Genomic DNA, 461,373 nt, shown 5'->3' with positions numbered 1-461,373 from the left:
GAGCAGGGGCATGAGTCGGCCGAAGCGGTTGGAGTGGGTAATGGTTACCGGGTAGGTACCGGCTGGAATGGCCGTTTTGCCATATACTTTCGTCGTGCTAGGCTTCCGCACCACATCCTCCAGGACGTAGCACTCAAACTGCCCATCTATCGACAGTTGGCCGATAGTGCTCTCAGAGGTGAACGTGGTACGTTTTAGCGTCAGGTGCATAGAAAAGCCTTTTGCCGCCACAAGCGGCCACCCCGAAGAGTGGCCGCTTGTTTGCGGTTAGGCAGTGTGGGCTGGTGCTTAAGCAGCCGATTGGCGGATGGCCACCACGCCCTTTTTGTCGGAGCGAAGCAGCTTCATGCCGAAGCGCACGGCGTTGTTCATCAGCGCACCCAGGTACTGGGCCTGTGCCTCGTTGATGTAGACCTGCACAGTGCCCTCGACGCGGCCGATGGCATTCTCATTCCAGATGAGCATACCCTCGTTGTCGTCGGAAGCGGCAGCAGCACCTACAGCCTTGGCAGCGCCGGCACCGGTGAAAATGGCGGCCGTGCTACGCTTGTACCACTCCACGCCCATTACCGAGCCGATGGCGCCACGCAGCAGAGCCGACTGGTTGCCGGTCTTCTCGTAGTCGACGAAGTGCTCAATTTTGAGCAGCTCACTGTGCTGGGTTGCACCCACCAGGCCGTAGCGCTTGCCCTGCATGTCGGTGCGGTCCAGGATTTCGCAAGCCTTGATGATGTCATCTTTAGTGACAGCCTTGCGGTTGCCCGTCAGACCTGGCAGAGCAGCAGCAGCAGCAGCGCCTGAGGTCAGCACCGTAGCACCGGAGGCTACTTGCGACATGCGGTTAAGGGAAACGGCGGCGGCCATCTGGTCGAGCACGTTGGCATGCAGGCTTAGGAAGCTGGCACGGCGGTCGTAGCTCGTTTCCAACTGCTCCCGGTCACCCAAGCGAGTGGGCTTGGTGGCCAGCAGGTTCAGCGTCACGATTTCATTACCACCCTCCAGCTCTTCAACGGGCAAGGGAAATTCGGCCGGGTCGGTGATACCCTCAGGCATCTGGAGTTCCTGCGGAATCTGGTAGGAAGCAGCCGCAGTACCAGGTGCGTCCGAATCGGTGTTCAGCTTCTTGGTACGCTTGTAGAAGCTGTTATCCGGGAACAGGATTTTCTGCAGGTCCCGGGTAAAAATGCTGGTCAGCACGTCGTCGAACGCCAGGCCCGGCATTTCTACCGGCTTGGTGCAGGCGCGCAGCACCTGGGCCGCGAACAGCACGCCGCCGGCGGCCACGGGGTTGATGCCCGTTGCCGAGCCGAGAATGGCGCCTACGAACAGGGCCAGCAGGAAGCCGATTGCCAGCTTACCGATGAGAAAGAGATTTTTCATGAGGAATAAGAGAGATTGAACAGTTGGATAGGGCGTGCCCCGGTAGATGCTGGAGGGCACTGGCTTAGATGAGGCCGGAGCTGGCCAGCAGATTCTGGTATTGCTCGGGGTTGTTGCGCTTCATGTCGCGCAGGCCTACCTCATCTTCCTTGCTCCACTTGTCGAAATCCCAGTCGTTGCGGGCATCGGCACCGGTGGCCTTGCCAGAGCCACCCGCTTGGTTGACGCGCTGGGCGGTCGACGTGCGGGCGGGCATTTCGCCCAGAATCTTGCTCGTGTTGGTAAAGTCAGCCTTCAGCAGCGACGTGTAAGTGTCTTTCTGCGCAGCGGTTATCTTACCTGAGCTGATGGCCGAATTGACTACGCCCTCGATTTGCTTCTGCTGGTCAGATTGGCGCGAATCCTTCAACTCCTGAAGCTGACGCTTCAGCTCCGTGATGGCTGGGTCTTCAGTCTCCGTTTTCGGCTGCACTGTTTCGCCCGCCTTGGGGGCCTCGTTTTTGAGCTTGGTAATGGCAGCCAGTACGTCGGCATCGGTGGCGTCAGCGGCCAGGGTCACGCCGGCCTGGGCCAGTGCGTTTTTCACTTCGTCGAGTTTCATCTCGTTTGTTGGGGGAATGAGTGACATGTAGTATTTGTGCACGTCGGCGGCAGCCATGCTGGCGTCGGCGGCAACGTGGCCAGGCTTGGCCGGGAGCACTTCCGTGCAGAATTCCATCGTGTGGGCCTGCTCTGCGCTGAGCCAAGTTTCGGCCTCCATCATCTGCTCCCATTCCTCCACTGTCTTGTTGGAGGCGACCACGTACATTTCGGCCGTGGAGCGGTTCAGAGCTTCCTGGGCGGCAACGGCCCGCTTGAGCTCCTTTACCTGCACGTGCCCGGGCTCACTGGATACCTGGTGCATCATGAACTTGGCGTGGGGCTGGCACTGGCGGATGTTGCCGGCGGCAAACACCAGCGTTGCGGCGGAGCCGACAATACCCTCGTTCACGGTCGTGACCTTCAGCCGGCTGCTGAGCAGCGACACGCGCATGAGCTGGCCGGCCATCCAGGAGCCGCCGGGGGAGTTGATGCGAAGTGTAGCCGTGCGGGCCCCGCTGCTCTCCAGTTGGGAGAGAAAGGTGGCCAGGTGGGCCACATGCCACATCTCGATTGGCTCAAACAGTTTGTATTCGCGCTCCATTGTGCCCCAAAACTTGCCCTATGCAGCGCAGGGGGCAAATTGGGTAGGACACACACGGTACAAATCACCCGTCATTCACGGTAAAATCTGCCGTGATTGTCTTCTGAAAATTGACGAAAAAGGGCATTAGGGCCACATTTGAGGCACTTATGCCCTCGAACCCGAACCAGCAACGCCAAGACGCACAGCGCAACCAGGCCAAAATCCAGAAGGCAATAGCCCGGATTATCCGCAAGGAAATGCGCAAGCCCACCGTGCAGGAGCTGGTGGAGGCCACCGGCCTGTCGGATAAGACGGTAAAGGCCCACCTCAAGCGCGTGAAGCTGGGTGACGGGGCCACCAACGTATTCCAGGCCCTGACGCCGCACGTGATACTAAAGCTCTACGAGCGGGCCACGGGCTACTCTCACCAGGCGGTAAAGTTCATGACCGTTTCCGGTGGCCAGGGCCTCGGCTCCAGTGTGGAGCAGCACGAGTACACCGAGCACTACCCACCCGACACGGCCGCGGCCAAACTGTTCGTGCAGCTCGTCGAGGGCTTCAAAGAGAAGTCCGAAACTGAGCACAAGCTGCCCACTGGCGGCTTCACCTTCAAGTATGTAGTACCCACAGACCCGAATGCCGATGGCCAATAAAGCGAAGGCAGCCGCCAAGCTCAAGGCCAAAGAGGATGCCGCGTACTTCGAAGGTGCTGGCGTCAACTTCCGGCCCAGTTGGAAACAGCACCTGGCCTGGCAGGCCCTGGAGGATGATACGACCGAAGAAGTGATGTATGCTACTGATATAACTACCGCACGGTAGGGGAGGCTATGGTGACTAAACAACGTCGTAAGGCATATAACAATGCCGATTATCGCTATTTACTGACTCATTACAGAGACAAGTCAGCAGCAGAGCTTGCAAAGCATTTAGGGCGCACCATCGGCAGCGTCAAGTGTTTTATTCAGCAGCGACCAGAATTGCGCAAGCGTGGTATCCCTTAGCTTTTTAACTATCCTTTTCTTGCCTTGCCCGCATAACAGGTAGTGTTTTGTGATAATGAACACTACGAAAACACTCACCCGGCAAACGAACAAGAACAAGCGTAACGAGCGAATTCGGGCCGCCTTCCAACGCCGCTACACCGAGGCCCCGCGCCCGCGCAAGTTCTCCCGCGAGTATATCATCGCCGAGCTGGCCGACGAATTCTTTCTGGCTACCAGCACCCTGGAAAATATCCTCTATCAGCAAACCGCATGACCACAGAGCCAACCACCGCACCGGCAAGCACCCCAGAGCTTACCCCGACTCCGGTATTCATCTCTTTCACCGCCGAGCAGCAGCCCGCCGTGCCCACCTATTTCATCCACGAAACCCCGGCCCCGCCGCTGTATACCTCTTAGAGATGAAGTACCTCAAGTTTGAACCCGGCGGCCGACCCTACGCCAATGACGACTTCGATGTGCTCCAGGATGAAGTATACGCCGCCCTGCAAGCCCACCTGCAAGGAGCCCCGCCCCTGGTCATTAGCGGTTGCACTGTAACCCAGACAAACGGTGTGGGCAGTATCAGTCCCGGCTTTATCTGGCTGGCGGGCAATATCCAACGCTACGAAGGGGCTTCAAATGTGACCTTCCCGGCCGAAGTAGTTGCTGGGCCATACATCGATACCGATCTGCGCCCCTACCAGACCGGCGGCACCAAAGCCTGCATGACCGAGCGCGAGTTGTTGACCCAGCCCCGGGGTACAGCCCCAGCTGGTACGGCCCTCGTCACCGGCTCACATGGCTTTGAGTTGACCTACCGAAAGTACATTGAGAGCTGGTCCCGCTCTCTGGGTGAAGTGCAGTGGATTGCCGCCTATGACGCGACGCTCTATGATCAAAGTGGCAAAGGGCACGCCGACCAAGCCGCTGCTGGTTGGGCCTTGTGTAACGGGCAGAACAGCACGGCCGATTTACGGGAGCGGTTTATCGTCGGCATGAACCCGCAGGCGCAGGATTATGCCATTGGCACCACCGGAGGCGCGGCCTCGGTTACGCTTACCGTGCCGCAATTGCCGGCCCACACGCACACCATGCAGGTTGCTGGGGAGCACGCGCACTCGTACACGGATAATTACAATTACGGCGTAAAGGAAAACGACAGCGGTGGTGATACCCGAGCCACCCGCCCAGGTGAGCTCAACAAAACTACGGGCAGCGCTGGCAGCCATACGCACATCAATAATGAAACTGGCAGCAATCAAGCCCATGAGAACCGCCCCCCGTTCTACGTGCTGGCGGCCCGGCAATGGATTGGCTGGTAGCTAGGAAAGCAGGGAATATGAGTGGAAGAGCGCGGTGACTTACTTAGCTTTGCTCTTCACCTTATCCCTGTCTATGAAAAAGCTACTACTCCTTTGTTTTACCTCCCTGCTTAGCCTAACAGCCAGTGCGCAAATCACGCTGGAAAAGAAGCATTCCTCACAGCTTGACTTCCATAAGCTTAGTACCGGCGAGGTTAAGTACGCGGGCTTCTCTGAAGCGACGAATCAAGTAAACATCTACAACCAGAATCACTCGATCTATCGTCAGATTCCAGTAAACATGCCAACGGGCTATACGGTAGATGGGGTAGATTTTGTCAGCGACAAGCTCTTCAATACGAATGCTGGGCTAGAGGTGCTGGTCTATTTTTATAGCCAAACCTCAGCCCCCAACTTTACGCGCATTCTGGATGAAACAGGTGGTACTCTTACTTCACTAGACTCTTGCCTCTTCGTGCGCGTTGCCAACACGCCGATGGGCACCAAGATGATTAGCTACGTGTCGGAGGGTTCGGCCTCGTATTCGAAAGTGTATGGCCTGGGCGGCACGTACACGCCGCTGAAAACGGCTGGCAAGGCCGACGAGCTAACAGCTTCGCCTTACCCCAACCCAGCGGCCGAATCTATCCGCCTGCCCTACACCGTGAAAGGCGGTGAGGTAGCCACGCTCGACGTGCTGAGCATGACGGGTCAGGTGGTGAAGTCCTACCGGGTGGATGCCACCTTCGACCACTTGCAACTGGATGCGCACGAGCTGCGCAATGGAGCATACACCTATCGGATAGTTACGGCTGCCGGCGTGAGTGCCGGGAAGAAGTTTGTCGTAGGGCACTAAAGCAGCTTATATCCATTGAAAAAGCCCCGGCCTGGAGAGGTCGGGGCTTTTTGTATCTGTGAACCTAAGAAGTGGAAACTACTTCGGCAATGCCTCCTTTGTCATACCAGCTCCATTGATGTTGAAATCAGAGAGGGTCACGATGGCCAGCGAATCCTTTGGCATCGCAATGCGACGTTTCCCATCGGGGCTCAGCAACAGGTGAAAATCACCTGCTTTGCCTACATAGATTAAGTACGGGTAGGCCTTTAGCTGCTCAAAACGTTCGTAGCTCGGCTTAGCGATGTAGTCGAACTGGTAATGCTTCACCAGATTATCAGCGTTGTTCAAACCCGTGATTAAGGCATTTATGGGTAGGGCAAACAGCACAAAGAAAACCGACTCCGAAATCACTACTGACCAACGAGTGCCCTTCTTATTCTTTTGGCTAGCAGCAGTTGTACCAAATAACCGCCGTGTAGTAAAGAGCGAGAGCGATAAGGGAAGTGCCGTCGTAAATACCGTAGCCCAGACTGGCACTTCCAGTGATACAAACCCATTGGCAGGAAGTTGGACCGCTGTTACATACTGAGCCCAAGCTAACCCACCAAAGCACAGGAGAAGAATAAGAATTACTAGCCACGTATGCTTAAAAAGCAGAGGCGCAAACGAAGCAGCAAAGATGCTTAAGCTTCCGACGATAATTGTTGTAGAAAAAGGTCCCTGTACTGCCGTACCAACCCCTTTTAGCAAGTCTTCAAACGACAGGTAGTTATAGATGTCAAACCGCAAATTCCCCCAATAGCCCAGGTTATAGCAGTAGGAAATCAGAAAAAGGTAGGGAAGAAGTAAGATGGTGAGCTTGTCAGCGTACTCGACTAGAAATAGTTTACGCTCCATCCGAGAATATATCTGTGCGGCATAAATTCACTTCCACAAGCAGTGCATACGGATCATTAGTAGTGACCTTGTTGTAAAAGCTTTCCACTTCGTAGCCTTTGGCAAGCCATTCTTGTACCTGCGCATCAGCCAACACCTCGGCCTCAGTATAGGGCACTGGTATAGTTCGCTGGCCAGTGGCCGCTATTGTTGAGGTAGCGAAGAAAATGAGTTGTTTGTAATCTGGGAGTTCGTCCTGGTACATAAGAGGTAGACGTTAAGCAGTAACAGTAGCAAGCTACGAAAAGCCCTTGTCCTGACCTATCTTCCCGGTATGAACCCACCCCGCTTCCAACCCGGCCAGTGCATCGTGTGCGTCGGCACCTTCCCCGACGGAAACCCTGCCATCCCCCGGCCACAGCGGGGCCAGCTCTACCACGTCACCGGCCTGCGCTACTCGACGCGCTTCCGGCAGTGGGGCGTACGCCTGGCCGAGTTTGCCCCTGAGTACAGCTATGGTGAAGAAAGCTTTGCCCCGATGGAGGAGCTGTCCGAGGGGGAGTTTAGGAAGTTGCTGGCAGAGACGTGGGTGGTGGTGGAGCAGTAAGTGGCTAGCTTATATTTTTTTAATAGTTGAATAGGAATTAATAGCTCATCCATTGTAAATTATGCCTCTACTCCACGAAGAAATGATTTATGGAAATAAGTTTGTATGACATTTCAGGCCATGCAAAGGTCTATATCGCAGCTGATGAGTCAACCATTTATACGTGGAAAGGTCATGCAGTTGCCTATATTGACAATGAGCGCCTGTACGGCTGGAGGGGCCACCATTTAGGGTGGTATGTTGATGGCATTCTCTACGATCTTCAGGGCTACAGAGTCGGCTTTCGCCGTGATAAATGCCCCGTTGTCGTCTACGCAGAATATGCCAAATATGCCAAATACGCGAAGTATGCCAAATATGCCAAGTATGCGCCGTATGCACGTCCAGCTCTATCTATGTCTAACTCTAAGCAAGAGTTAGAAGCTTTTGTTAGCCAAGATCGAGCTGGTTGACTTGTTCCAGAAACTTACTTTCTCCATTCTAATACGCACTGATGAGTAGCACATTTGAAACATATATTCAGGTAACGTTAGGTGACAACCTAGCAGAAGCGATTTTTCAACGCAATGAAGTAGGGGTAACTACACCAGAGCAAGCAGATATTGCACTCAGCACTGCAAAGACGGAAATGCAAGAACTAGCTTCGCGGATTACTAGGCTATTTAAACAACTTCAGTCCGAAGGAGCACTGCCTGCGCAAGGTGATACACTTGATTTTCACGACAATTTAAAAATCCTTGTCACGGCTCGGCACTTTCAGGAGAAGCCCGGCGAACTCACAATAGAGTTTACAGTAGACATCAAGGAGTAGAGCAGTCTAAATATAGCAAAGAGCCCTGGTCAACAATGGCCAGGGCTCTTTGCTGCTAATAGGACTTCGTTATGTAGGGCTTAGTTAGACCAGCATCTTTCGAAAGAATGCTGACCGGGAAAGATGCTCGGTGAAGCTTGTTTGCGACGAACCAAATACAAACAGCCTCCTGCCCCAGCAAAGATTCAATTTTCATGCGAGGACCACGAGGATCAACGCGCACGAAGTCATTGATGGCGAAAAGGGATTTTTGAGGTTTCATAGTAAGAGCTTTTAGGTTGATGATGCCACAAACATAGGAGCACGAGGAAGGGCCGGAAAATCGTGGAGAAGCCGTAGTTTTTCGGCCTTTTGCTCACGATTTTCGGGCCCGTATAGAAGCTTTTATCTTTGTCACCCCGTTACGACGGGCCTATCACACCTCTGGCAGCGGCGGGGCCAGCTCTACCACGTCACGGGCATACGCTACTCGCCCCACTTCCGACAATGGGGCGTACGCCTGGCCGAGTTTGTGCACGAGTACAGCTATGGAGAGGAAAGTTTCGCGCCGGTGGAGGAACTACCCGAGGGGGAGCTGAAGGAGTTGCTGGGTGAGGCGTGGGCAGTGGTGGAGCTGTAAAATAACAGCCCCGGCCTGGGTGAGTCGGGGCTTTTGCATGAATCAAGTAGAGCTATTATAACTCATCTTGTGAACCATCAACTCTCTTCTGATAAGAATTCCTAATTTGGTAGATAGTTCTCCCAACTTCAACATTATAGCGTAATGCGTTAATAGTTCTTATATCATCCATTCCAAGCGATTCAAGAATACACAAACATAATAACAATTGTGCCGCGCAGAATAAATCACTTAAATAATCTCCCTGATAGGTCTCTTTTAAATTACCATGAGACAACCTGTGCCTAAAGTTTTTTGCATCTTCAGGAAAAAATCTCAACCACTGTGCATTGCTATCAAATAGAAACGAGAGAATTTTTTCATACCTTATAATAAGTTTATCAAGCCTATCTTGTAATTTAAAATCTTTTGGAAATTTAAGATTATTATTCAGCCAAATCCGCAAAGGTTTGTCAATAGAGTTGTATACCATTTGTCTATTTTGAACAAATGCTTTATTATCAGCATTATACTGATCGTTCAATTGATAATGATAGGATTCAAGTCCTTGTATTAAATTCAGGAATTTGTTATTATACATTACATTAGATAGAGCAAAATCTGAATTAATCGGCCATGTATTCGATTCTATGTAGTAATCATAAATAGGATAAAATTTCTCGTTATTAAACCATGATATAATTATTTTATTTAATGAATCCTTGGATACTTTCCAATTACTAAATATCATAGCGTTCTGATGTATCCACTCTTTTTCTGTACCATCATAACTGCCAAATACGTAACTTTTTACAAGGCAATCTATCTCATTATTGCTAACAAAATCCATCCTGGCTTTACTAGTATTCTTTATATTAATAGTAAACCAAAGTAGATCAAAGGGAATGGCCTTAGAAGTTGCCAACTCCATTAATCTAGCAAACTTAAACCAGTCAGACATGGCATCGTCAAACAATGTGTTTTTTGAATATCTAAACTCAATATATTTCCTATAATACTCTGATAAGAATTTCTTGTTTTCTAAAATTTTATTTATAAAAAATATATCCAACCCATCTTTAACAGCTACACTTTCAACTGTTGATTCAATGGCCTTATCTTCAACTGTCGGATGAGATAAATATCCATCATACCAAGATGTTAAGAATGGGATTTTAATACGAGCGCTCTTTATAATTATATCTTCTTTACTATTAAAGTGCACAAGTTCAAATACAAAATGAACCTGATAAGTTATCTCGTGCAGTATGTCGCTAATGTATTTTGTTCCTCTATATACGCATTTATATAAAGTAACAGGATCAGATGTATCACCAAGTATGATGGTCGGATTGGATTTCTGCTTACTAAAATCCATTGATACAGGACTGCCGTCTATATACTCGTTGCTATATATTGTCAGCGTAAACATTTTCCTCTTCTTATGCTCTTTAAGTATACCAGGGTAGCGTTTTTCGCTTCCTGGAATGAACCAGTTTCCACTGTATAGGGATTTTCTATTCATTTTAAACAAAGGTTGGTTTTGAACTTAATTCTAAAGAGTCTCGCCATCATCAATCCATCCACCTATTACAATACGTGGCTTATAATGACCCTCATAATCGAGCCAGTTCAGTAGTACGAGTTCCAGATACCATAGCCCTAGCTGAGAGGCCTCATACATTACCGTAGAATTAGCTAAGAGGGCCTTTTCTGCCGGCTTGCGCGCGCCATGGGCAATTAGGTTTCGCATGCTAACGACTACAGATGGCCCATCAGCAACTCCTCCCGTGCTCTTATTCCAATTCATGGCCGGAGGTTGGCTCAACACAGCTACCAAACATGTTAAACTAGCGGGTACCGCTGTATTCAAGCTTGGCATGACCAGCTTCAATAAGCCTCGCAGACGATGCTCTGCAGGCCCTTTGAGTGCACCAGCTCCTACCAGCGGAGGGAGTGCTTCAGCTAGTAATTCTAAGCCTACTTGTGTTAAAACAATCCGGCTATCAGATACCAGCTGACTAGATAGCGCTTCGATATACCAAGATATTGACAAACGCAGCAGCTTTGACGCTTGGGTAAATCTATCCACAAAGGCAGGGAATAGACCGCTAATATCTTCCCCACTTTGCCAGCCTTTGGTATTGGCCCATGAATTCGTTTGTCGCCAACTATCCAAACGTTGATTGGCTGGAATAATCATTTGAGTTGACTGGCTATCGTCTCCAGAGAATATCCACCAAAGTACTGGCTGTGTCCATCGGCCAGCGACAAACGACAGAAAGAAGTTGATACATTCCATGAAAGCTTGTGCTTCTTCCAACGTGAAAAGTGCTTCATCTTCCCGTTCTAATTTGCCAGTGTGCGTTATGGCATAGCCTCCCGTTTCCCGTAGTTCTTCGGCAAGCGTCTTAGTCTCTGCAAGATTATCCAGTGTAACTACCCAGCCAGCAGCTTTCAGGCTCATCCGGCCGCGCCTCCAGCTACCTAGCAGCTCAGCTGATGGGGGCGCACTAATGCTTTCCCCGTTGTAATTCGGGAAGTTTGGAAGGTGGAAATACAACTGCCTTTGGGGTGGCGTCACCGCCGGCTTGTAAATGCTGCGGGGATGGCCTGAAATCGACATTGTTTCTCCTATATGAATATTAGTAGAGGAGAAATGGAACGGAGCTATCCCAGGGATAGCTATTTGTGTGGCAGACGTCAGAAAGGCATCATGAAGGTACTCCACCGAGCTGGCTTCTGCCTTGATGAACAACTCAGGAGAGATTAGCCAACGCCACTGCACGCTGCCTTGGCAAACGAGAGGAGCCCTTCCAGTGATAATTAACTGGAGTTCGCCCTCGTAAATAGTGATAGGCTCGTTTAGCCGTGTTGTTTTGAATAAGGGCTGCAGAGCAGGTGGAGCAGACGATAGAGACATGACGCAAACTATAATCGACTCAAGTCGAAAATCCTTCTTTGAAGAAGGACTACATAAAATAGAAAGTTTTAAATCAACCCTAATTCAGAAGCTGATGGCTTATCGTTGGCTTCATCATCTTGCCAATAAGCCATATGGCAGTCCTCCACCAGTCGATGATCAGGCATTTTTGCGACCTCTAGCAAGTGAATCTGTTCACCCACAGATTCTACAAAAAAGCATGTGCCACTCTTAAACAGCACTTCTGCCTCATTTCTAAGAATAGCTTTTGGCGCGTAGGCAGAAATATTTCGGGCCTGGGTGTCGGCACTTGTCTTGATCTGGTATAGAGCGGGAGCATGCTTCCAGTACTTCGGATTGCGGTAGGTGGACCAGAAACAAGGAATTTGCACAATGCTTCCTATCCGATCCTTGAACCACGCTCGGAACTGCTCCACAAAAGCGCTTTGCTCGATTCGGTAGACGACGTTTTCACTGTAGGTAGGGGCCTCATCCAAGCAACTGTCCAGTAAATAGTGGCAGTGGGCTAGCAAAGCAGAGTCGCGTGGCGCCTCTTGCCGCAAGTACTTATTTAGAGGTGAAGAAAGTAAGTCCGTGTAAGTATCAAGGAAGCGTTTCGTCAGATAGTCGATGTCTTGGCCATGCAAAGCCGCCAAAACTTCTTTGTCGACATGGAAGCACGGGCGCCCACCACACAGGAACCTCCCCTGTTGGCTGTTTAATTCGTACAGTAGCTCAAAGTCTGCGAGTGTAGGCATAAATATAGTTGCGTTGGTACCGCATAATACAAAAAAAGCCCCTCCGTAACGAGGGGCTTTTTTGTTTAAAGCTTGTTCAGTTTTCGCGTATAGTATTCTATCATCAGGTCATGCATCTTATTCTGCTTCTCCGATGCCTCGGATGTCGCTTGTTCATCTTGCTCAAAATGCATAGACAAATACCCTTCCTTTGTTTGTAGTAGCGCTGCCAAGCCTCTTCTTATTGCGGCCTCTTCCTGTTCTGCATTGACGTGGGCTTGGGGGGTGTATACTTTGCGCTATATATCAACTAAAGAGTGTTTATAGTTTAGCACTTTCCCCATTTCATGTAGCAGAGTTGCAAGTAGGCTATTGTTTCTTTCTGCCCATGTCAAGACGAAACTAGAATCGTGCTCATGCTCAAGATGAGAAAGGTTGTCGTAATAGTTGTCTCGTGCTGTTATCACATTTGCATACTCATCGCCTAAGAACTCAAGGTCTATAGAGTTTAAGGCCTCAACATGACGATATGATAATTTGGCTCCGCGGGTAGCCATCAGCGTTTTGAAAACGTTCACGCGCCGTGAATTAGCTTCTTTCTCTCGCTCAAGGCGCTTTAAGTACTTTGGGCTTCTGTAAAAAACAACAATGCTGTTGACTACACTAATCAACAGAGCGAGCCCAGCAATGAAGTCACGAAGTGGTATTGGGCCTACTTCGTTACTCTGGACAGTGTCTTGTAAGAACAGTGGCATACAAAGATGGGTAGTGAGTCCTTATCCAAGCAAGCTAGCAAAATTCATATGAGTGTGGGTGCTTCGGGAAATTCAAAGGTTAGGTGTCTGCGTCAAGCCACACTTCAGAATAATGTACTCACTGACCCCAACTTTGGCCGCTGCTGCTAGTGCCTCAAGAGCTTGGTATTCCGCGTCGGTGAATGAGAGGGTGCGGCTCTTTTTGAGGCGCGAGGGGTCTTTTTTTGGTCGCCCCTTCTTTGGTATATCTTTCATAATAGAACAAAGGTAAAAAGATTTCAGGCTTTTATACACTTAAGAAAAAAAGTGCATAAAATATTTAATCAAGTATTTTCTCACTTGAGAAAAACAAGTACATTTGAAGAGTCAAAGGGACAAAAAAGAGGTCAACCCCGGCAAGGGTTGACCTCAGAAATCAGAAACAGGGCCGGCAAGCCCTATTACTTAATCACCATTACAAATGTACGCACAAGCTGTAACTGCCGCAACCTGCACGGCGACCACTCTCCACCCCACCGCCGTACACCTGGGCCTGTCCCTGCTGCGGCTTCAGCTCTCCACGCTGCTCAACTCGGGCACCTTCACCCCAGCCGAGCGCCAAACAGCCACGGCCCGTATCTACGCCACCACCGACGCGGCCCAGCTCTTGACCTGGAAGCGCAACCTGGCCCGCCTCAAAGCGGAGCGCGAAGCCGCACAGGCCACGGCCCCGAAAGAGGTAGACACCACCAACATTCCCGACGCGGAAGAAGTCGAGCGCGAAGCTGCTCAGATGTGGATTGAGCCCGCAACCACCGAGGAAGAGGCAACCTCAAAACACCCGCTGCTCTCTCGCGCCCTGCAAAATGCGGTAGAGGAGCGCAACCGCCGGGGCCGCACCTCAGACTATGCCGGGGAGCTGGCCTACGCCATGCGCGGGGAAGCCTTCCAGCTCGAAACGGGCCTATCGTATTCCGAACTAGCCGCCCTCTAACCTGGATGGCTGCCAACAAACGCGCAGCGGCTCCGGCCGCTGCTGCTCCGGCTTTTGCCCTGGAGCCGGGCTTGCCGTGGATTTCAATGGCCTTGCGCACCGCTGGCCCCGATGCCTTCGCCGCCTTCCTGGCCGACAAGCTGCTACTTGACTTCCAGACCAACCAGATGGCTCCCCACTTCCCGGCCGGCTGTCTGGTGCTAGCTGAGCAGGTTACCAATCCGGCCGACGTGATACCGGGTGTGTACGCGGTGCTCTACGCCGGGCAGCTTGTAGCCCTGGGCCGGTTGGCTGCTGAGGGTATCCGCACCCGGCCCTTTGCCCTGCATATGACGCTCGACAACGGCCCAGCCCTGGCCCCGGTGGTACTCGACTGGCAGGATACCCAGCTCCAGGTGTGGCGGGTGGTCTACTACGCTTCTTATCCGGCCGAGTAAACATATGCCGACCCTATCCTTTCTCCCACAGCGCGGGCCCCAGGTGGCCCGCGCTCCGTGGACCTACGCACTGGTGTGCCGAGCGGTGGGGGCTTTTAAGATCAGCTCCGGCACGGCGGCCACCGTGTGCCTACCCGTTTGTGCGGGCCTGGGTGTCGAGGTGGCGGCTGTGCGGCCGGGCAATCAGGCCCGCGCCCTGCGGTGGCGCTTTGCTCACCTGCACATTCAGCATGGCTGGTGCTGACTTACGCCTGAAGTCGAGCAGTGGCTCGGACAATACTAATCAAATATCAAAACAGCTATGGCAGACACCGTTTTTATCTACGCTTTAAAGTGTCCCATGACAATGCATGTACGGTACGTGGGGAAAACCAAGAACCTAAAAAAGCGGCTATATAGCCATATCTACGAGGCCAAGAAAGGAAAGCAAACCCACCGGCATCATTGGCTCAGCGCCTTGGCTGTTATTGGTCAAGAGCCAATTATGGAGGTATTAGAAGAGGCGCCCTTGGATCAATGGCAGGAGCGTGAACGCCACTACATCCGGCTTTATCGATCTACCGGCTGGCTTGTTAACGGCACAGAAGGAGGGGATGGACTTACACCTGAAAAAGCAAGGGAGTTTTGGCAAAACCCTGAATACCGGAGGAAACAAGTTGAGGCCGCAACTGGGGAAAGAAACGGCTTTTACGGCAAGACACATTCGGCTGAAACCAGAAAGGTTTTGGCCGAGAAATGCCGGCATGAAGTGCCTTGGAATAAGGGCAAAAGTGGTATCTATTCGAAAGAATTGATTCTTAATAACAGGCTCCAAAAGCATAGAAAGCCTATTGCTAGATATAAGGAAGGGCAGTTCGTGGATAGCTGGGAAAGCGCCCGCGCTCTATGCCGAGAGCTAGGTTGGGACAGGCGTCATGTTCAGCGTGTACTGCAAGGCACTAAGCACTTCAACACTATAAAAGGCTACACACTGGCCTATACACAAAGCCCCGCTACATAGCAGGGCTTTGTGTTATCGCATGAACGTAGGAAGCTTACTATGCAGTAATGCGTGTACCGCAGTATAATTTTGGGGTTCAACCATAGCAACTAAGTGGTGCTCAATACCTTGCTGATTCACCAGCAGAGTCAGTATCGAGCTAGAACTTTCAACTCGTTAGCTCTTACCAATAGCGCTAGCACCCCCTATTATAACACCGACGCCACCTAAGAATAGTCCACTCAGCAAAGCGCGTCCTATAATTGATTTGTCTTGGCTGGTTACCATTTGAGTGGGGGTGGCATGCTCGATTGCTTATAGCTCAGAATACAAAACCCCTACCTTCTGCATCTTGAATTTGTGCATCATGGATACCTCTAGGCCATGGGGCCTTAGAACAAGATTCAGTGGCGAAGGAATGTCTGAAGGTGTAGTTGCTTTGATTTCATCAAAGGAGGGAATACCGTATTAATAGATTAGCTGGCCTACCAGTTGTTGTTTGTTCTAGAAACTAGACTTGCCTAGTATATTGTCAAGTTCTTCTTGGAGGATGGTATTCATAGGGATAAAATAGGCTTATCTAACGAGTGCTTTTTATTGGGGAAGCTCTACTGAAGCAGAGATATGCTCTATAATTGCATTTGAGTGCAAACTTAGCTAAACGCATTCCACCACTGACTAAGTCTGTGCCGAGTAGGGGAGGGGCTGTGGCATCGCTAGTTGAGACTATGACCTACGTCGCTTGTCCGATGCCAAGTATACCATTCATTAAGGTAGACGATCATAGAAAACTATATCATGGCTACTGCCATCACTCATTATAGCTAGATTGGATAAAGATAATATAAGTATATATATTATATATTGTTATTTTAAAAGGTTGCTTCGGATTAGAAGGTGCTTCTTATTTACATTTGAAGATACATGCATATGTAAAATAAGGTATTCTGAGCGAATGATTTGCTCTTTAATCTTACAGCGTCCAACACCGATGCATCGACTTTTATTCGCTCTAATACTTCTCCTTGTAGCGTATTCTGCGTTTAGCCAAACACCAGAAGATAGTCAGGCTAAACAACTGGCCCCACGTGTTCCCGGCTCGCCCACGGCTGCGGCCCTGGAGCGCTACACGTTTAGCCCAGTTAGCGAGCATACGGGTACCCCATCCATTTCTATACCCTTACTGCAAGCCACCAGTGGTTCCCTATCGCTCCCAATTAGCCTGAGTTACCACGCCGGCGGTATCCGCGTCGATGACGAGGCATCGCCAGCGGGTCTAGGGTGGTCCTTAAATGCGGGGGGCGTCATCACGCGGGTTGTGCGCGGGCTAGCCGACGAGACGGGCGATAGTAGTTTTTTCAAGACGTTCGATAAGGTACCCGACGTAGATCAGCTGGAAGAAACCCTGAACTTCTACCGTCTGAAAAACATAGCCGATGGGGTCGTGGACTTCGAACCGGATCTATTCGCCTTCAATTTTCCCGGCGGAAACGGGACGTTCCTTATGGGCAATGATGGCAAGTTTCACGCCCAGCCCTATCAGCCCCTGGACATCCGCTTTGAAGATGGGAAAGATGCAGAAGGGTACCGGCGCACTGGCTTTGTGCTAACGGATGCTGAAGGCAAAACCTACCGGTTTGCAGAACAGGAGTATACCACCTCGACACGCAGAGGGGCTAATGGTCCTCGTAACTGTACGGCTTGGTACTTAACCGAAATTATCTCGGCCGATCGATCCGATACTATACATCTGCGCTACAAGCGCCACAACATCAATACGACAACTGGGCTGCACCAAAGTGTTAGCGTGTCAAATGGTTCTCCCGACAACTATAATGGATGTGATGCCATTACGAACGCCGTTTCTTCCAGTACTAGCCAAAATCTGATTGAAGCTGTTCGCCTACGACGAGTTGAATGGACCGGTGGCGTCATTGACGTTCAAACAGCAAACCGGTTAGATGTAGCGGACAAACGCCTCGTGCGGCTCAGCTTGCGGCGTGACACGCTCAGCGCCGATACCGTGCGTCAGGTTCGCTTCTATCATTCGTATTTCAACGACGACCTCTCGTTTCCACTTCCCACCGCGCAAGAGCCAGGGGATCGGCGTTTTTATCTGCGGCTCCGTCTTGATTCGCTGCAAGTGTTCGGTGGCACTGAACAACTCCCTCCGCATCGGTTCACCTATTCTTCCATTCGCCTCCCGCGACGTCTGCAGGGGGCCCGCGACCACTGGGGCCTATCGAATGCACGGTTTACCCGATCGCCCGAAAACGCAAACCTGATTCCGATAACTACGGTAGGCTCGGTCTTTGGCGAGGTCACCGTGGGGCAGGCGGACCGAGCACCACATCAGGCTTTTGCGCAAGCCGGATTGCTGCAGCAAATTCAGTACCCGACCGGCGGCTATGAGATCTACACCTTTGAAGCCAATCAACTCGTGGCTTCGGTTAAACTCCCACCCGCTTATCAGGCAAAGGATCTGGAGGTAAGCGGGATCGGCGTATCGCCCAGCCCTCCTTCTCAAAAGGAGGCCATGACATGGAGCGTTCCAAACGATATGGAAGTAGTAGGCACAGCTGAAATTCGCTTAGCAAAGCACGCATCGTATACCACTGACAATTTAAAAGGCTGTTTAGGCAAAATTACAATCAAAAGCACGGCTACCGATGGGACGATGACGACTTGGTCCCGGGATGCTACTGCCTCTATAATGCTGGCCAACTCACCGTCCGATCCCAACAACGCCTATGCCTACTGGACGGACCTACCCCGTTTTGTTGCCGGGTACACCTATGAAATGGTGGTCGAAGCTAAAGGGGAAATGATGGTAACATCGCTACACCTGGAATATGTGCCAGCAAGCGATATCAAATATGAATTGCGGAATCAGGAAACCGGCGGTCTGCGCATTAAAACCATTGCCAGTAAGGCTTCCGCCACAGCACCCGCATTGATTCGGAGCTACCGTTATACGCGCCTAGGCTCCTCTTTGTCCAGCGGCTATCTGGTCAGTAGTCTACCACCCGTCTATCTCTATCAGCAGTTAACCTATAAAGTCGGCCAACATATTTCCCAAGGTGGGGGGCACTGCGCCGTTACCGTGGTAAGTTCCAGTTCTCCAGGCGAAGTGCAGAGTGGCAGCCAGCCGGTAGCGTATCACACCGTAACCGTGACCGATAGCTCGGCTACGACCGGACAAACCTTGGGGAAGACGGTGAGCCAGTATTCGGCTTACGTAGATGGTGGAAACAACGACCGGCCCTATCCGCCAGCGGTTACTGCCCCGTGGAAACGAGGCAACCTACTTACTCAGTACGTTTACGCGGGCTCGCATTCCGGGGGCTTCCGCTTAGTGGAAAAGAAAGTCAATGACTATGCGTCCGAGGAGGAAGAAGACACCAAACGGGAAGTCATTAGGGGGGCGAAAGTCATTCCCAACAAGTCTTTTGTCAGTTTGGGAGGCATTTTTCCGGAGCCGTCAGCACAATTTATTGGTCATCCCTTATTTACCGGCCGGTTTGCGCGGGAGAATACCTACCAATATAATGCCTGGCATTATATAACGGCAACACATCACTACAAGTATGACCCGACGAACGAGGCACGCTATGTAGAAACCAGCACGCGGTATTACTACGACAATAAGCAACATGCACAGCCAACGCGCATCGAACGCAGTATAGCTGGGGGGACTGAAATCAAGCGCATTGCCTACGTTTTGGATTGCGGAGAGGTAACCACCGCCACGACAGAGGAAGCCAAGGCCCTGCGGCAGATGATTCAACGGCACATCTACTCCGTGCCGGTGGAAACGACAACCAGCCGGCTAACCGCGCAAGGTATATTGCTCACGCAAGCTACCCTTACCTTGCCTCGCTTAGTGAACGGCATCCCTCAGCCCAGCCGTCAACTTTCCTGGCGCGCGACAGCCCCCCAGCCAGAGAGCAGCTTTCAGCGCATGCGCGTTGCCGCAGGGGGAGTGACATTTGATCCACAGTATCGGGAAGAAGTCCTGATTGACCGCTATACCGCGCAGATGCAAGTTGAGCAGATGCATCAGGCGAAGGGGCCCGCCACCAGCTATCTGTGGGATGCCCTGAGCCAGGAGCCGGCCGCCGTTGTGAAAAATGCCAGCTTCTCTGAAATTGCCTATACCAGCTTTGAGCCGGGCGCTGCGGGCAACTGGTCGTATACTTCGAGCCCGACCACGGTGGTCGCCGGTGGGCGCACAGGCCAACAGTGTTATCAGTTCCAACCGGCAGGAGTCGTCTCAACTACAGTTGGGCGTACAGATCAGTACACCTTCACTTGCTGGGCAACGGCCCCTCCCACCGTTCTGGTCAATGGCATCGCGGTAGCCCCTACTTCACTTGTCGAAATTGCGAAGGCTAGTGGCAGTCAATTGATGTGGAAGCAGTACACGCTACGTCACTCCCTGGTTGCCGGGGCAACACTGACGGTACAAGGACCCGCCGGCTTACAGGTCGATGAGTTACGTCTGCATCCGGTTGGGGCGCAGATGACCTCGTACACCTACCAGCCCCTGACCGGCATGAGCTCGCAAACCGGCCCTGATGGCCGCACGGTCTTCTATGAATACGACGGCTTAGGTCGCCTATCGCGGGTGCGGGACGAACAGGGCCGGATTCTGACCCAGAATCAGTACCAGTACGCGCAGTAGCCGCCGCGCAACCTGCTTTTCCAAACTATCTCCTCTCCCCGCTTTTGCTGCGTGTCTATGCGCCTTTTCTACCAGTTTCGTTTTCTGATTTGCTTAGTTGTTGCCTACTGGTTCATCCTTACGGGTGCCCAGGCGCAGGCCTACGAAGGCCAAGTACCCGATTCTACGGAGTTACGGGTGCTGCGTCAGTTCTACCGCATGACCCACGGGGAACAGTGGACCACGCGCACCAATTGGCAGCAGGACTCGGTGCTTGCCCGCTACGGTGTAGGCATCAACCAGGGGGATGTGATCAGCATCTCGTTGCCGGGTAACCAGCTGCAGGGTAGTTTGCCTGCCAGCCTGGGCTTGCTCACCTCGCTCTATACACTGGATCTGAGTACTAACCAGCTCGGCGGCCAACTGCCCAGCTCTCTGAAGCACCTGCAGGGCTTGTGGGCATTGGAGTTGAGTCACAACCAACTGGAGGGTCGGCTGCCCGGCGGGCTGTGGACCATACCGTATCTGTCCCGCCTGAATGTGAGCCACAACCGCCTGTCCGGCACGGTGCCCGACAGTGCCGGGCTGCAGCAGTACCTGTATTTCGTGCAGTTGCAGAACAACCGCTTTACGGGGCCATTGCCCGCCACCTTCGGCCAGATGGCCGGGCTGGCTCACCTGGATCTGAGTGCCAATCAATTCTCTGGCTCGCTACCGTCCGAGTGGGGTAGCTTGCAAAACTTGAGCTACCTGTTTTTGCAGCAGAATCGACTCACGGGGACTATTCCAGCCGAATGGGGCGGCATGCAGGGCCTGAACCATCTCTATCTAAGTGACAATACCCTGCAGGGGAAAGTACCCAACTCGCTCACGACAATCCCTTACCTCTACCAACTGGGACTGCAGCGCAATGCCTTCACAGGCCTGCCCTCCTGGGCTGGGCTGACAACCATTCCGACCGTGCAGGCTACGGAGAACTACCTGGACTTTGCCAGCATTGCGCCCAACTTCACTGAAACTGGGGTAAGCTGGATTCCCGGATTCACGTTCACTCCCCAGCGAATACGGCCTGATACCACCCTTACCACAGTGGTTGGGGCGGCAGGTGTTACCCTCCGAGTGAAAACCGGAGGCGTGCCCAGCCTGCTGCACTACCAGTGGGAACGTAAGGTCGGGCAAGCTTGGGTAGAGATGCCGGGTAAGATCAGCTCGACCCTTCGGCTTGAGACAATTACGCCCGAGACGGAGGGACTCTACCGGGCCCGGGTACGTCATGATCATGTCAAGTCGGCGTGGGGAGCAGATGTCTGGCTCTATTTACAGGCCACGTATATAGAAGTACTACCGTACCAACCGCTGGCGCGCAATGAGCCGCAGCGGCCGTCTGTAGACTCCTTGCTTATTGACATTCCCAAGCCCGATGCAGCAGAAGCCGGCAACTACGTCCGTACTTACACGGCACGGGCAGCCTACACCGACGCGGCCTTGTTCACCCAGGCCGTAGTGGACTCCGTGCAGGTCAAAACCGAATATTTCGATGGGCTGGGCCGGCCGGTACAAACCGTGCTGCGCCAAGAGTCACCCACCCGGCGGGACATCGTGCAGCCTATCGCCTATGACGAGTTGGGACGCCAGGACAAGGAATACCTGCCCTACACCGTGGCCAATGGCACCGGCACGGTAGACGGGTATCGACAAAATGCACTGCGTGAGCAATATGCCTTCTACCGGGGAGCGGTTACCTCTCCTACAGACCCTGCGGATCATGTGACTCCGCCAACAGATATGGTGGACGCCACCCGGCTCCTGCCTAAGACGGGCGTACCCTATGCTGCCAAAGCCTTCGAGCCCTCGCTAATGGGCCGCGTGCTGGCCCAAGCATCGGCGGGGGAAAACTGGATGCTAGGCACAAGTAGTAACCACGCCGTGACCTTCTGGGAGCGTCCAAACACGGCCCGTGACACGGTCTACCGCTGGCGCCCGGGCTACGATGGGCAGCGGGAGGAGTTGGCTGTTGAGGCTCCCTACGCTCCCGGGGAGCTGTGGTCTGCGCTGATGGTGGACGAACAAAAGCACCTGTCCCAGACCTTTACCAACAAAGCGGGGCAGATGGTGCTTAAGCAAGTGGCTGAGCGTATCGGGACCGATACCACTTGGTTAAAGACGTATTACCTCTACGACGACTTTGATCGGCTGCGGGCTGTGCTACCTCCCTTGGCGGTGCAGCGTATCCGGAAAAACGGCGGTCTGCTCAATGGTGCCGGCGTGGAACATTTGCTGTTCCGCTACCACTACGATGACCAAGGACGCCTAATTGAGAAGCTCGTGCCTGATCAGGAAGGGTATGCCTACACCGTCTACGACGAACTGAACCGGCCAATCCTAACCCAGAACGTGGCCCAACGCGGCCGCAGCGAGTGGGTCGCTACCAAGTATGATGCGATGGGCCGCGTTGTCTTCTCGGCCTTGATCCAACGTCCCGGTTTGAGCCGAGATACATTGCAGGCGCGGGCTAGCAGGGCCACGCAGCTGTGGGAAGCACCAAGCACTAGCACCCTGCTAGGCAAAGCCTACTACACCAACCAGAGCTATCCGCCCTTAACTGGTGAAGACCAGCTCTTGAGCATCAGCTACTACGATGGCTATGACTTTGACCAGAACGGGGTAGCGGAGGCCTCCTATGTGGCAGCCACCGAACAACAACTCGGGGGCAAAGTCCCCACAGCAGATAGCCGAGTCACCGGTCAGACCACGCGCACGCTGGTGCGGGTCCTGGGCGTGAACGCAACCAACGCAAAGGCGTGGCTGACCACAACTAGCTTTTTCGACGAGAAACTACGGCCCATTCAGGTAGTCAGCACCACGGCTCGGGGGGGAGAGGATGTAACGAGCAGTCGCTACGATTTCGCCGGGAAGGTGCGCGGCTCCTACACCGTGCACTCGGATCCCACGCATACAGCCCTCACGGTGCAGGAAACGCCGCGCTACGACCATGCCGGGCGCTTGCTCTCTTCCGCCCAGTCGTTCAACGGGGCAAAGGCCGTAACTATAGCCAGACAGAGTTACAACGAACTGGGGCAAGTTGAGCGCAAAATCTTGGGGAATGGCGTGCAGTCAGTAGACTATCGCTACAACATCCGGGGCTGGCTGACGACCATTAATAACCCAGACTCGCTGCAGACCAAGGACTTGTGGAGTATGGCCCTGCACTACGAGCAAGGCTTTGTAACGCCGCAGTACAACGGCAACATTGCCGGGCAGACCTGGCGCAGCAAGTCGGATAACATTCAGCGAGCCTACGGCTACCGTTACGATAACCTGAACCGCTTGTTGCAGGGCGATTTCGTAGCCAAAGGAGCCACGGAGTGGGACCAGGAGCGCGATAACTACCGCTTCTATGCGGCCAGCTACGATGCCAATGGCAACCTGCTGACTCTACGTCGGCGTGGCTTGCTACAAGAAGGCAGCCGTACCACGCCTCGTCAGTACGGTCTAACCGACGTGCTGCGCTACCGCTATACGCTCACATCGGATGGGAGTCTAGGAACATCCCAGGACGAAGTTGGAACGCCTAGCAGCAACCGCCTACTGCGCGTAGATGATATAGTGGCCTCGACGTCTGAGACAGCAGCAGGCCAGGTTAGCCGAGCCGACTTTCAGGATGGCACGACCACTGGTCGTAAGCAGGCGGATTATGCTTATGATGTGGCTGGCTCCATGACCAGTGACTGGAACAAAGGGATCAGCCATATTCAGTACAACTACCTGCATTTGCCCGAGCAGATTGAATGGCAGAACGGCAACCAGCTGCAGTACATCTATACAGCCAGCGGGCAGAAAGTGGCGAAGGTGGCGACGGAAGCCGGGAAACAGGTCCGCACAGATTATTTGGGCGCGTGGCAGTACGAAAAGGACTCGCTTCGGTGGCTCAACCACAGCGAAGGTCGCCTGCTAGCCCTTTATAGCTACGACGCAGCGAAGGCTCGTCAGGTCACGTACCGGTACGAGTACACAATCAAAGATCACCTAGGTAACCTGCGGGTCGCTTTTCACCCAGGGGAGCGGAAGAAGTACGTGGCCATGCTCGACTCCGATCCGCAGGGCGAGCAGTTGAAACGGGAGCAGCATGCATTTGATTCAGCGAGTGTTTCGCCACCGATCCGGCAGGCCGTTGGGATGCCTATGGCGCGCAGTGGAGACGGCGTGGCTGTGCTGCATGCTGGTGGGACTCACCCCCAACCCTTAGGGCCGCTGAAACAGTTGACCGTTGCACAAGGCGATACGGTAGATGTGACGGCGTATGCTATGTATCCCCAAGAAACCAGTAACAGCAACTGGAGCTTTTCGCTGGCGGGGTTTGTGGCCTCAATGCTGCAACAACAGCCTATCGTACAGCCAACAGTAGAAGGAAGCGCAAAACGGGTGCGAGTGTTACCGTTGCTCAACATCGGGTTGGGCCTCATACCGGCCGTACAGCAACTAGCTGGGGGCATACCGAAAGCCTATCTCCGTATCCTGGTCTACAATGCGGATTCGGCTTTGGTAGCCTCTGAAACCAAGCAACTGACTGTAAAAAAAGAGATATATGAGCGGCTGCATGCCCGAGTGAGAGTTCCGGAGGCAGGCTATGTGCAAGCCTACGTAGCTAATGAGAGTGACACGGAGGTATTCTTCGATGATATAACTGTCGAGCATTGGCAGGGTCTGCAGGTGCAAGAGAACCACTATGATCCGTTCGGGCTAAACCTCGTAGGGCTGAGCAAGTCGGCTACCCTTGAGAATAAGTTTACCTGGAATGGCAAGGAGAAGCAGACCGAGTTTGGCCTGAACTGGCACGACCACGGCTGGCGCTTCTATGATCCTACCTTAGGACGGTGGGTAGTGAGTGACCCAGATGCAGAAGAAGGAGATCAGGAAAGTTGGGGTACCTATCAGTTTGGGTTGGATAATGCAGTGCGCTATAATGATTTGGACGGACGACAAGCAGGCCCTGGAGAAGAGGGAACTATAGCAGGGACTATTTATAATACAGTAGTTGGAATAGGCGTTTCAGTATATAATACAGTTGGTCTACTTTCAGACTTAACTAGCAATATGCCATTAGGTACGATGCCTAGCAGGCGTGCTGCTATAAGTGAAGACGGAAAAGTCAGTGTAAACAATCGGTTGCCCACCGGCACCGGTTTAGGATTAGCAAAACAGATTGGATCAGATTTTTTAGATGTAGCAAACGTCGCCGCTGCTACGTTATCGGGTGGGGAATCTGGTTTAGTTACTAGTAATCTGACAAAAGGCGCAGGCATATTATTAGCAAAGGCAGGAGGAACTAAAGTCGTTGCAAACTCAGTCACACAGGCGGCAAAGAAGTCGGTAAATAAAAACTCAAATGAAGCCGTTGGTAATTTTGTGCTTTACCAAGTTGAAAACGGTGATGAAATACTCAAAGTGGGAAAGGCGAATGCTGACGATGTTATGAAAAGCGGAGCAATAAGGCGTGTGCATACAAGTGAAAGGCTAGCTCGAAAAGCTGGTTATACTGACGCCAAGGCTAGAGTTGTTGAAGACTTAGGAAGAACGACTACAGGTAATGCGAAAAAAGCGGAAGCAGCGAGAGCTAGGGATCATAGAAGTAATGGACACTCACTGCCGCTAAATAGAGAACAAGACAAAAATTACCATCCCTAACAATGATTTGCAAAATCTCACACACTTCGTATGTAATTGATTTCTTGGATGTAGATTTCAATTCAAGTAAAATAAGTAATTTGCTGGAATTAGAATTTGATTCTGTATTAGAATCAATGAATATTCGTGATTTGAGCGAATGGACAATAAGGTTTCAAATAATTTACGGTAGGCAAACACCGATTAGGGTATATAAAAAAATGCCGTCTTATAAATACGAAAAGGAAAAATTGATTATTATTCACATTCCGATACCGACGAAAGATATAATTTCTTGGGGTGTTGATCCTAATCAGCATATAGTCATGCCCGAAAATTCGGGCGATGACAAATCTTTGATACCAATCGAAATTGCTTTTAAAGATTTTGGTAATAGAGAAGATTACATAATTAGCTGTTTGCGTAAAGCAATATTTTTTTGCTTAAAAGGAGGGTTTACAGTTAATGGGGTAAAAATAAAAATGTAGACTGAAAAATAATATATTTAATTTAGTAAGTGTACATTGCTTACAGTTTTTGCGGTCTCAGTTGCTTACAGCTAAGGCCCACGCACTTTTTAACTATCTTTTGCTAGGGCTGCAGCATTGTACAGGGGAGCTTTACAGATAATGCATTGCTCCCAATGGTAAGGCATAGTTATCAATTGCATCAAGCTAGAAACATTCAATTTTGCCCCTCCTGGAAGCAGCACCTTGCGTGGCAGTCGTTGGAAGACGATGTTACAGAGGAAGTGCTTTACGGAGGGGCAGCCTGTAGATGCCCCAGTAGGCAACTGCTGGGGCGCACAAAGCAGGAGGAGGTAAAAGCTACTTAGGAGTAGCATGGAAAATATACCGGCGGCTGCGGTATCCAGGTAGTCGTGGGGTAACGGCTAGAACAAGGCTTATTGATCTGAAGGAAAGTACGGTTGTAACCTACATGACCGTCCTGACATCCATGGGCCTGGTGATGGGCAAGGATTATCGGTACATCACCCGATCGGGCGCCCCCGAGGCCCTGGTGTTCAACAACGGCAGCCGGGAGATTTTCAAGGAGTTGGCCTACAGCCCAGCCGATGAGGACTACCAGCGCCTAGGCTCGTTGGAAATCACCGATTGCTGGATTGAAGAGGCCAACGATGGCGTGCCCGAGAAGGGCGCCGACATCATCAAGTCGCGTATTCGCTGGAAGCTGGCCGAGTTCGGGCTCATCCCGAAAATCCTCATCACGTGCAACCCGGGCTACACCTGGGTGCGGCTCAAGTACGTGTATGATGCCGAAAACAACCCGGTGCTGCTCAAGCCCTATCAGCAGGTAATACAGGCTCTGGTGACCGACAACCCTGACCGGGAGTTTGTGCGCATCTACAAAAAGAGCCTGGAGCAACTCAAGGACTACGACCGGCAGCGTCTGCTGGAAGGGGACTGGAACGCCGTGGAGAAAACCGGCGGCGAGATGTACCCCAGCTTCGACACCCAGCTGCACGTGGGCGACTACGCCAGCACTTACGACCCACAACTCCCGTTGCACCTTACGCTCGACTTCAACCTCACGCCCGGTGTGACGCTGAACGTGTGGCAGGTGCGGGGTAAAGAAGCCACCCAGATTGATGAGTTCACCCAGGACAACAAAACCAAGCTGGCCTGCCAGCGCTTCATGCGCAAGTATGGCCAGCACAAAGCCGAGGTGTTCCTCTACGGCGACCCGGCCGGCAAACACGGTGACACCCGCACCGAACAAGGCTCCAACGACTTCACCATCGTGCTCAAGGAATTGCGCGGGCTGCCCAAAGTCACCCAGCGCATCGAGGCTTCCGCGCCCTCAGTGAGCATGCGGGCCCTGTGGATTGACGAGATTCTGGAGCATGAGCAGGATGGTATCCGGATTCGGATTGACCGCAAGTGCAATGTGACCAGCACCGACTACCAGAAGGTGAAGAAGGCCAGCGACGGGACCAAGGACAAAAAGAAGGTGCAGGACCCCAAAACCAAGGTCAGCTACGAGCCTTACGGGCACGCCACCGACGCCAACGACTATTTCCTGTGCCGCTGCTTTCAAAGCGAATGGCGGGCCTACCAGCGCCAGGGCAACAATAAACCCGCCGTGGGCAACCGCTCCGACGTTCACCAACGCGCCTTTTAACCATGGCCTTTCTGACGCCCGCCGACTACGGCACTCTCATCAAGCAAGAGCAGCTCGATACCGTGCTGCAGGGTAACGCCACCGCCCTGAGCGGGGCCGAGTTGTTTGCCCAAGAGTTTATCGAGAGCTACCTCCGCAGCCGCTACGACGTGGCCAAGATCTTCGCCGCTGCCGGCGCTGAGCGGAGTCAACTCATCATCACCTACATGGTCGACATTGCCCTCTACACGGTGCACAGCCGCCATGGCCGCGTGCAGATGCCGGAGAAGCGCATCGACCGCTACGACCAGGCCGAGGCCTGGCTCAAGGCCGTGGCCGCGGGCAAGATATCGGCCGATTTACCCTTGCTGCCTGTTGCCGAGCGCACCGGCGGTTTCAAATGGGGCTCTGCTCCGCAGCAAACCCTCAGTTGGTAGCTTATTTATCAGGCCAGTTGCGCTTGTAGCGCAAGTAGAGAATAATGACGGCCCCGAAACCCAGCATCACTTTCACAAAAAGAAGATATGCCTCGGAAGTGGAAGGGTCTTCAGCTGCATAAGCCGAGATGGGCAAGCAGCCTACAAACAAAAGGGTGAGCCACAGGCCCGCACGGTTTTTCATAATTCAATAATAGCTCAAAAGTAAGCTATGAACCTGCATCAACGACTACAGGCCCAAATAAGCGGCGCATCTACCACTACCGTGCACGCCAAGGCCGGCCGCCGTTCCGTGTCGAGCCGGATTCAGGAGCATCAGACTGCGCGCCTTCGGGCCGACCTGAGCCACTGGCGCATGGCCCTGGCCAACGCTGAGAATAACGCGTACCCAGACCGCACCGAGCTATACCGGCTCTATCGGGAAGCCGTTATCGACTCCCACCTCACCAGCGTGATGGAAACCCGCACGCTCAACATCCTGTGCCAGCCCTTCAAGGTAGTGAGCATCAACGGCCAGAAAGAGGATGAGAAGCTTACGCGCATGCTCATGACGCCGTGGTTTTTCACCATCCTGAAGGAAGCCATGGAAGCCATCTACTGGGGCCCGCGCGTACTCGAGCTGCTGGTGCCCGTCGACGGAGAGTTTACCGGGGTGGAGGTGATTCAGCCCGAAATGGTGGTACCGGAGTGGGGCATCATCCGCTCGGCACCCGGTAGCGCCACCGGCATTCCTTACCGGGAAGGGGTGGAGGCCCAGTGGCTGCTGCAGGTGGGCAACCCCAAGGAACTGGGTCTGCTGCACAAGGCCATTCCGCACGTGGTATGGAAGAAAAACGCCATGCAGGCCTGGGCCGAATACTGTGACCGGTTCGCCCTGCCGGTGCGCACGGTGCAGATGGATTTGAACGATGAGGACCGCGTGGAGGTGGAGAATATGCTCAAGAACATGGGCCGGGCCGCCTACGCCATTCTGCCCCCGGGTGCCACGGAGTTTACCTACCACACCCCGCAGAACTTCCAGCAGGGTGTGTTTTCGGGCATGATTGACTACCCCAACGCCGAGCTGAGCAAGCTCGTGCTCGGGCAGACCATGACCACCGAGGACGGAAGCAGCCGCAGCCAGGCCGAGGTGCACGAGCGGGTGAGCGAGAAGTACACCAAGGCCGATAAGATGCATGTGCGCAACTTCATCATGTGGGAGCTCTGGGACCGCCTGCTCACCCACGGCTACCCCTGCGCCGGGTTTGAGTTCAAGTGGGACGAAACCGAAACGCTGACCAAAAAGGAGCAGTGGGACATTGTTGCCGGCATCATGCAGCACTCGGGTTACCGCGTGCCGGCCAAGTACATTCTTGATACGTTCGGCGTGGCTGTCGAGGAAAAGCCGGAACCTGTGGTGGTGTCGCCGGCGCCAGGCCAGCCAGCACCAGGTAAGCCAGCTCCCGCGCCGGGAAAGTAGTCGGCGCGGGTGTAGCCGCTCTCTACGCCCGCGCCTGCACCCATGGCCATGCCCACGGCCTTGATACCGTGCGCGCCGCCGGCGACGAGTCGGGCAAAGAGTTGCTGCAGGAGTTCATGGCCCTGGCCCGGGCCGTGCACACAACCCAGTCACCTGGTAGCGGCCTGCAGCTGGGCCTGTTCACTCAGACCAGCAATAAGCTGATGAGTGGGGTAGAGGTGGGCTACAACTCCACCGATGAGAAGGCCACCGACTTTCTGCGCAATAACGTCTATCTGTTTTCGGCCGCGAAGACCCGGCACCAGGCCGTGGAGCTGAGCAAGCAGCTGCTCGACGACGAGGGCCAGATCCGGTCGTGGCGGAAGTTCCGCAAAGAGGCCCTGGGCATCCATCAGCAGTACAACGTGCGCTGGCTGGAGGCCGAGTATGAGCACGCGGTGGCCAGTGCCCAGATGGCGGCCCGGTGGAAGGAATTCGAGGAAGATGATGTACTCCAGTACGAAACCGTAGGCGACAGCCGGGTACGCCCAGAGCACAAGGCCTGGGACAGCATCACGTTGCCCAAGTCGCATCCCTGGTGGCTCACCCACTATCCGCCCAATGGCTGGTTGTGCCGGTGCACCGTCATTGGGGCCGCACCAGGTGCACGGCATACGCCGCAGAGCATCCTGCCGGCGCTGCCGGAGCCCGATGGTATCTTCCGCGGCAACGTGGGAAAAACCGGCATCATCTTCCCGCTGGAGCATCCCTACTACGCGGAGCTTACCGCCGGCGAGCAGCAGCTCGTGCAGAAGACCGCGGGCCAGTTCCACATTTCCGAACTGGTAACGCAGCCCAAGTCGCTGGCCGGCGTGCGCAAGGATGGGGTTACCTCCGCCCTGCAGGCCATCAACAAGGTGCATGTGCTGCCTGAGTCGCCCACGCTCAATAAGATGCTGCCGATTTCCTTTGCCAAAACGGCCCGAAACACAAATGGCGTGTTTAGCTACGTACCCTTGCGAGACGTGCCGCCTCCTACGCTGAAACTGTCCTCAGACCTGAAAGATGCGGGCCAGATTGCCTTTACCACGCTGCACGAGCTGGCCCACTTCATCGACCACACTTATTTGGACCTGCCGCGTGTGGTGACCAAGTACATGGATAAGGTCGATATCGAGGATGTACTCAACGCTGTGAAGGGAACCAAGCTCTGGAAATCGTATGATACGATGCTGGCGGATAAGCTGCTGGCCCGTAACAAGCGGGCATTTCTGGAGGATTATTTGATGCAGCCTTACGAGGTCTGGGCCCGGGTCTATTCGCAGTATATTGCTGAACTCTCCGGCGACGAGGCCATTATCGAGGCGATGGCCAAGGGCCGCGTTGGCATCATTCCCGACCAGTGGGAGGATGAGGATTTCGAGCCCGTCCGGAATGCAGTACGTGACCTGTTTGTTAAAAAGAAATGGACGCCAACCGAGTAACAGAGCTAGAATCGAAGTTTGACCAGGGCACACTCACGTTCGACGAATACATCGAGCTGAGTGTCGAGCACTACGGCGACACGAAGGAAGATGCCGAGCGCATGTACGTGGGCTACCTGGCGAAGCACACCCCCAACTACGGTAACGGTATCCTGTTCTGATGAAATTTGACCTGAGGCAACTGGAGCGCCAGGCGGCGGCCATCGAGCGGTTTATGACCAAAGCCCCGCGCGAAGTGGGGCAGCTGGCCGTGCGCGAATTCGTGGGCAACTTCAAACGGCAGAGTTTCCAGGACGAGGCCGGCGCTGAGCATGCCTGGCCTTCTCGGAAAGTTCGCCGGTACCGGCGCAAGTCCGGGAAGGGCAGTAGCCGCCTGCGGCTCACTGCCGCCGGCCGTGACGACCGGGGCCGGGCCCTACTCGTTGACTCGGGCAAGCTGCGCCGCTCCATCCGAATGGAAGCAGTCGACAAAGAAAGCGTGACCGTGGCCACCGATAGCGAGTACGCTCAGGCCCACAACGAAGGGCACCGCTACGATAACAGGACGCTGCCCCAGCGCCAGTTTATGGGCGAGAGTAAGCGCCTGAATACCGAGGTGATTAGTTACCTGAAAAGTGGCGTTGATGCCATCCTGAATGCGAAATAGCACTATGAAAGCGGCTGTAAAGTTGTGTTGCATCGGGCCTTTTCTGGCATGCATAATAGCCTGCGAATCGGCTGATAAAACGCGTCCTGTTGACCTGTCACGCTCCGCACACTTAGATGGCCATTGGCATTATGATTCTGCTGTGAATCATCAGTACAGCACATCTTCCTTCGCTTACCTTGGGCGGTTCAAATACCCATTGAATTCAGGTGCAACCCTTGCTATTGGACAAGACAAATGGGTCTATAGTGGTAGCTTAAATGAAAAGCATCAGTACGCTCGAAGCAAGAACACTTTGTTCATCTGGCGTATTGGAGATGCTCATTTAGCGGAGATAGGCAACATCTCACCACGCAGTATAGGGCAAAAGTTAGGTGACGCCGATACATTCCATATTGAGAAGCTAACCCCAAACAGTCTGATCCTATGCGATACCTCTGTTGAGATGCCAGGCAGTTTTTGGGTGGAGAGAATGTATTACTCGCGCTAACTAGAAGTGCTTATTAATTAACGAAAGCGAACATGCTTCATCTTCTTTACCCTCAGCTGGCCGACCACTTGCGTGTGGCTGTGCCAGCACTTGGTACCATTGATCTGGACATGGCCCAGCTCGACTACCAGAGTAACGAGCCGATACGTTACCCAGCGGTGTATATCGACCTGGAGGATATTCCATGGCGCAACCTGGGTGGCGGCATTCAGACGGGCCGGGCGCTGCTGCGCTTCACGGTGGCCACCGAAGTGTCGGAGGAAACCCACCAGGGCAGTGAGCAGCAGGCCGCAGCCGTGGCGCGCCTGTTAGTCGTGCAAGAAGTGCATGCAGCCCTGCAGCATTTTCAGGGCGAAGGCTTTGGCCCACTCGTGCGCACGAGCTACCGCCGGGACCGGCCCCAGCACCCGGAGGCCTGGTGCATGGCCCTGGGCTACGTGACCGAAGTAAAGGACGAGGACGGGGCCAAGCGGGGCCAGCTGGTGCACGATGTGCAGCTCAACGCGGGCCCTGGGGTTCGGCCTGCATCTGTTCCTGATGATGAGCCTTTTGTTCTGCCTTCTTAACAGGCGCCACTGATAAACGAATAAAGTATTTTACAGAAGAGTCGTTCTCAATATTAAAAGTGCGGAATCTTAGCAGATTTACGTCGCTTATCTTAATAATAATCTTGTCTGTGAATTTTTGATTAGTTAGAACTATATTATCTCCAGCATTTCCTAGATATATATAGTGACTATGTGTCTTGTCTATTTTGTCTCCAATGTCATTACTTATAATGTATTTGAATCTTTTTGATTGGAGTATGCTGGATGCATCGCTATATGCGACAATGGCAGCATTAATGGGAAGAAAGACTATAAAGAATCTAACGATAAAGTCAATCGCGAAAATATGGCCTTTGTTGCTCAATGAGAGCGATAACATATTGTCTGGTAATATATTTTGATGTTCGAGAACTAATGTAATTACTATCGTTAGGAAAGTGCTTGTGCATAGAGCCATAGATGGCTCCCATGGATACATTGAGAATAATATTAATGAGCCAATTAATGAAGCTGTTATAAATGGTGTGGAAAGGCTGCCTATTATTACTAGTAGCTTGTTATTATCTCTAAATTCCGTATTCGCTCTTTTGATATTGGATTCAATATCCTTCAATTTAGCTGATATTTCTTCAAGCTCTTGTTCGCTCTTAGAATCTATATCAACTCTCATTTGGGATACTTTTTCATTTGCTTTTTTAAAAATATCAATAGGAGTTTTGTGATACAGCCATGTATTTATGGCTGTTGCAAAAAAAGCAAGCCCAATAGAGTAAAGTATGGTGTGTCTTAACGGAAATACAAGCCCTTTTGGCAGGTCATTAACTTCAATGAATTGAAAAATATCAATATCGAATAAACTCCAATAAATAATGTAATAAATTAAAGAGGTGGCTATTAAGAAAGAAATATAGGTGGCAGCTGATCGAAACATTGTCGGTTTTTCGATCAATATAACCATGTTATTGGCGTTAACACATACAAAAGCCCCAACAGCTACTGCCATCGGGGCTTTTCTGATTTCTAAGCAGCTGCTTTAGCTTCTTCAGCACCGTAGATTATGTCCTCTATCGTATGCATTGAGAGGCAGAACTCTTCGGCCAACTGAGCAAGGATGTACTCGCGGGAGTACTTGCGGGGCCGGGGCGCATCGGTGTAGCGCTTCCGGAACTGGGCCCTAATCCGGGCGTTACGCTTCTCTCGATTGGTTTTGCGGGCTAGTACTCGTTTGGTCATAGAATGAGCCAGGCCCCCACGCCCCAGAGCACCAGGGCAGCCACCCCCAACCAGGTGCGCTGCTTACCATTGAAATCATTCCGGGCCGTGGTGGTGGGCGACTGGTACCCGTACTGGTATTCCGTCCACGCCAATTCCCAGGCCGCCCAGTCCGCATATTCGCGGCCATCCTTGCCCCATTTGTAGGTAATCCACAGCCGGGTGAAGTTGTAGGCCTCATCGTGGCACAAGGGAAACAGCAGCGCCGCCGGCACCAGCTCGAACCCCACGTAGAGCGCCGAGCCCGACCACTGGTAGAGCAGCACGCCGGCCAGGGGCAACGAGGCAACGACAATCCGCTGCAGCACCATTTCGGCATGCTCATTCCGCGTGAAGGCTTCAGCGCCTCGACGAGAATACAGAACGGCCTCAATCGCGCCACTCAGGATGCCGAAAAGTTGATACAGCAGGACTACCATTACTCGACCTCATGTTTGAAGTTACTCGACACGACCACCAGAGCAGCACCCACGGCGACACTGGCCAGCATGCTCCAGCCCAGTGCCGAAATGGAGTAAGTACTCGGTAGGCCGCGGCAAATCCATGTGATGGCTGAGCCGACAATGGCATGGTAAACAGCAGCTGCAGGATAGGCTACAGGTTGAATGGCCAGGGCCACCCAACGAAAAATAGATTTCTTCATGATGAAAGGAGTTTGATTTTACCTGTTCCGATGGATTTTGCAGGTATCAAAACTGGCTCCATTCAGCATTTAGAGCTAGAAAAGGATAGTTAAAAGTTACTATATTACTGGTTCATTAGAAAACCACTTAATACAATGGGTAAATTCAAAATAGGCGATACTGTGCGCCTAAAGTCCGGTAGCCCTGTAATGACTGTGCGCATAATAACACAGCGTGATGGGCGAGACGCTGTTAGTTGCACTTACTTTTATGAAGGCAAGTTTTACGGCTTAGATGGTATAGTATTAATTAATGAAGAATTGCTAGAGGAGGTTTTTGAAGAGAGAGGCGCATGGTTCAGAAAATAAAAGAGCCCTGGCTATAATGCCAGGGCTCTTTTATTTTGATGATCAGAGTTAGTCTAAAGCAATCCCTTTTCGAACGATGAAGTCCTTGATTATTGCAAGGTTTTTCTTGCATTCTTCCATATCATCCATTTCCTGCTCACGCATACCTTTCTCGTTCAAAAAACCATCATAACGAGCTGTTCTACTGAAATCGTAGAGCTCATCATAGGCTTCATACACGCGCTTGCTAACAGGTATGTAGTGATGAGACTTGAGATGGGGTTTGATATTTGGATTTATCAAGTTCCGCATATCTCCGTGGCTACCAAATGAGGAACGGGGCCGACCTTGGTTAGATACCCAAGCGCATATCCAGTGTAAGGCAACATAAAAGATAACAATGACAACCCAATCTGGGAAACCATCTTGCCCCTGTTCTTCTAATAGCTCTACAAGTTTTTGGTTATGCTTCGCCTTGTTAACGTATCCCTCCCATTCAGGCATTACTGTAACTCTATTGCTTTGGAAATTTCGTTGTTAATATCAACAGAACGCTTCTCCGGGATCAAATGGAAGACAAGAGGAGCAAGATCAGCTAACTCCGTTTCCTCATAGTCATTTTTAAAACTACGTAGCATAGCGCGCTTTTCCAGCGTGTATTCACGCAAGGCGACGGTATACTCCATAGTAGTTTCATCATTACCACGTTGTACCTCCCACAACCCGGTAACAGTGGCGTCTTCAGCTACAGTACGGATATGGTCAACCACTACCTTACGCATGATGAAAGCAATTTGCTGACATGCATAAACATGTTGGTTAACAAAGAAAGAGAGGGGGGTTTGAAGCATTTCTGTTACCTGCTGAGCTAAGTGCGTGCTCATGCCATATTCAGCCAAGAAGTGCGCGGCTCCTGAGAACTCGCTGCCTACTCGGGTAAGAATGTTATGCACACGCTCATCATGCTCAGTGAAAGCTTGCTTGAATGTGTTGGCGGTGGTCATGACTTGGATAGAAAACGGGTTGACCGTGTATAGGGGATGTGGAAAACTTTTTCTTGTTATGCTGCCGCGTTTGTCTTACAAAGCTACACCCAATGTACGCGAAAGACAATGAATGTGGATAAATAGTTTGAAAATATGTTTGTTTTTTCCATCTGATAGCGGTATAGGGGCTTTCACTAATGAACGCGCATACGCGCGTGTGATATATGGATCGCGTACGTGCGGGCACGCGTGTAATATATGCAAATAAAATAACAATATAGATGTGTTTGGTTTGAAACATTTTCAGTATTGACACTGCACACTGATAAAGGGCTAAAGGATTATACCCGCCCACGCTTCTTCAGCTCTGGGTGGGCATTGATGAAGTACTTGAGGCTGCCGACCGTGCGGCCCAGGTCAGAGGCACAGGCCGCCGCCTTCTTCTGGCCATAGTTGATCAGCAGGTAATTGTAATCGGCAGTACGGTAGGCCCGCCGGGATTGCACAGTACGGGTAGGGGACATTGGGAGAGAGGATTGTGGGTCGATAATGCTTTCTGGAAGGGGGTAGTTTCTCGGAGTTTCTGAGATATCTTGGGGGCTATGAAAAAGCTATTCTTTCTTCTGAGCTGCCTGCTGGTGCTGGGCAGTGCACCAGCGTGGGCGCAGACGAGTGAGCCCGATATTGTCGTGGTGCGTGTCAGTGAGATGCCTGGCGGGAGCCGTCTTGTCGTGACTCGTGGAGAAGGGAAAAGCACGACTGTTGATATAACCAATGGCTATGGCAACAAAGTGATGGTTGAAGCATCGGAGACATACTACCGCGTGGTAGCCGGATTGTATAAGGAGGGCTACGTCTTAGCAGGTGTATTAAAATCGGGCGATGTGTATTCGACTATTCTTTTCACTAAGCTATCGAAACCATAAGCAGCTCAGTAGGGGTGGAAGCCGTGTTGCTTCAGTAGCAACTCCAGCGCCTTCCACCGCTCGGGGCTCATGCTGTTAATTTTGCAGTTCATCAACCCGGGTTCCGTTTTGGATTCAGCGGCCATGTAGCGCGGTCGGTCGGTAGGCGGCTTGGGGCTGGGAGTGATGATGCGTCCGGCCAAGCCTTCGGCGGTAAAGCCTTTACTCATTGCTTGTCGGCTCTTCCGGCAGCACCTCGATGGTTACGCGGACTCGCCGCCTCTCCAAGCCATCCTGCTCCAAAATCTCATTCAGCGCAGGGCCAGGCTTCAGACCTTCCCATTTGAAAAGGCGACAGTGAATTTTATTTTCTTTCCAGCGCCGAAAAACGATGGTGGCGTGGCAAACGGTGGTTGATTGGTTGCTCATGCTGCTTTGGGGTTGCGGCTCAACTCCGTGAGCCAGGTGAAGAGGTCTGTTCGGCGGGCTATGTGGTAGCGAATCCACTCTTTAAGCACCCGCTTTTTGCAGTTGTTGATAACCGTCGTGGCCAGCGGGTGCTCAGCCGGCCAGCCGAAGCGCAGTTGCTGGGCGAAGGTTTTGACCTGGCGGCGCTGCTGCTTCTCGATGCTCTGGGCCCGGGTGAGCTTGATGGATTCTTTGCGCAGCATCTCCTGGTACTGCTCCGGCGTTTTGAAGCCAGAGAAGGCCCCTACACTTTTCAACCAGGTGTAGGCCAGATTGCCGGCATCGAGCGGGTGGGGGAAGTAGCCGAGCTTGGCCACGTGCTGGGCCAGCTGGGCCACCGCCGCCGGCAGTTCGAGTTCGAAGGACGGTACCGGTAGCTGGTGCTGCTGCTCGGCCACCGCCTGCAGGGCCTTCAGCGCATCGGCCCGGCAGGAGGCCTGGTAGCTAGCCAGCCAGTGGGTGAAGTTGGGCAGGCTTGGGGCTAGGAAGCCGTTGGGCAGTAGCCACTCTCCGGAGGCCCCCCGGATAAGTGCCTCGTTGATTTCGGCCAGCTTCAGGGCGGGAAAGCGCCGGTGCACCACGGCCGCCAACGCCGTACCCATCACCTTCAGGTCTTTGGCATCGGCCAGGGCGTTGTTATGGCCCAGCAGTAGAGCCACCGCCGAAAGGGGCTGGTACAGGGCTTTGCGTAGTTCCACCGACGTGAACGTGTTAGCGGCGGGCTCATCGCTGAGCACTAGGGCGGCGGCCTGGCGCACTAGGGGAGAGAGGGAGGGGGGCAGCTGGCGCTGCAGCTCCGGACGTAGGGCAAGGGCTGTGCTCATGGGACTATTGGTTTTCGGCATCATCCATTGCCATGGCTTCCTCGATGGCGCTGCGGCGCTTCTCGACCTGGCCCACCTTGCCGGGCTTACCACCGGCCGCCGGCATCTTGGTCACGAGTCCGGTCTCACTATCCCGCTCCCGCTTCAGCCAAGTGTGCACGTAGTTGCGCCATCCTGGCTCATCACGCTGCTCCATGCCCTCGGCTTTGGTGAGCATGTCGGGTAGGTAGTACTCGGCACAGGCTGCACTGCAGTTGCACTTGCTGGCCAGTGCCCGGAAGCCGGTCGGCGTGGCGTACTGGCTCTGGGCAAAGTCGAGCCGCCGCGCGCCCCCAGTGTGCGGAGCCGACGCGATAGGGCTACCAGGGCGAACAGCAGCCAGCGAGTTGCGAAGCTGGTCCCGCTGGTGGGTAACTTTTTCCAGCTCGGCCGCCAACTCCCCATTTTTTTTTTCGGCGGTGGCGAGGGCGGAGCGAAGCGCCTCCACCTCCACCGTCTGGTCGTTACTGGTCGTATGGTCGTCTCTATATACGCGCGACCCCAGTTGGCTAGAGTTTGGCCCCAGTTGTCCATAGTTGGCACCCTGGTTGTCTATAGTTCCGGACAAAGTGGCTATAGCCATTTCGCCCGTTTTGTCCATAGTTGGAGCCGTTTTGTCTATAGTTTTGTCTATAGTTAGGGCTGCCGAAACGAAACGTAGTGCCGCCGGCATATCAGCTCCAGCGTAGCAGGCTCGCAGCGCCGGAGAGGGCAGCATTTCACGTTTGTTAGTGGCGCCTGATACGTCGAGCAGTCCCAGGGCCTCCAGGCCAGCCAACGTGCGCGAAATGGTACGTGGGCTGGCCCGGAGCCTTTCTGCCAGGTACTCATTGGAAGCATTGCAGGTGCCGGCAGTACCATTCTCCACCAGCTCACAGACTTCAATCAGCACGGCTTTGTAGGTGCGATTGATGCCAGCAAGCTGATTGAGGTTCTGACGGATGGGAAGCATTCGGCGGGAAGGGGGAGGGGTACAGGAGCCGCCCACGTGGGCAGCCATCATCGGCAAGGCACTCATGGTCGATCTAAGTGAGTAGGTGGATATCGGCGGCCCTCGTCTCGGCCGAAGAGGTTGCCCTGCTCCACTGGCCGCAGCGCCGGGTAGAGCTGGTACATGTCCTCAATGACTTCCTCGACGACAGCAATGCGGTGGGCCGCATCCTCGGCACTGATGCCGGTTTTGGGGTTCTGGCGGTGCTTATCAATCCAGCTAGGGTACACACGCTTGCGGGTGCTCAGCTCCCGGAGCAGTTCGGCTACACGCTGGCCAGGGGTGGTTTTCGGTGTCGGCTTACTCATCGTCCAGCTCCCTTCCTTGGTAAGACTTCCGGAGCAGGTTGCGCTGCTCCAGCGGCACCAGTGCTTCTTCTACCTTCTCCCGTAAGTCCTGAAAGAAGTCGAGCTGGTGCTGCTCATACTTGCCCTCCAGGTAGGCTTTCACCTCCGTAATAGCGTGGCTCAGGTCGTAATCCAATTCGGCCAGGTACTGGTACTCGTCCCCGGTGGGCGTCTCTGGCTCCAGCACTTCGTAGGGCGAAACCAGGTTGAGCACCTTCTTAGAGCGTAGGCGCTTCTGGCCCACCAGCACCACCCCGCCACTGCTCAGCGTGAAGCCCGTGCAGCGGTAGGAATCGAACTCAGGAGCCGTGTAGAGATCCTCCGACTGAAAGGCCTGGGTCAACTGCTCATAGCGCAGGTACTCATCCTCTCCAGACTTGATGCCCTCCACTACTTCCGTCATCAGGCACAGGTGCACCGTTAGCTTTTTGAAGGCCCGCACCAGGTCTTCGTGCGCTGGCTGGTGCACCTTCTTGGTATTCTCACTGCCAATGCCATTCTCCCGGAGGGTGTACTCAGCATACAGGTTGTTGAACTTGTCGACCTTCACCTTCGTGAGTTCGATTTCCCGCTCAGGTACTATCACCAGGGCGCTTGTATCAGGATTCGGTAGAGTGCTCATGTTAGGCAGCGTTGCGCCACACCGTAGCCGGGCGGCCGTTTTCGTCGATAATGGTTACCGGCTTTTTGCCAGCAGTCACAGCAGCAGAACCCGCCTTGTACTCCGGCGAATTCATGGGGTAGTGCCACCACTTTTTCGGTGCTACGACCTCTTTTTTCTGCTTTTTCTCAGCCTGGGCTTTGGCTTTCTTCTTAATGAGCCGCTGCTCAGCCAAGGCCACTGCTTGGGCTTCGAGGAAAGCCTCCGACTTCTTCAGGCCTAGGGTTGTAGCCTGTCGGCTCACGGCATATAAGGTCCGGCCTAGCTCGGCTGCCAGCTCGGCCGTGTCAGTAATCGGAAAGCGGGTCTGCAGCTGCTCATTCTGTTCTGGGCTCCAGCTAGAGCCGTGGGCAGCTAGGCCCGACTTGGGAGCCGGGGCCACTGGTGCCACCTTCGGCATCGGCGCGGGCTTGGGAGCCGGGGCCACCTTCACCCGTGCCACTGGCCGCAGCTTGGCCTTTTTCTCTTTGGGAACCTTGGGAGTAGGTACCACCTTCATTTTAGGCAAGCGCTTAATTTTCAGGACCGACAACCGGTGCAGGGTAGCAGGCTTTGGGCGGCCGAGCAGCGCCACCAGGTCGTCGACGTGCATGCCGGCGGTGTAGTGCTGCTGAAGTAGAGCATCCTCTTCTGGGCTCCAGAGTGGGGCCAGTGGCTTGCTCTCGGCTTTCACTCGTGCTTTCCGGTCACGTTTCACACCCAGGTGCACGGCCATTTGGGTAACGGTAGAGGCTGAACGCCCCACCAGCTCCGCCACGTGCGCGGCGCCCTTGGTCGGGTACTCCTGCTGGAGCAGGTCCTTATCGGCCTGGCTCCAAACCGTAGAGCGGGTACGCTTACCCAGCTTCAGCACCTTGCTGCCGTGCGCCCAAATAGTTTGATAAGTCCGGGTAGGAAAGGCAGCCACTAGTTCTTCTATGGAGCTACAGGCCCAGAGCTTAACCAAAAGCGCATTTTCTGCTGCTGACCAGTGCTGGGGTGGGCGCAGGGTCACACCCTCACGGCTGGGGCGGCCAGGGCGTTTCAAACCCAGCTTACTAGCCTGCTGCTGCACCGTCGAGGGCTGCCGCCCACCTACCAACGCCGCCAACTCACCCAGGGGCATACCCGCTGGGTAATGCTGGCGGAGTATGTCACGGTGCTCATCGCTCCACTCCTGGCCGTGGCGGGCGCGGGTACACTTCACCTGCAGTTGCTTGGCTTTGGCCAGGACACAATCAATCGAGCGGTTCAGTATGCCCGCCACCACGGCCGAGCCTTCGGTGGGGTACTTTTCCCGGAGGGTGGCCTCATCTTCAGCACTCCAGGGCCGACCACGTTGGCCGATTTGCAGCCCGAGCCGATTGGCTTTGTTCGTAACGCGGTAGGCCGAGCGACCAACTAGGTTGCCCACGTAGGCCGGGCCGTGGCTCAGGTAGTATTGAACAATGATGGCGATATGTTCAGCACTCCAGATTTCGCGCTTTGCTCTCTGCTTATCCATAACGATTAGGCGGCGGGGGTTGAAATTTGCTCCATGGCCACGCGCAGCTCATCGCGCAGCTCAGCGGCCGTGGCGGTCAAGCTGTCCGCCCGTTTTTCAAGGCGGCTTACCTCGTGCTGGCCCAGGGCAGCGGCATTGTCCGAAATGAATTCCCGGAGACGCTCCTTGGCCTGGGCCAGCGCTGCCGGTGAGGCTTCATTTTCCCGATCGTCGATGGCCTTTTTGAGCTTATTGATAGCCGAGGTGGCCCGCTCTTCGTCGAGTCGGTTGATGTTGAGCAGCATTTTGGTCTTTTCCTGCCGAGTAATCACGGGGTGATTTACCAAGCGGATAATTTCCTCTTTCTGGCTTGCCGTGGCGTAAGTCACGACCGGCGCCTCAGCTGGTACTGCCTTCATGGCGACGTTTGCGCCGGACACCGCGGGTACTTCGGGGGTTGCTAAAGCCGGCTCGTTCTCCCCGGCTGGGTCGTTTCCCGATGCCACACTAGCAGAGGTAGCATAGTCCATTTCCTCGGCTGGGGTAGGCTCGTAGCCCGCCGCCCGGATAATCCAGGCCAGAATATTCCGGTAGGCTTTGCCGATAGCCCGGGTCTGGGCCATGCTCATGATGGCAAACTCCTGGTAGAACTTCTTGCCCTGCTCTTTATTCGAGCAGACCGCAAAACCAGCGCCGACCGTGTGGCCACTACGCAAGTCGAACAGCGTTACTTTGGCCTGGTACTTCAGTTCGGCCTCGCTGCTGACGTTAATAACATGGTCGACAATCGGCACGATGCCGAGCCGGGAGCCGGCGTACTGCCAGCCCTCCACGTTTACAAATTCTTTGCCCTGCACAGAGGTGCTGAGCTTGTTGTCCTTGATGAATTTTGCCAGGTCTTTCGCTAGGTCGAGCGTCTCATCCGACCGGGCGATGTCATAGCTTTCTGCCCTTTTCCGGGGGGTATTTGTACTCTTTTCGGAATTATCCATTTTCTTTGTGCCTCCTACGGCCTTATTTTGAGGTTTTTAGAGGGCGGCATCCGGTCAGGGGTGCCGCCCTCAATCGTTTTAATGCCCTGGCTCTGCTTTCTCCATCTCCTGCAGGCTGAGCAGGCTGGTCTGCTTGCTTGTCTGTGGGACGGTTTCACGGTGGCAGGCCTGGGCCAGCAGCAAGCTGCCCATGGCCACGAGTGTAATCCGGTTGGCCTTTTTTGCGGCGGCGTGAGCGGCGGCCACAATCTCACCCATGGTACCAGTGGCGGCCATCGGGGGTACTTTCTCCGAAGCCTTAGGCATGAGCTGGTGCAGTAATCGAGTGCACCTGGGTCAGCATTGGCTGGCGCTGCCGATTCAGTTCTTTCTGAGCAGCCTGGCGGGCCATTGTCTCAGCAATGTTTTGGGTTTTGACACCATCGACGCCACATAAATAGTGGCCGTTGTAGGTAGCGGTGGCGCTCCAGCCATCCGCGTACTTCTTGGAGGTTATGCTAAGCATCGGTCAGAATGATTAGTGGGTGAAAAATGAGGTTATGCGGCTTCGTCGTACTCGTCAGGGTCTTGGCTGTCGTGGGCTTCCATCTCGGCAGAGCGAGCTTTCAGCACGGTGCGGAAGTGGTGTAGTAGCCATTCTCGCTCAGCGGGGTGGCAGCTCATGGCCAGCTGTCGAGCCTGCTGCCATTCATTGCGTGGGTCAATCAGGACCTCGTGAGCCTCCAGCACCTCCAGCAGCTCCGAGAAATGAATGGACTCCGCCGGCACGGGCGTGAGGTGCTTCAGGTCGTCGCGCTTTGTTTGGAGGCGGGTAGCTAGCCGCTTCTGCTCATCAATACCCCAGCCGGGGTACTGCTCCGCCCGTTCGGCTACTAGGGTAGGGTACTTAGCCACCAGCAGCGGATTGCTCAACCAAAACTCGCAAGCAGTGCGGGCCAGCATGTGCGAGGGGAGCAGCACCAGGGCGGGGCTGATAATGGAGGCAGTGGCTAGAATCGACATTAGGCTGCAGCGTCTTGGGCCCCTACCAGGTGAGCGTAGCCGGCTGGGTCGAGGTAGCGGAACACTGCTGACTCGCTTACCACGATCTTCTTACCCATGCGCTGGTGCCTAATAGCATTGGCGCGCAGCAGGGCATAAGCCGTGTTTTTGCAGCAGCCGAGCCGCTCATGCAGTCGGTCGTCGTAATCCAGGCCCTCGGTACGCTCGTCGCTAAGAGTGTAGCGCCGCGAGAGGATTTTAAACTTTGCTTCCTCCGAAGCCTGAGCCGCCGCCGCTAAACCCAAAATGTATTTCTCCTGGGGTGAAGTCAGGCTCAGTCCTACACCTGTGTTGTTAATAACTAATTCCATGATTTATGTGGTAAGAAGTGTGGTGAAATGACTTGTCAAAAAGCTACAGAGTTTACCAAAACGATGCAGACAGGGCAAAAAAAAGCCTTAAGCGTTTTTGGCTTTTTCCTCTATCCATTCGGCTGCAATGTCAACGATACGGACTCGTTGACCTGTGTCTGCTTGCCTACGGGCTTGCTCTTTTACCAAGGCTGTTCGGGCATCCTGAGATACCTCAGCTTGGACGCTGTAAGTAGACTTTGTTCCTTTTTGTCGCATGGCGTTATGGTATGTTCTACAGAACAAATATACGTAACATATCTTACCATAGTATACCAATATGTAAAATATTCTTTCCATATGCTTTATATAGGTTTGTTTTGTAAAGTATTTGCTGATCAAAACAATGCCTACTGTCCCGCCACAAACCAAATCGAACCAAGCCACACGCTTAGCTGAGCTACGGCGTGCCAGCGGTATGTCACAGCGTGAGGTTGCGGATAGTATTAATAAGCTCGGGGTCAAAATAAGCTACCCTCGGATTGGCGCCTACGAAGCCGATAAGGATATCCAGATCAAAATGCCGGTGCTCAAAGCCCTGGCGAAAGTTTACAAAACCACGATTGAGTATATCGAGCGTGGTGAAACAGACCCACCTAAACCCTCCGGTGCTAATACAGAAGCGCAACCAGTCACTAGTGGACTTGGGGGCCGCATCATGGGTGCATTACAATTCATGGAATACGTCAGCCTCCCATTTATCGCATACACTGCCTTCGGCTCCTTTGCCGAAAACTGTCGGGACCCCCATTACGAAGAGTTCCGCTTTGTCCCCGTTTTAAAGCGGCCTGGCCTAGATTATGATAACGCTGTCGTTATCGAGGTCCGCGGCAACAGCATGGCCCCGCGCTACCCAGATCAGAGCTGCCACGTGGCCCGCCCTATCTCGGATGGCAATTGGCAATACGCTACGGGTGTGCACGGCCTATCCCTGCGCAACAACATGTTTATCATTAAGCGCATCATTAGCAACAAGGATGGGAACATCATCCTGAGCAGTGATGCCACCAGCGAGCAGATGGAAATTACGCTGGGTGATATCAACTGCATGTGGAAAATTGGAGAGGCAGCTTATATGCCCTCTGAGGATTAACCTGGAGTATCATTTCCTCTTCTATAGCTTTTCAGATGAAAGAAAACAACAATTCTGCTGCTGAAGGTGCCTCTAACCCTGCTGCCGCCGGAAAGGGCATTTGCGGTATTATAATGTCAATGAGTGGCTCAGAGCACTACACTGAGAATCATTGGAAACATATTCAAGCCATAATTGAGGACGCTGCATCTGAGGCTGGTTTTAAAGCACGGATTGTCAGCGTAAACGAGAATCAGGGCATCCTCCAAAGTAATATCGTGACCAATCTCTTTCACGATGAAATTGTAGTCTGTGATGTTAGCAATCAGAACCCTAACGTCATGTTAGAGTTAGGAATGCGAATTGCGTTTGGGAAGCCATTTGTAGTAATCAAAGACACGAAAACCAACTTTGCCTCAGATATAAGAGTGGTCATACATGAGCAGTATGATAAGGATATGCTATATCCTGAAGCAAAAGCCTTTAAGGCAAGGTTGACTGAGCTCATTAAAGCTGAATCTACGGCTGCGAGCCAACCGAACTACAAGTCATTCCTGTCTACTTTCAGGGTCAAGGAAATAGAAGTGTCAGAGGTGGAGGTGCAAAAAGTAAGTTTTGCTGAAGCTCTAGCGGGATTGATCAGGAGTGTTGACGAAATGAAAGTTGATATAAATGACCTGAAAAGAGGAGGTATCTCTGAGTTCCCTCAACAAACCCTCCCTTCACTTTCAGACGAAATGAAGGGCTTTATAAAATTTCATATAGAGCGCCAGAAAGCTATCAAACCAGATGAGCCAATCAACTTGACTGAAGTGCTTGAGTTCTTTAGAAAAACTCTTTCTACGCCTGAACGGCCTATGTCTAATGGTTTAATAAAGGAAGTTGTACGTTACGTTCTTTCTTTAGGGGTAGGTGATGTTGTATGGGCTAAACCTTCAGCGTGAACCTATCGACTCGCCAGCGCACCGACCGACCAGACAAGAAGGGGGAGTGTCAGATATTCTTCGATGTAACCTGGAACAACCAGCGGCTAATGGTAGCCACATGGGTTAAGTGCCTGCCAGCACACTTTCAGCCAGACAAGAAGCTGACTGTTGCCGGCAAAGACCTTCTGGCCGGTGAAAAGAATGACAAACTAGACCTTGTGCTGGCTGCAATTAACGGTGTCTTTAAAAGGGCCTCGGCCACAGGTGAACCCGTTGCAGCCGAACAGATCAAGGCGGCGGTAGCCTTGGCCATTGGCAAGAAGAAGCCCGAGGCCCCCGGCCTGGTGGCGCCGGCGCGCACCCAGCTGCAAACCTTGTATGAGGTGTGGAAACGGGAGCACCCCAACCAGAGCCCGGACGCAGCCAGGCGCTACACCCAGGTAGTAGCTCGCCTGGAATCATTTCAGCCAGGGCTGACACTGGAGCAGCTCACCCGCCCGGTATTCATGGACTACCTGGGCCAGCTCTACGAGGCAGGGCTTAGTGATGGGACCATCTCCCACCACGTCAAGTTCCTGCGCATCTGCCACCGCCTAGCCGAGCGGTCGGTACCGGTGTGGTTGAAAATAAAGGTCCGGTACGGCCGCGCGGTGTCGCTCCGTCGTGAAGAGCTGCAGGCGGTGCTCAGCGTCGACCTGAGCAGCACGCCCTACTTGGAGCGGGAACGGGAGCGGATGCTTTTCCAAACGCTGCTGCTACTCCGGGATTCTGACCTACGCCGCATCAAGCCCCACCACATCACAGAGCAGGAACTCGTGGGCTTCGGCCGCCTGCACGTGCTGGAATTCTACCAGAAGAAAACCGGGGAAGAGGTCCGCTTGCCGGTACCGCCGCCGGCGGTAGACATCTGGCAGCGGTGGGAGGGCAAGGTGCCTAACGTGACGCAACAGAAGCGCAATATGTACCTGAAGGAAATGGCCCGGGCTGCTGGCCTAGAGCGCGGTTTCGTTCGCGTACGCTACCACCAGGGTCAGCCAGTAGAAGAAGTGTTGCCGCTCTGGCAGGTAGTTACCACCCACACCCCACGGCACACCGGCGCCGACCTGGTGCTCTGGGGCAGCAACGGCGACCAGAATTTAAAGGAGGTAGCGCTGGGCCACCTGGCCGGGGCCAGTGTCTACGGCTATGACCGCATCGAGCGCTACGGCCCGTTATTCCTTCGGGCGTGGGCAGAAGTGTTGGCAACTCCAGCTTCTGCCAACAGTTTTGATGGTACATCAGAGCACGCAACTAGTAAGCCCTGTGACACAATGGTAAATGCAGTGCCTATTACGGGCTCTTTCTACCGTGTTGTATCACGTTGAACTATATAAGCAACTCCCTGCAGCTCCACTGAAAAGCCCTTCCCGGCCGCGGGAAGGGCTTTTTTTGTATAAAGCCAGCGCCTGTCTCGGTCCAGCCTAGGCAAGTTAATGTGTAAGCTTATCGGCCTACAATAGATTTCTTTCCGGCCGTGGTGCCACTGGCCGACGTGACTCGGTACACGTAGGTACCGGCGGGCAGTTCCCGGGCGCTGAGCTGCAAGTGGTCGAAGGTCGAGTCAACTTGGTAGGACTTCACCACTTGGCCCGTTAGGTTGAGCACATCAAGCGTAGCCACTTCGCCTTTCTTCACCAAGTAGGGTAGGCGGATGGATTCAGCGGCTGGGTTGGGGTAGGGAGAAGCGGTGAGCTCATCAGACTTGCCGGCCGCTTTTAAGGGTGTGTAGATGCCCCCTAGGGCATACACTTTCGAATACGAGGGGGCCCCTTCCGTAATCGAGCTGATCAACTTCGTTCCTGTCGGCGTATTGGCGATGCGAACGAAGGTGCTGGAATCCAGGGTGGCAACGGTGCTCCCGGTTTCATCTAGGATGCGGACAAAGTTGGCTGCTGCGGGAGTTCGACTAAAGAAACAGACCAACACCTCCAACCCAGCTGTTGTGTTAAAGAGCTTGTCGCTGATATAATCTACGCCATCCAATGCGTAACCGGTCGGCACGTTTACTGGGATTTGGCGATACAGCGAATGATTCTGATTATAGATATTCACTTGATTCGTTGCTTCGGAGAAGCCCGCGTATTTGACCTCGCCGGTGCTGAGCTTATAGAAGTCCAACGAGGAAGAGTGCTTCTTTTCCAGCGTGATTTGCGCACTGGCAGCTAGGCTGAGCAAGGAAGTAAAGCCAAGGAGTAATAGCTTTTTCATGAACAGGAACAAGGTGAAGAGCAAAGCCACCTAAGTCGCCGGGCTCTTCCGCTCGTATTGCCCAGTTCCTAAGCTTCCAGCCAACCCGCTGCCGGTCCGCCAGCCCATAGAATGGGGCGGTTCTCGTGGGCCACTCCACCACCAGTTTCGGCTAACTCGTGCGTGTGCTCACCGGCCCGGGACGTATCGAGATAATTACCATCAAATTGGGGTTGCCAGAACGCGTAGCGCTGGTCTTCTCGCCGGAAAAGAGGGGTTGTATTTCGCTCTGGGTGGTGCCGGTGTGTATCAGCATTCTGCATCTCGTGGCCCCTGCTGCTGGCCTAGGCCCAATCTTTACTTGCGCCGCTGGTTTTACCGGGCAGTAGGGGTTGGCCTGCCGATCTATGCATAAACCATACTACCCGAGTTGTAACACGCGTTGCCCGGTAGCAGCACCTCTTCCCTAACCCTGAAGAGAACCTGCGGACCCCTTAGGTCGTAGGGAAAGCCACTACTTATCGTGATGAACACTACATTCTATACCCGCTTAACCCAACTGCGCCGCGAACTTGAGGCCAGTGATTCTTCCGACACCTTTGGCCTGAACGTGCTGCTCGCTATTCGGCGGGAGTTGGTTCGCCTTATGCAGAGCATACCCGACAAACAGGTGCAAAAGCTACCTAAGGACTTACAGCACACCTTTTCGCATAGCTTCCGCAAGCTAATAGCGCGGGTGCCCTTTCCGGCACCCGGCTGGGAGCAGCAGTATCAGGAAACGGAGCAGGCCCTGACCGTACTCGAGCAGATTGCCCAGCAGCAGCCTTTGCAGCTGCCGGCTATTCCGGCGCTTTCCCATCTCACGGAGGGGGAATAAGGTAGGCATAGGACGGGTTCCAGTCCGGACGGCTTAGCACGGTGCCCGTAACGTGACCAGCGCGTCGGCGATATGCTGTTCGAGCAGCCAGATGATGAGTTCGGCTTCTTCGTTGACGGAACGCCGCTAAGCTTAGCTGGCCGGCGTGTCAGCCGATTCTTCCCAATTCACGAGCGGGATGCGCGTACCAATGCGGGGCAGCAGGTCCTTAAACTCGCTGTAGAGTAGGTTCCAGGTAGCCTGGGCCTGCGCCAGGCGCTGTTGCAGCAGCTGGTGCAGATCTGGCCTTTTCATGACCAGGCCAGATCTGCGCCTGAAAGCGTGCGGGGCTGCCAGTCGATAACGCATAGCGTGCCAATTGAATGCTCGTCAGGGGTGCGCAGCGGGTGGCCGGCGTAAAACCGCAGCGCCAGTGCCCCGGCAAGTTTTGGATCGGTCAGGCGACAAGGTTCGCGCTGCAGATCTTCGCACACCGTCGTGGCTTCGAGTAACACGGCTACGGGTTGGCCACGCGTTGCAGCGGTAAAACGCTGGGGGCCGCAATTGTAACCCGTGTGGTAGGCTAGGGCGTCACGGCCTTGGGTCAGGAAGCCGCCCGCCGGTCCATCCTTTAAAACTCCAACCGAAACACGGCGCCCTGCCCTTCGGCCGACTGCACTTTAATGCTGCCGTGGTGCAGGTGCATGATCTGTTTGGCTAAGGTCAGGCCAATGCCCGACCCGTCGCGGCGGGTGGTGAAAAAGGGAATAAAGATGCTGTCGAGTACCTCGGGAGCAATGCCCCGGCCAGTATCAGCCACTTCAATCAGCACCCGGCCGGATTCGGAGAGTAAGGCCCGCAGGTGAATACTGGGCTGGGCGCATTCCTGAACCGCGTACATGGCATTGAGCAGCAGGTTGATGAGTACTTGTTCTAACAGCTGACTATCGGCCTGCAGCTGCAGGCCAGGGGGCTGCACCGAGGTTTGCAGGTCGATACCGGCCTGCCGTAGCTGGGGTGCCATCAGGCCGCACAGGTTAGCAAACAGCTCCTGGACGGATACCGTAGCCAAGACCGGGGCGCTGACGGTGCTTAGGTCGCGGTATACTTGGGCAAAGCGCAGCAGGCCTTCACTGCGGTGCTGAATAATGCTGATACCCTCGGCCACATCGGCGAGCAGGCCCGGATCGGAGGAGGCCGGGACGGTGCGGGGCGGCTGGTCTAGTTCGTGTTGCAGGTGACGGCGCAGGGAGTCGGCCAGGGACGCAATGGGGGCCACGGAGTTCATGAGCTCGTGGGTCATCACACGCAGCAGCTTTTGCCAGGCCGCGGTTTCGGTTTCGTCGAGCGTGTCACTTACGTTCTTGAAAGCTACCAGGGTAAACTCCCCGCCCGGCAACCGAAACCGAGTAGCCGAGAGCAGCAGCTGCATGGTTTTGGTGCCCACTACCAGTTTCACTACGACCGGGGGCGCCCCGGGCGGCAGCTGCCGAATAGCCTCATAGAGTACTGGCAGGCGCTTTTGCAGGGCCTGAATGTTTTTCAGATACGGCAACTCCAGGGTTTGCTTGAAGGCCTCGTTCAGCCACTCGACCTGGCCCACGGCATCGTAGGAAATAATGCCCGTGTCGATGAGCTGCAACACAGTTTGCAGGTAGGTAAACTGCGCGGCCCGTTCGGCGCTGAGCTGGCGGAAGGTGGCGTTGAGCTGGTTGAAAGCCTTGTAGAGGGGCCGGAGCGAAAGGTCGGCGTGTTCCTCGTTGTAGTGCTGGGCAAAGTCGCGGTACTGCACAGCCAGCAGGTAGTCGGCCAGGGCGCGGTGGTTGCGCGTGACGTAGCGGGCCAGCTCCCACACGGCGAAAACCAGCAGGGCCCCGGCGCTAACCAGTAGCCCATAAGCCTGCTGCTGCTGAGCATACAGGCCCGCGCAGAGCAAGGCCAGCAGGCCAAACAGGCGCAGGGCAATGCCGAGTTCGAGCCGCTTAGAGGTCATGCTTTTCGAGGCGGCGGTAGAGGGCCGTGCGGGTGATGCCCAGTTCCTTGGCCGCCTTGGTGATGTTGCCGTTGTGGCGCTCAATGACCCGCAGAATCGTGGTTTTCTCGACTTCCTGGAGCTGTAAGGGGCCCTCGGGCAGCTGCCACTGACTGCCGGCCTCCGGGCCCGCCGTTTCCATGGCGGAAAAGTGAAAATCCTGGGGGCGGAGCACGTCGCCTTCCGCCATAATAACGGCCCGCTCCACGGCGTGCTGCAACTCGCGCACGTTGCCCGGCCAGCTATGGTGCCGCAGCTTCAGCAGGGTAGCTTCCTCGAAAGTAGGAGCCGGCTTACGGTTGCGGGCCGCGTAGAGGCCGGCAAAGTGCCGGGCCAGCAAGAGCACATCGTCGGCGCGGGTCCGCAGCGGGGGCAAGGTTATTTCGACGGTGTTGAGCCGGTAAATCAGGTCTTTGCGAAACGCGCTGCGGGCCGCCAGCTCGTAGAGCGGGGCGTTGGTGGCCGAAATCAGGCGGATATCGACAGGCACGGGCTGGTTGGAACCCAGCGGAATCACCTGGCGGTTTTGCAAGGCCGTGAGCAGCTTGGCTTGCTGCGCCAGGGAGATGTTGCCGATTTCATCCAGAAAGAGCGTGCCGCCCGAGGCGGCTTCGAAGCGGCCGGCCCGGTCTTCGCGGGCATCGGTGAAGGAACCTTTCTTGTGGCCAAACAGCTCACTTTCGAAGATTCCCTCGCTCATGGCGGCCAGGTCGGCGGTAACGAAGGGCTTGGCGGCGCGGAAGGAGCGTTGGTGCAGGGCTTTGGCAACCAGCTCTTTGCCCGTGCCGTTTTCGCCCAGCAGCAGCACGTTGGCCTCGGTGGGCGCCACCTTCTCGATTTTGTGAAACACCTCCTGCATAGCCTCCGACTGGCCCAGCAAATCGAATTCGGCGAAGGAAGCCGGGCGGCGCGGGGCCGGGGCGGCTTTGCCGCCAGCCGGTAGCTGCTCCAGGGCCGCAGTCAGGGTTTCGAGCAGCTGGGCGTTGTGCCAGGGCTTGACCACAAAGTCGGTGGCGCCGGCCTTGAGGGAGCGGACCGCCGTGCTGACTTCGCCGTGGGCCGTAATCATGATGACGGTGGCCGTGGGGTCTTTCTCGCGGATGCGCCCCAGCCAGTACAGCCCCTCGTTGCCGCTGCCCAGGGTGCTTTTGTAGTTCATGTCCAGGAAAATCACGTCGAAGCGCTGCTTGCTGAGCAGGGAGAGCAGCAGTTCGGGGTTTTTCTCGGTCACTACTTCCTGAACCTCGGTTTTGAGCAGCATCCGCATGGCAAACAACACGTCGGTGTCGTCGTCAATTACCAGTACACGCGCTTTTTTCGGAACCATCAGGGAGTAGAGAATAATCAGAGAAAATAGCTTTGGCGGGCAAAGACAAAGCGCCGAATTACCCAGCATAAACTATACTAAGGTATCAAAAACCCGCTTGGGAGAGAAAACAGGCCGCTTTTTCCGGCACTGCCGCCAGTTAGTGTATCACAACCGGACGGTCAGTTGTATCAAAATCGGACAGTGCAGAGCCTTACATGGGCAACGTGTATTATAAGTTATTTGTAATCAATTATTTATAAAAATGGCACCGTTGTTACTACGCTCTGCTCAGCCGCTGGGATATGCACAAGCCGGGCGGTGGCAAGACCATGGACGTAGCAATTCAAAAGAAAACCTGGACCCGAACGCGCCTGCTGCTACTGGCCACGGCGGTATTGGTGGCGGTGGTGGTTGTCGTCAGCCGGATGGCCGCGGCCGGTACTGCCAAGCTCAACGTCGACCCTGAACGGCTCACCATCAGTGCGGTTACCCGGGGTGAGTTTCAGGAGTTTGTGCCGGTGGATGGGGCCGTGATGCCCATTAAAACCATCTACCTCGACGCGCCCGAGGGGGGCACCGTGCAGCGCATCCTGGTCGAAGACGGGGCCACGCTCACGGCCGGGCAGCCCATTATTCAGCTCGCCAACACCGACCTGCAGCTGGAAATGGTGAACCGCGAAACGGCCGTGTTTGACCTGATGAACAACCTGCACAACACCCGCAACCTGCTCCAGCAAAACCGCATTCAGCAGCTCAACCAGCTGGCCGATATCGACTACCAGCTGCGCGAGGCCCGGCGCGTGTACGAGTTGAACCGCACCCTCTACGAGCAGAAGGTGATTTCGCAGCAGGAGTTCCTGCAGACTCAGAACAACTACCGCTTCCAGCAGCGCCGCCAGCAGCTCACGCGCCAGTCGTTGCGCCAGGATTCCCTGAGCATGGGTCAGCAGATCGGGCAGATGCAGCAGTCGGTGGGGCGTATGCAAAGCAACCTGGCCCTGATGCGCCGCAAGCTCGATGATTTGACCATCAAGGCGCCAGCGGCCGGGCGCATCACGTCCCTGAACGCCGAAATCGGGGAGCTCAAAACCCGCGGGCAGCGCATCGGGGAACTCGACATGCTGACCGGCCTGAAAGTGCGCGCCACCCTGGACCAGTACTACATTTCCCGCATTTTCGCGGGGCAGAAGGCCGAAGTGACCCTGAACGACAAGCGCTACGAGCTGCGCGTCACCAAGATTTTTCCCCAGGTAAGCCGGGGCCTGCAGGTCGACCTGGAATTCAATGGCCCCACGCCGCCCGATATTCGCCGGGGCCAGTCGTTGCCGGTGCGCCTGGCCCTGAGCGACCCGACCCAGGCCGTGCGGGTGCCCCGGGGCGGCTTCAACCAGAAAACCGGGGGCAACTGGATATTCAAGGTCAGTGAGGACGGCACCAAGGCCTACCGCGCCGATATCCGCCTGGGCCGCCAGAACCCGGAGTATTACGAGGTGCTGGCCGGCCTCAAGCCCGGCGACCGGGTAGTGACCTCCAGCTACGAAGGCTACGAAACCATGGGCGAATTGCTGCTCAAGGCCAAAGCCGATTAACTTCTTGATTTCAATACCCCGCCACAAAGACCGTCGGGCCGGTGCTGAGCCAACAGGAGCGGTACTGCGCCGCTCCTGCCGCCCTCCGCTGCGCAGCTGGTGAGTGACTCGCGTCGGCCAAGGCTGCTGGGCTGCAACCCGGCTCCCGCGGCAGCACCCGGCCCGACCGTCTTTTTCCGATTTTTTGCCTTTACGCCCGCCCAACTCTTCCTTTTTTAGAACCCTACGTCATGCTCCAGATCAACCACCTCGAAAAGATTTACCGCACCGAAGAAGTGCAGACCAAGGCCCTGAACAACGTGTCATTCACGGTGCAGGAAGGCGAGTTTGTGGCCATTATGGGGCCGTCGGGCTGCGGCAAATCGACCCTGCTCAACATCATCGGCCTGCTCGACGAGCCCGACGGCGGCACCTTCACCTTTGCCGGTACCGACGTAACCCACGTGACGGAGCGGCGCCGGGCCGAGCTGCGCAAGACCCACATCGGGTTCGTGTTTCAGAGCTTCAACCTGATTGAGGAGCTGACGGTGGCCGAAAACGTGGAACTGCCCCTGATTTACCTGGGCGTGGGGGCCACTGAGCGCAAGGAAAAGGTGCAGCGGGTGCTGGAGAAAATGCAGATTATGCACCGCCGCAACCACTTCCCCCAGCAGCTCTCGGGCGGGCAGCAGCAGCGCGTGGCCGTGGCCCGGGCCGTTGTGAACTCGCCCCGCCTGATTCTGGCCGACGAACCCACCGGTAACCTCGATTCCAGCAATGGCAACGAGGTCATGGAGCTGCTGACCGAACTGAACGAGGCCGGCACCACCATCGTGATGGTGACCCACTCGGAGCACGACGCCCGCTACGCCCACCGGGTGGTGCGCCTGCTCGACGGGCAGGTGGTGCTCGAAAACGTGCGCGTGTAGCGCGGGCTTCCCTCATCTTTTTTTGAAGCACTTGTTCTTAGCACCACCGGCCCCATGCTCCAGTATTCCCTGCTTCTGATTTACCGGAACTTTCAGCGGTTTAAAGCCACCTTCTTCATCAACCTGATCGGCTTGTCCGTGGGCTTGGCCGGCGCCCTCACCATCTACCTGTGGGTGTACGACGAATGGAGCTTCGACCGCTACCACGCCACTACCGGGCGGCTGTTTCAGGTGCTGGAAAACCAGCGTACGGCCGAGGGCATCAACACCTATGGTACGGCGCCGCTGCTGGCCGAGGCACTGGCCAAGGAAATGCCCGAAATCCAGTACGCGGCCGCGGCCACTCCACCCGATTTTTTCCCGGGGTTCACGCTGGTGGCAAAGGGAAAAACCGTGCGGGCCGACGCAAAATTTGCCGGCAAAGACTTTTTTCACATCTTCTCCTACAACCTGCAACGGGGCGACGCCGGCCAGGTGCTGGCCAATAAAACCGCTGCTGTGCTCTCGCAGGAAATGGCCGTAGCGCTGTTCGGCACGGCGGCCAATGCCGTGGGCAAAACGGTGGAATGGCACCTGGCTGACCTCAAGCAAACCGTTGTCGTAACGGGCGTGTTCGGGCCCATTCCGGCCAATTCTACCGACCAGTTTGACTGCGTACTCAGCTTTGATGCCTTCAAGGACATTATGAAAATGGGGGAGTCGATGAACTGGGCTCAGGATGGGCCTTTCAACACCTTCGTGGTGCTGCACGAGGGCGCCGACGAAGCGCAGTTTCAAACCAAGATGTCGGGCTTGCTCCAACGCAAGCTGGCCACGAACAAGGAACGGGCCTTGCTCGTGCAGCCCTACGCCGACAAGTACCTCTACGGCGAGTACACCAACGGCGTACCGTCGGGCGGGCGGATTGAATACGTGCGGCTGTTTTCGGCCATTGCGGTGTTCATTCTGGTCATTGCCTGCATCAATTTCATGAACCTGGCCACGGCCAAGGCCTCGCGCCGGCTAAAGGAAATTGGGGTGAAGAAAACCCTGGGCGCCGGCCGCTTTTCGCTGGCCGCACACTTTCTGGCCGAATCGGTGCTCATGAGCTTCATCGCGCTGATCCTGGCGCTGGCGCTGGTAGACTTGCTGCTGCCGCAGTTCAACGACATCACCGGCAAACAACTTGCGCTGGTCTTCAAGCCGCACTTGGTTCTTTCGGCGCTCGGTATTACGCTAATTACGGGGCTGCTGGCGGGCAGCTACCCGGCCTTCTACCTCTCAGGACTACGGCCGGTGGAGGTGCTCAAGGGGCAGCTCGCCGGTTCGGTTGCCGACCTGTGGACGCGCAAAGGGCTAGTGGTTTTTCAGTTCATGCTCTCTGTGCTGTTCATCGTCTGCGTCTTCGTCATTCAGCGGCAGCTTGCCTTCGTGCAAAGCAAGGACCTGGGCTACGACCGCACCGGCGTCGTTGCCTTCGAAGCGGGGGGCAAAGCGGCCCAACAGCCCGAGGCTTTTCTAGCCGAGGTAAAGCGGCTGCCGGGCGTGGTGAATGCCGCCGGCAAGTTGGGCTCGTTTATAGGCACCTACGACGGCGCGGGAATCCCGCTGGAGTGGCAAGGCCGTAAGATTCCCGTCCACCACATGGGCGTAAGCTTCGACCTGCTCGAAACACTGAGCATTGCGTTGAAAGAGGGCCGCAGCTTTTCGCCGCAATTCCGCACCGACAGCGTGCAGATTATCGTGAATGAGGCCCTGGTAGCGAGCTTGGGTCTGGAAAATCCTGTGGGGCAGATGCTGGACAAGCGGCGGATTGTGGGCGTCGCCAAGGACTTTCACTTCCAGTCGTTGCACGAGAAAGTGAAGCCCCTCATTTTTCGGTTGGAGCCCAAGGCGACCACTACCATCCTTGTTCGGCTGGCCCCGGGGCGGGAACAGGAAACCATAGCTCAGCTCCGGCAGCTCTACGCCGCGTTTAACCCGGGGCAGACGCTTACTTACCACTTTCTCGACGGGGACTACCAGGCCCAATACGCCGCCGAGCGGCGCGTCGGGGTGCTGGCCCAGTACTTCGCCGGCTTAGCTATTCTGATTTCGTGCCTGGGCCTATTTGGTCTCACCGCCTTTACGGCCGAACGGCGCCGCAAGGAAATTGGCATCCGCAAAGTTTTGGGCGCTAGCGAATTCAGCATCGTTTACCTGCTCTCGAGCGACCTCACCAAGCTCGTCGGCGTGGCTATTCTGCTCGCCATGCCAGTCAGTTACGTGGTAGTCAAGCAGTGGCTGGAAAGCTTCGAGTACCGCATCGCCCTGGAGGTTTGGTATTTCCTGGGGGCGGGCCTCGTAGCCGTCACGGTGGCCTGGCTCACCATCAGTACCCAGGCCCTGCAAGCCGCCCGGCTCAACCCCACGCAGAGCCTGCGCGACGAATAGCCGCCGGCTGCTTTTTCCACCAATCCGTCCATCATTACAACTGGCACGACCATGCTAAAGAACTACCTGCTCGTTGCCTACCGCAACCTGCTCCGCCACAAAGGCTTCTCCTTTATCAATATTGCCGGTCTGGCCCTGGGCCTGACGGCCTGCCTGCTCATCGGCCTGTTTGTGCACGATGAGCTGCAATTCGACCAGTTCGTGCCCGACGGCAGCCGGATTTACCGCGTCTACACCCAGCAAACCACAACCGAAACGCCCGAAAGCCACGCCTCGGTGTCGCCGATGTTTGCTACTACCCTCAAGCAGGAGTTTCCGGAGGTAGAGCAAACGATGCGCATCCTGATGACGGGGGCCAGCCTGAATCTGCTGCAGGCGGGCGAGAAGAAAATCTACGTGGAAGATGGCCTTATTGCCGACTCCACCTTTTTCGGGATTTTTCAGCTGCCCTTCAAGTACGGCTCGCCAACCGGGGCGCTGGATGGAACCAGCTCGGTGGTTTTGGCCGAGGAGGTGGCCCGCAACTTTTTCGGGGACGTGAATCCAGTCGGCAAGGAGCTGAAGATCAACTCAACCACGGTAGTGGTGAAGGGCGTGCTGCAAAGCGGCCTGGACAAGTTTCACCTGAAGATCAACTACATCATTCCGCTGGCGGCGGCCCAGCTGCCCCAGCAGCGCATGTCTAACTGGGGCTGGCAGCAGTTTTACACCTACGTCAAGCTCAAGCCCGGCGCCGATGTCCGGCAAACCCAGGCCAAGCTGCGCGACTACCTTACCCAGAAAGTGCAGCCCACGCTGAGCGAAAACGACAAGCTCACGTCGGTGCCCTACCTGCAGCCCCTGCACGAGGTGCACCTGTACTCGTCCAGCTTCAAGTACGACTCGTCGGTGAAAGGCAACATCACCTACGTGAAAGCCCTGGGCGTCATTGCCGGCTTCATTCTGCTCATTGCCTGCTTTAATTTCGTGAACCTAGCCACGGCTAAGTCCATGCAGCGGGCCAAGGAAGTGGGCATCCGCAAAACCATCGGGGCCAGCCAGCAGCAGCTGATGCTGCAGTTTCTGAGCGAAACCGTGCTGCTCACGCTGGTAAGCGTGGTGCTGGCGGCGGTGCTGACCTCCCTGCTGCTGCCGGTGCTAAACGACTTTACGGGCAAGAAAATGGCCTTCGACCTGCTCCGCAACCCCGCGCTGCTGGGCCTGCTGGCGGTCCTGACGCTGGTGGTGGGCCTGGTGGCGGGCTTCTACCCGGCCCTGGTGCTGAGCAGCTTCCAGCCGGTGAAGGTGCTGAAAAGCGCGGTGGTGACGGATGGTATCTTCGGCCGGGTGCAGTGGCTGCGGCACGGACTGATTGTGGTACAGTTTGCCTTGTCGGTGTTCCTGATTGTGTGCGCCTTCGTCGTGTTTCAGCAGGTATCGTATCTGCACAACAAGGACCTGGGCTTCAACCGGGACCAAATCATGTTCTTTCCCATGCGTGGCGAGAACATGAACAAGCAGTACGAAACCTTCAAGAACGAGCTGCGGCAAGTCCCCGGCGTGGTGGCGGCCAGCATCGGCTACGGCTTCCCCGGCGACCAGGTGGCCGGCGACGGGCTGATTGTGCCCACCAACGGCGAAAAGAAGGAGTATCCCACCACCCAGCTGATGGTCGATTATGACTACATCAAAACCCTGGGCCTGCAGCTGGTAGCCGGGCGCGACTTCTCCAAAGAGCTAACTACCGACAAGGACCACGCCTTTATTCTGAACGAAACGGCCGTGCGGGAATTCGGCCTCGGCACGCCCCAGCAGGCTTTGGGCAAAACCGTGCAGTGGCCCGTGTGGAACGACAAAAACCCCGATTCGCTGAAAGTGGGCAAGATTATCGGCGTCGTGAAAGACTTCCACTACAAGAGCCTCTACGACCGGCTGGAGCCGGCCGTGCTCCAGATCTTTCCCGGCGCCTACTGGAAAGTGGCCGTCAAGCTCAAGGGCACCGACGTGGGTAGCGCCGTGGAGGGCGTAAAGCAGGTATGGACTAAGTTCAGCCCCGAAAACCCCATCGAATACCGGTTTCTGGACGACAACTTCGACGAGATGTACAAGGCCGAAGACAAGCTCAAATCTTTGCTGTGGGTGTTCACGGGCGTGGCCATCTTCGTGGGCTGCCTGGGGCTGTTTGGCCTGGCGACCTACGCGGCCGAGCGGCGCAAAAAGGAAATTGGCATCCGCAAAGTGCTGGGCGCCGATGTATCGAGCATCGTGGCGCTGCTCTCCAAGGAGTTTATGGTGTTGGTCGTCGTGGCGGCCGTCATTGCCTTCCCGCTGGCCTGGCTGGCCATGAGCCGCTGGCTGCAGGACTTTGCCTACCGCATCGACATGCCGCTCTGGGCCTTCGGGGTGGCCGGGCTGCTGGCCGCCGCCGTCGCCTTCCTGACCGTGAGCTATCAGGCCATTAAAGCCGCTACGGCCAACCCGATCAACAACATGCGGGTTAATTAGCCACCAGCAGTACGGCCGTACACACCACAGGCTGCTCCTTGCGGGGCAGCCTGTGGTGTGTACGGCCAGCCGGAGCGTGGTTATTTGCTTTCCGGCTGCATCTGCGTGTTCATCATCGTGGCCAGCATCGAATCGGGGAAGAGGGCGCTGGAAGCGAAGTTCAGCTTGGCTCCGAGCGTGGGCAGTACCCGGGCCTCGCCGCTCAGCAGCCCCTTGTAGCCGCCCTCGGCCACTTCCTGTGGGGTAGCTTTCGAGCTTTGGCCCACCTTGGTGTCTTCGGCGTTGGCCACCCGGAAAAAGTCGGTTTCCGTGGCCGGCGGGCACAGAATGGTCATCGTTACGTCCGACTTCATTTCCTTGAGCTCATGCTGCAGGGCTTCGCTGAAACTCAGCACAAAGGCTTTGGTGGCCGCGTACACGGCCTGGCGCGGGTTGGGCAGGAAGGAAACCACCGAGCCGAGCTGGAGAATCTTGCCCGCGTTGCGGGTTACCATCTCGCGCAAAAACAGCTTGGTCAGCGTCATCAGGGCCAGTACGTTGACGTGCACGATGCCCATTTCCTTTTGCAGGTCGGTTTCTACGAACAGGCCCGCTTCGCCAAAGCCCGCGTCGTTGACCAGAATATCAATTTGCAGGCCCTGGCGCTGGGTTTCCTCAAAAAGCTGCACGGGACCCTCGTGGGTGCTCAGGTCGGCAGGAATGACTACGGTTTGCAGACCGGAGAATTCCTGCTGCAGCTTCTGGGCGGCTTCCTGCAGGTCGGCGCCGGGGCGGGCGGAAAGAACAAGGCGGTAGTTGTCGCGGGCAAAGCAGCGGGCCAGCTCGAAGCCGATGCCGCTGGAGGCGCCGGTAATCAGGACGGTTTGGTTGGTCATGGTAGTAGGTAGTAGAAATGATAGATGGTAAAGCCTTAGGTACCCGAACCGTGCGGCTTAGGTTACAGCCTATACGCCCCGGAGCCGTGGCAACACGCTGAAAGTCACCTGTTTTTGGGCTACAAACGAAATTTTTAACATAGAGAATAAAAAAGGCTGCCCACGCGGACAGCCCTTTTTCTCACAAACCAAACGTTACTTGATGTAGTCGGGGGCCCGCCGGTAGGGGTACTCGCAGGCTAAAAGTCAGTCCGTTAGCGCCCGATGCTGCGGTGGGTGAAGGAGGTGAAACCCAGGAAGGTTTTGTCGCCGGGCACGCCGTAGGGGTCCTGCCGGTCGCGCAGGGAGGCCAGCTTGCTGGTGCCGTAGTAGTTGTAGGCCGTTTCGATGCCGGGGAAAACCTGGGTGCCGCTGCAGTTGCGGGTGTAGTTGCCGGCCGCCGCGTCTTCGTACCGGTTCCAACCGTTCTTGATCTGCTGGCCGTTGGCCTCGTAAATGGCCGTATTGCCCTGAATGCGGGCCGTTTCGGCGGCGTAGGTCAGGGCCGTAAGCGTGTACTGCGGGTGGATGCAGTCCCGGTCGCGCTGCTCCTTCACGGCCCCGTCGGAGTAGAAGAGCTGGGGCAGAATCTGGAACAGGTAGTCGTAGCCCGAGTCATAGACAGTGGTGCTGTTGAACCACACGCCCAGGGCCATCTTGGCGTAGGCGTAGGAAGCCTGCCAGTTGTTGATGTCGTTGATGGCGCCCGGCACGTTGTTGACGTAGTTGTTCTTGAGGTTATTCAGAAAGTCCGAGAACTTGCTCACGTCCGTGGCCGACCAGCCCGCGCCGGTGCCGTTTACCTGGTAGTAGCGGATGATTTCCCCGGCAGCTACAAAAGAGGGAGCCACCCAGGCCGCTTCCAGGTAGGTTTGCCGGAATTCGGTAGGGCTGCCGTCGGGCTTGGGCGAAGTGCTGTAGCGCTGGAAGTTGTAGGCGTAGCCGTTCAGAATCTGCTTGGCCTGGTTGGCGTAGGTGGCATTGCCGGTTTTGACCCAGCGCAGGGCGCAGGCATAAGCCAGAATAGCGTCGCGGCGAATCTGGTCTTCGGTGGGGCTGCCGCCGCTGCCCACCACGTACACCACGCTCGGAAAGGAAGTGGGCACCGCGTACTGGTTCATGTAGTCGACCACCTTGTTATAGCCGGCCGTGCGGGTGGCGTCGCCGGCGTTGGCCTGGGCGGCCACCAAGTCGAGGCTGGCCTTGCTGTTGACCACGCCGGGGTGGCGGAACGTGGTGATGGTAGAGTCAGCCGTGGCAGAATCCGTGTCGGGGGCGGCGGCTTCTTTTTCCTGGCAGCCGGCCACAACGGTGAGGGCCAGAGCCAGGCCCAGCTGGGCGAGGCCCGCGCGGAACGAGAGGTAGTTCATGGGTTTTGGTGGGGTTAAGGATGAGAACAGAAAGGCAAAAACCTAGTAGCTACTTAGGAGCCGGAAAATGAGAGGTTTTAGCCGGTAAACACCCTTATGGTGAGAGGTTTATTTGCGTAAACGATTACGTAGAAAACCTCGCAAAACCCGGTTGGCAGCGCAAGCGGGGCCGTTTTTACAGGCCCGGAATGCCCTTGCCGTTGCGCAGGCTCTGGCGGCGCACCAAGGCTTCCAGGAAGTAATAATCGGCGTAGCTCAGGGGCACGTCGACTTCGCTGTTCGAGGGCTTGGCCCCGGTGCTGTGCAGCAGCAAAAACCCGCGGCTGCCGCCGGGCTGGGCCACGTAGGACTTGGCCAGGCTTTTTACCATCTTATCGGCCTTGCTGCGGTAGAGCTTGCCGTTCGGGCTGAACGTGCTCAGCTCGTACAATGCCGAGGCAATCAGGGCGCCGGCCGAGGCGTCGCGGGGCTCGTTGGGCAAGTTCGGGGCGTTGAAGTCCCAGTAGGGAATCAGGTCCTTGGGCAAATTCGGGTGGTTGAGAATAAAGCGGGCCACGTTTTCGGCCTGCCGTAGATAGGCCGGGTTGCGGGTTTCGCGGTAGCACATGGTGTAGCCGTACAGGGCCCAGCCCTGCCCGCGCGCCCAGGCCGATTCGTTGGCCGCGCCCTGGTGGGTGGTGCGCTTCACGACTTTGCCCGTGGCCGAGTCGTAGTCTACCACGTGGTAAGAGCTAAAATCGGGGCGGAAGTGGTGGCGCAGGGTTGTATTGGCGTGGCTCACGGCAATTTTGTAGAACGAGGAGTCGCCGCTGAGCTTGGTGGCGGCAAAGAGCAGTTCCAGGTTCATCATGTTGTCGATAATGACCGGGAAAGCCCACTTTTCGCGGCTGTGGTCCCAGGACAGCAGCGTACCAACCTTGGGGTAAAACCGGGTGCTGAGCGTGCGCGCCGACTGCAGAATGATGTCTTTATAGGCCGCGTCCTTGGTCAGGCGGTAGCCCGTGCCGAAGCTGCAATACACCTTGAAGCCCATGTCGTGGGTGGTGCCGTTGGTTTTCTCGGGCTCGATGTTGGTCGTAAAGGTCTTGGCCTGGGCCATCCACTTCGGCTGCCCGCTCAGCTCGTACAAAAACCACAGGTAACCCGGAAAAAAGCCGCTGGTCCAGTCGCGCGAGGGCACCACAATCAGTTCCCCGGCGGGCGTGAGGCTGCGCGGCGACACTAGTGGGGGTTTGCCCGCGGCGGCCGGTTTTTGGGCTATGGCCTTGGGCAACTCCTGAAGCATGGTGGTGGCCTGGGCTTCGGCCCGCTGCACGGTCTTTTTGGTTAAAGCGTCCTGGGCGAAGACGGCGGTGGAAAGGAAAGTAAGGCCGAGAGTGAGGAAGCGGAAGTGCATGGGGTGGGGAAAGTTTGAGGGTGCGGCTACTGCAGCCAGATAATGGGGTTGCGAACGGGCAGGTTGCGGATAACTTCTTCGACCTCGGGTTGGTGGTCGAGGCGCTGCCAGGTTTTCAGCCAGTCGGCCTGTTGGAACTGCACGGCGCCCAGCACCAAAAAGGGGTGGGCTACGGGCCAGTTGTCCCAGTACATCACGTCCTTGGGGAAGGGCCACTTGGCTTTGTCGGCCACAAAGGGGTAGAGGTACTCGATGCCGCGCCGGATGCCGCGGCCGTCGGGCGTCTGGTAGGCGTAGAGGTTGTCGGATTTCGTGCTCAGAATCTGGCAGATCATGGTCATGGCGTCCAGGTTGAAGAGGGAGTAGCCGTAGGGCTTGGTGCGCTTGGTTTCGAGGGGGAAGCTGCCGTCGGCGGCCATCTGAGTGGGCAGCAGCACGGTTTTGTAGCGGGTGCGGCAGAAATCGAGCAGCTCCTGGTTGCCGGTAAGGCGGGCAAAGGCAGCTACTTGCATCACCCAGCAGGTACCGTGGTTGTTCTGGGCGTTCATCTCGTCCTGGCCGTATTTATGCGTGGTAAGCCAGGTCAGATATTGGGCAAACCAGCCTTTGATGCCGGCCACGTCTTCTTTGCCGAAGGCTTTGGAGTTCTGCATGACCAGCACGCCCTGGGCCACTTCCATCAATTGAATCGTGTCGATAACCCCGATGCCGCGGCCGGTGAAGCGGCCCTGAATGGCCTGGGCGAAGTTCAACGACGGGTTCATGCGCGTGGCCGAGTCCAGAAACCAGGCTTGCAGGTGCAGCAGGGCGTGGCGGGCGTACTGCTCGTCGCGGGTCAGCTCGTAGGCCGAAGCCAGCGCCCCGATGATGCGGCTGAAGCGAATCATGGCCTGACGGTGGGCCACGAAGTTGGCGGGGTTGGTGAGCCCGTCGCGCTGCAGGTAGGGCCCGGCCGGGTTTTGCGGGTCGGGCCACCAATAGTCGCCTTCGGAGAAAAAGTCGTGGGCCGTGCCCGCGCTGCGGGGCGAGGTGCTGGCCGTGACCGTGACGGGTTGCTGCTGCAAGGCCCAGGCCGCCTGCGTGAGTACCTGCTGGCGCAGAGTTTCCACGGCTTGGCGGCGCAGCTTCTTATCGGGTTTGCCCAGCGTTTCCGCCGACTGTCCCGCCAGGGCAGTAAGCAGAAGCAGCAGAATGAGTAAGAAGGGTTTGCGGTTCATAGGATGGGGTTGGTATCAAAAGGCCGTCATGCTGAGCGTAGCGCAGCCGAGTCGAAGCATGCCTACCGCTTCGTACCAACGACATTGATTAGTACTGTAGTAGAGATGCTTCAGCTGCGCTCTGCATGACAGATACTGTGGCAACGTCAGCACGCGAGATTCGTCGGTACCTGGCTTGATGCGCCACATGCTCGGACTGACGTTCTAGCAGGCAGTAGATCCGACTCACCGATTCACTCAGTCAGCTCCAAATCAGCTTCCAGGCGGATGTCGTCGGAGGCCGAGCCGAGCAGGAGGCGGAAGGCGCCGGGCTCGGCTACCCATTGCAGGTCGTGGTTGTAAAAGGCGAGTTTGTCGCGGCTGATGGTGAAGCTGACGGTGCGGCTTTCCCCGGGCCGGAGGCTGAGTTTCTGGAAGTCCTTGAGCTCTTTGAGGGGGCGGACGACGGAGGCTACTTTGTCGTGTAAGTAGAGCTGCACCACTTCCTCGCCGGCCCGACTGCCCGTATTGGTCAGGGTGAAGCTGACTTGCACGGTTTCGGCCGGCGTCATCCGCGGCTGACTGATTTTCAGGTCGCTATACCGGAACGTGGTATAGCTCAGGCCGTGGCCGAAGGCGTAGCGCGGGGTGTTGGGCGCGTCGAGGTAGGCCGAACGGTAGCGGATGTTCTTGGGGTCGACGACGGGACGGCCAGTGCTGTACTGCTGGTAGGAAATGGGAATCTGGCCCATCAGGCGCGGAAACGTGCTGGGCAATTTGCCGCTGGGGTTATAGTCGCCGAAGAGCACGTCGGCCAGGGCCCGGCCGCCTTCCGAGCCCGGAAACCAGGCGTAGAGAATGGCGTCGGCCTGGTCGGCAATACGGTTAAAAATCAGGGGGCGGCCGGCAAAGAGCACCGCCACGATGGGCTTGCCGGTGGCTTTCAGGGCCTGAAACAGCTCCTGCTGCACGCCGGGCAAACTGATGTCGGCCCGGGATTTGGCCTCGCCGCTCAGGTCCCAGGTTTCCCCCACGCACAGTACGATGACGTCGGCGGCTTTAGCCGTTTCCACGGCCTGGGCGAAGCCGGCCCGGGAGTCGCTGGCAGCTTCGCAGCCCTTGGCGTAGAGCAGTTGGGCGTTTTTACCGGCCCGCTGCCGGATGCCGTCGAAGGCCGAAACAATTTGAGCTGTGTCAGCAATAACGGTCCAGCCCCCGGCCAGGTCGCGCTTTGACTTCGCCAGCGGACCAATCAGCGCAATTTTGCCCTGGCCGGTCAGCGGCAACACGCTGCGCTCGTTCTTGAGCAGCACCATGCTTTTGCGGGCCACGTCGCGGGCGGCTACGCGGTGCTGCGGGTCACGGAAGACCTTCTTTTCGCGCCGGGCGTCGGAGAATTTGTAGGGGTCATCGAAGAGGCCCAGCTCAAACTTCTTGCGCAGAATGCGGCGCACGGCATCGTCGATGAGCTTTACATCAACCTTACCTTCCGGCACCAGCTTGGGCAGGGCGTCGAAGTAGGCGTCGTTTTCCATGTCCATGTCGTTGCCGGCTGCTATGGCCTTCTGCGCCGCCTCACTGATGTTGTGGGCGTAGCCCCAACTCACCATTTCGCGGATGCTGCCCCAGTCCGACACCACGAAGCCGGGGTACTGCCACTGGCCTTTTAGAATGTCGCGCTGCAAATAGCGGCTGGCGGTGGCAGGCACGCCGTTCAGGGTGTTAAAGGAGTTCATGAATGTGGCGGCCCCGGCATCCACGGCCGCTTTGAACGGGGGCAAGTACACTTCCCAGAGCTGCTGGGGGCTCAGGTCCACGGCGTTGTAGTCGCGGCCGGCAATGGTGGCCCCGTAGGCGGCAAAGTGCTTGGCGCAGGCCATGACGGCATCGGTGCCCCCGAGCTTCTCGCCCTGGAAGCCCAGGACCCGGACCCGGGCAATCTGGGCGCCCAAGTAGGTGTCTTCACCTGCGCCTTCCATCACCCGGCCCCAGCGCGGGTCCCGGCCCACATCGACCATGGGCGCAAACGTCCAGTGAATGCCGGCCGCCGCTGCTTCCCGGGCCGCTACGTGCGCCGATTCGCGAATGGCGGCCATATCCCAGGAAGCGGCCTCGGCCAGGGGCACGGGAAATACGGTCTGGTAGCCGTGAATCACGTCGAGGCCGAACAGCAGCGGAATGCGCAGGCGGGCCTTCAGGGCCTCGGCCTGAATGGCGCGGGTGTCTTGCACGCCTTTCACGTTCAGCATGGAGCCCACCTGGCCCTGGCGGATGCTGTTGAGTAGGTCGGTTTTGCGGGCACTGGCCGGCCCGGTCAATTCCCGGCCCGAGTACTGGATGAGCTGCCCGGCTTTTTCCGCCAGGGTCATCTGGCCCAGTAGCTCGGTGATGCGCTGCTCAATGACGGCCGGCGTCAGGGCTTTTTGCTGGGCCAGGGCAGGGGAACCGGCCGCTAGCAGGCCGGTGAGCAGCAGAAGCGTTTTGGGGAAAGGCATTGAGAGTTGGAAAGGCAAGGAGGGTAGAGCAAGTCAAAATCGTCTGTCATCCTGAGCCCCGCGAAGGACCTTATCACCGCAGCACAAGTTGTAGCAACGTCTGTTGTTCGTATCCTGCAAGGTCCTTCGCAGGCCCGGGATGACAGACCAAATAGTTACCATTGCGGCAGAGATGCTTCGGCAAGCGGACACCAGATCAAGCATGACGGGCTGGTAATATGCCTAATACAGCCGCCTCACTTGCAGGCCGTTGAGGATGGTTTCGCCGGTTTGGGGTTGGAAGTCGAGGATGATGCCCCGGCCACCACGGGCCGACACGGGGATTTTGAAGCTGACCGCCTGCAAGGGCGGCAGGGTGGTGCCGGTGCTTAGGTTGGGCAGGATGGCCACGCCGTTGGCGAGCACCGAGAAGCTGCGGCCGTTTTTGGCCGCCGCAGTAGCCGTGGCGCCGGTACCGGCCAGGTTATACACCAGCTGTTCGGCGGCGGGGGCGGCTTCGAGTTCGGCAAAGTGCAGGGTTACTTCGTACTCGCCGTCGGGCACGTCGACGCGGAACTGCGTGAGGCCCACGCGCTGGGTTTCGTACAGAGCGTCGTAGCTAGTGCCCAGGATGTCGCGGTCGGAGCCGTAGGGCAGCCGCTCGCCGTGCAGCTTATAAACCGTGCCGCCCACGTAGCCCCAGCCGCCGGGCACGTATTCCTGCTCGGGCACCCACACCTGGTGGAGCAGGGCGTCGGAGAAGGTGCGCGCGTCGCCGAGGCTCACGTTGAGCTCGGTGAAGGGCAGCTTGGCGGAAGTTAGGCTCGTGGGCAGCAGCTGAAACTCAATGTCGGCCTGGTCTTCCACGGCTTGCCCCGCGGCCTGGGCCCGGATTCGATTCCAACCATTACCAAACGGCACGTTAAACCGCGCCACGCCAAACTCGGCGGTTTTAGTGCCCAGGTCCCGGCCATTGACGAGCAAGCGCACGGCGGGCTGGTTGGTATAAATTTCCACCGGCTGCCGGCAAAACAGCGAATCGGAGCCAGCTGCCGCGCCGCTGCGCAGGTTCCAGCCGCGGCTGCCGATGCGCAGGAAGGGCGTTTTGAGCAGGTGGGCCTGGTAGAAGTAGTAGGCATCCTTGGGCTGGCGGTCGGCCGTGAGCAGACTCTTGGTGTTCAGGTGGGGGTTGGCCTCCTGCCGGGTTTCGGAGCTGAATTCGGCCAGATTCCAGACCATGCTGCCCGCCACGAAGGGCCGAGCCAGAATGGCTTTGAGGTAAAACTGGTGGTAGGCGTTGGCGTACTCGGTGGTTTTGTCGAAGCGCCGGGGCTGGAAGGAGTGGAGCCGCTCGTCGGAATCGGCCCCGTACTCGGTGACGAGCAGGGGCTTGTCGGGCAGCTCGCGGTGGTGGCGGTCGAGGTAGTCGGCAAAGCCCTGCAGCTGGCCCGAGTACCAGCCCTGGTAGAGGTTCCAGCCCACGAGCTGCGGAATTTTGGTCAGCCCGGCTTCCTGGTAGAGCTCAAAGGCGCCGTGGTTGACGCACATGGTGTAGCGGGCGGGGTCTTCGCGCCGGGTCAAATCGTCGAGCTGCTGGGCCAGCTGGTTTACTTTTTTCAAATACGCCCGGCCCGGCTCATTGTCGCGCCGGATGCCCTCGGGCAGGCGCAGCAGCACCTCGTTCATGTAGGCCCAGATAATGACCGAGGGGTGGTTGAAGCCCTGGCGGATCATCTCGGTTTGCATGGTGCGGCAGTTCTGGAAAAAGCCTTCGGAGTCGGTAATGGCATTCACCACCGGTATTTCCACCGAGGCCAAGATGCCCAGCCGGTCGCAGGCCTGCAGCACGGCGGGGTCCTGGGGGTAGTGGGAGATGCGCAGAAAGTTGCCGCCGAGCTGCTTGAGCAAAAGCACGTCTTTTTCATGCAGGGCGTCGGGCAGGGCGTTGCCCAGGCCGGCTACGTCCTGGTGGCGGTTGGTGCCGATGAGCTTGAGCGGCTGCCCGTTCAGGAAAAAGCCCTGGGCGGCGTCAAACCGAAACCAGCGCAGCCCCAGTGGATTCGTGACTTCATCGAGCGGGGTTTTACCGTCCGAAATGGTGGAGACGACGCGGTACAGGTAGGGGTCGGTGGGCGACCATAAGTGCGGCTGCTTCAGGCGGGGCAGCGCCTGGCGGAAGCTGCGGTTTTCCCCAGCTTTCAGGGTCAGGGACGTTTGCTGGCGGGTCACGGTGTTGCCGGCCGCATCCAGCACCTGCGTGAGCAAAGTGAGCTTACGCGAGGTGGCCGATTCATTGCGCAGCGCCCCGCTCAGTACCACCTCCGCTGCGTCCTGCGACACGGTGGGCATGGTGAGGAAGGTGCCGTTGGAGGCGTAGTTGTCGAGGTCGAAGTGGACTGGGCTGGCGGCTACGAGGTACACGTCGCGGTAGATTCCGCCGAAAAAGGTGAAGTCGGCCGACAAAGGCGGAATGTCGGGGTTGTGGCGGTTGCTGAGCTTAACCAGCACCTGGGCCGGTGCCGGATTAGCGCCGTCGAATTGCAAAAACTGACTTACCGGGAAGCTAAACGCCGTGTAGCCGCCCGCGTGCCGGCCGGCTAGCTGCCCGTTCACGTACACCTCGGCTTCCTGATTAGCCCCTTCGAAGTACAAATACACCCGCTGTTGCTGCCAGGCGGCCGGCACCTGCAGGTCTTTGCGGTACCAGCCGGTGCCCCGGTAGTAGCCTGGCTCATCATCCAGCACGTCGGCGGCATTCCAGGTGTGGGGCAAATTCACTTTCTCCCAGCCCGTGGCCGCCGAAACCGACGCTACGGTGCTCTGCGGGGCGTCCTTGCGAAACAGCCAGTTGGCGTTGATTGACTGCGTGATGCGCTGCGCCTTGGCAGACGTTGCTAGAAGCAAGGCTAGCAGCAGACAGCTAAGCAGTTGTTTAGGCATTTGTGTCAGAGTGTAGAGACGCATACTTGCGCCTCAATCGTTGTTTGCGTTGTGGTAGCCTACTGCTTATCGTTCAAGCGTGAGCCGCAAGTATGCGTCTCTGCATCGGGCTATTACAGGTTCAATACTACCGCCGGCAGGCCCGGCGACTGCACGGCTACGCTGGTTTGGCCGGGCGTAGCCTGGAGGCGGATAATGGCCCGGCCGTTGTAGGCCTGCACCTTGCGCGAGCCGCTGCTGGTACCCAGGTTGTCAAGCAATTTGCCAGCGCCGGCCAACGAGAATTCCAGCCAGCTGGCCGCGTCGAGGCACTGCACGCCCTGGGCGTCGTAGAGCTTGGCTTCGACGGTGGTCAGGCCCTGAGTGTCGGCTACTTTTTCCAGGGTGAGCTTGGTAGGTTTGTCCCACTTCTGGGTTTGGTAGCGGAAGCTGATTTCGTCCTGCACCGTCTGCTTGCCCTGCTTTGCTACCACGCGCACTTGGTTCTGACCGGCTGCAAAGGGCACGTTCCAGTGCAGGCCGGCGGCGGGAAAATCCTGGCTGTTGCGCTGCTTGACGCCGTAGCTTTTGCCGTTCACAAACAACTCGGCCTGCTCGCAGTTGGAGTACACTTTCACCATTTTCAGCTCGCCCTCGTCGCCCCAGCGCACCGGCCAGCTGTGGCCGTAGATGTGGGCCATGGGCTGCTGGGTCCAGTACGACTGGAACACGTAATAAGCCTCTTTGGGCGTAAAATCCCGTTCCACGACGCCCTTTTGGTTCATGTAGGGCACGGGGTTGTCGGGGCGCACGGGGGTTGAAAAGTCCTTGAAGGGCCAGTAGGCCGTGCCGCTGAGCCAGGGCATGGTTTCCTGCTCTTTCAGGTGCCAGTCCACCAGGTTGCAGAGGTAGGTTTCGCTCCAGTCGCCGTCCTTGGATACCCGGGCGCTGCCCCCGAACAGGGAGGCGTCGCCGGCCCGCTCGTCGGCGCCTTTGCCGGCCGTTATTTTGGCCAGGGCGTTGTCGGGGGTTTCCGAGTGGCGGCCGGCGTGGGAGTCGCCGCCCCATTCCACGTGCAAAAAGCGTTTCACGCCCTCAAACTCCTTGCGGCTGGTTTCCTTGTACTCGGTGTAGATGCCGCGGTACCAGCCGGCCCAGATAGAGGGCGAGTATACATCCACAATGTCCTTGCAGAAGTCGCAGCGGCGAATGGCGGTGTAGCGCGAGGCGTCGAGCTGGTGCGACAAGTCGTTGAGCTCGGTCATGAAGGCCCGGATTTTCTGCTTGTCGAACTCGGGAAAGTCGCCGGGCCAGTCGTTTTCGTTGCCCAGGCCCCAGATAATAATGCTCGGGTGGTTGAAGTGCTGCTGAATCATGTTGCGCAGCATGCCCTTGGCCTGCGCCTGGTACACCGGCCCGCCCAACCCGCCCCGGCACCAGGGAATCTCCTCCCACACGGTGATGCCCAGCGAGTCGCAGAGGTTGAGCACGAGGCGCGACTGTTGATAGTGGCCCAGGCGGATGAAATTGACGCCCATGCGCTTCATCAGCACCATTTCCTGCCGAATCTGGGGCTCGGTCATGGCGGCGGCCACGCTGGCGTGGTCTTCGTGGCGGTGGGTGCCGCGCAACAGCAGCCGCTGCCCATTGAGCATAAACGGGCCTTTCTCCACAAACTCAATGTGGCGGAACCCGACTTTTTCGCTTTGCTGGTAGGCTTCCGCGCCGCTGCCCACCGTCACCTGCACGGTGTAGAGCTGGGGCCGGTCGGGCGACCAGAGACGGGGGGCCTTCACCGCAAATCGGTGCAACTCCACTTCCCCTTGTTTAGTCGTCAGACTGCCTTTAAACTGCGCTACCTGCTTGCCACGCGGGTCGAGCAGGCGCACCTGGTACGGCGCCGAGCCGCTGCCTACAGTTTCGGGAAAAACGGCTTTCACGGTGAGCATGCCCGCCTTGCCGGCCTTGTCGACTTCGGCTTTGGCCACGAGGCTGCTCAAGGCCACGGCCGGCTGATATTGCAGGTTCACGTAGCGGTACAAGCCGCCGTAGAGGTTGAAATCCGACAAGTCGGAGGGTATCATTTCCAGGTCGCGCGTGTTGTCGCAGCGGATGCTGAGCGGAATCTGGCCCTTGAACTGCTTCTGGTAAACGTCGGTCTTTTGGAAGTCGGCAATGGCCTGGGTCAGGTCCACGGTCCATTCGTCGTAGCCGCCCACGTGGCTGCCCACTTTGGTGGTGTAGAGGTAAACTTCGGTTTTCTGGCCCGCGCCCTCGAAGTGGAGCAGGGTGCGGCCGCCCGCGTAGGGGTTTTGCACCGCAAGCTGGGTGCGGTACCAGCCGGGGCCCTGGTAATAGTTGACGCTCGGGTCTACCGCATCTTGGGCGTTAAAGCAGTGCGGCAGCGTCACCCTCTCCCACAACGGGACGCTCTCGGGGTTACCAGCACCCACGGGCCGCACTGCTTCCCACACGCCCCCCAGATCCTGGCGGACGAATTCCCACTTCGTAATCAGCCGCTGGCTGCGCTGCCCAAAAGCAGGGTGCAGGCCGAGCAGCAACAGTAAAGCGACGATTACCTGTTTACTTCTCACTCGTTTGTAGTTCAGTTTTAAGCGTTGTGGCGCATTAGAAGTAAAAGCTAGCTCCCACCTTAGCTAAGAAGGAGAACTAGTTCCTAGCAACCCTCCCCCATACTTCTGCTAATGCCCAGCTCCAGGCCGCGCAGCTCAGCCAGGCCGCGCAGGCGGCCGATGGCCGAGTAGCCGGGGTTCGTTTTCTTGTGCAAGTCGTCGAGCATCTGATGGCCGTGGTCGGGGCGCATGGCGAGGCTCGTTTGGCGCTGCTGCATCACGAGCACCAGCTCGCGCACCACGCGGTACATGTCCACGTCGCCTTCCAGGTGGTTGTCCTCGAAAAAGTCGCCGTCGGCGTTGCGGCGGGTGCTGCGCAAATGGATAAAGTTGATTCGGTCGGCAAACTGGCGGACCATGGCGGGCAAGTCGTTATCGGGCCGCACGCCGAAGGAGCCGGTGCAGAAGCACAGGCCGTTGTTGGGCGAAGGCACCGCGTCGAACAGGGCCTGCACATCGGCGGCGGTGCTGACCACGCGGGGCAAACCCAGGATGGGGTAGGGCGGGTCGTCGGGGTGAATCACCAGCTTGACGCCGCTGGCCTCGGCCACCGGTACCACTTCTTGCAGAAAGTGAACCAGGTGGGCCCGTAGCCGCGCGGCGTCGATGTGCTGGTAGGCGTCCAGGGCCTGCTGAAACTGCTGTAGCGTGAAGCTTTCCTCCGAGCCGGGTAGGCCGGCAATGATGTTGCGCTGCAAGAGCTGCCGCTCAGCTTGGTTCATTTGCTCGAAGCGGCGCCGGGCCTTAGCCAGCTCGTCGGCGGAATATTCCTGCTCGGCCCCGCGCCGCTGCAGCTGCAGCACGTCGAAGGCTACAAAAGCCGCCCGCTCGAAACGCAACGCTTTAGAGCCGTCGGCCACTTCGTACGCCAGGTCGGTGCGGGTCCAGTCGAGCACGGGCATGAAGTTGTAGGTCACCGTGCCGATGCCACAGCTGCCCAGGTTGCGCAGGCTCTCTTTATAGTGCTCGATATAGGTTTCGAAGCCGCCGCTTTGGGTTTTAATGGCCTCGTGCACCGGGACGCTTTCCACCACGCTCCAGCGCAGGCCGGCTTGTTCAATCAGCTCCTTGCGCTGCTGAATTTCGGCCACGGACCACACCTGGCCGTTCGGAATATGGTGCAGGGCCGTGACAACGCCCGTGCAGCCGGCCTGCCGAATATCGGCCAGGCTGACCGGGTCCTGGGGGCCAAACCAGCGCATGGTTTGCTCCAGCGAATACTGCTTCTGTTGTTCCATCTGGTTGCCTAGTTACACGCCGCCAAAGATGGAGAACCCGCCGTCCACGCAAATCATGGAGCCCGTCACGAAGCGGGACGCGTCGCTGAGCAGCCACACCAGGGCCCCCTTGAGCTCATCGGGCTGGCCGAAGCGTTTGAACGGGGTTTGCTTGATAACCAACTGGCCCCGCTCGGTAAAGCCGCCGTCGGGCGTGGTGAGCAGGGCGCGGTTTTGCTCGGTCAGGAAAAAGCCGGGGGCCAGGGCATTCATCCGGATTTTGTCGCCGTAGCGGTTGGCCATTTCCACCGCAAACCACTGGTTGTAGCAGTCCAGGGCGGCCTTGCCCATGTTGTAGCCCAGCACCTTGGTTATGGCCCGCTTCGAGTTCATCGACGAAATATTGACGATGCTGCCGCCCTGGCCGGTTTGGGCAATGGCCTCGCCAAACACCTGGGTAGGCAGGATGGCGCCCCACACGTTGAGCTCCATTACCCGCTTCATGCCGGCTAGGTTCATCTTAAATACGTCTTCTTCGGGCGCCAACACCCCGTCGGCCCCGTTGCCGCCGGCCGCATTGACCAGGCCATCAATCTGACCAAAGGCCTGCATTACCTGCTGGCAGGCGGCGCGCAGCTGGTCTTCGTCCAGCACATCGGCCACCAGGCCCAGGGCCCGGCCCCCGGCGGCATTAATAGCGGCGGCCCGTCCGTGGGCTACTTCCGCGTTGCGGCCCAGAATACCAACCGTGCCGCCGGCTTCCACAATACCGTCGATAAAGGACTGGCCCAGGATACCGGTGCCGCCGGTGACTACAATTACTTTGTCCTGCAGGGAAAAATTCTCACTCATGATAGTCGAAAAAGGCGCTGCCGCGCCGCCAAGAAGTTGGTTTCAGATAGCCCAGGGCGTACGTACAAAATCGGGGTAGAGGGCAAATACTTTGTCGGCTTCCAGGGTCGGGTACTCGGGGCTGGCGCGGTGGTAAATGGTCAGAATGGCGTTGTTGCCCGAAGGCACGGCGTCTTTCCGCTCCATCTGTTTTTCGCGCAGCAGGTAGGGCCGAAACCACGCCACGGCCTGGCTCAGACTGCGACCTTCGGGGCTGGTGTAGGTCCACAAATCGAGGCCTACGTGCTTGGCCAATACGGCCAGTTCGGCCCAGCCCTGCAGGTTCATGCTCACGTAGTTCCAGGGCCGGGTGCGGGCCAGCTCCAGGGGCTGGGAACCGTCGGCGGCAAACTGCACCGGCAGCCGGGGCAGGGTCTGCTTTTCTAAGGTTTGGCGGGCTAGCTCCTTGTTGCCGATGAACAGGGCAAAATCGACCACCTGCACATCGTGGAAAGTGCCGTGGTTGTTCTTGTTCTGGCCTTCTTCCCGGCCCAGCTGGCTGGTCGTCAGCCACTGGGTGTACTGCGTGTACCAGCTTTTGAGGTCTTTCACTAAGGCGGGCGTCACACTTTTGCTGCCGCTAAGCAAAGCCAACGCATCCGGAACGTACACCAAGTGCCGGCTTTCGATGATGCCGAAGCTGCGCCCGTCGTTGGTGCCCGGAATGCCCTGTCCGAAGTTCAGGTTAGGGTTCATGCGGGTGGCCGGGTCCAGAAACCAGACGCGCAACAGCCGGGCGGCGTGAGTGGCGTACTTTTCATCGGCCGAGAAGTAGTAGGCCCGGCCCAAGTCCTGCACGTCGTGGCACAGCGCGGCCAGGTTTTCGTCATCCTTGAGCTGCTTGGTTTCAGGGTTGACCAGCCCGTCTTTCTGCATGTAGGGCTTGCCGTCGGGCTTGCTGGGGTCGGGCCACCAGTAGGGGGCCTGGGAAATGTAGTCGTGCTTGTCGCCGCTGGGCGGCACGCGCTGCTTGCTCGTGACGGTGTAGGGGCCGCGTTGAAGGGCCTGGTCGGCTTTGGCCAGCAGGCGCTGCACCTGCTGGACTTCGGCCGGACTTCCTTTCCGATACGCTGCTTTGTAGGAGGCCAGGTCCTGGGCATTGAGCAGCAGGAAGGGCGTCATCGGGGCCGCGACGGCAGCCCCGGTCAGGATGGTTAGCTTGAGCAAGGCCAGCACTGCCCACAGCAGGCCGCGCAGCCAAGGCATATACGAAGTGCGCATTAGTTATAGCCCGGGTTTTGCGTCAGGTTGGGGTTGAGAATCATTTCGGGCTGCGGAATCGGGAAGAGGAAGTAGCGGTTGTCAATGTCGCGGTTGAAAACGGCCTTTTCGCGCTGTTTCAAGCGGTTCAGGCGCACCAGGTCGTACCAGCGGTGGCCTTCCTGCACCAGCTCCCAGGCCCGCTCCCGCACCAGCAGGTCCACAAAGGCGTCTTTGCTGGTCACCTTCGACGTCGGAATGGGAGCCAGGCCGGCCCGTACGCGTACGGCGTTGATACCCGCGTATTTGGTCGGGTCACTGGGGTTTAGCGCGTTCAGGGCTTCGGATTGCAGCAGCAGCACGTCGGCGTAGCGGGTCACGAGGTAGTTGGCCCGCGAGTCGTTCACGATACGCTTGTCGTCGCGGAACTTGTTGAAGTAGTAGCGCGCCAGAGTCGTAGTGCCGGCCTGGTTGCTGATGTTCCAGGCCCGGCGGGCGTCGTTGGCAGCGTAGGAGCGCACCAGGCTGTCTTCCACCGTAAAGGTGCCCAGGCCCTGAAGCTGGGAGGGCAGAAACTGGCGCACGATGATGTTGCCCGTGTTCGGGGGCAGGTCAAACTGGATGGAGAAGATGTGCTCGGGGCCGTTTTCCTTGTCGGGGTTGAACACGTCGCCGTAGACGGGCACCAATTGATAGACTTTAGAGTTAATCACCCGGTTGAAGGCGTCGAGGGCCAGCTTGTTGTCGTCGGTCTGGGCGGCCGAGCTGGTAGCCCGGGTCAGGTACACCTTGCCCAGCAACGTTGCCGCGGCCCCGCTCGAGGCCCGGCCTTTCTCGGCCGCGGCAATCTTGTTTTCGGGGTAGCAGTTGGCCTCGGCAAACTTCAAATCGGCAATGATCTGCTCGTAGACCTGGGCCAGCGGGGCGCGCTTGGGGCGCAAGTCGTCGTTGGGGCCCTTCACCGTGGCCAGCACCAGCGGCACGTCGCCGAAGCAGCGCACCAGGTCGAAGTAACCCATGGCCCGTAGGAAACGGGCATTGCCCACGATGTTGTTCTTGCGGGTTTCGTCCATGCCGATGGCCGGCACCTTCTCAATCACGTCGTTGGCCCGGTTAATCATGCGGTAGGTATTGGTCCACCAGCTGTTGATTTCGGTATTGGTCGAGGTGAAGGTAAAGCGCGAGAGCTGGGCCCGCTCGTCGGTGCTGGAACCCACCCGGATCAGGTCGGCGGGCAGCTCCAGGATTTGCCAGGCCGTGCGGCCGAAGTAGGTCTGGGGCAGCAGGGCGTTGAACACGCCGTTGAGGCCGGCTACGGCGTCGCCTTCGTTCTGGTAGAAATTTTCGCTCGACAGAAAGTCGTAGGGTTTTTCCTCCAGAAACTTCTCGCAGGAAGCCAGGCTCAGGGAGAGCAGGCTTAAAAACAGGATAGACTTTTTCATCTCAGGTGGGAGTGCTGCAGTGGGAGAGGGTTAAAAGCCCAGCTTGATGCCGGCCGTGAAGGTGCGGGTGCTGGGGAAGGCATTGTAATCGGTGTTCAAGCTCAGATTGTCGCGGCCGAAGGAGTTTACCTCGGGGTCGTAGCCGGTGTATTTGGTTAGCGTCACCAGGTTCTGGGCCGTCACGTACACGCTGGCTTGCTTGAGCACCTTGCTGAATTTGGGCAGGGTGTAGCCCAGGGTTACGGTTTTGAGGCGCACAAAAGAGCCGTCTTCAATGACGTCGCTCACGATGCCGGTAGAGCGGCGAATCGTGCTGCCAGCCCGCGGAATGTTGGTATCGGTATTGGTCGGCGTCCAGCGGTCTACCACCGTCTTGAGCTTGTTGGTGCTCACAATGCCCGATTCAAGCTCGTAGCGGTTCAGGTTCAGCACATCGGAGCCCTGCACGCCCTGAATAAAGATGTTCAGGTTGAAGCCGGCCACGCTGAAGTTGTTGGTCAGGCCGTAAATAAAGTCGGGCTGGGCGCGGCCGATAATAACCCGGTCGGCGGCGGTAATGGCTTTGTCGCCGTTCTGGTCCACGTAGCGCGGGTCGCCGGGCCGCACGCCGGTGCGGCCGGCGGCGGCAATTTCATCCGTGGTCTGCCAGAGGCCGTCGAACTGGTAGCCGTAGAACGAGCCGATGGGCTCCCCTTCGCGCAGAATGCTGGTGTTGCCCAGGCCCGCGCCCACAAACAGGCTGGAGCTCGACTGGCCCACCGGCAGCTCATCCACGCTGTAGAGGTCGAGCACCTTGTTGCGGTTGAGCGAGAAGTTCAGGTTGGTTTTCCAGCCGAAGGCCTTGGTGTCGAAGTTGGTGGTGTTCAAGGCAAACTCGAAGCCCTTGTTTTCCACGCTGCCGGCATTGAGCAGGATGTCGCCGTAGCCGGTGGAGCGGGGCGTGGCCACGCGCAGCAGCAGGTCGGTGGTTTTCTTGTAGTAGGCGTCGGCCGTAATGTTGATGCGGTTTTCCAGGAAGGCAATGTCAATGCCGACGTTGGAGGCGGCCGTGGATTCCCAGCGCAGGTCGGGGTTCACAATGTTGGCCGGTACCAGGCCCACCATGCGGGTGCTGCCCGAGGCGTAGGAACCCACGTCGTAGCGGGCCAACGACTGGTAGTTGTTGATTTCCTGGTTGCCGGTGATACCGAAGCCCAGCCGCAGCTTCAGGTCGCTCAGAGAAGTAAAGCCGCTCATAAACTTCTCGTCGATGAGGCGGTAAGCAAAGGCGGCCGAGGGGAAGTAGCCCCACTTGTTGTTCTTGCCGAAGCGCGAGGAGCCGTCGGCCCGCATGGTCACCGTAAACAGGTACTTCTCGAACAGGCGGTAGTTGACGCGGCCAAAGTAAGAAGCCAGCGTGTTGGTGTAGCGGCCCGAGTTCGGAGTCAGAATGTTGGCACCCAGGGCCAGGTTGTCGGAGCCCAGGGTGTTGGTAAAGAAGTTGTTGGCCGCCGAGCTGAAGTCGTTGCCGTAGAACTGCTGCTCGGTGAGGCCCACCACCACGTTCAGGGCGTTGTTGGCGTTGAGCTTCTTGTCGTAGGTCAGCGTGTTTTCGTTCAGCCAGCTGTAGCGGTTGGTTTGCACCCGGGTGGCCGAGCCGTTGTTGAGGCGGCCCAGAAACACATCGGAGGGGCGGTACACGTCGGTTTGCTGGTTGTTGTAGTCGAAGCCGCCGGTCAGGCGCAGCGTCAGGCCGGGCAGCAGCTCGTAGTTGGCCGCCACGTTGATCAGGCCCCGGGCCGTGGTGCGGTGGTCCCGGGTTTTTTCGGCAAAAGCCACCGGGTTGCCCACGTCTTCCACGTAGGGCAGGGGCGTGTTGGAGTAGGTGTAGTTGCCGTTTTCGTCGTAGACGGGGTTGATGGGGCTAAAGCGCAGGGCGTCGAGCAGGGCCCCGCCGAAGGAGCCCCCCTGGGAGTTGACGAAGGCCCGCTTTTCGAAGGTGCCGCCCACTTGGCTGGAGAAGTTGAAGCTCAGCTTCTGGCTCAGCTTCTTGTCCAGGTTCAGACGCACGGTGCCGCGCTTGAAGCCCGAGTTGAGGATGATGCCTTCCTGGTCGAAATAGTTCAGGCTCAGGTTGTAGCGGGTTTCCTCGGTGCCGCCGTTGAAGCCCAGCTGGTAGTTGCTCAGGCGGGCGGGCCGCAGAATAGCGTCCTGCCAGTCGGTGCCCTCGCCCAGGGCCGCAATCTGCTCGTCGGTGTAGGGGTCGGGCAGGGTCGCGCCGTCGTTTACTTCGTTGAGGTATTGGGCAAACTCCCGGGCGTTCATCAACTCGTACTTGTGGCGTACAATCTGCACGCCGGTGTAGCTTTCGAAGTTGACCGTGCCCTTGCCCACCTTGCCCTTCTTGGTGGTGATGAGCACGACGCCATTGGCCCCGCGCGAGCCGTAGATGGCCGTGGCCGAGGCATCCTTGAGCACCTCAATCGACTCGATGTCGTTGGGGTTGATGGAGTTCAAATCCCCGGCGCCCGGAAAGCCGTCGACCACAAACAGGGGCTCGTTGCCGGTGTTGATGGAGTTGGTACCCCGAATGCGGATCGACACGTTGCCACCCGGCTCCGAGTTGGTTTGCGTCACCTGCACCCCGCTCACCCGGCCCTGCAGAATCTGGTCGGCGCGGGCAATGGGTACTTCGGCCACCTGTTCGGCCGAAATAGAGGCCACCGAGCCGGTAATATCACGCTTGCGCTGGGCCCCGTAGCCGACCACTACTACATCATTCAGCTCCGTGGTTTTTTCCCGCAGCTGCACCGTGGGCACGGTGCCACTGTCGCTCACGCGCACTTCGTAGGGCTCGAAGCCGACGAAGGAAAACACGAGCGTGGGGTTGCCGTCGGCGGGCAGCGGGAGGCTGAAGCGGCCGTCGGGGTCGGTGGCAGTGCCGGTGGTGGTGCCTTTCAGCACCACCGACACTCCCGGCAGGGGCGTACGGTCGGTGGCATTGAGTACCTGGCCGGTTGCCTGGCGGGTTTGGGCAAAGGCCGGCAGCGTAACTGCCAGGGCCAGTGGCACCAGAATGGGTAGGATTTTCTGCATGATGTGTGCGGCTTTGGGAGGAATCAGGGTGGTAATCTCCGCAAAGTCCGCGTGCTTAAAATGCCTTACCCATAGGTTTATTTACGTAAACGTTTACGGAACTTATCCAGCTTTGCTCACCCGGGGGTGAGTGTGGCTGTAACTGTTTATTTGGATTGTATGTTACTGACAATTAAGCTAATAGAGTATGGTGTTTAGAAGCCTAAGCCGCCTTGAATACTCCTTGCTTCGGGCCTTAAAAGCGGAAGTTTTACGTAAAATAGTTGCGTAGCCTACTCTGGGTTTCGTTCTCAGAAGCAACCTGCCTAGATTGAGCCATGAAACCCATCAACCTGAAAAAGCTGGCGCAGGAGCTGGACCTGTCGGTGGCCACCGTTTCGCGGGCCCTGAACGACCGGTACGACATTTCGCAGGCCACCAAAGACCGGGTGCGGGCCCTGGCCAACAAGCTCAACTATGAGCCGAACCCCTACGCCAGCAGTCTGCGGCGTCAGAAAAGCAAGACGATTGGCGTCGTTATTCCCGAGGTTGCCAACCATTTCTTCTCCCTGGCTATTAATGGCATTGAGGAAGTGGCCCGCTCCAACAACTACCACGTGCTGATCTACCTCACCCACGAGGACTACCAGCGCGAACTGGCCATGGCCCGGCTGCTGGCCAGTGGCCGCGTCGATGGCCTGCTGGTGTCGGTGGCCAGTGAAAGCGCCGATTTTGCCCACCTGGAGTTTCTACGGGAGCGGGGTATTCCCATTGTCTTTTTCGACCGGGTCTACGACGAGATGCCCACGGCCAAAGTCACGACCGACGACTTCGAGAGTGGCTACAAAGCCACCCGCCACCTGCTCGAAGCTGGCTGCCGCCACATCCTCCACCTGGCCGTGTCGCAGAACCTGTCGATTGGGCGGCGGCGCATGGAAGGCTACGTGCAGGCCCTGGCCGACGCCGGCCGGCCCTACGAAGAAAGCCTGGTGCTGCTGGCCCGGGAAACCAAGCAGCAGGACGTCATCCAGATTCAACAGTTGCTGGAAGCCCACCCCGAGGTCGACGGTATTTTTGCTTCGGTCGAAAGCCAGGCTATGAGCAGCTACGAAGCCTGCCGCAACCTGGGCCGCTCCATTCCCGGCGACATCAAGATCATTGGCTTCTCCAACCTGGAAATTGCCGCCCTGCTCGACCCCCCGCTGACGACCATCACTCAGCCCGCTTACTCCATCGGGAAGGAGGCCGCAAAGATCTTGTTTCTGGCCATTAGCAAAAACCGCGTCATCTCGCCGACCCAAAGTCTGGTGCTGAAGTCGGAGCTGGTTGTGCGAGCCTCGACCCTGCCGGCTCCCCAAGCCGCCCGGCCCGCTTATACACTTACATAACACGCAAATTTCGGCGTCAGGGCAGTTTTTGCAGACTTTAAAAAATTAGTTAAACCGGATTCGGCCCCGCAAGACAAAAGCTGGCGGGCAGTGCGCTGGCCTGCAAATAGGCCTGCCAACTAGCTGACACTAGCCCCTTAGCCCAGCGCAGGGAAGCCGGTGTTTCAGCAGCTGCCGCCGGGGCCGACCAGCCCAGAATCCCACGGCGGGCAGCAAACCAGGGCAGGGGGCAAGAACTCCTGATACCTTAGTGCAGTACCTCTAAGAGGAGCCGGTCAAACCGAGCTTTTGCCACTGGTTATATGGAGTTAAAATTCCCCAAGCCAGGGGAGAATAGACGCGGTTCCGATATTTTTTTGCCGGCGCCGCCTCGGAAAGTATTGATAAACAAGAAGCAGACGGGTAGTGCCGCGGCCGGGCTGGCCGCAGGCTTGGTTCGGCCGCGGAAATCTGCTTTCTTACTAAGCGCAAACTGCTTTGCCCAGGGCCCAAGCGGCCGACCAACGGCCGGCTGCCATACGGGTGTGAAGTAGCACCACCCTGGCAAAGCTGACCCGGACGGCCGGCAATCTGGCTCCCTGAGTACCGGTTTTGCTCTCGCTTGGTCTGGGGCTGCCAAGCTTGGTGCCCCGGGCTGTTGGCCCCATGCTCCGCCGCTGTGCCTGCGGCCGCCGAAGCCCGGCTTCCTTCCCTCGATTTATTTCCGTTGACCCAAAACCAACCCGTCGCACGTCTTAGCTAAAGATGCTGCCCGGGATATGTGCTGAGCAACTTCGCCCGAGGTGTCAACGGTTAGATAACAACGAAGCGCGCCGATTTGGGCGCGGGGTCCGTACGTGTGGGCCTGTGGCGGCTTTTCTCACAATTCTATTTCCGTTTCATGAAACCTACCTTCCGTACTGCCGTGCTGTTGTCGCTGGGGCTGCTGCTGGGGCCGGCCCTGCACGCCCAGAAAGCCGCCCCGCGCTCGGCTACCTCCACCACTATTGCCGACGACCCAAAAATGCAGCGTTTCATCGACGAGCTGATGAGCAAGATGACGCTGGAGGAGAAAATCGGGCAGCTCAACCTGATAACCGTGGGCTTCGATGTAACCGGGCCCGTAGTCAGTAAGGATGTGGATGCCAACATCCGCAAGGGCTTGGTCGGCGGCGTATTCAATACCTACACGCCCGTGGCCGCGCGCAAGCTTCAGGAAATGGCCATCAAAGAGTCGCGCCTGCACATTCCGCTCATTTTCGGCTACGACGTGATTCACGGGCACCGCACCATCTTCCCGATTCCGCTGGGCCTATCGGCTACCTGGGATATGGCGGCCGTGGAACGCAGTGCCCGGGTAGCGGCCGAGGAATCGGCGGCGGATGGGCTGCACTGGGTGTTCTCGCCCATGGTCGACATTGCCCGCGACCCGCGCTGGGGCCGTATTGCCGAGGGCGGGGGCGAAGACCCTTACCTGGGCTCGGAGCTGGCCCGGGCCATGGTGCGCGGCTACCAGGGCCCGGGCAACGACCTGACCAAGAACAACACCGTCATGGCCTGCCTCAAGCATTTTGCCCTGTACGGCGCTGCCGAGGCCGGGCGCGACTACAACACGACCGACATGAGCCTGGCGCGCATGTACAACGAGTATCTGCCGCCCTACAAGGCTGCCGTGGAAGCTGGGGTGGGCTCGGTGATGAGCTCATTTAATGACATCAACGGCGTGCCGGCCACCGGCAACAAGTGGCTGCTAACCGATTTGCTGCGCCGGCAGTGGGGATTCAAGGGCTTTGTGGCTACCGATTACACGGCCATCAACGAGATGGTGAACCACGGGGTCGGCAACGATGCCCAGGTGTCGGCCATGGCCCTGAACGCCGGGGCCGACCAGGATATGGTGGGCGAGGTGTTCCTGAAAAACCTAGCCCAAAACCTCAAGGATGGCACCGTAACCCAAGAAACTATCGACCAGGCCTGCCGCCGAGTGCTGGAAGGCAAGTACAAGCTGGGGTTGTTCAAAGACCCCTACCGGGGCGTGAGTGAAAAGCGGGCGAAAGCGACGCTCATGAAAAAGGAGTTTCTCGACGACGCCCGCGACGTGGCCCGCAAGAGCTTCGTGCTGCTCAAAAACGACAACAACGCCCTGCCCCTGAAAAAGGCGGGCACGATTGCGCTGGTAGGCCCCCTGGCCACCCGGCAGCGCGATTTGATCGGGAGCTGGAGTGGGGCCGGCGACTGGAAACAGGCGGTGTCGGTAGAGCAGGGAATCCGGAATGTGGCCGGCAGCTCGGTGAAAATCGTGACGGCCCAGGGTGCCAACTTCACCGACGACGCCCTGCTGGTCGAGCGTCTGAACGCGTATTCCGGGGATATTGTGCCCGACAAACGCCCGGCCGAGGAAATGATCCGGGAAGCGGTGCTGGCCGCCCAGGGCGCCGACGTGGTGGTAGCCGTGGTGGGCGAGTCGCAGGGCATGACGGGTGAAGCCGCCAGCCGCGCCGACATTGGCCTGCCGGCCCCCCAGCTGGAGCTGCTCAAGGCCCTGAAAAAAACTGGTAAGCCCTTGGTCGTGGTGCTCATGAATGGCCGCCCCCTGACCCTGAACTGGGAGCAGCAGAACGCCGATGCTATCCTGGAAACCTGGTTTGCCGGCACCCAGGGCGGCAATGCCATTGCCGACGTGCTGTTTGGGGCCTACAACCCCTCGGGCAAGCTCACAGCCACCTTCCCACAATCGGTGGGGCAAGTGCCGCTGTATTACAACCACAAGATGACCGGCCGGCCCTTCGACGCGGCCGACCCCAAAGAGCGCCTGGCCAAGTACAAGTCGCGTTACCTCGACATCAGCAACGAGCCGCTCTATCCCTTTGGCTATGGCCTGAGCTACACTAGTTTCTCGTTTTCCAAGCCCGAGCTCAGCAGTGCCACCATCAGCCCCGGCAGCGGGCTGGACGTAAAGGTGACCATAAAAAACACCGGCAATTTCGACGGGGAAGAAGTGGCCCAGCTGTACCTGCGCGACGTGGCAGGCTCCGTTTCGCGCCCGGTACGGGAGCTGAAAGGCTTTCAGAAAGTGATGCTCAAGAAAGGGGAGAGCCGCACGCTTACCTTCCACGTGAGCCCCGACGATTTGAAGTTTTATAACAACGACCTGCAGTGGGTAGCCGAGCCCGGCGAGTTCCAGATCTTCATCGGACCCAACTCCCGCGACACCCAGCAAGCCAGTTTCAAGCTCGTGGATGGACAAGCTGCCAACTAGAAAAGGCCCGTCGCTTAGCTTAGGGACCAACAAAACCAGGCCGACTACTTCTGTAGTCGGCCTGGTTTGCTAACAGGCTGCTTGTGGCTTATTTATTGGCGGCAATAGGGGAGGACCGGAAGAACTGAATCATGCCGGCTTTGCCGTTGTCGCCGATTTCACTGGCAATGTACAAGTCGCCATTAGGGGCAAAGGCTAGGCCCTCGGGTTGGGGAAACAGCTTGCGGGGCAGCTTCTGGACCTTCAGTAGACTACCTTGCCCGTCCAGCTCCACCAAGGCATTGCCGCTGGCGGCCAGCACAAAAATATGGCGGGTGAGCGGGTGCACGGCAATAGCCGAGGGCGCAAACCGGTTGATGGTGTTGCCTTCGTCCTGGCGCTTATCGAGGGCAATGAGCTCGGCAACGTCGAGGAGGTAGGCGGGCTTGGGCTCAGCCTGGTAGGTGGAGGCGTCGAGGCGGTAGATGGCCCGTTTCTGATCGGGCTGGCCCAGGCCCGCCGCACCCTTGCAGGCTACCAGCAGCGCGCCGGTGCGCGAGTCGTAGCTGAGGCCTTCCGGGTCGTTGGCTGCCGTTAGGCCCGTATCGAAGGTAGTTGTGGTGCCCTGGTCGGTGTGCTTCAGCAGCGTACCGTCGCTGCGCAGGATAAGCCAGGCATTTTTCACCCGCGCCACGTCCTCGTAGTCGTCTTTCTTGCCAAATTTCAGCGTCGACTCCAGCTTTTTACTGCCCAGGTTGTAGATGTAGAGCGTGCCGGTCTGGTCTTCGATGCAGCCGATACGCTGGTCGGAGAGCAGGGCAATACCCGAAATTTCCTGCAGGGCCTCGGGTAGCGAGTAAGTGGCCGTGGGGTGGTCGAAGTCGTAGGCGGCCGCCGGGCTGCTGGACTGGGCCATAGCCGCGCTGGTCGGCAGGCAAGCGGCTGTAAGCCAAAGAAGTACTGTTTTCATAGCGCGAAGAGAAGGAGCGGGAACTGGTCGGTCTTTACAACGCAGCCCCGGGGGAGAGGTTGGGGTAAAAATCCGGTTCTGGTAAACGCCGGTGACAGCAGGTGCGTAAGCAGTCCTCTTTCCGGCAGGCGGGCAGCGGCAGCCTCAGAATTGCTTCAGACTGGCTGCGTATGCTCCCGAAATGCTGTTTTGGCGTTCTTGCAGTACCTTTCTTCGATTTCCTTTGCCTTTTCTGTCTTATGCCGATTCCTCTTACCCGTGGTGTAGTAGCCCTGGCCTTGTGGGCCGCCTCGTTTGCTCCCGTTCTGGCCCAGGTGACGCCCCCGGTAAGTACCCCGGCCGACACCACCCATAAATTCGAGAATCCGACCGCCGCGCCGTCCGGCGCGGCCAAGCCCTGGTATAAGGGCAAGCTGGTGAAGGCCACCATTGTGCCGGCCGTGCTGATTACCTACGGCGCCTTGCACGTCAACAACCGCGGCTTCTATACCAACGAGCAGGCCAACCGCGACATTCACAAGCTGTTTCCGACCTACCGTACCCGCCTCGACGATATCCTGATTTTTGCGCCTTATGCCGAGCTGGGCCTGGTAACGCTGGCCGGCGTAGAGTCGCGCAATGACCGGCTGAATACCCTGCTAGTTATCCTGAAAAGCGAGGCTATTATGGTGGCTACGACTTTTTCGGTGAAATATCTGGTCAAGGAAGAGCGGCCCGACAAATCGAATAACTATTCCTTCCCCTCCGGCCACACGGCCCAGGCCTTCTTGGCCGCCAGCATCGTGCACACCGAGTTTCGCGACCAAAGCCAGTGGTATGGTATCGGGGCCTACACCATTGCTACCAGCGTGGCAGCCCTGCGCATGATCAACACCAAGCACTGGCAAAGTGACGTGGTGGCGGGCGCGGGCTTCGGTATTTTGTCGGCCCACCTGGGCTACCTCACCCACCGCAACCGCTGGGGCCGCAAGCCCAACCTGCCCAAGGGCATGAGCTTCTCGCCTACCTGGCAGACCGGCTACACGCCCACGGGCAGCCTGGCCGGGGTGCCGGGCCTGCGTTTTACCTGGCAGCCCAAGTAGGCCGCCAAGCGGCAGGGGCACAGCGGAGGCGGTAACCGGTTGCCGGGAAGTGCTGGCTTCATCTGAAACTCAGAATGGCGGCAGAATCTTGCGTGCGTTTTGGTACAGGTTCTTCCCGTTTCCTTAGTTGCCTATCTACGCGCATGAAGATTCTGATTGTCGAAGATGAGCCGGCCCTGCGTAGCTCCCTGGCCGAGTACCTGCGGCAGGACGGCTACGTCTGCGAAACGGCAGCCGACTACCCGCAAGCCCACGAAAAAGTCAAGCTCTACGCCTACGACTGCGTGCTGGTAGACCTGACCCTGCCCGGCGGCCATGGCCTGGCGTTGATCAGCACGCTCAAGGCCGACAATTCCCGGGCCGGGGTGCTTATTATTTCGGCCCGCGACTCGCTCGACGATAAAGTGCTGGGCCTGGAGCTGGGCGCCGACGACTACCTGGCCAAACCGTTTCACCTGGCCGAGCTCAACGCCCGCCTCAAGGCCATCATCCGGCGGCGGCAGTTTCAGGGGCAGCGTCAGCTGCTGTTTCGGGAGTTGAGCGTGTTTCCGGACCAGGCCCTGGTGCTCGTGCGCGACGAGCCCCTGACGCTCACGCGCATGGAGTACAACCTGCTGCTGTTTCTGCTGGCGAACCCCAACCGGGTGCTGACCAAAGTAAGCATTGCCGAGCACCTCTGGGGCGACGATGCCGACACGGCCGACTCCTTCGACTTCATCTATACCCACTTAAAGAACCTGCGCAAAAAGCTCCAGGAAAAGGGTGTCGACAACTATATCCACACCATTTACGGCATGGGCTACAAGCTGAGCTCGACGTGAAGCTGCTGGCTACAACCACCCGCTACTACCTGCTGCTGGCCACCCTGGTGTTTGCCGTGGGCAGCGTGGTGCTCTACTACGGCATCGGCCTGGCGCTGCGCGAGGAAGTTGGCGAGCAACTGGTCAACCAGCAAACGGCCGTACGACACCGGGTGCAGGCGACGGGCCGGCTGCCCGAATCCGTTTCGGGTGGGGAGTTGCTGCTAAGTACTGCGGCCCAGTCCCTGGGCCTGCGCGACACCGTCATCCTGGATGCAGTGGAGCAGGAACCGGTGCCCTACCGGCAGCTGAGCTTTCCCGTGTCGGCGGGCGGCGTCAGGCGGTGGGTGACGCTGCGCAAGTCCCTGCTCGAAACCGAGGACATGGTGAAAATGGCCCTCAGCGTTATGCTCACGGTGCTGGCCCTGCTGCTGCTGAGCCAGGGGCTGCTGAACCGCTGGCTGGCCCGCCGCCTCTGGAGCCCGTTTCAGCAGACCCTGCAGGCCCTGCGCCACTACGACCTCCAGCAGCAGCAACCGCTACACGTGCCCGTGCACACGAGCATCGATGAATTCTCGGAGCTGAACCAGGCCCTGCTGCAAATGAGCCAGCGGCTGGCGGCCGACTACCAGTCGCTCAAGGATTTCACCGAAAACGCCGCCCACGAAACCCGGACGCCCCTGGCCATCATGCAGGCCAAGCTCGAGCAGCTGCTCCAGGTCGGGGAGTTGCCGCCGGCCCCTGCTGCGCTGGTGGGCGAGTTGTACACGGCCACCGTGCGCCTAGCCCGCCTGCACCATGCCCTGACGCTGCTGAGCAAGATTGAAAACCGCCAGTTTCCCCAACTCGTGGCCCTGCAGCTGGAGCAGGTACTCCTAAACCGCTTGTTTCAGTTGCAGGATTTCATTGAGGAGAAAGAGTTGGTTGTAACCTGCCAGGTGCAGGGCGCCCCGGCCCTGCAGATGCACCCGGCCTTGGCCGATTCTCTGGTCGGAAACCTGTTGCAGAACGCCATAAAGCACAATTGCCGCGGTGGGCGCCTGCACTGGGTCCTAACGCCGCACGAGCTGGCCATCCGCAACACGGGTCCGGCCCTGACGCAAGAACCAGAACGCTTTTTTGAGCGGTTTCGCAAACTCAACCCCTCCTCGGAGTCGCCGGGGCTGGGGCTGTCCATCGTGCAGCAGATTTGCCGCTACTACGGCTTTTCGGTGCACTACACCTTTTCTGTACCCGAGGCCGAGCACACCTTGCGCGTCAAGTTCTAGAATGTAATGCCCGCTTGGGTTAAGGCCACCGCCGGCTCTACCAGGAGTGCATTCAGGCCGCTTACGGCAACTATGCCAACTCCATCGGCCGCCCGACCTACCAGGGCGGCCTGCGCGTCGAGCAAACCAACACCCACGGCCCCCACCTGCCGACGAGCCAGCAGGTGGGGCGCAGCTACCGGAATCTGTTTTCTAATGCCATACTGGCCTGCGAGGTCAGCTAGCAAGGGCAGGGGCACCTGCGCTACTCGCGCCGGGTGCCGCGCCCCGCCCAGGGTAAGCTGCCCCCTTTTACCGGCCGGTCGAACCTGCTCAACCCGCTGCTGCCCAACTATCTTCACGCCCTGGAGCGGGGCGGTCAGCGCTTTTTCGGTTGATTACACCCATCCGTCATGCCTCGACTCTGCTCCGCATGAGGTGTTCTGCTTTGGCTGGTTGTTAAATACTCAGCCGGAACAACGGGCCTTTACCTTTCAGCGACGACTGCCGGATTACCAAATCGCCGGACAGCACGTAGGTGCGGGGCTTGAAGTTTTCCTTGAGCCGTACCTGGTCCAGAAACAGGCGGGCGGCCTGCTGCCCGATGCGGTAGGGGTGCAGGTCCACCGTAGTTAGGGCCGGCTCTATCATCGAGGCCAGGAATTCGTCGCCGTAGCCGACCACGGCAATGTCCTCGGGAATGCGGATGCCGCGCTGCTTCAGGGCCTGAATCACGTCCAGGGCGTTGGTATAGTTCACGGCAAAAATGGCGTCGGGCGGCTCGGGCAGGGCCAGCCACTTATCCAGGGCTGCCACCGCCGATTCGGTGCGGAAGTCGGTGTGAATACGCAACTCTTCCCGGGGCTCGATGCCGTAGTGGTGCAGGGCGTTGAGGTAACCGCCGATACGCTGCTTGCTGATGAGCAGCGCGTCGGGGCCGGCCAGAATGGCGATACGCTCGCAGCCTTCCAGAATCAGGTGCTCGGTTACGGCAAAGGCCCCACCCCAGTCGTCGAGCATTACCTGGGCACTGTTGACCTCGTTACAAACCCGGTCGAAGTGCACTACCGGAATGCCCCGGCAGGCGTCGGCGCGCACGTGGTCAAAGTTCTCGGTTTCGCGGGAGTGGCAGATCAACAGCCCGTCGACGCGGCTGGCAATCAGGGCCTGCACGTTGCTCACCTCCGTCTGGTACGACTCCTTCGACTGGCAAATCATGACCCGGTAGCCCGACTCGGCCGCTACCTGCTGAATGCCGCTGACGGCGGTGGCAAAAAACGGCCGTTCGATGTCGGGAATCAGCACCCCAATGGTGTAGGTTTCACTGCTTTTCAGGCTCTGGGCCAGCAAGTTGGGCTGGTAGTCGAGCTGGCGGGCCACTTCCAGAATGGCCTGGCGGGTATTGGGGCTGATGTCGCTGTGCCCGTTCAGGGCCCGCGATACGGTGGAGGAGGCTACACCCAGGGCTTTAGCCACGTCGCTGATGGTGGTTTGGTGGCGCTTGCGCTCCGGCACCTGCGCCGATTTCTCTTCCGTGAAGTGGTAGTCGCAGGCCTTGCAGAAAAACCGTTGCCGGCCGCGGATGAAGCCGGCTTTCATGACGTCGTCAGCCAGCTTGCATTTAACGCACTTTATCATGGTAAATGGTATTTTTTAACAATAAGCCGGGTGGGTGGATAGCAGAGCGGGTGGCTTACCGTTTCATTATTCGAAGATAATGTACGAAATATTTTTTGCGCTATGCTTCGTTAAAGATACCTATCGAAAACGATTCCGGAAACGTTTTCGGTATTTTTATTTCGAAACCAGCGAGTTATGGCGGTTTTTTACTTGTTTTTGATAGGTTCACCTACCTTATCTTTAAGGACCAGATAGGCCTATCCGCCTTGTTCCGGCTTGTACCGCTCCTCAGCCCGAAAAGCCGACGAGCGTCCAAAAAATTGTATTTTTTGCTCCGCTCTGCTATGCTTCACACCATGCGCTGGTTCGGCCCCCACGACCCGGTTTCGCTCTTCGACATTCGTCAGGCTGGTTGCGCTGGCGTCGTTACGGCCTTGCACCAGCTGCCGGTGGGCGCCGTGTGGCCCGTCGAGGAAATCCAGCGCCGTCAGCAAATCATTGAAGCCGACAATGCCAGCTACTCGCCCCTGCACTGGGCCGTGGTGGAAAGCCTGCCCGTGCACGAAGACATTAAGAAAGGCCGCCCTACGCGCGCTACCTACATAGAGAACTACAAGGAGAGCTTGCGCAATCTGGCCGCCTGCGGCATCCGCACGGTGTGCTACAATTTTATGCCCGTGCTGGACTGGTCGCGCACCAACCTGAGCTACCAGCTGCCCGACGGCTCCTTGGCCCTGCGTTTCGTATGGCAGGATTTTGCCCTGTTCGACCTGTGCATTCTGCAGCGCCCCGGTGCCGAGGCTGATTACGAGCCTGAAGTAGCTGCCGCCGCCCGGGCCCAGTTTGCCCAAATGAGCCCCGAGCAGATTGCCGAGCTGACCAACACCGTGTTGCTCGGCCTGCCCGGCTCGGAAGAAGCGTTTGAGCTGACTGGCTTTCAAAGCCTGCTCGATGAGTATGCCCACATCGACAGCCAGGCTTTGCGCCAGAACCTGTACTACTTCATTCGGGAAGTAGGGCCCGTGGCCCAGGAAGTGGGTATCAACCTCTGCATTCACCCCGACGACCCGCCCTACCCGCTGCTGGGCCTGCCCCGGGTGGTGAGCACCGAAGCCGACCTGGCTGAGCTGCTGGCGGCCTACGACGAGCCAGCCAACGGCCTCACCTTCTGCACCGGCTCCTTGGGCGTGCGCCCCGACAACGACCTGCCCGGGGTGGTGCGCCGCTTCGGTGCCCGGATTCACTTTGTGCATCTGCGGGCCACTAAGCGGGAAGAAAACCCCCGCAATTTCCACGAGGCTGACCACCTCACCGGCGACGTGGACATGTATAGCGTGGTGCGTGAACTGGTGCTGGAAGAGCAGCGCCGCGCCCAGACCGGGGTAGGAGAGCTCACGCTGCCCATGCGCCCCGACCACGGCCACCAGATGCTCGACGACCTGAAAAAGAAAACCTACCCCGGCTACTCGGCCATTGGCCGCCTCCGCGGGCTGGCCGAGCTGCGGGGCCTGGAACACGGCATTCGGCACGCCTTAGCCGCCGAAGTCCACCTCACCGCCAAGCTCACCGCCGACACTACGCTAGCTGCCCGCTAGAACCTTCCCTTCTGCTTTCTGCCTTTCCCACCCGCTCATGTCATTCCGCCACTTGCTACTGGTTCTTATATTCTTCGCGGCCGCCCACCGGAGCGTAGCCGACGACGGATATCGGCTGTGGCTAAAGTACGACCGGATTCAGGACGCAGGGCTGCGCAAAGATTACCAGAAAGCGGCCGGCTTCATCGCCAGCAGTGGCTCGTCCCCGATTCTGACGACGGCTGCTACCGAGCTGCAGCAGGGTCTAGAGGGCTTGCTGGGACAGAAACCCCCGCTTGTAGCGCCGGGCAGCAAGACCAAAGGCGGCATTCTTCTTTCCGTGGATGCTACCGCAAACGTTTCCGCTGGCCGGACCCTGGGCAAGGATGGCTACCATATTGGGAGGAAGAACGGTAGCCTGGTAATTACGGGAACAACCGACGCGGGGGTGCTCTACGGCGTATTTGCCCTGTTGCGCCAGCTCCAGACGCGCCAGCCGCTCCAGAATATTGACCTGACCAGCAGCCCCAAGATTCAGTACCGCCTGCTCAACCACTGGGACAACCCCAACGGCACCGTGGAGCGGGGCTACGCGGGCTCCAGCATCTGGAAATGGTACGAGCTGCCCGAGCACCTCGACCCGCGCTACCAGGACTACGCCCGTGCCAATGCTTCGATTGGTATTAATGGCGTGGTCATCAACAACGTAAATGCCAGTGCCCGCTACCTCACGCCCGAGTACATTGAGAAAGTAGCTGCCCTGGCCGGCGTCATGCGGCCCTACGGCATCCGGGTGTATATGTCGGTGCTCTGGGCCGCGCCCAAGGTAATTGGCGGGCTGAGTACTTCCGATCCGCTCGACCCCAAGGTGAAGCAGTGGTGGACGGACCGCACCAACGAAATCTACCGGGCCATTCCCGACTTTGGCGGCTTTCTGGTGAAGGCCAACTCGGAAGGGGAACCCGGCCCGCAGGACTACGGCCGCGACCATGCCGACGGGGCCAACATGCTGGCCGACGCCCTGGGCCAGCACGACGGGCTGGTGATGTGGCGGGCCTTTGTGTATAAAGCCAACTCCAACGGGGACCGGTTCAAGGAAGCTTACCAGGAATTCAAGCCCCTCGACGGCCGCTTTAAGCCTAAAACTCTGGTGCAGGTCAAGAACGGCCCGATTGACTTCCAGTCGCGGGAGCCGTTTCACCCGCTGTTCGGGGCCATGCCCCGCACCCCGCTGGTGCTGGAAGTGCAGCTGACGCAGGAGTATTTGGGCTTCGCGACGCATATGGTGTATCTGGCGCCCATGTTCAAGGAAACCCTCGATGCCGATACCTACGCCAAGGGTCAGGGCTCAACGGTGGCCAAGGTGGTGGATGGCAGTGTGGATAAGCACTCCGTCAGCGGCATTGCCGGCGTGGCCAACATCGGCTCGGACCGCAACTGGACCGGCCACCCCATGGGGCAGGCCAACTGGTACGCCTTCGGCCGCCTGGCCTGGGACCATACGCTGTCTGCCCAGGCCATTGCCGAGGAGTGGACCCGCATGAGTTTGACCAACGAGGCACCGGCCGTGCGCACCATTGCCGACGTGCTGGTCAAGTCGCGCGACATCTACGTGCGCTACACCACCCCGCTGGGCCTGCACCACATCATGGGCCAGAGCATTCACTACGGCCCCGAGCCCTGGCTGGCCAGCAGCGCCCGGCCCGACTGGACCTCGGTGTACTACCACAAAGCCGACGCCGCGGGCCTGGGCTTCGACCGGACCGCCAAGGGCAGCAACGCGTTGGGTTTGTACCGGCCCGAAGTGCAGCAGCTCTGGAACGACCCCCAAACCTGCCCGCCCGATTATCTGCTCTGGTTTCACCACGTGGGCTGGAATCAGCAACTAAGCACCGGCCGCACCCTCTGGAATGAGCTCTGCACCCGCTACTACACCGGCGTCGACTCGGTGACCTGGATGCAGCAGCAGTGGGCCGCCGTGCAGCCGCAAGTGGATCCGGAGCTACACGCCGACGTAACCAGCCGCCTGCAAACCCAGCACAAGGAAGCCCTTTGGTGGCGCGACGCCTGCGTGCTCTACTTCCAGACCCACGCCAAGCAGCCCATTCCGGCTCCTTTCGCGCCGCCCACGCGCACCCTCGACGACATCAAACGCCTGGTCATGATCTACCAGCTGCGCTAACCGAATTGAATACTTAATGCTTACCGTCATGAAAAACATGCCGCACGTGAACGGCCACGCCGTGCACACCAGTACCCTTGCGCACCAAAACAGCTTTTCCCTGGAGGGGCAGCTGGCCTTAATCACCGGCGGCGGTAGTGGCATCGGCTTGGCCATAGCCCAGTGCATGGTGCACGCCGGCGCCACCGTCATCATCACCGGCCGCCGCGAGGAAGTGCTGAAGGAAGCCGTGGAATCGATGGGTGAGGCGGCTCACTACATGGTCAACGATATTTGCGACCTGGCTTCTATCGAAGACATGGTTGCCGAGCTGGAAGCCACCTACGGTCCCCTCGATATTGTGGTCAACAACGCGGGCATCAACCTGAAAAAGCCAGCTTTGCAGGTTACCGACCAAGAATTTCACAACATCCTGCACACCAACCTGAACTCGGTATTTGCCCTGACCCGGGCCTGCGCCCGGCGCATGGTGGAGCGGCAGCGCGGCGTGATTCTGATGATTTCGTCGATGGCCGCTTACTACGGCATCGATCGGGTCGTGGCCTACGCCGCTTCCAAGTCGGCGGTGGAAGGCATGGTGAAGGTGCTGGCCTCTGAGTTTTCGGGCGCCAACGTGCGCGTCAATGCCATTGCCCCGGGCTTTATCGAAACCGAGATGAGCCGCAAGGCCATGAACAACGACCCCGACCGCCGCGACCGGGCCATGCGCCGCACGCCCATGGGCAAGTTCGGCCAGCCCGAAGACATCGGCAACGCGGCCGTGTTTATGGCTTCCGCCGCGGCCCGCTACATCACCGGCGTGTCGCTGCCCGTCGATGGGGGCAACTCCATTGGCTTCTGATTGCAAGAAACTTCAAAACCCATAAAACTCCCACACCCAATGTATCAACCAATACGCAAAACGGCCTTCTGCCTGAGCTGGCCGCTGTTTGTGGCCTCCGGGCTACCCCTGGCTGGGGCGGTGCTAATGCCTACCCAGGCCTGGGCCCAAGCCACCCCAACCATTTCGGGCAAAATCACCAGCTCCGACAACGGCGAAACCCTGCCCGGCGTGACGGTGCTGCAGAAAGGCACCACCAACGGCGTTTCGTCCAATGCCGACGGTACCTTCACGCTGCAGGCGCCCCTGGGCAGCACACTGGTACTGAGTGCAGTAGGCTTCGTAAGCAAAGAAGTTGAGGTGACGGGTACTACCCTGAACGTGACTCTGGGCTCCGACGTGAAGGCCCTGAACGAAGTGGTGGTAGTGGGTTACGGCACCCAGAGAGCTGAAGCGGTAACTGGCTCGGTGGCTTCTATCAATGGAGAGGCCCTACGCGAAGTGCCATCGGCTAACATCTCTCAGGCGCTGCAAGGTCGTTTGCCCGGTGTGGAGTTTGCGCAATCCTCCTCCCAGCCCGGTGCTGCCACACAAATCCGGATACGCGGTACCCGCTCCCTCGGCGCCAGCAACGACCCGTTGATTGTATTGGATGGTATTCCTTTCCCGGGTTCGATTGGCGACATCAACCCCAATGATATTCAGAGTGTGGATATCCTGAAAGATGCGTCGGCTACGGCTATTTACGGCTCGCGCGGGGCCAACGGCGTAGTCTTGATAACCACTAAAGCGGGTAAAAAAGGGCAAAAAGCGCAGATAACCTACGACAGTTTCGTCGGCGCAAAAACACTTTTCGCCAAATACCCCATGATGAATGGGCCGGAGTTTGTTGAGCTGCGCAAAGCCGCCGGCCTGTATAAGAACGCCCTGGATGAGGCCGACAATGTAGATACCGATTGGCAGGATCTGTTGTATAAAACGGGTATCCAATCCAACCACAACCTCGGAGTTTCCGGGGGCACTGAAGACGGGCGTTATAACTTCAACGCGGGCTACTACAAGGAAGAAGGGGTAATTCCTACCCAGCAGTACACCCGGTATTCCATGCGTGGAACGCTTGACCAGGGCGTTGGTAAATACATCCGGTTGGGTTTCACGACCAATAATTCCTACAGCCTATCCGAGGGCTCCAACGTGGGTATATACGGCATCCTGAACTCCTCGCCAATTGCCAATCCGTATAATCCTGATGGGAGCCTGAAAAGAACCATCCGCATGCCCTTGGATGAGCAGTGGGTATATACCCGCGACGTAGTAGAAAGCCTGAGCGACAAATGGTTAAGTGAAACCAGGTCGATAGCCACCTACAACACCGTGTTTGCGGAGGTTAAGATGCCCGGCGTAGAGGGCTTGAAGTATCGCGTCAACCTCGGGGCAAACTACCGGCAGAGCCAGGGCGGTGCTTACACCGGCCAGGGAATTACTGCGGTGAACCCCACGACCGTTTCTACGGCATCCGTTAGTAACCAGGCTACCAGAGACTGGACGATTGAAAATATTCTGTCCTACGACCGCACCTTTGCCGAGAAGCATAATGTAAATGCCCTGGCCTTATATTCTGCCTCGGATAACGTTTTCAACCAGACCAGACTTGCGGCCCGGGATATTCCTTCCGACGCCTTCCAGTACTATAATCTGGGTTTCGCCGCCGGCGAAATTACCGTAAACCCCAACGAACAACCGTATCGGAAATTCGGTCTGTTGTCCTACATGGGGCGCGTAATGTACTCCTATGACGACCGGTATCTGGTATCCGCCACGGTTCGTGCCGATGGCTCTTCCAGACTTTCCCCCGGAAATAAATGGAAAACCTACCCGGCTGTGTCGCTAGGCTGGAACGTGGCCAAAGAGTCGTTTATGCAGGGCATCCCTGTTATCGACATGCTGAAACTGCGGGCTGGCTACGGTATTACGTCAAACCAGGCTATTAACCCCTATGCTACCCTGGGTCTGTTGGCTACCCGGCCCTACAATTTTGGTCCTACCAATTACCAGACGGGCCTGTTCGTAAGCCAGCTGCCGAATGCTGATTTGGGGTGGGAGTTCTCCAAAACCTGGAACTACGGGTTGGATTTTGCTCTCCTGAAAAACCGCCTCTCGGGCACCGTTGAGTACTATGTCACCAACACCGAGGATGTGCTGCTGCCCTTGCCCTTGCCGTCAACTTCGGGCGTAGATAGCTACACGGCCAACATCGGTTCTACCCAGAACAAAGGGGTGGAGCTGTCTTTGAATGGGGTGATTCTGGAGAATCTCAATGGCTGGACCTGGGAAGCGGGGCTCAACATGTACGCCAACCGCAACAAGATTACGTCGTTGGCCGGCGAGCAGCAGCGGGATGAAGGAAACTGGTGGTTTGTAGGCCAACCAATCAACGTCATCTATGATTACGAGAAAATCGGCTTGTGGCAGGAAGGCGACCCCTACCGGAACATCCTGGAGCCCGGCGGAAACGTGGGGATGATCAAGGTGAGATACACCGGCGGCTATAATGCGGATGGTACCCCCTCCAGAGCTATTGGCCCACAAGACCGTCAGATCCTGGACGTGACCCCGAAGTTCCAGGGCGGTTTCAACACCCGTGTTGCCTACAAAGGATTTGACTTGAGTGTAGTAGGTGCTTTCCAGAACGGCGGTATTCTCAACAGCACCCTGTATGGCTCGTCGGGCTATCTGAACCTGATGAACGGTCGTCGGGGCAACGTGAAAGTGGATTACTGGACTCCGGAAAACACGGGAGCCAAATATCCTAAGCCCGGTGGCCTGACCAGCGGCGACAACCCCAAGTATGGCAGCACGCTGGGGTACTTCGATGCCTCTTACCTGAAGGTTCGCACCATTTCGCTGGGCTACAACTTCGACAACAACGCGTGGCTGAAGAGCACCGGCATTAGCCGACTACGGGTGTACGCCACGGCCCAGAACCCGTTTGTGATCTTCTCTCCCTACAAGAAAGAGTCGGGCATGGACCCTGAGACCAACTCGTACGCCGATCAGAACGTGGCCGTTACTGGCGGCGTCCCAGCCCGTCTGTTGACCATAGGTACTAACTCGCCTGCAACCCGCACCTACCTGGTGGGCCTGAACTTTACCTTCTAATACAGCGCAAAATGAAAAGCTTCAATATAAAATTCTTTATCGGGACGGCCCTAATTACGATGGCCGCGCCGGGATGCACCCACCTGTTGGAAGAGGAGCCCCGGAGTGTTTACACGCCCGAATTCTTTCAGACCGAACGAGGCGTGAACGGTGGGTTGACTTCCATGTACGCGCACTTGCGCTACATCTACGGCGACGCTTACTACTACAATGCCACCCTCACGGGTACCGATGAGGTAACCTATGGCCGGGACGCCGACGAGAACTTTCTGGCCATGGACTTCTCCGGCCGGGCGGCACTCAATGCCAATAACAGCCGGGCGGATAGATTGTGGACGGCAGCTTTTCCGAACATCAACACGGCTAATGGTATTATCAAAAATGCCAGCGCCGTAGGTACCATTTCGCCGGCCCTGGTTGCCGAAGCCCGGTTTTTCCGCGCCTTCGATTACTTCATGCTGGTTCAAACCTTCGGCGGGGTGCCACTGGATTTGGGGGCGGGCGAGCTGCAGTTCAACACCAATGCGTACCGCACCTCGGTCCGCAATACGGTACCGGAAGTCTATACCAAAGCAATTTTCCCTGATTTGCTGCAGGCAGTTGCGGACTTGCCGGCAACTCCACGGGTGATAGGGGGCGCCACCAAAACGGTGGCCCGCCTGTACCTGGCCAAGGCCTACCTGACCTATGCCTGGTGGCTGGAAAACCCGAATAATATTCCCACCTATCCGGCAACTACCCGGACCGACCCTGCCGGTCGTAACGCCCAGTATTATTATCAGCAGGCGTATGATGTCGCAATGGCTGGTATTGAGAGCCCCGGTCCATTCCGCTTGCAGCCCACGTACTATGATGTACATCTGGCCACGAACGACCGCAACACGGAAATGCTGCTGTTTGCCGACCACACCGAGTCCAGCGAGCTGTACAACGGCGGCAGCCTGACCTTTGGTAGCGGCGGAGCCCCGGACAACTTTGCCGGCTGGATGATGACTTGGAACTATACCAACATCAGAAGCGCCGCCAATCCGGACGGATCTAATCCTGTATCGTCTGTTCAGCGGGAAGCAGTTCAGCAGCTGGGTCGCCCCTGGAACCGGATGGCTCCCACCATTGGCGCCGTGGAAACCACCTTTGCCGACAAGACAAACGACTCTCGGTACGATGGCACCTTCACCACCGTGTACCGTGGCAACTGGCCCAAAGGCGGGGTCGCTAACGCAACCTTGTACAACGCCAACAATCTGGCCGTTACTCCAGGCCAGCCGATCCTGACTTTCCTGGATGCCGAACCGACTACGCCTATAACGTACCCCTCCGGAGGAGGTGCAAGCAATGTAGGCGCCGGTACGCTGCCCGGTCGGGCGGATTATGTGATTTCGCCGCGGGGCATAAGCCGCATTGTGTATCCGGGCCTGTGGAAGCTTGGGCCTTACCGGACCGATAATGGTTCCGGCTTAGGACAGCCGAATGCTGGCAGTACGCGTCCGTTTAACATTGCCAAATTCTCGGAGCTGTACTTTGTAGCGGCCGAAGCAGTTGTAAAAGGCGCAACCCCCAAGGCTGGTCAGGGTGCCCGGGAATTGATCAATGTGATTCGCGCCCGGGCCGGTAAGTGGCGGTTCGACCAGAACAACAACACGGCTAAGGTGCAGGATAATAGCGCTGCCATGATAGCGGCCACCCCGGCTACTATCGACATCAACTACATCCTGGCCGAACGCTCCCGGGAGTACTATGCCGAAGGTTACCGCTGGTATGATTTGGTGCGGACCCAAAAGTGGAATGAGTTGGCTTCTACCTACCGTATCGGGGGAACCAACTACGGCGACCATACGCCCCAAACCGTGACGCGTACCATTAAGCCGACTGACTACCTGCGTCCTATTCCGCAGGTTCAGCTTGACCGGATGGATGTATCACCAGCGGAAAAAGCTGCTTACCAGAACCCAGGCTACCTATAGTCAGATGAAAACAGGGTAAAAAGTGTGGGGGCTCGTATTGGGCCCCCACACTTTTTACCCTGTTTTCTTAACGCGTCGCCTGCCCGGAAAAGTACATGCTGCATTGGTACGTGCCAGCTTGTGTGGCTTCCCAGCCGGCTACCGGCAGCTGGTCTTGCCACGCTTTATGGCTAGCCCCTTCTGCAGCGAAAACTGGCCGCGTGAGCAGCAGGAAAATGCAGAACCCTGGGTGCCCGCGCTAGGGGTACCCGTTGTCCGAATGGTGCAGATAAGCTGTGATTTCGCTCTGAAGTCACAGCTTATTTATGAAGGGGTACTGTCCACGGGCCTAATCCATACCATGGCTTAATAATCTCATGATAAACAAGTTCTTAAAAGTCTCGCTGCTGTTTGCTATGGTCGCCGCGCAGCCGGCTGTTGCGCAGGTGCGCCTGCCCCGCCTCGTCAGCGACGGGATGATTCTGCAGCGCGACGCCCCCGTAGCGGTGTGGGGCTGGGCCAAACCCGGTGAGAAGGTAACCGTGACGCTGGCCGGCAAAACGGCCACGGCTACCACCGGCCCCGACGGCCAGTGGCGCACCAGCCTGCCGAAGCTAAAAGCCGGCGGCCCCTACGAAATGACCGTGGCCGGCACCAACCGCATCACGCTGAAAGACGTGCTCGTCGGCGACGTGTGGGTGTGCTCGGGGCAGTCGAACATGGAAACGCCCATGTCGCGGCTGCGCGACAAGTACCCCGACGTCGTGGCCCAGGCCAACAACCCCCAGATCCGGCAGTTCAACGTCGATTTGCGCTACGCCTTCAATGGGCCGAAAGCCGATGTGGCGGGCGGCAAGTGGGTAATGACTACACCCCAGAATGTGCTGGCTTTTAGCGGCGTGGCGTACTTTTTTGCCAAGACGCTCTTCGACAAATACCACGTGCCCATCGGCCTGATCCGGTCGGCCGTGGGCGGCTCGCCGGCCGAGGCCTGGCTGAGCGCCGAAGCGCTGCAGGCTTTCCCGCACTACCAGCAAGCCGCCGAGAAAGTGAAGGACAGCACCTACGTGGCTCGTACCATTGCGCAGGGCCAGGCCGCCTCCCGCGCCTGGTACACGGCCCTGCGCCAAGCCGACCAGGGCGTAGCCAAGGGCAGCACGCCCTGGTACGCGACCAGCTACAACGCGGCCGACTGGAAAACCATGAAAATCCCCGGCTACTGGGCCGACCAAGGCCTGGGGCCCGTGAACGGGGTGGTGTGGTTTCGCAAAGAAGTAAACGTGCCGGCCAGCATGGCGGGCAAACCGGCCCGGCTCGAGCTGGGTACCATCGTCGACAGTGACTCGGTGTATATCAACGGGCAGTTTGCGGGCACTACCGGCTACCAGTACCCGCCGCGCAAGTACGACCTGCCCGCGACGCTGCTCCAGCCCGGCCGCAACGTGCTGGTGGTACGCGTCATCAACAACGGCGGGCGCGGCGGCTTCACCCTCGACAAGCAGTACCGGCTCACGGCGGGCGGCCAAACCCTGGACCTGCGCGGCGACTGGCAGTACAAGCTGGGCGCTGCTACGCCGCCTGCTCCCGGCTCGGTTTCCTTCCAAAACCAGCCCGGCGGCTTGTATAACGGCATGATAGCGCCGCTGCTGCCCTACGCCATCAAGGGCGTGCTGTGGTACCAGGGCGAATCCAACACCGCGAAGCCCGAGGAGTACCAACCCCTGCTCACGGCCCTGATTGCGGATTGGCGCAAGCACTGGCAGCAGCCCGCCTTGCCCTTCCTGTACGTGCAGCTGGCCAACTTCATGGCGACTAAAGACCAGCCCACGGAAAGCAACTGGGCGGGCGTGCGCGACGGGCAGCGCCGCGCCCTGGCCGTGCCCCACACCGGAATGGCCGTGGCCCTGGACCTGGGCGAGTGGAACGACATTCACCCCCTGAACAAGGAAGACGTAGGCAAGCGCCTGGCCCTGGCCGCCCAGAAAGTGGCCTACGGCGAGAAAAACGTGGTTTCCTCGGGGCCCTTGTACCAGAGCATGCAGGTGAAAGGCAACAAAGCTATGCTCAGCTTCACCAGCACCGGCAGCGGCCTGGTGGCCAAAGACGGCAAGCCCCTGCGCTACTTCGCCGTGGCTGGGCCCGATAAGAAGTTCGTCTGGGCCCAGGCCAAGATTGAGGGCAACAAAGTCGTGGTCTGGAACGACCAGGTGCCCAACCCCGTGGCCGTGCGCTACGCCTGGGCCGACAACCCCGAAGGCGCCAACCTGAGCAACAAGGAAGGCCTGCCGGCTTCGTCGTTCCAGGCGGAGTAACGGGAAGCTGACCTTGAAAACCACCCACCTCTACCACTGCGCATGAAGAACTCTGTAATAACCCTGGGGCTGGCCCTGCTGATGGGGTGCGCCTCCAGTCAGCGCCAGCCGAGTGCTGCCGGCACGACGCCCGCGCCAGCTGCCACTCCCGACGCTGCGGCGCCCATCAACCCGGCCGAGCTGCCTTTCCGCAACCCCGACCTGCCCATCGACCAGCGCGTGGATGATTTGGTGGGCCGCCTGACTTTGCCGGAAAAAGTGTCGCAGATGCTCAACGCCTCCCCGGCCATTGACCGGCTGGGCATTCCGGCCTACAACTGGTGGAACGAGGCCCTGCACGGCGTGGCCCGCACCAGCATGAAAACCACGGTGTTTCCGCAGGCCATTGCCCTGGCCGCCACCTTCGACCAGGACGCTATGCTGCGCATGGCCACCATCACCTCCGACGAGGCCCGGGCCGTGCACCACGAGTACGCCCGCCGCGGCGAGCGGGGCATTTACCAGGGCCTCACGTTCTGGACGCCCAACATCAACATCTTCCGCGACCCGCGCTGGGGCCGGGGGCAGGAAACCTACGGCGAAGACCCCTACCTGACCGGCCAAATGGGCAAGGCCCTGGTGCAGGGCTTCCAGGGCGACGACCCGAAGTACCTCAAGATTACGGCCTGCGCCAAGCACTTTGCCGTGCACAGCGGCCCCGAGCCGTCCCGCCACGAGTTCAACGCCCAGATCAGCGACTATGACCTTTGGGACACCTACCTGCCGGCGTTTCGGGATTTGATAGTCGATGCTAAAGTGGCGGGCGTAATGTGCGCCTACAACGCCTACGCCGGCCAGCCCTGCTGCGGCAGCGACAAGCTCATGAACGAAATTCTCTACGACAAGTGGAAATTCCGGGGCTACGTCACCTCCGACTGCGACGGTATCAACGACTTCTGGCAGCACCACAAAACCGACCCCGACGCGGCTACGGCCGCCGCCAATGCCGTGCTCCACGGCACCGACATTGAGTGCGCCACCGGCAAGCTGTTTACCTACAACTCCCTGCTCGAATCGGTGCAGAAGGGGCTGATAACCGAAAAGCAACTCGACGTGTCGGTGAAGCGGCTCTACAAAATCCGCTTCCAGCTGGGCATGTTCGACCCGGTGGAGCGGGTGAAGTACGCCCAGATTCCGCTGAGCGTGGTGGAAAGCGCCCCGCACCAGCAGCACGCCCTGCGCATGGCCCGCGAATCGGTGGTGCTGCTCAAGAATGAACGAAACACGCTGCCGCTGCGCAAAAGCCTGAAGAAGCTGGTGGTGCTGGGCCCCAACGCCGACAACGACGCCGTGCAGCTGGGCAATTACAACGGCTTCCCGACCAACAACGTGACCCCGCTGGAAGGCATCCGGGCCAAAGTTGGCCCCGGCACCCAGGTGGTGTATATGCAGGGCGTCGACTACGCCAGCAACATCGTTTACGAAACCTTTGACATCAACCAACGCCTGGCCTACAACGGGCAGCCGGGCTTCAAGGCCGAGTATTACAAGGGCACCAACCTGGAAGGCCAGCCGGTGGCCACCCGGCAGGAAGCCAGCCTCGACCGGTACCTGGCCAACGTGAAGCAGGAAATTGTGCCGGGCTTGCTCTCGGAGAACGTTTCGGCCCGCTACCAGACCACTTTCACCCCACAGAAAACCGAAGAGCTGGCCCTGCAAATTACCGGCGACGACGGCTACCGGCTCTTTGTGAACGATAAGCTGGTGCTCGACAACTGGAAAAGCCGGGGCGTGTCGACGACTCAACACATCATGCGGGTGGAAGCCGGCAAAAAGCTCGACCTGCGCCTAGAGTACCTCCAGACGGACCGCCGTACCATTCTTAAGTTCAGCGGAGCCCACGTCGTGCCCATGAATGCCCAGAACATCCGGGCCCAGGTGAAGGATGCCGACGCGGTTATTTTCGTGGGCGGCATTTCGCCCCGGCTCGAAGGCGAGGAAATGAAGGTGAACGTGGAAGGCTTCAGCGGCGGCGACCGGACCAGCATTGCCCTGCCCAAAGTCCAGACCGAGCTGCTGAAAGTGTTGCACAGCACGGGAAAGCCGGTGGTGTTTGTGATGATGACCGGCAGCGCCATCGGCTGCCCCTGGGAAGCCCAGAACGTGCCGGCCATTATTAACAGCTGGTACGGGGGGCAAGCTACCGGCACGGCCCTGGCCGACGTGCTCTTCGGCGACTACAACCCCGCCGGCCGCCTGCCGGTCACATTCTACAAGTCGGAAAGCCAGCTGCCGCCCTTCGACAACTACGACATGGCCGGCCGCACCTACCGCTACTTCCAGGGCACGCCGCTGTTTCCCTTCGGCCACGGTCTAAGCTACACTACTTTCCAGTATAGCAACCTGAAAGTACCCGCCACCGCCGCCACCGGCCAGCCCGTAACCGTCAGCGTCGACGTACAAAACACCGGCACGCGGGCCGGCGACGAAGTGGTGCAGCTCTACGTGCGCCACCCCGACGCCCGGGGCCGGGTGGCGTTGCACGCCCTGGAAGGCTTCCGCCGCGTGCCGCTGCAGGCGGGGGAGAAGCAGACCGTGCAGTTCACCCTCACGCCCCGCCAGCTTTCCATGCTCAACCCGCAGGGCCAGCGCGCCCAGCAGCCGGGCAAGGTGCAGCTTTTCGCCGGTGGCGGCCAACCCCTCAGCCAAGCCGTAGCCCGGAAAAGTGTAGTGCAGGCCAATCTGACGCTAACCGGTAATTCAGTGAGTATAGACTAAACCTGCAACAGCTTGCTAAACACAAAGAAGCCGGTTCGTCTGAACCAGCTTCTTTGTGTTCATGGAAATGAAGTGCGGGCCTATAGCTGGGCTAAACCGCCGTCCACGAATAGCTCGGTGCCCGTCACGAAGCTGCTGTCGTCGGAAGCCAGGAACACCAGGGCTTTGGCTACCTCGTCGGGGGCTCCCAGGCGGCCCAGCGGCACGGTGGTGGCCAGGTAGGATTTGATTTGTTCGCTCTGGGTTTCATCGGCACCCAAACCGCTCAGGCCAGGGGTGTCGATGGGGCCGGGGCTGAGGGCGTTAACCCGGATTTTGCGCTCTTTCAGGTCGGCCGTCCAGGTGCGGGCAAAGGAGCGCACGGCGGCTTTGGAGGCGCTGTACACGCTGAAGTTGGCCTCGCCCATGGAGCCGGCCGTAGAGGCCATCAGGATAACCGAGGACCCGTCGCGCAGCAGGGGCAGGGCCTTCTGCACGGTGAAGAGCGTGGCTTTCACGTTGCGGTCAAAAGTCATGGCGTAGTGCTCTTCGGTGATACCGCCCAGCGGGGCAAAATCTCCGCCCCCGGCGTTGGTGAAGACCACGTCGAGGTTGCCTTTTTCGGCCTGAATGGTGGCAAAGAGCTGGTCGAGGTCGGCCTGGCTGGTCACGTCGCTGCGAATGCCGCGGGCGTTGGGCCCGAGCTGCTGCACGGCCGCGTCCAGCTCGGCCTGCCGCCGCCCGGTGATGTACACAAAGGCGCCTTCGGCCACGAAGCGGTGGGCTGCCCCCAGGCCGATGCCCGTGGTGCCGCCCGTAATGAGGGCTACTTTGTTGGCTAGTTTTAAGGAAGTGCTCATACCTACAAGAGAAAAATGAGGATAAAATGGAAAAGCCCAGGCGGCCTGTAGCACGCTTTGGCTGACAGCACAAAGGTTGCGGCCCGCTGCTCCCATCTCCATTGACATTTATCAAAAAAACGGCTTGATAAATGTCAATTAACTGTAGGTAATGATATGATTTACAGAATATTATATAGAATACGGCTGTTTCTAGTTTGCCATTGCTGCTGCGTTGGGAGCTTTATACTAGGTTGCGCCGGATGCGGCTCAGAGTTTCGGTGGTCATGCCCAGATAAGAGGCCACCATGTGCTGGGGAATGCGGCGGGCAAACTCCGGAAAGTTCTGCAGAAAGAGTCGGTACTTCTCTTCGGCGGAGTGGCTGATGGTGGTGTGAATCCGGTTTTGCTGGGCCAGAAAACTGCGGTGCAGCAAGGCATTGACTAGTTGCTGCAGCGCCGGGATAACCTGGCACAGGCGGTCAAACTCCTCTTTCCGGATCAGCAGTACTACCGAGTCCTCAATGGCATCGATGTTGAAGCGTGCCGGCAAGCCGGATGCCAGGCTTTGAAGGTCGCCTATCCACCAGTTTTCCACAGCAAAGGTCAGGATGTGCTCGGCACCTTTGGTATCTACACTGTAGGTGCGCAGGCAGCCCTTGGACACGAAGGCGTTGTAAGTCCATACCTCGCCTTCCTGCAGCAGAAATTGGCGTTTACGCAGCCGTTTAATGGTTGTCACGGCTTCAATTTGCTGCATTTCCTCGGCCGTAAAAGCGGCCTTGCTCCGCAGGTACTTCTCAAATAACTCAAACATAGGTCAAGCAACTAAAAACCGGGGTAACACAAAGGAAAGGTCTTTTCGTGGGCAACTCCAGCAGAGCATCCGTCGGCTAAGTAGCCCTGCACGTAATTGAGAGGGTAGAGTGGGCCGGTAGGTACGGCTTGCGGACCGCGCGCCAGTGCCGGCAAGAGGCCAATACGCAAGGCGTATGCGGCTTTCACTATTCAGGGATTAAAGGGCCACTATTTCCCGAAAAATATTTTTTCTTATCTCACCTACCGAAACCGTTTCCGGAAACGGTTTCGGTATTTTTTATTCGAAATTAGGCTGGAAACAAGGTTTTTGCATAGGCCTTCCTATCTCCGGGCATACTATCTTCGAAAACAAGTCCGGTAGATAGGTCGGACACCGCCCTGAGTACTACCTCCGCCAAGCTGGTCTTCCCCAGTGCTGGTGCTTGCCATTTTCTCCATACAATTCCCACCCGGCCGAGCTTCTCTTTAGAAGCAGTGTTGGCCGTACCCAACCCCATGAAATACCTCCTCGGTTACGACATTGGCAGCTCGTCTATCAAGGCCTCGCTGCTCAGTATTGACACCGGCCGGTGCGTGGCCTCGGTCACCTCGCCGAAGAAGGAGATGGAAATAACCGCCCTGCAGCCCGACTGGGCCGAGCAGCGCCCCGAGCGGTGGTGGCAGGAAGTCGTGAATGCCACCCTGCAGCTGCGGGTCGACTTCGACTTCGACCCGGCCCTGATTGCCGGCATCGGCATTACCTACCAAATGCACGGCCTCGTGCTCGTCGACAAGGAAGGCGAAGTGCTGCGCCCGGCCATTATCTGGTGCGACAGCCGCGCCGTGGACTACGGCAACCAGGCGTTTCAGGACCTGGGCCCGGAGTATTGCCTGGAAAACCTGCTCAACTCGCCCGGCAACTTCACGGCCTCCAAGCTGAAGTGGGTGCGCGAAAACGAGCCCGCCATCTACGCCCGAATCCACAAAATCCAGCTCCCCGGCGACTACATTGCCTTCAAGCTCACCGGCCAGCTCCAGACCACCGTTTCGGGTTTGTCCGAGGGCATATTCTGGAATTTCAAGCAGCAGGCCATTGCCCAGGAGTTGCTCGACTATTACGGCATCAGTTCTGCCCTGCTGCCCGAGGTAGTCGACACCTTCTCGGTGCAGGGCCACCTCACGCCCGAAGCCGCCCGGGAGCTGGGCCTCGCGGCCGGCACGCCCATCAGCTACCGGGCCGGCGACCAGCCCAACAACGCTTTTTCGCTCAATGTGCTCCAGGCCGGCGAAATAGCCGCCACGGCCGGCACCAGCGGCGTGGTCTACGGCATCAACGAAACCATGACCTCGGATTCCCGCTCCCGGGTCAACTCCTTCGTGCACGTCAACAGCACGCCGGAGCGGCCCAAGAACGGGGTGCTGATGTGCATGAACGGCACCGGCATTCTGAACAGCTGGCTGCGCAAAGTCCTGGGCGACATTAGCTACGAGGACATGAACCAGCTGGCCGCCCAGGCCCCGGTCGGCTCCGACGGCCTCACGTTCTTGCCCTTCGGCAACGGGGCCGAGCGGATTCTGGAAAACCGCCAGCTCGAAGCCGAGCTGCGGGGCCTCAACTTCAACCAGCACGGCCGCGTGCACGTGGCCCGCGCCGCCCAGGAAGGCATTGTCTTCGCCCTGAACTACGGCGTGGACATCATGCGTGAGTCGGGGGTGCAGGTGCGCAAGGTGCGGGCCGGCAACGCCAACATGTTCCTGAGCCCGATTTTCCGCGAGGCTTTTGTGAATAGCGCCGGCGTGGAGCTGGAGCTGCTCAACACCGACGCGGCCCAGGGCGCGGCCCGCGGCGCGGGCGTCGGGGCCGGCATCTACGCCAGCACTTCGGAAGCTTTCACCGGCCTGGAGCGGATTCTGACCCTGGAGCCCACGGCTGAATTGCAGGAACAATATCAGGCTGCCTACACCCGCTGGCAGGCCATTCTCAATCAAATCGTACCCTTACCAACCACCCCTCGGCATGTCATCCAACACGCTTTCTAAAACCGAGTATTTCACCGGTATCGACACCATCCGCTTCGAAGGACGCGAGTCGGACAACCCGTTGGCCTTTAAGTGGTACGACGAAAACCGCCTAGTGGCCGGCAAAACCATGAAGGAGCACCTGCGCTTCGCGGTTTCGTACTGGCACACCTTCACCGGCACCGGCGGCGACCCGTTCGGCCCCGGCACCAAGCACTTCGCCTGGGATGCCCACCACGAAGCCGTGGGCCGCGCCAAAGACAAGATGGACGCCGCCTTCGAGTTCTTCACCAAGCTCGGCACGCCCTACTACTGCTTCCACGACATCGACTTGGTGGACGAAGGCAATTCCCTGGCCGAGTACGAGCGGAACCTGGCCGCCATTGTCGACTACGCCAAGGAGCACCAGGCCGCAAGCGGCGTCAAGCTGCTCTGGGGCACGGCCAACGTGTTTTCGAACCCGCGCTACATGAACGGGGCCAGCACCAACCCCGACTTCCAGGTAGTAGCCCACGCCGCTACCCAGGTGAAAAACGCCCTGGACGCCACCATTGCCCTGAACGGCGAGAACTACGTGTTCTGGGGTGGCCGCGAAGGCTACATGACCCTCTTGAACACCAACATGAAGCGCGAGCAGGAGCACATGGCCCGCTTCCTGACCATGGCCCGCGACTACGCCCGCCAGCAGGGCTTCACCGGCAAGTTCTTCATCGAGCCCAAGCCCGCCGAGCCCACCAAGCACCAGTACGACTTCGACGCGGCCACCGTCATCGGCTTTTTGCGCCAGCACGGCCTGGAAAACGACTTCATGCTCAACCTGGAAGTAAACCATGCCACGTTGGCCGGCCACACCTTCGAGCACGAGCTGCAGGTAGCGGCCGATGCAGGCATGCTGGGCTCGATGGACGCCAACCGCGGCGACTACCAGAACGGCTGGGACACCGACCAGTTCCCCAACAACATCAACGAGCTGACCGAGTCCATGCTCATCATCCTCGAAGCCGGGGGCTTCCAGCACGGGGGCATCAACTTCGACGCTAAAACTCGCCGCAACTCCACGGACCTCGAAGACATCTTCATTGCCCACATCAGCGGCATGGACACCTTCGCCCGGGCCCTGGTTACGGCCGATGCCATCCTGGAAAAGTCGGCCTACCGCAAGTTCCGGCAGGAGCGCTACGCCTCCTTCGACTCCGGCGCCGGCGCCGCCTTCGAGAAAGGGCAGCTGACGCTGGAAGACCTGCGCAAAATCGCCCACGAAACCGGCGAGCCCACGCCCCGCAGCGGCAAGCAGGAGTGGCTGGAAAGCATCATCAACCAGTACATCTAGTACGGATGTCGAGACGCATTCTTGCGTCTCCTCGTCGAACGACAGGCAACGTCCGCAACGATTAAGACGCAGGTATGTGTCTCTACATGGACCTGGAAATATCAACAAGGTGAGTGGGAAACGCCAGCCGGGCCGGTGCTGCAACGCCGCCCGGCCGGCGCGACTTCACGCACACCACAGACTATACTGTAAGCTCGGCGTGCGGCCAGCTTGCAGCAGGGTGGGAGGGAAACAGAAAGAGGCGTACCAGCGCGCGATTCGAATTGAGGGAGAGCTTTTCGAATGGCGTTGGCGGACTGGCTGTCTGCCGGCTGGCACGCCTCACTGTTTGCCTTACGAAACTCTAATAAACCGGATTTTAACTTTGCTTCCCATAGCAGTAGATTTTCTTTCGGGAAAATATCTGGTAGAAAATCAGGGATTTATAGCAAAATAAACGGGCCCAGTGAAAGCCCAAAGAAGGAGTTTCCTCATCTTTGGAACGACTTCAAACTGAAACCCTATGAATCCATTAGTTGACATCCGTCAATTCGACCAAAGCATCTGGCTGGACTTTATCCGTCGCAAGATCCTGATCAACGGGGAATTGCAGCGGCGCATCACCGACGAGGCCCTGCGCGGCGTCACGTCGAACCCGGCCATTTTCGAAAAGGCCATCGGCGGCTCCGACGACTACGACGCGGCCATCCGCAGCCTGGCCTTGCAGGGCAAAACCACCGACGAAATCTACACCGCCCTGGCCGTGGCCGACGTGCAGCACGCCTGCGACCTGTTCCGCCCGCTCTACGACAGCCACGACAACGCTTTTGACGGCTACGTGAGCCTGGAAGTGTCGCCCGAGCTGGTAAACGATACCGAGGGCACGATTGAGGAAGGCATCCGGTTCTGGAAAACCGTGAACCGGCCCAACGTGATGATTAAGGTGCCGGCTACGCTCGAAGGCCTGCCCGCCATTCGCCGCCTCATTGCCGAGGGCATCAACGTCAACGTAACCCTGATTTTCGGCCTGGAGCGCTACCGCCTCGTGGCCGAAGCCTTCATTGCCGGCCTCGAAGACCGGGTGGCCGCGGGCTTGCCCCTCGACAACATCGACTCCGTGGCCAGCTTCTTTCTCTCGCGCATCGACGTGCTGATTGATCCGCTGCTGGAGAAAATTGCCGCCGAGGGCGGTGAAAAGGGCGAATTAGCACAATCGATGGTGGGCGAAGTGGCCCTGGCCAGCGCCAAGCAGGCCTACCAGATCTACAAGGAAATCTTCGCCGGTCCGCGCTGGGAAGCCTTGGCCGCCAAAGGTGCCGACACCCAGCGCCTGCTGTGGGCCAGCACCGGCAACAAGAACCCCAAGTACGACGACCTGAAGTACGTGGAAAACCTCATCGGCCCGAAAACGGTGAACACTGTGCCGGTCGAAACCCTCGACATCTTCCGCGAAAAAGGCCAGCCCGCCAACCGCCTCGAAGAAGGCCTCGACAAAGCCGCCGACGTGCTGCGCCGCCTGCCCGAGCTGGGCATCACCCTCGAAGAGCACACCAGCTTCCTGGAGGTCGACGGGGCCAAGAAATTCAAGGAGCCCTTCGCCAAGCTGATGGACTCCATCGAGAAAAAGCGCGTTGCTTCCCTCGACACGACCGTGGCTGAAGCTACCCTGCAGCTGGGCCAGTACCAGGCCGCCGTGGACGCCAAAATTCAGGAATTCAACGCCAAGAACTTCACCGCAGGCTTCTGGAACAAGCAGGCCGACCTGTGGGTGCAGGACGCCGAAGGCCAGCAGAGCATCCGCTCCTTCATGGGCTGGCTGCGCGTGGCCGAAACGATGGTGGGTGCCGTGTCTGAAATCGAGCAGTTCGTCAACGACGTGAAGGCCGCGGGCTTCAAGCACGTGGTGGTGATGGGCATGGGCGGCAGCACGATGGCGCCGATTGTGTTCAAGTCCTCGTTCCCGATGGGTGAAAACGGCCTGCCGATGTCGGTGCTCGACACCACCGACCCCGGCACGGTGCGCCAGATCGAAGAATCGGTGCCGCTGGCCGAGACGCTGTTTATCGTGGCCAGCAAGTCGGGCACGACGGCCGAGCCCCTGGCCTTCGGCGACTATTTCTACGACCGCCTCAAGCAGATCAAGGGCGACAAGGCCGGCGAGAACTTCGTGGCCATCACCGACCCGGGCTCCAAGTTCGTGACGTCGGCCACCGAGCAGGGCTACCGCCGCATCTTCCTGAACTTCGCCGAAGTCGGCGGCCGTTTCTCGGCTTTGTCGTACTTCGGGCTGGTGCCGGCCGCCTTGTACGGCTTGCCCATCGGTGAAATCCTGGAGCGCGCCATCCGCATGATGCGCGCCAACGGGGCGTATGGTTCGGTAGAGAAAAATCCGGGCCTGGAGTTGGGCGTGGCCCTAGGCGTACTCGCCCAGCAGGGCCGCGACAAGCTCACCCTGATTGTACCCCATTCCCTGGATGATCTGGGCCTCTGGCTGGAGCAGCTTATTGCTGAAAGCACCGGCAAGGAAGGCAAGGGCATTCTGCCCGTAGCCGGCGAGCCTGCCCGGGAGCCGGAAGTCTACGGCCAGGACCGTGTGTTCGTGTACGTGGGCTACGAAAGCGACGCCGACGCCGACAACACGGCCAAGCTCGAAGCCCTGCAAGCCGCCGGTCACCCAGTAATCAGCGTACGCATGCATGATGCCCTGGACCTCGGCGCCGAGTTCTTCCGCTGGGAAGTAGCCACGGCCGTAGCCAGCGCCGTGCTCGAAATCAACCCCTTTGACCAGCCCAACGTGCAGGCCGCCAAAACCGCCACCGACCGCCTGATGAAGGTGGTGCAGGAGCAGGGCAGCCTGCCCGCCGGCGACGAGGCCAAGGTGACGGAAAACGGCGTGTCGTACTTCTCCGCCGTATCGGGCGGCAGTGCGGCCGAAGTACTCCAGAACTTCTTCGCCCAGGCCAAGGACGGCGACTTCCTCAACATCCAGGCGTACCTGACCGAGTCGGAAGAGCTGAACAAGGGCCTGGCCGAGCTGCGCACCCAGGTGCAGAAGCAGCTGCATTTGGCTACCACCTCGGGCTACGGGCCGCGCTTTTTGCATTCCACGGGCCAGTACCACAAGGGCGGCCCCGACAAGGGCTTGTTCGTGCAGTTCACCGTGGATCATCCGCAGGACCTGGCGCTGCCGGGCCGTTCGTACTCCTTCGGGACGTTCAAGAACGCCCAGGCCGCCGGCGACCTGCAGGCCCTGCACGACTACAACCGCCGCACGCTGCGCATCCACCTCGGCGACAATGCCGAGCAGGGCCTGCGCACGGTGCTGAGCGCGCTGCAGTCGGCCCCGCTGACCGCTTCTCACGCGTAAGAATACGCCCGGGCGGCTGGTTGGGAGGCCGGCCGCCCGGGTTGTTTTTGCGCTTTCTGTCCTTTCCCCATCGAAAAATTCCCTACTCCTCTCGATGCTCTACTTAAAGCGCCTACTGGCAGCAACTGGCTTTACGCTAGTGGCAGCTACCCCGACTTTTGCCCAAACGGTACGCCTGACCGTGCAGCCCGGAGACCCCAAGCTGCAAATCAGCAAAGACATTTACGGGCACTTCGCCGAGCACCTGGGCCGTTGCGTCTACGACGGTTTCTGGGTTGACCCCGGCCTGAACGTGCCCAAGCAGGGCCGCATCCGCATGGATATCGTGGAGGCCCTGCGTAAGATTAAAGTGGCCAACCTGCGCTGGCCCGGCGGCTGCTACGCCGACGCCTACCACTGGCGCGACGGAGTAGGCCCCACCGCCCAGCGGCCCCGCACCATCAACACTTGGTGGGGCGACGCGACGGAGGACAATTCCTTCGGCACCCACGAATTCCTGGAGCTCTGCAAGCTGCTCGGCACCGAGCCCTACCTGGCGGCCAACGTGGGCAGCGGGACGGTGCAGGAAATGGCCAACTGGATGGAGTATCTGAACTCCAACGCCGACACGCCCCTGACCCAGCAGCGCAAGCAAAACGGCCACCCCGAGCCCTACGGCGTGACCATGTGGGGCATCGGCAACGAAAGCTGGGGCTGCGGCGGCAACATGACGGCCGACTATTACACCGACATCTACAAGCGCTACGCCACCTTCGCCCACAACTACCCGGGCAGCCCTAAGCTGAAGCGCATCGTGAGCGGGGCCAACGGCGACGACGCCTACTGGACCGAGACGTGCATGAAGAAGATTCCGCTCGACCAGATGTGGGGCCTGACCCTGCACCAGTACACCCTGCCCACCGGCAGCTGGACCGGCAGCAAGGGCGCGGCCACCGGCTTCGACGAGGCCCAGTACTTCAACACGATGAAGAACTGCCTGAAGATGGAAGCCGTGGTAACCAAGCACGCGGCCATCATGGACAAGTACGACAAGGACAAAAAGGTGGCTTTGCTCGTGGATGAATGGGGCGTGTGGACCGACGTGGAGCCCGGCACCAACCCGGGGTTTCTGTACCAGCAAAACTCCCTGCGCGACGCCCTGGTGGCCGGCACTACGCTCAACATCTTCAACAACCACTGCGACCGGGTGCGCGGGGCCAACCTGGCCCAGGCCGTCAACGTGCTGCAGGCCCTGATCCTGACCGACAAGGAGAAGATGCTGCTTACGCCCACCTACCACGTGTTTGACCTCTACCAGGTGCACCAGAATGCGCAGTACCTGCCGTTGCAGTTCCAGAGCCCTGAATACACGCTGAACGGGGACAAGCTGCCGGCCCTGAATGCCTCGGCGTCGAAGGACGCCAGCGGGGCGGTGCACATTTCCCTGGTCAACCTCGACACGAAAAAGACCTTGCAGCTGGAAACGGCCCTGCCCGGCGTGAGTTGGAAAACCGTCTCGGGCCGCATCCTGACCTCGGCCAACGTCAACGACTACAACACCTTCGACAAGCCCGGCAAGGTGAAGCTGGCCGCTTTCAACGGGGCCAAGAAGCGCGGCGGCAACCTGGCCGTGGAGCTGCCGCCCCAGTCGGTGGTAGTGCTGGAGCTGAAGTAGGGTCGAACTATAAAAGCGCACCCATACCACCGTCTGTCATCCTAAGTCCAGCGAAGGACCTTATGCCAATAGAACGACTAGTTCTAGCGTGATAAGGTCCTTCGCTGGGCTCAGGATGACAGAAGAAAAAGAACACTAAACCCACCACGATGCAAACTTCTTCCTCCCTGCGCAAGCTCACCACTACCGGCCTGCTCTTGGCCGGTCTGACCGTATTCAGTAGCCAGCGGCCAGCCCCGGAAAAGGGCCTGAAAGACTATTACAAAGACTATTTCCTGATGGGCGTGGCCGTGTCGCCGGCGGGGCTGAAAGGTGCGGAAGGGGAGCTCATCAAGCAGCACTTCAACAGCATCACCCCGGAAAATGCCATGAAGATGGGCCCGATTCACCCGGAGGAAAACCGCTACGAGTGGAAGGACGCCGACCAAATCGTGCAGTTTGCCCAGGACAATAAGCTGCGGGTGCGGGGCCACAACCTGCTCTGGCACGAGCAGACGCCCAAGTGGCTTTTCAAGGATGCCGACGGCAAACAGGTGAGCAAGGAAGTGCTGCTCAAGCGTCTGCACGACCATATTTTCACCGTCGTGAAGCGCTACAAGGGCAAAATCTACGCCTGGGACGTAGTGAATGAAGCCATTTCGGACAACCCCCAGGAGTTTTTGCGCAACTCGGAGTGGTATAAGATCTGCGGGGAGGATTTCATTGCCAAGGCCTTCGAGTACGCCCACGAGGCCGACCCCAAGGCGGTGCTGTTCTACAACGACTACAACACCGAGCGGCCCGAAAAGCGGGAGCGAATCTTCAAGCTGCTCAAGAAGCTCAAGGATGCTAAGGTGCCCATCGACGCGGTAGGGTTGCAGGGGCACTGGTCGTTGCAGGAGCCCACGGAAGCCGAGCTGCGCCAGGCCCTGGACCAGTACGCGTCGTTGGGTTTGAAAGTGCAGATTACCGAGCTTGATGTGTCGATTTACCCCTGGGAAAAGGACCGACGCGAGAAGCGCCCCGGCGAATCGGATGCCTACACGCCCGAGCTGGAGCAGAAGCAGGCCGAGCAGTACAAGATGTTCTTCAAGGTCTTCCGCGACTACAAGAAAGTGCTGACCGGCGTCACGTTCTGGAATATCTCCGACAAGTACACCTGGCTCGACACTTACCCCGTCGTCGGCCGCAAAAACTACCCCCTGCTCTTCGACCAGAACCAGAAGCCGAAAAAGGCTTACTGGGAAGTGGTGAAGTTTTAGAAGCTAGTCTAGTTCCCCTCCTTTTTTCAAGGAGGGTAGGGGTAGTCTATGCGTTGAACAAGGCTAGAGCTAGTCCTAAAAAGACGGTCTAGTGTTTCAACCACCCCCAACCCCTCCTTGCTTGATGCGCAACATCATCTGAGGAGGGGAGCTAGTTTTTTAGCTCTAGTATCCGTACCGCCAGCTTTTCCACCCGAATCCTATGAAAACCCTGCCTTCCCATACTGCCCGCGCAGCCGGCCGCTGCTGGCTGGTGCTGCTGGCGCTGCTTGTTACTTTCAGCACCCAGGCCCAAAAGACGGCCGCGCCATTTACGGCTACCTACGTCTCCGCTGAGAAAGGGAAAAACAGTTTCCCGCTGGCGGCGGGCGGCAAAACGGCGGCGCTGTACGCCAGCAACTCGGACTGGCCCGGCGTGCTGCGCGCCGCCCGTGACCTGCAGGCCGACATCAACCGCGTCACCAAACTCACCCCGACGCTGACCACCGACAAAGCCCCGGCCGGCAAGGAAGTCGTGCTCATCGGCACCATCGGCAAAAGCCCGCTGATTGACGGGCTGGTGGCCAGCAAGAAGCTCGACGTGGCCCAGGTAGCGGGCAAGTGGGAAACCTTCGTGCTGCAGGTGGTGGACAAGCCCCTGCCCGGCGTCGAGCGGGCCCTGGTTATTGCCGGCAGCGACAAGCGCGGCACTATCTACGGCATCTACGACCTGTCGCAGCAAATCGGGGTGTCGCCGTGGTACTGGTGGGCCGACGTGCCCGTGAAGCCGCAACAGGCACTCTACGTGGCGGCCGGGCGGCATTCACAGGGTACGCCCCAGGTGAAGTACCGGGGCATTTTTCTTAACGACGAAGCGCCGGCCCTGTCAGGTTGGGCCAAGGAGAAATTCGGCGGTATTAACTCGAAAATGTACGTGCATGTGTTTGAGCTGATTTTGCGGCTCAAGGGCAACTACCTGTGGCCCGCCATGTGGGGCAACGCCTTCAACGACGACGACAAGCAGAGCCCGGTGCTGGCCGATGAGTACGGCATCGTGATGGGTACCTCCCACCACGAGCCCATGGTTCGGTCGCAGCAGGAGTGGAAGCGCTTCGGCTCCGGTCCCTGGAACTACCAGACCAACGAAAAGACGCTCCAGGACTTCTGGCGGCAGGGCATCAGGAACATGGGCACCAAGGAAAGCATCGTGACGCTGGCCATGCGCGGCGACGGCGACGAGCCCATGAGTGAGGGCAGTAACATTAGCCTGCTCGAAAAAATCGTGGCCGACCAGCGCAAGATTATTGCCGAGGAAACCGGCAAGCCCGCCGAGCAGACGCCCCAGCTCTGGGCCCTCTACAAGGAAGTGCAGGATTACTACGACAAAGGCATGCGCGTGCCCGACGACGTGACCCTGCTCCTCTGCGACGACAACTGGGGCAATATCCGCAAGCTGCCCAAAGTGGGGGAGAAACCCCGCAGCGGCGGCTACGGCATCTACTACCACTTCGACTACGTGGGCGGCCCGCGTAACTACAAGTGGCTGAACACGAACCCGCTGCCCCGCATCTGGGAGCAAATGCACCTGGCCCACGAGTACGGTGCCAACCAGATCTGGATAGTAAACGTGGGCGACCTGAAGCCCATGGAAGTTCCCATCAGCTTCTTCCTCGACTACGCCTGGAACCCCGACCGCATCAGCGCCGACCAGATTGACGACTACTCGCGGGACTGGGCTGCTAAGCAGTTCGGCCCGAAATACGCCACCGGCATTGCCGACATTCTGGCCAAATACGCCAAGTACAACTCCCGCCGCAAGCCCGAGCTGCTCGACGCCAACACCTACAGCCTGACCAACTACCGCGAGTGGGAAACCGTGGTGGCCGACTACAACCAGCTGCGCACCCAGGCCGAGAAAATCAACCAGCAGCTGCCGGCCGAGTACCGCGACGCCTACTACCAATTGGTGCTCCACCCGGTGCAGGCCTGCGCCAACCTGAACGAGCTCTACTACACCGTGGCCCAGAACCGGGAGGCCGCCAAAAATGGCCAGGCCACGGCCAACGCCCTGGCCGAAAAAGCCAAGGCCCTGTATGCCAAAGACGCGGAAATCACGCAGCGCTACCACGCCCTGGCCGGCGGCAAGTGGAACCACATGATGGACCAGACCCACATTGGCTACACCTACTGGCAGCAGCCCGAGCAGAACGCCATGCCCGCCGTGCAAACCGTGGCTCAACCTACGGCTGCCGCAGCAACTCCGAGCCAACCCGTACCGGCGACTAAGCCCCAGGCAGTAGCTAAGGGCCCGGGCTTTGCCGAAGCCGACGGTTACGTTTCTATCGAGGCCGCCCACTACACCAAGGCCGTGGACGGCGGCGCGGTGAAGTGGCAAACCATACCCGACCTGGGCCGCACACTTTCCGGCGTCACGACTTTCCCCACCACCGCGCCCGGCCAGACGCCGACTAGCAGCTCGCCGCGCCTGGAGTACCAGGTGCAGCTCAGCGGCAGCGGCCCCGTGACGGTGCGGGCCTACCTGGCCCCCACGCTGAATTTTCTGGGCGGGGAAGGGTTGCGCTACGCCGTTTCGTTTGATGACGAGACGCCGCAGATTATCAACCTGCACACCGGCATGGTGGCCGACAATGGCAACCGTCCCTGGGAAAAAGCCGTGGCCGAAAACATCATCCTCAAAGAGTCGAAGCACACGCTGGCTAAGTCCGGCGCGCACGTGCTCAAGTTCTGGCGCGTGGACCCCGGCGTGGTGCTCGAAAAGCTGGTCGTCGACCTGGGCGGGGTGAAGCCCAGCTACCTTGGGCCGCCGGAAAGCGCCTCGGGTACGGCAGCGCCGAAAGCCGCCGAGGCCAAAGGCAGCGTAGGCCAACGCTAGAGCCTGGCTATATAAGCAACGAAAAGGCGCCGCATGCGGCGCCTTTTCCGGTTTTACTTCGTGCCGGCCGGCACCGGACTGATGGAAAAATCCTCGAACTCCACCGGGAAGCCTTTGCCGTCGGGGGCGGCGCACATCAGGCCAATCTGGACCTTCTTGCCGGGCGTGGGCGGGAAGTAGGCCAGGCGCAGCATTTTGAAATCCTTGTTGTCGAAGGAGTACTGGATTTCCACGTAGTCGCCCTTGCGCAGCAGCGTGAGCCACACGGCCTTGGGGCTGTCCTGGCGCGGCACCACCGACCAGTCCGACACCTCCCTTGTTACCACAGCGCTGACGTTTTGCACGCCTTTCACGTACTCGATGCCGGTCTTAATCCAGTTCTTCTCGTCGAGCCGGATCATCAGGCCGGCCTGGTCGTAGAGCTCTTTGTACTGCCCCACGATTTTGACCTTGGCCAGAAAGTCGCCTTCCTGTTCCTGGTAGAAAAAGTGGCCATTGTCGCGGATGAAGCCGTAGTGGGTCACGCGCCAGAAATCAGTGCCGCCGTCGACCTGCACCTGCACTTTGTTGGCCGTCACGGTCGACTTCTTAGGAGCGTTTAGCCAGCGCATAGCGGTAAAAGTTTGGGCCGAAGTCGTGAGCACGCCCAGGGTGAGGGCGGCTGAAAGCAGGAGATGTTTCATGTAAGAATAAGGAAGCTCAGCCGTAGGATGGGCGCGAAGTTAGGCTTCCTCCCTTAAGGAGCGAATTACCTTGCAGGGGTTGCCGGCGGCAAACACGTCGGCCGGTATATCCTTCGTGACGACGCTGCCAGCCCCAATCACGCTGCGCGCCCCGATGCTCACGCCCGGGCAAATAACGGCGCTGCCGCCCACCCACACGTCGTCGCCAATGGTAATGGGCTTGGCAAACTCCAGCCCCGAGGCCCGGATCTGGTGGTCCATCGGGTGGGTAGCGGTGTATATCTGCACGTTGGGCCCAAACAAGGTCCGGTGCCCGATGGTGACCGGGGCCACGTCCAGCACCACGCAGTTGAAGTTGAAAAACACCTTCTCGCCGAGGCGGATATTGCTGCCGTAGTCGCAGTAGAAGGGTGGCTGAATCCAGAGGCCCGCTCCGGCCTGGGGCAGCAGCTGCGCAAGCAGGTGGGTACGCTCCTCGGTCTGATCTTCGCCGGAATCGTTGAGCTGCTTGAGCAACAGCCGGGCCTGGGTTCTTTCCTGGGTCAGCTGGGCGTCGAGGGCATCGTAGAGCTCCCCGGCCAGCATCTTTTCTTTCTCGGTTTTCATGTAGCGGCAGTAGTGTAGCAACGAAGTTCGGTGCAGGCAGCAGACCACGTTTGTAGGCGCTACAATACACAAAAGCCGAAAACGCCCCGGTTACGGGTTGTTTTCGGCCTTGGGCGAAATGGAAAGTAGCTAGGTTTTAGCTCCGGTCGGCGTCGTTGTCGCGGCCAGCGTTGCGGCGGGGCATGGTGCCGTAGTCCGAGTTGTTGTCGTGGGGCGGCACGGGGGCGTCGTTCTGGGCGTCGCGGCTGTATTGTTGCTGTACTTCACCGCCGGCGGCTGCGGCCGGGTTCGACGAGTCGTTGGGGTCGTTGTAGGAGCCGCCTTTCGAGCCGATGCCCTCAGCGCTGTTGCCTTGGTAGCTGGCTTCGCCATCGGGGCGGGTGTAGCCGGTGCGGGAGTCGGAGCCGGTGGGCGTGGCGGGTTCCCGGTTCGGGCCGGGCTCATTGGCGCCGTTCAGCTCGCCGGTGCGGCCGTGCACCGTGGGCTGGGGGTTGTACGTGGTGCCCTGCTGCTCGTCGCGCTTATCGTTCTGAGAGGGAATATAGTCGTAGTCGGCGCTCTGGTTCCGCTCCCGGCCGTTGCCTGCCTCGTGGCCGTTGGTAGCCCCGCCCACCAGGGATGAATGGCCGTAGTCTTCGCTAAAGCCCGAATCCGGGGCGGTGGGGGAGGCGTTGTCGTTGCGGTAGTGCGGGTCGACGGTGGTGCCGGCTGTGGGCGTGGCCGTGGCGTGGCCGAAGGTGCTGCCTTGGGGGTTATACTCGTCGGTGCCGGTGTTGTTTTCGGGCCGGCCGCCCTGGTAGCCGCCAGTATCAACGGGCTGTCCACCAAGTTGCCCGCCGTACACGTCATCGGCGCGGTACTGGTTGCCGTAGCCACCCTGGGTGCCGCCTGGGCCGTGGGCGCCAAACTCCCCGCGGCCGGGACTGGCCAGCTGATTCTCGAGCCGGTCTACATCGTCGTGCACAGGCTGCACGCTGTTGCCGAACTGCCCGCCCCAATCGGCTTTAGGTGCTTCTTGGGATTGTTCCTCGGCCGGGGCCGAGCCAGGCTGCACGGCGCTCGGGTCAGCTTCCTTGTTTTCCTGCTCGTCGCCGGGCTCGGCATTAAGAGCGCCCTTGCCCACGCTCATTTCCGAGTCGGCCAAGGACTGGCTTGATGTGCTGGGGTTGGCCTGGTGCTTTTTATCGTCGTTGTTGGCGGTAGTATCTTGTTCAGTAGCCATGGTGCAGTGGGTTTTAGGAGAAGACGACAAGCATCTTCTCTCAAACCATACGCGGCGGCTACGGCAGAGTTTCTGTGCTCCTCAGGCGGCCCGCAGCTCGCGCATGTTCTGGCTCCAGGCCCGCACCCACTCCGGCAGCTGCGGCGATTTCGTCGGCTCGCCGGCATGGGCCAGCACCTCGGCCGGGTCGGCGGTGCCGCCCTTGCGCTTTACGAAGCGTAAGCTCACCACGGCCGTGGCCACCACTTGGCCGTTGCGGATAAACTGCTGCTGCAGGTAAAGCAGCCGCTCGTCCCAGCCCAGGGCCCGGGTTTCGATTTCGAATGCCTCAAAGGGCTCCAAAGAGCGGCTGAACTGAATAGTCTCGGCCGCTACCACGGCCAGCGGGGCGAAGTCCTTGATTTTGCGCAGCAGCCCCGAGCGGATGAGAATATCCATCCGGGCCAGGTCGCACAACGTCAGGTACTGCCCGTTGTTCATGTGGCGCATCACGTCGAGGTCCGTCGGCCACACCCGGAACTTGGTGCGGCAGGGGCCCATTACCGGCACCTTGGGTTGAAAGCGGGCAGTGAGCAGGAGCCAGATCAGGCGGAAGTAAAGTTTCATAACGAGAAAGGCAAAAGGCCCCGGCCGGTAACTACACCAGCCGGGGCCTTGGGGTTTTGGAAAATTCGGTTGTCAGGTCGAGCTTAAAGGGAGTATTTAGCGTGCGAAACAGAACGTCATGCTGAGCGCAGCCGAAGCAGCTCTACTGCTTCGTTGAACGAAAAAGAACGTCCTGTCGACCAGCGGGATACATCTCGCCTGCCATGGTAATCAGAATTACTGTGGCGGTAGAGATGCTTCGACAAGCTCAGCATGACGTTCTGTTTTCATTCTTTGCTATTGCAACGTCAGCACGCGAGATGTCTCCTCTCTGCTTGATGCGCAGAATGTTCGACATGGCGTTCTGATTGGCTACTCAAATACCCCCAACGAAGCCACGTGGTCTTTGCTGCCGTCGGTTACCCAGGCGTCGAGCTGGGCGGGGTCCTTCATTTGCTGCCCGCGGCTGCGGGGCACCACGATGTAGCCGCACTTCACGTCGGGCAGGGCCGACATATCACTCCACAGCTTCTCAATCTGGGCCACGGGGTAGATATCTTCCTGGCCGTGGCCCCAGCGGAATTTCACTTCCTTGGTCGTCACGTAGGTCGGGATGCGCTGGGCCACCGAGCGCACGGCCCGGGCCAGCTGGGCGTCGTCGGCGGCTTGCAGCTCGGCGCGGGTGAGGCCGAAGAGCTGGAGCAGCGGGTCGACTTCAATCCAGGTCGTCATCGAGTTGTAGTAGCTCAGGGCCAGCTCGTCTTCCTCCCGGGGCTGGGCCAGGCCTTCGAGCAGGCGCACCTGCCCGTTGACGCGGGCCAGTCCGCCGCCCCGGTCCTCGATGCGGCGCGGAATGACTTCGAAGGTCAGCACGTTGCCCGCAGCCCGGTGGTAGCCCAGGGCGGCGGCGTGCACGTCGGCGCCCAGCGTGTCGATGTTGTGCAGCATGATGGTTTCCACGGCCGGGTTTTCGCGCAGCAGGCGGGCCAGGGTGCCGTTGCGCAGCAGGTTCGACACCTCGTACCAGTGGCCGAGCGGGGAGAAGCGCTGGGCGGCAATGTTGTCGACGTAGTCGGTGCCCTCGCCCTTTGACTTAGCCCAGCCTATCATCGTGTTGCGCACCGCCTCGCGCACTTTCTGCTTGTTTTCGTCGAGGGTTTCCTGGGGCATTTCCTCCCACATAAAGCGCAAATCCCGCTCCATGGGCACGAAGCGCTGCCCGATGGAGCGGCCTTCCGACAGGTACACCGCCCCGTCGTAGCCGTAGTTGCGGGTCTGGGCCAAGGTCTGCTGAATGGGCTGGTGGGTCAGGTAGCTGGTGGCCACAATGTGTGGGATGTTGGCCCCGTACTGCCGGGCCACACGGCGCGTCTTAGCCAGGTGGATTTCCAGGAAGCTGCGGTGCCGCCCGCCGATTTCCACGAAGGGGTTCAGGGCCTTGATGACGCCCGCGCCCTTGGTCCAGCGGCTGCCCACGCCGGCCGCCAGGCTCAGCACGGCCACCTTACCGGCCCGAATAGCTTCTTCACCCAGTTGGGTTACATCCTGCAGGTCATTGAACTGCACCACGTCGGTGGGCTGTACGTCGTCGATGGCCGTTTCGGCGGGCAGGCGGTTGCGGGAGAGGCCGATGCGGCCCTTTTGCAGCTCTTCGCGGATGTCTTCGTGCTGAATGTAGTCGAAGCCGTTGTCACGCTTGATCTGCTCGGCCTTATCGTTTTCCAGGCTGCGGTTGCCCTGGCTCGTGGGGTCCGAGACCTTGAACAGGTTGCTGACAATGGTGCGCAGCAGCGGATAGGCCAGGTTATTCTGCTCGCAGTAGGTCGTGAAGTAGTCGATTTCGGCCCGGCGCAGGTAGGAAATGGTTTCCGGGTCGCGCTTCACCAAACCCGACACGTGGATGGCGTAGTACTGCTCCGGCATCAGGGCCTCGTTGCCCTCGTGCAAGGTGCTCCAGGTGCCGCGCCGGTTGATGCTCCAGTTATACACCACCGGCTCCATGGCAAACGGCAGCGCGGCCGAGAGTTCCTGCTTGGTGCTACGCAGCAGTTCCAGCACGCGCACCTTGTAGTCCTCGTAACGGTCGGGGTTTACGAACATGCCCATGCCGCCGCCCGACATGCCGCCCAGCATCAGGAAGCCGTAGTAGTCACTGCCGAATTCCTGCTTGGCTTTGGCAATAATCTGCTCGGTGAAGTAGGTCGAGGCCCAGGGAATGATGGTTTTGATGGGTCCCTCGAAGTTGCGGGCCGTGTTGGCGCCCAGCTTCTGGATGTCGCCTTCCTTGATGGAGGCCAGGATGTTGTCGAAGATTTCGTTGGTCTGCTGCCGGGCGGCCGTTTCCTGCTGCCCGCGGAGCAGGTATTTCTCGGTCACCATCTCCAGGATGGGGCCCACGTTGGAGGCCATGCCGCCGTGCATCAGCACCAAGGACTGCATGATTCGCTCCCCGATTTCGGGGTGCACGTCCTCGCCTTCCAGCACCCGGTGCCGCGGCAGCAGCGTGCCCCGGCTGATGTCGTATTCCGGGTCGCCGGGCTGGGCGAAGGTGCCCTGAATGGCCTTGATGCCCGGCCACACCCCGCCCGAATCCTGCCAGCCCCCGCCCGAGCCGCCTATCCACTCACCCAGAATAGCGCGGGAAGCCACCAGGCGCCGCTCGTTTTCGTCGAGGCCGCCGGTCAGGTTTTTGGTTTGCCCCGTGGCCCGCATCAGCAGGCTGATAATCGAGCCCAGCAGGTTGGTGGACACCGCAAACCGGGAGCCCTTGGGAATGTCGTTCACCTTGGTCACCAGCTCGATGCCCATGCCCGGGGCTACGATGCGGGCCAGGATGTCGGTCAGGCTCTGGTTGGTGCCTTCGAAGGAGGGCGGAATCAGGCCCGAGGCAATAACCCCGGCCTTGACCAGACTCAGGTAGTCGTTGCCGAAGTTGAACAGGTCGGCCAGGTCCGTCACGTCCTTGGTCGTGTTCAGGTCGATGCTGGTCAGGCGCAGCACGGGCTCGGGAATGACGCGCACGTAGGAGTGCAGCGGGGGCCGGATATCCTTGTCGCGCCCGAACATGCCCAGGTCAATCGACAGGTTGACGACCCGCGCGCCCTCGGGGTAGTCCATGCCCAGGAAGAAAATGTCCGACCAGCCGCTGTGGGTCAAATCCATGCGCACAGAGGTGTGTTCGTGCAGCACGGGGTAGAACAGCGACGAATCGTTGCGCTGCAATAGGGCCGGGTGAATCCGGATGGGGTGCTCGTCCTGGTGGCCCACGCGGAACATCCACTGGTTGCCCTTGCTGGAGCGCACACTCTTACGGACCTGGTCGGCCAGGATCTGGAAGGAGAGGTGGTGGTAGGCGTCGGCCAGGGCGCTGAAGAGCGTGGCGTTGGGCCCGTGCTGGTCCAGCTCCCGCAAAAACGTGCTGATGGCCTGCTCGAAGCGGCGGCTCAGCAAATCCTCAAAGCCGTGGTAGGGAATCTTGCCCACGGCCGGCACCTCGGGCGTTTCCTGGAGGAAAAACCGGAAGCCGGCGTACAAAAACAGGATGGCCCGCACCTTGTCGTAGAGGTTGGGCGTGGCCTTGCGGAACTCGTCCAGCTCGCGCAGGCTGCGCAGCAGCTCCCGGGCCGAGAGGCCGCGGCTCAGGGCGTAAAAGTCCCGGTTCCGCTTCCCGGGGTCGGTAGCGGTAATGGTTTCGACGAAAATATTCATGGCTCTACTTGCGGGTATTGGCTTCGGCCAGCAGCTCGACCATGGTCGTCAGGGTTTCGTCGTGGGCCTCGCCGGCCAGGCCCAGGGCCAGCTGGGCGCGGAGCAGGCCGTGGGGCCGGCTCAAGTCGTAGCGGGTGCCGCGCACTTCTAGGGCCAGGTACTTCTCCGATTCGGCCAGCTCCTGCAGGGCGGGCGTCAGCAGTACGTTGGCCGAGCCAGCGTCAAGCTGCTTCTGCAGAATGCTGAAGATGCCCGGGGTCAGGACGTGCATGCCGAAAAAGCAGAGGTAGTAGCCCGCCCGCAGGCCCGGGGTCTGCAGTTCCAGCTCGGCCGTGCTCAACGAAGGTTTTTCGATGATTTTGTCAATCTGGTACACGCCGGCCTGGCCCGCCACGTGCTTACCCGTGAGCGTGCCGTAGCGGCTGATCTGGTGCTCGATGGTGGGGTTCACGGCGGCCACGGCGCAGTCTTGCTGGGCGGCCAGCTCCAGTACCTGGGCCGCGCAGCGCTTGCCTACCACCGCCGACACGTAGAGGTAGTCGCCGAGCAGCAGCAGGAAGGGCTCGTTGCCGACAAACTCCCGGGCGCAGAGCACGGCATGGCCGTAGCCCCGGGCTTCGGTCTGTTCGGCAAACTGCAGGCGGCTTAGCAGGTGGTCGATTTTCTCGGCCTGCTGCCGGGCCCAGTCCACATTCTGGTAGGTTTTAATCAGGTTGTCGCGCAGGGAGGTAAAGGCCGCCACGTACCGCTCTCCGTCGCCGGGGGCGCACACCACGCACAGCTCCTCGATGCCGCTGCCAAAAGCCTCCTCGGCAATAATCTGGATGGTGGGCTTGTGCAACCCGTCCACGTCTACCACCGGCAGCATGGCCTTCTGAATCGTGTCGGCCACCGGGTACAACCGCTGGCCGCGGGCGGCGGCAGTAATCACTGCTTTTTTGATCTTCATGGGAATGGTTTGGGTATTCACTCAGGAAAATGCCGGGAGAGAGGCGGGTTGGAAAAAAAGAAAAACAGCAGCCCGAAAGTGGTGGCGAATCAGCTTCCGGACGGCTGGTACTGGGTATTTCGTTTGTGCTGAAAGAACGTCATGTCGAGCGAAATGGGAGGCATCTCGCTTACGGACGTTGCCAAGCTACCTGTCATGCTGAGCTTGCCGAAGCATCTCTACTGCTTTGTTGGAGTTAGACCCAGCACCAGTACTTCTTCGGCGAGTATTGTAGCTTCTAAACCAGTAGACGAGTCGAAGCGGCATTCAATATTGCTTCCCTGTTGCTCAAATTCTAAATCGAAGATGACGTTTTGGTGGCTAAAATCTTCGAACTCCATTTTCCTGATTCCTGAGAATTGGAGTTCTATGTCGCACTGCTTAGTTAGCTGGTAATACCCTTTTGCATCGACCTTAGCTGTTGTTTCAAATGCAGCTATTGTAAACGTTGCGGAAGGCCAGTACCCAGGGTTAGCTTCAAAAGTCACCTTGGTGACTTCAGCATCATGAAAATCTGGCCAGTAGCCGAAATGCTCCCGAACAACCTCATGGTTGATTATTCGACTGATTACAGGATTTTCGGTTGCGGCCATGAAAGAGAGAGTGTCCTTGCAACGAAGCGGGAGAGATGCTTCGACTCCACTTCGTTGCGCGCAGCAGGACGTTCTGGAAGAAAGAGACTAGGCTAAAACAGTTTACTAGAGCCCTTCAGTTGCTCCACCTTCCGCCGGATTTCCTCCAGCCCCAGATTGTGAATACTGCCCAGATGCGTGGTCTGGAACTCCTTGTGGGGCACATAGGAGCCGTCTTCCACCGCCAGCCCGACTTGCTTATACGCCGTGCGAAACGGCGTGCCGCTTTGAATCAGCTGGTTGATGTTTTCCACCGTGAAGGTCGCGTCGTACTTGGCCTGGTTGAGCAGATCGGGCTTGATTTTGAGCTGGGGAAGAGCAAAGAGCACGATGTCGAGGATGTCCAGGAACTGAGTGAGGGGCTCAAACAACAGCTCCTTAAGAATCTGGAAGTCGCGGTGGTAGCCGCTGGGCAGGTTGCTGATGGTGAGCGTAATCGTGTTGGGCAGGGCCTGCAAGGCGTTGCACCGGGCTCGGATGAGCTCGAACACGTCCGGGTTTTTCTTGTGGGGCATGATGCTGGAGCCGGTCGTAAACTCCTTGGGCAGCTCCACGAAGGCCATGTCCTGCCCGTTGTACAGCACCAGGTCGTAGGCCATTTTGGCCAGGGTAGCGGCCATGCCGGCCACGGCGAAGGCCACGGTTTTTTCGGTTTTGCCCCGCAGCATCTGGGCCCCCACGCTGCTCACGGCCACGTTGCCAAAGCCCATCTGCCGGGTCGTCAGCTGCCGGTCGATGGGGAAGGAGGAGCCGAAGCCCGCGCCCGAGCCCAGCGGGTTCTGGTCGGCCACGGTGTGGGCGGCTTCAAACAAGGCCAAGTCCAGCAGCAAATGCTCGGCGTAGGCCGAAAACCAGAGCCCAAACGAGCTGGGCATGGCCGCCTGAAAGTGGGTGTAGCCCGGCATGAGGTCGGCCTGGTGGGCATCGGCCTTGTGCAGCAGCACGTTTACCAGCTCCAGCGTTTTACCGGCCACCCGCTCGGTGTAGTCTTTCAGAAACAACTGAATGGCCGTCAGCACCTGGTCGTTGCGGGAGCGGGCGGTATGGATTTTCTTGCCCGCGTCGCCGAACTTCTCGGTCAGGTAAAATTCAATCTTGGAGTGCACGTCCTCAAATTCCTTCTCAATCGTGAAGCGGCCCTCGGTAATCTGCGCGGCCAGTTCTTCGAGGCCCTGCTGGAGCTGCTCGTTTTCCTCCTGGGAAATCAGCCCGGCCTGGGTAAGCATCGTGGCCTGGGCCCGGGAGGCCTGCACGTCGAACTGCGCCAGGTACAGGTCCAGCTCCCGGTCTTGGCCGACGGTGAACTGCTCAATCTTTTTGTCAACGGCTATGCCCTTGTCCCAAATCTTCATGGTTAATTATCTAGAAAAGCCCGGCTGTTGGGGCTTTCCGGTACTACGTGTTACTCCGGGTTTCAGTCAGGGCCAGCCCTGGTTTAGCGTGTCGCAAATTGCCCGGTATTTGTCGTTTTTATACTGCCTGGGCCGGGAGGGGAGATGGTACTTTTACCTATCATCCAGCAAGAATACGGCGCCATGCAAAAGATTACCACCTTTCTGACCTTCAACGACCAGGCCGAGCAGGCCGCAAAACTCTACACCAGCCTTTTTCCGGACTCCGCCATTCGCAGCCTCACCCGTTACCCGGAAGGCACTTACATGCCCGTCGGCAGCGTCATGACGGTGGAGTTTGAGCTGGCCGGGCAAAAATACGTGGCCTTGAACGGCGGACCGTATTTTACGTTCACTACCGGCATTTCTTTATCGGTCAGCTGTCAAAACCAAGCCGAAATTGATGCCCTGTGGGACCAGCTCACGGCCGACGGTGGGGAGCCGGGCGACTGTGGCTGGCTGAAAGACCGTTTTGGCGTAACCTGGCAAATTACGCCGGCCAACATGGCTCAGCTCCTGAGTAGCCCCGACCCGGCCCGGAGGCAGCGCAAAATGGCCGCCATGATGCAAATGGGCAAGCTGGACATTGCCACGTTGGAGCAGGCTTAGCCCTGGGCTTACAGCTGCAAGCCCTCCAGCAGCTCGATGTAAGCCCGGATGCCGCCCCGGATTTCGTAGAGGTAGATGTACTCGTCCGGGGTGTGGGAGCGGGCCGAGTCGCCGGGGCCCATCTTCACCGTCGGAAACGGCATCAGGGCCTGGTCCGACATCGTGGCCGACCCAAACGCTTTGCGGCCCAGTGCCTCGCCCCTGCGCACCAGCGGGTGGTCGGGGTCGATGCGGGAGGAGTTGAGCCGCACCGAGCGGGGCACCACCTCCGACTGCAGGTTTTCCTGGACGATGCCTACTACTTCTTCGTTGGCGTAAAACTCGTTGGTGCGCACATCCACCACAAAGCGGCAGATGTCGGGCACCACATTGTGCTGGGTGCCGGCCTGAATCTGCGTCACCGTCATCTTCACCGGCCCCAGCAGCTCCGACACCTTCGGGAAGCGGTACTGTTGTAACCATTGAATGTCAGCCACGGCTTTGTAGAGGGCATTTTCGCCTTCGTTGCGGGCCGCGTGCCCGGTTTGCCCGTGGGCGGTGCAGTCGAGCACTACCAGGCCTTTTTCGGCAATGGCCATGTCCATCTGCGTGGGCTCTCCCACGATGCCCAGGTCAATCTTACCCAGCTTGGGCAGCAGGCTGCTGATGCCGTTGGCGCCCGAAATTTCTTCCTCGGCCGTAATGGCGCAAATGAGGTTGAAGGGCAGCTCCCGCTTGTTAAAATACAGGAAGGTAGCCAGCATACTTACCGCGCAGCCCCCGGCGTCGTTAGAGCCCAGCCCCGTAAGCTTGGAGTCTTCTAGTACAGCGCCAAAGGGGTCGTAGGTCCAGGTTGTGCCGGGCTTCACGGTGTCGTGGTGGGAGTTGAGCAGCACTGTGGGCTTCCCCGTATCAAAATACTGGTTCACGGCCCACACGTTGTTCAGCTCCCGCTGGGGCTGGGCACCGTGCTGCTGCAAAAAGTCGAAGATGAGGTCTGCCACGGCCGATTCTTCCCGCGAAAAGGAGGGCGTCTGAATCAGGCGCGTCAGGAGTTGAATAGCCTCCTCCGCCAGCTGGTCGGTTAGCTCCGGCATAAGATGGTTTTTACGGGCTGGTTGATTTTCAGCGCATTTTCAATGACAACCCGCTCCACGCCGGCCTCCAGGGCGGCAAAAGCATTGTCGAGCTTGGGCACCATGCCGGCCGCAATAGCGCCACTGGCTTTCAGCTCCTGGTACTGCCCGGGCGTTATCTGCGGTATCACCGAGGCTTCATCCGCCACATCCGCTAGCACCCCGTCTTTCTCGAAGCAGAAGTGCAGCTCTACCTGGTAAAAGGGGGACAATGCCCGGGCCAGGGAGCTGGCAATGGTATCGGCGTTGGTATTGAGCAGTTGCCCGTTACCATCGTGCGTAATGGCGCAGAAAACCGGCGTCAGGCCCGCCGTAAGCAGGCGTTGCAGTAGCTCGGTATTTACGCTCTGCTCGTCAATGTCGCCCACGAAGCCATAGTCGATTTCCTTGACCGGCCGCTTCGAGGCGCGGATTCCGTTGCCGTCGGCCCCGCTTAACCCCAGGGCATTCACGCCATACTGCTGGAGCCCGGCTACCACCTGCTTATTCGTTTTACCAGCGTAAAACATGGTCACGATGTCGAGCGTGGCCGCGTCGGTGATGCGGCGGCCCTGCACCATCCGGGGCTCAATGCCCAGGTCCTGCAGCATCTGGCTGGCACCCTTGCCGCCGCCGTGTACCAACATTATTTTATTGTCAAGTTTGGCCAGCTCCCTAAGGAACTGCTGGAGCTGGGCCGCGTCGTCGATAATGCCGCCGCCAATCTTGAAAATTTTCAGAACCTCTTGCATGCAGATAGGGTGGGCAGCTTAGCAAAACTGCCGGGTGAACAAATCGGGTGGGAGAGGACCGCTTAGAGGTGCAAAGGTAGACGCTAGGGCCGGGTAATGCACGGTTTATTCTCTGGTAAAACTGCGGCTATTGCGTTTAAACCCGCTTTTTATGGCTGCACGGGCCGGAAAGCCCAAAAAAATAGACAGTAGTTTTTTGAAACGTTTTTACTACGTTTGTGTTTAAAGCGGCAGAAACCAATACTGCTGCTACCTAGCCCATGTTCCGACGACCGTCATTCGCCCTCCTGCCCGCCCCTCAGTGGCCGGCACGACCGTGCGGAGCCGAGTCGTCGCGACGACCGTCACTCACGATTTGATAGGCTCCGGGCCTTGGCCCGTGAAGCTCGTGGTGAACGTAAGGATGAATCCTGCGTATGTCACTTTTCTGAGGCGCACTTGGCTACGGGCAGGTGCTATGAGGTAACCTAAGCGGCTACTTCGCCCCCCTCCGAACCGCGTACCCAAGGTAATATCGCCTTACTTTTTTGCAGAAGCTTGCAATCTGACATCTGGGTTTTATGTTTGCAAAAAATTTCAGAGGTGGCTTTGTCCGACGATGCCACCCGTAAACAGGGTTTCTAACGACTAATCGACCGAGCGAGTGTAGGACGCAGTATAGGTACTGATGGCGAGCCACGTTTTTAGGCTCACCCATGCGGCAAGACAAACAGCCGCCTTCCCTGGTCGATTACTCCTTCTGGCACTTTTCCCTGATACCGGCCTCGAGCCCGGTTGCCGCACAACGCGCTAGTTGTGCCTGCTTTTCTCCCTTTCGTCTTTCCGAGTCCGTTGCCTGAGAGCAGGCAGCTAACCGAGCTTTGACCATGGTATTACGAGTCGCCTATGCTGCCGATGCGCAGTATGTGGAAACCCTTTGTCAATGGTATGAGGAATCTGCCAGAACGCGCGGCGTAGGTATCGCCAAGCGTGACCCTAACTATCTGAAAAAGAAGATGGAGCGGGGCGACGCCATTATTGCCTTCGTCGACCACGAGCTGGCCGGTTTCTGTTATATCGAAACCTTCGAGGACAACAAGTTTGTCGTCAACTCCGGCCTGATCGTCAATACCGAGCTCCGCAAGGAGGGCCTGGGCCGCGCCATCAAGCACCGCGTGTTTGAGCTGTCGCGCACCAAGTACCCCGGTGCCAAAATCTTCGGTATTACCACCAGCGGGCCGGTGATGAAGATCAACTCCGAGTTGGGCTACCGCCCCGTGACCTTCACCGAACTCACCCAGAGCGACGACTTCTGGAAGGGCTGCATGGGCTGCAAGAACTACCCGATTCTGCAGGAAAACCAGCGCAAAATGTGCCTCTGCACCGGTATGGTCTACGACAAGCTCGACGACCAGTACGGCAAGATTGCCCAGGAAACGATTGAAATCCTGAGCCAGGGGTAAGTACAACCGAATCGTTAGTCATGTCGACCAACGGGAGACATCTCGCGTGCAAGAGTAATTAATACCATTGCACGCGAGATTCCTCGGCAAGCTCGGAATGACGTTCTGTTTACGTCCTAACGACGATCTAATACACTCACTCATACATGAAAAAGGTAGTTTTAGCGTACAGCGGCGGCTTGGATACGTCCTACTGCGTCGTTTACCTGACCCGCGAACTGGGTCTGGAAGTTCACACGGTTATCGTCAACTCCGGCGGGTTCTCGGAAGAAGAGCTTACGGCCATCGAGAAGCGGGCCTACGAGTTGGGTTCGACCAAGCACGAGGTCATCGACGTAACCCAGCGATTCTACCAGGACTGCTTACGCTACCTTATCTTCGGCAACATCCTCAAGAACGATACCTACCCGCTGAGCGTCAGTGCCGAGCGAATGTTTCAGAGCCTGGCCCTGGCCGAGTACGCCCGCGAGCATAAGGCCGACTACATTGCCCACGGCAGCACCGGGGCCGGCAACGACCAGGTGCGTTTCGACGTGGCCTTCTCGGTGATTGCGCCCAATACGGAAATTATCACGCCCATCCGCGACCTGAAACTCTCGCGCCAGGCCGAAATCGACTTTCTGAATAAGCACGGCTTCGAGATGAGCTGGGAAAAAGCCAAATACTCGATTAACAAGGGTATCTGGGGCACCAGCGTCGGCGGCGTCGAAACCCTGACCTCGCACCAGGCCTTGCCGGAGTCGGCGTATCCTACCCAGCTTAGCGCCACGGAGCCTACCAGCATTGAAATCACCTTCGAGAAAGGCGAGCCGGTGGCCCTGAATGGCGAGACGATGAACCCGGTGGCCCTGATTCAGGCCCTGAACGAGCTGGCCGGCACCTACGCCATTGGCCGCGACACCCACGTGGGCGACACGATTCTGGGCATCAAGGGCCGCGTGGGCTTCGAGGCGCCTGCCCCGTTGATTCTGCTCAAGGCTCACCATTTGCTGGAAAAGCACACGTCGTCGCGCTGGCAGCTGCTGCACAAGGACTACGTGGCCAACTGGTACGGCACGCTGCTGCACGAGGCCCAGTACCTCGACCCGGTGATGCGCGACTTCGAAGCCCTGCTGACATCGTCGCAGGAGCGGGTATCGGGCAAGGTGTTCGTGACGCTGAAGCTCTACCAGTTTGAGCTGCAGGGCATCGAGTCGAAGTACGACATGATGCGCTCCAAGGTGGCCACTTACGGCGAGGAAAACGACGCCTGGGACGGCCGCGACGCCAAGGGCTTTATCAAGATTTTCAGCAACCAGCTGCGCATTCACTCCTCTTTCAACGATGAAAATTAAGGCCGGTATTGTGGGCGGGGCTGGCTACACGGCCGGGGAGCTCATCCGCATCCTGCTCCACCACGAGTTTGTGGAGCTGGGCGGCATCGTCAGCTCGTCCAACGCGGGCAACCCCGTGCATCAGGTGCACGACGACCTGGTGGGCGACACCGACCTGGTGTTTGCCGATAAGTTGGCCGGCGACGAAGACGTGGTATTTCTGTGCCTGGGCCACGGCAACTCGAAAGCCTGGCTGGAGAAGAACCCGCTGCCCGACACCACCCACGTCATCGACCTGAGCAACGACTTCCGCCTGGAGGCCAACGCCGAATTTGCCGACCGGGAGTTTGTCTACGGCTTGCCTGAGCTCAATAAAAGCCGGATTCAGCAGGCCCAGAGCATTGCCAATCCCGGCTGCTTTGCCACGGCCATTCAGCTGGCCTTGCTGCCCCTGGCTCAGGCCGGTAAGCTGACCGAGGACGTGCACGTGTCGGCTATAACCGGCTCCACGGGCGCGGGGCAAAGCTTGTCGGAGACGGTGCACTTCTCGTGGCGCACCAACAACGTGTCCATCTACAAGCCCTTCACCCATCAGCACCTGGGCGAAATAGGGGAGAGCCTAACCCAGCTGCAAAGCCAGCCCGGCGGGGAAATCTACTTCGTACCTTACCGCGGCAACTTCGCCCGGGGCATTTTCGCCAGCGTCTACACGCCTTCGGAGTTAAGCCAGGATGAGGCGCGCGAGCTGTACCGGAAGTTCTACGCCGACGCGCCGTTTACGACCGTGTCGGACAAGGAAGTGCATTTGAAGCAGGTGGTCAACACCAACAAGTGCCTGCTGCACGTGCAGAAACTCGGCAAGCAGCTGCTCATCACCTCGGTTATCGACAACCTGGTGAAGGGCGCTTCGGGCCAGGCCGTCCAGAATATGAATCTGCTTTTTGGCCTGCCGGAAACGACGGGACTCAACCTCAAATCGGTGCTTTTCTAATGGAGCTTTTCAACGTTTATCCGCTCGTCAACATCACGCCGGTCAAGGCGCTCGGGGCGAAACTCTGGGACGATAAGGGCCAGGAATACCTGGATTTCTACGGCGGGCACGCCGTTATTTCCATCGGCCACAGCCACCCGCACTACGTGCAGCGTCTCACCGAGCAGCTGCAGAACATCGGCTTCTACTCCAACTCGGTGCAGATTCCGATTCAGCAGCAGTTGGCCCGCAAGCTCGGGCAGGTATCGGGCTACGAGGACTTCTCCTTGTTCCTGTGCAACTCCGGCGCCGAGGCCAACGAAAACGCCCTGAAGCTGGCTTCCTTCCACACCGGGAAAAGCCGCGTCATTGCCTTCAAAGGCGCTTTCCACGGCCGCACGTCGGGGGCAGTCGCGGCTACTGATAATCCCAAGATAGTAGCGCCCTTCAACGCCGGCCACGGCATTACCTTCGTAGACTACGACCTGGCCGCCGTCGAAAAGCAGCTGCAGGGTGGCGACGTGTGCGCGGCCATCATTGAGCCCATCCAGGGCGTGGGCGGCATCATCATGCCGTCCGACGAGTTCCTGCAAGGCTTGGCCGCGCTGTGCAAGCAGTACGGGGCCCTGCTCATTGCCGACGAAGTGCAGAGCGGCTACGGCCGCAGCGGCAAGTTCTTCGCCCACCAGCACGCTGGTATCCGCCCCGACGTTATTTCGGTGGCCAAGGGCATGGGCAACGGCTTCCCCATCGGTGGCATCCTGATTGCGCCCGAGCTGAAGGCTTCCTACGGCTTGCTGGGCACCACCTTCGGCGGCAACCACCTGGCCTGCGCGGCGGCCCTGGCCGTGCTGGAAGTTATTGAGCAGGAAAACCTGCTGAGCCACGCGGCGGAAATGGGCCAGTATCTGCGGCAGGAGCTCGAAGCCAAGGCCGGGGCTGAGGAAATCCGCGGCCGGGGCCTGATGGTGGGCATCAAGTACGACTTTCCCATCAAGGACGTGCGCGACAAGCTGCTCTCGGAGTACCACATCTTCGTCGGCAATGCCTCCGATCCTACGGTGCTCCGTCTGCTGCCGCCACTGAACATCACTAAGGAGGAAGTCGACCGGTTTTTGCAGGCGCTGTACGCACTTATTCCGGCCGAGGTGAAAAAGTAAGCGACTTGTGGCCTAACTTGCAGCCCCAATGAGTAGCACGACGAGGTTCCAGAGCCAAGCTCCCCTTCCGATAAGCTGCACGCTGCCATTGGCCTCCCTTGCGCAGCAACCGGCTGGTTCTTTCCGCGAAAGAACGGCCACCGTCTTTTCCCTTCCGCAGTCGTGCCCACCCGATTTCCCGATGCCTGACATCTGGGAGCGGCAGTGCGCGGGCCAGATTGATTTACCTTCTTTCTCTCCCGCTTGGCTTTCCTTCTGCTTCGGCTGGAACAGACCCCTGATTTATGGTCCTGTTCCAGCCGAAATAGTATCCGGGCGGCTGCAAAAGATGGTTGAGGCGACGCTGCGCCCCCGCCGCCTGACTACTACTGACGCTACTGCCCGTCTGGCTCCCCCTCTCTTTGGGACTCTGCGCATACAGCAGATGCGGGGCCGGGGGAGCTTCCCGCAAAAAATCAATAATAGAGTAAACCTTTTTTTCGCATAACAGAGTGGAAAACGCTAAAACGGTAAAACTCATTCTCGAAGACGGCACCGAAATCGAGGGCCAATCGTTCGGCGCCTTTACCTCGTCCGCGGGCGAGGTGGTGTTTAGCACGGCCATGACCGGCTACCCCGAAAACCTCACCGACCCGTCCTTCGCCGGCCAGATTCTGGTGCTGACCTACCCCATGGTGGGCAATTACGGCGTGCCCGGCGAGGAATTGTACGAGTCGATTTCAAAGATTTTTGAGTCGGACAAGATTCACATTGCCGGGCTGGTGGTGAATTATTACTCCGAGGAGCACAGCCACTGGAACGCCGCCAAAAGCCTCGGCGACTGGCTCAAGGAGTACAACATTCCCGGCATCTTCGGCGTGGATACCCGCATGCTGACCAAAATCCTGCGGGAGAAAGGCGCCATGCTGGGCAAAATCGTGGCCGAGGAAGATGTGGAGCTGCACGACCCCAACCAGGACAACCTCGTAGCCCAGGTGAGCCCCCGCGAGGTGCAGCGCTACGGCAACGGCCAGCACAAAATCGTGCTCGTTGACTGCGGCACCAAGACCAACATCATCCGCTGCTTCCTCCAGCGCGACGTGGAGCTCATCCGCGTGCCCTGGGACTACGACTTCAGCACGCTCGACTACGACGGTCTGTTCCTCTCGAACGGCCCCGGCGACCCGAAAATGTGTGAGCCGACCATTCAGCACCTGCAAGCCGCTTTGCAGCAGGACAAGCCCATCTTCGGCATTTGCCTGGGCTCCCAGCTCATGGGCCTGGCCGCCGGCGGCGACACGTTCAAGCTCAAGTACGGCCACCGCAGCCACAACCAGCCGGTGCTGCTCACGGGCACCAAGCGCAGCTACATCACCAGCCAGAACCACGGCTTCGCCGTGGACACCGCCACGCTGCCCGCCGAGTGGGACATGCTGTTCGAGAACCTGAACGACGGCACCTGCGAAGGTATCAAGCACAAAACCAAGCCCTTCTTCTCCACCCAGTTTCACCCCGAAGCCGCCGGCGGCCCCGAGGATACGGAGTACCTGTTCGACGACTTCCTGAAGGCCGTAGCGGAGTACAAAGCCAAGGTGTAGAGACGCATACTTGCGTCTCGTCGTCCGCGCCATTCGCTGGTTTCGTTCAACGATGAGACGCAAATATGCGTCTCTACATACCGTTCTTCCGTCTGCGGCAAAAAACTAACGCAAGCACGTCATGCTGAGCTTGTCGAAGCATCTCTACCGCTTCGTTGTAAAATTTAAATGTTGCTAAGAGCCATAATGATTCAAAGCAAACGTCTCGTTCTACTCTTAGCAATTGCTTTAAGTGGAAGTGCATATAGCCAACAAAAGCCAAAATATGCGTCTTCACCATTTAAGCAGGTGGATGTGCCAGATAGTGTTCTACGGCGGATAAACTTGGCTATCAAACGTCGAGAACGTTTGCCACAGAATACGTTTCCTATTTACGTCTTCAACTTGGCTAAACATGATGACTACGTTTTCAAGGATGGTATATACTCTTATAAGTTGAGTAGCCCACACGCTGAGCGACGCATTTTCATAGTGTACAAAGGCGCTACGACTATTTTCAACGGCGTCCATGTTGATGATGTCCTTCGCGAATATGTAGCCTTTGTTGAAAAGAGCAAACTGCCTACCGCTACCACAATTCGATACTTAAACATCATAGGCAAGCATCTGCAGGAACAGTATGATGCCAACCACTAAGCTTGCCCAACGAAGCAGTAGAGATGCTTCGGCAAGCTCAGTATGACACCCTCAATCAACAACGAAACCCGACCGCCTTTTTAACACGACTCTCACTGGTCTGTTACCCAACCCTTCGAATGAACAAACCCAACAAAGTTCTCATCCTCGGTTCCGGCGCGCTGAAAATTGGCGAGGCCGGTGAGTTCGACTACTCCGGCTCCCAGGCCCTCAAGGCGCTGAAAGAGGAAGGCATCCGCACCATCCTCATCAACCCCAATATTGCCACCGTGCAGACGTCGGACAACATTGCCGACGACGTGTACTTCCTGCCGGTGACGCCCTTCTTCGTGGAGGAAGTCATCAAAAAGGAACAGCCCGACGGCATTCTGGTAGCCTTTGGCGGCCAAACGGCCCTGAACTGCGCCGTGGCCTTGTACCGCGCCGGGGTGTTTGAGAAGTACAATGTGAAAGTGCTGGGCACGCCCGTGCAAAGCATCATCGACACCGAGGACCGGGACATTTTCAAGGACAAGCTCGACCAGATTGGCGTGTTCACGGCCCGTAGCGTGGCCGTCACGACGATGGAAGACGCCCTGGCGGCCGGGGAGCGAATCGGCTTCCCGATTATCGTGCGGGCGGCATTTGCCCTGGGCGGCCTGGGCAGCGGCTTCGCCAACAACATGGACGAGCTGCGGGCCCTGGCCCAGAAATCCTTCACGACTTCCGACCAGATCCTGGTGGAAGAGTCGCTGAAAGGGTGGAAGGAAGTGGAGTACGAAGTGGTGCGCGACCAGTACGACAACTGCATCACGGTCTGCAACATGGAGAACTTCGACCCCATCGGGATTCACACCGGGGAAAGCATCGTAGTGGCCCCGTCGCAGACCCTGAGCAACCGCGAGTACCACAAGCTGCGCAGCATCGGCATCAAGACCATCCGCCACCTGGGCATCGTGGGCGAGTGCAACATTCAGTACGCCCTCGACCCCGTGTCGGAAGACTACCGCGTAATTGAGGTGAATGCCCGCTTGTCGCGCTCCTCGGCGCTGGCGTCCAAGGCTACGGGCTACCCGCTGGCCTTTGTGGCGGCCAAGCTGAGCCTGGGCTACTCGCTCTCGGAGCTGAAAAACAGCGTAACCCAGACGACTTCGGCCTTCTTCGAGCCGGCCCTGGACTACGTGGTGGTGAAGCTGCCGCGCTGGGACCTGGGCAAGTTTGAGGGCGTAAACCGGCAGATTGGCTCGGCCATGAAGAGCGTGGGCGAGGTCATGGCCATCGGCAAATCCTTCGAGGAAGCCATTCAGAAGGGTTTGCGCATGCTGGACACCGGCAAGCGCGGCTTCGTGGCCAACAAGCCCGAAAGTGTCGATAATGCTACCATCGACAAGCTGCTGAGCGAGCCGAACGAGGAGCGCATCTTCGCCATCAACCTGGCCTTTGAGGCGGGCTACAGCATCGAGCAAATCCACGAGCTGACCAAAATCGACCTGTGGTTTTTGCAGCGCCTGTTTACCATTTTCCAGCTCGGCCAGCAGCTCGCCGCCGGGCGCGGCAACGGGGTGGACGCCCTGGAAACCCAGCTGCTGCGCGAAGCTAAGAAAGCCGGCTTCTCCGACCAGCAGATTGCCGTTAAGCTCCTGGGCGAAGGCGACGTGAAGGCCGACGAGCTACTGGTGCGGGCCCGCCGCAAGGCCCTGGGCGTGCTGCCCGTCATCAAGCAGATTGACACGCTGGCGGCCGAATTCCCGGCCAAAACCAACTACCTCTACAGCACCTACCACGGCACCGAAAACGACCTGGCTCGGGAAACCAGCAAGTCCATCGTGGTACTGGGCTCGGGCGTGTACCGCATCGGCTCGTCGGTGGAGTTTGACTGGTGCGGGGTGAATGCCGTGCAGACGGCCGCGGCCGAGGGCTACAAAACCATCATCATCAACTACAACCCCGAAACCGTATCGACCGACTACGACGTGTCGGACCGGCTGTACTTCGAGGAGCTGAGCTTCGAGCGGGTGATGGACATTCTGGACTTCGAGCAGCCCCAGGGCGTGATTCTGAGCACCGGCGGGCAGATTCCCAACAACCTGGCCACCCGCCTGGAAGACGCCAACGCGCCGATTCTGGGCACTACGGCGGCCATGATTGACCAAGCCGAAAACCGCCACAAGTTCTCCAGCATCATGGACGAGCTCGGCATTGCCCAGCCCCGCTGGAAAGAGCTGACCTCGCTCGAAGCCATGCTCCAGTTTGTGCAGGAAGTGGGCTTCCCGGTGCTGATCCGGCCTTCGTACGTGCTGTCGGGTGCGGCCATGAACGTGGTGTCGAACCCGTTTGAGCTGGAAAACTTCCTGGGCACGGCCAAGGAAGTCAGCGCCGAGTACCCGGTGGTGGTGTCCGAGTTTATTCAGGATGCCAAGGAAATTGAGCTCGACGCAGTGGCCGACAAGGGCGAAATCGTGTCGTACGCCATTTCGGAGCACGTGGAGTTTGCCGGCGTGCACTCCGGCGACGCCACCATGTACTACCCGCCCCAGAAGGTGTACGTGCGCACCATCCGCAAGCTCAAGAACATTGCCGAGAAGATTGCCAAGCGCTACGAAATCAGCGGGCCGTTCAACATCCAGTTCCTGGACAAAAACGGCGAAATCCGGGTGATTGAGTGCAACCTGCGCGCCTCGCGGAGCTACCCCTTCGTGTCGAAGATTTCGGGCAACAACCTCATCAAAAAGGCCACCCAGGTGCTGCTGGGCCTGAAAGTGGAGCGGGACGAGAGTGAGCGGGTCTACGACTTGCCCTTCGTGGGCGTGAAGGCTCCGCAGTTCTCCTTCACCCGCCTGCCCGGCGCCGACCCCGTGATGCGCGTGGACATGGTGAGCACCGGCGAAGTAGGCTGCCTCGGCGACACGGCCGAGGAAGCCCTGCTGAAGTCGATGCTGAGCGTGGGCTACAAGATTCCCCAGAAGTCGGTGCTGATTTCCGGCGGCCCCATCAAGTCGAAAGTGGCCTTGCTGTCGGCCGTGGAGCGGCTCGTGAAAAAGGGCTACCTCATCTACGCCACCCAGGGCACGCACCGCTTCTTCGCCGAAAACGGCGTGCCGAGCAGCCTGCTCTACTGGCCCGATGAAATGCAGGAGCCCAACGTGCTGACCTACCTCAAGGAGAAGAAGATTGACCTGGTCATCAACATCCCCAAGAACCTCTCGAAGGGCGAGCTGGATAACGACTACAAAATCCGCCGCACCGCCGTGGACTTCGGCATCCCGCTGCTGACCAACGCCCGCCTGGCCAAGGCCTTTATCCAAGCCTTCTGCACCCTAGAAATGAAGGATCTGAAGATCAAGAGCTGGAACGAGTATAAGGCGATGTAACTGACACAATAACCGAGAGAACGTCATGCTGAGCTTGTTTCAGCATGACGTTCTCTTATATAGCCGTGAGTACTAATGAACTGGACTGTTGAGAAAGCCAAGGTAGCAAAAGGACAAAGCTACGTGCTGAAGACCTCAGACCTTCAGGCAGTTCTAACCAATGCAGGTATAACCTGTGCAGTTCATCTTATTTATCGCTCATCTCATCACCCTCAGGATGTTACCCTATTAGATTGCCATTACTGGTTGCCCAATGCTAGGGTTCCTCACGAGCGTTTTTACATCTCTACTACTAGTGTGGCTTTTGAGAATAGAAAGTTAGCGGCTGACTTGTTACAAACTCAAGCAATTCCAGCATTGATCAAATGGATGCAAGAAATTGTAAGACAACCTGAAAATTCAACCGCTGTTCGCCATAATATGGAATTCAGAGCCAGGTTGGTGGATGGCCACCTATCAATGGTTCTTTACTAAGCATCCAATTGCTAAGTTGATTTAAGCAATTTACACCCCACATGAAAAACTTCACCTCCTTCGCCGACGTCGACGACTACCGGGTTTTGCTCAACAAAGCCCTGGAAATAAAGGCTGACCCCTACGGCTACCAGCATCTGGGCCGCAACAAGACCGTCGGGCTGATTTTCTTCAACCCCAGCCTGCGTACCCGCCTCAGTTCCATCAAGGCGGCCTACAACCTCGGCGCGCAAGCCTGGGTGCTCAACGCCGGCGCTGATTCCTGGACCCTGGAAATGGCCGACGGCGCGGTGATGAACGGCGGCACCCAGGAGCACATCAAGGAGGCCATTGCCGTAATGAGCCAGTACTGCGACGTGCTGGGCGTGCGCACTTTCCCCACGCTCAAGGACCGGGAGGCCGACTACAGCGAGGAAGTGTTCAAGAAGATCATGCAGTACGCCACGGTGCCGGTTATCAGCCTGGAAAGCGCCACGCTGCACCCGCTGCAAAGCTTTGCCGACCTGATTACGGTGGCCGAAACCAAGCAGAAAGAGCGCGTGAAAGTAGTACTGACCTGGGCCCCGCACGTGCGCGCCCTGCCCCAGTGCGTGCCCAACTCGTTCTGCGACTGGTTTTCGGAAATCGACTGGGTTGACTTTGTCATCACCCACCCCGAAGGCTACGAGCTGGACCCCAAGTTCACGAAAGGCGCCCGCATCGAGTACGACCAGCGCAAGGCCCTGGAAGGCGCTGACTACGTGCAAGCTAAAAACTGGAGCTCCTACCAAGACTACGGCCAGGTCATCAGCAACGACCCCGCGTGGATGCTGACGCCCGAGCACCTGGCCGGCTCCAACGACGCCAAATTCCTTCACTGCCTGCCCGTGCGCCGCAACGTGGAAGTCTCCGACGCCATCCTGGACTCGCCCAACTCGTTGATTATCCAGGAAGCCGGTAACCGGGTGTTTTCCATGCAAACCGTGTTGCACGAACTGTTGAAATAAGCTCGTCAGCTGACAGGTACTGATAAAAAAGGCCGCTCCCACGGGAGCGGCCTTTTTGCGTGCTTAGTGAGCCCCTGAAAGGGTAGGGGGCACTACGTCCAGGCCCAGGATTTTCTCTTTGTAATCGTCGGGGAGCAGGCTGGTGCGGGCCCACTTGCTGATGGCCAGATGCTGGGCGTGGCGGTAGATGCGCAGCACGGGCCGCAGCCACGGCGTGCGGCCCAGGCGCAGCTGCTTGCGCACGGGAGCCGGCGCCACGACGCGCTGGGCCTGCAGCAGCAACCGGTAGCGAATCGGGCCCAGGTGGTGGGCGTACTGCTGGTAGAGGTCGGCGGTGAAGCGGCTGTATTCGAGGTGGTCGGCCAGGTGCTCCTGCCGCGTCTGGAGCCACTGGGCGTGGGAAGTCGGCAGGTCGGGAATGCCCATGCGCTGGCCCACGCGGGTAAATACCTCGACTACCTCGGCTTGCTCGGCCGGGCTCATGGGGCGCTCCAGGGCTTCGAAAGCCCGGATGGAGTAGTCAATGAGCATGAAGAGCACGTCGCGGTAAGCCCAGGCCGGAATGGCCATGCCGCGCTTGGCTTCCACGGCGGCGTGAATGGCGGTGATGGTGTCGATGGCCCGTTCGGCGGCGGCCCGCTCGGCAAACACAATCTGGCGGGCGTACTCGACGGTAGAAAACAGGCGGGCCAGCGGGTCGGCGGGCAGGCGGCCGGTGAAGTAAAGCCAGTCCACGGCTTTGTTCAAGGCAAACTCGGCAGCAGCCCCGGCGAAGATGAACAGGACGGTATCGGCCTTGCCCCAGATGGTGCGCACGACGGAACCGGGGGCTACAAAATAATCCGGATGCTGTGACATGACAGGTATAAAGAAGTTCGCCAACTCAACACACGCTTCTTCTGATGATTCCCAGATAATCTGGTAGGGGTAGGGCAAATGTATATAAAGTACTTTGAATTACAAAGTAAATGAGTGTTTTACTAAAGCAGCAGCCGGTGGAGTAGCTCGCCTTCTGTCGGAGGCTGTAACGGAAGCTGGAGTGCTGATGGCCAGCTGAAAGCAGGAAGGAGTACAATGCAAAAAGCCCGCTGAACCAGGTTCAGCGGGCTTTTTGCGGCTAGTGGTAAGCGAGTTACTGCTTCACAAATTTGGTGGTAAGCTGCTCCTGGGTATCCTGGTAGCGCACCAGGTAGATGCCTTCGGCCAGCTTGCCGGCTTCCACAGCCGTGTGGGCAGTGCCGGGCGCTACCGGGAACTGGGCCACCTGCCGGCCTTCCACGCTGAAGACCGTTACGGTGGCCCCCTTGCCGGCCACGGGGTGCGCTACGGTTACGTGCGCACCGGCCGGGTTGGGATACACGCTTAGTCCGGCTTTTGCTGCCTGGTCGGCTTTCGTGCCCATAACCACTGCGGCAATACCGTTGAGGTAGTTTTCCAGCATCGTGTAACCGTTGGCAGCCCGCACGTTGCGGTCGGAGGCATCATTCGGGTTCAGGCCATTGGCTTGCTCAAACGCGTCGGTCATGCCGTCGTGGTCGGTGTCGGCGGGGGCCGGGCCGCAGGTAAGCACGGGCCAGGCGCTCTGCGACACGCTGAAGGCCGTGCCGTGCGCGTAGCCGCCCTGCACATCGATGAGGCGGCCTTTGCGCTCCTGCACGTTGCGGATGATGCGCTGGTCGAGCGTGTCGCGGGCCGGTAGCACGGCGCCCACATTGGCCAGCACCGCCTCGTAGGCCGCCTGGGCCGACTGCGTGGGCATGGGCAGAATGGTAAACGGAGTAGTCACTTTCGACTGGGCCGTGTCGGTGCGCGCGCCACCGGCCATGACCACGCCCAGCCAGTTGCGGTTCGTGACGGCCGGGTAGCCATCCACATAGTTACCGGTCATGTACACCTTGGGGTAGGGCAGCACCGGGGCCGAGGTCTGCTTGCTCGGGTTCATAATCATGGACCGCACCGGCACGCCGGAGGAGTTGGCCGTGTTGGTGCTGGGGCCGTACTTGTAGTAGTTGTTGACTACGTTGTAGTTGCCGCCTTCGCCGCCGTTGGTGCTGTAGCTGGCCCAGTTGTAAATCACGTTGTTGCGGAAGTCGCCGTTTTCCTGGCCGGCCGTGTAGGGCGGCAGGTTGCGGCTGCCCTCAAAGCGCGGGTTGCGGCCCCGGCAGTGGGCAAACAGGTTGTGGTGGAACGAGGCCGTACGGCCGCCCCAGATACCGCCGTAGCCGTGGCGCTCGAAGTCGGTGTCGCCGGTTTCGAAATGGTAGGAATAGTCCAGGGGCTCACTCATCAGGTTCCACTGCAGCGTGGTACTGTCGCCGCGGTACACGCTCAGGGCCTCATCGGTGCTCCAGCTCATGGTGCAGTGGTCGATGATGATGTTTTTGCGGCCCGTACCGCCAAACGCGTCGTCGGCGCCGGCTCCATCAACCTTGCCCTTGTTCTGGTACCGGTCGCCCATGCGGAAACGCATAAAGCGCACAATCACGTTATCGGCCCCGATGGTCACGGGGTAGTCGGCCAGGCAAATGCCCTCACCAGGCGCGGTTTGCCCGGCAATGGTGGTGTTGGCTTTGTTAATACTCAGCGGGGCCGTCAGCCGGATGGTGCCACACACCCGGAATACGATGGTGCGGTGCGTGGCCGTCTGGGCCAGGGCCCAGCGCAGCGTACCCGGGATATTAGTGTCGGCCAGCGAGGTTACTTCGAACACGGTGGTGGGCGCCGTCAGCGTACCGCGGCCACCCTTGGTGAACTTACCGGCTCCTTCGGCGCCCGGAAAAGCTATCATCTGGGCCTGCGCCCCGGTGCCGGCGGCCAGGGCCAGCAGTAGGGCCAAGCTCAATCGGCTGTGCGCGAAGCCCCGGGGGCTTTTCCAGGAAGTAGAATTCAAATGCATAAAACTCGTTTGCGTAGGAAGTTGAGCAGGGCGTCGGCTGCCAGCGACAACGGATTTGGGCAAGCAGGAGTTGATATTACTCATTCAAGCTGGGCTAAGCAGGTAGGCCGCTGGACTTTATTCGCGCAAACGTTGCCGGGAACGTTGCCAAAACCACCCGCGGAATCGGCCCGGTAGGTGTGTCCTCACTTTGGCGCAGACCATTTAACCGGAAACAGGCACTCGAGAATAAGCTCCGGCAACGTTCCCGACAACGTTTGCACAAATAAAGCCGGGTGGTCTTCCTGATTCTGCCCCGCAATCCGCTTACTATTAAGTTCTGGTTATTCCCACCAACTCCATTTCTTATGACCTCAACTTGTACGCTTTCCGGTGCCTGGGCGCCGGCGTTTCGAAGCTGGCTCACGCTCTGCCTCGTGCTGGCCGCCAGCCTTTGTGGTAGCGCGGCCTGGGCTCAAACCTACGATGCCGTAGTAGCCAAAGACGGCTCGGGCACCTTTCGCACGGTGCAGGCCGCCATTGATGCTGCCCCCACGGGCCGCACGACGGCCTACACCATCTACATCAAGAACGGCCGGTACAAAGAGAAAATCACCGTGCCGTCGAACAAGCCTTTTCTGCAGTTTATCGGGCAGAGCGTGGCCAACACCATCCTGACCTACGACGACTACTCGGGCAAGTCGAACCCGGCCGGCGGCACGTTTGGCACCGCCAACTCAGCTTCGGTCACCATCAACGCCCCCGACTTTTCGGCCCTGAACCTGACCTTCGAAAACACCACCGGCGACGCGCCCCAGGCCTTGGCCATCAACGTGAATGCCGACCGGGCCGTGTTTAAGAACTGCCGCTTCCTGGGCGGGCAGGACACGGTGCTGGCCAACGGCAACGGCCTGCGCCAGTACTTCCGCGACTGTTACATCGACGGCACCGTGGACTTTATCTTCGGCAGCTCCCGGGCCGTGTTTGAGCGGTGCGTGGTGTATGCCAAAACCCGGCAGGATGGGCTGAGCGGCAGCTATATCACGGCGGCTAATACCCAGCCCGGCCAGGCTTTCGGCTACGTGTTCCGCAGCTGCACCATTCCGGCCAACCGCGGCACGACCTCCTACGTGCTGGGCCGCCCCTGGCAAAACTCGACGGGCAGCTCGCCGCTGGCCGAAAACAAGGTAGTGTGGCTGAAAACTACCATGGCTACCGGCATCATCAAGCCCGAGGGCTGGCAGGTGTGGGACGCGGGCACTAACACCAGCCTGATTACCTACGCCGAGTACAGCAGCCGCAAGTTCGACGGCCGCCCTATCAACGTGAGCCAGCGCGTGAGCTGGTCGAAGCAGCTAACCCCGGCCGATACGGCCCAGTATACGGTAGCCAACCTGTTTGGCACCTGGAATCCCTGCGCCGTGGCCCCGAACGTGTGCACCAGCTTCACCCCCGACATTGCCGTAACCAACCTGCGCGCTACCAAGGCCGCCACGACTACCAACTTTACCTGGAACATGGCCTGGGCTATCAACCAGGTGAAGTTTGAAGTGTTCCGCGCCGCTACCCGCAAGGGCACCTACACCAAGATTGGCACCGACCTGGTGGCCGCTACCGATACGACCTACAACTTCCAAACCTCGGACGCGCAGCCCGCAGCCGGCGCGGCGTATTACTACTACATCCGGGCTTCGAAAACCGGCCTGGCCACCCAGATTACCGACACCGTGGAAGTGTCGCGGGTGCCTACCATCACCACCACGGGCAGCCTGGGCACGTTTGCGCAGTATGCCAACGGCCCTTCGGCCGTGCGCACCTACCAGCTGTCGGCCGTGAACCTGACCAGCAACCTGACCGTGACGCCTCCGGCCGGCTACGAAGTGTCGCCCAACAACGGCATCAACTGGTTTACCTCGACTGCGCCGCTGGTGCTGGTCCCTACTGCTGATAACACCATTCCGAATACGTCCATCAGCGTGCGGCTAAATGCAGCTACGACTGGTACTCACGCCGGTAACATCGTGCACAGCAGCGCCGGCGCGGGTTCGGTATCGGTGCCGGTGAGCGGCAGCAAGGTTAATACCAACGCGCCGGAGTCGCAGCGCTTGCAGATGTGGTCGTTGCGGGTGAATGCGCAAGACAGCCTCGCCGTCCGCTCGCAGTGGGTAGCCGGCAGCACGCCCACGCTGCGCAATCTATACCTGTCGAATGGGACGACGGTAGCCGGTATTCCGGCCTACTCGTCGCGCTACGGGCAGGCTTTCGGGGCCACGGCCAACGGCGACGGTTCGTGGGGCACGGCCGTGGGGGGACCCGGCGGCAACCTGAACCGCCGCTTCTACGAGCAGTTTACCATCACTGCCGGCGGCGTGGCCGTCCGCGTCGACTCGGTGCTGCTGTGGTCGGCCTTCTACAACACCAACAGCAACACCAAGCTGGCTGTGGTATATTCCAAAACCGGCTTCACCACTGCCGACTCCACCGACGTATCGGGCGGCGTAGGTCCGGCGGGGGCGCTGAACAGCACCGCCAACGGGGGCTTCGCGACGCCTATCGTGCTCAACAATCAGAATACGGGCGCCAACCAAACGTATCGTCTGGCGTTGGCCGGCGCCAGCGGCATCCGTCTGGAAGCTGGTCAGACGCTGACTATCCGCATGTACTGGAGCTGCGGCAGCGGCAGCGCGGGCCGCTACGGCCTGCTGCGCGACGTACAAGTGAAAGGGCAGCCCCTCATCGTAACCGGAACCCATACCGCCGCGGCACTGGCCGCCGGTCTGGCCGTGTATCCCAACCCCGCCCAGCAGAGCCTGACGCTGACCCACCCCAAAGCCAGCCCTGGGGCTACCATTACGGTCTACTCGTTTGATGGCCGCAAGGTGGCAACTGTTGGTACCAAAGCCGGCGCTGAGCAGACCCCACTGAGGCTGGAAAGCCTGGCCAAGGGTACGTACCTGCTGCGCTACAGCACTGATAAAGAAAGTTTAAGCACCAAGTTCATTAAGAACTAAACCTGTACAAAAGGCCCCGGATGCTGTATCCGGGGCCTTTTTTGCGTTTTAATAGAACCCCTTTCGTTTCCGTTGAAAAGTAATTTTGAATGGTAAAATCCACCCAAATCCTCCTGCTGGCCACTCTGGCAGTCCTTGCCTTTCTGCCCCGCTTCACGGTGGCCCAACAGGCTGGCTTATCCAAAGTATGGGTGCCCGACCTGGGCAACGGAACCTACAAAAACCCGGTGCTCTACGCCGACTATTCCGACCCCGACGTGGTGCGCGTGGGCAACGACTACTACCTCACCTCCTCGAGCTTTAATGCCGTGCCGGGCCTGCAGGTGCTGCACTCCACGGATCTGGTCAACTGGACCATCATTGGGGCGGTGTTCACCCAGCAGCCACCCCAGGCCCGCTACAACCTGCCCCAGCACGGCAATGGCGTGTGGGCCCCGGCTATTCGCTACCACAAAAAGAAGTTCTACATCTACTACCCCGACCCCGACCTGGGCATCTACGTCACGCGGGCCGACAACCCCGCCGGCCCCTGGGAAGCGCCCATTCTGGTAAAGGAAGCCAAGGGCTGGATTGACCCCTGCCCGTTGTGGGACGAAGACGGCAAGGCCTACCTGGTGCACGGGTTTGCGGGCAGCCGGGCCGGCTTCAAGAGCGTGCTGGCCGTGAGCCGTATGAGCCCCGACGGCCTGAGCTTGCTCGGCGACGACGTGCTGGTATTTGATGGGCACGAGAAGCACCCCACCATCGAAGGTCCCAAGTTCTACAAGCGCAAGGGCTACTACTACATTATGGCGCCGGGTGGGGGAGTGCCCACGGGCTGGCAGGTGGTGATGCGCGCCAAAAACGTGTTTGGCCCTTATGAGGACCGTATCGTGCTGGACCAGGGCAATACCACTACGAACGGCCCCCACCAGGGCGCCTGGATTGACACCCCTGCGGGCGAAGACTGGTTTATGCACTTCCAGGACCAGGGCCCCTACGGCCGGGTAGTGCACCTGCAGCCCATGGTCTGGAAAAACGACTGGCCGGTCATTGGCTCAGACCCCGAGGGGGACGGCAAAGGTGAGCCGGTACTCACCTTCCGCAAGCCTGCCGTGAAGGGCAAACCAGCCGTCCTGGCTACGCCGGCCACTTCCGACGAATTCGACGGTAACCAGCTGGGCCTGCAGTGGCAGTGGCATGCCAACCCGCAGGTGGGCTGGGCTTTCCCAACCGGCGCCGGCTACCTGCGGCTCTACTCAGTGCCTGTGCCGGAGGGTTTCAAGAACTTCTGGCAGGTGCCCAACCTGCTGCTGCAAAAGCTGCCCGCCGAGGTGTTTACCGTCACGACCAAGCTCACCTTCACGCCCCGCTTCGAGGGCGAGAAAACGGGCCTGCTTATGATGGGAATGGACTACGCTTATCTGTCGGTGACAAACCAGAATGGCAAGCTGCAACTTAGCCAAACGACTTGCCAGAATGCCGACAAAGGCGCTGCCGAAACCACTGGGGCTCCCGTGGCCGAGGTAGCGGCCAAGCAGCCGGTGTATTTGCGCGTTGCCGTTACGGCCGGGGCCAAGTGCCAGTTTAGCTACAGCCTCGACGGGCAAACCTTTCAGCCCGTGGGCGCCTCGTTTCAGGCGCGGGAAGGCCGCTGGATCGGGGCTAAGGTTGGGTTGTTCTGTACCCGGGCCGGCAAAACCAACGATGCGGGCTCCGCGGATGTGGATTGGTTTCGCGTCGAGTAAATTTGCCAGGTTCCGTGCAAAGGCCTCCAGAGTTACTGGAGGCTTTTTCGTATCTGCTTCCCTCAGAATTATTTTATTTTCCCTGCACCGCGTCCGGAACTTGCCCGGAAGTAAAAGCATTACTCGTGGTTCCAAGCCGGCCGGGAGTGAGTAGTTACTCAGTAAGTTGGAAAAGTTCAAATTTGCTGCTGGCAAGTCGAGAGTTCGTATTTCGTAGAGGATTGTTATCAATATAACTATATGTGGCTTATGATTGGATGAAACAAAGTTAAATCGGAATCTGGCAACGTTGCCGGGAACGTTTGCACAAATAAAAAACACCATCTGCTTCGCTATTGCAGGGGGTTAGTGTAAACTTATAGAACCGATGAATCGGCTAACAATCCAAAATTAGCCGTGCCAACCGGTGAGAGTACAAAAAGACTTTTGGTCTGGCAGACGCAGAATTTCTTTCCTCCGGTGAGTTTCTCCACACCCGCCGGCAAATGATGTTCCGCTAAGATCTATTGGCAGTCATTTTCAAATTCCCACACATCTATTCAAATGAGAAAGTACATACTGTTCGTCTGGCTTCTGCTCAGCGTCGCGCTGCATGCGGTGGCCCAGCAACGCAGCATTCAGGGGGTCGTTCGATCCACTGAGAAAGATGAGCCCCTGCCCGGGGTGACGGTGGTAGTGAAGGGAACAACGATTGGCGCCTCGACCGACATGGACGGTAAGTTTGCCATCAGCTTACCCGCCAACACAGCCAACGTCGTGCTGCGCCTGAGCTACATCGGCTTCCTGGCTAAGGACGTGACAGTGGGGAATGATGACAACCTTTCCATCAAACTCAGCCCCGACACCAAGGTGATGGAAGACGTGGTAGTAATCGGCTATGCCGAGGTGCCCCGCAAAGACGTGACCGGCTCGGTAGCCTCGGTGGGTGCCAAGCAAATCAAGGATGTGCCGGTTAACTCTGCGGCCGAAGCCCTGACCGGCCGCCTGGCCGGCGTGCAGGTCACTTCCTCGGAGGGCCAACCCGGCTCCGACATCCGCATCCGGGTGCGGGGCGGCGGCTCAATTACCCAGGACAACTCCCCGCTCTACATCGTCGACGGCGTGCAGCTGGAAAATGCCCTGTCGGTACTGTCGCCCCAGGATATTGCCTCGGTTGACGTGCTGAAAGACGCTTCGGCCACGGCTATCTACGGGGCCCGGGGCGCCAACGGCGTCGTGATTATTACGACCAAAGGCGGCCGCGAAGGCAAGCTGAACGTGAACTACACCGGCTTTGCCGGGGTACGTAAGATTACCCGCACGCTGGACGTGATGAAGCCGGCCGAGTATACCGACTACGCCTACGAAAAGGCGGCCCTGGCCGGTAGCGCCGGTTTGAGCACTATCAAAAGCCGCTTTGGCTCGACCAACTTCCGCGACACCCGTGACTATTCGCAGGTAGAAGGCTACGACACGCTGGGCCGCGCCCGCAGCGCCGAGTTTATTGACTGGCAGGACCGGGTGTTCGGCCGCGACGCTTTCCAGCAGACCCACAACGTGACGCTGTCGGGTGGGGGCAAGGGCTCGACGTTCTCGCTGAGCCTGACCCGCAACCAGGAAGACGGTATCCAGATTCTGTCAGGCTTTACCCGCAACCTGGTCAACTTCCGCTTCGACCACAAAGCCAGCGACAAGTTTAAGTTTGGCCTCAGCACCCGCTTCAACGACCAGACCGTAACCGGCTCGGGTACGTCCAACCAGGGCTCGGGCTCGACGACCAACACCCGCCTGCGCAACACCATCGTGTATCAGCCCCTGGCGTTGCAGCGGCCCGGCGCCATCGACCCGAACGAGAACCTGGAAGACGACGAATTCTTCCGCACCTCGGGCTCCCTCTCCAACCCGGTGCTCACCATCGAGAATGAATACCGCGCCGACAAGCGCCGCCTCTTCAACCTGGGCGGCAACGCGCAGTACAACTTCACCAAGAGCCTGGCCTTCCGCTCCACGGTCGGCTTCGACAACAGCAACACCCGCACGGAAACCTTCAACGGCCAGTTTTCGCCCACTATTAAAGGCGGCAACTTCTCGGGCCTGCCGTTCCTGGGCATTGCCACCGGCTCGCTGGTAACGTTCAACAACTCGAACGTGCTGACCTACAATTTCAACAAGGACAAGCACGCCTTCGACGCCCTGCTGGGGCACGAAATCTACATGCAGGAGTTCAACACCCAGAACGTGCAGAGCTACTACCTGCCCCTGACGATTTCGTCCGACAAGGCCTTCAACAACATCAACCAGCGCGACCCCAACGCCCCGGCTACTCCCCAGCCGGCCCCGACCACCGACCAGCCCGTGAAGGCGCGGCTGCTCTCGGGTTTTGCCCGCCTGAACTACTCCTTCGACGACAAGTACCTGCTGACGGCTACCTTCCGTGGCGACGGTTCGTCGAAGTTTGCCCGGGGCCTCTCTAGCCGCTGGGGCTTCTTCCCAGCCGCTTCGGCCGCCTGGCGTATTTCGCAGGAAGAATTCATGAAGCCCCTGGCCGCTACCGTGTCGGACCTGAAGCTGCGCGTGAGCTACGGCCTGGCCGGCAACAACCGCATTGCCGACAACCTCTACCGCGCCGCTTTCCGCACCTCGGGTCAGTATGCCCTGAACGAGAGCTTGGTGCCCGGGGCCGTAGTAGGGGCCCTGGCCAACGAAAACCTGAAGTGGGAAACGACCATCTCGCGCAACCTGGGTCTGGACATCAGCCTGTTCAGCAACCGCGTGCAGCTGACTATTGATGCCTACGCCAACCGCACCCGCGACCTGCTCCTGAACCTGGCCATCTCGCCCGTGTCGGGCTACACCTCGCAGCTGGTCAACATCGGCGCTACGTCCAACCGTGGTTTGGAATTCCAGGCAACGGGTACCGTGATTCAGACCCCGGACTTCACCTGGACGGCTAACGCCAACCTGGCCTTCAACCGCAACCGCATCGAAAGCCTGGGCACCCTGACCGAGCTGCCCCTGCAGTACTCGGGCTGGGCCAGCACGGCCATCACCGCCGACTACTACGTGGCCGTGGGGCAGCCGGTGGGCCTGATGTATGGCTACGTGACGGATGGTTTCTACACCGCCGACGACTTTGAAGGCTACAGCAACGGCAAGTGGAACCTGAAGCCCGGCGTCGTTTCCGACCGGGGCGTGGTCGGCTACAGCGCGGCGGGCGAGGAAGTGATTCCCGGCACCATCAAGCTGAAGGACCTCAACGGCGACGGTGTGGTAACCGATGCTGACCGCACTGTTATCGGCAACGCTAACCCCAAGTTCACCGGTGGCTTAAACCAGCAGTTCGCCTACAAGGGTTTCGATGCCAGCATCTTCCTGAACTGGGTGTTTGGCAACGACATCTACAACGCCAACAAGATTGAGCTCACCTCGAACCTGGCCAACTCCTACCTGAGCAACGGCCTGGCCATCATGAACGACCGGTACCGGACCATCGACGAAAACGGCGTGGTGATTACGGACCTGGAAACCTCGCGCCGCCTGAACCAGAACGCCAAGATCTGGACGCCGACCCGCCAGCTGTTCCCGCACTCCTGGGCTATTGAAGACGGCTCTTTCCTGCGCGTCAACAACCTGACGCTGGGCTACACCCTGCCCAAGACGCTGACCTCGCGGGCCAAGCTGACCCAGCTGCGCTTCTACGTGACGGCTAACAACCTCTATACGTTTACCAAATACACCGGCTTCGACCCCGAAGTGAACACCCGCCGCGGTACGCCGCTGACCCCGGGCGTCGACTACGCTGCCTATCCGCGTAGCAAGGCCTTCCTGTTTGGTATCAACCTCTCCCTCTAATAGTTGCAACGGCTTCCCACCATGAAACGCATATTTCGTCCTACCATAGCAGCTCTTGGCATCGTTTGTCTGACGGGCGTGATGTCCTGCAAAGATTTTCTGGAAATCGAACCCAACTCGTTTGATACCACCGAGCAGGTGTTCAGCACCGTTAGTGGGGCCACCAGCGCCGTAATGGGCGCCTACGACCCCATGTCGGGCGATGCGGGCTACGGCAACCGTCTCAGCAGCTTCTTCCCTTTCGACTCGGATGAGATGCAAAGCAGCCAGGGCGGCAACGATGCCGGCACCGGCCGCCGCGGCATTGCCCGCTACTCCTCGGTAGCAACCAACGCCGAGGTGCAAAACCCTTGGAACACCTTGTACCAGGGCGTAGAGCGCGCCAACATCTGCATCAAGAACATTCCGCAGATGGCCCAGTTTCAGGGCGGGGCCGATATGGCCGCCGTCAAGCGTCTCTACGGCGAGGCCCTCACGCTGCGGGCTCAGTACTACTTCGAGCTGATTCGCAACTGGGGCGATGTACCCGCCCAGTTCGAGCCTTCCGTAACCGGTCAGGATTTCAACATTCCCCGCGAAAACCGCTACAAGATCTACGACCGGCTGCTGGCCGACCTCGACGAGGCCGCCAAAGTAGTGCCGTGGCGCACGGCCGTAACCGCCGATGAGCGCATCACCAAAGGCGCCGTGAAAGCCCTGCGGGCCCGCATTGCCCTCTACCGGGCTGGCTACTCGCTCAGCCAGTCGGGCGTAGTGGAGCGGGCCCCTGATTACCGTCAGTTTTACGACACGGTGCGGGTAGAGTGCCAGGAGCTGATGGCTCAGCGCGCCCAGCACAACCTGAACAGCAGCTACGAAGAAACCTTCCGCAGCATCAACGAGCTGCGCCGCGACGCCAACCGCGAAATCATCTTCGAAGTGGGCATGGGTGGGGCCAGCGCCGCTTCCGACAGCAAGCTGGGCTACTACAACGGTCCCCGCATCAACGCCTCGCCGAAGTACGGCGCCTCGAGCGGTGCCATTACGGCCCTGCCTACCTACTTCTACGCCTTCGACTCCCTGGATGTGCGCCGCGACGTGACGCTGGCGCCCTACACCATCGAATCGAACGACGCGCAGAAGGCCACCAACCTGCTCACCATCTACGACGGCAAGTTCCGCCGCGACTGGCGCAGCCCGCTGGTATCGGGTGCTTCGGTGCAAAGCCTGGGCTACAACTGGCCCCTGATTCGCTTCGCCGACGTGCTGCTGATGTTTGCCGAGGCGCAGAACGAGCTGGCCGGCCCTACGGCTACCTTCAAAGGGGTATCGGCCACGCAAGCCCTGATGGAAGTGCGGCTGCGCGCCTTCCGGGGCAATGCTACGGCAGCCGGCAAAGCTCCCGCCGACCAGGCCACCTTCTTTACCTTCCTGCAGAACGAGCGGTTCCTGGAGTTTGGCGGCGAAGGCATCCGCAAGTATGACCTGATTCGCTGGAACCTGCTGGGTCCCAAGCTCGACGAGGCCAAGAAAACCCTGCGGGCCTGGTTGGCCGACAAAACCCCCGCCAGCCCGTACGCCAACATTCCGCTGACGATGTACTACACCGTAACCAACGGGCAGATCAAGTTTGTGCGTTCGTTCTACCGGCCGGCCCCGACTACGGCCCCGGCGGGTGCGACGGCCGTAGCCTGGCGCTCGGCCATCACCGAGGCCCGCGTAGCCGACATTGCCTCCGGTTACGTGACCACGCGGCAGCTGCTGCCCATTCCTGCTACGTCGCTCAACACCAATAACCGCCTGGTGCAGAACCCGGGCTATAACTAACCGGCCGCTGCGCCTGACCGGAACCCGTTCATCCTCGGCAACCGCCCCGCTTAGAGGTCGTTGCCGAGGATGTTTGGTTCTGCGCAGTTTGCCGCGGGCGGCAGGAAGAATAGGAGAGAAGGACCACCACTGTATATGATCCGCTGATCATGAAAGAATTATCTACAAACACTCTGGCTGGCTTGGGCACGGCGCCCGTGGCCCTACCCGAAGCGGCTCATCTGGCCCTGCCCGAAAAAGTGCTGCAGTTTGGCACCGGCGTGCTGCTGCGGGGCCTGCCCGATTACCTCATCGACAAAGCTAACCGGCAGGGCATCTTCAACGGCCGCATTGTGGTGGTGAAGTCAACCGACGGGGGCGACATTACGGCTTTCACGCGCCAGGACGGGCTCTACACGCTCTGCATCCGCGGTATTGAGGACGGCCAACAGATTGAGGAAAACGTGGTCAGCTCGGCTATCAGCCGGGTGTTGTCAGCCAAAAGTCAGTGGGCGGAAGTACTGCGTTTCGCTCAGAGCCCCGATTTGGCCGTCGTCATTTCCAACACCACCGAAGTCGGCATTCAGCTGGTCGCCGACGATATTCGCCGGACGCCGCCCCAGTCGTTTCCGGGCAAGCTGCTGGCCGTGCTCTACGCGCGCTGGCAGGCCTTCGGCGGCGACCCGACCAAAGGCCTGGTGATTGTACCCACCGAGCTGATTCCGGACAACGGCCGCAAGCTCGAAGCTATTCTGCTGGAGCTTGCCCACCGCAACGAGCTGGAAGCCGAGTTTATCGACTGGCTCGAGACGGCCAATACCTGCTGTAATTCGTTGGTGGACCGCATCGTGCCGGGCCGCCCCGATGCTGCCATGCAAGCTGCCCTGGAGGCCGAGCTGGGCTACAACGACGATCTGCTCACGATGTCGGAAGTCTACCGCCTCTGGGCCATTGAGGGCGACGACCACGTGAGGCAGGTGCTGGCCTTCGAACAGGCCGACAAGGGTGTCGTCGTGCAACCCGATATCCAGCAGTTCCGGGAATTAAAGCTGCGCATGCTCAACGGGGCCCATACCCTGAGCTGCGGGCTGGCCTTCCTCAGTGGCTTCGATACGGTGCGGGCGGCTATGGAAGACGAGGCGCTGAGCCGCTTTATTACTCACCTGATGCAGGACAACCTGCGCGCGGGCATTCCCTACCCGGTAGCCGAGGCGGTGTCGCGCGAGTTTGGCCATCAGGTGCTCGACCGGTTCCGCAACCCCTATATTGAGCACCGCTGGCTGGGCATCACGCTGAATTATTCGGCCAAGCTGCAAATGCGGGCCGTGGCTACCTTGGTGCACTATTTCGAGCGGCATCGGCAGGTGCCCCAGTGCGCGGCCGTGGGTTTTGCGGCTTACCTGCTGTTTATGCGCGGCACCCACGAGCAAGACCATACCTGGTACGGAGAGCTCAACGGGCAGGCCTATCCGATTCAGGACGAAAAGGCCGCCTACTTTGCCGACCTCTGGCAGCGCCTCGACGCTGCCGAGCTGACCAACACGGTACTGCGCAATCAGAGCCTGTGGAGCCATGACCTGACCACGCTGCCGGGTTTTGCCGCGCAGGTAGCCGGGCAATTGCAGCTCATGCTGGACCAGGGCGTATATGCCACCGTGGTCAGCCACGTAGGCGCCCAGGTTTCGGCTTAACCTCTTGCCCATGGCTGGCTCCCGCTATTAAGCCGCGGAGTAGTTGGCCCGGGGAACCTGTACTAAGTGCGAAAGGCCTGGGTAGAAGTGTCTGCCCAGGCTTTTTGCAGTTGTATTACCCTTTCTGACTCAAAACAATCCGTACGAATGCGGAATCTGAAACACTTCTTCCTGCTGCTTTTGGGGCTGCTGAGCGTAAGCCTGGCCCAGGCTCAGAAGCCGTACGATGTGCTGGAGTGGAAGGCCAACGTCTCGCTCAATACGGCACTTCTGCAGCAGGTACACCAGCAGTATGATGCGCGCCGGGCTTCCCTGACGCAGGCCCTGCAGTCGGAGGCTGGCGTGCTGGCTTACCGGGACTCGGCCCGGGCGCGCTTCCGCCAGCTGCTGGGGCCGCTGCCGGCCAAAACGGCGCTGAAGGCCCGCATTACCGGTAAACTGCCGCGCGACGGGTACCGCATTGAGAAAGTTGTGTACGAAAGTACGCCCCGCCACCACGTCACGGCCAACCTGTACGTGCCCGAGGGAGCGAAGGGCCGGCTACCGGGAGTACTGCTCTTCTGTGGGCACGAGGCCGAATCCAAAGCCACCGAGTCGTACCAGAAAACCGCCATTCTCTTCGCCAAAAACGGCTTTGTAGTCTTCGTTATCGACCCGATTTCCCAGGGGGAGCGGTACCAGCTGGTGGATGCAACGGGCAAGCCCCTGACCCGCGGCGGCACCACCGAGCACACGCTGCTGAACGCCGAATCGAGCCTGCTGGGGACGAGCAGCGTAGCCGATGAGCTCTGGGACAACGTGCGCGGCCTGGATTATTTGCTTACGCGTCCGGAAGTGGATGCCGAGCGAATTGGGGCGTTGGGCAACTCGGGCGGAGCGACGCAAACGGCTTATTTTATGGGCTTCGACGAGCGGGTGAAGGTAGCCGCCCTGTGCAGCTACGTGGCCAGTGGCGAGCGGGTGCTGGAGCTAACGGGTCCTGCCGACGGCTGCGTGATGATTCCCGGCGCCGGCCGGGCCCGCCTCGACGTGGCCGACTGGCCCATCATGTTTGCGCCCAAGCCCCTGCAAATCCTGGCCGGTCGCTTTGATTTTGTGGACTACAACATCATTCAGGAAACCTACACCCAGCTGCGCCAAGTGTACCAGCGGTTGGGCCAGCCGGAGAAAATCAGCCTTTTCACCTACGACGACGGCCACGGTATTTCCCAGCCCAAGCGCGAGGCGGCCGTGCAGTGGTTCCGTCGGTGGCTCTACAACGACCCCCGACCGGTGCAGGAGGGAAGCTTGGCCACGCTGAAACCCGAGGAGCTGTGGTGTACCCGCACGGGGCAGGTCGCCACCGCTTTTAAAGACGAAATGCTGATTCCGCAGCGCAACCTAAACTTGGCCGCCGACCTAACCCGGCAGCGCCGCCAACATTCCACCCCCGACCTGCCCGCCCTGATTCGTCAGCAGCTCGGCCTGCCCACGCAGCTCGCGGCCCCGGTAGCGGTGGAGTGGAAGGAAATCGTGGCGGCCAAAGACGGTACGCCGCTCCGTAAGCTCATTATCCGGCGCCAAGGTCAGGTGCCGCTGCCCGCGCTGCTGGCCTGGCCCGCCGGCGACGCCCCCGTGACCAAAGTGGTGCTCTGGCTGCCCGAGCAAGGCAAGCGTACCCTGGCCGACAGCACCGCGCTGCTGACGGGCTACTTACAACGGAACTACGCCGTGCTGCTCGCCGACCTGCGGGGCCTGGGCGAATCGGCCGACCCGGAGCAGTTCAACGACAAGAAATACTACAACCGCGAGTACCGCAACGCCCTGACGGCTCTGCACGTGGGCCAGCCCTTACTGGGCCAGCGCGTAGTCGACGTATTCATGCTGCTGGGCTTTATGCAGCAGGAGCCGCGCCTGCAAACGGCGGCCGTTGAGCTCTGCGCGACGGGCCAGGCCGCGCCCGTGGCCCTGCACGCGGCGGTGCTGGCGCCGGCCATTGCCAAGGTATGGGTAAGCTCTCCTGTCACTTCGTTTCACCAGATCCTGGAGCAGCCTACCGGCAAAGACTGGTATTCGGTGGTTGTGCCCGGCGTGCTGGCCCACTACGATTTGCCCGACCTGGCTGCCGCCTTGGGGCCGCAGCGCCTCCTAGCGACGCCTGCCCCCTGATCGGACTCCGCTGTAGCGCAGCGGTGACGACGTACGCAAAAGGCGGTTCTATGCAAACGGTTGCGGTAGGTTTTCTGGGCTGATAAAGGGAGTAAACCAGTTTTAACCCCTTTATTTAGGGTTCCAAGGGTGAAACTCAGGGTCCGTGACGTTAGCTTTAGCCAACCTTTTCCGGCGCTGCTGAACCCGGCCCCGTGCTCCACCTCGAATTCCCTACTCTTTCTCTGTTTCAATGAATCAACTCGCCACCTTAGATTACATTGTATTCTTTGTCTATTTCCTGATCGTATCGGGATACGGCATCTGGATCTACCGCCGCAAAACCGGCCACGACGGCACGATGGAGGGCGACTCCAAAGACTACTTCCTGGCCGAAGGGTCCCTGACCTGGTGGGCTATCGGCTCCTCGCTCATTGCCTCCAACATTTCGGCCGAGCAGTTCGTGGGCATGTCGGGCTCGGGCTTCAAGATGGGCCTGGCCATTGCCACTTACGAGTGGATGGCCGCCCTGACGCTCATCATCGTAGCCGTGTTCTTTATTCCGGTGTACCTGAAGAACCACATCTTCACGATGCCCCAGTTTCTGCACCAGCGCTACAACGGCACCGTGGCCATGATTATGGCCATTTTCTGGCTCATGCTCTACGTAGTCGTCAACCTGACCTCGATTCTGTACCTGGGCGCCATTGCCATCAGCAGTATTGCTGGCCTGAACCTGACGTTCTGTATGTACGCCCTGGCCGTGTTTGCCGTCATTATCACCCTGGGCGGTATGAAGGTAATCGGCTTTACGGACGTCATTCAGGTGTTCTTCCTGATTCTGGGCGGCCTGGCTACCACCTACCTGGCCCTCGACATGGTGGCCGACCACTACGGCCAGTCGGGCGTCATCAGCGGCTTCAAGCTGATGCAGGACCAGGCCGCCGACCACTTCCAGATGATTTTCAAGCAGGATAACCCCAACTTCATCGACTTACCGGGCCTCACGGTGCTCCTCGGCGGCATGTGGATTGTGAACCTGAACTATTGGGGCTGCAACCAGTACATCACCCAGCGCGCCCTCGGGGCTGATCTGCCCACGGCCCGCTCCGGTATTTTGTTTGCCGCCTTCCTCAAGCTGCTCATGCCCATCATTGTGGTGCTGCCCGGCATTGCCGCCTACGTACTCTTCAAGCAGGATATCTTCGGGCCTGAGATGATGCAGGACGGCGAAGTAAACCCCGACCGCGCTTACCCCGTGCTGCTCAACATTCTGCCCGTGGGCCTGAAAGGGTTGTCGTTTGCGGCTCTGACGGCCGCCGTGGTAGCCTCCCTGGCCGGTAAGGCCAACTCCATTGCCACCATCTTCACCCTCGACATCTACAAGAAAGTCCTGAACACCGAGGCTTCGGAGAAGAAACTGGTGGCCGTCGGCAAGATTGCCGTAGTCGTAGCCATGATTCTGGGTGTGCTGATTGCCCCCCACCTGGGCATCGACAAGAAGGGCGGCTTCCAGTACATTCAGGAGTACACCGGCTTCGTGTCGCCGGGCATTTTCGCCATGTTTATCCTGGGCTTCTTCTGGAAGAAAACGACGTCCAATGCGGCCCTGTTTGCCACCATCGGCGGCTTTTTGCTCTCCATCCTGTTCAAGTTCCTGCCCGGCATCATGGACCTTTCGTTCCTGGCACCCCTGGGCTTCGCGGTGAAAAGCCAGGCCGGCGTCTACGAAATTCCCTTCCTCGACCGGATGGGCTTCGTGTTCGTCATCTGCATCATCGTGATGGTCATCATCAGCTTGTTTGAAACCAGCCGCGGCGTGGTAGCCAAAGGTCTGGAAGTAGATGCCAGCATGTTCAAGCCCCAGCGCAGCTTCACCATCGGCGCCATGGTCATTGCCGTGCTCCTGACGGCGCTTTACACCATTTACTGGTAAGCTGAGTAGGAGGAAGTTCCTCATCAATAAGGGAAAGGCGGCTGTACTAAAGTGCAGCGGCCTTTTTTTGTAGGGAACAGTAGCGTCGCTCTGTGGCAACGTTCCCGGCAACGTTTGCGCAAATAAACTCCCGGGGCTCCTCTTTTCGGGTCTAGAATTGCCTTTACTTGCCAAAACGCGCAACCCGATGCGGGGCACAAGCGGGCTGATAGGCCAGCCGCCACCCCGGATAGGACACGCAGCCGAACTTGCCTCATCCCACCCTTTCCTGATCTGCATGGTTCACCGTGTGCTTTCTGCGGCGGCAGTTTGCTGCCTGCTGGCGCTGCTGGCTTTCACTAGCGCTCCGCCCTCCGCCATCAAAGTCTACCTCATCGGCGACTCCACGATGTCGAATAAAGAGGAAAAGGCCTTTCCTGAAACCGGCTGGGGCATGCCTTTTAAGTACTTTTTCGATGAAACCGTCACGGTCGACAACCGGGCTATGAACGGGCGCAGTACCAAGTCGTTTCTGGCCGAAAACCGCTGGCAGCCCGTCGCCGCGGCCCTCCAGCCCGGCGACTACGTCTTCATTCAGTTCGGCCACAACGACGAGGTGCCGACCAAGGCCAACTACACGCCCGAGGCCGACTTCCGCGCCAATCTGGTGCGCTTCGTCGCTGAAACCCGGGCCAAGAAAGCCACGCCGGTGCTGCTCACGCCCGTGGCCCGTCGTAAGTTCGACACGGCCGGCAAGGTCGAGGAAACCCATGCCGTGTACGCGGGCATCGTGCGTGCCGTAGCCCAGGAGCAGAAAGTAGCTCTGATTGATTTAGATGCCGAAAGCCTGGCTTTGCTCCAGCAGTTCGGCCCGGAAAACTCCAAGCTGCTCTTCAACCACCTCGCCCCCGGGGAGCACCCCAACTACCCCGCCGGCCGCGACGACAACACGCACTTCAATGAGCTGGGCGCCCGCAAAATGGCCCAACTCGTGCTGGCCGACATCCGCACCCTCAAGCTCGACCTGGCCGCCCGTATCGTGAAGCGCGAAGTCAAGAAGACCGTGGACGCCCAAGCCCGGTAAATAGCTGATCCTGAATGCGTCATTACACTCCATCAGAACGTCATGTCGACCCAGCGGGAGACATGACGATTGCCTTTGATCTTGCTGCTTCCACTGCTCTGCTATAAAATTCCCAACCCACCCGCTATGCAAACACGCTGGCTGAAACGCCTCTGGCCGCTGGCCGTGCTGCTGTTGCTTTCCTTTGCCGGAGCACCGCCCAAGAAAATCAAGCTCTATCTGATTGGTGACTCCACCATTGCTCAGAAGATCAAGCAAACCTTTCCCGAAACCGGCTGGGGTATGCCTTTGCCCACGTACTTCGACTCGACGGTGGTCGTGGATAACCGGGCCCAGAACGGGCGCAGTACCCGCACCTTCATGGCTGAAAACCGCTGGCAGCCTATTGTGGATGCCCTGCAGGAAGGCGACTACGTCTTCATCCAGTTCGGCCACAACGACGAGGCCCAGGACAAGCCCGACCGGTACGTGGCCCCGGCCGACTACCGCCAGAACCTGAGGAAGTTCGTGACCGAGACGCGCCGCAAAAAGGGCTACCCCGTGCTCATCACGCCCGTCACGCGCCGCAAATTCGACAAGGAGGGCAAGATCATGGAAACCCACGTGGCTTATTCAGCCGCTACGCTGGACGTGGCCCGGGAGCTGAAAGTGCCGCTGATTGACCTCGACAAGATGAGTCGGGAGCTACTGCAAAAATACGGCGCCGAGCAGTCCAAGCAGCTGTTTCTGCAACTCGAGCCCGGCGACCATCCCAACTACCCCTACGGCCGCCAGGACAACACCCACTTCAGCGAAGTGGGTGCCCGCAAAATGGCCCAGCTGGTCGTAAGCCAGGTAATAGCCCAGAAGCTGCCGTTGCTGTCGGAGCGTATTGCCAAGCCCACGGCCAAGAACGCCATACCGCCGGCCAAAACCGGCAAAGACGACCAACCCACCGCGCCATGAGGAAGCTGCTGAGTTTGCTGGGCCTGCTGTGGCTCGTGGCGGGCCGGGCCTTCGGTTACGATTTTGTGGTGGCCCAGGACGGCTCGGGACAGTACCGCACCGTGCAGGAAGCCTTCAACGCCGTGCCCGATTTTCGCAAGAAAGTCACCACCATCTTCATCAAGAAGGGCATCTATAAGGAAAAGCTCATCCTGGCCGGCTCCAAGAACCTGGTGAAGATTATCGGGGAAGACCGGGAAAAAACGGTGCTGACCTACGACGACTACAACCAGAAGAAAAACATCTTCGGCGAAGACAAGGGTACCTCGGGCTCGTCGAGCATCTACGTCTACGGTTCCGACTTCTCGGCCGAGAACATCACCTTCCAGAACGCCTCCGGCCCGGTGGGGCAGGCGGTGGCTGTGTGGGTGGCCGGCGACAAAGCCCGGTTCCGGAACTGCCGCTTTCTGGGCTTCCAGGATACGCTTTATACTTACGGCTACGGCTCGCGGCAGTACTACAAGGATTGCTACATCGAGGGCACCGTAGACTTCATTTTCGGCTCCAGCACCGCCTTTTTTGAGGATTGCATCATCTTCTGCAAGCAGGGTGGGGGCTACGTCACGGCTGCTTCCACGCCCGATAGTACCCGCTACGGCTACGTATTCCGGAATTGTAAAATCACCGGCGACGCCCCGGCGGGCAGCTTTATGCTGGGCCGGCCCTGGCGCCCCTACGCCAAAACAGTCTTCATCAAGTGTGACCTAGGTGAGCAGATCAGTGCCGTCGGCTGGGACCATTGGGGCAAGGAAACCAACAAGCAAACCGCTTACTACGCCGAGTACCAGAACAAAGGCAAGGGCGCCCAGTCCAAGCAGCGCGTCGCCTGGAGTCACCAGCTCACCGACGAGCAGGCCAAGGCTTACACCCGCGAAAAGGTGTTCCGCAACTGGGACCCGACCCAGGACTAGACAAAACGGAACATGTTACGCGACGGCGAAGCACGTTGGCCTAAGGTGGGCGGCTCGCCTAGTATGAACCCCGAATACAATGTTTCTTCCCCGATTTCTGCTAGCGGCTGGCTTGGCACTAAGCGCCGCTCACCTGCACGCCCAAACCGTGCCGTCCGCGCCGGCAGCTACCCCGGCGTCTGTGGCCAAACCCGCGCCTACGCCCGCCCCGCCGCAAGTCACGCGCATGACCGTGGCCCCGGATGGCTCCGGCGACTACCGCACTATTCAGGAGGCCGTCAATGCCTCCCGGGATTTGTCGCAGGTGACGGTGACCATATTTATCAAGAACGGTACCTACCGCGAAAAGCTGGTGGTGCCCTCGCACAAAACCCACGTGACGCTGCTAGGGGAAAGCAACACGGGTGTCATCATCACCTTCGGCGACTACTCCGGCGACGCCGCCAAGCACACCACCTACACCTCGCACACGGTGCTGGTGGAGGCCAACGACTTCACGGCCGAAAACATCACCTTCGAAAATTCCGCGGGGCCGGTAGGGCAGGCCGTGGCCTTGCACGTGGAGGGCGACCGGGCCACGTTCCGCAATTGCCGGATGCTGGGTAATCAGGACACGCTCTACATGGCGGTCGAAAATAGCCGGCAGTACTACCAGAATTGCTACATCGAAGGCACCACGGATTTTCTGTTCGGCACGGCCACCGTGGTATTCGACGGCTGTGAGCTGCGCAGCAAGCGCAACTCCTACATCACGGCAGCGTCCACGACCGGGCACCAGAAGTACGGCTATGTGCTGCTCAACTGCAAACTCACGGCTAACGACGAGGCGAAGAAAGTGTACCTGGGCCGGCCCTGGCGGCCCAATGCCAAAACCGTGTTCATCAACTGTGAGTTGGGGGCCCACATCACGCCCGCCGGCTGGGACAACTGGCGCAACCCCGACAACGAAAAGACGGTGTACTACGCCGAATACAACTCCACCGGCCCGGGGGGCAATTCCAAGGAACGGGTGAAATGGGCGCGTCAGCTCACGGCCAAGGAAGCCAAAAAGTATACGCTCAAAGCCATTTTTGCCGGGGGAGAAGGGTGGGAGCCGGCCCGGAAGTAGCAGGGAAGGAACAACCCAGACCGTCATGCTGAGCGCAGCCGAAGCATGACAATACCATAGCCTGCGAGATGTCTCCCGTTGGTCGACATGACGTTCAGGAAAAACCGTCACTCCTTCCCCGATGAAAGCTTTTCTGCTCTTGCTTACCCTTAGCGGTTTGCTGTTTGGTCAGCTGAGCTGGGCCCAGGCCCCGGCCGCTGCGCCGGTAAAGAAAACGGTGAAGGACTTTCCCCACACCGGCGAGCCCCCCATGCCGCCGGTAAAGCCTGTGCTCGACACGCCCCTGCGCGACGCCAGCATCTGCCTCGGTCCCGATAAAACGTACTACCTCACCGGCACCCTTGGCCCTGATTTTATGGTGGCCAACGAAGGTATCCGGGTATGGAAGTCCAAGGATATGAAAGCCTGGGAGCCGCTGGGGCTGGTCTGGAGCATCGAGCGCGACGGTACTTGGCAAAAGCAGTGGACGGTGAAAAACGGCAACCGCCGCCGGGCGTTGTGGGCCCCGGAAATCCGCTACCTCAACGGCAACTTCTACATTGCTTACTGCATGACTGGCCTGGGCACGGGCCTGCTCAAGAGCACCACCGGCCGCGCCGAAGGCCCTTACGTGAGCACCAATACCCCCGACGCGCCCCTGACGCCCACCGGCATCGACGCTTCCTTGTTTCAGGACGACGATGGCAAAGTCTACTTTCTCTACGGCAGCGGCAGTATTGCGCCCATGAACGCCGGCCTGAGCGCCCTGACCGGCCCCTTTGTGCCCCTGCGCTGCGCCTTGCCCGATACCGACATCGACCATCACCACCCCAACCGGCCCTGCAAGGAGTCGGAACTCAATCATGTAGGCTTTGAAGGGGCTTATTTATTTAAAGCCAATGGGCGCTATTATCTATCTTGCGCCGAGCGTTACTATGAACGCTACCACTGTCTGACGGCCGAATCCCGGACGCTGCTGGGGCCCTACGAGCCCCGCTACGTGTCGGTACCGTATGCCGGCCACAACGTCTTTTTTCAGGACGTGAAAGGCAAGTGGTGGAGCACCCTGTTTGGCAACGATGCCGACGCCCCCGTGCAGAAGCAAGCCGCCGTGGTGCCCGTCGAGTTCGATAAACAGGGCCACATCCGACCCGTGGTGAAATAACCTAACTGCCTTTTGCCCGCCGTGAGAGAGTATTTGCTGTTTGTCGATACCGAAACCTCCGGCATTCCGCAGGACTGGAACCAGCCTTACTCGGTGCTCGGCAACTGGCCCCATATTGCCCAGCTGGCCTGGGTTGTCTACACCCGCGACGGACAGGAAATCAAGGCCGAAAACCACTACATCCTGCCCAGCGACTACGACGTAAGTTCTGCCTCCGTGAGCGTGCACGGCCTGACCCGGGAGTTTTTGCTGGCGCACGGCAAGCCCCGCCACGAAGTGATGCACCAGCTGTTTCAGGATCTGTTGCGCTACGAGCCTCTGGTCGTGGCCCACTTCATGAAGCTCGACTTCCACATGCTGGGCGTGGGCTTCTACCGGGCCGGACTGGAAAACCCGCTGGAAATGCTGCCGACCTTCTGCACCATGCTCACCACCAGCCGGTTTGTGCGGCCCGGGCAGCAGGGCTACCTGCGGCTGGGCGAGCTTTACGAGCGGCTGTTTCACGAGCCGTTGCAGCGGCAGCATGATGCCCTGGTCGATGCCTACGCCACGGCCCGCTGCTTTTTCGAGCTCTGGAACAAAGGCGACCTGACCGACAAGATTGTGGCGGCCCAGGCGCAGTTCCGGCGGCCTGGGCTGGAGCCCGAGCCCAACTATTCGGTTATACTTGCCGGGCTGCTGCTGCTGGCTCTGCTCGTGCTGGCCACTTACTTCTTATTGTTCTGACTATGACCGAACGGATAGAATTCCTGCGCACCGTCAAGCCCTTCGACCAGCTGCCCGAGGATGTGCTGCGCGAAATTGCCGAGTTGCTGGAAGAAGTGAGCCACCCGCGTGAGGCCGTTATCTACATGCAGGACGTCTCCAAGCTCCGCGGGCTCGACATTGTGGTGGAGGGCGAGTACGAGACGTTTTTCTACGACAGCCAGCAAAACAAGCGCCTGGTAGAGCATTGCGGGCCGGGCTGCTGCTACGGCGGCATCTCGGTGCTGCTCAACAAGAAACGCTCCTTGCGCACGGTGCTGGCCAAGCGCGGCACCAAAGTCTATTTCCTGCACCGTCGCCACTTCCGGGGGCTGTGCCAGGCCTACCCGGGCTTCTTCGAGCACTTCACAACCAAGTACGGGCAGCGCATGCTCGACGACGAGTACGCCCACTTTGTGAAGCTCAACCAGGGCAGCGTGGCCCACAACTACATTGCTTCCGACCAGCTCTACTCGCGCCGCCTCGAAGCCGTGGAGCTGCGCGACTTGGTGACGTGTGCCGGCACCACGCCCATTCACGAGGTGGCCCGCCAGATGGCCGAGGCCCGCACCAGCTGCTACTTTATCACCGACGAGGCGACGGGCGCCATCATCGGCTACGTAACCGACATTACCCTGCGCGACAAAGTGGTGGCTGGCCTGCACGACGCGCGCCAGCCGGTGAGCACCATTATGGATGCTCCGGTGGTCAGCATCAGTTCTCAGGCCTATGTGTATGAGGCCATTTTGCAGATGTTTCAGACCAAGACCCGCTACCTGCTCGTGCGCAATGAGCATGGCTACATTGGGTTTGTGAGCCGCAACAAGCTGCTCAGCGACCAGGCCCAGTCGCCGTTTATCTTTATTCAGTCGGTAAAGCAGGCCGTGTCTGGGGCCGAGCTGCGGCGGCGCTGGGAGCAGGTGCCCGACATGGTGTACCAGCTCCTGGACCGGGGCGTGAAGCCCGAAATTGTAAACCAGCTCATTACCAGCATTTCCGACACCATTGCCCTGAAAGTCATTGAGGGCGTGATTCAGGAGCTGGGGCCGCCGCCGGCCAAGTTTGTCTTCATGGTGCTGGGCAGCGAGGGCCGCAAGGAGCAAACCCTACTCACCGACCAGGACAACGCCATTATTTACGAAGACAAGGCCAACGAGCAGCGCGAGGCCGTGCGGGCCTATTTCAAGCAGTTTGCCACCCACGTTTCCGACCAGCTCAACGCCATTGGCTTCAGCTTCTGCGAAGGCGGCTTTATGGCCAAAAACTCGAAGTGGACTCATTCTCTCTCGCACTGGAAGCGTAATTACACCGAGTGGATCAGCGAGTCGAATCCCGAGGCGGTCATGCAGTTTGCGGCCTTTTTCGACTGCCGCTACCTCTACGGCGACGCCACCATTATGCAGGAGCTGCAGGCGTTTCTGAGCGAGCAGCTGCAAGTGCCCCACGACCGGTTTTTCTACTACATGGCCATCAACGCCCTGCAGTTTGAGCCCCCGCTGACGTTTTTTCGCAACATCCGCACGTTCACCGTGGGCTCCCAGCAGGTGTTCAACCTGAAGAAAACCATGACGCCCATCGTCGATCTGGCCCGCATCTACGCCCTCAAGCACCGCATCTTCCTGACCAATACCGGTGAGCGGCTGGCGGCGCTCAAAGAGCAGGGCATCTTCTCCGACAAAGAGTACCAGGAGCTGCTGCAGTCGTACTATTACCTGATGGGTATGCGCCTTAAAAAGCAAGCCGTGCAGATTATCAGCGACAAAACCCGCCCGGATAACTACCTTGACCCCAAAACCCTGACCCGGGTGGAAGAAGTCAGCCTCAAGGAAATCTTCAAGGTAATCGGCGACTTTCAGCTCAAGATTAAGGTCGGCTTTGCCAAAAGCCTGTAGGCTTGGGTCAGCCGGTTCCAACACGCCTACTCTATTCTTTTTCGCCTTTCCAACCCATCCTGCGTTTTATGGTACCACGTACAGCTACCCGTCTGTTCCCGTTTCGCTCCGTGCTGCTGGCTGGCAGCCTGGTTTCCGCACTAGGCCTGGCCGCCTGTGAGCAAACCAAAAAGCCCGAGCAAACCGCCGCCTCTTCCGCCAGTTCCGCCCCGACTTCTACCGAATCTTCGACTTCTATGCCCACTTCAGCTTCCTTTGGCAAAACCCAGGCCGGCACCGAGGTGCAGCTGTACACGCTCACCAATGCCCACGGCCTGCAAGCCACTATTTCCACCTACGGCGGCATCGTCACCAGCCTGCGGGTGCCCGACAAAGCCGGCCAGCTCGGCGACATCGTGCTGGGCTTCGACAACGTGAGCGGCTACCAGAGCCCGGAGTACCAGAAAGCGGGCCCCTACTTCGGGGCCCTGATTGGGCGCTACGGCAACCGCATCCAGGGCGGGCAGTTTCGCCTCGAGGGCCAGACCTATACGCTGGCCAAGAACAACGGACCGAACCACCTGCACGGCGGTCTGCAGGGTTTCGACAAGGTGATCTGGCAGGCCCAGCCCGGCACGTCGGCCGAGGGGCAAACCCTGCGCCTGACCTACACGAGCAAAGACGGGGAGGAAGGCTACCCCGGCCAGTTGGCCGTCACCGTGGTCTACACGCTCACCAACGACGATGCGCTGAAAATCGACTACTCGGCCACTACCGACAAGGCCACGCCCGTCAACCTGACCAACCACAGCTACTTCAACCTGAGCCTGGGGCAGAGCAAAGACGTGCTCAAGCACGAGGTGAAGCTCTTTGCCGACCGCTACACGGTAGTGGATGAAACCCTGATTCCGACCGGGGAACTGCGCCCGGTGAAAGGCACGCCGTTCGACTTTACCACCGTGCACACCATCGGCGAACGAATTGCCCAGGTGCCCGGCGGCTACGACCACAACTGGGTGCTGAATGCCGGTACCGGCGGGGGCCAGCACCCCGCTGCCAGTGTCTACGACCCTGCTTCGGGCCGCACGCTGGAGGTCTTCACCACCGAACCCGGGGTGCAGTTCTACACGGGTAATTTCCTGGACGGTACGCTCACGGGCAAGGGGGGCACGAAGTACGGCAAGCACGCGGGCTTCTGCCTGGAGACCCAGCACTTCCCCGATTCACCCAACCAGCCTAAGTTTCCCAGCACCACCCTGCAGCCCGGCCAGACGCTGAAATCGACCACGACTTATAAGTTTGGCGTACGTCCTGCCAACCAGGAGCTGTAGTCGCTGCCGGCCCCGGGTAAACGCCCGATACCAATCAGAAAGCCCGGTCTAGCCGGGCTTTTCTTTTTGCGGTTATTCACCCCGCAAGGTACCAGCGCCTTTCGGAGTGCTACTGCGGGCTAAACTCGGCTGTAGGAGCCCATAAGGCCGAATCAGGCTAATACCTACCGCGGCAAAGAGCAGGGTGCTACGCTTTCGGAATGGTCGGATACTAAGCCTTTAGCGGTGCTGAAAAGGGCCGCACGTTCGTTTTTTTCCAACAACTGAGCAGTATTACCCGTATGAGGCCTTACCAAGACCAACTGGTCGGGTATAGACCTCTCTACTTCCACATCATCTCTCACTATGAAAACTGCTTTTGCTCTCGCCGCCTTATTTGCCGCTGGTATCACTTCGGCCTCGGCTCAAACTACCTCCGGCTCTACCACCGGTACCACTACCACCGGCACCAGCACTTCCGGTTCTTCAACTTCCGGCTCGATGACCAGCGGCTCGATGACGAGCGGCTCTTCTACTTCGGGCACCATGAGCACCGGCACCACCTCGGGCTCGATGGGCACGGGTACCACCAGCGGCACCTACAACACCGGCACTACCTCGGGTACCGGCACGATGGGTACGACCAGCGGCACCGTAAACACGGGTACTACCTCGGGTACGGGTACGATGGGCACCACGTCCGGTACCGGCACCATGAGCACCACCAGCGGCTCGGGTTCGATGGATACCAACTCGTCTTCGGGCTCGATGAGCACCGGCACGATGGAAAGCGGCAAGACGAAGTCCAAAGCCGACAAAAAAGGCAAAATCAAAACCAAGGATGAGAACATGAAGGCGAAGGCTAAAACCAAGCCCGGCATGTAATTCCTGGCAAAGCCACGAAAAAAGCCCCCGCTACGCCCTGTAGCGGGGGCTTTTTTGCGCGAGGTCAGCCCTGCAAAGTAGGGCTGACCTTGCGCAAAAAAGCGGGGTAGCTGTTTTGGCAAGCTCAACCGTATAAGGCGTGCATGTTCTCACCTTATTCTCCTTCCCATGAAAACCGTTGCTTCTTTGCTGATGGGCCTTGTCTTGGCTGCCACCGCCCAGGCCCAAACCGCCCCAACCAGCTCCGCCGCTACTGCCCCCACGACCACTAAGGCCGTGAAAGCCACCCAAACCAAGCAGACGACTACCAAGCGCCGGCCCGCTAAGCCCGCTGCCCGTCGTACCACTACTACTCGGGTCAAAACAACCTCGACTAAGGGGTTGTAAGCTGCGTCACTAGGGCTGCAACGCATACTTGAAAATATAGAAAAGCCCGCTGCCAGTAAGGCAGCGGGCTTTTCTATATACCGGCCGGCGGGGGCTATGCGGGTTGGGCCTGCAAGTCTGCGCCCAGGCGCAACAGCTGGTCCCCGATGGTGCGAATGTCACCCTGCTGCTCGGGCGCTGCTTTAAAGGCAAATTGCGTGGTTTGGGAACCCAGCAGACTGAGGGAACGACCAATGGCCGGGCCGTCGAGCTTGGCGGCCGTCAGCAAAGACTGCAGATTACCGATTTCCCGGGCTATGTCTTGCAGCTCGGGAATGCCGCTAAGTAGAAACTCCTGCTGCCAAGCCTCGGTGTTGTCCATTGCCGCGCTGATGGGCAGGGCGGTGAGGCCGTTTTTCAGCGCCTGAATCGTATCGGCCAGATGGTTCTGGGGGAGGGTGTCGTTTGCCATGTGTGGGTGAGAGGTATAGAAGGAAAAGTATTAGGACTGGGGCGCTGCTTCGGCGGCTACCAATTGCAATTCACGCAGCACGCTCACGGCCCGGCAGGCGCTGGCTTCTTTGTCTTTTATTTCGAGCATGATGTCTACGTCCAGGCCGTGCAGGTGAGTCAGAAACTCCCGAAAAAGCTCTTCTTCCAACGTGCTGGTATGTTTGCCCTTGCGTTCACCCACCTGTTGGGAACTGTAGTCCATCATCAGAATCCCGTCGCGCTCGGGGTGCCAGGTGCCAGCGGCCAGGCGCAGGGCCTCGGCCATGGGCTCGCCGTGGTTGAGGCATTCGTGGTGAAAATTGTCGAACAGAATCGGGATACCGACGGCCTCGTGTACCCGCAGACAGTCGCGCAGGCTAAAGAGCCGGTCGTCATTCTCAATCACGAGGCGGCGCTGCACCGCTACTGGCAGCTCCCGGTACGTCGCAACAAAGCGGCTGATGGCCAGGTCCCGGTCGCCATACAGGCCCCCAACGTGGATCTGGAGCTTGGCCGTGCTGTCCAGGCCCATCAGATCCAGCATGGAGCCTTGATACACCAATTCGGCAATGCTGCGCTGCACAATATCCTCGCTGGGCGAATTCAGCACCACGAACTGATCGGGGTGGAAGGAAATCCGCATGCGCTGGGCCTTGATGTAGTCGCCAATGGCTTGGAACTCCGCCGCAAAGCGCGTCTGCCAGGGAAAGGTATTAATGGGATGGGAGCCAAACGGAACAATGCCCGAACTGATGCGGAAAAACCGCAGCTCGTTGGCCACGTTGTACTCCAGGATGCGTTGCAGGCACAGCAGATTACTGGCTACGGCTAGCTCCACTCGCTCGTCGGAGTACGACGCCAGCCGAAAGGTAGCTGAGGAGGTACAGTCGAGGCTTTCATTCACGCAGGGATATCCGATTCTCATACCCTGGGTTTACGCGCGGGCAGAAGGGAGGTTGTTCCGGTGCGAAGGGGGAGGAAGGTACTGAACTGCCAAATGCTCGTGCCCTGGCAAGGCGTCGCCGAAGCAATCCGCCCATCCTTTGCCAGTGACAAGCAGCTTTTTAGCCGCAAGCCTTCCCGCATTTGTCCTAGCGAGGAGCTACGACATTTTGCGCATCAAGCGGCGTCAATCCGTCCGCTGCGCAGTGACAAACGTCCTGTTACCAGAAAGCCCTGACGTTAGCTAACGTCAGGGCTTTTCAGGGAAGAAAGCTCGGCACATTGCAGCGGACGGATTGCTTCGCTTAGCTCGCAATGACACGAGGAGCATTAGCGCGTTCCAGCATCCCAGCTCCGTACTCGCTCCTTACTCGTAGCCGCGGTTGTCCTTGAAGTTGCGGTTGTATTTCTGACGCTCCTTTTCGGCTTGCAGGGCCTTTTGCTGGGCCTGGATTTCTTCCATTTTGCGGCGTTGATAGCCTTCCCGGGAAAACTGGTCGTAGATCAGGCTAACCGGGCTCGCTATCGTCGGTACGGGCATGCGGGGCGCAATGGTATCGACCGGAAACAGCGGTTTGGGCGGGGGCGCCCGGCGCACGGCGTTGGGTGGGGGCGTGGGGCGGCGCACGTTGCGCAGGGCCCGGTTGATAACGGCCCGGTCGGGGCGGCCTTCCTGAATACGCACTTCGCCGAGCTGAATACTGTCGCGCTGCATGTAAATCTGCACGATGATCTGGGAGAGGCCCGTGCCGCCCAGGGGCAGGCGCTGGGGCTTAAAGCCAACGGCCCGAAACAGCAGCGTGTCGGTGTTGCTGACGGTGATGGTAAAGTCGCCTTCGTTGTTGGCCACGGTACCCCGGTTGGTCCCCTGCACAAAAACTGCCGCCCCGGGAATGGCTTTCCGGTCTTTAGACCCCGAAACCGTACCGCTGACGCGAACCTGGGCGGTGGCGGTGGCAGCTAGTAGCACCAGGCCGACCAGCAGAAAAAGTATCCGCCCTGCCAGTATATGCTTCCCTATTCGAACGAAATTCTTCACAAAGCAGAAAAAAATCCAAACTACCAGCAAGGTAGTCAACTACTGAGCTAAAAAAGCCCCGTCTCGTTGCAGGCCAGGGTGTAGGCACAACGAAAACTTGCCTGTAAAGGTGCAGCCGGCCCAGGGTGGGTGACGGGCCCCGGCCTGCTTTTCGGGTGCTGCAACCGGCAATGCCCTGACTGTCATCACGCAAAAAAAACGGTCCTCGCAGCCTGGGCCTTTTTTATAAATATGTAGCCTTTACTGCCGCTTGGAAGTGCTCGTACCGGAAAGGCTGCCGCTGGACTTGACCTCAACGCACCTGTGATAAGGCAGAGTAGGTACCTTCGTTCGCCCAGAGAAGCGCCTCTATTGGCTGAAAAGCGCAGAACCTGTGCTGGCTGCGTAGAGAGTAACAACCCTTGTGCTGAGACGATACTTCAGGATGGTTCCTGGGCGGGGGCAATGCCTTTCGAACACTGCTCCCATGCTAGTGGCTGGTCTCGGGTGTAGTGCGTCAGGCCCCAGGCGTAGAGAGCGTCGAGTATGGGCTGAAGCGTTTGGCCATACGTGCTAAGGCTGTACTCTACCCGCGGGGGCACTTCGGCATATACTTGGCGCCGAACGATGCCGTCGTGCTCTAATTCCTTGAGTTGCTGGGTCAGCACTTTCTGCGAAACCTCGACGGCTCGCTGCAGTTCGCCAAACCGCATGGTGCGGTCTTTTAAGTGCAACAGAATACTCGTCTTCCACTTCCCACCAACCATGTCAACGGTGGCGGCAACGGCGCAGTTATACACTTTTTTTAGATTATTTTCTTCCATAAGTCGTTGGTGTTCAACATTAGTTACCCACAGGAAACAACCTGATAAAAAGGTGCCTACTTGACAAATGTAGGGCAAGCAGGCCAGTTTTGCATCGTCAAATCGGCGCGCTGGAGCATTCCAATGCTCAGGCTTTACTGGGGGCTGCCCCTGCACACCATGCAATCCAGCAACCGGACGGCTCTCCCGACACCACCTTTTTATCAATTCATTTCCCATGGATTTTCCTGCTGCACTCAACTGGCGCTACGCCGCCAAAAACCTAAATGGGCAACCGGTACCAGCCCCCAAAGTCGACGCCATCCTGGAAGCTATTCGCCTGGCCGCTTCGTCCACGGGCCTACAACCCTTTGAAGTACTGGTAATTTCAGACCACGAGCTCAAAGGCCGGATTCACGAGAAGGCCTGCCAGCAGCCGCAGATCGTGGAAGGGTCTCACATCTTGGTTTTTGCGGCTCAGAAAACCATCAGCGCGGCCGATGTGGAGGCCTACATGCAGCGCATTGCCCAGGTTCGGCAAGTGCCGATGGAGTCGCTGACAGGCTTTTCCGATGCCATCAAAGGTGGGTTGCTAACAATGAGTGCGGAACACTTCCAACAATGGTCTATACGGCAAGCCTATATCGCGCTAGGATTTGGTCTGGTAGCGGCGGCTGTGGAAGAAGTAGATAGCTGCGCGCTGGAAGGATTCAACCCCGATGCGTTGGATGAGCTGCTAGGCCTGCCCGAACGCAACCTGCGCAGCGCCGTCATGCTGGTGCTGGGCTACCGCGACGAGGCAAAGGATTTCCTGGCCAAGGCCAAAAAGGTGCGCAAAACCCGCCCCGAGCTCTTCACGGAAATAGCTTAGCCTGAAACCAGCTGTTTCGTGCCCGGCGTAGCCATGCTACCTGCGCCGATTCGACTACGGACTGTTTCCCCTGGGCCGAGTTGGCTACCTGAGGCAGTCCTACTAGAGAAAGGCATGACTAGCCTACGGTCTGGTTGTTAGCTTTGACCCGTTATGGATAACTATAAATTACCGACGCCTACTACGAGTCCCTTCTCTAAAATGAACCAGCCATTACACTTTGGGTTGGGTGTGTTGCTTTCGGTGGCTGGGTATTGCCTATGGCAATGTATCGGAGTGTTTGTGTGGTTCTCTACCTACTGTTGCGGCGCATCCGGCGATTGGGCGACTAAGCCTATATCGGCAGTGTGCGTTGTCCTTCACATCGGGTTGTTTAGTTGGCTCTTTCGGCGGCGGATACTATACACGACTCGGCTTGAGTGGACTGTTAATGTTGGGGTGGCGCTCGGCCTGTATGCCTATACTGAGCTTTTGTTCTAAGAGGTCAGGCTATTTGCCTGATTCAACCAGATAGTCGTTTTCATTGACTGGTGTTTGCCGCTCAACGTGCATGGTTGCCGTTCTCTGAGAAGCCAATCACCAAAACTAAAAAAGCGTTCTGGCCATAAGCCAGAACGCTTTTTTAGTTTTGGTAAAGACAAAGCCCTTGGGGCCAGGCTCATACCGACTAGCCAAAAGACTGAGCCGGACTATTCTGTCTTAGTTTTGTTGCCCGCGGCGTCCTTCACCTTCATTTTGCCGTCTTCCTTCACTTTCAGCTTGCTGCCGTCGGAAGCTTTGGCTTTCAGTTTTTCAACCTGGGTGCCGCTGCCTGCACTGCCCGACATCGAGTTGTCGGTGGAGGTCGTGGTCGACGTCTCGGTAGTTGTCGTGGTGCTCATATCCGCCGACGAGCTCATGTCCGTATCGGACGACATGGCCGAGTTGTCGTCCATGTAGTTCGACTCGTCGTAGGCCGAGCGGTTGGTTTCGTAAGCCTGGTACTGGGCCGGGTCAGTGAAAATGGTCTTGAATTCCGAGTCAACTTCCATGTTAGCCTCGCGCATAGCGGCAGCCATACCGGTCGTGTCAGAAGTATATTGGTTGCGCAGTTCGCCGAGGCGGCGCGAGCGGTTGTAGTAAGCCGTGCGCAGGCGCGACACCGTGGCCGTATCCTGGATTTTCATGTCCGACGCCATGCGGGTTGCAATAGTATTGGCCCGGGTCCGGTATTGGGTGTCCATGTCGCTGGTGTTCATGGCCGTACCATCAGCAGCGTCAGTAGTCGTGGTGGTCGTCGTATCGGTAGTCTTTTCCTGCGAGCAGGACGCCATTGTGAGTGCAGCCGCACACGACAATAGCCAGAACGTCTTTTTCATATGGGAAGGAGGTTGTGAGAGAAGAATCAGAAAAGTAATGCGGCATATACGCGGCCGTAACTAGCTCGGTTACTTCTGGTTGAGCTAACTACTAAAAAAGGCGGCTGACACACCGGTCAGCCGCCTTTACTACCAATAAAACTGCGCTTGGCTTAAGCCCGGCGCAACTCGAATACGGTGATTTCGGGCAGAAACCCGACCCGGCCCGGATAGCCGATAAAGCCCAGGCCAGTATTCACGTACAGGTATTGCTTGCCTTTGTTGTAGAGGCCCGCCCACTGTTTGTAGACGTACTGCACCGGGCTCCACTTCAGGAAGGAAAGGTTGACGCCAAACTGCATGCCGTGGGTGTGGCCCGAGAGCGTCAGGTCAATGTCGGGGTAGTCGAGTACCTGGGCTTCCCAGTGGGAGGGGTCGTGGGAGAGCAGGATTTTGAAGGGGGCGTCGCCGCTGCCGCTGTGAGCCTGGGCCAGGTTGCCATATTTCGGGAAACGCATCTGGGCGCCCCAGTTCTGCACGCCCAGAATGGCTATTTTCTCGCCGTTGCGCTCTATCGTGTGGCTTTCATCGAGCATCAGCTTCCACCCGATTTTAGCGTGGTTCTGCTTGATACGGTCCAGGTTGGCTTGCTTGGCCGCCGCCCCGCCGATGTCGGTCCAGTCGACGTAGTCGGCGTAGTCGTGGTTGCCCAGCACCGAGTAGATCGGCAGCTTGGACTGAATCTTGGCCAGGGTTTCGATGTGGGGCTCGACCTCGGTGGCAATGTTGTTCACCAAGTCGCCGGTCATGAATACTAGGTCGGCGCCCTGCTGGTTGATCAGGGCTACGGCCCGCTCCAGAGGGCCGGTTTCGGCGTTGAAGCTGCCCGTGTGCAGATCCGAAATTTGCAGCAGTTTGAAGCCGTCGAAAGAGGCGGGCAGGTTGGGAAAGTTGAGCACCACGCGCTTTACCTGGTAATCGGTAGCGCCTTTAATCATGCCCCAAATCAGAGCGGCAAAGGGAATGCCGCCCGCCACCAGTGCCAGGCGGTTCAGAAACTGGCTGCGCGTAATGCCGGGCCCGTCGCTGAGCGGGTCGGGCTGGGCACCAAACTTGGAGGCAACGAAGCGCACGAGGCGGCCGGCATCATCAAGCAGCAGGAACAGCACCACCACCAGCTTGGAGGCAAACAGAATCATGATGCCGCTGGTGAGGTAGGTGCGGGCCAGGGTAGGCGGAGTGCCGCGCGTGACGGCCATCCACAGAATGCCGAGCAGGGAAATGATGGTAAGCAGCCAGTAGCCACCGTGGATAAACCGTTGGGTGGTGGAAGAAGCGCCCTGGCTGACGGTGCGTACTGCCTGAAAAACGTACCAATCGACGCCCAACAGAAGCACGACAAACAGCGCGCTGGTGATGATTCTTTGCATAGTGAAGGGAGAAACTGCCCCGGCGCGCGTAAGTTTTGGCCGCCGCTGACTACTTTACCAGACGTATTACGCCTCGTTATACTTTATCCGTTACGCTTTACAACACTAATACCAGATGGAATCGTTTGACAATCTGTCCGAACCAACGCATACCCCCGTTATTTACCAAACCCCCAGTAGCTTCAGTATCAAGAGTTGGGCCGAGGAAGACCGGCCCCGGGAAAAGCTCATGCAGAAGGGTCGCACGGCCCTTTCCGACGCCGAATTGATGGCCATCCTGCTCGGCTCGGGCACGGCCAAGCTCTCGGCCGTAGACGTGGCCAAGCTGATTCTGGCGGCCGTAAAAAACGATTTGAACGAGCTGGCCCGCCTGTCGGTGAAAGAGCTGATGCGCCATAAAGGCATTGGCGAGGCCAAGGCCATTACCATCGTGGCAGCCCTGGAGCTGGGGCGGCGCCGCAAGGAAACGGCCGCCGCGGCCCGCACCACCATCACCTGCTCCCTGGACATCTACAACCTGGTGCGGCCCAACCTGCAGGATTTGCCCCACGAAGAGTTCTGGGTGATTCTGCTGAACCGGGCCAACGTGGTCATGCGCAAAACCAGCGTCAGCAGCGGGGGCGTGGCCGGTACCGTGGCCGACCCCAAAATGATTTTCAAGGAAGCCCTCGAGCAACTAGCCAGCAGCATTATCCTGGTTCATAACCACCCCAGCGGCAACCGCCAGCCCTCGGCCGCCGACATTGCCCTGACCCGCAAGCTCAAGGAAGGCGGGCAGTTTCTGGATTTACCCGTGCTCGACCACCTCATCTATACCGACCACGGCTACTACAGCTTCGCCGACGAAGGAATTTTATAGGGCCTCACCCCGGCTCGGTGCACTACCTTTGCGTGCATTATGCGCATCAACCCCAAACTTCTCATCGGCCTGGGCCTGCTGGTTGTCTTTGCCTATTTCTTCCAGGACTTAGTGGTAGGTCACGACCAGTTCGCCACGGGCATTCAGAAAGCCCGGACCGAGAAAAATAACTCCTTCCGCCGCGCCAAAGACTCGCCCCTGAATGCCGAGCAGCGCGACCATTTCGACTCGCTCCGCTACTACGCCCCCGACAAGGGCTTCCGTGTAACGGCCAAGCTGGAGCGGTTTGCCAATCCGGATACCATGGCTATGGCCCTCACCGATGGCAAGGCCGACAAGTACCTGCGCTGGGGTAAGGCCTCGTTTATGCTCAATCAGCGGCCCCAGCAGTTAGTCTTGTTTCTGAAGGTGAACGACGACAAGCCCGAGCTGTTTGTGCCCTTCACCGACAAAACCAACGGCTTCGACACCTACGGCGGGGGGCGCTACCTCGACGTGGCCCTGCCGGCCGAGCAGGACAAAGAAATCGTGCTGGACTTCAACGCGGCCTACAACCCGTTCTGCGCCTACAACAACGAGTATGCCTGCCCCGTGCCCCCGGCCGATAACCGCCTGGCCGTGCCCGTGCCGGCCGGCGAGAAAAGCTTCCCCGAGGAAGACCATACCGGTCACGCACACTAGCTTTTCGCCGCTTTTCCCGAATCCGTACCTTTGCTGAGCTGTCGGCCGGTTTTGCGCCGGCCGGCTGGCTTCCGACAACCGACTATTTCCGATGAAAATATCCCTCGACTGGCTCCGCACCCTGATTCCAACCGATAAACCGGCCGTCGAAATCGGCCAGCTGCTCACCGGCTCCGGCCTGGAAGTAGAAGGAATTGAGGAGCTCGAAAGCATCCCCGGCGGCCTGCGCGGCGTGGTGCTGGGCACGGTGCTCACCTGCGAGCGGCACCCCGATGCCGACAAGCTCAGCCTGACTACCGTGGACGTAGGCGACGCCACGCCCCGCCAGATTGTGTGCGGTGCCCCCAACGTGGCCGCCGGCCAGCGCGTGGTCGTGGCCCTGGAAGGCGCCACGCTGTACCCGGCCGCCGGGGAGCCGTTCAAAATCAAGAAGTCCAAGATTCGCGGGGCCGCTTCCGAAGGCATGATCTGCGCCGAGGACGAAATCGGCCTGGGCCAGTCGCACGCCGGCATCATGGTGCTGGACACCGAGCTGCCCAATGGCACGCCCGCGGCCGACTACTTCGGTCTGGGCTCCGACTCAATCTACGAAATCGGCCTGACGCCCAACCGCGCCGACGCGGCCTCCCACTACGGCGTGGCCCGGGAACTGCGCGCGTTGCTGCGCCAGCCTTGCCAGCTGCCCGATATCAGTAAGTTCCACGCCCCGGCCTCGGCGGAGCGCAACATTACGGTTAAAATTCAGGACCCCGAAGCCAACCCGCGCTACGCCGGTTTGCTGCTGGAAAACGTGCAAGTAGGTCCTTCGCCCGAGTGGCTGCAGCGCCGCCTGCGCAGCATCGGCCTCTCGCCCATCAACAACGTGGTGGACGTGACTAACTTCGTGCTCCACGAGCTGGGCCAGCCCCTGCACGCCTTCGACGCCGACCAGATTACGGGCAATAAGATCATCGTGAAGCGGGCCCAGGAAGGGGAGAAGTTCGTGACCCTGGACGCGGCCGAGCGGACCCTGAAAGCCGCCGACCTGGTTATTGCCGATGCCACCGGCGCGCCCATGGCCCTGGCCGGGGTGTTCGGGGGCAAAACCTCGGGCGTGTCGGACGCCACCACCCGCGTGTTTCTGGAAAGCGCCTACTTCCAGCCCGCGGCCGTGCGCAAAACTTCCCAGGTGCACCAGCTCAAAACCGACGCGTCCTTCCGCTTCGAGCGGGGCACCGACCCGCACATGGTGCCCGTGGCCCTGAAGCGGGCTGCCCTGCTGCTCCAGGAAGTGGCCGGGGCTACCATTGCCGCACCCATCGTGGATGCGTACCCCGCGCCCATCAGCCACACGCCCGTGCGCCTGCGTTTGCCCCGCGTCGAGCGGCTCGTAGGCCAGTTCATTGCGCCCGAGCGGATCCGCCAGATTCTCACCGACCTCGACATTCTCATTGCCGAGGAAAGCCAGGATGCCGCCGGCCACGCCGAGTGGATTCTCTCAGTACCCCCGCATAAGGTGGACGTGACCCGGGAGGCCGACGTCATCGAGGAAATTCTGCGCATCTACGGCTACAACCACGTGGCCCTGCGGCCCCACAATTCGGCGTCCTACCTGGCCAAGTTCCCCAACCCCGACCCCGAGGTGCTGCGCCAGAACACGGCCCGCCTGCTCAGTGGCCAGGGCTTCTCCGAAATCATTACCAACTCGCTCACCAACTCGCTCTACTTCGAGAAGGAAGGAGAGAAGGACGAGACCCTGGTGCCAGTGCTCAACTTCAACAGCGCCGAGCTGAACGTGATGCGCCCCACGGTGCTGCACTCAGGCCTGGAAATCATCCGCTACAACGTCAACCGCCGCCAGCGCGACCTGAAGCTCTACGAGTTCGGCAAAACCTACCACCGCGAATCCGAGGGTAAGTACACTGAGAAAAATAAGCTCGTCATCTTCCTGAGTGGCAACACCACGGCCGAAACCTGGCAGCAGAAGTCCGACAAAACGACCTTCCACCAGCTGGCCGCCGCCGTGCAGCAGGTCTTGGCCTCGTTCGGCTTCGCGCAACCCGCTTCCCAGCCGGTGCAGCATCCCTACCTGGCCGGGGGCCTCACGCTGCTGGCCCAGAACCAGCCGGTGGCCCACCTCGGGGCCGTGTCGCCGGGCGTGCTCAAGCGCCTCGACGTGAACCAGCCCGTGTGGTACGCCGAGCTGGATTGGGACTTCCTGATGAAGAAGTACAAGAACACGCTCACGGCCAAGGAGCTGGCTAAGTTCCCCGAGGTGCGCCGCGACCTGTCGCTGGTCGTCGACCGCACCGTGACCTTCGACCAACTCCGCCAGATTGCCCAGCGCACCGAGAAGAAGCTGCTGCAAAGCGTGAACGTGTTCGATGTGTACGAGGGCGAAAACCTGGGTGCGGGCAAGAAGTCGTACTCGGTGAGCTTCACCCTGCAGGACCCCACCCAAACCCTGACTGACCAGGCCATTGATGGCGTGATGCAGCGCCTCATCGGCCAGTTCGAAAAGCAAGCCGGGGCCGTTATTCGACGCTAAAAACAGAAAGAACGTCATGCTGAGCCTGCCGAAGCATCTCTACTGCGCAACTACTCAAAGGTAGTACTGCGGTAGAGATGCTTCGGCAGGCTCAGCATGACGTTTTATAGAGAAGATAGGCTGGCCGTTATGCCAACTCTACATAAGCAAACTCCCCGGCCCTTTTTGGTGTTAAGGACCGTTGGCTTGCGGACTTAAAGCACAACTTTAACTGCAAAGTACCAGAGCCCGCAACTTCGTCTTACATTAGCCTTCAAAAATTTCTGTTCGATGGCCTCTTCCAAACAACTTGCCCAACTAGACCGCTTAGAGCGTCAGGTGACGTCTTTAGTGGCTGCCTATCAGGGCTTGCGCGAGGACCTGGCCGATGCCCAGACCACCATTCAACAGCTCCGGGCCGATGTGCGCGACCGGGAGCGGCAGTTGAAGGATTTCCAGAATCAAGAGAATATCGCTAAACTTGTCAATACCATAGCAGGGGAACCTGCCAACGCAAACGAGCTGAAACTTCGCCTCAACGAATATATCCGCGAAATAGATAAGTGCCTTGCCTACTTGAGAGAGTAACAAACCTTACATCCCACGACTGCTGCTCCTAACATGAGCGAACTATCCATCAAAATCCGCATTGCCGACCGGGATTACCCTATGCGGGTAGCTCCCCAGGAAGAGGAACGTCTGCGCATGGCAGGCCGCCTTCTGGGTGAGCGGATCAAGGAGTTTCGCGAGCAGTACGGCATTCAGGACAAGCAAGACCTGCTGGCCATGATTGCCTTGTCCACCATGGCTGACAGCCTGAAGGTCAGCAAGGAAAAGGACGGCACCGACGCAGCCCTCACCGAACGCCTCGCGCGCTTGGACGAACTGCTGTCGGGTGTGGTGCTGGGCTAAAAGCACCGGCGCCGGCATCGTTTCAGACTCGAATCGGGTGGGGCAATCGGCTCCGCCATTCGTTCGTCGTCGGCAGTATTTTCCGTGTTATGGTTTTTCCCCACCCCCTAAAACCATAGCTCAATGCCCGACATTTTGTATATCATCCTGGCCGCCGTGCTTGCCCTTGGGGTCGGCATCGTGGTCGGCAGGCAGCTGGCCGGCAAGGCCCGCCTGGACCACGAGGCCGACGCCAAAGCCCGCGCCCAACAGATCATTCAGGAGGCCGAAGCCCAGGCCACCCGCACCCGCGACGAGCGGATTCAGCAGTCGAAGGACAAGTTCCGCCAGCTTAAGAACGAATTTGAGCAGGAAAGCAAGCGTCAGAAGCAGGAGCTCGAAGCCGAGCTGACCCAGCGCCGCCAGGGCGTAGTCGAGCAGGAGCAGAGCATCAAGCAGCTCACCCTCACTACCCAGCGCCAGCTCGAGCAGATTCAGAAGAAGGAGCAGGACATGGACGCCCTGCGCGAAAAGCTCCAGAATGACTCCCAGCAGCAGCGTGAGCGGCTGGAAGCCCAGGAGGAAAAGCGCCGCGCCACGCTGGAAACCCAGTTGGCTAAGCTTCAGCAGCGCGAGCAGGAAGTAGAAGAGGAGCTGGAAAGCACCCGCGAGTCGCTTAGTGCGCAGCTCACTCAGGTGCAGCACCAGCTCGAAACCATTTCGGGCCTCACCGCCGCCGAAGCCCGCGAGCAGCTGGTGGAGTCGCTCAAGAACGAGGCCCAGATTCAGGCCAGCTCCTACATCAAGGACGTGGTAGCCCAGGCCAAGCTCACGGCAACCAAGGATGCCAAGAAAGTGGTGCTCGAAACCATTCAGCGCACCGCCGCCGAGCACGCCATTGAGAACTGCGTGTCCATCTTCAACATCGAATCGGACGACGTTAAGGGCAAAATCATTGGCCGCGAAGGCCGCAACATCCGCGCCCTGGAAGCGGCTACCGGCGTTGAAATCATCGTCGACGACACGCCCGAGGCCATCATCATCTCCGGCTTCGACCCGGTGCGCCGCGAAGTAGCCCGCCTGAGCCTGCACTTGCTGGTGAAGGACGGCCGGATTCACCCGGCCCGCATCGAGGAAATCGTGGCCAAAACCCGCAAGAATATCGACGAGGAAATCGTTGAAATCGGTGAGCGGACCATCATCGACCTGGGCATTCACGGCCTGCACCCCGAGCTGATCAAGATGGTAGGCCGCATGCGCTTCCGCTCATCTTACGGTCAGAACCTGCTTCAGCACTCCCGCGAAGTAGCCAACCTCTGTGCCACCATGGCCGCCGAACTGGGTCTGAACGTGAAGCACGCCAAGCGCGCCGGCCTCCTGCACGACATTGGCAAGGTCAGCACCGAGGAGCCCGAACTGCCCCACGCCATCCTGGGCATGGAGATGGCCAAGAAGTACAAGGAGCACCCCGACGTCGTCAACGCCATCGGCGCCCACCACGACGAAATCGAGATGACGGCCATGATTTCGCCCCTGGTGCAGGCCTGCGACGCCATCAGTGGCTCCCGCCCCGGCGCCCGCCGCGAGATGATGGAAAGCTACATCAAGCGCCTCAAGCAACTCGAAGAAACCGCTGTATCCTTCGACGGCGTACTGCAGTGCTACGCCATTCAGGCCGGCCGCGAGCTGCGCGTGATGGTAAATGCCGACAACGTAACCGACGACCGCGCCCAGGAACTGAGCTACGAGATTTCGCAGAAAATCGAGAAGGAAATGCAGTATCCCGGCCAGATTAAGATTACCGTTATCCGGGAGATGCGCGCCGTGGCCTACGCCAAGTAGGTAGCCCGTTTCCAGCCACGCAAAAGCCCCCGCGACGGAAGTTGCGGGGGCTTTTGCGCTTTACTTACAATAGTAGATTTGATACCCACCCGCCCAAGTGTCAACTCATAAGTCGCTCCAGCGGAAGACGCTTATGATTTCTGCTGGTTGTTGATAATCGTAGATATCGGCTATGTCGGCAGGCAGAAAATAGCCAAGGAGCGAGGAATACACAATGACCTCCTGGTCGGTCAAGATGCCACTCAAGAGTTGAACAGCGGCTTGCATTTCCTCATCCGGAGTGGCCGCGCCAACCTGGCTCATGTGCGTGTGCCAGTCAGCGGCGGCTGTATTACCCGTTAAACCAACGGTAATTTCTCTATTCTCAGTGCTGACCCACAGCATCAGGTTTGCGTGGCTGCTCGGGCAGGCTATCGTGCTGGTATCGTCAGACGCAGAAGTGCCGACTTTCCTGAACTGCGGAAAGCGTTTCAGCAAGTGGGAAATAACGTAAGCAGTGAATTCCTTCTGACTCATAAGCGCCTACAAGATACTTGGTGGTGCTTTATAAGAAGAAAACCAACCTAGGTCGCGTCCTGCTGCATCTGAACTGTGTCGGCCGTGGGCCACCCCATACATAGGGTGCCCGCAGGGCAAAGTAAAAGTCTTACTATGTATGGGGGATGTAGGCCTAAAATCCATAGAATGGTCATTCTAGGCCTATATAGAGGAACAGTTGACAATTTTTAAAAGTCTACAAAACGGCAAAGTTGGTTTTCGGCGGGCTCTGGGTTGCGGTACGTTTGGTTCATCAACCAACCATACTTCTCTTTCTGCTAGCTGCCATGGCAACCCCCAACCTGCACCGCCTACTATGTCAAACCGCTATTCTATTGGGCCTGGGCAGCTGCACCGTCTATACGCCCATGCAGCCCGCGGTGTCGACCGTCGCGGCGAAGGGGCAGCTGGAACTGACGGGCAGCATGCAGCCCAACACCCGCATGGAAGCCACCGCTGTGTATTCGCCCTTGCCAAACACGCTGGTCATGGGGGCCGGCTCGTTTCGGCCCAAAATCGGTGATACCACGTACTCGGCCACCCGGCAGTGGGAGGTGGGACTGGGAAGCTACGTCCACCTGGGCCCCCACTGGTTGCTGACCGGAATGGCTGGTTATGGCGCTGCCACCACGATAAAGTCGATTCCAGGTATCGGCATTGGCCTTTACAGTGGAGGATATGATCGGTACAAGGCCCGGTACAACAAGATATTCGGGCAGTTAAGTGTGGCGCGGCAGCTGGAGCGGCAGTCCTTTGGGGTGGTGTACCGCATCACCCAGGTAGCATACGAGCAGCTGGACTACAGCTTTGGCCTTAACTCAGACTACTCGGCCATTCCCATGCAAAAGGCATTGCGCCACGAAGGCCTGGCCTTTTTTCGCACCAAGCTTGGTCAGCAAGACCGGTGGCAGCTACAGGCTACCCTGGGCCTGTCGGGACGAGCGACGCCGCAGCCAAGCAGAGAACAACCAGCAGGGCCAAATCAGCATGACCACTACACGGAGGAGAGTGAGGCCAAAAATGCTTCGCGCCCGGTGCTGATGACAAGCCTGGGCGTAGTTTTCCGCCCGAAGTTTTTAGTCAAGCACTAAACTTGATACAACCATAAACAGCTACTTTAGGCTCCGTATATCTGCCGGCCGCTCTGCCTGGGCGGCCGGGTTTATTATATTCCGTGTATTCTCTAGAAGTTGCCGAATGATGTTACGACTACGTTCCTGGACCTCAAGCCTGCTACTGACCTTGGGCCTGAGTGGCTGCTCGGTGTATGCGCCCATGCTGCCGGCTACCCCACAGTTGCGCGACAAAGGCCAGGCCGAAGTGCAGGCTACCAGCTTCCTGAATGGCCGGTGGGAGGGAGCCGGTACCTATTCGCCCGTAAAGCACATGCTGGTACGGGCAGCTGGCGGATTCAAAACGGATTCTCAGGATACTACCTACTTCCGCGTGCGGCAGTACGAGGTTGGGCTGGGCGGGTATTATCCCATCAGCAACCATTTTCTGATCAGTGGGCTTGGGGGCTACGGGCAGGCTGTCAGCAACCGGGGGTACGTGCAGCCTCAGCTTTTCACCGGCGAATCATATAACGTTGACTTTAAGGCCCGCTACCACAAGTACTTCGGCGAAGTGTCGGCTTTGTATTACAATTCCTGGGTGTCAACCGGACTAGCGTTGCGCATGTCTCAGATCCGCTTTGATAGGCTCACCTACAACGGGGAGCCTTTGCCGCTGCAGCACATGACCCGCGTAGAGCCCATGCTTTTCGCCCGGTTCGGCGCTGAGGAAGGAGCCCTGCGCTGGCTGCAGGTGCAAACTTCGGCAGGTATTACGACGGTGCCAGGCAACGAGCCAAATCCGAATTCCCTGGACCCGTACGAATTTGAGTACAGCCGCATTCGGGAAGGCCGGATTTTCCTGGCCTTGAGCCTGGTATTTTATCCGCACTTGCTCGGCAAACCTAAGCTGTAGGTGCCTCAAGCTTGGTGAATACGTTATTGAGCCCCTCGGCCCAGGTGGGGTGGGCAATAACCATGTTCTGCAGCTGCTGGTACTTCAGCTTGCCCATCATTACCAGCTGAAACATGGTCATGATTTCGCCGCCTTCTGCCCCCAGAATAGCGGCCCCGATAATCCGGTCCTGCGCATCGACCAGTACTTTCCAGAAGCCCGTGGTACGGCCCGTTTCGCGGGCCCGGCCAATGGTGCGCACCGGCATTTTGCCCACCCGATAGGCAATGCCTTGTTTGCGGGCTTGGTCTTCCGACAAGCCAATACGGCCCAGCTGCGGGTCGGTGAAGACGGTGTAGGGTAGGGGGCGTTGCCGGGCCGAGCGGCTTTTGCGGTGCAGCAGCGCGTCGCGCACCACGCGGTAGTCGTCGTAGCTGATGTGGGTGAACTGCGGGCCGCCGTGCACGTCGCCGAGGGCATACACTCCCTTGGCCGCCGTTTGCAGCCGGCTGTTCACCTGGATGTAGCCTTTCTCGTCGGTCTTCACGCCGATGGTATCCAAGCCTAGCTTGTCGGAGTTGGGCACGCGGCCGGTGGCAACAAGTAAGTGGGAACCCCGCAGGCGCCGCTCACCCGTTCGGGTATGCGCCGAAAGGGTAAGGATGCCCTCCGCGTTGCGCGACACGTGGTGCGCCTCGGCGCCCAGCACAAACTCGATACCCTCGGCCTCCAGCATTTCCTGCATGGCCTGGCACACGTCCGCATCCTCGTGCTCGAGCAGGTGGGCGCCCGACTCGATAATCGTGACCTTGCTGCCGAAGCGGCGAAACATTTGCCCAAATTCCATCCCGATGTAGCCGCCGCCCAGAATCAGCAGGTGCTCGGGCAGCTCCTGCAGGTCGAGCAGTTCGGTGGTGGTCATGTAGGGCACATCGGCTAGGCCTGCCAGTTCCGGCAGCGCCGCGCGTGTTCCGGTATTAATGAAGACCAGCGGCGCCTTTATTTCCTGGCTGCTACCACCCACTAGCTGGACCTGCACGGTGCGCGGGGCCGTGAAAGCCGCGTGGCCGTGCAAGACGGTAATACCGGTGTTTTCCTCGGTCAGGTTCTGGCGCACGCCTTTGCGCGAGTGGTGAATGATGCCATCCTTGCGGGCAATGACGGCCCGAAAATCGACTTCCGGCTCCCCGCCAGCAATGCCGAATTCCTGCGCAGTCCGGATGTGATGAGCCCGTTCGGCGGAAGCCAGTAGGGCTTTGGTTGGCGAGCAGCCGTAGTTGATGCAAGAGCCTCCCAGGTGGTTTTCCTCTACCAATGCCACTGTCCGGCCGGCTTTGGCAAAGGCTACTGCCAACGGATTGCCGGCCTGACCCGACCCAATAATGAGAACATCGTATGAAGTAGGCATAAAAAGCAGAAATTGGCGAGGAATCGACAATCTGGGGTAAGCTGCCCGTGGCTGTCGAGCTTGTGGATAGGGACTATACGAACGGGTGGCGCCAGTAGCCGTCCGGGGCAGGGCCTTTTTCCGGTTTTGTATTTACTATTGCGCCTTTCCTTTGGGTATGACCGTTGTGCTGCGGCTCACGCTGCTAAGTGTTCTGATAGGGTTGAGCAGCTGCTCGTCGCTCTACTTTCCTCCTCCGCCCCAGGCTCCGCTGCTAACCCAGAAAGGGGAGTTTAGCGGGGGCTTGCATACTAATTTTAGCCAGAATACGGCCCTGCAAGGCGCTTACGCCCTCGGCGACCATATTGGGGTGCAGGGCAGCGCCTCTTTCCTGCGCTCCGATAAGAAGCAGTCCTTTTTTGGTAGCCGCAACAACCGTAAGTACGAGGAACACAACTTCGGCGAAGTGGGCCTGGGCTATTTCACCCGCATGCAGGACCAGCGGGTGCTGGAGTTCTACGGGGGCTACGGCTTTGGCGACGGCAAGCGCACCGAACGCCGGGAAGGCGCCACTACCCAAACCCTGGAAGGCAACCTGCAGAAGTATTATCTGCAGGCCAACTTCAGCAAGAAGCTCAGCAAAACCTGGCACTTCTTCAACCACGATTGGCCCGTGTCCTACGGCATGGCCCTGCGCGCCAGCTACGTGCAGCTCCACGACTTCAAAATCGATGGTAAGCCCCAGGAAATGGAGGACAACGTGTTCTTGGAGCCCATCAGCTTCACGCGCATCAGCGTGCTGGGGCCTATCCAATTTCAAATGATAAGCGGCAGCAACTTCGGGCTGCGCAGCCGCAAGTACCTGAAAGCGGCCAACTCCGTGTTTCAGCTCGGCATCATCGTCAACCTGGGCGGGCAGGAGGGCAAACGGTAAGACCGAATCCTCTTGGTTGCTCATAAAAAGCCCCCGGCGCGTACAGCGGGGGCTTTTGGATAGCTGAGAAGTTTATTGGGGCTTCGATTCGAAAAACGTCGATACGGGACGCTTGAACATGCCGCCAACGGTGGTTATGTACACCGTGTCGCCCCATGATTCGAGGCCGGTGATGTTATGACGTAATAGGCCGTCGTCTTTGAGCAGCCGGACGCTGAAATTGGTATCAGTTAGTTTGCGCGTGAAGATCAGGTTGCTGCCGGCGCCGTGGTAGACGCCCACGAGACTGTCGCCCACCACGTGGTAGGTATTGAACTGGAAGATGGAGGGTGTGTTGCCCACAAACGTCCAGGTGTCGCCATCATCGGTGGAATAGCCCATGTAGCTGCCTAGGATGTACAGGCGGTTCTGCCACTTATAGAAGCATGTGGCACCGGTTGGCTGGGTAAGGACGCGCTTCCAGGAACCGTCCTGCTTGATTTTGTACAGTCCTTCCTGCCCGCAATCGGCTAGAAAATAGTCGTCAATAGCCGTAATCAGGATCGGGAACGAGGGGTAAATACCCATTCCTGTGAATGGAATGGAGATGAGCCGGGGCGTGACTTTGGGCCTGGGAATGTAGGGGTCGGTGCTGGGCGTTACCTGGGCCAAGACGAAGTGGAGCTTGCCATCCGCCGTACCCCGCACGGTTTCATAGCCGAAAAGCAGATAGTTGTTGCGGTTGATGGCCCCGAACTTGGCGGTAGGGAAGTAGTTGCGCTGTACGCGCACCGCCTCAGGATCCAGTCGCTTCAGATAGACGAATTCAGTGGCGCCTGACTGAACCGGGGCCTTATTGGGCGTGAAAGCAACCAATGAGTCGTAATACGTGACGAAGTAGTCGGGCCCCAACGGCACGCGAATATCGATGTCGCTGGAAAACAGGTACCCAAACTGGTCGATGACCGTGCGGTTCTGCCGGGTCGTGACGACGCCAAAGCCCCGGGGCTGCTGAAAGTAGAGGCCGTTAACGGTCTTGCTCAGGCCCAGCAGAATTTTCATATTGCCCGAGAAGTCCTGCACTTCCGTCCAGCTGGATTTCTTCTCGACTTCCACCTCCTGAATCTTAATGACTTCTACTTCTTTCTTACAGGCCGATAGAAGCACAGAACACAATAAAGCAGCGAGTAACCGGTATTTCATAGTGAGGCTGAATAAGGGAATGTAAAGATCAAAAAAAGCCCCGACTTACGCCGGGGCTTTTTCTTATTCAATAGGAACGGGAAGTCTATTTGCTGCCCAGTACGCGCAGCATCGTTTCGCCAATCTCGGCGGGCGAATCCACCACGTGGATGCCGCACTCGCGCATGATGGCCATTTTGGCAGCAGCCGTGTCGTCGGCGCCGCCTACGATGGCCCCGGCGTGACCCATGCGGCGGCCGGGAGGGGCCGTTTGGCCGGCAATGAAGCCGACAACGGGCTTCTTGTTGCCGGTTTCCTTGATCCAGCGGGCGGCTTCAGCTTCCATGCCGCCGCCGATTTCGCCGATCATCACGATACCCTCGGTTTCGGGGTCGTTCATGAGCAGTTCTACGGCTTCCTTGGTGGTGGTGCCGATGATGGGGTCACCGCCGATGCCGATGGCCGTGGTCTGGCCCAGGCCGGCCTTGGTCAGCTGGTCTACGGCTTCGTAGGTCAGCGTGCCCGACTTCGACACGATGCCCACGCGGCCTTTCTGGAAGATGAAGCCGGGCATGATACCCACTTTGCACTCGCCGGCCGTCATTACGCCGGGGCAGTTGGGCCCGATCATGCGCAGACCTTCGCGGCCTTTGAGATATTCCTTCACCGCAATCATGTCCTTGGTTGGGATGCCCTCGGTGATGGTGACAATCACCTTGATGCCAGCGTCGGCGGCTTCCATGATGGCGTCGGCAGCGAAAGCCGGGGGCACGAAAATGATGCTGGTGTCAGCACCGGCCTTTGCAACGGCCTCCGCCACGGTGTTGAACACGGGACGGTCGAGGTGGGTGCTGCCGCCTTTGCCGGGCGTTACGCCGCCAACCACGTTGGTGCCGTACTCAATCATCTGCTGGGCGTGAAACGAGCCTTCGGAGCCCGTAAAACCCTGCACAATCACTTTGGAATCCTTGTTGACCAGAACGCTCATTCGGAGAAGTGTTAGAGGATATTTTCAATTGGGGGGTGGGAACCAGTGGCCCGTTGGGCTACCGGTGTGCAAAAGTAGCCTTTTTTGGGGGCGCGGCAAGCCGCGCTGCGCAAACGATTCTCAGGGCCTTACCAGCTGCCGGCAACCCGCCGGGCTCCGGCCATGAGCCGGTGGCCAAGGCAAAGCAGAGCCCGATTTAGGGCAGCTCCACTAGAACCATTCTGCAGCCGGCAGGCTTTTTCAAAACACCTGCGCCCGCGGCGGCGCCTACGACAAAAAGGCGGTGCCGCCGCGGGAAGGCCGCATTTTGTAAACTCAATCCGCAAAAGCTAGCCCACCCTCGGGGCTACGCCGGCAAATCCGTACCTTTGCCGTCCTCTCACTCAAAAACTGCATACCTCTCGCGCAATGTATTTGAATAACATCGTTGAGGCTATCGGCAACACGCCGCTGGTGAAGCTCAACAAAGTCACCGACGGCATCAAGGGTACAGTCCTGGCGAAGGTGGAGTACCTCAATCCCGGCAACTCGGTGAAAGACCGGATGGCTATGAAAATGATTGAGGATGCCGAAAAAGCGGGTATTCTGAAGCCCGGCGGGACCATCATTGAGGGCACCAGCGGCAACACCGGCATGGGCCTGGCCCTGGGCGCCATTGCCAAAGGCTACAAGTGCATCTTCGTGATGAGCGACAAGCAAAGCAAGGAGAAGCAGGACATCCTGCGGGCCGTGGGCGCGGAGGTAGTTGTGTGCCCCGTCGATGTAGCGCCCGAAGACCCTCGTTCGTACTACTCGGTGGCCAAGCGCCTGAGTGAGGAAACGCCTAACTCGTTCTACCCCAATCAGTACGACAATATGTCGAACACGGCCGCCCACTACGAAAGCACCGGCCCCGAAATCTGGCAGCAGACGGAAGGCACCATCACGCACCTGGCCTGTGGCGTGGGTACGGGCGGCACTATCTGCGGTACGGCCAAGTACATCAAGGAGCAAAAGCCCGAGCTGGTAACAGTCGGGCTGGACACCTACGGCTCCGTATTTAAAAAGTATAAGGAGACGGGCATTTTCGACGAAAACGAAATCTATCCTTACAAGACCGAAGGCATCGGGGAGGATATTCTTCCTAAAAATGTTAACTTTGACTTGATTGACTTGTTTATCAAAGTCACCGACCAGGATGCAGCCGTCATGACCCGTCGGCTGGCCAAGGAAGAAGGCCTGTTTGTAGGCTGGTCGTGTGGTTCGGCGGTCTATGGCGCACTCGAGTACGCCAAAGAGCACCTGAAAGAGGAAGACGTCATGGTTATCATTCTTCCGGACCACGGCACCCGCTACCTCGGCAAGATTTACAACGACGACTGGATGCGCGAGCAAGGCTGGTTGTAACAGAGAACACCCCTGTTTGCGTTTAGGCAGGGCTTACGCTTTCAACAGACACCGCTATGCCTAAGAAACTGCGCAACGTCGTGCTGGTCGATGATAACGAAACGACCAGCTTCCTTAACAACCGACTGCTGAGCCGCCTCGATGTGGCCGACAAGGTGTACACTTTCTCCCGGGCTGAACAGGCGTACGATTTCCTTTGGGGAAATGGCGCCGACCGGGTCAGCTCAATGGAGCCCGACGCGCCCCAGCTGGTTTTTGTAGATCTGAAAATGCCGGGTATGGATGGCTTCGAGTTTTTGGAGCACTACAGCCAGCTGCCCGCCGACGTAAAGGAAAAAACCGTCATGGCCGTCCTCACGACCTCCATGCACTCGGCCGATACGGCCCGGGTTGCCAAATTCGAGGGCGTAGAATACTTAGCCAAGCCCCTAACGGAGGAGAAAATGCGCAGGCTGCTCGATAAGCGTTTTGTGCTGTCCTAAGCTACAGTAACTACCAACGAAAAGGCCGCTGCAAGTTTTTGCAGCGGCCTTTTCGTTGGTAGCCTTATGGATATAGGCAAGACTATACTACTGCTTCCACGAACCGGAAAGCTTCCCCGTCGAACAAGCCTTTGTCGCTGAGCTTGAGACTGGGAATTACCAGCAGGGCCATAAACGACAAGGTCATGAAGGGGGCCCCCAGCGGGCTGCCCAGGCGTTTCGACAGGGCGTCCACGGCGGCGTAGGCCTGGGCCACGTGGTAGCCGTCCTGGTCAGACATGAGGCCGGCTACGGGCAAGGGCAGCAGGATTTCTTCCCCGTCGGGGCCAACGGCCGCCAGGCCGCCTTTGGCTTCCATTACCAGGTTTACGGCCCGGGCCAGGCTGGCGTCGTCGCAGCCGACGGCGGTAATATTGTGCGAATCGTGGCCTACGCTGGAGGCCAGAGCTCCTCGCGTAAGCCCAAAGCCGGTAATAAAGGACACGGCCGGCGCGGCCGGCTGGTAGCGGTTGACGACAGTAAGCTTAAGCACGTCTTTGGCCACGTCGGGCACCACCAAGCCGTTCTCTACCCGGGCCGCCCAATCGTGCCGGGCCGTTATCAGCTGCCCATCGAAGCACTCGATAACCCGTACGGTGGCCGTGGGGGCCGGGGCGGGCAGCTGAAAGTCGGCAGCCGACACCTGCTGGGCGTGGAAGTTATTGACCACTGCAGTGGGCACCGAGGCAATGCGGGTTTCGCCGTTTTCGGCCACCAGCACTCCATCCAGATACGTCTGGCGCACTTGAAAGTCTTGGAGGTTATCAACCACGATAAAGTCGGCCGGGTCGCCCTCCCGCAGCAGGCCCACGGGGAGCTGGTAGTGCAGTACGGGGTTGAGGCAGGCCACGCGAAGTACCTTGAGCACGTCCTGTCCGCGGGCCACGGCGCGCTGCACCAGCTGGTTGACGTGACCCAGCACCAGGGTATCGGGGTGCTTGTCGTCGGAGCAGAACATCAGGTGCTCGTAGTGTTCGGGCAGCAAGTCAATCAGGGCCTCGAAGTTGCGGGCCGCCGAGCCTTCCCGAATCAGGATTTTCATGCCCACGGCCAGCTTGTCGAGGGCTTCTTCGGCCGTAAAGCATTCGTGGTCGGTGCTGATACCGGCTTCGGCGTAACGCCGGGCATCGTCGCCGCGCAGGCCCGGGGCATGACCATCTACGGGGCGGCCGTAGCGCTGAGCCAGCGCAATTTTCTCCATCACGTCGGCCTGGCGGTGCAGCACCCCGGGCCAGTTCATCATCTCGGCCAGGTAGCCGATTTCCGGATTCTGAAACAGCTGCTCGATGTCGGCCGCCGTTATTTCGGCCCCGGCCGTTTCAAAAGGCGTGGCCGGTACGCAGGAAGGAGCCCCAAAGCAAAACTTGAACGGCACGGCCCGGCCGCTCTCCAGCATGTATTCCACGCCAGCCACGCCCAGCACATTGCCGATTTCGTGCGGGTCCGAGACGGTAGCGACCGTACCGTGGGTAACGGCAAGGCGGGCAAACTCGGCCGGTACCAGCAAGGAACTTTCCACGTGTACATGCGCGTCCACAAAACCGGGCAGGGCATAGGGTAGGGCCGCATCCGGGGCCGATGCCGCATCTAAGTCGATGGCCCGGATCTTACCCGCACTCACGTGAATGGTACCAGGCAGTATGGTGTTCGAAAACAGGTTGATAACGTTGGCGCGCAGGCTGAAATCGGCGGGCATAGGGCAGCAAGGAAGAAGGGGGAAAGTTGGGCTTATGCAAAGGCGAACGGGTAAAGAACCGTATATTTGCCGAAAATCCGCGCCGGTGAGAAAGATTGTGACTTTGCTGTTGGCCACCTTGATAGCAGGTTCGGGCCTTACGATGACGAGCTGTGCCCAACGCACAGTTCAGCAGAAGAAAACGGCCTCCTTTAAGCGCAAAGCCAAATTCGGCAAAACTCCCTGTCCCTGCGACAGTCACTAACTCTGTGGCCGGTAAGTCAGCTGGCTTACTTGTTTCGGACCTTAGGCTTTGAACCTGCGCTCTACTTTGTGAATCCCTTCCGTCCCTTCCCCTCGGTGCTTTTGAAAAGCCTGTTAGCCGCCGTGCTGATAGGAGCAGGGCATTTCGTCGGGCAGGCGCAGCAGCGGCCCCCGGTAGTATTTACGCCGCCTGGCTCATATCCCGAAAATACCCGCAACCCCACGCTGCGCTACGAGCCCGGTGGGCGCGTGGGTACTTTTCGGGGACTCGACGGGGCCTGGCACCGGGTGCAAATTGCGGGCTGGCTACCGGATAGAGTGTATTTAAACGAAAGCGGCAACTACTACCGCGCCTTCTCCCCCGAGGAAATGACGGCCTTTGTGCGCGGCACCGACACGGTGGTAACCGTGGCCAACATAGCTCCCGGCAAGCTGGGGCAACTGCGCACGGCTTTTGGCCGCCAGCTGTTTCGTGGCGCCGGCCTGCAGCTCGTCGATGTCACGAACGAAACCAGCTCCATTCTGGACCTGCTGCTTATGCCCCACAAGCTGCTGATTCGTAAAAATGCGGACAGCTGGGAGCTGGTGCCCAAGCAGAAGCGGGCATTGCAGCAGCTCCTGCTGGCTATGCTCTCCGACGACCCGGCACTGGCCGCGCAACTTCGAACCCAGCGCATCGGGCGGCGGCACCTGCTAGCTATCCTCACCCAGTACGCTGACCATCGTACCACGCATTTTTTGCAAACGGCTGCTCAGCCCCGACCTTAGTTTTTGCTTATGGCTTCCGAAAATCCCCTCATCCCGCTGCGGAAGGCCGCCGAAGCCGTGCGGCAACAATTGCAGGCTAACGCCTTCGATGCGGCCGCCGTGCAGCGGCTCGACGCCTTTATTGAGGAGCAGCGCGGCAATATCAAGGATGCCGAGCGGGAGGGCGTAATTTCGGCTCTGGGCTGTTTTCTGGGCCAGTGCCTGGTCACAACCTACCAAGGTGAATGGGCCCTGGGCCCCGACAAAACCACTGGCGTCGGCATTGCCAACAAGCATTTTTTTAACCCCTTCTACCGCGTGTCGCAGCAGCTGGCTCATGGCCAAAAAGAGTCGGTTGCCGTATTCTTCGCGGGTATACCTGAACGCCTGGCTGTAGAGCCTCGTCGTAAAAATTGGATTTAGTGACTACCACCAGCCCCCAGCCCACCGACTTTGCCATGAGAAAAATCGTCATTGCCATCGACGGATACTCTTCCTGCGGCAAGAGCACCACGGCCAAAGCCGTAGCTGCCGAGCTGGGCTACGCCTACATCGATACCGGGGCCATGTACCGGGCCGTGACCCTCTACCTGTTGGAGCGCGATATTGCTTTCGACGATTTGCCCCGCGTGGAGCAGGCCCTGCACGATATTCACATTTCGTTTAAGCGCAACCGTAAAACCGGGCGCAACGAGCTTTGTCTCGACGGGGTGATTCGGGAGGATGAAATCCGGCAGATGCGCATTTCCAACTCCGTAAGCGAGGTGTCGGTCATTCCGGCCGTGCGCCACACCCTGGTTGCCCAGCAGCAGCGCATGGGCCGTAAGCGCGGCGTCGTAATGGACGGCCGCGACATTGGCACCACCGTTTTTCCCGACGCCGAGGTGAAGATCTTTATGACGGCCGACGTGGAAACTCGTGCCCGACGCCGACAGGAGGAATTAGCCGTCAAAAATGAGCACGTGGAGCTGGAAGAAATCGTGGAAAACCTGCGCAAGCGGGACCACATCGACTCGACCCGCGCCGAAAGCCCCCTGCGCCGGGCCGCCGATGCCGTCTTGCTCGATACAACGCACATGATGATCGACGAGCAGGTTGATTTTGTACTCGAACGGGTGTCGGCCCGACTCTTCGAACGCAGCTCGCTGGCGATTACGGGCGGTGAAGAAAGAAACCCTTCCGGAGCTGGACTATAAAAAAGAAGGGCGCGAAAGTTGTAGTCTGCGCCGCGTGTTTGCTACTGAACGAGAGTCATGACTGTCACGATAGATAAGAATTCGGGATATTGTTTTGGGGTAGAATTTGCCATTCAGATGGCCGAGGATGAGCTGGCCAACCAGTCGACCTTGTACTGCCTGGGCGATATTGTGCACAACCGCATGGAGGTGGAGCGCCTGCACCAGCAGGGCCTGCGCATCATCGACCGGGACCAGCTCCAGGACTTGCACGACTGCAAGGTGCTGATTCGGGCCCACGGGGAGCCGCCCGAAACCTACGAGCTGGCCCTGCGCAACAACCTTGAACTGATTGATGCCTCGTGTCCGGTGGTTTTGAAACTGCAGAACCGCGTGAAGCACGCCTTCGATAGCACTACCCGTCAAAACGGCCAGATTGTCATCTACGGGCAGCCCGGCCACGCCGAAGTAACGGGCCTGAACGGCCAGACCGGCAACCGCTCCATCATCGTGATGAGCGAGGCCGACCTGGACCAAATCGACTTTGCCCGGCCCGTGACGCTGTTTAGCCAAACCACCAAAAGTACCGCCGGCTTCTACCACATGAAAGGCGTAATCGAGCAGCGCATTGCCGCCGCCGGGGGCAGCCTGGAGTCCTTTGATGCCAATGACAGCATCTGCCGTCAGGTCAGCAACCGGGAGCCGGCCCTGCGCAAGTTTGCCGTCGACTACGACGTGGTACTGTTCGTGAGCGGCCGGAAAAGCTCGAACGGCAAAGCCCTGTTCAGCGTGGTGAACCAAACCAATCCGCGCAGCTACTTCATTGAGAATGAGCAGGAGCTGAGCGAGGCGTGGCTGCAAGGCGCGGGCAGCGTGGGTATTTGCGGGGCTACCAGCACACCTATGTGGCTGATGCAGCGCGTAGCCGACCGAGTCAATCAGGTGGCCGAGGGGCTGCCGGCCTAAGCTGACCAGTGCGCCAAATACTCCGATTTTCTACTGCCAAACTTCGTTACTTGCCCGGCCGGTTATGGCCGGGTATTTTTTTGCCTTTTTCGCGCTATGAGCAGGTTTTTCAACTACTTCCTGAATGGGTTTCTTATTGTGGCGCCCATCAGCCTGACGATTTACATCCTGTTTGCCATCTTCAACTGGCTCGATCATACCTTCGACCTGACCTGGGACGGTAGCCACATTCCGGGGTTGGGCCTGCTGATTATCATCGGAATGGTGACGGCCGTGGGCTTCATCGCCAAGTCGTTTATGGTGCGGCCCTTCCTGGTGCTGGCCGAACGGATTCTGCACCGTACCCCGCTGGTCAGCATCATTTACTCGAGCCTGAAAGACTTGCTCGATGCCTTCGTGGGCGACAATCAGAAGTTTAACCAGCCCGTGCTGGTGCTGGTCAACAAGGCTACGCAGTGCTACAAAATGGGCTTCGTGACTCAGAACAGCATGAAGGCTATTCACCGCGAGACGCTGATGGCCGTCTATTTTCCGCACTCCTACAACTTTTCCGGCGAGCTGGTGCTCGTGCCCGCCGACCACGTCACGTACCTGGACCTGCCCAGCAGCGACGTGATGAAGTTTATCGTTTCGGGCGGCGTAGCCCGGCTGTAGGCAGGACGGCCCCCGTGGCTATTATGGTCGGCCCTCGGCATTCCGTAGTCATCTGCCGTATTACAAGGCCCAACTCGTGGCTAAGGGTAGCTACAGGGTGACTATTGGATGAAGACTTTCCTGCATTTTCGGACGTACGGGGCCGGTCCGCGCACCGTGCTGGCCTTTCATGGCTATGGGCAGTCGGAGGGCCACTGGCGGGGCATGGCCGCCATACTGGGGCCCGATGTGACGCTCTACGCTTTCGACTTATTTTACCACGGCAGCAGCAAGCTGGCCAAAGCCGACAGCCCGCTACGCAAAAAGCGGCTCGGCGAGCTGTTGGGTCAATTCTTAGCCGAGCACCACATCGACACCTTTGGCCTACTAGCGTTTAGCATGGGCGCTAAGTTTGCCCTGACGGCCGTAGAGCAGTTTCCCGAGCGGGTGGAGAAACTGTGGCTGATTGCCCCCGACGGAATCAAGACCCAGTTCTGGTATGCCCTGGCTACGTATCCGCCCTGGATGCGTGGCGTATTGGGCCGGGCGGTGCTGCGCCCCCAGCGGCTGCTACGCTTTATCGATACGCTGGCCCAGCGCCGCCTGGTCGATTCGGGGCTGGTGCGGTTTGCGCAGTGGCAGCTCGACAGCCGCGAAAAGCGCCTGCGCGTGTACCGCAGCTGGGTGGGGTTCCGGCACCTGGTGTTCGATACCAAGCGCCTGGCCTTTCTACTCAACCAGCGGCCTACACCCGTCACGTTCTTCCTGGGCAAGTACGACCGGGTGATTCCCCACGCCGGCCTGCAGGAGTTTATTACCGCCCTGAAAAATGCGCACACCGTGTTGCTGGAGGCCGGCCACGCCGGCCTGATTTACGACGTGGGCGCCTATCTGCGCCGCCACCCGGAGGAAGTGAAGTGGTAGAGGCGGCTCTATGCAAGTACACAGGGCTCAGATGCCGCTTAGCTCTTGCTCGTACACTTGGTGGCTTTCGTCGTCGAAGGTGACAAACACTACGGTTCTGGGCAGCTCGTGGCTTTCCAGAAACTGCCGGACTTCGCGCACGGCAATGGCCGTAGCCTCGGGTTTCGGGTAGCCATAGTCGCCGGTGCTGATGGCGGAAAAGGCCACGCTGTCGAGCTGGTGCGCGGCGGCTAGGCGCAGGCTGTTACGGTAGCAGTTGGCTAGTAGGAGGGCTTCGCCCTGGTAGCCGCCTTGCCAGATAGGGCCCACGGTATGAATTACTTTTTCAGCAGGAAGCTCTCCGGCGTTGGTCAGGACGGCCTCGCCCGTGGGCAACCCGTTGGGGTATTGCTGGGCCCGGATCTGGCGGCACTCGGCCACAATAGCGGGGCCACCGGCCCGGTGAATGGCTCCATCGACCCCGCCGCCCCCCAAAATAGAGGAGTTGGCCGCGTTGACAATGGCCGTGGTGTCGACGGTGGTAATGTCGCCTTGGTACAACAAAATGCGGCCAAACGCTTGCGCTTCGGCGTGCCATGCTACAGGTGCCATGGTTGAGAAAAGAAGGATGGGAGTCAAACATAAGCCCCGGGGGCTGCCGGTTTCATACGGATCATCCGGCTTTTTCGACGTTTCGGTACGCACGTGCTACGGCTGGGAAGATTAGCGTTTGCCTATGTAAACGGGAATCAATAGGTTCGCTGCATATTCATCCACCTCCTGTTAAACCTTGTTATGGAAGCTGCCCCCCGCGACCCGCAATTGTGGCGTATGGCCAAAGCCCGCGCCAAGTTCAAAACCCACCTGTTCACGTATCTGGCCGTAAACGGGCTGCTGTGGACTATCTGGTTTCTTACCGATTTCTCGGCTGGCCACCGTTACGGAAGCAATATTCCCTGGCCCGTATGGTCGACCGTGTTCTGGGGCATCGGCGTGTTTATGAACGGGGTAGGCGTGTATGGCGGCCTGGGCAAGAGCCAGCTGTCGGAGCGGGAGTACGAGCGGCTGGTGCGGGAGCGGCAGGGGCAGTAGCCCGCGGCTTTCCCGTTAGGCTCAGCTACGAGGGTACTTAGCGCCCCAATGTTTGCCACCAGGGAAGCTGCGGTAGGGGAGTAGTGCCCAGCACTACGGGCTGCCCCAGCACGGGCGTGGTAAGGGGCAGGTGCAGGCGCTGAGCCTCGGCGGTAGCCCGGCGCACCGGGTCGTTCCAGGCGTGGTTGGCTTCGGTGAAAGCGCCCCAATGCACGGGCAGCATGGCGCGGGCCCGCACATCGAGGCTGGCTTGCACGCTCTGCTCAGGCATCATGTGAATCTGGCTCCACTGCTCGTCGTATTGCCCGCATTCCATCAACGCCAGGTCGAAGGGGCCGTGCTGGGCGCCAATGGTGCGGAAGTGGGGCCCGTAGCCCCCGTCGCCGCTGAAGAAGACCCGCGTGGTGGCTGATTTGAGTACCCAGGAGCTCCAGGAGGTGGAATTGCGGTTCGTCAGGCCCCGGCCCGAAAAGTGGCGGGCCGGCGTACTGATGATGGTCAGGCCCGGCAGCTGCACCGAGTCGTTCCAATCCAGCTCGTGCACCTTTTCCGGCGCTACTCCCCAGGCCAGCAGGTGGGCTCCCACGCCCAGGGGCACGTAAAAGTGCTGGGTCTTGTCCTTGAGCCGGCGAATGGTCTGGTAGTCGAGGTGGTCGTAATGGTCGTGGGAAATGAGCACGGCGTCGATGGGCGGCAGCTCCTCGGCCGTAATGGCCAGCTGCGAATTGTAGCGCGTGGGCGTCACCCAGGAAATCGGGCCCATTTTTACGCTCAGCATAGGGTCGAGCAAGATGTTCTTCCCCGCCATTTCCACCAGGCTAGCCGAGTGGCCAAACCACGTGACGCGCGCCACGTCGGCGGTTTTGCGGGTGATGCTGAGCGAGTCGAGGCGCTGCATGGGCAGGGGGGCCGGCGGGGCCGCTTCGGGCGACTTCTGAAACAGAAACTTCCAGAGCATTGCCACAGTGCTGGCCCCCGTATTGACGCTGGTCGGAATCAGGTTCTGAAATTTTTCCTCCTGGTAGTGGCCAGAGTTGGCGTAGGCCGCCCGCTGGGCTTTGGTAGGGTTGCCCTCCAGCTCCGGGCTCAGATTGGCAAAAGCCACGCCGGCCACGAGTAAGAGCACTAACAGCAGGACCATAAGCCGGCCAAGTAGGCGTAAAGAGGAAAGCATTGGGATGCGAAGAAAAGTTGTGGGAACCTCTGGTAGCCAGGCTGACGAAATGCTCCGGCAAATACCTTAATTCAACGGTTTTATAAGCTCGGGCACCACCAGCACTGCCCAGGCTGCAACCTTCGGGTGTGGGTCCGTGTTTTAGACCATATGATTCGTCGTTTTCTTCCCCTCCTTGCTCTGGCCCCGCTAGCCTTCGGCTTCACTGCCGAAAGCCCTACCGCCGCGGCCGATGCCAACCTGAGCAAAATCAAGCTGCCCGCGGGCTTTACCATCACTTACTTTGCCCAAGGCGTGAAAAGCGCCCGGGAACTGGCTGTCGGCCCCGATGGCACGGTGTACGTGGGCACCAAGGATGATAAAGTATACGCCCTGCCCGACCGTAACAAGGACGGCCGGGCCGATGAAGTCGTTACTATTGCCACGGGCCTGAATGCGCCCAACGGGGTAGCCGTGCGCAACGGCGCCCTCTACGTGGCCGAAATCAACCGGGTGGTGCGCTACGACAACATTGCCAAGACCCTCAAGCAAAAGCCTAAGCCCGCGGTGGTGTATAACCAGCTGCCCAACAAGGACTGGCACGGCTACAAATACATTGCCTTCGGGCCCGATGGCAAGCTCTACATTCCGGTGGGTGCGCCCTGTAACTCCTGCGAGCCGGAGGAGCCTATTTTTGCGACCATCAACCGGATGAACCCGGATGGCACGGCCTTCGAAACCGTGGCTAAGGGTGTGCGCAACACCGTGGGCTTCGACTGGAGCCCGGTGGATAAAGCCCTGTGGTTTACCGACAACGGCCGCGACCAGCTCGGCGACAACTCGCCCTCGGATGAACTGAACCGCGCCGCCGCGCCCGGCCTGCACTTTGGCTTTCCCTATTTCTTTGCCGGCGACATAGCCGACCCCGAATTTAGCCAGGGCAAATCGGCGGCTACCTACATGAAGCCCGCCCGCAAGCTGGGCCCGCACGTAGCGGCGCTGGGCATGAAATTCTACACCGGCAAGCAATTCCCGGCCCAGTACCGCAACCAGATTTTTATTCCCGAGCATGGCTCCTGGAACCGCAGCAATAAGATTGGCTACCGGATTTCCCTGGTCAAGCTCGATGCCAGCGGCAAGCAGGCCACCAGCTACGAAACCTTTGCCGACGGCTGGCTGCAGGGCCAGAAAAGCTGGGGCCGCCCGGTTTGCCTGCTCCAGATGCCCGACGGCTCCCTACTGCTCTCCGACGACCAGAACGACGCGGTGTACCGCATCAGCTACAAAGGTTAATGCGGTAAGCCGAGGACGTGTCCTTGCGAGGCGTAGCCGTGGCAGTCCGCTGAAACGTGCCGAGCATCCCTATGTGAAAAGCCCTTTCTCGTTGGTACGGGAAAGGGCTTTCTGGTAACAGAACATTATGTACTTCGCAAAGGACGGATTGCTTCGTCATGCTTCCTGGCAAGGCCAGCTGCTGAGCACATTCCTCCTTATTCGCCCCGGCGCATTCCGCGCCTTCGGCCACCTTTCTTGCCGTTAACCCATATTAATCATTCGCATAGCAACGTATTCCAAACCTTCGCACACTATCTTGCCCGCCGATGAAAAAGCAACGGGTACCAAAGCGCATGGTGGGCCGCCGCGAACTGGTGGACTTTCCGCAGTTTAATATTCAGGGCGTCGAAGCCAAAGTCGACACGGGTGCTTACACAGGGGCCATTCACTGTTCCAATATTCATGTGGAGCAGCAGCCCGACGGCCGCCAGATTCTGCGCGTACAGCTCCTCGACGACTCGCACCCCAACTTTAACGGCCGGCCCATGTACTTCTCCGACTTTGGCCTGCGCGAAATCAAGAGCTCCAACGGCGACGTGCAGGAGCGCTATGTCATTCAAACCGTTATCCGGCTGTTCAACGAAGAGTACCACACCGAATTCTCGCTTTCCGACCGTTCCGATATGAAATATCCCGTCCTGATTGGGCGCCTGCTGCTGCGCAGCGGCCGATTTGTGGTGGACGTGGCCCGGCGCAATCTTTCCGCAAAATTTCAGCACGCCGCGAACCAAGCGCGGCCTTAAGCGCTTTGGGTAGTTACTTTTGTTAGCCTGCTTCCGCTCTTCTCTCACTATCCTCCAAGACACCCTTTCCGATGAAACTTGCGATTCTGTCGCGTGAGCCGAAGCTTTATTCCACGACCCGTCTGGTAGAAGCCGCCCAGCAACGCGGCCACGACGTGGCCGTTATCGACCATATGAAATGCAACCTGGTGCTCGAAAAAGGGGCCCCCGGCATTGTATACCTCGATAATAAACTCGAAAAGTTCGACGCCATCATTCCCCGCATCGGGGCCTCGGCTACCTTCTACGGCACGGCCGTGGTGCGGCAGTTTGAGATGATGAAGGTCAAAACGGCCGTTGAAAGCCAGGCCATTATCCGCTCCCGCGACAAGCTGCGCTCCATGCAGATTTTGTCGCGAGCCGGCGTGGGTATGCCCAAAACGGCTTTCACCAACTATTCCAACGAGGTTTCCGAGCTGATTGGCCTGGTGGGCGGGGCTCCGGTTATCATCAAGCTGCTCGAAGGCACCCAGGGCCTGGGCGTGGTGCTGGCCGAGTCCGAAAAAGCCGCCCAATCGGTCATTGAAGCCTTTCACAACCTCAAGGCCCGCATCATCGTGCAGGAGTACATTGCCGAAAGCAAGGGGGCCGATTTGCGCGCCTTCGTCGTGAATGGCGAAGTAGTGGGGGCCATGAAGCGTCAGGGCAAGGAGGGCGAGTTTCGTTCCAACCTGCACCGCGGCGGCACGGGCACCCTGGTCAAGCTAAGCCGGGCCGAAAAGGCCGCGGCCCTGCTGGCCACCAAAGCCCTGGGCCTGGGCATCGCCGGCGTCGACATGCTGCAAAGCAAGCGGGGGCCACTGGTACTGGAAGTAAACTCGTCGCCGGGCCTGGAGGGCATTGAAAAAGCCACCGGCCTCAACATTGCCGGCAAAATCATTGAATACACCGAGGCCCTGACCCAGCGCAAGGCCAAAAGCAAAGGCGGTGACAACAAAAAGCTGACGGCGGAGCCCCTGCCGGATTCCCAATCCGACCAGCCGCTCCGGTAAGATCCGACCAGCCCCGAGCCTCTTTCCACGCGGCTGAACCGCCCCGCTCGGGTGGTCCGGTCGCGCGGAAGGAGGCTTTGCTGTTGGGGCAGGCGAAATGTGCAGTGAACGGCTGCTAGCCGTACCGGGCGACTAATGGAAAGATGAGCTGGACAATTGTAGACTACGCGGCAGTTCACACCCCGGCCCTGCGGCAGCTGTATTGGCAAGCGCGCCGGCAGGCCTTTACCTGGCTCGATGCCGCCGGGTTTCAGCTGTCGGATTTCGACACGGTTACGCAGGGTGAAACTGTATTGGTGGCCTTGCAGCAAAAAGTGCCGGTAGGGTTCATCGCCTGGTGGCCGCCGGATAATTTTATTCATTCCTTATTTGTGGCGCCGGATGTTGCGGGCCGCGGCGCTGGAACCGCCCTGCTGCGGGCAGCCTTGGCCCGCATGGGCCGGCCCGCCACGCTCAAATGCCTGCAGCAGAATGCGCCGGCTGTTGCTTTTTATCGGGCCCGGGGCTGGACGATACGGGAGGAAGGCAAATCTGCCGAGGGAGCCTACTTTCTGCTGAGCTTGGAGTAGGGAGAATCAGGTATTTTTTGAAACTTACGGGCTTTTAGACCGGGCAGTAGGCTTGGTCCCGGCCTGCGTCCGGTAGTTATGCAGCGTTAGCACCCTCAAAATTTGCTTCAGTCGCCGTTTGCTGCTCCCACCAATATGCTCATCAACGGCCTGACCATCCGGCCCGGCGAGCAAGTGCTGACGCGGCTGGTTATCTCGCGTTTGCCTTCCGGAACCGTTATCGATGTGCCGGTGCACGTGTACCGCTCCGAAAAGCCCGGCCCCACGGTACTGCTCATGGCCGGCATGCACGGCGACGAAGTAAACGGCATCGAAACCATTCGGCGCCTGATTCGGCGGGACCTGCTGCACCCCTTGCGCGGCACCATCATTGCCATTCCGATCCTGAACATCTACGGGTTTCTCAACTTCAGCCGCGAAGTGCCCGATGGCAAGGACGTGAACCGCAGCTTTCCGGGGCACCCGCGGGGCTCGTTGGCCAGCCGCGTAGCCCACCGCTTCATGCGCGAGATTATGCCCCTGGTCGACTGCGGCATTGATTTTCACACCGGCGGGGCGGCCCGCAGCAACTTTCCGCAAGTCCGCTGCCAGCTGGGCTCCCCCGACAGCGACGCCTTGGCCCAGGCCTTTGCCGCGCCCTTTACCCTGCACTCGTCTTTGCGGCCGGGCTCGTTGCGGGAGGCGGCCTTCAAGCAGGGCAAATCCATTATTGTGTACGAGGCCGGCGAGTCGCTGCGGCTCGACGAGGCTGGTATCGACATGGCCATTGCGGGCACCTTTCGGGTGCTGCACCACCTGCAGATGGTGCCCGAAGCTACCCCGCCGGCCCAGCCGACCATTGTCTGCCTGCGCCACACTTGGCTGCGGGCCAAGTTTGCGGGCCTGTTTCGCAGCCACGTGCAGAACGGCGAGTACCTGGAGAAAGGCCAGACCTACGGCAGCGTAGCCGACCCTTACGGGGAGCAGGCCGTGCGCCTGGAGTCGCCGGTGTCGGGCTACATTATTGGCCTGAATCACATGCCGGTCGTCAACCAGGGCGATGCGCTGCTGCACGTGGGCTTGGTCGACGAGGCCGAAGCTGCCCGCCTGGCCCGCAACCCGCCCTTCAACGAAAAGCCCGGCAGTCCCGAAGAAGTAGACGAAATAGAATAAAACTGGCCCGCCCGGGCTGTTACCATGACGCAGTCAATTCCGTTGCCTACCACTACCCGTCTGCGGCTGCGGGCCTTCCAGCCGACGGATGTAGCCGCTTTTGCCGCCTACCGGGCCGCGCCGGAGGTGGCCCGCTTTCAAAGCTGGGAGCCGTATTCCTACCCGCAGGCGGAAGCTTTTGTAGCGGGTCAGGTCGGCAGTGCCATACCGGGCGCACCGGGCTCCTGGGTGCAGATTGCCATTGCCCGGCTCGATACCGACGAGTTGTTGGGCGACTGTGCCCTGTGCTTGCTGGCCGATGAGCCGCGTGTTGGCGAAATCGGTATTACCCTGGCGCCCCAGCATCAGGGGCAGGGCTATGCTACCGAGGCCTTGCGGGCCTTGCTGGCATTTTGCTTCGCGCAGCTGGGCCTGCACCGGGTCGTGGCCGTGACGGACTGCCTCAACCAGGGCTCGGTGCAGCTGCTGAGTCGGGTGGGGATGCGGCGGGAAGCGCATTTCCGGCAGAACATCTGGTTTAAAGGGGCCTGGGGCGACGAATACGTGTACGCCCTGCTGCAGGACGAGTGGGTTGCTGCCGCAGGATAAACGTGCGGGCAGGCGGGTGGCTTGCCGCTTTTTGTGTTTCTTTGGGCAGCCATTGACGGGCTGTTTTTATTTTCTTTCTTTTTCTCACCGAATGAACAATTCCCTGCGCCTGATAATCGACGCCGTCCTTGTGGTGGCCGTGGCGGTCCTGTTTTACCTGCATTTCTCCTCCAAGCCAGCCGCGCCAGCCGCCCCGGCCCAAACCGCGGCCGTGGTGCAGCCCGTAGCCGACGCCAAAGATGACGACGATACTACCACTACCGTGGCTACCCCCGCGGCGCCCGTAGCCGATACCGAAAAAGTGGCGTACGTGGAGTCGGGCAAGCTGCTGGACGGCTACAAGGGCATGCAGGACGCGCGCCGCAGCTTCGAAGCCAAAGCCCGGGGCTGGGAGCGGCAGAACCAGGCCCTGGTAACGGGCTTCCAGAACGCGGTGCAGCAGTACCAGAAGCAGGCCGAAAGCCTGACGCCCGAGCAGCGCGCCGCCACCGAGCAGAAGCTTCAGCAGCAGCAGCAGCAGGCCGGTATTGCCCAGGAAAAGCTGCAGCGCCAAGCCCAGGAGGAGGAAGCCAAGATGACCCAGCAGGTGCTGGAGCGCGTCAACAAGCAAATCGAGAAATACGGCAAAGACAACGGCTACAAGCTGATTCTCATTGCGGCCCCCAGCGGCACCATTGCCTACGGCCGCAAGGACATCGACATTACCGATGCCGTGCTCAAGCATCTGAACCGGGAATATTCGGCCAAGAAGTAGCCTTTCGGCTTCCGGAAGTAGCCCGAGCCTGGGTAGCGCCTGCCGTTGGACTCCGACGGCAGGCGTTTTTACTACGAGCTTAGCCAACCTTCCGGCCCCGAAGAGCATCCTCATAGTGCGCACACCAAACCATTTAGCTCCAGCGTTGGGCTTTCACCAATTAGTCTTTCTATAGCCTTTTATTTACCCTTTACTTATGAGCCGATTTCGCTCACTCCTTATCCTTGGGGGGCTGCTTATTAGCACCCAAACTCTTCGGGCCCAGCAACCCGGCAAAATCACTATCAGCGGCTACGTCCGTGACCAGGCCACGGGGGAAAACCTTATCGGCGTGGCCGTTATGAACCCCGGCAGCGGGCAGGGCACGGCTACTAACAACTACGGCTTCTACTCGCTCACGCTGCCGGCCTCGGCCGACTCGGTGCGGTTGTTCGTGTCGTATCTGGGCTACGAAAAGGGCCGGTTCGCCGTCAAGTCGGAGCGCAGCGTAACCCACGACTTTCGGCTGCGGCCTTTGTCGGCCGAGCTGGCGGGCGTGGAGGTCGTCGGCTCCCGGGAGGAGAAAATAGCCCAGACTACCCGCATGGGTACCATCAACGTGCCCATTGCCCAGATCAAAACCCTGCCGGCCTTGTTTGGCGAAACCGACGTGCTCAAGGTACTGCAGCTGCTGCCCGGCGTGCAGAGCGGGGGCGAGGGGCAGAGTGGCCTTTACGTGCGCGGTGGCTCCCCCGACCAGAACCTGATTCTGCTCGACGGTACGCCGGTGTACAATGCGGCCCATTTGTTCGGCTTTTTCTCCGTGTTCAATGCCGACGCGCTGAATAACGTGGAGCTCATCAAAGGCGGCTTTCCGGCCCGCTACGGGGGGCGGCTGTCGTCGGTGCTCGATATTTCGATGAAGGAAGGCAACATGCAGGAGTTTCACGGGGAGGGCGCCATCGGCATTGTGGCCTCCAAGCTGACCCTGGAAGGCCCCATCAAGAAAGACACGGCCTCCTTTATCATCTCCGCCCGCCGCACCTACATCGACCTGCTGGCCCGCCCGCTGATTAACCTGGCTATGGCCAACGAGGGTATTCCGTACGACGAGCGGCCCACGGTCGGCTACTTTTTCCACGACCTCAACGGCAAGCTCAACTGGAAAGTGGGCCGCCGCGACCGGCTCTACCTGAGCGCCTACACCGGCTACGACAAGTTTTACGCCCGCTACAACGACAAGGAAGACGACGGCAGCTACTACAAGGAGCGGGACGGCCTGGGCTGGGGCAACCTAACGTCGGCCCTGCGCTGGAACCACGTGCTGAACGACCAGCTGTTCATGAACACGCACTTCACCTACAGCAAGTACCAGTTCAACGTCCGCATCGACCAGGAAAACAAGATTGCCAGCGGCTCGAATCCGCGCACCGAAAAGTTTGCCCTGCACTACCTGTCCAACATCCGGGACCTGAGCCTGAAAACCGACCTGGACTACGTGCCCAACCCCGACCACTACATCCGCTTCGGCGGGCAGTACATTCTGCACTCGTTCCGCCCCGGGGCCTTGCAGGTGAAAGGAGCCGGCGCCGACGACATCAACTCCGGACAGCAAACCCTGGCCAGTGAAGCCAGCCTCTACGCCGAAGACGATTACCGTGTCACGGACCGGCTCAAGGTGAACGGGGGCTTGCGCGTGAACAGTTTCCTGGTGGATAAAACCCTGTATCCGTCCCTGGAGCCCCGGATTTCCGGGCGGTTCCTGCTTACCGAAAACTGGGCTCTGAAGGCTGCCTACGCCCGCACCACCCAGTATATTCACCTGCTCACCAACAGCGGCATCGGCCTGCCCACCGACTTGTGGGTACCGGCCACGGCCAAAATCAAGCCCCAGAAAGCCCAGCAGATCAGCGTGGGCGCGGCCCGCACCCTGCGCTACCACGACGAGGAGTACGAGCTCAGCTTCGAGAGCTACTACAAGCCCATGCAGAACCTGATTGAGTACAAGGAGGGCGCCAGCTTCCTGGGCACGACCGACAATCAGTGGCAGGACAAAGTAACCAGCGGCCGGGGCTGGGCCTACGGTGCCGAGCTGTTTTTGCAGAAAAAATCGGGGCGCACCACGGGCTGGATCGGCTACACGCTGGCCTGGAGCAACCGCAAGTTTGCCGAGCTGAACCAGGGCCGGCTTTATCCTTACAAGTACGACCGGCGCCACGACGCCACGCTGGTCGTGGTGCACAAGTTCAGCCCCACCTTCACCCTGTCGGGCACGTGGGTGTACGGCACGGGCAACGCCACGACGCTGTCGGAGGGCCGTTTTCGCCTGGCGCCCTACGAGCAGTACGAGGAATACGGCGAGCGAAACAGCTACCGCATGCGGGCCTACCACCGCCTCGACCTGGACCTGAGCAAGACCAAGAAAAAGAAGTGGGGCGAAGTGGTCAACAGCTTCAGCCTCTACAATGCCTACAGCCGCCGCAACCCGTACTACATCTACCTCTCGCGCGACTACGACTACCGGACCGGCGACACGAAGGCGGTCTACAAGCAGATTTCGCTATTCCCCATTATTCCATCCTTCAGCAAGAGCTTTAAATTCTAATGGCCATGTCTTTCCTTGCTTTTCGCCCGACGACGATGAAAAAACCGGCCCTGACGCTCTTGCTGAGCCTGGGGTTGGGGGCCTGCGAAACCGTAATTGACCTGCCCGAGCCGCCCCACACCCCGCGCGTGGCCCTGCAGTTTTCGCTGAGCAACTACGCCTATACTGCCCAGAACGATAATGATGAGCTGGCCAGAACCCGGAAACTGTTTGTGAGCAACAGCCAGCGCGTATTCGACCTGAGTGAGCTCAGCGGCCGTAGCGACGCCACGGTCGTCATTCTGGACGAAGCCGGCACGGTCGTGGAGCAGTTTCGGGCCCTGCCGCCCCGCTCGCCCGGCGACGTGGGATACTACGAGCAAACCAAGCAGCTGAAAGGGGAGCCGGGCCGCACCTACACGCTGCGGGCCTCGCTGCCGGGGTTCGAAACTGTGGAAAGCACCCTGACTATGCCCAAGCCCGCCGTGATTGAAAGTGCCACTTTCACTAAGAACGCGGCGCAATCCAACGAGTACGAGGTGCGGGGCAAGCTCAACGTGAGCATTGCCGACGACCCGGGGGCCAACAACTACTATCTGGCCTTTGCCCGGGTGGTGAACGAGCAGAACCAGCAGGCCACGACCTGGTCTCAGGTGCAGGTAGACGAGGAAGACAACGAGTTTGGGGTTGAGGTGGGGCAATTCCAGCTTTCCAATATCGGGGGGCTGCAGGGCTACGGCTACGGCCTCTACCCGTATGCTGATACCAACGTGAACGGCAAGCGTTTTTCGCTGAATACGGGTGTGCGCTACTACGCCGGGTATTGCCCGCAGCCCACCAACTGCAACCGGGCCACTTACATGGAGGTCTTCGTGACGAGCCTGACGGCCGACACCTACAACTTCTACCTGTCGCGGCAGCGCTACAACGATACCGAAAACAACCCCTTTGCCGAGCCTGCGCCCCTGGCGTCCAATATCAAAGGGGGCTACGGCCTGTTTGGCGGTATGATGGATGCCGTGTACCGCATCAAGCTGTAACAGGCTTAACATGCCGCGGCTCCCTGCTACATCCGGGTGCGCCAAGCGGAGCGAAAACAACAAGGCCCCGCTACGGCAGTAGCGGGGCCTTGTTTGTAGGCTGTAAAAGCAGTTCGTTAGAACGTGTAGCGCAGGCTCACGGCGGCGTCGTTGTAGAAGCCGGTGTAGCCGTGGAATACCTCGAAGAAGGGCTTGTAGTCGACGCCCACGACGAAGGGCAGATCTTCCATCTTGTACTCGATGCCCAGAATAAGATCGGCGCCAAAGGCTACGTAGGTTGCGTCGTCGTAGCGGTAGTCATACAGCACGTACACGTCCTTCTTCTTGTGGTAGCGGTAGTAGCGCGCATCGGTAAAGTAATACCGGCCCTGGTAGGCGCCCAGGTGGAAGCCCGCCCCGTAGTAGAACTGCAGGCCTTTCACATCCGGAATGGCCTTGTGCTTTTCGCCCAGCAGCGTGAGCCGGCCCCCGCGGGCCTTGTACTCGGTCGTGACCAGTGCTTCGAAGGCCACGTTGTTTTTGCCGCTCATGAAATGCTTGATGGTGAGGCCCGACGACCAGCCGCCACCGCGCAAACCAATGCCCGTGCTGTAGCCCGAGCCCCCGCCACCGGATTTCTTTTTTGACTGGGCCGAAACCAACGTGGTACTAAAGAGGAAAAGCCCAACAAGTAAAGTGAGAGAAAAACGCTTCATAAGTCCTGGAGCAAGTAAAATGGGAAAGTACAAGCACAAAAGTATACACTCCCGCCTGGACTTAGCGGTTCGGAACCCGGCCGTTGGCAATTTCATCCGATAAGTGCACTAAAATCCCGCCTCCGTCATCTTCGGCGGCCCGTAGCATGGCCCCGGCCACGGCTCCGGCCGATACCGCCCGGTATTTGCGCAGCGGCCCGACCAGTACTGGGTTCAGCACACGCAGCAAAACGGCCCCAAACTGCTCCCCGGCGCGTTTTTCGGTTCGCTCACCCAGCAGCAGAGAGGGCCGGAAGATGTGAATGGCCCGGAATGGCGTCTGCCGGATGGCTGCTTCCATTTCCCCTTTTACCCGGTTGTAATAAAGGCGCGAGTGGGCATCGGCCCCCATAGCCGACACGACCATAAACTGGGCCGCGAAGTTGCCCGCCGTCAGGGCCGCCAGCTTGACCACGTACAAGTAATCCACTTTGTAGAAAGCCTCCTTCGAGCCCGCCTGCCGCATGGTAGTGCCCAGGCAGCAGAATACGTCGTCGGCAATGAGCGACATGCGGTGTTGCTCCAGCTGGTCCATATTCAGCACGCGCTGCTCTAGTTTGGGGTGCACGATTGGCACGGGCCGCCGCCCCACGGCAATGACTTTGGCATAGCGGTCGGAGGCCAGTAGCAGGGGCAGCAGTTGGCTGCCAACAAGGCCACTGGCCCCGGTAATGAGGGCCGTTTTCTGAAGTTTCATAGCGCAGAGTAAGCAGATAGCCGGAGGTCAGAGAAGTAGAGTCCGGCTACCCATACGCAGGAATACCGCCCGGGAACGAGCCTGGGGCCGCTGAACTCAGCCGGCTACTTTCCCTCTACCAGACGCGTCTGCTCGGGCAACAGTTGTACGAGGCCCCGCTTATAAAGCGCGCCCAAGGCCTTTTTGAACACTTTCTTGCTCATTCCCAGGCGTCGATAAATATCGTCGGGCTCACTTTTATCCGACAGGGGCAGGGTGCCGCCCCCGCTGCGCAGGGCTTCGAGCAGCGTGTCGGCTGCGTCGAGGGCCTCATCGTAGCCCAGCTTCTGCAGGCTGATATCGAGCTTGCCATCGGGCCGAATCTGGCGCACGTAGCCCGTGGGCGTGTCGCCCAGGCGCAGCGGCTTGAACACCTCGTTGTAGTACAGCAGGCCCTGGTGCGTCCCGTTGACGATAACGGAGTAGCCCAGGTCGGTTTCGGAAGCCACGAATAGCTGCACGGCATCACCCGCTTGCCCTGGGAAGGGCTCCTCGCTCAGAAACCGGTCCCACTTGGCCGTCGCCACAATGCGGTCCGTGGTTTCATCCAGGTACACGTACACCGTCACGCGCTGGCCGGGGCGCAGGTTGCGCCACTGGTTGCTGTAGGGCAAAAACAGGTCTTTCTCCAGGCCCCAGTCCAGGAAGGCTCCCACGCTGGATACGTCGCGCACGGTGAGAGCCGCAAACTGGTTGACCCGCACGTAGGGCTCGAGGGTGGTGGCAATCAGGCGGTCTTCCGAGTCGCGGTACACGAACACCCGGAGCCAGTCGCCTATCTGGGTGCCTTCGGGCACGTATTTGCCCGGTATCAGCAGGTCGCCGTCGTCGGAAGTCAGATACAGACCAAAATCGACCGCGCGGGCCACTTCCAGTTCGTTAAAATCGCCTAGCGCAAGCATGCGGTGAAAGGGTGAGATGGTGAAATTGTGACAAGGTGAGTTCGTACAAGCACGAAAAATCACCGGACAAAGGTAGAGTATCCTGTTTCGTACTGCCCCTTAAACGAAAATCACCTGCGCATAGCCGCAAAAAACAGCCGGCGCAGGCCTACGGACTCATCCAAACGAAAAATGCCCATTTCCCAAATTCACCATCCCGCCGCTACTCGTAGCGTACGGTATTGGGTTGGGCGAAATTGAAGTCGTTGAAGTCGTAGTAGGGGCGGGAGCTTTCGAAAATACGGAAGCCGTTGGTAGTGGTTTGGCCCCGAGGATAATAGCCCAGCAGCAGCTGCACGGTGCGCACGGCAATGTATTCGTTGCGCATCCGGATGCCCAAGCCAAAGCCCGTAAACGGAGTTTCGCGGAACGGCAGCTCCTGCCCGGGCTTGGTGGCCAGCCAGGCCGCATCCACAAAAGCCACGCCCGCCATGCGGAAGCCCAAAAACGAAACGGGCGTAAAGACGGTGGTTTCGTAGTTCAGCACAAAGCGGCTGTTGCCCCGGATATCCGACTCAAAGCCCCGCAGGCCGCGGTTGCCGTCGATGAGCAGGAGTTGGTCGGTGCGGAGGCGGTTGAAGCCCAAAGCCGAGCGGTTCCAGAAGAAATGCCGCCACTGCCAGTTGCCGGTGTGGTAGAGCCGGGTGAAGTACAGTAGCTCGGTGCTGAGCAGGCCCTGCTGCCAGTCTTTGTCGCGCTGCCGGATAAAGCTGCCAAACTCGGCGCTGAGGTAAAGGTAGCCGTTGCGCTGGCTAAAGGCCCCGGTAGAGCCACGCAGGGCGTAGTAGTTGCGGTTCGACTGGTCATTAAAGTCGTAGCCGGCCGTGAAGCTCAGCAGGGAGCCGGTCGGAATGTCTTCGGTACGACCGAAGCCAAAGAGGTACTTATCCTTATAATACCGCCGCACGCTATAGCCCACCGTACCTAGCACCAAGGACGAATTCTGATAGTCGGGATTGGGGCGGGCCGTGTAGGACGTATTGTAGATTCGGCCCGAGAGAATGATACGGGCCGGGTTTTCGTAGCCCAAATCGTAGCTGCGTAGCCGTAAGGAGCGGCCTAGCCACACATCTTTAATACTGAAGTTAGAGGCCTGGAACGTTTCGGGCTCCTGGCCGGCCGGCACCAGCTGCTGCACCATCCGCAGGGCGGCCGCGCCAGCGTAGCGCGTGTTGAGGGAGTAGAAATTGCGGGAAAAGCTAATAGACTGTTCCTGGTAGTTGTAGGAGTTGCGGTAGCTAACCTGCCCGTTGAGAAAGTGGCGAAACGGCACCAGGTAGCTGCCGTCGTAGCTCCACGACTGGGGTTCGGTGCGCCCGTACTCGAAGCGGTTACGCACCTGGTGGCCCTGGCCCAGGAAATTGATGTCATCGGCCTCGACCACGCCCGCGCCCACGTCGCGCAGCTGGTATGAGGCGCCGATGCTGAAGATATCCTTGGTGATGATGCGGATGTCGACGCTGTCCTGGGTCGTGGTTTCCTCGTCCACGAATACCCGGGCGTCGAGCAGCTCCTCGGTCTGGCGCAGTAGGCGTTCCGACTCGGCCAGGGCCTGCGGGGCCAGCTCTTCGCCCACCCGAAACAACAGCAGCTGCCGGATCCGGGCCCGGGAAGTGGTTACGTGCAAACTGTTGCCGGTGCGCTCCAGAATGTTGCGGGGCTGGCGCGTGGGGTCCGAAACGCTGTAGCCGAACGCATCCAGGGCGCGGATGTCGATGCGCCGCACGATTTTGTAGCTGTGCTGGTCAAACTGCCGGTCGAGCAGCTCCACGTCAATGCCCACCCGGTCTTCCTGGCGCTCGGTGAAGTTGAAAATGGCCGAGGCCACCTTGCCGGCAATGGTTTTGCGGCGGGTATAGGCTTTCAAGCCCGTCAGCACCCGCTCCTGATCGAAGCGGCGGCGCAGGGAGTCGCGCCGGGTTTCGGGCTGGGTACGCATCGAGTCCGTCACCACGGGCGGCGTGGGCTGCTGCGCCTGGGCTGAAGCGGCCAGCAACAGCAGGGCCAGCAGCCCGGGAAGGCGGCCGAGCAGTACCCGAACAGACCAGAAAAGAGGATTCATGACAGCAACTACTCAACTACTCGGGCCAGCCTGCGCCTGCGGCCGGGAGCGTCCTACTCGGCAAGTTACGAAGGAGTAAGTGGGGCCCGCAACTACGCAAAGCCGGAAGTGAAAAAAGTAAATGCTCAGCCAACCCCGCTACCTGCCGAATAGGGAGATAAATCAGAATCAGTAGATGGCAAGCGGAACCATTTCCTAAAAAAATTAGCTTGATATAGTATTGCGAGTAAAGAATCAACCTGCTATTTTTAAGCCCTAAAACAGCCATTAATGAACGAGCGGATTCAGGAAAAGCTAAGTATTTTGGCAGATGCCGCGAAGTACGACGTATCGTGCTCCAGTAGCGGCGGTAAGCGTAAAAATGAGAACAAGGGGCTGGGCAATGCCGAGGGCATGGGCATCTGCCATTCGTTTACCGAAGACGGCCGCTGCGTGTCGCTGCTCAAGATCCTGCTGACCAACTACTGCATTTTCGACTGTGCCTACTGCGTATCGCGCCGCTCCAACGACGTGAAGCGCGCTGCCTTTACCGTGGATGAAGTCGTGGACCTGACCATGAACTTCTACCGCCGCAACTACATCGAGGGCCTGTTTCTGAGTTCCGGCATTTTCAAGGATTCCGACTACACCATGGAGCGGCTGGTGCGCATCATCAAAAAGCTGCGTACCGAGCATAAGTTCAACGGCTACATCCACGTCAAGACCATTCCCGGGGCCTCGCCCGAGCTCATTGCCGAAGCCGGCCTCTACGCCGACCGCCTCAGCGTGAACATCGAGTTGCCCTCGGAGCTAAGCCTGACGACGCTGGCCCCCGAGAAGAATTACCAGGAAATCCTGACCCCGATGGGCCAGATCCGGGACGGTATTACCCAGAATAAGGAAGAAAAAGCCTTGTTCAAGAAAGTGCCGAGCTTCGCCACGGCCGGCCAGAGTACCCAGCTTATCGTGGGCGCCTCGGCCGAGAATGACCATCAGATCATTAAGCTCACCGACTCGCTCTACAAAGGCTACGGCCTGAAGCGCGTGTACTACTCGGGCTACATCCCGGTAACCGACGACGCCCGCCTGCCCCAGGTCACGCAGCCGCCCGTGATTCGGGAGCACCGCCTCTACCAGACCGATTGGCTCATGCGCTTCTACGGTTTCGAGGCCGACGAAATCCTGGACCCCGAACACCCCTTCCTGGACCTGGAAATTGACCCCAAACTGGCCTGGGCCCTGCGCAACCGCCACGTGTTCCCGGTCGACATTAATACGGCCGACTACGAAATGATTTTGCGTATTCCCGGCGTGGGGGCGCGCTCGGCCAAGCGTATTGTGGCCGCCCGCCGCTTCTCGCCACTCAGCCTCGACCACCTGCACAAGTTTGGCGTGGTGCTCAAGCGGGCCAAATACTTTATCACCTGCAAGGGCCAGGCCCTGGAAACCCGCGACTACGACGAGCAAAGCATCCGCCGCCAGATTCTGTTTGGCTCGGGTTCGGTTCGCTCGGCCTTGGTCACGCAGCAGCTCGATTTGTTTGCTCAGGCCAGCTGACGAGCCCGGCAAGGTGCTAGGAGAGAGGAGAAGCCGGAGAAACGCACCCCACCGAATCTGCAGTTGCCACTTACGACTACCCCTCTTCTAGCCCCAGCTTACTTGAATAACTTCTAAGATGATGACTATTACCCATCGCGCCGCCGACGCGTCGGCCGCTCCCCTCGCCGAACCTAAACCCGAAAAAGTAGCCCGCCTGGCTTGCTGCTGCAAGCTCAGTGACCTGCTGCCCATTGTGCGCCAGCTGCACGAGAAAACCCGTGCCCGCGCCACCCAAACGGCCGACCGGCCCGAGGCGGCCTGAGCTCCGCTATAACCCCAGGGCAATGCTAGCGGTAAAGCGCAGGGTGCACTATCATCTGGAACACCACTACGTTGAGACAAACGGCATTCGGCTGCACGTGGTGCAGTGCGGACCGGCGCAAGGGCCCCTGGTGGTGCTCTTGCACGGTTTCCCCGAATTCTGGTACGGTTGGCACCGGCAGATTGACGCCCTGGCCGCCGCTGGCTACCGCGTGTGGGCCCCCGACCAGCGGGGCTACAACCTGAGCGACAAGCCCCGGCGCGTAGCCGCCTACCGTGTCGATACGCTGGCCCGCGACGTGCTGGGCTTGCTCGACGCGGCCGGGCAGCGGCAGGCCTTTATCGTGGGCCACGACTGGGGCGCGGCCGTGACCTGGCACCTGGCTACGCACTATCCGGCGCGGGTAACCAAAGCCGCGGTACTGAACGTGCCCCATCCTAGCGTCATGGTTCGCACGCTGAGTCGCAGTCTGGAGCAGCTGCGCAAAAGCTGGTACATCTTCTTTTTTCAGCTGCCCTGGCTGCCCGAGTGGCTGGTACGGCGCCGCAACTGGCTGTTTGCCCGGCAGGCCCTGGTGGGCACGAGTCGGCGCGGCACCTTTAGCACCGCCGACTTAGCTGAGTACGTAAGCGCCTGGCAGCAGCCCCGGGCCATGCGCAGCATGATCAACTGGTACCGGGCCGCCGTCCGAATGCCGAAACAAACCAAGTCCAGTGGCCGGGTTACGGTACCGATGCACATTATCTGGGGCGTGAAAGATGCGTTTCTGAAACGGGAAATGGCCGAGCGTAGCCTGATGCTCTGCGACCAGGCGCAATTAACCTACCTGCCGGCCAGCCACTGGGTGCAGCACGAGGAAGCCGAAGCCGTAAATACGTTGTTGCTGCGCTTTTTCGAGGTCTGAGTAGCCAAGCTGACCTCGGCAGAGTACAGCGCAGGCGTTGTTTTCAAATCTACCCGCTATGAGTCGCTCCTTAACGCCCCTGAACCAGTCGACCTCGCCGGGCAAACCGGCTACCGTGACTGCCCGGCCCCCGGCCCCGGCCCTGACGGCCCCGTCGCTGGACTATGCCTACGATGGCTCGTTTGAGGGGCTACTGACGGTGCTTTTTACCATTTACGACCGGAAGGCGGCCCCCAACAGCATACAGCCAGAAGGCGCGGTGCAGGGTGGTCTGTTTGTGCAGCCCCTACTGGTCGAAACCCACGAGGCCACGGCTACCCGGGTGTGGGAAGGCCTGCTACGGCATATGACTGCGGAAGCCCGTACCCGACTGTTTCACGCGTTTCTGAGTGAGCAGCCCGACCGGGAGCTGGTTATTTTTCGCTACGCCGACCTGGCCATGCGCTCGGCCCAGGATATTGCCGACAACTATGCCGACGACAACGTGCGGCGCGTGGCGCACCTGGCCCAGCAGATGGGCCGCGAAAAGCACCGTATGGAAGCCTTTGTCCGCTTCGAGAAAACGGCGGACGAACTGTTTCACGCCACCATCGAGCCCGACTTTGACGTGCTGCCCCTCATTGCGCCCCACTTCACCAAGCGCTACGCCGACCAGCGCTGGCTGATTTATGACCGGCGGCGCCACTACGGCCTCTACTACGATTTGCACCGCACCGACATTGTGCAGTTCGAGCCCGATACCGCCGCGCCGCGCCGTAGCACCAGCGTGTCGGCCACGGTGCTGGATGAGCGGGAGCCGCTGTTTAAAGTGCTCTGGCAAACCTATTTCGACCACGTCAATATTCCGGAGCGGAAGAATATTAAGCTGCACCGGCGCCACATTCCGCTGCGCTACTGGAAGTACTTAAGCGAAAAACAGCCCCGGGAAACCCGCTTCGAGCCCATCAAAAACAAGCGCCCACCGCAGGCTGATAACTTGCGGCTCGGGTAAAACCATTTTACTTTGCCACCCTGCCGGCTCGCGCAGGGCAGCAGCTCGGCTTATTTTCTGATCAACTTACGTGGCATAGCACATGGGTAGCATACTGGTTTTTGGCGCTTCCGGGCAATTGGGACAGTGCTTGGCACACGTAGCCAGGGAGCGAAACACCCCCGGGCTGGTGTTTTTGCCCGAGGAGCAAGCCAATATCCTCAACCCGGACGGGCTACAGGCCTTGTTTGCGGAGTATAAGCCAAGTTACGTCATCAACTGCGCCGCGTATACGGCCGTCGATAAGGCGGAGGACGAGGTGGAAATTGCCCGCAAAGTCAACCGGGACGGGGTGGAAAACCTCAGCCGACTATGCGCCGAGTACGGCACCACGCTCCTGCATATCTCGACCGACTTCGTGTTTGCCGGCACCGGCAACCAGCCGTTGGTAGAAACCGACGAAACGGCGCCTATCAGCGTCTATGGCCTTACCAAGCTGGAAGGTGAGCAGGTAATTTCAGAATACACCCAGCAATACTTTATTCTGCGCACTAGCTGGCTGTATTCTGAATATGCCAACAACTTCGTAAAGACCATGCTCAAACTGGGCCGCGACCGGGACGAGCTGCGCGTCATCTGGGACCAGCTCGGCACGCCTACGTACGCCATCGACCTGGCCGGCTGCATCCTGACCATCATCGAAACCCAAAGCCAGCAGTACGGCATTTATCACTACAGCAACGAAGGCGTCACGTCGTGGTACGACTTTGCAGCGGCCATCTTTGAACTGAGCCAGACAAAGGTGAAAACTACTGCTATTCGTACGGCGGAGTACCCGACTAAGGCCACACGGCCGGCGTACTCGGTAATGGATAAGACCAAGGCCAAAGCCCAGCTCGGCGTGGCTATTCCGCACTGGCGGGAAAGCCTGAAAGTGTGCATCAGCCGTTTGCCAGCATAACTTAGCAGTAGAAGCTTGATCCTACAACAGAGCCGCCAGCCCGGGTATCCGGGCTGGCGGCTCTGTTGTAGAGGGGTGGCAAACGGCCTTGGCTAGGCTTGGGCGGAGTTGCCGTAGAAGCGGTTGACCAGATAAGCCGCCAAGACAAAAAATAGCCCCACGGCGCAAACGCCCGGCCAGTGGTAATGCATCCAGGCGCTGCCGCCGGCCAATGAGCCCACCGAGCCGCCGATAAAATAGGCCGTCATGTAGATGGTATTGAGGCGGCTGCGGGCTTCGGGTACCAGGGAGAAAATGCGCGACTGATTCGAAATATGCGTCACCTGCACGCCGATGTCGAGCACGATAACGCCCACCACGAGGCCCACCAAGTAATAGCCCCCAAAAGCCAGCACGAGGTAGGCGCCGAGCGACATTAGAATGCCGATGTTGATGGCGTAGGCCGGCCCGCGCGTGTCCGCCGACTTGCCGGCCAGGGGCGCGGCCAAAGCTCCCAGAGCGCCAATCAGGCCAAAAAAACCGGCCACGTCGCTCTTGTAGAAATAGGGGCTGCCTTCCAGAAAAAAGACCAGTGTAGTCCAGAATACGCTGAAGGAGGCAAACAGAAACGCCCCCGTCAGGGCCGACTTGCGCAACGCCGGCAGGGTGCGGGTCAGCGTCGCCAGGGACTTCATCAGGCTGCCGTAGGTGCCGGCAAAATCGGGTTGGTCTTTGGGCAGGCGTAGGGCCAGAATCAGGGCTAGCACCAGCATGGCCCCGCTACCGATGCCAAACACCAGCCGCCAGCCGCCGTGGGCCCCGATGTAGCCGCTCAGGGTACGGGAGAGCAGAATGCCGATGAGCAGGCCGCTCATAATTTTGCCCACCACCCGGCCCCGCTCAGCGTCGGAGGCCAAGTGCGCGGCCATGGGCACCAGCAGCTGGGGCACGGCTGAGAAAATGCCAATGAGCAAACTGGCTCCCACGAGCAGGGCAAACGAGGGCGCCAGCGCGGCGGCAGCCATGGCCCCGGCCGAAAACAGGAGCAAGAGCAGAATCAGGCGCTTGCGCTCCAGCTTGTCGCCCAGGGGTACCACAAAAAACAGCCCTAGCGTGTAGCCCACCTGCGTGAGCGTAGCTACGAGGCTGGCCCGACTGTCGGAGAGGTGAAACGTGCGGCCAATGTCGGCCAGCAGGGGCTGGTTGTAGTAAATGTTGGCTACCACCAGGCCGCAGGTCACGGCCATCAGCCACACCAGGCCGGGCGTGAGGGGCGGGGCAGCGTGCGTGGAAGCGGGAGGCGGGGAAGTTGGGGAAGAGGAAATCATGCGAAAAACGCCCGGGCATGGTTGGGTGACCAGCCGCGGGCTTGCCGGAATAAATGTGGGGTTCAGGCAACGCTTCCGCGCTGCGCTTCATCTGTCAGCCAGCCGGGCCCCGGCGCTATCGTCGGGGCCCGGCTGGCTGCTACGCGTATTGCTTAACCCACTGGTATGTTTAAGAGTTACAAAAAGGCCAATAATGTGGCCGGCGCCCTGGTTTTTGTGTTGGCCCTGGCCACCTACCTTTTCACGCTGGAGCCCACCGTTAGCTTCTGGGACTGTGGCGAGTTCATTGCCAGTGCCAACAAGCTGCTGGTTCCTCATCCGCCCGGGGCGCCTACGTTTCTGCTGCTGGGGCGCCTGGCTTCCCTGCTGGCCCTGCACCCTAGTCAGACGGCCGCCCTGGTCAACGGTGTGTCGGCGCTGAGCAGTGCCCTAACGGTACTGTTCCTGTTCTGGACCATCACGATGCTGGCCAACAAGCTGGTAGTAGGTAAAGCCACGGAGCCAAGCAGCCATCAGACGGCCCTGATTCTGAGTGCCGGCCTGATTGGGGCGCTGGCCTTCACCTTCTCCGATTCGTTCTGGTTCAATGCCGTGGAAGCCGAGGTGTATGCCTTGTCGGCCCTGTGCACGGCCGTAGTGGTGTGGCTGATGCTGAAGTGGGAAAACCGGGCCGACGAGGCCGACTCCGACAAGTGGCTGATTCTGATTTCCTACGTGATTGGCCTGAGCATCGGCGTCCACTTGCTGAACCTGCTGGCCTTGCCGGCCTTGGGCTTCCTGTATTACTTCCGCAAGACGGCCCAGCCCACCACGCGGGGCGGCTTGCTCACGCTGGTGGGAAGCGGGGCGCTGGTACTGGCTATTCTGCTGGGCATTATTCCCGGCCTGCCCTCGTTGGCCGGCTCCTTTGAGGTGTTTTTCGTGAATGCGGTGGGCTTGCCGTTCAACAGCGGCGTGGTGATTTTCTTACTGTTCCTGGCTGGCCTTATCGGGGCGGGTTTTCGCTACGCGGTGCGTACCCAGCGCCGGGTGCTGCACACGGCCCTGCTGGGGCTGGTGTTCATTCTGATTGGCTACTCATCCTACCTGATTGTTCCTATTCGCTCGGGCTTCAACCCGGCCCTGGACGAGAATAACCCCGAGGATGTATTGTCCTTCGTGAGCTACCTGAAACGAGAGCAGTACGGCACCCGGCCCCTGCTCTACGGGCCGCAGTTCAATGCCCAGCCCATCGACCAGCAGCAGGGCGCTCCGCGCTACGAGCGGAGCCAGGATGCCAGCGGCCACGATACTTACGTTGTGGCTGAGCGCCGCCTGGAAACCACCTACGCCGACGCCGACCAGATGCTGCTGCCCCGCCTCTACAGCCCCGCGCCCGAGCACGTGCGCGCCTACGGCCACTGGGCCGGCGCGCAGCCCGACCAGAAGCCGACCATGGGCCAAAACCTGGCGTTTCTGTTCAACTACCAAATCGGGCACATGTACTGGCGCTACTTCCTGTGGAACTTCGTTGGGCGCGAAAGTGACGTGCAGCACGCCGGAGTGCTGTGGCCTACGGCTACTAAAAACGGCCTGCCCGCAGAGTTAGCGGCCAATAAAGCCCGCAATAATTTCTACGCCCTGCCTCTGGCCTTGGGCCTGCTGGGCTTGTTTTTCCAGGTGAAGCGCGACGGGCGCAATGCCCTGGTCGTAGGCTTGCTGTTTGTGCTGACGGGCCTGGCTATTGTGCTCTACCTGAACCAGCCGCCCACCGAGCCGCGGGAGCGGGACTACACCTTTGCCGGCTCGTTCTACGCCTTTGCCATCTGGATTGGGCTGGGCGTACTGGCCTTGCATGAGCTGCTGCGCTTCGTGCTGCGCCAGGAAAATCTGCGGTTGGCGGCCGTCACGCTGCTGGCCCTGGTGGTGCCCGGGCTGATGGCAACTCAGGGGTGGGACGACCACAGCCGCGCCGGCCGCTACGCCGCCCTGGACTGGGCCAAAAACATGCTCAGCAGCGTGGCGCCCAATGCCATTCTGATTACCTACGCCGACAACGACACGTTTCCCCTGTGGTACGCCCAGAACGTGGAAAACTTCCGCCCCGATGTGCGCGTGGCTGTGCTAAGCTACCTCAACACCGATTGGTACGTGGACCAGATGAAGCAGCCGGCCAATGCCTCCCGGCCCTGGCCCTTGTCGTTGGAGCACAAGGACTATTCGCAGGGCACCAACGACTACCTGCCTTACGTAGAAAACCCGGCGGTTTCGGCCCTGAACGTAAAGGAGTTTATGCAGCTGGTGCGCCAGAACAGCCCCTTGCTGCAAGTGCAGACCCAGTCGGGCAAGATGCTGCTGTCGTACCCGACCACCAACTTCTACCTCGACGTGGACACGGCGGCGGTGCGGCGCCTGGGCATTATTCCAAAGGAGCGGGCCGGGCAGCTGGTGGCCCGCATGAACTGGCAGGCCAGCAAGGAGGCCCTGGAAAAAAACACCCTGGTTATTCTGGATCTGCTGGCCAGCAACAACTGGCAGCGGCCGGTGTACATGTCGACCAGCATTCCGCAGCAGGACTACGCCGGCCTCGACAACTACATGCAGCTTGAAGGCTTGGCCTACCGGATTCTGCCGGCCCAAAACCCCGTGGCCCAGCCCCGGGAAGTGGGGGCGGTGTCCAAGGAAATCCTGTTTGACTCGCTCATGCGCAAGTTTTCCTACCGCAACCTCAACCAGCCCGGCGTGTACTACGACGAAACCATCCGGCGCACCATGAGCCAGTACCGGGAGCAGTTTGCGCGCCTCTCGCAGGCCTACCTCCAAGCCGGCGAAACGGCCAAGGCCAAGCAAGTCATCGACCGGTGCCTGCGCGTGATGCCCGACGACACCATCCCCTTCGACTACAACACGGCCGACCTGATTGCTCCGCTGGTGAAAGTGGGCGAGGTGAAGCAGGCAAACAGGATGTTCGACCTGCTCACCGACCGGGCTCAGCAGTCGTTGGCCTACTACAGCACCCACGAGCCAGCCTTGTTCGAGCGGGAAATCGGGGTGAATATTCTCACGCTGCAGCACCTCTACCAAGCCGCCGCCGATACCAACGACCAGGCCCGGGCCGCCCGCATTGCCGGTTTGTTTGAGCAGTACTATCCCCGGTCCTGAGGCGGGGGCGGTGCTGTTACATTACAACAACCCCTGGTGTAGCAGCCTCGTTTAGAATGGGTATGAGCCGCGCATTTACCAAAGAGGACGACGTTCAGGCGCCGACCATTATTCCGCCCCGGGCTGCCTTACCGCCCAATACGACCAACTACGTGACGCCCCACGGGTTGGAGTTGCTGCGCGAGGAGCTAACCACGCTGGAAGCCGAACGGGCGCAGGTAGAAGCCAACCGCGACAACGACGCGGACCGTACCCGCCACCTCTCGCTCTACAACGGCCGTATCAGCGACCTGACCAGCCGTATTGCCAGCGCCAAAGTAGTCGACCCCAAAACGCAGCCTGCCAAAGAAGTGCGTTTTGGCGCCACCGTCACGCTACGCACCCACAGCGGGGGCAAGGTGGGCTTCGAGCGGAAGTTCACCATTGTGGGTGTGGATGAGGCCTCGGTAGCGGCCGGTAAAGTGGCGTTCGTGGCTCCCATAGCACGGGCCGTTATCGGGGCCAAACTAGGCAAAACCGTGCCCCTAAAGCTGGGCCCGAAAGAGGAAGTAGTAGAAGTAACCGCTATTAGCTACGACTAGCCGCTTTCACGTCATTCGGCCTCAGCAACGTCGGCCCGCTAGTTTCTCCGATTGCACCTCCAGACGATAACCTAAGTTCCCGGGCACATAATCAAAAAAGGCCTTCACCACGCGGTGAAGGCCTTTTTTGATTAAACCGAAGTAACGTCAGCTAGTTAGCCTGCTGAATTTCCTCTATGGCTTTGTCGATGGTTTGCTGGGCCTGTTGCACGTTGGGGCCCGTGGTTTTGCGGGCTTTCACGCTTTGCAGCAAGCCCGAGAGGGGCTCGGCAGCTCCCTGGGGCTTAAACTGAATGGCAATGGCCTTGATCCGGTCTACGCCCTGGGCGAAGTTGGTCGGGTCATCCAGGCGCACCAGCATGCTCGACAAGCCTTCGAGCAGCCCGAAGCGGCCCTGCATCGGAGCCGCGTCGAACTTGTCGCGCACGAAAGCCCACTGCGCATCGCCGCCCTGGGCCGCGTACACGCCAATGACGGCCGCCAGCATGCTCTGATTGTCGGTATTCTCCAGGGCCTTGGCTTGGGCCAGCGCCTTGGCCGGGGCTACGGCTGCCAGGCCGCTTAGGGCCGCCCCGCTCACCTGGTACGACTCGTTTTTAAGCTGCTGGGCGAAGAGCTTTTCGTCTTTCTTGTCCTTGAGCTTGGCCAGGGCCATGAGGGCATCGGCGCGCACCGAGTTCTGCGGGTCATTGGCGGCAATCTTGCGCAGGGCAGGCGCCGCGGCTTTGGCTACCGGAGCTTTTTCCAGGTCCAGGGCTTCAATGGCTACGGAGCGCAGGTTGTAAAACTTGTCGCCCATGGCCTTCACCAGCAGCGCGCGGGCGGCAGCATCGTCCTGCTTGTCTTTGGCGGCCATAACAGCCTCGCGCCGGTCGGCGAAGAGCGGGGCGCGGTTGTACTGGTACACGTATTCCGACAGGGGCTTATTGTCCTTTTTCAGCCACACCGTCAGCTTGGTAGCATCCACGTTCACCAGTTCGGGCTTGGCGCTGGCCGGCAGTTGGAAGGTTTCCGTGGCTTGGCGCACCATAACCATGTGGCGCTCAGGCTTGCCGTTCACGTACAGGTCAATAGCCAGGGGCAGCTGGAACGCGGGGCCTTCCTGGGTCTGCTTGATGGTTACGCTCTGCATTTTCTTGGCCGCGTCCCAGCTGTAGTCGATGCTGACCTCGGGGTGGCCGGCGTTGTAGTACCACTGGTTGTAAAACCAGTTCAGGTCGCGGCCGGAGGCGGCTTCCATGGCCAGGCGCATCTGGTGGGCTTCCCCGTTGCCGAGGGCATTCTGCTTCAGGTACTGGTTGAGGCCGGCAAAGTACACGTCGTCGCCGAGGTAGGTGCGCAGCATGTCCTGAATGGCGCCGCCTTTCTGGTAGGTCACGGCGTCAAACATCTCCTCTTTGTCGCCATAATGGAAGCGCACGAGGTCTTTGCTGTAATTATTGGGGTTGTTGAGGTAGTTGCGAATGTACTGCAGACGGTGAGCGTCGGCGGCATCTTTGCCGTACTTGTGCTCGGCCCACAGGGCCTCGCTCATGTCGGCCATCGACTCGTTCACGGTCAGGTTGCTCCAGCTTTCGGCCGTCACGTAGTCGCCGAACCACTGGTGAAACAGCTCGTGGGCAATAACGGACTGGTTGTTGGCGTACTCCCGGTCGAGTAGCTCCCGGGCATTCATCTGCAGAAACTCGCCGTGCAGGGTGGCCGTGGTGTTTTCCATGGCCCCGCTCACGTAGTCGCGGGTCACAATCTGGGCGTACTTGTTCCAGGGGTAATCCACGCCGAGGCGTTTGGAGAAAAACTCCAGCATTTCGGGGGTGTCGCCGAAAATCTGCTTGGCGAAGGGCGAGTACTTGGGCTCCAGGTAGTACGTCACGGGCTTGTCGCGCCACTTGTCCTCGTAGATTTTGAAGTCGCCGACGGCCAGCATGAACAGGTAAGGGGCGTGGGGCAATTCCATCTTCCAGGTGTCGGTGCGCAGGCCGGCCCCGGCCGGGGTCTGGCTCACCAGCTTGCCATTGCTGAGCGTGACGTACTTGCTGGGCACGGTCAGGCTGATTTCCGAGGTGGTCTTCTGGTTGGGCCGGTCGATGGTCGGAAACCACACCGAGGAAGCTTCCGTCTCGCCCTGAGTCCAGATCTGCACGGGCTTGCCCAGCACGGCGCTGTCGGGGTTGATAAAGTACAGGCCCTTGGCGTCGGTGATGGCCGCGCTGCCCTTAGCCCCCAGCTCATCAGGCTTGGCCGTGTACTCGATATAGACCGTGTAGGGTGCGCCCACCGGCATCATCCGGCCCAGATTGATACGCAGGTTGGCCTTGTCGGCGTAGTCGTATTTGAGGGGCGTCTGCTTGGTGCCATCGACCAAAACCACGGTTTTGATATCCATGCCCTTGGCATCGAGGCGCAGGGAATCGGTGGCGTAGGCATAGGGCTTGAGCGTCAGCCAAGCCTTGCCGTTGAGGTAGCGCTTAGCGTAGTCGAAGCCCACGTCGAGCTTGGTATGGACCAGCGCATTGATTTTCGTGTCGGTGGCGCGGTAGGGCAGTTGGGGTTCGGTGCCGGCCGTCAGGCGGGGAGTTTGCTGGGCCCAGCTGGCCGAGGCAGCCAGCAAGCCGACACTCAGGGTGAGGATTTTCTTCACAGGATGCAGGGGAAAGGGAGTATAGTCCTGCGTGAAAGTAACCGTTCCGGCCTGAATGGCTGCAAGCAGCCGGTATTTTACGCCAACCCACACTGCTTTTTGTACAAGCCCGGCGTGATGCCTTCGTACTTCTTAAAAATAGTCTGGAAGTAGGCCGTGTTGTTGAAGCCCGCCCGGAAGCACACGTCGGCCACCGTTACCACCGGGTTGCGCAGCAGACGCTTGGCTTCCGCAATTCGCTCCTGAATAATGTACTCGACCGGCGTGAGGCCGAATTCACGCTTGAAGAGGCGGAAAAACGTGGCTTTGCTCATGCAGGCCAGCTCACTGAGCTTGTCCACGGTAATCTGCTCGGTGAAGTGGCGCTTGATGTACTGTACCACCTGGGCAAAGCGGTGGGAGGTCAGGTGCTGAGCGTAGTTCTGGAAAATCAGCTGGCGGGCGTTGGTTTGCATCAGCCGAATCAGCAGCTCCTGCAAGGTGAAGCCGGCCAGCACGTCCTTGGCCGCGTGGGTTTCCTGCGACAAATGTACCAGGCGCTCCAGGGTGCCGGTCAGTTCGGGCGTGTTGGTCAGGTGGGCGTTGTTGTGGGCGTCGAGGTGCCAGGGCGCGTGCTCCTCAGCCAGCGGAAACCGCTCGTTGAGTAAGTCCACGGTGTGGCGAATCGTATCGGCCGGAATAGCCACGGCCAGGCACTGGGTGGGGTTGTCGAGGGTGGCCTCGGGGAAGTCGATTTCCATCAACTGCTGCTCGCCCACAATGACCGACTCGCCCGGCAGGTAGTCGAAGGCGGCCTGGCCGGCCAGGTGCATCACCTTTTTACCCCGCAGCATAGTGGTTAGCACCAGGCTGCCCATGCTCAGGGGCACGCGCTGGGCCGTTTGGTGGGTTTCGAAGATGTTGAGCTCAAAGGCGTCGAGCGAGTACACGGTGCGGTGTTCAACCAGCGTCGTCAGGTCGTCGAGGGAGTGCAGGGCAGGCAGCAGGCGTTGGGTCATGGCATCGAAAAGGGGGCTGAAAGCGACAAACAGAAACTTGCGATTATACCCGAGCTAGTTGAGAGAATACTACATCTTTTCTGGCAATTTCTAAAGCTACCTTGTGAGTAAGTCATCACTCATCAACACGCACCGCATGGAAACGTTAGAAAAACCCGTCACCCTCGTCGACCGTCCCCAGTTCAAATCGCACTACGACAACTTTATCGGCGGCAAATGGGTGGCGCCGGTGAAAGGTCAGTATTTCGAAAACCCGTCGCCCATCGACGGCAAGGCGTTTTGCAAAGTGGCCCGCTCGTCGAAAGAAGACATTGAGCTGGCCCTGGATGCGGCCCACGAGGCATTCAACACCTGGGGCAAAACCTCGGCCACGGAGCGCAGCAATATTCTCAACAAGATTGCCAACCGCATCGAGGAAAACCTGCCCTTCCTGGCCGCCGTCGAAACGGTGGAAAACGGCAAGGCCATCCGGGAAACTACCTACGCCGACCTGCCCCTGGTTATCGACCACTTCCGCTACTTCGCCAGCGTGATTCGGGCCGAGGAGGGCAACGTGACCGAGCTCAACAGCACCACCGTCTCGATGAACATTCAGGAGCCGCTGGGCGTGGTCGGCCAGATTATTCCCTGGAACTTCCCGCTGCTGATGGCTACCTGGAAGCTGGCCCCGGCCCTGGCCGCCGGCTGCACCGTGGTGATGAAACCCGCCGAGCAAACCCCCGCCAGCATTATGGTGCTCATGGAGCTGCTCCAGGATTTGCTGCCGCCCGGCGTGGTCAATGTGGTGAATGGCTTCGGACTGGAAGCCGGCAAACCCCTGGCCTCCTCGCCCCGCATTCAGAAGGCCAGCTTCACGGGCGAAACCACCACGGGCCGCCTGATTATGCAGTACGCGGCCGAAAACCTAATTCCGGTGACCATGGAGCTGGGCGGCAAGTCGCCGAACGTGTTCTTCAAATCCGTCATGGATGCCGACGACGACTTTCTCGACAAGGCCATTGAAGGTGCCGTGATGTTTGCCCTGAACCAGGGCGAAATCTGCACCTGTCCCTCGCGGATGCTGGTGCACGAAGACATCTACGACGAGTTTATGGCGCGCGTCATTGCCCGCGTCAAGGCCATTAAACTCGGCAACCCGCTGGATATGGACACGATGATGGGCGCCCAGGCCAGCAACGACCAGTTCGAGAAAATCCTGAGCTACCTGGAAATCGGCAAGGCTGAAGGGGCGGAGGTGCTGGTCGGCGGCGACGCCTACCACCAGGAAGATGGCGCCCTGGCCGAGGGCTACTACATTCAGCCCACCGTGTTTCGGGGCCACAATAAGATGCGCATCTTCCAGGAGGAAATTTTCGGGCCGGTGGTGTCCGTGACGACCTTCAAGACGACGGAAGAAGCCATTGAACTAGCCAACGACACGCTCTACGGCCTCGGTGCTGGCGTCTGGACCCGCGACGCGCACGAGCTCTACACCGTGCCCCGCGCCATTCAGGCCGGCCGCGTGTGGGTCAACTGCTACCACGACTACCCCGCCGGTGCGCCCTTCGGCGGCTATAAGGCTTCGGGCTTCGGCCGCGAAAACCACAAGATGATGCTGGCCCACTACCGGCAGAACAAGAACATGCTCATCAGCTATAGCCAGAAGCCCCTGGGTTTCTTTTAGGCCGGTCGTTGTCAGTATCGTGTCGTAAACCGAACGTCATGCTGCGCCTTGCGAAGCATCTCTGCCGCCACAGTAACGTTGATTACGCGTGGGATGGAGGTGCTTCGACAAGGTCAGCATGACGTTCTTCTATAGTTCAAACTACTAGCTCATGCCTCAGCCCCCAACCGCCCGCGTGCTGGTAACGCCCGCCGCCGAAGCCACCATCGACCTGTTGCGCCAGGAGCACGGCCCGCTGATGTTTCACCAAAGTGGGGGCTGCTGCGACGGTTCCTCGCCCATGTGCTTTGCCAAGGGCGAGTTTCGCGTGGGCACCAACGACGTGTGGCTGGGCCAGATTCACGGCTGCGACTTTTTCATGAGCTCCTCGCAGTTTGAGTACTGGAAGCACACCCAGCTCACGGTGGACGTGGTAAAAGGCCGGGGGGCCAGCTTCTCCCTGGAAATTCCGCTGGGCGTTCGGTTCCTGATTCGCTCCCGGCTATTTACCCAGGAAGAAGAGCAGAACATGGCCCCGGTATACGACGGCGAAGAATACCTGACGCGGCCAGCGGAGGCGTAAATCTAGCTTGTGATTCGAAAAACCAACGGAGTATCAAGATCAAGATGATAGGTGTCGTTTTCTATACTGTAGAGGCTATCGGCCCAGTACCAGCTATTTGATTCCAGATAGGCTACCAGATCAACGGCTGAACCTGATTTGAATTTGACGAACCGGTCTTGAGGCCACTCGTAAGCAAAAATCCAATACAGGTTTGTTGGGCCTGGCAGCAAACCGACCTTGAGAATCAGCTCGACGAAATACGTTTCCTTGCCTGCATATTTAGGCTCAATAGCATATCCTAGTTCTAGAAAGAGCAGGTCAGAAGAAATTTTGATTTGTTTGTGTGAAGGATAGTTCAGGCAAATCAGCAGATTGATGTCTTTCTTCTGCTGAAAAACTTTCACTCCCTCACTAGTATCTGCATCAAAGTCGGGCTGGTTAATAATAACCTGATAACCATAAGGGCGACAGATGTCATGTACTGTCGCCGCAAATTGCGTCGCTAATCCATGCGTTTCAAACTGGGCGGCTAGAGCAGTATACATGCTGCGTAAAATAGAGTAAAATGTAAAAGCCCCGGCCGCAACTGCCGGGGCTTTAGTATGTAGTCGGAGGAGTAGCGTTCTACCGCACCCGCACCGGCAAACCCTCCAACTGGGCGTAGCTGAGTTTCCAGGCGCCTTTGGGGTTCTTTTTCCAGAGCAGGATAAAGTTGCCTTCGCCCACACCCATGGGCGTACCCGGGGTGGTCGGAATTACGTCGACGACGTAGGTGCCGCCTTCGTAGGCCGTTTGGGCGTCGGTGCCGGAGGAGGCTACGTTCAGGCGCAGGTTGGAAATCGTGCCCATCGTTTCGCGCACCCAGCGGTTCGACACTTCCGATTTGCCTTGGAAGTGGGTTTCGCCCTGCAGAAAGTGCACATCGTCGGCGAAAAGCGTGTCGAGCTGAATGGCGTTTTTGCTGTTCCAGGCGCTGATGAACTGCTGGTTGAGCGTTTGCGCATTAACCGCGGTGGCGGGCGTTTCAGCGGTTTTGGTGCAGGAGGAAGCCAGAACTACCGTCAAGGGCATCATCCAAAGAAGGGACTTCATACAGTCAGGGGTTTGGTGAGGGATGGAAACAATTTCGCCGACTCCGGCACGGGGCTGGAGTCGGCGAAACTACGCAAAGTCCGGACTTACCAGCTCTTACGACGAACTCCCGAAGTCGAGTAGGCTTTGTTACGGTCGCCGTACGACTCGTTGGGCAGGTAGCCGGCGGCTACGGGGCCGTTGGCAGCGGTCAGCATCATGGGCGTGTTGGCCGCAAAGCCATTAGCCATGACAGGGTACTGCTGCTGTTGTTGCTTCTGGGCCTGGGCAGCCAAGTCGGCTTTGCGCTCGGCAGCCTCTACGCGGCGGGCCAGGGCAGCACGCTCGGCGCGGGCTTCGGCAGCCCGGTTAGCAGCGGCGCGGTTGGCGGCAGCTACGCGGGCGGCTTCCTTACGCTTGTTGTCGGTACGCTTACCAATGGCGTAGCCGACGCCAGCACCGGCCACCCCACCTACTACGCCACCCACGGCGCGGTTGCGCTTGTGAATGATGGCACCGGCCGCGGCACCGCCAAGACCACCAATTACTGCCCCTTTAGCCTGGGGGCTCCATTTTCCATTTTGGGCCTGGGCCATGTTGGTATACACAGCGGTAAACATCATCACCAGGGCGAGAATCAAACTGACCTTTTTCATGACTTAAGTTCTTTATGGTTTCAGAACACTTCTTCAGTTGTAAAGAGGTGTTTTGCAAGCACCGTGCCAGTACGGATATAGCTCCGGCATGCTGGAGCTTACCTATACGGAATACGACCGGTCAAGGATTGTTTGGCATCGGGGTAACTACGGGCTTGGCGTACCCCTTATTCAGGCCAGCAACTGCCTATGGACCTTTATTTGACCAGCCAGCCGTTCGCGTCGAGCCAGTTCTGTAGCCGGTCGGTCCAGTTGTCTTTGGTGGTTTTGTTGTTCATGCCAAACCCGTGGCCACCTTTGGGATAAAGATGCATTTCTACTGGCACCCCGGCCCGCAAACAGGCCTCGTAGAAGCGCAGACTGTTCTGCACCTTCACGGTTTTATCGTCGGCGGCGTGCACCAGAAACGTCGGTGGGGTCTGAGTCGTTACTTGCTGCTCGTTGGAGTACAGCCGAATCTGCTCGGGGGTGGGCGAGTCGCCGAGCAGGCTCTTGCGCGAACCCCCGTGGGCCAGGCTGTCGGTGAAGCTGATGACGGGGTAGACCAGGACCTGAAAGTCGGGCCGTACAGAGGTGTTGTCCTTGGTGTCGCCGGCGGGCTTGGCAAAGTGGGTACCGGCCGTAGCGGCCAGGTGGCCGCCCGCCGAAAAGCCCATAATACCCACGCGAACGGGGTTAATGCCGAACTCCGTGGCCCGCTGCCGCACCAGCCGCAGGGCCTGCTGGGCATCCAGGAGCGGAGCAGTGGTTTTATCGGGCTGGCTCTGGTCATTGGGCAGGCGGTACTTCAGCACAAAAGCCGTAATGCCCATTTCGTTTAAGCGTTTGGCCACATCGGTGCCCTCGTGGTCCATGGCCAGGCGTCCGTAGCCGCCGCCGGGGCAAATAATGATGGCCGTGCCGTTGGCTTTTTCCCTGGCCGGCCGAAATACCTGCAGCGTGGGCTGTACCACATTCGAGACGCGCACCCCGCCGTTGGCCAGCGTGATACTGCTTTCCTGCAGGTCGGTAGCAATGGAGTTGGGAATGGTGCCCGAATAGAGCGACACAATGCTTTGGGCAGACATAGAGTGGGCGAAGAAGCCGAGCAGGGTGGTTAAAACAAGTGCTTTCATGAGCGAACCAGCAGGTGAGAACGGAAAGTACACGATGTGGCGGGCATTCCTACGCCGGAACAAGGCCAGCGGCGGCCTTTTTCAGCGTGGCCGAACTGCTCCATTCGCGCAGGCGGCCTTGCACGGCCGCCGGCACCGGGTGGCGGGTGCGGCTCTGCAAGTCGGCGTAGGCTTCGATCAGCTTGCGGGTATTGCGCAGGGGCGTCGCGGGCAGCGTCGGCAGCAAGGCATCCAGCAGTTGGCGCAGGGCGTCATCAGTTACCGGGTCGATGGCGCGGGCCTGGGCCAGCACATCGGTCAGGCGCTGCAGGGGAGCAAATTCCACGGTCAGGATTTTGCCCAGCGCTTCGCCCAGCGCAGCTGGTACCAAGCGGCCCGTAGCAATGGCCGCCAGGAGAACTTCCAGGGCCAGGGCCCGGCACACGGGGGCGTTGTGCACCAGTCCCATGGCGAGCAGCACGGTGGTGCTCTCGTCGAACTGCGGACCCGGGACCAGCAGAGAGTTCAGGAACTGCTGCACCACGTCGCGACCTTCCGAACCTTGATTTTCGGTGCGGCAGGCGGTGGCCAGCAGATGCCAGTGCAGGGGAGCGGGGTTGTTGGGCAGCAGCGTGAGCAGGAACGGCAAATCCGGTCTTACCAACCACAGATAGTAGTTGTTGGTGTGCGGCAGGCTGGCGTGCAGCGAGTAAAGCAGCAAGGGCGAAGGCGGGCGTTTGCCGGGAAAGGTCGGACCAACGTTCAGTTCCTGCCAGACCGTCGTGACTTCCGGCTTTTCCTTGTTCCAGCTTTGCTTGTAGGTGTTCGATTTTTGCTCAAACTGCCATTGCGGGCTCCACGGGTCGGCCAGGCCCGGGCCGGTAGCCAGTGGGAGCAGTTCGGGGAAGTGGGCCAGCGGGCGGCGCGTCCGGCCCGCAACGGCCCATAGCCAGGGCAAGGCCTGGGCCAACGGAGCCGAAGCCGGGGCCGGGGCAGTTGGCCGGAAAGGGTTGAGCTGCCCGAGCTTTTTGGCTACGGCCTGCACTACCGATACCAATTCCTGGCCCGCGGGCAGCGGTATGGGAATGGGGGCATCAACGTCGGCGGGAGCCAGAAACCAGTGTAGCAGGGGGCGCAGCTCGGGGTGGTGCAGCCGAGGCAACAATTCCCGGGCCACGGCCGCGTCGGCTTCGGCCCGGAAGGCGGTCCGTGCCAGGGCCAGCGCCAGGTCGGCGGCGTCGGGGGTGCGGCCGGCGGCTTCGTAGGCCAGTAGTTTCTGGACCAACACCGAGGGCGCCACCCAGTGGGGCGCGTGACTGGGCGTGCTCAGCAAAGGCAGGGTTTCGGCCCCGGCCAGGAGCTGCTGCTCGGCGGCGGCCAGTCGCTGCTGCTCCACCCGCAGCAGCGGGTCGGGGTTGCTGTACTTCTGATCCTGCAGGTTTACGCCGGGTGTTTTCAGCGTGGTAAAGCCCTGAAACCAGCTGATGAGCAGGGCCAGAATCAGTTGCGGATGCCCGTTGCGGTCCTGGGCAAAGCTGATACCGCGCAGGATGGTGGCCGTTTCCTCCTCGGTTTTGCCTTTCAGCTCCCAGGGCAGCGCCTGCAATAGGTAGGGCCGTAGCTGTTGGGCGTACCCGGCCGGGTACTGCCCGCGCAGGCGCAGCAGCCCCTCCAGCCACCTTTCTACCGCGGCCGGCTCGTTTTGCGCCACCACCTGGCCCGTCAGAAACAATAGCTCGTGCCAGTCGGCAACCGGGGCAATGGCCGTAGCCGACGAAATATCGGGTACAAATTCCGCCAGCGGAGCGTAGGCAGCGGCTTGAGTGGCCGCCGACTCCGGGGCTGCTGCAACCAGGAAGCTTGCCAGGGTGGTGCGGGCCGCGGCAGTAAGCAGGTCGGCGTAGAGGCTGATGGTGGCCGTTACTTCCTCGGCTTCGTCGAAGCTAAGAAGGGGCTTTTTGGCACTCAGCAAGCTGGCCAGCAGCTTGGCCGCCCGCTCCTGCACGCCGGCATCGGCATTGGTCAGGGCGGAGGCGGCCAGGCGGGCTACGGTAGGGGCCAGGCCGGGCTCCCGTTTCACGAGCTTTTCGAAAGCGCCGAGCAACGTCCGCAACGCGGTTTTCAGATCCTGGCGGGTAAGCAGCCCTTCGGCGTAGAGCAGCAGCGGAGCCGGCTCAAACGCCGGGTCGGTCCAGAGGTCTTTGAGCTGGTCGAGGGCAAAGTTGACGACCAGGGGCAGGGGGTGGGCCAGGAGTTCCACCAGCTCACCTTGCCGCGCCAGCCGCTCGGCCGCCGTGGGCTGCAGGGTTCCAAACAGGTTTTTAAACCACATCAGCAAGGGGCGGCGGAAGTCGCGGCGCAAGGCCAGCAAGCTGCGGGTGAGCAGGTCGGCCCGGTCGAGGTAGCCCGACTCGACCAGCTGCGGGAGCAACGTCAGCCAGGTGACTTCCCGCCGGTCCTTGTCGGTAAACGTGCTGGCCGAGTCGACCATCGTATCAAAGTCGAACAGCAGGGGCAGGTCGCGCTCCAGCAGCACGGGGTCGGCCTGTAAGAACGCCAGAATCTGCTTGTCGTAGCCGTGGATGTTGCCGCTCTTGACCTGGTTGCGCTGCCAGTTATAGCGCACCAGCAAGTGGGCCAAGGACTGGGCAAACAGCCACGGGTCGTACTCAACCAATCCCTCATCGGCCAGCCCGCGCAATTGCGAATAGCTCAGCACCTGCCAGGGGTTGCTGCGGGTAATGCGCTGGAGCCACTCCGTCAGCCAGGCCGGGCGAGTGTGGCGCAGCAGGATCATAAACAGCTCCTGGTGGCCTTGCGTGTACTTAGGGTCGTTGTTGAGGAAATGCCAGGGAATATCGAAGCTGCGGCCCAGGGCCTCTTTGCGCGAGTACGTGGCCACGCCCGCCAGAAACAAATGGCCGCTTCGCTCGTGCGGAAACCGGGTGCCTTCCCGGCGCCAGTCAAACATTTCGCGCTGCAGCTCCTTGGTTTTCTGTCGCACGGCCAGCACATCTTTTTTATCCAGTTGCACCAGAAAATCGACCATGTCCCGCAGGGTGCGGTGACGGGCAATCTGTTCGAAAGTCTCTACAGTGGGCGTATCAGCCATGCTAAAGGGCAGTGAAATGGAAAGAAGATAGCGAATACAAGATGCGAGAATTACTCTCTAAGCAAACCGCATCTGGGCGGCCAGAATATGTTTGCAGGGGCCCCGCTGGCCCTGCAGGCCGCTAAACCAGGGGCAAGTGCAGCGGGCCGGTTCCGGGCCGCCCACCAGCACGGTGTGCCACACGCCGGTGCCGCGCACGCGGGCCTCGGTGCGGCCCCCAGCGCCCACGCCTACCAGCTGCACATCGTCGGCCGCTTCGAGCAGGGCCCGGGCATTTTTCAGGCGGGGGTTCAAACTCAGGATCCGGCCCAGCTTGAAGGGTAGGCGGCGGTAGAAGTGCTGGTTGTCGGCCAAATCGAAGCCCAGCAGGCCCATGGCCGAGAGGCTGGCGCAGAGCCGTTCCACGGTAGCAGGGGCCAGGCCATTTTCCAGGGCAAACAAGTGAGGATTAAACACCTCATTGCCCTGAAACAACCGGTTAGCCCCGGCCACCCATTCGGCGGGCAGCTCCTCCATGAGGGTATCGAGCTGGTTACCTTCGCCCGAAAAGCCGCGCCACACGTCGGCCGACAACGCCAGCAGAAAGCGTTGGCCGCCGCCCAGCTCCAGCACGAAAGCCGAGGCCTGCCCGTCGGGGGTGGCAAACACGCGCAGCGCCTCGCAGAGTGGCAGCAGGCCCTCCAGCAGCCGCAGCCGGTGCACGCCGCCCACGCGCACGGCCCCCGCACTGCTCACCGGGCTGAAACTGGGCCGTGGGCCGCGCAATACCAGGAAAAAATCGGTTTTGGCCGTGCCCGCCGGCAAGCCCTGCACCAGCTGGAGGGCCTGAACCCGGGTTAGGCGCAGCTTTTCCTCCATCAGGGCCAGGTAGGCCTGCACGCTCGTCAGGCCCTTAATCCACCGTTCCGGCAGGGCTACTTTGCGCTCCACCACCTTGCCGGCGGCCCGCTCCAGGGTTACTTCCTTTTCGCCCACCGACAGAATAACCGGCTCGGTGCGGGCTATGCGGGCCAGGGCATTCACCATCGGCTCGTTGAAGTCTACATTGGTGGTGCCGCTGCTGAGAAATTCCCCGTCCAGGGCCTGCGAGTCCAGGTCGAGGCGGGCGTACACGCCGTTGCAGGACGAAAAGGCCTCGAACCGCAGCTGCCCGGCCCCGGCCGTCACGATGGGGTCGCGCAGGGCGGCGCTCTGGGGCACGAAGCGCGAGGCTACCACTTTGGCTAAGGTGCTTAGTCCGCGGGCGGCCAGCCAGGAGTCGCGCAGGCGGCCCCAGAAGAAGCACGAAGAGTCCGTTACCGTTTGTTCTTCCGCAAAAGCGGATAGCAGCAGGGAATTGCCTTCCGGACTAGATTCCAGGGCGGAAGGTCGAGCATACGCGTACGCAAAGTCAGACATGGCAAAGGCGTTGATTTCGGATTCTAAGATACGAGCCAGGAGATATTAATACTAATTTTTTTAGTATATACTTGGCTTGTTGCTCGTAGGTTTTACTAGTTAGATTAGTTGATGTAGGGCGGGCTAGCGAGAGTCGCGGCGCCTTGCTGGCCGGGCAGGTGCAACCCCAGGGGAGGTTTACCGGCTATGGCTGCTCGATAGGAGGGCCTGAGCTCTGGGGCTCCCGCGGCGAAACCAGCCCGACGGCCGGGCAAAGCTGCCGGGCCCGGAATGGCCGCTGCTGGGCGGTCGGGCCGGGAGCAAACGCTGTAAAACAGGGCATAGCGAAGGATGTTGGGCCCAAACCAGGCTTTGTGTAGCCAAAAGGTAATAATGGTTTTTAATACCGAGTCGATTCCGTATTCGGCAAGTCGAAAACCCGTATTTGTCAGGTATTAGCCCGCTGAAATGGGCCGTAAAGAAGGGCTGCCCCGGCTATTCGGGGAATTTGCTCCACTACCAAACCATTTCACCACTATGTTCTATCACGATAGAGAACTCCAGTACAAAGTCCGGGTCGAGAAGCCCAATCCTACGTTTGCCCGCATGCTCCAGCAGGCCATTGGCGGCATCGAAGGCGAAATCCGGGTGTGTTTGCAATACCTGTTTCAGGCCTGGGGCAACCGGGGTCCGGTGAAGTACCGCGACATGCTGCTTGAAACCGGCACCGAGGAAATGGCCCACATTGAGATGCTGGCTACGGCCGTAGCTCTCAACCTGGAAGGCGCCCCCACGAGCCTGAAAGATGAAATGGCCAAGGACAAGATGATCGGGGCCGTGCTCGGCGGCATGGACCCCCGCCACTTCCTGTCCTCGGGCCTGGCCGCCATGGCCGTCGATGCCAATGGGGTGCCTTTCAACGGCTCCTGGGTGGTGGGCAGCGGCAACACGGCCGCCGACATGTACGCCAACGTGATGGCCGAAAGCACCGGCCGCGTGCTGGCTACCCGCCTCTGGGAAATGACCGACGACCCGGGCATGAAGGACATGCTCAGCTTCCTGATTGCCCGCGACACGATGCACCAGAACCAGTGGCTGGCCGTGCTCGAAGAGCTGGGCGGCGTGCAGGGCATCCATCCCATCCCCAACTCCTTCCCCCAGGCCCAGGAAGTGCAGGACTTCAACTACGCCTTCGTGAGCACCTACATCAACTCGGGCGACGGCAGCACGCCGGCCGGCCGCTGGACCGAAGGCCAGTCCATCGACGGCAAGGGTCAGTTCCACATCCTGAAGGCCCAGCCCCTGGGCGGGGAGCCCAAGCTGGCGCCGCCCGTACCCGAGGGCCACGCCCAAACCGAGCAGATGACCCTGACCGACACCATCATCGGCAACATCAAGGACACGCTCAGCTAAGCGCCGTCCGCCGCTTGCAGCAGTAAAGAAAGCCCCGCTGGCCGTGTGCCAGCGGGGCTTTCTGTTGGTTGGATACAACCTCAGGCATTGGCTGAATGGATTTGCCACGTGTGGCAAACCTATCCCGAGGGGGCTGAACGGCGTTGCCACCGGTGGCAAGGGCATCCGGCCGGGGCTGGGCCCTCTTGCCACCGGTGGCAAGAGCATTCGGAGGCCTCGGCGGGCTATTGCCACCGGTGGCAACGCCGTTCAGCCGGCCCGGGTGGCTGTTCCCACTAGTGGCAAGAGGCTCCAGGGCTAGGCGGCGAGGGCACTGGCTTTCTTGGCCCGCTTCCGGCTGGGGTTAGGATTGGGCAGCAGGTTGTAGTTGAAGTAAGCAGGGGCCTTGGTAGGCTCTTGGCGGTGCACGTAGAGGGCAGCGCAATGCACGGCCCACAGGGCATCAGCCAAGGTTTGGGCATTGGGGCCCAAGCCCGAAATGGTGTCTTTCACGGCCTTGGTACCCTGGTTCTTGGCGGCCGTAGCGGTGGTGTAGGCGGTGAGCAGGGCCTTGGCCTGGGCGCCGGCGGCTTGCAGGGCGGCGTCGGGGTGGTTTTCGAGCTGCTCCACGTAGGCCGTGAAGCGGGTCAGGCGCTTGGTTTTGGGAGCCTCGGTCAGGCCGCTGAGCTTATCGGGATAGAAGAGGGCCTTTTCGGCGGCATGGTCGTAGAAGCGGGGCTGGAGCAGCTTCTTATCGGTGGCCTGCACCAGCTTCTTGAGGGCCTCGAAGGCCTGGTCTTCAGTTTGGGTGCCGCTCTGGCGCTGCCCGTGGCCGGTGGTGCGCCCGCTCAGGCCCTGGCGGTACTGGTCGAGGGCGGCCTGCAGGGCGGGCCGCTCATCGCGCAGGAGCTTGGCTACGGCGGCGGGCTGCAGGGCTTGCAGGGTAAAGTCGGCAAAGGCCGTCAGGGTGTCGCGCGAGGCTTGCAGGCGCCGGAAATGATTGTCGTACCGTTCGTCGTACATACTAGAGGGATAAGAAAAGAAATAAAGGATAAAACCAGGGGCCGGGGCGGGGGGAAGCGCGGTGTGTAACGGGGCCCGGGCAGGCGGATAGGGTAGCGGTAAGTATTTGAAATATGGGAAGAAAAGCGTGCCGTTACAACGGCAGCAGTCCTTAGGATAGTAATATTCTTTGCCGGACCTTTGCCGGCTTATCGGCCTTCCGCGCTCCTTCTCCTATTGCATGAAACACTTCTTCTCTTGGCGGCGGCTTTGCAGCCTGTGTTGCTCATTGCTGCTACTCGCCCCGCTGGCCTCAGCGCAGGTGCTGAATGGTACTTTCGATGCGGGTACCAACCACAGCGTTTCCCTTCATCCTGATGGGACGCTCTGGGCCTGGGGCAACAATTTCTACGGGCAGCTCGGCAACGGCACCCTGGATAACCGGAATACGCCGACGCAGGTAGGCTCGGCTACTACCTGGGCGCAGGTCAGTGCGGGCAGCAACCACACCGTGGCCCTGCGCGCCGACGGCACGCTCTGGGCCTGGGGCCTGAACAGCAACGGCCAGCTCGGCGATGGTACCCTGACCACTCATACCAGTCCGGTGCAAATCGGCGGAGACGCTACGTGGAAAAGTGTCAGCGCGGGCGGCAGCCATACCGTGGCCATCCGAGCGGATGGGACGCTCTGGGCCTGGGGCAACGGCGCTCAAGGCAGAGTGGGTAACAGCTCTACCAATGGCACTAATTTTCCCAACCCGGTGCAAATCAGCACGGCCACTACCTGGCAAAGCGTCAGCGCCGGCGGCACTCATACCGTAGCCCTCCGCGCCGATGGAACGCTCTGGGCCTGGGGTTCCAACAGCCACGGCCAGCTCGGTAACGGCTCCAACACCAACATATCATCCCCGACCCAAACCAATTTTGCCACGTGGAAAAGCGTGGATGCCGGCGGTAATTACACCCTGGCCATCCGGCCCGACGGCACCTTGTGGGCCTGGGGGTCTAATGTGAACAGCGAATTGGGCGATGCGACCCTGACCAGCCGCACCAGTCCGGTGCGAGTCAGCAGTGATACCAAGTGGAAAACGGTGAAAGCGGGCGACAGCCATAGCGTAGCTACCCAAGCCGACGGCAGCCTGTGGGCCTGGGGGTCGAACACCTTCGGCCAAGTAGGTGTGGGCTTTTCCTCCGGCCACGTGAGCACCCCGATGCAAATCAGCCCCTCTGCTGCGTGGGTCAGCGCCGGGGCTAATGGCAGCCACACCGTGGCCCTGCGAGCCGACGGTACCCTGTGGACCTGGGGCAACAACTCCAATGGCCAGCTCGGTACGGAGAATAACTCCCGTACGTATATAGCTACTCCGTATCCTATTGAGCCAACAGTTACTACGTGGCGAAGCATCAGTGCGGGCGATAGGCACACCTTAGCGATAAAAGCAGATGGCACATTGTGGGCCTGGGGCAGCAACTCCGATGGCCAGCTCGGCGACGGCACCACGACCCGGCGTATGGTGCCCACCCAAATCGGTACCGCTACCACGTGGCAAAGCGTTAGCGTGAGCTACGGGCACACGGTGGCGCTGAAAACCGATGGCACCTTGTGGGCCTGGGGTAACAACTCTAATGGCCAGCTTGGCGATGGTACCACCACTGGGCGTACAGTGCCCACGCAAATCGGCACGGCCACGACGTGGCAAAGCATTGGTGTAGGTTATAGCCACACGGTGGCACTGAAGGCCGATGGCACGTTGTGGGCCTGGGGCTACAACTACAACGGCCAGCTCGGTGACGGCACGACTACCCGGCGGACGACGCCCACAAAAATTGGCACCGCCACGACGTGGCAAAGCATCAGCGCGGGCGACCGACACAACGTAGCGGTGCGCACGGATGGTACCTTGTGGGCCTGGGGCGATAATTCCGACGCCCAGCTCGGCGATGGTACCTCGACTCAGCGTACGGTGCCCACCCAAATTGGCACGGCCACGACGTGGCAAAGCGTTAGCGCAGACAACTACCACACCCTGGCGATACAAGTGAACGGTACGCTCTGGGCCTGGGGGCGCAATGAGGTGGGCCAGCTCGGTGATGGCACCATTACCCAGCGTAGGACGCCCACCCAAATCGGGACGGCCACCACGTGGCAAAGCATTAGCGCGGGCACCTACCACAGCGTAGCGATACAAGCGGACGGCACGCTCTGGGCCTGGGGAAATAATGAGAACAGCCAATTGGGCACTACAGATTACTCAGCTACCACCATTTTCACGCCCCGCCAGGCCGACGCGGCCCTGGTTACGCTCAGCCTGGCCGCTTCCCGCAGCTCCTTCGGCGCCGGCATCCGGCCCAACGGGGTGCTGGTCATGTGGGGGGAGAACAGCAGGGGCCAGCTTGGCAACGGTACCACCGCCTTCACCGCCAACAGTCGGCCAGGGCCGGTCGGCACCGCCACCAGCTGGGTACAGGTCAGCACCGGCACCAGCCACACGCTGGCCGTGCGCGCCGATGGCACGCTCTGGGCCTGGGGCAACAACAGCCAGGGCCGCCTCGGCGACGGTACCCAGGACGACAAAGCCAGCCCCGTGCAAATCGGCACGGAGACTACCTGGACCCAGGTCAGCGCCGGCGAGTACCACTCCATCGGCCTGCGCGCCGACGGGACGCTCTGGGCCTGGGGCTATAACACCGGCACCGGCCAGCTTGGTGACGGTACCACCGTCGAAAAAAACAGCCCCGTGCAGGAAGTCACGCTGCGCACCGACTGGCGGCAGGTAGCCGCCGGCCGGAACCACACGCTAGGACGCACTCCGCAGGGCTTCGGCTTTCTGAGCACGGGCTTCAACAGTGCCGGCCAGCTCGGCGACGGCACCACCACCCTGAGCACCCGTTTCGACCGGGTAAGTCCACTGCTGTCGGTGCAGCCGCTACCCGTGGAGCTAACGGCCTTCACCGCCCGGCGCAGCGGTCCGCACCAAGTGGCGCTAAACTGGACCACGGCCCAGGAGTGGAACAATGCCGGCTTTACGGTAGAGAAAAGCTACGACGGCCGGCGCTGGCAGGCCTTGGCCTTTGTGGCCGGCCACGGCACCAGTGCTGCTGCCCACCAGTACGACTTCCGTGACCAGGAAGCCAACGCCGCCTATTACCGCCTTGTGCAGCGCGACGCTGACCAGGCGGAAACCAACTCTCCCGTGCGTCACGTGTCGGGTGCTGCCACTACCCTGCAGCTGCTGCCCAACCCCGCTACTACGGCGGTGCAGCTGCTGGGCGCCGCCGCTGGGGCCGAGGTGCAGCTGCTGAATCCGCAGGGCCAGGTGCTACGCCGCTTTGCCGCCGGGACCACCACCCTGGAGCTACAAGAGCTGCCGGCCGGTCTCTACCTGGTGCGCGCAGGCCAGCAGGCAGCCCGCTTAGTTGTGGAATAAGAACTGAACTGGCACAAAAAAGCCCGCTGCACGCAGCGGGCTTTTTGCTTTATAAGTAGTGCCCTTATTCGGTTACCCAGGTTACTTTCTCGGCAATGGGCTTGCGCAGGTTGCGGCCGGGCGGCTGGGCCACGTAGCCCAGGTAGAAAAAGCCCAGCAGCTTGTCCTCCGGCCCCAGGCCGAAGAAGGGCTTGGCTTCTTCCAGGTAGGTGATGCCGCCCGAGCCCCAGTAGCCGCCCAGGCCGTGGGCCACAGCTGATAAGTGCAGGTTTTGCACGGCGCAGGCCACAGCCTCCACTTCTTCTATTTCGGGCAGCACGTGGTGGCGCTTCAGGCCAATGGCAATGACGTGGGACGCCAGCAGCGGATTCTGGGCCAGCTTCTGGGCTTTCTTCTCATCCACAAACTCCCCGGCCTGCTGGCGGTATAGGCCCGCCTGAAAATCGGCCAGCTTCCGCAGCCCCGCGCCCGTGAAGACCACAAAGCGCCAGGGCTCGGTGCGCTTGTGGGTGGGAGCCCAGTTGGCGTTTTCCAGCAACTGCTGCACAACGTCGTCGGGCACGACGCGGCCGGGCTCGAACTGCACGGGCTGAATGCTGCGCCGGGCCCGGATGAGGGCGTCGAACTGGGCAGGAGTGGGCAGGGAGGTTTCGGCAGGGTCGAGCATCAATAGAAGCAGGATGAAGTAGGAGACAAAAAGACCGTCATGCTGAGCCAAGTCGAAGCATCGCTACCGCAGTACTAATTCAATTTAGTTTGGCGGTAGCGATGCTTCGACTTGGCTCAGCATGACAGACGCATGAACAGCCAGTTTACTTTAACTAGCCGCTTAGTGGGCCGGCAGCAGCTTGGGGTCGTCGGGGCCGGGGTTGAGGCGGTCCTGGTCGTGGTGGGAGCCGCCGTGCTCGTCGTCGGGCTTGTAGTTGGCTTCCATTTCGGCCAGCTTGGCCTTGCCGTAGGCCAGGCGCGTGATGAGCACGTAGAGCACCGGCACGATGAAAATGGCCAGAATGGTAGCCGAGAGCATGCCACCCAGCACCGTCCAGCCGATGGTCTGCCGGCTCTGGGCCCCGGCGCCGGAGGCAAATACCAGCGGCAGTACGCCCAGAATAAAGGCCAGGGAGGTCATCACGATGGGGCGCAGGCGCAGCCGCACGGCTTCCAGGGTGGCCTCCACCAGGGGCATGCCTTTGTCGACCCGCTCTTTGGCGAATTCGATAATCAGAATGGCGTTTTTGGCCGACAAGCCAATGAGCGTAATCAGACCAATCTGGGCGTAGACGTTATTGGTGAGCTTGGGCAGGAAGGTCAGGGCCAGAATAGCCCCGAAAGCGCCCAGCGGTACGGCCAGCAGCACCGAGAAGGGCACCGACCAGCTTTCGTACAAGGCCGCCAGGAACAGGAATACGAAGGCAATGGACAGGGCGAAGATGTACACTGTTTGCCCGCCGGCCAGCAGTTCCTCCCGCGTCAGGCCCGAAAACTCGAAGCCATAACCCTGGGGCAGGCTCTGGGCCGCGGTTTCCTGCAGGGCCCGGATGGCGTCGCCGGAGGAGTAGCCCGGGGCCGCGTTACCGTTGATTTCAGCTGAGCGAAACAGGTTGTAGTGCGAAATCAGCGGGGCGCTTTCGGTGCGCTTGTAGCTGGTGAGCGTGCTCAGGGGCACCATGCCGCCCGAGGAGTTGCGCACGTAGTACTGGCCCAGGTTGCTGATGTCGGCGCGGTACATGGAGTCGGCCTGGGTCACGACCCGGAAGTTGCGGCCGTACACGGTAAAGTCGTTCACGTAGGCCGAGCCCAGGTAGGTGCGCAGGGCCGTGCCAATATCCGAAATCGAAACGCCCAGCTTCTTGGCTTTTTCCCGGTCGATGGTGAGCTGGTAGCCGGGCGTGTTGGCGGTGAAAAAGGAGAAGGGGGCCGCAATTTCGGGCCGCTTGCGCAGGGCCCCCAGGAAGTTCTGGAGCTGGGCGTCGAAATTCTTGATGTCGCCGCCGGCCTCGCGCTCCTGGAGCACGAAGCTAAAGCCGCCGGTGTTGCCCAGGCCCGGAATAGCGGGCGGGGAAATGACCACGATGTTGGCTTCCTTCAGGCGGCTCAGGCGCTGCTGCACGGTGGCAATCAGGCCCTGGAGCTGCACTTCCTTGTCTTTGCGCTCTTCCCAGGGCTGGAGCTGGCAAAACACCGTGCCGCTGTTCGACTTCGACGAGAAGTTTACCGCGTTCAAGCCGCCCAGGCCGGCGTAGTGCCGGATGCCCTTGATCTGGCCCAGCTCCTTCATAATCTCGTGCAGGGTACTCACGGTGCGCTCGGTCGAGGAAGCTTCGGGCAGGTTGAAGGTCACAATCAGGCGGCCCTCGTCTTCGGTCGGGATAAAGCCCGAAGCCTTGTTTTTGAACAATAAGCCCGTGCCGGCCACAATGCAGAGCAGGATAATGACTACCAGGCGGGAGCTTTTGATGCCGCGCTGCACCCCGTTGCCGTACTTGTTGGTTACTGTATCAAACCAGGTGTTGAACCGGTAGAAGAACTTGTCGAGGCCCCGCGAGTTCTCGTCGCGCTTGTGGGGCTTGAGCAGCAGCACGCACAAGGCCGGCGTGAGCGACAGGGCCACAAAGGCGGAAATAACCACCGAAATGGCAATGGTAATGGCGAATTGCTGGTACAAGCGGCCGGTAATGCCGGGAATAAAGCCCACGGGCACGAACACCGCGGCCAGAATCAGGGCAATGGCAATAACGGGGGCCGAAATTTCGCGCATGGCGGCCAGCGTGGCCTCCAGGGGCGAAAGTCCCCGCTCGTTCATGTTGTGCTCCACGGCCTCGACCACCACAATGGCGTCGTCGACCACAATACCGATGGCCAGCACAAAGCCGAACATGGTCAGGGTGTTAATCGTGAAACCCAGCGGAATGAAAAAGATAAACGTGCCGATAATGGACACCGGAATAGCCAGCACCGGAATCAGGGTGGAGCGCCAGCTCTGCAGGAACAGATACACCACGATAATCACCAGAACCAGGGCCTCGACCAGGGTGTGCAGCACTTCCTCGATAGACACCTTTACCACAGAGGCGGCTTCAAACGGCACCACGTAGTCCAGGTCGACGGGGAACTGCTTTTTGAGCTGCTCCATGGTGGCTACCACGTTTTCGTAGGTTTCCAGGGCGTTGGCGCCGGGCGCCTGGTATACGAGTAGGTAGGCCGCGCGCTTGCCGTCCACGAAGGAGTTCGAGGCGTAGTTGAACTTGCCCAGCTCCAAGCGGGCCACATCCTTGAGGTAGACCACCGAGCCGTCGTCGGGCCGGGTTTTTACCACGACGTTGCCGAACTCCTCGGTCGTGGTCAGGCGGCCTTTCACGAACACGATGTACTCGAAGGTCTGCCCGGTCTGGGCCGGGGGCGCCCCGATGGAGCCGGCGGCAATCTGGGCGTTCTGCTCCTGAATGGCGGCCGTGACTTCCTGAGCCGTGACGCCCAGCTGGGAGAGTTTATCCGGGTTGAGCCACACCCGCATCGAGAAGTCGTCGGCCCGGCTCACGATGTCGCCCACGCCCTTGGTGCGCAGCAGGGCGTCCTTGATAAACACGTTGGCGTAGTTGTCGAGGAAAGTGGTGTTGTGCGAGCCTTTGGGGGCGTAGAGGGCCACTAGCATCAGAATACTGGGGTTGCGCTTGCGCACCACCAGGCCCAGGCGCTGCACTTCCTGGGGCAGGGTCGGTTGGGCAATGCCCACGCGGTTTTGCACGTCGAGGGCGGCAATGTTGATGTCGGTGCCCACTTCGAAGTTCACCGTCATGCTCATCTGCCCGTTGCTGGTGCTGTTGCTTTGCAGGTAGGTCATGCCGGGCGTGCCATTTACCTGCACTTCCACGGGCGTGGCCACGGTCTGCTCCACGGTCTGGGCGTCGGCCCCGGTGTAGGTGCCGCTCACCGATACCGTGGGCGGTGTAATTTCCGGATATTGCCCCACGGGCAGGTTCAGGATGGCCAGCACCCCGACCAGCACAATCACCAGGGAGGTGACAATGGCCGTGACGGGGCGCCGAATAAAGGTTTCTGCAATCATGATGCGGTAGTTATACTTGATGCCCGTTTAACCGGGCTTCATGCTGAGCATGACGTTCATATCTTATTTGGCACCTGCTGTAGGGGCGCCGCCCGCGGCCGCGGCAGGCGGGCCGGTCTGGATAGCGCCGCCGTCGCGCAGGCGGTTCAGGCCTTCGGTCACGATCTGGTCGCCTTCCTTAATACCTTCCATAATCACGATCTGGTCGCGCAGGCGGGGGCCGAGCTGCACTTTGCGTTGCACGGCCTTGCTGGAGTCGCCGGCCACGAAGACGAAGTTTTCGCCCATCTGCTCGACCACGGCCTTGAAGGGAATTACCACGCGGCGGCCCGACTGCCGGTTGAGCACGCGCAGCACGGCGCTCATGCCGTCCTTGAGCTGGCGCTTAGAATTGGGGAACTGCACCCGAATCTGCACCGTGCCGGTTTGCTGGTTCACGCCCCGGTCGATGGCCAGAATCTTGCCCGGCTGGTCGTAGCGGGTGCCGTCGGGAAGGTCCAGGCGGAAGGTCGAGTCGGCGCGGCCGCCGGCGGTGCGCTGCAGGGCTACGAAGCGGGCCAGGTCGGCTTCCGTAATCACGAAGTCGACGCCCATGGGGTCTTCGCCGCTGATGGTATTGAGCAGCGTAGAGCCCGGGCTAACCTGGGAGCCCAGCCGCACCTGTGAAATGCCGATACGGCCCGAGAAAGGCGCTTTGATCAGGGAGTAGTCAAGGTCGGTGCGGGCGGCTGCCACGCCGGCCTGGGCTACGGCCACCTGGCTCTGGGCCGTGGCATAGGCCGTCTGGGCGTTGTCGACGATCTGGCGGGCAATGGCATCCTGCTGAGCCAGGCGCTGGTAGCGGTCCAGGTTTACCTTGGCGTTCTGCACCACGGCCTGGGTGCTGCGCAGGCCTGCCAGGGCCTGCTGGTAGGAGGCCTCGTACTTGCGCCGGTCAATTTCATAGAGCGTTTTGCCCTTGGTTACTACCTCGCCTTCCTTGAAGAAGATACCGGTGATAAACCCGGCCACCTGGCTGCGCAGCTCCACGTTATTGATGGCCACCACCGTGGCCGGGTACTCATCGTAGTACACCGCATCGGTAGTGCGGGCCGCTACCAGCGTCACGGGCGTAGCCGGCGGCGGACCGGCGGGCTTGTCGGCCTCTTTGTTGCCGCAGCTGGCCAAAAACAGCAGGCCGGCCGCGTAGGAGAGGGCAAGAATCGTCTTTTTCATATCAGGGTAATTCTATAGAGCTCAGAGTATAGAACTCAGAGCGTAGAAGCAGGGAAGGCGGAAAAGGAAGGCAGCAGCGGAGAATAGCAAGCTTGAGCTAGGTACGTTGAACAGTCGAAGCTCTACCATCTACGCTCTGAGTTCTAATAAGCCGTGGCTAGGCTGCCCTGGGCGCGTAGCAGGTCTACTTTGCTGCTGAGCACCTGAAACAGGGCGCTGTAGTAATTGAGCTGGGCGGTGCGCAAGGTGGTTTGGGCCACAATCAGGTCAAGGTAGGTTTTGATGCCCTCCCGGTACTGCAGATTCACCACCGAGTACACTTCCTTCGACAGGGCCAGGTTGCGCTGCCCGATGAGGTAATCGGCATAGTAGCCTTTGTACGTAGCCAGGGCCTGCTCAAACTCGGTGTTGATGCGGTTGCGGGTGGCAATGATGTCCTGGTCGAGGCGCTGGTCGGTGAGCCGCTCGCGCCGCAGGTTTTGCAGGCGCCGCCCACCCTGAAAAATCGGCAGGCTCAGCTGCAGGCCCGCATAGGAGCTGGGGAAACGCTGACTATACAGGTCGCCGAAGTTGTTGTTCTGAAACAACGAGTTGTAGTTGCCAAAGGCCGACAGCGAAGGCAGGAACCCCCAGCGGTAGTAGCTGATCTGGGCTTCCTGCAGCACTTTCTGGGTTTGCAGCTGCTGAATCTCAATGCGGTTGGCCGTTTCCAGGGCTACCGTTGTGTCGACCACCGCGTCGCGCATCAGCCGCAGCGTGTCGTACTGCAGCGTCAGGGGCTGCTGCCCGGGCAGGCCCATGAGCTCCTTCAGGTAAGCCGACTTGGCCTTGATGGCTTCCACCGCCTGCTTGCGGGCCACAATAGAGTTGTTAAGCGAAATTTCGGCCTGCTTGTAGTCAATCTTGTCGACGATGCCCGCGTCGTAGCGGGCCCGGGCATCCTGCAGGCTGCGCTGCAGCCGCACAATATCCTCACTGAGCACGTCGAGCTGGCGCTGGGAGAGCAGCACGTCGTAGAAGGCCTTGCTCACGCCCGATACCACGTCGATGCGCGCGCTGGTGGAGTTCTGCTGGTAGAATAGCCGCGAGGGCCGGGCACTGCGCAGGGCCAGCTGCACGTCGTTGTTGTAAATAGTTTGGGTGGCGGCCAGGCCAATGGTAGAGGTGTTGCGCAAGCCAATCTGGCGGGGCACATTCACACCTTCTGCGTTCGGAAACACCGTGTAGGGTAGCTGGAAGTAGTGCTGCCCCGTGGCATTGAGGCCCACCTGGGGCAGCCAGCCGGCCAGTCCGATACGGATGGTGGCCTCGTTGGCTTCCTCATCGATGCGGGCCTGGCGCAGCAGGGGCTGGTTCTGCAGGGCAAATTGCAGGCACTGCTCCAAGGAATACTGGCTTGTAGCGGGCGGGGGCGTGGTGGGCTGGGCCAGGGCCAGGAAAGGGGCAAGCAGAAAAAGGCCAACCAGTGACCAAACAGCTTGTTGATTTTTTTTCATAGCGGGTAAACTATGCAGCTGGCTGGGGGCAAGCTGCAGCATAAGTGTCCGGACCAATACCCGGGGGCATGGTATAGCACAGAATAAGCATTGGGTGCCAGGCCGGAGGGATGGAGCAGCCTGGCAAAGGGTAGGATAAGCTCGGAACCAACTCTGGGTGGCGGTCTGGGCCCCGGCCACCGAGTCGGCAGGATACACGCAGCAGGCAGCACGTTTTGCTGCTGCCAGCCGCTCCGTGGGTGCGGGTGCGGCTGCAAGCCTGTTAAACCGAAGCGCCCGGGAAAAGTTATGCCTCAGTTGGTCTTTTCCGGACGGCCCCGGGTTTAGCGGTGCGTCGGTGGTTGCAAAGTCGGGTCGGGCGCGGCCGGGTTGCACGGGGGTGGGGATAAATGCATCCTTCGCCGCCGGGCTTACGTATGCGGCTCCCAAGAGCCGACCTTCCTACGCGTATGCACCTGTTGTCCCCTTCCCCCCTTATCGACTTATCGTATCGTCCCGACCTGCATATCCTGGTGATGCGCTGGCTGGGCACGGCTGACGAAACGGAAATCAAGCGAATTTACCGGGCCGTGGAAGCGGCCAACGAGCAGCAATGCCGCTTCTGGCTGATTGATGCCCGCCGCCGGGCCAGCTTCAATCCCGAAATTACCACATGGCTGTTTGAGAAGTTTGTTCCGGCCATGGCGGCCCAGCTTGGGGGCCCGCTGTATTTCAGCTACCTCGTGGGCCCGACTCACCTGGCCGGGGCACAGGAGTTTTTGCAAGGCCATTTTCTGCCCGGGGGGCCCGAGCGGCCGTACCGCCTACACTACGCCGGCGAAGAAAGAGAAGCCACCGACTGGCTGCTGCAGGCCCGCGAAGCGGTATCGGTAGACGGCCGGTAGCCCGGCCAGACCGGTTTTCGGCGGGATTTCTTACCAAATGTAGCCGAGAGATGCTTACTTTATAGCTTGTACTTATTGCTTTGCTGAAGTAATGCCGGCTGCCTCTTCTTCTTCTGCCCAACTGAGCGCCGAGGTGCTGCAGGTGTATGAATCTTTACCCGATCCTTACCTTATCCTGAGTCGGGAGTTCGTCATCTTGGCCGTTACGGATGCCTACCTGGCCGCTACGCTTACCTACCGCAGCGTGCTGCTTGGCCGCACCGTGTTCGAAGCATTTCCCGAAAACCCGGCGGCGACCATCCCGGCCGAGCATTCGAGCTACAGTCTGCGGGCTTCGTTTGAGCGGGTGCTGGCCACGGCGCAGCCCGACCAGCTGCCCGTGCAGCGCTATGATGTGCGCTGGCCCGAAGCTGGATCTGAAGTGTTTGAAGAAAAGTACTGGCGCATCCGGAACACGCCGATTCTGGCGGCCGATGGCACCGTGCAGGGAATTATCAATAAGGTAGTGGACGTTACCGAACTCGTCCAGCAGGGTCACCGCATCGAGGATCTAAGCCGCGAGGTAGACCTGACCAAGGCCCTGCACCAGAGAAACAGCCTGCTGGTGCAGCAGCTGCAGAAAGCCACCCTGCTGCTCGATACCATCAACGAGGCCTACCTGGAGATAAACACCAGTGGCGAATACACCTACCTCAACCGGCGCGCCGAAGAGCTGCTGGGCGTCGGCCGGCAGGACCTGCTCGGGCGGCCCCTGGCCGACACAGCTCTGGCGGCCTTAGGCCCCGAGGCCCAGCAGCTGCTACAACGGGCCCAGCAGACCGGGCAGCGGGCTGAGGGCGAGTATGTGTGCCACCGGGTCGGGCACTGGCTCTACATGTCGGCCACCCCGACCAAGGACGGCGTGATTGTGCTCTTCTACGATATTCAGGCCGTGAAGGAGTCGGGCGAGAAGCTGCGGCAGGAGCACCGGCGCTTGAAAGAGTCCCAGGCCATTGGGCATATTGGCAGCTTCGAGGTAGTAGTGGCCAGCGGGCAGGTGTACTGGACCGACGAGCTCTACCGCATTCATGGCCTGGAGCCCCAAAGCCAGCCGCTGACGGTGCAAGACACCCTGGATTTCCTGTACCCGGAGGATGAGTGGGCATTTCGGGAGCTGCTGCGCAGTTTTGCCAGCCAGGGCCGCTTCGTGCTGGTGCACCGCATTCGGCGCCGCGATGGAACGGTGCGTTTGGTAGAAACCCGTACCGAGGTGCAGCGCGATGCGCACGGGCAGATCAGCACACTCTACGGCACGGTGCAGGATGTAACGGAAATGAAGCAAGCCGAAAAAGAGGCCCGCGACAGCGCCACACAGTTTCAGACGCTGGTGGAAAATACGCCGGACATCATCACCCGCTGGAATCAGCAGCTGCACCTGATTTTTGCCAATAGCGCCTACAGTCAGCGCATGGGCAGGCCCATGGCCGAGCTATTGGGTAAAACCAACCGCGAGATGCTGCACCCCGAAGCCGTGGCCGGGCCCTGGATGGAAAAACTGCGCCTCGTACTGGACACGGGCCTGGCCCAGGACCACTACAACTCGGTAGAAACGGCGGTGGGTATCAAGTATTTCTTTTCGCGGCTGGTACCGGAAAAGGCGGAAAATGGCTCGGTACTCAGTGTGCTAGCCATTGCCCGCGAAATTACCGATATCAAGCGCCTGGAGAAAGAGCACCTGCACCTGCAGCTCTCCCAGCAAAAACAGCTGCTGAATGCCGTATTGGAAGCCCAGGAGGTAGAGCGGCGGCGCATTGCCGAGAGTTTGCACAATGGGCTGGCGCAGGTGCTCTACGCCACCAAGCTGCACCTGGAGCAGATTCAGCCTTCCCCCCAAAGTCCCACGTACCAGCAGGTGCTGCAGGCCAAAGTGCGGGCCGGGCAGTTTTTGTCGGAAGCCATTAAAACGACCCGAACCATTTCGCACGAGCTGATTCCGACCACGTTGGAAGACTTTGGCCTGGCCGCGGCCATCAAGGATGTGTGCCAGCAGATGAGCCACGGGGTGCTCCGGATTCAGTGCCAGGTAACGGGTCTTAGCGAAGTTCCGCTCGAAAAATACCTCGGACTGGCCGTGTACCGGCTGGTGCAGGAGCTGGTCAACAACATTGTAAAGCACGCCCAGGCTACCCAGGCCCGGGTGGTGGTAAACCACGACGTGACGGCTATTCGCCTCACGGCCCAGGACAATGGCCGCGGCTTCGACCCCCAGCAGCCCCATAAAGGCATTGGCTTGAAAACCTTGCGCGACCGGGTAAAGCTACTGGGCGGCACCGCCGACATTTTCGCCGCCCCCGGCCAGGGTACTACCGTGACGGTCTGGTTTCCGGTTGAAAGGGAATAGACTCGGCGGTAAGGCTACATAAATAGCTTGCGCAACGCCCACAGGCTCCACACAATCACCATCAGGCCTACGCCCACAAACATCCAGCGGGTGGGGATGCGGCCGGCCAGGCGGGCCGCAAACGGAGCGGCGGCAATGCCGCCCACCACCAGGCCCAGAATAATCTGCCAGTGGGTGATGCCGATGGTGGCAAAGAAGGTAACGGCGCTGGCAAAGGTGACGAAGAACTCCGTGACGCTCACCGAGCCAATGACGTACTGCGGCGTGCGGCCCCCGGCAATAAGCGTGCTGGTCACCAAAGGGCCCCAACCGCCGCCGCCGAAGGAGTCGAGGAAGCCGCCGGCCGCGGCCAGCAGCCCGAGTTTCTTGTGCTTGGTGCGGGCCTTGCCGGGCTTGCTGAAGGCTTTGGTCAGGATGCGGGCCCCGAGCAGCAGCAGGTACACGGCCAGCAGGGGCTTGACGTAGGCCCCGTAGGTTTCGCCGAAGCGCGACAACAGGTAGGCCCCCGTAATAGCCCCGAGCACGCCCGGAATCAGCAGCACCTTGAAGAGCTTCTTGTTCACGTTGCCGAAGCGGTAGTGGTGGTAGCCCGAGGCCCCGCTGGCAAACATTTCGGCGGTATGAATGCTGGCACTCACGGCCGCCGGCGCGATGTTGATGCTCATCAGGCTGATGGCCGTCACGACGCCGTAGCCCATGCCCAGCAGCCCGTCCACAATCTGGGCCCCGAAGCCGATGGCCACGAAGATGTAGAACATCCGGGCGTTGGAAGCCACGTCCCAGACCTGGTGCCAGGTAACGTAGTACGACAGGATGTTGAACACGAGCATGGCCGCAAACGCCAGCAGCGAAGCCGTGGCAATCTTGCGCCAGCGCGCCGCCGCCGGCGACTCATACGCCGGCCCGCCGGCCAGCTCGGCCGTCACCGCGTTCAGCGACTTCACCTTGTTGGCAAAGTCGCCAGCCAGCTTGCCGCGGATGATGGTCATGTGCTGCAACACTTCCTGTAGTTCATTGGGCAGGGCATCGGAAAGCACCGCCCGCAGGCGCTTGGCCACCGTGGGCGACTTGCCGTTGGTGGAAATGGCAATTTTCAGGTCGCCTTTCTGCACAATGGAGCCTAGGTAGAAGTCGCACTCGTCGGGCGTGTCGGCCACGTTGCAGAGCAAGCCCAGCTCGGTGGCGTGGGCCTTGATGCCGCGGTTGAGTACGGGGTTGTCGGTAGCCACGAAGATGATGTCGTGGCCCACCAAATCGACGTGGGTGTAGGCGTGGTGGCGCAGTTGCAGCTGCGGGTGGGCCTCGGCCAGGAGCTGAATGCCGGGCAGGAAGGTCTCACTGACGACGGTGACGGCCGTCGCCGGGCTGTTGCCCAGGATGGCCGCCAGCTTTTCCAGGCCCACGGCCCCGCCGCCGACCACCAGCACCCGAAACTTTTCCAGCTTCAGGAAGATGGGAAACAGGTTGTTACCTGTCGGCACGGCCGGGCCGGGCGGAGCCAGCGGGGGCAAGGCTACTTCGGAAGGAAGGGGCGAGGTCATGGAAAGGTGATTGGCGGACGAAAGAACAGGCGGGCAGAAAGGAGCGGAGCAGACAGAACCCGGCGCTAGGCGTGGAAGTTCTGCCCGTGGGTGGTAGCGGCCACGACGCCGCGGCGCACCACGAAGTCGCCGAACCGTTCGGCGGGCTGCCGCTCGGCGGCGTAGGCTTCGAGCAGGGGCGTGAGCTCCCGCAGGATTCCGTCTTCGTCGAGCATCTCGCGGTAGAGCTTGTTGAGCCGCTCCCCGGCGTGGTTAGCCCCTAAGTATAAGTTATATCGGCCAATTGCGCGCCCCACCAGCCCGATTTCGCCCAGGTAAGGCCGGGCGCAGCCGTTGGGGCAACCCGTCATCCGAATCAGGATGCCGTCGTCGGTCAGGTTGTTGGCCCGGATGACGTGGTCAATCCGGTCGAGCAGCTGCGGCAAATACCGTTCGGCTTCCGCAAATGCCAGGGAACAAGTGTTTAACGCAACACAGGCCAGGGAGTTAAGTCGAAGTGCGGTCTGTTTTTCGGTCTTGCTCCACACCCCGTTTTCTTCCAGAATAGCCTGGAGCCGACTACGGTGCTTGGGCTCGACGTTGGCAATGGTCAGGTTTTGGTTGCCGGTCAGGCGAAACTGGCCGGTGTGGAAGCCGGCAATTTCGCGCAGGGCTGTTTTGAGCAGGTAGCCGGGCTTGTCGTACACCCGGCCGCCCTCGATGAAGAGCGTCACGTGCGCTTTGCCATCGGGGCCGCCGTTCCAGCCGAAGGCGTCGCCGGAGGTTTCAAAGCGGTAGGCCCGGGCCGGCGTGAGTTCGTAGCCCAGGCGCCGGTGCAGCTCAGTCACGAAGGCGTCGAGGCCGACCTTGTCGATGGTGTACTTGAGGCGGCTGAACTTGCGGTTTTCCCGGTTGCCCCAGTCGCGCTGAATAGTCAGCACCTTCTCGCACACGTCCACCACCTTGTCGGCCGGCACGAAGCCGATGACATCAGCCAGGCGGGGGTAGGTTTCGGGCATCCCGAACGTCATACCCATACCGCCGCCGATGGCCACGTTGAAGCCCAGCAGTTGCCCGTTCTCCTCAATGGCGGCCAGACCAATGTCGTTGGCAAACACGTCGGCGTCGTTGGTGGGGGGCACGGCTACGGCAATCTTGAACTTGCGGGGCAAATACGTCTTGCCGTAAATCGGCTCCACGTCTTCCTGCTCGCCCTCGTTGATGGCACTGGAGTACGTCGATTCGCCGTTAAGCCACAGCTCCCAGTAGGCCGTGGTGCGGGGCGTGAGGTGGTTGCTGATGGCCACCGAGGTTTCGTACACCTGCCGGTGCAGCTCCGATTCCTGCGGGTTTGAGCTGCACATCACGTTGCGGTTCACGTCGCCGCAGCCCGCAATGCTGTCCAGGAGCACCTGGTTGAAGCCGGCAATAGTCTGCTGCAAGTCGCGCTTCAAGACGCCGTGAAGCTGGAAGGTCTGGCGGGTCGTGAGCTTGAGCGTGCCGTTGGCGTAGGCGTCGCTCAGCGCGTCCAGACGCTGCCACTGGTCGGCCGAGGCCACCCCGCCGGGTACCCGCACCCGAATCATGAAGGAGTAGAGCGGCTCGAGCTTCTGGCGTTTCCGCTCACTTTCCAGGTCCCGGTCGGTTTGCTGGTAGGAGCCGTGAAACTTAATCAGGTGGGTGTCGTCGGGGTTCAGGGCCCCGGTCACCCGGTTTTGCAGGCTGTCGTCGATGGTGCCGCGCAGGTAGTTGCTGGCCTGCTTGACGTGCTCGACTTCGGAAAGCTTTATCTGGTCAGCCATTACGGTTGGGGAGTTACGGGGGAAGTGGGCGTGGGCGCCGAGGCTACGGCGGGCCGCAAGTCGAAATTGTGGAAGTAGAAAAGCCGGATGGTGTGCTGGTTGCGGTACACACCCGCGGCCGGCAGCTGCTGAAACAAATGCATGTAGCCGCCCTGCAGCTGGGCGTGCTTGTTGAGTTGGTAGACCAGGCCCGCAAACAGCCGGTTCTGGTCGAAGTAGTTGAGGCGGATTTCCTTACCGAAATTCATCATCACCTCGTTGTTGAGCAGAAACTGCACCCCGCCCGGCTCGAAGCCCCGCTTGCTCAGGGGCACAAACAGGGCCGCGTTGTAACGGGTGCGGTAGTTGAAGTCGAACTCGTCGAGCCGCTCGTTGCTGCGAATCGTGCGCCGGAAGCGCTCCTCCAGCCGCACCCACTGCATCAGTCGAGCCTTGGGGAATTTGGTGAACCACTGCACCTGCTGCCAGGGCCGGTGCTCGGCCTGGGCTATGGTGCGGGCCCCGTCGGGGAAATGGTGCACGAAAGCGTAGCCCCCGGTCAGGCGCACGTCGTCGGTCAGGTAATACGTCAGGCCAACGCGGGCCACGCTCTGGAAGGCCGATTCCACGAAATGGTCGTGCAGACGCAGGTGCAAATCGGTCCAGGAACCCCAGTGTTGGGAAAAGCGCGTTTGGTTGAACACGCCCAGCCAGGTTTGCCGCTCCTGCACGTACTCTTTCTGGGCGCGCAGCGGGGAGGCGGCGAGCAGCAGGAGAAAAAGCGAAAGGAGAAAAAGGCGTTTCATGGAAAAAGCTGAGCTAGCAAACTATTCTAGTTCCCCTCCTTATTTTCAAGGAGGGGCTAGGGGTGGTTTCATCGTTGAACGAGGCTAGAGCCAGTGCTAAAAACTCGTTCTGACGACGGAACCACCCCGCCCTTCGGGCACCCACGCCGCTTGATGCGCGGAATTTGAAAAAGGAGGGGAGTTTTGTTCTATCGGAGTATCGTGTTGTCAAAGGTCAGGGCCACGTAGTAGAGGCCGCCGATGGTGGGGCCGGCCGCGTACTGCACGTAGCGGTTGTTGAGCAGGTTGGTGCCGCCCACTTTGATGGTCGATTTCAGGTTGGGCAGGCGCACGTTGACCTGGGCGTCCACGGTCTGGTAGGCCGGAATCCGGCCGTTGGCCAGCTGGCTTTCCCAGAGGAAGGCGTTCTGGCGGCGCCACACCACGTTGAAGCCCACGTTGCGCACGATTTCGCGGTTGCCGAAGCTCACGTTGGTCACCCACTTGGGCGTGTTGAAGCCCGTCACGAACACGTCGGCCTGCTCGTTGCTGGCCAGGGCGTTGTAGTTCACGTTGCCCGACACGGTGTACTTCTGGTAGAAATTATACGTCATGCCCAGGGCCGAGCCGTAGCTGCGGTAGGTGTTGCGGGCGTTGGTGTACACGCGGTACCGGTCCTGCCGGGCGCGCACCAGCATGTCCTGCACCGAGGCGTCGGTGCCGACCGGGCCCGACTTGGGCACGGCCACTTCCACCTGACCCAGGAAGCCGGTGTACTCGTTGTAATAGGCGTCCAGGTCGAGGGCTAGGCGGTTGTCGAGCAGCACGCTCTTGTAGCCCACCTCGTAGGCGTTGATTTGCTCGGGCTGCATGGTAGGCAGGTTGGCCACCTGCAGTACCGCCCGGTTTTTCAGCGCGGCCCGGGCCTGCTTCTCGGCCGTCGTGCCGGTAGGGTCGGCGGCTACGTCGCGGTTCACGGCGGCGGTGAAGTTGTCGAGCGAGGCCAGGGTGTAGGAGTTTTCCAGGAAGCCCAGCCCGTCGTTGACCCGGCCCAGGCCGCCCACGCGGCGCACCGACCCGTTATTCACGAAGCTCAGGGCCTCAAACAAAGCCGGGAAGCGCCAGCCGTTTTGGTAGGAAGCGCGCAGGTTGTGTTTCTCCGCAATGGTGTAGACGGCCGCCACCCGTGGGTTGAGCTTGGGGCTGAACTCGGGGTTGTAGTCCACCCGCAAGGAGGCGTTCAGCTTGAGCCGGTCGTTCAGGAGCAGCTTGGTGGCCTGCCCGAAGGCCCCGACTTTCTTATAGTACTGGTTGTTGCCGCCGGGCGTGGTGCGGTCGGCCAGGGGCTTGCTGAAGTCCACGAAGTTATTGCCGTCGGGGATGACCTCGTACACCCGCGCGTCGGCGCCGAGCAGCACGTCGACCCACTCCACGCGCTTGCCCAGATTCCACTGAGCTTCGCTGTGGTAGGTGCGGCTGCGCTGCCAGAGGGCCGCCCCGCCGGTTCTGGGCGCGCCGGCCACGTTCACTTCGATGTCCCAGTTGTTGATGCCGGTAATGATGTTTTTGAGTTGCTCGAAGGCATCGGTGCCGGGCTCGGCGCGGCCCTGGTCGGCGAAGGCGCGGGCCAGCTTCATGGCCTCCGGCAGGGCCACGCCGGCATCCACTTGCTTTTGCAGCTCGGTGCGGAATTTGCCGCCCCAGGCGCTGTTCGAGCCGTTATTGAGGTCCAGGTTCGTGGCCAGCGGGTTGAGGTTGTAGGAGTCGCCGGTGTTTTCCACGAGCACGTAGCCCCGGGCCACGAAGTCACTGCCGCGCAGCTCCAGCTTGTGGCTTTGCACGGTCACGTTTTTGAGCTGAATCTTGTTGCCGCGCTGAAAGATGCCATCCATCAAGCCATAGCGGTAGCCGTACGACAGCTCGGCCCGGTCGGTGAGCTTGTAGTGCAGGCTGCCGTCGAACTTGAGGTTGCGCACCGTGGGATTAATCAGGTCCTTCTCGTAGTAGCCCGTGCGGCGCACGTTGAAGGTTTCGGTCTTGCCGTTGTAGGTAATAGGTACCGACACGTTGCCGCTGCGGTCGTCGCCGTAGCGGTTCCAGAGGTCGGCGGCGGGGTTATTGTCGCCGCTGAGCTCGGGGAAGCGGGGGTTGGCCGCGTTCAGGTTCTGGGGGTTCTGGTCGGTCTGGGTGTCGGAAAGCCAGTCGGTGCCCTGCAAATAGGAGCCGTTGACCTTGTAGGCCCACTGCTGGCGCTTGCCAAACACCTGGGCCCAGCGCACCGCCGACTCGGTTAGCAGGCTGGGGTCGTAGTCTTTGCCATCCACGTGGTTGACGCCCAGCTTCTGGTACACGCTCAGGCCCTGGTACACGAAGGGGCTCTTGGTCGTCAGGTTGGCCATGCCGTTGATGGCGTTCATGCCGTAAAGGGCTGAGGCGGCACCGGGCGTGATTTCCACGCTGGCAATGTCCAGTTCAGTCGGTCCAATGGCGTTGCCCAGCGGCACGCCCAGCGTGGCCGCCTGCATGTCGACGCCGTCGACGAGCTGCATGAAGCGGAAGTTGTTGGGGATGTTGAAGCCCCGGGTGTTGGGCACCTTAAACGTGAGGCTGGAAGTCGTCATCTGCACGCCCTTCACGTTTTCCAGCGCGTCGTAGAAGCTCGGGGCCGGGGTTTCTTTGATGGCGCGGATGTCGAGCTTTTCAATGGCCACCGGCGACTTCAGCCGGCTTTCCTCCACCCGGGAGGCCGATACGACCACCTCATTGGTGAGCAACGCCCGGCTCTCCAGAGCTACCGACACCAGGTTCGTCGCATTCACGATTTCCACCTCCTTGGCCTCGTAGCCCAGCATGTTGAAGACGAGCGTGAAGGGAAACTTGAGCTTGGCTTTGAGGGCAAACTTGCCGCTGGCGTCACTGAGCGTGCCAATCGAGCCGTTCTTGACGCTGATGCTCACGCCGGGCAAGGGCTGCTGGCTGCCATTCTCGCGCACCACGCCGCTGATGGCAATGATGTCGTCCTGGGCCAGGGCCGGGGCCACGCTGGCCACGGCCAGCAGCGGGGTAAGTAAAGAAGCAGTAACTATTTTTCTCATGATCAACGGAGTAGGGTTTGGTAGGGATGGGTCGGGCGCAAGCAGTAGAAAGGTTGGGCCGCGCCGGCCGAGTAGCACATTCCGGCAGGCCGCCGAAACGCCGGGTCAGCAGCTACAACATCGCCTCCGCAAAGCCACGGTTTTCATTGATCGGGTATAGTTTGGAGTTTTGGCTGTATCTATTAGTCCGCCATTTCCAGCGTAGCCAAGAAAGCTTGCGGGCTGATGTTCTTGCAGTTAATCAGGGCGGTTAGTATGACAACGACAGCACGCCGGACGTCTCGCTTGGCTCGACAGGACGTTCTGGCGAAGGCTGTCGATTAGTATACATCTTCCAAGTAGCGGCGCTGCTTTTTGAGTATCCGCAGGTAGTCGGCGGCGTCCTCGGCCGAGCAGCCGGCCTGCTGCTGTACTACCTGCTTCAAGGCTTCCTGAATAGCCGAGCCCAGGCGGGCCTTGTCGCCGCAGACGTAGAAGTGGGCCCCATTTTCGAGCCAGCCGTACACGTCGCGGGCTTTTTCGAGCAGGCGGTGCTGCACGTAGATTTTCTCGGCCTGGTCGCGGCTGAAGGCCACGTCGAGGTGGCGCAGGGTGCCGCGCTTGAGGTGCTGAAGCCACTCGGTCTGGTAGAGGAAGTCGGTGGTGAAGTTGGGGTTGCCGAAGAACAGCCAGTTGCGGCCCTCAGCGCCCACCTCGACCCGCTCCTCCACGAAGGCCCGGAAGGGGGCCACGCCGGTGCCCGCGCCCACCATGATGATATCGGTGGCCGCGTCCTGGGGCAGCTTGAAATACTCGTTGCGCTCCACAAAGACGCGAGCGGTGTGGTCGATGTCGAGCCGGTCGGCCAGGTGCGACGAGCACACGCCGTGCTTGGTGCGGCCGTGGGCGGCGTAGCGCACGGCGCCCACCGTCAGGTGCACTTCCTCGGGGTGCACCAGCAGGCTGCTGGCAATAGAGTAGGCCCGGGCCGGCAGGGGCCGCAGCACCGCGGCCAGCTGCCCGGCCGACAGCTCAGCCGGGAATTCGCGGAGCAAATCGGCCACGTCGCGGCCGTAGACGTACTGTTGCAGCTGCGGAATATCGGTTACGATGTCGGCCAGCGCCTTATGCTGCGGGGCCGCGGCGGCGTAGCGTTCCAGCACGTCGCGCGTCAGCACCGACAGTTCCAGCTTCTGGGTCAGAGCCGTGCCCAGCTCAAAGTCCACGCCCGAGAGCTGAATCGTAGTGGCACCATCGAGGTGGGCCGCCTGAAGTACTTCTTCGACCAGGGCCTCACCGTTGCGCGGCACTACCGACAGCGCGTCGCCCGGCTCGTAGTGCAGGCCCGAATCGGCCAGGGACAGCTCGAGGTGGTAGGTTTCCTTGCTTGAGCCGCGCCCGTTGAGCTGAATCTTCTCCAGCACCGTAGCTTCGAAGGGGTTGTGGTGGGAGTACTGCTCCGGCGCCGGGGCCGTTAGGGTTTGCGTTGCCGGAGCGTGCCCATTACCGCCTGACTGGCCGGCCACGGCCTCGGCAGCAATGACGTTCAGCACCCGGTCGGCCCACTGCTGGGCGGTTTCCTGGTAGTCCACGTCGCACTCTACCCGCTCCAGCAGGCGCTGGGCCCCCAGTTCAGCCAGGCGCTCATCAAACTCCCGGCCGGTCTGGCAGAACTGCACGTAGCTTTTATCGCCCAGGGCCAGCACCGAGTAGCGCAGGTCGGGCAGCTTGGGGGCGCGGTTGCTGAGCAAAAACTGGTGCAGCTCCTCGGCTGCCACCGGCGGCTCGCCTTCCCCCTGCGTACTGACCACGAGCAGGAGCTGCTGCTCGGTTTTCAGGGCCCGGGTAGCGTAGTCGTTCACGTCCTGCACCGTCACCTGCACGCCCCGCTGCTTGGCTTTCTCGGCCGTTTGCTGGGCCACCTTCTTGCTGTTGCCGGTCTGGGAGCCGTAGAGAATGGTGAGCTTGGAAGCCGCCGGGGAAGCGGCAGCTTGCGCAGCCGACTGGGCCTGCAGGGCGTTCTGCACCTCACCGCGGCCCGCCGAAGTACGGCCGTAGAAGTAGCCGCTCAGCCAGATCAACTGCTGGTCGGAGAGGCCCGTGGTCAGGCGCTGCAACGTGTTGTCGTCGAGGCCCAGGGGCAGCGTCTGGTCTTGGGAAAGAAGGCTCATGGCTAACAGAAAGGAAATCGGGGGTGGTTGTGGTTGTGCTTTTTCGTCAGGCCACTGCGGCGTAGGCAAGCAAGTCGGCAAACACCGTCGGCACCGCCGCCTCGGCCTTCGCCAGCCGGGCCACTTGGCCGATGATGATGATGGCCGGCGCCCCGATGCCGGCCGCTGCGGCCCGCTCCGGCAGCTGGGCTACCAAGCCGGTCACGAGCTGAGCCGTGGGTAGGGTACCGTTCTGCACAATGGCCGCCGGCGTCTGGCCGTGTCCGTGCTGGCTGAATATCTCCACAATGCGTCCCAGCTGGCTTAGGCCCATCAGGATGACTGTGGTAGTGCGTGAGCGGGCCGCCTCCCTTACTGCCGTCGACAGCTCCCCGGTGGCGGTAGTAGCCGTAACCACTTGGAACCCTTCACTGCTGCCCCGGTGCGTCACGGGGATGCCCACGCTGCCCGCCGCGGCCACGGCGCTGCTGATGCCGGGCACGTATTCGGTGAGTAGGCCGTGCTGCTCGGCATAGAGCATTTCCTCCCGGCCCCGCCCAAACACGAACGGGTCGCCACCCTTGAGGCGCACCACGTGGCCATGCTGCAAGGCATTTTCCACGATAAGGGCGTTTATCTCGTCCTGGGCGTAGCTGCGCATACCGCGACGCTTGCCCACAAAAATCTGCTGGGCCCCGGGCCGCACATACCTCAGCAAGTCGTTGTTGGCCAGCGCATCATAGAGCACCACGTCGGCCTCACCCAGCACCCGCACACCTTTCAGCGTGAAGAGCTCCGGGTCGCCGGGACCCGCGCCAAGCACGGTCAGGCGGGGCAGGGGAGTAGGGAAGTTAGACATTGCTGTAGAGCTCAGAGGTTAGAACGTAGAGCGTAGACTCGTTGTGGGGAAGCGGTCAAAGCCTTTTGACGACCCGCCACGGCGCAGTCTGATCATTTAATGTAGGTGCCTGAACTTTGCTTTGGTCTAAGCTCTGGGTTCTCAGTCCTGAGTTCTCAAATCGTGAAGCCCAGGGGTTCAGGCACGAAGCTGTTCTGCATGGCATCGACCATGCCGGCGGCCAGGGTGTCGCCGCTGAGTTCATCGACCAGGATAAAGGCGCCGGTAGCGCGGTTGTGCTGGTAAGAATCTACCACCAGCGGGCTGGCCGTTTTGAGGCGGATGCCCACGATGTCGTTCAGTTGGGCCGACTCGGTAGCCGCGCGGCCAAACGTGCGCACGTTCACTTTATAAGTAATGGCCGACACCACCGCTTTGACGACGGCCGAGTGGTGCTGCACCAGCAGCTTACGACCGGGCCACAGGGGCCGCTCGTCCATCCAGCAAATCGTGGCTTCAACTTCCTTGGCCACGTGAATCTGGCTGCCGACGGGTACGATGGAGTCGCCGCGGCTGATGTCCACGTCGTCGGTCAGGCGCAGCACCACGGCCTGGGGGGCGGCGGCACTTTCGACTTCCTGCTGGTTTACCTCAATGGCCTCAATGACGGATTCCTGGCCACTGGGCAGAATGTGGACCCGGTCGCCGCGGCGGTATTCTCCGCTCTGAATGCGGCCGGCGTAGCCGCGGTAATCAGGGTAGTCTTCCGTCTGGGGACGAATCACGAACTGCACCTGAAAGCGGGGCTCGGCAATGGACGCTTCCTCAAAAGCCGGCACGCTTTCCAGGTGTTCCAGCAGGCTTGGTCCTTGGTACCAGCTCAGGTTTTTGGAACGGCCCACGATATTGTCGCCCAGCAAAGCGCTGATGGGAATAGCCGTTACGGTCGGCAGCTTGAGCTGGTCGGCCACGGCGGCGTAGTCGGCCACAATCTGGTCAAACACACTTTGCTCGTTGCCCACCAGGTCCATCTTGTTCACGGCCAGCACGAAATGCCGGATACCCACGAGCGAGGCAATCAGCGAGTGGCGGCGGGTTTGCTCCACCACGCCCTGGCGCGCATCGACCAGCACGATGGCCAAATCGGCCGTCGAAGCGCCCGTGACCATATTACGGGTATACTGCACGTGGCCCGGCGCATCGGTGATGATAAACTTGCGGCGCGGCGTAGTAAAGTACTTGTACGCCACGTCGATGGTAATGCCCTGTTCCCGCTCGGCGCGCAGGCCATCGGTCAGCAAGGCCAAATCCACGGTGCCGTGCACGGTCGGCCGGTTTTCCAAAGCCGCCAGCACGTCCAGCGAAACGGAATCAGAATCGTAGAGCAAGCGGCCGATGAGCGTGCTTTTGCCGTCGTCGACGCTGCCGCAGGTGATGAATCGGAGAAGGTCCATTTTTTTAGAGCTGAGAAGTTAGAACTCAGAACTTAGAAGCAGTCGCCGGAACATTCTCAGTTCCGAGCTCTCACTGTTGAGTTCTAGCTTAGAAATACCCGTTGCGTTTGCGGTCTTCCATGCCAGCCTCGGAAATGTTGTCGTCGAGGCGGGTAGCGCCCCGCTCGCTGACTTTGGCGCTGAGCAGGTCGGCAATGATGTCGTCGATGGTGGCCGCGTCGCTTTCCACGGCGGCGGTGCAGGTCGAGTCGCCCACGGTACGGAAGCGCACCTGGCGCTCCACGATTTCGTCGGTTGCGTCGAGGCGCAGGTGCTCGTTGAGGCCCAGAAGCTGGCCGCTGGGCAGCACCACGCAGGTGCGGGGGTGGCCGAAGTAGATGCTGGGCAGGGCAATGTTCTCGCGCTGAATGTAGCGCCACACGTCCAGCTCGGTCCAGTTCGAAATCGGGAATACGCGCACGTTTTCGCCGCGCTGAATCCGGCCGTTGTACACGTTCCAGAGCTCGGGACGCTGGCGCTTGGGGTCCCACTGGCCAAACTCGTCGCGCACGGAGAAGATACGCTCCTTGGCCCGGGCTTTTTCCTCGTCGCGCCGGGCGCCGCCGATGCAGGCGTCGAACTGAAACTCTTCGATGGTTTCGAGCAGGGTATAAGTTTGCAGCGGGTTGCGGCTCGGAAACTTGCCGCCCGGCTCGCGCAGGCGCTGCCGCTTGATGGTATCTTCCACGCTGCGCACAATAAGCTTTTCGCCCAGCTCGGCGGCCAGCGCGTCGCGGAACTGGAGCACTTCGGGGAAATTGTGGCCGGTATCGACGTGCACCAGCGGGAAGGGAAAGCGGCCGGGGCGGAAGGCTTTTTCGGCGAGGCGGGTCAGCACAATCGAGTCTTTACCGCCCGAGAACAGCAGGGCCGGGCGCTCAAACTGGCCCGCAACTTCCCGCAGAATATGAATGGCTTCGGCTTCCAGCCGGTCGAGATAATCAAAGTGGAGGGTACTCATGCTCAGGTAAATCTTAAGTGCCGCGGCAGGCCCGATTGCCCGCTGTTGGATGATTATATGGCCGTTACAAAGTCGAAGCGTTGACTGGCTCTACCACCGGGTCGGGGCCGTTGTGGGTGCTGTGCAGGCCACATTCCTTAGCCGACTGGTCTTCCCACCACCAGCGCCCGGCCCGGAAATCCTCGCCGGGTTTGATGGCCCGTGTGCAGGGCGCGCACCCGATGCTCACGAATCCTTGCTGGTGCAGTGGGTTGAAGGGGATGCTGTGGGCGTGCACAAAGTCCCAGCACTGCTCGAAGGTCCAGTCGAACAAAGGGTGAAACTTGAGGAGCTGGTGGCCGCCGTCCCACTCCACCGCGTGCATGTCCTGGCGGTTGGCCGACTGCTCGGCCCGAATACCGGTAAACCACGCCTGCTGTCCCGCCAGGGCCCGGCGCAGCGGCTCTACCTTGCGAATGCTACAGCATTCCTTGCGGTTTTCCACGCTTTCGTAGAAGCTGTTGGGCCCTTTTTCGAGCAGGAGCTGCTCCACGCTGGCTTGCTGGGGAAAGTAAGGCTCAATGGCCCGGCCGTAGCGCAACAGGGTCTTGTTCCAGGTGGAATAAGTTTCCTGGAAGTTGCGGGCGGTATCCAGCGTGAAGACCTTAATCGGGAGGTTGTGCTCGAAAATCAGGTGGGTGATGATCTGGTCTTCGAGCCCGAAGGAAGTCGAGAAAATGGCCTGGCCTGGAAACTGAGTGGCTATTTCGGCGAGAATTTCCACCGCGGAGCGCCCGGCGAGCTGCTGGCGCAGGCTCGTAACCAGCGCCTCAGAGGCTACTTGCATGATACGAAGAGGATGTGGCTTTCCCGAGAGGAAAAGCCGGCTGGGTGATGCGCCTGAGCACAGAAAAGCTGTGTAAGCTCAGGCAGACTATCCTGCGGTAGTCGGTCGGGGGTTGTGTGGCATCAACTTAGCGGGCTGAGCCTTGGCACGAACAGGAAAACGGGCGTGGCTTGCTAACAACACGGACAGCACATCATGCCACAACATCCATGCTGTAGAGCAGCGGAGGTAGTAGAAAATGTGCGGGCGTTAGACAAGGTTTTCACGGCGTTGTTGTTTTTATATGGTCAGGACTTGGCACCGTTCCGCATTTGCGGATGGTTGCCGGCGCTTCGTTGAGCCTGTCTCTCCACGCCTCTGTATAAAAACAATCCTTTGATGGGTAAAGAATTGATGCGACAAAGGTAATAGTAGGATTTTTATAATTGCAAGTTATAGCGTTAGTAAGAAGTATTGTTGATGTTAATTATTATTTAAGTATCTGTTTATTAGTAATTTATATCACTGTGCATACGGCTGTTAGTATAAACTAACGGTATTACTTAAAGTAATAATGAACATATCATTTGATTATAAATTTTATGCTATTTTCTGAGCTTAAACCGTGTAGGCCCCTCTTTTGCCTGCTGTTCAGCTCACTTGGGACATTAAATTTTCACCGCGCTTTCACAACTCGTTTACCACAATGCGGATGTCGGTATTGCGGCCATGGTCGTCGGCGCAGGAAATCTTGAGCGTGCCGGCCGGGGGGCGAAAAAATACCCGTTCGGTAGCGGCCGCCGTGCGCAGAAACTGGTCGTTTATGTACCACGACACCTGGCGCACTTCATTGTCGGTGGCGCAGCTGAGCAGGAGCTGTTGCTGCTCTCCCTTGTTGAGCACGTACTCCGTATTAGCCGCGGGCGAAGTGATGCTGGGCGCTTTTTCCCTGCCGCCGCTCACCAGCTGGCAACCGGGGTTATGCGGGGGCAGGCGGCGGTACGGAATTCCCTGCGCCTCCTTGAAGGCGGCGACATCGGGCAACAAATTAGGGTACAGCTCGCGCCGGTAACCCGCGGCTGGTGCGCAGGCCCGGCAGTACGCGTACTGGGCATCAGCTGAAAGCAGCACTTCCTTCTGGTGCTGGCAGCGCAAACTCGACGACACGCCCGGTAGAAAATAATCAATAATCTGGTTGGGGCAATGCTCACCCGGCGGCCGGCCCGTTTCGGCGCATACCAGCCGGAAGTCGAGGCTGGCCGGCGGCTGAAACCAGTTGTTAGGGGAGTTGTAGGCTACAGCATTAAACAAATCAAAAAGCAAAGGAGTGGCCACGTCAGACCCTGTTAAAGCCGGACTGCCCTGCCCGCTGAAGTTGCCTACCCATACCCCGATAGTGTATTCCTTATTATAGCCGATGCTCCAGGCGTCGCGGCGGCCGTAGCTGGTGCCGGTTTTCCAGGCCACTTTCGGCAGCCGGATGCTGGTTTCGTAGCCTACGGGCAGGTCGGGCCGGGTGAGCTGGGCCAGGATGTCAGTAATGAGAAAGGCCGAAGCAGTGGAGAAAAGCACGTTGCCCGGCACGGGCTGTTGGTGGTTGGTCCAGCGCAACGGGGCATAGCGGCCGCCATTGGCTAGGGTTACATACATGTTGGAAAGCTCTTCCAGCGTAGCCCCGCAGCCACCCAGAATAGTGCTCAAGCCCAGGTGGGCACTTCTTTGGGCCACGGTTTGAAAGCCGGCAGCTCGCAGCTTGGCGGTGAAGGTAGGCACCCCCAGGTCCGACAGCACCCGCACGGCCGGTATGTTGAGCGAATACGCCAGGGCCCGGTCCAGGGGGACTTCGCCCTGGCAGTGCTTGTCGAAGTTCTCGGGGCGGTAACCACCAAAGTTGGTTGGCACATCGGGCAGCAGTAGCTTGGGGGTTACCAGGCCTTTATCCAGGGCCAGGGCGTAGAGGAAGGGCTTGAGCGTGCTGCCCGGTGAGCGAACTGCCCGTACGCCGTCGTTTTGGCCCTTATTGAGTATGTCCCGAAAATCGGCCGACCCGACGTAGGCTTCCACGGCGCGGGTGCGGTTGTTGAGCACCAGCACGGCCGCATTGGAAATGCCTAATGCATGGAGGCGGCGCACGTAGTTGCGCGTTAGGTCTTCGGCTTTGGCTTGCTTGCTCCGCTGCAAGGTAGAAGCCACAATGGCCTGCCCCGGAAACTGCTGCACCAACCGCCGCGCCAGGTGGGGCGCCAGGGTAGGGGCCGCATGGCGCCGCGCGTCCAGGGGCTCAAGCAAGGCATCGTCGATATCCTGCTGGGCAAACAGGCCTTGCTGGCCAAACCGGCGTAGCCACCGGTTGCGCTCCGCGCGAATGGCCTCGTTGTTACGGCCGAGGACCAAGCCCCGCGGGCGGTTGGGAATAATAGCCAACGTCACGGTCTGGGCCAGGGAAAGGTAATCGGGGGGCTGCTGGAAGTAGAGCAGGGCCGCCGACTTAACTCCCTCAATATTGCCGCCGTAGGGCACCAGATTCAGATAAAGCTGCAGAATCTCGGCTTTACTGTAGTGGGCTTCCAGTTGCAGGGCGCGGGCCATTTCCAGCAGCTTATTCCCAATAGTTCGCTCTTTGGGCTCGAGCAGGCGGGCCACCTGCATGGTAATCGTGCTGGCTCCGGTGGTGCGGCCCGCGCCAAATACATTGCGGCCCGCGGCCTGTACCAGGGCCAGGGGATTGATGCCAAAGTGGTAATAGAAGTACCGGTCTTCCTTCTCAATAATGGTCGTGCGTAGCGCCGGCGTGATTTCGCGCAGCTCCGTTTTCATCCGCCATTTCTGGGTTGGATTCAGAAAGGCGTGCAACACCGAGCCATCGGCCGCCAGCACCAGGGGCGAGTATCGTGGGGGAGCCGGCAGCGGAAACAAGGCATCGAGGCTCCAGGCTAGTCCGCCAAGCACTAGCAGGAAAGTTAGATAACCGGCCGCACGTTTCATTCTTAAAGGACGGGTTCGGGTAAGGATGGATGCTAACGAGCAGATAACGAGACACTCTTTAAATGCAAAGACAAATAAATTATTTGACTTCGGGCACGGGCCTACAAAATTACCATTCAGGATATAATATAAACCATATATAAAGGCGGCGGTTCATTGTGTTTTGCTTATATAATTCGAAGTGCTACGGGCCATTCAGGAAGTCTCCGCCCGCTCACAACTCCTTATAATATCCAGACTACATCCCCCGCCTTAATCAGCACTATAAACCAGGAGAAGCATTCCGTATAGTAGAAGCTGAATGCTTAAGAATATGGCCTTTTTGCTGTGGCATTCGAAAGGGTAACTGCCTTTGGTTGGAATGTTTGGATAATAAAGTGTTAATGATTGTTAGTTTTAATTTGTAAAAAGAGTCACATAAACCTAAATTGGGGTTTCGTTTTCTGTCCTACTTACACCTTTTCTGCATGAAAAAAATCCTATTCATGAGTTTTCTGCTCATGTTGACGTTACTGCAACAGGTAACTGCCCAGACTCGGAGTATCTCCGGCCGGGTAACTGACCGCCAAACCGGTGATGGTATCCCCGGGGTAACTGTCCTGCTGAAGGGCACCAACAATGGGGTATCGACCAATTCGGATGGTACTTTCTCCCTGAGCAATGTTCCCGAGAGCGGAAGCGTACTAGTTTTTAGCTCAGTTGGCTTCGTGCCAGTAGAGCGCTCAGTCGGAGCGGAAAGCCAAATCAACATTGGCCTAGCCACCGACACCAAAGCACTTTCCGAAGTAGTGGTAGTGGGCTATGGCACGCAAAGCAAAACCCTGGTAACGGGTGCCGTAACCTCGGTAGAAGCCCGGCAATTCGAAAACCAGCCCGTAGTTGGTGTTGACCAAGTACTGCAGGGCCGTGCGGCCGGCGTACTGGTAACGCAGAGCTCGGGTACCCCCGGCGGCGGTATTTCCGTTCGAATCCGTGGTAACAACTCTATTTCGGCCGGTAGCGACCCGCTGTATGTTATCGACGGCGTGCCGATCAACACCGGTAGCTACTCCAACATCGGCGTTGGTAACCAGCAGTTGAACGCCCTTTCCGACATTAACCCCAATGACATTGAGTCGATTGAGGTATTGAAGGACGCTTCGGCCGCCGCTATTTATGGCTCGCGCGCAGCCAACGGCGTCGTGCTCGTGACGACCAAGCGCGGCAAGGCTGGCCGTACCAAAGTAAGCTTCGACTATTACACCGGCGTGCAGCAGACTATTAAGCGGCTGGACGTACTCAACGGCCAGGAGTCGCAGGATCTGATCAACGAAGCCCGGGTAAACGTAGGCTTGGCTCCCCGTTACGTGACGGCCAACCCCACTGCGGCCCAGTCGCTGTTCACCGGTGCCAGTACCAACTGGCAGGATGAGATTTTCCGCGACGCGCGGATTTCCAACTACTCGGCTACCGTATCGGGTGGCGACCAGAAAACCCACTTCCTGGTTTCGGGTACGTATTTCGACCAGGAGGGCATCATCATTGGCTCCAAGTTTAACCGCGGCAGCGGCCGTCTGAACCTGGACCACAGCCTCTCCGATAAAGTGAAAGTGGGGACCAACCTCACAATCAGCCGTTCGCTGAGCACGCGTATCAACAACGACAACAACATCTACGGGGTCCTCAGCGGGGCCCTGCTGCTGGGCGCCCAGACGCCGGTCTACAACCCGGACGGCACCTACGGCCGCGACGTTTTCTCGTCGGTGGAAAATCCCGTGGCTTCGGCCGTGGAGCCTACCTTCAATGCGCGTCAGGGACGTATCATCGGTAACTTCTACGCCGAAGTCGAGCCGCTGAAAAACCTGCGTATCCGCAACAACATCGGTATCGACTACCTCAACCTGAAGGAAGACCGTTTCCTGCCCAACACGCTGGTAACTGCTTCGGCCAGCAACGGTGCCGCTGACGCCAACAACCGTTCGGATGCCAACTGGCTTAACGAATTGACGGCTGCCTATTCCACCACGTTCGCCGATGATCATAACGTGTCGGGGCTGATCGGCTTTTCTGCCCAGCGCTCGGTACAGGAGGGCATTCAGGCTTCGGCTACCAACTTCCCCGGCAACAGCGTACAGTCGCTCGTAGCTGGTTCGGTGAAAGTCAACGCTTCGTCGGACGCTACTTCCTGGACGCTGCTCTCGTACCTGGCTCGTCTTAACTACGACTTCCGTGGCAAGTATATTCTGCAAGGCGTGGTTCGTCGCGACGGTTCTTCCCGCTTCGGGGGCAACAACCAGTACGGTTACTTCCCCTCCGTTTCGGGTGCTTGGCGCGTGAGCGAGGAAGCCTTCCTGAAGGACAATGCTATTGTGAGCGAGTTGAAGCTGCGCGCCGGCTATGGCCAGACGGGTAACTTCGACATCGGCAACTTTGCTTCCCGCTCCCTGTTCGGCGTAGGCGTTACGGGTGTGCCCGTAGGCCTGGGCCAAGCTATCCAGGCTAACTACCTGCAGCAGGCTGGTACGGCTCCTCAGCAGCTGGCTAACCCTGACCTGACTTGGGAAAAAACCAACGAACTCAACGCCGGTATTGACGTGGGCTTGTTCGATCGGTTCACTTTCGGTGTAAACCTGTTCCAGCGGAAGACCAACAACCTGCTGCTCAACCGTCAGCTGCCCCTGACCTCGGGCTTCTCGACCATCAGCCAGAACATTGGTTCGCTGGAGAACAAAGGATTGGAAGTTGAATTCAGCTCCGACAATATCAAGTCGGATGACTTCAGCTGGACCACCACGTTCAACATTTCGTTTATCCGCAACAAAGTAACGGCGCTGGTAAACAATGCACCATTCCTGTCGGGCTTCGCCAACCGGGTTGAAGTAGGCCAGCCTCTGGGGGCATTCTATGGCTACGTGGTAGACCGTATTTACCAGAACCAGGACGAAATCAGCGCCGACATTGCCATGGCTCGTCAGAAGACCGGCAACGCCAACGCTTTCTACCAGGGCACCAGCACGACCAACCAGCCCCGCCCCGGCGACATCCGCTTTGTGGATTTGAACGGTGACGGCGTGGTGACGGCCGACGACCAGAAAATCATTGGCTCGGCTCAGCCTAACTACTTCGGTGGTATCAACAACATCCTGAGCTACAAGGGTATTGATCTGAGCTTCTTCTTCCAGTTTCAGCAGGGTAACGAAATTTTCAGCAATACCCGCGCGTTCGGGGAAGGTATGAACAGCCAGTTTGGACAGTTGGGCAGTGTGCGTGACCGGTGGACGCCGACCAACACGGATACCGACATTCCACGGGCTGCTTTCAACGACCCCAACAACAACCGTCGTACTTCCAACCGGTTCTTGGAAGACGGCTCGTACGCTCGTCTGAAAACGGCTACCCTGGGCTACAACCTGCCAAGCGGTATTGTAAAGGCTGCCCGTCTGCAGTCGGCCCGGATCTACGTGTCGGGTCAGAACCTGCTGACGTTCACCAACTACTCGGGTCTGGATCCGGAAATCAACACCTTCAGCGGCAGCAACACGTCCCTGGGTACCGACTTCCTGACGTTCCCGCAGGCGCGCACCTTCCAAGTAGGTGTTAACCTGGGTTTATAATCACCACTGACTTACAAGCACATGCTTTTTCGTAATAAAATCACTGCCTTAGCCCTGCTCGGGTTTCTAAGCTTTGCTGGCACCAGTTGCCAGGATTTCTTGGAGGAGGAACCTCAGAATGCATTGGTCACTGACCAGGTCTTCACCGACTTGGCCGGCGCCAACGCCGCCATCATCGGCACCTATGGCACCTTCACTAGCGCCAACTACTACGGTCTGCGCTACCCGGTTATGGCCGATTTGTCGGCCGACAACCTGGCTCACATTGGTACCTTTCCCAGCTTTGCTGAGATTAAAAACCGCAATATTCAGCCCTCAAACGTTGAGGTGTCGAACATGTGGGCCATTCTGTACCAAGGGGTAAACCGGGCCAATAACGTAATCGAGTACGTACCAGCTATTAGCAGCATTCCGGAAGCTACCCGTAACTCGCTGGTTGCCGAGGCGCGCTTCCTGCGGGCGTACTTTTACTTCGACTTGGTGCGTTACTGGGGGGATGTACCGCTGGTGCTAACGGCTACTAAGCAAGCCGATGCCAGCCTGAACGTGACCCGTACCCCCGTAGCTGAGGTGTATGACCAGATCCAGAAGGACTTGGTAGCCGCCGAAGCTGGTCTACCGGAAACCAACCTGGGCCGTGCTACCAAGTCGGCTGCTATTGCCCTGCAGGCTCGCCTGGCGCTGTACCGCGGGCAGTGGCAGGCCGCTTCCGACCTCTCCGACCGGATCATTGCCAGTAAGCGCTTCACGTTGGTACCCAACTACCGTGACGTATTCGATACGGAGAACTCGACGGAAGCCATTTTCGAGGTTAACTTCGAGAATACCAACCAAAGCCAGTTTGCTTTCTTCTTCTTCCCCACGACCCGGGGCGGCCGCAACGAAGTGAGCCCCACGGGCGGAGGCTCAACCCTGCCAACGGCTTACGAAGCCGGTGACCGGCGCAAAGATGCTTCTATCTCCAACGGTACCTTTTTAGCTGGTGGCCAGACCATTCCAGCCGGGGTAGGCATTAAGTACACGAAGCCCGGTACCGGCGAAGACAACTACCGCGCTATTCGCTACGCGGAAGTGCTGCTGACCAGCGCCGAGGCCAAAGCCCAGCTTTCCAAGCTGCCACAAGCCATCATCGACCTGAATCTGGTTCGGACCCGGGCTGGCCTAGCTGGCACGACGGCCGTAACCAAGGAAGAGTTGCTGCTGGCCATCGAGCGGGAGCGGCGCGTAGAGCTGGCCATGGAAGGCCACCGCTGGTTCGACTTGGCTCGTACGGGTCGGGCGCAAGCGGTTCTGAGCGTTACCGATGCCCGTCGTCTGCTGTTCCCCATTCCGTTCCGGGAAACGGTGAACAACCCCAACCTGAAGCAGAACCCCGGCTACTAAGCCAGAGGACGCTAGCTAAAAAAGCCCCGGCTCATATGAGTCGGGGCTTTTTTGTGTGGTTGTGCTGCCCAGCTTGGCGCACCAACAGCGGGCGGCTACAGGCGGTTAGCGGGGTGGCTCGGGCACGGTGACGTCCAGCTCAAAGTCGCGGGACGGGGGTGCTTCGTTGTTGGCCGTGTTGCGGTAAAGAAAACGAACGGTCGTCTTGCCGGGGTTCAGAGCCTGAAACTGGAATAGGATATCCTGAGCACTGCCCGGCTTCGGCTTTTTCTTGCTTTTCTTACCGTCCTCCTGTTGCTGGCTGGTCAGCTTTAGCACGTTGCTTTCAATGGGCATTACCTCCCAGGCATACTCCGAGCCTACCGTGGAGCCCAGCTTAATCAGCAGCTGGTCGCCCTTGTTGACCGTTACCTGACTATGGTTGCCGTACTCGGTGATGTTCACATTTTTGGCTACGCCGGGCTGATTGATGGTAACGTAGACGTGGAAAAAATTGCCCAGCGGCGAGTAGCCTGCCCCCGGCACAGCCGACACAAAGGCCAGGTCGAAGCCGCCGGGCCCGACTACCTGCAAATGAATTTCGTGGGTAGCCGGCGCCCCTGGCACGCCGCTACTCAGGCCCGGCAGCGTATTGCTGCTGACCACGGTGAGCATGCCCGGGTAGCTCTGAGCCAGCCGCCAGCCGTAGCGCGGACTCACGGTAGGAAGGCGCACGATCAATCGTTCGCCGACACTGAGTTGAATTTGCTTGCCGTTGTCGGTGGCCGTTAGGGTAGTGATGCCCTGGGCCTGCAGGGAGGTCCAGGCCAGTACGCCGCTCAGCAACAGCAGCAGGCGAAGCAGAACGGTGTGAAGGCGGGTGGTAAGGTAGGGTCGGATGCGCATGAGAATACCGGATGTAGAGTAGCTGAACTATATTATAGTGGCCCCAAATGCCACAGCCGGCCGCAAAGGCGGCCGGCTGTGAGCTAGTGACAGAAATACGTACGGTAGCGCCAATAAAAAGCTGCGGTTGAGCTAGGAGCAGCAGGCAGACTACCGGGCGGCTTGCGTCCGGGCGCGGCGCACCCGTAGCGTGTCGAAGCGTTGTATCATCTCGTCGGTGCTAATAAACACGTTGGGGTTGGCATCGGCATCGCGCAGGGAGTCGAGCAGGGCTTTGGCTTGGTCGTACTGCTGCTGGTTGGTGAGGGCGTCGGCCCGGGCGAGGAGGCGCTGGCCCCGGGCGGCGGCTTCGGGGCTGTCGGCTTCCTGCACCACGTGGCCGCGGCCGTCGGTGCGGAAGTAGAAGAAGTAGCCCATCCACAGGATCAGGCCCAGCAGCATAACAACGGAGGCAATCAAGACAACGCGGAGGTTGACCATAGAAAGGAAAGGGTTAGGTGTGGAAGGAAAGGTTGTGGTCGTAAGTGGTTTATCTACGTCGATTGACCTGAGGAAAAGAACGTCATGTCGACCAGCGGAGACATCTTGCGTGCAACGATATTGTCATGCTGAGCACAGTCGAGGCATCTCTACCGCTTCGTTGAAGAAGTAATCAATACCATTGCGGTAGAGATGCTTCGACAAGCGGACGACAGATCAGGCATGACGTTCAATTTGATATGACCTTTACTTACCGTACCCGCACCACGCCGGCGCCGTTGTAGCTGTGGTACTCGGCGTTGTACATGGCGTCGGCGCTGACGGGACCGAGGCGGAAAGTGCCCTTCGACACGGCCCGGGCCACGTAGTAGAACGACTTGGGCGCGGTGCTGACGGTGGTAAACAGGTTGATCCGGTCGTCGCGCATGTCCAGGTAGTCGGGCGTGGCCGCGTCCTTAGCCCAGTCGATGTCGCGCACGGCCCCGATGCGCGGATTCTCGATTTCCAGGCCGGCGGGCAGCAGGTCGGTAATGGCCACGTTGGGTACTTCCCCCGCCGCATCGGCCGACTGAATCGTAATGCGCACCACCACCAGGTCGTTTTGCCGGAAGGTAGTGCTGCTGACGGGCTGGCCGTTCCGGTTCAAAAACTCGCGCCGCACTTTGAGGAAGGAATCCTCCTGGCGCACGGTGTTCAGCGGCGACACGCCCTCGGTTTCCCAGAAGTAGTACAAGCTACCGGTGCCGGTGGTGCGCAGGGCTACCTGGCGGTTGGCCACGTTGTTCACGGTCAAATCCGGGCCCGAGAACTTGCCGATTTCCTTGGCATCGGCCAGCAAGGAAGCCGTAGCCGTGCTCTTAGCGTTCTGCCGGGCGACTTTACCCAGGGCCAGCAGCGAAAACGCCCGTTCCTGAGTGTTCAGCCACCGGGCCTGCTTCACTTGGCGGCTGAGCTGGCGGGTGAGCTTGGGCACCAGGGCGTTGCCGGGGTCAACTTCGAGCAGGGAGTTGAGCACCAGGGCCTCGTCGCGGATAGGGGAGTAGAACGAGCCGTCGAAGGCGCGGTGGGCGGCGGTTTCGGTGAAGGTGGTGGGCAGCAGGTCGCGGTAGGCTTTCTGGTTGCCGCCCACGGCTTGGGCCGCGGCCAGCAGGAAGCGGGAGTCCTGGGCCAGCAGCTGCCGGTTCGACTTGTAGTAGTTCAGGGCCACGGCATCCTGGCGGCCGGCCAGGGCCAGCACGTAGATGCTGTAGGGAATTTCCTTTTTGGCAATGACCTTGCGGCGGGCAATGGTGCTCACGTCGAAGTAGTCGTACTCCTCGGTTTCGCGCTTGCGGGTGCGGGCCTGCAGGTATTGCAGCACCTTGTCGAGGTTACTCTTGTTCACTTCGAAACCGGCGCGCTGGGCTTCGAGCAGGAAGTGGGCGGCGTAAGTGGTGGCCCACCAGTTGTCGTAGTCGCCGCCGGGCCAGTAGCTCAGGCTGCCGTTGTAGAGCTGCTGGGACTCGATTTTGCGGATGGCTTCCTGCACGTTGTAGTTCGGGTTGAAGCGCGTGCCCTTGGCCTGCTTGCCGGTTTTCTGGCTGAGCGTGGCCGTCAAGTCACCGTAGTACAGCTGCGGGAAAGCCGCCGACACGGTTTGCTCCAGGCAGCCGTAGGGGTACTGCAACAGGTAGCGCAAATCCTTGGCAAACTCCGTCATCGGCGAGCGGCTCACCACCAGCTGGCTGCGCAGCGTGGCCGGCAGGAAGTTGGTCTTCAGGTTCAGATTCTGGTTGCGGCCGCCTTGCACCACCCCCGAGCCGGATACCTTTTCTAAGGGCGAGGCGGGGCGAACGGGGATTTCGATGACCTCAGTAAACTGCTCCTTTCGGCTGCTGACGACAATGGTAACTTTCGCATTCCCAATCTGCTGGCCCGCTTTTAATTTGAATGGTACTCTTTTCTCAGAGTTAGCCGGAATCCTTACCAATACGCCGGACACTCCAGGGAGCTTTTGAGTCTTGCCAGCCGGAGGAGTAAAGAGCATAGACTCGGCGGATTCTAATGGGCCAGCTAGCTCAGGTTTAATAGATATGTCCAGTGCTTCTTTCGTCGTATTCGTCAGCGTCACGGGCACGTCAATTGTGTCGCCGGGGCTGAGGAAGCGGGGGAGGCTGGTGCTGATAACCACCGGGTCGGCGATGCGCATGGTTTGCTCGGCCGAGCCGAAGGCGTCGCCCTTGTACGCCACAGCCATGACGCGCACGGCCCCGCTGAACTGCGGGATGCGCACTTTGTAGCGCACTTTGCCGTTGGCATCGGCCCGCAGCACCCCGCTCCACTTGGCCAGCAGCTTCACCCGGCGCGAGGGCACGGGCGTGGTGCGGCGCGAGAGGTCGGCCCCGTCGCCGCCGGAGGAGCTGGTACCCAGCTCGGGCAGCAGGAAGGGGTATACGTCGTAGGCCTGCACCTCCAGGGCGCGCTTCTGGTAGAAGTAGCCGTAAGGGTCGGGCGTGCGGTAGTCCTTCATTTGCAGAATGCCCTCATCGACCACGGCAAAGGTCACGGCCGCGCCGGGGGCGGTGCTGGCTTCCAGGGTCTGCCAGGTCTGGGAGCGGCTCTGCTCGGCTACGGTCAGGGTCACGGGCAGCTTGGCGCCGGGCTTTTCCACGGTCAGCGGCACGAAGCCCCGGGCCACGGTGAGCGGCAGGCGGTTGTCGGTGATTTCGCGGATGGCGGTGGCCGTCACGTAAATATTCGGCACGTGGTTGCCGCGAATCGGGATGCTCACCCGTGCCGACTTCTCATCGGTGTTGACGTAGAAATGGTCGAGCACCTTGTCGCGCTCCACGGTGATGAGCACCCGGCCGGCGAAGGGCGTTTTGAGCAGGAGCTTGGCCGTTTCGCCGGGCTGGTATTTCTCCTTGTCGGCCTCAATCGTCACCTCGCCCTCGTTGTTGACCTCGAAGGAATTGCTCTGGGTGTCGCCGTAGCCGTAGGCGTAAATCTGGCTGGCCACGTAGGTAGCCGCGCCCGGCCGGGAAATGCGCACCTCGTACTCGCCCGACGAAGCCGGGGTGAAGTCGAGCGTGAACATGCCGTCAATGGTGCGGTTCTGGGTCAGGATGGCCTGCTCGCGCTTCTGGGAGGTGTAGCGGTAGCGCCCGCCCTGGCGCTCAATCACCGTTTCCCACAAGAGCCGCACGATTTTAATCTGGGCTTCGGCCCGCGTGGGCTGGGCGGTTTTGGGCGTCAGGGCCACGAAGCGCAGGGTCTGGGCCTGGCGGGTGCTGACCAGCTCGGGCAGATTCTGAATACCGAACATCACCGGCTGGGTCTGCACTTCGAAGGTGGCGAGGCGGTTGACGGGCCGGCCGCTTTCGTCGAATACCGTGGCAAAGGCCGAGCCTTCCAGGGTGCCGAGGTCCTGGTAGTCGGGTACTTCGTAGGTGGCCGTGCCGTTGCCGCTGGCGTCGGTGGTGCCTTCGCGCACGGTTTTCTCGAACCGGTCGGAAATGGCGGTGTTTTCCTGGTAGCCGTAGCCGCGGCGCCGGTTTTCGCCGGTGTTGATGTAGAAGTTGTAGTCGGCGTACTTCTTGGGGTTGAAGGGCTTTTCCTTGAGCGAGAATTCCACCTCAAACTTCCGGTCGGAGGCCGGCGGGCCAAACAGGTTCATGGCCGTGATGTTGGCATTCACAGCCTGGCCCGGGCCCACCACGGCCGGCGCGGCTTTCACCGTCACCTTGAGGCGGTCGGGAATGAATTCCTCCACCGAGATGGTGCGCGAGGTGAGCAGCACGTCGTTGCCGGTCAGTACTTCCAGGGTGTAGAGGCCGGTCATCACGCCGGCGGGCAGGATAAAGCGCGACTCAAATGAGCCGTCGGCCGAAAGCTTCTTGCGTAGGTTGGCGTATTCCTTACCCGTGGGCAGCAGCAGGCGGATTTTCACCGGCAGGTTGGCCGGCGGGGCCAGCCAGCCCTCGGTACGAATCACGGTGTTGGTTTGGATGGTGTCGCTGGGGCGGTACAGGTCCCGGTCGCCGTAGAGGAAGGCCTGGTAGCGGGCCGCGTTGCTTTGCAGGCCGCCCACGTCGAAGCGCGACGTCTCGACCCGGCTGCTGGGCAGGTTCAGAAAAGTAAAGTCCGACTCGCGCTGGGCCGTCACCATCGTCAGGCGGAAGCGGCTGGTGGCGGCGGTGCTGTCGAACACGGCCACGCCGGCGCTATTAGTAGTAGCACTGCTAATCACCTGGTTGTTGGAGCTGACGAAGCGCACGTTCACGCCGCCAAGCGGGCTAGCGTTGCGGATGGAGTTGGCGAATACCAGCGTGCGGCCGGCCTTGCCCTGCTTCACAATCAGCCCGATGTCCGACACCGACACCAGCTTGCTGACTTGCAGCCACTGCCGCTCGGTGTCCTGCACTTTCACCACGTAGAGGCCCTTCATGGGGCCGGTAAACTCCAGGTCCTTGAAGCTCAGGTTGAGCAGGCGCAGGCCGTTTTCCTTGGGCATGGCCGCCACGGTGTAGGTCCGCTCGGTCAGCACGTTGCCCAGCTGCTCCACGTCGTAGTAGTTGTACGACTTGTCCTCGTAGCCACCGTCGCCGCCGTCCCCTTCGTCGCTGCCGCCTTCCTCGTCGTAGTCGTAGCCGTACTGCTGGCCGTTGCGCAGGAGCTGCTGAATGTTGTTGGCGTAGACCTTGGCAATGGTGACCTGCACCTGCTTGATTTCGGCGATGCGCACGCCCAGGTTGCGGGTGCCCAGCGCGTCGAGGTACATGGCCTTGTCGCCGTTGGCAAAGCTCAAACTAGGCCGCTCATCCACGAAGGCGGCCGTCTGGGTGAAAGGCTCGGCCAACTGCCCGCCCAGGGCCCCGCGCAAGCCGCTGCGCAAGCTGATCTGGTAGGTCTTGTCCACATCAAAGCCGCCTTTCAAAGTAAAACCGCTTTCCAGGGCTTCCACCGCGTAGTCCACGGCCGGCTCTACGCTCAGCAACGCCGGTACTTCCGCCGCCGACACGGGCTGGTTGGTCAGCACCGTAATCACCGGGTCGCCCTCTACGATGGAGGCCACCACTTCGCGCACCAGCAACGTTTGCTGGTCGGGCACGGCTACCTGCGCGGTCAGGGCTTTGGTGGTAGCTCTATCCGAGCCCACAGGGTGCAGGCCGGGCGCCAGCTCCAGCGTGACGGGGGAGCCGGGGCGCACGTCCTGGGTAAGGGCTACGCCTACTACGCTGTCGGCCTCCGCCGATACCACCTCGAAGGCTACGGGCTTGCCGTCCTGGGTTACTTTCAGCAGGGGCTGGATATCGGCCGGCTTCACGGCGTAGTTGAAGAGCAGGTTGGCCCGCATCTCGGCTGTGCCCGCCGCCCGCCGGCTCTGGCTCCAGAAGAGCTGGGGCTCGTGCATCTGCAGGGCCGGGGTGTGAAACTTGCGCTTGCTCAGCGGGGGCTCTTTCTTGAGCTTGAGAGCTTCCAGGGCTACAGGCCGCCACTGGGCCTCAAATGCCGTGGCAGGCCGGAAGGGCTCGGAGGGGGAAAAGGTCAACTCCCGGTCGCTGGTCCACTTGAACTTGCCGCGCACGGCGGGCTCAAACTGCACGTACTGCAGCGTATCCCAGCGGCTCACGCGGCCTTCGCCCACGGGCTCATCGAAGGTAAAAACGATATTTTGATACGGGCTGATTTCCTCGCCCTCGGGGCTGGAATCCGAAGAGCCCGACTTGGAGCAGGCACATAGCACTACCAGCCACACCAGGAGCAACAGGTGGGATAATCGGGGGATAAGCATAAGGATAGGAAGATGAAAATGGACGCGGGAAGGTATAGAAAAAGGGGGATATACGGTTGAGGTGGGAGCTATATATCTAGTGTTGAGGAACGAATAGAAGAGAATAAATAGCTTTGGTTAATTGGTCAATCAGGCTCCTCATGATGAACAGCAACTCACTCTCAGTATGCGTTGGCAAATACGTGGGACTATCAGCTTTGCTAGGTGTTGTTGCATCATGTGAGCCTACTGGAAAGGAGGCATTTACTGTCAAGAGAACATACTCATATATCCTTGAAGCTCAAGTATCCGGGGGGCTGGAGTGGTCTAGCTCGAAGTATAGCTTGAGGCGAAAGTCCTATCGGTTTCGGCAGTTTCGCCATCTACCAGAGGAGAAGAGCACCGTGATGTATGCTTACCATGCAAGGCGAGAGTATAGCTATGATCAGCAAACCGGCGCCAGAGGCAGACTGCTCATTGATACGGTAGAGGTAGCAGTGACTGCTCCTCAGGCGGATAGCCTTTTCGCGCTAACCAAATCGGTAATTGAGTCAGTGCAAATATCTAACATAGACACAGTATACACTGAGCCAAAGATGTATTCTGAGCAGACTGATGATGTAAGTGGATGGGTCCGCTTGGAGCGTGAACATGATATCCAAGTTGATATTGGTCCGCTACATAGTTCGGAGAACAAACGGCAGGCGGCAAGATTCAACGCGTTGTATGACTACTTCTCCAGTCTGTTTCCCAGGAAGCAGCAACTGGATTAAGTCGAACCCCCATACAGCAGCACCATAGACGAATAGCCATAACTGGTGACCGAGTGCTACTAAGCCGAGTTGCTCATAGTTCATTACAAATCAAAAAGGCGGAGCCTGCGCCCCACCTTCACTGCCTAGCATCACCCGTCACCCCTTACTGGAGCAGTTGAACAACATAGCCGAAGTGTACTAACTACCCCCGCGCTACTCCACCTGCCGCATAATCAGCTCCCGGCCGGCCCCCGCAAACTCTACCTGGAGCAGCCGGCGGGTCGAGGCGTCGAGCCAGTACGTGACGGTGCTTTGGTCCGCGCCGAAGGTTTGCACCACCCAGGCCGGTCGGCTGGCTTTGCCGTCGGGGGCAGGCAGGGGCTGGGCCCCCACAATGCGGCCCCGCACCCAGTCCAGGCCGCCCTTCTCGTACACGTACTGGGCAAACTTGAAGGCCTGCCCGGCCCTTTGTGGCAGGGCCAGCACTACCAGGTCAGCCGAGAAGGAATCGAATAGGGGCGCCGAAGTAGTCAGGTCGACGGCGGTGCGCTGGGCGCCCACCTGGTTGAAGCCCGTGACGCGGGGCCCAGCAAAGTCCAGAGCCAGGGTGCGGCCGTTGGGCTGGTGGGAGCGGTGGGTGCGGGGGTAGAGCGTGCGGCGGTCCACGGTGCCGCTGTCGACGATAGCGCCGGTGGGAAAGGTAATGACGGACCGCTTGAGCCCAAGTTCCTGCCCCGCTCGGGTCAGGTACTCGTAGGAAGTAGCCACGCTGCCGACGGGCTTCTCCTGGCCCTGGCGGCGCATAAGCATGGTGTAGCGGGCCGAGAAGGGCCGGATAAGCTGCCCGTCAACGCTGCGGCGCGGGGTGAGCAGCAGCGTGTCGGTAGGCGCTGAAGTAGATTGAGCATGCGCGGTGCTGGTCAGGCCCAGGGCCAGCAGTAAGCCGGAAAGTTTCATAGTGTAGAGGATAAGGGGAGGGGAAAAAGACGGGAGCCAAGTACGCCCGGCGCCGTCGGCTTCCCCGCGCTACTCGACCGTTATGCCGGCTTATTCGGCCCTTGCCGGGTTTTGCTCAACCACTGGCTGGTTCCGCATTCGGTACTCTTGCCGGGCTAAGGGTCGAGGGAAACCGGGCAACGGTCGAAAATCCGGCGGGGCGTGCGGGTTGCCCGCGGTGCGGCGGGTATCTTGGGGACCCATCTGTACTTACCGCCATGCTCGGGCTTCTTCGCCGCCACCGGGTGCTGCTGCTGCACCTCTCGTTCTGGGGCGTTTACTTTTCGTTTTACTTCTACCAGATCAGCCGGGAGGCGGGCTGGCGGCTGGCGTTGGCCAATTCGCTGGTGCCGCTGGTGAGCAACCTGCTCATCGGCTACCTCAACTTTTTCTACCTGCTGCCCCGCGGGCTGCGGCGGCAGCAGCTCGGGCGCTACCTGCTGGAGCTGGCCGCCCCCTTTGCCCTGGTGGTAGCCGTGCGGGTGCTGGTGCAGCGGCAACTGGCGGTGGGGCCCATGCAGCAGAGCTACGTGGAGTCGGGAGCCTTCGTGTTTTCGGTGGTGGTGGGTACCTTGTTTATCGTGGCCTTCCTGAGCATGCTGCACTTCGTGGTGGGCTGGTTTGCCCTTGACGCCCGCACCCGGGCCCTGGAAAACGAGCAGCTCACGGCCGAGCTCAAGCTGCTCAAGGCCCAGATCAACCCGCACTTCCTCTTCAACACGCTCAACAACCTCTACTACCTGGCCTACACCCAGTCGCCGAACACGCCGGAGGTGGTGGCCAAGCTGGCCCAGATGATGCGCTACATGATTTACGAGTCGAACCATGCCACCGTGGCCCTCAGCCAGGAAATCGAGTACATGCAGAACTACATCAGCCTGGAAAAGCTGCGCCTCAACGCCCCCGTTCCGGTGCAGTTCGAGGTCGAAGGCCCAGTTGAAGGGGTGCGCATTGCCCCGCTGCTGCTGATTACCTTCCTGGAAAATGCCTTTAAGCACGGCGTGAGCACCACCGACCCGCAGGCCTGGGTCACGGTGTTGATCCGGCTGCGAGGCGCGGAGTGCGTTTGCACCGTGGCCAACGGCCGACTGCCGCACCCCGCGCCAGCCCCGACCACTGCCGGTACGGGCCTGCAAAACCTGCACCGCCGCCTGGCCCTGCACTACCCCGGCCGCCACGCGCTGCACGTCGACGACGGCCCCACGGAGTACCGCGTCCATCTCACCCTAACGTTGACCTGATGCTGCGCTGCCTGATTGTGGACGATGAGCCGATGGCTCGGAAGCTGCTTACTGATTACGTGGAAAAAGTGCCGTTTCTGACCCTGCACGCGGCCTGCGCCAGCCCCCTGGCTGCCCTGCAGGAACTCAGCAGTCACCCCATCGACCTGCTACTGCTCGACGTGCAGATGCCCGAGCTGACCGGCCTGGCTTTGCTCAAGATTCTGCCCCGCCAGCCCCTGGTGATTCTGACTACGGCCTACTCCGAGTACGCCCTGGAAAGCTATGACCTCGACGTGGTCGACTACCTGCTCAAACCCATTACGCTGGAGCGGTTTCTGCGGGCCGTGCACAAGGCCCAGGCCCGGCGGCTGCTGCCCGGCAATGCGCCAGTGCCGGCTGTGCCGGCGACACCCTCGGCCGTGCTTAATCAGACTGAACCCTCGCCGTTTCTGTTCGTGAAGGATGGGAACCGCCTCGTCAAGATCCGGCAGGCTGATATCCTGTTCGTGGAAGGCCTGAAAGACTACGTGGCCATCCACACCCGCCAGCAGCGCATCGTGAGTTTGCAGCGGCTCAAAACCCTGGAGCAGCAGTTGCCCGCCACGCACTTCGTCCGCATTCACCACTCTTACATTGTGAGCCTGGAGGGCATCGACGCCGTGTTCAAGGACAAGGTGCAGATCGGCAGCCGGTTTCTACCCGTGAGCGAGTCTTACCGCAAAGCCTTTCGCGACTTCATTGAGTCCCGCCTGCATTAGTGGCACAGTGCAGGCCCCGCTACAGGTAGGGCGCCGCTGGCCGGCGTGATAACCTAGCGGCTTTTCTAATAAGCTCGTTGCCTTATCACGAAGTCGCAATTGCCATTTGTCTCCTACATCTCGTAAAGAGTAAACGAGGAGACAAAGTGCTTGTCTCCAAAAATCTATAATAACTGAATAAGGAGACAAGTTGCCCTATGCCCCGCCTTTCCACTACACTACCCACGCTGCACTACCTTGCCGTTATCCGCACGGGCTTGGGCCTGACTCAGGAACAGCTGGCTGGCGCCCTGGGTGTTTCGCGCCACTTGGTCACGAAGATAGAAGCCGGGCAACGGGTATTGCCCGCCCGGGCCGGAATAATTTTAACCTGGCTCACCCAGGCGTTGCCACCGCCCGGCCCGCCCACGCCCCTGCCCGCCCTCAATCAGGAGCAAGCCGCCCCGCTGCACACCCGGGCGGCAGCCGTGGCCCACGAAATGCAGCAGCTGACCCAGCGCCTCGAGCGGGGACAGGCCCGGACCCGCCGGGCCCTCGACTGGCTGCGCGCCGTGCCCACGTTACTGGCAACTTTGCCCCCTGACGAAGCCGAAAGGCACCAACTCTGGGTGACAACGACTACAGCCGAAGCCAAACAAGCTCTGCAAGGAGATGGTGACCCGGCGCAACATCGGCTGCTGGAGGCCCGGCTGGCCGGACTGCGGGCCGAGGCAACTGTGTTGGCCGCTTATCTAAAAGTGCCGCTGGCAGCCGGGTAGCGGCAGAAGTAAGCGCGGATTACAGGAAAACGGAGCGGGCACCCGCGGCTAAGGCGTCGCAGAGGTGAGTTACAGCGGACCCGAAGCATCGAGCAGGGCGTTGCTGGCGAACTTAGGCAGGCCACAAAACCGGGACCTTTCCCCCGCGTATAGCCAGCAGGAGCTGCCCACTACCAAGGCCGCTTTGCAATTTCCAACCTCGCTGCCCCGGGCAGCCTACTCCTAGAAATCATGGCCAATACCCCCAAGAAATCCGATAAGAAGCAAGACGAAACCCCCGGCGCCATTGGTGCAAATGCTGCCAACTCCGGCAACGGCAACATCCAGAGCGGCATGCCCACCATCGATACCGAAGCCGGCGTGACGATGGGCGACGGTCTTCGCCATTTACACAGCCTGGCCAAAGGCGACGAAGACTTCATCAACGGCACCGACGACCACGCCGACCGCCGCAACCAGCCCGATACCGAGCAGGAACACCGCGACCAGCTAGGAAAATAAGCGGCTGATTAGCACGAAAAAAGCCCGAACCTGATACTGGTTCGGGCTTTTTTCGTGCTTTATATCGGGGCTATTTTACCATCAAAGTGCGTACGGCGCCGGTGGCCTTGTCTACTTCAAAGGCGGCTTTATTGGGCATGCGGCCGGCCCAGTCGGTGCGGGGCACCAGTACCTGCCAGTGCCCGTCGACTTCCAGAGCCGTGGCCGAGTCGAGCACGAAGAGCTTGGCATTGGGCAGCTCCTGCACGTAGCGACTCACGGCTCCGCGGGCATCGGCTTCGGTAGCAGCGGCCCCCGAGGTTGTTGGAGCCGTGGTTTCGGCTGAGGCCGGCAGCATGGTATTGTCCGTGGCGGGCGTCTGCTGGCAGCTGGCGGCCCCGAGGGCCCCGAGCAGTAGGAAAGAAAGAGCTTTCATCATGAGGCAAAGTAACGCAGCAAATTGCTGACCATCATCGGCCGCCGAGCTGGCGGTTATTTCACAAACCGAACCTGAACGTCTCCCGTGGCCTTGTCGACCTGAAAAACGGCCTTGTTGGGTACGCGGCCATCCCCGGGAAGGCTAGGTAGTACCACTTGCCAGTGCGCGGCAGCTTCCTGCACCCTGGCCGAATCAAATTCGTACTGCCCACCCTCGGTCATTTCCATCTGGTAGTAGCTTACTGCGTAGAGGGCCGCTTCCGCGGTAGTCACTGGCCCTGATTTAGGCGGAGCTGTTCCAAATTCTTCCGCTGGGTCTGCGGCTTCCGCCGGCTTCGGGATTTTGGTTTGGGCGGGTGGAGTTGCACTGAACGGGTCGGGCTTCTGCTGGCAGCTGCCGATGCTTAAAGCGCCTAGTACTAGCAAAGAGTAAGCTTTCATCATGGGGTAAGATAACGCACCAAATTGCCGCAACGGGCATTAGAGGCGTTGCGGGTCGCGGGCCTGGTACTGGTAGAGGCGAAAGGAGCGGCGCACGTAAAACGCGGGAAAGGTGACTTCCCCTTCGGCTCCGTCGGCGTAGTAGGTGGTTTGCACGCGGGCTGCCAGGGAGTCGAAGCGGAAGGTGAGGCCCAGCACATTGGTGCCCACGGTGGTGATGGTCGTATCGAGGCGGGTGCGCTGCCCGCGGGCTTCGGCCTCGATGCGGTGCAGCCCGGGTTGCAGCGGCAGGTGGCGGATGAGGCGGTCGGCGCCGGTCCTGAATTTGGCTACCACCGTGTCCAGTACCGTGGCTCCGTCGCAGCGCACGACGATAGCCACGGCTTTCTCCTGACTGTCATTTACTACTTGCAGGCGCACCGGCTCGGGGCTGGTGCAGGCGGCCAGTAGCAGCAGGAGCGGGACAAAACACGGTTTACGCATACGGCAAGGCATAAGAGCGTTTGGGGCGGCCACGAGGCCAAAGCTACCCAACAACAAAAAGCCCACGTCCGGAAGACGCGGGCCTTTTCCTTACTCAGAATTCAAGAACTAGGATTTACTGCACCACCAGGCGGTGCGAAGAAGTGGTACCGTTGGCTTTCACCGTAAACAGGTAGGTGCCGCGGGTCAGGTTGCTGGCGTCCAGCTTCACCTCGTGGTAGCCGGCCATCATCTGCTCGGCTACTACCGACTTCACCTTACGCCCCAGCAGGTTATACACGTCTACCGTTACAAAGCCCTCCTGGGGCAGGTTGTAGCTAAGCGTTGTGGTGCTGGAGAAAGGGTTCGGATAGGCGCCTACCACGTCTTGGGTGCGGGCCGCCGCGGCTGAGGTGCCGGCGGGGCTGGTCTGCGAAGCACCGGCCACGGGCTGGGTCAGGGCTTCCCACTGCGGGAAGGTGCGGGTCACAATCACCGCAAAGTCGGCGCGGGTTACGTTCTGGGTGGGCTTGAACGTGGCGTGCAGGGTAGGCTGCAGATCAAACGTGCCCTGGGTAAGGGTGTAGTAGGCGTTAATCAGGTTCAGCTCCAGTGCCACACTTACGTAGCCCTCCAGGCCGGCCGGAATCTTGGCGGCATCTTCCACCGGAATCGTCTTGCCATCAGCCTGCACCGTTACGGGTTTGCCGGTGCGGGCCAGGGCCGCTTCCTGCAAGCCCAGGGCCTGTACCAGGGCATAGGCCAGAGTGGTGCGGTCTACGGTGCCGTTGGCCGAAAACTGCCCGGTTGGCATAGCGCGCATCAGGCCGTTGTACTGCTGAAACCGGTCCCGCAGGGCAGCGCCCTTGGCCGTTACGGCCTCGGCCAGCAGCAGCTGGTCGCCGGTTACGTCGGTGAAGGACACCGCGCCCGTGGTGGGCAGGTACTGGCGCACCGCCTGCCCCATCAACAGATAGTCGGCCAGCTGGATGCGGCGCAGCAAATCGTCGGGGCGGTAGCCGCCATTCAGGCCGTCGGCCAGGCGCTTGCTCACGGCCAGCTTGATAGCCGCTTCGGCCGGGTGGCCGCTGATGTCGCCCAGGCCGGTGGTGCCGTTGGCAACGGTTTGCGTGATGTTGCCCGTAATCGTCTCGGGTAAGGCCAGGCCTTGCAGTCCTTCGGCTTTCAGCGTCCAGGTGCCGGCCGCGGGGGCTGCCACGGCTACGCTACGGTCGTAGGTCTGGGCAAACAGCACGGGAATGCCCGAGCGGTGCTCCACGCCGTTGGGGTCGGTCAGAATCAGGTTTACCGGGTTGCCGGTCTGGCCCAGCAGGCCCGTGGCGCTTACCTTCACTTCCAGGCTGTTCGTGCCCGGCGCTACGGCAAAGGTCAGCTGGTTCGTAGAAGTGGGCAGGGGGCTGTAGTTGATGCTGAAATCCTGGCGGGCACTCAGGAAGTTGACGTTGCTGTTGAAGCTACGCGTGGCATTCACCGTCGAGCCGAAGTTGGTGCTGCGGAAAGCCTTGTCCACGGCGGCGTAGGCATTCACGTAGCCCGCGCCCACTTCCCACGACTCGCGTCCGGGCATGTTGGTAGCGGTTTTCTCCAGAATCTGCCGCACCTGGGCGGGCGACAACGACGGGTTGGCCTCCAGCATGAGGGCCACTACGCCGGCCAGGTGGGGCGTGGCCATGGAGGTGCCACTCATGTGGGTGTAGAAGGGAATGTGGGCCGGCTCCAGCAGTTCGGCGTCCATCTGCGCCCCCAAGGACGAAACCGGGGCAATAACCCGGGTCGACACCACATCAACGCCGGGCGCCACAATGACGGGCTTGTTGGCGAAGCTCCAGGTTTCACCGTCCATCACAAAGGTGCCACCTTCGCCTTTCACGCCGCGGGACGAGAAGTCGGCCAGGCGGCCAAACCGGTCACCGGCGCCTACCGAAATGGTCCAGGGCGCAATAGCGTAGGGGTTGTGCGTATCGGCGCCGGGGCCTTCGTTGCCCGCCGCAAATACCACGACCATACCCCGGTCGTAGGCTTTTTTGGTGATGACGTTGATAGGATCCGTCGGCTCGAAGTCGCCGCTGGTGCCGAACGAGTTGCTGATGACCCGGATGTTGTACTGGTACTGATGAGTCAGGGCGTAGTCGAAGCCCCCGATGGCGTCGAGCACCAGCAGGGCGCCGCCGGAGCCGTAGCCCAGCAGGGAAGCGCCGGGCGCTACGCCCTCGTATTTGCCGCTGGAGCGAGCCCCGTTGCCGCCCACGGTGCCGGCGCAGTGGGTGCCGTGGCCCGAGTTGGTGTCCGTATTGGGCACGCCTTCCAGGTAGGTCACGGGCAGCATAGCGTCGTAGGAGTTCAGGTTGGTGCTGCCCAGGGTGTTTTGCACGAGGTGGGTGCCCAGCTTGATGTCTTCGTGGGTGCCATCTACGCCGCTGTCGTTAATCAGTACGCCGATGCCCTTGCCCGACACCGGAATGCCTTTGTTGCGGGCCGTCAGTTCCTTGTCGGCGCGCAGGCGCTTTACGCCGGTCAGGTGGGTGTCGTCGTGGTTGTAGTAGCTCAGGCGCTTGTTGTAGTACAAGGACTTTACCTGCGGATTGTGCGCCAGGGCGTCTACCTGAGCCGCCGTGGCCAGGACACCGGCGATGGGCACGGCCCGGAAAGTGAGGCCTTTGCTGATACCAAGCTGGCGCAGCAGGTTGAGCTGGGCGGGCTGGGGGGCACCCTCGCCCTGAAACGTGACGACCACCTGAGCCAGAGGGCTGGTCTGCAGCGCTTTTTTCAAGTCCGGATCGACAACGGCCTGGGCAAAAAGGGAGTGGCCTGCCAGGCAAGCCAAGACTAAGGTAGATAACCGTTTTCTCATAAAAGAAAGGTTGGTAAGGAAGAAAGGTGAAAGGAGGAAGGATGGAACTGTACCGGTATTCGCCAATCTCAAGCGCCCAGATGAAAACTTGATGATGATCTGAGTGCGTTACTACGAATATGGCAACAAAACATGCATACGACGCACGTAGTTGGCCGGTTTTAGGTTATATGGTTAAATTTTAAATAATTTATAGGCATGCTTATTGATAAATTGTCAATCCGTTTAAACGAATTTTTATAAGACTTTAGCAATCAGTATTTATATGTTTATTGTAATATGTATAGCTTCTTATTTGAGGAATTGCTTTTCGGGGGAAGTAGAAAAGTCCAAACTGCAATACACAAAAAAGCCCTGTCTGCCGGAGGCAAACAGGGCTGGTATACTAGGCGCTAGGAAACCTAGTGGGCGTGAATACGCTTACGCTTCTGACGGCGGCGCTCCTGGGCCTGCTTTACGCGGCGGTACAGGGCCTGCAGAGCAGTTTCGGGCTGGGCGGTAGCACCCGTTTGGGTGGTTTCGGTGGTTTGGTCGTTCGTGGCCATGATAAAAAAATTAGGCTTGAAAAGTGGGTTTCGCTAGCGTATACCCTAATAAGCCCCGCGGAGTTTACTCCACCTGACTCGTAACGTACTTGGGCTGCCGGCCAAAGGTACGCTTATTCAACTGAATGGCGCGGCGGCCCGGCCCGCCGGAAAGCCAGGCTATCAGGGGTTCATCAGCTGCCCGATGAATAGGATGGCATTCGACGACTTCTCCCGAATCAGGAACACGCAGGCCCGGTCGACGGCTATGGTCGGGGGGATGGAGGTCGTAACAATACCGACCGACGTAACGGCGGCGGCCTCCGTGCCTTCCTCATTCACTTCCACGTAAGTTTTGTGCAGTACGGCATCAATGGCCAGGTTGCGGCTGCCGCCGGCTAGCATCTGGCTGAAGTTGGCGCGGCTCGAAAACGCTTCCCCCATGCCCAGCTGGCTCAGCATATCGTTCAGGGTGGCCTTGTAGGTCATCTTGAAGCGGGGCAGGCGTAGGGGCAGGCCGGAGGGCTTGGCCTTGGTGAGCCAGCCGGTGAGTTGGGCGTTGCTCAAGTTGCGCACGATGCTGCTGACCGTATTCTGCCCCAGGGGCAGAATGAGCGTCATGCTGAACTGCTTGTTGCCGTAGGGCAGGTCGATAACCTGGTGCTGGGCATCCTCATAGTAGAGGAACTCGCTGTTCGGCGCACTCATGAAGTCAACGTCGGTCTGGCTGCCGTCGTCCCGGCGGAAAGGGGCTTTCTGGGTCAGCTTTTTATCGAATGGATACGTCCAAACCCCTTTGAAATAAATGGCGTTGACCAGCACCATGACGTGTTCCGGGCTCAGGTCCTCCACAATACCGTCAATCTTGCCCTGGGTTTTGTCGCTCACCCAGCCGTTGATTGTCTTCACCGCATCCGGCGAATTGAAATCCAGGGCCTGCACGGTGGCGTCGAAGTAGGTTGAGTTTTTCTGCACGAAAGGCGCCGCCAACTGATACTGCTTGCCGTGCCAGATAGAGTTGGCCGGAGTGAAGGTAACCCGCTTATCAATCCCCCGCAGCAGCTGGTTTAGGCTCTGGTAGGCCTGCCCGATCTGCTCATCGGTTTGGGGCTGAAAACCCAGCGTTTGGCGCATGGCCTCCTTAGTGGTGCCGTCGGCGCCGTTGTAGGCCATGGTGAGGGCCGCCGAAATACTCAGGGGGGAAATGAATAAATTTTTGCTGGCCTCTTTGGCTTGCAAAGCTGCGAAGGAGCGGAAGGCAAAGTCGTTGGCGCTGTGTACCGTTTTGGCCTCCGCCTCGGTCAGGGGCCGGGTCACGGGCGTGTTGTCCTCGACGGCCGGAGCCGTAGCGTCTTTCTGGCAGGCGGAAAAAAGCAGGGAGGCCCCGGAAAGGGCCAGGAGCAGGGTGGTGGCTTGGGTAGAGTTCATACCATTCGTTGTTTGGCTAACGGAACAGAAGTAGCGGCTGCCGCGGCGCAGGCTGGTAAGGGTAGGAGTTGCGGAGCCCGAAAATGGTTGCAGGCCAGCCCGTAGTGTAGGTTAGCTAAGTACAAAGCGGTAGCTGTATCGTCTCATTTACAGTGGTGGTAGCTACTTGGTAATGCGGAACCTGCTCGCGCTGCCGGGTTGCGCCCAACTTAGTACCTTGCTACTCCGTCCCCGGAAGGGCCGGGTCTTTGTTGTTAGCTCGTATGAAAAAGCTTGTTTGGGTAGTTGCGTTGGCGGCGGGTAGCCTGCTGGCGGCCTGCGAGGAGGAAAGCGAGGCTGTTGCCGTGCAGGAGTCCTGCAATGCCAAGAAAATTGTTCGGGAGAATGTGAGCGGTGAGGGCCTGGTGTTTTTCGATTCGCGGGCCTACCAATACACCATCCGCACCAAGGCGAAAAGTGCCCTGGAGGCTGCCGCAGTAGGCTTTATCTGCGGCCAACTGCCGGAGGAGTTCAAAAAAGACTCGCTGGTTGTAAGCTTCACGGGTAACTATGCCGAGTTCGACAAGTATGCCGCGCCCGTTGGCGGCCCCGAATACTATTACCTGACGCTCTCGAAACTGGAGCGTATCAGTGGCGAGTAAGCGGCAGCTGACTCCATATTGGCTGGTAGTTGGCCGTATTTCATGCTCACCAGGCCTGCAGCAGCTCTAGCTTCTGCGGTGCCGCTAGTTGTTGTGCCTTGCTTACTTCCCTCATTCCCCGCTACGGCTGGCTGTTACTGCTGCTACTGAGCCCGCCCGTGCTGGCCCAGCGCACGGTAGAACGGGATTTTCAGCCGTATTTCGCCCAGTACAACCTAAAGGGCTCTTTTCTGCTGCTCGAAACCGGCTCCGGCCCCGACCAGTACACGGCCTACAACCTGGCGCGCTGCCGGCAGGGGTTTCTGCCAGCTTCTACCTTCAAGATTCCCAACACGCTCATCGGCCTTGAAACCGGAGCCGTGCGCGACACGGCCGAGGTATTTCGCTGGAATGGCAAGCCACGCGCTTTCCCGCAGTGGAATCAGGATATGAGCTTTGCCCGGGCCCTGCGCGTGTCGTGCGTGCCGTGCTACCAGGAACTGGCCCGGCGCATCGGGGCCCCGCGCTACCAGCAGTGGCTGCCCAAGCTGCAGTTTGGCCGCATGGTCGTGACGCCCGCCACCGTCGATACGTTCTGGCTGGCCGGAGCCTCGCGCATCACGCAGTTTGAGCAGCTTGCCTTTCTGCGGCGCCTGCAGCAAGGTAAACTGCCCGTGTCGAAGCGTAACCAGGACCTGACCAAAGCTATGCTGGTGCTGAGCCGCGGGCCGGGCTGGGTGCTGCGCGGCAAAACCGGCTGGACCTCCCAGCAAGGCTACGACAACGGCTGGTTTGTGGGCTGGGTGGAGCAAGGCGGCAAAACCTACTTCTTTGCCCTGAATGCGGAGCCCGCGGATGGTAAGCCGGCCACGGCCACGTTTGTGCAGGGCCGGCGGGCCGTTACCGAGCAGATTCTGCAGCAGGAATTCAAGCTGCTCTCACCCCCAAAGCCGTAGGCCAGTATTTCTGACCGTATGCCCGTTACCGTTTTAACCGTGCCCGGACTGGGCAGCTCGGGGCCTCTGCACTGGCAAAGCCTTTGGGAGCAGCACTATGGCTACTCGCGCGTAGAGCAGCAGGAGTGGGAGGCCCCCGTGTGCGCCGACTGGGTGCAAGGGCTGGAGCAAGCCGTGCAAGCCGCCGCCGGGCCCGTGGTGCTGGTAGCCCACAGCTTGGCTTGTAGCACCATTGCCTACTGGGCCCGGCAGCACAGCACCGGCCCGGTGCGGGCGGCCCTGCTGGTTGCCCCGGCCGATACCGAGCAGGCCGATTTTCCCGCCCAGGCGGTCGGCTTCGCGCCCATGCCCTTGCACCAGCTGCCCTTTCCGAGTATCGTGGTGGCTTCGAGTACGGATGAGTACGTGCCGCTGGCGCGTGCCGCCCACTTTGCCCGGGCCTGGGGCAGCCGCTTCGTGGAGGCAGGCGCCCTGGGTCATATCAACTCGGCGTCTGCGTTGGGGCTCTGGCCGCAGGGGCACGTGCTGCTGCAGGAGTTGCTGAGGGACGTAGGCTGAGTAATTCGGGGCCGCCCGACGGAGTTGTGTACCTTGCCCGCTACTACCCGTGCCGTGCCGGCTGGCGCTTTTCTGTAACCGTATGCTTTCCTACAAGCACGAAATCTTCCTGGAAGTGGCCCGCCTGCTGAGCTTCACCAAGGCCAGCCAGAATCTGTTTGTCAGCCAGTCGGCGGTGAGCAAGCACGTGAAGACCCTGGAAGAGGAGTACAAAATCGGCTTGTTTGAGCGGCTGGGTAATACGGTCAAACTAACGCCGGCCGGGGAAGTGCTCTACCGGAAGCTGCTGGTGGCCAAGCAGCTGCAACACGAGCTGCACCAGGAGTTCACCGCCCTCAGCGCCGAGTATTCCCCCCGCTTCCGGATGATGATAGGGGCCAGCACTACCATTTCGCTCTACGTGCTGCCGCCGGTGCTGTCGGCCTACCTCAATAAGAACCCCAATATTCAGCTCACGCTTAAAAACCGCAACAGCGAGAATATCCTGCGGGCCCTGCTCGACCACGAAATTGACTTGGGCATCATTGAGGGCATCAACAAGGTGAGCAACGTGACCTACACGCCCTTCCTGACCGACGACGTCATTGCCGTATGTTCGGCCAAGAACCCGCTGAACCGCCAGAATCTGGCCGTGCAGGACTTGCACAATGTGCCTCTCGCGGTGCGGGAAGTCGGTTCAGGTACGTTGGCGGTGCTGGAAGAAGCCCTGGCCCAGCACCAGATGAAGCTGCCGGACCTGCCCGTAAAAGTGCGCCTGGGCGGCACCGAAGCCCTGAAAAACTTTGTGCGGGTCGATACCTGTCTGGCCTTTTTGCCCCGGCAGGCCGTGGTCAAGGAGCTGGAGTCGGGGGAGCTGCTGGAAGTGCCCATCCGGGGGCTGGCCATGCGGCGGCAGTTCAATTTCATCCAGCGCAAGGGCACCGAAAATAACTTGCCCTACAAAGACTTCGTGCAGTTTATGAAGCGGCACTATTCGAAAATGGAATAGCCTATTCCGAATCCCTATTTTGTTTCCGCATACCGACGGGGCTACTTGCCGTTCTAAAGCTCAACTCTCCAGCCCCGCTCATGGAAACCTGCACTGCCCTTACTTCCCGCATCCAAACCCTGGAATGCTCCGCCTGCGGCCGGCCTCACTCGGCCTTTGTCTTGCAGCGCGTGTCGGAGTGCTGCCAGATGCCCCTGCTGGCTACCTACGACTTGCAGGAGCCCCTGAGCAAAGCCAGTATTTGCCAGACCGACGGCTCGATGTGGCGCTACCGCGAGGTGCTGCCCTTGCTCCACGACGAAAACCGGGTGAGTTTGGGGGAAGGATTTACGCCGATTCTGGAGTTGCAGCGCCTGGCTAGCCGCTACGACCTGCAATCCTTGGTGCTTAAGGATGAGGGCAAAAACCCTACGGGCTCCTTCAAGGCCCGGGGCCTGAGCATGGCCATTTCCAAAGCCAAAGAACTGGGTATTCAGGGCTGTATTGTACCCACGGCGGGCAATGCGGGAGTGGCTATGGCTGCGTATTGCGCCAAAGCCGGCATGCGGGCCGTCGTGGCCATGCCGCGCCACACGCCCAAGGCCTTTCGGGAAGAGTGCTACTGGTACGGGGCCGAAGTACAGCTTATCGACGGGCTGATAAACGACTGCGCCGCCTGGGTGCGCCACACCAATGCCAACGGCGAGCTGCTCGACGTATCGACCCTGAAGGAGCCTTACCGGATTGAGGGCAAAAAAACCATGGGCTACGAAATTGCTGAGCAGCTAGGCTGGCAGCTGCCCGACGTGATTCTATACCCAGCCGGTGGCGGCACGGGGCTTATCGGCATCTGGAAGGCTTTTCAGGAAATGAAAGCCCTGGGCTGGCTGCCGGCCGCTGTGAAGCTGCCCCGCATGGTGGCCGTGCAAGCCGCCAACTGCTGCCCTTTGATTGAAACCTATACAGGCCGGCAGGCCAACTCCCACCACTACGTTGGCAAACCCACCATTGCCAACGGACTGGCCGTGCCGCGCCCCTTGGGCGAACCGCTGATGCTGGAAGTGCTGCGCGAGTCGCAGGGCACGGCCGTGAGCATCACCGATGCCCAGATGGTGGAAGGCATGCGGGAACTGAGCCGCCTCGAAGGCCTGTTTGTGGCCCCCGAGGGCGCCGCCGTCTGGATGGCCGCCCGCCACCTGCTCAGCACCGGCTGGCTGCAGGCCGACGAGCGGATTCTGCTGCTCAACACGGGCTCGGGCCAGAAGTACCTCGACAACGTGGAAGGCCAGTACTAGGCCCGTTCCTGCGTATTCGCACCAACATTTCCCGTAGCTTGCGGTCTAACTCGAAGGTCGTATGGACGCAGTATGGGGCTGGCAGCACGTCGATTTTTATCCCGATGAAGTGCGGGAGCAGGGCCCGGTAACCGAAGCCGAAGCGCTGGCTGCGTATGCCGGCTTTCCCTGGGCCGCGCAGCTCAACCAGCTGGCCGAGCGCCGGCGCGAAGGCCTGACCAGTACCTTGCCCGGCCTCTGGTTTCGGCGCGGTCCGGAACAGCTGACGATTACTTCGCCCGACGACCTGACCGTGCTGCTCAATTTTCGATTGGGAGAGCAGCAGTATGAGGGGGAGCTTTCCCTGAACTGGCACGCCCACACCCTGGAGCCGGAGGACGTCATCCATATGCTCTTTGAGGGTGTGCTGGCGGCCTGGCCGGGTTGGAAAAGGGTGAGCCCGGGCGTAGCCGCGGCTTCGCCGCCTAAGGTTCTTCGCTTTCAGTCGCGCCCCCGCTCCCCGTGGCGGGCCCTGCTGCGGCCCCTGGGGCTTGTCGTAGCCGTGAGTGTACTGGCCGGGGCCACGCCCCTGGGCTGGCCTATCGTGGTGGCTGGGGCCTTGGTTGGGCTGCTGCAGTTGGGCCCCGTTGCCTGGCTCGAGTGGCAATACGCCCGCGCCGGGGCCGGGCAGCAGGTAGAAGTAGACTCCGGGCGCCATTGGCTTACGCTGCGGGACCAACACGGCACGTTGGAATTCGGGCGGGAGCAAGTGCGGGAGTGCGTGGTGGTACGCTCCCATTCGCGGAGCCGCTCCTTAAACGGGTACGAATACGTCTGCTTTGTGCTGACCAACCACCAAGTATGCATTATTCCTCACCTGACTGGTCCGGCCAAGGCCATTGCCCAGGCCATGGGCGTACAATATCGTCTGGAGGAGACCGGCTTTCCCTCTATTTATCACCGCCGCTTGTCGGTAACTCAGCTGCAGGCCGCGGAGCGGGAGCATCAGTTCCGGCTGGAGGAATTTCGTCAGCGGTTCGTTTCTTGTAGCTCCGCCCAACTCCGGGCAATTCTTGATGAGTCAGGGCGTTACACCGGTCCTGCGGTAGAAGCTGCCCAGCAGCTCTTGCAAAGCCGAACCGTAACCAACGACTGATTTTAGGGTACAATAGCCCTATGAGAAAGCTCGTGCTGGTCGTGGTCGGGGCACTGGCGGCTTTGGTGCTGGCCTGGGCCGGTTGGCAGCGGTCCGCTAAGAAGGTGTTGCCACGAAATTCAGAGAAGATGATGAAAGCTGATCAGAACCGTTTGTACGCCGATGTGGAGTTTCTGACTTCCCTGCGCCCGGCCCGCAGCTACCGCAACCAGGTTTCGCTGAATAAGGCGGCCGACTACATTAAGAGCGAGTTGGAAAAGCTGGATTGCCGCGTTGAGGAGCAGCCTTTCCGCGTCGACGGGCAGTCCTACCGCAACATTATTGCCTCCTTTGGTCCCCCGGAGGCCGAGCGCATTATCGTAGGTGCCCACTACGACGTGTGCGGGGAGCAACCCGGCGCCGACGACAATGCCAGTGCCGTGGCCGGCCTGCTCGAAACGGCCCGCCTGCTGCACGCCCGGCAGTTGCCGCTGACTCGCCGTATCGATTTGGTGGCTTATTCCCTGGAAGAACCCCCGTTCTTTGGCACCGAAGACATGGGCAGCGCCGTGCACGCCAAATCCCTGCACGACCAACGCGTGGCCGTGCGGGCCATGATTTGCTACGAAATGATCGGCTACTTCAGCGACGCGCCCGGCTCCCAGCGTTTCCCGGATGAGCGGCTGGCCAGGCTTTACCCCACTACCGGAAATTTTATCACGGTAGTAGGCAAGCAAGGGCAGGAAAGGATTGTCGAACAGGTGAAAAAACTCATGCAAGCCCACGCCGATATTGACGTGCAAAGCATTAACCTGCCCAGCGCCGTGGGCCTAGCGGGTCTGTCGGACCACCGCAACTACTGGCGCTATGGCTACGAGGCGCTGATGATTAACGACACTTCCTTCCTGCGCAACGCCAACTACCACCAAACCACCGACACCATCGACACGCTCGATTTCCGCCGCATGGCCGAAGTTGTCAATGGCGTATTCGGCGCTATTCTGGGGCTCTGACCCTCCCAGCTCCCGGCCAGATGATACCTTTGCCAGCAGGCCCGGGCCGGGCTGTCGTTTGCTTTTGCTTGAAATCATTGCTGCATGCGCATTCTTCACGTATTGTCCGCTGAGTTTTTCGCTGGCTCGGTCAGCTACGCCGTGCACCTGGCCGAAGCGCACCGGGCCCAGGGCCACGAGGTCGTGATGGTGTCAGATCGGGCCGAGCTGCCTACCGGGGCGCTGTGCGTGCAAACATCCATCGGCAACCGGCGCCACGCCCAGCGGCTGCGCAATATTCTGCTCATTCGCCGCTTACTGGGCGAGCACCAGATTGACGTCGTGCACGCCCACTCGCGGGCGGCCAGCTGGGTAGCGTATTTCGCCGTGAAAGGCACGGGCGTACCCCTGGTATCGACCGTACACGGGCGCCAGCACCTGCACGCCTCCACCAGCCTGTTCGATATCTACGGCGACAAGGTTATTGCCATTTGTGCCAATCTGAAAACCCACCTGGTTGAGGAAGTACGGATGCAGGCCGACAAAATCGTGCTCCTGCCCAACGGCGTGGATTTTTCTGCCCAGCGTCCTGGTCCGGCTACCCAGGCGAGCCCGCTGCGCCTTTCCTTTATCGGCCGCTTCAACGGGGGCAAAGGCGAGCGGGCCACCCAATTGCTCCAGCACGTATTTGGCCCTCTGCTGGCGGAGTTTCCGGTGCTGCGCATTGCCTTGGTGGGCGGGGAGCTGGAGCAACTGCCGGCGGCTGGTAAAATGGCACTGCAGGCCTTGCAAGAGCAGTTTGGGGAGCGGCTCGAAGTGGTCGGGTTTACCACTGATGTTCCCCACTGGTTGCAGCAGTCAGCTCTGGTCGTGGGGGCCGGGCGGGTGGCCATCGAGGCCTTGGGGGCCGGTACCAGCGTGCTGGCCCTGGGTGAGGCGACCTACGCGGGCTTGGTGACGGAAACCAGCTACGAGCAGGCCGCCGCTTCCAACTTCGGCGACATTTCGGCCCGGGTGCAGGATACGACCGTCGACTACGACCAGCTGCTACACGATGCGCGGACGTTTCTGGCGGCGGCTTACCCGGTGGGGGCAGCCCTGCAGGCCCGGGTGCAGCGCGACTACAACCTGGCGGCCATTGCCACTCAAGTGCTGAGCGTGTACCGCAGCGCCGTGATGAAAAAGCGGGTGCCGGGCTTTATTCCCATCCTGATGTATCACAAGGTGCCCACCGAGCCGCTGCAAACCAAGCACCGCATCTTCGTGACGCGGGCCAACTTCGAGCAGCACCTGCAGTATTTCAAAAGCCGGAAGTTTACTCCCATTACTTTTCACGAGTACCGGGCTTTTGCCAACGGCGAGAAAGACCTGCGCCAGTTTCCGGCCAAGCCTCTTATCCTGACCTTTGACGACGGCTACACCGACAACTATACCAACTTGCTGCCTCTGATGCAGCACTACGGCTACCGCGGCGTCATCTACCTGCTCGGCGATGCGCAGGTGCGCTACAATTTCTGGGACGTAGACTCGGATCCTACCGAGCCCCGCTGCGACATTATGAACCTGGAGCAGAAGCAGGCCTTTGTAGCGGCCGGCTGGGAAATTGGGGCCCATACCTTGTCGCACCCGAACTTAACCACGCTGACTCTGGAAGAGGCCGCCCAGGAAATAGCGGCCAGCAAGCAGCAGCTTGAGCAAAGCCTTGCCACCGAAGTAATATCTTTTGCCTACCCCTACGGAGCGCTTAGTGAGGAAGTGAAAAAACTGGCTCAGGAAGCCGGCTTTGCTTTTGCAGTAGCCACCGATACCGGCGGGATGCACCTGGAGGACGACCGGTTTCAAATCTTCCGCATCAATATGTTTCCCGAGGAAACCCCCGGTTCCCTGTTTAAAAAGACGGCGCCCTGGTACCGGAAGTATTACCGCTTCAAGCGGAAAAAGTAGTTTTCTAGCGTGTTATCAACCCTACTGTCGTCTCAGGCTTACGTCTGCAGATCGGGCCGGTGTGGCCTTATCAACTACTTCTGCTTGTCTCTGCTTGCAAAAACTGCTGTTTGTTAGTTTTAGGAATAAGGCTATAAAATTTTAGGGCATAAGTTCTGGAAGGGCCATGGGATTTACAGGAACACCTTAAATTTTATAGGGTATTGTCTGAAAATAATGATTCATATCGTAAATTGACCTTTGTAATCTAAGGCAGGTAATAAAAAATACGCATATGAGTCGTTCTGCAGTCTTTCGCCCCAGCATTAGTCTGCTGACTTTGGTCGGGCTAATCGTGTTAAGTCTCTTGGCCGCATTCGTCGAAGTACCTCATCCGGCGGCCCCGGCCGGTAGCCTCAACGGAGCGGATGTGGCCTGGATGCTGACGGCTACGGCCTTTGTGCTGATTATGACCCCGGGGCTGTCATTCTTTTACGGCGGTATGGTGCGTCCCAAAAACGTAATTTCCACCATGCTCCAAAGCTTTGTGGCCTTGGGCGTTATTTCGCTGGTTTGGTATTTCGTGGGCTTCTCCCTGGCGTATGGCGACTCTTGGCACGGGCTGATTGGTAACCCATTTACCTTCATTATGCTGCGCAACGTGGGCACGGCGCCCCATCCGGTGTTGTCGCCCAGCATCCCGTTCGTTTTGTTTTTTGCCTTTCAACTCAAGTTTGCCATCATCACCCCGGCCCTGATTACCGGCTCCTTTGCCGAGCGGGTACGGTTCAAGGCTTATCTGGCCTTTATGGTGCTGTTCAGCATCTTTGTCTACTGCCCCTTAGCGCACTGGACCTGGCATCCGGAAGGTTTTCTGCGCAAGTGGGGCGTTCTGGATTTTGCCGGGGGCACTGTGGTCCACATTTCGGCCGGTATTGCAGCCCTGGCCGCGGCCTTGGTGCTGGGTCCCCGTTCGATTCATGGCCGCAAAACTTCGTTTCTAACGCCCAACGTGCCCTATGTTATTCTGGGTACGGGGCTGTTGTGGTTCGGCTGGTTTGGCTTCAACGCCGGTTCGGCCCTGGGCGCCAACGAGCTGGCCGCCCTGTCGTTTGTCAACACGAATATGGCTTCGGCCGCGGCCCTGGTGGCCTGGCTGCTGATTGAAGTAGTGCGGGGCGGTAAGCCTACCGCGCTGGGGGCCTGCATCGGAGCCGTGGTGGGGCTGGTGGCTATTACGCCCGCGGCTGGCTACGTTACCTACGGGCAAAGCGTGCTGATTGGGGTACTGGCTTCCCTAATTAGCCAGGCTGCCGTGCATTGGCAGAACAGCCGCACCTCCATCGACGACACCCTGGATGTATTTCCCTGCCACGGCCTGGGCGGCATTGTGGGCATGCTGCTCACCGGCGTCTTCGCCGATAAGGTAGGACTGGTACACGGCGAGTTTATCACCTTTGGTTACCACGTGCTGGGCCTGGGCATTGTTATTGCCTTCACCTTCGTCGGCGCCTGGATCTTGCTGAAAATCACGGATCTTTTCTTCGGGCTGCGCGTAAAACTAGCCCAGGAAGAGCTAGGTCTCGACCTAAGTCAACACGAGGAATCGACTTACCATATCGATGAAGAATTCGAGCAAACCTACCGCAAAGAACAGGTAGGGGAGCGTATCTGATTACCTCGGCTGCGGTGGTAACGATTTATCAGGGTTTATAGAAGGGGTGGCCGTCGGAGTTGAAGCCGACGGCCTTTCTTTTGCCCGTTAATTCATCTTGCTCAGGAAAAATGCCGCCAGAAACCCCAGCACCGTGATGAGCCCCGTAAAGTTATGGGCGGTAGCAAAGGCTTCCGGAATCATGGTGTCGGCTATCATGGCCAGTACCGCCCCGGCCGCAACAGCCGTGGTAGCCGCTACTACTTCCTGCGAAAAATGACTGAAAATAGTGTAGCCAGCCAGCGACGACAGGCTCGAAACCACGGCAATGCCCGCCCACAGCAGGAACACGTACCGGGCCGGGCGCCCTGCTTTTTTCATGCCCGCCGCACTGGATAGGCCTTCCGGCAGGTTGGACAAGAAAATGGCTGTTACGGCTACCAGGCTCACGGCGCCGCCCGCCAGCAAACTTAGGCCAATAACAATGCTTTCGGGAATTCCGTCGAGCAAGGCCCCCACGGCCAGGGCCATGCCATTGTCGTCGCCGGGCTCGGTATCCTCTTTGGCTCCGGCCTGCACTTTCTGCCGCTCCACTTTCTGATGCTCGCCCGAACGTTTGCGGTGCTTGGCTCCGTGCCGGGCCAGCAGCCAGTTAGCCAGGGTATACGCCGCCGCGCCACCCACAAAGCCCAGGGCAGTCGAGTCCAGCCCCCCTTTTTCGTAGGCATCTTCCATCAATTCCAGGGAAAGAGTGGAGATAAGCACGCCGCTGCCAAAAGCCATAATGGCTGCTATCAGCCGCTGCGGCACGTGAGCGTAGTAGCCGATAGCGGCGCCGAGCAACAAAGCGGAACCTGAAACCAGGCCCCAAAAGCCCGCTACGGCCCAGGTCGGAAAAGTCATGTGTAAAGAATAAGGACCGGGGCTACGGCGAGTTACGAAAAGTGCCCTGAGCCTTTATACGTAGCTTCTACAGTCGAGTATAGGTCGACAGTACGTTAGCCCGGGAGCCGAAAACGAGCCAAGGTAGCTTGCAGCTGCGCCTCATCAACAGTGGTTAGCAGCACCTTTTTAAACGGCGCTGTATGGCCCGTCACCAGTTCTACGCTGGACTTGCTGACTCCGAACACTTCGGCCAGATAGGTTAGCAGGCATCGGTTAGCCTTGCCGTCTTGGGCGGGGGCCTGTAGCCGTACCGTAATACTACCGTCAGGAGCCACTTCCAACAGGCTCTGGCGGCTATTGGGCTTGGCTTTCAGGTGCAGAATAACGGGCATAAGGGGCTGGAATAGCCAGCCAAGATACTATTCCGCGGTTATGGTTGCCGTTTTGTTGAGGCGGGCTTGGCCAAAGGGGCACTGGTCGAGCACGACGCAGCGGCCACAGGCCGGGCTGTGAAAGTAGCAGCATTTCTGGCCGTGAAACATAAAGGCCTCGTGGTGGTCGTACACGTGCTGGGCATCCCAATCGGGCGGCAGAAAAGCTTCCAGCAGCTTATGAGCGGGTCCTTCGCCTACTTTGGGCCCAATCAGGCCCAGGCGCTGGGCCACCCGATGATGATGACTATCGACGGGCATGGCCGGAATCCGCAGGGAGCTGAAGAGCAGCGTGGCCGCGCTGGTTTTAGGGCCGATGCCCGAAATAGTTTCCAGCCAAGCCCGGGCTTCCGCTACGGGCATATCGGCCAGAAAGCCCAGGTCGCAGGGGCCGCCGCAGCGGGTGCTTATTTCGCGGAGTACCGCCTGAATACGGGGGGCTTTCTGCTCGGGCCAGGTGCAAGCACTGATGGCCTGCTCTACGGCCTCGGTCGGGGCGTCGCGCACGGCTTCCCAGGTCGGGAATTGGGCCCGCAGCTGCTGGTAGGCCCGGTGCGACTCCTGGTTGCGGGTGCGGTGGGAAAGCAGGGCGCTAATCAGCTCACTAAGGGCGTCTTTGGTGCTGAAGAAACGGAACGGAGCCCCGTACTCCGCGCACAGCAGCTCGTGGGCGCGTAAGGCCCGGGCCTGGCAAGCGGCAAAATCGGAGCAGACGGGGCTGAGGTTTTCCACCCTGGAACTTACGCCAGGCCGCCGTCAGGGTTGCTGAGCCCACGGCTACTCCTGGCCGCGGTTGTAGAGCGAAATTGCCTGCTTAATGCTTTGTTGCTGCTTGCCGCCCAGCACAATGGGCACAATAGCCAGCGGAATGGCCGCGTAAATCAGCGGGGAGATGGAAGGGCCGGATTGCGAAGACGTCAGCGTCGAAAACAAGCCGAGGGCCGTAACGCCGGCTGCCGCCACGTAGCTCAGGGTCGTGATGCGCTGGTACTTGCGGGCCTGGAGCAGCAAGGCCGTGCTGCCGGCGTTATCGGCCGTGGCCAAGCTGAGGTTGCGCAGGCTCATGTCCTGAATCGGGCCGTTGTCTTTGCTGAAGTACTCCGTCTTGACGGTTCGGTACACGGGCCCACCGTAGCCATACCCGCCAAAGCGCCCGCCGTACCCGTACGGACCATACCCGTACGGGTTGTACCCATTGCCGGCGTATTGGGTGCTGGTAGCCGAATACAAGCTCAAGCGCCCGACCCGGTCGCGGCGCAGGGTCACCTCCCGCGACGACTTGGGCAGGATGGTACGCACGTAATGCCCCGACTCGTCTTCGTAGAAGCTGACCTCGTTCATCTCTACCCGCCGCTGGTCGTCGAGCAGCAGGTAGGTGCGGCCAAATACGGGCTGCTTCACTTCCACATCGTAAGCCTTGTAGAGCGTGCCATTCTTGAGACCAACGGCAAATCGGGTGGTTTCGGGAGCCGCCGGTACGGAAGTCGCCGGCGGGCGGGGCGGCTGGGCCTGCTGCGGTGGCTGGTCAACCTGGGGCTGTTGCGAAAGCTGGGGCTGCCGCCCCGGCCGACGCGCGGAATCGGGCAGGGCTGGCAGGGTATTCAACTGCCGGGGGGCATTTTGGGCCTGCGTCAGGGCTGGTGTAGCGACGCCCAGCGCCAACAGGAGAAAATAGAAGCGGGAAGCCATGAGGGAGAGGAAGTTGTCTTCAAACGAATGAAGAAGGAAGTAGCGTATGCAGCCGGGCGGTGCGGGTGTCCGTTATGCGGGGCTCAACAGCACCCTGCCCGTATCCATTCCCAAAGATGAGGTTTCACCCCGAATTAGTTGCACTTGCCCCGGCCGCCAACAAAAAAGCCAATACCCCGGCTTGGCGGCCGAGCTATTGGCTGTGAAAACAAACTTCAAACGCGCCTACTTCAGCAGCTGCTCCAGCAGGCTGATACTGTCGACCATGTCGGTGCCGGTTTCAAAATCCACGGGCTTGAGAATGTAGCCGCTCACGCCCAGGTTCTCGGCCCGCAGCCGGTCGATGTCCATAGCCGAGGTGGTAGTAATAAACACCGGAATGTCGCTTAGCTCAACATGGCTGCGCAGCTCTACCAAGAACTCGTGGCCGTTCATTTTGGGCATGTTCAAGTCAAGCAGGATTACTTCGGGCAAGGGCTGAATAGCCTCCACGCCGTTTCGGCCCAGCAGCAAATCCAGGGCCTCCAGGCCGTTGAAGGCCGTGTAGAGCTTGTGTTGAATACTGAATTTCTCGAAAGCTTTCTGCACGGTCATCGTGTCGAAAAAGTCATCCTCTACCAATAAAACCGAACGCATATACAAGTAAAAATCAAAAATGGGAACCGCTTTTCCGGTCGGGGTGAAAGGAAGCTGGGCGAAGCGGCCGCAAGCTAGCGCCTAGATTGCTTTTTCGGTAACAGAAACTTTCGGCCAGGTAAAAATAAACGCCGTGCCCTGGCCCGGCTCCGAAACCACCCGAATGGTGCTCTTTTGCTCATCCAGGATTTTCTTTACGATGCTCAGGCCGATACCGGTGCTTTCGGCTGTGTTTCGGTCGCGCAGGGTCTGAAAAATGAGAAAGATCTTCTCGTGGTACTCGGGCGCAATACCCGGACCGTCGTCGGCTACCGTAAATTCGTACTCCTTCTTGGCTTCCGCGCAGCTCACCCTAATCGTGCCCTGCCCGCGGTGGTGATATTTTACGGCATTGCTCAGCAGATTGGTAAACACTTGCTGCAGGCTCAGCCGGTCGGTCACGAGCAGGGGCAGGGATGTCGGAATCTCGAGGTGGAAGGAGGGGGGCACCACCATGTCGCGCACTTCCTCGACCAGCTGCTGCACCTGCACTTCTTCTAGTTTCTGCTCCGTGCGGCCGATGCGGGCATAGGCCAGCAGACCATTAATCAGGTCTTCGAGGCGAGCCAGCCGGCCCTTCATCATGCCCAGGTACTGGCGCATCTGCTCGGACAGCTCCGTGGCCAGCTCATCCTCAATCCACTTTACCACGGTCACGACTCCGCGCAGGGGCGCTTTCAGGTCGTGAGAAGTTACGTAGGCAAACTGATCCAGCTCCCGGTTGCGGTTCTGCAGGGCCCCGAAGGTGTCGTCCAGGGTTTGGGTCATGCGGTTGAGGGAAGTGGCCAGATTCCCCAGGCTGTCTTTTTCCTTGTCCTTAATTTTAACCTTATAGTCGCCCTGCACCACCTGGTTGGCCAGATTCTCAATGATTTGGATACGTTGGCTCGTCGCCTGGTTGATGGCGGCCAGTTCCTGCTGCAGCTTCTCGTTGGCCGAAATTTCCCGGGAGATTTTCTGAAACAGCCACAGCGTAATCAGAATGGCCAGGGTGGCCGATACGATGATGGTGATAGGGGTAATGGTTTCGTAGATGTTTTGCTGACGGTTGCGCTCGGCCAGCAGCGTCAGTTCGCTTTGCTTGATATCTTCAAACATGGTGTAGATGGCCCGCATGGTTTGCCGCCCCGTGTCCAGAATAGTCTGCGCCGAGGAACTGGTAACGGCCCGGTTGGGCTTGAGCAGCAGCTCCATATTGTTGAATTTCTGCCGCACCAACACCCGCATCGAGTCGAGACGCACTACTTGGCGCGGGTTGTCGGCCATCATGCGGTCCAGGCGCTCAAAGCTTTGCTCGATTTCGCGCTGGGACGTGTTATAGGTTTGCAGGTAGGAGGTATCGGCCGTCAGCAAAAAGCCCCGCACCCGCGACTCCGCATCCCGCACCCGCGACGTCATCTGCTCGGCTTCCTGAATCACGCGGTAGGTGTGTTCCACGTGCCGGGTTTGCACGGCCAGCTGCCGGATGCTCAGGAACGAGGCCACTGCCGTGAGCAGCAGCACGCCAGCGGCCACGGCAAAGCCCAAAAGAATTTTGGTGTTGAGGTTGAGTTGCATAAGCTGCAAACCTACGGGCTTCGGGGCAGATGCCCTAGCAAAACTACTCCGCGTGCCGGGGTGTACCGGCCTGGGCTGCGTACCTTCGCACCTGTCTTTGCCTGCTTTCGCCTATGCCCGCCGCCGACCCCATTACCAGCCCGCAGAATCCTCGGATTAAAAACCTGCTACGCTTGCAGCAAAAAGCCTCCGAGCGGCGCGAGCAGCAGCTCACCATCATCGAGGGGCACCGCGAGCTGACTATTGCCCACCAAGCCGGCATCGAGATTCGCAGCCTGTTCGTGTGTCCTGACCTGGCCGGGGCAGACCGTCACCGGGAGCTACAGACGACCTTAGGGCCGCAGGCGGAGGTGTTTGAGGTGTCGAAAGCGGTGTTTGAACGGGTAGCGTACCGGGAAGGGTCCGATGGTATTTTGGCCCTGGCCCGCCCGCCCCAGCGCCGCCTCCAAACCCTGAAACTGCCCGCCAACCCGCTGCTGCTGATTTTGGAGGCCGTGGAAAAGCCCGGCAACCTGGGAGCCATCCTGCGCACGGCCGACGCCGCCCGCGTCGATGCCGTCATCGTCTGCGACCCGCGCACCGACTTGTACAATCCCAACGCCATCCGCTCCAGCATTGGCTGCATTTTTACGGTGCCCACGGTAGCTTCCACGCGCCAGGAAGTGCTGGCCTGGTGCGCCGAGCAAGGTATCAGGACTTACGCCGCGGCCCTGACTCCGACGGCTCAGGCGTATACCACCTATGATTTCCGGGGCCCCACCGCGTTTGTGATGGGTACCGAGGCCGATGGGCTGACGCCCGAGCTGCGCGAAGCCTGCTCCGAAACCATCATCATCCCCATGCGCGGCTACATTGACTCGCTCAATGTCAGTATTGCTACGGCCGTGCTAACGTTTGAAGCAGTGCGGCAGCGTAACTAGCCAGAAAAAAGCATCCTTCAGAAAGAGGTTGGGCGCGGTCAGCAAGTGAAAATGTAAAACACTATGCTCGACAGTAGGTTTAGCTAACATAATCTCACCTACCCAACCCTTTTTATGAAAAAATTAGTCTTTGCTCTGTTTCTAACGATGGGCTCGGTAGCCGCCATCAGCTGCTCCGACGACAAGGAGGAAACGGCTGCGCCCGTCACCCCGCTGACTGTCACGGGTACGCTCACCGGCGCCCAGGAAGTGCCCGCCGTGACATCTTCGGCCACTGGCACCGTGAGTGGCACCTATAACAAGGAAACCAAGGTATTTCAGTACACGGTCACCTTTTCGGGGCTGACGCCCACGGCCGGGCACTTTCACATCGGTGCCCCCGGGTCTACGGGCCCGGTTTCCATACCCTTGTTGTTTAACAACAGCACCGCTAACGGGTTCGTGTCGCCTATCACCGGCTCGGCTACCCTTACAGATGCCCAGGCTACAGCCTTGCTTGGCAATTCGCTGTATGCCAACCTGCATACCGCCGCTTTCCCCAGCGGCGAAATCCGGGCTAACGTAACGGCCAAGTAATTTGGCTGGTGGCTTTACCTGTTGCTGCGTATACTAAAGGCCTGGAGCAATCCAGGCCTTTTTCGTGCCGGTTGGCTGCCACTTGCATTAGTGCCTCTTTTTATCAGCTGCTAGTATCAGTATATGCGCTTAGAACACCGGATCTTGAACATCACCGGCCGGGTGCAGGGTGTGTTTTTCCGTCAAAGTACCCGCGCCGAAGCTCAGCGCCTGGGGCTGGCGGGCTATGCTCGCAACAATGAGGACGGAACCGTGACAGTTGAAGCCGAAGGTAGCGCCAGCGCCCTCGATGAGCTCGAAGCGTGGTGCCATAAAGGTCCACCCGCCGCCCGGGTAGACCACGTAACGGTAAACTCCGGGGCAGTGCGGGGCTACTCTGAGTTTATAATTGCGCGCTAAAGCTACACGCGGCAGAATTCCTGAATCCGGACCTCCAGGCTGTCGGCAGCATACAACACGGGTGGTCCGGTGGGAGTCGGCAGGCCGTGGCTTTCCACCAGCGTCGATTCCCAGATGCTGAGAGTAGCCTCGCGCAAAGCCCAGGGCTGGTGATACACTTTACCCCGCCATAGCGTGTCGCTACGGATGGCCCGGGCCAAATCAGGCCCGGCGGTGTAGAGATAATACCGCTCCGTCAGGAAGTGAGCCAGGCTTCCCGGAGCTGCTGGGGGCAGGGGGGCGCCCGGCGTCCAGACGGCCGCAAAGCGTGCTGAAGCCGCTCCGCGGTGGGTCCGCTCGGCGTGGGCCCGGAGAGTATTCCCTGTTCGGTCTAGGCTCATGCGGGCGTGCAGATACGGCAGGTGAAACAGCGTGCGGGCCGCCCACACGCCCAAAGCCAGCGTGGCATCCAGCGACAGAAACCACACGCCCGGAATACCATTCAGGCGGGCGTAGGTGCGCACATTGAGTTCATGCATGTTGCTTAACCCCGGCACAGCCGGTAATCCCAGCGGCCGGATGCCACTCATGGTGAAAGGCACTACGCCTAGCCACGCCTGTCCGTCATACAAGTCTAATTCCAGGCGCGGCGGCAGATAGGGCCGTAGCACATCGGGGGCCACCGGCCAGTGCGCAAACAGCAGCTGGCTCCAGCGTTGGCGCATCAAGGGGAGGCGAGAAGGGAAGTCAGGGTGGGTAGTAGCCATGGCGGGACGAATTGCAAGCGTAGCCTCTACAACAAAGCCAGGCGGCTATTAGACCAGCCTAGGGCCAAACAAAAAGGGAGGCAACCACCGGCTACCTCCCTTTTGCGTAATCAAACCAGAAATCTAGTCGACTTTCTTGGCCGAGCGCAGACGCTCGTTCTCGTCGAGCAGGATTTTGCGCATCCGCACCGACTTCGGGGTTACTTCCAGATACTCATCCTTCTGGATGTATTCCATGGCTTCTTCCAGCGAGAACTGACGCTTGGGAACGATTTTCACGTTGTCGTCCGAGCCCGAAGCGCGCATGTTGGTCAGCTTCTTGCCCTTCTGGATGTTAATGGTCAAGTCGTTGGGGCGGGTGTGCTCACCGATAACCTGACCAGCGTACACCTCTTCACCTGGGTCCACGAAGAACTCGCCGCGGTCCTGCATCTTGTCGATGGTGTAAGCGGTGCCGGCACCGGTGTCCATCGAAATCAGCGAACCGGAGATACGGCCGGGAATTACGCCTTTGTAGGGCTCGTAGGCCGAGAAGCGGTGGTTCATGATGGCCTCACCGGCGGTGGCGGTCAGCACGTTGTTGCGCAAACCAATCAGGCCGCGGGCGGGAATGTTGAACTCCAGGTGCTGCAGGTCGCCCTTGGGCTCCATGATGGTCAGCTCGCCTTTGCGCATCGTCACCAGCTCGATAACCTTACCGGCCGTTTCCTCCGGCACGTCTACCACCAAGTGCTCGACGGGCTCCAAGCGGTTGCCGTTCTCGTCTTCGCGGAACAGAACCTGGGGCTGTCCTACCTGCAGCTCGAAGCCTTCGCGCCGCATGGTTTCAATCAGGACCGACAAGTGCAGAATACCGCGGCCATACACGAGGAACGTGTCTTCCTTATCGGTCTCCTTTACGCGCAGGGCCAGGTTTTTCTCGGTTTCCTTGAACAGACGGTCGCGCAGGTGACGCGAGGTCACGAACTTGCCTTCCTTACCGAAGAACGGCGAGTTGTTGATGGTGAACAGCATGTTCATCGTCGGCTCGTCGATGCTGATGGTGGCCAGTGCTTCGGGGTTTTCGGCGTCGGCGAGGGTGTCGCCAATGTCAAAGCCTTCGATGCCGGTCACGGCGCAGATTTCGCCCGAGCTAACCTCAGCCACCTTGTTCTTGCCCAGGCCTTCGAATACCTGCAGCTCTTTGATTTTTACTTTCTTGATGGTGCCGTCGCGCTTCACCAAGCTCATGTTAGCGCCTTCGCGCAGCGTACCGCGGTGCACGCGGCCGATGGCGATACGACCCACGAACGAGGAGTAGTCGAGCGAGGTAACCTGCATCTGGGGCGTGCCATCGAGCTGGGGAGCGGCCGGAATGGAGGCTACTACCGCGTCGAGCAGCGGGATGATGCTGTCGGTCTTTACTTTCCAGTCGGTGCTCATCCAGCCCTGCTTCGAGGAGCCGTACAGGGTCACGAAGTCCAGTTGGTCTTCGTTGGCGCCCAGGTTGAACATCAGGTCAAATACCTGCTCGTGCACCTCGTCGGGGCGGCAGTTTTCCTTGTCCACCTTGTTTACGACCACGATGGGCTTCAGGCCCAGGTCAATGGCTTTGCCCAGCACGAAACGGGTCTGGGGCATGGCGCCTTCGAAGGCATCGACGAGCAGCAGTACGCCGTCGGCCATCTTTAGTACGCGCTCCACCTCACCCCCAAAGTCGGCGTGACCAGGGGTGTCGATGATGTTGATTTTAACGTCCTTATAGCGGACGGATACGTTCTTGGAAACGATGGTGATACCCCGCTCGCGCTCCAGATCGTTGTTGTCGAGGATCAGGTCGTCGAACTGCTGGTGCTCGTCGAAAAGCTTCGAGGCGTGAATGATCTTGTCCACGAGCGTCGTTTTGCCGTGGTCAACGTGCGCAATGATTGCGATATTCCGAATGTTCTGCATACAGATGGTTTTGCGGGTGCAAAGGTACGCATTTCTAACCGTAAAAGACCGAGTTATCAAAATGTTAGCTGATTCAGTCTGAAAGGCACGGCCTTACCTAAACCGAACCGAAGCTCCGCCGCGTATGTTTCTTTCACACAGCGGCGCTATTCCGGGCTCTGCTGTTCTCACAAATTCCTCATTCTATCTGCTCATGCGCACCTCCTTTTTGGTTCTGCTTCTTTCTTCTCTTACCCTAGGTACTGCCTGTTCGCAGAAACGCCAGAATCTGGCGGCTGAGAAACCCCAGGCTGCAACCCAACCTACTGCCGCCGGCAAGCAATATCCCAAGGCCCAGCCCGTGACGCACCGGCCCGACGAGTTTCCGGTGCGGAAAACGGATGCCCAGTGGAAAGCTCAGCTTACCCCAGCGCAGTACTTTATTTTGCGCCAGCAGGGCACGGAGCAGGCATTCAACAATAAATACTTTGACAACCACGAAAAGGGTTCGTACTACTGTGCCGCCGACCACAACCTGCTTTTCACTTCCGACACCAAATTTGAATCGGGCACGGGCTGGCCGAGCTTCTGGGCTCCGGCGGCGGAAACCAGCTTGAAAGTAACCACTGACAACACCCACGGCATGAGTCGCGACGAGCTGGTGTGCGCCAAGTGCGGCGGCCACCTGGGCCACGTCTTCGACGACGGCCCCAAGCCTACCGGCCTACGCTACTGCATGGATTCGGACGGAATGATTTTTGAGAAGGCCAAGTAAAAGAGCCCGATATTTGTGCCACCTAGCAGCCCGCCGACTTGTTCAGCGGGCTGTTATTTTAAGGTCTTGGCCTCATCTTTTCCACTGTCTCTGTAACTTTTCTGTGTATGACCTCTGCCGATCCAATCCGCACTTTGCAGCAGCAGCTAGCCCCGGCCCGGGAGCAGCTGGTGGCGCATAATGTGTACCAGGGCATTCAGTCGTTGGAAGACTTGCGCGTATTTATGCAGCACCACGTTTTTGCGGTGTGGGACTTCATGTCGTTGCTCAAAAGCTTGCAGCGCGACCTCACCTGCGTAACGGTGCCCTGGGTGCCACGCGGCAACCCGGCCACGCGTCGCCTGATTAACGAGATTGTGCTGGAAGAGGAAACCGACGTGGACCAGCATGGGCAGCCCGCCAGCCACTTCGAAATGTATTTGCGGGCCATGGATGAGTGCGGGGCCGACACCCAGCCCATCCGCAAGCTGCTCGATGCCATGTCGGTCGGAGAGCCGGTCGAAATGGCCCTGTTGCACGCCAACGTGCCGTATGCCGTGCAGCAGTTCGTGCTGAGCACCTTTAGCGTGATTAATTCGGGTAAATCGCACGCCGTCGCCGCGGCTTTCACCTTCGGCCGGGAAGACGTAATTCCGGACATGTTTCGCCACCTGGTAGCCGACCTGGGCCAGCGTTTTCCCGGGCAGCTCGAAACCTTTATTTACTACCTCAACCGCCATATCCAGCTCGACGAAGAAGTGCACACTCCCTTGGCCGAACAGATGGTGCGGGAGCTCTGCGGCAACAACGACCAGCAGTGGGAGGAGTGCCGCGAAGTAGCCGCCCGCTGCATGCAGGCCCGGGTGGCATTGTGGGACGGAATTCGGCAGGCCATGACTACGGCGGTGGCCGTTTCTCCGGCAAGCTAACTTACTGGTCGTACTGCGCGTTGTAAGAGGGCGGCTCACTACAGGCCGCCCTAATTTTTTGGTTATGTTGTACCATTCCCTACTAAAAGTCGGCCGCCTGCTGCTCGTGTTCACCGCTAGCTGGCTCTCTGCCTGCACCGCTAGCCAGGAAAGCAGTGCCGAGGTAGACCGCGCCCCGCTGCCCGCCGCCATTCGCACCGATGCTGACCGGCAGGCAGCCTACAACAGCAATGCCGGCTACGGCGGCTCGGTACCCGATGCCACGCCCGGCCGGGTAGAAATCCGGGAGCAAGCCGCCCGCTCCAATGCCCGGCAGCGGGTGGAAAGCGTCAATTCCAACGACCCCAACAACACTCCCACCGAAACCCGGCTTCGCCGCCTCAACGGGGCCCCGCTTGATACGGTCCGGCGGCTGCCGTAAACAAAAAAGGACCTGCTCTTGCTAGAAGAACAGGTCCTTTTTCGGAGTAGGCTCTTTAACGCCGCTTAGCTGGCGGCTGTGTCAGCTGGGGTAGCTTCGGGAGCTGGAGTTGGGGAGGCGGCAGGCTTGGGGCTGCGCCGGGGCGCTGCCGCGCTGGTGGGCCGGCCACGCCGGGCTGATGCTGGTGCCACACTGGCCGGGGTGGACGCCCGGGATTTGGGCTGTCGGGTAGCAGCTGGCGTAGCCGTAGCGGGTGCGCTGGTAGCGATACTATCCGAAGCCGCTGTGGAGGCATTGCCGTCGGAATGCTGTACGATGGTGCGCAGGGCTTCCTCAAACAGCCGCTCAGTGTCCGCGTCTAGGCGTTGGGTCGCTTCTTTTACAATTTCTTTCAGCTTGGCTTTCGTTTCTTTGCGGATGCGGTCTACCACTTCCTTCATGCGTAGGTCCAGCTCCTTTTGCAGTTGCTTGGCGGCCGCTTTCAACGATTTCTTTTGGCTGGCTTTCTTCGCAGGGCTGTTGTCGGTAAGGGTAGCAGATGCACGCTGCGCCGCTTTATCAGCTTTGCGCTGAGCTTTTTGTGCCGGATCTTTCTTAGCCTTTTTTTCGGGCTGATCCTGAGCAGACTTTTTCATGGGGCAGAAGGGATAGTGTGAAAGTAGCTGACACAAAAGCAGCAGTATACTACGGTGCCGTCATGCCCAAATATAGATGTATTTACCTGTCGAGCTATGTTAAGGTTTTAAACACGCCCCGATACTTTTATTTCCTTGTTTCTTTGCAAATAAATAAGTGGGTATTGGTCAAACAATACCGCCTCTTTTTCACCGAATTCCTGATTTTGTTTTCATATGCAATCTAATCCACAACGATATACCGTTACGGCTGCGCTGCCCTACGCAAATGGTCCCGTACACATCGGGCATTTAGCAGGCGTGTATTTGCCGGCGGATATCTATGTTCGCTACCTACGGGCCGCCGGCCGCGACGTTAAGTTCATTTGCGGCTCGGATGAGCACGGCGTGCCCATTACCATTCGGGCGCAGAAAGAAGGCGTAACACCCCAGCAAGTCGTTGATAAATACCACGCTATCATTCGCGACTCCTTCGCCGAGTTTGGCGTTTCCTTTGATATTTATTCGCGCACTTCGTCCAAAACGCACAGCGAAGTTGCCAGTGGTTTTTTCAAAAAACTTTACGAGGAAAATAAATTTATTGAGCAGACCTCCCAGCAGTACTTCGATGAAAAGGCCGACCAATTTCTAGCCGACCGCTACATCGTGGGCACTTGTCCTAACTGCGGCAACGAAAATGCCTACGGCGACCAGTGCGAAAAATGCGGCTCGTCCTTGAGTCCTACCGAGCTTATTTCGCCCCGCAGCATGCTCAGTGGCAACCAGCCTATTCTGCGCGAAACCAAGCACTGGTATTTGCCACTCGACCAGTACGAATCCTGGCTGCGCGAATGGATTGTGGAAGGCCACAAAGCCGACTGGAAAGCCAATGTGTACGGGCAGTGCAAATCCTGGATCGACCAGGGCCTGCAGCCCCGCGCCGTCACCCGCGACCTGGACTGGGGCGTGCCCGTGCCCGTAGCCGGTGCCGAAGGCAAAGTGCTCTACGTGTGGTTCGACGCGCCCATCGGCTACATTTCGGCCACTAAAGACCTGCTGCCCGACACCTGGGAAACCTACTGGAAAGACAGTGGCAGTAAGCTGGTCCACTTTATTGGCAAAGACAATATCGTGTTCCACTGCATTATTTTCCCGGCAATGCTCAAGGCTCATGGCGACTATATTCTGCCCGATAATGTGCCGGCCAATGAGTTTCTGAACCTGGAAGGCGACAAAATCAGCACGAGCCGCAATTGGGCCGTGTGGCTGCACGAGTATCTACAGGATTTTCCCGGTAAAGCCGACGTGTTGCGCTACGTACTGTGTGCCAATGCGCCCGAAACCAAGGACAACGATTTTACCTGGAAGGATTTTCAGGCCCGCAACAACAACGAGCTAGTCGCCAACCTAGGTAATTTCGTCAACCGGGCTGTGGTCTTAACGCACAAGTTTTTTGCGGGCAAGGTTCCGGCTGTCAGTGGCGGATTGCAGGGTATCGACCAGGATGCGCTGGCCCAATTGGCTGAATTTCCGCAGCGCATTGGCGAGCTGATTGACAATTACCGGTTCCGCGACGCCCTAAATGAATTGCTAAACCTGACGCGCGTCGGCAACAAGTACTTGGCTGAAACCGAGCCCTGGAAATTAATTAAAACTGACGAGGCCCGCACCGGCACCGTCCTGCATGTGGCCCTGCAAATCGCTGCTGGTCTGGTAACCTTGATGGAGCCTTTCTTGCCCGCTTCAGCCGCTAAGCTTGGCGAGATGCTGCGCGTAGAAAAAGGCAGCTGGCAAGCGGCGGGCCGCCCCGACACCTTAGCGGCGGGCCACGAAATCGGAGCGGCCGCCCTGCTGTTCGACAAAATCGAAGACGCCACGGTGGAAGCCCAGGTGCAGAAGCTGCTCGACACCAAGAAAGCCAACGAGCTGGCCAACGCCGTAGCCGAGCCGGCCAAGGAAGACGTGAGCTTCGATGAGTTTGGCCGCATGGATTTGCGCGTGGGTACGGTGGTCGCCGCCGAAAAGGTAGCCAAGACCAAAAAGCTGCTTAAGCTAACCGTCGATACCGGCCTCGACCAGCGCACCATCGTCAGCGGCATTGCGGAGCACTTCATCCCCGAAGCCCTGGTCGGACAGCAAGTTTTGGTGCTGCTGAATCTGGCCCCGCGTGAAATCAAAGGTATTCAAAGCCAGGGCATGCTGCTGCTAGCCGAAAATGCCGACGGCTCCCTGCAGCTCATGCAACCCGGTCAGCCCGTGCGTCCCGGCAGTCACGTAGCGTAAGCCGCGCCTGTTTTTGCCAAGTGGAAGGCTGAGCCAACCGGCGGAGATTTTTACTAGAAAGCCCTCAATCGTTGCTCCGGTTGAGGGCTTTCTGATGTACGAGCACTAGCACTTGAGCACCTGAATCTTTACTTCGTGTTTACCACGTTCATTGTGCGCTCCAGGCCGATAGTTGCGAAGGATAAAATGGCTTCGGCTGCTTTTTCAATGCGCAGAGACAAGTCGATTTGCTCATCCGCTGAAAACGGGTTTAGCACATAGTCTACCTGCCGGCCTTTGGGGAAATTGGCATCTACGCCGAAGCGTAAACGGGCGTATTCATCCGTGCCCAAGGTTTCCTGAATGTGCTTCAGACCATTGTGCCCGCCGGCCGAGCCTTTGCCCTTCAGGCGCAGCTTGCCGAAGGGCAGGGCCAAGTCATCGGTTACCACGACCATGTTTTCCTTCGCAATTTTCTCGCTGGTCAGGTAGTGGGCGGCGGCTTTGCCACTCAGGTTCATGTAGGTAGTAGGCTTCACCAGCACCAGCGTTTTGCCTTTGTGCTTGATTTCGGTGACGAAAGCGTGGCGCTTTAATTCAAACTGTGCATCATGCTTGGCGGCCAGATAATCGGCTACCATAAAGCCAATATTGTGGCGCGTGTTGGCGTATTCGGGCCCGATGTTGCCCAGGGCCATAACGAGAAACTTCATAAGGCGAAATACGGGGATTTAACGCAAGAAATCCTGCCCCGCCGAAGCAGGACAGGATTTCCTTGATTTTCCGCAGGGCGGAGAAATATTAACGGTCGCCGCCGGCCATCTGGCCTTTCAGGGCGCGTGGGATGGTTACGGTAGCAATAGGAGCCGCGCCGTTGGTCAGGATGGTGTAGCCTTTAGCTTCCACCTTGCTTACCTTGATCGACTTGCCTAGCTCGAGGTCCGAGATGTTTACTTCTACGTAGTCGGGCAGGTTTTCGGGCAGAGCCTTCACCTTCAGTTTACGCAGCTTGCTCACCAGCTTACCACCGGCCAGTACACCCGGCGAAACACCAACGTATTTCACGGGGATTTCCATCTTCACTTCTTTGCCTTCCTGCAGCAACAGAAAGTCAACGTGCAGCAGCATTTCGTTCACGGGGTGGAACTGGGCATCCTGCACGATGGCGCGGTATACGGTGCCCTCTACGTTTACGTCAACAACGTGTACGTCGGGGGTGTACAGCAATTCGCGGAAGAGGATGGCCGGAGCCGAAAAGTGCACTTGCTCTTCGCCACCGTACAGTACGCACGGAACATACGAGTCAAGACGCAGTGCTTTCGCATCCTTCTTACCGAGATTCGCTCTTTTAAACCCTACAATCTCGAGGCTTTTCATAAGCTTGTGTTTTTGAGAAAAAGAAAAGTGTGCTTTCCCGGCCAAGCTGACAATCAGCCCAAAACGGGCCGCAAAGATAGCGCTATTGTTTTATAAACGGAAACCAATTTCGGATTTGTCGGCCTGGCCCAGGGCCAAGCTTGCCTATTTGGCTCGTGAGCCAGCCATCTGCGTTTGGACCAGCTGCTCGGCCTGCTGCCGGTCCTGCAACACGCGCAGATACGCTACGGCGGGCCGCATCTGGCAGGTATAGGCCGCCTTACGGGCGTAGTCGATGGCCTCGGGCAAGCGGTTATTCATCTCCTCGTACACGGCCAGATTATAAAAGGCCCGGCCCGCTACCACGTGGTTGATACTGCGGGCGGCCTGCTGCCAGCGGGCTGCGGCTTGGGTCCAGTCGGTGGCCTGCACGCACTGCCGGGCTTGCTGCATCTGCGCATTCTTCTTGGCCCGGGTGTAGACGTTGCGCGTCAAGGGCACGTAGGAAGGGGCAATCCGGCGGGCGTACTGGTCGCCGATGCGCAGGGCCACTTCCCGGATGCAGCGCTCCGGGGCGGGCAGGCCGGCCAGCGCGGCCTGGTAGGTGGCGCCTTCGCTGCTCCAGCCCAAGTGGTCTTCCTGCCGGGCCTGGTCGACTACCAACCCCTCCGGGCCATAGGTACGGAATCCGGACACAATGCGCATATCCATATGCACGACGGTTACCAGTACTTTCCGGTCGGGCTTGTCTTTCTCCTTAATAACCCGCTCTTCCTGCCGCCGCTGCAGCTGCATGTCAGAGTCGAAGGCTTCGAGTACCACCAGCCCATCGACCTGCGAGGTGCGGCACACCCGCCGCACGTAGTCGGGAGCCATGGGAGGGAGGAAAAATTCGCGCGTGCGGCCCACGAGCTGGAGGTTGGCCGGCGTCACGCGGAAGCGCGGGCTGTTACGCATCAGGGCCTCACCGGTACTCAGCACGCAGGCTTCCGCCCCGGCCCGGTCTACCATGGGGCCTTCCCCCGTAAACACCCCCTCCAGCACATCGAAGAACTTGTCGCGGCGATTGTCGGGCAGGATGCGGTTGGCGGTGGCAATGCGCTGCAGAGTCGGTGGCATGGGCACCGAGGCTGGGGCCAAGGCCTCCAAATGTACGGTTGTGGTACAGCTGCTGGCTAAACCCAGAATAACCACGCTGACCCAGGCAAAACGGTGTAAAGAATAGCTCATAATCGAAAAAATAAAAATGAAAAGAGGGGAACTTTTCGGTTCCCCTCTTCAACACCGTGCCAAAATTGGCTTTAGCTATATAGTAGTCGGATCTAAGCCCGCAGCTAGATAAACAACGAGCTAATCGACTCGTGGGTCACCACGTTGCGGATGGCCTGAGCAAATAGGTTAGCCAACGAGATGACTTTGATCTTGTGATTTTCCTGCTTCAGCGGAATCGTGTCGGTGATGACCAGCTCTTCCAGCACCGAGTTGCGAATCCGCTCGTGGGCCGGGCCGCTGAGCACGCCGTGGGTAATAACAGCCCGCACCGACTTGGCCCCACGCTCCATCAGCAGCTCGGCGGCCTTGCAGATGGTGCCGGCCGTGTCCACGATGTCGTCCACCAGCACCACGTTCATGCCCGTCACGTCGCCAATCACCTGCATGGAGGCAATTTCGTTGGCCCGCAGGCGCATTTTGTCGCAGACTACGATTTCGGCGCCGAACTTCTTGGCGAAGGCCCGGGTGCGGACCACGCCGCCCACGTCGGGGGAAGCGAAGATCAAATCATCCAGCCCCAGCGACTTTATATAAGGAGCCGACACGGTGGCCCCATCCAGATGGTCCACGGGAATGTCGAAGAAACCCTGAATCTGGCCGGCGTGCAGGTCGCAGGTCATCAGGCGGTCGGTGCCCACGCTCTGAATGAAGTCGGCCACTACTTTGGCCCCGATGCTCACCCGGGGCTTGTCCTTGCGGTCCTGGCGGGCGTAACCGAAGTAGGGCATCACGATGGTAACCGAAGCGGCCGAAGCGCGCTTAGCGGCATCTACCATCAGCATGAGCTCCATCAGGTTCTCGGCCGGAGGGTTGGTGCTCTGAATCAGAAATACGGCGCAACCCCGCACGCTTTCGTTGAAGCTGGGGCCGAGTTCAGTGTCGGCAAAGCGCTGAATGCTTAAATCACCGAGTGTAGTACCATATGCTTCGGCAATTGCTTTACCGAGTTCAGGAGATGCATTTCCTGCGAAGATTTTAACCTGCTGGGCCATGGAAAGGGGAAAGGGGGCGAAAACGGAATAAACTGAAAAAGCGAAAGGCGCTGATTCTTCCGGGGAGGAAGGATCAGCGCCTTTCGCGTTACGTAGTCGGTTGTCCGACCAGGGCTCGAACCTGGACTTTCTTGAATCAAAATCAAGCGTGTTGCCAGTTACACCATCGGACAATTTCCAAGCGGCTATCGGTGTGGATGTGCCGTTTGGGTGTGCAAATGTACTACGGGAAACATTCAAGGCAAATTTTACCGCAAAAATTTTTCAAGAAAATTTCGGGCCTTGGCTCGCGAAATATGGCGTTTTTGGCTTTACTGACTGATAATCAAGGTGGATTGCGAGTGAAAAAAAGGCTTGAGCTTTCCTCCGGACAGCCTTTGGCAAAGCCGGGATTAAGCCGTAGTTTTGCACCCTGAAAACGTTGCACCCATCTACTATAAAGACTCGCAATGGCGAATAACGGTAAAATCACCCAGGTAATCGGTCCCGTTGTGGACGTGAGCTTCGCGGGTGAAGGCTCTACGCTTCCCAATATCCTCGACGCACTCGAAGTCACGAAAGACAACGGCCAGGTAGTCATCCTGGAGTGCCAGCAACACCTCGGTGAAGACCGTGTGCGCACCATCGCCATGGACTCGACCGAGGGTCTGACCCGCGGCGCCGTGGTTCGGAATCTGGGCGCCCCCATGTCGATGCCTACGGGCGACGGCGTGAAAGGTCGTTTGTTCAATGTGGTAGGCTACGCCATCGACGGCATTCCCCAGCCCAAGAGCGACGGCGCGCTGCCGATTCACCGCCAGCCTCCGCCCTTCGAAGATTTGGCTACCTCCTCGGAAATCCTCTTCACGGGTATTAAAGTAATTGACCTGCTCGCTCCTTATGTAAAAGGTGGCAAAATTGGTTTGTTTGGTGGTGCCGGCGTAGGCAAGACCGTACTGATCATGGAGCTGGTAAACAACATTGCTAAGGCGTACGCTGGTCTGTCGGTATTTGCCGGCGTGGGCGAGCGTACCCGCGAAGGCAATGACCTGCTGCGCGAATTCATTGAGTCGGACATCATCAAGTACGGTGAGGAGTTCAAGCACTCGATGGAGCAAGGCGGCTGGGACCTGACTAAGGTAGACCAGAACGAGCTGCTCAAGTCCCAGGCAACCCTGGTGTTCGGCCAGATGAACGAGCCCCCCGGAGCCCGGGCCCGCGTAGCCCTGTCGGGTCTGACCATTGCGGAAAACTTCCGCGACGGGGACGGCACCGGCGCTGGCCGCGACATCCTGTTCTTCATCGACAACATCTTCCGCTTCACCCAAGCCGGTTCGGAAGTATCGGCTCTGCTGGGCCGGATGCCGTCGGCCGTAGGCTACCAGCCCACGCTGGCTACCGAAATGGGTGCCATGCAGGAGCGGATTACCTCGACCAAGCGTGGTTCCATCACCTCGGTACAGGCCGTATATGTGCCGGCCGATGACTTGACTGACCCGGCTCCGGCAAACACCTTTGCTCACCTGGACGCAACGACGGTACTGAGCCGGAAGATTGCCGAACTGGGCATCTATCCCGCCGTGGACCCGCTGGACTCGACTTCGCGCATTCTGTCGATTGAAGTTCTCGGCGCCGAGCATTACAACACGGCTCAGCGCGTGAAGGAGATTCTGCAGCGCTACAAGGAACTACAGGACATCATCGCCATCCTCGGGATGGACGAACTCTCGGAGGAAGACAAGCAGGTCGTAAACCGTGCCCGTCGGGTGCAGCGCTTCCTGTCGCAGCCCTTCTTCGTGGCCGAGCAGTTCACCGGTCTGGCTGGCGTACTGGTTGACATCAAGGATACCATCAAAGGCTTCAACGCCATCATCGACGGTACCTACGACCACCTGCCCGAGTCGGCTTTCAACCTGGTAGGCACCATCGAAGATGCCATTGCCAAGGGTGAGCGTCTGATGGCTGAGGCGAAGTAATATTTCTAATGTGCGAATGTGATTAAAGTGCTGCTGGGCTAATACAGGGTTACCTGGTTAGTAGAGCAGCACTTTAATCGGCATAGCAGCACATTTCCACATTAGCACATTGATGACATGCATTTAGAAATCATCACGCCGGACCGGAAAGTATTTGAGGGCGACGTAGTATCGGCGCAGTTTCCGGGTACCGACGGGCTGTTTGAGGTCTTGAACAACCACGCTCCGCTGATCAGCGCCCTCAAGTCGGGCGACATCACGGTGACGGGGGCCGCTGGCCGCGAATCCTTCCGTATCGAAGGTGGCGTGGTGGAAGTGCTCCGCAACAATGTGATTGTGCTGGCCGAGGGCGTAGTTGCCTAAGAACTGCCTTTCGTAGTCCTTTTAAAAAGCCTTTCCTTTGCCTGGGAAAGGCTTTTTTATTTCTCTTTTCAGTCTTCTTTGCTCCAACCTTTTGCCCCGCATGGACATCCGCCCCAAAATCACCCCGATATACCAGACCTCCGTTTTCAAGTTTGATGACCTGAACGAGCTGGAACAATACTTTGGGGAGCCCGGCAGCCGGTATATGTACTCGCGCAACGGCAACCCCAACTCGGACGAGCTGGCCGAGGCCGTTAACAAGCTGGAAAGTGGGGTAGGGGCCATAGCCACCGGCTCGGGTATGGCCGCCATTTTTGCCGCTATTCTGGCCTACTGCCAAGCCGGGGACCATGTGCTGTGCGCCGCTGATATCTACGGAGGCTCCTCGTCGTTGCTGAATGCCGAGCTGAGCCGCATGGGTATTAGCGTGACCTACGTGCCCTTTGAGCAGCTGTACACGCTGCAGGAATATGTGCAGCCCACGACCCGGCTGCTGCTGGCCGAAACTATCAGCAACCCGCTGCTGCGCGTGGCCGACCTGCGCCGCCTAGCCGCCGAGTGCCACGCTCAGGGTCTGAAGCTGGTGGTCGACAACACCTTTGCCTCGCCCGTCATTACCCGGCCCCTGGAGCTGGGCGCCGATATTGCCCTGCACAGCGTGACCAAATACATTGCCGGGCACAGCGACGTAACGGCCGGTGTAGTGGTGACCAACGATGCCGAAACGGCCGCCCGGCTCAAGCAAATCGGGACTTTTTACGGGCTTACCCTGAGCCCCATGGAAAGCTGGCTGGCCGTGCGCGGCCTCAAGACTCTGCGCCTGCGCATGCGGGAGCACAGTGCCAACGCCTTAGCCATTGCTAATTTCCTGGCGGCCCACCCCAAGGTGCGGCAAGTAAACTATCCGGGCCTGGATGCTCACCCGCAGCACGCGTTGGCCCGGGAGCAGGGCGCTGGGTTGTTTGGGGGCATGATGTCGTTTCTGCTGGCCGATGAGGAGGCCGCCGTCAATGAGCTGATGCGCCGGACCAAGCGGTTTCCCTTCGCCCCGTCCCTGGCCGGCGTCGACTCGTCGTTGTCGTATCCGCTGGGCACTTCGCACCGCTACCTCACGTCCGAGCAGCAGCAGGAGCTGGGCATTACCGTCGGGCTGGTGCGGCTGTCGGTAGGCATTGAGCCTTTGGAAGAGCTCCTGGCCGACCTGGCCCAGGCCCTGGATTAAGGAGTAATACGCGCTAAATCGGCGGGCAAATGATAAATTATTAAGTCTGATTGAATTGGTGTATGATGCTGTAAGTCATATTTATACGATGATTAATTGGTAAAAGAAAAAGTCTGAGCAAAGCGAATTTTGCGGTTCCGCTTGGCGGAAAGGTGTCGTATTTCGCAGCAGTACCACGGTGTACTGCTGGCATAATCCGGCTTTCCTTCTTGCTCACTAACCTATTTGCTCATGGCTTCTGCTTCGTCCCGCTTGCCTCTTTCGCTCAAGCTTATTTTCAGCGCCTTTCTGGCGGTGGTGGTGCCGGTCTACTATGTCAACTACGGCCCCACCAACTTTCTATACTTCTGTGATATTGCCCTGCTGCTGTGCTTTATCAGCCTGTGGACCGAGTCGGCGCTGCCGGCTTCAATGGCCGCTGTGGGTATCCTGCTGCCCCAGGCGTTCTGGTGCGCCGACTTTCTGGGCGAACTGCTGGGGGTGCGCTTGGTGGGGATGACGAGCTATATGTTTGACCCCAACCGGTCGTTGTTTCTGCGCGGATTGTCTTTCTTCCACGGCTGGCTACCGTTTTTGCTGGTGTTCCTGGTCAAACGCCTGGGCTACGACCGGCGTGCCCTCTGGGCCTGGACGGGCCTGGGGTGGAGCCTGTGCCTGGTGGCGTATTTCCTGCTGCCCGCCGCCGGTACTACGATGCCTGATCCAAAGATTCCGGTCAACATCAACTACGTTTTCGGCTTCGATGATGCCCAAGCGCAAACTTGGCTGCCCGCGCCGGTGTACTTGGTGTGCTGGATGACAGCCTTGCTGGTCGTGTTTTATCTGCCTACTCACCTGGTGCTGCGCAAAGTATGCAGGAACCCCATGCCGCAGGTTAAAAGCCTGGACCAACGGGAGAATACCGGCCGAATGGCTGCTTAGAAGCTTCGCTGCAATGTAGTTGTGGCCCCACCACTCCACCAGAAAGATAGAATGCACATCGAGCACCTGAGAAATATGTACTGATAGAAGGGGCTTTGTACTACTACTATTGTCTTTTGTGCGGTATGTACTGTGCCCGGAACTTTATGTACCCTTCAGTGAAGATATATGCTCAGGAAGAGGAGTGCTAGGCCAGCAGAATCTCGCGGAGCGCATCCGCTACCCGTCGTAAATCAGTTTCTGTCATGGCGGAGCCGGAGGGCAGGCACAGTCCGCGGGTAAATAAATCGGCGCTGACAGTCTGACCGTAACGCGGCGCGTCGGCGAAAAGCGGCTGTTGGTGCAGGGGTTTCCAGAGCGGCCGCGACTCGATGTTGTGGGTTTCCAAGTGTTGGCGCACTTGTTCGGGCGTCCTATCGGTGTGAGCTGGGTCGAGGGTAATCGTTGTCAGCCAACGGTTAGAGAAGCCGAAAGCCGGCTCGGTTGGCCCAAATTGCAGGGCGGCTACGTCCTGCAGATTCCGTTGGTACCAAGTATATATTTCCCTTCTGCTTTTTACCCGGTTGTCGATAAGCTCCATCTGCCCCCGGCCGATGCCGGCCAGGATGTTGCTGAGCCGGTAATTGTAGCCCACCACCGAATGTTGGTAGTGCGGGGCCGGGTCTTTGGCCTGCGTAGCCAGAAAACGGACCTGGGCGGCCCAGTCGGCCTTGTCGGTTACCAGCGCCCCGCCGCCACTGGTCGTGATAATCTTATTGCCATTGAAGGAAAAAATGCCCACCGCGCCAAAGGTGCCAAGGCGGCGGCCGTCGTAGCGGGAGCCTAAAGCTTCGGCAGCATCTTCCAGAATTGGAATGTCAAACATTTCGGCAATGGCTTGCAGCTGCTGCAACTGAGCAGGCATACCATAGAGGTGAACCAGAAGCAGGGCCTTCGGCTTTTTTCCTAACCGGATTCGGTCTTCAATGGCTTCCCGGAGCCGTTCCGGGCACATATTCCAAGTAGTGGCTTCGCTATCCACAAACACGGGGGTGGCCCCCAAGTACAGAATAGGGTTAGCGGTAGCCACAAAGGTGAAGGAAGGGCAGAGCACTTCGTCGCCGGGGCCTACCCCTAGCATGATCAGCCCCAGGTGGATGGCCGCCGTGCCCGACGACAGTGCCACGCAATGCTGGGCGCCAGTGTACTGGCAGATATCCTGTTCGAAACCCGTCAGGTTAGGGCCGGCCGGGGCTACCCAGTTGTCCTCAATGGCCTTGTGGACGTAGTTCAGCTCGTGGCGGCCAAGGTGGGGCGGCGAAAGAAAAATCCGGTCGTAATCCTGGCTACGCATGTACTTTGATAACGGTGGCGGGAACACCCACGGCGGTGCAGTCGGCGGGCAGGTCGCGGACGGCTACGGCCCCGGCACCCACGATGGTGCGGGCCCCAATCCGGACCTGGTTGATAACAGTGGCATTGGTACCTAGGTAGACGCCCGTTTCGAGGTAGGCTTCCCCGCCGACATTGGCGTGGGGCATCAAGGAGCAAAAATCTTCCAGCACCGCATCGTGGCCGATAGTACAGCCCAAGTTAAGCAACACGTGGCGGCCCAGTTGGATATCCGTAGTCAGGATGCAGCCCTGCCCAATGATGCAGCCTTCGCCAATGAGCAGGTGCTGGTAGGGCTGGCGGGCCACGGCCGGATGCACCAGCGTGGCGAAACGCAGCAGGGGGGAGGTAAGGCGCTGCACAATGGCCGAACGGCTGCGGCCGTTGCCGACGGCAATGACAACTTGCAGCGGTTCGGAAACGGAATTTAACGCCGCCGTGTCGCCCAGGTAGGGCAGGCCATGGATGGCGGAAGTGGCGGGAGCCTGGTCGTCGAAGAAGCCGGCCAGGTGCCAGGTGAGCTTCACCTCGTTGATCTGGCGCGCGAGCACCAGCACTTCGCGTCCCAGGCCGCCAGCCCCGAAAATGACCAGCTTGGGCAAGGTCCGGGCCGAATCGGAAGCCGAATCAGAGGATAATAGGGGCGAAAGGTGGGTCATGCGGAAGGAGAAGAAGAAGAAGCGGAGCCCGTGAAGGCCTCGGTCGTGGCCTGGCCCGGGGCCGAAATGCCCTGGGCACCCAGCACGCGGCCCGCGGTAAGCCACAGAATGTGCAAGTCCAGGGTCAACGATACGTGGTCGACGTACCAGACGTCGAATTCAAACTTTTGTTCCCAGGAAATAGCATTCCGCCCGTTTACCTGAGCCCAGCCCGTAATGCCGGGCTTTACGTCGTGGCGGCGGGCCTGCCGGGGCGAGTACAGGGGCAGGTACTGGGGCAGTAGCGGCCGGGGCCCGATCAGGCTTAGCTCGCCGCGCAGCACGTTCCAAAGCTGGGGAAGCTCATCAATAGAAGTAGCCCGCAGCCAGCGGCCCAGGCGGGTGAGGCGCTGCGCATCAGGCAGCAGCTGGCCCTGGGCGTTGCGGGCGTTGGTCATGGTCTGAAGCTTGTAGAGGGTAAACAGCGCGCCGTGCCAGCCCGGCCGTTGCTGGCGAAACAGCACCTGCCCGCGGTTCTGCACGGCCAGTACGGCTACGGCGGCCAGCAGCAGCGGCAGCGTCAGCAGGGCAACCGGCAGCGCCAGGCTCAGGTCGAGCAGGCGCTTGCCCCAGGCACGATACCAGGATGCGGAAGCAGAATCAGACATACGCAAAAGCCAAAGCCAAAGCTGCCAGAGGTAGGCAGAAAGCAAAAATATGCTTTTTGTGCAGCGCAGGCCGTAGCTTGCGCCGTGCACGGCTGTCGGCTCGTTTAACGTCCGCTTCTGAGTGTTGAAAACCCGCTTCGGGCTCGTGCTTTTTCCGTCCTGCGTCTAGCTACGACTATGCTTGTATTTCCCAACGCTAAATTAAATCTAGGCCTGTATATCACCCAGCAGCGGCCCGATGGTTTCCGCAACCTCGAATCGGTGTTTGTGCCCCTGCCGTGGAGCGACGCGCTGGAAATACTGCCCGCCCCCGGCAATGTGCTGACCTTGTCCGGCATCCCGATTCCCGGGGAGCTGTCGACCAACCTGTGCTGGCGCGCGTACGAGCTGCTGAAGACGGATTTCGAGCTGCCCCCGGTGCAAATGCATTTGCACAAAGTGGTGCCTATCGGGGCTGGCCTGGGCGGGGGGTCCGGCGACGCGGCCTTTGCCCTGAGGGCGTTGAACGAGTTGTTCAACTTGCAGCTACCCACCGAACAGCTGCAGCAGTACGCCCGCCGCCTGGGCTCCGACTGCGCCTTCTTCGTAGAAAACAAGCCGGTTTTTGCCTACGAGAAAGGCGACGTATTCGCCCCCGTACCGCTCGATCTGACCGGGGTGGCCTGCAAGGTGGTGTATCCCAACCTGCACATCAGCACGGGCGAAGCCTACTCCCGCGTGGTGCCGCGTACGCTCCGCCACGACTTGCGCCACAGCCTGGCCCAGCCCATAGAAACCTGGCGGGAAACCGTCACGAATGATTTTGAGGAAGCCCTGACGCCCCATTATCCCGTGTTGGCCGAAATCAAGCAGGCCCTGTACGCGGCCGGCGCGGCGTATGCCAGCTTGTCGGGCTCGGGCTCGGCCGTGTACGGACTGTTTCCCGGGCAGACCGCGCCCCCGGCGGCGTTAGGGGTTGGTCACGACTATCTCGTCTGGAACGGGCTCCTGTAGCCGCCGGGCCCGGCGCTGATTCCACTGGTCGAGCACGGGGTGAATCAGTACGCTGAACAGGATGACCAGCGTGCCCAGGTAAAAGCCCGTTGACATTTTCTCCTGAGCCCCGAAAATCAGCACGGCCAGAATGATGCCGTAGATGGGCTCCAGGTTGATGGTCAGGTTGATGACAAAGGCCGATAGCCGCTTCATCAGCTCGACCGACGAGGAGAAAGCGTACACGGTGCACACCCCGGCCAGCAGCAGCAGCCACAGCCAATCCAGGGGTTTCAGGGCCAGCTGCAGGCCCACGCCCTGGGTGTAGTAGCGCGAATAAATGGGGAAGAACAGCACGATGCTCAGGCAGGCCCCGGCCATTTCGTAAAACGTAAGCTTGATGGGCGAATACCGCTTGACGAGCTTCACATTCAGCACGCTGAACAGGGCCGAAAGCCCGGCCGAAACAATGGCGACCCCCAGGCCCAGCAACTGGTCCAGCTCCGCCTGCGACACGAGGTAGAGCCCCACCATGGTGAGCAGGCCCAGGCCCACCTCGTAGCCCCGCACCCGCCGCCACAGCAGCAGGGGTTCGAGCAAGGAAGTCCACAAGGCCAGGGTGGCCAGGCCGGCCAGGCACACGCTCACTGAAGAAAGGCGGGCGGCCAGGAAAAACGTTATCCAGTGCACGGCCACCAGCGCACCCACGGCCAGCAGGCGCGCCGCATCGGCCAGAGGCACGCGCCAGTCCTGCTTGCGCACGGTCAGGAGCAAGCCCAGGCCTGCGGAAGCTAACAAGGTCCGCCAGAATACCAGCTCTACCGGAGGCACCGAAATCAGCTTGCCTAAGATGGCCGTGAAGCCCCACAGCAGAACAATAAAATGCAGGCGCAGGTAGTCTTTGAGCATAAAGTGAAATAGTGAGATGGTGAACTAGTGAACGAGTGAGTTGTGGTTCCCACCGCGCGTTTTGCGCCGCCAGAACATCAAACTCACTCGTTCACCAGTTCACCTTTTCACCGGTTACTGCGGTACGAAACGGTAAAGGGCAATGCCAATGCAGGTAAAAATGATGCTGGGCACCCAGGCCGCCAGCATGGGCTGCATGTCACCTACCTGCGCCAGGTTGCGGCTCAGAATCACGAAAATCAGGAATACGAAGGCCAGCACAAACCCCAGCGCTATTTGCCCGCCCACCCCGGCCCGCGACTTGCGCGCGCTCAGGATTACCCCAATTGTGGTGAGGACAAAGATGGCGTAGGGGTAGGCAAACCGCTCGTATTTTTCGCTCAGGTATACTTGGGTATCGTCGGCGCCCCGGTCAATCTTCTGCTGAATGTAAGCATTGAGCTCGGGCAGGGTCAGGGTTTCCGACAGGCGCCAGGTGCTGGCAAAGTCCTTGGGGTAGAGGTTCAGGGTCGTGTCGCGGGCGGGCAGGGTGAGCAGCTTTTCCTGCTGCCCGTTGAAGGTGCGCACCAGCTGGGGCGTCAGGCGCCAGGCCCGGCGCGTCGAGTCCCAGGTAATGGCGTCGGCCGTCATGCGCCGCTTGAGCGTGGTGCCCTCGATAGTTTCCAGCGCAAAGCGGTAACCCACGTTGTTCACGTTGTCGTAGCTCTCCATATACACGTAGGCTTTGGGCCCGATCTTGATATGGATGTTGCGTGCGTCGTAGCGGTAGGGGTTTTTAATGTACTTCTTCTCAAAAGCTACCCGCGTTTTATTGGCAATCGGAATACCCCAGCCAATGAGCCCAAACGTGATAATGCCAATCACCAAAGCCCCCATCCAGTAGGGCACCAGCAGGCGCTGAAAACTTACGCCACTGGCCAGAATAGCCACAATTTCGGTGCGGGCCGCCAGCCGGGCCGTCACGAATACCACGGCAATAAACACCGTAATCGGGGAGAGCAGGTTGGCGTAGTACGGAAACAGGTTGAGGTAGTACTCCGAAATAATCTTGCCCGCCGAGAGGTTGTGCTGAATGAAGTCGTCGTTTTTCTCCGTGAAGTCAATCACGCAGATAACGCTCACCAGCACCACCACCACAAAGAAAAACGCGGTGAGAAATTTTACCAGTATGTATTTATCGAGCAGCTTCACAGTTGGTTTTTAGTTATTCGTTTTTGGTTTTTGGGATGGTCGATGGTTGTCGTATCGAGGTGAGCAGCATTCTGCTCGGAGTTGCTGGCAAAGCACAAACCAACAACCAAAAACCATGAACCAAAAACCAACTCTTACAGCCGCGTCATGACCTGCTTCACCATCTTGTCTTTCCAGTCGCGGAAGGTGCCGGCAATGATTTGCTCCCGGGCCTGCTGCACCAGCCAGAGGTAGAACGACAGGTTGTGAATCGAGGCAATCTGGGGGCCGAGCATTTCCTGGCTCTGGAATAAGTGCCGAACGTAGGAACGGGAGTAAAACGTACTCACGTAGCCGCCTAATTCCCGGTCGATAGGCTCAAAGTCCAGCTGCCACTTTTTGTTGGTAATGTTCATAATGCCTTGGGTAGTGAACAGCATGCCGTTGCGGGCATTGCGGGTCGGCATCACGCAGTCGAACATATCCACGCCCAGGGCAATGTTTTCCAGGATATTGGCCGGCGTGCCCACGCCCATCAGGTAGCGGGGCTTGTCCTGGGGCAGAATGTCGCAGACCAGCTCGGTCATTTCGTACATCATCTCGGCCGGCTCGCCCACGCTCAGCCCGCCGATGGCGTTGCCCTCCCGGCCCTGCTCGGCAATAAACTCGGCCGACTTCACCCGCAAATCCTTGAACGTCGAGCCCTGCACAATCGGGAACAGGGTCTGCTCGTAGCCGTAGTGACCCTCGGTGCTGTCGAAACGCTCGATGCAGCGCTTGAGCCAGCGGTGGGTCATGTCCAGGGAGCGGGCGGCGTAGTCGTACTCGCAGGGCCAGGGCGTGCACTCGTCGAAGGCCATCATGATGTCAGCCCCGATGGTGCGCTGAATGTCCATCACGCCCTCGGGCGAAAACAAGTGCTGGGACCCATCAATGTGGGAGCGGAATTTCACGCCTTCCTCCTTGATTTTGCGCGTGCCGCTGAGCGAGTACACCTGGTAGCCGCCCGAGTCGGTGAGAATCGGCCGGTCCCAGCCGTTGAACTTGTGCAAGCCACCGGCCGCGCGCAGCACGTCGAGGCCCGGGCGCAGGTAGAGGTGGTAGGTATTGCCCAGGATAATCTGGGCCTTGATATCGTCTTTCAGGTCGCGCTGCTGCACGGCCTTGACGGTGCCGGCCGTGCCCACGGGCATGAAAATGGGCGTTTGGATGGCGCCGTGCGCCGTGTGCACCACCCCGGCGCGGGCTTTGGACTGAGGGTCGTGGGCTACTAAATCGAAGGTCATGCGTGGATAAGAATTCCCGTTTCAGGGGATGGCAGATGAGCTGTTCGTCCTGGGCTGCGGACTACGCCCAGCCACGCCCCGGCGGAGAAATGGCGTTTGAATCTGCAAAGGTAAACCCTTACCACGGTTCCCTCGTGTTGAATACCTACTTTTGCCCACTTACCCAATTTCTACGCGTTGCCAGTCCAATTTTCTCCTGCTATTTGGCTGCTGCTGGTTTCCGTGCTGGTACAGCTGGGCTACGCGGCGTATTACTTTCTGCCCTTCGCCCTGCGCCCCCAAGCCCCTGCGCCGGCCGATGCGCAACTCGATGCCGAACCGGTTTCTATTCTGGTGTGCGCCCACAACGAGCTGGACAACCTGCGCCAACTGCTGCCGTTGCTCTTGCAGCAGGAGTATCCGGCCGGCTTCGAAATTATTTTGGTCGACGACCGCTCGGGCGACGACACGTATCTGTACGTGCAGCAGCTCACCCAGTACTATCCCAACGTGCGCCTAGTAACGGTGGATAAAACGCCCGAAGGGTTGTCGCCAAAAAAATATGCCCTGACCCTGGGAATAAAAGTGGCGCGCTACCCGCGCCTGTTGTTTACCGATGCCGACTGTATTCCGGCTACTAATCAGTGGGTTCGATTAATGCAACGCGGCTTCAGCCGGCCGGCGGATGTTATTTTGGGATATTCGGCCTATGCGGAGGCGCCCGGTTTTTTAAATAAACTCATCCGTTTTGAAACCCTGCTCACTGGAGCACAGTATCTGTCCTTCGCGTGGCGGGGGCAACCCTACATGGGCGTGGGCCGCAATCTGGCCTACACGCAGCAATGTTTCCATGCAACCAAAGGCTTTGCTTCCCATATCCGCAGCCTCGGCGGCGACGACGACCTGTTCGTGCAGGATGCCGTGCGCCACGGACAACGCGTGACGGTGGAGGCCGAGCCGGCTGCACATACGCTTAGCGTACCAGCCAAAACCTGGGCAGTGTGGTGGCGCCAAAAACGTCGGCATTTGTCGGCGGGCCAGCGCTACCGGCTGGCCGATAGATTACGAATCGGAAACTTTATTGGCACTAATCTGCTTTTTTATTTCACAACCTTGGTGCTGCTGATTTCCCGACCCGATTGGGTACCTTTGACCGCCTTGTGGGGTATTCGTACGGTGGTAATTTGTGCTACGTATGCAAAGCTTGGCCAGCGGCTCGACAACCGACTGCCGACTGTGTTGCTGCCCGTACTCGACGCTGTTTATTTTTTTTACTATCTAGCTCTGGGAATTTCGCTGTTCCTCTACCGTAACCTCCGATGGAAGTAAACAATCAGGAAATTCAAAAGCAGTTTTCTGCCAAAGCCAAGCACGACTTCAAGCTCATTCGCGCTGCTGTGGAGCAAGCCGATGAAAAGGCGTATGCCGAGCTGATGCAGATCTACAAGAAGCCGGTGTACCACGTGGTGCTCAAAATGGTGCGCAACCCCGACGACGCCGAGGACCTGACTATTGAGGCGTTTGCCAAAGCATTCCGCAACCTGCACAAGTTTAACCCGGAGTACGCCTTCAGTACTTGGCTGTTCCGCATTGCCACCAACAACTGCATCGACTTTATTCGCAAGAATAAAATCAAGACGATGTCCATTGACTCGGCCATCAAGATTGACAATGGCGACGAGATTACCATCGACTTCCGCGACCAGAACCTGAACCCCCAGGAGTCGGCCATCAAAAATCAGAAAATCGAAATCATGCAGCACGTCGTCTCGCGGCTGCCCGATAAGTATCAGCGCCTTGTGACTTTGCGTTACTTCGATGAGCTCAGCTACGAAGAAATTGCCCAGGAGCTGAAAGCCCCGCTCGGCACCGTGAAAGCCCAGCTGCACCGCGCCCGTGAGTTGCTCTATGACATGGTGAAAAACAAGAAGCACATCATTTAAGGATGACAGAAGCCCCGCCATACGGCGGGGCTTTTTTGTGCTCTTTGCTTGACTGACAGTACCCACATGGTATTTCGAGTGCAGCCAAGAAGGCGAATCATTCGGCATGGCAACGAAGCAGCAGGCATACTTCTTGGGGCGCAGCAGCACGGTTGCCGAGCTACCATCAGCGCCCGAGATGTTTCGCCGCGGCTCGCCTGGCCGTATCAGTAGTGTTAGTCACCGCTCAAGCCTCACTATCTTTGCGCCAATGGATATTCTGGCCCGCTACTTTCCCGACCTCACCGACCAACAAAAAAGGCATTTTTCCCAACTCGAAACCGAGTTTCGTAGCTGGAATGAGCGCCTGAATCTGGTAGCCCGCACCGATGTGGACAACCTTGCCGAGCGGCACTTTCTGCATTCATTGGGCATTGCCAAAGTAGTGCAGTTTCCGGCCGGCACGTCGGTGCTCGATGTGGGCACGGGCGGGGGGCTGCCGGGCCTTCCCCTGGCTATTCTGTTTCCGGAGGTGAAGTTTCACCTCGTCGACAGCATTGGCAAGAAAATTCGGGCCGTGCAGGAAATGGCCCACGCTCTGGGCCTGCGCAACCTCACGGCCGAGCAGACCCGCGCCGAGCAGGTGCGGGCCAAATACGACTACGTCGTAAGCCGCGCCGTGGCGCGCCTGGCCACGTTTCACCCCTGGATTGCCCACCGCTACAAGGCCCAAGGCGACGCCACTACGGGCCTCTACTACCTCAAAGGCGGCGACCTGACCGAGGAAATCGAGGAATCTGGGCTAGTTGCTCACGTGCACAACCTGAGCGACTACTTTGAGGAAGAATTCTTCGAAACCAAAAAAGTCGTCTTTGTTCCTGTCACAACTTAAGGTGTGCCGTACAAGGCCCCTGTCTTTGTAAGTATTCTGCGCATAAAGCAGAGACGTGGCCAGCTGTCTGCTGCGGCACGGCCTTTTACCAAAAAGCCCTACCGTCTGCTCAGACGGTAGGGCTTTTCAGGTGGGAGCACTCAGCACATGTCAGCGGACGGGTTGCTTCGGCCTGCGTCCGCGCCAGAACAGGAGTGTAGTACATTCATCCGCACGCTGCATAGTGTGCCTTCAGGATATTAACCCGGTATTTCTGCTGTCAGAAACTCCACGGCGCGGCGTTCCGAATAATATTCTCCATCGGGGGTGCCTTCGGCAAAGCCGACGTGCCCGCCCTCGGGTGGCGTTTCCAGAAACACAAATTCCGAGGCGGCGGCTATGTCCCGGGGAAAGCAGGAGGGCGCCAGGAACGGGTCATTTTCGGCATTTACCAGCAAGGTAGGAATGGCAATACCGGCTAGGTAACGCCCCGAGCTGGACTGCTCATAATAATCGTCGGCTGACTTGAACCCGTGCATGGGGGCCGTAAACCGGTCGTCGAACTGCGGAAAGTCGCGCAGTAGCTCTAGGTTGTCCACGTTGATCTGGCCCGGCAGCAGCTCCGCTTTCTGCCGCATTTTGGCCCGCAACGACTTTAGAAAGCGGGCCAGGTAGAGGCGGTTTTCGGGCTTGGAAATTTGGTAGGAGCTGGACTTCAAGTCCGTTGGCACCGAAAACACGGCGGCTCGGGCTACTTCCCGAGGTATCCGGGCCGGGTTTTCGCCCAAATACTTTAGGGTCACGTTGCCACCCGCACTAAAGCCGGTCAGGAACACGCGGCGGTAACGGCCCGTGGCCAGGGCGTAGCGTATCACAAAATCCAGGTCGTCGGTATCGCCCAAGTGGTAGGAGCGTACGAGGCGGTTCATTTCCCCACTGCAGCTGCGGTAGTTCCAGGCCAGCGCGTCGAGGCCGGCGCGCTTGAGGGCGCGCACCATACCCCGCACGTAGGGCCGCCCCGCGTCTCCCTCCAGCCCGTGCGACACGATGGCAAGCGTGTCGGCCGGTTCACCGGCCTGGTACGACCAGTCGAGGTCCAGGAAGTCGCCGTCGGGAGTTTCCACCCGTTCGCGCTGGTAGGTCACATCCGGCACCGTGCGCCACAGGCTGGGTACGATGGTTTGGATGTGCCCATTGAACAAGTAAAACGGGGGCTGATAGCGGGAAGGAGAAACAATAGGCATCGTCGGCAAATAAGCGGAAGGATAGGGAGCTAGCGCAACTGGCTATGGAAAGATACAACCAAAACAGGTATGCATGCATACCTGTTTTGTCGAACTTCCTGCTTCGCATAGCTGGGGTCCAAACCCAGGGCCACCGGGGAAAGTTGCGCCCAGGCTGGTCGTGCCCTGCATAAGTAAGAAGCAGAATTCAGGCAGGAGAGCAAGGTGCTGTTGGGGGCTTATCAAGGAAGGTATTGACAGCAACAGGCTGAACAGTAGCATCTTGATTTAGTAGCAAATCGTATACACACCCTACTCACAACTCAAACTATGAAAACGATGAAAGTAATTCCCCAACTTTTGGTAGGCAGCGCGCTGTTTTTGGGCACTGCTTGCGGCACGGCCAATACGAGTATGAGTGCCGGCTCGACTTCGGGCAGCTCAACCGGTACGAGCACCAGCATGGATGCTGCCAGCGGCGCTTCCTCTTCGGGTACTACCAGCGGCACCGCCACTGGCGCTAGCTCCGGGACCACCGGCGGGGGCTCTACCGGTGGTACGTCGGTTATGGTCGGCTCGGGCTCTACGGAGAACAACAGCGGGCTGGCTAGCACGGGCGGCGCGGCCGGCGCGGCTGATCCAACGGCTTTCATGGCCACTTTCTCCACCATGCAGGATCCAACTTTCCTGATGACAGCCGCCAGCAGCAACCTGCTCGAAATTCAGATGGGCCAGATGGCCGTGCAAAAATCAACCAATGCGGATGTGAAGAAATTTGGCCAGATGATGGTCGACCACCACACCAAGGCTACCCAGGAGCTGAAAACGGTAGCAGCTCCTTTGGGAGTTACCTTGCCCCAAACCATGATGCCCGTACACCAAGCCATGGCCGACCGGCTGATGAACAAAACGGGCAAAGCCTTTGATGAGGACTACATGGACGCCATGGAAATGGCCCACAAGATGGATGTTGCCATGTTCGAGGTGAAGAGCAAAGGCGCACAGACGCCAGCTGTTCAGTCGTTTGCAACCAAAGCGCTGCCCATGCTCCGCTCGCACCACACCATGGCCGACCAAATCGAGAAAAAAGTTGATTAATCTTTTTCGGCGCCAAGTGGTTTAGCCAGCTCACGACACTAGCCCCTGTCCGAACAACCGGGCGGGGGCTAGTGCTTTGTAGGCACGGGCACAACTGCCAGAAAGATGGCCACAGCCGCTGCTGCCACGGCCGAAATCCCGAAAGCAAGCGTTGCATTTTGCAGGTGCCACAGCAGCCCGGCTACTGTGCTGGCCAGCAAGGCGGCCAAACTATTCAAGCCGGCGAAAGTACCCAGGGCAGCCCCTTTATCCGTGGGGGCACAGAGTTGGCTCAGCCAGGCCTTCCCGATGCCCTCCGTCGCGGCTGCATACAAGCCGTAGAGCCCGAATACAGCTCCAAACCACTCCCAGCCGTGTACCTGGGTAGCCGCGGCATATACTACCGCAAACAGTGCCAAGCCACCTACCAGCAAAGGACGCTTGCCAAGGCGGTCGGCCAGCAAACCGGCTGGAAAGGCTGCTACGGCATACACCAAGTTGTAAAAGATGTAGACGCCCAAAACAGCGGGGTCAGACAAGCCCTGCTGCCGGGCCAGCAAGAGCAGAAGCGCATCGGAGCTGTTGAAAAGAGCGAATATGAGCAGGGCCCCGGCCACGTGCCGGTAAGCGGGCGGAGCCTGCCGCCAGTAGGCAAAAGAGGCCCAAAAAGGACGAACTGGTGTTGCTGAGGCAGGTATGGGCTTGGCCTTAATTAGTAGTGTGGCCAACACGGCAACTATTCCCGGAATAAAAGCCAGCAAGAACAGCAAGCGGTACTGCCCCGGATGCTGGGTAAGCCAATACAAGGCCGCTGCCGGCCCCAGTACCGCGCCCAGCGTATCGAGGCCCCGGTGAAAGCCAAAGACGGCTCCGACGCGCCCGGTGGCAGCTTCATCAGCCAGCAGGGCGTCGCGCGCGCCAGTTCGCAGCCCCTTGCCCAGCCGGTCGACGGTGCGGGCCAGCAGCACCCACCAAGGCGCGGCCAGTACGGCCAGCATGGGCTTAGATAGGGCGCTTAGGCCGTAACCCCACCGCACAAACGGCAGGCGCTGCCCGAGCCGGTCGGACCACTGGCCGAAGTAGCTCTTGCTGAGTCCGGCAGTAGCTTCGGCCACGCCCTCCAGAATTCCAATTAGGAAGACGGAGAAGCCAATACTTTTCAGGTAAATAGGCAGTACCGGATACAGCATCTCACTGGCCAAGTCGGTAAACAGACTAACCAGGGAAAGCAGCCAGACGGTGCGGGTAAGGTATTTCATAAGCCCGCAAAAGGTAAGCGGAAAAGCGTGGGTTAGGTGGGGCAACGCCTCGTTTGCTGGTTTAGCACAGGCAAAATCAGGCCGAAGCAGCTATATTTGCGCATTGGCTCGGGCTGAGGTGGGCAAATGCGGATCAGGTATTTGTTATTTCAAACCAAAGGCTTACCTTTGCCAACCCAATTGAACACAATCCGAGCAGAACGTCAATTTTACCATACCCATGGCAAATCATAAGTCGGCCCTCAAGCGCATCCGTTCCAACGAAGCGAAGCGCGTGTTGAACCGTTATCAGGCTAAATCGACCCGCACCGCTGTTAAGAAGCTGCGCGCCACCACCGATGCTACCGAGGCACAAGAGCTGCTGAAGAAAGTATCGTCGATGCTGGACCGTCTGGCCAAGAAGAACATCATTCACAAGAACAAAGCCGCTAACAACAAGTCGAAGCTGGCTAAGTTCGTGAAGTCGCTGGCTGCCTAAGCACCACTGACTTTTCTGCTCTGTTATACAGAAGCCCCAGTGCCTAAGCATTGGGGCTTTTCTATTTGTTATTACTTAAGGCTTGAGTAACAGTTTTATTGTATATTTTCCCGCATTCATACACTTAACCTATTGCGGATGAAAAAAATATACTACTTACTGATTAGCGGGGCGTGTTTGTTACAGCAAACGGGGCAAGCCCAAAGCTGGAAGCCTTTCCGGCAAGGGCTGATTTATGCCTATCAGGTGAGCAATGCCACTGCCAGCAGCGAGACGCACACGTTACGGGTCGATTCGGCCTATGTTACTACCGGCGGCGACTCGGTTTATACCTTCAACCGCATGATGCGGCGGGCTCCGGAGGGTGACCGGGCCAATTTTTACAAAAGTCGAAATAACCTGTTTGGCTCCCGGCTGGAATGGCGGCCCGGCACATCCGACTACCGGCTGGTTGTGAACCTCGACCCAACGGCCGGGCAGGGCGCTACGACGTTGCTGTTGCGCCCCCGGGTGGCCGTTGGCACTACCTGGACGGCCGGCCAAAACCCACTGGTAACGGCTACCCTTACGAGTCGCACGCTGCAAAGCTTCGGCAGCCCCACCGTGACGGACAGCCTCGCTACCATTACGCTCAGTAACGGGCAAGTAGTGCGCCTGAGCCGGCGCTACGGCTTACTAGCGGCGACGGAGCTGGTGTATCCGTACGCGGGAGCCTCGAAGCAGTACGTCCAATCCCAGCTGCCGGCTCCTTTGCTGCAATCAGCCTATAGTCCGCTGGCCTTGTTTGATATGCAGGCGGGGGATGAAATCGGCTATGTTGAAGAACCCTTCAGCTACGGTGGGTTGCCCTGTTCCCGCACCTATACGCTGCGCCGCATCAAAAGCCGTCAGCAAACCGCCGATAGCCTGGTGTATACTTTTCAGGAGCAGAGCCGTACCGAAACTTTCAGTGTTCCGGGGTGCAACAACACGGTTGGTAATACGCTGGGGCCCGTTACCGGGGGGCGGCTGGCCGTATCGTTGCGTACGGGGCAGTTGCAGGTCAACAGGGCTATTTCCAACGCTTTGCCAATGCTGTCGGGCGAGTACCGGTTGGCCTCTTCAACCGGCAACGACCAACGCCTAATTGTAGGTATGGGACTCCTTAGCGGCAACAGCAGCGGGTGCTTTGGCCCTGGACTGCAGCCGGCGTACCAGATTATGTACCGCACCTCTACCGCTATGTACACTTTGGGCCTGGACGCCCTAGCTTGGCAGCAGGCTTTTTCATCCTCGCTTGGGCTCGGTGAGCTCTACGGCAGTAAGTCGCTGCAATACTATTCCCGGACCCGCGGCACGGCCCTAACCACCTGCGGCAGTCGTGCTAGCTTCGGGACCCTACTGCCCACGCACAAGGCTACCACGGCCCCGGCTTTTCAAGTGTTTCCCAACCCCACCTCGGCCAACATGACTTTGCAACTGGCCACGGCAGTTCCGGCGGGTTCCCGGCTGGTGCTACTTGATGCGGTAGGGCGTTGCGTGTGGCAAACGACGCTGGCAACCGGACAAACCCAGGTGCTGCTGCCCCTACAGGAAAAAGCCGCGGGGCTTTACGTAGCCCAGCTCCGAACCGCCGACGGTTCGGCGCGGGCTTTGCAGGTACAAAAGCTGCCCTAACGTCTATGGCATGAGACATAAAAAAGCCTGGTCGGACTATTCTGACCAGGCTTTTTTGCGAACGGGAAAGTGGGGGCTAGGCTACGCTCACCTTCACCATGTTTGTTTTACCCTTCTCGTTGATGGGCATGGAGGCCGTATTAATAAAGACGTCTCCTTTGTTGAGGTGGCCGGTGGTAGTCAGCACGTACTTGATGTCGGAGATGGTGCCGTCAGTGCTCAGCATCCGGTCGTAGTAGAAGCCCCGGACGCCCCAGATCAGGCTCAGAGTGGTGAGCAGCGGGCGGTTGTCAGTGAAGATAAAGATATTGGCTTTGGGGCGATACTTAGCAATTTGGAAGGCCGTGTAGCCGCGGTGCGTCATGCCCGTAATGGCCTTGGCACCCGTGTTTTTAGCCAAGTGGCAGGCCGCCGACAGCACGCTGTCGACCATGAACGAGGGCGACTCCGGCGTGATGGGGTGCCAGCGGTTAAACAGGTTTGGCATGCGGGTTTCCACGCTCAGAATGGTAGCTACCATCGAACGGATGACCTCGGCGGGGTAGGCACCCACGGCCGTTTCGGCCGAGAGCATCACGGCATCAGCCCCATCGATGACGGCATTGGCGACGTCACTGGTCTCGGCGCGGGTGGGGCGGGGTGCCGTAATCATGCTTTCCATCATCTGGGTCGCTACGATTACTGGCTTGCCGGCCTTGTTACACTTCTCCACAATCATTTTCTGGGCCATCGGCACCTCTTCCATCTTCACCTCCACGCCTAGGTCGCCGCGGGCCACCATCACGGCGTCGGTCAGGGCAATGATTTCGTCGAGGTTCTTGAGGCCTTCCGGCGTCTCAATCTTGGCGATGACGCGGGCGGTTTTGCCGCTCTCGGCAATCAGGCTCTTAATAAAGCGGATATCCTCGGCCCGCCGGGCGAAGGACAGTGCAATCCAATCTACGTCGTTTTCCAGGCCGAACTTTAAATCTTCAATGTCCTTTTCGGTCATCGACGGGGCCGAAACTTCGGAGTCGGGCAGGTTAATACCTTTACGGGGCTTCACCAGCCCGCCGTAAATTACTTCCACGTCGACCTCTTTGTCCCGGTCGGTGGCCAGTACGCGCAACTCGATTTTACCGTCGTCAATCAGGATCATGTCGCCGGGCTTCACGTCGCGGGCCAGGCCTAGGTAAATCGTGCTCAGGCGCGTGGCCGTGCTGATTTCCTTCTCCCCGCATACCAGCTTGATTTTGTCGCCGGGTTTAATCTCAACGCCGCCGCCTTCTACTTCTCCCAAACGAATTTTGGGGCCCTGCAAATCTTGCAGCAGACCCACATGCGTACGCAGGTCCTTGTTGAGGCGTCGTACGGTGTTGATAACGGCCAAATGGTCTTCGTGGGAGCCATGGGAGAAGTTCAACCGGAATACATCCACGCCTTCGCGAATAAGCATTCCCAGCTTTTCGTAGGTGTTAGAAGCCGGGCCCACGGTGGCCACGATCTTGACTTTATTAAAATGAGCGGTCGGTTCCATGCAGTATGGTTCGGGTTAAATAGTGCGGCTAGCCAGAGGGCAAGCGAAGGACCTCATCCCGTGGCGCGAAATCCCAGGCAGAATGCTATTCTGGCCAGTTTCGGGCTGACGAAATAAGGTCCTGTGCTGCGACTCCGGTAGTCGCCGCTGGTTGTGCGAGCTCAAAAGAGCAGATTTTCTTTGAATTTTAGTGTATTCGGGTCGAATTGGCAGGCGTACTGCACCTCGGGCAGCCGCGTAAGCTGCTCCAGCAGTTCCTGCGGGGCCAGGGGCCCGGCCCCATTGCTAACCTGAATCAGGTAATCGTATTCCTTGATGTCGGGGGCCAGAAACGGCTTTTTCAGGGGGGATGGGTCTACCGAGCGGTTGCGCAGCAGGCGCAAAGTGCTGTTTTCGGTAGCGTGCAGGTAGTTGCTAATAACCAGCCGGCCTTGGGCAAACAAATCGTAAATTAAATCCTGCTGCTTGATCAGACGTAGGCGCAAGGAACTGTTCAGCGTCCAAGCCAACTTGTGCTCCCGGCTCGAGGAAACAATACCGAACAAGTCGAAGTCACAATCATACTCCAGATCCAGCGTGAGCGTTTTCATAAGGCACTTCCAAAACGGCGAAGAACAAAATTACACACGCAACAGGGCCAAAGAAACCACCTCAGCCATAATCTTACACTGCCAAGATTACAGGCTGCCGGTTTGAAAATGTTAGGGAAGTTAGTGTTATTTGTGCCGAGTTTTCTCTAAACCCCCACGGAAATGTCTGAAATTGCAGAAAAAGTAAAAGCCATTATCATTGATAAGCTTGGTGTTGAAGCGTCTGAAGTAACTCCTGAAGCTAGCTTCACGAACGATCTGGGCGCTGATTCCCTGGACACTGTCGAGCTGATCATGGAATTCGAAAAAGAATTCAACGTGTCTATCCCAGACGATCAGGCTGAAAACATTGCCACTGTTGGTCAGGCTATCAGCTACCTGGAAGAGCACGCTAAGTAAGGCTTCGCTTCTTTCTACCCTGTTTTAGTGCTTACCGGCCGGCTCGCCGCCGGCCGTTTTGCTTTTTATTCAGTCTCCACTTTCGCCTATGTCTCTTCGGAGAGTTGTTGTGACCGGCCTTGGTGCCATTACCCCGCTGGGCAAAACCGTCGCTGAATATTGGGACGGGCTCTCGCGCGGCGTAAGCGGTGCGGCCGCCATCACCCGCTTCGACGCCAGCAAGTTTAAAACGCGCTTTGCCTGCGAGGTAAAAAACTACAATCCTGACGACTATTTCGACCGCAAAGAAGGTCGGAAGATGGACCTGTTCACGCAGTTTGCCGTCATTGCCAGCGACGAAGCCATCAAGGATGCCAACCTGGAGGGCGTCAATAAGGACCGCGTCGGCGTTATCTGGGGGTCGGGCATTGGGGGCCTGAAAACCTTCCAGGAGGAGTGCTTTAATTTCGCCAAAGGCGACGGCACCCCACGCTACAACCCGTTCTTCATTCCGAAAATGATTGCCGACAGCGCGTCGGGCAACATCTCGATTAAGAACGGTTTCCGCGGCCCGAATTTCGTGACGACTTCGGCCTGCGCGTCCTCCTCCGACGCTATTGTGGCGGCGTACAACTACATCCGCCTCGGTATGGCCGACGTGGCCGTGACAGGCGGCTCCGAAGCTGCCATTACGGAGGCTGGGGTAGGGGGCTTCAATGCCCTGAAAGCCATGAGCGAACGAAACGACGACCCCGAGTCGGCTTCTCGCCCCTACGACAAAGACCGGGACGGTTTTGTGTTGGGCGAGGGCAGCGGGGCCTTGGTCGTCGAGGAGTATGAGCACGCTAAAGCCCGTGGCGCCAAGATCTACGCCGAAATCATCGGGGGCGGCTTGTCGTCGGATGCTTACCACATCACTGCTCCCGACCCGACAGGGGAAGGGGTGGTACTGGTAATGCAAAACGCACTGCGCGACGCCGGTATCAGCCCGCAGGAAGTTGATTACATCAACACCCACGGCACCAGTACGCCGCTGGGCGACGGCGCTGAAATCAAGGCCATCGAAAAAGTATTCGGAGAACACGCCTACAACCTCAATATCAGTTCTACCAAAAGCATGACTGGGCACCTGCTCGGGGGCGCAGGTGGTATCGAGGCGCTGGCCAGCATCTTGGCTATCCAGCACGGGATTGTTCCGCCGACTATCAACCACTTTACCGACGACCCGGAGCTGGATGCTCGCCTGAACTTCACGTTCAACGAGGCTCAGAAGCGGGATGTGACCGTGGCCATGAGCAACACCTTCGGGTTTGGCGGGCACAACACGTCGGTAGTTTTCCGCAAGCTGCGCGACTAATGCTTCGACCAGGTCAGCCACTACCGCTCTTTGGATTTTTCCGGCGGCTGCTAGGGCAGGACCGAGCTTTTCGCCAAGCAATTGCAACGGTAATCGGCCGCACGCCTGACAACGTGCGGCTTTACCATTTGGCCTTTACCCACTCCTCGGTGGTGCGGCAGCAGGGCGACACGGCCCGGCACCAAAGCAACGAGCGGCTGGAGTTTCTGGGCGACGCGGTGCTGGGGGCCGTGGTAGCCGAATACTTGTTTCGTAAGTTCCCCTACGAGCAGGAAGGCTTTCTCACCGAGCTTCGTTCCCGCATCGTCAACCGGGAAAGCTTGAACGGCCTGGCCCTGAAAATTGGCTTGGATAAGCTCGTGCAGCTTGATCCGGCGCAGGGGCGGGCCGCCCGGTCGCGCTCCGTAAACGGCAACGCGCTGGAGGCCTTGGTCGGGGCCATTTATTTGGACCAAGGCTATAAAGCTGCCCGAAAATTTGTGCTGGCTCGTCTGATTAAGCCCTTTATTGATGTCAAGTCGTTGATTGAAACGACGGCCAACTTTAAGAGTAAGCTCATTGAGTGGGCCCAGCGCCAGGGCAAGACCATCCGCTACGACCTGACCGGCCAGCCCCGGGCGGGCGGGGTAATGGAGTTTTCGGCCACGGTGATGCTCGATGACGAGCCGGTGGCCACGGGCATGGGCTTGAGTAAGAAGCAGGCCGAACAACTGGCCGCCGAGCGGGCCTTGGCAGCACTAGGAGTATAATTGCTGTAATAGCGAGCAGCGTGAAGCCAGCCGTCCGCTGCGCAGCATGAGTTGTCCTTGTCATTGTACCACTAAGCCCCTTACTACACGCCGGTAGTGAGGGGCTTTGCCGTTTACTAGGATGAGCACTTCCGCGGATGGATGGCGTCGTGCCTCGCTCACTGTGGCAGACCCCAACGCTTTTTAGTAAAAGTAATGGTGTAATACGCGAAGGGCCGATTGCTGCGTCCCGCGTCCTCACCATGACAGGTTTTTTTACTTCCTCAATACAACCTGCTGAGGTGAAATGCAGTTGTTTTGTGGAAACACTACCTTTCCCTATGAAATTAGCTGGCGCCGCCCTCAACCAGATACCCTTTGACTGGCAACACAATCTGCGGACGATTAAAGAAGCCCTGGATCAGGCCAAGGCGGCTGGGGTGGAGCTACTCTGTTTGCCCGAGCTCTGCCTGACCGGCTACGGCTGCGAAGACTTGTTTTTAAGTGACTGGCTGTCGGCCGAAGCCCTGGAGTATCTGCAGCAGGTGCGGCCCTGGACCCAGGGAATCCTCGTGTGCGTGGGCTTGCCCGTGCGCCTGAATGGACGCACTTACAATACGGCGGCCGTGCTGCGCGACGGAGAAATTCTGGGGTTTGCGGCCAAGCAGTTTCTGGCCAACGACGGGGTGCACTACGAGCCCCGCTTCTTCAACTCCTGGCGGGCCGGCGAAACCAGTACGGTAAATTGGCAAGGACAGCAGTGGCCCATCGGTGACCTGGTATTCGAGCATAAGGGCGTGCGGTTCGGCTTTGAAATCTGCGAGGACGCCTGGCGGCCCGACAACGAGCGGCCCGCTTGCCGCCTCAAAGGGCGCGTCGATTTAATTGTGAATCCGTCGGCCAGCCACTTTGCCATGAGCAAAACCGACGTGCGCTACAACCTCGTGCTCAATGCCTCGCGCAACTTCGACTGCACCTACCTCTACGCCAACCTGCTCGGCAACGAAGCGGGCCGGATGATTTACGACGGCGAAATTCTGGTAGCGCGCAACGGCCACCTGCTCCACCGCAACCAGCTGCTGAGCTTCAAGGAAGTGGATATGGAGTGCGTGGACGTGGATTTTTCGACGCCTTTGGCCCATGCTGAAGTCATTACTCCGTTGCCCACACCCGACGAGTACCGGGAACTGAACCAGGCCCTGAGCCTGGCCTTGTTCGATTACATGCGCAAGGCGCGCACCCGCGGCTTCGTACTAAGCCTAAGCGGCGGGGCCGACTCCTGCATGTGCGCCGTGGGCGTGGCCGAAATGGTACGGCTGGGCACCCAGGAAATCGGGACGGCCGAGTTTATGCGTCGCTCCGGCTGCTTTACCGCCGAAGATATTTCCCGCATTGCCGGCCCGGCTGAGCCGCAGACCGATCAGCAGGCCACCGGGCCCAAGGATGCCTCCTACGCCCAACCCGACGCCGAACAACAGCGGCAGCAGCGGGAAATAACGGGCCACCTGCTGACCTGCGCCTATCAGGGCACCGTCAACTCTTCCGACGATACCTTTAACTCGGCCAAAGAGCTGGCCGAGTCCATCGGGGCCGTGTTCTACAACTGGGGGATTGATGAGGAAGTAACGGGCTACGTGGGCAAAATCCAGCATGCGCTGGGCCGGGAGCTAAGCTGGAAAACCGACGATTTGGCCTTGCAAAATATTCAGGCCCGGGTGCGGGCCCCTGCCATCTGGCTGCTCGCCAACGTGCAGAATGCCCTGCTCATCACCACGTCGAACCGCTCGGAAGCTTCCGTGGGGTATTGCACCATGGATGGCGACACGGCCGGTAGCATTTCGCCCATCGGGGGCGTCGACAAGGATTTTGTGAAGAAATGGCTGCGCTGGGCCGAAACCGAGCTGAACTACCCCGGCCTGCGCCACGTGAATGCCCTGCAGCCCACGGCCGAGCTGCGCCCCCTGGAAGACAAGCAAACCGACGAGCGGGACCTGATGCCCTACATTCTGCTCAACCGAATCGAGCGGCTGGCCTTTTACAACCGGCTTAGTCCGCAGCAAGTGTACGCCACGCTGGTGCAGGAAGAGCCGGACACCGACCCTGAACAGCTAAAAACCTACGTGAAGCGATTCTATTCGCTCTGGTCGCGCAACCAGTGGAAGCGAGAACGGTTTGCCCCGGCCTTCCACCTCGATGACTACAACGTGGACCCCCGCTCGTGGCTACGATTCCCGATTTTGAGCGGCGGCTTCACGCACGAGCTAAACAGCCTGTAGCGCAGCTGAGCGGGTTCTGGTTGAGCTACTGCACACCAGGGCAGGGAAGTTTTAGGTAGATTAACGAATTGGTTTACAGAGCACTGAAATAAAGTTGGGAACGGGGCGCAAGTTTTGGCTAATAAGGTGACCTAAGCAGGCATACTCTCAGTATTCGCGGCCAGTGCGGGAAACTGAACAAGTAGCATTTTCACCTTTTCAGCGCCTGCTTTTCCCGTGTATACCCTTCCGCTGTCCCTCGTTCATGGCTCACCACCTGCTGCCCAAAGTCCTGCCGCCGCTGCCGATGCCGAACTGGTAGCGCAGCTGCAACAGGGTAGTGAAGCTGCCTTTCGCACGTTGGTGGAACGCTACCAGAACCGGATTTATCGGACGGTGTTGGCCCTGCTTCGGTCGCCGGAAGAGGCCGAGGATGTAGCCCAGGAAGTTTTTGTGGAGGTGTATCAGACCGTCGGCCGGTTTCGGGGCGAGGCTGCGCTGAGCACTTGGCTCTACCGGCTGGCAACTTCCCGAGCCCTGAAAAACCGTCGCCGGGCCCGGGCCCAGAAGCGCTTCGCCTACTTCACCAGTCTGCTGGGCTTCGACAACCAAGTGCTATACGAGCCGGTGGATCAAGTGCACCCGCAGGCGCGGCTGGAAGAGCAGCAGCAGCTAACCCGCCTACTGGCTCTGATTGACCGTCTGCCCGATCAGCAGCAGGTCGCTTTTACGCTGCGTCACGAGCAGGAACTCAGCTATGAGGAAATTGCCGCCGTGCTCAAAACGACCGTGCCAGCGGTGGAATCCTTGCTGTTTCGCGCCCGCAAAACCCTCCGCCACCACCTTACTCCCGCCTTGCGTCATGCCTAACTCCCTCCCACGCCCCAACCCCGACGAAGAATGGGAAAGCTTGCTGCGCCACTGGCAGGCCCGGCAGCCTACCCAGCCCCGACCATTTTTCTACAGCCGCGTCCGCGCCCGGCTTACCGGTGAGGGGCCTACTGCGCATCAGGCGCTTCCTACCTGGCTGCGCTGGCCCGGCTATGCGGCTATGCTGGGTATTATCCTGCTGCTGAGCGGCGACGGCGCGGTGCTACCGTCCACCAATCCAACCAACGAGGTCAAGCCTTATCTTGGCGACCAGCCGGCCGCACGGGCCCTGCGCTGAACAGCTTCCGGCGTCCGGCACTGGGCCCAAGCTCACACTTGAGCAACCCGGCACCTCGGCAGCCAGCAAGCCGAATGTCTGACTACCTTTGAGTCCTTTTCATCTTTTCGTAACAATGCTCCCTATGCTTGCCTATATCACCTGGGACGTGTCGCCCATCATTGCCCAAATCGGTCCGCTGACGCTGCGTTGGTACGGGTTGCTGTTTATGTCGGGCTTCGTGTTTGGCACCTTCATTCTGTCGCACATCTATAAGTCGGAGCGGGTGTCGCCGCGCTGGGTCGATGTGATTACCATCTACATGCTAATCGGCACGGTGGTGGGGGCTCGCCTGGGCCACTGCCTGTTCTACGACCCGGATTATTACCTGGCGCACCCGCTCGACATCCTCAAAATCTGGGAAGGCGGCCTGGCCAGCCACGGCGCTACCATCGGGATTCTGCTGGCTTGCTGGCTGTTTGCCCGCAACAATAAGTTCGACTACCTCTGGGTGCTCGACCGAATTGTGATTGTGGTGGCCCTGGGCGGAGCCCTGATCCGGACCGGCAACCTGTTTAACTCCGAGATTATCGGCAAGGTAACCGACGTGCCGTGGGCCTTCAAGTTCGTGCGCTACAACGAGATTCACCACGAAGTGACCAATATTCCGAACGAGCTGCGCCACCCCACCCAGATGTATGAGGCCCTATTCTGCATCGTGCTGCTGGCCATTCTGTATGCCCTGTGGAACCGCACCAAAGAGCGCACCCCGCGCGGGCTGCTGTTCGGTCTGTTTGTCGTATTTCTTTTCACGCAGCGCTTCCTGGGCGAGTACCTGAAGGAAAACCAGGTGGCTTTTGAAAATAACCTGCCGCTGAATATGGGGCAGATTCTGAGTATTCCCCTGATTCTGGTTGGCATCTGGGTGCTGTTGCGGGCTGGCAAAAACCCGAGCAATCCGCATGGCTACGCGCCGCGGGACTTAGGACAGGAAGAAGAAAATAATAAGCCGGTAGCCAAAGCCCGGTAGACGCAAGAGGCCGATTCAATCCTGAATCGGCCTCTTGCTTTTGGTATGGGTAGTCGCGCCTAGAGCTGGTACTCGTAAATGGCGCCTTCCTCGGTGCTGATGAAGAGCTTATTGTTGTCGTCTTTGTGAAACACGATGCCTTCCGTTTGGCCCGAGCCTTTCAGTGAAATCCGGCGGGGCGAGGCTTTGAGAGCCGCTTCGAAGCTGCTGCCTTCGAGCATAAAAAGCTCTTCGCGGGCCAGCAGGGCAATACGGCGGCCGTCGGAGCTGACATCGGCGCCGGTGACTTCGCCGGGAATGGCCAGACTGGTCAGCAGCCGCGCCTTTTGGGTGCCCGGCTGATCCGAGAGAGTATACACTTTGCTCGTGCTCTGGGCGCCCCGGTCTTTGGTGAACAGATACACTTTGCCCGCGTGCCACAGGGAAGCTTCGCAGTCGAAATTGCGCTGCTTTTTGCTCGGCGGAAAGGCATTCTGGTCAGAATACGAGAAGGCAATCTTGCTCAGATCCTGGGAATTGGGATTGAGCCGGTACACGACCAGGTCGCGGCGGGAATTGTTGTTGTTGCCCGCATCGACCACAAACAGGTTGCCTTTGTCATCCTGGGCCAGGCTTTCCCAGTCCACGTTGGGAAAAGGCAACGTAGAGCGCCCCAGCAGGCGGCCGCTCATGTCAATCTTGTAGAGGATGGGCTCGTTGCCGGCGTCGGCGTGGGTGTAGAATGTGCCGGCCGTTTCGGCCCGGGCCAGGCCCGAGCTTTCCGGTACACCCCCGTTGAGCGCGCCTACGCGCCGCAACCCGGGAATGGCACTTTCGATAAGGTTGTTTTCCAGGCTCTCCTTCTTGTCCTTTTTCTTGCCGCCCTTGCCTTTTTTATCGTCGCTCTGGGCTTCCGAGCAACCGGTGGAAAACAGAAGGGCAGCCAGAGAGGTACTCAGCAGAAATAAGCGCATGCGTGAAAAAAATATAGCTGAAAAAAGCCTTTGCCGCCCGGGCAAAGGCACTAAGAGGAAGTAGCCTATACGCAGGCCGGCCGCTTAAGGTACGGGGTCGTAGCCGTGGCCGCCCCAGGGGTGGCAGCGGCCGATGCGGCGCAGGGCCAGCCAGCCGCCCCGCCAGGGCCCGTGCTTTTGCACCGCCTGAGCCGCGTAGGCCGAGCACGTGGGCTGGTAGCGGCAGCTGGGCGGCGTCAGGGGCGAAATCAGGTTGCGGTACACCCAGATCAGGCCCAGCAACAGCTGACGAAACAGGTAGGACATGGGGGAGAAGTAAAGGAGCACGTAAAGCTAGCAGCGGAAGGTTGGGGGACGAGAACCGAACCACGTTTTCGTAAGTTTGGCTTACTAAACAGCCCGGCCTGCGGTTCGGGTTTCCTTTCACTTTCCCACTTTCCACCCATGTTACAAAAACTCTGGGCTACGGTTTTGCTGCTGGCGCTGCTCGTGCCTGCCGCGGCCCGTGCCGACGAAGGTATGTGGCTGCCGCTGTATGTGAAGCGGTTGAACTACGCCGACATGCAGAAAAAAGGCCTGAAGCTGACGGCCGAAGAAATTTACGACGTCAATAATGCCAGCCTGAAAGATGCCATTGTGCAGCTGGGCGGCTTTTGCACCGGCGAGTTTGTGAGCAGCCAGGGCCTGTTGCTGACCAACCACCACTGCGGCTACGACGCTATTCAGACCCACAGCACGCCGGAAAATAACATCCTGGAAAAAGGCTTCTTTGCCACCACCAAGAGCGAGGAGAAAACCAACCCCGGCCTGTTCGTGGATATCCTGGTGCGCATGGAAGACGTGACGGGCAAGGTGCTGGAAGGCATCACGCCCCAGACGTCGGAGATGGAGCGCACCGTGCTGATTCAGAAGCGGCAGAAGGAACTGGCGGATGCGGCCAAGGAAAACGGGCAGTACGTGGCCTACGTGCGCGACTTTTTTGCCGGCAACGAGTACTACATGTTCGTCTACCAGCGCTTCGGCGACGTGCGCCTGGTCGGCGCCCCGCCGGAAGCCATTGGCAAGTTCGGCGGTGATACCGACAACTGGGAGTGGCCCCGCCACACCGGCGACTTCTCGATGTTCCGGGTGTACGCCGACAAGAACAACAAGCCCACGGCTGGTCCCCAGGCCGACAACGTGCCCTACGTACCCAAAAAGCACCTGCCCGTGAGCTTGCAGGGCGTGAGCGAAGGTGACTTTGCCATGGTGTTCGGCTTCCCTGGCCGCACCCAGCGTTTCCTGCCCGCCGCCGGCCTACAGCTGACCCTGGACCAAAGCAACCCGGCCCGCATCAAGCTGCGCGACACCCGCCTGAAACTGTGGAAGGAAGACTCGGACGCCAACCCCGCCATTCGCCTGAAGTATGCCTCCAAATACGCCAGCATTGCCAACTACTGGAAATACTACATTGGGCAGAATGAGGGCATGAAGCGCCTGAAAACCGTAGACCAGAAGAAGGCTGAGGAAGCCTCGCTTCTGCAGTGGATTGCGGCCGATGCTACCCGGGGCCAGAACTACGGCTCGGCTCTGAACGACATCAACCAGGCCTACGCCGGTCTGCGCGAGTACAACCTGAGCTCGGTGTATGTCAACGAAGCCGCCTACGGCACCGAAATCGTGGCCTATGCTGGGCGCTTCTCGGCCCTGTACAACCTGCTCAAAGATCCTAAAGCCGATAAAGCCGCGGTGCAAAAGGCGGTGGCTGATTTGAAGGGGGCCGCGGAAGAGCACTTCAAGGACTATAATGCCCCAACCGACAAGAAGGTGTTTGCGGCCCTGATGCAGATGTATGCTACCGATGTGCCCAAGGCCCAGCAGCCCGACGTATTCCAGACGGTGCAGAAACAGTACGGCGGCTCGATGCAGAAGTATGCCGACTACGTGTTTGCCAACTCCTTCCTGACCTCGAAAGCCAAGACTGAAGCCTTCCTGGCCGCGCCCACGCTGGCTAAGCTGGAAGCCGACGCCGGGTTTAAAACCTGGAACTCGGTGTATACCAACTACTCCCAGAATATCATTCCCAAAATTCAGGGCTACCAGGCCACGCTGGCCCGCGCCAACCGCGCCTATGTGGCGGCGCTGCGCGAAAAGAACACCAGCAAGGTATACTCGCCCGACGCCAACTCGACGCTGCGCCTGAGCTACGGCACCGTGCGTGACTACTCGCCCCGCGACGCGGTAGACTACAAGTACTACACCACGGCCCAGGGTATTCTGGACAAGGAAGACCCCACCAACCCCGAGTTTGTGGTGCCTAAGAAGGAAAGTGAACTGCTGCGGGCCAAAGATTACGGCCGCTTTGCCGACAAGGACGGCACCCTGCACGTGGCCTTTACCACCGACAACGACATTACGGGCGGCAACTCCGGCTCCCCGGTTATCAACGGTCGTGGGGAGCTGATTGGCATTGCCTTCGACGGCAACTGGGAAGCCATGACCGGCGACCTAGCGTACGACCCGGACCTGAAACGCTGCATCAACGTGGATATTCGCTACGTGCTCTGGTGCGTGGAAAACCTCGGAGGGGGGAAAGCCCTGGTTGACGAAATGACCATTGTCAACAACGGCCCAAATCCCGGCGTGGGTCCGCAAAACAGCAGCTCGGCCATGCTCAACCAGCTCGGCGACGTAGACAAGATGAAAGTCAAGACCGACGACGGGCAGAAAACCAAGGTGAAAAAGAAGAAAACCAAGGAAAAGGTGGAAGGCGCCGCCGGCATGTAGGTTCCAATCGTCTTCTAGTGGCTTGAAAGGCCCCGGCACTGCACGTGTCGGGGCCTTTTTGCGGCGGGCCGGAAAATACCGCCTTGCACATGCTTTGTTTTAGCGCAACATTCTCCTACTTAGGGAGCTAAAAAACTGTCGACAAGCCAAGGTCCTGAGCCTATGCCAAAAATCTACCTATCGTTGAGTGTCTTATTGTTATTCACTTCCCTAGCCGTAGCGCAGGGCAACGGGCCCGGGGTACGCGGGGCCCGGGCCGCGGCATTGGGCAACGCTTCCGTCACCCTGGCCGACGTGTGGTCGGTGGGCAACAACGTAGCCGGCCTGGGGCAGGTGACGAGCCCGGCGGTGGGTTTCTATGCCGAAAACCGTTACCTGAGCCGGGCCCTGAACACGGCCGTGCTGGCCGCGGCCCTGCCACTTGGCGCCCCTACCGACGGCAAGGCTACCAAAGGCGTCGTTGGCTTCGAGGCCCAGCGCTTCGGCGACAAGCTCTACTCCGAACAGCGCGTGGGGGCCGGCTACGGCTACCGCGGCAGCCTGATCAGCGTTGGGGCCCGGTTCGATGTGCTGCAAGTCAGCATCGAGGGGCTGGGCAGCAAGCGGGCCGTGGCCGTTTCGCTCGGCGGGCAAGCCGAAGTGGTGCCCAAACGGCTGTTTTTCGGAGCCTACCTCTACAATCTGAACCAGGCCCGCTTGGCTGAATATGCGAACGAGCGGGTTCCCACGGTGCTCAAGGCCGGCCTTTCCTTTCGCCCTACCGAGAAGGTGATGCTGAATGCCGAAACCGAGAAGGATGTAGACCAGAGTGCCGATTTTAAGGCCGGTATCGAGTATCAGGTGCTAGATGCCCTGGTCGTGCGCGGGGGCTTGTCGACGCTTAGTCGCCAAACTACTGGCGGGGTAGGGTTGAAAGCCGGGCAATTCCGCATTGATTACGCGGCAGCCTGGCACACGGCCCTGGGCTTGAGTCAGCACCTAGCCATTGGCTTGCAACTCAACCGAGCGGCCCAATGAAACTACCTTTCGTGCCGCTGGCAACCCTCGGGCTGCTACTGCTGACGGCGGGGCCAGTGCTGGCCCAGGAATACGTGCGCCCTCCCGCCGACCTGGACCGGCTCGTGCAGGAGCTCTTTGCTGAAATTCAGAGTGACCAGGTGCCCTATGAGGACCTCTACGAAACGCTACTGCTTTACTACCAGACGCCGCTAAACCTGAACACGGCCACGCGCGAGGAACTGCGGGCCCTGCTGCTGCTCTCCGAAACCCAGATTTCGGCCTTGCTCGAGCACCGGCAAACCCAGGGCAACCTCATCAGCCTATACGAGCTGCAAAGCATCGAGGGCTTCGACCTGCGCACTATCTACCGGGTGTCGCCTTTCGTGGCGGTGCAAAGCAACCTGGGCAATTCAGCTCGGGGTCCTTTGTGGAAGCGGATTGCCCAGGAAGACAACAACGCGCTGTTTGTGCGCTACGAGCGGGTGCTGCAGGAGCGGGAGGGCTACACAGCCCCCACCGTAAGCCGCAGTGGTAGCCTGAGCAGCCGTTACCTGGGCTCGCCCGACAAGCTAATGGCGCGTTTTCGGGTCAGCCACCAGCGCGACTTCAGCCTGGGGTTGACGGCGGAAAAAGATGCGGGCGAACCGCTAACCTGGAGCCCCAGTACCCGCCGCTACGGCGCCGATTTTTACTCCGGCCACTTTGTGCTGCAGGAGCGGGGGCGGCTCAAAACCCTGGCCCTGGGTGACTATCAACTGCAATTCGGGCAAGGGCTGCTGCTGTCGTCGGGGCTGCAGGTGGGCAAAGGGGCCGAAACAATTACCACCATTCGGCGCAGTAGCCTGGGCGTGCGGCCTTATTCCTCAGTGCTCGAAAGCACCTTCTTCCGCGGAGCCGCCGCCACGTTCAACCTCACCTCGACGCTGCGGGCCACGGCTTTCCTGTCGCGCAAGCGGGTGGATGCCAACGTCCAAACTGCCACCGACTCGCTGGCCGAGTTTGATGAGTTTTCGTCGGGCTTTCTGATTACCGGGTTTCACCGCACCGCGTCGGAGCTGGCCAACCGTCAAACCCTGCGCGAAACCATTGGGGGCGGCAACCTGACATATACCAGCCGTAGCAGCAATTTCAGCGCGGGCCTTACGGCCGTCGATACCCACTTCGATAAACCCCTGCAACGGCAGGCCGAGCTCTATAATGCTTTCGAGTTTCGGGGGCGGCACAACCTGGCCCTGGGCGCCCATTACAGCTACGTTATCCGGAACATCATTCTGTTTGGCGAAACGGCCCGCTCAAGCAGTGGTGGCCTGGGTACGGTAAACGGCCTGCTGGCCAGCCTGGCCTCCACCGTAGACGTCTCGTTGCTTTACCGCAACTACGCCCGCGACTTTCACACGTTTTACGGCAACGCGCTGAGCGAAAACACGCGCAATATCAACGAGAAAGGGCTGTATGTTGGTTTAAAGATGCGCCCTATTGCCCGCTGGGAAGTTTCAGCCTATTACGACCAGTTTAGCTTTCCCTGGCTGAAGTTTCAGGCCGGCACGCCCACGCAGGGCTACGACTGGCTGGTGCGCGTAGCCTTTGCACCCTCCAAAACCAGCTTGCTCTACGCACAGATTCGCAACCGGGTAAAAGAGTACGACGTGGCCTCGGCGAGCAGCCTGCCCCAAACGGCTCCCACCCAGCGCCGCAGTCTGCTGTTGTTTTACGATACCAGCCCCACGCTGAATCTGAGCTTGCGCACTCGCCTGCAGGGCACCCACTACCGGGAAGACAACGGTCCGCAGCGCACGGGCTACGTGCTGGCCCAGGATGCCGCCGTCAAAATCGGCCGGCGTTTGCAGCTTAGCGGCCGCTATGCCCTATTCGATACCGACGACTTCGATACGCGGCAGTACGTGTTCGAGCAGGATGTGCTCTACGCCTTTTCCGTACCGGCCCTGAGCGGGCAGGGCACCCGGGCCTACGCCATTGCTGAGGTGAAGTGTACCAAGCACCTCACCCTGTGGCTGCGCTACGCCGAAACCCACTACCGCAACCAGGATACGGTTGGCTCCGGTCTGGAAGAGCTACAAGGGCCCCGCCGCTCGGAAGTGAAAGCCCAGGCCCGCTACCGGTTCTAGCTCAGCCGTTCACCAACGCACCAAACTTACTCTTCAAATAAAAAGGGCAGCTCCACGTGTGGAGCTGCCCTTTTTTAGGAGCTATACCGAAGCTGCTTATTGCTTCAGCAGGCGCTGAACGGAAGTGCCATCGGGCATATTAATGTGCAGCTGGTACACGCCGGTGCTGAGCTTGCTCAGGTCCAGCTCGTACTGCAGCAGGGCGGCGCCTTTGGTCAGCGTTTGCGCGGCTACCGTGCGGCCCATCGCATCGGTTACCCGCAGGCTGACCGTGCCCCGCTGGGCATTGTCTACGCTCACTTTGAAGATACCGGTGCTCGGGTTAGGATACACCTGAATGCCTTTCAGCTGGGCCGTGTTTTTGTTGCTGAGCACATTAGCCTCGTTGGTATAAGCCGATGCGCCAATCGTATTCACGGACCGTACGCGGTAGAAGTAGCGGCCGTTTACCGTCACTTGGTCTTCGTAGTAAGTAGTCGGAGCGGCTACCGTGGCAACGCGCTGGAAATTGGTGTTGTTCTGGAAGGAACGCTCAATTTCGTACGAAGTGGCGCTGCTGCCGGGGTCTGCCGACCAGATAACATCCACTTTGCCGGTACCGTTGCTGTAGGTGTTATATACCGTCTGCAAGGACAGTGGCGCCGGTGGAACAGTGCCCAGCGTGCATACTTCCAGGCTCCAGGCCCGCAAGGTGCCGCCGTTAGCCGCATTGTTGTCGCTCACAGTCAGCGTCCAGTTGCCGCTGGCGGGGCCGTTGAGCAGGTCGCTGAGGCTGTTGGCAGGTTGCACGGTGAGGCCACTGCTCAGCGGGCAGCTGATGCGGGCCGGAGCCGAGTCGTCGAAGTTCAGATTGATGTCGGCAGTGCCAGGGCAGAGGTTGGCCAGCAGCACAGCCGAGCGACCCGCTGGGTTGGTCAGCGTTACCGTCAGCTCACTCACGTCCGGGTGGGTAATGGTCAGGTTCTTGATCCGGATATCCGATACCAGTTCCCCATTGGCTACGTTGATAACCGAGGTAACCGAGCGGGTGGCGCCGGCGGCGAAAGTGCGCGGCACTTGCGTAGCGGCAATCGTCTGACAAACACTCGTGCCGGTCTGGAACGAGGTAACCGCCGAGAACGGAGCCGTACCGCAGGTGCTCGTACCGCGCACGCGCCAGTAGTACGTCACGCCCGACTGCAGCGCTACCCGGGGGGTAAAGGTCGTGCTAGTTACGGCCGTGAGCGGCAGCACAACGTTGGTGAATGCGGCATCGGTAGCTATTTCAATTTCGTAGCCCGTAGCGTTGGGCACTGCCGTCCAGGAGAAGCGGGGCCGCAGCGTGGTGCGGGTGGTGGCAGTAGGCGTAATCGGGGCCGCGGCCTGGGTAGCCAGCTGATTAACCGTAATCAGGAATTGCTGCTGCTGCGTAATGCTGCCGCTGGTGCCTACCAGATTGATCAGGTAAGTGCCGGAAGGGGTAGCCGCTGTGGTCGTGATGGTAGCCTGGGTAGAGCCACCCACTGCTACGCTGGCGTTGGTATAGGCTACCGACATCCCCGCGGGCAGGTTGCTGGCCGACAAGGCCACCGTACCCGTGAAACCCTGCAACTGACCTACTGCCACGTTCAGGGTCGTGGTGCCACCCGGGCAGATGGCCGGAGCAGTGGCCGATGCCGTAGTGGGCGTCAGGAAGAAGGTTGGCCCCGTAGGTACCTGAATGTTGAAGTTATCATTGGAAATATCGAAGAAGATATTCCCTGAAGCCTGGATTTTGATTCGAGCGGCGCTGGTGTTGCCTACGCTAGCCGGAACCGTTACTTGCTGGCTTCCGTCGTTGGGCGTGTTAGCTAGCAGTACCGTCGGGAAGGTGCGGCCGCCGTCGGTAGAAAGCATGATGTCAACATTGGCGGCGTTGATGGGGGCCGCCGTGGTGTTGGCTACATTCCATGTTACCTGCTGGGGGGCACCGGCCAGCCACCGGACGGGGTTAGCCGAAACCGGCGTGTTGGGGAAAGTTACCAGGAACGGACCAGCCGTGGGTACCACCACTACGTGCATCGAGTCGTAATCGACGCCGCCGCCGCCCACGCGGTTGTCGCGGGCGACCAAGCGGAAGATCAGACGCCGGCCATAGGTCGGTAGAATCTCCCCGATCGTGTCGGTGTTGGTAATCAGGTTGTAGAGCTTCGGGAACGTGCGCGAAGGCGAAGGCGTGGGGGTGAAGAAGCGGAAAATTGGCGCGTCACCTTCGGGGGCTGTCGGCGAACCGGTCGGCCCCAGGTTGTACTGCTCCCAGGAATACGTCAGCGGGTCGTTGTTGGCATCCGTGGCCGAGCCAGTCAGAGTGAAAGGCGTGCTCACCGGAATCCGGTAGTTAGTACCCGCGTTTACTACCGGAGGCTGGTTGTTGGTAGGCGTCACCACGCCGCAGTTGCCCGCGCCCGTAATGTGGGCAACAATCTGGTCGAAGCTGCGCGAGTGGAAATACGGCTCGCTATTGCGCGACAAGTCCTGGGGAGCGCAAATGCCCGCGTAGGCCATAATCGTGGTGCCGCTGCCGGGCTCGTAGGCCGAGGTAGAGGAGCGGTTGCTACCGGCGCAGTTGCCGGTGTTGCTGTTGAAGGTATGGTCGCCGCCAAACTGGTGACCCATTTCGTGGGCTACGAAGTCAATATCAAACGCGTCGCCAGTGGGATTGGGCAGGCCCGTTACACCGCGGGCTTTGCCTTGGCTGAATGAGGCGTTGGTTGGCAAGCAAACCGAAGGCTTCTGCGCTACGCCACCGCCAACGGTGCTGAATACGTGTCCGATGTCATAGTTAGCCTCCCCGATGAGGGTAGAAATCGTGCGCTGATTCTCATTCAGCATGGTGGAGGCACTGTTGTTGGTATACGGGTCCGTGGCCGGGTCCAGGAAGATAAGCTGGTCGGTATTGGCAATCAGCACCAACCGCACGGCTACTTCTTTCTCGTAGACGCCGCTCACGCGGTTCACCGACGTGACCATGGCCGCCAGGGCCTGGGGTTTGGTGCCACCCTTGTTGGCCGTGTACTCGGCCGTGCAGGCCAGCGCCAGGCGGTAGGTACGCAGCTGCGTACCGTTGGGCTGGCGCGCAAACTCGGCGGGCTTGGGCACGTCCAGCGTTTCGGTATCGGTATTCAAGCACACCGCCCGGGTGGCCGAGCGGTCCATGGACTGCCGGTCGAAAACCAAGTGGTGCACATTGTCGCCCTGGGCGGCCGGGTCGATGTAGATCGTCTGGCCCTTGCTGCCCATAATCATGGCGTGGAAACCAGCCGGCGACACGTCGATGCGGGCCGTAGCGGCCGGGTCGTCGATGCCCTGGGCCGCGTAGGTTTTAATCGAGGGGTACTTTGCCGCCAGCGTAGGGTGCATTACCGAAACCTGCACTACCCGGAAGCGCTGAGAAGAGCCATCGGGCAGGGGGAGCGAAATAACCGTGGCCGAGTTGCGGGCACCGGCGCCCTGTTCGGCCGGCGCTTGCTGTAAGGCACTCCGCACCGCGTCCATTTGGAAAGAAACTGGCCGGAACTGACGCAGTGCGCTAGTAGTAGGAAGAGCCGCAGCTGGAAGTTGGGTGTCGTCGGCCCAGAGGACGCGTTGAGCGGCTGCCTGATGGGAAGCGCCCAGCGCCGCCACCAGCAAGCCGCCTAACAAGGCCGGCCGCCACGGGCGCCACGAGTTCGTAAACGTTGACGTCATAAGATAGGATTGGAAGAATGAAGAAGATCAGCATTTGGTTGAAGGCCCCTAAGATAGTGTTTTTTGCATGGGGCAATAAGGCTGAATTCTCTATTTTCCAGTTCCAGTGGCCTTGGGTTATTCTATTAATCAGGGGCTTCGAATCCGGCGCTGCGCCCGGCTGGCAAACTGGCTTTGTCGAAGCAGATATAATAGCGCGTATCGTTGCGGCGGTAGGGTTCGATGAAATACGTATGACCGCTGCGGGTAAGCATGGCCCGCAGACCAGCTGGTGTTACTTCCAGCCGTACCTCATGGGCGGGGTGGCCAGGCTCCTGTCCGGCATAGGTCTGCAGCTCCGGATATTTGGCCGCCAGCTCGGGTGCCATCACCTGGGTCGTGCGCATGCGGAACGCCACCAAGCTGCCATCGGGCAAGGGAAGCTGCAGTACAGGGCCTGCCGTACCGGCCGAAGCCAGGGTCTTCTTGAGGGCTGGCAGGTTGAGCTCCAGCACCCGGGAGGGCTTCACCGGAATGCGGGGCGGCCCCAAGCGTGTAGCCTGGGCAGCACTTATCGGCTTCCAGAAGGATGGCAGAGTGGGGGCTTGCGTACTTGCGGGAATTTTGTCCATTATAACGGGCAGGCCATTCAAGGTAGAAGCCAGCAAAAGAGCCCAGGCAAACGGATAGAACATGGCGTGGTAGGAAAGGGTGAACAGCCCCAGCTATTCCATAACCCTGCCGGATTTGGGAGCTAGTCGTCTGAAAAATAAAGCCCGGCTGGTAGCTACCGGCCGGGCTTTAGTAATGAATAAGGCAAGCTCAGGACTCATTTTTAACAAACACAACCTGGGCTTTATCGGCCGCGCTTATTTTGCGGCGAAACTCCACGTAGGCCGGGTAATCGGTGCGGGCAAAGTGCGCCACGGGCATGCGCAGCTGCCGCACGTATTGCAGGGTGCCGTCGGCCAGGGTCTGAATCTGGCTGGAGTAGGAGCCGAACGTAGTAGTCAGCTTTACCGGACTGGGCAGGCTTTCGGGCTTCATGCCGGCCGGCACATGAATCCGAATGGTGTCGGAGTAGGCAAAAGCATTATCGAGCCAGATGTCGGCTTGCCGTTCGCCCACCGTCGCCGGCAAAGAAGCCCAGCGGCTCAGCAGATTGGCTGAAACAAACACCCGTTTGCCGCTCGGGGGCGCAAAGTTGGGTAGCGTCAGGGCCAGGCTTTCCACCATGCTGGGCACGGCCGCCGGGGCCCCGGGCGCGAGGCTAAACTTGGCAATGCTAAAGTTGGCCAGCGGTAGCACATCCGCAATGCGCTTTTTCTGCTCGGCTGGGTCCAGGCTATGAAACAAGAAATTGTAGCGGTCCTGCTCCAGACCCGTGCGCACCGTGCGGATGCTGGCCGTGGCATTGCCTTGGGCATCCACGTACACGTCGGCGCGCCGCTCCCGGCGGTTTTCGGCGGCCCCGTAGCTGGGCGTGCGTACCAGTTTGCCCCCGCTCGGAGTCAGCAGCAGGGCGTGGCGGTTGCCCGTAAAGCTGCCCATGTAATTAAAGGCCGTCGTCTGACTCGTGCATTCCAGCCACACGGTGTCGGGCTTGGCCGCTTTCGCCAAGGGCACGCACAGCACAACGTGGTTGAACTGGCTGCTGGGAAATTCGGTGCGGATGTCGGGCTCGTCGGCCCGCACCAGGGCGCAGTACGACGTGATATTGGCTGCTTGCAGTAGTGCCTTGCAATAGTTAGTTAAGGCTTTGCAGTCGCCGTAGCCGTTGGCGGCTACCGACGAGGCCGGAAAGGTTTGCCAGCCCCCGATGCCCAGCTGAATGGAAATGTAGCGGGTATTGGCCTGCAGGAACTCGTACACCTTCCGGATCCGGGCCCGCTCGTCGGTTTCTCCCTGCACCAGGCTCGCAATGCGGGCCTTAATGGCTGGGGGAAGCTCGTCCCGGCCGGCGTTGAGCTGATACGTCCACTCGCCCAGGGTCTGCCAGGAAGTGAGCTTGCCGTGGTGGCCCTGCACCTCAAACTCGGTGGGGGCCGTTAGCACGGCCGGAGTCAGCTCCGACACCGGGGGCGCGTCAAGCTCTTCGTCTACCGCCACTAGGTCGTGCACCTGCCACTGGTACACCAGCTGGGTTCCTTCGGTGCTGGCAATGGCGGCCGAGCCCACGGGCAAATGCCGTTCCTGGTAGCGCAACGGCAGGTTGGCGGGCGTTACCACCCGAAATGACGACTTCTCCACGGCCAGCTGCTCCTGGGGCTGGGGGCGCCAGGAGGAGTAGAACAACGGGTTGTTGGATACTACCTCGTACTCGTATTCGACCGTGTAGGGGTAGGTTGCCTGGCGCAAATCGGCGGCCCGGCCCCGCCCGTCGCTGGCCAGGCTGAACCCGTCGGACAGGCCGTAGTCGCGCACGTCGCTGGGGCGGAGCTGGCGCAGGGCCTGCCCGGCGGCATTGTACACGGTGCCGCGCAAATAGCTCACGGTGTTGAGCTGGTCGTAGTACACTACTTGCATGGCCCAATCGGCCCCGGCCTCGTCGAGGATGGTGACGGCGCGGCGGTTGGTTTCTACGGTGCGGCTCACCGATTTGACTACCAGCGTCTGCTCATCCAGGCGCACCACGGCGTGAGCGTTTTCCCGCAGGGCCGCGGGCATGTCGGCCACTGCGTAGCGCGGGGCCGCACCCGCTACGGCCACCGAAGCGGCGGTGCCCTGCATCAGCAGCCAGGCGGCCGCAGTTAAGTAAGAAGGCCTCATGACTTCTTTTTCAAAACGATTTGCTCGGCCTGCTTGGCCAACATGCGGGTGTAGAACTCGCGCAGGTAGGCGTATTCTTCGGCCATGTAGACCGGCTTGCGCAGGCTCATGCGGCTGGCTATCTGCACGGTACCCTGGCCGTTGTCCTGCACGGTGTAGGAGAAGCGGCCCCCGTTGTCAGGCAAATCGACAATGGCGGGCTTGGGCAGCTCCTCGGCCATGTAGCCGGCGGGCAGCGTAATGGTCATCATCACCGTTTCGTCGAACTGGGCCCCGAAATCAACCGGGAAGCGGCGGTTCTCGTGGCGGAAGGGGTTTTTGTCGGCGCTGAACTGGCGCAGGGGGCTGAAGTAAATCGTGTTGATGGGCGTGTCGGACCCGGGCATGGCAAACTCGTAGTCCAGGGCCAGGGGCTTGTGCAGCACTTCGCGCTCCTGGAAGGCAAACTTAGGAATGGTCCAGCCTTCGTGGCTGCTGGCAATTTCTTCCATGAACTTCTTCTCGCCGTTCTTCTGCAGCTTCTCCCGGCCTTCCAGCCCGGCGTAGCCACCGTGCTCCTGGTGAATTTTGCCCTTGTAGCCGCCTTTCTCGTCCAGCACCAGCTGAATCTGGCGGTACTCCAAGTGGCGCTGGGCGGGCTGCAGGTTCACCCAGCGCGACTGGGCGGCGTCGGGCAGAATCAGGCGGCCGGTGCCGTTGAGGCAGCGCGGGGGCAGCATGCCGCAGGGCACCAGCTGCTCAGTGGCATCAATGAGCATTTCCTTGCCCTCGGGCAGGGCTACGTGGGCAATAACGTAGTTGAACTTGCTCAGCAGCGGGAAGTTCTCGTTGACCAGGCCATGGTCGCGGGTGCTGAGCAGTACGGGGTTGGCCGGCACGCCCGCGTCGCGCAGCAGGGCAATCAGCAGCAGGTTCACGTCGGCGGCCGAGCCGCTGTGCTGGTCGTAGGCTTTGCGCAACGACCCGCTGGCGTAGACGCGGTCCGCCCCGTTGTACTTCACCGACTGGCGTACCAAATCGTGCACGGCCGCTATGCGCTGCTGCACGTCAGGATATTTGGCAACCAGAGCCGTGGTTTTATCTTTTAGGAAGCCGCCGCGCTTGAGCTGACCGCCAAATTCGTCGTCGTCCAGCAACACCTGGTTCATCTTCTCCCAGGTGCTCGACACGCTGCGGTAGGGCTCGTTGGGCCACTTAGTGCCGGCCAATTCGAAGTCGATGCGGGCCACGTAGTCGCGCGGGGTGGTCATGTAGGGCTCCGAGCGCAGGGCCGGCACATCCTTCATGGCCCAGCGGTGGTTGGTCACCTGGGCCGTAATGGCCCCGGCGCCGGCCGAGTGGCCTTCACCGGTAACGTCCGTGAGCGAGGTGCGGGCCCAGCGGATGACGTACTGCGTGTTACTTTCCTGGCGTTCCTGCACGGCTAGGGGCTCGTAGCCCTGCATGAGCATTTTGTAATCGAGGTACTCGGGAATGGAGGCCCGGTACTCGCTCCAGCGCGTCGGAATGGACTGCTGAAACTGCCAGTCCTGGAAGTTGAAGATAAAGTCGGAGGTAATGGTGTAGGAATACTCGATAACCGAGCCCTCCCGCACATTGGGCAGGGTAAACTTGCGGATAAAGTTATTGGCCGACAGCTGCTCGGTGAAGATGGCCGAGGTTTCCAGCTTTTCCTTGACTACCTGGTTGTTCACCAAATTATAGGTGAAGCCGCGCAGGGCCGAGAGCTTTTCCGCGTTGTTGTCCTTTTTGTAGAGGGGCACCTGCACGGTGGCCCAGTCGTAGCCCGACTTTTTCAGGATTTTGATACGGGTAACCCGGTCGTATACCACGCGGAAGCCTTCGTCGCCGACTTCGAAGCGTGAACGACCAAAGTCGCAGAGAATGACGGCCTCGGCGGCGCTGTCGGCCGCGAAGTTGGCGGCGGTCAAATCCTGCTCATCAATTTTGCCGAATTTGATAGGGTCAGCTTGGCCCAGCGCAGGCAAAGCAGCACACAGACCCACAACGGCAGCGCCCAGGGCGCGACGTAGTACATGTGCAATCATACAGGAAACTATAGTGAGAAGAGAAAAATAGCGACTAACGCTTTTGCACACTCAGGGCAAAAGCAGTTGAATGGAAGAGTAGATAGAGGCGGAAGAGCAGGGACGGATAATTAGTAATATAAAGATGCGGAAATTCAGGCAGGCTCCAAACTTCACGGTTTCCTCATGTGCTTTTTTTATTCCAACTCGAGGGCTGGACACGCTACCACTTCCGTCAATAAATGATCTACAAAGCCCGCTTGAGTACCAAAGGCTCGTTTTGCTTAGCAATAATACGGCTGTTCATTTCCCGCAGGACCCCGTACTCCATAGAGCCGTACTCGGGGCGGAAAAACTGCAGGCGCGTAGTTAATTGTACTGAGCCCGGGGTGGGCTGCGTCACCTGGTACAGGTAGCGGCCCGTGCCGCCGGGCAGCTCCAGGGCCAGCTTGGCGGGCAGCTCCTGCACGGTATAACCTTTGGGCAGCTCCAGGGTAACGATGGTGGTGTGTTACCGAGGCATGCCGAAATTGATGGGGTAGAGGCGGTTTTCAGCCCGAAAATCGTAGGGCAATGCATCGGGCAGGTTTAGCAGGGGCAAATAGAGTACCGATGCTTCGGCCCCGGCTGGGGTGTGGTGCAGGGCTAGCTCTAGGGTTACCGGCTTCTGTAAGGAATCGGCCAGCAGGTGGGGCGCGGCGGGCTGCCAGTCTTGCCAGCGCCGGGCCGCTTGGCCCAGGTATTCGGCGGCCGAGGTTTGGCGAATCTGGCGGCGTGCGGCCACGGCCGCGTAACCGGCGTATTCTATTTTCGCGTTGCCCGTCAACTCGCCCTGGTCGCTGAGCTGCAGACGCAGGGTACGGTAGTCGGTGTAGCGCACGTTGGTTTTGAGCGGCACCCAGTTGCCACCGGCATTGGCCAGGCGGCCTTCCCCGTTCAGGCAGCGTTCGGGCAACAGGCCCAAGGGCAGCTGGGGCTCGGTAGCGTCGAGCAGCACGTCGGGGCGGCCGGGTAGCTTCAGGTGGGCCGCTACGTAGTTGAACTGGCTGATTTCGGGCACGTCTTTCTGAATCTGCCCATGGTCGCGGGTACTGAGCAGCAGGGGGGTAGCCGGCAGGCCGGCGGCCCGCAACGTTTGCACCAGTAGCAGATTGATGTCGGCCGAGTTGCCCACATGGCGCTCGACGGTGCGGCGCAAGGGCTGGGAAGTATAGATGCGGGCTTCGTCGTTGTAGACTACGCTGCGCTGCACCAAGGCCAGTACGGCCGCGGCCCGGGCCGTCGAGTCGGGGTAGCGCTGGCGCAGGGCCTGGGCCTGGGTTGCCAGGGAAGCGGGTTCCTTGGTCGCCGCCTCAAATTCGTCGTCTTCGCTCAGTCGTTTCCAAATGCCCTCCCACTTGCCGGTCAGGTCGCGGTATTCGCCGTCGAAGTTGACGCCGGCCAGCTCGAAATGCACGCTGCGCAAATAGTCGGTCGGCGTGGTCATAAACGGCTCCTCCCGGAAAGCCGGCACGTCTTTCATGGCCCAGCGCAGCTGCTGGGCCAGCCCGTGAATCTGACTCTGGGTAAGGGGAGCCAGCCCTTCCCGGGGGTTGGTATAGGTTGTGGAGTAGGGTACCGTCAGCGTTTCATGGATTGCGAAGGGCAAATAGCCGCGCGTAACCGTTTTGTAGATGTAGAACTGGGGCAGAAAAGCCCGGTATTCGCTCCAGCGGGTCGGAATAGAATGCTCGAATTGCCAATCCTGGAGGTTGAAGACAAAATCGGAGTTGATGACGTAGCTAAACTCCACGATGGAGCCCTCGCGCACGTCGGGCAGGGTGAAGGAGCACTGGATATGGTTTTTATCGACCACCTCGCGAAACAGGGCGTCGGCGTTGAGCTTGGTTTTGACCAGCTGCCCATTCTGTAGGTTGTAGGTGAAGCCGCGCAGTTTGGTCAGGCGCTCGGTTTTGCCGTCGCGGGTGTAGAGCGGTACGCGTACTGTGGCGTAGCGGTAGCCCGACTTGCGGTGAATGCGCAGCCGCGCTGTGCGCTCAAAGATGACCTGAAACTGCTCGTGCCCGCCTTCTATTTTCGACGTGCCGTAGTCGCAGAGGTATTCGGCCGGGGCCTGGGTGCTATCGGAGGAAGTGGTAGGAGTAAAGTCAACGGCCTTGACCGAGCCAAATTCAATAGGGGCCGGCGCTGCTTTTTGGGCCAGTACGGGCAGAACAAGGCACACAAGGGCAGTGGTCAGCCACAAGCGAGTAGTGGTTAACGTCATATGCAACAGGAATTCGGAAGAGAATAATCCTAAAGATGCGGCTAAAGCGTAAGCCCGCCAAAAGAAACTTTACGCTACCACCGGCGGCTGTTTCTTCACTCCCCAGAACAAATACAGCAGGGCCAGCAGCGTGGCGCCCACACTCAAGGCGTGCACGTAGGGCAGGTTGCTATCCACGTTGCCGTACACCCAGCCGGCCAGCAGGGCGCCCAGCCCGATGCCCACTTCCAGGGCAATGTACATGGTAGCCACTGCCCGGCCGCGCCGTTCGGGGTGGCTCAGGTCTACCGTCCAGGCGTAGAGGGTAGGCGAGTTCAGGCCCGTGGCCAAGCCAAAAAGCACGGCCGAGCCCAGAAACAGCGGCACGGAATGCTCCACCAGGGTGAGCAGCACCAGCGAAACAACCAGCAGCGTGGTCGAGAGGCGCAGCACCGGCAGGCGGCCGTAGGTGTCGGAAGCCCGACCCGCTACCAGGCGCACCAGCAGCGACGACAAGGTGTAGCAGGTGTAGAAAAGGCCTTTTTCTGCCTCACTCAGGCCCAGGGCCCGGCTTTGGTCGGGCACGATGGTCAGAATAGCCCCGAAGGGAAACAGGCACAACAGCGTCACCAGGGCCGGTGCCAGCACCTGTGGTTCGAGGATCTCGTCCCAGTCGAGGCGCAGCAGGCGCCAGCTGAAGCGCTGCCGCTGCGGAACCGGCAGGGTTTCCGTCATGGTGCCCTGCACGGCCAGGCTCAGCAAAGCCAGGCCCGAAGAGCAGTAGAACAGCGTGTTCAGGGAAGTAGCCGCCGTGATATAAGGCCCCAGGGCCGGACCGGCGGCCATGCCCAGGGAGCCGGCTACGCCCAGCAGGCCCATGGCTTCGCCGCGCCGCTCGAAGGGAATAATGTCGGCAATGAAGGCGGCCGTACCCGTGGGCTTGAAACCCGTGCTGAAACCGTGGAGCAGGCGCAGGCCCAGAAAGCCGGCCACCGTAGTAACCCAGGGATAAAAAAAGCCGCAGACAAAGCAGACCAGGGAGCCAAACACCATCACCGGAATGCGGCCCACGGTGTCGGCCAGCTTGCCGCTGAAGGGCCGGGAAAGGCCGGCCGTAAGCGTAAACAAGGCAATGATGAAGCCTTTGTACTCCGCCCCGCCCAGCCGCGTCAGAAAGTCGGGCAGCTCGGGCAGGAGCATGTTAAAGCTCATGAAAAACAGAAACGACGAAAGGCACATCAACCAGAAGCCGGCGGTGTAGACGCGGCCAGAGGTGAGCGGTGGGATTGCTTCTTGTGAAGTTTTCAAGCAGGTAACACCGTAGCGAGAGGAGCTGAGCCAACCGAAACTAGGTGGAACAGGCCGCAAAGATACGGATGCTGATTCAGTTACGTGGCTCCTGGCACGTTCTGGCGTCGTAAGGGCCAAGATCGGCGCAGTGGTTGGGTAGTGGCCACGGCGGAGCTGATTTGCTCTATCTTGCTGGCTGATACACCCCTCACGCTGGTTTTATGCTCTTCGCTATGTCGTCGCGCCTTGGTGCGCTTTACCAATTTAGTCGAACTTTCCTGGGTTGCTGCCTCGTCTATCTGGGGCTTGTGCCAACCGTGGCCCAGGCCCAGGCGCCCGCATGGCAACAAGCCTGGAGCATCAGCCCAATGAGCCAGGGCGCGACTTCCGTCGTGCGGGGCACGGCCGTGGATGCAAGTGGCAACGTGTTTGTAACCGGCGCTTTTTCCGGCACCATCCTGCTGGGTCCCACCCTCCTTACCAGTGCCGGTAACTCGTCGGCAACGGACATGTTTGCGGCCAAGTGGGATGCCGCAGCTGGCCGCTGGGCCTGGGCTACTCAGGGCGGAGGTATAGGTTCTGACAGTGGTATTGGCATAGCCCTGAATGGCTCGGCGGTATACGTGACCGGCTACTTTGCCAGCAATAGCGGGGCGGTTTTTTCTGGGCAGGCCCTGACTGGGACGACCCAGAGCCAGGATATGTTTGTGGCCCGGTATACCAGTAGTGAAGCTGGTTTTCAGCCGGGTTGGGCTACCAGCGGCGGCGGGCTCGGCAGTGATGTCGGGTATAGTGTTGCCGTGGTTGGGGCTAGTGTGTATGTCGTCGGCACTACGCGCGGTAGTGCTACCGTCGCCGGCCAAGTTCTGACCGGAACAGCCAGCGGTACTACTACCCGGGTCTACTTGGCAAAATACATCGACACTAGTACCAGTACGGTCGCCAGCTTCAGCAACGGTTGGGCCAGCGCGCCAAGCGGTACGGGCGAGTCCTTCGGGTTTGGGCTAGCCGCGCAGGGCAGCCGAATCTATGTGTCCGGTGGTATATCGGGCGCTGTAAATTTCACGGGCCAAGCCCTGACCAGCATCAACGGCAGCTCCGACCTGTTTTTGGCGGCCTACACGGATACGCCTACTGGAGCGCTTGTCAATTGGGCGACCAGTGGGGGCGGGGCCAACTCCGACCATGGGGGCGCGGTGGCCGTGCAGGGCGCGGCCGTGTACGTGACCGGCCTTGTTTCCGGCCCCGGTACCATTGCCGGACAACCACTGGGTAGCGCTGGTACCAATCAACATATGTTTGTGGCCCGCTATACCGACGACCCTGCAGCCGCTACGGGTTTTCACAACGGCTGGGCGGCCAGTGGTACCGGCAACAGCCAAGGCCTAGAAATAGCCGTTAGTGGGACAAAAATATACGTGGCGGGGGTGTTTGCGAGCAATGCCGTAATGGCGGGCGCTACGCTCCTCAATTCGGGTGGGCAAGATGTGTTTCTGGCCCGCTACACCGATACCAGCACCGGCTCCGCGTCGGGCTTTCTCAACAACTGGGCTACCTCTGGAGGGGGAAGGGGAGCCGACGTGGGCTACAGCCTGGCTCTGAGCGGTAACCGCGTGTACGTCGGCGGTACCTCGGAGGCTCCGGCTGTATTCGGCAGCCAAACTTTAGCAGGCCCCACGGCTCCTGCGGCTGGGTTTCTGGCCTCGCTTACCGACAATATTGCTACGAGCACCCGTAGCAGTGCTGCCCAAACTACGTTGCGGCTGTTTCCGAATCCGGGTCGTGCCGCCGTTCGGCTGACCGGCGCTGCCCCGCATGCCCAGGTGCAGGTGCTCACCCTGCTGGGGCAGCTCGTATACACCACCACGGCTGATGCTGCCGGCACGGCCTCCCTCTTGCTGACCGAGCCTTTGACTGAGGCCATTTATATGGTGCGCACCGGTCGTCAGGTCGTCCGCTTGGCACGGCAATAGGCGGTGAAAGCCAAGTGGTTTACTGTCAAAACGGCCGCTCTGGAACTCCGGCCTGAAGTGTGCCGTAGCGGGTCGTATGTCCTGGTTATCCAAAAAGTTTGCGAAAATATCGGCCAAGCGGCCCCGGCCCGATGGTAAGCCCGCCCTGAGTGTGCGGGAGCGGGTATCGGCCCTGAAAAATCTGCCCGAATTTCTGCGCCTGATCTGGGAAACCAGCCCTAGCCTGGCCCTGGCCAACATTGGTCTGCGCCTGCTGCGGGCGGCCCTGCCCGTAGCCATGCTGTATGTGGCCCGCCTGATTCTGGATACCGTTATTGGCCTGGCCCGCACACCTGGCGCGTCCTTTACGCCCATCATTGGGCTGGTAGGTCTGGAGTTCGGCCTGGCCATCTTCTCCGACGTGCTGGGTCGGGGCGTAGCGTTGCTCGACTCCCTGCTCGGCGACTTGTTTGCCAACCGTTCCTCGGTGCGCCTGATGGAACACGCGGGTCAGCTCGACCTCGACCAGTTCGAAGACAGCGTATTTTACGATAAGCTGGAGCGGGCCCGGCGCCAGACGCTTTCCCGTACGGTGCTCATGTCGCAGGTACTGTCGCAGGCCCAGGATATTATCACCATGTTGTTTCTGGCCGTGGGGTTGGCCGCTTTCAACCCCTGGCTGCTCTTGCTGCTGTTGGTAGCGGTGGTGCCGGCCTTTTTGGGCGAGTCGCACTTCAATGAGCGCAGCTATTCCCTGGTGCACAGCTGGACGCCCGAGCGGCGCGAACTGGATTACCTGCGCCAAACCGGGGCCAGCGACGAAACGGCCAAGGAAGTCAAGATCTTCGGGCTGTCGGGCTTTCTGATCGAGCGGTTCAAAATGCTGTCCGACGAGTTTTATCAGAAAAACAAAGCCCTGGTGGTGCGCCGGGCCGGCTGGGGCGCCCTGTTTGCCGCCATTGGGGCCGGAGGCTACTACGCGGCCTACCTCTACATCATTGCCCAGGCTATCCGGGGCCATATTTCCATTGGTCAACTCACGTTTCTGTCCGGCTCGTTTGCCCGCATGCGCACCCTGCTCGAAGGTATTTTGAGCCGGTTCAGCAGCGTGGCCGAAGGCGCGTTGTATTTGCAGGACTTCTTCGACTTCTTTCATTTGCAGCCCCGTATTGTGCGCACCGACGACAGGCCCGTGCGGCCGTTTCCGCGGCCTATTCAGCAGGGGTTTGTCTTCGAGAATGTGGGCTTCCAGTACCGCGGGTCGAGCAAGTGGGCTGTGCGCAACCTGAGCTTCACGCTACGGGCCGGGGAAAAGCTGGCCCTGGTGGGCGAAAACGGCGCGGGCAAAACCACCCTGGTCAAGCTCCTTTCCCGCCTCTACGACCCCTCCGAAGGCCGCATCCTGCTCGATGGCCACGACCTGCGCGACTACGACCCGGCCGAGTTGCGCCAGGAAATCGGAGTTATTTTTCAGGACTTTGTGCGCTTCCAGCTCTCGGCCGGGCAGAACCTGGCCGTAGGCCGTATCGAGGAAAAGGAAAACACGGACCGGATTCAGTCGGCCGCGGCTCAGAGCCTGGCCGACACCGTGATTCGAAAGCTGCCCGGGGGCTACGAGCAGATGATCGGGCGGCGTTTTGCCGGCGGCGTCGACCTGAGTGGGGGCGAGTGGCAGAAAATAGCGTTGGGCCGGGCCTACATGCGCGAAGCCCAGCTCCTGATTCTCGACGAGCCCACCGCCGCCCTCGATGCCCGGGCCGAACACGAGGTATTCCAGCGCTTCGCCGACCTGACCCAGGGTAAAACGGCCGTGCTGATTTCCCACCGCTTCAGCACCGTGCGTATGGCCGACCGAATTCTAGTTATCGAGAACGGACAGTTTGTGGAAATAGGGTCTCACGAAGAGCTCCTGGCCCGGAACGGAAGGTACTCCGAGCTATTTGCGTTGCAGGCCGCCGGGTATCGGTAGGATGCAAATAGTGGTTTTTAGCAGGAATTCGCGGTTTGGATTGTGGGGGTGAAATTTTTTTGCGGGTTTTTTGCCAGGCAGGCAAGACATAAGGGGCTAAGATATCGTATCTTAGGGTGTCTTGCTTCTTACTGATTCCCCGCCCATGAAACTACCTGCTACCCTGCTTTTGGGGCTAGGCTTGGCCCTTTCCGGATGTTTTGCCGCCCGAGAGGCCCGAATTGAGTCTGATTATAGTTATACAGGCAATTTTCGGCGCTATCGCACCTACGAGTTTGTGACGGGGCAGGGCTTAGCTTCCGATACCAGCAAGATGGGGGAAGTACTACGCGACGCCATCCGGACCCGCATGCGGGTGCAAGGCTACAAGCCGGCCCGCAACCGCCCCGACCTGCTGGTGATGTTCCGCCTGTTTGAAGGCGACATGGCTTTTCGCGGCTACGCCCAGGATGATCTGACCCACTGGCTGACCTCGGGCATGGTGGAAGATGAGGAAACGCCCAAGGAAGTTCGGCAAGGCTACCAGCCCGTGCGCATGGTGCTAGCCGAAGGCACGCTGCTGGTCACGCTAATCGACAACCGCACCAACCGGGCCGTCTGGAACGGATATGCCTCGGGCGTGACGGTGCCGCCGGGGCCCCAGGGCGAACTGGTACTGCGCCGCTCCGTGCGTTCCATCTTCGACCAATACCACGTCTTTACCGAAGGGTACCTGGAAGGCACCAATCAGTAACCATTACGCCGCTCCAGTAGCCAGCGGGGCATTGCGCACCTGGATAAGCTCGGCCGCCACGCTGATAGCAATTTCCTCCGGCGTCCGGCTGTGAATGGGTAATCCAATCGGGGCCCGCACGTGCCCCAGATCAGCTTCGGAATAGCCGCTGGTAAGCAGGCTGTTCCGAAGCTCTTTTATTTTGGCCGCGCTGCCCATCAGGCCCAGGTAGGCTACCCGGTGCTGCAGCAACTGCCGCAGGGCCACCTCATCCGAGCGGAAGCCGAAGGTCATAATAACCACGTACTGGTGCGGGCCTTCGGGTACTTCCTGGGCTAGTGTCTCGTAAGGTACCGTGGGCTTGTGGTGAGCGTAGGGGTTGTGCTGGTGCGTATTCAGCCCGGCCCGGTCGTCGAATACCGTTATTTCGAAATCGAGCAGGGCCGCTACCCGCGACAGCGCCAGGGCCACGTGCCCACCGCCGATAATGGTCAGGTGGTCGCGGAACCCCAGGCGCTCCTGATACTGCCAGGCCGGGCCGCTTTGGTACGAATAAAAGGGCGTGGCTGGAGCGGCTTGCTGCAGGCGCAGCCCGCTAGGTGCTATCTGCAGCAGGCGAGCTTGCGGCTCGTGCAGGGCGCACAGGATAGCCTCTACGGTAGACAACTCGGCTGGGGCTACAGGGTAGAGCAGCAGAACCTGCTCCCCCGAGCAAATCATGCCGGAGCGGTCTTCAGGGGCTTCCCGGCGGTGAATCTGCGGGCGAATCAGTACTTCCTGGCTTCCTTCCCGCAGCCTGGCCCGGGCCAACTCCACAAACTTGTGCTCCATAATGCCACCCCCAATGGAGCCGGCCATGCCCTCGGCCGTTACACTCATTTTAAAGCCCTGCCGGCCCGGGCTGCTGCCGTGGCTGCTCAGCACGCACAGCAGCAGCACTGGCTGGGCCACCCGCAGGGCCGCGGCCACGTGCTGCCACACCGGAAAGTCGCGCGGCAGTGAAGGAGAAACGGGAAAAGGGGGCACGGAGGACACTCGACAGAACAGAAATGCCAGTGCCACTGCCCGTATACCGAACAGTGGCACTGCGGAAATGAAACAGGTTAAGCCACTGTCGTGGTTGGAGCCAGCTGGGCCACCTCCTCGGCCACGCCGGTGGGGTAGAGGTTGAGCAACGCCTTTTCGGGCGTAATGGGGGCCGAAAACGTGGGCCGATGCCCGGGCCGGAAGGCCCTGATAGCGTCGCGCACCGCAAAGTAGGCCCCGATACCGTACATCAGGGGCGGCTCCCCAACGGCTTTGGAGCGCAGAATGGCCCGCGGATGGCCCGGCGTTTCCAGGAAATGCACATCGATGCGCTGGGGCACGGAATACAGGTCCGGAATTTTGTAGCTGTTGAGCGAATTACTCAGCAGGCGGCCTTCCTCGTTGTAAATCAGCTCTTCCATGGTCATCCAGCCAATGCCCTGCACCGCGCCGCCTTCAATCTGACCCTGGTCGATGGCTGGGTTCATGCTCTCCCCAAAGTCGTGCACAATGCGCAGGGCATCGAAGGTATAGGTGCCCCGCAGGCAGTCGAGCGTGACAGTGGTATAGGCCGTGCCGTACACGTGGTAGGCAAACGGGTAGCCTTGGTTGGTTACCGGGTCGAAATGTATGTCGGGGGTGGCGTAGTGGGCGTTTTCCGTCAGGTTCACCCGTTTCCAGTAGGCCGACGATACCAGCTTCTCCCAGTTCGTATCGGCCGGCACACCGGCGCTGAGTACCTGCTCATCCCGGATTTCCAGGCCCTCGTAGTTGAGCGTGTATTCCAGCTCGGCGTGGCGCAGCAGCCGCTCGCGCAGGACCTGGCAGGCCATTTGGGTGGCTTTGCCGTTCAAATCGGCCGTGGCACTGGCCGCCGAGGGGGACGTATTGGCTACCCGCGTGGTGTTAGTTGATTCCACTTTGATGCGGTTAGGCGAAATACCCAGCGTCTGGGCCGCTACCTGGGCAATTTTAGTGTTCACGCCCTGGCCCATTTCCACCGCGCCGGTGCTCACGCCCACCGAGCCGTCGGTGTAGATGTGCACCAGCGCCCGGGCCTGATTCATGGGCGTTTTGGTGAAGGAAATGCCAAAGCAGATGGGCATCACCGACAAGCCTTTTTTCAGCCGCTCGTTCTGCTGGTTGAAGCTGTCTACTTCCGTCCGCAGCTTGGGCAGCCCGTACACCTCGTTGGCCGTGTCCCAGGCCAGCTCGGCATTGCACAGTTCGGCCGGCTGCCGGTAGGAGAACAGGTCGTTTTCGCGCAGTAGATTGCGCCGCTGAATCTCGCTGGGCAACACCCCGAGCGTTTCCGCCGCCTTTACGATGGCCGATTCCATGACGAACATGCCCTGGGGGCCGCCAAAGCCTCGAAACGCGGTATTGGGCGGCAAATTAGTACGGCAGCTGTAGGCCATGGCCGTCACGTTGGGAATATAGTAGGCATTGGTGGCGTGAAACAGCGTGCGCTCCAGCACCGCCGGCGACAAGTCGGCCGCGGCGCCGGCGTTCTGGTAGAAGGTGACTTCGTAGGCCAGAATCTGCAGGTTGTCGTCGAGGCCGATGCGGAAGTCCGAGGTGTAGGGGTGGCGCTTGCCGGTCATGCGCATGTCGGCCATCCGGTCGAGCACGAGCTTCACCGGGCGCCGCGCCACAAAGGCGCCCAGCGCAGCCAGGGCCCCCCAGGGCGTAGCCTGGTCTTCTTTGCCCCCGAAGCCGCCCCCGAGCCGGGTCACGTCGACTTCCACCTGGTGCATGCCAATGCCCAGCACGTGGGCCGTGTGGCGCTGCACGGCCGTGGGCCCCTGGGTCGAAGAAATAATGCGCACTCCGCCCATTTCGGTCGGGAAGGCGTAGGCGCCCTGGGTTTCGATGTAGAGGTGCTCTTGCCCGCCCGACTCGGCCTCGCCTTCGAAAATGTGGGCGCACTGGCTCCAGGCCGCCGCCGAATCGCCAATTTGGAAGGTACGCGGGGGCACAATCAGCTCGCCCTGGGCCGCGGCCACGCGCGGGTCGGTGATGATGGGCAGCGGGTCGATATCGACGCGCAGGTAGCGGATGGCGGCTTGGGCCTGGTGCTCGGTTTCGGCCAGAATAAGGGCCACGGGCTGCCCCCGGAAATGCACGTGCCCCTCGGCCAGCAGGGGCTCGTCGGGCACGATGCCGCCAATCTGGTTTTCGCCGGGAATGTCGGCGGCGGTCAGAATGCGCACGACGCCGGGCGCCAACAAGGCTTCTTCCAAATGAACGGCGCGCAGGATGCCGTGGGCCAGCGGCGACTCAAACACCACCGCGTGCAGGGTGCCTTGCTGTACCGGAACATCGTCCAAATACTGGGATTCGCCGCGCACGTGGCGTACCGGGTCAAGATGATTCATGCAAATAGCGCCAGAGGCGTAAGAGCACCCGGCCGAAGCCAGGTAAGACGTTGTCGAAAGAATTGAAAACGCAGCCGAACGGAACGGGCTATACCAGCTCGCGGAAGCGGAGGCGTTCGGGGAAGAACTCCAGGAAATGAGCAAACAGCAGCTGGCGCAGTAGCAGGCGCTTGTACTCAGCCGTGCCGCGGGCATCACTGATGGGGCTGATTTCGGTTTGGGCAACTTCGTTGGCGGCCGCTAGCGTGGCCGGCGTAATTTCCTTGCCCGCCAGGAAGGACGACGTGCGCGCCAGCAGGAGCGGGGTAGGGCCTACGCCGCCGGCCGAAAGCCGGGCTTCCTGCACAAAGCCATCGGCTACCCGCAGCCACAGGGCCGAATTGACACTGGCAATATCGAGGTGGGTCCGTTTGGATACCTTCTCAAAGTTGACGTAGTCACCGGGTTGGGGCGCGGCGAAGCTGATTTCCAAAACCTGTTCCTCAGCGGCCTTGGTCAGGGTTTTGTAGCCACTGTAGAGGTCACGCAGCAGAATTTCCCGGCTTGGACCACCAGGGGTTTCTACCGTAACGGTAGCATTCAGGGCCAGGAAGAAGATGGTCAGGTCGCCGATAGGCGAGGCATTAACGAAGTTACCCGCTACCGTGCCCATGTTGCGAATCGGTGTCGACGAAACCAGCTTCATATAGCGGTGCAGGTGCGGAAACAGCTGCTGCATCAGCGCAGAAGCGCGCAGATTCTCGGCCGTGGTAGCGGCTCCCAGTACCACGCGGCCGTCGGCATCCTGGCGAATACCCCGCAGGTGGGGCCGGTCGTAGACGAGCTGCACGGGCACTTCCCGCACGTGCTCGGGGCGCTGCACCAGCAAATCGGTGCCGCCGCCCAGAATCTGTTGGGCTTCGCTCGAATGGCCGTTGGTAGCAGGCGCACTGTGCAGCTCATCCTGCAGCTTCCGGAGCTGGGCGGGCATCTGCTGAAAGTAAGCCGGAACGAATTTTTGCTCCGTGAGCCAGGCCATGGGCTGCTGGGTGGGGCGCCCGGCCAGCTGCTCGGTCAGCAGGGCCGTGGCCCGCTCCAGCGACTTATAGCCCGTGCAGCGGCAAATATTACCGTCAATAGCCGCTAGACCGGTTTCGGCCGTAGCGGGTTTCTGGCTGAGGCTGTGCCCGGTGAGCGACATGACAAAGCCGACCGTGCAGAAACCGCATTGGGAGCCGCCTTCCTGCACAATGGCCTGCTGCACCGGCGTCAGCGCGCCCGCCGCGGCATTAATGCCCTCTACCGTGACAATGTGCTTGCCGTGGGCATTGCCCAGGGGCGTCAGGCAGGAAGTCATCGACTGATACTGCACGCTGCCGTCGGGTTGCAGGTCGCCGACCAGTACGGTGCAGGCTCCACAGTCGCCCTCCCGGCACCCGATTTTGGTGCCTTTCAGGTGTTGTTGGTAGCGCACAAAATCCAGCAAGGTGCTACCCGCGGGCTGGTCGGTGCGAATACGTTGCTTATTGAGGTAAAAGTGAAGCATGCAGGAGGAAAAAACCAAAGCGAAGAGCGGAAGTTAGCAAAAAGTCGGCAGGTGAAAAAGCCCGGCTCCCTCCTTACCCGGAGTGGCCCGACGAGGCTTGGGTAGCCGGTAGTTGGGATTGAATAAGCCCAAAATACAACGCCCGGCCACCGGCTGTCGGGTGGTCGGGCGTGGCGACGGGCCAAAGGCCGGCTATTTGCGGGAAGTCGGGATGCGGAACTGCAGGCCGATGGAGGGAATAAAGGTGAGGCCGCTGAGCTTGGTGCTCTTGTTATTCAGAAGCTGATACGTACCGTAGTTCTGGTAGTAAATAGCCAGCGCGGGCACTACGTACGCATAGCGGTAGCCGACTTTCACGTTGAAGAAAGCCCCGTAGGAGGAGAAGTTCTGCTTGCGCTCCGGCAGGCTCGGAATCAACTCACTGCCCGGGCCGCCGCCACTGTAGATATTGCGCGGGTCGAAGCCGTAGCGCAGAAACGTGTGGGAGTACACCAGGCCGTAGGAAATAGCGCCGATTTCCTCTTCCGGGCCAAATGAGTTGCTGAACACCAGCGGAATAAGCAAGTCGTGGCGGGTGGCCTTGAAGCGCAGCAATTGGTTGATGTTGTCGAGGTACGGAATGTCGGGCAGCTTGGCGCGCTGGGTAGCGTACTGAATGCCGATGCTGCCGTACATGGCGCCGGCCGGGCCGCCGGGCCGGTCGGGAGTGCCGGTGGGACCCATAAACTGGTACATCCCGTCGAAAACGTGCGAGCCGAAGGCGTATTTATAGCCTACGTCGAGCCGGTCGAGCACGCCGTAGCGCAGGTATAGGTCGGCGGCGGGCTGCACCGGGTCAATAATATAAGCCAGGGCCGCTACCTGCAGTTTGTCGACCAGTTCTCCCGACGTGCTGTAGTCGATTCTTTCCTCACGGGCCAGCTGCTCCGCGGCTTCCTTAATGACCGAGCCGGTTTTGCTGATCGTTTCGGTTGGAATGTTGAAGGCCTGGTTGCCGCCTACCCGAAACTCCCCGCGGGGGGTAACTTTGCCCGACATGGTCATAACCCGGGGTGCGGTACAGGCCGACGTGAGCCACGAGGCAGCAGCGGTGGTCAGCAGCAGAGCAGGGCGTAAAAAGGAGAGTCTTTTCATAAGTAAAGCAGGAGAGGATAGGGTCATGCACCGGTCAGATTTCCGGACGGGGCCGGTATCGAAAACCACGCCGAAAGTAAGCAGGTTAGGAGAATAGACCTGACGGAACCCGATAGTCGGGGCAGGTGTCTACCTTAGCAAGGTAAACAGGCGCGGGTGGCTCCCGAAAGAAATGGCTTTCACAGCATCGGATGAATCATGAATAACTGGGCTTCTTTCTGGCGGTACGTGTGCAGCTTCTGGGTAGTGCTGGCCCTGAGCGGCGCCCGGGCAGCGCCCCCCACCCGGGCCACGGTGTACGTGTTCCTGTCCGATACCTGCCCTATCTGCCAGAGCGCCACGCTCACGCTGCGGCAGCTGCACAGTGCCTATGCCAGCCAGGGCGTGCAGTTTGTGGGTGTTTTTCCGGATCAGCAGCTGCGGCCCGCCGACCTGATTTTGTTTGGTAAGCAGTACCGGCTGCCGTTTCCGCTGCGCCTGGATGAAGGCCAGGTCCTGACACGGCGCTTCCAGGCGCGCATCACGCCCGAGGTAGTGGTGGCCGCCGCCGATGGGCGCACGGTGCTCTACCAGGGCCGCATCGACGACTCTTACGCCCGACTCGGGCAGCGCCGCACGGTTATTACCCACCACGAGCTGCAGGACGCGCTGGCCGCTATTGTGGCCGGGCAGCCGGTGGCCCAGGCCCGCACCGAGGCCGTGGGCTGCTTTATCACGCAATTTCGGCCCTAACAGACCCTGGCAAGGTTCCGCCGCAGAATTCAGTTATTTGCGAGCTGTAATCAGCTAAGAAGTTACCGCATGAACATTCTCTACGGGGTGCCCGGGGAAGGGCTGGGCCACGCAACGCGCAGCAAAGTCGTTATCGGGCACTTGCTCAGCCAAGGTCATAATGTGTGCGTGGTCAGCAGCGCCCGGGCCTATCAGATGCTGGCTACCAACTTTCCGGGGCGGGTGCACGAAATCCGGGGTTTTCATCTGGCCTACCGCAACCTGGCCGTGTCCAAGTCGCGCACGGCGGCCCTGACCCTGCGGACGGCCCCGGAGAAACTGCGCGTCAACTTCGCCAAGTACCGGGAGCTGCTCTGCGACTTCACCCCCGAGCTGGTGATTTCCGACTTTGAGTCGTTTAGCTATTTCTTTGCCCGCTGGCGCCGCCTTCCCCTAATCAGCATCGACAACATGCAGATCATCAGCCGCAGCCAGCTGGATATCGTCGTGCCCCGCGCCGAGCGAGGCAACCTGAATCTGGCCCGGCAGATTGTGCGGGCCAAGCTGCCCCGCAGCCGGCATTACTTGGTTACTACGTTTTTTCAGCTGCCCGTTAGCAAGGCCAACACGACGCTGGTGCCCCCCATTATCCGCCCCGAAATTCTGGCGGCCCAGCCCACCACCGGCGAGCATGTGCTGGTGTATCAGTCGGCTACCAACCAGAAGGATCTGGTGCCCATGCTGCAGCAGTTGCCCAGCCAGCAGTTTCGCGTGTACGGGTTCAACAAGGAGGAAAGTCATGGCAACGTGCAGCTGCGGGCTTTTAGCGAGCAAGGCTTTATCGAGGATCTGGCCAGTGCCCGGGCCGTTATTACCAACGGCGGCTTTTCTCTGATTAGCGAAGCCGTGTACTTGCACAAGCCCATCTGCGCCATTCCGATTCCGGCTCAGTTTGAACAATTTCTCAATGCGGCCCAAGTTGAAAAGCTGGGCTACGGCCGCCATTTCGATGCCCTAACGGCGGATAACGTCAAGGCTTTTCTCTACGACTTGGCAGGTTATGAGCAAGCCTTGCTTGGCTACAGCCAACCCGGCAACGAAACCTTGTTTCAGCACCTCGACGGTTTGGTGCGCGAACTTGAGACTGTATCGGTAGCTTCGTAAGCTCCTTAGGCGCGGCTGAGCAGCAGCTGGCGTTAGTTTTAAGCAGAGTTTGGCCCCAACCATAGCAGCGGCGGGCTATTTTGGCTATTTTGGGGCAACCATGACCTACCACAACTTCCGTCGTCGAGCCTGGGCTGCCACCATTTTGGGGTGCTGGGGGCTAAGCTTCGCGGCCTGCACTACCAGCTCCCGTACTGCTTCGGTAGCTACAGCCACCAACAAGTTCACCGATGCCACGCTGCGCCAGATTGCCACGGCCCAGGATGAGCGGCAGACGACGGCTCTACTGCCGTTTTTAGAACGGCCGGAAGTTATTTACCGGCGCGAGGCCGCCCTTGCCTTAGCTTCGGTGCAAGACAAAGCTAGTGTAGCGGCGCTCACGGCCCGCCTCGGCGATGAGGATGCCAGCGTACGGGTAGCGGCGGCCTATGCGCTGGGGCAAACGGCCGATACCACGGCCGAAGTGGCTCTGCGGGAGCGTATTTTTCAGGAAAAAGACGCACTGGCCCGCCAATATGCCCTAGAAGCCCTGGGAAAATGCGTGTCGCGAGCCGGCCTGAACATTCTGGCCCGGCTTCCCCCGGCTATGGGGGCCGATACGGCAGCCTTGGCCGGGCAGGCCTGGGGACTCTACCGGGCCGGTCTGCGCGGCGTTACCTCCGAAGCGGCGGTGGCACGCCTAGTACAGTTGCTCAACCCGGCCAACCCCTACCGGGCCCGGTTGGCGGCGGCCAATGCCCTGGCCCGTACGCGCGGCCTCAACCTGAATTCCTACGCCGGAACTATTGGCAGCGTCGCCCAGGCCGACCCATCGTACGCGGTCCGTAGCGCGGCCGCCGCCGCATTAAGTAAAGCCAGCCAAGCGGCTTCGGTGCCCGGCGTGCTGACCACGCTGGCGCGCCGCGACCCCGACTACCGGGTGCGCATCAGCGCCCTGCGGGCCATGACGGCCGCCCAGTATGCCCCGGTAAAAGAGGCTGCCTGGGCCGCTCTTACCGACCCGCATGAGCAGGTAGCCCTGGCCGCCGCCGAGTTTTTTCTGACTCATGCGGCCGGGGAGCCCGGGGCCCTGTTTTTGGAGAAAGCCAATAAGCTCAGCGCCTGGCGCCCCCGCGCTACGCTGCTGGCCGCCGCCCTGAAGCTGGGCGGAGCCGAACAAAACGCCATGCGCACGGCCGTGCAGGAGCGCTATACCGCCGCCACTGACCCGTATGAAAAAGGCTATTTGCTCAAGGCCTTGGGAGAGGACCCCGGTGCCTATGAGTTTATAAGCAAAGCCATCTTTGCTCCCGACCGGCCGCTGGTTGTCGGTACGTATGGCATCGAAGCTTTGGTCGCCATGCGTCGTCTGCCGCAGTTCCCAGCCGAGCAGCAGGCGACCTTTGCCCTGGCGATGCAGCGGGCCATTGCCAGCGGTGACGTCGCCCTCATGGGCACGGCTGCCGAAGCCATCCGCGACCCGAAACTGGACATGCGCCGGGTGTTTGCCAATGCTGATTTTCTGAAACAGGCCCGGGAAAAGCTGGTGCTGCCCCGCGACCTGGAAGCCTGGCAGTCGCTGCAGCAAACCATCGACTTCCTGGAAAAAAAGCAAACCGCGCCATTCCCGGTGGCTCAGGCCGCCACGCACCCTATCGATTGGGGAGCCGTGCAGGCTATTCCGGCCGGGCAGCGCGCCATGATTAAAACCAGCAAAGGTTCGGTCGTTTTCCGCCTGCTGGTCAACGAGGCCCCGGGCTCGGTAGCCAGCTTCGTGGCGTTGGTCAACCAGGGTTTCTACAATGGCAAAAACTTTCACCGAGTGGTGCCCAACTTTGTGGCCCAGGGCGGCTGCCCGCGCGGCGACGGCTGGGGCAGCTCCGACTACAACCTGCGCTCCGAATTTGCCGACCTGCGCTACGGGGAAGGTGCCGTCGGGCTGGCTTCGGCGGGCAAAGACACGGAAAGCTGCCAGTGGTTTATTACCCACGCGCCCACGCCTCACCTGGATGGGCGCTACACCATCTTTGCCCAGGTAGTAAGCGGAATGGAGGTAGTGAGCCGCCTGGAAATAGGCGACCGGATCGAGCGTATCGAGTTGCTGCGCTGAGCGCATTATTTACATTCGGGTTACAACAACAGCGGCGGCCATCAGAGGCCGCCGCTGTTGTTGTATAGAAGTAGCTTCGCTTATTGCTTCACGAGGCGAATTGCTTTGCCTGAAACCCCGGCTCCATTCACCTGCACCAGGTAGGTGCCGGCGGGCAGGGTGGCAGGCAGCGTTATCTGCGTATCAGTTGGGCTCGTTAGGGTGTGGCGCAGTACGAGGCGGCCGGTCAGGTCGGTGAAGGAAACCTGCAGGGGCCCGCTCACCGGAGCTGAGAACTGCAGAGTGGTATAGGCAGTGGCTGGGTTGGGGGCCAACATCAGCTTGGCGGCTGCCACGGGCCCGGGGGTGCGCGTCACGGTGGCTACTGGGGAGTAGGCTAGTTTGCCGTCCGTATCTTCCTGCCGCAGCCGATAGTACACCTGGCTTTGCACTCCAGGTACCTGATCCTGATACGTGTAGGCGTGGGGCGTGCTGACCGTACCCTGACCCGCTACAAATCCGAGCTGGGCCCACGTTTTAGCATCGAAGCTCCGTTCAACTGCAAAACCCTTGTTGTTGTGCTCAGAAGCCGTTTTCCAGTCCAGAGTTACCAGGCCCGGCTGCCGCTCGGTCGCCGTGAAGCTAACCAACTCCACAGGTAAGGGGTTGACATCCGACGACAAGGAGCCAAACGTGAAGGCCCCGAAGCTGGCTACGGGCCCTGCCGAAGCTACCGAACCCGCTGGCAAAGCCCCGCTCAAGCCGCCGTTCCCTTCCGATACCCAGATCGAGCCATCGTAGCGGGCTACTTGCAGGTCGTTGGAAAATTCATCGATGCCGCTCCGGCTGCTATTTTCCCAGTACAGGCGCACACTTACGGCATCCGTTGAGCCGGCGCGGTCCAGGTTCCAGTATTCCAGCGCACTTACTTCGCTAAGCGGAGCTGCTGCCGCCCGGGTGCCGAAACCCGCTGCGAAATATTCACCGGTAAAAGCGGAAGCGGTGCTGGCCGGGGCCGAAATAGCCATCCGGGCCCATACGCCCGCTTTGCCGAGCGGAAAGACGAAGGCTGAATTGCCGAGCTTGCGTAGCGGGCCGTCGACGTAAGAAGCCGCATTGCCCTCGGAGGCAGTAGCGTCGGCCGTCAGCGTTAGCAAATTGGCCACCGAAGAGCGAATCAGCCCAGAAGTCAGCGTCAGGTTACCGGCTAGGCTAAAGGGCGCGGCCAGACTGGCTTGCTTGCCCGGGGCATTGACAATGAGATTTTGCAGGGTGGTGGCTCCGTCGTTGGTCAGCGTCACGGTTTTACTAACCGTAGCGGTACCATCGTACAGGCCGGCCACCAGTTCCAGAGTGCCATTTTCAGCTACCATCGTCAGGCCTTCCTGCAGGCAGGACGCAGGGCCCAGGTTGGGGCTAAACCGGTCGATGTGCAGGTAGCTCAAGTCGCTCTGAAAGCCCGGAGTGGGGGCCATGTCGGTGCGGGCGTGTAAGAAGGGCGTGTAGTCGAGGCGGCCGGTGTTTTCCAGGGATGAAACCTGCGCAAAGTTGGTAGCCGGGCCTCCGAGCGTAATCAGCAAGCCATTCTGCCCGCTGGCTCCCCGCACGCTCGTGGCCTGGTTGCTGCCCAGCCAGTTCATGGAGGCATTGACAACGGCCGTCAGATTCACGGCCCGCAGGGAAGTGGTGCAGGAATCGAGACGGTTGTTGCGGATACTGTCGCCAACGGAGGTAAGGGAGGAATTGCGGTCAATGTCAAAGAAGGGAGTCGAGCCGGAGCTGTTGGCGGGCCGGTCTTGCACCTGAATGCCACGCTGGCACTGGGCAATGATGTTGCCGAAAGCCTTGTTGTTGGCGCCCTCCAGCACCATGCCGAAGCCATTGATGTTGATTGCCGTGCGGAACGCATCAGCCAGGTAGCCCCGCACGATGTTGTTTTGAATATAGGCCCCGCCCGTAGTCAAGTCGCCAGTTACGCCGCCCCCGGTCGGAATAATATTCCGGTCCCGGTCGATGAAGGCAATACCCGCGTTGTCTTCCGACAAGTTGGTTGGGGCCCCCACGGTGCGCACCACGTAGTTGTTGCGCACTACGAAGCTTCCAGGGCCACTGCCGCGGCCGTTGCCCGTGCACGACTTCAACTCGATTCCGTTGGAGGCGTTGTTGCGGACAAAGTTGTTCTCAATCAGAGCGGCTGGCGTGAGAAAGACTCCTTCCGCATTCCGCAATCCGGCGGCTCCCAGCACGGCCAGCGCCGGCCCCAGGTTGAACCCGAAACGGCAGTTGCGAATAACCAGGCCGCTCACGCTACCGTCGTTGATGTCGATACCGGCGCGGCGGTTCTGCTCAAACACCCCATCTTCGATCAGGATATTGATTTTGCTGCCGTTAACCATAAACAGGCCCCGGCCCGCCCCGTTATTGCGCGTGTTCGGGTCCAGGGCGGTTTTGGTGGCGCGTACGCGCCGAAAGGTGATGTTCTCAGTATAGTTGGGGAAGCCGTTCCAGTAAATGCCGAACTGCCGGTTTTGAGTAGTCGCGACGTCTTCTATCAAAAAATTGGAGTGATTTACCTGGTTGTCGGTTTGAATTCCGTAGTCATAGGCCCGCACCTTCAGGTCGGCAATCGTCAGCGGATTGGTGGGCGTGCCACCAGTAGCCGTAATGAAAATGCCGGTTTCCTGAGTTTGCACGTCGCTGGGGGCCAGGCCGCCGTCAAACACGGTGCGCGCCGTATCTACGCCCTGCAAGCTGACATTCTTGTTCAGGACCACGCGCTCCGAGTAAGTGCCGGCATCGATGAAGATGGTGGCCGTACTGGCATCGGCGCTGGCCAGGGCCCGGGCTACGGTGGCATACGGGGCACTGCTGGTTCCATTGCCAGTGGCATCATTGCCGGCGGAAGTGGTAAACACGTCACCAGCCTGCACTGCATCATTCACATACAAAGCCGCTGCCGCCGGGCGGGCCGTCTGGGCCTGGGCACCGGGCAGGTAGCTGCCGCTCAGAAAAACGAATAAGCCGAGTAAGGCGCGTTGTACAGAGTGTTTCATTGCCAGAATGGGAAAGTTCAGTTGGCCCCTGAACGGCATTTACGTGGTCCAGGTTAGGAATAATTCAGTTTTTTATGACTTGTGTACCTAATTTTTTTTGTTAATGTCATAGGCCCAGAACGTATCAGGAACGTAGTGGGGTAGTAGTATCTAAGATAAAGATAAGTTATTGTTTGATAGATGTATATAAATAGAATTATTATCTGGGATATTGGGTGGAGTAAATAGCTGAACGATACAGAAGTTGGTTTTTTGCTAAGGTTTTTTTCTTAATCCGAATCAGATTAGTACAACTAGCTATCAACAAAAACGCCGGACTGCAAGGAGTCCGGCGTTCCAAAAGTGGGAATAAGCGCTAGGCTTGTTCATCCTCCCGCCCGTGCACCTGGGCGGGCGGCGTAGTTGCCTCCACTGCTGTGAAAGCTTCCAGAATCTTGTAGGTATGCGAAGAGCCTTTGGGCACTACCCACGAATTACCGGGTTCCAGGACGACCATTTGCCCCTCGAGGTGTAGCTCGGCCCGGCCGCTGATAACGTAGCCCACCGTCTCGTAAGGCCGCGTCACGGCCGCTTTGGCCTCGCCGGGCTGTTCATTTTCCCATAAGCGCATCGACACATGTACGCCCGAGGCCAGGTATTTTTCGCCGTCGTGGCCTTTGGGTGAGTGGCGCGAATCAATTTTAGTGATGGTGGTATCAGCCATGATAGGGGGAGGTAGGGTGAATGGTTGGGAATAAAGACAAACTACCCAACCTAACGCATGGCACCGGACAGCGGTTGTGTGTCAAACCTTCCGGGACACTATTGGTTGCAGCATACGTGCTGCCGGTTATCTTGCCAGCGCAAGCTGCCCGCTGTTTCGGGCGGCCCGAATTTTTGTACCGTCTCATGCACGCCGCTTTCATTCAGTCCCTGGCCCTCGCCCACCAGCAGGCCACGGCCCCTTTGCCCGGTCCGGCCTTTTGCCTTCTTGCCGACCAACTACTGCAGGTGTTGTTTCCCGAGCGCACCGCCCGTCCGCTCAATGGTACCGACGCCGTAGAAGCCGTGCTTTATCATTGGCAAACCGAGCTAGCCGAGTTGCTGCGGGCCGTGCTGGCTCCTAAGGAAGCCGAGCAGATTGCCGCTACCTGCATGCAGGGCCTGCCCCAGCTCCGCGAATTGCTTCTGCGTGACGCCGCCGCTATTGTGGCCGCCGACCCCGCCGCGCAGGGTAGTGCTGAGGTAATCAGCACCTACCCCGGCTTTTATGCCATTGCCTTGCACCGCTTCGCCCACGCCCTCTACCAGTTGCAGGTTCCCCGGGTACCGCGGTTGCTGAGCGAATACGCCCACACCCGCACCGGTATCGACATCCATCCCGGGGCCCGCATCGGCCCTTCCTTCTGCATCGACCACGGTACGGGTATCGTGATTGGTGAAACGGCCATTATCGGAGCCCACGTTAAGATCTTTCAGGGCGTTACGCTCGGAGCCTTGAGTGTAGCCAAGCATATGGCCAACATCAAGCGCCATCCTACCATCGAAGACCATGTGGTGGTGTATGCCGGCGCTACTATTCTGGGCGGCAGCACCGTCGTGGGCAGCCACAGCATGATTGGCGGTAATGTCTGGCTCACAGAAAGTGTACCTTCCCATTCCCGGGTTTATCATCGGGCGCAGATCCAGGTCACCCGCTCCGAAGATCCCACGGCCGATATTTCCTTTTCCATCTAAAAAGTAAAGGCGCGCCGGAAGGAAGGCTTTTTCAGCCTGTTGTATTTTCCGCTCGCCCTACGGTTTCCTCAACTCAATACCCTCACTTACCGCTGAACCAATGAAAGCCAACACCATTCTTGACACCATCGGCAACACTCCTCTGCTCCGCCTGAACCGTCTTTTCGCCCACCGCCCCGACGTTGAGGTGTGGGTGAAGCTGGAGCGGGCCAACCCCGGCGGCAGCATCAAAGACCGGATTGCCCTTTCGATGATTGAACAGGCCGAGCAGGATGGCCTGCTAACCCCCGACAGCCTGATTGTGGAGCCAACCTCGGGCAACACCGGCGTGGGGCTAGCCATGGTAGCGGCCGTAAAAGGCTACAAGCTGACGTTGGTAATGCCCGAGTCGATGTCGATTGAGCGGCGGCGTCTGATGGCCGCTTACGGAGCCAACTTAGAACTCACGCCCCGGGAAAAAGGCATGAAGGGCGCCATTGAAAAAGCCCACGAACTAGTCCGCGACACGCCTGGAGCCTGGATGCCCATGCAATTCGAGAACCCGGCCAACATCAAGGTACACGCCGAAACCACGGCCCAGGAAATCCTGCGCGATGCTCCCGAAGGCTTCGACTTTCACATTACCGGCGTAGGTACCGGGGGCCACATCACGGCCGTAACAGAAGTGCTGAAGCCTCTGTATCCGCAGATGCAGACATTTGCCGTAGAGCCCGAGCTTTCTCCCGTTATCAGCGGCGGAGCCCCCGGGCCGCACCCAATTCAGGGAATCGGGGCCGGCTTTATTCCGGCCAACTTACACACCGAGATTCTGGACGGTACCATTCAGGTGAGCCAGCAGGAAGCCTTCGACATGGCCCGTCGGGCGGCACGGGAAGAGGGGATGTTCATTGGCGTATCGTCGGGGGCCTCCTTGGCTGCCGTGGCTAAGAAGCTGCCCGATATGCCTCAGGGTAGCCGAGTTCTTACCTTCTGCTACGACACGGGCGAGCGGTACCTCTCGGTCGATGGATTGTTCGTTTAGTGTAGCTTCCTGTACAGAAAAAAAGGCCACCCGTGGGGGTGGCCTTTTTTATGTCTCGCTTGGTCGGAATGAAACCAATTACAATAAAAAAGCCCAACCTCATGGTTGGGCTTTAAGTGGAGAATATCGGAGTCGAACCGATGACCTCTTGCATGCCATGCAAGCGCTCTAGCCAGCTGAGCTAATCCCCCGTTTGTCGTATTCCGCAGTCATCTACCGTGGAATGATGATGCAAAGGTAAGGCGCGTTTTAGAATGTGCAAGCCCTGGTGAATAAAAAAACGCTTCAAAAACGCATCAGCTTGATAACTAGCCATAAAAAAAGCGGGTGGAACATGGTTCCACCCGCTTTCGGGACTGCTCTACTCTAGGAGTAGATTAGTTGAAGATGTAACGCAGGCCCAACTGGATGCGCCAGCGTGAACCTTCACCCGTGTTGTACCGGAAGGTTTCCGTCAGCGCGGTGCCGGCCGTTACCGAGTTGTCGCTGTTGCGAACTGGGTTCGACAGGTAGGGGTAGGTGAAGCGGGGCTTGCCAGTAGTCTGATCGAAGTCCGAGAAGGACAGCAGACCCGAGCGGTTGGAGCTCTGGCTTACACCCCAGTTCTTGTTGATCAGGTTACCCAGGTTGAAGATGTCCATGCTGAACTGCAGGGAGTTCTTCGAGTTACCGATGTTGGTGAACACGTCCTGGAGCAGACGGGCATCAATGAAGTTTACCCAAGGAGCTACGGCGCCGTTACGCTCAGCGTACTCGCCCCGGCGGTTCTTCAGGTAGTCGTCCTGCTTGATGTAGGCATCCAAGTCAGCCCACTGCTGAGCAGCGGAGTAAACACCGCCACCCTGAGCAGCCGTCAGCGTGATGTCGCGCAGTACGATTTCGCTCTGGTCGCGGGGGATGTAGATCAGGTCGTTGTTCAGGTTGTTGTCACCGTTCAGGTCACCGTTGTAGGTGTAAGAGAAGCGGCCCTGAGGACCGGCATCCATGAAGAGCGAAACAGCCGTGGCCAAGTGGTTGATGTACTCCTTGCGGTAGGTGAGCGAGCCCACGATACGGTGCTGCTGCAGGAAGTTCGAGTAGCTGATGATGTCTTCGTTCGGGTCGCCAGGAACTACCCGGTCACGCCAGATCGACTGAGCAACAGAGCCACCGTCGTTCACTGACTTAGCATCGGCGTAGTTGTAAGCCAACGAGGCCGAGAAACCATTCGAGAAGGTCTTCTGCAGCTGAGCCGTCAACGTGTACGAATACCCTTTGTTGGTATTCTTCATCACAATAGCGTCGGTGATGTTCGAGTTGATGCGGTCAACACGGGTGTTGAGAGCAGTCGGGTTGCGGAACAGTACGCGGTTGTCGGCACCGGCAGCACGTACCTGCGAATTCGGCAGGTTAGCATTGATGTGGTACACAGCGTTCAGGTCGCGGGTATAAATACCTTCCAGGGTCAACAGCACATCGCCGGGCAGGCGCTGGTCGATGGCCAGGTTGGTACGCCATACTTGGGGGAAGCGGAAGTTCGGATCGGTCAGAGCCAGGTTGTAGCTAGCAGCGGCCGTAGCATCAGCCGGCAGGTTGGCGTTTACGTCGTTCGAGAATACAACCGGACGAGTGTTGTTGTTGGGGTTCGTATCGGTGTTGTTACCGGGCACGGTGGTGCTGCGGTAGGTACCGAACTGCACGCCGTTGTTAGACGCCTGGTTCGAGATGTATACGTACGGAACACGGCCGGTGAATACGCCGGTACCACCACGCAGCTGCGTCTTCTGGTCGTCGTTCACATCCCAGTTGAAGCCTACGCGGGGCGACCACAGAGCCCGGGTCTTCTGCACACGGTCGGTTTCCAGTTTCTCGCCGTTACGGAACGTCAAGTTGGCAGCCTGCTCGTTGCGGGCAATTTCGGTGTTAACAATCGGAATATCGGTACGAATACCAACCGTTACTTTCAGGTTCGGACGGATGCTGAATTCATCCTGGGCGAAGAAGCCTAGCTGCACTGCTTTGATGTCGGCGAAGGGGAAGCTGCGGTCAGCCAGGGCCGAGTAGCGCAGTTCGTAGTCGCTGATGGCAGCGTTGTTAGCCCCACCCGGACGGGGAGTCAGGGTACCAGCAGCGGGGTCGTAGTTGAAACCAGCGGCCTGGTAGAAGTTCGACAGCGACGAGAAGCGGTAACGGCCGTAGAAGTTAGGAGCAAAACCGTTGCGGAACTTGTAGGCTTCGTTGTAAGTACCCACCGTTACAACGTGCTTGCCCAGGGCAATCGACAGGTTGTCCGAGAACTGGTAGGTATCCGTGTTCAGGATGTTGTTGGCCGAGAAGGGCTCATAACCGAAGGCGGTGAAAGCCTGGCCCGAACCGTTTTCGATGTCAACCAGCGGGAAGATACCGCCCGAGCTTTCCCGGAAGTCACGCATCCGTACTACGCCCAGCTGCACCTGGTTCGAAATACGCGACGAAATCTGCGAGTTCAGTTCGGCCGTGTACGAGTTCAGGTTGTTGTTGATGCGGTAGTAAGCAGCCAGGAAGGGCAGGTTGGTGTTCGTCGGGCCACGGCCGTTCGAAGGAGCGCCCGAGGTGCTCGGCGGTACGTCACGGTAGGACTTCAAGTACACATACTTGAAGTTGAAAGTGTTCTTGGAGTTGATGTTCCAGTCCAGTTTAGCCGACAGCTTGTCGCTGTAGGTGTCCAGACGGTAGTTTTCGAACGGGCCGGCGTTGTAGCCGTACTGCGTCTGCAGGAAGTTGGACAGCTGCGTCAGTTCGCGGTAGCTAGCCTGCGAGGTGCTTGAGCCAGCGCCGGGAGCAGGCGTTTCGCCGGGACGGTTGGAAATAAAGATGCTGCCTGGGTCGTCGCGACGCTCCGCTTCAGCACTTACGAAGAAGAACAGTTTGTCCTTGATGATGGGACCACCTACCCGGGCACCGATCTGCCACAGGCTGAAGTCAGGATAAGCCTGATTCAGGTCACGTACGCGGTCAGCTACCAGGTTGTCGTTACGACGGAACGTGTAAACCGAGCCCGAGAATTTGTTGGTGCCCGAACGGGTTACGGCGTTGATGCCGGCGCCGGTGAAAGCACCCTGACGTACGTCGAAAGGAGCCAAGTTCACCTGAATTTCTTCAATAGCGTCCAGCGAAATGGGCTGGGAGTTAGCCTGGCCACCAATGGTAGACGACAAACCAAACGAGTTGTTGAACAGCGCACCGTCGATGGTAACGTTGTTCGACTGGCCGCTACGACCACCGATGCTCAAACCACCGCGGTTGGCCTGGGGGGTCAGACGGGTGAAGTCGTCAAACGAACGGCTCAGCGTGGGCAGACGCTCGATTTGCTCGCGCTGTACGTTGGTAGCAGCACCGGTGCGGTCCGAGTTGATAACCTGGTCCCGGCGGCCGCTTACGACAACTTCGCCCAGGGTTTGCTCCGATTCGCTCAGGTTAATATCCAACCGCAGGTTCTGGCCCAGGGTTAGGAAAATGCCTTCACGGACGGCCTCTTTGTAGCCAATAAAGGTTACACGTACTGAGTAAGGACCACCTACCCGCATGCCGTTGATGTTGAAGCGGCCTTCGGAGTTGGTGGGCGATACGTATTGGGTGTTCGTAGGCGTGTGTACGGCAATTACCGTTGCACCAGGCAAACCAGCTCCAGACTTGTCGGTAATAATACCGTTCATTGCTGAAGTAGTTACCTGACTCCACGCCCCTGGGGCTGACAACAGCGTCAACACCAACAAGAGTAAGAGGCGTAAACGTGAATGTTTCATAAATGGGTAAGTAGGTGAAAAAAGAGGAAGCTTAAATTGTAAGGGGACGCAAAAGTAAGGACGATTTCTACCGGGTTCGTTACCAAATCATTGTCTTTGGTCTCCGCCAGCCACTCAGCAACTTCAACACCACAAAGGTAAGGGGGAAATTCACAATCTTGGTCTAACTGCTTTGATAAACCGACTAAGATAATAGTCACTCTCCAGGCTGTTCTCAATTACACCTAAAGAGCTGGAGGAGTGGATGAACTGTACGCTCTCCGGGCTGGCTTCCGTCACAAGTCCCACGTGAGTAATCGTGTTGCTGCCAGGTGAACCTCCGAAAAATACCAAATCGCCCGCCTGTAGATCTTGGGGTTTCACTGGCGTGCCCCATAGAGCCTGCTCGTTGGAGGAACGTGGGATCTGTACCTCAATGGCGGCGAAGGCCGCACACAACAGACCCGAGCAGTCCATGCCCAGGCGGGTGGTGCCGCCGTATTTGTAGGGAGTGCCTTCGTAGGACCGGGCCGCTTCAATAACTGTCGCTAAGTCCTTCGAAATATTGGCTGAGCTAGTCGAGCGTTTCACAACCGTCTTGGACTTGCCAGCCGGGGAAGAAATTTTAGATTTGGCTTTCGCCACTGGTCGGGCTCCGCGCCGGCGGCGCTCCTCGGCTTTCATGCGGGCCATTTCACGCGCCGAGTAATAACGGCCGTTACGCTGGTTGAGCTTGCGGGAGCCCCCGCAACTAGCCAACAACACTAAGACACTAAGTAGTACAAGTGGCATCCAACGAAGCTGTTGGAGCGAATACTGTACCTTCGTAAGGTGTTCCCGCATCGGGACAAAGATACGTGAATCGTTCATTCTTGCCTTCTATATATGAATTTCCAACCGCTGACTCCTGAACTGGTAGCCGCCTTCGAACAGATTATTGGGGAAGCTTATGTGCTTACTCCCCAGCGCGTGGAAGCCGATGTCTACGCCGATTATGGGCGTGACCATACCGAGGATTTGCATTTTGCTCCGGACGTGGTACTCCGGCCAGGCAACGCCGAAGAGATTAGCAAAATTGTTCGCCTCTGCCACGAGCACCATGTGCCCGTTACGGCCCGGGGCGCCGGGACCGGGCTGAGCGGCGGGGCGCTGCCGATTCACAATGGAGTAGTTATTCTCACGGATCGGCTCAATCGTATTATTCAGATAGATGAGCGCAACCTGCAGGCTACCGTGGAGCCGGGGGTAGTGAATGAGACGTTTCAGAACGCGGTAAAAGAGGTTGGGCTGTTTTACCCGCCCGACCCGGCCAGCAAAGGCAGCTGCACCCTGGGCGGCAACCTGGCCCACAGCAGCGGCGGGCCCAAAGCCGTGAAATATGGCACCACCCGCGACTACGTCCTGAATTTGGAAGTGGTGCTGCCCACTGGCGAAATCATCTGGACGGCGGCCAACACGCTGAAGAACTCCACGGGCTATAATCTTACCCAACTCATGGTGGGCTCGGAGGGTACGTTGGGCATCATTACCAAGGTAGTGTTTCGGCTTTTGCCATATCCCCAGCACAATATTCTGATGTTGGTGCCTTTCCGGCAGGAAGAGCAGGCCGCCGAGGCTGTATCGGCGGTGTTCCGGGCTGGGGTCATTCCCTCGGGCATGGAGTTTATGGAGCGCGAAGCCATAGCCTGGTCGTCCGACTACCTGAAAATTCCGCTTACCCTACCCGAGGACATCAGCGCTCATTTGCTTATCGAACTGGACGGGCAGGATATGGACCAGCTCTACAAAGAGGCGGAACAGGTGTACGGCGTGCTGGAGCGCTACGACGTGGGCGAAATCCTGCTGGCCGATAATGCCACCCAGAAAGACGAGCTGTGGAAAATCCGGCGGAACATTGGCAACTCCGTGCGCTACAACTCCGTGTACAAGGAAGAGGATACCGTCGTGCCGCGCGCCGAGCTGCCGACCTTGCTCAAGGGCGTTAAGGAAATTGGGCGGCGCTACGGTTTCAAGAGCGTGTGCTACGGCCACGCCGGCGACGGCAACCTCCACGTAAACATCATCCGGGGCGAGCTAAGCGACGAACAGTGGAACGTGGGCCTGCGCCAGCCCATTACCGAAATCTTCGAGCTATGCGTCAAGCTTGGTGGCACCATCAGTGGGGAGCACGGCATCGGCCTGGTGCAAAAGGGCTATATCGGTATTGCCCTGCAGGAAACCAACCTGGAGCTAATGCGTGGGATTAAAAGAGTATTTGACCCGCACGGCATCCTGAATCCTGGCAAAATCTTCTAGCTCTCAGCTTTTGGTGGCGCACGCCGATTGATTAGGTACGCAGCCATTGCCTGATTCTAACGGGGCAATAGAGTAGAGTTCGGCGGCCCAGTTTCCAACAAAAAGGCCACCCAAGCGGGTGGCCTTTTCTACTATACTGGTGCAATGAGTCGGCGGGTGTGGAAATAGTTGGCTACCCAATCCGAGTAATCTGGCTTGACTCGTAGGCTAGCTTTGGTCGCCTTTCAGCTTGTCTTCACCGCCGTAAGGAGCCCCGGCCGTTATATCGCCGCGCAGGCCCCCTTGCGAAACACCAGGTTGGGTGCTAGGCTGTTGGGAAGTGGTAGAGTTGTCGTTCGTTTGCACTTCGGGGCCCGAACTGGCATCGGCGCCGCCGACCATAGAAGAGGTGCTGGGCTGGCCGTTACCGGTAATGATAGTTGTCTGCTCGCCCACCGGGCCAGCCAACGCATTTACTTTTTCTACGTACTGGCGCTTGGCATCGTCCTCGCTCAGACCCTTAAACTTGCTCCACGAGTCCCATTGGGCCTGGGACATGCCGGGAGTACCGCTGGGGTTGTCGGGCGAATCGTCGCCGACTACTTCGCCTTTCGTGTCATGGTCGCCTTCGGTGGCCTGCTTGTAGAGTCCGTACAGTTCGGTCATGTGGGCGGCAGCTTTGTCGCCCGGCAGGCTGTCTACGCGTGATACAGCGGCTTCAAATTGCTGTTGTAAATCCATTTGCTGCTGAAGGTCCATAAGTCAGAAATAGCTAAAGAGTGGAAAAGTAAGAGGGTTTACTAGCATGGCACGGCTTTGGTTGCGGGGCGCCGCTGCTACTTTTTCGGAATGTAAGTCCTCAGAGTTCGTACTTTTGCCCGCCAATTATGTGTGGAATCACCGGAGTATTCGCTTTTACCGACGCAGGACGCCGCTCGCTGTCCGCGTTGCATGCCTCAACCGATGCTATTGTTAGCCGCGGGCCTGATTCACAGGGGCATTTTGTGTACGATCGTTGCGGTCTGGGTTTCCGCCGCCTCGCTATTCTCGACCTAACGGCCGACGGCAACCAGCCGATGACCGACGAGTCGGGCCGCTACACGATTGTCTTCAACGGCGAGATTTTCAACTTCAAGGAGTTGCGCCAGAAGCTGATCAAGAAAGGCCACCGGTTCCATTCCCAAACAGATACCGAGGTAATTCTGAACCTCTACATCTCCGAGGGCCGGGGCTTTTTGAAGAAGCTTAACGGCTTTTTTGGGCTGGCTATTTACGACAAGGAAGAAGATTCCCTGTTCATTGCCCGCGACCGGATGGGGGAGAAGCCCATTCTGGTGTACCGCGACGAGGACAAGATGTTCTTCGCCTCGGAGATGAAGTCGATGCTGGCCCTGGGCGTGCCCCGCAAGCTCGACTACGTAGCCCTGAGCCACTATCTGCAGCTCAACTATATTCCCGGCCCGGCCACGATTTTTAAAGGCGTCAAGAAGCTGCTGCCCGGTCACTACCTCTTTATTAAAGGAGGCAAAGTAGTCAAGAAGCGTTACTACAAGATTCCGTACGACCCGAAGAAGACGGCTAAAAACAAGCTCACGTACGAGGAGCAGCAGAAAAAACTGGTTAACCTGCTCGACGACGCCACGGCTCGCCGCCTTGTGGCCGACGTGCCCGTGGGCGCCTTCCTAAGCGGCGGCATCGACTCGTCGGTCATCGTAGCCCTGGCCTCGCGCCATACCCAGCACCTGAACACGTTCAGCATTGGGTACCGGGATGAGCCGTTCTTCGACGAGACCAAGTACGCCAAGCTGGTGGCTGAGCGCTATAAAACCAACCACACGGTTTTCTCGCTTACCAACCAGGACCTCTACGACCACATCTTCGACGTACTCGACTACATTGACGAGCCCTTCGCGGATTCTTCGGCCCTGGCCGTGTACATTCTCAGCAAGCGTACCCGCGAGAAAGCCACGGTGGCCTTGTCGGGCGACGGGGCCGACGAAATGTTTGCCGGCTACAACAAGCACATGGGCGAGTTCCAGGTGCGGCAGGGCGGCTTCAAGGCCGAAGCCGTAACGGGCCTAAACTTGCTCTGGGATGTGCTGCCCAAGTCGCGCAACTCCTTTTTCGGCAACCGCATCCGGCAGTTCCAGCGCTTCTCGCGCGGTATGCTCAGCGGCCCCAAAGACCGGTACTGGGATTGGGCCACGTTTGTCAACGAAAAGGACGCCCGCAACCTGCTCAGCGCCGACTCGCGCCGCAAAGTCGGCAAGAAGTTGGCCGAGAAGCGTCGCAAGGATATTCTGGAAAACCTACACGCTGACGGCGACCTGAACGAGGTGCTGCTCACGGACATGAACCTGGTGCTGCCCTACGACATGCTCACCAAGGTGGACCTGATGAGCATGGCCAACTCCCTGGAGGTACGCCCGCCCTTCCTGGACCCCAACGTGGTAAACTTCGCCTTCTCTTTGCCTACCGAAAGCAAAATCGACGCGAAGATGAAGAAGAAAATCGTGCAGGATGCCTTCCGGCCCATGCTGCCCGAGGAGCTCTACAAGCGCCCCAAGCACGGCTTCGAGGTACCGCTGCTCAAGTGGTTCCGCAACGAGCTACGTCCCCTGATTGAAGATGATCTGCTCTCCGATGGCTTCATTGAGGCCCAGGGTATTTTCAGCGTTGATGGTATCCGGGCCCTGAAGACCCAGCTGTTTTCGCGCAACCCCGGCGACGTACACGCCCGTATCTGGGCCCTGATTGTATTCCAGCACTGGTGGAAACGGTACATGATGTAAGCTAACTTCAGCTTCGTTCATGCGGTCTTTCCTCTTTTGTTTGTCTAATGATATCAGCGTCTACTTCTTCCCTTTCAGATATTCAGGTTCCGCCGCGCACGTTGTCGATTGTTATTCCGGCATACAACGAGGCAACCACGATCCATCTGATTCTGGACCGGGTGAAGGCAGTGGAATTAGTAGGCAATCTGAGCAAAGAGGTAATCATCGTCAATGACTACTCGCGCGACCACACGGAAGAAGCAATAGAACGATACCAAGCGGCCAACCCGGATTTGCCCATTCGCTACCTGAAGCACACCGTAAACCAGGGCAAGGGCGCGGCGCTGCACACCGGTATCCGCGAAGCTACCGGCGACTACATCATCATTCAGGATGCCGATCTGGAGTACGACCCCGAGGAGTATAACCTGCTGCTCAACCCCGTGCTGCGCGGAGTCGCCGATGTGGTGTACGGGTCGCGCTTTATGGGCGGCAACCCCCACCGGATTCTGTTCTTCTGGCACAGCATCGGCAACTATTGGCTCACAATGCTCTCCAACATGTGCACCAATCTGAACCTGACCGACATGGAAACCTGCTACAAGCTCTTCCGCCGCGACCTGATTCAGGGCCTGCGTCTAGAGGAAAAGCGCTTCGGCTTTGAACCCGAGGTAACGGCCAAAGTGGCCCAGGTGCCCAACGTCCGCATTTATGAAGTAGGCATCAGCTATTACGGCCGCACCTACGCCGAAGGAAAAAAAATCGGGTGGCGCGACGGGTTTCGCGCTATCTACTGCATTCTTAAATACGGCTTGTTTGCGAAGCACTGAACCCTAGTGCCCAGCGCCTAACTTTGCGGGACTTTCCTCACCACCGCCAGTCCCGTAACGTGAGCTTGCCCGCTCTTTACTTGTAAAACACATTTGCCCACCAAACAGGCTGCCGCTAGCCACGAGCAGTTTGGGGCTTCACCTCATAATATCTCTCCCAAACACTCAACCAATATGAAAATTGCAGTAGTAGGTACCGGCTACGTAGGTCTGGTTACTGGCACATGTTTCGCCGAGGTGGGGATTGATGTCACGTGTATTGACATCGACCAAAAGAAAATTGATAACCTGCACAAGGGTATTCTCCCCATCTACGAGCCTGGCTTGGAAGAAATGGTGAGCCGCAACGTGGAGAAAGGCCGTCTGCACTTCTCCACCAGCCTGGCCGAGGGTATTAAGGATGCCGACGTGGCTTTCATTGCCGTGGGTACGCCTCCCGGTGAAGACGGCTCAGCCGACCTGAAATACGTACTGGCCGTAGCGCGCGGCATCGGCGAGAACATGAACAGCTACGGCGTTATCGTGACCAAGAGCACGGTGCCGGTAGGTACGGCTGCCAAAGTGCGCGCCGAAATCGAGCAGGCCCTGGCCAAGCGCGGCGCCGACATCGAGTTTGACGTAGCTTCGAACCCCGAGTTCCTCAAGGAAGGTGCTGCCATCGACGACTTCCTGAAGCCTGACCGCATTGTGGTGGGTGTGGCTTCGGAGCGTGCCGAGGAAGTGATGAGCAAGCTTTACAAGCCCTTCCTGCTCAACGGCCACCCGATTATCTTCATGGATATCCCCTCGGCCGAAATGACGAAATACGCCGCCAACTCTATGCTGGCGACCAAGATTTCGTTTATGAATGACATTGCCAACCTGTGCGAAATCATGGGCGCCGACGTGAACATGGTGCGCAAAGGCATTGGCTCCGATGCCCGGATCGGTACCAAGTTTATCTACCCCGGCATCGGCTACGGTGGTTCCTGCTTCCCCAAGGATGTGAAAGCTCTTATCAAGACGGCTGCTGAAAACGGCTATCAGATGCAGGTGCTCAAGGCCGTGGAAAGTGTGAACGAAGCTCAGAAGGAAGTCCTGTTCGACAAAGTGTACAAGCACTTTGGTGGCGACCTAAAGGGCAAGAAAATGGCCGTATGGGGCCTGTCGTTCAAGCCGAAGACCGACGACATGCGCGAAGCGCCCTCGCTGGTTATTATCGACAAGCTGCTCGACGCTGGCTGCACCGTTTCGGCCTACGACCCAGTGGCCATGGAAGAAGCCAAGCACTCGCTCGGCGACCGTATCACCTATGCCAAGGACGAATTTGCGGCCCTGATTGACGCTGATGCGCTGCTGGTCGTGACGGAGTGGCCTGATTTCCGCTCCCCCAACTTCGACGTGGTAGCCCGCCTGATGAAGCAAAGAACTATCTTCGACGGCCGCAACATCTACGATGCCAAAGAACTGCACGAAGCCGGTTTCACCTATCACTGCATTGGTATTCGCACCGACCACAAAGAGCCGGTAGCCTAGCTGCAAAAGGGCATCGCGGGTAATTTAAGCCCGGGATGCCCTTTTGCACGGCGCAACGCACATACCATCTACGCATAACAAGCACATCATGTCTGATAAAAAGCGTGTTCTCATTACCGGCGGCGCGGGCTTTCTAGGCTCCCACCTCTGCGACCGTTTCCTGAAGGAAGGGTACCATGTTATTGCCATGGATAACCTGATTACGGGCGACCTGTCCAACATCGAGCATCTCTTCGGCCGCGAAGACTTTGAGTTTCACCACGCCGACGTGTCGAAGTTCGTGTTCGTGCCCGGCAAGCTGGATTACATTCTGCACTTCGCCTCGCCCGCTTCGCCCATCGACTACCTCAAGATTCCGATTCAAACGCTGAAAGTAGGTTCGCTCGGTACGCACAACCTGCTGGGCCTGGCCCGCGTGAAAGGCGCCCGCATGCTGATTGCCAGCACTTCGGAAGTGTATGGCGACCCGGAAATTCATCCCCAGGTGGAGGAGTACTTTGGCAACGTGAATCCCGTAGGCCCCCGCGGCTGCTACGACGAGGCCAAGCGTTTCCAGGAAGCCATTACCATGGCTTACCATAACCACCACGGCTTGGAAACCCGCATTGTGCGCATCTTCAACACCTACGGTCCCCGTATGCGCTTGAACGACGGCCGCGTGTTGCCAGCATTCCTGTCGCAGGCCCTGCGCGGCGAGAACCTGACCGTATTCGGCGACGGCTCCCAGACTCGCTCGTTCTGCTACGTCGACGACCTGATTGAGGGCATCTACCGCCTGCTGCTGAGCGACTACCCGCTGCCCGTGAACATTGGCAACCCCGACGAAATCACCATCAAGGAGTTCGGCGAAGAAATTGCCAAGCTCATGAATGTGGAGTTCAAGCCGACTTACCAGGAGCTGCCCCAGAACGACCCGATGAAGCGCAAACCAGACATCACCAAGGCCAAGGAAATCCTGGGCTGGGAGCCGCAGGTCGACCGCGCCGAAGGGCTGCGTCGCACGTTGGAGTACTTCAAGGAGCACGTACAGGTGGCCGCCGCTGGTCAAGTAAACAATACCCCGCGTACGTTCTAGGTTGCTAGCCCCGCATATGCAAAAGCCGCATTTAATTGAGTTTCCAAAACTAGGTGCTTCCGACATCGGCTACATTTCCGTGGGAGAAGCCAACGGGCTGATTCCCTTCACGGTGGAGCGGACCTTCTGGACCTACTTCACTCCGGAAAGCATTGTGCGGGGCCGGCATGCCCACCACGCCACCGAGCAGGTCCTGATTGCTGTGGCGGGCCGCATCATCGTCACCACGGAAATGCCCGACGGCGAGGTGCAGACCTTCGTGCTGGAGTCGCCGCACGTGGGGGTATATGTGCCCCCGAATGCCTGGCATACCATGCAGTATTCCCACACCGCCGTGCAGCTAGTCTTTGCCTCCACTCGCTACGATGAGAAAGACTATATCCGGCAGTACGAAAACTTCCGCCAGGTATGGGGTTCCAAGTAAAGGCTGAACTGGTAGCAGCCCGGGCGGATAAACTCTTTTTTTATTCGCCCTACAACTTCCTTCGCAAGCTCGATGTGGCCACCCAGCAGCAGCTGTTCGGTACCGGGTTGGCCGCAGAATATGCTGCCGACTCCACGCACCGGGTTTTTGAATTTGCGCAGGATGGTGCTACCATTCAGTTTCTGTACGCCTTTCTGCCCTGGGATACCGATTTTTTCCAGGCGCCGGTGTACAAGCTGTTTACCATACTGTTTGCCGATAACACGTCCGCCGCTTCCCTGGAAGCGGCGGGCAAGGCGTTCCGGCAACAGCTAGGGCAGGAGGGAGCCGCCTACTGCTTTGCTGAGCTGCCCGCCGAAGACACCCGCGTGGCCCAGGCCCTGGGGGATGCCGGCTGGCGTTTGGTCGAAACCCGGCTCACGTATTTTCATGATGGGGTAGCGGCGTTTGAACAGCCCCGGTACCCGGTGCGCTCGGCCCAACGGGAAGAAGCAGCCGTCATCGGTCAGATCTCGGCCGCGGCCCGTAACGAGTACGACCGTTTTCACGCCGACCAGTGGTTTGCCGGCGACCAGGGCGACCGGTTCTTGGCGCGCTACGCTTCGGCCGCGGTAGAAGGTTACTGCGACGACGTGCTGGTGCCCGCCGAAGCCGATTTGCCGGTTGATGCGTTTCTGGCCATCAGCGACCTGCAAGCTCACGCGACTCGTCTGAACTCGGGCTTCTCGCGCGTGGTCCTGACGGCTGTAGGGCCAGCTAACCGCGGCTGGCACCTTAAATTGGTGTCCGAAACGGTGCAGCGGGCCAAGCAAAATGGTGCCGAGTATGTATTGATGACAACCCAGGCTACCAACCGGGCCGTATTTCGCACCTGCGAGAAACTAAATTTTAAAGTCGGCGGCTGCAGCCACGTGCTGGCGTGTTCCCAATTCAACTAGTTCGATATGAAAGTTCCTTTCCTCTCCTTTACCCCGCAAAATCAGGCCGTTCGGACGCAGGTGCTGGACGCCATGAGCCAGGTATTTGATTCGCAGTGGTACGTACTGGGCGAGGCCGTAAAGCAGTTCGAAGCTGAGTACGCCCGCTTTTCGACCACCACGGAGTGCGTGGGCGTAGCCAATGGCCTGGATGCTCTGCACCTAGCCCTCAAGGCCCTCGACGTGAAGGAAGGCGACGAGGTTATCGTACCATCGAACACCTACATTGCGACCTGGCTGGCTATTTCCTTTGTGGGTGCTACGCCAGTACCGGTGGAACCCAACCCTGCTACCTACAACTTGGATCCGGCTCTGCTGGAAGCCGCTATTACGCCCCGCACCCGCGCCATTATGCCGGTGCACCTCTACGGCCAGGCCTGCGAGATGGACGCTATTATGGCCGTAGCCAAGCGCCACAACCTGTACGTAGTAGAAGATAATGCCCAGTCTCAGGGCGCAACCTACAATGGTGGTATCACCGGCAGCTTCGGCGACGTGAATGCCACGAGCTTCTACCCCGGCAAAAACCTGGGGGCGCTAGGCGACGCCGGAGCCGTGACGACTAGCAATGCGGAACTCGCCAAGAAAGTGCGTACCCTGCGCAACTACGGCTCCCAGCAGAAGTATTACAACGAGGTCATCGGCCACAACTCCCGTCTCGACGAACTGCAGGCTGCCGTGCTCAGTGCCAAGCTACCCATGCTGATGGAGTGGACGGCCCAGCGCCAGGAAGTAGCCGCGCTGTACGACGAGCGCCTCGCCGGCATTCCCGATCTGCACCTGCCCGCCGTGGCCGAAGGTGCCACCCACGTCTACCACCTCTACGTGGTACGGACCAGCAAGCGGGATGCCCTGCAGAAGTACTTGGGCGAACAGGGAATTGGTACCCTGATTCACTATCCGATTCCGCCCCACCTGCAGGAAGCCTACCAGTTCATGAACTTCAAGGCCGGGGCTTTCCCCATTGCTGAGGAACTGGCGACCACCTGCCTCAGCCTGCCGATGTGGCCCGGAATGACGGCCACCGAGGTGGATGCGGTGAGCGACGCTATCCGCGCCTTCTTCCAGTCGTAATTTCTGCTCTTACCAGCTTCCAATGCCCAAGTTATCTATCATCATTCCCTGCTACTACAACGAAGGTAATATTCCAGTCACCAGTCGGGAGCTGATTGCCAATGAGGCCTTGTTCCCCGCCGAGCTGACATTCGAATATGTGCTGGTAGATGATGGTTCGGGCGACGGGACGCTGCGGGAGCTCCTAGCGTTCCGTAATGCCTACCCCGACAAGGTACGTGTAGTGGAGCTGGCCGGTAACGTAGGGTCTTATAATGCCATTGTAGCGGGCATCGAGCAGGCTACCGGCGACTGTATGGCCATTATTACGGCCGATATGCAGGACCCGCCGGAACTGATGGTGCAGATGTATGACTACTGGAAAAAGGGGCTGAAACTGATTATCGGTAACCGCCAGGACCGGGAAGAAACGGGGCTGCAGCAGTTGTTTGCCAAGACGTTTCATGCCCTGATGAAGAAAATTGCCTTGCCTAACATCCCGGACGGCGGCTTCGACTTCGTGTTTTTTGACCGACAGGTAGGGGAGCATATTCTGGAACTGAAGGAGCGCAACAGCAACCTGTTCTACCTCATGGTATGGCTGGGTTACCCCTACGTAAATATTCCCTACGTACGCCGCAAGCGGGAAATCGGGAAGTCGCGCTGGACCATTCAAAAGAAGATCAAGCTCTTTATCGACTCGATTCTGGCTTTTTCCTTTTTTCCCATTCGCGCTATTTCGGTCTTAGGGGTTGGTATGGGAATCATTGCCCTGCTGTATGGGCTTTACATTTTGGGTGTCAAAGTGTTTGGCGGCATTGAGGTGGAAGGCTGGACGACGCTGATGCTAGTGCTGCTATTCGTCTCGGCTTTCCAGATGATAGCCCTTGGCATCATTGGCGAATACGTGTGGCGTGGCCTTGATGCGGCCCGCAACCGGCCGCTGTATGTTGTCAAAACGCTGTATGCCAACGAGAAATAGCGAGGCCTTTGCTTGTGCAGCTTTTGCAGTCAAAGTCAGTTTGTGTATTGCGTGAGCTTAAACAACAAGCCACAGCGTAAATCCGTACCTACTCCGCTTAACTGAAGTCGACAATGAGAATACCCTGTGTAGCAGGGTTGCTCAGGCCTCAGTACTCGGCGTGACCCCCGCAGCTATGAACACCGGAATTATCCGATACTCCCTTAATAGCATCCGCTATTACCTCACCGCATCCCAAAAGCGCAAGTCCGTCTGGATGTTTGTGCTGCTTCTGCTGAGTTCCTTTCTGGACGTCGTGGGCCTAGCTTCTCTCGTGCCCGTGATGATGGTAGCTGCCGAGCCCGGGGGCATCCAAAAGAGCAAGTACTTTTCGGCCGTTTACAATGCCCTGGGCTTTCAGTCTGAGCAGCGCTTTTTGCTGGCTCTGATTGTGGGCGTGTTTCTGTTCTTCCTGATCAAGAACCTTTTCTCAACCTGGGTCAACTACCTGCAGACCCGCTTTACGGCGGATGTAGGCCTGAGTATTATTCAGAACCAGCTGACCAAGTATCTGAATTTTCCCTTCTGGTATTTCAACGACCTGGGCTCGTCTCAGCTGATTAACAGTACGCTGCAGGTGCCCAGCACCTACGTGAACATGATTCTGCGGCCCCTGTTCATCTTCTTCTCGGAAGTGGCCGTGGTGCTGGTTATTGTCGTCAGTATTCTGATCTATAAGCCGTTACTGCTCGTAATTCTGGCCGTTGTGCTGGTGCCCACCACCTTGCTAACCTACGGAGCCCTGCGCGCCCGGGCCCAGACCATTGGCAACCGCATCAACGAACTGCGGCCTATTTCCTTCAGCATCATCGGCGACCTGTTCACGGGCTTTGCCGAACTGAAGCTGGCCAACAAGCAGCAGCGCTTCAAAGACCGGCTGATTGAAAATCAGAAGGAAATTCAGAAGCTGGACGCGGAAGTGTACCTCTACACGCTGCTGCCCCTCAAGGTCATCGAAATGGTGGCTATTCTGGGGGTGCTGACCATCTTCCTGTACGCCATTTACATTCCGGGCTCTTCCACCAACCTCATTACGCTGGTAGGGTTGTTTGCCGCTGCTGCCTACCGCCTGATGCCGTCCGTTAACCGGATGCTGATGGCCATGGTGCAGCTCAAGCAATGTCAGTATACCATTGAAGATCTGGAGTCGTACCGGGACCCGAAATACCGGGCGGCGCAGTCGGAAAAGCAGCAGGAGCTGTCTTTCCAACAAACCATCGAGCTTCGCAACATCGTCTTTAGCTTCCCGGGAGCTACTACCCCAGCCCTGCAGGGAGTGTCGCTGACAATCCAGAAAGGGGAGAAGGTCGGTTTTATTGGTAGCTCGGGCTCGGGTAAAACCACGTTGATGAACCTGCTGCTACGCTTTTATACGGAGGAGCACGGCCAGATTCTCATTGACGGTAAAGTCTTGGGACCGGAGCACGTGGAGGCTTGGCACCGCATCATTGGCTACGTGAAGCAGGATACGTTCCTGATGGAAGCTTCTATCAAGGAGAATATCACGCTTGGTGACCAGAATGTGGACGAAGAGCGGCTGCGCTACGCCATTGAGCAGGCTTCGCTCCAAGGGTTTGTCAGTGGGCTGCCCGAAGGTGTGGATACCTTTATCGGGGAGCGGGGTTCCAAGCTTTCCGGTGGACAACGGCAGCGTATCGGCATTGCCCGGGCTTTGTACAAACGCACTGAAATCCTGATTTTAGACGAAGCCACTTCTGCCCTCGATAACGAAACGGAGCGGGAAGTCAACGAGGCCATTGCCCGTCTCTCCAGCACGGATATGACTATCCTCATCATTGCCCACCGCATCACCACCCTGCGCGACTGTGACCAGATCTATGAATTGGGGAGTGGAAAAATCATTTCTACGCACCAGTATCAGGACTTGCTAAATCGGGTGCTCTAATACCGCTGCCTTCATTATACCATACCGTCCTCCGTTTATGAATCATGATTCCGCGCCGCGGCTTACCGGATACTCCCTGATACTGAGTATCCTAGCTGCCTTTCTGATCGGGCTCTTTCTGTGGAGTATCAACAAGGGCTTTGATCTGACGGACGAAGGATTCTATTTGATGGGTTATACCTACCCTGAAGAATATAGCTCGAGCTTTACCAACTTCCATTTGCTGATCAACAAGCTGCTTGACCCGGCGCATACCTCTATTATTGGGTATCGGTTGGCCAGCCTATTTACTACCGTGGTTTCGGGGCTCCTGCTGGCGGGCGGCCTCTGGGTGTGGATTAAAGAGAAATATCAGGCTACGCCCTTGCCTTTTTGGCTGCTGGCAGCGCTGTTTATAAGCGGCAATTTCCTGCAGTATTCCATCTTTCCGCGCACCATCTTTTACAACAATATCAACGCCTTCTGCATGGCGTTTTTCGCCAGCAGCATTCTGGTGTACAGCGCATACCCCAGTGCCAACGGTTTCAAGCGGCGGCACTTCTACCTGTTTGTTGGCGCTTTCTTTATCGGGCTGGATTTATTCGTGAAAGGCAGCTCCAGTGTAGGTGCTTTGGTCACGGGTGGGCTGGCCCTGGTACTGTGCGTGGGCTTAAGCAACATTCGTGAGTGGTACAAGCCAGTCGGTATCGTCGGGCTAGGATACTTTACTGGGCTGCTATTGTTTTTCACCGCGGTTCAATCCTTTGGGGTTTGGCGCACGAACTTCGTGCACGAAACTCAGCTGCTGTTGCAAACCAGCTACAACGGAGGCCTTCTGGTGCGCTACCTAAAGGATGCTTATCCGCTGCTTCGGACGCTGATTTATCCTTTCTCCGTCTTCATCCTGGCAAGCTTCTTTCTGACCCGGGCGTATTTGCGGCAAAAGCTGCGGCTGGCCACATCGTTACAAATAGGCATCATTGTATTGGGGGGTGTCTTCCTCGGATTTGAGGCACTACGCACGGGGTTGTACAAAAACACCCACCTGAATTATAACCGGTCGGCCGTGTGGTTTCTGGCGCTACTGTTCAGCGTAGTAGCCATGTTTGCTGCGGCCTATCTAGAACAGCCCTATAGAAAGCTGAAGTGGCGGAAAATAGTCGTTGTTTTTTGGCTGCTGCTAATGCCTTTTGTTGGTGCTGTTGGTACCTACAACAATCTGTTTATCAATTTCATGTTGGAGATAAACTACTGGCTGGCGGTGCTTTGTATTCTATATGTTAGTATGCCGAATGTTGCAGCTTTGCCGCTGGTGCGCATCGTTATATTTTTGGTGCCTATCTTTATTGTAACCCAGCAGTATACCTATGGCATGCTGTTGGCGCCCTACGTGCAGGCGGCTAATATGCTGCAACAGTCTGAGCCGGTTACGTTTGGCAAAACCCATACCCCGGCAGAACTTCTGGTGGACCCGAAAACGGCGCACTATATGGAAGAGCTCCGCACGACATTAAAAAAGTCGGGCTTTGAGCCCGGAATGCCGATTGTCGCAGTGTACGACTTACCTGGCCTAGTATATGCGCTGGATGGCATTTCGCCAGGCAACCCTTGGATGTTCGGGCAGTTGGATTTGCGCAACTGCGACGCGCTAAATAAAACACGTTTGGACTTAACCAGCGCTTTTGTACTCGTTAATGAGAAACCCGGAGCAGAATTAGTGACTTGCATGCGAAGCCACGGAATGCTATTTCCGGAAGGCTACACAGAAGTACGGCGCCTGTTAAGCCCCTATAATCCTAATCAGTACAGCTGGCGGAACTATCAGGACACGCTGATCGTGTACGCGCCTAAGAAAATGCTCACGGCCCACTAAGCCGCGTCATCGGCCTGGGTAAAAAAGTAGCTTCAAAACCTGCTGTGGCTTGCTGAACCCTTACGGGGCTAGTTTGCTGTATCCGGCAGCGTACAACCACCCATTGGAAGAAGTAAGGAGTAAGCCTTCGTATCCAGCTGCTTTTGAGTAGCTGAGTAGGAGAGGAATACAAGCGAGTCTTTTATATTAGATAAATTATATATACTATATTTTGTAAGTGCCTCATTTTAACTTATAAGGCCTTTGCACAGCGGAGATGCTAGTTGGGGTAAGGAAGCAATCTGAGTGCATCTGACACAAAATCCGTAACTTTGCCCCAACCTGAGACTTGAGAACTGCTAACTCTGTAAGGGGCCCGTGGCTTGCTTGTTCTTTTCAGTTTTTAAGCAGGCACCCTATCTATGAACACCGGAATCATCAGCTATTCTCTTGGTAGCCTTCGCTATTATCTGACTTCGTCGCAGAAGTACAAAGCCGGTTGGATGTTTGCGTTGGTGCTGATTTCCTCTTTTTTGGACGTCTTCGGCTTGGCAGCGCTGGTGCCCGTGATGATGGTCGCCGCCGAACCCGGTGGAGTACAAAAGAGCAAGTACTTTTCCCCGCTATACCAGTTCTTAGACTTTCAGTCCGAAAAGAACTTTCTGCTGTTTTTAATGGCAGCTATTTTTCTGTTCTTTCTCTTCAAGAACCTGTTCACAACTTGGGTTAACTATCTGCAAACCAAGTTCACGGCCGATATTGGTCTTAAGATCATTGATGGACAGTTAACCAAGTACTTGGACCTGTCTTTCTGGAAGTTTAACGACACGGGCTCCTCAAATTTGATGAACGCGGCACTGCAGGTACCCGGCGTGTACGTCAGCGGGGTGCTGCGGCCTCTGTTTGTCTTCTTCTCCGAGGTAGCTGTTGTTGTCGTTATCGTTCTGAGTATCATCATCTATAAACCGCTGCTACTTGCCATTCTTGGGGTTGTATTGGTACCAACCACGCTGTTGATGTACCGCGCTTTGCGCACCCGCACCCAAGTTATTGGTCACCGGATCAACGCGCTGCGCCCAGTTTCCTTCAGCATTCTGAATGACTTGTTTGTTGGGTTTGTCGAACTGAAGCTAGCGCACAAGCAGGACGCTTACCGCCGCAAGCTGCTCACTAACCAGGAAGAGCTACAAAAGCTCGATGCCGAGGCCTACCTCTATAGTATGCTGCCCATCAAAATGATTGAGATGGTAGCTATTCTAGGCGTGCTGACCATTTTCGTTTATGCGCTGTTTTTCGCGCAAAACGCTGCCGACCTGATTGCCCTAGTCGGCTTATTTGCCGCGGCGGCCTACCGCCTGATGCCGTCCGTCAACCGGATGCTGCAGTCACTGTTTCAGATTAAGCAGGCGCAGTACACTATCGAAATCATTGGGTCTGACCGGGAAGGAGACTTCTACTCGCCCACGCATCCGACGCAGCTGCCGCTGACGTTTGAGCGCTCCTTAACCTTCAATAATATCTCGTACACTTTCCCGGGCGCCACGAAGCGAACCCTAAAGGACATCGAGCTTACTATCAGAAAAGGAGAGAAGATCGGCTTTATTGGGAGCTCGGGTTCGGGTAAGACAACCCTGATGAATACCCTGCTGCGCTTTTATGTCGAGCAAAGTGGTGATATTCTTGTCGACGGAGCGCCCCTAAAGCCTGAGCATTTGCTGGCCTGGTATAAAATTATCGGCTACGTAAAGCAGGATACTTTTCTGATGGAAGCTTCCATTCAGGATAATATTACGCTGGGCGATGCGGAAGTAGATCAGGAGCGCCTGCGCTATGCTATTGAGCAAGCATCCCTGACCAGCTTTGTGCAAAACTTGCCCGAAGGCGTGCATACTCACATCGGTGAGCGTGGTTCGAAGCTGTCTGGCGGACAACGCCAGCGTATCGGCATTGCTCGGGCCTTGTACAAACGCACGGAGGTGCTAGTATTGGATGAGGCTACTTCAGCGCTGGACAATGAAACTGAGCGGGAGGTTAACGAAGCTATTAACAAACTGTCTCAAACGGATATAACTATCCTCATCATTGCGCATCGCATCACTACGCTGCGGGAATGTGACCGAATCTATGAGTTGAGTCAGGGGGAAGTAATTGCTGTCCACCAGTATCACGACCTAGTACGCCAATTGGTTCAGCAGTAAGCTCCGCGCTGGGCACTAAAGTTTAATTGAAAATTTGTTTCCGCTTCCATGAGCATTAACGTTACCAAGTCGTATTTGCCGCCCTTTGAAGAGTATGTAGGTTACCTGGCAGGCATCTGGGAGCGGGCCTATCTGACCAACGCGGGCCCACTGGTAGTCGAGCTGGAAAAAAGCCTTAAGGAATACCTGGGTGTAAAGCACTTGTTTTTCGTTAACAACGGCACTATTGCCCTGCAGATAGCGCTGAAAGCTCTTGATGTAAAAGGCGAGATTTTAACTACGCCTTTTTCGTACGTGGCCACAACCTCCAGCATCGTGTGGGAAGGCAGCGTGCCGGTTTTCGTCGATATTCATCCTGAAACCCTCTGCCTAGATCCTGCCCTGCTCGAAGCGGCAATTACGCCCAGAACCGTTGCCATTATGGCCACGCATGTGTACGGAAATCCGTGCGACGTGGAAGCCATTGAGGCGGTAGCGCAGCGGCATGGCCTACGCGTGATATACGATGCGGCTCACGCGTTTGGCGTCACTTATAAGGACGAGTCGGTACTTACCTACGGAGATGTTTCCACGCTGAGTTTCCACGCTACCAAGCTGTTTCATACCGTAGAAGGGGGCGCTATCATTACCAATGACGATGAAATAGCGCACCGAATTAGCTACATGCGCAACTTTGGTCATAACGGTCCTGAGGCTTTTTGGGGAGTAGGAGTGAATGGAAAAAGCTCGGAATTCCACGCGGCCATGGGCTTATGCGTGCTGCCCAAGGTAGATGAGTTGATTCAGCGCCGCCGCGAACTGAGCGAGCGGTATGATGCCCAGCTCGCCGGTACGGGTGTGCAGCGCCCGTTGATTCAGCCCCACACGACGCGTTACAACTACTCTTACTACCCCACGGTGATGCCCTCAGAGGAAGTACTGCTCGCCGTACGGGAGGCTTTGAACGCAGCAGATGTTATCCCCAGACGTTACTTCTACCCCTCTTTGAACACGCTGGAGTACACGGGTACGCAGTCTGCGCCAGTGTCGGAAGACATTTCAACCCGGGCCCTGTGTTTGCCCCTGTACTACGAACTTACTGATGAGCAGGTAGACACTATTTGTGCAGTTCTCAAGAGCGCCCTGTAGAAAAAAGCAGTTAGTGAAACAAGACGCAGGGCAGAAAGCAGAGTTCTGTTTCCTGCATTTTAAAGGTTGACTGCATGCTGATAATAGGAGCCCGTGGCCACGCAATAGAAGTTCTCGAGTGCCTGCCGCAAGCACTGGTAGGAGCAAATTTGTCGTTCTTCGACGATGTGACGCCCGACTTAGAGCCTCTTCTATTCGGCCGTTTCCCCGTTGTGCGCAGCCTCGACCAAGTTCCAGAGCTGTTTCGGCGCGACCCAGCTTTTGTCCTGGGGCTGGGTGGGGTTCAGCTACGCCACCGTTTAGCCCAGAAGTTTACTGACTTAGGTGGAATCCTGACGTCGGTGGTGGCTTCTTCGGCGCAGGTAGGGCAGTATGAAGTTACCTTGGGGGCGGGCCTGAACGTGATGCACCATACGCTGGTATCAAACTCAACTTTTCTGGGGGAGGGCACCCTGCTGAATGCTGGCGCCGCGGTACACCATAATGTAACGGTGGGAAAATACTGCGAATTATCGCCTGGAGCCCGTATTCTGGGAGGCTGCCAGCTGCACGATTTTGTGATGGTAGGAGCCAATGCCACGGTTTTCCCCCGGTTAACCATTGGGGAAGGAGCCCGTATCGGGGCCGGGGCGGTAGTTATGCACGATGTGCCACCCGGAGCTACCGTGGTGGGTGTACCGGGCCGCATTGTGCAACGGCCAGCAGTACTTCAGTAAGTGAGCCAGCTCACTTTTTGCTTTTAACACGTTGAATTTATGCCTACCGTAAGCGTCTGCTGCATCACCTACAATCACGAAAAGTTTCTGGCCCAGGCCATAGAATCGGTTCTGATGCAGGAAACGGATTTTGCTGTCGAGCTGGTGCTGGGAGAAGACTGCTCCACTGATTCGACGCGGCAAATTGCGTTGGATTTTCAGCGGCGCTACCCGGACCGCATCCGCTTGTTACTACCGGAGAACAATTTGGGGGTGATGGGGAATTTTTTGGCTACGCTAAAGGCGTGCACCGGCACGTACATTGCCCTGCTGGAAGGCGACGATTACTGGACCAGCCCCCATAAGCTGCAGCGGCAGGTCGATATCCTGGAACGCCACGCTTCCTGCACCACCTGCATTCACGATGCCGAGGAATTTATGGATGATAATTCCATCCCGCCGCGGCTGTTTAGCCAGAAATACTCGTCCATCTTGCCAGGCCACGAGCACGAATTCACGCAGGCTGACATTGCTTTGAAGGGCTGGTTTATTCCTACCGCTTCTATGCTATTTCGGCGGTCGGCCTTGTTCCCCATTCCCGAATGGGTCGATCATGCTTTCAGTGGTGACTATTCCCTGCATTTACTGCTTACCCGCACCGGCAATATCTACTACCTGCCCGAAGTGATGTCCCGCTATCGGCTGCACCCGGGCGGCATTATGTCGGCCACGCAGAACGAGCGGATTATTGCGCGCAATAAAAAGCAGATTTTTGAAACAGCTCATTACAAGCAGATGGTAGATGCCCGCCACCACGGGCGTTTCAACGAGTTTCTGGAAGGTCTGCACTTCGATCAAAGCAAGAGGCTGAAAGCAACGGGCCAAATCTGGAGCAGCTACTACAGCTACTACAAAGCAATTTCAGCCGTCAGCGCTTCCCGTACGATTGTACACTTAAAGCAACTGGTTTATCAGTTGGTAAAAGGCGCACCGCCAAAGGCTCAGTAGGCCTCGACCCTTGTTGCTTTTTTCCACCTGAACTCCGACTACAGTTAGTATGGCAATTGCTTCTCAAGAACGCGGAATAACAGTCCTGATCTGTACGTATAATAGCGCGACCCGCATCAAGGAAACCCTGCAAGCCTTGTCTCGGCAGCAAGTAACACCGGGAGCGTTTTCCGTAGAAGTGCTGCTCGTTGACAATGCTTCCACGGATGACACCTCAGCGGTAGCCTCCGCCGAATTTGCGGCCCTGAATTTTCCTTTCCCGTACCAAGTGCTGTACGAGGGCCGCAGTGGGAAAAGCAACGCCCTGGAGCTAGGCTTTGCCACGGCCCGCTACGAGTACGTTTGCATTGTCGACGATGACAACTGGCTGGAGGAAAATTACTTGTCTTTGGCCTGGGAAGTCATGGAAAGCGACCGGCAGATTGGGGCCCTGGGCGGCATCGGCCGGCCGAAGTGTGAAATCACTCCGCCGCAGTGGTTCAAGGATTTTGCCGTTATCTACGCCGCCGACAAGCAAGCCCCCAAGCAAGGCGATATTACGCTACACCCTAGCTATGTGTACGGCGCGGGTTGCGTGGTGCGTAAAGAGGCCTGGGAAAAGATCTACCGGGCGGGCTTTAAATCGATGCTCACCGGCCGCCACGGCGACAAGCTCACGTCCGGGGAAGACAACGAAATGTGCTACGCCTTTGTGCTGGCGGGCTACAAAATATGGTATGATGAGCGGCTGCGCTTTCAGCATTTCATTCCGGCGAAGCGGTTGACCTGGAACTACGTAGAGCGAATTTTTGCCGGTAATGCCGAGTCTGAGGCGGCCCTGCGGCCCTATCTGGATTATATCATGGCCCTTCGCAATGCGTCGGCCAGCAACAAGCCCTTGATATGGCTGCGCAATGCCAAGTTCTCCTTGCAGTACGCGGTTACCTTTCTGGGCAAAGCGGTAAAGGATAAAGAGTTTTTTCGGGAGGGGGAGCCCTCCGCCATCCGGGCCAATTTCTACTGGCAGCAGTTCAAGGCTTTAGTAAAAAAAGAGCTGACGCGTGACAAAAGTTACCACGAAATCGAAGCTTTTGTGAGCCGACTAAAGGCCCTGGAAAAACCGGCGGCCTAGTGGTTCGCAATTCTTCTGGACCGTACCGCTGCATTATTTACTCTCAACTTCTCACAGGTGAACGGAATAACGTTTCTTATTTGCACACACAATGGCGCCAAGCGCTTGGCTGATACCCTACGGCACATAGCGGCGCAGCAGGTAAGCAAGACGATAGTATGGGAGGTGTTGATTGTCAGCAATGCCTCCTCTGACAACACGATTGAAGTTGCCCGGGACTTGCAGCATACCTATAATATTCAGGTTCCCTTTAGGGTGTTGGATGAGCCCGTGGCTGGTAAGGAAAATGCGCTTATCAGAGGCTTCAATGAGGCTGCTTACGAGAATATTGTCATCATTGATGATGATAACTGGATAGCTCCCAACTATTTGTCTCTGGTGGATGAAATCATGAGCGCCCACCCGGAAATAGGAGTGCTGGGCGCACACGCCGAAGGTATGTTTGAGGTGACCCCGCCCGCCTGGTTCGACACGTTTCAGGCAGTTTATGCCGTGGGGGAGCAGAATGGGGGCAAAACCGGCCCACTACCCGACCATGAGGGCTACCTGTATGGTGCCGGCTCGGTAGTGCGTAAGTCGGCGTGGCTCAAGCTGCTGGCGCATGGCTTCCGGTTTACTACCTCCACGAAGCGGGGGAAAATCATTGTTAGCGGCGAAGATGTTGAGCTTGGGGATGCCATGCAGCTGGCGGGCTACAAGCTTTGGTACGATGACCGCCTGCGCTTCAAGCACTATATGTTTAAAGAGCGCCTTACCTGGAACTACTTGCTGCGCATCGGTCAGGGTACGGCCTCCTCTCAACTCACGAGTATTGTCTATTATTTCGTTTTCCGAAACCCTGACTTAACCGAGAGCAAATTTCGCTACCTGTATAATAAGCGGCTGGTTTGGCTGGGAATGCAGATTGCGCGCCAGCCCGCCAATGTATTTAACGCCGTATTTCGGCGGGAGCAGGAGGGCATCATCAGTAACTTCGAAACGCTACGACTCTTCTATAACTTTCAGACTTCGCTTAAACAGCGCGAGGAGGCCGTAAAAGTCTTTCATCAGGTAAGTGAGTTGCGCAATCGACTTGCGGGTAATTAAGCTGTCTTGAGTCAACATCATTCTGCCCGCAACCCTTGTCCGATGCCTACGCCAAGTGAGAGTATACACGTTGCCATAGCTTTCGACGAAAACTATCTGACACCGGTGTATGCGTTGCTTACGTCAATCTTTGCCAATAACGGGCAAGAGTCCGTTGTCATTCACGCCATTGCAACCGGGCTTTCTCAGGCTGAGCGGAAGGAATTGTCGCACTATGTAGCCGGGCATCACAGCTCTATTCACTATTACGACATTGAGGATAGCTTTGCCAATGATTTTGTCCTGCCTCCCAATTTGTGGTGGACGGCTTCTATCTATTATCGGGTAATGTTTCCCGCTCTTTTACCGGCTGATGTTAAGCGGTTTATCTACTTAGATACCGATATCATCGTACTGGGCAAACTCCGAAGCCTCTATGACATAGCTATGGAGGGTTTCCCCGTGGCAGCAGTCCGTGACTTTGTGGATGCCCGCCCCGAATTGGGTATTCATAAGCCAGGCAACTACTTCAACTCCGGGGTTTTGTTAATAGACCGTTCCGAGTGGTTGCGGCTTGACATTACCACCAGTGTTATTGATTTTATCAGAAATAACTCGGAGAAATTAGTGTATCCCGATCAGGACGCTCTCAATGCAGTACTAGTCGACAACTGGCTCAAGCTCAGCACTCGTTTTAATACCATGTTCCGGGACATTCCGAAACATGAGCCCCGGAAACGGCTGAAGTATTTTCTCCAGGATACCGTTATTCTGCACTACACCACTCAGCATAAACCCTGGTCAATGTTGGGGGAAAACCGGCTCCGTGATTTATATTTTAAATACCTGGATAAAGTCCCGAAAAAGTATCGTAGGCGCTACGACAACTTTAGCTGGAACCGGCATAAAATCAGGAAGATGCTTGAAATACGGTTGAGTGAATTATTCATAGATTACCCGGCACTAGTTACGGGCTGGCGTAGAAAGTAGCGAGAGTTACTAGCTGACAGTTAATTGTTCCTTTTCTTCTCAACTGTGGTATGGCAAGTCTTAGCGGATTTATGAATCGGGTTGCTGGGAAGCGTCGCTTTGAAGCCAAGCGCAGGCAGCTGCGCCTGATTCAAAACAAGGATTTTACCATTTTCTCCAATGATTGCTGGGGAGCAGAGGTATACAAGTATTTATCCCTGCCGTTCAATACTCCATTTATTGGGCTCTTTCTCATGGGCCCATGCTACCTGGAGTTTTTGCGCAACCCGAAGCATTACCTCGAGCAGGAACTAATCTTTCAGTCTACGTCCAAGTACGACGTTATCAATACAATTCGGGAAAAGAATCCTTATCCTTTAGCTACGCTGGGAGGAAAAATTGAAATTAGCTTTCTGCACTATCATTCCCAGGAAGAAGCCCGCGACAAGTGGACGCGCCGCGCCGCCCGAATCAACTGGAATAATTTGCTGGTGAAGTTTGACGGCAGCAAAGATGGGGCTAGCCCGGAACTGGTGCGCGAGTTTGAGCAGCTGCCGTACCGAAAGCTCTTGCTCCTGAAAGAACCGCTGCCTGGTGTTACAAAGGGCGTGATAGTAAATAACTACACCACAAATGGAGCGCACTTATTTCTCAACTCCCTGCCCGACTACGACTTTATTAATTGGCTAAACACGGGTAATCCAAGCTTTACGCCGCTCAACTGGGCAATGCGTAAGCTGCTTGGCAGTGGCGCATAGAGCCTAACAGCGCTACGCCTAGTCGGAACTTTGTCCGGGGTACGCATCCAAGCAGGGGCCATTTCGTATGGACGCCGTACCTTTGTCGTATTATGCCTACCACTGAGTCTCCTCTCGTCTCCGTAATTATTCCTGTTTTTAATGCCGGAGAATACCTGAGGCCCGCTATTGACAGTATTCTGCAGCAGACCCTGCAGGACTTTGAGCTTATCATCGTTGACGACTGCTCCCGCGATGAAAGCTTGGCCATTGCCCGCAGCTACGCGGCTGACCCGCGCGTACGAGTACTGGCCAATGAGCAGAACCGGGGCCGTTCGTTTACCGACAATTACGGCGCGGAATACGCCCGCGGAAAGTATATCGCCAAGATGGATGCGGACGACATTGCCTTGCCGCACCGCTTACAGACCCAGGTCGATTTTCTGGAGGCTAACCCCTCGGTAGGGCTGACCAGCAGCTTTATGAAGTGCTTTGGCGAGTCGGATATTGTGTATGAATATCCTTTGTCGGCCGATGCGGTGCGCAGCTTTCTGCTCTTCAATATGCCGGTAGCCAACCCAACGGCCTTTTTTCGCCGCTCGCTGTTGCACGAACATGGATTGCGCTACGACGATACCATTCAAGACACGTTTGGCGAAGATTACGAGTTTATTGCCCGCGTAGCGCAGGTGGTTGATATCGTGAACCAACCCGAAATTCTGCTGCACTACCGTACCCTGCCCCAAACACTGAAGGCCGATGTGCATGCCCGGCGCAATGCGAAATCCAACCAGATCCGGGAGCGGCAGTTGCGGGTGTTTGGCATTCCGTTTACGGAGCGCGAGCTGCACGTGCACAACACAATTTCGTATTTCCCCTTCAATCTGGGCGATATTCAGCTGGAAGAGGTCCATACCTGGCTCTGGAAAATTCAGGCCTACAACGAGAAGCGCGGGTATGCCGATCCTGCGGCTATGCTGCGCTGCGTCGCCGAACGCTGGTTTTTGACTTGCTACCTCAACCCCGACAAGAAAACCAATTCATTACGTGAATACCGTCGGCAGGCTTTGGCCAAGCATTACCGGCCGGCCACTAAGTTGCAGGGTAAATTCTTGCTGAAAAGCTACGTGCTCCGGCATTTTTAAGGCGACTGACCATGCACAATACCCCAGCGCCCGCGCGCAAGAACATTCTGCTGCTCATTCCCCAGCTCACCTATGGTGGGGCCGAACGGGTGTTTCACGACCACGGCCAAGAACTAGCCCGGCACCACCATGTGGTAGAGTGCGTATTCGACAGCTCTACCGAGGTAGCCTTTCCCACTCAGAATACACTCGTCGCTCTAGATGTGCCAGCCGGTGCGGGGGTAGTAGGTAAGCTGCGGAGCTTCGTACAGCGGATTCAGCGGGTCAAACAACTCAAGCGTGAACACCAGATTGATGTCTGCATCAGCCACTTGGAAGGCGCCGACTATCTGAACCTGCTTAGCAAAGGTTCTGAGCGAGTTCTGTTGTGCATTCACAACTCGAAGCGGCATGACCCCAATATCCGCGGCGCCTTAGGCTGGCTGCGCCGCCGGGTGCTGATGCCCTGGCTCTACCGCTCAGCCGATCGGGTCGTGCCCGTAAGCCGGGACCTGCGGCAGGAATTGATTGACATGTTTGGCCTAGCCCCGGAAAAGGTAGTCACTGTCAATAACTTTTTTGACGTGGAAGGTATTCGCCGCCGCAGCCAAGAGCCACTGAGTGCTGCGCAGGAGGCTCTGTTTACCCAGCACCCCGTTTTAATTACCGCCGGTCGGTTAGCCCGCGAAAAGAATCAGATTGCGCTGTTAGAAGTTCTGCACACCATGCGTCGTCAGGGCAACCTAACGGCCAAGTTGGTGCTGCTCGGCGACGGTCCACTGCGGGCCGACCTGCTGCAACAGTGCCAGAAGCTGGGGCTGCGTAGCTGGCAGGTGTGGGATGAAACTCCCCTCACGGATGACTTCGACGTTTATTTCTTCGGCTTTCAGAGCAACCCCTTTCAGTACATTGCCCGGGCTGCCGTGTCGCTCTTGTCTTCGTCCACGGAAGGATTTCCCATGGCCTTGTGCGAAGCCATGGCCTGTGGCGTCCCTGTCGTTTCGACTGACTGTCCCACTGGGCCACGCGAGATATTAGCCCCCGCTACGCCGGCCCAGCACTATGCCCGTACCCCCGAGTGGGCCGAATTTGGTATACTACTCCCGCTGCTGGGCGCCGGCCCGGCCCTCGAAGCCAGTGCTCCGATTTGGGCCGAAACTCTAACCAGCTTGTTAGCTGATTTGCCCAAGCGCACGTATTACGCCGCGCAGGCTCATTCCCGGGTACAGGATTTTGCGCCTGTCAAAATCATGCAGCAGTGGGAATCCTTGCTTACTCCAGTACAATCCAAATGAAAAAGCGCCACGTCATTATCTATGTGTACAATAGCTGTAATGACCCGCTGTTCAAGGCAGTGATGTTACCATGCTTGAGGTATGCAACGCAGCAGCAGCCTGATCTGAAGCTGCACTTGATTACTTACGAGCAAGTAGAGTATGCCCTTGACGCTGTTCAAACGGCACAAATGCATGCCGACCTAAATTCGGACCGAATTCAATGGCATCCGTTAAAATGGCATTCGGGGAGCTTTAAGATTCTAAAAAAAGCTTACGATTTGCTGTGCGGACTCTTTTTGGTAATCCGCTTACGGCTGGGAGTAGGAGCACGAAGTATTTCGGCTCTTGGTACCGTGGCAGGAGCATTTGCCTTTATGATGGCAAAGTTGACCGGCCTACGGTATTATGGCTTTCAGTATGAACCCCACAGCGAATTTATGCGCGATTGTAATGTGTGGCCAGAAACGAGTATAGCTTACCGTGGCCTTCATTATATGGAGCGAGTGTCAGGAATGAAGGCCGACATTCTCTCAACAGGTACGGTACATATGATGCACCGAATGGAAGAGTGGGGTACGAAGGCTAAAGTGTACAAGCTGCCAAGCTGCGTCGATGAGAACAAGATCTATTTCCGGCCTGATGGTAGACAGCGGGTGCGGGCAAAATATGGCATTCCGGCCGACAAACAGGTAATTCTATATCTGGGCAAGTTTGGGGGTATTTATTATGATCTGGAAATAGCTGAGCTGTTTAAGACGTTTCATCAACTGAACCCCGATCTATTTTTTTTAATAGTATCGCCCGACGCTCCAGAGCATATTGTGAGTTTAATGCAAAGCCAAGAGCTGCCAAAGGAGAGCTACACTATCACTCGAAGCCCGTATGAGCAGGTGCAGGACTATATCTCCGCCGCTGATTTTGGCGTGGTAGCCGTTCCATCATTGCCTTCCCAGCGGTTTCGTTCACCAATTAAAGTAGGGGAATACTTATGCTGCGGCTTACCGTATTTAGTTTGTGCCGGTGTTTCGGAGGATGATTTAGTAGCGGAAAAATATGGGGTGGGCGTCGTTGTGAATGCTTTCACTCCGGCAGAGGCGACCCGTGTTTATCCGCAAGTCGAAGCTTTTCTGCAGGCTGAAAAAGTCGCTTTAAGGAGCAAGTGCCGCCAAGCCGGTATTACCTATCGGGGAATGAGCCAATTTTTGCCTACTGCCGACCTGATCTTCTCGCAACTTTAGCAAACGAGTGCTACTACGCATGATTAGCCTCGGTAAAAGCTATAAATAGCCTGAACAACTCGTTGCTGGCTGTCGGTGTCGAGCTCATAATACAGTGGCAGGCGCAACAGCCGCTCGGCGTAGGCTATGGCGTGGGGCAACGGTCGACCATTGTGCTGAGCTTGGTAGAATGGACTAGTGTGCAGCGGTTGGTAGTGCGATACTGCCAAGATCTGACGGCGGCTTAAGTACTGAGCCAGTTTGTCGCGCTCTTGCAGTGACGGGCAGAGTAGGTAGAAGATGTGGGCATTGTGCCGGGCATACTCGGGCAGAGAAGGCAACTCGAAGCAACCTGCCTGAGCTAGCTCTGAGAGCGTGGTTTGGTACTGCTGCCACTGTTCAAAGCGCCGGCGCTGAATTGACTCGAGTTCCTGCAACTGTCCCCACAGGTAGGCTGCAATAAGCTCGGATGGCAGATAAGAGGAACCAATGTCGACCCATTGATAACGCGCTACTTCACCGCGAAAAAAGGCGGCCCGGTTGGTCCCCTTTTCCCACAAGATTTCGGCCCGGGCGGCAAAGGTCGGGTCGTTAACAGCTAGCAGCCCACCTTCCCCAGAAATGATATTCTTTGTTTCGTGGAAAGAAAAAGCGGCCAAATGGCCAATTGACCCTAGTGGCTGACCCCGATAGGCACTTTCGATGCCCTGCGCGGCATCTTCCACAATACATAGATTATGCCTCTGGGCCAACTCCAGCAGAGGAGCCATGTCGCAGGCTACGCCGGCATAATGCACCGGCACGATGGCGCGGGTACGGGACGTAATTAAGTCAGCGACTTTAGAGCAGTCCAGGTTGGGATGATAGGGTAAACTGTCGCCAAAGACAACTCTAGCCCCGCGCAGAACAAAGGCGTTGGCCGTGGAGGTAAACGTGAATGAGGGAATGATGACCTCATCCCCGGGCTGAATCCCGATGAGCAGGGCTGCCATTTCCAGCGCGGCGGTGCCGCTGGTCGTGAGCAGGGCGTGTGCTAGGCCGTAGCGCGACTTTAAGAAAGCCTGACTTTGCTGGGTGAAATAGCCATTACCCGACAACTTGCCGTTGGCCAGTGCCTGCTGAATATATTCCAGCTCCCGGCCCGCTAGATAAGGTTTGTTGAAGGGAATTGGTGTTTCGGCCATAGGTCAGGTCGTGGACTCCACCACGTATAAAGGTCGACTGCGCACACTCTCGAAGGTCTTGCCCACATACAGGCCGACGATGCCCAGCACCAGAATAATCAGGCCGGAGAAGAAGCTGATGGCAATGAGCAAGCTAGTATACCCCGGCACCGTAATCTGGCCCACCGCAAAGCGAAAAAGGGTAATCAAACCCAGCAGGAAGGCCCCGCTGGCCAGCAATAGCCCTAAATAGGCAGTCAGCCGAAGGGGTTTATCGGAGTACGACACAATGACATCGGTGGCCAACCGGAGTCGGCGGGCAAAACTGTAAGTGCTGGGCCGCCCTTCGGCAGCGTGCTCTACGGCTATAGTGGTTTGTCGAAATCCCACCCAGCGGATCATGGTGGGGAAATAGCGGATACTCTCGCGCAGTTCGCGCACGGCCGTAATAACGCGGGAATGATAAAGCCCGAAATTGGCTACGGAAGGGTCTTGCGGAGCGCCGGTGAGGTAGGAGAGGAGGGCATAGAACAGCTTAGAAACGCTTTTCTTTACCCAAGCATCCTGCCGCCCAGCCCGGCTGGCCAGCACTACATCGAACCCCTGCTGCGCGCGGTAGTAGAAGGCCGGAATTTCTTCGGGCCGGTCCTGCAAATCACAATCCATGACAATAACCCATTCGCCCCGGGCCTGGTCGAGCCCGGCGGTAATGGCGTGGTGCTGGCCGAAGTTGCGGCTAAGGCGCACCCCCCGAATGCGCGCGTCTTGGGCCGCATGTTGCTGAATTTTGCCCCAGCTATTGTCCGGACTGCCGTCGTCGACCAGAATAATTTCGTACGAAGCAGATAGCGTGGCTAACGACCGACCAAGGCGCAGGACTAATTCGTCCAGAAGTGATTCAGCCCGGTACACCGGGCTGATAACGGAGAACATGGGGTTGGCGGCAAGGGGCATTTAAGAAAAGCAGAAAGCCGATGGAAACCGGGCTCCAAATGCAAGCACCAGTTTTGACAGCTACGTGTCAGCAGCCCAAAGGTAATAACTCGGGCTACGGCAAGCGGAATAATAAAGTAACTCCTGCCAACAGCCGCTTATCTTCCGGTTTCTGCCTCAACGCTCCACTTCCCAGTTTCCTATTCTCATGCTACTTACTCATCTTCTGACTGACTTACCCTGGGACAGCACCTTCTTCGGTTTTCGGGTTGGGCAACTTGCGGCAAAGCAACTGTCGGAGGAGCAGTTACAAGCGGCCGTAGCCCAGGCCCGGGACCTGGGATATGGGTTGTTGTACTGGTTTGTAGATCCTACCGATGCTGTGTCATTAGCTGCTGCGGCCTGTAATAGCCTGGCGGCCGTGGATGACAAACGCATATACACCGTCGCGCTGCTGGGCAAAGAAAAACAGCCAACCTCGGTGCAGCCTGCTAGTGAAGCACACCCCAAATTGGTGGCTCTGGCTGTACAAAGTGGCGTGTACTCCCGGTTTCGCACGGATAAGCGCTTCGCAGCCGGGGCGTATGAGCAACTGTATACGCAGTGGCTGGATAAGGCCCTCACAGGGGCGCCGACGCAGCAAGTCCTCATCTACCCCGCCGGAAGTGCTGCGGAAGCTCAAGGCCTGCTCACTTTGGAAAGAAGAGAAGGTACCATTCAGATAGGCTTATTGGCCGTTGACACGGAATGGCGCCGCCGGGGTATAGGCCAGCAACTATTGAATGCTGCTAAAAGGGAGGCGTATGCCGCGGGCTTTTCTACGTTGCAGGTAACTACGCAGGGGGCCAATGCGGCTGCCTGCCGCTTGTATGAGCAGAATGGATTTACGTTACACCAGCGGCACTATGTCTTTCATATCTGGTTGCCGCAGGAAGAGTAACAGAGTTGCCGTACTTTTGCAGTCAATTCCGTATAGCCGGCCAATTGGCTGCTTCTCTTCTGTATGCATATTCTTTTTTTGGTGCCGTATCCTCCCGGCAAAGCCCCTTCTCAGCGGTTCCGGTTCGAGCAATACCTGCATTTTCTGACCCAAGCCGGGCACACCTATCAACTCGAATCCTTCATTTCGGAAGAAACCTGGGCTATTCTCTACAAGCCGGGCCACACCCTGACCAAAGCCCTGGGCATTCTGGGCGGCTTTCTGCGGCGGTTGCTGCTGCTGTTTTCGGTGCCCAAGGCCGACTTTGTCTTTATTCACCGCGAAGCCTCGCCCATTGGGCCGCCCGTATTCGAGTGGCTTATTGCCAAGCTTTTCGGCAAGCGCATCATCTACGATTTCGATGACGCCATCTGGATTCCGAATACCTCAGCCGCCAACAGCATTGTGGCCGGCGTAAAATGGCACCACAAAGTGGGCAGCATATGCCGCTGGGCCTACAAAGTGAGCTGTGGTAACACGTACCTGCGCGACTTTGCTCGGCAGTTCAACCCCAATGCCATTGTCAACCCCACTACCATCGACACAGTTAACCTGCATAATCAGGTAAAGGATCAGCGTACTGACAAGCTGGTCATTGGCTGGACGGGCACGCACTCGACCATGAAGTACCTGGAGCAGGTGGTGCCGGTGCTGGCCGAGTTGGAGCAGCACTACGACTTCGAATTCCGCGTAATTTCCAATCAGGAACCGCAGTTGCCGCTTAAGTCCCTGGGCTTTCGGCCGTGGCGCAAAGACACCGAAATTGCCGATCTGCTAACGTTCAATATCGGCCTGATGCCTTTGGAAGATGACCCCTGGGCCAAGGGTAAGTGTGCCTTTAAAGCCCTGCAATACATGGCTTTGGGCGTGCCAGCACTGGTTTCGCCGGTTGGTATGAACAGCGAAGTGGTGACCGAAGGCGTGAATGGCTACATCTGCTCCACCTACCAGGAGTGGTACCACGGGTTGGAGAAATTATTGAAAGACCACGACCTGCGCACTCAGTTCGGTCAGGCGGCCCGGGCAACCATTGAAGCCCGCTTCTCAGTGGAGGCAAACCGCGCTAATTTCTTGGAGCTCTTTACCTGAAACTCCATGATGTAAAGAGCCGCCAGATAGAAGGGCATCAGCGGAATTTTGTAGCGTACCAGCGTACCAAAGTTACCGCTGTTGGTCCCCACCCCAATGGCAAATACAAGGGCGAAAAGAAAGCAAAAGGTTACCAGCGGCGTGCTGGCTATTTGACTAAAGCTTTTGAAAAAGCCCGTTCGATAAAACATCATCACCGTCAGGTAGATGAACATGGTTGCCTCCAGAGCCGAAAGCAGCATAACCGGGTTGCGCGCCTCAAACAAAAAGGGGCGGAACAGCGACACGATGATGGCCTGGGGAGCTACCGTAACCAAGCTGCCCAGGCTGCCATCAAAGGAGCCAATGTTATAGGCCGAGCCCTGGTCCTTGGTCAGGCTGTAAAGGTACTCCTGGTTGATTTTGGTTCGCTCCCCGATTTTATCCACGGCAAAACGGTCGTCATCGGCGGTCAGGTTAGTGGCGCCCAGGTAGCCGGCTCCCACACCCAGCAACAGGAAGAATGGCTTGAGAATGGCGCGTAGCGCGGCACTCTTGATGCGGCGGTTGTTTTCAATGAAGATCCAGAGCAGGGCCGGGGGCATGAAGGACAGCAGGATGTAGACCTTCACCGTTATGAGCACATAGGCCCCCAGAAGCCCCACGGTGGACGAAAAAAGCATGTTGCGCTTGAGTACGGCCGCGTGGTAGAAACCGTAGAAAACCCAGCCCAGGGCCCCGATACAAAGGGAGTCTTTCATGACCCCAGAACCCCAAAAAAACACCGACGGCAGAAAGAACACCGCTACGGCCAGCCGCTTGTAGAGCAGAGGGTAAGCCCGGACGAAGGTCAAGTACATGGCCCACATGCCGCTGAAGCTGAGGCCCGCAAAAACCAGGGCAATGACGGAGTAGGTATTGAAGCTCAGCAGGGCTGCTACCGCCGCTACCCGCACCACAAAGTATTCAGTAGTCGACTTATACCAGTACATCTGGCTGGTATAGCGCGAAGTCAGCTGGTCGAATTCCCCGTTGGCAAAAATCAGCTTGATACCCGCCGCCGGCGAGTCGCCGAAGGCATTGTAAATAATGCTCGAGTGCTTGGTGTAGTTGAACGTGTCGCCGCCGCCGTAATAGAACTGGTAGATCAGGCCCAGCGCAATGGCGCCGACAAACTTGACCGTCAGAGCCGGCATAAAGTACCGGCGGGTGAAGGCATTAGTGACCTTACCACGCACGCCGTAGGCAATGCCATAGAAGATGGCCAAGTACAGGGGTGTCAGCAGTAGGTCGCGTAGTTCCATCCGGCGAAAGAGGTTAAGCCCTTATTTCTTGTTCTTCTTCACGTAGGCTTTTGCCTCCTTGTATTCCGCCGACTTGTGGTCTGCCTTATCGGCTACGACATTATAGTAGCGCAGGGCCGTTCTGGTGTCTTTTTCTTTGTCGGCAATCTGGGCTAATTTCTGGTTGGCATACAGATAAAAGCCCCCATTCGTGTCGCCTGTGCTTTCGGCAAACACGATACTGCGCTGGTAGTAATCTTTGGCCTTAGCGCGGTCCTTGTACTTATTTTGCATCAGCCACCCCAGAAAATAAGTGGCGTAGCGCCCACTGATGCCCTCGTAGCCAGGCATGCCCTGGTTAAGCTTGTCCAGGATTTCCCGGCTGACCCGCTCACACTCCGAGAAATTGCCTTCGTTGAAACACAATAAGGCGTAGAAGCGCTGGAAATAGGCGTTGTCGGGGAAAGTGGTAGCCAGGTAGCGAGCTACCGGCATGGAAGCCGCAGTGTTGTTTTCCTCGTTGTTGAGGATGCGCATCAGAAAAGTCTTCGCCTCCAAGCCCGTGTAGAAGCCATTATCAGCCACATTTTTTAGCTGCTGCAGACCCAGCGCCCGGTTGCCTTTGGGAAAGAACAGCAGCACGGGCCGCAGCAAGGGGTAGTTTTCCGAAATCCAGACCGCGTAGTAATTAAACAAAGCTTGACCAAACAAAAACTCCGGGCTCAAGCCGTTGGCTTCCTTGCTTTTTTCGAGGTAGTCAAGGGCCCGCTTGCTGCTAACGGTTGCTTTGCGCCAGTTCTTGCGCTCCGCGTTCAGGCGAGCATCGAAGCCGTAGGCGGCCGAGAGAAAAAAGCAGGCTTCGTAGTTTTTATTATCAGCCTCGTATAGCTTCTCGCCGTAGGTCACGGCCGTGTCCATGTAGGCGAAAAAGGTCTTGTCGTAAAGCTTGGTCTGAACGTTGGTCGGTACAATTTTCCACCACGCACTCAGGCCCAGCAGAAAGTAGGGCATGGGGTGTTGCGGGTAGCGGCGACGCAGGGAGCGAAATTGCTTTTCAGCCTTGTCGTACTTGAAGTTGTAGAGGTTCTGCACCGCCCCGTCCAGCTCCGTCTGAATGTCCTTATCCAGTAGTAGCCAGCCTTTTGTGTCGACGGCTCCGGGCGCAATATCCACGTTTTCGAGCTCTATTTTGCGGATAGGGCGGGGCGTACGGGTTGTATCGGGCTGCTGGGCCTGCGCCGCGAGGGGCAGGAGGAGGAGCAACAGGATAAAACGGATTTTTTGGATCATGGGCGCATTTGGTGGCGGGTGAGCTGGTAGCTTCCACTACCAGTCAGTCACGCCACGGGAAAGCTAAAGTATGACTTTTATCCTAGATTTGGGCGAATAAACACGCGACTATGGACCTTCTGCGAACCTTATGCCAATTGGCTGCTCCGGCTGGCAATGAGGCCCCAATGACTGAATTCCTTTTAAACTACATTGCTCAGTCTCAAAGTTCGTGGCGCGTACAGCCACAGGTGCTGAGCGGAGAGGAATTTCAAGATTGTATTATTCTAATATTTGGCAAGCCGCGCACAGCCGTGTTTGCGCACATGGACAGTATTGGGTTTACCGTTCGCTACGGCCAGGAATTGGTGCGTATCGGCGGACCCCGCACCGAAACCGGTTATCGGCTCGTAGGACAGGACTCGCAGGGCACTATCGACTGTACGCTCACGGTTGATGAAGAAACCGGGGAGTTGGGCTATGAGTTCACCCGGCCAATAGAACGGGGCACTGAGCTAACCTTTTTCTGCGACTTTCGCGAAACCGAAACGTCGGTTCAGTCGTGCTACCTCGATAATCGGTTGGGTGTTTGGAATGCCCTGCGCCTAGCCGAAACCCTGGAAAACGGCATTATTGCCTTTAGCTGTTGGGAAGAGCACGGCGGCGGGTCGGTAGCGTATCTGGCCAAGTATATATACGAGCACTACAGCGTGCGGCAGGCCCTGATTTCGGATATCACCTGGGTAACCGAGGGCGTGCACGCTGGTAAGGGAGTTGTCATCTCCCTGCGCGATTCCCTGATTCCGCGGCGCTCTTACGTCGACCGAATCCGGCGCCTGGCGCGCGAAGCCGGCATCGCGCACCAGTTGGAAGTGGAAGGCAGCGGCGGCTCCGACGCCAAGGAGTTGCAGCACGGCGCCCAGCCCTGGGACTGGTGCTTCATTGGGGCCCCCGAAGACCATGTGCATTCCCCTAACGAGCTGGTAGACAAGCGGGATATCGACAGTATGCTGGCGCTCTACCAAGTGCTGATGCGGGAGCTGTAAAGCTAAACAGTAGTCCGCTGGCGCCGGCCGCGAAGGCCGCTGGTTACTGCTAAAGTTAAAATTGGGTTGTAATATTGTCTTTCAAATCCTTCTGCTGTGAAATCAATTCTAATAACTGGTGGAGCAGGCTTTGTCGGCTCTGCTCTTGCCCTGCAGTTCAAACAGGCTTATCCTGACTGCCACATCATTGCTTTCGATAACCTTAAACGTCGGGGCTCAGAGCTGAATCTGCCTCGTTTGCGCGCCGCTGGTATCGAGTTTGTGCACGGCGATATTCGAACCAAGGAGGATTTTGCCGCCCTGCCCGCGGTAGAGGCCGTAATTGAAGCCTCTGCCGAGCCTTCCGTGCTGGCAGGACTGACTTCGGCGCCCGATTACTTGATCAACACTAATCTGGGTGGCACGGTAAACTGCCTCAACTACGCCCGGCAGCATGACGCTGCCTTCGTGTTTCTTTCCACGAGCCGGATTTATCCTATCAATCAGATTGATAGCATTAAGCTGGATGAGGCTGCAACCCGTTTTGAGGTAAGCGCCGAGCAGCCTTTTGGCGGCATCTCGCCCAAGGGCTTGGCTGAAGAATTTCCGTTGGAAGGCTACCGTTCCTTGTATGGAGCTACCAAATTGTGCTCAGAATACCTCATTCAGGAGTACCACCATTTCTACAATATGCGCACGGTTATCAACCGGTGCGGCGTTCTGACGGGGCCATGGCAGATGGGAAAGGTTGACCAGGGTGTTATTGTGCTCTGGGTGGCGCGTCACTTCTGGAAACAGCAACTGGGCTATTTCGGCTTCGGGGGCACCGGCAAGCAAGTGCGCGACATTTTGCATGTCGATGACTTATTCGATCTGGTAAATTACCAGCTGCAGAACCTGGACCAGGTAAATGGCAAAACGCTGAATGTGGGTGGTGGCTACGATATCAGCGTTAGTTTGCAGGAGCTGACGGAAGTATGCCAGCGCGTGACGGGTAATACCGTCCCAATTGTGTCGCAGGCTGAAAACCGGCAGGCCGATATTGCGTTGTACCTGACCGATAATACCCGGGTCACGGAGCTGACTGGCTGGACGCCAAAGCGCTCCGTGGAGCAGATTGTAACGGATGTATACAACTGGCTGCGGGAAAATGAATCTCAACTCAAGCCTATTCTGGGCTAATTAACTTTTTCTGAACATGAAAGTAGCACTCATCACTGGGGCGGGGGGCCTGATTGGTAGTGAAGCCGTCGAATTCTTCGCCGACAAGTTTGACATCGTTGTCGGGGTCGACAATAATATGCGCAGCTATTTCTTCGGCGAGCAGGCCTCGACCGACTGGAACCGCGCCCGGCTGCAGAATACTTTCAACAACTACCGCCACTACGCGGCCGATATCCGCGACCTGGCGGCCCTGGAAGCTATTTTCCGGGAGTACGGTGCCGACATTGCCCTGATTGTGCACACGGCCGCCCAGCCCAGCCACGACTGGGCCGCCCGCGAACCGTTCACGGACTTCTCGGTAAATGCCACCGGCACGCTGAACATGCTCGAACTGACGCGTCAGCATGCCCCCGAGGCCGTGTTCATCTTCACTTCGACCAACAAGGTATACGGCGACAACCCCAACTTCCTGCCGCTGGTAGAGCTGGAAACCCGCTGGGAAATCGACCAGAACCATCCTTACTTTGAGCGGGGCATCGATGAGCAAATGAGCATCGACCACACCACGCACTCGTTGTTTGGTGCTTCCAAGGTTGCCGCCGACGTATTGGTGCAGGAGTATGGCCGCTACTTCAACATGAAAACGGCCGTCTTCCGTGGGGGCTGTCTCACCGGGCCTCGTCACTCGGGCGCCCAGCTGCACGGCTTCCTGTCGTATCTGATGAAGTGCGCCATTACCGGTCAGCACTACACCGTGTTTGGCTACAAAGGCAAGCAGGTGCGCGACAATATCCACTCCCACGACTTGGTGAACATGTTCTGGCACTTCTACCAGCAACCCCGCACGGGCGGGGAGGTGTACAACGCTGGTGGTGGCCGCTTTGCCAACTGCTCGATGCAAGAGGCCATTGCGCTGTGTGAGAAAATCACCGAGAACAAGATGAATTACTCGTACTCGGATCAGAACCGTATCGGTGACCATATCTGGTACGTGTCGGATGTGAGCCGCTTCGAGCAGCACTACCCGGGCTGGGAGTTCAAGTACGACCTGACCAGCACCCTGACGCAGATCTTCAACGAATTGCGCGAGCGTCAGCCTGCATGAAGCTGAGTGTTGTTATTCCTGCTTACAACGAGGAAGAAAGCATTGGCGAAACCCTGCGGACGCTGTATGCCAAACTGGTAGAAGAGCAGATCGACCACGAAATCGTGGTTACCAATGATAATTCGAAGGATAACACCCTGGGCCAGCTGCAACTGCTGGCCCAGGAAATTCCGACCCTGAATTATTATACCAATGCTGGTCCGAATGGCTTTGGCTACGCCGTCCGCTACGGCCTCGAGCGGTACCAGGGCGACTGTGTGGCCGTGATGATGGCCGACTTGTCGGACGACCCGGCCGACCTGGTGCTCTACTACCGCAAGATGCAGGAAGGCTACGACTGCGTATTCGGCAGCCGCTGGATCAAGGGTGGGCGGGTCGTCGACTACCCCGCGCACAAGAAGTACATCAACCGGCTAGCCAACGGCATCGTCAAGACGTTGTTCCGGCTCAAGTACAACGACTGCACCAATGCCTTCAAGCTCTACAGCCGGCATACCATGGAGGGCCTCAAGCCTTTTCTGGCCCCGCACTTCAATCTGACGCTAGAGTTGCCGCTCAAAGCTATTGTGCGGGGGTACAGCTACGCCGTAGTACCCAACTCCTGGACGAACCGCAAGTATGGCGAGTCGAAGCTGAAGATCAAGGAAATGGGCAGCCGGTATTTCTTCATCATGATGTACTGCCTGATCGAGAAATACTTCTCTCGCGGTGATTTTCACAAGGCGAAAACCATCCCTCAAAAGGCCTAATGGCTACATCACTAAAGCAAGGGCGCTGGTTGGCTTGGCTGGCCGGCGCCCGTTTGTTTTGGGCCCTGGTGGCCTTAAACTTCCTGGTTACCATTGCCGTGGCCGTGGCTACTTTCCACACCATCAGCGGCGACCATTACACCTACCTGGGCTACGCCGACGGCCTGCTGCAGGGGCGGTATACCTACTGGTATTTTTTGCCGGAGTACGTGCCGGATACCTTCCGCAATCCTGGCTACCCGCTGTTTCTGCTGCTGGTTAAGGCCCTAGGCGGGGGAGAAATAGCAGCGCGGGTTGTGCAGGTCGTACTTTATCTGCTGACCCTGGGCATCGTGGTAAAACTGGCCGCCCGCTGTGAGCCAGATAGCCGCTCCTGGCTGGTGCGCAACCTGTTTCTGGTGCTGCTGCTGCCCAATATTCAGCTGGCGTATTTTGCCGCCGTTATTTTTCCGGAAGTGCTGGTGGCCTTTTTGATTGCCACCTACGCGTATGTAGCGCTTTCCTGGCCGGTAGGGGCGTGGAAACGGACAATAGCTCTAGCCCTGCTCGCCGGGCTTATTTTCCAGACCCGACCTATCTTTATTCTTTTCCCAGGCCTGCAATTAGTACTGGACTTCTGGCAAACCTGGCGTAAGGCGGCTTTTTCTTGGCTGCAGGCCGCGGCGTTGTTGGTTATATTTGGCGCTACCATGCTGCCTTATGCACTCTGGAATTACCGCCACCACGGAGTTTTGAAGCCTACTTCACTTGAAGGCGGAGCCGGCGTGATGCAAATTGGCTTTTGGGCCCTGCGCATGCCTGGCTACCATGAAACTCGGTACTGGGGCAACCAAATGGGCGACGAAATCATCTCGTTTGTTGAGCCTACGGCGGTGCCCGGCTACATTGCAGCCTTCAATCAGGAGTGGGACTCGATTGATGCCCAGTGCGCGCCCCTGCTGACGGAGCGCGACAAGCGCTACCTGCCCCAGATGAAGGACAACCAGCAGAATCTGTTTCCTACTTACAATTCAGCCTACACCCAACAGCGCGAGAAGCTGTTGATGAAAGCTAACCTAGCCAATATTCGTCGGGAGCCGGGGTACTATCTCAAAACCCGTCTCTATACCTTGATTCGGTTGTGGGTTACGGGTGTTCAGATGAATGCCTGGCGCGAGGCCACGACGCCGTTTGCGAAGCTGAAAGTTGTGTACCCGGCCCTGGTCAGTGCTGCTACGTTCGTGTTGGCTTTGGGAAGCATCGGCTGGGTGCTAGTGCGGCGCCGGGTCGTAAACGGTACGTTTATCTGGTGGCTGTCGTTGGCCCTGGTGGTCTACTTCGGTTTGGTGCATCTGCCCTTTGCCATTCAGGCCCGCTACACCGTACCGGTGCGGCCGTGGCTCCTGCTGGCTACGGCCATTGCCGTTGCAGCTTGGCTTACGCGCCGTCACGAACTGTCTGCGCCCCCGGCGGTGGCCAAGTAGGCCGCAGTACTCAAGTATCGTAGCTGGGAATAAGATAACGTAAAGATTTCAAAAGGCCATTTGGAGCATCCAAATGGCCTTTTAGCTTTTAGTGCAAATTTGGCGACTAATAAAAAATTACAACTGCCCTATATCTGAATCTAGGCCGATAGGCTTAAAAGTTGACTATTAGCTAATAAGATCTATTTTACAAGCACAATCCTTCCAACCAACTCCTAAAACCCCACCACCGCTTATGATGAGTATTCTCTATGTAGCGCCTGCCTTGGGCGTGCTGGCTCTGTTATATACCTGGGTGCGTTCGGGCTGGGTAAGCCGCCAGGATGCGGGTGATGAGCGCATGCGTACTATTGCCGGCTATATTGCCGATGGGGCCATTGCGTTCTTGCGAGCCGAGTACAAGGTCCTGGCACTGTTTGCCCTGATTGCCTGCGCCTTTTTGGGCTACCTGGGGACCACGGGCGAAAAGTCGAGCCCCATTATCGTTATTGCCTTCCTGATCGGAGCGGTCTTCTCGGCGCTGGCCGGCTTCATCGGGATGAAGATTGCCACCAAAGCCAACGTGCGCACAGCCCAAGCGGCTCGTACCAGCTTGTCGAGTGCGCTCAAGGTCTCTTTCACCGGGGGCTCGGTAATGGGGATGGGCGTGGCCGGCTTGGCGGTGCTGGGCCTAGGCTCTTTGTTTATCGTGTTCTACAACATGTTCGTTGTAAGCCAGGGAGGCGGGGCCAACGGTATTGAAATGGAAAAGGCTCTGGAAGTATTAACCGGCTTTTCGCTTGGTGCTGAAAGCATTGCCTTGTTTGCCCGAGTGGGAGGGGGTATCTATACCAAAGCCGCCGACGTGGGTGCCGACTTGGTGGGTAAGGTCGAAGCTGGTATTCCCGAAGACGACCCCCGCAACCCCGCTACCATTGCCGACAACGTGGGCGACAACGTGGGCGACGTGGCCGGCATGGGTGCCGATTTGTTCGGCTCTTATGTGGCAACCATCCTGGCAACCATGGTACTGGGCCGGGAGGTAGTGGCTGCCGGTGACCAGTTCAATGGCTTATCACCGATTTTGCTGCCTATGGTTATTGCTGGCCTGGGTATTCTGGCCTCACTGGTAGGGATTCTGCTGGTGCGCGTCAAGGAAGGCGGCAATGTGCAGGGGGCTCTGAATTTTGGCAATTATGCCTCGGTCGTGGTGTCGGCCGTGGCTTCCTTTTTTGTCATTCGCTGGATGTTGCCGCCCGGCGAACTGGTCATTGGGCGGGCCGGCTCGGTGCCCTTTACTTCCATGGACGTGTTTTATGCGGTAGTTGTAGGCCTCGTTGTGGGTACGCTGATGAGCATTATCACGGAGTACTACACCGCTATGGGCAAGCGCCCGGTAATGAGCATTGTGCAGCAAAGCAGCACGGGCCACGCCACTACCGTAATCGGGGGCTTGGCCGTCGGAATGGAGTCCACGGTACTGCCCATCATTGTGCTGGCCGCCGGTATTGTGTTGTCCTTTGAGTTTGCCGGGCTCTACGGCGTCGCCATTGCCGCTGCCGGCATGATGGCGACCACGGCTATGCAACTGGCCATCGACGCCTTTGGCCCCATTGCCGACAATGCCGGCGGTATTGCCGAAATGAGTGACCTACCCAAGGAAGTGCGGGAGCGGACCGATGTGCTCGACGCGGTGGGCAATACCACCGCTGCCACGGGCAAGGGCTTCGCCATTGCCTCAGCGGCGCTTACTTCTCTGGCCTTGTTTGCCGCCTTCATGGGCACCGCCAACATTGCCAGCATCGACATCAGCAATGCGCGGGTGCTAGCGGGCCTGTTTGTGGGGGCCATGATTCCCTTTATCTTCTCGGCCCTGGCTATTTCGGCCGTGGGCCGGGCTGCCATGGCTATGGTGCAGGAAGTACGGCGGCAGTTCCGCGAAATTCCCGGCATCATGGAAGGCACGGGCCGGCCTGAGTACGAGAAGTGCGTGGCCATTTCCACCCAGGCCGCCATTCGGGAAATGATGCTGCCCGGCGCCATTGCCCTGATTGTGCCTATCGTCATTGGCTTTGCCTTTGGCCCCGAAGTACTGGGTGGTACGCTGGCGGGCGTTACCGTATCGGGCGTGCTGATGGCCATGTTCCAGAGTAACGCCGGCGGCGCCTGGGACAACGCCAAAAAATCCTTCGAGAAGGGCGTGATGGTCAACGGCAAGATGGAGTTCAAGGGCTCTGATGCGCATAAGGCGTCGGTCACGGGCGACACCGTGGGTGACCCGTTTAAGGATACTTCCGGGCCTTCTATGAACATCCTGATTAAGCTCATGTCCATTGTTTCCCTGGTCATTGCGCCCCACATAGCGGCACCCAAGCAAGCTGTAGCTTCCGAGCCCGCACCGCAGGCAAGGCCACAGACCGCACCTCAGCGGGCTTCCGTAGAACCAACCTTCCTGGCTACGGCCAGTCAACTTGCGCAAGCTGGCAAAACCCGCTAACCCCTTACCGTCTGGTTGTCTGCAAGCCCAAAGCTGCCCTTCCCGCCGGAGGGGCAGCTTTTTTGTACTACCTTTGACCGGTAGTTTTGCCTTGAGGACCAAACCCACCCGGATGTCATTGTCCACTATCACGCTGCACGACAAGCAGTTTGCCCCCTATCTGACGGCTAGCCAAATCACGGCGGCCGTGCGTGAACTAGCTGCGCAAATCAACCGCGACTATGTCGGCAAGCAACCACTCTTTGTAGCCGTTCTGAATGGCTCCTTCATGTTTGTGGCCGATTTACTCAAGGAAATTCAGCTGCCCTGTGAAGTGACCTTTATTCGGGTGGCCTCTTACCAGGGTACCAGCAGCACCGGTACGGTGCGCGAAATCATGGGCTTGCAGGAGGAAGTAGCCGGCCGCGACCTGATTGTTGTGGAGGACATTGTCGATAGTGGCCACACGATGAAAGCGCTGCTGGAATTGCTGCAAGCCAAGCGTCCCGCTTCGCTGTCCGTCGCTACCCTGTTTTTGAAGCCGGAGTGCCTGCAGCACGAGCTGGATTTGCGCTACGTCGGCCTGAGTATTCCCAACGACTTCATTGTAGGCTACGGACTTGATTACGACGGTCTGGGCCGCAACTACCCCGACGTCTACACCGCCGTCTGACCCCGAAGCCGTACCCGAAACAAGTTGTCTTCCGTAGAGAAGGGTTTGTTTCCGATTTGTTATCTTTCCCAACCCCCGCTGCTTTTTCTCTCCCCGCGAAATACCCCGCTTTATGCTCAATATCGTACTCTTCGGCCCGCCCGGCGCCGGCAAAGGAACGCAAAGCCAGAAGCTGATTGCCCGTTATAACCTCGTGCATCTTTCCACTGGCGACCTGCTCCGCTCCCAAATCACGCAGGGCACCGAACTTGGTCTGCGGGCCAAGAAACTCATGGACGAAGGCCTACTCGTGCCCGATGAAGTAGTAATCGGCATGATTGAAAGCCAGCTGGCCAACAACACGACGGCCGCCGGCTTTATCTTTGATGGCTTCCCCCGTACCGTGCCCCAGGCCCAGAGCCTCGACGCGCTGACCCAGCGCTACGATACCGGCGTAAGCTGCATGATTGCCCTGGAAGTAGCCGAGGAGGAACTGGTGAAGCGCCTGCTGGAGCGCGGCAAAACCAGTGGCCGCCCCGACGACCAAGACGAAACCAAGATCCGGAAGCGCGTAACCGTCTACAATACCGAAACGGCCCAGGTGGCTGGCTACTACGCCCAGCAGAACAAGTTTCACGGTCTCAATGGCATCGGCGCCATCGATAATATCTTCGGTCAGATCTGCGAAATCGTGGATCAGCACCTGCCCGCAACTCCAGTAGCCGACGGCCAGGCTGCTGCTGATGAAGTAAAAGCGTAACTTTGCCGCTGCTACCCCATGGGTAGTGGCAGAATATCTCTGTCATCCTGAGCAAAGCGAAGGACCTTATCACGCTTGAACGAATCGTTCGGCTGTTATAAGGTCCTTCGCTTTGCTCAGGATGACAGCCTTTTTTACGACAGTTCACCTCAAGAAGCCGGCGTTTCGAATTGCCCCCAATTCTTAATTCCCACTTCTTCATTCTTAATTACCTCCCCGCCGTGGCTTCCAATAACTTCATCGACTACGTCAAAATCAATTGCCGCTCCGGAAAAGGCGGGGCCGGCTCGGGCCACTTTTTCCGCGCCAAAGGCCTGCCCAACGGCGGTCCGGATGGGGGCGACGGGGGCCGGGGAGGCCATATCATTCTGGAAGGCAACTCCCAGCTTTGGACCCTGCTGCACCTGCAGTACCAGAAGCACCTGATTGCCAAGCCTGGCGAAAGCGGCGGCGAAAACCTGCGCACTGGGGCCCAGGGCGACGATATCATCATCCAGGTACCGCTCGGTACCATTGCCCGCGACGCCGAGACGGGGGAGAAGAAGCTCGAAATCACCGAGCACGGGCAGCGCCTGATTCTGACGCCCGGCGGCCGCGGTGGCCTGGGCAACGACCATTTCAAATCGGCCACCAACCAGGCGCCCACCTACTTCCAGCCCGGGGAGCCCGGCATCGACGAGTGGGTAATTCTGGAGCTCAAGCTGCTGGCCGACGTGGGCCTGGTAGGCTTCCCCAACGCGGGCAAAAGCACCCTGCTGTCGGTGGTATCGGCGGCCCGGCCCAAGATTGCCGACTACGCCTTCACGACCCTGACGCCCAACCTGGGCGTGGTGGCCTACCGCGACTACAAGTCGTTTGTGATGGCCGACATTCCCGGCATCATCGAGGGCGCGGCCGAAGGCAAAGGCCTGGGCACCCGCTTTCTGCGCCACATCGAGCGCAACTCGATTCTGCTCTTCATGATTTCGGTCGACAGTAAGGACATTGCTGAAGAGTATCAGATCCTGCTCAGCGAGTTGGAGCAGTTCAACCCCGACCTGCTGACCAAAAAGCGCCTATTGGCCATTACCAAGGCTGATTTGATTGACGACGAGCTCGAAGCCGAAATTCGCGAGACGCTGCCGACCGACTTGCCGACGGTGTTCATTTCCAGCTTGGCCAATAAAAACATCATGCAGCTCAAGGACATGATCTGGCAGGCCCTGCACGCCAAGGAGTAGAAGCGGTGGGCGGGAAAGGATATTTGATCCTGACAATAGCCGCCTTACTGAGCATAGTCTCCTTTCTATGGGCCGGTCCGTGGGGAATGTTGCTTGGCTGGATGGCAATTCTGTTTGTCCCGGTAATGTTGGGCAAAACAATGCTGGTGGTGTTTCCGCTGTGGAAGCTGCACCAACTTGTCAAGCAGAACGTTTCGTCGCCTGACAACGCTTTTCCAACAGCTACCCAGTGGTGGTTGGTAAGCTACATAGCGCTGTGCCTGTGGTTTACTTACCTGATTGCCGAAGGCGAACAGGGTTGGCAGCGCCGGTTTATTGCGCAAATCGATTGGCTGCAATACCCGCTTGCGGCGGCCTTGACGTTCCCGGTAGCCGTGCTGGCATTTTATCTGAAAAGATGGTGTTACCGGTTTTTAGAGCGTGACCAGTAAGGCGCAAGCACCGGAAAAGCACCAATGCCAAACTGACAGCCAAAGCCGCTTTGGCAAACTCCTTGCGCCCCATGTAGCGCTCAACGGCAACTACCGTGAAAAACCCTTTCCGACGAATATTTACGAAAATGGCTGAAGATACCAACCTGCCCCAGGACGACAATCTGTCTGTTGACCCCGACAACGCGGCGGGCGAATTGCAAGAAGAAGTAAACGCCCTCGACACTGACACTGCGGAAGGTGCCGATGGGGGGGCGCCCAAGGCCGAAGCATCCAAAACTGATGCCGAGCTAGCGGAGCTGAAAGATAAATACCTGCGTTTGGCTGCCGAGTTTGATAACTATAAGCGCCGGACGGCCAAAGAGCGCCAGGACTTGTTTAAGACCGCCAGCCAGGAGCTGATGGTAGCGCTGCTGCCCGTGCTCGACGATTTTGACCGGGCCCGTCACCACACCAAGGACACGGAGGATGCTTCTGCCGTGCGCGAAAGCATCGAGATTATATCTACCAAGCTCCAGAAAACCCTGCAGCAGAAAGGCCTGACCCCGATGGAAACCAAAGGCGGCACTTTCGACGCGGACCTGCACGAGGCCATTACCCAGATTCCGGCTCCCTCCGAGGACTTAAAGGGCAAAGTGGTCGACGAGGTGGAAAAAGGCTATTACCTAGGCGACAAAGTAATTCGGCACGCCAAAGTAGTGCTGGGCAGCTAGTAACGAGAACGTCATGCTGAGCCCAGCGAAGCATCTCTACCGCTTCGTTGAGTGTATCAACCCCGGTAGAGATGCTTCCTTCGTCAGCATGACAGACGAGATAATACCACAATGGCAACGAAGCGAGATTATTACGAGGTGTTGGATGTCGCCAAGACCGCCTCGGGTGATGAGATAAAGAAGGCCTACCGGAAGGTGGCCATCAAGTATCACCCCGACAAGAACCCCGACGACCCCTCCGCCGAGGACAAGTTCAAGGAAGCCGCCGAGGCCTACGAGGTTTTGTCGGATGAGCAGAAGCGCGCCCGCTACGACCGGTTTGGTCACCAGGGCGTGGGCGGTGCCGGTGGCGGCCAGAACATGGAGGACATCTTCTCCCAGTTCGGCGACATCTTCGGCGGGGGCGGCTTCGAAGGCTTCTTCGGGGGCGGACAGGGGCGCGGTGGCCGGCGCGTGAAGAAAGGCTCCAACCTGCGCATTAAGCTCAAGCTGGACCTGGAAGAAGTAGCCAACGGCGTTGAGAAGAAAATCAAGGTGAAGCGCTACGTGGCCTGCAACACCTGCTCGGGCACCGGCGCCAAAAACGGTACCGACCTGAAGGACTGCGGTACCTGCCACGGCCAGGGCCAGGTGAAGCGCGTGGTCAACACGATGCTGGGCCAGATGGTCAGCTCCTCGACCTGCCCCACCTGCAATGGGGAAGGCAAGATCGTGAGCAGCAAGTGCGACGTGTGCCACGGCGAAGGCCGGCAGCTGCACGAGGAGGTGATTCCCATCAATATCCCGGCCGGTGTGGCCGAGGGCATGCAGCTGAGCATGAACGGCAAGGGCAACTACCCCGAGCGGGGCGGTGTACCCGGCGACCTGCTCATCCAGATTGAGGAAGAGCCCCACGAACTGCTCAAGCGCGACGGCAACAACATCATGTTCGAGCAGTACATTTCCTTCGTGGATGCGGCCCTGGGCGCCAGCATCGAGGTGCCGACCATCGAAGGCAAGGTCAAAATCAAGGTGGACCCCGGTACCCAGCCCGGCAAGATCCTGCGTTTGCGCGGCAAGGGCATCAAGGACCTGAACGGCTACGGCCGCGGCGACCAGCTCATTCACCTCAGCGTCTGGACGCCCAAAAACGTGACGGGGGAGGAGCGGGAGCTGCTCGAAAAGCTGCGCAACGCCCAGAATTTCACTCCCAACCCCGGCAAGAACGAAAAGGGCTTCTTTGAGAAAGTGAAGGAGTATTTCCAGTAAGCCTGAGCCACAACCTCCGCCGGACTCTTTGGATTAAGCGGATCTTGTGACTAGATAGAGAAGCCCGTTCTCCAATTGTGGAGGGCGGGCTTTTTTGTGCAGTAGCCTGTTGTTAAAATTTTAACATTCTAAAAATAAACAACAAATGAATTTTTGATTTTGTTGTTTATTTTTAGAACAGCGAAAATTTAACAACAAAAACGAGGAGTGTACGTCGCCGCCCTAGGGCTGGGAAAATAATTTGTCATTGCCTGTAATGCTACGGTTGGGTAGTCGATATATAGGGTGTACTTCGGCCAGAACTTCCCTGCTGTGACTCCCGACCCCGTTAGCTCCGACTTTCTGAAGGTTATCAATGCCAACCAGGGCATTGTGCACCGCATGTGCCGGCTGTATTGCCAGGATGCCGAGGAGCGGCAGGACCTCTACCAGGAGATAGTGCTGCAACTGTGGCGGGCCTTTCCCAGCTACCAGCCCACGGCCAAAATCAGCACCTGGCTCTACCGCATTGCCCTGAACGTGGCCATCAGCACCCTACGGCAACGCACCCGGCGGCCTGCCCCCGAGCGTTTCGGACCAACGGTGCCGGAAATAGCCCAGCCCCCCGATACGGGCCCGGACGCCGACGACCTAACCGAGCTCTACCGGGCCATCGGGCGGCTTTCCGACGTGGAAAAGGCCTTTGTGCTGCTTTACCTGGAAGAGCGCACGTACGAGGAAATGGCCGATATCCTGGGCATTACCCAAAACAATGTGCGCGTGAAGATGCACCGCGTGCAAGACAAACTGCGCCAACTACTTACCCAGCCCCAGTATGGAACTTCATGACTTTCGTCGGCAATGGCAGCAGCAGCCCATGCCCGACGAGCCGGGCGTGGGCCCGGCCGCGCTCCACGACCTGCTTCGCCAACCCGGAGCGGGGCCCGTGGTACGGATGCAGCGCAACGCCCGCGCCGAGCTGCTTATGCTGGTCCTGTCTCTGGGCGTGAGCGTGGTAGGAGTTCTTTACAGCCGGGTTTCAGGGCTGCGGCCCTTCTGGCTGCTGCTGCTGGCTACCTGCCTGGCTATGGGGCCTTATTACTACGCTAAGCTCAGGATTCTGCGCCAACTGCAAGTTGGGACTAATCCGCTCCGCCACCACGTTGCCAGCCAGTTGGGCAGCTTGCGCGGCTTGCTGCGGCTCTACTATCGTATCACCATGCTGGTGCTGGTAGTAATGATAGGCTACCTGCTGTACTGGACCTACGAAAAAGCCCCTATGGTGTATCAGAGCCCCCAGCGGAGTCTCTGGCTGGGGCTAACGTTGCTGGTGTCCGCGCTGCTGACCCACTGGATTACGAAGTGGATGCTGCAGCGCCTCTACGGTCGTAACCTCGACCGTCTGGAAGCTGCTCTGCACGAGCTGCGGGATGAAAATGAGGTTTAGACAAGATTTGGCCTGTCAATACATAGTAAAGTTCCTACATTTAAGCACCACCACCTTACCTATTCCTTTTTTGCCGTGAGTACTATTCTACAAGCCATTGACGTGCGGAAGGCCTACGCCGCGCACACGGCCCTGAACGGGGTCAGCCTCGAGATTCCAACCGGCAGCATCTTCGGGCTGCTGGGCCCCAACGGCGCGGGCAAAACCTCTCTTATTCGTATCATCACCCAGATTACCGGCGCCGACTCGGGCGAAATCCGGTTTCGGGGTGAAAAGCTCAACCCCAGCCACATTGCCCAGATCGGCTATCTGCCCGAAGAGCGGGGTCTTTACAAGAAGATGCGCGTGGGCGAGCAGCTGCTGTACCTGGCTCGCCTCAAGGGCCTCAGCAAAGCCGACGCTACCGACCGGATCAAACAGTGGATTGACCGGCTGGACCTGCGCCCCTGGGTAAGCAAGAATGTGGAAGACCTCAGCAAAGGCATGCAGCAGAAGGTGCAGTTTATTGCCACCGTGCTACACGAGCCCAGCCTTATCATCCTCGACGAGCCCTTTTCCGGCTTCGACCCGATCAATGCCAACCTCATCAAAGACGAGATTCTGGCCTTGCGGGAGCGAGGCACGACGATCATCTTCTCAACTCACCGCATGGAGTCGGTCGAGGAGCTCTGCGACAATATTGCCCTCATCAACCGCTCCAACAAGGTGCTCGACGGGCCGGTGCGGCAAATCAGGGATGCTTTCAAAACGAACACCTACGAAGTAGAAGGCAAAGGCCGACTGATGGTGATTCACCCTGATTTTGAGGTGCTGGAACACAAAGAGCGCGAAAACGACCATTTCTACGACAGAATCCGCCTGCACAACGGCACTACCCCCAACGACCTGCTGCGCTACCTGATCGGCAACGTGGAAGTGCAGGCTTTCCGGGAGCTAATTCCCAGTATCAACGAAATCTTTATCCGGCGCGTGCAGGAAACCATGCCCGAAACCCTCGAAACCGCCAACGCTCTGCTCTAACCTATCATGGAAAAAATCTGGCTTATTATTCAGCGGGAGTATAACACGCGGGTCCGCAAAAAAAGCTTTCTGATCGTTTCGCTGCTGGCCCCGCTGCTGCTGGCCGCTACCTCGCTTATTATTGCCAAGCTCAACGCCCCGGGCTCGGCCGACGAGGTGGCCGTCTACGACGAGAGTGGCCTGGGCCTGATGGCGCGCCTAACCAGCACCGACGATACGCGTTTCGTACCCGCAACCGGATCTTCGTCTGCGGCGGCCACGGCGGCCTTCAAAAAATCAAAGCCCAAACAGGCCGCTCTGCTGGTTTTCTCGAAAGACTTCTCCCTCGATACGACCGAGGGCGTGCAGCTGCTGGCCAATGGCAACATGAGCCTGAAGCGTCAGGTTAACATTCGCAAGGCCGTTAATAAGGCGGTAGGAGAGCTCAAGCTGACCCGCTCGGGCCTCAACCAAACCACCATCGACAACCTCAAGGCCGATGTGAACCTGAAAGCCGTGGACCTGTCGCAGCAGGGTGGGCGGGAAAACAACGCGGGCCTGACGACGGCTACCGCCTACGCTCTGTCGATTCTGGTGTATATGTTCATCTTCATTTACGGCGTGCAGGTAATGCGCGGCGTGGCCGAAGAAAAGTCGAACCGTATCATGGAAGTCATGGTGTCGTCGGTGAAACCTTTCGAGTTGATGATGGGCAAGATTCTGGGCATTGGCGGGGTGGTGCTCACCCAGTTTGCCATCTGGCTGACGCTTTCCTACGCCGTGACCACCCTGGTGGGCCCGTTGCTGCTGAAGAACGACAAAGCCCCGGTTGCTACCACGGCCACGGTGAAAACCCAGCCCGCCGCCCCGGCTTCCGCCGCGGCCGCCGATACGGCACCCGCGGCGCCGGCCGACCAGCCCAGCACGCCGCCCAGTCTGTGGGGCGTGCTCGAGGGCCTGCCTATCGGCAGCATTCTGGGGGGCTTCCTGTTCTTTTTCCTGGGCGGCTACCTGCTCTACTCGTCCCTGTTTGCCGCCATCGGCGCGGCCGTCGACGACCAGACCGATGCCCAGCAGTTCATGTTTCCGGTCACGATTCCGCTTATCCTGAGTTATATAGCCAGCATCACGGTGGTTATCAACGGGGACCCCAATGGCCCGCTGGCGTTCTGGCTGTCCATGATTCCGCTTACTTCCCCCATTGCCATGGTGATGCGCCTGCCTTTTGGAGTGCCGCTCTGGCAGCTGCTGCTATCCGGGGTCTTTCTGATTGGGGGCTTTATTCTGGCCACCTGGATTGCGGGCCGTATCTACCGCGTCGGCATCCTGATGTACGGCAAGAAAGTAACCTACGGCGAACTGTCGCGCTGGATGTTCTACAAAGGCTAGGCTCCTACAAGCCAAGAATTTCACTGCGAAGCGCGAGCCGAGCCCATCCGGCCGCCGCGCCCGTCGTCCCGCTCTTTCCCCGAAAAGCCCTTTGCTACTTTGTGTAGTAAGGGGCTTTTTGTGTAACGCAACCTGTGGGCCTTCACTGCAAAAGCGGTTCTGATAAGGCGTGGCGCAACTGGCGCACAGGATGAAAGGCCGTGAGGCCGAACTTCGGGCTGGTAGCCCATCCTTCCCCGGCAACGACAATGGGCTTTTTACTTTTGGAAACGAATAGCTTCGTCTTCTGCTTTGTTTGCTTTCTATGACCAGATTAAAGTTTCTTCCGCTGCTACTTGCGCTGCTCAGCTTTCGCGCCGACGATAAGCCCGCCTACCGCCTGTTTGCCGGCTCGGGGAAAGTCAGCAGCTACGATAAAATGCTCCGGGAGCTAGCCACGGCCGACGTGGTGTTTTTCGGCGAGCAGCACAACGACCCCATTGCACACTGGCTGGAGCTGCAACTCACCAAGGACCTGCTGCGCCTGCGGCAGGGGCAACTGGTGCTGGGCCTGGAAATGTTTGAGCGCGACGTGCAGCCCCTGGTAGATGCCTACGCCACGGGCGAACTGACCGACAAGGCGTTTGAGGAGCAAAGCCGCCCCTGGCCTAATTACGGCACCGATTACAAGCCCATGCTGATGCTGGCCAAAGAGCAGAAGTTTCGGGTGGTGGGTACCAACGTGCCCCGGCGCTACGCCTCGCAGGTAGCCAAGGGCAGTCTGAGCGTGCTAGAGGCCTTGCCGACCACGGAAAAGGCCTGGCTGGCTCCTTTGCCCGTGACGGTTGACTACGAGTTGCCCGGCTATAAAAACATGGCCAAGATGTTTGGGGGCGACGCGGCCCACGCCGCCGGGGTGCAGAATATTATTCAGGCCCAGGCCCTCAAGGATGCCACCATGGCCCATTTTCTGAACCAGGCTCGTCCCGCCGGCCACCTGCTGCTGCATATCAACGGCAGCTACCACTCCGACAACCACGACGGAATTCTGGCCTATCTGCGCCAGGTGAATCCCACGCTCAAAGTGCGGACCATCAGCACCGTAAGTCAGGAGCAGCTGGGAAAGCTGGACCAGGAAAACGAGCAGAAGGCCGATTTTGTGCTGACCATTCCGCAGGATATGACCAAGACCTATTAGGCCAGCTCGGAGCGGCCCAGGCAGGCGGCGTCGTGTAGCTCGGCTACTTGCCGGGCCTCGGCAGCCACCTGCCCGCTGCCGTATTCACCGACCCAGTGGCACACCGAAAAAGGCTGGCTGAGTACCGCGTACTGTTTTTCCCACTGCTGCTGGGCAGCAAGCTGCTCGGCAGTGTCGTAGGGAAAGGGGTGCGGGGGGCGCTGAAAGCCAATACGCCAGGGCTTGGGCGTGAGCCGCGCCCGGTAGCAGTCCTGAGCCCGGCAGAGGCCCACGTAGGTTGTGTCGACGCGCAAGGCCGTGAAAACTTCCTGCGCTTCCGGGCTGGCCGGATCAATAAGCCGGTGGGTGACCAGCAGCCGAAAGCCCAGGCGGGTTCGGTAGAGGCGAAAGTTCCACTCGGGGTGTAACTGGAGCCAGGCCGCCAGCCGCAGTTGAATCTGCTCCTGCGGTACCAGGGCAAGGGCCGGCGGGCCCGCAGGAGCAAATAGCTTGCGGAAGAACTCCACCAGGGAAAACGGCTCCGTGGAAGGCAGCGGCCGCCGCAGATCAGCATCGTCTACGTCCAGGAGCATGACCCGGGGAGTATTCAGCACCACGCTGCCGTAGCGGTTGCGGGTCAGGGCGGCTAGTAGCTCGCCGTTAGGGGTAAGCAGGCGTTGCTCCACTTTTTCGCGCAGGGGAGCAGGGCCGGCGGGATAGTCGCCGCCCAGGGGCTCGGCCGCCAGCAGGCGGGCGTAGCGGCGTTGCAGCACTTGCTGGCCCGCGGCCTGGGCCGCCGCCAGGCTCTCGTCGCTGCCCGTATAGGCCGTTAGCAAAAAAGGACCCTGGGTTTCATTGCCAATAGCGAGGGTCGTGCGGGCCCAATAGGAGTAGATTTGCATCAGGGAGCGGGGAATGAGAGGCCAAGATAGAGGCCTGGCCGCCGTTTTTGCGTATGCGCAACACACCCCTGAATTCAACGTTTACCTTTGCCCGCATGATTTCCACGCAAAACCTTGCCGCCCTACCCGCCGAAATTGAGCTGCAGCGCGTCTGCAAAGCCCTGGCGGTGCTCGACGCTATTATTTCGCCCGAGGAAGAATACCGCTACCACACCTACGACGCCAGCTGGGGCGAAGGGGAGGAGATGTTCGAGATGAACGACGGCGAGGGGGACCAGATGCTGATTTTGTTTACGCCCGAAGGCGCTGTCATCAATGGCTACGCCGACGGCTTGCCGGAGGCCGACAAAGGCCCGTTGCGCGAGGCTTTGCCCGAGCCGTTTCACGAATTCATCTTCGGCGAACCGGTCAACTCTATCGGCACCACCTTCTGCCTCTGGACGGTGGACAATTCGCCCTGGCAAGTAGGCCCCGGCACGCCCGCCGAGGATGGTTCCGAGGATCTGCTGCCCATTCTCGACGGTCACCCCCGTACCTATATCGATTGGGCCCAGGACTATTTCGAGGAGGAGCGGTTTCCCAAGGATGGCCTGCTGCTGGGCACCGTAACCCAGCTCTACTACGGTGAAACGCTGACCAAGCCCATGGTGCAGGCTTTAGTTACAAACGTGGCCGACTGGGAGGCCTTGCGCCGGGACCTGGATGGGATTAACTACCCCTACGACTTCGACTAGGCTTGCTAGCCCAGCCAGAGGTACAACCCCGCTGCCGCCACGCCGCCCAGCAAGGGCCCCACGACCGGAATCCAGGCGTAGCTCCACTGGCTGGAGCCTTTGCCGCGTACCGGCAGCAGGGCATGGGCCAGGCGCGGAGCCAGGTCGCGGGCCGGGTTGATGCCGTAGCCGGTGGTGCCGCCCAGGCCCAGCCCGATAACCCACACCAGCAAGGCCACCGGTAGGGCGCCTACTGAGCCCAGGCCAACAGCGGCGTGGGTAGCCGTTATTTCGGCCCCGGTAATGTAGAGCACGGTAAACACCAGCACGGCCGTACCGATTAGCTCGTTGAACAGGTTGGACGCGTGGTTGCGAATGGCCGGACCGGTGCAGAAAACGGCCAGCTTCAGCAGGGGCTCTGGGGTCCGGTCGAAATGGTCCTGGTAGAGCAGCCACACCAGCGTTGAACCCAGAAGAGCGCCCAGAAACTGCGCCAACACGTAGTGAGGTACCAGAGCCCAGGCAAATTTTCCGGCTACGGCCAGGCCCAGCGTCACGGCCGGGTTGAGGTGGGCCCCGCTCACCGGGCCGGCCACCACCACGCCCACGTACACCGATAAGGCCCAGGCCGTAGTAATGACCAGCCAGCCGCTGCCGTGGCCCTTGGTATCCTGGAGTACGACGTTGGCCACGACGCCATTGCCTAGCGTCAGCAGGAGGGCCGTGCCAACTAGCTCGGCGGCGAATGGGGTCATGTACGGAAGGTGAATTGGGAAAACTTATTGGGTGGGTGCTTCGGACCAGGCTTGCAAAGCCCGCACGGCCCGCTGCCAGTTGGCGGTATGTACGGCAATGCTGGCTGGTTTGGCTTTCGGGCTAAAGGTAGTGTCTGCCTGCCCTAAGTGCTCCAGCTCGTCCACACTTTGCCAGTAGCCCACGGCCAAGCCGGCTAGATAGGCCGCCCCCAGCGCCGTGGTTTCGGTGATGCGGGGCCGGACTACTTGGGTATGGAGCACATCGGCCTGAAACTGCATTAGCAGCTGATTGGCCGAAGCCCCGCCGTCGACGCGCAACTCGGCAATGGTCAGGCCCGCGTCGGCTTCCATGGCTTTGAGCACGTCCATGGTTTGAAAGGCGATGGACTCGATGGCGGCCCGGGCAATGTGGGCGGCCGTTGTCGCGCGGCTCATGCCGAAGATGGTTCCCCGGGCATACGGGTCCCAGTAAGGGGCGCCCAGGCCGGCAAAAGCCGGCACGAAGTACACGCCCCCGGTATCACGCACCTGCTTGGCCAGCTTCTCGACTTCCGCCGAGGTGTTGATAATGCCCAGGTTGTCGCGCAGCCACTGCACCACGGCCCCGGCCATAAAAATGCTGCCCTCCAGCGCGTACTGCACCTGTCCGTTGAGCTGCCAGGCCACGGTGGTCAGCAGGTTATTCCGCGACACTTTGGCTTCAGGGCCAATAGTCATCAGCATAAAGCAGCCCGTGCCGTAGGTGTTCTTTACCATGCCCGGCCGGGTGCAGAGCTGCCCAAACAAGGCAGCCTGCTGGTCGCCGGCTATGCCCGCAATGGGAATTTTGGAGGCAAAGACGGTGGTTTTGGTTTCGCCATACACCTCGCTCGACTCGCGTACCTGCGGCAGCATGCTCGCCGGGATGTCGAATAGCCGCAGCAGCTCTTCATCCCACTGCAGGGAGTGAATGTTGAGCAGCATGGTGCGCGAGGCGTTGGTCACGTCCGTCACGTGCAGCTCGCCCTGGGTGAAATTCCAGATCAACCAGCTGTCGATGGTGCCCAGGGCAAGCTGGCCGGCCTCGGCCTTTTTGCGGGCCCCGCGCACGTTGTCCAGAATCCAGCGCACCTTGCTGGCCGAGAAGTAGGCGTCGAGCACCAGGCCGGTTTTCTGACGAATCAGCTCTTCGTGGCCTTCGGCCCGCAGCTGGTCGCAGTACTCGGCCGTGCGGCGGTCCTGCCACACAATGGCGTTGTAGATGGGCTTGCCCGTCTTGCGGTTCCAGACCACTACCGTTTCGCGCTGGTTGGTGATGCCCAGAGCGGCAATGCTTTTGCCGTTCTTGCCGGCCTTCACCGTGGCCTCGGCCGCTACCCCGGCCTGGGTCGACCAGATTTCCAGCGGGTCGTGCTCAACCCAGCCGGGCTTGGGAAAAATCTGGGTGAACTCCTTCTGGGCCTGGGCCACGATATGGCCTTTGCGGTCGAACAGGATGGCCCGGGAGCTGGTCGTGCCCTGGTCAAGCGCGAGAATGTACTGGGGTATAGGCATAGGGCAGCATCATAAGGTAGCAAAGGGTAGAATCAGTCCCTAGGGGGCTATTAAAAGCGGAATTGCGTCAATCAGGCTTCGGCGGCGGGCTGCTTAGCACGTAATGCTGGGCAAGCTGCTGAAATTCGGCGACCTGCTGCTGCTGCCACTGGGCATCCTTGCCCAACTCCCGGGCCAGCAGGGCCGCTACGGCCGGCGCCATACGCCGGGCGGCCCGGGCATCGAGAAACAGGGCCCGCACCCGGCGGGCCAGCACATCCTCCACGGTACGGGCCATTTCGTAGCGGGCCGCCCACACGACTTCGGCCCCGACAAACTCCAGCGCGGGGTCCAGCTTTTCGGCTAGCTCGGGCTGCTCGGCCATCAGGTGGCGCAAGGCGGTCTGGTCGGAGCCATATACGGCCAGGTGGCTACTGAAATCGGTGGTGGGCTGGGCGCCGTGAATAGGCAAGTTGGCCGTCTGGCTCGGGGCGGCAGGCAGCTTGCCCAAGGCAATTACCTTGTCGACCGTGTCTTGGCCCATGCGGCGGTACGTGGTCCATTTGCCCCCCGTAATGGTAACCAGACCAGCCGCCGACACCAGGATTTTATGACTGCGCGAAATTTCTTTGGTCTTGTCGGAGCCATTGGTCGGGGCGGCCAGAGGGCGTAAGCCGGCAAAGATGCTGAGCACGTCGCGGCGCTGCGGAGCCCGAACCAAGTACTGGCTGGCCGTGCGCAGAATAAAGCTTACTTCCTCCTCCAGCGCCTGCGGTTCCAGGCTGTTTTGGGCCAGGGGCGTATCGGTGGTGCCCACCACGAGGCGCCCGTGCCAGGGCACGGCAAACAGCACCCGCCCGTCCTCGGTTTTGGGAATCATCAGGGCGTCGGTGCCGGGCAGAAACGACTTGTCCAGCACCAGATGCACACCTTGGCTGGGCCGCACCAGCTTGCGGGTACCGGGCATATCGAGCTGCAGAATATCGTCCACGAAAATACCGGTGGCATTTACCACGGCCCGGGCCTGCACCTCGTACGCTTGGCCCGTTTCCCGGTCGAGGACCCGCACTCCCGCCAGCTGGCCGTGGGCATCCTTGAGCAGGCCGACTACTGCCATGTGGTTGAGCAGCGTACCGCCCAGCTCTACGGCCGTCTGGGCCAGGTTCACGGCCAAGCGGGCATCGTCGAACTGTCCGTCGTGGTAGAGCACCCCGCCGTTAAGGCCTTCCCGGCGAAGGTTGCCCAGCCGCTGCAGGGTTTCTTCTTTGCTCAGATGCTCGGAGGAGCCCAGGCTCAGCTTGCCGGCCAGCAGGTCGTAGAGCTTCAGGCCGATGGTGTAGAAGGGCCCGCCCCACCAGTCATAATTGGGGATAATGAAATCCTGGTTTTTAACCAGATGAGGGGCGTTTTGGAGCAATAGTCCCCGCTCGTACAGGGCCTCGCGCACCAGGGCCACGTCGCCCTGGGCCAGGTAGCGCACCCCGCCGTGCACGAGCTTGGTGCTGCGGCTGCTGGTGCCTTTGGCGTAGTCAATCTGCTCGAGCAGCAAGGTTTTGTAGCCCCGGCTCAGGCCGTCGAGGGCCACGCCCAGCCCGGTGGCCCCGCCGCCGATAACCACCAGGTCCCAGACGGGCTGGCGGGTAAGCTGCTGCAGTAGCGTTTCGCGGCGGAACGGGTGTTCGAGTGGATTTGGGCTCATAGGTTCTGCTTACTGGCAGCGGCCCAAATACGTTTGCCCACCGGCCGCAATGTTTTCGGTTGTAGCGTAGTCGCTGCCCGGCGGGTTCCCATATTCTTGCTGTTTGGGCGGCGGTTTCGACGTTTCCAGAGCTGAAATCCGGTATTTAGCTACCTTCCTGGCTTAAGCCCGCTACCATGCTCATCCGCGAAGCACAGCTCTCCGATATTCCGCAGCTTATGCAGGTGCGCCTGGCTGTGCGGGAAAACCGCCTCTCAGACCCTGCCCGGGTGCCGGCCGAGGCCTACGTCGACTACCTCACCCGCCGCGGCCGGGGCTGGGTGGCCGAAGAAGCGGGCCGCATCGTCGGTTTCGCCATTGCCGACGTGCAGGACCACAGCGTCTGGGCCCTGTTTCTCGACCCCGACTACGAAGGCCAGGGTATCGGCAAAACCCTGCACGACCAGCTCCTGACCTGGTATTTTCAGCAAACCACGCACCCCATCTGGCTTAGTACAGGTCCCGGCACCCGCGCCGAGGAATTCTACCGCCGCCGGGGTTGGCGGGAAACCGGCCGGACCAAAAGCGGGGAAGTACGGTTTGAGCGGACCGCCGGAGAGTAGCCGCTTCGGGGCTGCGTATCAGCTGCCCGGCTAGTGAGTAGCCCGGTTGAGGAGCCACGGAATTTGCCACCTGCATATTCTTGCACAATTAAGTTCTACCTGTACTCATTGCTCACTGTCCGCCCCCTCATGCCCAAGCTGCTTCTCCTCTGGCTTTTCCTTGGTCTAAGCTGCCTGAACCCCGTTCTCGCTCAGGCCCCGGCCGCTTTTACCGTTATTCCCCTGGGCGTAAAAGGCGGCCTGGTGGAAAGTAACTTGTCGGCTTACCTGGTGGCACCGGCCGGCTCGGCGGCCTATGCTTGTCTGGATGCGGGCAGCCTGTATACTGGGGTGGAAAAGGCCGTAGCCAACCGGCATCTGCCCGCGCCGGCCGGAGAGGCCATCCGGACCAACATCAAAGCCTATCTGCTTTCCCATGCTCACCTCGACCACGTTGCGGGCCTGCTGCTGAATGCCCCCGACGACGCGCCCAAAAGTATCTACGGCCTGGCCGGTTGCCTGAATACTGTCCAAAACGATTATTTCAACTGGCGGGCGTGGCCAAATTTCGGCAGTGGCGGCCCGGCGCCGGCCCTGCGTAAGTATCAGCTACGGGAGCTGCCACTCCGGCAGGAGGTGGCCGTCGAAAACACCGGCCTGAGCGTGAGGGCCTTTGCCCTGAGCCACGGTAAGCCTTACCAGAGTGCCGCGTTTTTGCTCCGCACCAACAACAGCTACCTGCTGTACCTCGGCGACACCGGGGCCGACCGAGTGGAGCAAACCATCCACCTGCGCGAGCTGTGGCAAACGGTGGCGCCCTTGCTGCGGGCCGGGCAGCTGCGGGCTGTTTTCATCGAGGCGTCGTATCCTGATTCCCAGCCCGTGTCCCAGCTGTTTGGCCACCTGACGCCTGCTTTGCTGCTGGAGGAAATGGCTGCTTTGGGTTCATTGGCCGGCAAGGAAGCCCTGCGCAATCTGCCGGTGGTCGTCACGCACCTGAAACCCTCTCCCGGCCATGAGGAGGTAATCCGGCGGCAACTGCGGGAGGCCAACCACTTGCAGCTACGGCTTATTTTTCCGGAGCAAGGGCAGCTGCTTACCTTTTAGCCAAACCTGTAATCTTCTCGGAGCATGAGCACCATCATCACCCGCATCTGGCACGGCACTACTGCCGCCCACCACGCCGAAGCCTACCTGGAATACTTGCAGCAGTCGGGCCTGGCCGATTACAAGCGCACGCCCGGTAACCTGGGCGTGCAGGTCCTGCGCCGGGTAGAAGGCGACATCTGCCATTTCTGGACCGTTACCCGCTGGGAAAGCTACGCCAGTATCCGGCAGTTTGCCGGGGACGACTACACCAAGGCTCGCTATTACCCCGACGACGCGAACTACCTGCTCAGTTTTGAGCCCGACGTGCTGCACTGCGAGACGTTTGAATACTGAGCCCAGCGCAACATTTTCCACCGGCCACAAGGCAAATAGATAAGTGTGCGGCCGGGCCCGGGCGGTAAAATGCAGGAACTGGTCGGTGGCTGCCGGGGAAGCTATAACTTGCGGAGATTATTCAGCTGCGTTGCCCGCCGATGACGGTAGGCTGCCAGGGTATCCAACCGAGTTATTACTCTTCACTCTCTGCGCCAGATGCGGAAACAACTTACCAAGCCGGGGCAACTGCTCCGAATCACGACCTGGCTCTGCGCCGGTACTTTGCTCGGGCTGGCGGCCTGCTCGTCTCCCTCAGGCTCAGCCTCGGCGCCGGCCCAGCTCGAAGGCCCCACCAACTCGCTGCACTCACCCGGCGGCAAGCTTACGCTGCGTTTCGGGCTAGGGGCCGACGGAGTGCCGGCCTACCAGCTGTTTTTCGGCAATAAGCCCGTGGTGCAACCCAGCCGCCTGGGGTTAGTCCTGCAAAACCAGCCCGGCCTGGACAAGGGCTTTACCGTTGCCCGCGTCGACTCCAGCCAGCACGACGACACCTGGAGCCCGGTGTGGGGCGAGGTGAAAAGCGTCCGCAACCGCTACAAGGAGCTGGCCGTCACGCTCACCCAGGCCGCTAAGGACGACCAAAAGGAACGGCAACTCGTCGTGCGCTTCCGCCTCTACGACGACGGCGTGGGCTTCCGCTACGAATTCCCGGCCCAGCCCGGCCTGACCTATTTCACCGTCCAGGACGAAGTCACCGAATTTAACCTGCCCGCCAACCACAAGGCCTTCTGGATTCCGGGCGACTACGACTCCAACGAGTACACCTACACCACCTCCCGCCTGAGCGAGGTCGATACGGCGCCCATCGAGGTGATTCAGCAGAAGGCCGAGCCCCACACGGTGCAGACGCCGCTGATGCTTAAGTCGGACGACGGGCTGTACATCAACATCCACGAGGCGGCTTTGGTCAACTACCCGGCCATGATGCTCAACGTGGATACCAAGGGCTTCGGCCTGCGCAGCCAGCTCGTGCCCGACGCCACCGGCACCGGGGCCAAAGCGTATTTGCAGGCTCCCGAGCACACGCCCTGGCGCACGATTATCGTCAGCAACAAGGCCCCGGAGGTGCTGGCTTCCAAGTTGATTTTGAACCTGAACGAGCCGACCCAGCTGACGAATACCGCCTGGATCAAGCCCCAGAAATTCGTGGGGGTGTGGTGGGAAATGCACGTCAACAAAGCCAGCTGGAACTACGCCGACACGAGCAACATCAAGCTGGCCGGTACCGACTGGACCAAGCTCAAGCCCAACGGCCGGCACGGGGCCAATACCGCCAACGTGAAGCGCTACATCGACTTTGCCGCTAAACATGGGCTGCAGAGCGTGCTCGTGGAAGGCTGGAATGTGGGCTGGGAAGACTGGGCCGGCAACTGGAAAGAAGAGGTATTCGACTTCGTGACGCCCTACCCCGACTTCAACGTGACCGAGCTGCAGCAGTACGCCCAGAGCAAGGGCGTCAAGCTCATTATGCACCACGAAACCAGCTCCTCGGTTACCAACTACGAGCGGCGGCAGGATGAGGCCCTGCGCTTCATGAAAGACCACGGCTACGACGCGGTGAAAACCGGCTACGTGGGCCGCATCATCCCGCGCGGGGAGCACCACGACGGGCAGTGGATGGTGAACCACTACAACCGCACCGCCGACCACATGGCCCGCCAGCAGATCATGGTCGACATGCACGAGTCGGTGCGCCCTACGGGGTTGCACCGCACCTATCCCAACTGGCTGGCCTCGGAGGCGGCCCGCGGCAACGAGTTCAACGCCTGGAGCAGCGGCAACCCGCCCGAGCACGAAACCATCCTGCCCTTCACCCGCCTTATCGGTGGCCCGATGGACTACACCCCCGGCATCTTCCAAATTCAGCTCGAAAGCTGGAACCCGGAGCGCAATAAGGGCAAGCAGGTGCACACCACCCTGGCCAAGCAGCTGGCTCTGTACGTGACGATGTACTCGCCCCTGCAAATGGCCGCCGACCTGCCCGAAGCCTACGAAAAGCACCCCGACGCCTTCCAATTCATCAAGGACGTGCCCGTCGACTGGGACGATACCCGCATCCTGCTGGCCGAGCCCGGCGAGTTTATCACCACGGCCCGCAAAGCCAAGGGCAAAGACGAGTGGTATGTGGGCTCCATTACCGACGAAAACGCCCGGCCACAAACCGTCAAGCTTGACTTCCTCACGCCCGGCCAGCCGTACGAGGCCACCATCTACGCCGACGGCAGCGGCGCCAGCTGGGACAAGAACCCGCAGGCCTACCAGATCCGCAAGCAGCCCGTGACCAGCACCAGCACCCTACAGTTGCAGCTGGCCCCCGGCGGCGGAGCAGCGGTGAGCATCAAGCCGGTGGGGAAGTAGGACCTCCTGAACCTGCTAAGATTGTCATGCTGGGCCCCGCGAAGCATCTCTATCCTTTTGTTGGAATGGCCTTGAAGTACCACCGCAATAAAAGTGTTTCGCGCGGCTCAGCATAACAGCCTTACTTAAGCCAAAAAGCCCTAACCACATGGCGTTATTCTTACCAAAATTTTCTAAAGCGTTCGGGCTATAAGCCGGAATGCTTTTCTCAGTATTGCTGGTGGTTTCTCAGAAAACAGAAGCTATGCCACGTTGAGCGGCATACCGTTTATGTTCACGTAAACCACCGTTTGCATGAACGAAAAGCCGCAGCACTAGCCAATGCCTATGGCTTAATATTGCATGACATTATTATGCCAGCGTTGTTCGGACAAGATGCTCTTACTCGCTTTTCATGCACCGACTGCTCAACCAATACGGACTACTGTTGCTGCTCAATGGGGGATTAGCCTTAATATTTTTGCTGCAGTTGCCCGAAAGCTGGCGCATCACGCGCGTAGTAGAGCAAGGACGTGTGGTGCCAGTTGAGGTGATTCATGGGTCAACGGTACGCCTCGGCAATCGCGCGCAATCCTACCTAGATTTTCGCTATGCCGGGCGCAGCCACTCAGTGCGCGTCTCACACGCCTTGCGCCAACGGGTGAAGGGTGCACCTACCATCGACTTGCTGCACCTGCCAGAGTATCCGGACTTGTTCCTGCCCCCGGATTACAACGACCAGTCCCAATCTAACTCCTTATATGGGCTGCTGGTAATGTTTCTGGGCTTCGCAGGGTACTGCCTATTCATGCTAATCAAGAAAAGGTCAGATTGAGGCTCGTTTCAGCATAAGCACCGATTTCCTAAACTACCCTCAAGCGAGAAGGCTTCACTGTCTCTAGATTGGGGTCTCTTCTACTTCCGTGAGGATAACCAAGCTGTGGGCTCTCTTCTGTTTCGTCATTTGTGGCGGGCTTCCGT

378 protein-coding genes, 2 tRNA genes, 1 pseudogene and 1 riboswitch (1 of these 382 only partly in view) are annotated in these 461,373 nt (G+C 58.9%); of the genes and pseudogenes, 216 read left to right on the top strand and 165 right to left on the bottom strand.

Going from position 1 to position 461,373, the window contains the following annotated elements; all coding sequences use genetic code 11:
* The 3 genes from E5K02_RS20350 to E5K02_RS20340 all read right to left on the bottom strand — a co-directional run.
* Positions 1–210: the 5' portion of a DUF5675 family protein gene (locus E5K02_RS20350; protein WP_135397358.1), read on the bottom strand. It extends 195 nt beyond the left edge of the window; 210 of the gene's 405 nt are visible here — the first part of the coding sequence; its start codon is at positions 208–210; its stop codon lies off the left edge, out of view.
* 78 nt (positions 211–288) lie between these two features.
* The gene (locus tag E5K02_RS20345; RefSeq protein ID WP_135397356.1) at positions 289–1,380 is read right to left on the bottom strand and encodes a phage capsid protein; all 1,092 of its coding nucleotides are present in this window, start codon (positions 1,378–1,380) and stop codon (positions 289–291) included.
* Positions 1,381–1,444: 64 nt separating this feature from the next.
* Positions 1,445–2,563, bottom strand: a complete 1,119-nt coding sequence (locus tag E5K02_RS20340; protein ID WP_135397354.1) for an ATP-dependent Clp protease proteolytic subunit — start codon at positions 2,561–2,563, stop codon at positions 1,445–1,447.
* Positions 2,564–2,712: 149 nt separating this feature from the next.
* Here E5K02_RS20340 and E5K02_RS20335 point away from each other — a divergent pair, with 149 nt between their 5' ends.
* The 6 genes from E5K02_RS20335 (at position 2,713) to E5K02_RS20320 (ending at position 5,685) form a co-directional block, all read left to right on the top strand.
* A complete protein-coding gene (locus tag E5K02_RS20335) occupies positions 2,713–3,198 on the top strand; it encodes a winged helix-turn-helix domain-containing protein (protein WP_135397352.1) in 486 nt (161 codons plus the stop codon).
* Positions 3,188–3,364, top strand: a complete 177-nt coding sequence (locus E5K02_RS25650) for a hypothetical protein (protein WP_167856510.1) — start codon at positions 3,188–3,190, stop codon at positions 3,362–3,364. Before E5K02_RS20335 ends, E5K02_RS25650 begins: the two co-directional genes overlap by 11 nt.
* 237 nt (positions 3,365–3,601) lie before the next feature.
* Positions 3,602–3,802: a hypothetical protein gene (locus E5K02_RS20330; protein WP_135397350.1), complete on the top strand. Its 201-nt coding sequence runs from the start codon at positions 3,602–3,604 to the stop codon at positions 3,800–3,802.
* On the top strand, positions 3,799–3,945 hold the full coding sequence (locus E5K02_RS25645; RefSeq protein WP_167856509.1) for a hypothetical protein: 147 nt from the start codon (positions 3,799–3,801) through the stop codon (positions 3,943–3,945). The genes E5K02_RS20330 and E5K02_RS25645 overlap by 4 nt, the downstream gene beginning before the upstream one ends.
* A gap of 2 nt (positions 3,946–3,947) precedes the next feature.
* Entirely contained in the window at positions 3,948–4,850 is a 903-nt protein-coding gene (locus E5K02_RS20325; RefSeq protein ID WP_135397348.1) for a hypothetical protein, read from the top strand.
* Between the two features lie 73 nt (positions 4,851–4,923).
* Complete coding sequence (locus E5K02_RS20320; protein ID WP_135397346.1) at positions 4,924–5,685, top strand: T9SS type A sorting domain-containing protein; 762 nt, start codon at positions 4,924–4,926, stop codon at positions 5,683–5,685.
* A 78-nt stretch (positions 5,686–5,763) separates the two neighbouring features.
* On the opposite strand, the gene E5K02_RS20315 is transcribed toward E5K02_RS20320, so the two are convergent.
* Complete coding sequence (locus E5K02_RS20315) at positions 5,764–6,564, bottom strand: hypothetical protein (protein WP_135397344.1); 801 nt, start codon at positions 6,562–6,564, stop codon at positions 5,764–5,766.
* Positions 6,554–6,808, bottom strand: coding sequence for a hypothetical protein (locus E5K02_RS20310; RefSeq protein ID WP_135397342.1), 255 nt, complete (start codon positions 6,806–6,808; stop codon positions 6,554–6,556). Before E5K02_RS20310 ends, E5K02_RS20315 begins: the two co-directional genes overlap by 11 nt.
* A gap of 69 nt (positions 6,809–6,877) precedes the next feature.
* Here E5K02_RS20310 and E5K02_RS20305 point away from each other — a divergent pair, with 69 nt between their 5' ends.
* The 3 genes from E5K02_RS20305 to E5K02_RS20295 all read left to right on the top strand — a co-directional run bounded on the left by E5K02_RS20305 (position 6,878) and on the right by E5K02_RS20295 (position 7,961).
* On the top strand, positions 6,878–7,150 hold the full coding sequence (locus E5K02_RS20305; protein ID WP_135397340.1) for a hypothetical protein: 273 nt from the start codon (positions 6,878–6,880) through the stop codon (positions 7,148–7,150).
* Positions 7,151–7,239: 89 nt separating this feature from the next.
* Positions 7,240–7,602, top strand: coding sequence for a 4-fold beta flower protein (locus E5K02_RS20300; RefSeq protein WP_135397338.1), 363 nt, complete (start codon positions 7,240–7,242; stop codon positions 7,600–7,602).
* 41 nt (positions 7,603–7,643) lie between these two features.
* A complete protein-coding gene (locus tag E5K02_RS20295) occupies positions 7,644–7,961 on the top strand; it encodes a hypothetical protein (protein WP_135397336.1) in 318 nt (105 codons plus the stop codon).
* 674 nt (positions 7,962–8,635) lie between these two features.
* Here the strand turns inward: E5K02_RS20295 and E5K02_RS20285 are convergent.
* The 4 genes from E5K02_RS20285 to E5K02_RS20270 form a co-directional block, all read right to left on the bottom strand.
* Complete coding sequence (locus E5K02_RS20285; protein WP_135397332.1) at positions 8,636–10,084, bottom strand: ApeA N-terminal domain 1-containing protein; 1,449 nt, start codon at positions 10,082–10,084, stop codon at positions 8,636–8,638.
* Between the two features lie 30 nt (positions 10,085–10,114).
* Entirely contained in the window at positions 10,115–11,482 is a 1,368-nt protein-coding gene (locus E5K02_RS20280; protein ID WP_135397330.1) for a hypothetical protein, read from the bottom strand.
* 68 nt (positions 11,483–11,550) lie between these two features.
* Entirely contained in the window at positions 11,551–12,240 is a 690-nt protein-coding gene (locus tag E5K02_RS20275; RefSeq protein WP_135397328.1) for an ADP-ribosyltransferase, read from the bottom strand.
* Positions 12,241–12,518: 278 nt separating this feature from the next.
* Entirely contained in the window at positions 12,519–12,974 is a 456-nt protein-coding gene (locus E5K02_RS20270; protein WP_135397326.1) for a DUF6680 family protein, read from the bottom strand.
* A gap of 460 nt (positions 12,975–13,434) precedes the next feature.
* Here E5K02_RS20270 and E5K02_RS20265 point away from each other — a divergent pair, with 460 nt between their 5' ends.
* A complete protein-coding gene (locus E5K02_RS20265; RefSeq protein WP_135397324.1) occupies positions 13,435–13,947 on the top strand; it encodes a hypothetical protein in 513 nt (170 codons plus the stop codon).
* Positions 13,948–13,952: 5 nt separating this feature from the next.
* Entirely contained in the window at positions 13,953–14,384 is a 432-nt protein-coding gene (locus E5K02_RS20260; RefSeq protein ID WP_135397322.1) for a hypothetical protein, read from the top strand.
* Between the two features lie 130 nt (positions 14,385–14,514).
* Here the strand turns inward: E5K02_RS20260 and E5K02_RS25640 are convergent, their stop codons facing one another.
* Positions 14,515–14,661 (bottom strand): hypothetical protein, encoded by a 147-nt coding sequence (locus E5K02_RS25640; protein WP_167856508.1) that lies wholly within the window; start codon positions 14,659–14,661, stop codon positions 14,515–14,517.
* Between the two features lie 24 nt (positions 14,662–14,685).
* Here E5K02_RS25640 and E5K02_RS20255 point away from each other — a divergent pair, with 24 nt between their 5' ends.
* The 6 genes from E5K02_RS20255 to E5K02_RS20230 all read left to right on the top strand — a co-directional run bounded on the left by E5K02_RS20255 (position 14,686) and on the right by E5K02_RS20230 (position 28,248).
* Positions 14,686–15,384 (top strand): GIY-YIG nuclease family protein, encoded by a 699-nt coding sequence (locus E5K02_RS20255; RefSeq protein WP_135397320.1) that lies wholly within the window; start codon positions 14,686–14,688, stop codon positions 15,382–15,384.
* A gap of 970 nt (positions 15,385–16,354) precedes the next feature.
* Positions 16,355–20,047, top strand: a complete 3,693-nt coding sequence (locus E5K02_RS25635) for an RHS repeat domain-containing protein (protein WP_167856507.1) — start codon at positions 16,355–16,357, stop codon at positions 20,045–20,047.
* A 57-nt stretch (positions 20,048–20,104) separates the two neighbouring features.
* A complete protein-coding gene (locus E5K02_RS20245) occupies positions 20,105–25,711 on the top strand; it encodes a DUF6443 domain-containing protein (RefSeq protein WP_135397318.1) in 5,607 nt (1,868 codons plus the stop codon).
* A 2-nt stretch (positions 25,712–25,713) separates the two neighbouring features.
* Complete coding sequence (imm9, locus tag E5K02_RS20240) at positions 25,714–26,178, top strand: Imm9 family immunity protein (RefSeq protein ID WP_135397316.1); 465 nt, start codon at positions 25,714–25,716, stop codon at positions 26,176–26,178.
* 451 nt (positions 26,179–26,629) lie between these two features.
* Entirely contained in the window at positions 26,630–27,832 is a 1,203-nt protein-coding gene (locus E5K02_RS20235) for a hypothetical protein (protein WP_135397314.1), read from the top strand.
* A gap of 2 nt (positions 27,833–27,834) precedes the next feature.
* Positions 27,835–28,248, top strand: a complete 414-nt coding sequence (locus E5K02_RS20230) for a phage protein Gp36 family protein (RefSeq protein ID WP_135397312.1) — start codon at positions 27,835–27,837, stop codon at positions 28,246–28,248.
* A gap of 1 nt (position 28,249) precedes the next feature.
* Here E5K02_RS20230 and E5K02_RS20225 read toward each other — a convergent pair whose 3' ends face one another.
* Positions 28,250–28,432 (bottom strand): hypothetical protein, encoded by a 183-nt coding sequence (locus E5K02_RS20225; protein ID WP_135397310.1) that lies wholly within the window; start codon positions 28,430–28,432, stop codon positions 28,250–28,252.
* A gap of 27 nt (positions 28,433–28,459) precedes the next feature.
* Here E5K02_RS20225 and E5K02_RS20220 point away from each other — a divergent pair, with 27 nt between their 5' ends.
* From E5K02_RS20220 to E5K02_RS20200, 5 genes are all read left to right on the top strand, one after another.
* Entirely contained in the window at positions 28,460–29,707 is a 1,248-nt protein-coding gene (locus E5K02_RS20220) for a phage portal protein family protein (RefSeq protein WP_135397308.1), read from the top strand.
* Positions 29,708–29,775: 68 nt separating this feature from the next.
* Positions 29,776–31,170, top strand: coding sequence for a phage head morphogenesis protein (locus E5K02_RS20215; protein ID WP_135397306.1), 1,395 nt, complete (start codon positions 29,776–29,778; stop codon positions 31,168–31,170).
* Positions 31,152–31,331 (top strand): hypothetical protein, encoded by a 180-nt coding sequence (locus tag E5K02_RS20210; RefSeq protein WP_135397304.1) that lies wholly within the window; start codon positions 31,152–31,154, stop codon positions 31,329–31,331. The genes E5K02_RS20215 and E5K02_RS20210 overlap by 19 nt, the downstream gene beginning before the upstream one ends.
* Positions 31,331–31,816: a phage virion morphogenesis protein gene (locus E5K02_RS20205; RefSeq protein ID WP_206025996.1), complete on the top strand. Its 486-nt coding sequence runs from the start codon at positions 31,331–31,333 to the stop codon at positions 31,814–31,816. Before E5K02_RS20210 ends, E5K02_RS20205 begins: the two co-directional genes overlap by 1 nt.
* A gap of 522 nt (positions 31,817–32,338) precedes the next feature.
* The gene (locus E5K02_RS20200; RefSeq protein WP_135397302.1) at positions 32,339–32,872 is read left to right on the top strand and encodes a hypothetical protein; all 534 of its coding nucleotides are present in this window, start codon (positions 32,339–32,341) and stop codon (positions 32,870–32,872) included.
* Here E5K02_RS20200 and E5K02_RS20195 read toward each other — a convergent pair.
* The 4 genes from E5K02_RS20195 to E5K02_RS20180 are packed head-to-tail and all read right to left on the bottom strand — an operon-like array spanning position 32,805 to position 34,769.
* Positions 32,805–33,857, bottom strand: a complete 1,053-nt coding sequence (locus tag E5K02_RS20195) for a hypothetical protein (protein ID WP_135397300.1) — start codon at positions 33,855–33,857, stop codon at positions 32,805–32,807. The two genes, E5K02_RS20200 and E5K02_RS20195, sit on opposite strands and share 68 nt — an antisense overlap.
* A gap of 17 nt (positions 33,858–33,874) precedes the next feature.
* The gene (locus E5K02_RS20190; protein ID WP_135397298.1) at positions 33,875–34,087 is read right to left on the bottom strand and encodes a hypothetical protein; all 213 of its coding nucleotides are present in this window, start codon (positions 34,085–34,087) and stop codon (positions 33,875–33,877) included.
* Positions 34,084–34,545, bottom strand: coding sequence for a hypothetical protein (locus E5K02_RS20185; protein WP_135397296.1), 462 nt, complete (start codon positions 34,543–34,545; stop codon positions 34,084–34,086). The genes E5K02_RS20190 and E5K02_RS20185 overlap by 4 nt, the downstream gene beginning before the upstream one ends.
* Positions 34,545–34,769: a hypothetical protein gene (locus tag E5K02_RS20180; RefSeq protein ID WP_135397294.1), complete on the bottom strand. Its 225-nt coding sequence runs from the start codon at positions 34,767–34,769 to the stop codon at positions 34,545–34,547. The genes E5K02_RS20185 and E5K02_RS20180 overlap by 1 nt, the downstream gene beginning before the upstream one ends.
* 135 nt (positions 34,770–34,904) lie before the next feature.
* Between E5K02_RS20180 and E5K02_RS26270 the strand changes: the two genes are divergently transcribed.
* The gene (locus tag E5K02_RS26270) at positions 34,905–35,117 is read left to right on the top strand and encodes a DUF2158 domain-containing protein (protein ID WP_135397292.1); all 213 of its coding nucleotides are present in this window, start codon (positions 34,905–34,907) and stop codon (positions 35,115–35,117) included.
* 48 nt (positions 35,118–35,165) lie between these two features.
* Here E5K02_RS26270 and E5K02_RS20170 read toward each other — a convergent pair whose 3' ends face one another.
* From E5K02_RS20170 to E5K02_RS20160, 3 genes are all read right to left on the bottom strand, one after another.
* Complete coding sequence (locus E5K02_RS20170; RefSeq protein ID WP_135397290.1) at positions 35,166–35,600, bottom strand: hypothetical protein; 435 nt, start codon at positions 35,598–35,600, stop codon at positions 35,166–35,168.
* On the bottom strand, positions 35,600–36,100 hold the full coding sequence (locus tag E5K02_RS20165; protein ID WP_135397288.1) for a hypothetical protein: 501 nt from the start codon (positions 36,098–36,100) through the stop codon (positions 35,600–35,602). The genes E5K02_RS20170 and E5K02_RS20165 overlap by 1 nt, the downstream gene beginning before the upstream one ends.
* A gap of 323 nt (positions 36,101–36,423) precedes the next feature.
* Positions 36,424–36,606: a hypothetical protein gene (locus tag E5K02_RS20160; RefSeq protein ID WP_135397286.1), complete on the bottom strand. Its 183-nt coding sequence runs from the start codon at positions 36,604–36,606 to the stop codon at positions 36,424–36,426.
* Between the two features lie 78 nt (positions 36,607–36,684).
* Between E5K02_RS20160 and E5K02_RS20155 the strand changes: the two genes are divergently transcribed.
* Positions 36,685–37,008 (top strand): hypothetical protein, encoded by a 324-nt coding sequence (locus E5K02_RS20155; protein ID WP_135397284.1) that lies wholly within the window; start codon positions 36,685–36,687, stop codon positions 37,006–37,008.
* Between the two features lie 5 nt (positions 37,009–37,013).
* On the opposite strand, the gene E5K02_RS20150 is transcribed toward E5K02_RS20155, so the two are convergent.
* The 12 genes from E5K02_RS20150 to E5K02_RS20095 all read right to left on the bottom strand — a co-directional run bounded on the left by E5K02_RS20150 (position 37,014) and on the right by E5K02_RS20095 (position 44,123).
* Positions 37,014–37,217: a hypothetical protein gene (locus E5K02_RS20150; protein ID WP_135397282.1), complete on the bottom strand. Its 204-nt coding sequence runs from the start codon at positions 37,215–37,217 to the stop codon at positions 37,014–37,016.
* Positions 37,210–37,416, bottom strand: a complete 207-nt coding sequence (locus E5K02_RS20145; RefSeq protein WP_135397280.1) for a hypothetical protein — start codon at positions 37,414–37,416, stop codon at positions 37,210–37,212. The genes E5K02_RS20150 and E5K02_RS20145 overlap by 8 nt, the downstream gene beginning before the upstream one ends.
* The gene (locus E5K02_RS20140) at positions 37,413–38,279 is read right to left on the bottom strand and encodes a hypothetical protein (RefSeq protein ID WP_135397278.1); all 867 of its coding nucleotides are present in this window, start codon (positions 38,277–38,279) and stop codon (positions 37,413–37,415) included. The genes E5K02_RS20145 and E5K02_RS20140 overlap by 4 nt, the downstream gene beginning before the upstream one ends.
* 4 nt (positions 38,280–38,283) lie before the next feature.
* Complete coding sequence (locus E5K02_RS20135) at positions 38,284–39,270, bottom strand: helix-turn-helix domain-containing protein (protein WP_167856506.1); 987 nt, start codon at positions 39,268–39,270, stop codon at positions 38,284–38,286.
* Positions 39,271–39,332: 62 nt separating this feature from the next.
* Positions 39,333–39,617 (bottom strand): hypothetical protein, encoded by a 285-nt coding sequence (locus E5K02_RS20130; RefSeq protein ID WP_135397274.1) that lies wholly within the window; start codon positions 39,615–39,617, stop codon positions 39,333–39,335.
* Positions 39,610–40,278: a hypothetical protein gene (locus E5K02_RS20125; protein ID WP_135397272.1), complete on the bottom strand. Its 669-nt coding sequence runs from the start codon at positions 40,276–40,278 to the stop codon at positions 39,610–39,612. The genes E5K02_RS20130 and E5K02_RS20125 overlap by 8 nt, the downstream gene beginning before the upstream one ends.
* 1 nt (position 40,279) lies before the next feature.
* Complete coding sequence (locus E5K02_RS20120) at positions 40,280–41,800, bottom strand: hypothetical protein (RefSeq protein WP_135397270.1); 1,521 nt, start codon at positions 41,798–41,800, stop codon at positions 40,280–40,282.
* Between the two features lie 5 nt (positions 41,801–41,805).
* A complete protein-coding gene (locus E5K02_RS20115; RefSeq protein WP_240737374.1) occupies positions 41,806–42,771 on the bottom strand; it encodes a hypothetical protein in 966 nt (321 codons plus the stop codon).
* Positions 42,772–42,849: 78 nt separating this feature from the next.
* A complete protein-coding gene (locus E5K02_RS20110) occupies positions 42,850–43,077 on the bottom strand; it encodes a hypothetical protein (protein ID WP_135397268.1) in 228 nt (75 codons plus the stop codon).
* Complete coding sequence (locus tag E5K02_RS20105; RefSeq protein ID WP_135397266.1) at positions 43,070–43,276, bottom strand: hypothetical protein; 207 nt, start codon at positions 43,274–43,276, stop codon at positions 43,070–43,072. The genes E5K02_RS20110 and E5K02_RS20105 overlap by 8 nt, the downstream gene beginning before the upstream one ends.
* A gap of 32 nt (positions 43,277–43,308) precedes the next feature.
* Positions 43,309–43,773 carry a hypothetical protein gene (locus E5K02_RS20100; protein WP_135397264.1) on the bottom strand — a complete coding sequence of 155 codons (465 nt, stop codon included), beginning with the start codon at positions 43,771–43,773 and terminating at the stop codon, positions 43,309–43,311.
* Entirely contained in the window at positions 43,773–44,123 is a 351-nt protein-coding gene (locus E5K02_RS20095) for a helix-turn-helix domain-containing protein (protein ID WP_135397262.1), read from the bottom strand. Before E5K02_RS20095 ends, E5K02_RS20100 begins: the two co-directional genes overlap by 1 nt.
* Before the next feature lie 385 nt (positions 44,124–44,508).
* Between E5K02_RS20095 and E5K02_RS20090 the strand changes: the two genes are divergently transcribed.
* Genes E5K02_RS20090 through E5K02_RS20080 form a run of 3 tightly spaced genes read left to right on the top strand, consistent with a single transcriptional unit; the run spans position 44,509 to position 47,524 of the window.
* On the top strand, positions 44,509–45,255 hold the full coding sequence (locus E5K02_RS20090) for a LexA family transcriptional regulator (RefSeq protein WP_135397260.1): 747 nt from the start codon (positions 44,509–44,511) through the stop codon (positions 45,253–45,255).
* A 35-nt stretch (positions 45,256–45,290) separates the two neighbouring features.
* Positions 45,291–46,178, top strand: coding sequence for a hypothetical protein (locus E5K02_RS20085; RefSeq protein ID WP_135397258.1), 888 nt, complete (start codon positions 45,291–45,293; stop codon positions 46,176–46,178).
* Entirely contained in the window at positions 46,175–47,524 is a 1,350-nt protein-coding gene (locus E5K02_RS20080) for a phage integrase SAM-like domain-containing protein (protein WP_135397256.1), read from the top strand. The genes E5K02_RS20085 and E5K02_RS20080 overlap by 4 nt, the downstream gene beginning before the upstream one ends.
* 118 nt (positions 47,525–47,642) lie before the next feature.
* Here the strand turns inward: E5K02_RS20080 and E5K02_RS20075 are convergent, their stop codons facing one another.
* Positions 47,643–48,407, bottom strand: a complete 765-nt coding sequence (locus tag E5K02_RS20075) for a T9SS type A sorting domain-containing protein (RefSeq protein WP_135397254.1) — start codon at positions 48,405–48,407, stop codon at positions 47,643–47,645.
* A 505-nt stretch (positions 48,408–48,912) separates the two neighbouring features.
* On the opposite strand from E5K02_RS20075, the gene E5K02_RS20070 reads away from it, so the two are divergent.
* Positions 48,913–49,263, top strand: coding sequence for a hypothetical protein (locus E5K02_RS20070; RefSeq protein ID WP_135397252.1), 351 nt, complete (start codon positions 48,913–48,915; stop codon positions 49,261–49,263).
* Positions 49,264–49,395: 132 nt separating this feature from the next.
* On the opposite strand, the gene E5K02_RS25630 is transcribed toward E5K02_RS20070, so the two are convergent.
* From E5K02_RS25630 to E5K02_RS20055, 3 genes are all read right to left on the bottom strand, one after another.
* Positions 49,396–49,557: a hypothetical protein gene (locus tag E5K02_RS25630; protein ID WP_167856504.1), complete on the bottom strand. Its 162-nt coding sequence runs from the start codon at positions 49,555–49,557 to the stop codon at positions 49,396–49,398.
* A 316-nt stretch (positions 49,558–49,873) separates the two neighbouring features.
* Positions 49,874–51,235, bottom strand: coding sequence for a sensor histidine kinase (locus E5K02_RS20060; protein WP_135397248.1), 1,362 nt, complete (start codon positions 51,233–51,235; stop codon positions 49,874–49,876).
* Positions 51,225–52,601 carry a sigma-54-dependent transcriptional regulator gene (locus E5K02_RS20055; protein WP_135397246.1) on the bottom strand — a complete coding sequence of 459 codons (1,377 nt, stop codon included), beginning with the start codon at positions 52,599–52,601 and terminating at the stop codon, positions 51,225–51,227. The genes E5K02_RS20060 and E5K02_RS20055 overlap by 11 nt, the downstream gene beginning before the upstream one ends.
* A gap of 284 nt (positions 52,602–52,885) precedes the next feature.
* Here E5K02_RS20055 and E5K02_RS20050 point away from each other — a divergent pair, with 284 nt between their 5' ends.
* The 4 genes from E5K02_RS20050 to E5K02_RS20035 all read left to right on the top strand — a co-directional run bounded on the left by E5K02_RS20050 (position 52,886) and on the right by E5K02_RS20035 (position 59,976).
* On the top strand, positions 52,886–54,172 hold the full coding sequence (locus tag E5K02_RS20050) for an efflux RND transporter periplasmic adaptor subunit (RefSeq protein WP_240737373.1): 1,287 nt from the start codon (positions 52,886–52,888) through the stop codon (positions 54,170–54,172).
* Positions 54,173–54,402: 230 nt separating this feature from the next.
* Positions 54,403–55,080: an ABC transporter ATP-binding protein gene (locus tag E5K02_RS20045; protein WP_135397244.1), complete on the top strand. Its 678-nt coding sequence runs from the start codon at positions 54,403–54,405 to the stop codon at positions 55,078–55,080.
* Positions 55,081–55,134: 54 nt separating this feature from the next.
* Positions 55,135–57,492: an ABC transporter permease gene (locus E5K02_RS20040; protein WP_135397242.1), complete on the top strand. Its 2,358-nt coding sequence runs from the start codon at positions 55,135–55,137 to the stop codon at positions 57,490–57,492.
* A 51-nt stretch (positions 57,493–57,543) separates the two neighbouring features.
* A complete protein-coding gene (locus tag E5K02_RS20035) occupies positions 57,544–59,976 on the top strand; it encodes an ABC transporter permease (RefSeq protein ID WP_135397241.1) in 2,433 nt (810 codons plus the stop codon).
* A gap of 80 nt (positions 59,977–60,056) precedes the next feature.
* Here the strand turns inward: E5K02_RS20035 and E5K02_RS20030 are convergent, their stop codons facing one another.
* The 12 genes from E5K02_RS20030 to E5K02_RS19975 form a co-directional block, all read right to left on the bottom strand.
* Entirely contained in the window at positions 60,057–60,851 is a 795-nt protein-coding gene (locus E5K02_RS20030; RefSeq protein ID WP_135397239.1) for an SDR family NAD(P)-dependent oxidoreductase, read from the bottom strand.
* Between the two features lie 254 nt (positions 60,852–61,105).
* On the bottom strand, positions 61,106–62,260 hold the full coding sequence (locus E5K02_RS20025; RefSeq protein WP_135397237.1) for an alginate lyase family protein: 1,155 nt from the start codon (positions 62,258–62,260) through the stop codon (positions 61,106–61,108).
* A gap of 175 nt (positions 62,261–62,435) precedes the next feature.
* Entirely contained in the window at positions 62,436–63,656 is a 1,221-nt protein-coding gene (locus E5K02_RS20020; protein ID WP_135397235.1) for a glycoside hydrolase family 88 protein, read from the bottom strand.
* Positions 63,657–63,682: 26 nt separating this feature from the next.
* Positions 63,683–64,873 (bottom strand): alginate lyase family protein, encoded by a 1,191-nt coding sequence (locus tag E5K02_RS20015; protein WP_135397233.1) that lies wholly within the window; start codon positions 64,871–64,873, stop codon positions 63,683–63,685.
* Positions 64,874–65,106: 233 nt separating this feature from the next.
* Positions 65,107–67,347 carry a beta-glucosidase BglX gene (gene bglX, locus E5K02_RS20010; RefSeq protein WP_135397231.1) on the bottom strand — a complete coding sequence of 747 codons (2,241 nt, stop codon included), beginning with the start codon at positions 67,345–67,347 and terminating at the stop codon, positions 65,107–65,109.
* 222 nt (positions 67,348–67,569) lie between these two features.
* Positions 67,570–70,266 (bottom strand): glycoside hydrolase family 2 TIM barrel-domain containing protein, encoded by a 2,697-nt coding sequence (locus tag E5K02_RS20005; protein WP_206025995.1) that lies wholly within the window; start codon positions 70,264–70,266, stop codon positions 67,570–67,572.
* A gap of 113 nt (positions 70,267–70,379) precedes the next feature.
* Positions 70,380–72,839, bottom strand: coding sequence for a glycoside hydrolase family 2 TIM barrel-domain containing protein (locus E5K02_RS20000; protein ID WP_240737372.1), 2,460 nt, complete (start codon positions 72,837–72,839; stop codon positions 70,380–70,382).
* A gap of 83 nt (positions 72,840–72,922) precedes the next feature.
* Positions 72,923–74,116 (bottom strand): mannonate dehydratase, encoded by a 1,194-nt coding sequence (gene uxuA / locus E5K02_RS19995; protein WP_206025994.1) that lies wholly within the window; start codon positions 74,114–74,116, stop codon positions 72,923–72,925.
* A 12-nt stretch (positions 74,117–74,128) separates the two neighbouring features.
* Positions 74,129–74,947: an SDR family oxidoreductase gene (locus tag E5K02_RS19990; protein WP_135397227.1), complete on the bottom strand. Its 819-nt coding sequence runs from the start codon at positions 74,945–74,947 to the stop codon at positions 74,129–74,131.
* A gap of 42 nt (positions 74,948–74,989) precedes the next feature.
* A complete protein-coding gene (locus E5K02_RS19985; RefSeq protein ID WP_135397225.1) occupies positions 74,990–76,207 on the bottom strand; it encodes an alginate lyase family protein in 1,218 nt (405 codons plus the stop codon).
* Complete coding sequence (locus E5K02_RS19980) at positions 76,207–77,628, bottom strand: RagB/SusD family nutrient uptake outer membrane protein (protein ID WP_135397223.1); 1,422 nt, start codon at positions 77,626–77,628, stop codon at positions 76,207–76,209. Before E5K02_RS19980 ends, E5K02_RS19985 begins: the two co-directional genes overlap by 1 nt.
* 30 nt (positions 77,629–77,658) lie before the next feature.
* Positions 77,659–80,703, bottom strand: coding sequence for a SusC/RagA family TonB-linked outer membrane protein (locus tag E5K02_RS19975; protein ID WP_135397221.1), 3,045 nt, complete (start codon positions 80,701–80,703; stop codon positions 77,659–77,661).
* Between the two features lie 317 nt (positions 80,704–81,020).
* Here E5K02_RS19975 and E5K02_RS19970 point away from each other — a divergent pair, with 317 nt between their 5' ends.
* Positions 81,021–82,070 carry a LacI family DNA-binding transcriptional regulator gene (locus E5K02_RS19970; protein WP_135397219.1) on the top strand — a complete coding sequence of 350 codons (1,050 nt, stop codon included), beginning with the start codon at positions 81,021–81,023 and terminating at the stop codon, positions 82,068–82,070.
* Positions 82,071–82,950: 880 nt separating this feature from the next.
* Positions 82,951–85,308, top strand: a complete 2,358-nt coding sequence (gene bglX, locus E5K02_RS19965; protein ID WP_135397217.1) for a beta-glucosidase BglX — start codon at positions 82,951–82,953, stop codon at positions 85,306–85,308.
* Between the two features lie 88 nt (positions 85,309–85,396).
* Here bglX (E5K02_RS19965) and E5K02_RS19960 read toward each other — a convergent pair whose 3' ends face one another.
* Positions 85,397–86,257, bottom strand: a complete 861-nt coding sequence (locus E5K02_RS19960) for an SdiA-regulated domain-containing protein (protein ID WP_135397215.1) — start codon at positions 86,255–86,257, stop codon at positions 85,397–85,399.
* A gap of 239 nt (positions 86,258–86,496) precedes the next feature.
* On the opposite strand from E5K02_RS19960, the gene E5K02_RS19955 reads away from it, so the two are divergent.
* The 3 genes from E5K02_RS19955 (at position 86,497) to E5K02_RS19945 (ending at position 89,407) form a co-directional block, all read left to right on the top strand.
* Positions 86,497–87,339 carry a phosphatase PAP2 family protein gene (locus E5K02_RS19955; RefSeq protein WP_167856503.1) on the top strand — a complete coding sequence of 281 codons (843 nt, stop codon included), beginning with the start codon at positions 86,497–86,499 and terminating at the stop codon, positions 87,337–87,339.
* Positions 87,340–87,482: 143 nt separating this feature from the next.
* The gene (locus tag E5K02_RS19950; protein WP_135397211.1) at positions 87,483–88,160 is read left to right on the top strand and encodes a response regulator transcription factor; all 678 of its coding nucleotides are present in this window, start codon (positions 87,483–87,485) and stop codon (positions 88,158–88,160) included.
* Positions 88,157–89,407 (top strand): sensor histidine kinase, encoded by a 1,251-nt coding sequence (locus tag E5K02_RS19945; RefSeq protein WP_135397209.1) that lies wholly within the window; start codon positions 88,157–88,159, stop codon positions 89,405–89,407. The genes E5K02_RS19950 and E5K02_RS19945 overlap by 4 nt, the downstream gene beginning before the upstream one ends.
* Here E5K02_RS19945 and E5K02_RS26320 read toward each other — a convergent pair.
* Entirely contained in the window at positions 89,404–89,748 is a 345-nt protein-coding gene (locus E5K02_RS26320) for a hypothetical protein (RefSeq protein ID WP_240737371.1), read from the bottom strand. The two genes, E5K02_RS19945 and E5K02_RS26320, sit on opposite strands and share 4 nt — an antisense overlap.
* A 97-nt stretch (positions 89,749–89,845) precedes the next feature.
* Positions 89,846–91,024 carry a LacI family DNA-binding transcriptional regulator gene (locus tag E5K02_RS19935; RefSeq protein ID WP_135397207.1) on the bottom strand — a complete coding sequence of 393 codons (1,179 nt, stop codon included), beginning with the start codon at positions 91,022–91,024 and terminating at the stop codon, positions 89,846–89,848.
* Positions 91,025–91,350: 326 nt separating this feature from the next.
* On the opposite strand from E5K02_RS19935, the gene uxuA (E5K02_RS19930) reads away from it, so the two are divergent.
* The 7 genes from uxuA (E5K02_RS19930) to E5K02_RS19900 all read left to right on the top strand — a co-directional run bounded on the left by uxuA (E5K02_RS19930) (position 91,351) and on the right by E5K02_RS19900 (position 105,753).
* On the top strand, positions 91,351–92,601 hold the full coding sequence (gene uxuA, locus E5K02_RS19930; RefSeq protein ID WP_167856502.1) for a mannonate dehydratase: 1,251 nt from the start codon (positions 91,351–91,353) through the stop codon (positions 92,599–92,601).
* 37 nt (positions 92,602–92,638) lie between these two features.
* Positions 92,639–94,762 (top strand): alpha-glucuronidase family glycosyl hydrolase, encoded by a 2,124-nt coding sequence (locus E5K02_RS19925; RefSeq protein ID WP_135397205.1) that lies wholly within the window; start codon positions 92,639–92,641, stop codon positions 94,760–94,762.
* A 37-nt stretch (positions 94,763–94,799) separates the two neighbouring features.
* Complete coding sequence (locus tag E5K02_RS19920) at positions 94,800–95,603, top strand: SDR family NAD(P)-dependent oxidoreductase (RefSeq protein WP_135397512.1); 804 nt, start codon at positions 94,800–94,802, stop codon at positions 95,601–95,603.
* A gap of 39 nt (positions 95,604–95,642) precedes the next feature.
* Entirely contained in the window at positions 95,643–98,741 is a 3,099-nt protein-coding gene (locus E5K02_RS19915) for a SusC/RagA family TonB-linked outer membrane protein (protein WP_135397203.1), read from the top strand.
* An 11-nt stretch (positions 98,742–98,752) separates the two neighbouring features.
* Positions 98,753–100,705 carry a RagB/SusD family nutrient uptake outer membrane protein gene (locus E5K02_RS19910; RefSeq protein ID WP_135397201.1) on the top strand — a complete coding sequence of 651 codons (1,953 nt, stop codon included), beginning with the start codon at positions 98,753–98,755 and terminating at the stop codon, positions 100,703–100,705.
* Positions 100,706–101,061: 356 nt separating this feature from the next.
* Complete coding sequence (locus E5K02_RS19905; RefSeq protein WP_135397199.1) at positions 101,062–102,996, top strand: sialate O-acetylesterase; 1,935 nt, start codon at positions 101,062–101,064, stop codon at positions 102,994–102,996.
* Between the two features lie 42 nt (positions 102,997–103,038).
* Complete coding sequence (locus tag E5K02_RS19900) at positions 103,039–105,753, top strand: glycoside hydrolase family 3 C-terminal domain-containing protein (protein WP_135397197.1); 2,715 nt, start codon at positions 103,039–103,041, stop codon at positions 105,751–105,753.
* Positions 105,754–105,833: 80 nt separating this feature from the next.
* Here the strand turns inward: E5K02_RS19900 and E5K02_RS19895 are convergent, their stop codons facing one another.
* The gene (locus E5K02_RS19895) at positions 105,834–106,592 is read right to left on the bottom strand and encodes an SDR family oxidoreductase (protein ID WP_135397195.1); all 759 of its coding nucleotides are present in this window, start codon (positions 106,590–106,592) and stop codon (positions 105,834–105,836) included.
* Between the two features lie 223 nt (positions 106,593–106,815).
* Positions 106,816–107,388: a Crp/Fnr family transcriptional regulator gene (locus E5K02_RS19890; protein WP_135397193.1), complete on the bottom strand. Its 573-nt coding sequence runs from the start codon at positions 107,386–107,388 to the stop codon at positions 106,816–106,818.
* Between the two features lie 497 nt (positions 107,389–107,885).
* Between E5K02_RS19890 and E5K02_RS19885 the strand changes: the two genes are divergently transcribed.
* The 6 genes from E5K02_RS19885 (at position 107,886) to E5K02_RS19860 (ending at position 119,831) form a co-directional block, all read left to right on the top strand.
* Complete coding sequence (locus tag E5K02_RS19885; protein WP_135397191.1) at positions 107,886–109,409, top strand: xylulokinase; 1,524 nt, start codon at positions 107,886–107,888, stop codon at positions 109,407–109,409.
* On the top strand, positions 109,387–110,718 hold the full coding sequence (xylA, locus tag E5K02_RS19880; protein ID WP_135397189.1) for a xylose isomerase: 1,332 nt from the start codon (positions 109,387–109,389) through the stop codon (positions 110,716–110,718). Before E5K02_RS19885 ends, xylA begins: the two co-directional genes overlap by 23 nt.
* Before the next feature lie 502 nt (positions 110,719–111,220).
* Positions 111,221–114,064: a bifunctional transaldolase/phosoglucose isomerase gene (locus E5K02_RS19875; protein ID WP_135397187.1), complete on the top strand. Its 2,844-nt coding sequence runs from the start codon at positions 111,221–111,223 to the stop codon at positions 114,062–114,064.
* 94 nt (positions 114,065–114,158) lie between these two features.
* Positions 114,159–115,718 carry an alpha-N-arabinofuranosidase gene (locus E5K02_RS19870; RefSeq protein ID WP_135397185.1) on the top strand — a complete coding sequence of 520 codons (1,560 nt, stop codon included), beginning with the start codon at positions 114,159–114,161 and terminating at the stop codon, positions 115,716–115,718.
* A 149-nt stretch (positions 115,719–115,867) separates the two neighbouring features.
* Complete coding sequence (locus E5K02_RS19865; RefSeq protein ID WP_135397183.1) at positions 115,868–116,959, top strand: endo-1,4-beta-xylanase; 1,092 nt, start codon at positions 115,868–115,870, stop codon at positions 116,957–116,959.
* Between the two features lie 202 nt (positions 116,960–117,161).
* Entirely contained in the window at positions 117,162–119,831 is a 2,670-nt protein-coding gene (locus tag E5K02_RS19860) for a glycosyl hydrolase 115 family protein (RefSeq protein ID WP_135397181.1), read from the top strand.
* 53 nt (positions 119,832–119,884) lie between these two features.
* Here the strand turns inward: E5K02_RS19860 and E5K02_RS19855 are convergent, their stop codons facing one another.
* From E5K02_RS19855 to argH, 8 genes are all read right to left on the bottom strand, one after another.
* On the bottom strand, positions 119,885–120,514 hold the full coding sequence (locus E5K02_RS19855) for a DUF1349 domain-containing protein (protein ID WP_240737370.1): 630 nt from the start codon (positions 120,512–120,514) through the stop codon (positions 119,885–119,887).
* Between the two features lie 39 nt (positions 120,515–120,553).
* Complete coding sequence (locus E5K02_RS19850) at positions 120,554–121,120, bottom strand: sugar O-acetyltransferase (protein WP_135397179.1); 567 nt, start codon at positions 121,118–121,120, stop codon at positions 120,554–120,556.
* 136 nt (positions 121,121–121,256) lie between these two features.
* On the bottom strand, positions 121,257–122,342 hold the full coding sequence (locus tag E5K02_RS19845) for a hypothetical protein (protein WP_135397177.1): 1,086 nt from the start codon (positions 122,340–122,342) through the stop codon (positions 121,257–121,259).
* Between the two features lie 81 nt (positions 122,343–122,423).
* The gene (locus tag E5K02_RS19840) at positions 122,424–122,948 is read right to left on the bottom strand and encodes a thioesterase family protein (RefSeq protein ID WP_135397175.1); all 525 of its coding nucleotides are present in this window, start codon (positions 122,946–122,948) and stop codon (positions 122,424–122,426) included.
* 351 nt (positions 122,949–123,299) lie between these two features.
* A complete protein-coding gene (locus E5K02_RS19835) occupies positions 123,300–126,635 on the bottom strand; it encodes a UTP--glucose-1-phosphate uridylyltransferase (protein ID WP_135397173.1) in 3,336 nt (1,111 codons plus the stop codon).
* Positions 126,636–126,639: 4 nt separating this feature from the next.
* Complete coding sequence (locus E5K02_RS19830; protein ID WP_135397171.1) at positions 126,640–127,584, bottom strand: UTP--glucose-1-phosphate uridylyltransferase; 945 nt, start codon at positions 127,582–127,584, stop codon at positions 126,640–126,642.
* A gap of 218 nt (positions 127,585–127,802) precedes the next feature.
* Entirely contained in the window at positions 127,803–128,216 is a 414-nt protein-coding gene (locus tag E5K02_RS19825) for an Imm50 family immunity protein (protein ID WP_135397169.1), read from the bottom strand.
* Positions 128,217–128,308: 92 nt separating this feature from the next.
* Positions 128,309–129,607, bottom strand: a complete 1,299-nt coding sequence (gene argH / locus E5K02_RS19820) for an argininosuccinate lyase (RefSeq protein ID WP_135397167.1) — start codon at positions 129,605–129,607, stop codon at positions 128,309–128,311.
* Between the two features lie 183 nt (positions 129,608–129,790).
* Between argH and E5K02_RS19815 the strand changes: the two genes are divergently transcribed.
* Positions 129,791–130,255: a VOC family protein gene (locus tag E5K02_RS19815; protein ID WP_135397165.1), complete on the top strand. Its 465-nt coding sequence runs from the start codon at positions 129,791–129,793 to the stop codon at positions 130,253–130,255.
* Between the two features lie 8 nt (positions 130,256–130,263).
* Here the strand turns inward: E5K02_RS19815 and E5K02_RS19810 are convergent, their stop codons facing one another.
* Both E5K02_RS19810 and argB read right to left on the bottom strand, forming a co-directional pair.
* Positions 130,264–131,331: a M20 family metallo-hydrolase gene (locus E5K02_RS19810; protein ID WP_135397163.1), complete on the bottom strand. Its 1,068-nt coding sequence runs from the start codon at positions 131,329–131,331 to the stop codon at positions 130,264–130,266.
* On the bottom strand, positions 131,319–132,101 hold the full coding sequence (gene argB, locus E5K02_RS19805) for an acetylglutamate kinase (RefSeq protein WP_135397161.1): 783 nt from the start codon (positions 132,099–132,101) through the stop codon (positions 131,319–131,321). The genes E5K02_RS19810 and argB overlap by 13 nt, the downstream gene beginning before the upstream one ends.
* An 866-nt stretch (positions 132,102–132,967) precedes the next feature.
* On the opposite strand from argB, the gene E5K02_RS19800 reads away from it, so the two are divergent.
* The 9 genes from E5K02_RS19800 to E5K02_RS19760 all read left to right on the top strand — a co-directional run bounded on the left by E5K02_RS19800 (position 132,968) and on the right by E5K02_RS19760 (position 144,009).
* Positions 132,968–133,543 carry a GNAT family N-acetyltransferase gene (locus tag E5K02_RS19800; protein ID WP_135397159.1) on the top strand — a complete coding sequence of 192 codons (576 nt, stop codon included), beginning with the start codon at positions 132,968–132,970 and terminating at the stop codon, positions 133,541–133,543.
* A gap of 146 nt (positions 133,544–133,689) precedes the next feature.
* Positions 133,690–134,877, top strand: coding sequence for an argininosuccinate synthase (gene argG, locus E5K02_RS19795; RefSeq protein ID WP_135397157.1), 1,188 nt, complete (start codon positions 133,690–133,692; stop codon positions 134,875–134,877).
* On the top strand, positions 134,867–135,847 hold the full coding sequence (gene argC / locus E5K02_RS19790) for an N-acetyl-gamma-glutamyl-phosphate reductase (RefSeq protein WP_135397155.1): 981 nt from the start codon (positions 134,867–134,869) through the stop codon (positions 135,845–135,847). The genes argG and argC overlap by 11 nt, the downstream gene beginning before the upstream one ends.
* Positions 135,847–136,986, top strand: a complete 1,140-nt coding sequence (locus E5K02_RS19785; RefSeq protein ID WP_135397153.1) for an aspartate aminotransferase family protein — start codon at positions 135,847–135,849, stop codon at positions 136,984–136,986. The genes argC and E5K02_RS19785 overlap by 1 nt, the downstream gene beginning before the upstream one ends.
* A gap of 491 nt (positions 136,987–137,477) precedes the next feature.
* Positions 137,478–138,563, top strand: a complete 1,086-nt coding sequence (gene carA, locus E5K02_RS19780; protein ID WP_135397151.1) for a glutamine-hydrolyzing carbamoyl-phosphate synthase small subunit — start codon at positions 137,478–137,480, stop codon at positions 138,561–138,563.
* 186 nt (positions 138,564–138,749) lie between these two features.
* Positions 138,750–139,199 (top strand): hypothetical protein, encoded by a 450-nt coding sequence (locus tag E5K02_RS19775; RefSeq protein WP_135397149.1) that lies wholly within the window; start codon positions 138,750–138,752, stop codon positions 139,197–139,199.
* Between the two features lie 119 nt (positions 139,200–139,318).
* A complete protein-coding gene (gene carB / locus E5K02_RS19770; RefSeq protein ID WP_135397147.1) occupies positions 139,319–142,549 on the top strand; it encodes a carbamoyl-phosphate synthase (glutamine-hydrolyzing) large subunit in 3,231 nt (1,076 codons plus the stop codon).
* Between the two features lie 75 nt (positions 142,550–142,624).
* Positions 142,625–143,023, top strand: coding sequence for a hypothetical protein (locus E5K02_RS19765; RefSeq protein WP_135397145.1), 399 nt, complete (start codon positions 142,625–142,627; stop codon positions 143,021–143,023).
* Positions 143,024–143,064: 41 nt separating this feature from the next.
* Entirely contained in the window at positions 143,065–144,009 is a 945-nt protein-coding gene (locus tag E5K02_RS19760) for a Rossmann-fold NAD(P)-binding domain-containing protein (RefSeq protein ID WP_135397143.1), read from the top strand.
* A 63-nt stretch (positions 144,010–144,072) separates the two neighbouring features.
* Here the strand turns inward: E5K02_RS19760 and E5K02_RS19755 are convergent, their stop codons facing one another.
* Together E5K02_RS19755 and E5K02_RS19750 are read right to left on the bottom strand one after the other, a co-directional pair.
* Positions 144,073–144,867 (bottom strand): oxygenase MpaB family protein, encoded by a 795-nt coding sequence (locus tag E5K02_RS19755; RefSeq protein WP_135397141.1) that lies wholly within the window; start codon positions 144,865–144,867, stop codon positions 144,073–144,075.
* A gap of 274 nt (positions 144,868–145,141) precedes the next feature.
* A complete protein-coding gene (locus E5K02_RS19750) occupies positions 145,142–146,905 on the bottom strand; it encodes a T9SS type A sorting domain-containing protein (protein WP_167856501.1) in 1,764 nt (587 codons plus the stop codon).
* Positions 146,906–147,252: 347 nt separating this feature from the next.
* On the opposite strand from E5K02_RS19750, the gene E5K02_RS19745 reads away from it, so the two are divergent.
* The 17 genes from E5K02_RS19745 (at position 147,253) to E5K02_RS19665 (ending at position 173,399) form a co-directional block, all read left to right on the top strand.
* Positions 147,253–149,895, top strand: a complete 2,643-nt coding sequence (locus E5K02_RS19745; protein ID WP_135397139.1) for a pectinesterase family protein — start codon at positions 147,253–147,255, stop codon at positions 149,893–149,895.
* An 89-nt stretch (positions 149,896–149,984) separates the two neighbouring features.
* Positions 149,985–151,622 (top strand): glycoside hydrolase family 43 protein, encoded by a 1,638-nt coding sequence (locus E5K02_RS19740; RefSeq protein ID WP_135397137.1) that lies wholly within the window; start codon positions 149,985–149,987, stop codon positions 151,620–151,622.
* Positions 151,623–152,165: 543 nt separating this feature from the next.
* Positions 152,166–155,453 carry a SusC/RagA family TonB-linked outer membrane protein gene (locus E5K02_RS19735; RefSeq protein ID WP_135397135.1) on the top strand — a complete coding sequence of 1,096 codons (3,288 nt, stop codon included), beginning with the start codon at positions 152,166–152,168 and terminating at the stop codon, positions 155,451–155,453.
* A gap of 21 nt (positions 155,454–155,474) precedes the next feature.
* Positions 155,475–157,259, top strand: a complete 1,785-nt coding sequence (locus E5K02_RS19730) for a RagB/SusD family nutrient uptake outer membrane protein (protein WP_135397133.1) — start codon at positions 155,475–155,477, stop codon at positions 157,257–157,259.
* 149 nt (positions 157,260–157,408) lie between these two features.
* Entirely contained in the window at positions 157,409–158,929 is a 1,521-nt protein-coding gene (locus E5K02_RS19725; RefSeq protein WP_135397131.1) for a tagaturonate reductase, read from the top strand.
* A gap of 147 nt (positions 158,930–159,076) precedes the next feature.
* Positions 159,077–161,077, top strand: a complete 2,001-nt coding sequence (locus E5K02_RS19720; protein ID WP_135397129.1) for an alpha/beta hydrolase family protein — start codon at positions 159,077–159,079, stop codon at positions 161,075–161,077.
* A 232-nt stretch (positions 161,078–161,309) separates the two neighbouring features.
* Positions 161,310–162,992 (top strand): sodium/sugar symporter, encoded by a 1,683-nt coding sequence (locus tag E5K02_RS19715; RefSeq protein ID WP_135397127.1) that lies wholly within the window; start codon positions 161,310–161,312, stop codon positions 162,990–162,992.
* A gap of 277 nt (positions 162,993–163,269) precedes the next feature.
* Positions 163,270–164,055, top strand: coding sequence for a rhamnogalacturonan acetylesterase (locus E5K02_RS19710; protein ID WP_135397125.1), 786 nt, complete (start codon positions 163,270–163,272; stop codon positions 164,053–164,055).
* Between the two features lie 126 nt (positions 164,056–164,181).
* Entirely contained in the window at positions 164,182–165,000 is an 819-nt protein-coding gene (locus E5K02_RS19705; protein ID WP_135397123.1) for a rhamnogalacturonan acetylesterase, read from the top strand.
* Positions 164,997–165,950 (top strand): pectinesterase family protein, encoded by a 954-nt coding sequence (locus E5K02_RS19700; RefSeq protein ID WP_135397121.1) that lies wholly within the window; start codon positions 164,997–164,999, stop codon positions 165,948–165,950. The genes E5K02_RS19705 and E5K02_RS19700 overlap by 4 nt, the downstream gene beginning before the upstream one ends.
* A gap of 79 nt (positions 165,951–166,029) precedes the next feature.
* A complete protein-coding gene (locus E5K02_RS19695; protein WP_240737368.1) occupies positions 166,030–167,058 on the top strand; it encodes a pectinesterase family protein in 1,029 nt (342 codons plus the stop codon).
* Between the two features lie 121 nt (positions 167,059–167,179).
* Entirely contained in the window at positions 167,180–168,202 is a 1,023-nt protein-coding gene (locus tag E5K02_RS19690; RefSeq protein ID WP_135397119.1) for a family 43 glycosylhydrolase, read from the top strand.
* Between the two features lie 21 nt (positions 168,203–168,223).
* Positions 168,224–168,928 carry a 3'-5' exonuclease gene (locus tag E5K02_RS19685; protein WP_167856500.1) on the top strand — a complete coding sequence of 235 codons (705 nt, stop codon included), beginning with the start codon at positions 168,224–168,226 and terminating at the stop codon, positions 168,926–168,928.
* 2 nt (positions 168,929–168,930) lie between these two features.
* Complete coding sequence (locus tag E5K02_RS19680) at positions 168,931–170,838, top strand: DUF294 nucleotidyltransferase-like domain-containing protein (RefSeq protein ID WP_135397116.1); 1,908 nt, start codon at positions 168,931–168,933, stop codon at positions 170,836–170,838.
* Between the two features lie 68 nt (positions 170,839–170,906).
* Positions 170,907–172,148: an aldose epimerase family protein gene (locus tag E5K02_RS19675; RefSeq protein ID WP_394346426.1), complete on the top strand. Its 1,242-nt coding sequence runs from the start codon at positions 170,907–170,909 to the stop codon at positions 172,146–172,148.
* Positions 172,149–172,493: 345 nt separating this feature from the next.
* Positions 172,494–173,012, top strand: a complete 519-nt coding sequence (locus tag E5K02_RS19670; protein WP_135397114.1) for a hypothetical protein — start codon at positions 172,494–172,496, stop codon at positions 173,010–173,012.
* Positions 173,013–173,180: 168 nt separating this feature from the next.
* Positions 173,181–173,399 carry a hypothetical protein gene (locus E5K02_RS19665; RefSeq protein WP_135397112.1) on the top strand — a complete coding sequence of 73 codons (219 nt, stop codon included), beginning with the start codon at positions 173,181–173,183 and terminating at the stop codon, positions 173,397–173,399.
* Between the two features lie 94 nt (positions 173,400–173,493).
* Here the strand turns inward: E5K02_RS19665 and E5K02_RS19660 are convergent, their stop codons facing one another.
* From E5K02_RS19660 to E5K02_RS19645, 4 genes are all read right to left on the bottom strand, one after another.
* Positions 173,494–173,850, bottom strand: a complete 357-nt coding sequence (locus tag E5K02_RS19660; RefSeq protein ID WP_135397110.1) for a hypothetical protein — start codon at positions 173,848–173,850, stop codon at positions 173,494–173,496.
* 30 nt (positions 173,851–173,880) lie between these two features.
* Positions 173,881–174,795 (bottom strand): UV DNA damage repair endonuclease UvsE, encoded by a 915-nt coding sequence (gene uvsE, locus E5K02_RS19655; RefSeq protein ID WP_135397108.1) that lies wholly within the window; start codon positions 174,793–174,795, stop codon positions 173,881–173,883.
* 384 nt (positions 174,796–175,179) lie between these two features.
* Positions 175,180–175,782, bottom strand: a complete 603-nt coding sequence (locus E5K02_RS19650) for a carboxypeptidase-like regulatory domain-containing protein (protein WP_167856499.1) — start codon at positions 175,780–175,782, stop codon at positions 175,180–175,182.
* 488 nt (positions 175,783–176,270) lie between these two features.
* Complete coding sequence (locus tag E5K02_RS19645) at positions 176,271–176,654, bottom strand: winged helix-turn-helix transcriptional regulator (RefSeq protein ID WP_135397104.1); 384 nt, start codon at positions 176,652–176,654, stop codon at positions 176,271–176,273.
* Positions 176,655–176,871: 217 nt separating this feature from the next.
* Between E5K02_RS19645 and E5K02_RS19640 the strand changes: the two genes are divergently transcribed.
* The gene (locus E5K02_RS19640) at positions 176,872–177,504 is read left to right on the top strand and encodes a nitroreductase family protein (protein WP_135397102.1); all 633 of its coding nucleotides are present in this window, start codon (positions 176,872–176,874) and stop codon (positions 177,502–177,504) included.
* A 689-nt stretch (positions 177,505–178,193) separates the two neighbouring features.
* Here E5K02_RS19640 and E5K02_RS19635 read toward each other — a convergent pair.
* Both E5K02_RS19635 and E5K02_RS19630 read right to left on the bottom strand, forming a co-directional pair.
* The gene (locus E5K02_RS19635) at positions 178,194–178,862 is read right to left on the bottom strand and encodes a hypothetical protein (protein WP_135397100.1); all 669 of its coding nucleotides are present in this window, start codon (positions 178,860–178,862) and stop codon (positions 178,194–178,196) included.
* A gap of 152 nt (positions 178,863–179,014) precedes the next feature.
* Positions 179,015–180,271 (bottom strand): metallophosphoesterase, encoded by a 1,257-nt coding sequence (locus E5K02_RS19630; RefSeq protein WP_135397098.1) that lies wholly within the window; start codon positions 180,269–180,271, stop codon positions 179,015–179,017.
* A 115-nt stretch (positions 180,272–180,386) separates the two neighbouring features.
* On the opposite strand from E5K02_RS19630, the gene radC reads away from it, so the two are divergent.
* From radC to rny, 6 genes are all read left to right on the top strand, one after another.
* Positions 180,387–181,130: a RadC family protein gene (gene radC, locus E5K02_RS19625; RefSeq protein ID WP_135397096.1), complete on the top strand. Its 744-nt coding sequence runs from the start codon at positions 180,387–180,389 to the stop codon at positions 181,128–181,130.
* A 39-nt stretch (positions 181,131–181,169) separates the two neighbouring features.
* Positions 181,170–181,811, top strand: a complete 642-nt coding sequence (locus tag E5K02_RS19620) for a DUF1684 domain-containing protein (RefSeq protein ID WP_135397094.1) — start codon at positions 181,170–181,172, stop codon at positions 181,809–181,811.
* Between the two features lie 91 nt (positions 181,812–181,902).
* Positions 181,903–184,338: a phenylalanine--tRNA ligase subunit beta gene (gene pheT / locus E5K02_RS19615; RefSeq protein ID WP_135397092.1), complete on the top strand. Its 2,436-nt coding sequence runs from the start codon at positions 181,903–181,905 to the stop codon at positions 184,336–184,338.
* Between the two features lie 270 nt (positions 184,339–184,608).
* Positions 184,609–184,905: a hypothetical protein gene (locus E5K02_RS19610; RefSeq protein WP_100334523.1), complete on the top strand. Its 297-nt coding sequence runs from the start codon at positions 184,609–184,611 to the stop codon at positions 184,903–184,905.
* A 33-nt stretch (positions 184,906–184,938) separates the two neighbouring features.
* Positions 184,939–185,229 carry a cell division protein ZapA gene (locus E5K02_RS19605; RefSeq protein ID WP_100334524.1) on the top strand — a complete coding sequence of 97 codons (291 nt, stop codon included), beginning with the start codon at positions 184,939–184,941 and terminating at the stop codon, positions 185,227–185,229.
* A 123-nt stretch (positions 185,230–185,352) separates the two neighbouring features.
* Positions 185,353–187,050: a ribonuclease Y gene (gene rny, locus E5K02_RS19600; RefSeq protein ID WP_135397090.1), complete on the top strand. Its 1,698-nt coding sequence runs from the start codon at positions 185,353–185,355 to the stop codon at positions 187,048–187,050.
* 105 nt (positions 187,051–187,155) lie between these two features.
* Here the strand turns inward: rny and E5K02_RS19595 are convergent, their stop codons facing one another.
* Positions 187,156–187,566, bottom strand: coding sequence for a hypothetical protein (locus tag E5K02_RS19595; protein ID WP_135397088.1), 411 nt, complete (start codon positions 187,564–187,566; stop codon positions 187,156–187,158).
* Between the two features lie 308 nt (positions 187,567–187,874).
* Here E5K02_RS19595 and E5K02_RS19590 point away from each other — a divergent pair, with 308 nt between their 5' ends.
* Both E5K02_RS19590 and E5K02_RS19585 read left to right on the top strand, forming a co-directional pair.
* The gene (locus E5K02_RS19590; protein WP_135397086.1) at positions 187,875–188,678 is read left to right on the top strand and encodes a hypothetical protein; all 804 of its coding nucleotides are present in this window, start codon (positions 187,875–187,877) and stop codon (positions 188,676–188,678) included.
* A 106-nt stretch (positions 188,679–188,784) separates the two neighbouring features.
* On the top strand, positions 188,785–189,555 hold the full coding sequence (locus E5K02_RS19585; RefSeq protein ID WP_135397084.1) for a hypothetical protein: 771 nt from the start codon (positions 188,785–188,787) through the stop codon (positions 189,553–189,555).
* On the opposite strand, the gene E5K02_RS19580 is transcribed toward E5K02_RS19585, so the two are convergent.
* Complete coding sequence (locus tag E5K02_RS19580) at positions 189,545–190,942, bottom strand: mercuric reductase (protein WP_135397082.1); 1,398 nt, start codon at positions 190,940–190,942, stop codon at positions 189,545–189,547. The two genes, E5K02_RS19585 and E5K02_RS19580, sit on opposite strands and share 11 nt — an antisense overlap.
* A 157-nt stretch (positions 190,943–191,099) precedes the next feature.
* On the opposite strand from E5K02_RS19580, the gene E5K02_RS19575 reads away from it, so the two are divergent.
* The gene (locus E5K02_RS19575; protein WP_135397080.1) at positions 191,100–191,855 is read left to right on the top strand and encodes a hypothetical protein; all 756 of its coding nucleotides are present in this window, start codon (positions 191,100–191,102) and stop codon (positions 191,853–191,855) included.
* 72 nt (positions 191,856–191,927) lie between these two features.
* Here E5K02_RS19575 and E5K02_RS19570 read toward each other — a convergent pair whose 3' ends face one another.
* Complete coding sequence (locus E5K02_RS19570) at positions 191,928–193,001, bottom strand: hypothetical protein (RefSeq protein ID WP_135397078.1); 1,074 nt, start codon at positions 192,999–193,001, stop codon at positions 191,928–191,930.
* Between the two features lie 121 nt (positions 193,002–193,122).
* Positions 193,123–194,004 carry a succinate--CoA ligase subunit alpha gene (sucD, locus tag E5K02_RS19565; protein WP_135397076.1) on the bottom strand — a complete coding sequence of 294 codons (882 nt, stop codon included), beginning with the start codon at positions 194,002–194,004 and terminating at the stop codon, positions 193,123–193,125.
* 408 nt (positions 194,005–194,412) lie between these two features.
* Here sucD and E5K02_RS19560 point away from each other — a divergent pair.
* Positions 194,413–195,387 (top strand): annotated as a pseudogene (locus E5K02_RS19560) (PLP-dependent cysteine synthase family protein); the annotation flags it as partial.
* Between the two features lie 59 nt (positions 195,388–195,446).
* Positions 195,447–195,872 (top strand): response regulator, encoded by a 426-nt coding sequence (locus E5K02_RS19555; protein WP_135397072.1) that lies wholly within the window; start codon positions 195,447–195,449, stop codon positions 195,870–195,872.
* Positions 195,873–195,954: 82 nt separating this feature from the next.
* Here the strand turns inward: E5K02_RS19555 and ade are convergent, their stop codons facing one another.
* Complete coding sequence (gene ade / locus E5K02_RS19550; RefSeq protein WP_135397070.1) at positions 195,955–197,607, bottom strand: adenine deaminase; 1,653 nt, start codon at positions 197,605–197,607, stop codon at positions 195,955–195,957.
* 345 nt (positions 197,608–197,952) lie between these two features.
* Here ade and E5K02_RS19545 point away from each other — a divergent pair, with 345 nt between their 5' ends.
* From E5K02_RS19545 to E5K02_RS19520, 6 genes are all read left to right on the top strand, one after another.
* The gene (locus E5K02_RS19545; RefSeq protein ID WP_135397068.1) at positions 197,953–198,618 is read left to right on the top strand and encodes a hypothetical protein; all 666 of its coding nucleotides are present in this window, start codon (positions 197,953–197,955) and stop codon (positions 198,616–198,618) included.
* A 9-nt stretch (positions 198,619–198,627) separates the two neighbouring features.
* Entirely contained in the window at positions 198,628–199,020 is a 393-nt protein-coding gene (locus E5K02_RS19540) for a hypothetical protein (protein WP_135397066.1), read from the top strand.
* Positions 199,021–199,055: 35 nt separating this feature from the next.
* Positions 199,056–199,793 carry a (d)CMP kinase gene (gene cmk / locus E5K02_RS19535; protein WP_135397504.1) on the top strand — a complete coding sequence of 246 codons (738 nt, stop codon included), beginning with the start codon at positions 199,056–199,058 and terminating at the stop codon, positions 199,791–199,793.
* Between the two features lie 57 nt (positions 199,794–199,850).
* Positions 199,851–200,738, top strand: a complete 888-nt coding sequence (locus E5K02_RS19530; RefSeq protein WP_135397064.1) for a 4-hydroxy-3-methylbut-2-enyl diphosphate reductase — start codon at positions 199,851–199,853, stop codon at positions 200,736–200,738.
* Positions 200,739–200,834: 96 nt separating this feature from the next.
* Complete coding sequence (locus E5K02_RS19525; protein ID WP_135397062.1) at positions 200,835–201,392, top strand: DUF502 domain-containing protein; 558 nt, start codon at positions 200,835–200,837, stop codon at positions 201,390–201,392.
* Between the two features lie 108 nt (positions 201,393–201,500).
* Positions 201,501–202,295: an alpha/beta fold hydrolase gene (locus E5K02_RS19520; RefSeq protein ID WP_135397060.1), complete on the top strand. Its 795-nt coding sequence runs from the start codon at positions 201,501–201,503 to the stop codon at positions 202,293–202,295.
* Positions 202,296–202,322: 27 nt separating this feature from the next.
* Here E5K02_RS19520 and E5K02_RS19515 read toward each other — a convergent pair whose 3' ends face one another.
* Positions 202,323–202,886, bottom strand: a complete 564-nt coding sequence (locus E5K02_RS19515; protein ID WP_135397058.1) for an O-acetyl-ADP-ribose deacetylase — start codon at positions 202,884–202,886, stop codon at positions 202,323–202,325.
* Between the two features lie 183 nt (positions 202,887–203,069).
* On the opposite strand from E5K02_RS19515, the gene E5K02_RS19510 reads away from it, so the two are divergent.
* The gene (locus E5K02_RS19510; RefSeq protein ID WP_135397056.1) at positions 203,070–203,366 is read left to right on the top strand and encodes a 2TM domain-containing protein; all 297 of its coding nucleotides are present in this window, start codon (positions 203,070–203,072) and stop codon (positions 203,364–203,366) included.
* Between the two features lie 37 nt (positions 203,367–203,403).
* Here E5K02_RS19510 and E5K02_RS19505 read toward each other — a convergent pair whose 3' ends face one another.
* A complete protein-coding gene (locus E5K02_RS19505) occupies positions 203,404–204,507 on the bottom strand; it encodes an MBL fold metallo-hydrolase (protein ID WP_167856498.1) in 1,104 nt (367 codons plus the stop codon).
* 183 nt (positions 204,508–204,690) lie between these two features.
* Between E5K02_RS19505 and E5K02_RS19500 the strand changes: the two genes are divergently transcribed.
* The 9 genes from E5K02_RS19500 to E5K02_RS19460 all read left to right on the top strand — a co-directional run bounded on the left by E5K02_RS19500 (position 204,691) and on the right by E5K02_RS19460 (position 214,294).
* Complete coding sequence (locus E5K02_RS19500) at positions 204,691–205,812, top strand: PQQ-dependent sugar dehydrogenase (protein WP_135397052.1); 1,122 nt, start codon at positions 204,691–204,693, stop codon at positions 205,810–205,812.
* A 308-nt stretch (positions 205,813–206,120) separates the two neighbouring features.
* A complete protein-coding gene (locus tag E5K02_RS19495) occupies positions 206,121–206,597 on the top strand; it encodes an ATP-dependent zinc protease family protein (protein ID WP_135397050.1) in 477 nt (158 codons plus the stop codon).
* A gap of 71 nt (positions 206,598–206,668) precedes the next feature.
* The gene (rimK, locus tag E5K02_RS19490) at positions 206,669–207,628 is read left to right on the top strand and encodes a 30S ribosomal protein S6--L-glutamate ligase (RefSeq protein WP_135397048.1); all 960 of its coding nucleotides are present in this window, start codon (positions 206,669–206,671) and stop codon (positions 207,626–207,628) included.
* Between the two features lie 143 nt (positions 207,629–207,771).
* On the top strand, positions 207,772–208,197 hold the full coding sequence (locus E5K02_RS19485) for a GNAT family N-acetyltransferase (protein WP_135397046.1): 426 nt from the start codon (positions 207,772–207,774) through the stop codon (positions 208,195–208,197).
* A gap of 102 nt (positions 208,198–208,299) precedes the next feature.
* Positions 208,300–209,349 carry a succinylglutamate desuccinylase/aspartoacylase family protein gene (locus tag E5K02_RS19480; protein WP_317128920.1) on the top strand — a complete coding sequence of 350 codons (1,050 nt, stop codon included), beginning with the start codon at positions 208,300–208,302 and terminating at the stop codon, positions 209,347–209,349.
* Between the two features lie 24 nt (positions 209,350–209,373).
* Positions 209,374–209,937 carry a GNAT family N-acetyltransferase gene (locus E5K02_RS19475; RefSeq protein WP_135397044.1) on the top strand — a complete coding sequence of 188 codons (564 nt, stop codon included), beginning with the start codon at positions 209,374–209,376 and terminating at the stop codon, positions 209,935–209,937.
* A gap of 91 nt (positions 209,938–210,028) precedes the next feature.
* Entirely contained in the window at positions 210,029–210,691 is a 663-nt protein-coding gene (locus E5K02_RS19470; protein WP_135397042.1) for an OmpH family outer membrane protein, read from the top strand.
* A 196-nt stretch (positions 210,692–210,887) separates the two neighbouring features.
* Positions 210,888–213,275 (top strand): TonB-dependent receptor, encoded by a 2,388-nt coding sequence (locus E5K02_RS19465; protein WP_135397040.1) that lies wholly within the window; start codon positions 210,888–210,890, stop codon positions 213,273–213,275.
* Positions 213,276–213,280: 5 nt separating this feature from the next.
* A complete protein-coding gene (locus E5K02_RS19460; RefSeq protein WP_167856497.1) occupies positions 213,281–214,294 on the top strand; it encodes a DUF4249 domain-containing protein in 1,014 nt (337 codons plus the stop codon).
* Between the two features lie 116 nt (positions 214,295–214,410).
* Here the strand turns inward: E5K02_RS19460 and E5K02_RS19455 are convergent, their stop codons facing one another.
* The 4 genes from E5K02_RS19455 to E5K02_RS19440 all read right to left on the bottom strand — a co-directional run bounded on the left by E5K02_RS19455 (position 214,411) and on the right by E5K02_RS19440 (position 218,767).
* On the bottom strand, positions 214,411–214,989 hold the full coding sequence (locus E5K02_RS19455) for a hypothetical protein (RefSeq protein WP_135397036.1): 579 nt from the start codon (positions 214,987–214,989) through the stop codon (positions 214,411–214,413).
* 61 nt (positions 214,990–215,050) lie between these two features.
* The gene (locus E5K02_RS19450) at positions 215,051–215,725 is read right to left on the bottom strand and encodes an NAD-dependent epimerase/dehydratase family protein (protein WP_135397034.1); all 675 of its coding nucleotides are present in this window, start codon (positions 215,723–215,725) and stop codon (positions 215,051–215,053) included.
* A 104-nt stretch (positions 215,726–215,829) separates the two neighbouring features.
* The gene (locus tag E5K02_RS19445; RefSeq protein ID WP_135397032.1) at positions 215,830–216,666 is read right to left on the bottom strand and encodes a CvfB family protein; all 837 of its coding nucleotides are present in this window, start codon (positions 216,664–216,666) and stop codon (positions 215,830–215,832) included.
* A 202-nt stretch (positions 216,667–216,868) separates the two neighbouring features.
* Positions 216,869–218,767 carry a BamA/TamA family outer membrane protein gene (locus tag E5K02_RS19440; RefSeq protein WP_135397030.1) on the bottom strand — a complete coding sequence of 633 codons (1,899 nt, stop codon included), beginning with the start codon at positions 218,765–218,767 and terminating at the stop codon, positions 216,869–216,871.
* A 270-nt stretch (positions 218,768–219,037) separates the two neighbouring features.
* On the opposite strand from E5K02_RS19440, the gene E5K02_RS19435 reads away from it, so the two are divergent.
* The 5 genes from E5K02_RS19435 to rfbD all read left to right on the top strand — a co-directional run bounded on the left by E5K02_RS19435 (position 219,038) and on the right by rfbD (position 223,442).
* Positions 219,038–220,303, top strand: a complete 1,266-nt coding sequence (locus E5K02_RS19435; protein ID WP_135397028.1) for a putative DNA modification/repair radical SAM protein — start codon at positions 219,038–219,040, stop codon at positions 220,301–220,303.
* Between the two features lie 121 nt (positions 220,304–220,424).
* Positions 220,425–220,607 carry a hypothetical protein gene (locus E5K02_RS19430; RefSeq protein WP_135397026.1) on the top strand — a complete coding sequence of 61 codons (183 nt, stop codon included), beginning with the start codon at positions 220,425–220,427 and terminating at the stop codon, positions 220,605–220,607.
* Between the two features lie 22 nt (positions 220,608–220,629).
* Positions 220,630–221,511: an alpha/beta fold hydrolase gene (locus tag E5K02_RS19425; RefSeq protein WP_135397024.1), complete on the top strand. Its 882-nt coding sequence runs from the start codon at positions 220,630–220,632 to the stop codon at positions 221,509–221,511.
* A gap of 58 nt (positions 221,512–221,569) precedes the next feature.
* A complete protein-coding gene (locus E5K02_RS19420) occupies positions 221,570–222,502 on the top strand; it encodes a TIGR03915 family putative DNA repair protein (RefSeq protein WP_135397022.1) in 933 nt (310 codons plus the stop codon).
* 82 nt (positions 222,503–222,584) lie between these two features.
* Positions 222,585–223,442: a dTDP-4-dehydrorhamnose reductase gene (rfbD, locus tag E5K02_RS19415; protein WP_135397020.1), complete on the top strand. Its 858-nt coding sequence runs from the start codon at positions 222,585–222,587 to the stop codon at positions 223,440–223,442.
* A 92-nt stretch (positions 223,443–223,534) separates the two neighbouring features.
* Here rfbD and E5K02_RS19410 read toward each other — a convergent pair whose 3' ends face one another.
* Positions 223,535–224,749 carry an MFS transporter gene (locus E5K02_RS19410; protein WP_206025993.1) on the bottom strand — a complete coding sequence of 405 codons (1,215 nt, stop codon included), beginning with the start codon at positions 224,747–224,749 and terminating at the stop codon, positions 223,535–223,537.
* Positions 224,750–224,914: 165 nt separating this feature from the next.
* Here E5K02_RS19410 and E5K02_RS19405 point away from each other — a divergent pair, with 165 nt between their 5' ends.
* Entirely contained in the window at positions 224,915–227,890 is a 2,976-nt protein-coding gene (locus E5K02_RS19405; RefSeq protein WP_135397018.1) for a glycosyltransferase family 117 protein, read from the top strand.
* Positions 227,891–227,952: 62 nt separating this feature from the next.
* The gene (locus E5K02_RS19400) at positions 227,953–228,471 is read left to right on the top strand and encodes a GreA/GreB family elongation factor (RefSeq protein WP_135397016.1); all 519 of its coding nucleotides are present in this window, start codon (positions 227,953–227,955) and stop codon (positions 228,469–228,471) included.
* A gap of 151 nt (positions 228,472–228,622) precedes the next feature.
* On the opposite strand, the gene E5K02_RS19395 is transcribed toward E5K02_RS19400, so the two are convergent.
* Both E5K02_RS19395 and E5K02_RS19390 read right to left on the bottom strand, forming a co-directional pair.
* On the bottom strand, positions 228,623–231,112 hold the full coding sequence (locus E5K02_RS19395) for a M1 family metallopeptidase (RefSeq protein WP_135397014.1): 2,490 nt from the start codon (positions 231,110–231,112) through the stop codon (positions 228,623–228,625).
* 77 nt (positions 231,113–231,189) lie between these two features.
* Positions 231,190–232,110, bottom strand: coding sequence for a helix-turn-helix transcriptional regulator (locus tag E5K02_RS19390; RefSeq protein WP_135397012.1), 921 nt, complete (start codon positions 232,108–232,110; stop codon positions 231,190–231,192).
* Between the two features lie 136 nt (positions 232,111–232,246).
* Between E5K02_RS19390 and E5K02_RS19385 the strand changes: the two genes are divergently transcribed.
* Both E5K02_RS19385 and E5K02_RS19380 read left to right on the top strand, forming a co-directional pair.
* A complete protein-coding gene (locus E5K02_RS19385) occupies positions 232,247–233,773 on the top strand; it encodes an aldehyde dehydrogenase family protein (protein WP_135397010.1) in 1,527 nt (508 codons plus the stop codon).
* 151 nt (positions 233,774–233,924) lie between these two features.
* The gene (locus E5K02_RS19380) at positions 233,925–234,335 is read left to right on the top strand and encodes a DUF779 domain-containing protein (protein ID WP_135397008.1); all 411 of its coding nucleotides are present in this window, start codon (positions 233,925–233,927) and stop codon (positions 234,333–234,335) included.
* Positions 234,336–234,337: 2 nt separating this feature from the next.
* Here E5K02_RS19380 and E5K02_RS19375 read toward each other — a convergent pair whose 3' ends face one another.
* The 6 genes from E5K02_RS19375 to E5K02_RS19350 all read right to left on the bottom strand — a co-directional run bounded on the left by E5K02_RS19375 (position 234,338) and on the right by E5K02_RS19350 (position 241,648).
* Positions 234,338–234,862, bottom strand: a complete 525-nt coding sequence (locus tag E5K02_RS19375; protein WP_135397006.1) for a hypothetical protein — start codon at positions 234,860–234,862, stop codon at positions 234,338–234,340.
* A gap of 79 nt (positions 234,863–234,941) precedes the next feature.
* Positions 234,942–235,409 carry a YybH family protein gene (locus E5K02_RS19370; protein WP_135397004.1) on the bottom strand — a complete coding sequence of 156 codons (468 nt, stop codon included), beginning with the start codon at positions 235,407–235,409 and terminating at the stop codon, positions 234,942–234,944.
* An 86-nt stretch (positions 235,410–235,495) separates the two neighbouring features.
* Positions 235,496–236,044 (bottom strand): YMGG-like glycine zipper-containing protein, encoded by a 549-nt coding sequence (locus tag E5K02_RS19365; protein WP_135397002.1) that lies wholly within the window; start codon positions 236,042–236,044, stop codon positions 235,496–235,498.
* Between the two features lie 197 nt (positions 236,045–236,241).
* Positions 236,242–237,111 (bottom strand): alpha/beta hydrolase, encoded by an 870-nt coding sequence (locus E5K02_RS19360; protein WP_240737364.1) that lies wholly within the window; start codon positions 237,109–237,111, stop codon positions 236,242–236,244.
* Between the two features lie 97 nt (positions 237,112–237,208).
* The gene (locus E5K02_RS19355) at positions 237,209–240,250 is read right to left on the bottom strand and encodes a DUF6493 family protein (RefSeq protein ID WP_135396998.1); all 3,042 of its coding nucleotides are present in this window, start codon (positions 240,248–240,250) and stop codon (positions 237,209–237,211) included.
* A gap of 57 nt (positions 240,251–240,307) precedes the next feature.
* Positions 240,308–241,648, bottom strand: a complete 1,341-nt coding sequence (locus E5K02_RS19350) for an SWIM zinc finger family protein (RefSeq protein ID WP_135396996.1) — start codon at positions 241,646–241,648, stop codon at positions 240,308–240,310.
* A gap of 516 nt (positions 241,649–242,164) precedes the next feature.
* Between E5K02_RS19350 and E5K02_RS19345 the strand changes: the two genes are divergently transcribed.
* Entirely contained in the window at positions 242,165–243,040 is an 876-nt protein-coding gene (locus tag E5K02_RS19345) for a manganese catalase family protein (RefSeq protein WP_135396994.1), read from the top strand.
* A 297-nt stretch (positions 243,041–243,337) separates the two neighbouring features.
* Here E5K02_RS19345 and E5K02_RS19340 read toward each other — a convergent pair whose 3' ends face one another.
* A complete protein-coding gene (locus E5K02_RS19340) occupies positions 243,338–244,042 on the bottom strand; it encodes a hypothetical protein (RefSeq protein WP_135396992.1) in 705 nt (234 codons plus the stop codon).
* 220 nt (positions 244,043–244,262) lie between these two features.
* Here E5K02_RS19340 and E5K02_RS19335 point away from each other — a divergent pair, with 220 nt between their 5' ends.
* Positions 244,263–247,448: an RCC1 domain-containing protein gene (locus E5K02_RS19335; RefSeq protein ID WP_135396990.1), complete on the top strand. Its 3,186-nt coding sequence runs from the start codon at positions 244,263–244,265 to the stop codon at positions 247,446–247,448.
* Positions 247,449–247,512: 64 nt separating this feature from the next.
* On the opposite strand, the gene E5K02_RS19330 is transcribed toward E5K02_RS19335, so the two are convergent.
* The 4 genes from E5K02_RS19330 to E5K02_RS19315 all read right to left on the bottom strand — a co-directional run bounded on the left by E5K02_RS19330 (position 247,513) and on the right by E5K02_RS19315 (position 254,225).
* Complete coding sequence (locus E5K02_RS19330) at positions 247,513–248,115, bottom strand: nitroreductase family protein (protein ID WP_135396988.1); 603 nt, start codon at positions 248,113–248,115, stop codon at positions 247,513–247,515.
* Between the two features lie 162 nt (positions 248,116–248,277).
* A complete protein-coding gene (locus tag E5K02_RS19325) occupies positions 248,278–251,514 on the bottom strand; it encodes an efflux RND transporter permease subunit (RefSeq protein ID WP_135396986.1) in 3,237 nt (1,078 codons plus the stop codon).
* A 63-nt stretch (positions 251,515–251,577) separates the two neighbouring features.
* The gene (locus tag E5K02_RS19320) at positions 251,578–252,729 is read right to left on the bottom strand and encodes an efflux RND transporter periplasmic adaptor subunit (protein ID WP_135396984.1); all 1,152 of its coding nucleotides are present in this window, start codon (positions 252,727–252,729) and stop codon (positions 251,578–251,580) included.
* 143 nt (positions 252,730–252,872) lie between these two features.
* Entirely contained in the window at positions 252,873–254,225 is a 1,353-nt protein-coding gene (locus E5K02_RS19315; protein WP_167856496.1) for a TolC family protein, read from the bottom strand.
* 449 nt (positions 254,226–254,674) lie between these two features.
* On the opposite strand from E5K02_RS19315, the gene E5K02_RS19310 reads away from it, so the two are divergent.
* The gene (locus E5K02_RS19310) at positions 254,675–255,109 is read left to right on the top strand and encodes a hypothetical protein (RefSeq protein ID WP_135396980.1); all 435 of its coding nucleotides are present in this window, start codon (positions 254,675–254,677) and stop codon (positions 255,107–255,109) included.
* Between the two features lie 91 nt (positions 255,110–255,200).
* On the top strand, positions 255,201–257,489 hold the full coding sequence (locus E5K02_RS19305; protein WP_135396978.1) for a sensor histidine kinase: 2,289 nt from the start codon (positions 255,201–255,203) through the stop codon (positions 257,487–257,489).
* 14 nt (positions 257,490–257,503) lie between these two features.
* Here the strand turns inward: E5K02_RS19305 and E5K02_RS26185 are convergent, their stop codons facing one another.
* The 10 genes from E5K02_RS26185 to pbpC form a co-directional block, all read right to left on the bottom strand.
* Entirely contained in the window at positions 257,504–259,030 is a 1,527-nt protein-coding gene (locus tag E5K02_RS26185) for a TSUP family transporter (RefSeq protein ID WP_135396976.1), read from the bottom strand.
* A 65-nt stretch (positions 259,031–259,095) separates the two neighbouring features.
* Positions 259,096–260,811 carry an assimilatory sulfite reductase (NADPH) hemoprotein subunit gene (gene cysI, locus E5K02_RS19295; protein ID WP_135396974.1) on the bottom strand — a complete coding sequence of 572 codons (1,716 nt, stop codon included), beginning with the start codon at positions 260,809–260,811 and terminating at the stop codon, positions 259,096–259,098.
* A complete protein-coding gene (locus tag E5K02_RS19290) occupies positions 260,811–261,596 on the bottom strand; it encodes a DUF2490 domain-containing protein (protein WP_135396972.1) in 786 nt (261 codons plus the stop codon). The genes cysI and E5K02_RS19290 overlap by 1 nt, the downstream gene beginning before the upstream one ends.
* Before the next feature lie 188 nt (positions 261,597–261,784).
* Entirely contained in the window at positions 261,785–264,670 is a 2,886-nt protein-coding gene (locus tag E5K02_RS19285) for a TonB-dependent receptor (protein WP_135396970.1), read from the bottom strand.
* A 320-nt stretch (positions 264,671–264,990) separates the two neighbouring features.
* Entirely contained in the window at positions 264,991–266,820 is a 1,830-nt protein-coding gene (locus tag E5K02_RS19280) for an assimilatory sulfite reductase (NADPH) flavoprotein subunit (protein ID WP_135396968.1), read from the bottom strand.
* A 46-nt stretch (positions 266,821–266,866) separates the two neighbouring features.
* Entirely contained in the window at positions 266,867–267,658 is a 792-nt protein-coding gene (gene cobA / locus E5K02_RS19275; protein ID WP_135396966.1) for a uroporphyrinogen-III C-methyltransferase, read from the bottom strand.
* Positions 267,659–267,813: 155 nt separating this feature from the next.
* Complete coding sequence (locus E5K02_RS19270; protein ID WP_135396964.1) at positions 267,814–269,091, bottom strand: sulfate adenylyltransferase subunit 1; 1,278 nt, start codon at positions 269,089–269,091, stop codon at positions 267,814–267,816.
* A gap of 88 nt (positions 269,092–269,179) precedes the next feature.
* Positions 269,180–270,091, bottom strand: a complete 912-nt coding sequence (gene cysD, locus E5K02_RS19265; RefSeq protein WP_135396962.1) for a sulfate adenylyltransferase subunit CysD — start codon at positions 270,089–270,091, stop codon at positions 269,180–269,182.
* A gap of 64 nt (positions 270,092–270,155) precedes the next feature.
* Positions 270,156–270,917: a phosphoadenylyl-sulfate reductase gene (locus E5K02_RS19260; RefSeq protein ID WP_135396960.1), complete on the bottom strand. Its 762-nt coding sequence runs from the start codon at positions 270,915–270,917 to the stop codon at positions 270,156–270,158.
* A 276-nt stretch (positions 270,918–271,193) separates the two neighbouring features.
* A riboswitch (SAM riboswitch) is annotated at positions 271,194–271,285 on the bottom strand.
* Between the two features lie 298 nt (positions 271,286–271,583).
* Positions 271,584–273,845 carry a penicillin-binding protein 1C gene (gene pbpC, locus E5K02_RS19255; protein WP_240737363.1) on the bottom strand — a complete coding sequence of 754 codons (2,262 nt, stop codon included), beginning with the start codon at positions 273,843–273,845 and terminating at the stop codon, positions 271,584–271,586.
* A 503-nt stretch (positions 273,846–274,348) separates the two neighbouring features.
* Between pbpC and E5K02_RS19250 the strand changes: the two genes are divergently transcribed.
* Complete coding sequence (locus tag E5K02_RS19250; RefSeq protein WP_135396956.1) at positions 274,349–277,474, top strand: SusC/RagA family TonB-linked outer membrane protein; 3,126 nt, start codon at positions 274,349–274,351, stop codon at positions 277,472–277,474.
* A gap of 21 nt (positions 277,475–277,495) precedes the next feature.
* On the top strand, positions 277,496–278,857 hold the full coding sequence (locus tag E5K02_RS19245; protein ID WP_135396954.1) for a RagB/SusD family nutrient uptake outer membrane protein: 1,362 nt from the start codon (positions 277,496–277,498) through the stop codon (positions 278,855–278,857).
* A 105-nt stretch (positions 278,858–278,962) separates the two neighbouring features.
* On the opposite strand, the gene E5K02_RS19240 is transcribed toward E5K02_RS19245, so the two are convergent.
* The 4 genes from E5K02_RS19240 to E5K02_RS19225 all read right to left on the bottom strand — a co-directional run bounded on the left by E5K02_RS19240 (position 278,963) and on the right by E5K02_RS19225 (position 287,686).
* Positions 278,963–279,742: a protease inhibitor I42 family protein gene (locus E5K02_RS19240; protein WP_135396952.1), complete on the bottom strand. Its 780-nt coding sequence runs from the start codon at positions 279,740–279,742 to the stop codon at positions 278,963–278,965.
* A gap of 150 nt (positions 279,743–279,892) precedes the next feature.
* A complete protein-coding gene (locus E5K02_RS19235; RefSeq protein ID WP_135396950.1) occupies positions 279,893–280,222 on the bottom strand; it encodes a hypothetical protein in 330 nt (109 codons plus the stop codon).
* Positions 280,223–280,472: 250 nt separating this feature from the next.
* Positions 280,473–285,995 (bottom strand): alpha-2-macroglobulin, encoded by a 5,523-nt coding sequence (locus E5K02_RS19230; RefSeq protein ID WP_135396948.1) that lies wholly within the window; start codon positions 285,993–285,995, stop codon positions 280,473–280,475.
* A 947-nt stretch (positions 285,996–286,942) separates the two neighbouring features.
* Positions 286,943–287,686 carry a DUF3108 domain-containing protein gene (locus E5K02_RS19225; RefSeq protein WP_135396946.1) on the bottom strand — a complete coding sequence of 248 codons (744 nt, stop codon included), beginning with the start codon at positions 287,684–287,686 and terminating at the stop codon, positions 286,943–286,945.
* A gap of 257 nt (positions 287,687–287,943) precedes the next feature.
* Between E5K02_RS19225 and E5K02_RS19220 the strand changes: the two genes are divergently transcribed.
* The 4 genes from E5K02_RS19220 (at position 287,944) to E5K02_RS19205 (ending at position 290,965) form a co-directional block, all read left to right on the top strand.
* Positions 287,944–288,966: a sensor histidine kinase gene (locus tag E5K02_RS19220; RefSeq protein WP_135396944.1), complete on the top strand. Its 1,023-nt coding sequence runs from the start codon at positions 287,944–287,946 to the stop codon at positions 288,964–288,966.
* Entirely contained in the window at positions 288,966–289,706 is a 741-nt protein-coding gene (locus tag E5K02_RS19215) for a LytR/AlgR family response regulator transcription factor (protein WP_135396942.1), read from the top strand. The genes E5K02_RS19220 and E5K02_RS19215 overlap by 1 nt, the downstream gene beginning before the upstream one ends.
* A gap of 197 nt (positions 289,707–289,903) precedes the next feature.
* Complete coding sequence (locus E5K02_RS19210) at positions 289,904–290,464, top strand: helix-turn-helix transcriptional regulator (RefSeq protein ID WP_135396940.1); 561 nt, start codon at positions 289,904–289,906, stop codon at positions 290,462–290,464.
* A gap of 231 nt (positions 290,465–290,695) precedes the next feature.
* Positions 290,696–290,965 carry a hypothetical protein gene (locus E5K02_RS19205; RefSeq protein WP_135396938.1) on the top strand — a complete coding sequence of 90 codons (270 nt, stop codon included), beginning with the start codon at positions 290,696–290,698 and terminating at the stop codon, positions 290,963–290,965.
* Between the two features lie 70 nt (positions 290,966–291,035).
* Here E5K02_RS19205 and E5K02_RS19200 read toward each other — a convergent pair whose 3' ends face one another.
* From E5K02_RS19200 to E5K02_RS19180, 6 genes are all read right to left on the bottom strand, one after another.
* Positions 291,036–291,383: a hypothetical protein gene (locus E5K02_RS19200; RefSeq protein WP_135396936.1), complete on the bottom strand. Its 348-nt coding sequence runs from the start codon at positions 291,381–291,383 to the stop codon at positions 291,036–291,038.
* A 53-nt stretch (positions 291,384–291,436) separates the two neighbouring features.
* Positions 291,437–291,826, bottom strand: a complete 390-nt coding sequence (locus tag E5K02_RS19195; RefSeq protein WP_167856495.1) for a hypothetical protein — start codon at positions 291,824–291,826, stop codon at positions 291,437–291,439.
* A gap of 36 nt (positions 291,827–291,862) precedes the next feature.
* Positions 291,863–292,306: a hypothetical protein gene (locus E5K02_RS19190; RefSeq protein WP_135396932.1), complete on the bottom strand. Its 444-nt coding sequence runs from the start codon at positions 292,304–292,306 to the stop codon at positions 291,863–291,865.
* A gap of 115 nt (positions 292,307–292,421) precedes the next feature.
* Complete coding sequence (locus E5K02_RS19185) at positions 292,422–295,157, bottom strand: S8/S53 family peptidase (RefSeq protein ID WP_135396931.1); 2,736 nt, start codon at positions 295,155–295,157, stop codon at positions 292,422–292,424.
* A 401-nt stretch (positions 295,158–295,558) separates the two neighbouring features.
* A complete protein-coding gene (locus E5K02_RS25625; protein ID WP_167856494.1) occupies positions 295,559–295,702 on the bottom strand; it encodes a hypothetical protein in 144 nt (47 codons plus the stop codon).
* Positions 295,703–295,864: 162 nt separating this feature from the next.
* Positions 295,865–297,109, bottom strand: a complete 1,245-nt coding sequence (locus E5K02_RS19180; RefSeq protein WP_135396929.1) for a serpin family protein — start codon at positions 297,107–297,109, stop codon at positions 295,865–295,867.
* Positions 297,110–297,372: 263 nt separating this feature from the next.
* On the opposite strand from E5K02_RS19180, the gene E5K02_RS19175 reads away from it, so the two are divergent.
* From E5K02_RS19175 to E5K02_RS19135, 9 genes are all read left to right on the top strand, one after another.
* The gene (locus E5K02_RS19175; RefSeq protein ID WP_135396927.1) at positions 297,373–297,750 is read left to right on the top strand and encodes a hypothetical protein; all 378 of its coding nucleotides are present in this window, start codon (positions 297,373–297,375) and stop codon (positions 297,748–297,750) included.
* Between the two features lie 98 nt (positions 297,751–297,848).
* Positions 297,849–298,685 carry a class D beta-lactamase gene (gene blaOXA / locus E5K02_RS19170; RefSeq protein ID WP_167856493.1) on the top strand — a complete coding sequence of 279 codons (837 nt, stop codon included), beginning with the start codon at positions 297,849–297,851 and terminating at the stop codon, positions 298,683–298,685.
* Positions 298,686–298,703: 18 nt separating this feature from the next.
* Positions 298,704–299,243 carry an RBBP9/YdeN family alpha/beta hydrolase gene (locus E5K02_RS19165; protein WP_135396923.1) on the top strand — a complete coding sequence of 180 codons (540 nt, stop codon included), beginning with the start codon at positions 298,704–298,706 and terminating at the stop codon, positions 299,241–299,243.
* An 82-nt stretch (positions 299,244–299,325) separates the two neighbouring features.
* Complete coding sequence (locus E5K02_RS19160; RefSeq protein ID WP_135396921.1) at positions 299,326–300,231, top strand: LysR family transcriptional regulator; 906 nt, start codon at positions 299,326–299,328, stop codon at positions 300,229–300,231.
* A gap of 80 nt (positions 300,232–300,311) precedes the next feature.
* Positions 300,312–301,505, top strand: coding sequence for a threonine synthase (locus E5K02_RS19155; protein ID WP_135396919.1), 1,194 nt, complete (start codon positions 300,312–300,314; stop codon positions 301,503–301,505).
* A gap of 61 nt (positions 301,506–301,566) precedes the next feature.
* Positions 301,567–302,640 (top strand): hypothetical protein, encoded by a 1,074-nt coding sequence (locus E5K02_RS19150; protein ID WP_135396917.1) that lies wholly within the window; start codon positions 301,567–301,569, stop codon positions 302,638–302,640.
* A gap of 20 nt (positions 302,641–302,660) precedes the next feature.
* Entirely contained in the window at positions 302,661–303,632 is a 972-nt protein-coding gene (locus E5K02_RS19145; RefSeq protein WP_240737362.1) for a M28 family peptidase, read from the top strand.
* 84 nt (positions 303,633–303,716) lie between these two features.
* Positions 303,717–305,555: a polysaccharide deacetylase family protein gene (locus E5K02_RS19140; protein WP_135396915.1), complete on the top strand. Its 1,839-nt coding sequence runs from the start codon at positions 303,717–303,719 to the stop codon at positions 305,553–305,555.
* Between the two features lie 274 nt (positions 305,556–305,829).
* Entirely contained in the window at positions 305,830–307,209 is a 1,380-nt protein-coding gene (locus E5K02_RS19135) for an ammonium transporter (RefSeq protein ID WP_135396913.1), read from the top strand.
* Positions 307,210–307,296: 87 nt separating this feature from the next.
* On the opposite strand, the gene E5K02_RS19130 is transcribed toward E5K02_RS19135, so the two are convergent.
* The 6 genes from E5K02_RS19130 to E5K02_RS19105 form a co-directional block, all read right to left on the bottom strand.
* Positions 307,297–308,091, bottom strand: coding sequence for a ZIP family metal transporter (locus E5K02_RS19130; RefSeq protein WP_135396911.1), 795 nt, complete (start codon positions 308,089–308,091; stop codon positions 307,297–307,299).
* 95 nt (positions 308,092–308,186) lie between these two features.
* Entirely contained in the window at positions 308,187–308,465 is a 279-nt protein-coding gene (locus E5K02_RS19125) for a DUF167 domain-containing protein (RefSeq protein WP_135396909.1), read from the bottom strand.
* 27 nt (positions 308,466–308,492) lie between these two features.
* Positions 308,493–309,236, bottom strand: a complete 744-nt coding sequence (locus E5K02_RS19120) for an endonuclease III domain-containing protein (RefSeq protein ID WP_135396907.1) — start codon at positions 309,234–309,236, stop codon at positions 308,493–308,495.
* 45 nt (positions 309,237–309,281) lie between these two features.
* Complete coding sequence (locus E5K02_RS19115) at positions 309,282–310,193, bottom strand: hypothetical protein (protein WP_135396905.1); 912 nt, start codon at positions 310,191–310,193, stop codon at positions 309,282–309,284.
* A gap of 225 nt (positions 310,194–310,418) precedes the next feature.
* Positions 310,419–310,829, bottom strand: coding sequence for a response regulator (locus tag E5K02_RS19110; protein WP_135396903.1), 411 nt, complete (start codon positions 310,827–310,829; stop codon positions 310,419–310,421).
* Positions 310,830–310,910: 81 nt separating this feature from the next.
* A complete protein-coding gene (locus E5K02_RS19105) occupies positions 310,911–312,425 on the bottom strand; it encodes a sensor histidine kinase (RefSeq protein WP_135396901.1) in 1,515 nt (504 codons plus the stop codon).
* Positions 312,426–312,538: 113 nt separating this feature from the next.
* Here E5K02_RS19105 and E5K02_RS19100 point away from each other — a divergent pair, with 113 nt between their 5' ends.
* The 3 genes from E5K02_RS19100 (at position 312,539) to E5K02_RS19090 (ending at position 314,320) form a co-directional block, all read left to right on the top strand.
* Positions 312,539–313,345 carry a TrmH family RNA methyltransferase gene (locus E5K02_RS19100; RefSeq protein ID WP_135396899.1) on the top strand — a complete coding sequence of 269 codons (807 nt, stop codon included), beginning with the start codon at positions 312,539–312,541 and terminating at the stop codon, positions 313,343–313,345.
* A 114-nt stretch (positions 313,346–313,459) separates the two neighbouring features.
* A complete protein-coding gene (locus E5K02_RS19095) occupies positions 313,460–313,921 on the top strand; it encodes a CHRD domain-containing protein (protein WP_135396897.1) in 462 nt (153 codons plus the stop codon).
* A gap of 123 nt (positions 313,922–314,044) precedes the next feature.
* The gene (locus E5K02_RS19090; protein WP_135396895.1) at positions 314,045–314,320 is read left to right on the top strand and encodes an acylphosphatase; all 276 of its coding nucleotides are present in this window, start codon (positions 314,045–314,047) and stop codon (positions 314,318–314,320) included.
* 2 nt (positions 314,321–314,322) lie between these two features.
* Here the strand turns inward: E5K02_RS19090 and E5K02_RS19085 are convergent, their stop codons facing one another.
* The gene (locus E5K02_RS19085; protein ID WP_206025992.1) at positions 314,323–315,066 is read right to left on the bottom strand and encodes a YqjF family protein; all 744 of its coding nucleotides are present in this window, start codon (positions 315,064–315,066) and stop codon (positions 314,323–314,325) included.
* Positions 315,067–315,189: 123 nt separating this feature from the next.
* Complete coding sequence (gene typA / locus E5K02_RS19080) at positions 315,190–316,998, bottom strand: translational GTPase TypA (protein ID WP_135396893.1); 1,809 nt, start codon at positions 316,996–316,998, stop codon at positions 315,190–315,192.
* 193 nt (positions 316,999–317,191) lie between these two features.
* Here typA and msrB point away from each other — a divergent pair, with 193 nt between their 5' ends.
* The 3 genes from msrB (at position 317,192) to E5K02_RS19065 (ending at position 319,081) form a co-directional block, all read left to right on the top strand.
* On the top strand, positions 317,192–317,752 hold the full coding sequence (msrB, locus tag E5K02_RS19075) for a peptide-methionine (R)-S-oxide reductase MsrB (protein WP_135396891.1): 561 nt from the start codon (positions 317,192–317,194) through the stop codon (positions 317,750–317,752).
* A gap of 107 nt (positions 317,753–317,859) precedes the next feature.
* Positions 317,860–318,660, top strand: coding sequence for a DUF3050 domain-containing protein (locus tag E5K02_RS19070; protein ID WP_135396889.1), 801 nt, complete (start codon positions 317,860–317,862; stop codon positions 318,658–318,660).
* Between the two features lie 64 nt (positions 318,661–318,724).
* Positions 318,725–319,081 (top strand): hypothetical protein, encoded by a 357-nt coding sequence (locus E5K02_RS19065; protein ID WP_135396887.1) that lies wholly within the window; start codon positions 318,725–318,727, stop codon positions 319,079–319,081.
* A 65-nt stretch (positions 319,082–319,146) separates the two neighbouring features.
* Here E5K02_RS19065 and E5K02_RS19060 read toward each other — a convergent pair whose 3' ends face one another.
* Complete coding sequence (locus E5K02_RS19060; protein WP_135396885.1) at positions 319,147–319,716, bottom strand: hypothetical protein; 570 nt, start codon at positions 319,714–319,716, stop codon at positions 319,147–319,149.
* Positions 319,717–319,932: 216 nt separating this feature from the next.
* Between E5K02_RS19060 and metG the strand changes: the two genes are divergently transcribed.
* A complete protein-coding gene (gene metG / locus E5K02_RS19055; RefSeq protein WP_135396883.1) occupies positions 319,933–321,978 on the top strand; it encodes a methionine--tRNA ligase in 2,046 nt (681 codons plus the stop codon).
* Positions 321,979–322,106: 128 nt separating this feature from the next.
* Here the strand turns inward: metG and pth are convergent, their stop codons facing one another.
* The 5 genes from pth to E5K02_RS19030 all read right to left on the bottom strand — a co-directional run bounded on the left by pth (position 322,107) and on the right by E5K02_RS19030 (position 325,750).
* Positions 322,107–322,670, bottom strand: a complete 564-nt coding sequence (gene pth / locus E5K02_RS19050; protein WP_135396881.1) for an aminoacyl-tRNA hydrolase — start codon at positions 322,668–322,670, stop codon at positions 322,107–322,109.
* An 88-nt stretch (positions 322,671–322,758) separates the two neighbouring features.
* Positions 322,759–323,334, bottom strand: a complete 576-nt coding sequence (locus E5K02_RS19045) for a 50S ribosomal protein L25/general stress protein Ctc (protein WP_135396879.1) — start codon at positions 323,332–323,334, stop codon at positions 322,759–322,761.
* 144 nt (positions 323,335–323,478) lie between these two features.
* Positions 323,479–324,543, bottom strand: a complete 1,065-nt coding sequence (locus E5K02_RS19040; protein ID WP_135396877.1) for a DUF6340 family protein — start codon at positions 324,541–324,543, stop codon at positions 323,479–323,481.
* 104 nt (positions 324,544–324,647) lie between these two features.
* Positions 324,648–325,577: a ribose-phosphate pyrophosphokinase gene (locus tag E5K02_RS19035; protein ID WP_135396876.1), complete on the bottom strand. Its 930-nt coding sequence runs from the start codon at positions 325,575–325,577 to the stop codon at positions 324,648–324,650.
* A gap of 100 nt (positions 325,578–325,677) precedes the next feature.
* Positions 325,678–325,750 (bottom strand) — tRNA-Gln (locus E5K02_RS19030).
* A gap of 276 nt (positions 325,751–326,026) precedes the next feature.
* Here E5K02_RS19030 and atpD point away from each other — a divergent pair.
* The 4 genes from atpD (at position 326,027) to E5K02_RS19010 (ending at position 330,038) form a co-directional block, all read left to right on the top strand.
* Positions 326,027–327,532, top strand: a complete 1,506-nt coding sequence (gene atpD / locus E5K02_RS19025) for a F0F1 ATP synthase subunit beta (RefSeq protein ID WP_135396875.1) — start codon at positions 326,027–326,029, stop codon at positions 327,530–327,532.
* 117 nt (positions 327,533–327,649) lie between these two features.
* Positions 327,650–327,895: an ATP synthase F1 subunit epsilon gene (gene atpC, locus E5K02_RS19020; protein WP_135396873.1), complete on the top strand. Its 246-nt coding sequence runs from the start codon at positions 327,650–327,652 to the stop codon at positions 327,893–327,895.
* A gap of 100 nt (positions 327,896–327,995) precedes the next feature.
* Positions 327,996–329,117, top strand: coding sequence for a trans-sulfuration enzyme family protein (locus E5K02_RS19015; protein WP_135396871.1), 1,122 nt, complete (start codon positions 327,996–327,998; stop codon positions 329,115–329,117).
* Positions 329,118–329,348: 231 nt separating this feature from the next.
* A complete protein-coding gene (locus E5K02_RS19010) occupies positions 329,349–330,038 on the top strand; it encodes a hypothetical protein (protein WP_135396869.1) in 690 nt (229 codons plus the stop codon).
* 187 nt (positions 330,039–330,225) lie between these two features.
* On the opposite strand, the gene E5K02_RS19005 is transcribed toward E5K02_RS19010, so the two are convergent.
* The 3 genes from E5K02_RS19005 to E5K02_RS18995 are packed head-to-tail and all read right to left on the bottom strand — an operon-like array spanning position 330,226 to position 332,715.
* The gene (locus E5K02_RS19005; protein WP_135396867.1) at positions 330,226–331,371 is read right to left on the bottom strand and encodes a DegT/DnrJ/EryC1/StrS family aminotransferase; all 1,146 of its coding nucleotides are present in this window, start codon (positions 331,369–331,371) and stop codon (positions 330,226–330,228) included.
* A complete protein-coding gene (locus tag E5K02_RS19000; RefSeq protein WP_135396865.1) occupies positions 331,364–332,068 on the bottom strand; it encodes an acetyltransferase in 705 nt (234 codons plus the stop codon). The genes E5K02_RS19005 and E5K02_RS19000 overlap by 8 nt, the downstream gene beginning before the upstream one ends.
* Positions 332,065–332,715, bottom strand: coding sequence for a sugar transferase (locus tag E5K02_RS18995; RefSeq protein WP_135396863.1), 651 nt, complete (start codon positions 332,713–332,715; stop codon positions 332,065–332,067). Before E5K02_RS18995 ends, E5K02_RS19000 begins: the two co-directional genes overlap by 4 nt.
* A gap of 177 nt (positions 332,716–332,892) precedes the next feature.
* On the opposite strand from E5K02_RS18995, the gene ispE reads away from it, so the two are divergent.
* On the top strand, positions 332,893–333,708 hold the full coding sequence (gene ispE, locus E5K02_RS18990; protein ID WP_135396861.1) for a 4-(cytidine 5'-diphospho)-2-C-methyl-D-erythritol kinase: 816 nt from the start codon (positions 332,893–332,895) through the stop codon (positions 333,706–333,708).
* Here the strand turns inward: ispE and E5K02_RS18985 are convergent.
* The 3 genes from E5K02_RS18985 to tgt form a co-directional block, all read right to left on the bottom strand.
* Positions 333,664–334,596 (bottom strand): DMT family transporter, encoded by a 933-nt coding sequence (locus E5K02_RS18985; RefSeq protein ID WP_135396859.1) that lies wholly within the window; start codon positions 334,594–334,596, stop codon positions 333,664–333,666. The genes ispE and E5K02_RS18985 overlap by 45 nt on opposite strands.
* A 114-nt stretch (positions 334,597–334,710) precedes the next feature.
* Positions 334,711–335,787: an LptF/LptG family permease gene (locus tag E5K02_RS18980; RefSeq protein ID WP_135396857.1), complete on the bottom strand. Its 1,077-nt coding sequence runs from the start codon at positions 335,785–335,787 to the stop codon at positions 334,711–334,713.
* 134 nt (positions 335,788–335,921) lie between these two features.
* Positions 335,922–337,052: a tRNA guanosine(34) transglycosylase Tgt gene (tgt, locus tag E5K02_RS18975; protein ID WP_135396855.1), complete on the bottom strand. Its 1,131-nt coding sequence runs from the start codon at positions 337,050–337,052 to the stop codon at positions 335,922–335,924.
* A gap of 177 nt (positions 337,053–337,229) precedes the next feature.
* On the opposite strand from tgt, the gene E5K02_RS18970 reads away from it, so the two are divergent.
* The 3 genes from E5K02_RS18970 (at position 337,230) to rsmG (ending at position 339,845) form a co-directional block, all read left to right on the top strand.
* Positions 337,230–338,360 carry a glycosyltransferase gene (locus E5K02_RS18970; protein WP_167856492.1) on the top strand — a complete coding sequence of 377 codons (1,131 nt, stop codon included), beginning with the start codon at positions 337,230–337,232 and terminating at the stop codon, positions 338,358–338,360.
* Positions 338,351–338,974, top strand: a complete 624-nt coding sequence (locus E5K02_RS18965) for an RNA polymerase sigma factor (RefSeq protein WP_135396851.1) — start codon at positions 338,351–338,353, stop codon at positions 338,972–338,974. The genes E5K02_RS18970 and E5K02_RS18965 overlap by 10 nt, the downstream gene beginning before the upstream one ends.
* Positions 338,975–339,224: 250 nt before the next feature.
* The gene (gene rsmG, locus E5K02_RS18960; protein ID WP_206025991.1) at positions 339,225–339,845 is read left to right on the top strand and encodes a 16S rRNA (guanine(527)-N(7))-methyltransferase RsmG; all 621 of its coding nucleotides are present in this window, start codon (positions 339,225–339,227) and stop codon (positions 339,843–339,845) included.
* A 239-nt stretch (positions 339,846–340,084) separates the two neighbouring features.
* Here the strand turns inward: rsmG and E5K02_RS18955 are convergent, their stop codons facing one another.
* Entirely contained in the window at positions 340,085–341,068 is a 984-nt protein-coding gene (locus E5K02_RS18955; RefSeq protein WP_135396849.1) for a YheT family hydrolase, read from the bottom strand.
* A gap of 318 nt (positions 341,069–341,386) precedes the next feature.
* Here E5K02_RS18955 and E5K02_RS18950 point away from each other — a divergent pair, with 318 nt between their 5' ends.
* On the top strand, positions 341,387–342,145 hold the full coding sequence (locus E5K02_RS18950; protein WP_135396847.1) for a DUF4142 domain-containing protein: 759 nt from the start codon (positions 341,387–341,389) through the stop codon (positions 342,143–342,145).
* A 68-nt stretch (positions 342,146–342,213) separates the two neighbouring features.
* Here the strand turns inward: E5K02_RS18950 and E5K02_RS18945 are convergent, their stop codons facing one another.
* On the bottom strand, positions 342,214–343,383 hold the full coding sequence (locus tag E5K02_RS18945) for an MFS transporter (protein WP_135396845.1): 1,170 nt from the start codon (positions 343,381–343,383) through the stop codon (positions 342,214–342,216).
* Between the two features lie 220 nt (positions 343,384–343,603).
* Here E5K02_RS18945 and rpsT point away from each other — a divergent pair, with 220 nt between their 5' ends.
* On the top strand, positions 343,604–343,861 hold the full coding sequence (rpsT, locus tag E5K02_RS18940; protein WP_100334670.1) for a 30S ribosomal protein S20: 258 nt from the start codon (positions 343,604–343,606) through the stop codon (positions 343,859–343,861).
* A 138-nt stretch (positions 343,862–343,999) separates the two neighbouring features.
* Positions 344,000–345,517, top strand: coding sequence for a T9SS type A sorting domain-containing protein (locus tag E5K02_RS18935; protein WP_135396843.1), 1,518 nt, complete (start codon positions 344,000–344,002; stop codon positions 345,515–345,517).
* A gap of 76 nt (positions 345,518–345,593) precedes the next feature.
* Here the strand turns inward: E5K02_RS18935 and pyk are convergent, their stop codons facing one another.
* Entirely contained in the window at positions 345,594–347,033 is a 1,440-nt protein-coding gene (gene pyk / locus E5K02_RS18930; protein ID WP_135396841.1) for a pyruvate kinase, read from the bottom strand.
* A 161-nt stretch (positions 347,034–347,194) separates the two neighbouring features.
* Positions 347,195–347,623 (bottom strand): IPExxxVDY family protein, encoded by a 429-nt coding sequence (locus E5K02_RS18925; RefSeq protein ID WP_135396839.1) that lies wholly within the window; start codon positions 347,621–347,623, stop codon positions 347,195–347,197.
* 162 nt (positions 347,624–347,785) lie between these two features.
* On the opposite strand from E5K02_RS18925, the gene E5K02_RS18920 reads away from it, so the two are divergent.
* The 7 genes from E5K02_RS18920 (at position 347,786) to lgt (ending at position 354,518) form a co-directional block, all read left to right on the top strand.
* Entirely contained in the window at positions 347,786–348,022 is a 237-nt protein-coding gene (locus E5K02_RS18920) for an acyl carrier protein (protein ID WP_073109216.1), read from the top strand.
* Between the two features lie 88 nt (positions 348,023–348,110).
* Positions 348,111–349,358, top strand: coding sequence for a beta-ketoacyl-ACP synthase II (gene fabF, locus E5K02_RS18915; RefSeq protein WP_135396837.1), 1,248 nt, complete (start codon positions 348,111–348,113; stop codon positions 349,356–349,358).
* Entirely contained in the window at positions 349,358–350,107 is a 750-nt protein-coding gene (rnc, locus tag E5K02_RS18910) for a ribonuclease III (RefSeq protein WP_135396835.1), read from the top strand. The genes fabF and rnc overlap by 1 nt, the downstream gene beginning before the upstream one ends.
* 320 nt (positions 350,108–350,427) lie before the next feature.
* The gene (gene nadE, locus E5K02_RS18905; protein WP_135396833.1) at positions 350,428–352,362 is read left to right on the top strand and encodes an NAD(+) synthase; all 1,935 of its coding nucleotides are present in this window, start codon (positions 350,428–350,430) and stop codon (positions 352,360–352,362) included.
* 216 nt (positions 352,363–352,578) lie between these two features.
* Complete coding sequence (locus E5K02_RS18900) at positions 352,579–353,211, top strand: RNA polymerase sigma factor (RefSeq protein ID WP_135396831.1); 633 nt, start codon at positions 352,579–352,581, stop codon at positions 353,209–353,211.
* Positions 353,204–353,509 carry a hypothetical protein gene (locus E5K02_RS18895; protein WP_135396829.1) on the top strand — a complete coding sequence of 102 codons (306 nt, stop codon included), beginning with the start codon at positions 353,204–353,206 and terminating at the stop codon, positions 353,507–353,509. Before E5K02_RS18900 ends, E5K02_RS18895 begins: the two co-directional genes overlap by 8 nt.
* Positions 353,510–353,633: 124 nt before the next feature.
* Positions 353,634–354,518: a prolipoprotein diacylglyceryl transferase gene (lgt, locus tag E5K02_RS18890; RefSeq protein ID WP_135396827.1), complete on the top strand. Its 885-nt coding sequence runs from the start codon at positions 353,634–353,636 to the stop codon at positions 354,516–354,518.
* Positions 354,519–354,577: 59 nt separating this feature from the next.
* Here the strand turns inward: lgt and E5K02_RS18885 are convergent, their stop codons facing one another.
* Both E5K02_RS18885 and yidD read right to left on the bottom strand, forming a co-directional pair.
* The gene (locus E5K02_RS18885; RefSeq protein WP_135396825.1) at positions 354,578–355,471 is read right to left on the bottom strand and encodes a hypothetical protein; all 894 of its coding nucleotides are present in this window, start codon (positions 355,469–355,471) and stop codon (positions 354,578–354,580) included.
* 84 nt (positions 355,472–355,555) lie between these two features.
* Positions 355,556–355,777 carry a membrane protein insertion efficiency factor YidD gene (yidD, locus tag E5K02_RS18880; RefSeq protein WP_135396823.1) on the bottom strand — a complete coding sequence of 74 codons (222 nt, stop codon included), beginning with the start codon at positions 355,775–355,777 and terminating at the stop codon, positions 355,556–355,558.
* 138 nt (positions 355,778–355,915) lie between these two features.
* Here yidD and E5K02_RS18875 point away from each other — a divergent pair, with 138 nt between their 5' ends.
* The 3 genes from E5K02_RS18875 (at position 355,916) to E5K02_RS18865 (ending at position 361,362) form a co-directional block, all read left to right on the top strand.
* Positions 355,916–358,237 carry a S46 family peptidase gene (locus E5K02_RS18875; RefSeq protein WP_167856491.1) on the top strand — a complete coding sequence of 774 codons (2,322 nt, stop codon included), beginning with the start codon at positions 355,916–355,918 and terminating at the stop codon, positions 358,235–358,237.
* A gap of 162 nt (positions 358,238–358,399) precedes the next feature.
* Positions 358,400–359,254, top strand: a complete 855-nt coding sequence (locus E5K02_RS18870) for a hypothetical protein (RefSeq protein WP_135396821.1) — start codon at positions 358,400–358,402, stop codon at positions 359,252–359,254.
* Positions 359,251–361,362 carry a helix-hairpin-helix domain-containing protein gene (locus tag E5K02_RS18865; protein WP_135396819.1) on the top strand — a complete coding sequence of 704 codons (2,112 nt, stop codon included), beginning with the start codon at positions 359,251–359,253 and terminating at the stop codon, positions 361,360–361,362. The genes E5K02_RS18870 and E5K02_RS18865 overlap by 4 nt, the downstream gene beginning before the upstream one ends.
* A gap of 96 nt (positions 361,363–361,458) precedes the next feature.
* Here E5K02_RS18865 and E5K02_RS18860 read toward each other — a convergent pair whose 3' ends face one another.
* The 7 genes from E5K02_RS18860 to E5K02_RS18830 all read right to left on the bottom strand — a co-directional run bounded on the left by E5K02_RS18860 (position 361,459) and on the right by E5K02_RS18830 (position 373,395).
* Positions 361,459–365,067 (bottom strand): reprolysin-like metallopeptidase, encoded by a 3,609-nt coding sequence (locus tag E5K02_RS18860; protein WP_135396818.1) that lies wholly within the window; start codon positions 365,065–365,067, stop codon positions 361,459–361,461.
* 125 nt (positions 365,068–365,192) lie between these two features.
* Entirely contained in the window at positions 365,193–365,741 is a 549-nt protein-coding gene (locus E5K02_RS18855; protein WP_135396817.1) for a hypothetical protein, read from the bottom strand.
* 127 nt (positions 365,742–365,868) lie between these two features.
* Entirely contained in the window at positions 365,869–367,815 is a 1,947-nt protein-coding gene (locus tag E5K02_RS18850; RefSeq protein ID WP_135396816.1) for a DUF3857 domain-containing protein, read from the bottom strand.
* Positions 367,812–369,863, bottom strand: a complete 2,052-nt coding sequence (locus E5K02_RS18845) for a DUF3857 domain-containing protein (protein ID WP_135396815.1) — start codon at positions 369,861–369,863, stop codon at positions 367,812–367,814. Before E5K02_RS18845 ends, E5K02_RS18850 begins: the two co-directional genes overlap by 4 nt.
* Before the next feature lie 226 nt (positions 369,864–370,089).
* Entirely contained in the window at positions 370,090–370,311 is a 222-nt protein-coding gene (locus E5K02_RS18840) for a hypothetical protein (protein WP_135396814.1), read from the bottom strand.
* 42 nt (positions 370,312–370,353) lie between these two features.
* Entirely contained in the window at positions 370,354–372,108 is a 1,755-nt protein-coding gene (locus E5K02_RS18835; RefSeq protein WP_135396813.1) for a DUF3857 domain-containing protein, read from the bottom strand.
* Positions 372,109–372,177: 69 nt separating this feature from the next.
* The gene (locus tag E5K02_RS18830; RefSeq protein WP_240737360.1) at positions 372,178–373,395 is read right to left on the bottom strand and encodes an MFS transporter; all 1,218 of its coding nucleotides are present in this window, start codon (positions 373,393–373,395) and stop codon (positions 372,178–372,180) included.
* Positions 373,396–373,685: 290 nt separating this feature from the next.
* On the opposite strand from E5K02_RS18830, the gene E5K02_RS18825 reads away from it, so the two are divergent.
* The 3 genes from E5K02_RS18825 to E5K02_RS18815 all read left to right on the top strand — a co-directional run bounded on the left by E5K02_RS18825 (position 373,686) and on the right by E5K02_RS18815 (position 378,031).
* Positions 373,686–375,350 carry a hypothetical protein gene (locus tag E5K02_RS18825; protein WP_135396812.1) on the top strand — a complete coding sequence of 555 codons (1,665 nt, stop codon included), beginning with the start codon at positions 373,686–373,688 and terminating at the stop codon, positions 375,348–375,350.
* Between the two features lie 76 nt (positions 375,351–375,426).
* Positions 375,427–377,298, top strand: coding sequence for an ABC transporter ATP-binding protein (locus E5K02_RS18820; RefSeq protein WP_135396811.1), 1,872 nt, complete (start codon positions 375,427–375,429; stop codon positions 377,296–377,298).
* A gap of 145 nt (positions 377,299–377,443) precedes the next feature.
* Positions 377,444–378,031, top strand: coding sequence for a DUF4136 domain-containing protein (locus tag E5K02_RS18815; RefSeq protein ID WP_135396810.1), 588 nt, complete (start codon positions 377,444–377,446; stop codon positions 378,029–378,031).
* Positions 378,032–378,034: 3 nt separating this feature from the next.
* Here E5K02_RS18815 and E5K02_RS18810 read toward each other — a convergent pair whose 3' ends face one another.
* The 4 genes from E5K02_RS18810 to E5K02_RS18795 all read right to left on the bottom strand — a co-directional run bounded on the left by E5K02_RS18810 (position 378,035) and on the right by E5K02_RS18795 (position 384,073).
* Positions 378,035–379,045 carry an XdhC family protein gene (locus E5K02_RS18810; RefSeq protein ID WP_135396809.1) on the bottom strand — a complete coding sequence of 337 codons (1,011 nt, stop codon included), beginning with the start codon at positions 379,043–379,045 and terminating at the stop codon, positions 378,035–378,037.
* A 68-nt stretch (positions 379,046–379,113) separates the two neighbouring features.
* Positions 379,114–381,414, bottom strand: a complete 2,301-nt coding sequence (locus E5K02_RS18805) for a xanthine dehydrogenase molybdopterin binding subunit (RefSeq protein WP_135396808.1) — start codon at positions 381,412–381,414, stop codon at positions 379,114–379,116.
* 88 nt (positions 381,415–381,502) lie between these two features.
* Positions 381,503–382,939 carry an FAD binding domain-containing protein gene (locus E5K02_RS18800; RefSeq protein WP_135396806.1) on the bottom strand — a complete coding sequence of 479 codons (1,437 nt, stop codon included), beginning with the start codon at positions 382,937–382,939 and terminating at the stop codon, positions 381,503–381,505.
* 192 nt (positions 382,940–383,131) lie between these two features.
* A complete protein-coding gene (locus E5K02_RS18795) occupies positions 383,132–384,073 on the bottom strand; it encodes a hypothetical protein (RefSeq protein WP_135396804.1) in 942 nt (313 codons plus the stop codon).
* 198 nt (positions 384,074–384,271) lie between these two features.
* Here E5K02_RS18795 and E5K02_RS18790 point away from each other — a divergent pair, with 198 nt between their 5' ends.
* From E5K02_RS18790 to E5K02_RS18780, 3 genes are all read left to right on the top strand, one after another.
* Positions 384,272–384,805, top strand: coding sequence for a redoxin domain-containing protein (locus E5K02_RS18790; RefSeq protein WP_135396802.1), 534 nt, complete (start codon positions 384,272–384,274; stop codon positions 384,803–384,805).
* 69 nt (positions 384,806–384,874) lie between these two features.
* Positions 384,875–385,948 (top strand): MJ1255/VC2487 family glycosyltransferase, encoded by a 1,074-nt coding sequence (locus E5K02_RS18785; protein ID WP_135396800.1) that lies wholly within the window; start codon positions 384,875–384,877, stop codon positions 385,946–385,948.
* Between the two features lie 100 nt (positions 385,949–386,048).
* Positions 386,049–388,037, top strand: a complete 1,989-nt coding sequence (locus tag E5K02_RS18780) for a peptidylprolyl isomerase (protein ID WP_135396798.1) — start codon at positions 386,049–386,051, stop codon at positions 388,035–388,037.
* Between the two features lie 80 nt (positions 388,038–388,117).
* On the opposite strand, the gene E5K02_RS18775 is transcribed toward E5K02_RS18780, so the two are convergent.
* Positions 388,118–391,069 (bottom strand): T9SS type A sorting domain-containing protein, encoded by a 2,952-nt coding sequence (locus tag E5K02_RS18775; protein WP_167856490.1) that lies wholly within the window; start codon positions 391,067–391,069, stop codon positions 388,118–388,120.
* Between the two features lie 355 nt (positions 391,070–391,424).
* The gene (locus E5K02_RS18770) at positions 391,425–391,772 is read right to left on the bottom strand and encodes a cupin domain-containing protein (protein ID WP_135396794.1); all 348 of its coding nucleotides are present in this window, start codon (positions 391,770–391,772) and stop codon (positions 391,425–391,427) included.
* 185 nt (positions 391,773–391,957) lie between these two features.
* Here E5K02_RS18770 and E5K02_RS18765 point away from each other — a divergent pair, with 185 nt between their 5' ends.
* Both E5K02_RS18765 and cysK read left to right on the top strand, forming a co-directional pair.
* Positions 391,958–392,785, top strand: a complete 828-nt coding sequence (locus E5K02_RS18765; RefSeq protein ID WP_135396793.1) for a serine O-acetyltransferase — start codon at positions 391,958–391,960, stop codon at positions 392,783–392,785.
* 100 nt (positions 392,786–392,885) lie between these two features.
* Complete coding sequence (gene cysK / locus E5K02_RS18760; RefSeq protein ID WP_135396791.1) at positions 392,886–393,806, top strand: cysteine synthase A; 921 nt, start codon at positions 392,886–392,888, stop codon at positions 393,804–393,806.
* A gap of 117 nt (positions 393,807–393,923) precedes the next feature.
* On the opposite strand, the gene E5K02_RS18755 is transcribed toward cysK, so the two are convergent.
* The 3 genes from E5K02_RS18755 to E5K02_RS18745 all read right to left on the bottom strand — a co-directional run bounded on the left by E5K02_RS18755 (position 393,924) and on the right by E5K02_RS18745 (position 398,419).
* A tRNA-Ala gene (locus E5K02_RS18755) sits at positions 393,924–393,997 on the bottom strand.
* A 186-nt stretch (positions 393,998–394,183) separates the two neighbouring features.
* The gene (locus E5K02_RS18750) at positions 394,184–397,480 is read right to left on the bottom strand and encodes a TonB-dependent receptor (protein ID WP_206025990.1); all 3,297 of its coding nucleotides are present in this window, start codon (positions 397,478–397,480) and stop codon (positions 394,184–394,186) included.
* 240 nt (positions 397,481–397,720) lie between these two features.
* Positions 397,721–398,419 (bottom strand): C40 family peptidase, encoded by a 699-nt coding sequence (locus E5K02_RS18745; RefSeq protein WP_240737359.1) that lies wholly within the window; start codon positions 398,417–398,419, stop codon positions 397,721–397,723.
* Between the two features lie 15 nt (positions 398,420–398,434).
* Here E5K02_RS18745 and E5K02_RS18740 point away from each other — a divergent pair, with 15 nt between their 5' ends.
* A complete protein-coding gene (locus tag E5K02_RS18740; protein ID WP_135396787.1) occupies positions 398,435–399,844 on the top strand; it encodes an FAD-binding oxidoreductase in 1,410 nt (469 codons plus the stop codon).
* Positions 399,845–400,051: 207 nt separating this feature from the next.
* Here E5K02_RS18740 and E5K02_RS18735 read toward each other — a convergent pair whose 3' ends face one another.
* Positions 400,052–400,582 (bottom strand): acyl-CoA-binding protein, encoded by a 531-nt coding sequence (locus E5K02_RS18735; RefSeq protein ID WP_135396785.1) that lies wholly within the window; start codon positions 400,580–400,582, stop codon positions 400,052–400,054.
* 128 nt (positions 400,583–400,710) lie between these two features.
* Here E5K02_RS18735 and asnB point away from each other — a divergent pair, with 128 nt between their 5' ends.
* The 21 genes from asnB (at position 400,711) to E5K02_RS18630 (ending at position 425,779) form a co-directional block, all read left to right on the top strand.
* On the top strand, positions 400,711–402,615 hold the full coding sequence (gene asnB, locus E5K02_RS18730; protein ID WP_135396783.1) for an asparagine synthase (glutamine-hydrolyzing): 1,905 nt from the start codon (positions 400,711–400,713) through the stop codon (positions 402,613–402,615).
* A gap of 47 nt (positions 402,616–402,662) precedes the next feature.
* The gene (locus E5K02_RS18725; protein ID WP_135396781.1) at positions 402,663–403,427 is read left to right on the top strand and encodes a glycosyltransferase family 2 protein; all 765 of its coding nucleotides are present in this window, start codon (positions 402,663–402,665) and stop codon (positions 403,425–403,427) included.
* A 174-nt stretch (positions 403,428–403,601) separates the two neighbouring features.
* Positions 403,602–404,942, top strand: a complete 1,341-nt coding sequence (locus E5K02_RS18720) for a UDP-glucose dehydrogenase family protein (RefSeq protein WP_135396779.1) — start codon at positions 403,602–403,604, stop codon at positions 404,940–404,942.
* A gap of 88 nt (positions 404,943–405,030) precedes the next feature.
* Entirely contained in the window at positions 405,031–406,017 is a 987-nt protein-coding gene (locus E5K02_RS18715; protein ID WP_135396778.1) for a UDP-glucuronic acid decarboxylase family protein, read from the top strand.
* 16 nt (positions 406,018–406,033) lie between these two features.
* A complete protein-coding gene (locus E5K02_RS18710; RefSeq protein ID WP_135396776.1) occupies positions 406,034–406,441 on the top strand; it encodes a sugar 3,4-ketoisomerase in 408 nt (135 codons plus the stop codon).
* Entirely contained in the window at positions 406,426–407,379 is a 954-nt protein-coding gene (locus E5K02_RS18705) for a GNAT family protein (RefSeq protein WP_135396774.1), read from the top strand. Before E5K02_RS18710 ends, E5K02_RS18705 begins: the two co-directional genes overlap by 16 nt.
* Before the next feature lie 6 nt (positions 407,380–407,385).
* Entirely contained in the window at positions 407,386–408,492 is a 1,107-nt protein-coding gene (locus E5K02_RS18700) for a DegT/DnrJ/EryC1/StrS family aminotransferase (protein ID WP_135396772.1), read from the top strand.
* Between the two features lie 22 nt (positions 408,493–408,514).
* Positions 408,515–409,453 (top strand): glycosyltransferase family 2 protein, encoded by a 939-nt coding sequence (locus tag E5K02_RS18695; RefSeq protein ID WP_135396770.1) that lies wholly within the window; start codon positions 408,515–408,517, stop codon positions 409,451–409,453.
* Positions 409,454–409,628: 175 nt separating this feature from the next.
* Complete coding sequence (locus E5K02_RS18690; protein WP_135396768.1) at positions 409,629–411,398, top strand: ABC transporter ATP-binding protein; 1,770 nt, start codon at positions 409,629–409,631, stop codon at positions 411,396–411,398.
* A gap of 37 nt (positions 411,399–411,435) precedes the next feature.
* Positions 411,436–413,250 (top strand): hypothetical protein, encoded by a 1,815-nt coding sequence (locus E5K02_RS18685; RefSeq protein ID WP_135396766.1) that lies wholly within the window; start codon positions 411,436–411,438, stop codon positions 413,248–413,250.
* Between the two features lie 401 nt (positions 413,251–413,651).
* Positions 413,652–415,427, top strand: a complete 1,776-nt coding sequence (locus E5K02_RS18680; RefSeq protein ID WP_135396764.1) for an ABC transporter ATP-binding protein — start codon at positions 413,652–413,654, stop codon at positions 415,425–415,427.
* Positions 415,428–415,475: 48 nt separating this feature from the next.
* Positions 415,476–416,555, top strand: a complete 1,080-nt coding sequence (locus E5K02_RS18675) for a DegT/DnrJ/EryC1/StrS family aminotransferase (RefSeq protein ID WP_135396762.1) — start codon at positions 415,476–415,478, stop codon at positions 416,553–416,555.
* A 74-nt stretch (positions 416,556–416,629) separates the two neighbouring features.
* Positions 416,630–417,271, top strand: coding sequence for an acetyltransferase (locus E5K02_RS18670; RefSeq protein ID WP_135396760.1), 642 nt, complete (start codon positions 416,630–416,632; stop codon positions 417,269–417,271).
* A gap of 39 nt (positions 417,272–417,310) precedes the next feature.
* Positions 417,311–418,258 carry a glycosyltransferase family 2 protein gene (locus E5K02_RS18665; protein WP_135396758.1) on the top strand — a complete coding sequence of 316 codons (948 nt, stop codon included), beginning with the start codon at positions 417,311–417,313 and terminating at the stop codon, positions 418,256–418,258.
* 49 nt (positions 418,259–418,307) lie between these two features.
* Entirely contained in the window at positions 418,308–419,369 is a 1,062-nt protein-coding gene (locus E5K02_RS18660; protein ID WP_135396756.1) for a glycosyltransferase, read from the top strand.
* Positions 419,370–419,426: 57 nt separating this feature from the next.
* On the top strand, positions 419,427–420,455 hold the full coding sequence (locus E5K02_RS18655; protein WP_262709871.1) for a glycosyltransferase family 2 protein: 1,029 nt from the start codon (positions 419,427–419,429) through the stop codon (positions 420,453–420,455).
* A gap of 42 nt (positions 420,456–420,497) precedes the next feature.
* A complete protein-coding gene (locus tag E5K02_RS18650; protein WP_135396752.1) occupies positions 420,498–421,424 on the top strand; it encodes a glycosyltransferase family 8 protein in 927 nt (308 codons plus the stop codon).
* 50 nt (positions 421,425–421,474) lie between these two features.
* Entirely contained in the window at positions 421,475–422,161 is a 687-nt protein-coding gene (locus tag E5K02_RS18645) for a DUF1919 domain-containing protein (RefSeq protein ID WP_135396750.1), read from the top strand.
* A gap of 92 nt (positions 422,162–422,253) precedes the next feature.
* Positions 422,254–423,285 (top strand): glycosyltransferase family 2 protein, encoded by a 1,032-nt coding sequence (locus E5K02_RS18640; protein WP_135396748.1) that lies wholly within the window; start codon positions 422,254–422,256, stop codon positions 423,283–423,285.
* A gap of 11 nt (positions 423,286–423,296) precedes the next feature.
* Positions 423,297–424,559: a glycosyltransferase gene (locus E5K02_RS18635; protein WP_135396746.1), complete on the top strand. Its 1,263-nt coding sequence runs from the start codon at positions 423,297–423,299 to the stop codon at positions 424,557–424,559.
* A complete protein-coding gene (locus tag E5K02_RS18630) occupies positions 424,556–425,779 on the top strand; it encodes a glycosyltransferase family protein (RefSeq protein ID WP_135396744.1) in 1,224 nt (407 codons plus the stop codon). The genes E5K02_RS18635 and E5K02_RS18630 overlap by 4 nt, the downstream gene beginning before the upstream one ends.
* Positions 425,780–425,802: 23 nt before the next feature.
* Here E5K02_RS18630 and rffA read toward each other — a convergent pair whose 3' ends face one another.
* The gene (gene rffA / locus E5K02_RS18625) at positions 425,803–426,942 is read right to left on the bottom strand and encodes a dTDP-4-amino-4,6-dideoxygalactose transaminase (RefSeq protein ID WP_135396743.1); all 1,140 of its coding nucleotides are present in this window, start codon (positions 426,940–426,942) and stop codon (positions 425,803–425,805) included.
* Positions 426,943–426,945: 3 nt separating this feature from the next.
* Positions 426,946–427,875 (bottom strand): glycosyltransferase family 2 protein, encoded by a 930-nt coding sequence (locus tag E5K02_RS18620; RefSeq protein ID WP_135396742.1) that lies wholly within the window; start codon positions 427,873–427,875, stop codon positions 426,946–426,948.
* A gap of 361 nt (positions 427,876–428,236) precedes the next feature.
* Between E5K02_RS18620 and E5K02_RS18615 the strand changes: the two genes are divergently transcribed.
* Both E5K02_RS18615 and E5K02_RS18610 read left to right on the top strand, forming a co-directional pair.
* A complete protein-coding gene (locus tag E5K02_RS18615) occupies positions 428,237–428,794 on the top strand; it encodes a GNAT family N-acetyltransferase (protein WP_167856488.1) in 558 nt (185 codons plus the stop codon).
* A 63-nt stretch (positions 428,795–428,857) separates the two neighbouring features.
* Positions 428,858–429,922: a glycosyltransferase family 4 protein gene (locus tag E5K02_RS18610; protein ID WP_135396740.1), complete on the top strand. Its 1,065-nt coding sequence runs from the start codon at positions 428,858–428,860 to the stop codon at positions 429,920–429,922.
* On the opposite strand, the gene E5K02_RS18605 is transcribed toward E5K02_RS18610, so the two are convergent.
* Together E5K02_RS18605 and E5K02_RS18600 are read right to left on the bottom strand one after the other, a co-directional pair.
* A complete protein-coding gene (locus tag E5K02_RS18605; protein ID WP_135396739.1) occupies positions 429,844–431,205 on the bottom strand; it encodes a hypothetical protein in 1,362 nt (453 codons plus the stop codon). The genes E5K02_RS18610 and E5K02_RS18605 overlap by 79 nt on opposite strands.
* A 21-nt stretch (positions 431,206–431,226) precedes the next feature.
* A complete protein-coding gene (locus tag E5K02_RS18600; RefSeq protein WP_135396738.1) occupies positions 431,227–432,474 on the bottom strand; it encodes a tetratricopeptide repeat protein in 1,248 nt (415 codons plus the stop codon).
* A gap of 305 nt (positions 432,475–432,779) precedes the next feature.
* Here E5K02_RS18600 and E5K02_RS18595 point away from each other — a divergent pair, with 305 nt between their 5' ends.
* From E5K02_RS18595 to E5K02_RS18515, 17 genes are all read left to right on the top strand, one after another.
* Positions 432,780–433,499: a M20/M25/M40 family metallo-hydrolase gene (locus tag E5K02_RS18595; protein WP_317128917.1), complete on the top strand. Its 720-nt coding sequence runs from the start codon at positions 432,780–432,782 to the stop codon at positions 433,497–433,499.
* A 96-nt stretch (positions 433,500–433,595) separates the two neighbouring features.
* A complete protein-coding gene (locus tag E5K02_RS18590) occupies positions 433,596–434,660 on the top strand; it encodes an NAD-dependent epimerase/dehydratase family protein (RefSeq protein WP_135396736.1) in 1,065 nt (354 codons plus the stop codon).
* Positions 434,661–434,676: 16 nt separating this feature from the next.
* Complete coding sequence (locus E5K02_RS18585) at positions 434,677–435,747, top strand: NAD-dependent epimerase/dehydratase family protein (RefSeq protein WP_135396735.1); 1,071 nt, start codon at positions 434,677–434,679, stop codon at positions 435,745–435,747.
* Positions 435,744–436,496: a glycosyltransferase family 2 protein gene (locus E5K02_RS18580; RefSeq protein WP_135396734.1), complete on the top strand. Its 753-nt coding sequence runs from the start codon at positions 435,744–435,746 to the stop codon at positions 436,494–436,496. Before E5K02_RS18585 ends, E5K02_RS18580 begins: the two co-directional genes overlap by 4 nt.
* Positions 436,496–437,959 (top strand): hypothetical protein, encoded by a 1,464-nt coding sequence (locus E5K02_RS18575; protein ID WP_135396733.1) that lies wholly within the window; start codon positions 436,496–436,498, stop codon positions 437,957–437,959. Before E5K02_RS18580 ends, E5K02_RS18575 begins: the two co-directional genes overlap by 1 nt.
* 235 nt (positions 437,960–438,194) lie before the next feature.
* Positions 438,195–440,435: a sodium-translocating pyrophosphatase gene (locus tag E5K02_RS18570; RefSeq protein ID WP_135396732.1), complete on the top strand. Its 2,241-nt coding sequence runs from the start codon at positions 438,195–438,197 to the stop codon at positions 440,433–440,435.
* 112 nt (positions 440,436–440,547) lie between these two features.
* Positions 440,548–441,087: a hypoxanthine phosphoribosyltransferase gene (gene hpt, locus E5K02_RS18565; protein ID WP_206025989.1), complete on the top strand. Its 540-nt coding sequence runs from the start codon at positions 440,548–440,550 to the stop codon at positions 441,085–441,087.
* Positions 441,088–441,199: 112 nt separating this feature from the next.
* Entirely contained in the window at positions 441,200–441,826 is a 627-nt protein-coding gene (locus E5K02_RS18560) for an adenylate kinase (protein ID WP_135396731.1), read from the top strand.
* Positions 441,827–442,047: 221 nt separating this feature from the next.
* Entirely contained in the window at positions 442,048–443,046 is a 999-nt protein-coding gene (obgE, locus tag E5K02_RS18555) for a GTPase ObgE (protein WP_135396730.1), read from the top strand.
* Positions 443,047–443,147: 101 nt separating this feature from the next.
* Entirely contained in the window at positions 443,148–443,477 is a 330-nt protein-coding gene (locus E5K02_RS18550; protein WP_135396729.1) for a hypothetical protein, read from the top strand.
* Between the two features lie 128 nt (positions 443,478–443,605).
* Positions 443,606–444,190 (top strand): nucleotide exchange factor GrpE, encoded by a 585-nt coding sequence (locus E5K02_RS18545; protein WP_135396728.1) that lies wholly within the window; start codon positions 443,606–443,608, stop codon positions 444,188–444,190.
* 111 nt (positions 444,191–444,301) lie between these two features.
* Positions 444,302–445,438 (top strand): molecular chaperone DnaJ, encoded by a 1,137-nt coding sequence (dnaJ, locus tag E5K02_RS18540; RefSeq protein WP_135396727.1) that lies wholly within the window; start codon positions 444,302–444,304, stop codon positions 445,436–445,438.
* A 312-nt stretch (positions 445,439–445,750) separates the two neighbouring features.
* Positions 445,751–446,266, top strand: coding sequence for an RNA polymerase sigma factor (locus E5K02_RS18535; protein WP_240737358.1), 516 nt, complete (start codon positions 445,751–445,753; stop codon positions 446,264–446,266).
* Complete coding sequence (locus E5K02_RS18530; RefSeq protein WP_135396726.1) at positions 446,253–446,864, top strand: hypothetical protein; 612 nt, start codon at positions 446,253–446,255, stop codon at positions 446,862–446,864. The genes E5K02_RS18535 and E5K02_RS18530 overlap by 14 nt, the downstream gene beginning before the upstream one ends.
* A 75-nt stretch (positions 446,865–446,939) precedes the next feature.
* Positions 446,940–447,884 carry an ABC transporter ATP-binding protein gene (locus E5K02_RS18525; protein WP_135396725.1) on the top strand — a complete coding sequence of 315 codons (945 nt, stop codon included), beginning with the start codon at positions 446,940–446,942 and terminating at the stop codon, positions 447,882–447,884.
* 6 nt (positions 447,885–447,890) lie between these two features.
* Positions 447,891–449,252 (top strand): ABC transporter permease, encoded by a 1,362-nt coding sequence (locus tag E5K02_RS18520; protein WP_135396724.1) that lies wholly within the window; start codon positions 447,891–447,893, stop codon positions 449,250–449,252.
* Between the two features lie 304 nt (positions 449,253–449,556).
* On the top strand, positions 449,557–450,429 hold the full coding sequence (locus E5K02_RS18515) for a ChaN family lipoprotein (RefSeq protein ID WP_135396723.1): 873 nt from the start codon (positions 449,557–449,559) through the stop codon (positions 450,427–450,429).
* Here the strand turns inward: E5K02_RS18515 and E5K02_RS18510 are convergent.
* Positions 450,426–451,310, bottom strand: coding sequence for a hypothetical protein (locus tag E5K02_RS18510; RefSeq protein ID WP_135396722.1), 885 nt, complete (start codon positions 451,308–451,310; stop codon positions 450,426–450,428). The two genes, E5K02_RS18515 and E5K02_RS18510, sit on opposite strands and share 4 nt — an antisense overlap.
* Before the next feature lie 95 nt (positions 451,311–451,405).
* Between E5K02_RS18510 and E5K02_RS18505 the strand changes: the two genes are divergently transcribed.
* Positions 451,406–452,044 carry a hypothetical protein gene (locus E5K02_RS18505; protein ID WP_135396721.1) on the top strand — a complete coding sequence of 213 codons (639 nt, stop codon included), beginning with the start codon at positions 451,406–451,408 and terminating at the stop codon, positions 452,042–452,044.
* Positions 452,045–452,049: 5 nt separating this feature from the next.
* On the opposite strand, the gene E5K02_RS18500 is transcribed toward E5K02_RS18505, so the two are convergent.
* The 3 genes from E5K02_RS18500 to E5K02_RS18490 form a co-directional block, all read right to left on the bottom strand.
* Positions 452,050–452,778 carry an MIP/aquaporin family protein gene (locus E5K02_RS18500; RefSeq protein ID WP_135396720.1) on the bottom strand — a complete coding sequence of 243 codons (729 nt, stop codon included), beginning with the start codon at positions 452,776–452,778 and terminating at the stop codon, positions 452,050–452,052.
* Positions 452,779–452,802: 24 nt separating this feature from the next.
* Positions 452,803–454,311, bottom strand: a complete 1,509-nt coding sequence (glpK, locus tag E5K02_RS18495) for a glycerol kinase GlpK (RefSeq protein ID WP_135396719.1) — start codon at positions 454,309–454,311, stop codon at positions 452,803–452,805.
* Between the two features lie 67 nt (positions 454,312–454,378).
* Complete coding sequence (locus E5K02_RS18490) at positions 454,379–455,989, bottom strand: glycerol-3-phosphate dehydrogenase/oxidase (protein WP_135396718.1); 1,611 nt, start codon at positions 455,987–455,989, stop codon at positions 454,379–454,381.
* Between the two features lie 176 nt (positions 455,990–456,165).
* On the opposite strand from E5K02_RS18490, the gene E5K02_RS18485 reads away from it, so the two are divergent.
* From E5K02_RS18485 to E5K02_RS18465, 5 genes are all read left to right on the top strand, one after another.
* Positions 456,166–456,591: a GNAT family N-acetyltransferase gene (locus E5K02_RS18485; RefSeq protein WP_135396717.1), complete on the top strand. Its 426-nt coding sequence runs from the start codon at positions 456,166–456,168 to the stop codon at positions 456,589–456,591.
* A gap of 129 nt (positions 456,592–456,720) precedes the next feature.
* Complete coding sequence (locus E5K02_RS18480; protein WP_135396716.1) at positions 456,721–457,677, top strand: MBL fold metallo-hydrolase; 957 nt, start codon at positions 456,721–456,723, stop codon at positions 457,675–457,677.
* Between the two features lie 24 nt (positions 457,678–457,701).
* On the top strand, positions 457,702–458,013 hold the full coding sequence (locus E5K02_RS18475; protein WP_206025988.1) for an antibiotic biosynthesis monooxygenase family protein: 312 nt from the start codon (positions 457,702–457,704) through the stop codon (positions 458,011–458,013).
* 198 nt (positions 458,014–458,211) lie between these two features.
* On the top strand, positions 458,212–460,413 hold the full coding sequence (locus tag E5K02_RS18470; RefSeq protein WP_135396715.1) for a glycoside hydrolase family 97 protein: 2,202 nt from the start codon (positions 458,212–458,214) through the stop codon (positions 460,411–460,413).
* Positions 460,414–460,807: 394 nt separating this feature from the next.
* Entirely contained in the window at positions 460,808–461,227 is a 420-nt protein-coding gene (locus E5K02_RS18465; RefSeq protein WP_135396714.1) for a hypothetical protein, read from the top strand.
* The last annotated feature ends 146 nt before the right edge of the window (positions 461,228–461,373 follow it).

Source organism: Hymenobacter metallicola, from assembly GCF_004745645.1.
Taxonomy (GTDB): Bacteria; Bacteroidota; Bacteroidia; order Cytophagales; family Hymenobacteraceae; genus Hymenobacter; species Hymenobacter metallicola.
The sequence above is the reverse complement of the archived record's forward strand: the minus strand, read 5'-3'. Positions and strand labels throughout refer to the sequence as shown.

Coding starts and splice junctions, on each gene's coding strand:
- E5K02_RS20345 (WP_135397356.1), bottom strand. CDS start 1,380: ATGAAAAATCTCTTTCTCATCGGTAAGCTGGCAATCGGCTTCCTGCTG.
- E5K02_RS20340 (WP_135397354.1), bottom strand. CDS start 2,563: ATGGAGCGCGAATACAAACTGTTTGAGCCAATCGAGATGTGGCATGTG.
- E5K02_RS20335 (WP_135397352.1), top strand. CDS start 2,713: ATGCCCTCGAACCCGAACCAGCAACGCCAAGACGCACAGCGCAACCAG.
- E5K02_RS25650 (WP_167856510.1), top strand. CDS start 3,188: ATGGCCAATAAAGCGAAGGCAGCCGCCAAGCTCAAGGCCAAAGAGGAT.
- E5K02_RS20330 (WP_135397350.1), top strand. CDS start 3,602: ATGAACACTACGAAAACACTCACCCGGCAAACGAACAAGAACAAGCGT.
- E5K02_RS25645 (WP_167856509.1), top strand. CDS start 3,799: ATGACCACAGAGCCAACCACCGCACCGGCAAGCACCCCAGAGCTTACC.
- E5K02_RS20325 (WP_135397348.1), top strand. CDS start 3,948: ATGAAGTACCTCAAGTTTGAACCCGGCGGCCGACCCTACGCCAATGAC.
- E5K02_RS20320 (WP_135397346.1), top strand. CDS start 4,924: ATGAAAAAGCTACTACTCCTTTGTTTTACCTCCCTGCTTAGCCTAACA.
- E5K02_RS20315 (WP_135397344.1), bottom strand. CDS start 6,564: ATGGAGCGTAAACTATTTCTAGTCGAGTACGCTGACAAGCTCACCATC.
- E5K02_RS20310 (WP_135397342.1), bottom strand. CDS start 6,808: ATGTACCAGGACGAACTCCCAGATTACAAACAACTCATTTTCTTCGCT.
- E5K02_RS20305 (WP_135397340.1), top strand. CDS start 6,878: ATGAACCCACCCCGCTTCCAACCCGGCCAGTGCATCGTGTGCGTCGGC.
- E5K02_RS20300 (WP_135397338.1), top strand. CDS start 7,240: ATGGAAATAAGTTTGTATGACATTTCAGGCCATGCAAAGGTCTATATC.
- E5K02_RS20295 (WP_135397336.1), top strand. CDS start 7,644: ATGAGTAGCACATTTGAAACATATATTCAGGTAACGTTAGGTGACAAC.
- E5K02_RS20285 (WP_135397332.1), bottom strand. CDS start 10,084: ATGAATAGAAAATCCCTATACAGTGGAAACTGGTTCATTCCAGGAAGC.
- E5K02_RS20280 (WP_135397330.1), bottom strand. CDS start 11,482: ATGTCTCTATCGTCTGCTCCACCTGCTCTGCAGCCCTTATTCAAAACA.
- E5K02_RS20275 (WP_135397328.1), bottom strand. CDS start 12,240: ATGCCTACACTCGCAGACTTTGAGCTACTGTACGAATTAAACAGCCAA.
- E5K02_RS20270 (WP_135397326.1), bottom strand. CDS start 12,974: ATGCCACTGTTCTTACAAGACACTGTCCAGAGTAACGAAGTAGGCCCA.
- E5K02_RS20265 (WP_135397324.1), top strand. CDS start 13,435: ATGTACGCACAAGCTGTAACTGCCGCAACCTGCACGGCGACCACTCTC.
- E5K02_RS20260 (WP_135397322.1), top strand. CDS start 13,953: ATGGCTGCCAACAAACGCGCAGCGGCTCCGGCCGCTGCTGCTCCGGCT.
- E5K02_RS20255 (WP_135397320.1), top strand. CDS start 14,686: ATGGCAGACACCGTTTTTATCTACGCTTTAAAGTGTCCCATGACAATG.
- E5K02_RS25635 (WP_167856507.1), top strand. CDS start 16,355: ATGCATCGACTTTTATTCGCTCTAATACTTCTCCTTGTAGCGTATTCT.
- E5K02_RS20245 (WP_135397318.1), top strand. CDS start 20,105: ATGCGCCTTTTCTACCAGTTTCGTTTTCTGATTTGCTTAGTTGTTGCC.
- imm9 (WP_135397316.1), top strand. CDS start 25,714: ATGATTTGCAAAATCTCACACACTTCGTATGTAATTGATTTCTTGGAT.
- E5K02_RS20235 (WP_135397314.1), top strand. CDS start 26,630: ATGACCGTCCTGACATCCATGGGCCTGGTGATGGGCAAGGATTATCGG.
- E5K02_RS20230 (WP_135397312.1), top strand. CDS start 27,835: ATGGCCTTTCTGACGCCCGCCGACTACGGCACTCTCATCAAGCAAGAG.
- E5K02_RS20225 (WP_135397310.1), bottom strand. CDS start 28,432: ATGAAAAACCGTGCGGGCCTGTGGCTCACCCTTTTGTTTGTAGGCTGC.
- E5K02_RS20220 (WP_135397308.1), top strand. CDS start 28,460: ATGAACCTGCATCAACGACTACAGGCCCAAATAAGCGGCGCATCTACC.
- E5K02_RS20210 (WP_135397304.1), top strand. CDS start 31,152: ATGGACGCCAACCGAGTAACAGAGCTAGAATCGAAGTTTGACCAGGGC.
- E5K02_RS20205 (WP_206025996.1), top strand. CDS start 31,331: ATGAAATTTGACCTGAGGCAACTGGAGCGCCAGGCGGCGGCCATCGAG.
- E5K02_RS20200 (WP_135397302.1), top strand. CDS start 32,339: ATGCTTCATCTTCTTTACCCTCAGCTGGCCGACCACTTGCGTGTGGCT.
- E5K02_RS20195 (WP_135397300.1), bottom strand. CDS start 33,857: ATGGCAGTAGCTGTTGGGGCTTTTGTATGTGTTAACGCCAATAACATG.
- E5K02_RS20190 (WP_135397298.1), bottom strand. CDS start 34,087: ATGACCAAACGAGTACTAGCCCGCAAAACCAATCGAGAGAAGCGTAAC.
- E5K02_RS20185 (WP_135397296.1), bottom strand. CDS start 34,545: ATGGTAGTCCTGCTGTATCAACTTTTCGGCATCCTGAGTGGCGCGATT.
- E5K02_RS20180 (WP_135397294.1), bottom strand. CDS start 34,769: ATGAAGAAATCTATTTTTCGTTGGGTGGCCCTGGCCATTCAACCTGTA.
- E5K02_RS26270 (WP_135397292.1), top strand. CDS start 34,905: ATGGGTAAATTCAAAATAGGCGATACTGTGCGCCTAAAGTCCGGTAGC.
- E5K02_RS20170 (WP_135397290.1), bottom strand. CDS start 35,600: ATGCCTGAATGGGAGGGATACGTTAACAAGGCGAAGCATAACCAAAAA.
- E5K02_RS20165 (WP_135397288.1), bottom strand. CDS start 36,100: ATGACCACCGCCAACACATTCAAGCAAGCTTTCACTGAGCATGATGAG.
- E5K02_RS20160 (WP_135397286.1), bottom strand. CDS start 36,606: ATGTCCCCTACCCGTACTGTGCAATCCCGGCGGGCCTACCGTACTGCC.
- E5K02_RS20155 (WP_135397284.1), top strand. CDS start 36,685: ATGAAAAAGCTATTCTTTCTTCTGAGCTGCCTGCTGGTGCTGGGCAGT.
- E5K02_RS20150 (WP_135397282.1), bottom strand. CDS start 37,217: ATGAGTAAAGGCTTTACCGCCGAAGGCTTGGCCGGACGCATCATCACT.
- E5K02_RS20145 (WP_135397280.1), bottom strand. CDS start 37,416: ATGAGCAACCAATCAACCACCGTTTGCCACGCCACCATCGTTTTTCGG.
- E5K02_RS20140 (WP_135397278.1), bottom strand. CDS start 38,279: ATGAGCACAGCCCTTGCCCTACGTCCGGAGCTGCAGCGCCAGCTGCCC.
- E5K02_RS20135 (WP_167856506.1), bottom strand. CDS start 39,270: ATGCTTCCCATCCGTCAGAACCTCAATCAGCTTGCTGGCATCAATCGC.
- E5K02_RS20130 (WP_135397274.1), bottom strand. CDS start 39,617: ATGAGTAAGCCGACACCGAAAACCACCCCTGGCCAGCGTGTAGCCGAA.
- E5K02_RS20125 (WP_135397272.1), bottom strand. CDS start 40,278: ATGAGCACTCTACCGAATCCTGATACAAGCGCCCTGGTGATAGTACCT.
- E5K02_RS20120 (WP_135397270.1), bottom strand. CDS start 41,800: ATGGATAAGCAGAGAGCAAAGCGCGAAATCTGGAGTGCTGAACATATC.
- E5K02_RS20115 (WP_240737374.1), bottom strand. CDS start 42,771: ATGGATAATTCCGAAAAGAGTACAAATACCCCCCGGAAAAGGGCAGAA.
- E5K02_RS20110 (WP_135397268.1), bottom strand. CDS start 43,077: ATGCCTAAGGCTTCGGAGAAAGTACCCCCGATGGCCGCCACTGGTACC.
- E5K02_RS20105 (WP_135397266.1), bottom strand. CDS start 43,276: ATGCTTAGCATAACCTCCAAGAAGTACGCGGATGGCTGGAGCGCCACC.
- E5K02_RS20100 (WP_135397264.1), bottom strand. CDS start 43,773: ATGTCGATTCTAGCCACTGCCTCCATTATCAGCCCCGCCCTGGTGCTG.
- E5K02_RS20095 (WP_135397262.1), bottom strand. CDS start 44,123: ATGGAATTAGTTATTAACAACACAGGTGTAGGACTGAGCCTGACTTCA.
- E5K02_RS20090 (WP_135397260.1), top strand. CDS start 44,509: ATGCCTACTGTCCCGCCACAAACCAAATCGAACCAAGCCACACGCTTA.
- E5K02_RS20085 (WP_135397258.1), top strand. CDS start 45,291: ATGAAAGAAAACAACAATTCTGCTGCTGAAGGTGCCTCTAACCCTGCT.
- E5K02_RS20075 (WP_135397254.1), bottom strand. CDS start 48,407: ATGAAAAAGCTATTACTCCTTGGCTTTACTTCCTTGCTCAGCCTAGCT.
- E5K02_RS20070 (WP_135397252.1), top strand. CDS start 48,913: ATGAACACTACATTCTATACCCGCTTAACCCAACTGCGCCGCGAACTT.
- E5K02_RS25630 (WP_167856504.1), bottom strand. CDS start 49,557: ATGAAAAGGCCAGATCTGCACCAGCTGCTGCAACAGCGCCTGGCGCAG.
- E5K02_RS20060 (WP_135397248.1), bottom strand. CDS start 51,235: ATGACCTCTAAGCGGCTCGAACTCGGCATTGCCCTGCGCCTGTTTGGC.
- E5K02_RS20055 (WP_135397246.1), bottom strand. CDS start 52,601: ATGGTTCCGAAAAAAGCGCGTGTACTGGTAATTGACGACGACACCGAC.
- E5K02_RS20050 (WP_240737373.1), top strand. CDS start 52,886: ATGCACAAGCCGGGCGGTGGCAAGACCATGGACGTAGCAATTCAAAAG.
- E5K02_RS20045 (WP_135397244.1), top strand. CDS start 54,403: ATGCTCCAGATCAACCACCTCGAAAAGATTTACCGCACCGAAGAAGTG.
- E5K02_RS20040 (WP_135397242.1), top strand. CDS start 55,135: ATGCTCCAGTATTCCCTGCTTCTGATTTACCGGAACTTTCAGCGGTTT.
- E5K02_RS20035 (WP_135397241.1), top strand. CDS start 57,544: ATGCTAAAGAACTACCTGCTCGTTGCCTACCGCAACCTGCTCCGCCAC.
- E5K02_RS20030 (WP_135397239.1), bottom strand. CDS start 60,851: ATGACCAACCAAACCGTCCTGATTACCGGCGCCTCCAGCGGCATCGGC.
- E5K02_RS20025 (WP_135397237.1), bottom strand. CDS start 62,260: ATGAACTACCTCTCGTTCCGCGCGGGCCTCGCCCAGCTGGGCCTGGCT.
- E5K02_RS20020 (WP_135397235.1), bottom strand. CDS start 63,656: ATGCACTTCCGCTTCCTCACTCTCGGCCTTACTTTCCTTTCCACCGCC.
- E5K02_RS20015 (WP_135397233.1), bottom strand. CDS start 64,873: ATGAACCGCAAACCCTTCTTACTCATTCTGCTGCTTCTGCTTACTGCC.
- bglX (WP_135397231.1), bottom strand. CDS start 67,347: ATGCCTTTCCCCAAAACGCTTCTGCTGCTCACCGGCCTGCTAGCGGCC.
- E5K02_RS20005 (WP_206025995.1), bottom strand. CDS start 70,266: ATGCCTAAACAACTGCTTAGCTGTCTGCTGCTAGCCTTGCTTCTAGCA.
- uxuA (WP_206025994.1), bottom strand. CDS start 74,116: ATGGAACAACAGAAGCAGTATTCGCTGGAGCAAACCATGCGCTGGTTT.
- E5K02_RS19990 (WP_135397227.1), bottom strand. CDS start 74,947: ATGAGTGAGAATTTTTCCCTGCAGGACAAAGTAATTGTAGTCACCGGC.
- E5K02_RS19985 (WP_135397225.1), bottom strand. CDS start 76,207: ATGCGCACTTCGTATATGCCTTGGCTGCGCGGCCTGCTGTGGGCAGTG.
- E5K02_RS19980 (WP_135397223.1), bottom strand. CDS start 77,628: ATGAAAAAGTCTATCCTGTTTTTAAGCCTGCTCTCCCTGAGCCTGGCT.
- E5K02_RS19975 (WP_135397221.1), bottom strand. CDS start 80,703: ATGCAGAAAATCCTACCCATTCTGGTGCCACTGGCCCTGGCAGTTACG.
- E5K02_RS19970 (WP_135397219.1), top strand. CDS start 81,021: ATGAAACCCATCAACCTGAAAAAGCTGGCGCAGGAGCTGGACCTGTCG.
- bglX (WP_135397217.1), top strand. CDS start 82,951: ATGAAACCTACCTTCCGTACTGCCGTGCTGTTGTCGCTGGGGCTGCTG.
- E5K02_RS19960 (WP_135397215.1), bottom strand. CDS start 86,257: ATGAAAACAGTACTTCTTTGGCTTACAGCCGCTTGCCTGCCGACCAGC.
- E5K02_RS19955 (WP_167856503.1), top strand. CDS start 86,497: ATGCCGATTCCTCTTACCCGTGGTGTAGTAGCCCTGGCCTTGTGGGCC.
- E5K02_RS19950 (WP_135397211.1), top strand. CDS start 87,483: ATGAAGATTCTGATTGTCGAAGATGAGCCGGCCCTGCGTAGCTCCCTG.
- E5K02_RS19935 (WP_135397207.1), bottom strand. CDS start 91,024: ATGATAAAGTGCGTTAAATGCAAGCTGGCTGACGACGTCATGAAAGCC.
- uxuA (WP_167856502.1), top strand. CDS start 91,351: ATGCTTCACACCATGCGCTGGTTCGGCCCCCACGACCCGGTTTCGCTC.
- E5K02_RS19925 (WP_135397205.1), top strand. CDS start 92,639: ATGTCATTCCGCCACTTGCTACTGGTTCTTATATTCTTCGCGGCCGCC.
- E5K02_RS19920 (WP_135397512.1), top strand. CDS start 94,800: ATGCCGCACGTGAACGGCCACGCCGTGCACACCAGTACCCTTGCGCAC.
- E5K02_RS19915 (WP_135397203.1), top strand. CDS start 95,643: ATGTATCAACCAATACGCAAAACGGCCTTCTGCCTGAGCTGGCCGCTG.
- E5K02_RS19910 (WP_135397201.1), top strand. CDS start 98,753: ATGAAAAGCTTCAATATAAAATTCTTTATCGGGACGGCCCTAATTACG.
- E5K02_RS19905 (WP_135397199.1), top strand. CDS start 101,062: ATGATAAACAAGTTCTTAAAAGTCTCGCTGCTGTTTGCTATGGTCGCC.
- E5K02_RS19900 (WP_135397197.1), top strand. CDS start 103,039: ATGAAGAACTCTGTAATAACCCTGGGGCTGGCCCTGCTGATGGGGTGC.
- E5K02_RS19895 (WP_135397195.1), bottom strand. CDS start 106,592: ATGAGCACTTCCTTAAAACTAGCCAACAAAGTAGCCCTCATTACGGGC.
- E5K02_RS19890 (WP_135397193.1), bottom strand. CDS start 107,388: ATGTTTGAGTTATTTGAGAAGTACCTGCGGAGCAAGGCCGCTTTTACG.
- E5K02_RS19885 (WP_135397191.1), top strand. CDS start 107,886: ATGAAATACCTCCTCGGTTACGACATTGGCAGCTCGTCTATCAAGGCC.
- xylA (WP_135397189.1), top strand. CDS start 109,387: ATGTCATCCAACACGCTTTCTAAAACCGAGTATTTCACCGGTATCGAC.
- E5K02_RS19875 (WP_135397187.1), top strand. CDS start 111,221: ATGAATCCATTAGTTGACATCCGTCAATTCGACCAAAGCATCTGGCTG.
- E5K02_RS19870 (WP_135397185.1), top strand. CDS start 114,159: ATGCTCTACTTAAAGCGCCTACTGGCAGCAACTGGCTTTACGCTAGTG.
- E5K02_RS19865 (WP_135397183.1), top strand. CDS start 115,868: ATGCAAACTTCTTCCTCCCTGCGCAAGCTCACCACTACCGGCCTGCTC.
- E5K02_RS19860 (WP_135397181.1), top strand. CDS start 117,162: ATGAAAACCCTGCCTTCCCATACTGCCCGCGCAGCCGGCCGCTGCTGG.
- E5K02_RS19855 (WP_240737370.1), bottom strand. CDS start 120,514: ATGAAACATCTCCTGCTTTCAGCCGCCCTCACCCTGGGCGTGCTCACG.
- E5K02_RS19850 (WP_135397179.1), bottom strand. CDS start 121,120: ATGAAAACCGAGAAAGAAAAGATGCTGGCCGGGGAGCTCTACGATGCC.
- E5K02_RS19845 (WP_135397177.1), bottom strand. CDS start 122,342: ATGGCTACTGAACAAGATACTACCGCCAACAACGACGATAAAAAGCAC.
- E5K02_RS19840 (WP_135397175.1), bottom strand. CDS start 122,948: ATGAAACTTTACTTCCGCCTGATCTGGCTCCTGCTCACTGCCCGCTTT.
- E5K02_RS19835 (WP_135397173.1), bottom strand. CDS start 126,635: ATGAATATTTTCGTCGAAACCATTACCGCTACCGACCCCGGGAAGCGG.
- E5K02_RS19830 (WP_135397171.1), bottom strand. CDS start 127,584: ATGAAGATCAAAAAAGCAGTGATTACTGCCGCCGCCCGCGGCCAGCGG.
- E5K02_RS19825 (WP_135397169.1), bottom strand. CDS start 128,216: ATGGCCGCAACCGAAAATCCTGTAATCAGTCGAATAATCAACCATGAG.
- argH (WP_135397167.1), bottom strand. CDS start 129,607: ATGAAGATTTGGGACAAGGGCATAGCCGTTGACAAAAAGATTGAGCAG.
- E5K02_RS19815 (WP_135397165.1), top strand. CDS start 129,791: ATGCAAAAGATTACCACCTTTCTGACCTTCAACGACCAGGCCGAGCAG.
- E5K02_RS19810 (WP_135397163.1), bottom strand. CDS start 131,331: ATGCCGGAGCTAACCGACCAGCTGGCGGAGGAGGCTATTCAACTCCTG.
- argB (WP_135397161.1), bottom strand. CDS start 132,101: ATGCAAGAGGTTCTGAAAATTTTCAAGATTGGCGGCGGCATTATCGAC.
- E5K02_RS19800 (WP_135397159.1), top strand. CDS start 132,968: ATGGTATTACGAGTCGCCTATGCTGCCGATGCGCAGTATGTGGAAACC.
- argG (WP_135397157.1), top strand. CDS start 133,690: ATGAAAAAGGTAGTTTTAGCGTACAGCGGCGGCTTGGATACGTCCTAC.
- argC (WP_135397155.1), top strand. CDS start 134,867: ATGAAAATTAAGGCCGGTATTGTGGGCGGGGCTGGCTACACGGCCGGG.
- E5K02_RS19785 (WP_135397153.1), top strand. CDS start 135,847: ATGGAGCTTTTCAACGTTTATCCGCTCGTCAACATCACGCCGGTCAAG.
- E5K02_RS19775 (WP_135397149.1), top strand. CDS start 138,750: ATGATTCAAAGCAAACGTCTCGTTCTACTCTTAGCAATTGCTTTAAGT.
- carB (WP_135397147.1), top strand. CDS start 139,319: ATGAACAAACCCAACAAAGTTCTCATCCTCGGTTCCGGCGCGCTGAAA.
- E5K02_RS19765 (WP_135397145.1), top strand. CDS start 142,625: ATGAACTGGACTGTTGAGAAAGCCAAGGTAGCAAAAGGACAAAGCTAC.
- E5K02_RS19760 (WP_135397143.1), top strand. CDS start 143,065: ATGAAAAACTTCACCTCCTTCGCCGACGTCGACGACTACCGGGTTTTG.
- E5K02_RS19755 (WP_135397141.1), bottom strand. CDS start 144,867: ATGTCACAGCATCCGGATTATTTTGTAGCCCCCGGTTCCGTCGTGCGC.
- E5K02_RS19750 (WP_167856501.1), bottom strand. CDS start 146,905: ATGCATTTGAATTCTACTTCCTGGAAAAGCCCCCGGGGCTTCGCGCAC.
- E5K02_RS19745 (WP_135397139.1), top strand. CDS start 147,253: ATGACCTCAACTTGTACGCTTTCCGGTGCCTGGGCGCCGGCGTTTCGA.
- E5K02_RS19740 (WP_135397137.1), top strand. CDS start 149,985: ATGGTAAAATCCACCCAAATCCTCCTGCTGGCCACTCTGGCAGTCCTT.
- E5K02_RS19735 (WP_135397135.1), top strand. CDS start 152,166: ATGAGAAAGTACATACTGTTCGTCTGGCTTCTGCTCAGCGTCGCGCTG.
- E5K02_RS19730 (WP_135397133.1), top strand. CDS start 155,475: ATGAAACGCATATTTCGTCCTACCATAGCAGCTCTTGGCATCGTTTGT.
- E5K02_RS19725 (WP_135397131.1), top strand. CDS start 157,409: ATGAAAGAATTATCTACAAACACTCTGGCTGGCTTGGGCACGGCGCCC.
- E5K02_RS19720 (WP_135397129.1), top strand. CDS start 159,077: ATGCGGAATCTGAAACACTTCTTCCTGCTGCTTTTGGGGCTGCTGAGC.
- E5K02_RS19715 (WP_135397127.1), top strand. CDS start 161,310: ATGAATCAACTCGCCACCTTAGATTACATTGTATTCTTTGTCTATTTC.
- E5K02_RS19710 (WP_135397125.1), top strand. CDS start 163,270: ATGGTTCACCGTGTGCTTTCTGCGGCGGCAGTTTGCTGCCTGCTGGCG.
- E5K02_RS19705 (WP_135397123.1), top strand. CDS start 164,182: ATGCAAACACGCTGGCTGAAACGCCTCTGGCCGCTGGCCGTGCTGCTG.
- E5K02_RS19700 (WP_135397121.1), top strand. CDS start 164,997: ATGAGGAAGCTGCTGAGTTTGCTGGGCCTGCTGTGGCTCGTGGCGGGC.
- E5K02_RS19695 (WP_240737368.1), top strand. CDS start 166,030: ATGTTTCTTCCCCGATTTCTGCTAGCGGCTGGCTTGGCACTAAGCGCC.
- E5K02_RS19690 (WP_135397119.1), top strand. CDS start 167,180: ATGAAAGCTTTTCTGCTCTTGCTTACCCTTAGCGGTTTGCTGTTTGGT.
- E5K02_RS19680 (WP_135397116.1), top strand. CDS start 168,931: ATGACCGAACGGATAGAATTCCTGCGCACCGTCAAGCCCTTCGACCAG.
- E5K02_RS19675 (WP_394346426.1), top strand. CDS start 170,907: ATGGTACCACGTACAGCTACCCGTCTGTTCCCGTTTCGCTCCGTGCTG.
- E5K02_RS19670 (WP_135397114.1), top strand. CDS start 172,494: ATGAAAACTGCTTTTGCTCTCGCCGCCTTATTTGCCGCTGGTATCACT.
- E5K02_RS19665 (WP_135397112.1), top strand. CDS start 173,181: ATGAAAACCGTTGCTTCTTTGCTGATGGGCCTTGTCTTGGCTGCCACC.
- E5K02_RS19660 (WP_135397110.1), bottom strand. CDS start 173,850: ATGGCAAACGACACCCTCCCCCAGAACCATCTGGCCGATACGATTCAG.
- uvsE (WP_135397108.1), bottom strand. CDS start 174,795: ATGAGAATCGGATATCCCTGCGTGAATGAAAGCCTCGACTGTACCTCC.
- E5K02_RS19645 (WP_135397104.1), bottom strand. CDS start 176,654: ATGGAAGAAAATAATCTAAAAAAAGTGTATAACTGCGCCGTTGCCGCC.
- E5K02_RS19640 (WP_135397102.1), top strand. CDS start 176,872: ATGGATTTTCCTGCTGCACTCAACTGGCGCTACGCCGCCAAAAACCTA.
- E5K02_RS19635 (WP_135397100.1), bottom strand. CDS start 178,862: ATGAAAAAGACGTTCTGGCTATTGTCGTGTGCGGCTGCACTCACAATG.
- E5K02_RS19630 (WP_135397098.1), bottom strand. CDS start 180,271: ATGCAAAGAATCATCACCAGCGCGCTGTTTGTCGTGCTTCTGTTGGGC.
- radC (WP_135397096.1), top strand. CDS start 180,387: ATGGAATCGTTTGACAATCTGTCCGAACCAACGCATACCCCCGTTATT.
- E5K02_RS19620 (WP_135397094.1), top strand. CDS start 181,170: ATGCGCATCAACCCCAAACTTCTCATCGGCCTGGGCCTGCTGGTTGTC.
- pheT (WP_135397092.1), top strand. CDS start 181,903: ATGAAAATATCCCTCGACTGGCTCCGCACCCTGATTCCAACCGATAAA.
- E5K02_RS19610 (WP_100334523.1), top strand. CDS start 184,609: ATGGCCTCTTCCAAACAACTTGCCCAACTAGACCGCTTAGAGCGTCAG.
- E5K02_RS19605 (WP_100334524.1), top strand. CDS start 184,939: ATGAGCGAACTATCCATCAAAATCCGCATTGCCGACCGGGATTACCCT.
- rny (WP_135397090.1), top strand. CDS start 185,353: ATGCCCGACATTTTGTATATCATCCTGGCCGCCGTGCTTGCCCTTGGG.
- E5K02_RS19595 (WP_135397088.1), bottom strand. CDS start 187,566: ATGAGTCAGAAGGAATTCACTGCTTACGTTATTTCCCACTTGCTGAAA.
- E5K02_RS19590 (WP_135397086.1), top strand. CDS start 187,875: ATGGCAACCCCCAACCTGCACCGCCTACTATGTCAAACCGCTATTCTA.
- E5K02_RS19585 (WP_135397084.1), top strand. CDS start 188,785: ATGATGTTACGACTACGTTCCTGGACCTCAAGCCTGCTACTGACCTTG.
- E5K02_RS19580 (WP_135397082.1), bottom strand. CDS start 190,942: ATGCCTACTTCATACGATGTTCTCATTATTGGGTCGGGTCAGGCCGGC.
- E5K02_RS19575 (WP_135397080.1), top strand. CDS start 191,100: ATGACCGTTGTGCTGCGGCTCACGCTGCTAAGTGTTCTGATAGGGTTG.
- sucD (WP_135397076.1), bottom strand. CDS start 194,004: ATGAGCGTTCTGGTCAACAAGGATTCCAAAGTGATTGTGCAGGGTTTT.
- E5K02_RS19555 (WP_135397072.1), top strand. CDS start 195,447: ATGCCTAAGAAACTGCGCAACGTCGTGCTGGTCGATGATAACGAAACG.
- ade (WP_135397070.1), bottom strand. CDS start 197,607: ATGCCCGCCGATTTCAGCCTGCGCGCCAACGTTATCAACCTGTTTTCG.
- E5K02_RS19540 (WP_135397066.1), top strand. CDS start 198,628: ATGGCTTCCGAAAATCCCCTCATCCCGCTGCGGAAGGCCGCCGAAGCC.
- cmk (WP_135397504.1), top strand. CDS start 199,056: ATGAGAAAAATCGTCATTGCCATCGACGGATACTCTTCCTGCGGCAAG.
- E5K02_RS19530 (WP_135397064.1), top strand. CDS start 199,851: ATGACTGTCACGATAGATAAGAATTCGGGATATTGTTTTGGGGTAGAA.
- E5K02_RS19525 (WP_135397062.1), top strand. CDS start 200,835: ATGAGCAGGTTTTTCAACTACTTCCTGAATGGGTTTCTTATTGTGGCG.
- E5K02_RS19520 (WP_135397060.1), top strand. CDS start 201,501: ATGAAGACTTTCCTGCATTTTCGGACGTACGGGGCCGGTCCGCGCACC.
- E5K02_RS19515 (WP_135397058.1), bottom strand. CDS start 202,886: ATGGCACCTGTAGCATGGCACGCCGAAGCGCAAGCGTTTGGCCGCATT.
- E5K02_RS19510 (WP_135397056.1), top strand. CDS start 203,070: ATGGAAGCTGCCCCCCGCGACCCGCAATTGTGGCGTATGGCCAAAGCC.
- E5K02_RS19505 (WP_167856498.1), bottom strand. CDS start 204,507: ATGGTCCTGCTGTTAGTGCTCTTACTCGTGGCCGGCGTGGCTTTTGCC.
- E5K02_RS19500 (WP_135397052.1), top strand. CDS start 204,691: ATGATTCGTCGTTTTCTTCCCCTCCTTGCTCTGGCCCCGCTAGCCTTC.
- E5K02_RS19495 (WP_135397050.1), top strand. CDS start 206,121: ATGAAAAAGCAACGGGTACCAAAGCGCATGGTGGGCCGCCGCGAACTG.
- rimK (WP_135397048.1), top strand. CDS start 206,669: ATGAAACTTGCGATTCTGTCGCGTGAGCCGAAGCTTTATTCCACGACC.
- E5K02_RS19485 (WP_135397046.1), top strand. CDS start 207,772: ATGAGCTGGACAATTGTAGACTACGCGGCAGTTCACACCCCGGCCCTG.
- E5K02_RS19475 (WP_135397044.1), top strand. CDS start 209,374: ATGACGCAGTCAATTCCGTTGCCTACCACTACCCGTCTGCGGCTGCGG.
- E5K02_RS19470 (WP_135397042.1), top strand. CDS start 210,029: ATGAACAATTCCCTGCGCCTGATAATCGACGCCGTCCTTGTGGTGGCC.
- E5K02_RS19465 (WP_135397040.1), top strand. CDS start 210,888: ATGAGCCGATTTCGCTCACTCCTTATCCTTGGGGGGCTGCTTATTAGC.
- E5K02_RS19460 (WP_167856497.1), top strand. CDS start 213,281: ATGTCTTTCCTTGCTTTTCGCCCGACGACGATGAAAAAACCGGCCCTG.
- E5K02_RS19455 (WP_135397036.1), bottom strand. CDS start 214,989: ATGAAGCGTTTTTCTCTCACTTTACTTGTTGGGCTTTTCCTCTTTAGT.
- E5K02_RS19450 (WP_135397034.1), bottom strand. CDS start 215,725: ATGAAACTTCAGAAAACGGCCCTCATTACCGGGGCCAGTGGCCTTGTT.
- E5K02_RS19445 (WP_135397032.1), bottom strand. CDS start 216,666: ATGCTTGCGCTAGGCGATTTTAACGAACTGGAAGTGGCCCGCGCGGTC.
- E5K02_RS19440 (WP_135397030.1), bottom strand. CDS start 218,767: ATGAATCCTCTTTTCTGGTCTGTTCGGGTACTGCTCGGCCGCCTTCCC.
- E5K02_RS19435 (WP_135397028.1), top strand. CDS start 219,038: ATGAACGAGCGGATTCAGGAAAAGCTAAGTATTTTGGCAGATGCCGCG.
- E5K02_RS19430 (WP_135397026.1), top strand. CDS start 220,425: ATGACTATTACCCATCGCGCCGCCGACGCGTCGGCCGCTCCCCTCGCC.
- E5K02_RS19425 (WP_135397024.1), top strand. CDS start 220,630: ATGCTAGCGGTAAAGCGCAGGGTGCACTATCATCTGGAACACCACTAC.
- E5K02_RS19420 (WP_135397022.1), top strand. CDS start 221,570: ATGAGTCGCTCCTTAACGCCCCTGAACCAGTCGACCTCGCCGGGCAAA.
- rfbD (WP_135397020.1), top strand. CDS start 222,585: ATGGGTAGCATACTGGTTTTTGGCGCTTCCGGGCAATTGGGACAGTGC.
- E5K02_RS19410 (WP_206025993.1), bottom strand. CDS start 224,749: ATGATTTCCTCTTCCCCAACTTCCCCGCCTCCCGCTTCCACGCACGCT.
- E5K02_RS19405 (WP_135397018.1), top strand. CDS start 224,915: ATGTTTAAGAGTTACAAAAAGGCCAATAATGTGGCCGGCGCCCTGGTT.
- E5K02_RS19400 (WP_135397016.1), top strand. CDS start 227,953: ATGAGCCGCGCATTTACCAAAGAGGACGACGTTCAGGCGCCGACCATT.
- E5K02_RS19390 (WP_135397012.1), bottom strand. CDS start 232,110: ATGACCCAACGCCTGCTGCCTGCCCTGCACTCCCTCGACGACCTGACG.
- E5K02_RS19385 (WP_135397010.1), top strand. CDS start 232,247: ATGGAAACGTTAGAAAAACCCGTCACCCTCGTCGACCGTCCCCAGTTC.
- E5K02_RS19380 (WP_135397008.1), top strand. CDS start 233,925: ATGCCTCAGCCCCCAACCGCCCGCGTGCTGGTAACGCCCGCCGCCGAA.
- E5K02_RS19375 (WP_135397006.1), bottom strand. CDS start 234,862: ATGTATACTGCTCTAGCCGCCCAGTTTGAAACGCATGGATTAGCGACG.
- E5K02_RS19370 (WP_135397004.1), bottom strand. CDS start 235,409: ATGAAGTCCCTTCTTTGGATGATGCCCTTGACGGTAGTTCTGGCTTCC.
- E5K02_RS19365 (WP_135397002.1), bottom strand. CDS start 236,044: ATGAAAAAGGTCAGTTTGATTCTCGCCCTGGTGATGATGTTTACCGCT.
- E5K02_RS19360 (WP_240737364.1), bottom strand. CDS start 237,111: ATGTCTGCCCAAAGCATTGTGTCGCTCTATTCGGGCACCATTCCCAAC.
- E5K02_RS19355 (WP_135396998.1), bottom strand. CDS start 240,250: ATGGCTGATACGCCCACTGTAGAGACTTTCGAACAGATTGCCCGTCAC.
- E5K02_RS19350 (WP_135396996.1), bottom strand. CDS start 241,648: ATGTCTGACTTTGCGTACGCGTATGCTCGACCTTCCGCCCTGGAATCT.
- E5K02_RS19345 (WP_135396994.1), top strand. CDS start 242,165: ATGTTCTATCACGATAGAGAACTCCAGTACAAAGTCCGGGTCGAGAAG.
- E5K02_RS19340 (WP_135396992.1), bottom strand. CDS start 244,042: ATGTACGACGAACGGTACGACAATCATTTCCGGCGCCTGCAAGCCTCG.
- E5K02_RS19335 (WP_135396990.1), top strand. CDS start 244,263: ATGAAACACTTCTTCTCTTGGCGGCGGCTTTGCAGCCTGTGTTGCTCA.
- E5K02_RS19330 (WP_135396988.1), bottom strand. CDS start 248,115: ATGCTCGACCCTGCCGAAACCTCCCTGCCCACTCCTGCCCAGTTCGAC.
- E5K02_RS19325 (WP_135396986.1), bottom strand. CDS start 251,514: ATGATTGCAGAAACCTTTATTCGGCGCCCCGTCACGGCCATTGTCACC.
- E5K02_RS19320 (WP_135396984.1), bottom strand. CDS start 252,729: ATGAAAAAGACGATTCTTGCCCTCTCCTACGCGGCCGGCCTGCTGTTT.
- E5K02_RS19315 (WP_167856496.1), bottom strand. CDS start 254,225: ATGAAAAAAAATCAACAAGCTGTTTGGTCACTGGTTGGCCTTTTTCTG.
- E5K02_RS19310 (WP_135396980.1), top strand. CDS start 254,675: ATGCACCTGTTGTCCCCTTCCCCCCTTATCGACTTATCGTATCGTCCC.
- E5K02_RS19305 (WP_135396978.1), top strand. CDS start 255,201: ATGCCGGCTGCCTCTTCTTCTTCTGCCCAACTGAGCGCCGAGGTGCTG.
- E5K02_RS26185 (WP_135396976.1), bottom strand. CDS start 259,030: ATGACCTCGCCCCTTCCTTCCGAAGTAGCCTTGCCCCCGCTGGCTCCG.
- cysI (WP_135396974.1), bottom strand. CDS start 260,811: ATGGCTGACCAGATAAAGCTTTCCGAAGTCGAGCACGTCAAGCAGGCC.
- E5K02_RS19290 (WP_135396972.1), bottom strand. CDS start 261,596: ATGAAACGCCTTTTTCTCCTTTCGCTTTTTCTCCTGCTGCTCGCCGCC.
- E5K02_RS19285 (WP_135396970.1), bottom strand. CDS start 264,670: ATGAGAAAAATAGTTACTGCTTCTTTACTTACCCCGCTGCTGGCCGTG.
- E5K02_RS19280 (WP_135396968.1), bottom strand. CDS start 266,820: ATGAGCCTTCTTTCCCAAGACCAGACGCTGCCCCTGGGCCTCGACGAC.
- cobA (WP_135396966.1), bottom strand. CDS start 267,658: ATGTCTAACTTCCCTACTCCCCTGCCCCGCCTGACCGTGCTTGGCGCG.
- E5K02_RS19270 (WP_135396964.1), bottom strand. CDS start 269,091: ATGGACCTTCTCCGATTCATCACCTGCGGCAGCGTCGACGACGGCAAA.
- cysD (WP_135396962.1), bottom strand. CDS start 270,091: ATGAGTACCCTCCACTTTGATTATCTCGACCGGCTGGAAGCCGAAGCC.
- E5K02_RS19260 (WP_135396960.1), bottom strand. CDS start 270,917: ATGCAAGTAGCCTCTGAGGCGCTGGTTACGAGCCTGCGCCAGCAGCTC.
- E5K02_RS19250 (WP_135396956.1), top strand. CDS start 274,349: ATGAAAAAAATCCTATTCATGAGTTTTCTGCTCATGTTGACGTTACTG.
- E5K02_RS19245 (WP_135396954.1), top strand. CDS start 277,496: ATGCTTTTTCGTAATAAAATCACTGCCTTAGCCCTGCTCGGGTTTCTA.
- E5K02_RS19240 (WP_135396952.1), bottom strand. CDS start 279,742: ATGCGCATCCGACCCTACCTTACCACCCGCCTTCACACCGTTCTGCTT.
- E5K02_RS19235 (WP_135396950.1), bottom strand. CDS start 280,222: ATGGTCAACCTCCGCGTTGTCTTGATTGCCTCCGTTGTTATGCTGCTG.
- E5K02_RS19230 (WP_135396948.1), bottom strand. CDS start 285,995: ATGCTTATCCCCCGATTATCCCACCTGTTGCTCCTGGTGTGGCTGGTA.
- E5K02_RS19225 (WP_135396946.1), bottom strand. CDS start 287,686: ATGAAACTTTCCGGCTTACTGCTGGCCCTGGGCCTGACCAGCACCGCG.
- E5K02_RS19220 (WP_135396944.1), top strand. CDS start 287,944: ATGCTCGGGCTTCTTCGCCGCCACCGGGTGCTGCTGCTGCACCTCTCG.
- E5K02_RS19215 (WP_135396942.1), top strand. CDS start 288,966: ATGCTGCGCTGCCTGATTGTGGACGATGAGCCGATGGCTCGGAAGCTG.
- E5K02_RS19210 (WP_135396940.1), top strand. CDS start 289,904: ATGCCCCGCCTTTCCACTACACTACCCACGCTGCACTACCTTGCCGTT.
- E5K02_RS19205 (WP_135396938.1), top strand. CDS start 290,696: ATGGCCAATACCCCCAAGAAATCCGATAAGAAGCAAGACGAAACCCCC.
- E5K02_RS19200 (WP_135396936.1), bottom strand. CDS start 291,383: ATGATGAAAGCTCTTTCTTTCCTACTGCTCGGGGCCCTCGGGGCCGCC.
- E5K02_RS19195 (WP_167856495.1), bottom strand. CDS start 291,826: ATGATGAAAGCTTACTCTTTGCTAGTACTAGGCGCTTTAAGCATCGGC.
- E5K02_RS19190 (WP_135396932.1), bottom strand. CDS start 292,306: ATGCGTAAACCGTGTTTTGTCCCGCTCCTGCTGCTACTGGCCGCCTGC.
- E5K02_RS19185 (WP_135396931.1), bottom strand. CDS start 295,157: ATGAGAAAACGGTTATCTACCTTAGTCTTGGCTTGCCTGGCAGGCCAC.
- E5K02_RS25625 (WP_167856494.1), bottom strand. CDS start 295,702: ATGGCCACGAACGACCAAACCACCGAAACCACCCAAACGGGTGCTACC.
- E5K02_RS19180 (WP_135396929.1), bottom strand. CDS start 297,109: ATGAACTCTACCCAAGCCACCACCCTGCTCCTGGCCCTTTCCGGGGCC.
- E5K02_RS19175 (WP_135396927.1), top strand. CDS start 297,373: ATGAAAAAGCTTGTTTGGGTAGTTGCGTTGGCGGCGGGTAGCCTGCTG.
- E5K02_RS19165 (WP_135396923.1), top strand. CDS start 298,704: ATGCCCGTTACCGTTTTAACCGTGCCCGGACTGGGCAGCTCGGGGCCT.
- E5K02_RS19160 (WP_135396921.1), top strand. CDS start 299,326: ATGCTTTCCTACAAGCACGAAATCTTCCTGGAAGTGGCCCGCCTGCTG.
- E5K02_RS19155 (WP_135396919.1), top strand. CDS start 300,312: ATGGAAACCTGCACTGCCCTTACTTCCCGCATCCAAACCCTGGAATGC.
- E5K02_RS19150 (WP_135396917.1), top strand. CDS start 301,567: ATGGACGCAGTATGGGGCTGGCAGCACGTCGATTTTTATCCCGATGAA.
- E5K02_RS19145 (WP_240737362.1), top strand. CDS start 302,661: ATGAGAAAGCTCGTGCTGGTCGTGGTCGGGGCACTGGCGGCTTTGGTG.
- E5K02_RS19140 (WP_135396915.1), top strand. CDS start 303,717: ATGCGCATTCTTCACGTATTGTCCGCTGAGTTTTTCGCTGGCTCGGTC.
- E5K02_RS19135 (WP_135396913.1), top strand. CDS start 305,830: ATGAGTCGTTCTGCAGTCTTTCGCCCCAGCATTAGTCTGCTGACTTTG.
- E5K02_RS19130 (WP_135396911.1), bottom strand. CDS start 308,091: ATGACTTTTCCGACCTGGGCCGTAGCGGGCTTTTGGGGCCTGGTTTCA.
- E5K02_RS19125 (WP_135396909.1), bottom strand. CDS start 308,465: ATGCCCGTTATTCTGCACCTGAAAGCCAAGCCCAATAGCCGCCAGAGC.
- E5K02_RS19115 (WP_135396905.1), bottom strand. CDS start 310,193: ATGGCTTCCCGCTTCTATTTTCTCCTGTTGGCGCTGGGCGTCGCTACA.
- E5K02_RS19110 (WP_135396903.1), bottom strand. CDS start 310,829: ATGCGTTCGGTTTTATTGGTAGAGGATGACTTTTTCGACACGATGACC.
- E5K02_RS19105 (WP_135396901.1), bottom strand. CDS start 312,425: ATGCAACTCAACCTCAACACCAAAATTCTTTTGGGCTTTGCCGTGGCC.
- E5K02_RS19100 (WP_135396899.1), top strand. CDS start 312,539: ATGCCCGCCGCCGACCCCATTACCAGCCCGCAGAATCCTCGGATTAAA.
- E5K02_RS19095 (WP_135396897.1), top strand. CDS start 313,460: ATGAAAAAATTAGTCTTTGCTCTGTTTCTAACGATGGGCTCGGTAGCC.
- E5K02_RS19090 (WP_135396895.1), top strand. CDS start 314,045: ATGCGCTTAGAACACCGGATCTTGAACATCACCGGCCGGGTGCAGGGT.
- E5K02_RS19085 (WP_206025992.1), bottom strand. CDS start 315,066: ATGGCTACTACCCACCCTGACTTCCCTTCTCGCCTCCCCTTGATGCGC.
- typA (WP_135396893.1), bottom strand. CDS start 316,998: ATGCAGAACATTCGGAATATCGCAATCATTGCGCACGTTGACCACGGC.
- msrB (WP_135396891.1), top strand. CDS start 317,192: ATGCGCACCTCCTTTTTGGTTCTGCTTCTTTCTTCTCTTACCCTAGGT.
- E5K02_RS19070 (WP_135396889.1), top strand. CDS start 317,860: ATGACCTCTGCCGATCCAATCCGCACTTTGCAGCAGCAGCTAGCCCCG.
- E5K02_RS19065 (WP_135396887.1), top strand. CDS start 318,725: ATGTTGTACCATTCCCTACTAAAAGTCGGCCGCCTGCTGCTCGTGTTC.
- E5K02_RS19060 (WP_135396885.1), bottom strand. CDS start 319,716: ATGAAAAAGTCTGCTCAGGATCAGCCCGAAAAAAAGGCTAAGAAAGAT.
- metG (WP_135396883.1), top strand. CDS start 319,933: ATGCAATCTAATCCACAACGATATACCGTTACGGCTGCGCTGCCCTAC.
- pth (WP_135396881.1), bottom strand. CDS start 322,670: ATGAAGTTTCTCGTTATGGCCCTGGGCAACATCGGGCCCGAATACGCC.
- E5K02_RS19045 (WP_135396879.1), bottom strand. CDS start 323,334: ATGAAAAGCCTCGAGATTGTAGGGTTTAAAAGAGCGAATCTCGGTAAG.
- E5K02_RS19040 (WP_135396877.1), bottom strand. CDS start 324,543: ATGAGCTATTCTTTACACCGTTTTGCCTGGGTCAGCGTGGTTATTCTG.
- E5K02_RS19035 (WP_135396876.1), bottom strand. CDS start 325,577: ATGGCCCAGCAGGTTAAAATCTTCGCAGGAAATGCATCTCCTGAACTC.
- atpD (WP_135396875.1), top strand. CDS start 326,027: ATGGCGAATAACGGTAAAATCACCCAGGTAATCGGTCCCGTTGTGGAC.
- atpC (WP_135396873.1), top strand. CDS start 327,650: ATGCATTTAGAAATCATCACGCCGGACCGGAAAGTATTTGAGGGCGAC.
- E5K02_RS19015 (WP_135396871.1), top strand. CDS start 327,996: ATGGACATCCGCCCCAAAATCACCCCGATATACCAGACCTCCGTTTTC.
- E5K02_RS19010 (WP_135396869.1), top strand. CDS start 329,349: ATGGCTTCTGCTTCGTCCCGCTTGCCTCTTTCGCTCAAGCTTATTTTC.
- E5K02_RS19005 (WP_135396867.1), bottom strand. CDS start 331,371: ATGCGTAGCCAGGATTACGACCGGATTTTTCTTTCGCCGCCCCACCTT.
- E5K02_RS19000 (WP_135396865.1), bottom strand. CDS start 332,068: ATGACCCACCTTTCGCCCCTATTATCCTCTGATTCGGCTTCCGATTCG.
- E5K02_RS18995 (WP_135396863.1), bottom strand. CDS start 332,715: ATGTCTGATTCTGCTTCCGCATCCTGGTATCGTGCCTGGGGCAAGCGC.
- ispE (WP_135396861.1), top strand. CDS start 332,893: ATGCTTGTATTTCCCAACGCTAAATTAAATCTAGGCCTGTATATCACC.
- E5K02_RS18985 (WP_135396859.1), bottom strand. CDS start 334,596: ATGCTCAAAGACTACCTGCGCCTGCATTTTATTGTTCTGCTGTGGGGC.
- tgt (WP_135396855.1), bottom strand. CDS start 337,052: ATGACCTTCGATTTAGTAGCCCACGACCCTCAGTCCAAAGCCCGCGCC.
- E5K02_RS18965 (WP_135396851.1), top strand. CDS start 338,351: ATGGAAGTAAACAATCAGGAAATTCAAAAGCAGTTTTCTGCCAAAGCC.
- rsmG (WP_206025991.1), top strand. CDS start 339,225: ATGGATATTCTGGCCCGCTACTTTCCCGACCTCACCGACCAACAAAAA.
- E5K02_RS18955 (WP_135396849.1), bottom strand. CDS start 341,068: ATGCCTATTGTTTCTCCTTCCCGCTATCAGCCCCCGTTTTACTTGTTC.
- E5K02_RS18950 (WP_135396847.1), top strand. CDS start 341,387: ATGAAAGTAATTCCCCAACTTTTGGTAGGCAGCGCGCTGTTTTTGGGC.
- E5K02_RS18945 (WP_135396845.1), bottom strand. CDS start 343,383: ATGAAATACCTTACCCGCACCGTCTGGCTGCTTTCCCTGGTTAGTCTG.
- rpsT (WP_100334670.1), top strand. CDS start 343,604: ATGGCAAATCATAAGTCGGCCCTCAAGCGCATCCGTTCCAACGAAGCG.
- E5K02_RS18935 (WP_135396843.1), top strand. CDS start 344,000: ATGAAAAAAATATACTACTTACTGATTAGCGGGGCGTGTTTGTTACAG.
- pyk (WP_135396841.1), bottom strand. CDS start 347,033: ATGGAACCGACCGCTCATTTTAATAAAGTCAAGATCGTGGCCACCGTG.
- E5K02_RS18925 (WP_135396839.1), bottom strand. CDS start 347,623: ATGAAAACGCTCACGCTGGATCTGGAGTATGATTGTGACTTCGACTTG.
- E5K02_RS18920 (WP_073109216.1), top strand. CDS start 347,786: ATGTCTGAAATTGCAGAAAAAGTAAAAGCCATTATCATTGATAAGCTT.
- fabF (WP_135396837.1), top strand. CDS start 348,111: ATGTCTCTTCGGAGAGTTGTTGTGACCGGCCTTGGTGCCATTACCCCG.
- rnc (WP_135396835.1), top strand. CDS start 349,358: ATGCTTCGACCAGGTCAGCCACTACCGCTCTTTGGATTTTTCCGGCGG.
- nadE (WP_135396833.1), top strand. CDS start 350,428: ATGAAATTAGCTGGCGCCGCCCTCAACCAGATACCCTTTGACTGGCAA.
- E5K02_RS18895 (WP_135396829.1), top strand. CDS start 353,204: ATGCCTAACTCCCTCCCACGCCCCAACCCCGACGAAGAATGGGAAAGC.
- lgt (WP_135396827.1), top strand. CDS start 353,634: ATGCTTGCCTATATCACCTGGGACGTGTCGCCCATCATTGCCCAAATC.
- E5K02_RS18885 (WP_135396825.1), bottom strand. CDS start 355,471: ATGCGCTTATTTCTGCTGAGTACCTCTCTGGCTGCCCTTCTGTTTTCC.
- yidD (WP_135396823.1), bottom strand. CDS start 355,777: ATGTCCTACCTGTTTCGTCAGCTGTTGCTGGGCCTGATCTGGGTGTAC.
- E5K02_RS18875 (WP_167856491.1), top strand. CDS start 355,916: ATGTTACAAAAACTCTGGGCTACGGTTTTGCTGCTGGCGCTGCTCGTG.
- E5K02_RS18870 (WP_135396821.1), top strand. CDS start 358,400: ATGCCAAAAATCTACCTATCGTTGAGTGTCTTATTGTTATTCACTTCC.
- E5K02_RS18865 (WP_135396819.1), top strand. CDS start 359,251: ATGAAACTACCTTTCGTGCCGCTGGCAACCCTCGGGCTGCTACTGCTG.
- E5K02_RS18860 (WP_135396818.1), bottom strand. CDS start 365,067: ATGACGTCAACGTTTACGAACTCGTGGCGCCCGTGGCGGCCGGCCTTG.
- E5K02_RS18855 (WP_135396817.1), bottom strand. CDS start 365,741: ATGTTCTATCCGTTTGCCTGGGCTCTTTTGCTGGCTTCTACCTTGAAT.
- E5K02_RS18850 (WP_135396816.1), bottom strand. CDS start 367,815: ATGAGGCCTTCTTACTTAACTGCGGCCGCCTGGCTGCTGATGCAGGGC.
- E5K02_RS18845 (WP_135396815.1), bottom strand. CDS start 369,863: ATGATTGCACATGTACTACGTCGCGCCCTGGGCGCTGCCGTTGTGGGT.
- E5K02_RS18835 (WP_135396813.1), bottom strand. CDS start 372,108: ATGACGTTAACCACTACTCGCTTGTGGCTGACCACTGCCCTTGTGTGC.
- E5K02_RS18820 (WP_135396811.1), top strand. CDS start 375,427: ATGTCCTGGTTATCCAAAAAGTTTGCGAAAATATCGGCCAAGCGGCCC.
- E5K02_RS18815 (WP_135396810.1), top strand. CDS start 377,444: ATGAAACTACCTGCTACCCTGCTTTTGGGGCTAGGCTTGGCCCTTTCC.
- E5K02_RS18805 (WP_135396808.1), bottom strand. CDS start 381,414: ATGAATCATCTTGACCCGGTACGCCACGTGCGCGGCGAATCCCAGTAT.
- E5K02_RS18800 (WP_135396806.1), bottom strand. CDS start 382,939: ATGCTTCACTTTTACCTCAATAAGCAACGTATTCGCACCGACCAGCCC.
- E5K02_RS18795 (WP_135396804.1), bottom strand. CDS start 384,073: ATGAAAAGACTCTCCTTTTTACGCCCTGCTCTGCTGCTGACCACCGCT.
- E5K02_RS18790 (WP_135396802.1), top strand. CDS start 384,272: ATGAATAACTGGGCTTCTTTCTGGCGGTACGTGTGCAGCTTCTGGGTA.
- E5K02_RS18785 (WP_135396800.1), top strand. CDS start 384,875: ATGAACATTCTCTACGGGGTGCCCGGGGAAGGGCTGGGCCACGCAACG.
- E5K02_RS18780 (WP_135396798.1), top strand. CDS start 386,049: ATGACCTACCACAACTTCCGTCGTCGAGCCTGGGCTGCCACCATTTTG.
- E5K02_RS18775 (WP_167856490.1), bottom strand. CDS start 391,069: ATGAAACACTCTGTACAACGCGCCTTACTCGGCTTATTCGTTTTTCTG.
- E5K02_RS18770 (WP_135396794.1), bottom strand. CDS start 391,772: ATGGCTGATACCACCATCACTAAAATTGATTCGCGCCACTCACCCAAA.
- E5K02_RS18765 (WP_135396793.1), top strand. CDS start 391,958: ATGCACGCCGCTTTCATTCAGTCCCTGGCCCTCGCCCACCAGCAGGCC.
- cysK (WP_135396791.1), top strand. CDS start 392,886: ATGAAAGCCAACACCATTCTTGACACCATCGGCAACACTCCTCTGCTC.
- E5K02_RS18750 (WP_206025990.1), bottom strand. CDS start 397,480: ATGAACGGTATTATTACCGACAAGTCTGGAGCTGGTTTGCCTGGTGCA.
- E5K02_RS18745 (WP_240737359.1), bottom strand. CDS start 398,419: ATGAACGATTCACGTATCTTTGTCCCGATGCGGGAACACCTTACGAAG.
- E5K02_RS18740 (WP_135396787.1), top strand. CDS start 398,435: ATGAATTTCCAACCGCTGACTCCTGAACTGGTAGCCGCCTTCGAACAG.
- E5K02_RS18735 (WP_135396785.1), bottom strand. CDS start 400,582: ATGGACCTTCAGCAGCAAATGGATTTACAACAGCAATTTGAAGCCGCT.
- asnB (WP_135396783.1), top strand. CDS start 400,711: ATGTGTGGAATCACCGGAGTATTCGCTTTTACCGACGCAGGACGCCGC.
- E5K02_RS18725 (WP_135396781.1), top strand. CDS start 402,663: ATGATATCAGCGTCTACTTCTTCCCTTTCAGATATTCAGGTTCCGCCG.
- E5K02_RS18720 (WP_135396779.1), top strand. CDS start 403,602: ATGAAAATTGCAGTAGTAGGTACCGGCTACGTAGGTCTGGTTACTGGC.
- E5K02_RS18715 (WP_135396778.1), top strand. CDS start 405,031: ATGTCTGATAAAAAGCGTGTTCTCATTACCGGCGGCGCGGGCTTTCTA.
- E5K02_RS18710 (WP_135396776.1), top strand. CDS start 406,034: ATGCAAAAGCCGCATTTAATTGAGTTTCCAAAACTAGGTGCTTCCGAC.
- E5K02_RS18705 (WP_135396774.1), top strand. CDS start 406,426: ATGGGGTTCCAAGTAAAGGCTGAACTGGTAGCAGCCCGGGCGGATAAA.
- E5K02_RS18700 (WP_135396772.1), top strand. CDS start 407,386: ATGAAAGTTCCTTTCCTCTCCTTTACCCCGCAAAATCAGGCCGTTCGG.
- E5K02_RS18695 (WP_135396770.1), top strand. CDS start 408,515: ATGCCCAAGTTATCTATCATCATTCCCTGCTACTACAACGAAGGTAAT.
- E5K02_RS18690 (WP_135396768.1), top strand. CDS start 409,629: ATGAACACCGGAATTATCCGATACTCCCTTAATAGCATCCGCTATTAC.
- E5K02_RS18685 (WP_135396766.1), top strand. CDS start 411,436: ATGAATCATGATTCCGCGCCGCGGCTTACCGGATACTCCCTGATACTG.
- E5K02_RS18680 (WP_135396764.1), top strand. CDS start 413,652: ATGAACACCGGAATCATCAGCTATTCTCTTGGTAGCCTTCGCTATTAT.
- E5K02_RS18675 (WP_135396762.1), top strand. CDS start 415,476: ATGAGCATTAACGTTACCAAGTCGTATTTGCCGCCCTTTGAAGAGTAT.
- E5K02_RS18670 (WP_135396760.1), top strand. CDS start 416,630: ATGCTGATAATAGGAGCCCGTGGCCACGCAATAGAAGTTCTCGAGTGC.
- E5K02_RS18665 (WP_135396758.1), top strand. CDS start 417,311: ATGCCTACCGTAAGCGTCTGCTGCATCACCTACAATCACGAAAAGTTT.
- E5K02_RS18660 (WP_135396756.1), top strand. CDS start 418,308: ATGGCAATTGCTTCTCAAGAACGCGGAATAACAGTCCTGATCTGTACG.
- E5K02_RS18650 (WP_135396752.1), top strand. CDS start 420,498: ATGCCTACGCCAAGTGAGAGTATACACGTTGCCATAGCTTTCGACGAA.
- E5K02_RS18645 (WP_135396750.1), top strand. CDS start 421,475: ATGGCAAGTCTTAGCGGATTTATGAATCGGGTTGCTGGGAAGCGTCGC.
- E5K02_RS18640 (WP_135396748.1), top strand. CDS start 422,254: ATGCCTACCACTGAGTCTCCTCTCGTCTCCGTAATTATTCCTGTTTTT.
- E5K02_RS18635 (WP_135396746.1), top strand. CDS start 423,297: ATGCACAATACCCCAGCGCCCGCGCGCAAGAACATTCTGCTGCTCATT.
- E5K02_RS18630 (WP_135396744.1), top strand. CDS start 424,556: ATGAAAAAGCGCCACGTCATTATCTATGTGTACAATAGCTGTAATGAC.
- rffA (WP_135396743.1), bottom strand. CDS start 426,942: ATGGCCGAAACACCAATTCCCTTCAACAAACCTTATCTAGCGGGCCGG.
- E5K02_RS18620 (WP_135396742.1), bottom strand. CDS start 427,875: ATGCCCCTTGCCGCCAACCCCATGTTCTCCGTTATCAGCCCGGTGTAC.
- E5K02_RS18610 (WP_135396740.1), top strand. CDS start 428,858: ATGCATATTCTTTTTTTGGTGCCGTATCCTCCCGGCAAAGCCCCTTCT.
- E5K02_RS18605 (WP_135396739.1), bottom strand. CDS start 431,205: ATGGAACTACGCGACCTACTGCTGACACCCCTGTACTTGGCCATCTTC.
- E5K02_RS18600 (WP_135396738.1), bottom strand. CDS start 432,474: ATGATCCAAAAAATCCGTTTTATCCTGTTGCTCCTCCTCCTGCCCCTC.
- E5K02_RS18595 (WP_317128917.1), top strand. CDS start 432,780: ATGGACAGTATTGGGTTTACCGTTCGCTACGGCCAGGAATTGGTGCGT.
- E5K02_RS18585 (WP_135396735.1), top strand. CDS start 434,677: ATGAAAGTAGCACTCATCACTGGGGCGGGGGGCCTGATTGGTAGTGAA.
- E5K02_RS18580 (WP_135396734.1), top strand. CDS start 435,744: ATGAAGCTGAGTGTTGTTATTCCTGCTTACAACGAGGAAGAAAGCATT.
- E5K02_RS18575 (WP_135396733.1), top strand. CDS start 436,496: ATGGCTACATCACTAAAGCAAGGGCGCTGGTTGGCTTGGCTGGCCGGC.
- E5K02_RS18570 (WP_135396732.1), top strand. CDS start 438,195: ATGATGAGTATTCTCTATGTAGCGCCTGCCTTGGGCGTGCTGGCTCTG.
- hpt (WP_206025989.1), top strand. CDS start 440,548: ATGTCATTGTCCACTATCACGCTGCACGACAAGCAGTTTGCCCCCTAT.
- E5K02_RS18560 (WP_135396731.1), top strand. CDS start 441,200: ATGCTCAATATCGTACTCTTCGGCCCGCCCGGCGCCGGCAAAGGAACG.
- E5K02_RS18550 (WP_135396729.1), top strand. CDS start 443,148: ATGGCAATTCTGTTTGTCCCGGTAATGTTGGGCAAAACAATGCTGGTG.
- E5K02_RS18545 (WP_135396728.1), top strand. CDS start 443,606: ATGGCTGAAGATACCAACCTGCCCCAGGACGACAATCTGTCTGTTGAC.
- dnaJ (WP_135396727.1), top strand. CDS start 444,302: ATGGCAACGAAGCGAGATTATTACGAGGTGTTGGATGTCGCCAAGACC.
- E5K02_RS18530 (WP_135396726.1), top strand. CDS start 446,253: ATGGAACTTCATGACTTTCGTCGGCAATGGCAGCAGCAGCCCATGCCC.
- E5K02_RS18520 (WP_135396724.1), top strand. CDS start 447,891: ATGGAAAAAATCTGGCTTATTATTCAGCGGGAGTATAACACGCGGGTC.
- E5K02_RS18515 (WP_135396723.1), top strand. CDS start 449,557: ATGACCAGATTAAAGTTTCTTCCGCTGCTACTTGCGCTGCTCAGCTTT.
- E5K02_RS18510 (WP_135396722.1), bottom strand. CDS start 451,310: ATGCAAATCTACTCCTATTGGGCCCGCACGACCCTCGCTATTGGCAAT.
- E5K02_RS18505 (WP_135396721.1), top strand. CDS start 451,406: ATGATTTCCACGCAAAACCTTGCCGCCCTACCCGCCGAAATTGAGCTG.
- E5K02_RS18500 (WP_135396720.1), bottom strand. CDS start 452,778: ATGACCCCATTCGCCGCCGAGCTAGTTGGCACGGCCCTCCTGCTGACG.
- glpK (WP_135396719.1), bottom strand. CDS start 454,311: ATGCCTATACCCCAGTACATTCTCGCGCTTGACCAGGGCACGACCAGC.
- E5K02_RS18490 (WP_135396718.1), bottom strand. CDS start 455,989: ATGAGCCCAAATCCACTCGAACACCCGTTCCGCCGCGAAACGCTACTG.
- E5K02_RS18485 (WP_135396717.1), top strand. CDS start 456,166: ATGCTCATCCGCGAAGCACAGCTCTCCGATATTCCGCAGCTTATGCAG.
- E5K02_RS18480 (WP_135396716.1), top strand. CDS start 456,721: ATGCCCAAGCTGCTTCTCCTCTGGCTTTTCCTTGGTCTAAGCTGCCTG.
- E5K02_RS18475 (WP_206025988.1), top strand. CDS start 457,702: ATGAGCACCATCATCACCCGCATCTGGCACGGCACTACTGCCGCCCAC.
- E5K02_RS18470 (WP_135396715.1), top strand. CDS start 458,212: ATGCGGAAACAACTTACCAAGCCGGGGCAACTGCTCCGAATCACGACC.
- E5K02_RS18465 (WP_135396714.1), top strand. CDS start 460,808: ATGCACCGACTGCTCAACCAATACGGACTACTGTTGCTGCTCAATGGG.